Source organism: Streptomyces sp. NBC_00663, assembly GCF_036226885.1.
Taxonomy (GTDB): Bacteria; Actinomycetota; Actinomycetes; order Streptomycetales; family Streptomycetaceae; genus Streptomyces.
In genome coordinates, this window is the sequence record NZ_CP109027.1 from 3,595,215 (window position 1) to 4,050,606 (window position 455,392).

Below are 455,392 nucleotides of genomic sequence, written 5' to 3' on the forward strand. Positions count from 1 at the left end.
ACCGCGTGCATGGCGTACGGGCTTCAGCGGCACTCGGCGCGACCCTGCTGACCGCCGCCGCGGTGGCTGCCGCCGGGCCCATCGCGTTCGTGGGGCTCGCGGTGCCGCATCTCGCGCGGCGGCTGGTCCGTGGCGGGCATCGGGCCGTACTGCCGCTGTCGGCCCTGCTGGGGGCGGCCCTGCTGCTGTCCGCCGATGTGGCGGGCCGGGTGGTACGGGCTCCCGCGGAGGTGCCGGCCGGGGTGATGACGGCGCTGGTCGGGGTGCCCGTGCTGGTGATTCTCGTACGACGCAGAGGCACGGTGACGTGAAACTCCACGCCGGCCCCAGTACCGCGAACACCCGCCCAGACGCCGCGAACACCACCCCCGCCCAGATGCCATGAACACTCACACCGTCCTCCGCCCCACCCCCGCCACGTCCCTCCTCCTCCACCGCCGCTCCGCCGTCACCGCCCTCGCCCTGTTCGTTCTCCTGGCCGGGCTCATGCTCGCCTCCGCCTGCGTCGGGCAGACGTACGTCTCCCCGGTCGGGGTCTGGCACACCCTGGCCACGGGCGGCGGGCCGTACGAGCTGGTCGTAGGGGAGCTCCGCGTCCCCCGCGTCATCCTCGGCGCGCTCGTCGGGGCGGCGCTCGGGCTGTCCGGGGCGTTGGTGCAGACCGTCACCCGGAATCCGCTCGCCAGTCCCGACGTCATCGGCGTCGGACATGGCGCGGCCGCGGCGACCGTGCTCGCGCTGGCCGGCGGAACCGTCGCCACCCCCGGCTCGCTCCCCCTCGTCTCCGTCGCCGGCGGGGTCACGGCCGCCGCGCTCGTCTACGCCCTGGCCTGGCGGCACGGCATGCAACCGGGCCGGTTCGTGCTGACCGGGGTGGGGATCGGGGTCGCACTGTCGGCGGTCGTGCAGCTGTATCTCACGGACAGCGAGCTGGAGGCCGCCGAGCAGGTCAAGCTGTGGCTGACGGGGAGTCTGAACGGGCGCGGGTACGAGCAGGCGGGGCCGCTGGCCGTCGTACTCCTGCTCGCCCTGCCCGCACTGTTGTGGGCGGCCAGGGTGATGCGGCCGCTCGGGCTCGACCCCGACGCCGCCGCCGGGCTCGGGGTGCGGGTGGACCGGGTGCGGCTCGGGGTCACCCTGCTCGGGGTGGTGCTCGCGGCCACGGCGACGGGCGCCGCCGGGCCCATCGGGTTCGTCGCGCTGACGGCGCCCCAACTGGCCCGGCGGCTCACCCGGTCACCCCAACTGCCCCTGCTCAACAGCGCGTTGACCGGAGCCGTCGTCCTCGTCGCCGCCGACCTCACGGCCCGCACCCTCGTCCCCCCGCTGGAGATCCCGGTGGGCGCGCTCACCGCGCTGGTCGGGGGGCCGTATCTGCTGTGGCTGCTGGGGCGCCGGACGGACACCCCAGCTCGCCACACCCGCGGGTGACTCAGATGGTGGACGTGTCGATCACGAAGCGGTAGCGGACGTCGCTCGCCTGGACGCGCTCGTACGCGTCGTTGATCTCCGAGGCGCTGATCAGCTCGATCTCGGCGCCGAACCCGTGCCCCGCACAGAAGTCCAGCATCTCCTGGGTCTCCTGGATGCCGCCGATGCCGGAACCGGCGAGGGTCTTGCGGCCGCCGATGACCGAGAAGAGGTTGAGCTTGACCGGCTCCTCGGGGGCGCCGACGTTCACGAAGGCGCCGTCCGTCCGCAGCAGGGACAGGTAGGCGTCCAGGTTCAGCGGGGCCGAGACCGTCGACAGGATCAGGTCGAAGGTGCCCCTCAGCTCCTTGAAGGTGGTCTCGTCGCTGGTGGCGTAGTAGTGGTCGGCGCCCAGCTTCAGGCCGTCGTCCTTCTTGCGCAGGGACTGGGAGAGGACCGTGACCTCGGCGCCCAGCGCGTGCGCGATCTTGACGCCCATGTGGCCGAGGCCGCCCATGCCGAGGATCGCGACCTTCTTGCCGGGGCCGGCGTTCCAGTGCTTGAGCGGGGAGTACGTGGTGATGCCGGCGCACAGCAGGGGCGCGGCCTCGTCGAGGGAGAGGGCGTCGGGAATGCGGAGAACAAAGTTCTCGTCGACGACGACCTTCTCCGAGTAGCCGCCGTAGGTGGGCTCGCCGTCCTTGCCGATGGCGTTGTACGTGCCGACGCTGCCGCCGGTGCAGTACTGCTCCAGGCCGGCCTTGCAGTTGTCGCACTCCCGGCAGGAGTCGACGAGACAGCCGACGCCCACCCGGTCGCCGACGGTGTACTTGGTGACGCCGGGGCCGACCTCGGAGACGACGCCCGCGATCTCGTGGCCGGGGACCATCGGGAAGATCGCCTCGCCCCAGCCCTCGTGGACCTGGTGGATGTCCGAGTGGCAGATGCCGGCGAACTTGATGTCGATCAGGACGTCGAACTCGCCGACCGGGCGTCGCTCGATGGTGGTCCGCTCCAGCGGGGCCTTCGCGGCGGGGGCGGCGTACGCGGCAACGGTGGTCATGCCGGGGGTTCTCCTTGCAGAGGGGGTCGCGCCCGGCTGCCTTCCGGCCGGGCACGATGTCCAGCGTGCCCGAACCGACACTGTTCACCCAGGCCACAGCTTTGCGTACGTTCACTGGTCCTACTACTGGCGGGGACAGGATGGTGGACCTACGACCGTGAATACTTGACGTATGGACGACATGGCCGAGACGGCGGAGGAGCGGGGCGGAGCCGGTGGCGCGCTGGACCGGCGGGCCGAGCTCAGTGAGTTCCTGCGCACTCGGCGGGCCCGGCTGAAGCCGGAGGACGTGGGGCTGCCGGAGTTCGGGCGGCACCGGCGGGTGCCGGGGCTGCGGCGCGAGGAGCTGGCGCAGCTGGCGGGTGTCTCGGTGGCGTACTACACCCGCCTGGAACAGGGCAACGGGCGGAACGTGTCGGCGGAGGTCCTCGACGCCATCGCCCGCGCGCTGCGGCTGAGCGACGCCGAGCACGCGCACCTCTCCCATCTCGCGAAGCCGAAGCAGCACAAGAAGAAGCAGGCGGCGCGGACCGAGCAGGTGCGCGGGCCGCTGCGGCAGCTGCTGGACACGATGGACGGTGTCCCGGCGTACATCACGGGCGGGCGCTCCGACATCCTCGTCTGGAACCGGATGGCCGCGGCCGTCTTCGGCGACTGGGCGGAGCTGCCGCCGCAGGAGCGGAACTGGGCGCGGCTGGTGTTCCTGCGGCCCGAGTACCGCGACCTGTTCGTGGAGTGGGACCAGAAGGCGTACGACATGGTCAGCTTCCTGCGCATGGCCGCGGGCTGCCACCCCGACGACCCGCGCCTCGCCGCGCTCGTGGGGGAACTCTCCCTCAAGAGCGAGGAGTTCAGACGGCTGTGGGCCGCGCACGACGTCAAGGAGAAGAGCTACGGCGTCAAGCGTCTGATGCACCCGCTGGTCGGCGAACTCACCCTGAACTTCGAGTCGTTCCGCCTGACCGACGGCACCGAACAGAGCCTGACCACCTACTCCGCCGAACCCGGCTCCCCGTCCGCCGAGGCCCTGCGCCTGCTGGCCAGTTGGGGGACGGACGCGACCCGGGCGGGCAAGAACTCGACGGCGCCGAAGGGCTGAGGGCCGTACCCGTCACCCCCGGTACGGCGGCGCCACCCCCCATCCCCACCGCGGCACCGGCTGCTCGGCGGGCGGCTTGGCGTCCGGGCCGGAGAAGTACACGGCGAGCCGCGTGCCCCACTCCACGTAGGCCAGGAACGCCGAACGGAACTCGGCGTCCGTCGGCAGCCCCGCCTCGTCGGCGGCGTCCTGGATGAGGTTCACCCAGCGACGGCGCTGTGGCTCGGTGATGCCGCGGCCCATGTGCTTGGCGACCATGTGGCCGTGACCGCCCTGGGTCTCGGAGTAGGCCGCCGGGCCGCCGAAGACCTCGGCGAGCCACAGCGCCACATGGGAGGCGTGTTCGGGGGCCAGCCCCGCGAAGACCGGGGCGAGGAGGTCGTCCTTCAGCACCTTCTCGTAGAAGACCGCGGTCAGCCGGGCGAAGGCCTCCTCACCGCCCGCCCACGCGTACAGGGTGGGCAGCGCCGCGCCCCGCCCTCGCACCACCGTCGGCTTGTAGTGCCGCATCTCCTCGATGTCGCCGACGTAGGGCCGGATCTCGGCGAGGAAGTCGGCGAACAGCTCGGACTTGCGGAAGCCCTCGATGTGGTCCTCGGTCGAGGTCCAGGTGATGCGCAGGACGAAGTGCTCGAAGTCCTCCTCGCAGCGGGCGAGTTCGTAGTCGACGCAACTCGGGGCCGCCGCCAGCTGGGCCGCCGCGCGCGTGTAGGCGGACAGGAACTCGGCAGAACGGTCTTCCGGGATGCGGTAACGGATGTATTCGACGGTCTCTGCGGTCATGCCCCCACACTCACACGCCGGACGAGCTGGAAGCTGCTCCTCCGCCTGACAGGTCCGTGCGGGCTGTTTCCTGGGCCGGGGACAGCCTTCTCATCGTTCTCTTATTTCAGCCTTATCCAGCCATCACGCGCCGTACCTACGTTGCGGCCATGTTCTTCACCTACCTGAGGCGCGAACTGCGCCGCCGCAGAAAGGCGGCCCTCGTCGTCGCCTCCGGGCTCGCGCTCGGTATCGCGCTGGTCATCGTGGTCAGCTCCGTGTCCTCGGGCATGGGCAAGGCCCAGGACAAGGTCCTCCAGTCGCTGTACGGCCTCGGCACCGACATGACGGTCACCAAGGCCGCCGCCGCATCCTCCGCCAACAGCTCCGAGCGTCCGCGCTTCAACTTCGACGCGCAGGACGGCGACTCCGACGAGGAGCAGAGCAGCGACCGCGTCATGGTCCAGGGCTTCCAGACCCTGGCCACCTCGACCGTCACCAAGGTCGGCGACCAGAAGGGCGTCTCGGACGCCGTGGGCGGCCTCAGCCTCCAGGTCATCAAGGTCAGCGGCCAGTTCACCCGCGGCCAGTTCCAGCAGAACGGCGACGGCGGCGGCCAGCAGGGCGGCCCCGGCGGTGGCGGCACCGGCCAGCCGCAGGGTGAGGTCCAGGGCGGCGGCGCCGACTTCGACGTCAACAACTACTCCGTCTTCGGCACCGACGTCACCGAGCCGGCCCTCGGCCCGCTGACCTCCTCGGAGATCACCAGCGGCCGTACCTTCAAGACCTCCGAGACGAATGCCAAGGTCGTGGTCGTCGACTCGGCGTACGCCAAGGAGAAGAAGTACAAGGTCGGCTCGACGATCACCATCAAGGGCACCAAGTACAAGACGATCGGTATCGCCACCGCCAGCAGCGGTGACGCGGCGGCCAACCTCTACATCCCGCTGAAGCAGGCACAGACCCTCAGCGACTCCAAGAACAAGGTCACCACGATCTACGTCAAGGCGACCGACTCGCAGAAGATCGACTCGGTCAAGTCGACGATCCAGAAGAACATCTCGGGTACGACGGTGACGACCTCCGCCGACCTCGCCGACACCGTCTCCGGCTCCCTCTCCACGGCGTCCTCCCTCGCGACGAACGTCGGCAAGTGGCTGTCGATCGCGGTCCTGGTCGCCGCGTTCCTGGTCGCCGGTCTGCTCACCTCCTCGGCGGTCTCCCGCCGCGTCCGCGAGTTCGGCACGCTCAAGGCGCTGGGCTGGCGTTCGGGCCGGGTGACCCGGCAGGTCGTCGGCGAGGCGATGGTCAACGGCCTCCTCGGCGGCGCCCTCGGCATCGGCCTGGGCCTGGCGGGCGCGTACGTCGTCACGGCCATCAGCCCCACGCTGCAAGCCCAGTTGGGCGGGGGCGGCGGCCAGGGTGGCGGCCCCGGCGGAGGCGGCGGCTTCGGCGGCCCCGGACGCCAGGCGGCATCCAAGACCCTGGAGGTGGCCCTGACGGCCCCGGTGAGCGCGACGACGGTGGCCATAGCAGTTGGCCTCGCGGTGGCGGGCGGTTTGATCGCGGGCGCGTTCGGCGGCTGGCGAGCGTCAAGGCTGCGCCCGGCGGACGCCCTGCGCCGAGTCGAATAGCGACCACTTACAGGCGGACGGGAGCTTGAAGGCTTTTCAGGGGCGCGGGGAACTGCGCGACCAGCCCCCACGCACCCGCAGCCAAACAAACAATCAGGAGCCACCCCAAATGTACGAACTCAGAAGCGTCACCAAGCGCTACACCCGAGGCAAGGAAACCATCGACGCCCTCGCCGGCGTGGACCTCACCATCGCCGACGGGGACCGCCTGGTCATCCAGGGCCCCACCGGCGGCGGCAAGTCCACCCTGCTCCAGATGCTCGGCGCCCTGGACAAGCCCACGTCCGGCGAAGTCGTCCTGGACGGCACGGACTTGGCGAGGCTCTCCGAGGCCAAGCTCACCAAGGTCCGCAGCGAGAACATCGGCTTCGTCTTCCAGAGCTTCAACCTCATCCCCACCCTCACCGCCCAGGAGAACGTGGAGACGGCCCTCGTCCCCCTCGGCGTCAAGGTCAAGGACCGCAGGGAACGCGCGGCCGAAGCCCTCAAGTCCGTGGGCCTCGGCGAACGCCTGGGCCACCTCCCCTCCGAGATGTCCGGAGGGCAGCAGCAGCGTGTCGCCATCGCCCGCGCCCTGGTCAAGCAGCCGAAGGTGCTGCTCGCCGACGAGCCGACCGGCAACCTCGACGAGTCGATGCGCGACGAGATCATGGACGTACTCGAACGCATGTGGAAGGAGCTCGGGCTGACCTTCATCATGGTCACGCACGACTCCGCGATCGCGAAGAAGGCCCCGCGCCTGGCCACCATTCGCAAGGGCAAGATCACGGTGAAGGAGAACGCGAGTTCCTGAGTACGCGAACGCGTGGTCCTGAGTAGGAGCAACGTGCGCTCCCGAGTATGAGCAACGCGTAACAGTCCCATGCTGTGCGTCACCTGTCTCTTGAGGCGCCTGATCACCCCCCGGCATACTGCGTGTTCCGGGGGGTGCACGCTTGTGTGTGCGGGACCACCCCCGGCCGGGTGAACGGGGAATTCACCCGGACCTTCAGCAAGGGGGAGTCTTGCGCAGACAAGTGAAAAGAGTTTGTGCTGCCACCGTGGCCACGGGGGCGGCGGTCGCTCTCGCCGCGGGTATGACCAGCCCGGCAGCGGCGAAGCCCGAACAGAAGGCGGCGCAGTCCGCCGCGTCCCTCACCGCCCCTCACCGCATCACCCTGATCACGGGTGACCGGGTCGCCGTCGACGCCAAGGGGCGGGTCGTCAGCGTGGAGCGGGCGAAGGGACGGGAGCAGATACCCTTCCAGGTCCGCAAGGCCGACGGGCACACCCTGGTCATACCCGGTGACGCGGCCCGTCTGGTCGCCGCCGGCAAGCTGGACCAGCGCCTGTTCGACATCACCGAGCTCAACAAGTCGGCGACCCGCAAGTCCCAGGCCAAGGGCCTGAAGGTGATCGTCGGCTACAAGGGCGCCGCGACCGCGGCGAAGGACGACGTCCGGGACGCCGGCACCCTGCGGCAGTCCCTGAAGACGCTGAACGCCGACGCGGTGCAGACCCCGACCGCCGACGCGCCCGAGCTGTGGGACGCGGTCACCAACGGCGACAAGACGGCGTCCGGTATCGCGCATGTCTGGCTGGACGGCGTCCGCACCGCCAGCCTCGACAAGTCCGTCCCGCAGATCGGCGCCCCCAAGGCGTGGGCCGCGGGCTACGACGGCAAGGGCGTCAAGATCGCCGTCCTGGACACGGGTGTCGACGCGAGCCACCCGGACCTCAAGGACCAGGTGATCGAGGCCAAGAACTTCTCCACGGCCACCGACGCCACCGACCACTTCGGTCACGGCACGCACGTCGCGTCCATCGCGGCGGGCACCGGCGCCAAGTCGGGCGGCAAGTACAAGGGTGTCGCGCCGGGCGCCAAGATCCTCAACGGCAAGGTCCTCGACGACACCGGCTCCGGTGACGACTCCGGCATCCTCGCCGGCATGGAGTGGGCGGCCGCCGAGGGCGCCGACGTCGTCAACCTCAGCCTCGGCGGCCAGGACACCCCGGAGATCGACCCGCTGGAGGCGGCGGTCAACAAGCTGTCCGCCGAGAAGGGCATGCTCTTCGCGATCGCGGCGGGCAACTCCGGTCCTGAGTCGGTCGGTTCGCCGGGCAGCGCGGACGCCGCGCTCACCGTCGGCGCCGTCGACGACAAGGACGTCCTCGCCCCGTTCTCCTCGACCGGCCCGCGCGTCGGCGACGGCGCCATCAAGCCGGACGTGACCGCGCCGGGCGTGGACATCACGGCCGCCTCGGCCAAGGGCAGCGTCATCGAGCAGGAGGTCGGCGAGAAGCCGGCCGGCTATCTGACCATCTCGGGTACGTCGATGGCGACGCCGCACGTGGCGGGCGCGGCGGCGATCCTGAAGCAGGAGCACCCGGACTGGACGTACGCCGAGCTGAAGGGCGCCCTGACGGGCTCCGCGAAGGGCGGCAAGTACAACCCGTTCGAGCAAGGTTCGGGCCGGATCCAGGTCGACAAGGCCATCAAGCAGACCGTGATCGCCGACCCGGTGTCGGTGAGCTTCGGGACGCAGGCGTGGCCGCACACCGACGACAAGCCGGTCAACAAGGACCTGACCTACCGCAACCTCGGCACGAAGGACGTGACCCTCACCCTGTCGGTGAAGGCCACCAACCCCAAGGGCCAGGCCGCTCCTTCGGGCTTCTTCAAGCTCGGCGCGAGCAAGGTGACGGTCCCGGCGGGCGGCAAGGCCACCGTCAAGGCGACCGTCAACACCAAGCTGGGCGGCACGGTCGACGGCGCGTACTCCGCGTACGTGACGGCGACGGGCGGCGGCCAGACGGTCCGTACGGCGGCTGCCGTGCAGCGTGAGGTGGAGTCGTACGACCTCACGATCAAGCACATCGGCAAGGACGGCCAGCCCACCAAGGACTACAACACGATCCTGGTCGGCTACTCCGGCCTGGCCACCGACCGCGGCTACCAGGTGACCATCGACGAGTCCGGCACGACGAAGATGCGGCTGCCCAAGGGCACGTATCTGCTGGACGCCTGGATCGCCAAGGACTGGGTCACCCTGGAGGGCGGCCTCGACTGGGTGGTCCAGCCGAAGCTGAGCCTCACCAAGAACACCTCGGTGACGGTCGACGCCCGCACGACCAAGTCGCCCGACATCACGGTGCCGGACGCCGCCGCCAAGCAGCTGTCCGGCATGGCGAGTTATGTGTACGAGCCGGCCGGTGTCGGCATCGCGGTGGGTCTGCCGTCCTTCGCCGACGTGCGCATGGCGCACCAGGGTCCGGCGGTCTCGACCGGTCTGAGCCAGACCTGGAGCGGTCAGTGGACCAAGGGTGACGACAAGGAGTACGACGTCGCCACCACCGCCAAGGTGACGAAGATCCAGGGCGACAAGGTCCGCCACTTCAAGGCGTCCGAGCTGGCCACGGTGAAGAACAACCTCGGTGCGGCCGCGGCCGGCAAGACCGGCGGGCTGACCAGCTGGGGTGTCTTCCCCACGGACGTCGTGATCGGCGTTCCCGTGGAGCAGGCCCTGCCGGGCACCCGCACGCTGTACGTCTCGACGTCCGACAAGATCCAGTGGACGCTGGACTTCGAGCAGTACAACGGCAAGGACGCGGACGGCTTCCCGATCACGGAGGCCTACTACACGCTGGGCAACCCGCAGACCTTCAAGGCGGGCCAGAAGTACACGAAGACCTTCAACACCGCGGTCTTCGGTCCGCATCTCAGCGCGGACTACGGCGTCTTCCGCGAGGGCAACAACATCTACGGCTTCCTGCCGCTGTTCGCCGACGGCAGCAAGCACGCGGGCTCGTCCGACTTCACCTCGGTGAAGACGGAGCTGTACCGCAACGGCACGAAGATCGGCTCCAACACGGACCCGCTGTTCGGCGACGGCATGTTCAAGGTGCCCGCCGGTGACGCCGAGTACAAGCTGACGACGTCCGTGAAGCGGAGCGTCAAGGTGGCGGCGGCGTCCACGCGGATCGACGCGAGCTTCGTCTTCCGCTCCAAGAAGTCCTCCGCGGACTTCGTCACCCTCCCGGTCTCCACGGCCCGGTTCGGCGCCAAGACGGGCCTGGACAGCAGGGTCGAGGCCGGCAAGACGGCGACCTTCCCGGTCACCATCGAGGGCGCGGCCAAGGGCTCCAACCTCAAGTCCCTCACGGTGTACGTGTCCTACGACTACGGCCAGACCTGGAAGAAGGTCACGGTCAAGGACGGCAAGATCACCGTGAAGAACCCGGACAAGGGCAAGGGCATCTCGTTCCACGCCAAGATCACCGACAAGAAGAACAACAAGTCGACGGTCTCGATCTACAACGCGTACTACGGCAAGTAGTCCGCGGGGCACCGCATCGAACTGAACACCGACGGCGTCCTCCGGTTGCGGAGGGGGCCGTCGGTGTACTTTCCTGGTAGCAAGAAGCCCCCGCCACGGCCGGAATCCGTGACAGGGGCCTCAGCTCAGCCAGGAGCTGCTGGGAGGTCCCTACTGGTTATAGGGATCTCCCGCTACCTGCCGAGCCACCAGAGCCACCACCTCCTCACGTGCTTGGCCCACGCTTCCGGCAGACACCGGGTGAGCCGACACATGAGAGTCAACTCCCTTACCTGAAGCGAAAACTGAGGGCGGCCACCCCATCGGGTGACCGCCCTCAGCCAGTTGATGTCAAGCCCGGCGTCAGACCGCCGAACCCGCCTTCCAGTCCGCCCAGTTCAGGTTCCAGCCGTTGAGGCCGTTGTCCGGGGAGACCGTCTTGTCGCCGGTGTTCTGGACGATCACGACGTCGCCGATGATCGAGTTGTTGTAGAACCAGTAGCCGGCCGTGCCCTTGTCGTTGGCGCCCTTGGTGTCGGAGAGGCCGACGCAGCCGTGGCTGGTGTTGACGCTGCCGAAGATGGACTTCGCGCCCCAGTAGTTGCCGTGCACGAAGGTGCCGGAGTTGGTGAGGCGGATGGCGTGCGGCACGTCCTTGATGTCGTACTCGCCCTTGCCGTCGTCGTCGGTGAAGCCCACGGTCGCGCCGTTCATGCGCGTCTCCTTGAACTTCTCGGACATCACCATGATGCCCTCGTACGTCTTGTTCTCCGGGGAGCCCGCCGAGATCGGGATCGTCTTGATCGTCTTGCCGTCCTGCGTGACCTTCATCTGCTTGGTCTTCGCGTCGACGTACGTGATCTGGTTACGGCCGATCTTGAAGGTGACCGTCTTCTGCTGGACGCCGTAGACACCGTCCGCACCCTCGACACCGTCCAGCGCGAGCTTCAGCGTGACGGTGGAGTTCTCGGTCCAGTAGTCCTCGGGGCGGAAGTCGATGCGGTTGGCGTTGAACCAGTGCCCGACGACCTCCTGGCCGCTGGACGAGGAGACCGTGATCCCCTTCTGGACGGCCGCCTTGTTGGTGATCGCCTTGTCGAAGTTGATCGACACCGGCATACCGACGCCGACCGTGGAGCCGTCGTCCGGCGTGAAGTAGCCGAGGAAGCTGTTGGACGGGGAGACCGTGGTGAAGGACGCGTTCTCGTGGGCCACGCGGCCGTCGGAGTCCTTCGCCTCGGCGTTGACCTTGTAGGTCGTCGACCGCTCCAGCTGGGCGCTGGGCTTCCAGCTGGTCTTGTCCGCGGATATCGCACCGCTGACGGCGGCGCCGTCGGCGGTGGTCATCGTGACCTCGGTGAGCGTGCCCTTGCTCACGGTCACGGCCGCGGAGTTGTTGATGGAGGCGTTCTCGGAGCCGTCCTTGGGTGTGATCTTGATGTCGGCCTCGGACGTCTTCTTGGCCGCCGCCTCGTCGGCCTTGGCCTGCGAGGTGTCGCTGCTGCCGCTGCCGGAGGCGTCGTCGTCGCCACCGGAACACGCCGAGAGCACCAGCACACCGCCGAGCAGTGCGGACGCGACCGCCAGGCCCCTGCGCCGCTTACTGACCGTCATCACACGCTTCTCCATCGTTGCCGATTCCCCAAAGACCCAAGAGCCCCCCGTCAAACCCGAGAGTCCCGTCAATGAAACCTAAACGCTACGACCGGTTCGTCCCGTTCCACATTCTTCGAACGTGTGGGGCACACCACGTCCGCCGTGGCGGGTGGTGCGACTGTCGGTCCGTGCGCCCCCTGAGACGACGAAACCCCGGGCGGCGGTTGCCACCCGGGGTCACGATTTCCCCAAGGGCGCTCAGCCGGCCGCCTCTTCGTCGTCCGCGTCCTCATCATCCTCGTCGAGGTCCCACTCCGGCGAATCCGGGTCGTAGTCGATCCGCTCGCTGGACCAGGAGGCCTGCACCAGCTCCACCCCGGGCACCTCGCTGACCAGGTCGAACGGGTCGACGAGATAGGCGAGGGCCTCCGCGGTGTCTTCCGTCACAGCGCCCTCGGCATGCGCCTGTTCGTCGGCCGGCATCTCGTGATCGTCGGCGATACGCTCCAGCGCGGCCTTGGTGACGGCGTCCTCCTGCTCGATCTCCACCACCAATTCCACCCGAAGCCGCACAAACCGTGAAGTCTCTTCAGTGCTCATGTCCCGGAGAGTACGGCGCTTTCCTCCCGTGACTTTCCCGTGACCCGCGTCTTTCACTAACATCGGCCCACACGGCCAATTCGCCAGCGCCACAAGGGGATCGATATTCCGTGTCATCCGCTCGCCGTCCGTTGCTGACCGCCACCGCCGCAGGCACGCTGCTGTGCGCCATGTGGTTCGTCCCGTCCGCCAACGCGACCCAGGACGAACCGGCGAGAACGCAGGTCACGCAGCAGGCCAGGGTGTCCACCGTCGCCACCCAGGACACCGTCGAGGGCACGCGTCTCGCCGACACCGGAAGCTTCGACACCACCCCGTACGTCGTCGGCGGTACGGCGTTCCTCGCGCTCGGCGCCGGCTTCGTCACCTACTCCGTACGCCGGGAACGTCACGGTTTTTGAATCGACTTGACGGAGCTTTGACCAAAACCTCATAGTCCGCTCATGAAGAGATCATCGAGGGCGCGCATAAGCGCCACGCTCGCCGTGAGCGCGCTGTCGCTCGCCCTCATCACCGGTTGCTCCGACGAGGGTTCGGACGACACCAAGGGCACCGACGCCAAGGAGTCGGCCGCCGCCTCGTCGGCGCCGGCCGCGAAGGCACTGACCTCCGCCGAGCTGGAGAAGCTGCTGCTCGCCAAGGGCGACATCAAGGGCTTCGAGGCCGAGTCGGGCGACGACACCCTCCCCAAGTCCAAGAGCGACGTGAAGACCGACAAGGCGGAGTGCGACCCGCTGGCCTGGGCCACCGCCGCGCTCGCCCCGGGCGACACGGACGCGAACGCCAGCAACACCCTCACCGCGGAGACCTCGGCGGCCTCCAAGGACCCGTCGGACCTCAGCGAGGCCGACCTCGAGAGCGCCTTCGACGTGAGCATCACGTTCGTCGGTCTGTCCTCGTACGACGGCGACGGCGCCGAGAAGGCCGTGAAGGCCGTCTCCGACGGCGTGACGGCCTGCTCCGGCGGTTTCGGCATCAAGGCCGAGGGCGAGAACTCCAAGGTCACCAAGGTCGCCACGGCGAAGAGCTCCGGCGCCGGTGACGAGTCGGTGGCGTTCTCCGAGGACGTCGACATGGACGGCGAGGGCACGGCCACGTTCCTCACCGAGGTGGTCCGCAAGGGCAACACCGTCGCCACGTTCTACTCCGTCAACCTGGCCGCGCTGGGCAAGGGCGGCAAGACCGAGATCCCGGCCGAGGTCGTCACGGCCCAGGTCGCCAAGCTCAAGTAAGCACACGTAAGAAAAGGGGCCCGGTCACCCGACAGGGCCCCTTTCGGCTGCCCGCGGCCTACTGGAGCGGCCCCGTCACCGACTCCGCCGCCGCCACCAGCTGCCCGCTGCGCACGAACACGTCCGCCGCGGCCAGGTCCGGCGCCAGGAAGCGGTCGGGGCCCGGCCCCTGCACACCGGCCTTGCGTACGGCCTCGATGACCGCGCGCGAGGCGGGCGCCGGGGTGAGGCCCTCACGCAGTTCCACGGCGCGCGTGGCGGCGTACAGCTCGACGGCGACGACCCGGGTGAGGTTGTCGACGGCGGTACGCAGCTTGCGCGCGGCGGACCAGCCCATGGAGACGTGGTCCTCCTGCATGGCGGAGGACGGGATGGAGTCCGCCGACGCCGGTACGGCCAGCCGCTTCAGCTCGCTGACCAGCGCGGCCTGGGTGTACTGGGCGATCATCAGCCCGCTGTCCACGCCCGCGTCGTCGGCGAGGAACGGCGGCAGCCCGTGGCTGCGGTTCTTGTCGAGCAGCCGGTCGGTGCGCCGCTCCGCGATGGACGCGAGATCGGCGACGGCGATGGCGAGGAAGTCCAGGACATAGGCCACGGGCGCGCCATGGAAGTTGCCGTTGGACTCGACCCGCCCGTCGGGCAGGACGACGGGGTTGTCGACGGCGGAGGCCAGCTCCCGCTCGGCGACGAGCCGCGCGTGGGCCATGGTGTCGCGTCCGGCGCCCGCGACCTGCGGGGCGCAGCGCACCGAGTAGGCGTCCTGGACGCGCGGGGCGTCGTCCTGGTGGTGGCCGGTGAGCTGGGAGTCCTTCAGCACGGCGAGCATGTTGGCGGCGCTGGCGGCCTGCCCCGGGTGGGGGCGGATGGCGTGCAGTTCGGGCGCGAGGACCTTGTCCGTGCCGAGGAGGCCCTCCATCGACAGGGCGGCCGTGATGTCGGCCGACTTGTAGAGCATCTCCAGGTCGGCGAGGGCCATGACCAGCATGCCGAGCATGCCGTCGGTGCCGTTGAGGAGGGCCAGGCCCTCCTTCTCGCGCAGTTCGACGGGCGTGATGCCGTGCTCGGCGAGCAGTTCACCGGCCGGACGCACGACACCGTCCGGACCCTCCGCGTCCCCCTCGCCCATCAGCGTCAGCGCGCAGTGCGACAGCGGCGCGAGGTCGCCGGAGCAGCCGAGGGAGCCGTACTCGTGCACCACGGGGGTGATCCCGGCGTTCAGCACGTCGGCCATGGTCTGCGCGACCTCGGGCCGCACACCGGTGTGTCCCGAGCAGACGGTCTTCAGCCGCAGGAACATCAGCGCCCGGACGACCTCCCGCTCGACGCGCGGCCCCATGCCGGCGGCGTGCGAGCGGACAATGTTGCGCTGTAGCTGAGCACGGAGCTCGGTGCTGATGTGCCGGGTCGCGAGAGCGCCGAAGCCGGTACTGACGCCGTAGACCGGGTCGGGCTTGGCGGCCAGCGCGTCCACGATCTCGCGGGCGGCGGCGAGGGCCGCGACCGCCTCCCCGGAGAGCTCGATGCGGGCGCCGTCGCGCGCCACGGCGAGTACGTCGGACGCGGTCACCCCGGACGTCCCCACCACCACAGTGTGCATATCCATATTCAGGAGCGTACGCAGTGAAGACGAAGATGTCACGAGTGGGGGCGGGGTTCGCCCCTTACTCCTACGTACGTCACAGCCGGCGCCCGCGGAACCGGCGACGCTCCCCGTGCGCCTCACGCTCCCTGGCGGGCGCGTCCGCGAGCCGTACGACGGGATCGTCCGGCCCCTCCCGCCCCGCGACGACCGGCTTGGCGGCCCGCTCCGCCTTGGCCCGGTACTGGGCGGCGTCGGCCAGCCGGAACAGCCGACGGGCCGAGCGGACCGGCCCGATGGGATCCTCGGTGGAGGCGACCCCGCAGGCCACCCCCTCCCCCAGCTCCAACTCCGCGGCCCGGCGGCAGAGTTCGTCGGCCGCCTTGACGACCTCGTCGGCGGCGGGGCCGACCGCGAGCAGACAGAACTCGTCACCCCCGAGCCGCGCCGCCAGCGCCCCCGGCAGCATCGCGCCGCACAGCGACAGCACGGAACCGAACCGCTCCAGGAGCCGGTCGCCGACGGCGTGCCCGAGGGTGTCGTTGACCCGCTTGAGCCCGTTGAGATCGCAGACGACGAGGCTGACGACGACACCCTCCCGCTTGTGCCGCTCGACGGCCTCGTCGAGCCGTACGTCCACGGCACGCCGGTTGGCCAGCCCGGTGAGGGCGTCGGTGAACGCCAGCCGCCGGGCCTCCTCCAACCGCTCCGCCTGCGCGATCCCGGCGGCGACGACGGCGGCCAGGACGGTGGCGAAGTCGGCGTCGGCCCGGCCGAAGACGGGCTCACCGGCCGGGCGGGCGACATACAGCTCGCCCCAGGCCCGGCCGTTCAGGACGATCGGCGCGACGACACAGCAACCGCGGCCCCTCCTGCGGAGGGCGGCGACGCGCTGATGGACGTACCCCGGACGGCGGCCCGCGGCCGGTCCCTCGGCCGTCTCCACCCACGCGTTGGGCTCACCGCCGCCCGCCCAGCGCTCGTGCAGGAACTCGGTGATCTCCGGGAACTGGTGCACCGGGTAGGCCTCGGCGTCGGGGAACTCGTCCTCGTCGGGGGCGCGGTCCCCGACGTTGACGAGGACGCGGAGCCGTCCCAGCTCGCGTTCCCATACCGACAGGGCGGCGAAGCTGCCGCTCAGGGCACGGCAGGCACCGGTCGCCGCCGCGCGCCAGGCCTCGCGTGAGCCGTGAGCCGCGGCCATGCCCTGCGCCAGCGCGACGACTGCCGTGAGCCGCGTGTCCTCCGCCATTGCTCCAGGTTAGGGAGGTTTTGTCGGAAAGGGGCGTTGGATGGGCGCCTGGGGTGACAGGGGCAGCGGGTTGCGGGGCGGCTGACGGCTGGTGGGAGCTTGTCGCGCAGTTCCCCGCGCCCCTGAAAAGCCTTCTACTCGCCCGGCCATTCCGGGGGCCGCTTCTCATTGAAGGCGGCTACGCCCTCCGCCCGGTCCCCCGAGAAGGCAACTGAGCGCCAGGCCGCGTCCTCCACCTCCAGGCCCGCCCGCAGGTCCAGCCCATGTCCCAGGCGCAGGGCCTTCTTCGCCGCGCGCAGGCCCACCGGGGAGTTGGCCGCGATCCTGGCGCCCGTCGCGAGGGCCTCCTCCCGGTCCTGGCCCTCCTCCACCAGTACATCCACCAGCCCCAACTCCCTTGCCTCCGCGGCCTCCACTCGCCTCGCCGTGAAGATGAGTTCGGCGGCGCGCGCCGCGCCCACGCGTCGCGGCAGGAGCTGCGTTCCTCCGCCGCCCGGGATCACGCCGACCGACACCTCCGGCAGACCCACCACCGCCGTACTGTCCGCCACGATCAGGTCGCAGGACAGGGCCAGCTCGAAGCCGCCGCCGAGCGCGAAGCCGTGGACGGCGGCGATGGTCGGTACGGGCAGTTCCAGTACGCCGGTGTAGGCGCCGCGCGCGACGGGCCGCTGCCGGACCAGATCGGCGTCCGTGAAGGAGTTCCGCTCCTTCAGATCGGCGCCGACACAGAACGCCCGCTCATGGGTCGACGTCACCACCACCGCCCGTACGTCCCTGTCCTCGCCCAGCGCGGCGCAGGCGGTGGCGACCGAGCGGGCCATCGCCGTCGACACGGCGTTCATGGCCTTCGGCCGGTCCAGGGCGAGTTCCGCGACGTGCCCATGCCGTCGTACCAGCACGAACTCCCCGTACCGTTCCTCGCTCATGACACCCTCCAGTTAACGCGGGTTAACAGACTTCACCGGGCCCGATCATCGCAGCCCGGCCGGAGCGGCGGAAGGGCGGACGGTTCCTGTATCGCCGCCCGACACCCCGTTCGAGTGACATCCCGCCCAACTCGGTCCCCATCGCCCACGGGAGCGCATAGCGTGCGCTGCGCCACGGCGCACCGGGGGCGCGAGGGCATTGGGGAGGGGTCGCCATGACCACGATGACGGACACGCACACGGAGGGCACGGCTGCCGGGCTGTCGGTTCCCGACGCCGTACCGCAGCGCCTCTTCGGCTCACGCGGCCGGCACCGCCGTCCCCGGCCCCGCAAGGTGCTGCTCGCCGTCGGCGGGCTGGCCGTGGCAGCCGGCGCGCTGAGCCTCATCCGCATGGCTCCCGAGGGCGGTCTGGGCGGCGGTCTCGGCACCGCGGAGGCCGAACCCCGCCTCGACGACCCGCACGCCGGTTCCGGCACGGACCGGGCGACCAACGCCGCCGCCACGCTCCCGGCGGTCCCGAAGGTGAGCCCGTCGGCGACCTCGCCCATGGGTGGGGTGAGCCAAGTGCCGCTGCCGCCGTCGACACCGGCGAGGGTCGTGGCGTCGACCCCGGGTCCCACGACCATCCCGGACGCCCCGAACCCGACGACGGCGGCCCCACAGCCGACCCCGACGCCCACCCGGACGCCGTCCCCGGCACCGAGTCAGAGCACGAGCACACCGCCACCGGCCCCGGCGACACCGACGCCGAGCCAGCCCAGTGGCGGCGGTGGGGTCTGCGTGCCGGTGATCGGCCTGTGCGTAGGTCCGCTGGGCCGGTAAACGCCCTCAAGGGGCGCGGGGAACTGCGCGACCAGCCCCCACACACCCGCAGCCAACCGACGAACCCTACTCAGGCTCACTCCGCCGAGTAAGCAACCAAGGCTCGACAACCCCAAGCCCTCGCACCGGCCGCTGCCACATCGGCTGGAGCGCGAAGCGGTACGTCGGCGGCTCCTCGCCCTCCTTCTCGGCGGCGGCCGCGGCCTCGGCGGCCTCCGCCTCGGAGGCGGGCGCCTCGGCGGTGCGGATCAGTTCCTGGGCGAAGTCGGTGTCGACCAGGACGGCGTCGCGAGGGGCTATCGACGTGAGCCGGGACGCCAGATTGACGGTCGTGCCGAAGACATCGCCCATCCGGGTGGTGACCGTGCCGAAGGCGATGCCGACGCGCAGCTCGGGCATGGTCTCGTCGTTCGCCATGGTCTCGATGAGGCGCAGCGCGATCTCCGCGGCGACCCCCGCGTCGTCGGCGGCGTAGAGCACCTCGTCACCGAGGGTCTTGATGAGACGCCCGCCGTGCGCGGCGACCAGGTCGGCGGCGGTGGTCTCGAAGGCCTCGACGAGCTCGCCGAGCTCCTCCTCCTCCATCCGCCGGGTCAGGCGCGTGAACCCGACGAGGTCGGCGAAGCCGACGGCGAGGCGCCGGTCGACCATCTCCTCGTCGTCGGCCGCCTGCACCACCCGCCCCGCGGACGCGGCGAGCTGCCGGCGCCAGACGTAGACCAGGAACTCCTCCAGCTCGGGCAGGAGCAGCTCGATGATCGGGTACGTCACCTCGGTACGGGTCATTCCGGGCTCGGGCGGCTCGGTCAGCCCCTCCAGGAACGAGTCGATCTGCCACTCGGCCAGCCGGGCCGTGGTCTGCCCGGTGGACCGGGCCACCTGCACGGCCATCGCCTCGCTGAGCAGCCCGGCCTCGACGAGACCGGCGAGGCGCCGCAGGGCGAGGACATCGGCCTCCGTGAAGGCCTTGGCCTGTCCGACGTCGGCGAAGCCCATGGCCCGCCAGAAGCGGGTGGCCAGCTCCATGGAGACACCGGCGGTACGGGCCGCCTGAAAGGGCGTGTAGCGCCGCTCCGCACCGAGGATCAGCGCTTCGAGACGCACGGCGAGCGGGTGCGGATCCCCTCCGGGGTCGGCGCCGTTCGTGTCCGCGCCGGAACCCGTGTCGTCGACGGTCACGCCTGCTGCCCTTCCGATCTGTCACGGTCAGGTATCGACCGGCCTTCACTTTACGGCAGGTGTGCGGTAGCTCACGTGTCCGCTCCGCTGGGCGGGGCCGGGAGACCGTGGGTGGCTGAGGTGTGCTTACGGGCGCGAGTGCGTCGTGGCTTGTCGCGCAGTTCCCCGCGCCCCTTGGGCCGATCCACTCACGCCGGTCGCAGGTGGACGATGTCGCCCGCCCCCACCGGTTCCTGTACGCCGTCCTCCGTCGCGATCACCAGCCTGCCGTCCCCATCCACCGCCACCGCCTCTCCTGTGATCGAACGGTCCCCCGGCAATTCCGCCCGCACCACCCTCCCCAGCGTCGCGCACCCCGCCGCGTACGTCTCCTGGAGCCCACTGACCGCCGGGTCGCCCCCGGCCGCCCTCCATCGCCCGTACCACTCCTCCAGGGCCCGCAGCACGCCCCGCAGCAGGGGATCCCGGTCCGTGCTCACCGCGCCCGCAAGCGCCAGCGAACCGGCCGCAGGAACCGGCAGCTCGTCCTCGCGCAGGGTGACATTGATGCCGACCCCGACGACGACCCCGTCCTCTCCGGCCCGCTCGGCGAGAATCCCGCCGGCCTTGCGCTCCTCGCCCCCCACGGTCACCAGCAGGTCGTTGGGCCACTTGAGTGCCGTATCCACCCCGGCGGCCCGCGACAGCCCCGTGGCGACGGCCACGCCGGTCAGCAGCGGCAGCCACCCCCACCGCGCCACCGGCACCTCGGCCGGCTTCAGCAGGACGGAGAAGAACAGCCCGGAGCGGGCCGGCGCCGTCCACTGCCGGTCCAGCCGCCCCCGCCCGGCGGTCTGCTCCTCGGCGACGAGGACCGAGCCCTCCGCCGCCGCCCCCTTGGCCGCCAGGTTCACCAGGTCGTTGTTGGTGGACCCGGTGCTCCGCACCACGTCCACCTCGCGCCACAGCCCGCCCTCCCGCACCAGCCCACGCCGCAGTGCGGTGACATTGAGCGGCGGACGGTCGAGATCGGACCAGCGGTTGTCGTCTGAAGCATCGCGCGGCGTCATGCAAGCCACCCTAGGTGTGTCCTACGCCGCACTGCTGATCGGTAGGCCCCGCACTACTCTACGGATGAGTAACCGTCCCCCCTTTTGAGCAGGCAGGGAGCCGCGACCCGATGTCCGAGCCGGAAGAGATCGACATCCACACCACCGCGGGCAAGCTCGCGGACCTCCAGCGTCGTATCGACGAGGCGACGCACGCCGGCTCCGCACGCGCTGTGGAGAAGCAGCACGCCAAGGGCAAGTTGACGGCTCGTGAGCGGATCGAGCTGCTGCTCGACGAGGGCTCCTTCGTGGAGTTGGACGAGTTCGCGCGGCACCGCTCCACGAACTTCGGGCTGGAGAACAACCGTCCCTACGGGGACGGGGTCGTCACCGGGTACGGCACCGTCGACGGGCGGCCCGTCGCCGTGTTCTCGCAGGACTTCACCGTCTTCGGCGGCGCCCTCGGCGAGGTCTACGGCCAGAAGATCGTCAAGGTCATGGACTTCGCGCTGAAGACCGGCTGTCCGGTCATCGGCATCAACGACTCCGGCGGCGCCCGGATCCAGGAGGGCGTCGCCTCGCTCGGCGCCTACGGCGAGATCTTCCGCCGCAACACCCACGCGTCCGGCGTGATCCCGCAGATCAGCCTGGTCGTGGGCCCGTGTGCGGGCGGCGCGGTGTACTCCCCCGCGATCACCGACTTCACGGTCATGGTCGACCAGACCTCGCACATGTTCATCACCGGCCCCGACGTCATCAAGACGGTCACCGGCGAGGACGTCGGCTTCGAGGAGCTGGGCGGCGCCAGGACCCACAACTCCGTCTCCGGCGTGGCCCATCACATGGCGGGCGACGAGAAGGACGCGATCGAGTACGTCAAGCAGCTGCTGTCGTACCTGCCGTCCAACAACCTCTCCGAGGCGCCGGTCTACCCGGAGGAGGCGGACCTCGACCTCACGGACGAGGACCGCGAGCTGGACACGATCGTGCCGGACAGCGCGAACCAGCCGTACGACATGCACACGGTGATCGAACACATCCTGGACGACGCCGAGTTCTTCGAGACGCAGGCGCTGTTCGCCCCGAACATCCTCACCGGTTTCGGGCGGGTGGAGGGTCACCCGGTCGGCATCGTCGCCAACCAGCCGATGCAGTTCGCCGGCTGCCTCGACATCACGGCGAGCGAGAAGGCGGCGCGCTTCGTCCGCACCTGCGACGCCTTCAACGTCCCCGTCATCACCTTCGTCGACGTCCCCGGCTTCCTGCCCGGCGTCGACCAGGAGCACGACGGCATCATCCGCCGCGGCGCCAAACTGATCTACGCGTACGCGGAGGCGACGGTCCCGCTGATCACCGTCATCACCCGCAAGGCCTTCGGTGGCGCCTACGACGTCATGGGCTCCAAGCACCTCGGCGCGGACATCAACCTCGCCTGGCCGACCGCCCAGATCGCCGTCATGGGCGCCCAGGGCGCGGTCAACATCCTGCACCGCCGCACGATCGCCGAGGCGGAGGCCAACGGGGAGGACCTGGAGGCCGTCCGCGCCCACCTCATCCGCGAGTACGAGGACACCCTCCTCAACCCCTACGTCGCGGCCGAACGCGGCTACATCGACTCCGTGATCATGCCGTCCGACACCCGCCGCCATGTGGTCCGCGGCCTGCGCCAGCTGCGCACCAAGCGGGAGTCCCTGCCCCCGAAGAAGCACGGCAACATCCCCCTGTAAGGAGACGCTGTGAACATCAAGGTCGTACGGGGCAACCCCACACCAGAGGAGCTCGCCGCCGCCCTGGCAGTGGTCCGAGCCCGCGCCGCGGCGGCGGCAGCCACGCCGCCCGGCGCCCCCGAACAGCGGGACGGGTGGTCGGACCCGTCCCGCATCGCCACACACAGGCTGCCGCAGCCTGGGCCCAGTACATGGGCCCGCACTTACTGGCCAAGCTAGGGCAACCCACCTAGGGGCGCGGGGCTGTATCGATGTGCGGCTCCGCCGCGTGGGCGCGACCAGCCCCCACCGACCCGCAGCTACAAACAACGCGAGACGGCTTCGGCCATCACCTCGTACCCCTCGTCATCGGGGTGCAGATGGTCACCGAAGTCATACGCGGGGTGCAGCCGATCCGGATCCCCCGGATCGGCCATCACCCGTTGCAGATCCACCACCGCGTCGAACTCCCCCGCGCCCCTGATCCACTCGTTGACCTCATAACTCACCTTCGCCGCATGCTCCCCCCAGTGGTCCGAGCCCCCGAACGGCAGCAAGGTGCTCCCGACGACCCTCAGCCCCCGCGCCTGCCGTATCAACTCCCGATACCCGGCGATCAGTTCATCGGCCTCCACCACCGGCGAAGGCTTGTACGTAGGCTGCTCATCGGTCTCGCTGAACCCGATGTCGTTGAGCCCGAGCAGCACCACGACCGTGTCCACTCCGGCCAGACCGAGGGCGTCCCGCCCGAAGCGCCGAACGCCCCTCTCTCCGTACCACGCGGAGTCGTTGAGCAGCAGATTCCCGCCGATCCCGGCGTTGAGCACAGGCCTCCCGGTCAACCGGGCCAGCGCGTCCGACCACCTCCGGTCCGCCCCCACCGTCGACCCGAACCCGTCCGTGAGGGAGTCCCCGAACAGCACCACCCCATCACCCCGACCGCCGTCGGCCTCCACGGCGCTCAGGAAGTACCAGGACTCACTCACGGCATCAAAGCCCTCGGTGCTCTCCAGCAGATCCCCCTCGCCCCGCAGGCTCGTCGCGAACGCCTGCGCATGGAACGTCGCCGGCCCCGTCGCCGCGTCGAAGTACAGCGTGACCGCCACCGACTCACCGGCGCTGACGGCCAGTTGGACGGCATCACTGACCACCTCGCCCCGCGCGGGCATCTCGACGCCGCGGAGGCCCCCGAAGGTCACCCGCCGGCCTTCCACGCTCGCTCCCGCGACCCGCACCGGCGAGGTGCCGTACGCGTTCGACAGCCGTATCCGCACCCTCCCCCCGCCCCCGCTCAGCCGGACGACCTGGCGCAGGGACTGACGCCAGAAGCCCTCCCGGGACCAGTTGGGGGTGAAGCCTTCGCTCGGGAGCTGGGGCGAGGCGGCCCAGACGGTGGTGAACATGACGGCACGACCTTCCAAACGGGACCAGAGTTCCTTTAGCAAGAGACACATTAACGGAACCGCGGACCCTTTTGGTGAAGTTGAGTACGCGTACTCAGGCGCCGCCCCACCCCCGCGCCGCACGCTGGATCCATGCTCTGGTCCGACCCCGAGAACGAACCGCCCAAGGAACTGCGCGACATGCAGGAGATGTTGCGGAGACTGGGTCTGTTCCTGGCGTTGGCCATGGTGCTGGCGATGATCGTGCTCGGCACGAAGTGACGGGCGCCGATACCCTGACCGCATGACTGCTCAGCCACGCCGCCGACTCGTCCTCGCCTCCCAGTCCCCCGCCCGGCTGAATCTCCTGCGGCAGGCCGGACTGGCGCCCGAGGTGCTCGTGAGCGGCGTCAACGAGGACGCCGTCAGCGCCCCCACCCCGGCCGAGCTGGCGCTCGCGCTCGCCGAGGCGAAGGCCTCCGTCGTGTCGGCGAAGCCCGAGGTCAAGGGCGCGATCGTGATCGGCTGCGACTCGGTGCTCGACCTCGACGGCGAGGCGCTCGGCAAGCCCGCGGACGCCGAGGAGGCCACCGCCCGCTGGAAGGCCATGCGCGGGCGCGCGGGCACGCTCCAGACCGGCCACTGCATCTACGACACCGTCTCCGGCCGGTACGTCTCCGCCGTCGCCTCGACCGTCGTCCGCTTCGGCGAGCCCAGCGACGAGGAGATCGCCGCGTACGTCGCCTCCGGCGAACCCCTCTACGTCGCCGGGGCGTTCACCCTCGACGGCCGCAGCGCCCCGTTCATCGACGGCATCGACGGCGACCACGGCAACGTGATCGGCATCAGCCTGCCCCTCGTACGGAAGCTGCTGGCCGAACTGGGCATCGGGATCACGGAGTTGTGGGCGCCGGCGGAGAACTGACCGGAATGGCATCCTCCTTGGGCTCCTGAGGACGGTCGTACGTCATCAGGAGCAGCACGATCAGCGCCAGTACGACCACCATGAACGCGAACTCGGCCGGACCCAGCAGGCCCCACGCGAACGCGCCCAGCAGAGCGTGCACCACGGCCGCGCTGATCAGCAGGATGCGCCCGAAGCCGGCCGGGGCGCGGTCGCGCAGGGCGACCAGCAGCGCGACCAGGCCGCAGAAGGCGAAGTAGAGGCCGAAGACGACGCCGCCGATCTTCGAGGAGATCGACATCATGTCGGGGTCGAGGCCGGCCAGGGACATGTCCTGACGGTCGACGACCACCCCGAGGAACCAGTTGACCGCCGCGATCCCGAATGCCTCCGCGAAGAGGACTATCGCCACGATCCACGCCACCGGCCTGCGCACCACCGGCCCCCACCCACTCTCAAGCCGAGCCCTGGTTACTCCAAGTACGTTCGATACAGCCCGAACGCTACTAACGGGTAAACCGTGGGACAAGGGTTCTGCGAGCGGCAAAGAATCATTGGGCCATTCGTAGGGACTCCACAAAGAAACGGAGTGGCCCGCAGCACGTGGTGACAGAGACCTTGACCACAAGGGAGGGCTAGGGTTTCCCGGAGGAGTCCTGCGTACCGAAGCGCGACAAGGGATTTCGCGGGTCGAGCGAGCCTCGAATCACGCTCCGTGTGGGCAAGCTCACCATTGGGGACGGGTCGTAGTGCCGTGTCGGCAGTCCCTAAACTCGGCTTGTTTCAAGGAGGGAGCCTCAATCGTGCGCAAGGTGCTCATCGCCAACCGTGGCGAAATCGCTGTCCGCGTGGCCCGGGCCTGCCGGGATGCCGGTATCGCGAGCGTGGCCGTATACGCCGACCCGGACCGGGACGCTCTGCATGTCCGCGCCGCGGATGAGGCGTTCGCCCTGGGCGGTGACACCCCGGCGACCAGCTATCTGGTGATCGACAAGATCCTGAACGCGGCCCGGGAGTCCGGGGCCGACGCCATCCATCCCGGCTACGGCTTCCTGTCCGAGAACGCCGAGTTCGCGCAGGCGGTCCTGGACGCGGGCCTGATCTGGATCGGCCCGCCGCCGCAGGCCATCCGCGACCTCGGTGACAAGGTCGCCGCCCGGCACATCGCCCAGCGCGCCGGCGCGCCGCTGGTCGCCGGTACGCCGGACCCGGTCTCCGGGGCCGACGAGGTCGTGGCGTTCGCCGAGCAGCACGGCCTGCCGATCGCCATCAAGGCCGCCTTCGGTGGCGGTGGCCGTGGTCTGAAGGTCGCCCGGACGCTGGAAGAGGTCCCGGAGCTGTACGAGTCGGCGGTCCGTGAGGCCGTGGCCGCGTTCGGCCGGGGCGAGTGCTTCGTCGAGCGCTACCTCGACAAGCCGCGGCACGTGGAGACGCAGTGCCTGGCCGACACCCACGGCAACGTGGTCGTGGTGTCCACGCGTGACTGCTCGCTCCAGCGCCGCCACCAGAAGCTGGTCGAGGAGGCGCCCGCGCCGTTCCTCTCCGACGCCCAGGTCGCCGAGCTGTACGCGTCGTCGAAGGCCATCCTCAAGGAGGCCGGCTACGTCGGGGCGGGCACGGTCGAGTTCCTGGTCGGCATGGACGGCACGATCTCCTTCCTGGAGGTCAACACCCGTCTCCAGGTGGAGCACCCGGTCACCGAGGAGGTCGCCGGCATCGACCTGGTGCGCGAGATGTTCCGCATCGCCGACGGCGAGGAACTCGGCTACGGCGACCCGGAGCTGCGCGGCCATTCCTTCGAGTTCCGCATCAACGGCGAGGACCCGGGCCGCAACTTCCTTCCGGCCCCCGGTACGGTCACCACGTTCGCCCCGCCGTCCGGCCCGGGTGTCCGCCTGGACGCGGGCGTCGAGTCCGGCTCAGTCATCGGCCCGGCCTGGGACTCCCTGCTGGCCAAGCTGATCGTCACCGGCGCCACCCGTGCCCAGGCGCTCCAGCGGGCCGCCCGCGCCCTGGAGGAGTTCCAGGTCGAGGGCATGGCGACGGCGATCCCCTTCCACCGCGCGGTCGTCAAGGACCCGGCGTTCGCACCGGAGCTGACCGGCAGCGAGGACCCGTTCACGGTCCACACCCGCTGGATCGAGACCGAGTTCGTCAACGAGATCAAGCCCTTCGCCGCCCCCGCCGACGCGGAGTCGGACGAGGACGACAAGGACCGCGAGACGATCGTCGTCGAGGTCGGCGGCAAGCGCCTCGAGGTCTCCCTGCCGTCCTCGCTCGGTATGACGCTGGCCCGCACCGGCCTCGCGGCGGGCGCCAAGCCCAAGCGCCGCGCGGCCAAGAAGTCCGGCCCCGTCGCCTCCGGCGACACCCTCGCCTCCCCGATGCAGGGCACGATCGTCAAGATCGCCGTCGAGGAGGGCCAGGAGGTCAAGGAGGGCGACCTGGTCGTCGTCCTGGAGGCCATGAAGATGGAGCAGCCGCTCAACGCGCACCGCTCCGGCACCATCAAGGGGCTGTCCGCGGAGGTCGGCGCGTCGATCACGTCCGGCGCCGCGATCTGCGAGATCAAGGACTGACCTCGTAAGAAGGCCGTACGGCATACCGGGGCGCCCGGCGGACTGGAGCAGTCAGTCCGCCGGGCGCTCCGTGCTTCCCCTGAGGCGATGGTCTACGAGGTGCTGCGGACGCGTATTCGAAGGCCACGGCGAGCAGGACGGCGCCGACGAGGACCGAGCCCCACAGACCGAGCCTGGCGGAACGCGCGGTGGTGTCGTACGGGCTGGTCAGGATGACGTAGTGGCCATGGAATCCCCCTGAGGTCGCCTCTCTTCGGAGCGCCTCACGCCAGTGAACCGAGCCGACCTGGCCGGTGACCATCCGTCAGTTCTGGGGTCGCGGCGGCCGCCTCCAGCTTCCGGTGCAGGGAGGCGATGCAACCGCGCACGGTGGTCTCAGCGTGCCCCGGCAAGCCCGGGCGGCCGTCTCCGATGGCATCCTGGAGGCATATCGGGGGCGTGCGAGAGGGCAGGTGGGAGCCATGGTGAGCGCGATCTCAGGGGAGACCGCGGGGAACCGGGAGGCCTGGGCGGCCCCCGCACCGACCCGCGCCATGCGCGCCGACGCCCGCCGCAACTACGAGCGCCTCCTCACCGAGGCCCGCTCGGCGTTCGCCGCGCACGGCGCGGAGGCGTCCCTGGAGGACGTGGCAAGACGCGCGGGCGTCGGCATCGGCACCCTCTACCGCCACTTCCCCAACCGCAACGCCCTGCTGAGCGCGGTCTTCGAGGACGCGGTGGCGGACCTGCTGGCCCGCTCCCGCGAACTCCTGACCGACCCGAACCCCTGCGCGGCCCTGGTGACCTGGCTGCGCGAGATCGTCACGCACGCCGGCGAGTACCGGGGCCTGGCACGGCAGTTGATGTCGGTGACGTCCGACGACGGCTCGGCCCTGGCGAGATGCAGCGACCCGATCAGGGAGGCGGGCGCCGCGCTGCTGACCCGAGCACAGGAGGTGGGCGCGGTAAGGGAGGACGTGGCGATCGCCGACCTCCTCCAACTGACGCATGCGATCGCACTGGCAGCGGAGGAGACCCCGGGGGACGAGAACTTGGCGGACAGATTGTTGCAACTGACGCTGCGGGGGCTTACCTAGGGGCGCGGCGCTGTGTCGATTTGCGGCTCCGCCGCGTGGGCGCGACCAGCCACATACGACCTGCGCTCGCGCACTTACACGAACCCCTACGGCGACTGGGCGTCGGCGACCCTAACGTCGCCGCATATCAGCAACCCGCGCCCGCTGCTGCTCAGCCCCCGGCGCCTCGGACGTCAGCGTCCGCAACCCGGCCCCCGGAACCTGCCCCCGCCGAGGCCCCGGCAGGGCCACGTCACGGCGACCTTGGCGCGGGGGGACGGAATCACCCCCCGAGGCCCCTGAGACCCCCGAGGCCCCCGAGTTTCCCGACGCCCCCGCGACAGCGATCTGCACCCCCTGGTCGGCCAGCGCCTGCAACTCCGTACCGGCACGGTCGTCATGAGCCGGCGGCTCATCGGTCACCAACCGTGTGATCACATCCGTAGGCACGGTCTGGAACATGGTGTCCGTACCGAGCTTGGTGTGATCGGCGAGCACCACGACCTCCGCCGCGGCCTGCACCAGCGCCCGGTCGACGGACGCCGACAGCATGTTGGACGTGGACAGCCCGCGCTCCGCGGTGAGACCACTGCCGGACAGGAAGGCCCGCGACACCCGCAGCCCTTGCAGGGACTGCTCCGCACCGGAACCGACCAGCGCGTAGTTGGAGCCCCGCAGCGTGCCGCCGGTCATCACGACTTCCACCCGGTTGGCATGGGCCAACGCCTGAGCCACCAAAAGGGAGTTGGTGACGACGGTCAGCCCGGGTACGCGAGCGAGCCGGCGGGCCAGCTCCTGTGTCGTCGTACCCGCCCCGACCACGATGGCTTCGCCTTCTTCGACGAAGTTCGCGGCGAGGTCGGCGATGGCCGTCTTCTCGGCGGTCGCGAGATGTGACTTCTGCGGAAAGCCGGACTCCCGCGTGAACCCGCCCGGCAATACCGCACCGCCATGTCGGCGGTCGAGGAGTCCTTCTGCCTCCAGTGCGCGCACGTCCCGCCGTACGGTCACTTCGGAGGTCTGGACGACGCGGGCGAGCTCACGGAGCGACACGGCCCCGTTCGCTCGCACCATTTCGAGGATCAATTGGCGACGTTCTGCAGCGAACACGAAACTGACAGTAACGCGGACGACCGTCTGCTTTCAGCAGTATGCGCCGAATAAACGAAGTTGTTCGCACGGCAGAGTCGGAAGTGGTATAGGGCCTAATCGCCCCGACTATGCCGCACGAATGGTCGACAACTCCCTGTGACCAGCGGGGAGTCGGTTTCGGCCGTCAGGCCCCGCCGGTTTCCTTCCGGGTGTGGAGCTGACGCGCCACCTCGGCGATCGACCCCGAAAGGGAGGGGTACACGGTGAACGCGTTCGCGATCTGTTCGACGGTCAGGTTGTTGTCGACCGCGATCGAGATCGGATGGATCAGTTCCGAAGCGCGCGGCGCGACGACCACACCGCCGACCACGATGCCCGTGCCGGGGCGGCAGAAGATCTTGACGAAGCCGTCGCGGATGCCCTGCATCTTCGCGCGCGGGTTGCGCAGCAGGGGCAGCTTCACGACCCGCGCGTCGATCTTGCCCGCGTCGACGTCGGCCTGGGTGTAGCCGACGGTCGCGATCTCCGGGTCGGTGAAGACGTTGGAGGAGACGGTCTTGAGGTTCAGCGGGGCCACCGCGTCGCCCAGGAAGTGGTACATGGCGATACGGCCCTGCATGGCGGCGACGGACGCGAGGGCGAAGACGCCGGTCACGTCACCGGCGGCGTACACACCGGGAGCGGTCGTCCTGGAGACCTTGTCGGTCCAGATGTGCCCGGAGTCGCGCAGCTTGACGCCGGCCTCCTCCAGGCCGAGGCCCGCGCTGTTGGGGATGGCGCCGACGGCCATGAGGCAGTGGGAGCCGGTGATGACGCGGCCGTCGGAGAGGGTGACCTCGACCCGGTCGCCGACCCGCTTGGCGGCGGCGGCGCGGGAGCGGGCCATGACGTTCATGCCGCGGCGGCGGAAGACGTCTTCGAGGACGGCGGCGGCGTCCGGGTCCTCGCCGGGCAGCACGCGGTCGCGCGACGACACGAGCGTGACCTTGGACCCCAGCGCCTGATAGGCACCGGCGAACTCGGCACCCGTCACACCCGACCCGACCACGATGAGCTCTTCCGGCAGCTCGGTCAGGTCGTACACCTGCGTCCAGTTGAAGATGCGCTCGCCGTCGGGCAGCGCGTCGGGCACCTCGCGCGGGTGGCCGCCGGTCGCGATGAGGACGGCGTCGGCGACGAGGGTCTCCTCGGTGCCGTCGGCGGTGCTGACGATCACCTTGCGGGAGCCGTCCAGGGCCTGCATGCCCTCCAGGCGGCCCCGGCCGCGCATGACCCGGGCGCCGGCGCGGGTGACAGAGGCGGTGATGTCATGGGACTGAGCGAGGGCGAGCCGCTTGACTCGCCGGTTGACCTTCCCCAGATCGACCCCGACCACCCGGGCGGCCTGCTCCAGGGGCGGGGTGTCGTCGGCCACGATGATGCCGAGCTCTTCGTACGAAGAGTCGAAGGTGGTCATCACCTCGGCCGTAGCGATAAGGGTCTTCGACGGCACACAGTCGGTCAGCACCGACGCTCCGCCCAGACCGTCGCAGTCGACGACGGTCACCTCCGCGCCGAGCTGCGCTGCTACCAGCGCCGCTTCGTATCCGCCGGGTCCGCCACCGATGATCACGATCCGAGTCACGTACTCCATTGTCCCGCACGCTTCAAGGTGCTACTGCCCGGGGGCCCGGCCCGAGACGCCACTGTTACGGGAGTGACGCCGGATGCGGCTGCCGTACCCTCTCCTGCATGTCGCTCTACGCCGCCTACGCCGGCAATCTCGACGCCCGGCTGATGACGCGCCGCGCACCGCACTCGCCGCTGCGCGCGACGGGCTGGCTGAACGGCTGGCGGCTCACCTTCGGCGGCGAGCAGATGGGCTGGGAGGGCGCCCTCGCCACCCTCGTCGAGGACCCCCTCTCCCAGGTCTTCGTCGCGCTGTACGACATCGCCCCGCCGGACGAGGACTCCATGGACCGGTGGGAGGGCGTCGGTCTCGGCATCTACCGCCGGATGCGGGTACGGGTGCACACCCTCGACACCGAGGAGTCGGCGTGGGTCTACGTCCTCGACGCCTACGAGGGCGGTCTGCCCTCCGCCCGCTACCTCGGCGAGATCGCGGACGCGGCCGAATCCGCGGGCGCGCCGCACGACTATGTGATGGAACTGCGCAAGCGCCCCTGCTGACCCGCGCAGTAACCGGAGTCACGCCCTTCGTTGGAAACGACAAGACAACGATCGCCATCCCGTTCGCTCTGTCATCTACGCGCGTAGGCCCAGACCGGCTACGCTCATCCGCGTGAACGCATCTCTTCTTCCGGACGACATCCAGGGCGACCCGCACGCCGCCGCCGACGCCGCCGCCGCGCGCCTGCGCGAACTGACCGGCGCCGAGACCCACGACGTCGCCCTCGTGATGGGCTCCGGCTGGGCGCCGGCCGTGGACGCCCTCGGCGCTCCCGACGCCGAGTTCCAGGTCACCGAGCTGCCCGGGTTCCCGCCGCCGGCGGTCGAGGGACACGGCGGCAAGATCCGCTCGTACCAGATGGGCGAGAAGCGGGCGCTGGTCTTCCTGGGCCGCACGCACTACTACGAGGGCCGGGGTGTCGCCGCTGTGGCGCACGGCGTCCGTACGGCGGTGGCGGCGGGCTGCAAGACGATCGTCCTCACCAACGGCTGCGGTGGCCTCCGCGAGGGCATGCGCCCCGGCCAGCCGGTCCTGATCAGCGACCACATCAACCTCACGGCGACGTCCCCGATCGTCGGCGCGAACTTCGTCGACCTGACGGACCTGTACTCCCCTCGGCTGCGCGCCCTGTGCAAGGAGATCGACCCCACCCTCGAAGAGGGCGTGTACGCGCAGTTCCCCGGCCCGCACTACGAGACCCCGGCCGAGATCCGCATGGCCCGCGTCATCGGCGCGGACCTGGTCGGCATGTCGACGGTGCTGGAAGCGATCGCGGCGCGTGAGGCCGGCGCGGAGGTGCTCGGCATCTCCCTGGTGACGAACCTCGCGGCGGGCATGACCGGCGAGCCCCTCAACCACGAAGAGGTCCTCCAGGCGGGCCGCGACTCGGCAACCCAGATGGGCGCCCTCCTGGCCCAGGTACTCGGCCGCATCTGACCGCCCCAGGGGGCTCCGCCCCCTGGACCCCCGACCTTCGCCCACCACACCCACCCGTCTCGGTCGGCTGGAAGGCTGGACCATCCAGTTGGCCGAGACGGGTGGGCGGGCGGGAAACGGGGGCCTGGGGGCGCAGCCCCCAGCGGGGTCTGGGGCAGAGCCCCAGGGACAGCAACCCCCCACGCACCCGCACCGCACAAACGACGAGAGGCTCACCCCGGTGCACGACGACCTCATCACCAAGGCCAGGACATGGCTCGCCGAGGACCCCGACTCCGACACCCGTGACGAACTCGGCAAGCTCATCGAGGCCGGGGACGTCACCGAGCTCGCCGCCCGCTTCAGCGGCACCCTCCAGTTCGGCACCGCGGGCCTCAGAGGCGAACTCGGCGCCGGCCCCCAGCGCATGAACCGCGCCGTGGTCATCCGCGCCGCGGCCGGCCTCGCGGCGTACCTGAAGAAGCAGGGAAACACCGGCGGCCTCGTCGTCATCGGCTACGACGCCCGCCACAAGTCCGCGGACTTCGCCCGCGACACCGCCGCGGTGATGACGGGAGCCGGACTCCGCGCCGCCGTCCTTCCCCGCCCCCTCCCCACCCCCGTGCTCGCGTACGCCATAAGGCATCTCGGCGCGGTCGCCGGAGTGGAGGTCACCGCCAGCCACAACCCGCCTCGCGACAACGGCTACAAGGTCTATCTCGGCGACGGCTCCCAGATCGTCCCGCCCGCCGACGCGGAGATCGCGGCGGAGATCGACGCGATCGCGAGCCTGACCGACGTCCCGCGCCCCGAGACCGGCTGGGAGACCCTCGACGACGCCGTCCTCGACGCCTATCTGGCCCGTACGGACGCCGTACTCGCGCAGGACTCCCCCCGCACCGCCCGCACCGTCTACACGGCGATGCACGGCGTCGGCAAGGACGTCCTCCTCGCGGCGTTCGCGCGAGCCGGCTTCCCCGCCCCGGAGCTCGTCGCCGAACAGGCCGAACCCGACCCGGACTTCCCGACCGTCGCCTTCCCCAACCCGGAGGAGCCCGGCGCGATGGACCTCGCCTTCGCGAAGGCCCGCGCCACGGACCCGGACCTGGTCATCGCCAACGACCCGGACGCCGACCGCTGTGCCGTGGCCGTCAAGGCGGACGGCGACTGGCGGATGCTGCGCGGCGACGAGGTCGGCGCGCTGCTCGCCGCGCACCTGGTCAGCCGCGGGGCACGGGGGACGTTCGCCGAGTCGATCGTCTCCTCCTCGCTCCTGGGCCGGATCGCCGAGAAGGCGGGCCTCCCCTACGAGGAGACCCTCACCGGCTTCAAGTGGATCGCCCGCGTCGACGGTCTGCGGTACGGCTACGAGGAGGCCCTGGGCTACTGCGTGGACCCGGAGGGCGTCCGGGACAAGGACGGCATCACGGCCGCCCTGCTCATCACCGAACTGGCCTCCGAGCTCAAGGAGGAGGGGCGCACGCTCCTCGACCTCCTCGACGACCTCGCCGTACAGCACGGCCTGCACGCCACCGACCAGCTCTCGGTGCGCGTCGAGGACCTGTCCGTCATCGCCGACGCCATGCGCCGCCTGCGTGAGCAGCCGCCGACCGAGCTGGCGGGTCTCGCCATCACCAAGGCCGAGGACCTCACCCAGGGCACGGACAAGCTGCCGCCCACTGATGGTCTGCGGTACACCCTCGAGGGCGCCCGCGTCATCGTCCGCCCCAGCGGCACCGAGCCGAAGCTGAAGTGCTACCTGGAGGTCGTCGTCCCCGTCGCGACGCACGCCGACCTCCCGGCGGCCCACGCCAGGGCGACGGACGTACTGGAGACGATCAAGCGGGACCTGTCGGCGGCGGCCGGCATCTGAGCCGTACGCCCCGTACGACCCGTACGAACGGGGTGTCCCGCCCGCCGGGGCACCCCATCGGGTGATTTCCCGCGCCCGCCCCCGCACGCTCCCCTCCGCGGACCCCGGCCCGGGAAACGGTGGACGGAAATCCGTCCCCCGAGCCCCGGAGCCGCCCCGTGTCCTCGACCGCCCCCAGCATCCCGGGCAGCCGGCGACCCGGCACCGCGCCCACGGCCCGCCCCGCCGCGCCCGCCCTGCGCCGGGCCTGCCCCGCCCTCCTCGCCTACGTCGCCGTACGCCTCCTGGGTCTGCTGTTCCTCTCCCTCTGGGCGCACCACCAGGGCCACGGCGTCTGGCCGATCCTGGCGACGCAATGGGACGCGGACTGGTACCTGGGCATCGCCGACCACGGCTACGCGCACGAGCTGGGCACCGCGTACGACGCGAACAACCTGGCGTTCTTCCCGCTCTACCCGGTGCTGGTGAAGGCGGTCGCGGCCGTCACCCCCGGCACCCGTGCCACCACGGGTCTGCTGATCGCCGTCCTCGCCTCGCTCGGCGCGGCCTGGGGCGTGTTCGCGGTGGGCGACCGTCTGCACGGCCGCCGCGCCGGCGTCCTCCTGACCACCTTGTGGGCCGCGCTCCCGGTGGGCCTGGTGCAGTGGATGGGCTACACGGAGTCCCTGTTCACGGCGTTCGCCGCCTGGGCCCTGTACGCCCTGCTCGCCGGCCGTCCGCTCACCGCGGCCTGGCTCGCGGTCCTGGCCGGCCTGACCCGCCCGACGGGCGTCGCGGTCGCCGCCGCCGTCACGGTGACCTGCCTGCTCTCCCTGCGCGCCCGCTTCTCCTGGCCCGCCCTCACGGCCGCCCTCGTGGCCCCGCTCGGCTGGTGCGGGTACGTCGGCTGGGTGGGCCTGCGTCTGGGCCGCTGGGACGGCTACTTCGCCGTACAGGCGCTGTGGCACAACGAGGTGGACGGCGGCCGGGAGACCCTGCGGCGGTTCCGGGAGCTGCTGGTGCGTGACTCGACGCCGGAACTGTTTCTCGTCCTGGTGACGTGCACGCTGCTGGTGTCGGTGGCGCTGTTCGCGCTGAGCCTCCGGGACCGCCAGCCGCTTCCCCTGGTCCTGTTCACCGGCGTGTTGCTGGCGATCGTCCTGGCCAGCGGCGGTGTCTACTTCCCGCGCGCCCGCTTCCTCCTGCCGGCGTTCCCGCTCCTGCTCCCCCTCGCCGTCCGCCTGCTGCGTCTCCCCGCCCACTACCGCGCGACGGCACTGGCGGCGGCGGTGCTGGGGTCGGCGTACTGGGGGGCGTACATGGTGCTGGTGTGGCCGAGCGCGCCGTAGGGCACGGGCCTACGGCATGAAGTAGAGGGCCGCCGTCCAGGCGAGGAGCAGCATCAGCGTCACCGGCCACAGCCGCCGGTCCCGCTCCCGTACGTCGATCTCGGCCGTCGGCCGGGCCGCCGGGTCCTTCCACATCGCGGTGATCTCTGCGGCGGCCCGCTCGTAGGGGTGGACGAAGCCGAGTCTGCGTTCCAGCCACCGCCAGCGCAGCCCGAATGCCGTCCACTCCGCGAAGGAGGCCCGCCGGCTGTCGATCCTCAGCTCGTTGCCCTTGCAGCGGACGATCCGGATGTGGTCCCACGCGACGTGCCGGGTGCTCCGCAGCCCGTTGAACCACAGCCCGGCGCGGTCCGCGCTGATGCGCCAGCCGACCCAGTACGTCAGCAGCCAGGCCCCGCAGAGCGCGAGGGCGGCGCCCAGGATCCACCGCCACACACCGGTCTCGTCCCACACCCACTGACCGGCCCACAGCAGGGCGGCCGTGGCGCTGAGCCAGTCGGGCCATCCGGCCCGCCAGCGCCGTACGGCGACCGGCTTCAGCACGGCGACCTCGCTCCGCCCCGCCTCCGCCTCGGCCCGCTTCTCCTTGGCCAACGCGCGGTTCACGGCACGGTCGGAGAGCGGCCGTACGGGCCCCGTGGAGTACTCCGCGACGGGCGGCTCGTCCGGGTCCTCGTCGGCGGCGAGGAGCACGATCTCGGCGCCGTCGTAGGGAGCCCCGTAGAGGACGGCCTCGCGCAGCGGCCCGGGAGCGTCGTCGTCGAGCCGGTCGAGGAGGGCGTTCAGCTCTTCCTCGTCGAGCTCGTCGTCGTCCTCGTCATCGGTGTCCGAGCCGCTCTCGTCCTCGTCGTCCATCTCCAGCGTGGAGACCGTGAACAGCGGTCGCAGCGCGGCTGTGTCGTCGGCGGCGAAGACCTCCGTGTCCACGTCCGCGTTCTCCCGCACCAGCACCCGCAGGACCGGCACCGGCGCCCGGCGCAGCGCGGCGGCACGGCGGCGGCCCAGCGCGGCGGAGAGCAGGACGGTGAGCCCGAGACCGGCCACGTAGAGGCCCGAGGTCGCGGCCCCCTCGCGGTCGACGACGTCGTCCCAGACGCCGGAGGTGACGATCGCCGCGACACCGGCCACCAGCACGGCGGAGCCGAACCAGGCCAGCCCCCTCCCGCGCGTCACCGGCAGATCGGCGTACGGCACCGGCGCGGTGACGCCTCCGGCCGCCGCGAGAGCCGCCTCGCGCTGCTGCTTCCGGGCGACGAGCCGCACCTCGGCGGTCCGTGCGCAGAGCCCCGCGAGGACGGGGCAGGCCAGGAAGAGCAGCCAGGGCGGCTCCAGTGCCAGGACCATGAAGACCACCGCCGGCGCGGTGAACCGTACGACCTCGGGCCGGGCCACCAGCCAGACCGGCTGAAGCGCCGCGAAAGCCGCAAGCAGGGGAGGTACGTCCCCGTCCGTGACGGCGACCAGCGTCAGCGCGGCGCCGAAGCCCAGCAGCACCACCGCCATCACGGCCTCGGTCCGCGGCCGCAGGGGCACCCGGCGCGGCGGAAGCGCCCGCGTCCAGTGCCGCGCCTGTTCCCCGCTCCAGGGCGCACAGCCTTCGGGTATCGCGGACGCGGGCAGCGGCAGGGGCCGCCGGGGATTCGTACTCATCGTCTTCCAGACACTCGGACCACGCGGTTGGTTGCGGTCCTCGGGTCCGTCACTACCGAGGTGCGGGGCAGATCATCACCCCGGAAACGGTGAACCCCGTGGGTCAGCCCGTCGCGATCAGGATCGCCAGCAGCACCGCGCCGGCCGCCACCGGCGCCAGCACCTCGTACGCCCAGCGCACCGACACCTCGCCCTGCGCGCTCTCCGCCTTCTCCCGCGACTCCCACAGCTCGCGCAGCTCGTCCATGACCTTGTCGGTCTCGGCGCGCAGCGGACCGTCGGCGGCATCGGCGGCGGCAGCGGTGGAACCGGCGCCCGGGAATCCGAGGCCGCCCATCCCCCGGGAACGCCCGCCGCCACGCGGCCCGCCCGCCTCCGCCCTGGCCGTGCGCCGGGCCGCCTTCTTGCGGGCGCGCAGGGACACCGGGATGGACCAGAGCTGGTACTTGGTGCCGGAGGCGGTGACGACCTCGTTGGAGTAGCTGGAGCGGAAGGCGGCGACCTGGCCCCAGGGCAGCACGATCACGCGGAACGGGTTGCGGACGCGCATCCGGTCCTCACCGGCGAAGACGGCCGGGCGCAGGGTGAAGGCGACGACCAGCGGGATCACCAGGATCATCGCGGCGAGCGCCAGCCAGGGCGTCCGGCCCGTGCCCTGGACCAGGGCGTCGATGCCGAGCCACACGGCGATGGCGAGCAGCAGCAGGCCTCCGGCGATGGCCGCGGGTGAGCGGTAGATCCGGTCCTTGGTCGTCATGGGCCCGATTGTGCCCGACGGCTGCGGCGGCGCTCATAAGTGGTGGGGCCGGATGAGATGAGCAGCCGGGGCTGTACAGCCGCTACGCGCGTAGATATGCTCGTCTGGTGACCATGCCCACCACTGCATCTCCCGCACACGCTCTTACGGATGTGACCGCGTCCGACAGCACGCTGCGTCGCTTCCTCCACGGGCTGCCCGGCGTCGACGCGGTCGGCCTGGAGGCGCGCGCCGCGTCCCTCGGCACCCGTTCCATCAAGACCACCGCGAAGGCGTACGCCATCGACCTCGCCATCTCGATGGTCGACCTGACGACGCTGGAAGGCGCGGACACCCCGGGCAAGGTCCGGGCGCTCGGCGCCAAGGCGGTCCGCCCCGACCCGACCGACCGGACGACCCCCGCGACCGCGGCCGTCTGCGTCTATCCCGACATGGTGGCCGCCGCCAAGGAGGCCGTCGCCGGCTCGACCGTGAAGGTCGCCTCGGTCGCCACCGCCTTCCCGGCGGGCCGCGCGGCCCTGGAGGTGAAGCTCGCCGATGTGCGCGACGCGGTCGCCGCGGGCGCCGACGAGATCGACATGGTCATCGACCGCGGGGCGTTCCTCGCGGGCCACTACATGAAGGTGTACGACGAGATCGTCGCCGTGAAGGAGGCCTGCGGGACCAGCGCCCGTCTGAAGGTCATCTTCGAGACCGGGGAGCTGTCGACGTACGACAACATCCGGCGGGCGAGCTGGCTCGGCATGCTGGCCGGCGCCGACTTCATCAAGACGTCCACCGGCAAGGTCGCGGTGAACGCGACCCCCGCGAACACCCTGTTGATGCTGGAAGCCGTACGGGACTTCCGTGCGCAGACCGGCGTCCAGATCGGCGTGAAGCCGGCCGGCGGCATCAGGACGACCAAGGACGCCGTGAAGTTTCTCGTGCTGGTCAACGAGACCGTCGGCGAGGACTGGCTGGACAACCACTGGTTCCGCTTCGGCGCGTCCTCGCTCCTGAACGACCTGCTGATGCAGCGTCAGAAGCTGGCCACCGGCCGCTACTCCGGCCCCGACTACGTGACGGTGGACTGATCCACATGGCATCTGCATTCGAGTACGCACCGGCACCCGAGTCCCGCTCGGTCGTCGACATCGCGCCCTCCTACGGCCTGTTCATCGACGGCGAGTTCGTGGAGGCGGCCGACGGCAAGGTCTTCAAGACCGTCTCGCCGTCCACCGAGGAGGTCCTGTCGGAGATCGCCCAGGCGGGCGAGGCGGACGTGGACCGCGCGGTGAAGGCCGCCCGCAAGGCCTTCGAGAAGTGGTCGGCGCTGCCCGGCTCCGAGCGCGCCAAGTACCTGTTCCGCATCGCCCGGATCATCCAGGAGCGCAGCCGCGAGCTGGCCGTCCTGGAGACCCTGGACAACGGCAAACCCATCAAGGAGACGAGGGACGCCGACCTCCCCCTCGTGGCCGCGCACTTCTTCTACTACGCGGGCTGGGCGGACAAGCTCGACCACGCCGGTTTCGGCGCGAGTCCGCGTCCCCTCGGCGTCGCGGGCCAGGTCATCCCCTGGAACTTCCCGCTCCTGATGCTGGCGTGGAAGATCGCCCCGGCCCTCGCCACCGGCAACACGGTCGTCCTGAAGCCGGCGGAGACCACGCCCCTCTCGGCACTCTTCTTCGCGGACATCTGCCGCCAGGCGGGCCTGCCCAAGGGCGTCGTCAACATCCTTCCGGGATACGGCGACACGGGCGCCGCGCTGGTGGCGCACCCCGACGTCAACAAGGTCGCCTTCACCGGCTCCACGGCCGTCGGCAAGCAGATCGCCCGCACGGTCGCGGGTACGTCGAAGAAGCTGACCCTGGAACTGGGCGGCAAGGGCGCCAACATCGTCTTCGACGACGCCCCGATCGACCAGGCGGTGGAGGGGATCGTCAGCGGCATCTTCTTCAACCAGGGCCAGGTCTGCTGCGCGGGCAGCCGCCTCCTCGTCCAGGAGTCGATCCAGGACGAGCTGCTGGACTCCCTCAAGCGCCGTCTGTCCACGCTCCGTCTCGGCGACCCGCTGGACAAGAACACGGACATCGGCGCGATCAACTCCGAGGAGCAGCTGACCCGTATCACCTCGCTCGTCGAGCAGGGTGAGGCGGAGGGCGGCGAGCGCTGGTCGCCGGCCTGCGAACTGCCCACCTCCGGCTACTGGTTCGCCCCGACGCTGTTCACGAACGTCACCCAGGCGCACACCATCGCGCGGGACGAGATCTTCGGCCCGGTGCTGTCGGTGCTGACCTTCCGTACCCCCGACGAGGCGGTGGCGAAGGCCAACAACAGCCAGTACGGCCTCTCCGCCGGCATCTGGACGGAGAAGGGCTCGCGGATCCTCGCCGTGGCCAACAAGCTCCGCGCGGGCGTCATCTGGTCCAACACGTTCAACAAGTTCGATCCGACCTCGCCGTTCGGCGGTTACAAGGAGTCGGGCTTCGGCCGCGAGGGCGGCCGCCACGGCCTGGAGGCGTACCTCGATGTCTGACAAGTCCGAGCAGCAGCGTCTGAGCGTCTTCAAGACCTACAAGCTGTACGTCGGCGGGAAGTTCCCGCGTTCCGAGAGCGGCCGGGTGTACGAGGTGACCGACTCCAAGGGCAACTGGCTGGCCAACGCGCCGCTTTCGTCCCGCAAGGACGCCCGTGACGCGGTGGTCGCCGCCCGCAAGGCGTTCGGCGGCTGGGCGGGCGCGACCGCCTACAACCGCGGTCAGATCCTGTACCGCGTCGCGGAGATGCTGGAGGGCCGCAAGGCGCAGTTCGTGCGCGAAGTGGCCGACGCCGAGGGGCTGTCGAAGTCCAAGGCGGCCGACCAGGTCGACGCGGCGATCGACCGCTGGGTCTGGTACGCGGGCTGGACCGACAAGATCGCCCAGGTGATCGGCGGCGCCAACCCGGTGGCGGGCCCGTACTTCAACCTCTCCTCGCCCGAGCCGACGGGTGTCGTCACCGTGCTGGCCCCGCAGGAGTCGTCCTTCCTCGGCCTGGTCTCGGTCGTCGCCCCGGTCATCGCGACCGGCAACACGGCGATCGTCATCGCGTCCGAGAAGGCCCCGTTGCCCGCCCTGTCCCTGGGTGAGGTGCTGGCCACCTCCGACCTGCCGGGCGGCGTGGTCAACGTCCTGTCCGGCCGTACGGCGGAGATCGCGACGCCGCTCGCCGCGCACCAGGACGTCAACGCGATCGATCTCGCCGGCGCCGGCGAGATCGACGGCCTGGCGAAGGAGCTGGAGATCGCGGCGGCGGACAACCTGAAGCGGGTTCTCCGTCCACAGCCTGTGGACGACTGGGCCGCCGTACCCGGGATCGACCGCATGACGGCGTTCCTGGAGACGAAGACGGTCTGGCACCCCACGGGTTCGCTGGGCGCGTCGGGTTCGTCCTACTGACGACGGACCGCTGAGACCGGAGAGCCGCGCCTCCCCTCCGTCCAGGGGCGGCGCGGCTCTCTGCTGCCTCCTCAGCCGTTGCCGAGCAGGCCGGTGACCTGTCCGACCACCGGCATGCTGCCGATCGACTGGGCCTGCGCCACCGGCGCCGTGAGCATCTGCGAGGTCATGGGCTGGAAGTCGGCGATCTGCGTACCGAGACCGTTGTCGAGGGGGTCGACGCCGGTGCCGGCAAGGGGGTTGGGCTTGAGGCCCGCGACCGGACCGGTGACATAGCCGACCGTGTTCGTGAGGCTCTGGAGGCCGGCCTGCGGGTCGATCCGGCCCAGCGAGGTGGGGCGGGTGTGCACCAGTTCGTCGACCGGCTGGGTGTCCGCGGCGGCCGACGCGGCGCCTGCGCCCAGGGCCACGCCCGCGGTCGCGAGGGCGGCCAGCGCGCGCTGGGCGGTGGGGGTGGAGGAGGACGCGTGTCGGGCCATTGCTGCTGCCACCTTCGGCTTGCACAGGGTAATGAGGTCGACACGAAGGGTAGTTGACGTGTGACGCACGCTTCAAAGCCGACCCGCGGGGTCGTTGAACAGCAGGTGAATGCCGCACACTGGTGTCCCGTGAGTTCCCCTTCGTCCATACCGACGCGAGTCGTGCTGCTCTGCGGCCCCTCCGGCTCCGGCAAGTCCCTTCTCGCGGCCCGCTCCGGCCTTCCGGTGCTGCGCCTCGACGACTTCTACAAGGAGGGCGACGACCCGACGCTGCCGCTGGTGGCGGGGAGCTCCGACATCGACTGGGACCACCCGCAGTCCTGGGACGCGGAGGCGGCGGTCGCGGCCATCACCGAGCTGTGCCGCACGGGCCGTACGGACGTCCCGCAGTACGACATCTCGCTGAGCGCCATCACCGGCGCGGAGACCGTCGACATCGGCCGGACCCCGCTGTTCATCGCGGAGGGCATCTTCGCCGCCGAGATCGTCACCCGCTGCCGGGAGGTCGGTGTCCTCGCCGACGCGCTCTGCCTGAGCCGGGGTGCCGTGCAGACGTTCCGGCGCCGCTTCCTACGGGACCTCAAGGAGGGCCGCAAGTCGGTGCCGTTCCTGCTGCGCCGAGGCTGGCGGCTGATGCGCCTGGAGCGCACGATCGTCTCCCGTCAGACCGCCCTGGGCGCCCACGCCTGCGACAAGGACGAGGCGCTGGGCCGGCTGGCGGCAGCGGCGGCGGGACGCCGTCCGGCGGCTTCGACGCGGGCGAGCTGAACGTCTTCGGGGCCTCCGCCGTCGTAGGACCATGACGACGATCAGATGCGGAGCACTGCTGGTGACGGCCGCGATGCTGGCCCTGGCCGGATGCACGGAGTCGGGCGGCGGCTCGGCCTCCTGCTCGGGGCTGGTGACCTATGACGGGCGGGGCTATCTGCCCACCGAGAAGTCCGACTTCACCATCGGCGAGCGGCTGGGCACGGCCACGGTCGAGGCCTGCGACGACACCGGGGACGGCGTGGACAACGGCTCCGCCGAGCGCCGGACGGGCGTCTACGCCATCGAGGGCGTGGACCCCGCCGCGCGTGTCGCCGTGGGGGACACCCCCGCCGAGGCGGCTCCCATGGCGGCCCGCTGACCACACACCGAAGCGGGACTGGACGGACCCCCCGGCCCTCCAGCCCCGCTCCTTGGTGCTCCCCCGTGCAACCCCCCGGTTACCGCTCCCCCGTGTTACCGCGCCACCCCGCTACCGCTCCCCCGTGGTGGCGCTTCCCCCCCACCCTCAGGCGACAAGCTCCCCGAAGGCGTTCTCCTCGTCACGGTCGTGGCTGAGGACCTCGTCCTCGCGCAGCCGGCGGAGCGACCGCCAGATGCTGCTCTTGACCGTGCCGACACTGATGTCGAGGATCTCGGCGATCTCCGGGTCGGTGCGGCCCTCGTAGTAGCGGAGGACCAGCATCGTGCGCTGGAGTTCGGGCAGCCGGGCCAGCGCCTGCCACAGGACCGCGCGCAGTTCGGTGCCGCGCATCGCGTCCGTGTCGCCGGGCGTCTCCGGCAGTTCCTCGGTCGGGTACTCGTTCAGCTTGCGGCGGCGCCACGCGCTGATGTGCAGATTCGTCATGGTGCGGCGGAGGTAGCCCCCGACCGCGGCCTTGTCACTGATCCGGTCCCAGGCCTTGTACGTCGAGAACAGCGCGCTCTGGAGCAGGTCCTCGGCCTCGAAGCGGTCACCGGTGAGGTGGTAGGCGGTTGCGTACAGGGAGGCGCGGCGCTCCTGGACGTAGGCGGTGAACTCCGCCTCCGACAGTGAACAGCGCTCCCCCGAGCCTTCCCTGTACGCGGCTCCCCCGTGTGTTTCCCCCGTGAAACCGTCAACCACCGTCATGTACGCGGTGTGCTGACGCCCGGCGCCGCGAGCGCACCCCCGCCCGCTCACGGCACCGGACTTCTCGGAACCCCGGCCCCCGTTCACGTCGTGCAGACGCGTGATCACTGCGCTGGTGCTGTTGCTGTGCAGCGTGTTCATCTCGCGCCCCCCGTCGTGGACTTCCGGTGTTCGGCTTGTTGCGTGGTGCTTGGTGCGTCTTGCTTCCTTGCCTGTGCCGAGAAGCTTGCCCTCGCACCTTCATGGCCGTGTCCGCCGACTGTCACAGACCTGTCACAGGGGCTTGTCTCAGGAATCGCACAGGCCGATCACCGAGAGCAGCGGTATGTGCACGTACCCGTACAGGTGTCGAAACCCCACCCCACCATGGGCCAGAATGAGCCCCGTGCCTTCCCTGTTGCTGATCGAGGACGACGACGCCATCCGTACGGCCCTGGAGCTGTCTCTGACGCGCCAGGGTCACCGGGTTGCCACGGCTGCCACCGGTGAGGACGGTCTGAAGCTGCTGCGCGAGCAGCGGCCGGACCTGATCGTGCTGGATGTGATGCTGCCCGGCATCGACGGGTTCGAGGTGTGCCGGCGCATCCGGCGCACGGACCAGTTGCCGATCATTTTGCTGACCGCGCGCAGTGACGACATCGACGTCGTGGTCGGACTGGAGTCCGGCGCCGACGACTATGTCGTCAAACCCGTGCAGGGACGGGTGCTCGACGCCCGTATCCGTGCCGTGCTGCGGCGCGGTGAGCGCGAGGCCAACGACGCGGCGACCTTCGGCAGTCTGGTCATCGACCGTGCCGCCATGACCGTCACCAAGAACGGCGAGGACCTTCAGCTCACGCCGACCGAGCTGCGGCTGCTCCTGGAGCTCAGCCGGCGGCCCGGTCAGGCGCTCTCCCGGCAGCAACTCCTGCGCCTGGTCTGGGAACACGACTACCTCGGTGACTCGCGGCTCGTCGACGCGTGTGTGCAGCGACTGCGCGCCAAGGTCGAGGACGTGCCGTCCTCCCCGACCCTGATCCGTACGGTCCGTGGCGTCGGCTACCGGCTGGACTCGCCTCAGTGAGAGAACCGCAAGGGGGGGTCCGCGGCTGGGCCGCGGCTCGCAAGGGACATCTGTCGCGGCTGCGTTTCACCAGTCTGCGGCTCCGGCTCGTCGTCGTCTTCGGTCTCGTCGCGCTCACCGCCGCCGTGTCCGCGTCCGGCATCGCGTACTGGCTCAACCGCGAGGCCGTCCTCACCCGCACCCAGGACGCGGTGCTGCGGGACTTCCAGCAGGAGATGCAGAACCGCGCGGGCCTGCTGCGCGCCCGTCCGGAACAGTACGAACTCCAGCGCACCGCCCGGGAGATGGCGACCAGCAGCCAGCGCTTCAGCGTGCTGCTCGTCGCACAGAACGCGGCAGGCGAGGACGTCTCCGCCAACTCCGGTGCCCTGAACGGCTTCTCGCTCCAGGACGTGCCCAAGTCGCTGCGTACGGCGGTGGGCGAGGAGCAGAAGGTCGACTCCAACAACAAGTACGCGTACCACCTCTACTGGCAGCGGGTGGTGGAGGACGGCACCCCGTATCTCGTGGCCGGTACGAAGGTCATCAACGGCGGCACCACCGGGTACATGCTGAAGTCCCTGGAGCCGGAGGCGAAGGACCTCAACTCGCTGGCCTGGTCGCTCGGTATCGCCACCGGACTCGCGCTGATCGGCTCGGCGCTGCTCGCGCAGGCCGCCGCCACGACCGTACTGAAGCCGGTGCACCGTCTCGGTGTCGCCGCCCGGCGGCTCGGCGAGGGCAAGCTGGACACCCGGCTCAGGGTCTCCGGGACCGATGAACTCGCTGATCTGTCACGGACGTTCAACGACGCGGCCGAGGCGCTGGAGAAACGGGTCGACGACATGGCCGCGCGGGACGACGCGTCCCGGCGGTTCGTGGCGGACATGAGCCATGAGCTGCGGACGCCGCTCACCGCGATCACCGCCGTGACGGAGATCCTGGAGGAGGAGCTGGAGGCGGAGTCGGGGTCGATGGACCCGATGATCGAGCCCGCGGTGCGGCTGGTCGTCAGCGAGACGCGACGCCTCAACGACCTCGTCGAGAACCTCATGGAGGTCACCCGCTTCGACGCGGGCACCGCCCGTCTGGTCCTCGACGACGTCGACGTGGCCGACCAGATCACCGCCTGTATCGACGCCCGGGCCTGGCTGGACGCGGTCGACCTGGACGCCGAGCGCGGCATCCACGTCCGGCTCGACCCGCGCCGGCTCGACGTCATCCTCGCCAACCTCATCGGCAACGCCCTCAAGCACGGCGGCTCGCCGGTGAAGGTGTCGGTGCGGATGGCGGACCACGAGGTCGTCATCGAGGTGCGCGACCACGGGCCCGGCATTCCCGAGGACGTCCTGCCGCACGTCTTCGACCGCTTCTACAAGGCGAGCGCCTCCCGCCCCCGCTCCGAGGGCAGCGGACTCGGCCTCTCCATCGCCCTGGAGAACGCCCACATCCACGGCGGCGAGATCACCGCCGCCAACTCCCCCGAGGGCGGCGCGGTGTTCACCCTGCGCCTGCCCAGGGACGCGTCGGAACTGGCGCGGGAGGGCGAGGAGAAGAAGAACTCATGAGCGTACGACGACTCCTCGCGCTGCCGGTGCTGGCCGCGCTGCTCACCGGGTGCGGCATCCGGGCCACCGAGGTGCCGACGGACTTCGGCCCGGCCCCGTCCCGGGTGGCCTGTTCCGCCTCCTCGCCGGACATCTCGACACAGTCCTCGCGCGGGCTGCCCGTGCAGGTGTTCCTGCTGTGCGGTTCGTCGCTGGTGGCCGTCGACCGGACGGTGAGCGTCGAGGACGGTACGCCGGACTCGCGGCGCCGGGTCCAGGTCGCGCAGGAGCTGCTCAACCAGCTCGCGGCGGCGCCCTCGACCGCCGAGCGGGAGGCCGGGTACACCACCACGGTCCGCGACGGCATGACGGTGAGCGGGCCGCGCCCCGACGACCCCGAGGACACCCTGAGGCTCAGCTTCCCGCCGGACGCGCTCATGGATTCCGCCCTCGCCCAGATCGTCTGCACGTTCTCCGACTCGGCGGCGGCCGAGGGCGACGGCTCGGTCATCCTCGGCGGCCCGGACAAGGCCCCGCTGCGCGGCTACGAGTGCACGGACGACGTCCGTGCCGACCCCAACCACGAGAAGCCCCCGTCGTCGGAGGTCACGGGCGGCTGACGGCAGGGCGAGCGGCGGCCGGTGTACCCCTGTGGCGCACGCCTCACCCAGGCGCATCGGGGTGTTCCGGAACCGATCGCGCCGAGCCCGGCGTCTAGGGGGGCGTGCAGCGTCAAGGCTTCATCGGCGGCAACGCCGCGATCCGTGTCCGTGCGGCAGGAGGCGTCCTCCTCGCCGCACACCTCGCGTTCGTCGCCTGGTTCACGCTGCGTCCGCTGGACGTGCCCTGGGTGATGCCGCCCAATGTGACGCCGTTCGCGGGGATCCGGGCCGACCTGGCGCTGGGGTGGCCCGAGGCGGCCCGCCGGATCACCGAGGGGCTGGCACTGCTGGCCCCGCTCGGTGTCCTGCTCCCGACGGTCCACGGCAGGCTGTGGACCTCGACGCTGGGCTCCCTGATCCGTACTGCTCTCGCGGGCGCCCTGGTCTCCCTGGGCATCCTGCTGCTCCAGACCGGCGTGCCCGGCCGGGTCCCGGACGTGGACTCCCTGCTGCTGAACACGGCCGGCGTCGTCCTCGCCCACGTCGCCGTCGTGCCCGTGTCCCGCTCCTGGCTGCGCCGCGCTCGGGCCGCCGTCCCCCAGGAGGAAGCGGCTCAGGGTCGGACCCCGACGTTTCCCAGGGTCGGGATCGCACCGTAGAGCGACGCTTTGCCCCCTTCGTCTCCGTAGCGTTGATGGCAGATGAGGCGACCGGAGAGACCGGACGAGAAGCCTCGGACCCGACGCTCACGAAGGAGCAGCTGATGAACCGCCTCGCCCGCCCCACCCACGGCCGCATGATCGGCGGAGTGTGCGCCGCGCTGGCTCGGCGCTTCGGCACCTCGGCGACCACGATGCGGGTGATCTTCCTGCTCTCGTGCCTGCTGCCCGGCCCGCAGTTCCTGCTCTACATAGCCCTGTGGATCCTGTTCCCGTCCGAGGGCAAGGCCGACCGGACGCAGGCCGCCTGGTAACCACCCCCGCACACAGACGCCGGTGGGGCGCACCCCTGGAAGCAACGGGGTGCGCCCCACCGGCGCGTGCGAGGAGCAAGGGGGTTCAGCCGAGCGGCAGGCCGTTCAGGCCGGTGCCGCTGCCGCCGGGCAGAACCTTGCCGACCGGCAGACCGCCGAGCAGGCCCGCGACCGGCGCGGTCGGACCGTCGGCGAGCACCTTCTGGGCGGCCGGCTGCACGGCGGACAGACCCGCGGCAACGGCCGGCTGAGCCTGCGACAGGGCCTCACCGGCACCGGGCAGCGCCTGGGAGACGTTCTCCGCCGGGAGCGTCTTGGTGACGGTGTCCAGGGCCTGGGAGGCGTCCGGGACGGCCGGGGCGGCGCTGGCGGCACCCGCACCGGCGGCGGCGAAGGCGGCACCGAGGGCGGCGACACCGAGGGTCTTGGCAGCAGACTGCTTCATGAAATTGCGTCCTCGAAATGGGATGACGGGGGTGTGAGCGGTCCACGACCGTAAACATGCCGGGCCACCCGCCGCAAACATCGAAATGCGGACGGATTGTGAATACCCGTCCGCATTCTGATGCGCGCAATATCCCCCGATCAGCCCTCTTCCCCTACAGAACCGCTGGTGGAAGCGGTCTGCTGGAACAGCCATTCGGACTTCAGCTCGGCATATCCGGGCTTGATGACGTCATTGATCATCGCCAGTCGTTCATCGAAAGGAATGAACGCTGATTTCATCGCATTGACGGAGAACCACTGCATGTCGTCGAGCGTGTAGCCGAACGCCCCGACCAGGTGCTCGAATTCCCGGCTCATGCTGGTGCCGGACATCAGCCGGTTGTCGGTGTTCACAGTGGCCCGGAAGTGCAGCCGCCGCAGCAGCCCGATGGGATGCTCGGCATAGGAGGCGGCGGCCCCGGTCTGGAGGTTGGAGCTCGGGCACAGCTCCAGCGGGATCCGCTTGTCGCGGACGTACGAGGCGAGCCGGCCGAGCTTCACACTCCCGTCGTCCCGCACCTCGATGTCGTCGATGATCCGCACCCCGTGCCCGAGCCGGTCGGCGCCGCACCACTGGAGCGCCTGCCAGATCGACGGCAGCCCGAAAGCCTCGCCGGCGTGGATGGTGAAGTGGTTGTTCTCCCGCTTGAGGTACTCGAAGGCGTCGAGGTGCCGGGTGGGCGGGAACCCGGCCTCGGCGCCCGCGATGTCGAAGCCGACGACGCCCAAGTCGCGGTAGCGGTTGGCGAGTTCGGCGATCTCCAGAGCGCGGGCGGCGTGCCGCATGGCGGTCAGGAGGGCGCCGACGCGGATGCGGTACCCGTCCTCCCGGGCCCGCCGCTCGCCTTCCCGGAAGCCCTCGTTGACCGCCTCGACGACCTCTTCGAGGGTCAGCCCCTTCTCCAGGTGCTGCTCGGGCGCGTACCGCACCTCGGCGTAGACGACACCGTCCGCGGCGAGGTCCTCGGCGCACTCGGCGGCGACCCGCACCAGCGCGTCCCGGGTCTGCATCACACCGACGGTGTGCGAGAAGGTCTCCAAGTACCGTTCCAGTGAACCGGAGTCGGCGGCCTCACGGAACCAGATGCCGAGCTTGTCGGCGTCGTGCTCGGGGAGCCCGCCGTACCCGGTCTCCCGGGCGAGCTCGACGATCGTGCCGGGACGCAGCCCGCCGTCGAGGTGATCGTGCAGCAGAACCTTGGGTGCCCGGCGGATCTGGTCCGAGCTCGGGGTCTTCCCCATCCGGTCAGTCTGGCTCGTCATTTCCGCACTCTAACTCCTACGCGCGTAGATCGCGCGATGTACAACACCGCTGATATGTAACGGTGACCGCCCCGACAGGTGGCGTACACCCTTGCTTCTGACACTGTTCTGTCATGGCACAGCATTCGACGCCGGTTCGCGCGGCCCGGCTGGGGCGGGCACCGGGTCCGGAACCGACGGCGGTGAGCGGGGTGGTGCTGCTGCTCCCCGGCGGCGAGGAGACCTCCGAACGCAGACCCTCCCCCATGCTGGCGAACGCCTCCGTCCGCGCCCTCGGCCGCCGGCTGACCCGCGCGGGCCGCGAGGACGGTCTGGCCACGCATGTCGTCCACTACCGCTTCCGCGGCTGGAACGGCTCGGAGGCCCATCTGGCGCAGGACGCGGCCTGGGCCGCGGACGAGGTCGTACGACGCTACGGCGATGTCTCCGTGTGCCTCGCCGGGGTCGGCATGGGCGGGCGGGCGGCGATCCACGCGGGCGGCCATGAAGCCGTCAACTCAGTGGTGGCGCTGGCTCCTTGGCTGCCGGAGGAGGATGTGGCCGCGTCCCTTGAACCGGTGAAGCAGCTCGTGGGGCGGCGGGTGCTGGTCGTGCACGGCACGCATGACGAACGTACGGACCCGGAGTTGTCGTTCCGCCTCGCGGCGCGGGCGAAGAAGGCGAACCGGGATGTGTGCCGGTTCGAAGTGCACGCCGATGGGCACGGGTTGCGGCAGTACCGGGACGAAGTGCTGGCGCTGGCCGAGGATTTCGTGATGGGGGCGCTGTTCGGGAGGCCGTTGTCGCGTCCCGTTGAGGATGCGTTGGCCGCTCCGCCGCCGTTGGGGTTGCGGATGCCGTTGGCTTCTGGGTTCGGGCGGTCTTTGCGGCGGTAGGTGCGAGCCGGTTCAGGTTGTGTTCGGGGTGCGGGTACGTGGGGGCTGGTCGCGCAGTTCCCCGCGCCCCTAGGTGGGTAGCAGATTCCCCCTTCTTGAGAGCAGGAACTTCTTGAAGGCGGCTACTGGGGGCGTGTCCGGGTGGCCGTCCAGCCATGCCACGCCGATTTCCCGTGCCGCCCTCGGAGCCGTGACCGTCAGTTCCGCCACCCCCGGGCGGGCCACCGCCGGCGGCGGGAGTAGCGCCACTCCCAGGCCCGCCGCCACCAGGCCCCTCAGCGTTTCCGCTTCCTCCCCCTCGAAGGCGACCCTTGGGCGGAAGCCCGCCTCCTTGCAGAGGTCGTCGGTGATTCTGCGGAGGCCATAGCCCGGCTCCAGGGTGACGAAGGTTTCGTCGGCGGCCTCGGCCAGGCGGACCCGCTTGCGCGAGGCCAGGGGGTGGTCGGCGGGCACCACCAGGCGGAGTTTCTGCTCGTCGAGGCGGCGGGCGACGAGGTCCGGGGCGTCGGGGACCGGGGAGGTGAGGCAGAGGTCCAGCTCGCCGGCCCTGAGCCGTTCGATCATCGCCTCGCCGTAGTTCTGGACGAGGCTGAAGCGGACGCGGGGGTGGTCGGCGCGGAAGGCGCGGATCAGGCCGGGGACCGTCTCCGAACCCATGGTGTGCAGGAAGCCGAAGGCGACCTTGCCGGTGGCCGGGTCCGCGTCGGCGCGGACCTCCTCGGCGGCGCGGTCGATCTCGGCGAGGGCGCGTTCGACGTGCTGGAGGAAGGCGCGGCCGGACGGGGTGAGGGAGACCGTGCGGCCGATGCGGGCGAACAGGTCGACGCCCAGGTCCTGTTCGAGGCGGACCATCGCGCGCGAGAGCGTGGACTGGGGGACGTTCATCTCCTGGGCGGCCCGGGTGACGTGCTCGGTGCGGGCGACCCCGGCGAAGTAGGCGAGCCGCGGGGCCAGCAGCAGCGACATCTCGGTCATGTCTTCTGTGTCACCGGACGGTGACAGACGGGGCTGTGAGCTGGGTTGATGCACCATGGGAACGATTATGGCGAGTTCATGCATTGGACGCATCAACGCAGGTGGTCGTAGCTTCGAGTCATGCCTGCCAGTACCGAGGCGTCCACCACCCGCGTGGGCGCCGACCCCGTCGTTCCTGTCGTCGACTCCCGTATGTCCCCGGGCGGCCCCGGCTACCGCCGGATGAGCTTCGCCCTCTTCCTCGCCGGTGTCGCGACCTTCGCCCTCCTCTACTCCACGCAGGCCCTGCTGCCGCTGATCTCCGACGAGTTCGGGGTGGCGGCGAGCGACGCCAGCTGGACGGTGGCGGCGGCCACGGGCGGGCTCGCGCTCTTCGTCCTCCCGATGAGTGCCCTGTCCGAGCGGTTCGGACGGCGTACGGTCATGACGGCCTCGCTGGCGGTGGCGGTGACGGTCGGTCTGCTGGTCCCTCTCGCGCCCTCGCTGCCGGCGCTGGTCGTGCTGCGAGCCGTACAGGGCGCGGCGCTGGCCGGGCTGCCCGCCTCCGCGACCGCCTACCTGGCGGAGGAGGTCCGGCCCAAGGCGCTGATCACGGCCATCGGTCTGTTCGTCGCGGGCAACAGTGTCGGCGGGATGAGCGGCCGGGTCATCACCGGGTGGGTGGCCCAGGAGTGGGGCTGGCGGGTCGCGCTGGGCGTCATCGGGGTGATCGCCGTCGGGTGCGCGGTGGCGTTCCGGCTGCTGCTTCCGGCGCCGAAGCACTTCGTCGCCGGGTCGCTGCGGCCGGGGGTGCTGCTGGGCACGGTCCGCGGCCACCTCGCGAACCCGCTGCTGCGTCGGCTGTACGCGATCGGCGCGCTGTTCATGACCGTCTTCGGCGGCGTGTACACGGTGATCGGCTACCAGCTGACGGAGGCGCCGTTCGGGCTTCCGCAGGGTGTCATCGGCTCGATCTTCCTGATCTACCTGGTGGGCACGGTCTCGGCGTCGACGGCCGGCCGGCTGGTGGGGCGCCTCGGCCGCCGGGGCGCGCTGTACGCGGCGGGCGCGACGACGACGGCGGGCCTGGTCCTGTCGCTGGCCGACTCCCTCGTCCTGGTCCTGCTGGGCCTGGTCCTGATCACGGGCGGCTTCTTCGCGGGGCACGCGGTGGCGTCCTCGGCGGTGAGCAAGACGGCGACGGAGGGCCGCGCCCAGGCGTCGGCGCTCTACCAGTCCGCCTACTACATCGGCTCCAGCGCGGGCAGCACGGTGGGCGCGCTCGCCTTCCACGCGGGCGGCTGGGCCGGAACGGTGGGCGTCGGTCTGCTGGCGGTCTTCGGCGTGGTCGCGATCACGCTCCTCGGTACGCGTGCGGCTCGGGTGCAGCAGCGGCTCCTGACGGCCTGAGCCGCACGTCCCGCTCCCCCCTGTCTTCCCCCTGGTCGAGGTCGGTCGGCCAGGGGGATGGCTTTTTCTCGCCCCCGCCGCCCTTACCCGTTCCCATCCCCAGGGGGCGCCGCCCCCTGGACCCCCGCTCCTCAAACGCCGGAGGGGCTGAGAAACCCAGCCCGTCCGGCGTTTGAGGACGAGGCCCCTTCAGGGCCGAAGCGGGGGTCTGGGGGCGGCAGCCCCCAGGGATGGGAACGGGTAAGGGCGGCGGGGGCGAAAATGCTCTGAACTGCATGTTCGCCTACTTCGCGCGCCATTGTCAGTGCCCTGCGATAGCTTCCAAGTACTGGGCGCAAAGGCGCGACGCAGAACGGCCACAGGGGTGGGTGGACGATGACGGACACGACGACGGCGGACCTCGACGTCAGGCTGGAAAAACACCGGATCGAGCTGACCGGGTACTGCTATCGCATGCTCGGCTCCTCCTTCGAGGCCGAGGACGCGGTGCAGGACACGATGGTCCGGGCCTGGCGGAGCTACGAGAAGTTCGAGGGCCGGTCGAGTCTGCGCTCGTGGCTGTATCGAATCGCGACCAACGTCTGCCTGGACATGCTGTCCGCGGGCAACAAACGGGCCCGGCCCATGGACCTCAGCGAGCCGACCCCCCTCGCCCAGGCCGCCCTCTCCCCCCGCCCCGACCACACCTGGCTGGAGCCGATGCCGGACGCCCGCATCCTGCCCACCGTCGAGGACCCGGCGGAGGCGGCCGTCGCCAAGGAGTCCGTGCGCCTCGCCTTCATGGCCGCCCTACAGCAACTCCCGCCCAAGCAGCGCGCGGTGCTGATCCTGCGCGAGGTGCTGGCGTGGAAGGCCAGCGAGGTCGCCGAGCTGCTCGGCACCTCGGTCGCGTCGGTGAACAGCGCCCTCCAGCGGGCCCGAGCCACCCTCGCCGAGCGGGACGGTCAGCACGGCGCGGAGGCCACCGTCTCCGACCCGTTGGACGACGAGCAGCAGAAGCTCCTGGACCGCTATGTGGCGGCGTTCGAGGGGTACGACATGACGGCGCTGACGGCGTTGCTGCACGAGGACGCCATCATGACGATGCCGCCGTTCGACCTGTGGCTGACGGGCCACGACGACATCACGGGCTTCATGACCACACTGGGCTCGGCCTGCGAGGGCTCCCGGCTGATGCCGGTCCAGGTCAACGGTCTGCCGGGCTTCGCGCAGTACAAGCCGGACCCCGAGGAGGGCGGCTGGACCCCCTGGGCGGTGCAGGTGCTGGAGATCTCAGACGGCCGGCTCACCGGGTTCCACTTCTTCCTCGACACCCAGCGGTGGTTCCCGCTGTTCGGCCTCCCCCTCCATCTCGACGCTCTCGAAGCGGAGTCCGACCAGGTCGAGAAGGGCGTGTAGGGCCGGGTCGGGATCGCGGAGCCTGATCCGTCCCCCGGCCCGCCGGGCGGTGAGCTGTAGCCGGGCGAGGAGGTCGACGACGCCGAGCCCCGGCGGGCCCAGCCCACCGACGTCACAGACCACGACCCCGGCCCCGGTGGCCTCCAGCAGCCTTCGCACGTCGTCGCACAGCCCCGCCACCTCGTCCCGGGTGACGGGGCGGGCGAGCACGAGTACGGCGGGTGTCATGGCAGCGTCCACGAGCGGTAGACCGGAGGGCAGGGCGGAACTCATCGCGCGGGCCGAGCTCACCGGCCGGTCTCGCCGACCAGGATCACATTGACCTGCGGCCCTTCTGCCCCAGAGGGTTAGGTGCATGCCCCACATATCGGCACCGCCCTGGATCCCGCACGCCCTTCTCACCGGTGAGGAGGCTCCGTGCAGGGAGTGCTGACGGGCTTCGCCGTGATCGCGGTCGTGATCGGCGTCGGCTATGTCATCGGTCTGCGCGGCTACTTGGGCGACCAGGGCCGTGAGGTCCTGACCAAGCTCGCCTTCCATGTCGCGTCCCCCGCCCTGCTGTTCACCACGCTGGCCAAGGCCGACCTGTCGGTGGTCTTCTCCAGCCGCCTGCTGGTGACGGCGCTCAGCACGGCAGCGGCGGCGGGGGTGTTCCTCGCGGTGGGTGTGGCGCGAGGGTGGGGTGTGGGCCGTACGACCATCGGCGCCCTGTGCTCCAGTTACGTCAACTCCGGGAACCTGGGCATCCCGATCGCGGTGTATGTCCTCGGGGACGCCTCGCTGGTGGCGCCGGTGCTGCTGTTCCAGCTGGTACTCGTCTCGCCGATCGCGGTGACGGTCCTCGATCTGTCCGGAGACGGTGACAAGGGGCCGCTGTGGCGTCGTCTGCTGACGCCGCTGCGCAATCCGATCGCCGTGGGTTCCCTCGCGGGCGTGCTGGCGGCGGCGACCGGTGTGCACGTGCCGAGTCCGGTGATGGACCCGCTGACCCTGATCGGCGGCATGTCCGTCCCTGCGGTCCTGCTCGCCTTCGGCATCTCCCTGTGCGGCTCCACGATGCCGGGCAAGGGCCCCGACCGCGTCCCGGTCCTGCTGTCGGTCGCCCTGAAGTCGTTCGGCCAGCCCGCGCTCGCCTGGGCGCTCGCGGCCGGCGTCTTCGGCCTGCGCGGCCACCAACTCCTCGACGTCGTGGTCACGTCGGCGCTCCCGGCGGCCCAGAACCTCTACACGTACGCGTCCCAGTACGGGGTGGGAGAGCGGCTGGCCCGGGACTCGATCCTCGTGTCGACGGTGTTGTCGGTGCCGGTGCTGGTGGTGGTGGCGGCGTTGCTCGGCTGACCCATGTCTCCGGGACTTCACTGGTGCCGATGACCAGCTCGAAGGGCGCCGGAACGGTGATCCCAGCACGCCGAACGGGACCGGTGGTGGTCCACCGGTCCCGTTCGCCCGAATGAGGGCTGCGTCCTTCAGCGGCCTCCGGCCGCGGGACAGGTCAGGCGATGCGTTCCAGCACCACCGGCGACGCCGTGAAGTCCGTACCCGCGGCGGCGATGTCGTAGGAACCCTCGACCGCCTGGAGGGCGTACTCGAAGCGCTCCGGGGTGTCCGTGTGCAGGGTCAGCAGGGGCTGGCCCTCGGTGACCGTGTCGCCGGGCTTGGCGTGCATCTCGATGCCCGCGCCCGCCTGCACCGGGTCCTCCTTGCGGGCGCGGCCCGCGCCGAGGCGCCAGGCGGCGACGCCGATGTCGTACGCGTCGAGGCGGGTCAGGACGCCGGCGGCGCCCGCCTTGATGACGTGCTGCTCCTTGGCCACCGGCAGCTCGGCGTCCGGGTCGCCGCCCTGGGCCGCGATCATCCGGCGCCAGACGTCCATCGCGGAGCCGTCGGCCAGCGCCTTCGCCGGGTCGGCGTCGCGGACGCCCGCCGCGTCCAGCATCTCCTTCGCGAGGGCGATCGTCAGCTCGACCACGTCCGCCGGGCCGCCGCCCGCCAGGACCTCCACCGACTCGCGGACCTCCAGCGCGTTGCCCGCGGTGAGGCCGAGCGGCGTCGACATGTCCGTCAGGAGCGCCACCGTCTTCACGCCGTGGTCCGTGCCCAGGCCGACCATCGTCGAGGCCAGCTCGCGCGCGTCCTCGATGGTCTTCATGAAGGCGCCGGAGCCGACCTTCACGTCCAGGACGAGGGAGCCGGTGCCCTCGGCGATCTTCTTGGACATGATCGACGAGGCGATGAGGGGGATCGCCTCGACGGTGCCGGTGACGTCCCGCAGGGCGTACAGCTTCTTGTCGGCGGGGGCCAGTCCGTCGCCCGCCGCGCAGATGACCGCGCCGGTGGTGTCGAGGACGTGCAGCATCTCCTCGTTGGAGAGCAGCGCGCGCCAGCCGGGGATCGACTCCAGCTTGTCCAGGGTGCCGCCGGTGTGGCCGAGGCCGCGGCCGGAGAGCTGGGGCACGGCCGCGCCGCAGGCCGCCACCAGGGGCGCGAGCGGCAGCGTGATCTTGTCGCCGACGCCGCCCGTGGAGTGCTTGTCCGCGGTCGGCAGGGAGAGCGACGAGAAGTCCATGCGCTCGCCGGACGCGATCATCGCGGCGGTCCAGCGGGAGATCTCGCGGCGGTTCATGCCGTTGAGGAGGATGGCCATGTTCAGCGCGGCCATCTGGTAGTCGGCGACCTCGCCGCGGGTGTACGCGTCGATGACCCAGTCGATCTGCTCGTCGCTGAACTCACCGCGGTCCCGCTTGGTGCGGATGACGGAGATGGCGTCCATGGCCATGGCTTTCCTTCCGGACGTACAGAGAAATCGCGCGGCCCCTCCCGACCGAAGCAGAGGGGCCGCACAGGAGTTACTTGGAGGTGAGATGGTCCGGGCCGAAGGCCTGCGGCAGCATCTCCGAGAGGGGCAGGATCCCGGCCGGTGTCTCCATCACGAGATCGGGGCCGCCGAACTCGTACAGCAGCTGTCGGCAGCGACCGCACGGGACCAGCACCTCGCCCCGGCCGTCGACGCAGGTGAAGTGCGTCAGCCGGCCGCCTCCGGTGCGCTGGAGCTCCGAGACGAGCCCGCACTCGGCGCACAGGCCGACGCCGTACGAGGCGTTCTCGACGTTGCAGCCGGAGACCGTGCGGCCGTCGTCGACGAGGGCCGCGACGCCGACGGCGTAGCCCGAGTAGGGGGCGTACGCGTGGCTCATCGCCTCGCGCGCCACGGCTCTCAAGGAGTCCCAGTCGAAGGTCACTTGCCCTGTCCCTTCCGGTACGGCATTCCGTCGGCCTTCGGCATCCGCAGGCGCTGTGCGGAGAGCGCGAGGACGAGGAGGGTGATGACGTACGGGCTGGCCGACACGACCTGGTTGGGGACCTCGTCCGTGTTGAGGTACCAGATGAACATCAGGGCCGAGATCGCGGCGGTGATGACGGCGGGGACGTACTTCTTCTTCCAGACGAGGTACGCGACGCCGAACACCAGCAGGATCGCCAGCAGCAGGAGCAGCGCGTGGACGTTGGTGGTGCCGCCGCGCAGGTTGAGGCTGTCGGTGTAGCCGAACAGGCCGGCGCCGAGGGCGAGGCCGCCCGGCATCCAGTTGCCGAAGATCATCGCGGCGAGACCGATGTAGCCGCGGCCGGCCGTCTGGCCGTCGAGGTACACGTTGGACGCCACGATCGACAGGAAGGCACCGCCGAGGCCGGCGAAGCCACCGGAGATGATCACGGCGATGTACTTGTACTTGTAGACGTTGACGCCGAGGGACTCGGCGGCCACCGGGTTCTCGCCGCAGGAGCGCAGCCGCAGGCCGAACGAGGTGCGCCACAGGACGTACCAGGTGGTGGGGATCAGGGCGACGGCGACGACGGTGAGCGGGGAGAGGTCAGTGATCAGACCGCCGACCAGGCCCGCGATGTCGGAGACCAGGAACCAGTGCTTGCCGTTGAGGGTCTCCAGCCAGCTGGACAGGCCGGGGACGTCGAAGGTGCCGAGCGAATCGATCGGCGGAGACTGCTTGGAGGAGCCCTGCGGGGCGTCCTCGAAGGTGAACTTCGACAGATAGCGGGTGGTGCCGAGCGCCAGGATGTTCAGGGCCACACCGGAGACGATGTGGTTGACGTTGAAGGTGACCGTGGCGATCGCGTGCAGTACGGCGCCGAGCGCGCCGCCGAGGATGCCGACCAGGACACCGGTCCACGGGCCCCACTGGTAGCCGGCCCAGGCGCCGAACCAGGTGCCGAGGATCATCATGCCCTCGAGGCCGATGTTGACGACGCCCGCGCGCTCGGCCCACAGACCGCCGAGGCCGGCGAGGCCGATCGGCACGGCCGCGCGCAGGGCGGTGGACATCTGGCCGGTGGACGTGATGCCGTCGGCGCCGGTGATCAGCCGGACGGCCGAGACCAGGATCAGCACGCCCGAGATGACCAGGAGGAGGACGGGCAGCGACATGCGCCGGCCGCCCTTGCCGGGCTGCTTGGCCGCGGGCTTGGCGATGGTCGCGGTGCTCATCAGACCGCCACCTCCTTCTTGGTGTTGGCCGCGGCCGCGGCGAGTTCCTCACCGACGCGCTTCTGCTGCCGGCGCAGACCCCACGAGCGGACGACCTCGTAGGAGATGACGACCGCGAACACGATCAGGCCCTGCATGATCGTGGCGATCTCCTTCTCGTACGGCTCGGGAGTCGCGTAGTCGAGAGCGGGGGACGCCTTGTCGAGGAAGGCCCACAGCAGGGCGGCGAGCGCGATGCCGCCGGGGTTGTTGCGGCCGAGCAGGGCGATGCCGATGGCGGTGAAGCCGAGGCCGGCCGGGAAGCTGAGGCTGTACGTGTGGGCGTCGCCGAGCAGCAGCGGCAGGCCGGAGATGCCGGCGACGGCGCCGGAGATCAGCATCGCGGTGAGGACCATGCGCTTGGCGTTGACGCCGGAGGCCGCGGCGGCGGTCTCGGAGGCGCCGGTGGCGCGCAGGTCGAAGCCGAAGCGGGTGCGGTTGAGGACGAACCAGTAGCCGATGCCCATGGCGAGGGCGAGGAAGACCAGGCCGTAGATCTCGCCGACGTCGGCACCGAGGTTGATGCCGGGGACCCAGCCGGACTCCTTCATCACACCGGTGGTGGTGTTGTCGCCGAGGGCGACGCCGAAGTTGTCGCGGAGGGTGAGGTAGCTGATCACGGCGGTGGCGATCGAGTTCAGCATGATCGTCGCGACGACCTCGCTGACGCCGCGCGTCACCTTCAGGATGCCCGCGATACCGGCCCACATGGCGCCGGTGAGCGCGCCGACCAGCAGCAGCATCGGTACCTGGAGGGCGGCCGGCAGCGCCACGTGGGCGCCGACGATGGCGGCCATCAGGGCACCGAGGCGGTACTGGCCGTCGACGCCGATGTTGAACAGGTTCATCCGGAAGCCGAGGGCGACTCCGAGGGCGGCGATGTAGTACATCGACGCCTGGTTGATGATCAGGACCTGTACGTCGGAGTAGCCGGCCTGCTCGATCATCAGCCGGTAGGGCTCGATCGGGCTCTTGCCGGAGGCGATCAGCACGACCGAGGTCAGCAGGATCGCCGCGACGAGCGCCAGGGCCGGTCCGGCCACGGCGAGGAGCACGCGCTCCTTGTCGAACTTCTTCATCGGGCCTCGTCCTCCGGGGCGCTTTCTTCCTCGACGTGCTCCAGGTGACCGGTGGCGGCACCCGTCATGGCGGAGCCGAGCTCCTCCGGGGTGACCGTGGCGGGGTCGGCGTCGGCGACCAGCCTGCCGTCGTAGATCACCCGCAGTGTGTCCGACAGGCCGATCAGCTCGTCGAGGTCGGCGGAGATCAGCAGTACGGCCAGGCCGTCCCGGCGGGCCTCGCGGATGCGGTCCCAGATCTGGGCCTGCGCGCCGACGTCCACACCGCGGGTGGGGTGGGCGGCGATCAGGAACTTGGGGTTGTGGCTCATCTCCCGGCCGACGATCAGCTTCTGCTGGTTGCCGCCGGACAGGGAGGCGGCGGTGACGTCGATGCCGGGGGTGCGGACGTCGAACTCCTCGACGATCCGGCGGGTGTCGGCCTGGGCGGCCTTGGGAGTCAGCCGGAAGCCCTTGGCGTTGGGGGCCTCGGTGACATGGCCGAGGATGCGGTTCTCCCAGAGCGGGGCTTCCAGGAGCAGGCCCTGGCGGTGCCGGTCCTCGGGGATGTAGCCGACGCCGGCCTCGCGGCGCTTGCGGGTGACCCAGGGGGTGATGTCCTCGCCGAGGAAGGCGATCGTGCCGGAGTCGGCGTTCTTGGTGCCGATCAGCGCGTCGATGAGCTCGGTCTGGCCGTTGCCCTCGACGCCGGCGATGCCCATGACCTCACCGGCGTGGATGGTGAAGGTGACGTCGTCGAGGACCTTCTTGACCTCGCCGCTGTCCGCGGCCAGTCCGACGCCGCCGGACGGCTCGGCCTCGACGCCCAGGGAGGCGCCGCCGGACGCGTAGACGGTGAGGCCCTCGACCCGGATGACGGGCTTGTCGGTGACCGTGGACTCCGCGGTCTCCGGGGTGGGCAGTTCGCTGCCGACCATCATCTCGGCGAGCTGGCGCGGAGTGGTCTCGGAGGGGACGGCCGTCCCGACCGTCGTACCGCGCCGGATGACCGTGATGTCGTCGGCGACGGAGAGCACCTCGCCCAGCTTGTGCGAGATGAAGATGACGGAGAGGCCCTCGGACTTCAGCTCACGCAGGTTGTCGAAGAGCGCGTCGACCTCCTGGGGCACCAGGACCGCGGTCGGCTCGTCGAGGATGAGCGTCTTGGCGCCGCGGAAGAGGACCTTGAGGATCTCCACGCGCTGACGCTCGGCGACACCGAGGTCCTCGACCAGGGCGTCGGGGCGGACGCCGAGGCCGTAGCGGTCGGAGATCTCCTTGATCTTCTTACGGGCGGCGCCGCCGATGCCGTACAGCTTCTCGCTGCCGAGCACCACGTTCTCCAGCACCGTCAGGTTGTCGGCCAGCATGAAGTGCTGGTGGACCATGCCGATGCCGCGCACGATGGCGTCGGCGGGGCTGCTGAAGCTCACCTGTTCGCCGTCGACCGCGATGGTGCCCTCGTCCGGCTTCTGCATGCCGTAGAGGATCTTCATCAGGGTCGACTTGCCGGCACCGTTCTCACCGACGAGGGCGTGGACGGTGCCCTTGCGGACAGTCAGGTGGATGTCGTGGTTGGCGACGACACCCGGGAATCGTTTGGTGATCCCCGCCAGCTCGACCGCGATCGTCGACGGCGCGGTGAGCGGAGGGCTGCTGGTCGCGTCGATGGCGCACTCTCCTTGAGGAAGGGGCCACTCTACGCGCGTAGCGCCCCTGCTTTAAATAGTGCCCGGATATGACCGTCTTCGTTGAAAAGACGATCTGTTCCGAGCATTCTGCCGCGCGAACGGGGCACAGAGAGCCATGCTCCAGGTGCCCCGTTGCGCGGTCGTCACGCTGCCATTACAGCGGTTATATGGCCAAGGCCTGTGACCGGGTCGGGATCAGACGGTCAGGAGGTCTTCACCTTGATGGAGCCGTCCTTGATGGCCGCTTCGGCCTTCTTGATCGCGTCCTGGATCGCGGTGTTGTCCGCGAAGGTCGGGTTGGACTGCGACACGCTCACGCCGCCGTTGGACAGCGAGCCGCGGACCACGCCGGTCTCCGGCTTGCCGTCGTGGACGGACTTGGCCAGCTCGTAGACCGCGCCCTCGACGTTCTTCATGGCGGACGTCAGGATCGAGTCCTTGTACGCCTTCAGCGCGTCCTGCTTGTACTGGTCGGAGTCGACGCCGATCGCCCAGATCTTGTTGGCGCTGGCGGCCTTGATGACACCCTGGCCGGACAGACCCGCGGCGGCGTAGACGACGTCCGCGCCGTCGTCGATCTGGCCCTCGGCGGCGCTCTCACCCTTGTCGGGGCTGGAGAAGCCACCCTCGGCGGCGGTCTGGGTCAGGTACTGGACCTTGACCTGGACACCCTTCTTGGTGTCCTCGACGCCCTGCTTGTAGCCGGCCGCGAACTTGTGGATCAGCGGCACGTCCACACCACCGACGAAGCCGACCACGTTGGACTTGGTGGCCTTGGCGGCGGCGACGCCGGCCAGGTAGGAGGCCTGCTCCTCGGAGAAGACGAGGTCGGCGACGTTGTCGGCCTTGGTCTGCTCGTCGTCGACGATGCCGAAGGTGGTCTTCGGGTACTTCTGCGCGGCCTCCTTGACGGCGGGCGCGTAGGCGTAGCCGACCCCGATGACCGGGTTGTAGCCCTGCTTGGCCAGGGTCTCCAGGCGCTGCACCTTGTCCGCGTCCGACTCGCCGTCCTGCGGCTCGACGGCGGTGGACTTGTAACCGAACTCCTTGTCGGCCTTGTCCAGACCGGCGGTCGCGGCGTCGTTGAAGGACTGGTCGCCCTTGCCGCCGACGTCGTACGCCAGGGCCAGGCCCAGGTCCTTGCTGTCGTTGCTCGAAGAGCTGGACGAGCTGCCACAGGCAGACGCGGTCAGAGCGAGGGCTGCGGTAGCAACACCCGCAACGGTGATACGGGACACCCGGCGCATGGAACGTGACTCCTTTGTGCAAGCGCCCAAACCAGGCGCTGGTTCCGCCGCAGCGTAACGCGCGTAGACCAGACGGAAAACCCCTTCTGTCCGGTCCGTTACCGAGCTGTGGCCACAGTTGGTGGACAGACTACGGACAGCAGTACGCCCCTTGCGGGAGGCAAGGGGCGTACTGCCTGCAAAGGGGCCCGTAGGGCCTATCGGAGGACTCTGCCGGGGGGTCAGGAGGTCTTGACGGTGACCTTGCCCTCGATGATGTCCTTCTTGGCCGCCTCGACCGCCGCGACGACATCGGTCATGGCCTTGTACTTGGGGTTGGAGTCGGCGAAGCCGACGCCGCCGGACTTGAGGTCACCGCGGACGACACCGGTGAGCGGCTTGCCCTCGTAGACCGACTTGGCGAGGTCGTAGACCGCGCCGCCGACGTTCTTCAGTGCCGAGCCGAGGATGTAGTCCTTGTAGTTCTTCAGCGCGTCCTGGTTGTACTGGTCGGAGTCCACACCGATGGCCCACACCTTCTTGGCGGCGGCCTCGGAGATCACGCCCTGACCGGAGAGGCCGGCCGCGTGGTAGATGACGTCGGCGCCCTTCTCGATCTGGCCGCTGGCCGCCTCCTTGCCCTTGTCGGGGCTGGAGAAGCCGCCCTCCTGCGGGGTCTGGGTCAGATACTGCGACTCGATCTTGATCTTCGGGTCGACGGACTGGACGCCCTGCTTGAAGCCCGCGCCGAACTTGTGGATCAGCGGGATGTCCACACCGCCGATGAAGCCGACGTGCTTGGCCTTGGACGCCTTGGCGGCGGCGACGCCCGCGAGGTAGGAGGCCTGCTCCTCGGAGAAGACCATGTCGGCGACGTTGGCGGCCTTGACCTGCTCGTCGTCGATGACACCGAACGTGATGTCCGGGTGCTTCGCGGCGACCGTCTTCACGGCCGGCGCGTAGATGTAGCCGACGCCGATGATCGGGTTGTAGCCGGCCTTGGCGAGCTGCTCCAGGCGCTGGACCTTGTCCGCGTCGGACTCGCCGTCCTGCGGCTCGATGTCCGTGCCGCCCATGCCGAATTCCTTGTCGGCCTTCTCGAAGCCGGCGAAGGCCGCGTCGTTGAAGGACTGGTCGCCCTTGCCGCCGATGTCGTAGGCGAGCCCGATGCCCTTGCCCGAGTACTTGCCGTCCGCCGAGGTGGACGCCTTGTCGCTGTCGGCCTTGGTGCTGGACTCACCGCACCCGACGGCCGCGAGGGCGATGACCGAGACAGCCACCACCGCTTGGGAGAACCTGGTCCTCCGAGATATTCGACGCACAGCAAGCACCCCTTCATCCCCACGGCACCGCCGAACGGCCCCGCATCCCCAATGTGCCGCCAACGGTGGCGATTTCGGCGCACAGTAACGCGCGTAGAAGGGGAGGGGAACGGGGTTTCTCGTGGCCGTTATCGAACCGTGCCGCCATCGGGTTACGTTCGCGAGAACCCGGTTACGCGCGGGTGACACAAGAGGACGAAGGGGCACCAATGGTGGCACCCCTTCGCAGGATCTTTCCGGCCCTCAAGTCGCTCTCAGGAGGCCGCGTCGAGCAGCGCGGCAGCCGTGAAGAGTTCCACGCCCACGGTGATGGCGGCCTCGTCGGCGTCGAAGTCCCCCTGGTGGAGGTCGCGCACGGTCCGCTCACCCGGGGTGCGGACGCCGAGCCGCGCCATCGCGCCCGGGACCTGCTCCAGATACCAGGAGAAGTCCTCGCCCCCGAGGCTCTGCTCGGTGCTCTCGACGGACTCCGCGCCGCGCCGGGTGGTCATGGCGTCCCGCAGCAGCTCCGTCACGTCCGCGTCGTTGACGACGGGCGGGACGCCCCGGACGTAGTTGATCTCGGACTTGGCGCGGTGCAGGTTGGCGATCTCGTCGATGGCGGCGACGACGATGTCGGGCGCCTGCCGCCAGGTGTCGGGGTCCAGGCAGCGCACGGTTCCGGACAGTTCGGCGTGCTGCGGGATGACGTTCGGCGCGTGGCCGGATTCGATGCGTCCCCAGGTGACGGCGAGTCCGCTACGGCTGTCGACGCGCCGGGCGACCACGGCGGGCACGTCGGTGACGACGCGGGCGACGGCGGTGACGAGGTCGGTGGTCAGATGCGGCCGGGCGGTGTGCCCGCCGGGTCCGTCGAGGGAGACCTCCAGCCGGTCGCAGGCGGAGGTGATGGCGCCGGTGCGCAGTCCGATGCGGCCGGCGTCGACCCGCGGGTCGCAGTGCACGGCGATCATCTTCCCGACGCCCTCCAGCACCCCGCAGTCGATGGCGTCGGCGGCACCGCCGGGGAGGACTTCCTCGGCGGGCTGGAAGAGCAGCCGGACGGGCCGCGGCAGCCTGCCCTCCTGCTGCAACCGGGCCAGCACGAGCCCGGCCCCGAGCACGACGGCCGTATGCACGTCGTGTCCGCACGCATGGGCTCTGTCGGGCACGGTGGACCGGTACGAGCAGTCACTCTTCGTGTCCGGGATGGGCAGGGCGTCGATGTCGGCGCGCAGCGCGAGCATCGGCTTCTGTCCGTCCCACTCACCGATGTCACAGACGAGCCCGGTGCCTACGGGGAGGACGCGGGGTCGCAGCCCGGCCTTCTCGAGCCGCGCCTTGATGGCCGCGGTCGTGCGGAACTCCTGGTTGCCGAGCTCGGGGTGCATGTGCAAGTCGCGTCGGAACGCGACGAGTTCGGCATGCAGGCTCTCGGGCAGCGTGCCGGGAAGCACGGCTTCCCCGGCTGGTTCGGCCTCGGACTCTTGGGACATCAATTGCTTCACCCTCTGAAGGGTAGGACGCCCGGGTGGCCAACTGACCCTCGATCAACAAAAGTTCAACCCGTTAGGGGAAGAAAATCTGGCCGCTGGGCGCATACGTATGGTCTGGGATGGGTAAACTCGGCCGACCTCCTGGCCGGATGGATCATGCGATCCACGGAGAGTGACCGCCGGCTGACCTGCGACTGCCTCGGTCGAAGGCATCCGGCCACACCCGTCACTCATCCCCTCCTCCTGGGATACCACGCCGCGATGCCCCCGCGTCGCCCGTGTTCGCCTGTCGGGACCGACCTAAGCCAGGAATCCACCCTGCCTCCGCTGAGACGCTTGTTCCGGTCCCGGAATCATCACCGCCCCGCGACGTTTCCGCCACGCGGCGTGACGGGGCCCCCTGGCCGGGACACGCCTCCCAGCATGACGATCACGACTGGCCTCGCCGGCTTCGGTCACCCACGGTAGCCAGGCGTGCGGCTACGCGACGCCGTTCACAGCGCCGCCCACTCCCCGAGCTCCGCGAAGGACCTCGTCCGGACGAAGCCCCGCACGACGCTCCACGCCTTGTCGACGGTCATGACGAAAAGCCCGGCGAAGATCGCCGGTTCGTCCATGACCGGGACGTCGACCGCCACGTCCCGTGGGACGGTGCCGTCCCCGACGAGCAGGGACACGGTCTCCTCGTCGGTGAAGAGATGAACGACCGCGTGATCGGCCCGGAAGCTCAGGGTCACATAGGGGAACAAGCCGTCCGGCAAGTCGACTTCCAGGTGCCCCTGGCCTCGGGAGCGCAGTTTCCCGAAGGCGTCCGTCAGCTCATCGAGTGCCGAGTCGGCGCCCTTCTCGTAAAGGCCCGTCATCCTTCACCCCCGCTTCGAGCGGCCTCGCTAGGGTGCCCCGCATGAGTGCCGAGAACCCCGACTTCATACGGTCCACCAGTGCCGCGTACGACATCATCGCCGACGACTATGCCGAGCAGTGTGCGGACTGGGCCGGCATTCACACCTTCGACAGGGCGCTGATCAGCGGGTTCGCTGAGTTGGTGAAGGAGCGGGGGCGGGAGCCGGTCGCTGATGTGGGGAGTGGGCCGGGGGCCGTCACCGCGCGGCTGCACGCGCTCGGGGTGCCCGTGTTCGGGATCGACGTCTCGTCGCGCATGGTGGCCATGGCCCGGCGGAACCATCCCGAACTCCGCTTCCATGTCGGGTCCATGACGTCCCTCGACCTGCCGGACGGCACGCTCGGCGGGATCGCCGCGCTGTACTCGGTCATCCATGTGCCGGACGAGCAACTTCCCGGCGTGTTCGCGGAGTTCCGGCGGGTGCTCGCGCCCGGCGGGTATCTGCTGCTCGCCTTTCAGTACGACGAGGAGACGGATCACCTGCATCTCGACGAGCGGTTCGGGCACGCCATCTCGCTCGACTACTACTGGCGCCCGCCGGAGAAGGTCGTCGAGCTGCTCACCGGCGCCGGGCTTCAGCTCCACAGCCGCACCGTGCGCGAGCCCCAGGGGCAGGAGAGGTACCGGAAGGCTTACCTCCTCGCCCGTAAGGACGGGTGATCAGCGGCCTGCCGGCGTCACACCGCGGCCACCGCCGACAGCCGCGTGACGTCCCTCGCCGTGCCTGTCACCCCGGACAGGAAACCCTGCGCCCGCGGTGACGCGTTCTCCGCCAGCCAGGCCGGGTCGATGTCGCAGACCGCCACCTTGACGTCCGTGCCGGTCAGGGCCAGCGGGAGGGTGTGGACGACGGTCGAGGGGAAGCTGAGGATCGTACGGCCGATAGGGCCCCTGCGGGCGATCAGCTCCAGGGGGAGGTCCGGGCGGACCACCTCCAGGCCCGTCTCCACCGCCAGACGGTGCAGCTTCTCCGCGCTCTCGCGGCGGTGCGCGAAGTAGCGGGTCGTGCCGTGCGCCTTCGACAGGGTGCGTACCGCCTCCAGATAGGCGTCGCCGTCCACCACCCCCGTCTCCACCAGCGACGTACCCACCATGTCCGCGCCCTTGGTGATGCGCGGCGGGCCGAAGCGGGAGCGGGTCCAGGCGAAGGTGTTGGCGGTCGAGGTCACGCCCTGCGGCTTCTCCTCCATCGGCATCGAGGAGAAGATCTCGACCCTCCGGTCTCCCGACGGCGTCAGGCGTTTGCGGGCCGCCGAGGAGACCGGGGCGAAGACCAGGTCGCGGGGGCCCGGGCGGCCGCCCTTGCGGTGCCAGCGCACCAGGCGTTCGCCGCGGGCCAGTTGGGCCACGAACTCCATCGTGGCGGTGCCGTCGTCGACCACGACGAGGGCGGGCGCCTTCGTGATCGTCAGCAGCAGTTGTACGTAGCGCGAGAACGGGTCGCCCAGGACGACCCGGTCGGCCCTGCGGAGCATGCCCGCGAGGCCGCCGATCGTCTGGAAGGGCGCCGCCGGGCCGCCCCGCGCCTCCTCCCAGCGGACCTCGTGCCCCTCCTCACGGGCCAGTTCCGCCATCCGGCGCAGCTGGCCCCGGGTCATCGGGTCCGTCGGGGACAGGACGACGAGGGTGAGCCCCGCGCCGAGGGCGTCGCCCGAGGCATGCTCGTGCGCATGCGCCCACTCCAGCACGTTCAGCAGCTGTACCGGGCTCTCGACGAACGCGAGAGTGTGGGGGCCGGCTGACCCGGCGCGGCGGCTCATCTACGTACGACCGTCCCGTCGTAAGGGAATCAGAGGGATCAAGAAGTCAGGCGCTTCAGACCGCTACCGGCTCGCCCGCCGCCGCGGCGATCTCCGCCTCGGCCACGACACCGGTCACGCGGCGCAGCTTCTTCATCGGGCCGAGCTCGGAGTCGTAGACCTTCTTGACGCCGTCGCCGAGGGAGGCCTCGATGGTGCGGATGTCGCGGACGAGGCGCGTCAGGCCCTGCGGCTCGACGGAGGCGGCCTGGTCGGAGCCCCACATCGCGCGGTCGAGGGTGATGTGGCGCTCGACGAAGGTGGCGCCGAGGGCGACCGCGGCGAGGGTGGTCTGAAGGCCCGTCTCGTGGCCGGAGTAGCCGATCGGGACGTTCGGGTACTCCTGCTCCAGCGTGTTGATGACGCGGAGGTTCAGCTCCTCGGCCTTCGCGGGGTACGTCGAAGTGGCGTGGCAGAGAAGGATGTTCTCCGAGCCGAGGACCTCGACGGCGTGGCGGATCTGCTTCGGCGTCGACATGCCGGAGGAGAGGATGATCGTGCGGCCGGTGGCGCGCAGGGCGCGCAGCAGCTCGTCGTCGGTGAGGGACGCGGAGGCCACCTTGTGGGCCGGGACGTCGAACTTCTCCAGGAAGGCGACGGCCTCGGTGTCCCACGGGGAGGCGAACCAGGCGATCCCCTTCTCCTTGCAGTACGCGTCGATCTGGCGGTACTCGTCCTCGCCGAACTCCACGCGGTGGCGGTAGTCGATGTACGTCATCCGGCCCCAGGGGGTGTCGCGCTCGATGTCCCACTGGTCGCGCGGGGTGCAGATCTCCGGGGTGCGCTTCTGGAACTTCACGGCGTCACAGCCGGCCTCTGCGGCCACGTCGATGAGCTTGAAGGCGTTCTCCAGCTCACCGTTGTGGTTGATGCCGATCTCGCCGCAGATGTAGACGGGCTGGCCGGGACCGGCGATGCGCTCGGTGCCGAAGGTGCGCAGACGGGTGTTGGAAGACATGGCTCAGACGTTCCTTACTTGTCGAGGGAGTCGAGAGAGGGGCCGAGGATCCAGCTGGCGATCTCTCGGATCGCGCCGTCGCCACCGGGGAGGGTGGTGACCGCACGGGCGGCGCCGCGTACCACGTCGTGGGCGCTCGCGACCGCCACGGGCCAGCCCACGACGGCGAAGCACGGGAGGTCGTTGACGTCGTTGCCGACGTAGAGCACGCGCTCGGGCGCGATGCCCTGCTCCTCGCACCACTGCTTGAGGGCGAGGTCCTTCCGGTCGATGCCGTGCAGCACGGGGAGCTTCAGCTTCCGTGCGCGGGCGGCGACGACCGGGTTCTGCTCCGTGGAGAGGATCAGCATCTTCAGCCCGCTCCTGCGCAGGGCCGCGATGCCGAGTCCGTCCCCGCGGTGCACGGAGACGAACTCCTTTCCATCGGCGTCGATCAGCACCCGGTCATCGGTCTGGGTGCCGTCGAAGTCCAGTACGACCGCGTCGACGTCCTCGAAGGACGGCAGGGCGCCGGGGCGGTCCGCGTCGAACAGGGGCGCGAGCGCCCGTGCCCGCGCGAGGTCATGCGGGTCGTCGATCTCCAACACCCGGGCGGGGTCGGTGCGTACGAGCTCGGTGCGACCGAAGAAGCGGTGCTGGTGGGTGCGGAAGCCGGCCGCGTCCATCGCGTAGGCGGCGCCGGTCTCCAGCAGGTCCTGGGGGCGGTCCTGGCGGCGGGGGCGGTACGACTTGTCGTGGTTGACGCCGTAACCGCCGGGCTCCTGCGTGGAGTCGACCTCGTCGCGCCAGACGAAGCCATGGAAGGGCGCCACCGTCACGGCGGTGTCCGCACCCTTGTCCACGACCGCCGCGGCGACCGCCTCGACATCCTCACGGACGATGAAGGGGCTGGTGCACTGCACCAGCATCACCACGTCGACGGCCGCGCCGTGCAGCGCCTCGTGGGTGTCCATGGCGTGCAGCACGGCCGCCTCGGAGGTCGCCGTGTCCCCGGCGATGGCCGCGGGCCGCAGCACGACCTCGGCGCCGGCCTCACGGGCCGCGGCGGCGATGGCCTGGTCGTCGGTGGAGACGACGACGTCCGTCACGAGCCGGGTCGCCCGGCACTCCCGCACGGCCCGCACCACGAGGGGCACGCCACCGACGGGGGCGAGGTTCTTGGCGGGCACACCCTTGGAGCCGCCGCGCGCGGGGATCACCGCGAGAACACGGCGTACCGACGGGTTGGACATGGGTTGCACTCCTAGCGCAGGGTTCGCAGAGCTGTGGAAGGCGGCGGAGCCGCCTGACAGGGGCGCGGGGCTGTGTCGATATGCGGCTCCGCCGCGGGGCGCGACCGGCCCAGACGGCGCCGCAGCCGCAAAGCGACCCACCGCGGCACTCTCGAAGGCGCTCACAGCTCCCCCATCCGCCGGATGACGGGAGCCACCCGCTGCACCCCGTGCCGGTACGCCCCCCGAGCCGCCCGCCGCACGATCTGCCGAACCGGCCCCGGCTCCTTGTCCGCGGCGGGAGCCCCCGGCAGCGGACTGCCGTCCGGGCCCAGGTGGTGGCGCGCGAGGATGCCGGGCAGATAGCCGGGCGCGGTCGCGGGCGTGTAGTACGGGGTCAGCGGCGGCATGCCCGCCGGGCGGCCCAGGAGCTTGGTGATCCGCTCCCGCGCCGCGTCGAAGGCGGTCGCGTACGACCCGTCCGCCACGACCCCCTGCCGGGCCACCCACTCCGCGTCCGGCGACGGCCGGTGCCCGTCGTCCAGCTGGTCCCAGGAGGCGAGGCAGCCGGAGCCGACGAAGTGGTGGTTGCCGAGGACTTCGCGTACACCCAGGTCGGTCAGAATCACCGTCGGGATACGCCGGTGCAGGGACTCCAGGGCCGCCGTCGAGCTGATGGTGACCAGCAGATCCGTCCGGTCCAGAACCTCGCCCATGTTGCCGTACACCAGCCGGAAGTTGGCCGGCGGAGCGAGCCTTTGGACCAGCTTCTGGTAGGGCTGCTCCTCGATGTGCGTGGTGTGCTCCCCCGGCTTGGAGCGCAGCTTCAGCAGCACCTCGCGTTCCGGGTGCAACCGGGCGTGCTGGATCAGCCGGTTGAGCAGATACGTACGGTCCTTGCGGCTGTCCGGCACGGACGGCTGGACGGCGAAGACGACCGTGTACGGGTCGTGCTCACCCTCGTAGGCCGCACCGCCGAGGAACGGCAGCGCCACCTCCGTCACCGCCGAGGCGTCGGCGCCGACCCCCTCGTACACGGACCGGAAACGCTCCGCGTCCTGGCGGGAGTTGGCGAGGACCAGGTCGGCCCCGTGCCGCAGCAGCAGTCCGTCGGCGAGCTTCTCGTAGACGACGCCGACATAGCCGGTGACGACGACAGGACGCTCGGCGCGGCCCTCCCACACGCGCTTCAGGCCGTGCAGCATCGCCTGGACGCCACCGCCGACGAGGGCGAGCACGACGATGTCGTACGGCTCCTCGGCCATGGCCCGCAGGAACTCCACCGACGTCACCTCGCGCAGCGACTCGGCCTCGACCCCGACCTCCGCCAGCTGGCGGGGGGTGGGCGTGGCCCGGCCGCGCAGCAGGAAGCCGCTCAGGGAGAGGGCGTCTTGCGCGGAGTCGCGCGGTGCGATGCGATGAGCGGTGAGGGCACCCCATTTCCAGCGGGTGTCGGAGTCCGCGAGAACCGCGATTCGCAGCGGCGTCGTTGTAGTTGCTGGCGTACTTGCTGGCACGAAGAAGACGCTAGGAAGCAATTTCTAGGTGCGGCCCAACCGCGAATCAACGAAAAGTTAACAACAGCCCACCGAGAACCGAACTGGCCCGCCAAAGCCCGGGAAGTTCATGGGATGCACCATTCCGACACATCGAGTTCACCCCCCGTACCCTCGGCGTCAAGTTGCCCTGTCGGACGGCCTTCTAGCGTTTCGCAGGTGCCAAAGCTCTCCGTGATCGTGCCGTTCTACAACGTGCAGCAATACGCCCCGGACACCCTCAGAAGTCTGCGGCTCAACGCCCGGAGCGACTTCGAGTTCATCCTCGTCGACGACAAATCGAAGGATGAAACGCCCGCCATTCTCGAACGGGCAGCCGAGTCGCTTTCCGATGTCGCGCAGGTGAGATATATCCGCCATGAGACGAACGGAGGTCTCGCGACCGCCCGCAACACGGGACTGGACGCGGCGACCGGCGAGTACCTCACCTTCCTGGACGGCGACGACTGGCTCGCGCCGGGCTATTTCGCCGAGCTGGTGGCCGCCATCGAGGGGCTGGGCTGCGACTTCGTGCGCACCGACCATGTCCAGGCGACCGCCCGCGCCCGGTCCGTGCACCGGGCCCCCGTCGGACTGCGCGGGGAGGTGCTGAACCCGCGCGAGGCGATCCTGCCCGCCGACCGGACGACGTCCGTGGACTACGCGTACGCCTGGGCGGGGGCCTATCACCGCCGGCTGCTCGACAAGGGTCTGCTGCACTTCACGGACGGGCTGCGGACCGCCGAGGACCGGCCCTGGATCTGGAAGCTGCACCGCGAGGCCGAGTCGTTCGCCGTGGTGAGCCTGCTGGGCGTGTTCTACCGGCGTGGGGTGGCCTCCTCGCTCACGCAGATCGGTGACGCCCGTCAGCTGGACTTCATCCGCGCCTTCGACCAGGTCGTCGAGGAGACCGCGCAGGACCCGGACGCCGACCGGCTGCTGCCGAAGGCCGTGCGCACGTACTGCGCGATCATCGCCCACCACCTCTCCGACGAGTCCAAGTGGGAGCCGGCCGTCGCCAAGGAGCTGCGGACCCGCAGTGCGGCGGCGATAAGGCGGATGCCGCAGGACATGCTCGGCGACGTACTCGACACGATGGACCTGCGCCGCTCCTCCAAGCTGCGACGGCTGCGGCGCAAGGTCACCACAGCGAAGGCGGCCGCGTGATGGCAGGGATCGCAGGGAACAGCTCGCGTACGACCCAGATCTTCTGCGCGTCCACGCTGTACGGGGCGGCCACGCTCGCCGCCGCCGTCGACTCCGACCTCTTCGACGAGGCCGAACGCCGGGTGCTGCTGGTGTTCAACAACTCGGCGACCCCGGAGACCACGCTCCCGCTCGACCGGATGCCCGGCTTCGAGCCGCTGCGGGCCCACTTCGACGCGGTGCTGTCCTGGAACGAGGCCATCCACCCCTTCCACCCCGGCGCCTGGACCCCGCGCGCCGACGACATCCCGCTCTTCGAGCGCTATCTGCGGCTGCTGTGGGGTCTCGGGGACGACCGGGTGGAGCTGGTCCTGGAGTCCATCCAGGTCACCCCCGCGCTGACCGTGGCCCAGCTGTTCACCGGCGCCCCCGTGCATGTCTACGCGGACGGCCTGATGAGCTACGGCCCCACCCGCAACAAGCTCGACCCACTGGTCGGCACGCGCGTGCGCCGCCTGCTGCACCTGGACCTGGTGCCGGGCCTGACTCCCCTGCTGCTGACCGAGTTCGACGTGCCCGCGCAGGTCGTGCCGTCGGGCGCGTTCCTGAAGGTGCTCAGCGAACTCGCGGATCACGTCCCGGACTTGCCGGTGCTCCCCGCCGACTCGGCACTGCTCCTCGGCCAGTATCTGTCGGCGCTGACCATCCTCTCCGCGAAGGAGGAGGAGGATCTGCATGTGCGGATGCTGCGCGGCGCGGTCGAACGCGGGCACCGTTGCGTCGTGTTCAAGCCGCACCCCACCGCACCGGCCCGCTTCAGCCGCGCGCTGGAGACCGAGGCGGAGAGGCTGGGCGTCGACCTCACCGTCCTCGACACCCCCGTCCTCGCCGAGGTGCTGTTCGAGAAGGCCCGCCCCGGGCTGGTCGTCGGCTGCTTCTCCACGGCCCTGTTCACGGCCGCCGAGTTCTACGGCCTCCCGGTCGCCCGCGTCGGCACCGAACCCCTCCTGGACCGCCTCACGCCCTACCAGAACAGCAACCGCGTCCCGGTGGTGCTGGCCGACGCGGTCCTGCCGGACCTGGAGCAGCGCGAGAACGAAGCCCCGCTCCCCACGGACGAGCTGAACGACCTGATCACCGCGGTCGGTTTCACCCAGCAGGACCGCATCTACCCGGCCCGGCGCGCGACGGCGGAGAAATACCTCGCCCAGCATCTGCGCCCGCGCACCCAGCGCTACTTCAGGAAGAAGCGCCTCACCTCCCTGGGCCTGCCCGGCGGCATCCCGGAGCGCCTGGCGTTCCTGCCGCACAACTCCACGGCCCGCCGGGTCGTACGGCGGGCCAAGGCGCTGAAGAAGGCCGTGAAGCGCTGAGCGAACCAGGAATGAACTCCCCGCAAAGGGCATGGAAATGCGGCCCAATCATCGAGTTACTCCGTTGATTCAATGGTGATGCGGTGTCCGAGGTCCCTAGGATCACGGGCACCGCTCTCCGAATCCCGTGAGGCCCTCATGACGAAGCTCGGCCGGCTCTACTCCCTCTTCGACAGTGTCGAGCTGCCGGAGGACCTGCCCTACACCCAGTGCAGCAGCTGGGAGCTCCAGTTCCTGTACCTGGTCGGCCGGCACCACCTCACGGGGCAGGGCCGGATCGTCGAACTCGGCTCCGGGGGCGGCGGATCGACGTACGCCCTCGCGCTCGGGCTGAGTGAGAGCCCCGTGTTCGACACACGGAAGGGCCGGCTGCACGCGTACGACTTCTTCCGCGTCGGCAAGGGCACGTTCGCCTCGGAGAAGTTCTTCGACTCCGGTCACAAGCCGGCCGACGACAACTCCTTCCTGGACGACTTCAAGCGGCGCCTCGGCCCCTTCCTGCCCTTCCTGGAGATTCACGCCGGTGACCTGTGGCAGACCTCGGACCCCGAGGACACCACCCCGGTGGAGTTCCTGCACATCGACATCGCCAAGACGGCCCGGGTCTTCCGCTGCGTCTCGGAGCGGTTCCTGAGCCGGATGCGGCCCGGCACGGTCGTCCTGCACCAGGACTTCGCCGGGCCCCGGCTGCCGTGGCTGCACCACAGCACCGGCGCGTTGCTGCCGTACATCGAGATCGCCGGGCCGCCGATCCGCTCCACGCTCGCCTTCGAGGTGACGAAGCCGGTCCCGGCGGACGTCCTCAAGCGGATCACCGAGGACGACTACACGGTCGACGAGAAGCTCGCGCTCATCTCCGCCGTCCAGGAGAAGATCGACCGCGACCACACCGACGGCATCCCCTTCAAGTCCGTCCTGGAACTGTCCAAGGCGTACGTCGCCCATTACGACGGCCAGCACCGGCGCGCCTGGTCCCTGGCCAAGCCGCTGCGGTCGGACGCGTACTTGAGCCGCACCCGGGCCGATCACTTCGAGCAGCTGAAGAAGGCGTACGACAGCGAGCCGTCGTTCCTGGACAAGCTGGTGCGCAGGACCGTCGGCCGCTGATGATGGGCCGATGGACACGGATGCGGCGGTAGCGGCGGGCTGGCGGAAGGCGCGGGCCGACGGGCGCGTACGGGACGAGTTGCTGGACCTGGCCTACGCGGAACCGCGGCTGCGGCGCCGGTACCCGTGGATCGGGATGGGTGAGCTGCACTTCAGCCGCACCACCGAGTACCCGTGGACCTGGGACGCCCGCTTCGTCCTGTCCGAGTACGGGGGCACCTACTTCGTGCTGGGCCCGACCCGGCAGGACGTGGTGGGCCGGGTGGAGACGGCACGGGAGGCCATCGACCTGGTGCTGGCAAGCCTGCCCCAGGAGTGAGAAACGGGCCCCCTGTGCCATGGGGGCCCGCGGTCTCTCAGCTCGCCGGGGGCATCAGCCCAGGATCACCCGCAGGTCGGCCGCGTTCGCCTCGGTGACCTTCCACAGTTCCTGCTGGCGGCCGTGGACGTCGGCGACCGTCTTGGCGTGGTCGGCGAGGAGGTCCTTAGCGCGTTCGACCAGACGGGCGGCGAGATGGCGGTCGTGGACCGAGACACCCCACTCCGGGCGCTCGATGTCCCGCAGGAAGTACGCCATCTTCGGGTGCGAGATCAGGCTGATGATCGGCGTGCCGAGCCCGAACGGGATCATGCCGGCGTGGCCGCGCATGCCGATGACCAGCTTGGTGCGGGCGTACAGGTCGCGGATCTCGTCGTTCTCGAAGTCGTACATCGGGATGACGGGCATCGAGATGCCGTGCTCGCGGCGCAGGTCGAAGGCGATCTTCTCGTCGTCGAGCGAGTGCGCCACGCACTTCACCTCGCCGAGCGCCCCCAGGTCACGTACGGCCTGGGCCATCTGGGCCAGGAAGTAGCCGTAGTCGTGGCCGAAGCGCAGGCCCGCGCGGTCGTAGGCGGCGTTGATGAGGATGGTGTCGTCGCGGCGGGCCGGGTCCTGCCAGCCGGCGACCAGCTGGCGCATGACCGTGGTCGGGCAGGGCTGGAAGCGGACCTTGTCGTGCAGGTGCGACGGCAGCATCGCACGGACCTTGTCGATCGAGCCGTGGTTGCGCAGGCCGAAGAAGGCGGAACGCTCGACGAGTTGGAGCAGGGACTCGCGGAAGCGGTTGGCGCGGTAGGACTGGCCGTCGAAGGCGTTGAAGCCGACCGCGAAGACGGCGATGGGCACGTCGATGCGGTTCAGCAGGGCGTCCGGGACGTTCCACTGCCAGGCGCTGTTGCCGTTGGGCATGGTGTCCGGAATGAAGAGGCCGCCGCCACCGATCACCAGGCCTCGGCGGGCGTTCACGCGCTCCAGCGCCGCCTCGTCGAACAGCCGGTGGGCGTGGACGGAGTGCCAGCGGCGGGACGTGGTGTCCGGGCCGAAGGCGAGGCGGACGGTCTCCGGGAGGAGCTTGTCGCCCGCGTTGCCCTGCCGGTCCATGTAGAAGGCGACGTGCGCGAGTTGGTCCTCGGCGCTGCCCCGCTCCTGCGCGGGCACGGCGGCGGCCCGCTGGGCCCACAGCCGGCTCGACCGGTGCGTCGGGTCGACGGTGATGCCGGCGGTGGCGTACCGCAGCGCCTCGGTGTTGTCGCCGTGCACCCAGGCCATCTGGGCGAGCCGGGCGTAGGCGGTGGCGGCCCGGTTGGGGGCGGCGGTGGCCAGCAGCAGCTGGGCCTTGGCCTCCTCGTGGCGGGAGACGCTCATCAGGGCGTGGCCGAGGACCTCGTGCGGCCAGGCCTCGTCGAGGGGGATGCGGACACCGCTCAGGACGTCGACCGCGTCCTGGTAGTCGCCGTTCGCGATGTGCGCGGCGGCGACCTTGCGGGCCACCTCGACGTCGCCGGTGCGCTTGACGTGCGGGGTGCCGAAGTGGACGACGAGGTCGTGGTGGAGGCCGCCGCTGGACGCCAGATAGGCCGCCTGGAACTCGGCGTCGGACAGCTCGTACTCACGCCAGCGGTCCTCCGCCTGGCTGTACCCCGCCTCACCGCCCTGCCACGGCTTGTGGCGCCCGGTGAAGTGCAGGATCGCGGTGTCGTCCGGGACGGGCAGGTCGCCCGACAGCCGCCGCTTGACGAAGTTGTAGCGCGGGTCGACGCGCACGAAGTCGCCGTCGAGGACGGCGTTGAGGATGCCCTGGTCGTGCTTGTCCAGCTCGTAGTCGCCGTCGCGCCCGCACTTGTCGAGCCGCGCGCAGAACTCGTCGCTCAGGTACTCGCGCTGGATGACCAGGAGCCCCGAGTTGAGCTTGTGCTGCCCGTAGAAGAACTGCGGGACGGCCGCCAACCCCTCGCGCAGCTCCAGGAGTTCGCGCAGATCACCGAGGACGACCATGTCGGTGTCGAGGGTGATGACGGTGTCGTACTCCCGGATCCGGAAGACATCCAGGATGAAGTACGCCTTGCGGACCAGGTAGTTGTCCTGGTCGCCCTTCTTGTACGCGTCGTAGTGCGTGTCGTTGACGCGCTTGAGGACGATCCGCGGGTGCAGGGCACGGATCCTGGCTATCGAGCCGGGGCGCAGATCGTCGTAGAGGACGACGAAGTCCTCGCACACACTCGGGTTGGACAGCGCGAGGCTCCTGAGCAGGGTCAGGAAGCCGGGCAGGTAGTTCTCGTCGACGTAGGACGCGAAGGCGATACGGCGCTTGCCGGTGAGGGCCTGGGCGTCCGTGACGGGAGCGGCGGTCAGGGTGGTCGTGGTCATCGCAGGGAGATCCTCATGTCGGTCACGCTCTGGGCCCGCTGCATGACCCATGCCTTCTCACTGGTGTATTCGTGCACGGACGTGATCGCGAGCTTCATCGCCTCCTGGACGCGATAGGCGCCGCTCTCGTAGAAGTCGAAGCCGATCAGGTCGAGGGTCGGGCTGACGTCCAGGAAGTCCAGCAGGTACAGCATGTTGAAGCCGGTGGTCGGGATGCCGGACCAGACGTCGGCGGAGAGCCTGCCGATGTTGCGCACGGGCCAGCGCAGCGACTCGTCGCCGAGGAAGGTCTGGGCGCCGGGGACGAGCCGGTTGCGCAGGGAGTACTTCCAGTCGCCGGAGATCCCGCCGAACACCAGCCGGGTGTCCACCTGTTGGTCCCAGTTGAAGCCGTGCTTGTGGATGGTGGCGTGGATGTCGGTACGGCTGCCGGTGTGCCTCGGGTCGATCCGGTACGAGTTGAAGCGGACGACGAGGTCGTACGCGTCGATCTCCGCCCCCATCGAACTGGCGCCGACGCGACCGGAGTTGGCGATCAGGCAGATCGACTTGCCGGCGATGCGGTTGCGGAACTCGCCGAGGCTGATCCACTGCACGCCGCCGACGGTCGGGTCGGTGACGGGGCCGCGCATGCGGTTGCGGCGCTGCTCGGCGTAGAGGGCCAGGGCCTCGGTGAGCGCGGGGAGGTCCGTCTCCTGCGTCATGCGCAGGTCCAGGTACTGGCTCAGGAGTTCCTGCCGGTCGGCGACCGGGGCGTCCTCGGCGGCCAGGACGAGGAGCGCTCCCACGAGGCGCGGCTCGGCCTCGGTCCAGTCCCCCACGGCCTGCGCGGCGAGCCCCTCGGCCCAGACGTCGGTGGCGGCGCGCCGGGTGAACTCCTCGGCGCGCGGGTTCTGCCGCCGCAGCAGGGCGAGCAGCTCGCGCTCCTTGTCGGCGGCGGCGCGCAGTCCGGCGATCTTGGCGCGGACGCCGAAGCCGTCGTCGTCGGTGAGGGAGAGGTACTTGTCGTACGCCTCGACGGCCTCGGCCTCCTCGCCGAGCGTCTCCAGGAGCCGGGCGCGCAGTCGCCAGCCGGCGCGGGAGTTCTTGCGCTGGGCGAGGACGGTGTCGGAGATGACGAGGGCGAGGTTCAACTCGTCGTCGTAGCCGCACTCCAGGGCCTTGTTGGCGACGGCGAGCAGGGCGTCGAGCAGCTCGTTGCCGATGCCGTTCGCGGGGGCGGCGGCGCCCTTCACGGCCCGCTTGAGCAGGGCGGTGGCGCCACCGGCCGGGGCGGGCGGGGCGGCGACACTCGTCGTGCCCCACACGACGAGGAGCTTGCGCAACTGCTCGGCGAGTTCGACGCGACGGCGGTCGACGCTGCCGACGACCTTTCCGCTGTGCACCGCGCAGGCGCGCAGGCAGTCGTCCAGCTCCCCTCCACGCGCACGTGCACGTCTCTTCTGGACCGTCGTCATGGCACTCCTGTTTTGTCTTCTTACCAAAGCTCAGACGAGTTCTTGGGCTTTACCGCTTGTGTGCGGGGATTCTGAGGGAATTTAGGAAGCCAAAACGACATTCAGGTGAACTCACCGGGACCGGGCGGCTAATCGTTGGCTGGCCGGCCAAGACATGCCTGTGATTCGGACTAACGTCCCTGTGTACACCCGTAGGAACAGCTGTCGAGGGGATATCCGTGACCACGTTGACCGTCCGCGAGGTGGCCGCGACACCCCGGCGGCCGGAACCGGCGGCGCCCCGTGAGACCCGGCTGCGGGCCCTGGACGGGCTGCGGTTGGTGGCCGCGCTGATGGTGGCGGCGTACCACTACGGCGGCCGGGGTGGCGACGTCACGGCGGCCTGGGGAAGTTCCCCGAAAGACCAGTTCCCGACGCTGCACCAGTATTTCTCGTACGGCTGTCTCGGCGTCCAGGTCTTTTTCGTGATCAGCGGATTCGTGATCTGCATGAGCGGTTGGGGCAGGCCCCTGAAGTCGTTCTTCGCGTCCCGTGCGTCCCGGCTGCTGCCGGCGTACTGGGCGGCGGTCGTGCTCGTCACCGCCGTCTTCGCCCTCCCGATGGTGGCGTACAAGGCGGTGTCGCCGAGCGACGCGCTGGTGAACATGACGATGCTCCAGCAGCCGCTGGGCGTGGACCGGGTGCTCGGGGTCTGCTGGACGCTCTGGGCCGAGGTGCGCTTCTACGCCCTCTTCGCCCTGTGCGTGGTCCTGCCGGGTGCCTCGCGCCGCCGGGTGATCCTGTTCTGCGCGGGCTGGACGCTGGCGGCGGCGATCGCGCAGGCCGCGCACCAGCCGCTGCTCGATGTCGTGCTGATGCCCGAGTACGCGCCCTTCTTCATCGGCGGTGTCGGCCTCTACCTCGTCCACCGCGACCGGCGGGACGTGTACGCGTGGGGCATCGTCGGCGTCAGCTTCCTGATCGGCCAGCACTACGCGGTCCGCGGCCTGTGGAACGTCGGCGACCCCACCGCGTTCGCGCACCGCTCCTCCGCCGGGATCGTCCTCGTCGTCGCGCTCGGCTTCCTCGCGGTGGCGGCGATCGCGCTGGGCCTGCTCAACTGGGCGAACTGGCACTGGCTGACGGTCGCCGGGGCGCTGACGTACCCCTTCTACCTGGTCCACGAGCACCTCGGCTGGGTGGTGATCCACGCCCTGCACATCGGGCTCGGGCTGCCGTCGGCGGCGACCTTCGCCCTGACGGTCGCCGCGATGCTGCTGCTGGCGTGGCTGCTCAACCGGTACGTGGAGAAGCCGCTGACCCCACGACTGCGCTCGGCTCTGGCCAAGGCTCGGTGAGGTTGTTCATCTGACGTTCCGCCGCGGGTCAGTTCGGCCGGGCCGCAGCGAGCAGGAATGTCTCATGGGCAACGCACAGCAGACGTACACGTACCCCGGTGAACTCAGCGACGTACCCGGCTGGTTCCCGCCGCTCGACCAGATGCTGTTCACCTGGTTCCTCGACCGCCAGCGGATCCAGGGCCTCAAGGGCGACCTGCTGGAACTGGGCGCCTACATGGGCAGGAGCGCGATCCTGCTCGGCCGGCATCTGGGCGAGGGCGAGGAGTTCACCGTCTGCGACCTGTTCGGCGGGGAGGCGCCGGACGGGGCGAACCGGGCCGAGACGGCGAAGTCGTACGCCTCCCTCACCCGGCAGTCCTTCGAGCGCAACTACCTCTCCTTCCACGACGAGCTGCCCCGCGTGATCGAGGCGCCCAGCTTCGTCATCTCCTCCGAGGTGGCCCCGAAGACCTGCCGCTTCGTCCACATCGACGCCTCGCACCTGTACGAGCACGTCCGCGACGACATCGGCGCGGCGCGGGAGTTGCTGCTGCCCGAGGGGATCGTCGTCCTCGACGACTTCCGCTCCGAGCACACGCCGGGGGTGTCGGTGGCCGTGTGGGAGGCGGTGCTGAACCGGGGGCTGCGGGTGGTCTGCCTCAGTACGCAGAAGCTGTACGCGACGTGGGGTGACCCGGGGATGGTCCAGGAGGAGCTGCTGGAGATGCTCAGGGGACGGCCGGACTGCGGGCTGAGCGTGCAGGAGGCGGCGGGGCAGCGGCTGGTGAGGGCGCGGGCGAAGGGGATGCAGGCGGTGGAGTTTCCCAAGTCGCGGCACTATGTGGCGCCGACGCCGGTCGTGGTGGCTCCGAAGCGTCGCCCATCGCCGGTACGTCGGGTGGTGGTGGACCTGTTGCCGCCAGTCATCACTCGGGCCGCGCGGAAGGCTTTGACCGTTCGTGGTTAGCTGCGGGTGTGTGGGGGCTGGTCGCGCCCACGCGGCGGAGCCGCGTATGTCACAGCCCCGCGCCCCTTCAGGGCGTTTGCGATCCCGTCGATGATCAAGGACAGGCCCTCTTCGAAGTGCTTGTCGTAGTCCTCGAAGATCTCCCTCCCCGCCGCCGCCGACAATGGGAAGTCGGCCATCAGGCGCGCCCGTTCCTCGACGCCGAACCCCTCTCTCCGGTCGCCCGGCAGCGGCTCGACGCCCTGTTCCTCGGTGACGAAGCCGAGGGTGTAGAGGTAGGTCGTCTGGGCCGCGCGGACCGCCTGCGCGAGGGTGAAGCCGGCGGACGTGAACAGGCGCAGGTTGTCCTCCATCGCCTCGACGTGCACGAGGCTCGTGAAGCGTGAGCCGCTGAAGACCTTGGCGCCGTCGCGGTAGCCGAGCAGGGCGGCCCGCAGTCCGCGGTTGGTCTTCAGCAGCCGCTCCTGCCAGGTGTCGCCGGGATCCAGCGCGGTCCCGGCGACCATCCGGCGGTACATCTGCGTCGCCATCTCGTCGAGCAGCGCCTGCTTGTCCTTGAAGTGCCAGTACAGGGCGGGCGCCTTGACGTCGAGCTCCCTGGCGATGGCCCGCAGGCTCAGACCGTCCAGGCCCAGCTCGTTCAGGAGCGTCAGGGCGGTGTCCGCGACCCGGGCGCGGTCGAGGGGGGCGCGCTTCTCCGTACTCACGGTTGACAGCTTAACAGCGTTAAGGGCAGTCTTGTCATCGACGGAACTTAACAGCGTTAAGGAGATGGATCATGGATGTACCGATCGACGTACTGATCGTCGGAGCCGGCCCCACCGGCCTCGCCCTCGGGATCGACCTCGCCCGGCGCGGGGTGAACGCGCTGGTGGTGGAGAAGGCCGACGCCCTGTTCCCCGGCTCGCGCGGCAAGGGCATCCAGCCGCGCACCATGGAGGTCTTCGACGACCTCGGCGTTCTGGACGCGATCCGCGCGGCCGGCGGCACCTACCCGGTCGGGATGATCTGGCAGGACGGCAGGCAGGCCGGCGAGCACCAGATGTTCGACCCCGCCGAGGCGACCGAGGACTCCCCCTACAACGCGCCGTGGATGGTGCCGCAGTGGCGAACGCAGGAGATCCTCGCGGCGCGGCTCGCGGAACTGGGCGGCGAGGTCGCCTTCGGCCGCGAGGTCACGGGGCTCACTCAGGACGAGACCGGCGTGACCGCGAGGTTCGCCGACGGCCCCGACCTCCGCGCCCGGTACGTCGTCGCCGCCGACGGCGGTCGCTCGGCCGTCCGCCGCGCCCTCGGCATCGCCATGACCGGCGAGACCGTCGACCCGAACCCGGTGCTGGTGGCCGACGTCCGGCTGACCGGCCTCGACCGCGAGTACTGGCACGTCTTCCCGCCCCGCGGGGACGGCGACGGCTTCCTCGCGATCTGCCCGCTGGCCGGCACCGAGGACTTCCAGGTCGTGGCCCAGTTCCCGGAGGGCACCACGGTGGACGTCTCCCTCGACGGCGTCCGCAAGGTCGTCGCCGACCGCTCCCACCTCGCCCCCGACGCCATCACCGAACTCCGCTGGGCCTCCGACTTCCGGCCCCGCCAGGCCCTCGCCGACCGCTTCCGCGCCGGACGCGTCTTCCTCGCCGGGGACGCGGCCCACATCCACTCCCCGGCGGGCGGCCAGGGCCTGAACACCAGCGTCCAGGACGCCTACAACCTGGGCTGGAAACTGGGCGCGGTGCTGTCGGGGAGTACGGCCGAGTCCCTGCTCGACACCTACGAGGAGGAGCGCCGCCCCGTCGCCGCCCAGATGCTCGGCCTGACGACGAGCGTCCACCGGGGTGAGACCCGCCGTGGCGATGCCACGCGTCAGCTGGGCCTGGGCTACCGGGACTCGTCACTCACGGCGGAGGAGGCGGGCACGCGTCCACTGAGGGCAGGCGACCGCGCACCTGACGGCATGCTGGGTGGCGTACGACTGTTTGACGCGTTCCGGGGGCCGCACTGGACGCTGGTGGCGGTGGGGGCGGAGGCGCCGGAGGTACCAGAAGCGATCAAGGTCATACGGGGAGAGACACAGGCGTCGTACGGGACGGGCCTGTATTTGGTACGCCCGGACGGATACGCCGGCTGGGCGGGCGATACACCGAGCGGACTGATGAGCTACGTCAGGCGAGTCGGCCTTCTTTAGGGGCGCGGGGAACTGCGCGACCAGCCCCCGCACACCCGCACCCGCCATCAAGCACTGGCCAGCGACAACTTCACCGCGAACCCGAGAAACAACGCCCCCGCAGCCGAAGTCACCCCCGCCGACAACCGCTTCCGCCTCCGAAACGCATCCGCCAGCCGCGTCCCGCTGAAGATCAGCGCGGTGAGGTACAGGAAGCTCGCGAGCTGCGCGAACGCGCCCAGCACCACGAAGGACAGCGCCGGATACGCGTACCCGGGATCGACGAACTGCACGAAGAAGGCGACGAAGAACAGGATCGCCTTGGGATTGAAGAGGCTGATGACGAGCGCCCGGCGATACGGCCGCTCGTCGGCGACCACCTCACCGCCCTGCTCCCCGGCGGGAGCCGTCCGCGACCGCCACATCCCCCACGCGGCCCGCAGCATCCCGACCGCCAGCCACGTCAGATACCCGGCACCGGCGTACTTGACGATCCCGAACAGCACGGCGTTGGCCTGGAGCAGGGACGCCACCCCGGCCGCCGACAGCGTCATCAGCACGGCGTCCCCGCACCACACGCCCGCCGCGGCGGTGTACCCGGCCCGTACCCCGCGCCGGGCGGCGACGGACAGGACGTACAGCGAATTCGGACCGGGCAGCAGGACGATCAGTACGAGTCCTGCCAGATAGGTGGGGAGATCTATGACGCCGAGCATGCACAGGAGTCTCGCACGCTAGAACGAATGCGAGGGAACGAATGTGCCCCACACCTCCCGCAGGGCACCGCACACCTCACCGACCGTCGCCCGGGCCCGCAGCGCGTCCTTCATCGGGTACAGGACGTTGTCCTCTCCCTCGGCCGCCTTCTTCAGGGCGTCGAGGGCCGAGGTCACCGCCGCCGGGTCCCGTTCCGCCCGCAGCCGTGCCAGGCGCTCCGCCTGCTGGGCCTCGATGGCGGGGTCCACGCGCAGCGGCTCGTACGGTTCCTCCGCGTCGAGCTGGAACCGGTTGACGCCGACGACGACCCGCTCGCCCGCGTCCGTCTCCTGGGCGATCCGGTAGGCGTTGCGCTCGATCTCGTCCTTCTGGAAACCGTGCTCGATGGCCGCGACCGCGCCCCCGAGGTCCTCGACCCGGTGCATCAGGTCGAGGGCCGCCGCCTCCACGTCGTCGGTCATCCTCTCCACGACGTAGGAGCCGGCGAAGGGGTCCACGGTGGCGGTCACGTCCGTCTCGTGGGCGAGGACCTGCTGGGTGCGCAGCGCCAGCCGCGCGCTCCTGTCCGTGGGCAGGGCGATCGCCTCGTCGAAGGAGTTGGTGTGCAGCGACTGTGTGCCGCCCAACACCGCGGCCAGGGCCTGGACTCCGACCCGGACCAGGTTCACCTCGGGCTGCTGGGCGGTGAGTTGGACACCGGCCGTCTGGGTGTGGAAGCGCAGCATCTGCGACTTGGGGTTCCGGGCGCCGAACTCGTCGCGCATCACCCGGGCCCACATGCGCCGCGCCGCGCGGAACTTGGCGACCTCCTCCAGGAGCGTCGTCCGCGCCACGAAGAAGAAGGAGAGGCGGGGGGCGAAGTCGTCGACGTCCATGCCCGCCGCCACCGCCGTGCGCACGTACTCGATGCCGTCGGCGAGCGTGAACGCGATCTCCTGCGCGGGGGACGCGCCCGCCTCGGCCATGTGGTAGCCGGAGATCGAGATGCTGTTCCACCTGGGGATCTCGGCCCGGCAGTACTTGAAGATGTCGGCGGTCAGCCGGAGGGAGGGCTTCGGCGGGAAGATGTACGTTCCCCGCGCGATGTACTCCTTCAGGACGTCGTTCTGGATCGTGCCGGTCAGCTGCTCGGCCGCGACGCCCTGTTCCTCCGCCACCAGTTGGTACAGGAGCAGCAGCAGCGCCGCCGGGGCGTTGATCGTCATCGAGGTGGAGACCTGGTCCAGGGGGATCCCGCCGAACAGCACCCGCATGTCGTCGACCGAGTCGATGGCGACGCCCACCTTGCCGACCTCGCCGTGCGCGAGGGGGGCGTCGGAGTCGTGGCCCATCTGGGTGGGGAGGTCGAAGGCGACGGACAGGCCCGTGGTGCCGTGGGCGATGAGCTGCCGGTAGCGGGCGTTGGACTCGACGGCCGTGCCGAAGCCGGCGTACTGGCGCATGGTCCAGGGGCGGCCGGTGTACATCGACGGATAGACGCCCCTGGTGAAGGGGTAGGTTCCCGGTTCGCCCAGCTTGTCCGCGGGGTCCCAGCCCTCAAGTGCGTCCGGCCCGTACACCGGCTCGATGGGCAGTCCGGACTCAGACTCGCGCGTCATGGTGTGCCGCCTCCCGTCACTGGGGTACTGGTCCCCACAATGCCGCGCCGTTCGCGACGAGTCATCCGCGGGAAACATCTCCAGCGGCAGGGTGGTGAGACGACGGGGGGCGCGATGCGTATCGAGGGCATGGGGAGAGGGGTCGCCGCGCTGCTGGTCGTGGCCGCCGTGGGCGGCTGCACCGTGCAGCCGGGGCAGGACGACGGGAAGAGTCGGTCGCCGGTGCGCATCGAGCTGCCCGACAGCGCCTCACCGACGCCGCGCGCCACCACCCCCTCCGCCACGCCGTCCACGAGTGCACCGGCCAAGGTGCTCTGGTCCCGCGGCGACACCGGCCGGGACATCCGTGAACTCCAGGCGCGGCTGCGGCAGGTCGCCTGGATCTTCGAGGGCCCGACGGGGACGTACGACGACGCTACGGAGGAGGCCGTCAAGGGCTTCCAGGGCAAACGCGGGCTGCCGAGCACCGGCGAGACCGACTCCGTCACCTGGCAGCGGCTGCGGAGGATGACCCATGAGCCGGGCAAGTGGGAGCTGTATCTGATGGGCGGCCAGCCCGCCGACGCGCCGGACCCGCGCTGCATGACCGGGCGGGTGCTGTGCATCAGCAAGTCGAGCCGTACGTTGCGCTGGATGGTGGACGGCAGAACGCTGAAGACGCTGCCGGTGCGGTTCGGGTCCGATTACACCCCCACCCGCGAGGGCGTCTTCCACGTCTACTGGAAGTCCCGCGACCACTACTCGACGCTCTACGACTCACCGATGCCGTACGCGATGTTCTTCAGCGGGGGCCAGGCCGTGCACTACTCGACGGACTTCGCGGCCCGTGGCTACGCGGGCGCCTCGCACGGCTGTGTGAACGTACGGGACCAGGCGGCGATCACGGAGCTCTTCGACGAGGTGCGCGACGGCGACAAGGTCGTCGTGCACTGGTGAGGTGTGGGGCGCGGGCGGGACCGGGGGAACGTGTCCCGCCCGCGCCGAATGCACGAGCCGTGGGTACGGGGGGAACCCCGGCTCTGTGCGACGGCCGATGACCAGTCGGCTCACTCAGTACTGCGCCACCGACTCCGAAAACGTCACACCCCCCGGGAGAAAAGTTCGCGGGCCCCGGTTCAGCGGGGTTCGGAGGGTCGGGTACGAAGGGCTCAGAGCGTCGAGTACGAGGGGCTCGGCGCCGGTTCCGGTGAGGTCGCCGCCTGCTTCGGCAGGAGCGGGGCGGCGGTGTCCGGCTCCGCGGTGGAGCGGCCCCCGTCCTCGTCGTGCCGGTTGCCACCACCGTTGCCACGACCGTTGCCGCCGCCTCCGGAACGTGAGTCGTGGCCGTCGTCGTGGCCGTCGTCGTCGCCCTTGCCCCGGCCGCCGTTGCCGTCCTGGTCCTTGCCGGCGCCGTCCCGGTCCTCGCCGGTGCCGGGCTGGGTGTCGGAACGGGTGCCGGCGGAGGTGCCCAGGACGCCCTGGCAGAACTTCCACACCCGGGTCGAACCGCCCGCCAGGCCTTCCAGGGCGCGGCGCCGGTCGCCGGACAGCTGCTTGCCGTCGCGCAGGTCACGGCAGGCCGAGGGTGCCTTGCTCCACCAGGAGCCGAACTTTCCGTCCTTCTCGTCCGTGCCGGTGCCCGGGGAGCCGCTCGCGCCGTCGCGGGCCGTGTCGCGTCCGCCGCCGGGGTTCGCGGAGGCACCGCTGGAACCGTCCGGCGTCGCCTCGCCCTCACCGGTGCCCTCGGGCGGCGACGGCGAGACGAGCGGGCGGTCCGAGGGCACGGCGGCCGAGACGGAGGCGTTGGGGCCGGGCTCGGCGTCGCCGAACGGGGTCGGCAGCAACCCGGCGCCGGCCGCGGCGGCCACTCCGCCAGCCAGGCCGAAGGCCAGCGCGGCGGCGAGCGCGAGGCGGACGGGGCGGGAACGGCGGGGGCGGGCCACAGGGGCGGTACGGCCGTGCCGTCCGCTGATCCGGACGAGGCCCACGTCGGCATGGGCGGCGGCCCTGTCCCCGTGGTCCGCGCGTGCCGGGCCCGCGGGGAGCGTGCCCCGGTCGGCGTGCGCCTTGCGGAAGGCGGCCAGGGCGGCTTCCTCGCCGGGCAGTTCGAGGGTGTCCGGCGGCGGGTCCTGGGACAGCGCGCCCAGGGTCTTGGCGAGCCGCTCGGCCTTGTCGCGGGCGGCGGGGTCGACAGCGTTGTCCAGTGAGTCGCCGCGCAGCAATCGCTCCGCCAGTTCGCGGTCGAGCCACTCGTCCTGCTTGTCGGCCATCACATGTCCTTCTGCGTCCGCGCACGCGTATGCGTCACACTCGCGGACGTCACCGCGCGGTCGGGCGGTTCTCGCTGGGGCGGCAGGGCGTCGAGGGCCTCGGCCGATTCCGGATCGGCGGTGCCGGCGGCCTCCGCGGTCTCGGCGCCCAGGAGTTCGGCGAGCCTCTTCAGCCCGCGGTGCGCGGCGGTGCGCACGGCTCCGGGCCGCTTGCCCAGCGTCTCCGCCGCGGACTTGGCGTCGAGGCCCACCACCACGCGCAGGACGACGGCCTCGGCCTGGTCCTGCGGAAGCCGGGCGATGAGGGAGAGGGTGCTGTCGGTGGCCAGGGCCTCGATGGCCTCGCCCGCGGTGTCGGACTCGGCGGCCTTCCCGGTCAGTTCCGTTTCGTCGCCGCCGATCGCGGGGCGGCGGCCGCGCATGCGTATGTGGTCCAGGGCGCGGTTGCGGGCGATCCGGGCGGCCCAGCCGCGGAAGCGGTCGGCGTCCCCGCTGAAGCGGTCCAGGTCGCGGGCGATCTGGAGCCAGGCCTCGGAGGTGACGTCCTCGGCGTCCGGATCGCCGACCAGCGTGCGGACGTATCCGAGCAGCCGCGGGTGCACGGCGCGGTACACAGTCCGGAACGCGGTCTCGTCCCCGTCCTGTGCCGCAAGCACGGCGGCGGTCAGCTCCGCGTCATCCCCCAGCACGCATGGTTCCTCGGTCGATGGTCGCGACCCCCCGGGGCCGCCTGCGATTGCGGTGGTTCCTCGCCTCCCGCTCGGCGCGAAAGGCACGTTACGACCTGAAACCGCTGCTCGTCCATGTCCGTACAAGATGCAACCACCTCGTGACGGGGTGGGCGGGACCCCGATCCGAGCCGGGTGTGACAGAAAACGCACTCATGGCGCTGTAGGGAGTACGGGCCGCCGCGCGGCCCGTGCCGCGCGACGGCCGGGGCCTCTCCTGTGGGGGGTGGCGGCCCCGGCCGTCTCCGCGTGCCGCGGGCGCGAGGTGCGCAGGGCACAGCGAGGTCGCCGGGACCTGTTCCAGGATTCCCGTGGTTACTGCTTCTTCTTGCCCGTGGCCTTCTCGGGCTGCTTCCCGCTGTTGCCCGGCGCGTCCGTGGTCGGCGCCGCCGTGGCCGTGTCGCTCTTGCCGGAGCCGTTGCCCTTGCCCTTGCCCGGCGTGGTGTCCTGCTCGTCCTGCGCCAACTGCCGTGCGCAGTACGCCGCGACCTGGTCCTCGCCGCCGGCCGCCTCGATCAGCCGCTGCCAGGCCGCCGAGTCCAGGGCGTTGCCGCGGCCCTGAAGCTTCTCGTAGGAACGGCAGTGGGCCTCGGTGTCCTGGGCGGTGACCGGGCGGTCCGAGGGTGCGGAGGTACCGGTGTCCGGGGTGGCACCGGCCTGCTCGGAGGCGGTGCTGTGCGGCTGCCGGGCCGGGGTCGGGTCGGCGGAGTCGTGGGAGGCGGGGCCGGAGGTGCCGATCGCGGCGAACGCGACGCCGCCGATGGTCAGGCCGGCCACCAGCACGGACAGGGTGGTCTTCAGCGAGCGGCGCGCGCCCCGCCGCTCCCGGGGCCGCCAGTCGTCGCGGCGACGGGTGCGGGCGCGGTGGGCGCCGACATCCCGGGCGGCCCGGAACGCGGCGACGGCCCGCTGCTCGCCCTCGCCGGCGAAGGGGTGCGCCCGCATGGCGTCGGCCAGGAGCTTCTCCAGGCCGTCCGCGTCGCCCGGACCGGCCGCGCCGTTCGTGCCCTGCCGACCGGGGACGCCGGCACCTGGGTGCACACGTCGGCGGCCTGGGACCCCGCCGTTCTGCCTTTCACCCATGTCCGTTCCTGTCTCTGTCCGGCCCGTCGTCGTTCACTTCGACTCCCCCAGCGTGCGAGGGTCGTCATCCGTCACACTGTCGACGCCCAGCTGCTGGGCGAGGCGCTTGAGCCCCCGGTACGCGGCGGTGCGCACCGCGCCGGGGCGTTTGCCGAGGACGCGGGCGGCGGCGGGGCCGTCGAGGCCGACGACCACCCGCAGCAGCACGGCCTCGGCCTGGTCCCGCGGCAGCCCGCGGACCAGCTCCAGGGCGTACTCGGTGGAGAGCGACTCCAGCGCCTGGTCGTGGGTGCTGTGCGGGCCCGGCAGCTCCAGTACGTCCTGTTCGAGCGTCGCCGACCGGGGCCGTACCTTCTGCCGGCGCAGATGGTCCAGCGCCCGGTGCCGGGCGATCGTCGCCGACCAGCCGCGGAAGCCCGGCCCGTCGCCCTTGAACCGGCCGAGGTCGCGGGCGATCTCCAGCCAGGCGTCGGAGGCCACGTCCTCGGCGTCGTCGCCGACGATCCCGCGGAGGTAGCCGAGCAGCCCGGGCTGCACGATCCGGTACGCGACCGCGAAGGCGGCCTCGTCACCGTCCTGGGCCCGCGCGACAGCCGCGCCGAGCTCGACGTCGTACGCCTGCACGCGGCGGGGTTCGCCTCCTCGACCCAAGAACTGTCCTCGTTCATCACGTTTCGCGGCGATTTCGCACCGTCAGATGCGGTCGCCCTTGCGCAAGTCCTTCACGCTCAACAGCGCCGGGCCGCGCGGAAGTGTCACTGCGTACCCCGGGGCACGCCCTTCTCAGGCCGCGGTCCGCCGCGCCCGCCCGTGCAGGGTCAGATAGAAGGTCTGGAGGGAGTCCTCGGGGCCGCCGGACGCGAAGCGGTTGCGGACCTTGCCGAGCGGGTTCCAGACCCGGCCGTCGGGCATGCGGACCCCGACCTCCTGGCCGAAGTACGTGCGCTGCACCTCGTCGAGGTCGACCCACACCGCGCCCGCCCGGCGCACCAGCACCTCACCGACGTAGGCACCGAGGCCCGCCAGCGGCTCGCGCGCCCGGTCCTGGTCGGCGCCGCCCTTGCGCAGTCCGTCGATCAGGAAGTCGACGACCCGCAGGCTGGCCACCGAGTAGTCCAGCGGCAACCGGCCGCGCGCGGCGACCCGGGTCACGAACTCCGCGGCCTGTCCCCGCATCCCGCCCGCGCACGTGACGCGTTCGGCCTGCTTCCCCATGAGCCCCCACCCCATTCGCTCGGCTCTCCCGCTGTTCCAGCGGATGCCGTCCCACGAACATCACGGGGCACGGACGTGGCGCTTCCCACAGAGGGAAACCACGGCGGCCGTACAACCTTTTGAGCCAGTGATGTTTGGCCAGAGCCATGCGCTGTGTGTATGTGCTGCCCAAGTGGCAGGTGATGCGATCGAGTTCATTTCACAGGGGTGGGGTAGTTGAGTCCTCGCAGGAGCCGTGCGTACAGACCGCTCAGTCTCAAGAGACGGGCCTGGCTGACCGCCGGGGCCGTCGTGCTGAGCGGCGCGGGCATCGTGACGTACGCCATGGCGGACCAGGGTGCGCGGTCCGACGGCAAGGCGGGCGGCCGCGAGCCCGCCGTCCACACGCTGAAGCTCCAGAGCGAGGGCGCGGGCCGCAGGGGCCTCGCCAAGCGCGGCACGGAGCGGTTCAGCGCGGTCCTGCTGACCTGGGACGACGCCGACGCCAAGGCCAAGGGCCGGCCCGAGGTGCGCACCCGGGACATGGAGACCGGCAAGTGGTCCGGCTGGCAGAAGCTGACCGTCGACCCCAGCCAGGCCGACGGTGCCGAGGGCGAGCGGGCGGCGCTGCGCGGCGGCACGGAGTCGCTGTGGACCGGCGCCTCGGACGGCGTCGAGGTGCGGGTCGTGAACGCCGACGGCACGGAGGCGGGCGGCCAGCCGGCCGGGATGGACGTCAAGCTGCTGGACCCGGGGACGGATCCCCGGGGCAGTGGCGTACCGGCGACGGAACCGGCGGCGTTCGTGGCGGAGACGACGACGCCGGAGGCCTCGCCGAGCGAGTCGGTGTCGCCGTCGGTCTCCGAATCGGTTTCCGAGTCCGTTTCCGCGTCGGTTTCCGAGTCGGCGTCCGCCTCGGTTTCGCCGGCCGACTCGCCGTCGCCCACGGAGACCGCCACCACCTCCCCCTCCCCCACACCCACCCCGACCTCCACCGTCCCGGCCCCGCGCCCCTCCACGGTCGTGAAGCCGCCGGTCATCACACAGGCGGAGTGGGGCGCGTCGACGGACTACGACGGCACACCGGGCTACGGCACCGAGATCAAGGCCGCCGTCATCCACCACACCGGCATGGACAGCGACAACACGCTGTCCTGCGCCGACTCCCGGGCCCGGATGCGCTCCATCCAGCAGGAGCACTTCGCGCGCGGCTACTACGACATCGGCTACAACTTCGTCGTCGACAAGTGCGGCCAGATCTTCGAGGGCCGCAGCGGCGGCATGGACCTGCCGGTGATCGGCGCGCACGACATCGGGTTCAACACCAACACGGTCGGCATCTCGTACATCGGCAACTACGAGAGCGCCAAGCCCAGCAAGGCCGCGCTGGACGCCATCGCGCGGATCGTGGCGTGGAAGTTCGGCATGTACGGCATCGACCCCACCGGCAAGGTCACCCTGGTCTCCGGCAGTGACGCGGGCGTCGACGGCAACAAGGTCGCCAAGGGCAGCTCGATCACCCTGCCGCGCGTCTTCGGACACCGGGACACCAACGCCACCGCCTGCCCGGGCGCCAACCTCTACTCCAAGCTGTCGCGGATCGCGGCGCTCGCGAAGACACCGGGCATCTCGCACGCCCTCGCCACCAGCGACTACAACCGGGACGGGGTGACCGACCTGGTCGCCGGAGTGCCGAAGGCGAACGCGGTGCGGATCGTGCCGGGCAGCGTCGACGGACCGGTGCCGGCGGCGAAGGTCTCCCTCACCCAGAGCAGCCCCGGCGTGCCCGGTTCCTCCGAGTCCGGTGACGCCTTCGGTACGTCGAACGCGTGGGGCGACGTGAACGGCGACGGCTACGCCGACCTCGCGATCGGTGCCCCCGGCGAGGACGACACCAGCGGCAACGCCGACCGCGGCCAGGTCACGGTGATGTACGGCCCGGCCCTGAACACCGGCTTCTCGTACACCACTTCGGGCGTCACGGCGGCGGGCGCCAAGCTCGGCTCGACCGTCACCGTCGGCGACTTCGACGGCGACGGCAAGGCGGACGTGTTCGCGGCCGGCGCGGGCAAGGGCGGCAACTACAACGTCCGCCTCACCGGCGGCAAGACGACCTACGGCACCCTCACCACCGCCACCGGTTCCGTCGCCTACCTCGACGCCGCGACCGGCGACTTCAACCGGGACGGCTACGCGGACGTCGCCCTCAACTACCGCGACACCGGCGGCATCGGCCGCGTCGTCCGCTTCGCGGGCTCGGCGACGGGGCTGGCCAAGGCCGGCGTCATCTCGGTCAAGGGCGGCCGGTCCATCGCCGCCGGTGACGTCAACGGCAACGGCTACGACGACATCGTCATCGGCCAGCCGGTGGCGTCCGAGTCGGGCGGCAGGTCCGGCGGGCAGATCACGATGGTGCCGGGCACGTCGACGGGCTTCACGACGACCGGGATGACGACCATCCACCAGGACACCGCGTCCGTCCCCGGCGGCAACGAGTCCGGCGACGCCTTCGGCAGCTCCGTCTCGGTCGGCGACTACAACGCCGACGGCTACGCGGACGCGCTCGCGGGGGCGCCGGGCGAGGACCTGGTCCGCGACGGCGTGAACCGCACCAACGCGGGCAACGCGATCCTGGTGAAGGGCACGTCCGCCGGTCTCACCGGCACGGGCTCGATCGCCGTCTCGCAGGACACCTCGTCCGTGCCCGGCTCCACGGAGACCGACGACCGCTTCGGCTCCGCGGTCTCCCTGTCCGACCTCTCCGGCTACGGCCGCGCCGACCTCACCTTCGGCGCCGACAACGAGGACGGCGGCGACGGCGTCCTCCTCCACCTCCCGAGCAACAGCACGGGCCTCGGCTACACGGAGGCGGCGATCTACAGCAAGACGACGCTGGCGACGCCGACGGACGCCCGACTGGGCCAGACGCTGACGCCGTAAGCGCCCGAGGCGACGGCCGGGATCCCACCACCGCGTGGGATCCCGGCCGTTCCAAAGGTGTGGGGGGGACCCTTGCCGGTCCGCTTACGGCGTTCTACCGCCCTCGGTCCCCGCGGTGGCCCGACCCGGTCGCGTCCCGGCACAGCAGCCGCAGCGACCCGTTCCCCGCGAAACACCGCCGCGCCTCGTCGAGCGGGTCCCAAAGCCGCCCGTCGGGCGTGCGTATCCAGTGGTCGCCGCCGCTCGCCCACCACTCGGCGCCGGCCTGACGGACGATCACCTCACCGGCGTACGCCCCGAATCCGCGCAGCACCGTCTCGACGGCGGCGTACGGAGTCTCCTCGCGGCGCAGGTCGTCGATCATGCGGTCGACGCGCCACAGACTCTGTGCCGAGTAGTCGAGCCGCACGCGCGCGCCCTCGCGCATGGTCGCCACCGCGTCCGCCGCCCACCGCACCGGCTTCGTCGCCGCCCCGGGCCTGGTTTCGTACTGTGTCGTCACACCCTCAAGAGCGTTTCGGACGTGGCGTTCGTCACCCGGGTCCGGACACCTCTCACATGTGTGTTCCGCCCGTGAGTGACGCTTCACGGTTCCCGTGCGCTCCAGTCACTGATGAGCATGTACTTCCACTTCCGCGCCGTACCGCCCGCGGCCCTGCGCAACAGCCCGGCCTGGCTGGAGAAGCTCTTCGAGGACGACTGGAACGCCGTACGCGAGCGGATCGGCCGGCATCGCGAAGAGGTCCTGGACAAGGGCTACCTCGACAACGAACTCCTCTACGCCGGCACGCGCGGCGACGAGGGCCCGCACACCCATGTGGTGCTCGGTGGCCGCCCGATACCGCACCGCGACCCCGGCCTCCCTCCGTTCCTGCTGCTCACCGCCGCCCAGACGGGCCGGGTCGCCGCCTATCTCGCCGAGGCCGACTTCGAGGACCTGTGGCTGGACGCGCGCGACCTGCTGCTGCCGACGTACGGCGGCACGGACACCGAGCCGGAGGTGCACGGCGTCTTCGCGGCGGCCCACCGCGACCTCACCGCGTTCTACGGGCAGACGGCGCACTACGGCGACGCGGTGGTGAAGTGGCTCGTGCCGTAAGGGGCATGAGGGTCCTCGGAGCGGGGCGGGGGTCAGCGTGTGCCGCGTGCCCGCCGTGACACCACCGCCCGCAGCACGCGCCGCCCCTCGACGGAGACCTCCAGGGCCCGGCGCAGCCCGGCCGGGCCGTGCCCGGCGAGCACCTCCAGGACGGTGACCTGGCGCCGCAGTTCGGCGGCGACCAGCGGCGGCATGCCCTCGGTACGGCCCTCGCGGCGGGCGTCGAGCGGGACGTCGTCCGCGGCCGGATCGAGCAGCCGGTGGATCCGCAGCGAGGCGACGGAGCACACGTCGGCCCACACCCGCACCTCGGCGGCGTCCAGCGCGGCCGGGGCGGCGTCGAGCATCCGGCGGGCGTGGTCGACGGCCTCGTCCTCGGCGGCGTCGGCGGAACCGGCTCCCGCGAGCTTGTCGCGGGCGACCTTCAGCCCCGCCTCCCAGTCGCCGGTACCGCTGTCGGCGAGGCTCGCCCACAGTGGCCGCAGGATCTCGTCGTCGCCGCCCAGCAGCGGCACGCACCGATCCAAACAAGCCAACCCGCTGGCGGCCAGTCCGCGTTCGTCGGCCTGAGCGATCAGCTCCACCAGACTCATCCACGCCTCCCTGAGGGGTGCCGTCGAGCCGTCCGAAGCCCGGCAACACCTCTTCGCCTGCGAAACTCCCTAACGGAGCCCGCACTTCCCCTTACTGCGTGCAACGGCCCCGGAGTGTCACAGGGGCACCACGGCCAGCCGGTCGAGCAGCCGGAAGAACAGGTTTTCGGCCAACGGGTCGGGATCGGCGGTCAGCACCTCCAGCAGCCGCCCGGCATCCACCGCCCGCCCCGCCTCCTCGGCCCAGGCGGCGGCCCGTTCGGCGGCGTCGGGCGGTTCCAGGAAGTAGTCCTCCAGCGCGAGGCCCTCCTGACCGGCACCGATGTACCCGGCCATGGCCGCCCGGGCCAGACAGGTCGTCCAGGCCCCGCTCTCCGGCCCGGCCGCCTCGACGACCACACAGGCGCTGTCCATCACATAGCCGAAGAGCGCGGGCGCCCCGGTCTCCCGGGCCAGCGCGTTCATGCTGCCGAGGTCCCCGTCCCCGCTCGGGTACTCCCACACCTGCCACCCGCCGGCCGCCTCACTCCTGAGACTCAGCCCCTCGGCCGCCCCGGCCAGCGTCTCCAGCTCCTCGAGCGGCCGCGCGCTGCGGCCCACGACGAAATACCCCCAGTAGCCCATTCCGGCTCCCCCCCCCCGGCACACTCTCGGCTGCGGCTCGGGCCGAATACACCACAGTCGTACGACAGTTCGCAGCCGTATCGGACAATCCGCCGCGACTCAGGCGGGCAGGGGCGAAGGCGCCGGACCGCCGAGGGCCTTCTCGTACTGCATCCGGTTCAGCCGCAGCACGACGGCGATGGCGAGGGCGGCGGCCACGACGTCGACGGCGTCCGAGAACATCAGCTGGCCCACGGCGTCGCGGATCTCGTCGGCGCTCTCGGCCTTGCGGTACGCGGTGGACGCGGCCCGGCCGGTGAGCAGCGAGATGGTCCAGAACGTCCACCAGGTGTTGACCAGCCCGTGCGGCCGGGGCGCGCTCCAGGGGCTGCTGGCGTTCCAGATGTCCAGCGTGATCCTGCGCGGGTACCAGAGGTTGACGATCGGCACGAACCAGCCCCAGATCGCCCAGCCACGCTTCTTTTCGTGCCCGTAGGGGTCGAAGACCTCGGCGTTGACGCGTACCCGGTGGAACCAGCACAGGAAGAGGACGGCGGTCGTGAGCAGCGCGACGGTCTGGACGACGCCGGCCGCGGAGTAGAGCCGGTCCGCGAGCTCGGCCCGCCCGTCGAGGAGGGCGCCGCTGTCCAGGTCGCCGCTCATGTCGTACACGAAGACGCCCGACCCGATGGCGAACAGGTCGGTGGCGACGACCACGCCGAATCCGGTGACGGCGGCCCGGCCGAGCCCGATCGGCGACTGGAGCCAGGCGGCCGGCGCGATGAAGTGGTCGTGTCTGTTGTCGAGCATGGTGAGGCGGTCCCCCCGGGTCGTGACATGGCACGCCGCGCCGGGCTCTCCCCAGAACCTCGGACGCGGCATGCGGAACATACGGTTCACCAGCCCCGTACGTCCACACCCCGCCCTCAGCCCAGCCGGTCCGCCAGCGACTTGAACTCCGTCCAGGTCAGCGCGGGCTTGTCCGCGTCCCACAGCTTCTGGACGAGCGCCCGCAGCGGCAGTCGGATGCCGACCGCGATCTGCTCCTGGGTCTGGGCGTTGGGATAGTCGCCCCACACCGCGAAGGAGCCGCCGAGGATCTGGTCGTCGTACTTGGCGTCGACCGCCTGCGTGCCGCGCACCACGCGCGGGGTCCACTCCTCGTAGATCCGCTGCCCGGTCGGATAGTAGAACTGGTTGGGCTGCCCGAGGACGTAGTAGAGGAACAGGTCGTTGTAGTTGATGAGGTCACGTCCGGCGCTCAGATACTCGGTCGGCTGCCGTGCCCCGATCTCCTTGCCCGTCCAGTAGGCCACCTGGAGATCCTTGGCCGGCTGCACGGACGTACCGCGGAAGAACCCGTCGTTCCAGACGCGCATCGTCTTGCCGTGCTCCCGGACCGTGTCGGCGCGGTCGTTGAGCCAGCCCGTGGTGAGGTCGGCGACGGTTCCGCCGGTGCCGTAGGCCTCCCGCGCGGCGGTGGCGAGCTGTGGGTACGACGCCTCGGGGTCGGACACCGTCAGCGCCCGGTACTCGTCGCCGCCGAGGTTCCAGCGGTCCCCGGGGAACAGGTCGGCGTACTCGTCGAGCAGCTCGTCGACGATCGTCGCGGCCGCGTCCTGGGAGATGTCCACCGCTCCCCGCGCGGCGACTCCCGACGCGTTGACCAGCTGGAGACTGGGGTGCGCGGCGATGACGGCGCCGAGATGTCCGGGCGAGTCGATCTCGGGGACGATCGTGATGTGCCGTTCGGTGGCGAGGTCGATGATCCGCTCCACCTCGGCCCGGGTCAGATGCTGCGCGGACACGACCTCGGGATGCGACCGCGACTCGAGGCGGAACCCCTGGTCGTCGGAGAAGTGCAGCCCCAGCTCGTTGAACTTCAGATCCCCGAGCTCCCGCACCCGGTCCTCGATCCACCCCGCGGTGTAGTGCTTGCGCGCGATGTCCAGCATGAACCCGCGCACCGGCTTGGCCGGCGCGTCCTTGACGACCCCCTCGGGCGCCGTACCCCCGTCGTGCACCTCCTGCTTGAGCGTCCGCGTCCCGTAGAAGACCCCGGCGTCGGCGGCCCCGCTGATGGTGACCTGCCCGCCGCGCACGGTCATGGCGTACGACTCCGGGTCGCCCCCGGCGTCGTCGTTCAACACGAGCCGCAGGTCCCCGCTCCGCGTGTCGCCCTTCTCCCCCGCGTACGTCAGCCCCAGCTCACTCGCGACCAGCCGCCCCTCGTCGGCGAGTTCCGTGTCGTTCACCACAACCCGCTCCCCGCTCCGTGGCCGCCAGCCCGGCCCCCGTTCCGGAGTGTGCGCCGCCACCGCGGGAATCGTCCGCGGGGACTGCGAGAGGGGATAGCTACGGGTCGGACTGGGAGTGGGGGTCCTGGACGACGCGCCGGTGGACGCGGCCGACCGCCCCTCGGAGGGCGGCCGTGCCGCGGACCCCGCGGGACCGCTGTCGTCCCCGTCCCCCGAGGCCCACAGCCCGATCCCGACCCCGGTCGCGACCGTCACGGCCACCGCCGCCACGATCACCACCCGTGTCCTCACCTGCCGCGCCTTCTGCGCCGGCGGCCGGCGCCTGTGCTGGCTCACGAGCCCAACCTAGGGCGTAGGGGTGGCCGGAAGTGTCCACCACACGTTCCGAAACTCTCCCGTGCGAGTGAAATTCGGGCATCCGTCGGACACGTCATGTCCGTACTCGATAGCGTGACGTCACACCTCTCCCAGCATCCCCTGCCGAAACACACGTGACGCCCACACACCTTCCTGGCCGAGTCGCCATACCGGCGCTGCCCACAGTCCTGGACGCCTTCAACATCGCCCCGGCAGCCGAGGCCCGCAAGCTCCTCCTCACCTGCCTCCGCAGCCTCCGCTGGGCGGACCGCATCACCGCCCACCGCCCCTACCCGGACGCCCCGGCCCTACTCGCCGCATCCGACGAGGCGGCCTACGACCTGACCCCGGCGGACCTGTCGGAGGCACTGGCGGGCGAGACCCTGACGGCTCTGCCGGACGAGACGTACGACATCGCCCATATGGCACTCGACGCCGCACATGCCGCATACGAGGCGAAGTTCGGACATGCGTTCGTGATCTGCCTGGACGGCCTGAAACCGGACGAGGCCCTGGACCACGTACTGGCAGGAATCCGATCACGATTGACAAACGATCCGGAGGAGGAGCGGGTAGTGGCTTGGGAAGAACTCCGCCGCCTGGCAAAGGCGCGCTTGCTGGAGCGGCTCAGGGGCGCGGGGCTGTAATCGATGTGCGGCCACCGCCGCGCGGGCGCGACCAGCCACGACGTGGCGGCACCCGGCACACAACGGCACACTCCACCCCATTAGCCGCACCACTCACCCATACGCATGCCACTTTGATCACACCGGTAGGCCCGGCGTAAGCCCCGCAGGCAACCGTCGCTACGATGCTGGGGGCCGGTGGACCGTACCCGGCCGGGCCCGACCGACAGCACAAGCCGGCGCGGCCCCAATCCCCGCTCCCGGAGGGACTTCCGTGCCGGCTGGAACGCTGTACCGCGGCCGGGAAGGAATGTGGTCCTGGGTGGCTCACCGAGTCACCGGCGTCCTCATCTTCTTCTTCCTGTTCGTTCACGTGCTGGACACTGCTCTCGTCCGTGTCTCCCCTGAGGACTACGACAGGGTCGTAGCCACGTACAAGACACCCATCGTCGCGCTGCTGGAGTACGGCCTCGTGGCCGCCATCCTCTTCCACGCGCTCAACGGCCTGCGTGTCATCGCCGTCGACTTCTGGTCCAAGGGCCCCCGCTACCAGAAGCAGATGCTCTGGTCGGTCGTCGGCCTGTGGCTCGTGCTGATGATCGGGGCGGTCTACCCCGTCCTCGGCCACGCCGCTCGTGAACTGTTCGGGAGCTGACGCGCATGTCCACCACCGAGAAGACCGCTGACTCCGGGATCGGCCCCGTCGAGGGCGGCGAGCTCTACAACGTCGACAACCCGGCCCCGTTCATCGAGGCGCCGCGCAAGCGCACCAAGAAGACCCCGAAGTCCACTCGGGGCAACTTCGAGATGGCGGCCTGGCTGTTCATGCGCCTGTCCGGCGTCGTGCTGGTCGTCCTGGTCATCGGCCACCTGCTGATCCAGCTGGTGCTCGACGGCGGCGTCTCCAAGATCGGTTTCGCCTTCGTGGCGGGCCGCTGGGCGAGCCCCTTCTGGCAGGTCTGGGACCTGCTGATGCTCTGGCTCGCGATGCTGCACGGCGCCAACGGCCTGCGCACGGTCATCAACGACTACGCGGAGCGCGCGAACACCAGGCTGTGGCTGAAGGGCCTGCTCTACACCGCCACGGTGTTCACCATCCTGCTGGGCACGCTGGTGATCTTCACCTTCGACCCGAACATCCGCTAGGCACGGGGCTGAGGAATTCCTGATGAAGATCCACAAGTACGACACCGTCATCGTCGGCGCGGGCGGCGCCGGCATGCGCGCCGCGATCGAGTCGACGAAGCGCAGCCGTACCGCCGTGCTGACCAAGCTGTACCCCACCCGCTCCCACACGGGCGCCGCGCAGGGCGGCATGGCCGCCGCGCTGGCCAACGTGGAGGAGGACAACTGGGAGTGGCACACCTTCGACACGGTCAAGGGCGGTGACTACCTGGTCGACCAGGACGCCGCCGAGATCCTGGCGAAGGAGGCCATCGACGCCGTCCTCGACCTGGAGAAGATGGGCCTGCCGTTCAACCGGACGCCCGACGGGACGATCGACCAGCGCCGTTTCGGCGGTCACTCCCGCAACCACGGCGAGGCCCCGGTCCGCCGGTCCTGCTACGCCGCGGACCGCACCGGCCACATGATCCTCCAGACGCTGTACCAGAACTGCGTGAAGGAGGGCGTGGAGTTCTTCAACGAGTTCTACGTCCTCGACCAGCTCATCACCGAGGTCGACGGCGTCAAGAAGTCGGCCGGTGTGGTGGCGTACGAGCTCGCGACCGGCGAGATCCACGTCTTCCAGGCGAAGGCCGTGATCTACGCCTCCGGCGGCACCGGCAAGTTCTTCAAGGTGACGTCGAACGCCCACACGCTGACCGGTGACGGCCAGGCCGCGGTGTACCGCCGTGGGCTGCCGCTGGAGGACATGGAGTTCTTCCAGTTCCACCCGACCGGCATCTGGCGCATGGGCATCCTGCTGACGGAGGGCGCCCGCGGTGAGGGCGGCATCCTCCGCAACAAGGACGGCGAGCGCTTCATGGAGAAGTACGCGCCGGTCATGAAGGACCTCGCGTCCCGTGACGTCGTGTCCCGCTCCATCTACACGGAGATCCGTGAGGGCCGCGGCTGCGGTCCCGAGGGCGACCACGTCTACCTCGACCTCACCCACCTCCCGCCGGAGCAGCTGGACGCGAAGCTCCCGGACATCACCGAGTTCGCGCGCACCTACCTGGGCATCGAGCCGTACACGGACCCGATCCCGATCCAGCCCACCGCGCACTACGCCATGGGCGGCATCCCGACGAACGTCGAGGGTGAGGTCCTGAGCGACAACACGACGGTCGTCCCCGGTCTGTACGCGGCCGGCGAGGTGGCCTGCGTCTCGGTGCACGGCGCCAACCGTCTGGGCACGAACAGCCTCCTGGACATCAACGTGTTCGGCCGCCGTGCGGGCATCGCCGCCGCCGAGTACAGCAACACGGCCGACTACGTCGAACTGCCGGAGAACCCGGCCGAGTTCGTGGTCGAGCAGGTCGAGCGGCTGCGCAACTCGACGGGCACCGAGCGGGTGGCCGTGCTCCGCAAGGAGCTTCAGGAGACCATGGACGCCAACGTCATGGTGTTCCGGACCGAGCAGACGATCAAGACGGCGGTCGAGAAGATCGCGGAGCTGCGCGAGCGCTACAAGAACGTCGCGATCCAGGACAAGGGCCGTCGCTTCAACACGGACCTGCTGGAGGCGATCGAGCTGGGCAACCTGCTCGACCTCGCCGAGGTCATGGCGGTCTCCGCGCTCGCCCGCAAGGAGTCCCGCGGCGGTCACTACCGCGAGGACTACCCCAACCGCGACGACGTCAACTTCATGCGCCACACCATGGCGTACCGCGAGGTGGGCGACGACGGCGCCGAGTCGATCCGTCTCGACTACAAGCCGGTCGTCCAGACCCGCTACCAGCCGATGGAGCGTAAGTACTGATGGCTACCCCTGTTCTGGACAAGGTCGAGGCGGAGTCCGCGGCCTCTCCCTACATCACCGTCACCTTCCGGGTCCGCCGCTTCAACCCGGAGGTCTCGGCCGAGGCGACCTGGGAAGACTTCCAGCTGGAGATCGACCCCAAGGAGCGTGTCCTCGACGGCCTCCACAAGATCAAGTGGGACCTGGACGGCACGCTGACGTTCCGCCGCTCCTGCGCCCACGGCATCTGCGGCTCGGACGCGATGAGGATCAACGGCAAGAACCGTCTTGCCTGCAAGACCCTCATCAAGGACATCAACCCCGAGAAGCCGATCACGGTCGAGCCGATCAAGGGTCTGACGGTCCTGAAGGACCTGGTCGTCGACATGGAGCCGTTCTTCCAGGCGTACCGCGACGTGATGCCCTTCCTCATCACGAAGGACACCAACGAGCCCACGCGGGAGCGTCTCCAGACGGCCGAGGACCGCGAGCGCTTCGACGACACGACCAAGTGCATCCTGTGCGCTGCGTGCACGTCCTCGTGCCCGGTCTTCTGGAACGACGGCCAGTACTTCGGTCCCGCCGCCATCGTCAACGCCCACCGCTTCATCTTCGACTCGCGCGACGAGGCGGCGGAGCAGCGCCTGGAGATCCTCAACGACCGTGACGGTGTGTGGCGCTGCCGCACCACCTTCAACTGCACGGACGCCTGCCCCCGTGGCATCGAGGTCACGAAGGCGATCGCCGAGGTGAAGAAGGCGCTGATCACGCGCCGCTTCTGAGGTCGTTTTCGGTACGCCTGTGAGGGCCTCGCTTCCGTTGGAAGCGGGGCCCTCTGGCGTGCGGACACCCGTTTGGCCGAACGTGATCGTTAAGGACATACCGGTGGTGCCCGGCCTAGGATGATGCTCTCGACACCAGCCCACAGGAAGCACCTGATGTCCGCAGGAGCTGTCGAGCGGCGACGAGTTCGACGCGGCCGAAGAAGACCGTGACATCGACCCTGACGACACGCTGCGGTAGCGCAGCGCGATCACCACGGACGGCCAGATGCGGTCGGCCGTCCTCCCCTCGAAGGCGCCCGCGTTGTAAGCGGCCCACAGGCCGCCGCCCGCGACGAGCACCACCGGCCCGAGCAGCAACCCCTTGGGGACAGCCGCACGGAGAATGAGCAACAGACCGACCGCGGCGAGCACATATGGCAGTGCGGACAAGGTCCACCGTCCGCCGGAACGCAGGGCCGCCGTATCGCCGACCAACCAGACCATGCCGACAATCACCACCAGCAAGCTGAAGGGTACTGAAGCCCTTCGGCTACAGCTGGCTCAGGATCGTCGGATCGGTGATCTCGGTGTCGTTGGCCAGCATCATCGCCTTGCTGAGGATGACCGCGAGCATGCGGTCGCCCTCGTAGGGCAGGTAACCGGCCTGCGGTGCGGACGGGTTGGACTTCGGGACGATGCACAGGTACTGGTCGTTCGGGGTGCGCAGGATGTTGCCCGAGCCCAGGTGGACCTTGTACGTGTGGCGGTCGCCCTTGACCTGGAGGAAGCGTCCTTCCAGCGTGCAGCGGTCGGCTATCGCCAGCCTCGGGATCAGGCGTTCCAGCAGGGTGCGGCGGCTCTCGGCGCTCGCGCCCAGTTCACCGAAGCCGTACGACGTCCAGTACTCGCGGAAGCGGCCGCCGGGGCCGCCGTCCAGCCAGGTGGGGTCGTTGCCGACGCTCGCGACTCCGACGAACAGGTCGACGTCGCGCAGGACTTCGGAGAGGACCAGGGGCGGGATCTCCGTGAGGGGGACGGGGTCCACCGGGTCCGATCCGTCACGCAGCCACATGCTGTACTCGCCGCCGCAGCAGTGCGCGGAGTTCTCCGGCGCGTCGATCGGGTAGAAGCGGACCTGGTCGGTGCGCAGGCGCAGGTAGCTGCCCGAGTCGGTGAGGTCCTCGTGGTTCTCGCCGCCGTCGCCCTCGATCCAGTACTCGGCGCGCAGCCCCCACTCGGGCAGCTCGCGGGTGGCGGGCGGCGCTTCGTCGTCCACGCTCAGGCGCAGCTTGTTGCGCCAGCCGCGGACCGCCGCCAGGGCGTGGAACTGGTGCTGGCGGAGGTAGTGCGCGGCGAAGCGGTTGGAGTAGGTGCCGGTCGTGCGTTCCGCGTCCGTCAGCAGGTACACCTCGCGGTGGGCCTGCTTGAACGGCTGGGTGATGCCATGGCGTTCGAGCCAGTCGCGCCAGGCGACGATCTCGGCGGGTTCATGGTCGACGGGGTGCCAGAGCGCGACCTCGCTGCCGCCGTCCACCGGGGTGTCGGTGAGGGTGCGCAGGGCGCCGTCGGTGTAGCCGACCGTGGTGCCGTCGATCGTCCACAGGAGGCGGCGGGCGAAGGTGCCGACGAGGGGATGGTCCAGGTAGCGCTCGCGCCAGGCGGCGAAGGACCAGGTGCGGCGGGCCAGGAACTGGCGGTCCAGGCGCTCGCTCTGGGCCGAGAGCATCTTGTCGATGTCCTTGACAGCCGCCTTGAGCTCCTTGAGCTCGTCGGCGTGGTCGCGGCGGACGCCGGCCGGGACGCTCTTCACGGTCTTTCCGGTGGCGTTGCGCCAGCCCAGCGTCGCCTTGGTGCCGTGGACCTCGATCGTCGCCGTGGTCTCGCCGAGCTGGTGCTCGGCATGGCCCACCTCCGTCAGACCGTAGGCGGGGACGGCCAGTTCCTCGATCTCCCCACGGCTGAGCCCCATGGCCTCGGCGCGCGCGTCGAGTGACATGTCGAGCAGCTTGAGCGTGCCCTTGTAGGTGACCCGGGTGGCGAGGCGGGCCAGTTCGGCGAGGGCCGCCTCGCTGTCGACGCGGGCGAGGGCGGTGACACCGGCGTTGGCGACCTTGGGGTTGACCGGGCCCAGGCCGGAGACCTTCTTGAGCGAGGTCTCGACGACGGCGCCCAGGGTGCGGGCGGTCTCGGGGTGGGGCGGCAGGAAGGAGAGGAGCCAGGTCAGTCCGCGCAGGACGTCGGCGTTGTACGGGTCGAAGGTGACGTTGGGGTCCGTGCCGTACGGCGGGACGAGGAGGGGGCGGGTGCGGGGGCGCCCCACCAGGCGCAGCCAGTCCGTCAGGCGTTCCCGCACCGGCTCCGGGCCCACGGCCTCGATCAGGGTCCGTCCGGTCTCCTCCCACTTGGGGGAGGGGCGGGCGGCGGTGGCGGTGGCCGCGTGGGCGACGAGCCGCGACCAGTTGTCGCCGAGTCCGTCCAGGTCGGCCAGGGCGTGGTCGGACCAGGCCTCTCCCGGGTTCACCACGGGGTGGGTGAGCGTCGCGACCAAGGAACTCAGCCGCTCCTTTCCGTTCCACGACGTCAGCCGCGTGCGGCGGATCAGCGCGACGAAGTCGCCCGGGAGGTCGTTGCCGTCCGCGCGTTCCAGCTCGGTGAGCCGGAGGAGTTGGGTCACGTCATGGTGTGCCTCCTGCTCGGACAGCACGGCGATCAGGGCGCGCCGCAGGTCCCGCGGGTGGTCGTCGTCGACCGTCCGGTCCCGCAGGTTGGCCAGCATGTGCATGATGTGCCGACGGCCGTCCGCACCCTGGTCCAGCTCGACGTACCGCTGAGCCAAACGGTGCAGCAGCCTGGGCCGGAACGGGGGTTCGACGATCCGCAGCGCCCTGAGGACCTCCTGTTCAGGCCCGCCCCACGGGCCTCCGACCAGCTCGGCGAGCTCCAGCAGCCTCGGCACCAGCTTCTCGGCGTCCTCGGCCGCCATCAGCGCGAGGACCTCCCGGATCAGCTCGGCGCGTCCCTCGGTCGACTCGGTCATCAGCCACCCACCAGCGCCACGAGCTTGAGGAACGTGACCTCGGTCGACAGGCCCAGATCGATCTCCTCGTCGAGCTCGGTCATCTGGCGGTCGCCGACCAGCACCAGGAAGCCGTTCCCCGCGAACGCCTTCAGTGCCAGGGCCGTCTGCTTCTCGGGGTCTATGCGGCGGGGCGTCCGCAGCGCGTAGCCGTTGAGCACGCGTTCGGTGTTCTCGGGCTGCACCAGGCCCTGGAAGACCTCGGGGGTGCGCGCGTTGTACTCGGCGACCTCCTGGAAGACCCGACGGCGGATCAACTCCCGCACGCTGAGCCGCTCCTCGGCGATCTCCAGCCCCCAGCCGTCGCTGCGGCCCCCGCTTGTCGTCTCGTCGACGAACGTCACGAATCCCATGCCGCCGACAGTACGACCCACCACTGACAACGCCGCCGGCGCCGGTGGTTCACGGCATCGGCGGCCCGCTCCCCTCCCGCGGAACTCACCCCACCAGCGGCCCGTTCCCCTCCCGCGGAGTTCACCGCACCAGCGGCCTGCTCCACTCCCGCGCCCCGGCCGCCCGCATCAGCTCGACCGTGACCCGCGGGTGGACGAGTTCGACGTAACGGACCTGGCTGCTCAGGGACTTCCTCAGCTGCCGGAGGCTGCGGGCGCCGAAGGACGCCTCCCGCCGGCCCTCCACGAGCCCGGCCGCCCGCGCCAGTTTCTCGACGCCGACCTTGCACTCGGTGGCCGTCGTCCGCCGGCAGACATGGATCTCGACGTCCCCCGCCCACAGGCCGAGGACGACCTTGTACCGCACGTCGGCGCCGGCGTACGTCGCGACCGCGAGGTGCCGGTCCGCGGTCTCCTCCGGGCCGTCCAGCGCCAGTCTCCGCGCGGCCCCGGCGAAGGCCGCCCGCACCTCGTCGAAGAAGGCCTCTGCCTCCAGAACCATCCGCGCCCCCTCGGTCTACGGCACTGGCGAGCGCTCAGCGTACCGACGCGGCGGGCCTGTTCTCGGCCCAATGAGTGACCTCGCGGTCGGTCCGCCCGGCAACCGTCGTCCCCGCACCTAATCTGATCGCATGTCAGATGACGAGTCGTACGAACTGCTCGGTTTCGACAACGTGCTGCTGCCCGTCGGGGACCTCGGTGAGGCCGTCGGGTTCTATGAACGCGCCGGGTTCGCGGTGGGGTTCCGGCTCGACGAGGCGGGGATCGCGGGGCTGAAGGTCGGGGGTGAGATGCCCGGCGTGCTGCTCAGGCAGGAGGAGGGGCTCGGGCACCGTCCACCGCCGTGGCCGTCCCCGCGCCTGTGGCTGGAGGTGCCGGACGCGCGCGTGGCCGCGCGGAAGCTGCGCGCCGCCGGGATCGCCCTGCTGGACGAGCCGTCCTCGGTGGCCACCGGGTGGACCGTCGAGGTCGCCGACCCGTGGGGCAACGTCCTCGGGTTCACCGACTACACCAAGCGGCCGGAGCTCGGTCGCAGGCCGTGACCCGAGGGGCTCTAGGCTCCTTTCGTGCCCGCGAAGAACGAAGAGGGCGGCGTAGTGCCGTCCAGCAAGAACGAAGCGGACGGCTCCGCGCCGTCCAGCAAGTCCGAGCAGACCCGCGCCCTCATCCTGGAGACCGCCATGCGGCTCTTCCAGGAACGCGGCTACGACAAGACGACCATGCGGGCCATCGCCAAGGAGGCCGGCGTCTCCGTCGGCAACGCCTACTACTACTTCGAGGGCAAGGAGCACCTGATCCAGGGCTTCTACGACCGGATCGCCGCCGAGCACCAGGTGGCCGTCCGGGAGGTCCTAGCGCGGGAGACGGACCTGGAGGCGCGGCTCGCGGGCGTGCTGCGGGCGTGGCTGGACATCGCCACGCCGTACCACGAGTTCGCGGTGCAGTTCTTCAAGAACGCCGCCGACCCCGACAGCCCGCTCAGCCCCTTCTCCGAGGAGTCGGAGCACGCGCGCGTGGAGGCGATCTCCGTTCACCGCCAGGTGCTGGCCGGGACGAGGACCAAGGTGCCGGAGGAGCTGCGGGACGTGCTGCCCGAGCTGATGTGGCTCTCCCAGATGGGGCTCGTGCTGTATTGGATCTTCGACCGGACCGAGGGGCGGGAGCGGAGCTACCGGCTCGCCGAGCGCGGGGCGCGGCTCACCGCGCGCGGGGTGGCGCTGGCCCGGTTCCGGGTGCTGCGGCCACTCGTGCGGGAGGTGCACGAGCTGTTCACGGACTTCCTGCCGGGGATGACGAAGATGATGCCCGACCCCGGCAGGAAGCCCTCGTAGTCCGCGTCAGTTGACGGCGTCGACCTCGCCCTCGGCCAGCTCCACGTCGTACACCAGCGGCCCGTCCGCGACGACCACGTGCCCCGCGCGCGAGCCGTACGAGGCCGCCGACACCGCCAGGAGGTACGTGCCCGGCGCCGGGACCGACACGATGTACGAGCCGTCGGCCAGCGACACCACCCGGTCCAGCTGGCGCCCGCCGCGCGAGAGCAGGCTCACCGACGCGCCCTCCACGGGTTCCCCGTCGGCGTTCCGGACGAAGCCGTGGACGGCCGAGGCCGGGCCGTCCGGCTCCGACACCACCTGAGCGGGCTCGTCCTCCTTCGGCTCCACCGCCAGATGCGGCAACCGCTTCTCCAGCCCCTCCGGCAGCCACCAGTTGGAGTTGCCGAGCAGGTGCATCGCGGCCGGCACCAGCGCCGTACGCAGGATGAACGCGTCCAGGGCGACGGCGGCGGCGAGGCCGATGCCCGCCATGGCGCCCTCCATGTCGCCGCTGAGCACGAACGCGGAGAACACGCAGATCATGATCAGGGCCGCGCAGTTGATGACCCGGCTGGTCTCGGCCAGGCCGACGCGCACCGCGCGCGCGTTGTCGCGCGTGTGGACCCACTCCTCGTGCATCCGGCTCACCAGGAACACCTGGTAGTCCATCGAGAGGCCGAAGAGGAGGGACAGCATGATGACCGGCAGGAACGCCGTGATCGGGCCCTCCTTGCCGATGCCGATGAACTCCGTGCCCCAGCCCCACTGGAAGATCGCCACCAGGACGCCGAAGGACGCGGCCGCCGCGATGAGGTTCATCAGGGCCGCCGTCAGCGGCACCACCAGCGAGCGGAAGGCGACCAGCAGGAGCAGGAACCCGAGGCCGATGATGGTCGCGACGAAGTACGGCAGCCGGTCGCCGGTGACGGCCGCGAAGTCCTTGAAGACCGCCGTCACGCCGCCCACATGGGCCTCGGTGCCGGAGGCCGGGATCACGTCGTCGCGCAGCCGGTCGATCAGCTGGTCGGTCTTCTCCGACTGCGGGGAGGTCGTCGGGACGACCTGGATGACGGAGATGCCGTTGGCGGGCGGCGCGGCGGCGACCTGGGCGACGCCCTCCGTGGACTTGATGCTGGTCGCGAGCGCCTGGGCGTCGCCCTTCTCGACGACCACCTGGAGCGGCCCGTTGAAGCCGGGCCCGAAGCCCTCGGCGAGCAGGTCGTACGCCTGCCGGGTGGTCTGCGACTCCTGGTGGTTGCCCTGGTCGGTGGCGCCGAGCCGGATCGACAGCACGGGCAGCGCGAGGACCGCCATCACCACGAAGGCCGCCGCGGCGATGGAACGCGGGCGTTTCTGCACGAACGACGACCAGCGCGCCGCGAGTCCGCTCGCCTCCGCCGACTCGGGGCCGTTCGCGGCGAGCCGGCGCCGCTGCCGGCGGCTGAGGACCCGCATGCCGAGCATCCCGAGGAGAGCGGGCAGCAAGGTGGTCGCCGCCAGCACGCTCAGCACGACGGTCAGGGAGGTCGCGACGACCACGCCGTCCAGGAAGCGCATGTTCATCACCAGCATGCCGGCGAGCGCGATGCAGACGGTGCCGCCCGCGAACAGCACCGCGCGCCCCGAGGTGTTGAGGGCGGTGACAGCCGCGTCCTCCGGCTTCATGCCGCGCAGGATGCCGCGCCGGTGCCGGGTGACGATGAACAGGGCGTAGTCGATGCCGACGCCCAGGCCGATCAACGAGCCGAGCAGCGGGGCGACTTCGGGCACGTCCGTGACATGGCTGAGCAGCGAGGTCGCCATCAGGCCGGTGCCGAGGGCCGCGATGGCCACGACCAGCGGCAGCAGCATCGCGAAGAGCGAGCCGAAGGCCAGGAACAGCACGACGGCCGCGGCGACGATGCCGACCAGCTCGGCGGTGCCCTGCGGAGGCTCCTGGGTGCGGGCGATCGCCTGGCCGCCCAACTCGACCTGGAGACCGTCCTGTTCCGCGGCCCGCGCGGTGTCGACGACGTCCTCGATCAGCTCCTTGGGCACCGCGTTCGCCTGCTCGGCGAAGGTGACCTGGGCGTACGCGATCCGCCCGTCCTGGCTGATCTGCGCGGCGCCGCCGGCCGCGTAGGGGTCGGTGACCTCACCGACGCCCTTCATCGCCGCGATCTCCTTGAGCGCGGGTTCGAGCCGGGATCGTACGGACTCGTCCCGTACCGAGCCCTCGTCGACCTTCCACACCACCGTGTCGGTGTCGCCCGCGCTCTGCGGGAAGGCCTTCGTCATCAGGTCGTACGCCGTCTTCGAGTCCGTGTCCGGCAGGGAGAAGACGTTCGCGTAGTCGGTGCCCGCGGCCGAACCCGCCGCGCCCAGCCCGAACAACGCCCCCACCCACAAGAACAGGACCACCAGCCGGTGCCGATAGCACCACCGTGCCAATGCCGCCACGCGAAACACTCCCCAGTCGGTCGTCGGTCGGTCCCCCAGGTCCTGGGCAACAAGACTGGCGGCGCCGCGCGTGCGGGGACACCGAAGCCGACCGACTCTCAAGGAACTCCAAAGCACCGGACCCACCCGCTGTCAGTGGGGCCGCCGATACTGGGGGCATGACGACGGCTCCAGGCACCGTGCTGGTCGTGGAGGACGAGGAGAGCATCGCGGACGTCCTCGCGATCGCGCTGCGCTACCACCGGTTCGAGGTGATGGTCGCGGGCAGCGTCCGTGAGGCCCTGGCGCTCGCCGAGCGCACCCGGCCCGACGCGGCGCTGCTCGACGTGATGCTGCCCGACGGCGACGGACGCGCCCTCGGGCGGCAACTGCGCGCCGAGCGGCCGGAGCTGGCGCTGGTCTTCCTCACCGCGCGCGACGCGCCCTCCGAGGTCGTCGGCGCCCTCGGCTTCGGCGACGACTACATCACCAAGCCGTTCAACATCGACGAGGTCGTCGCCCGGATCACCGCCGTGCTGCGCCGCACACGCTCCGCCGACGTCCTGCCGCAGCGGCCGGTGCTGCGCTACGGCGACCTGGAGCTGGACGAGACGACGTACTCGGCGCACCGCGCGGGACGCACGGTCGAGCTGACCCCCACCGAGTACGCGCTGCTGCGGTTCCTCGTGCGCAACGGCGGCCGGATCGTGCCCAAGGAGCAACTCCTGCGCCATGTCTGGCAGTACGAGCACACACCGCCCGAGTCGACCGTCGTGGAGACCTACATCAGCTATCTGCGGCGCAAGCTGGACGCCCTCGGACCGCCGATGATCACCACGCGGCGCGGCGTCGGGTACGGGCTGGCATGAGGCTCCGCAAGCTGGGCTGCAAACGCGGCATCCACTCCCTGCGCGCCCAGCTCACGCTGGCGAACGTGGCGTTGCTCGCGCTCGGCATCGTCGCGGCGACCGCGGTCAGCGTGATGGGCATGCGGTACTACCTGCTGGACCAGATCGACTCCGAGCTCACCCAGACCCGTACGTCCCTCGGCAGTTCGCAGCTCACGATGGACACGATCAACGGCTTGGCGGACCTGGCGATCGTGCGCGACAAGTTCCTCCAGCAGGACGCCGGGCGGTCCCGTCCCGACCAGATCATCACCGTCGTCGACGAGCGGGGCGAACCCCTCTCGCTGGGCCATCTCGCCCCCAGCGACGCGCAGAGCGAGCTGGCGGACGTCGTGTCCGCCCCGCGCGCACTGGCCGCCGACACCGAGCCGCACGACATCCGGGTGCGCGGTGACGCCTACCGGGCCACCGCGACCCGGCTCAGCGACGGCTCGTACATCCTGCTCGCCACGTCCACCGAGGCCGTCCACAAGGGCGTCGGCAAGGCCGTGCGGCTCGACCTCGCCATCGGCAGCCTGCTGCTGGCGCTGCTGGCCTGTCTGACCATGTTCAGCGTGCGGCGCCGGATGCGGCCGCTGGAGGACATGGTGGAGACGTCGTCGGCGATCGCCGAGGGCGACCTCACCCGGCGCGTCCCGTCCAGCCGGGAGGCCACTCTCGAGGTCGAGCAGCTGCGCACCGCTCTCAACTCCATGCTCCACCAGGTCGAGTCGGCGTACCGCACGCGCGAGCGCAGCGCGACCCAGCTGCGCCGCTTCGTCGCCGACGCCTCGCACGAACTGCGCACCCCGCTGTCCGCGATACGCGGCTATCTCCAGCTGTACGACAGGGGGATGCTCCAGGACCCCGACGAGCGCAAGCGGGCCTGGGGGCGGGTGATGGCAGAGGCCGACCGGATGGGACACCTGGTGGACGAGCTGCTCACCCTCGCCCGCCTCGACCAGCAGCCCGAACTGCGGTTCCGCAACGTCGATCTGACCCGGCTGGTGCGGGACGCGGCCGAGGATCTGCGGGTGCAGCAGCCGGGGCGGCCGATCAGCGTCGACGCCGACGGGGCGCTGCTGGTGCACGCCGACGAGGCGGGGCTCAGACAGGTCCTGGGCAACCTGGTGGGCAACGTCCGCACCCACACGCCCGCCGATGTGCCGGTGCGGCTCGGGGTGGAGCGGTCCTTCGGGGCGGTACGGCTGTGCGTCGCGGACGAGGGCCCGGGCCTCGCCGAGGAGGACGCGGCCCGCGTCTTCGACCGCTTCTTCCGGGCCGGCGGGGGCGCGGGCAGCGGCCTCGGCCTGGCGATCGTGCAGGGCGTCGTCCAGGCCCACGGAGGCCGGGTGACGGTGCGGACGGCACCGGGCGAGGGGCTGGCGGTGACGGTCATGCTGCCGGCGCGGACATAGACGCGCGCGTGCGCCTCGGGCACGGGCGGCGCCGGACGGGGACGCGCGCGCTTCAGGTTCGGGCGGCGCTGGACGCGGACACGCGCGTGCGCCTCACGTTCTGGCGGCGCCGGACGCGACCGCGCGCGTGCGCCTCACGTGTTGGCCAGGACCAGGGCCCACACCGTCTTGCCATGGATGCCCCGGCTCCACACCCCCCACGCGGCGGCGATGTGCTCCACCAGGTGCAGTCCCCGCCCGGCCTCCTCCCCCTCCCCCACCAGCCTCAGCCGTGGCTCCAGTTGGCCCTCGTCGGAGACCTCTATGAGGCAGGAGCCGTCGGCGAGCGCCGTCACCGCGACCTCGAACTCGCGCTCCAGGAGCGGCCCGTGGCGTACGACGTTGGTGGCCAGCTCGGACACCAGCAGCACCGCGTCCGCCAGGGCCGGGTCGTCACTCCCGTGCCCCCAGTCGGCCAGATGGTCCCGGACCCGGCGCCGGACCAGACCGACGGAAGCCGGATGCCGGGGCAGCCGGAAGGAGTTGCGTCTCAGCACGTTTGCTCCTCACCCCGCACACACCTCCGTCACATGGTGCTGCGTTGGGCGGCTGCCCGGCGTCACTCGGGCGAATGTCGATGCCGCGAGTTCGGGTCAGATCCAGTTGAGGCGCCAGAGACGGAAGACACCGGTGCCGTCCGAAAGGTACTGGCCACCGCCGACGTCCTCGCTGCTCACTACGTACTCCTTGGCCTGCCAGAGCGGGATGACGGGAACATCGCGCGCGACGGCGTCCTGCATCGACCGGAAGTCGTCCGCGGCGTCCGCGCGGTCGGCGTACTGCTGACTGGCCTGAATCAGCTTGTCGACCTCGGCGCTGCTGTAGCCGGTGCTCATGGTGCCGTCGGTGCCGACGAGCGGGCCGCCGTAGGTGTCCGGGTCGGGGAAGTCGGCGACCCAGCCGACCGCGTACGCGTCGAGCTTGCCGGTGGCCCACGCCTTCTGGAAGGCGGTCCACTCGTACGGCTTGAGCGTCACCTTGAACAGGCCGCCCGCCTCCAACTGCTTCTTGAGCTCCGCGGCCTCCTTGTCGGCGGCGCCGCGGCCGGTGGCGTACCCGTAGGTGAACTTCACCGGCAGCGAGACCCCGGCCTCGGTGAGCAGTTCCTTGGCCTTCGCGGTGCTCTGCTTGGCGTAGGCGTCGAAGAACGCGGTGGTGTGGCCGGTGAGGCCGGCCGGGATCAGCGAGTAGAGGGGGTCGACGGTCCCCTCGTAGACCGTGGCGGCCAGCCGCTCGCGGTCGATCATCCAGGCCATCGCCTGCCGGACCTTGGTGTCGTGCAGCGGCGAGGAGGAACGGGTGTTGAGGTAGAGGTTGCGGACCTCGGAGCTGTCGGCCTCGGAGACCCGCATCGAGGGATCGCTCGGGTTCAGCGAGGCGAGCACCGCGGGCGGCAGCTGGCGGGTGGCGACATCGATCTGATGGGCCTTCCAGGCCGTGTTCAGCGCGTCGGCGTCCTTGTAGTAGAGCAGCTCGACGGGGCGGCCCGAGTCCTTGACGGCGCCCTTGTAGCGGTCGCTGGGCGCGAGGGCGACCTTCTTGTCCTTCGTGTACGACGTGAGCTCGTACGGGCCGGTGCCGTCCATGCCGTTGTCGGTGCGCAGGCCGTTGGCCGGGTACTTCTCACGGTCCACGATCGCGCCGGCCCCGGTGGCGACCTTGAACGGGAAGGTGGCGTCCGCTGAGGAGAGGTGGAAGGTGACCGTCAGGCCCTCGGCCGTCACCGACTCGAGGGTGTCGAGGAGGGAGACCGGGCCGACATCCGACCTGATCTTCTTGACGCGGTCGAACGAGTACTTCACGTCCTCGGCGGTCATCGCGCGCCCGCTCGGGAACTCCAGGCCAGACCGCAGCTCGCAGCGGTACGTCTTGAGCCCGCCGCCGACGAAGTCGCAGTTCTCCGCCGCGTCCGGCACCGGTTTGGTGCCGCCTGAGTCGAAGGTCAGCAGCGACTGGAAGACATTGCTGAACAGGGCCCAGGACCCGGCGTCATAGGCGCCGGCCGGGTCGAGGGACGTCACGACGTCCGTCGTACCGACCGTGATGGTCTTACCGGTGTCCTCCTGCGACGGCATCAGCTGCCAGCCGCCCACTCCCACGGCCGCCAGCACGAGCAGCGTCGCGAGAATCCGTATGCGAACCGATCGCATCGGTTTCCTTCCCCGGGCCCCTGACGGCCCCAAGCGCATATGCCACTCCCCTAGCGGCGCGGCTCACCTAATCACACCGGTTTCACCCTGGGGAAGAGGGATCTTGAGAGTTGAGAAAGTCATTGCCGCAAGGTGTTACGGAAGAGTTTCACAGGGCTCGCACAGAGTCCGCCGCGAACGGTTGCAGAGCGGCTCTCCGTGGCCTCACGCCTGCCGTGACGCCAGCTTGATGACCGTGATGTCCGAGGGCGCGCCCACGCGCGTGGGCGGTCCCCAGGCGCCCGCGCCGCGGCTGACGTAGAGCTGGGTGTCGCCGTAGCGGTCCAGGCCCGCGACGGTCGGGTTCGCGGCCTCGGCGAGGAAGTTGCCGGGCCAGAGCTGGCCGCCGTGGGTGTGGCCGGAGAGCTGGAGGTCGACGCCGTGGTCGACGGCGTCGTGGATCTGGACGGGCTGGTGGGCGAGGAGCACGCACGCGCGCGTGGTGTCGCGGTCGCCGAGCGCCTTGGCGAAGTCGGGGCCCTGCCCCTCGCTCTCCCCGGCGATGTCGTTCACACCCGCGAGGTCGAACCAGGGCAGTTCCGTACGGGTGTTCTCCAGGGGGAGCAGTCCGAGGCGGCGCACCTCCTCGACCCACTGCTCGGCGCCGGAGAAGTACTCGTGGTTGCCGGTGACGAAGTAGGCCGGCGCCTTCAGGTGCGCGAGCGGGGCCGCGGCCGGGCCGAGGTCCTTGACGCTGCCGTCCACCAGGTCGCCGACGACCGCGACCAGGTCGGGCTGCGTGGAGTTGATCGTGTCCACGACCGTCTGGGCGAAGCCTCGGCCGAGGACGGGGCCCAGGTGGATGTCGCTGACCACCGCGATCCTGAACCCGTGTGCCGCGCGCGGCAGTTTGGCCAGCGGCACGGTGACCCGCTTCACCCGCGGCCCGCGCAGCACGCCGTACGTCCCGTAGCCGACGGTCCCGACCGCGGCCGCGGCGGCGGCTCCGCCGACCACCCGGGAGACGAAGAGGCGACGCGAGGGGGCGGCGAGAAGACGGGGGGAGGCCGGTTCGGCGGGTTCTTCGGGCGCCGCGCCCGCCGGTACGGGTTCCGGACGGGGTACGGCGACCTCGACGGCGGCGACGGGCGCGTTGCGCCGGTCCCGTCGCTCCAGGAAGCGGCGCAGCAGCGGTCGTACGGCCTCTCCCGCCACCACTCCCACCAGCAGGTAGATCGACAGCGCGAGCCACAGGAAACCGGGCCACGCCAGCACCTGCTGGAGCCAGAAGGGCGCGCCGGTGCGCTCGCCCACGAGGGCGCCGATCGCCAGCAGCCAGCCGCCTGCCACGACCGCCGCGCCCGTCCGCCGGACCCAGCCCGGCCCGCTGGTCGTGTCACGGAACAGACGGCGCCACAGATACCAGTTGGCGGTCACCAGGACGACCAGGGCGAGCACGGCGAAGACGATGACCACGAAGTCGTATCCCTTTGTTGGCTTCCGCGGGGTTCTGGCCCGCTATGACGTCTGCCGCAATGCGCGCACCCCGCGCAACCCGATGCCGCCGACGACCGTCCCCAATACGAAGGAAACGACGGCGAGCGTCAGGTGCACCCAGAAGTACGCGGTCGGGTCGCCCGCGTCGTCGAACGCGAGTCCGCTGCCGTCCTTGACGAGATTCTTGACGAAAGTGATCCAGATGATCCAGCTCCACACCCCGAAGGCGAGCAGGAACCAGGAGACGGGGCGGCTGAGCTTCATACGTCCAGTATCTCCGCCGGGTGACCGGTTCCGCGGCCGGGGTGGGGAGGGCGCTGGGACTTCACGGGCGGTGGCATGTACGTTTCCGACCGTGTCCGCACCTAAGAAGACCGCAAGGCGCACCCTGCTGGTCGTTTCCGCCACCCTGACGTCCCTCGCGCTGACCGCCGCGCCCGTGTTCGCAGCGCCCAGTCCCTCGACGTCTCCCTCGGCCACCCCGCCCGCGAACATGTCGACCGTCGGCGGCGCCCGGCTCGGGCAGGCCGGGACCCAGGTCAACCTGGCGAGCGGGGTGCCGGTGCTGCCCAAGGACCTCACCTCACGGTCGTGGATCGTCTCCGACGCCGAGTCCGGCCAGGTGCTCGCCGCGCACAACGCGCACTGGCGGCTGGCCCCCGCGAGCACCCTGAAGATGCTGTTCGCCGACACCGTCCTGCCGAAGTTCCCCAGCACCACCGAGCACAAGGTCGTCCCCTCCGACCTGGCGGGCGTCGGCCCGGGATCCAGCACGGTCGGCATAAAGGAGGGCGAGACCTACACGGTCCACGACCTGTGGCTCGGCGTCTTCCTGCGCTCCGGCAACGACGCAGTGCACGTGCTGTCCGCGATGAACGACGGCGTCAAGAACACGGTCGCGGAGATGAACGAGCACGCCGAGGAGCTCCAGGCCCTCGACACCCACGTGGTCAGTCCTGACGGCTACGACGCCGAGGGCCAGGTGTCGAGCGCGTACGACCTGACGCTGTTCGCCCGCTCCGGGCTCCAGAAGAAGGACTTCCGCGAGTACTGCTCGACGGTCACCGCGAAGTTCCCGGGCAAGACGAAGAAGAACAAGAAGGGCAAGAAGGTCCGCGAGTCCTTCGAGATCCAGAACACCAACCGGCTGCTGGCCGGTACCGACTCCGACGTCGAGGTCTACCCGGGCATCGCGGGCGTGAAGAACGGCAACACCACCAACGCGGGCGCCACCTTCACGGGCGTCGCCGAACGCAACGGCAAGGTGCTGCTCGTCACCGTCATGAACCCCGCGAAGAACGAGCACAACGAGGTCTACAAGGAGACCGCGAAGCTCTTCGACTGGGGCTTCAAGGCCGCGGGCAAGGTCGAGCCGGTCGGCGAGCTGGTCCTGCCCAAGAGCGCGGCGCAGCCGAGCGCCCAGCCGGGTGCGACGGCCTCCGCCGAGGCGGGCGGCGCCGTCGGTGGCGGCGGCTCCTCCAGCAAGCCGATGGCGAGTGCCACGACGTCCTCCGGCACCGGCGGCATGGGCATCGCCCTCGCGATCACCGGCGGCGTGCTGGCGCTGCTGGCAGCCGGCGCGTACCTGGTCAACCGCCGGTGGCCGCTGCCGGATCTCGTACGGCGTCGTCGCTGACCTCGCCCGGCTCGTCCTCCTTGCTCTGCGTCGCCGTCCAGGAGGCGCAGAACAGGACAAGTTTCGACGTGAAGTTGATCCACAGCAGCAGGGCCACAGGCACGCCGAACGCGCCGTACATGCTCTTCGCGGCCACACCCTGCATATAGCCGCTCAGCAGCAGCTTCAGCAGCTCGAACCCGACCGCGCCGATCAGCGCCGCCACCAGCAGCCGCCGGCGGGTCGGTTCGACGCCGGGCAGCAGGGTGAGGACGTACAGCAGGAGCAGGAAGTCGGCGAGTACGGCGATCAGGAACGCCGCGCACCGCAGCAGGACCGCGCCCCAGCCCTCCCGGTCGATGCCGATCTGGTCGCTGATCCAGCCGACCATGGCGGAGCCGACGGCGGACGCGGCGATGGTCACGAGCAGGGCGCCGCCGAGGCCGAACAGGATGCCGGTGTCCTTGGCCTTGCTCAGGAGCGGGTTCACCTCCTCGTCGGGCAGCTCCCACACCGCGCGCAGACATTCGCGCATGGAGCCGACCCAGCCGATGCCGGTGAACAGCAGAACGGCGCCGGCGATGAGCCCGATCGTGCCGGCGTTGGCGACCAGGCCGTCGATGTCGAGCTGGTCGGAGATGCCGGGCACCTGGTCGGCGATCTTGTTCTGGAGGTCGTCCTGCTGCGACTCGCTGAGGGTCGCGGCGGCGATCGCGGCGGCCACGGTCAGCAGTGGGAACAGCGCGACAAAGCTGATGAACGTCATCGCGGCGGCGAGCCGCGTCCACTTCACCCGGTCCAGCCGCTCGTACGACCGCCACGCGTGCGTGGCCATCAGCCGGACGACCGCCGGCCCGACTACGGGGAGGTTCTTCAGCCAGTCCATGTCCGCCTCTGTGCTCGGTGACCCAGGTATGCCCCACGTTCCGAAGACCCATACGTCCTGAAGACCTCTGTACGAGTACCCGGAAAGCGCAGGACAGTGGCGAGCGACATGCCGGGGCCGTGGGGGGGTGTGGGGAAGTGGGCGAGGCCGGTGCGGGGGAATCCGCGGCGTCGCGTTCACGGGATTGCGGGGCGTCGCGATCGGGGGAATGCGGGGCGTCGTGTTCGGGGGATTGCGTGGCGTCGCGATCGGGGAGCCGCCAGGTGGTCTACCAATGCGCCACCGCCAGCCCGTACATCGCCAGCCACACCAGGCCGATGACGGCGAGTGCGCGATCGCCGAGGACAACCTCCTCGGGCTCGCCCGCGGTGCCGCGGTCGGCGAAGACGGCATACCGCAGGACCGCCAGGATGAACGCCACGACGGACAACTGACGCCACGGCAGCAGGCCGGTGGCCGCGGGGGCGGTGTGCGCCCCCAGGGTGTGCGTCACGCCGTCCTCCAGGGCCCACAGGCAGTACCCGAGGACGGCGACCCCGGCCGCGAGCTGCCACACGAAGCGCAGATAGCCGGTCGTGTACTCGCTGAGCAACGCGCGCGTGGCGCCCGCCGCGCCCGCCATCTGCACGGCTTCGGAGTAGCGCTTGGCCGCCACCATGAACAGCGCCCCGAAGCCGGTCGTGATCAGGAACCAGCGCGACAGCGGAATCCCGAGGGCGAGCCCGCCGGCCATCGCCCGCATCAGGAACCCGGTCGTGACGACGACGAGGTCGACGACGAGGACGTGCTTGAGGCTGACGCAGTAGGCCAGTTGCATGCCGAGGTAGGCGAGGAGCAGGGCCGGCACGAGGGGTGGGGTGAGCCAGCAGGCGACGGCGGGCGCGAGGACGGCGAGGACGCCTCCGACGCCGTACGCGACGGGTACGGGGACCTCTCCCGCGGCGACCGGGCGGTGGCGCTTGGTGGGGTGGGCGCGGTCGGCGTCGGCGTCGCGGGCGTCGTTGATCAGGTAGACGGCGGCTGCGCAGGCCGTGAACAGCGCGAACACCAGCGCGAGTTGGGTGAGCGCGTGCCGGGTGAAGAGCTGGCCGGCGGCTGCGGGGGCGGCGACGACGAGAACGTTCTTGACCCACTGCTTGGGGCGGGCGGTCCTGAGCAGGCCGAGGAGGAGGACGGAGCGTGGGTGGCGGGGTGGTGCGGGGGGTCGTGGGGGCGTGCGTTGGCCGAGGAGCGCGGGGGTGTTGGGGTGCGCGCCGGTGGGATGGGCGTCGCTGGGGTACGCCTTGCCTGGGTGTCCGCCGGTGGGGTGCGCGTCGCCAGGGTGTGCGCCGCTGGTGAGCGGCGCTGTTTCAGTCATGCGTGCCCCTCCTCATCCAGCGCGCTCCGAAGCGCGCCGTGAGCGCTCCCAGGGCCGCGCCCGCCACGACGTCGGACGGGTAGTGGACGCCGACGACGAGGCGCGAGAGGCACATGGCGGCGGCGAGAGAGGGGAGCAGCCGCACGCCGCGCCGGGGGCGCCCCCCACGCGTTCCGCACGCCCCCAGCGCGCCGAAGGTGACCGCGGCCGCCGCGGCGGAGGCCGCGTGCGCGCTCGGGAAGGAGTAGCGGCCGGCGGTGCGGACCAGGGGTTCGACGTGCGTGGGGCGTGGGCGGCGTACCACCCTTTTCACGCCCATGCCGACGGCGTGTGCGCCTGCGACGAGCGCGGTTCCGCGCAACCAGGCGCCGCGCCGCGCGCCGTCCACGGCGGCTCCCGCAAGACCCGCCGCAAGCCACAGTGCACCGTGCTCGCCGGCCCGGGACAACGCACGCGCGGCACCACCGACGCGCGGATCGGCACCGCACGCCCAGAGTGCCGAAAGGATTCGGTGGTCGATGCCGTCGTGCGCGACGCGGTGGTCGAAGGAGCCCATGAGGACTCACTGTTCACGTCGACGCCGCCTGGACTCCGACAATATTGAGCGACATCCCATTAATCACCCATTTCGGGGAGAGGATTGATGTTCTGTGATGTTCCGGATGTTCCAAAACCAATCCCCCACCTGAGGGCGATACGGTCACCGACATGTCTGCCGAGACCGTTTCCGTCACGGGATGGGGCCGTACGGCGCCCACCACGGCCCGTCTGGTCCGCCCGCGGACGTACGAGGAGGCCGTGGCCGCGGTCCGCGGCTGCGGGGCCCGCGGAAGCATCCCCAGGGGCCTGGGACGGGCGTACGGCGACGCGGCGCAGAACGCCGGCGGCGAGGTCCTCGACATGACGGGCCTGGACCGCGTCCACGCGATCGACGCCGACGGCGGCACCGTGCTGTGCGCCGCGGGCGTCTCCCTGCACCGACTGATGCGGGTCCTGCTGCCGCTCGGCTGGTTCGTCCCGGTCACGCCCGGCACCCGCTACGTCACGGTCGGCGGAGCCATCGGTGCCGACATCCACGGCAAGAACCACCATGTCTGCGGCGCCTTCTCCCGGCATGTGCTGTCGTTCGAACTCCTCACCGCCGACGGCGAGATCCGCACCGTGAGCCGCGGTACGCCCCTGTTCGACGCGACCACCGGCGGTATGGGCCTGACCGGCGTGATCCTGACCGCGACGGTGCAGCTCCAGCCGGTGCAGACCTCGCTGATGAGGGTCGACACCGAACGCGCGCGTGACCTCGACGACCTGATGGCCCGGCTGTCCGCCACCGACGACCACTACCGGTACTCGGTCGCCTGGATCGACCTGCTCGCGCGGGGCACGGCGACCGGCCGCGCGGTGCTCACCCGCGGCGAGCACGCGCCCCTCGACGCGCTGGGCACGCGTGCGCGTGCAGACGCGCTGGCGTTCCGGCCCTCTCGGCTCCCGGCCCCGCCCGCCCGTCTTCCGGAGGGGCTGCTGAGCCGCCGTGGCGTGGGCTGGTTCAACGAGCTCTGGTACCGCACCGCCCCACGCGCGCGTACCGGCCGACTCCAGAAGCTCTCGGCCTTCTTCCACCCCCTGGACGGGGTCCCGCACTGGAACCGGATCTACGGCCGCGGCGGCTTCGTGCAGTACCAGTTCGTCGTGCCGTACGGCCAGGAGGACACCCTGCGCCGGATCGTGCGCCGCCTCTCAGAGCGGCGCTGCCCCTCGTTCCTGGCCGTCCTCAAGCGCTTCGGGGACGCCGACCCCGGCTGGCTCTCCTTTCCGCTGCCCGGCTGGACCCTGGCCCTGGACATCCCGACGGGGCTGCCCGGCCTCGGTCCCCTCCTCGACGAACTGGACGAGGAGGTGGCCGCGGCCGGCGGGCGGGTCTACCTCGCCAAGGACTCCCGGCTGCGCCCCGAGCTGCTCGCCGCGATGTACCCACGCCTCGACGACTTCCGGGCGCTGCGCGCGGAGTTGGACCCGCGCGGGGTGTTCGTCTCGGACCTGTCCCGCCGCCTCGACCTGTAGAACCGCCTCACCTTCCAGAGCACCGGCTTCGCCCTCTGGAGCCCACGCTTCGACCTCTGGAGCCCCACGCTTCGCCCTGTAGACCCCACCTCGACCTCCGAAGCCCCGCGTTCGCCCTGTAGATCCCACCTCGACCTCCGGAGCCCCATGCTTCGCCCGGAGCCCCACGCTTCGCCCTTGTAGACCCCGCCTCGACCTCCGAAGCCCCGCGCTTCGCCGCCTCGACCTCCCGAGCCTCTGGCTCGACCCATAGGAGCTGCTTGCCGTGAAGGACGCCTTCGGCCTCCCCCAGTCCCTGCTCGTCCTCGGCGGTACGTCCGAGATCGCGCTGGCCACCGCCCGCCGTCTCGTCGCCCGCCGCACCCGCACCGTGTGGCTGGCGGGGCGCCCGTCGCCCGCGCTGGAGCAGTCCGCGGCCGACCTGCGCGCCCTGGGAGCCGACGTGCGCACCGTCGCCTTCGACGCGCTCGACCCCGGGTCCCACGACGCGGTTCTCGGCAAGGTCTTCGCCGAGGGCGACATCGACATGGTGCTGTTCGCCTTCGGTGTCCTCGGTGACCAGGCGCACGACGAGCGTGAACCGCTGGACGCGGTGCGGGTCGCGCAGACCAACTACACGGGCGCGGTGTCGGCGGGCCTGGTCTCCGCGAGCGCGTTGCAGGCGCAGGGACACGGCTCCCTGGTGGTCCTCTCCTCGGTCGCCGGCGAACGTGCCCGCCGCTCCAACTTCATCTACGGCTCCAGCAAGGCCGGCCTCGACACCTTCGCCCAGGGGCTGGGCGACGCCCTGCACGGCACCGGCGTGCACGTCATGGTCGTGCGCCCCGGGTTCGTCCGCACGAAGATGACCGCCGGCCTTCCCGAGGCGCCGCTCGCGACGACGCCCGAGGAGGTCGCGAAGGCCGTGGAGCTGGGTCTCAGGCGACGTTCGGAGACCGTGTGGGTGCCCGGGGCGCTCCGGTGGGTGATGTCGGCTCTGCGGCACGTACCCCGCGAGGCGTTCCGACGGCTGCCGATCTAGCGGCTGTCGGGGCGGCGGGCGCCGTGGAGGACGTCGTGCCCTGCCGTCCGAGGATCCTGAAGTCGCCTATGGAGACGGGATCTTCGGCGGAGCCGTCCCCTCGCTCGTCGTCCCGTGGTCCCGTCGTGGCCCGGTCAGTGGGCGGTCGTGCCCTGTTCCACGGAGGCGGAGGACGCCTGAGGAGGCACCACGGCGGTCCCGCCGAAGGCGTACTCGCGCAGCTTGCGCCACACGCCGTCCGGGCCCTGTTCGTAGAGGGCGAAGCCGGTGCACGGCCAGCGGGCCTCGTAGTCGGCGAGTTCCTCGTACGCGCGGTCCATGGCCGCTTCGTCGATGCCGTGGGCGACCGTGACGTGGGGGTGGTACGGGAACTGGAGTTCGCGGGCGACCGGCCCGGAGGCGTCACGGACCTGCTTCTGGAGCCAGGTGCAGGCCTCGGCTCCCTCGGCGACCTGGACGAACACGACCGGTGACAGTGGCCGGAAGGTGCCGGTGCCGGACAGCCGCATCGGAAACGCGCGGCCGGCCGCGGCGACCTCGGTGAGGTGCGCCTCGATGGCGGGCAGCGCGTCGTCGTCGACCTCTGTCGGGGGCAGCAGGGTGACATGCGTGGGGATGCCGTGAGCCGCGGCGTCGCCGAAGCCCGCGCGCAGCTGCTGGAGCTGGCTGCCGTGAGGCTCCGGGACCGCGATCGACACACCGATCGTTACGGTCCCCACGTCGTCTCCTGTCTTCCCTCTCGGGTGTCGGGGGTCTCCCCCGTGTCGGGTTCGTCCCGGCCGTCCGGCTATCGACTGTACGGCCACGGCTGTGATGTGGGCAGGCGCAACCGTAGTGATGTGCAGCGCTCTGCCCAGTGGTACGTCTGTACGGTTCTGTGCGGTGGTACGCGTGCGTGCTCGCCTCAGTGCTTGGCGGGCAGGAAGCCGACCTGGTCGTAGGCCTGCGCCAGCGTCTCGGCCGCGACGGCACGCGCCTTCTCCGCGCCCTTGGCCAGGATCGAGTCCAGCGTCTCCGGGTCGTCCAGGTACTGCTGGGTGCGCTCCCGGAACGGCGTCACGAACTCGACCATGACCTCGGCGAGGTCCGTCTTGAGCGCACCGTAGCCCTTGCCGTCGTACTTCTGCTCCAGTTCCGCGATTCCCGTGCCCGTGAGGGTCGAGTAGATGGTGAGCAGGTTGCTGACACCCGGCTTGTTCTCGGTGTCGAAGCGGATGACGGTGTCCGTGTCGGTGACCGCGCTCTTGACCTTCTTGGCGGTGGTCTTCGGGTCGTCGAGGAGGTTGATCAGGCCCTTCGGCGTCGACGCCGACTTGCTCATCTTGATCGACGGTTCCTGAAGGTCGTAGATCTTCGCCGTCTCCTTGAGGATGTACGGCTTCGGAAGCGTGAAGGTCTCGCCGAAGCGGCCGTTGAAGCGCGTGGCGAGGTCGCGGGTGAGCTCGATGTGCTGGCGCTGGTCCTCGCCGACGGGGACCTCGTTGGCCTGGTACAGCAGGATGTCCGCGACCTGGAGGATCGGGTAGGTGAAGAGGCCGACGCTCGCGCGGTCGGCGCCCTGCCTGGCGGACTTGTCCTTGAACTGGGTCATGCGGGAGGCCTCGCCGAAGCCGGTGAGGCAGTTGAAGACCCAGGCGAGCTGCGCGTGCTCGGGAACGTGGCTCTGCACGAAGAGCGTGCAGCGGTCCGGGTCGAGACCGGCCGCGAGGAGCTGAGCGGCGGCCAGGCGGGTGTTGGCCCGCAGGTCCGCCGGGTCCTGCGGGAGCGTGATCGCGTGCAGGTCGACGACCATGTAGAACGCGTCGTGGGACTCCTGAAGGGCCACCCACTGACGGACGGCGCCGAGGTAGTTGCCGAGGTGGAACGAGCCTGCGGTGGGCTGGATTCCGGAGAGCACGCGAGGACGATCAGAGGCCATGCTCACCATTCTCTCAGGTGTCGGGGTGCGATCCGGAACTGGTCGGAAACAGATGGGAACCGATCCGTCTCCTGCGGTGTAACAAGAATGTGAGAACGCGGGAGGGGGGCCGCATCGTCGATGAGGCCGCGGTGATCGCACGCGTACGCGCCGGGGACCCGGAGGCGTATGCGGAGCTGGTGCGCGCCCATACGGGCATCGCGCTCAGGGCGGCCGCGGCACTCGGGGCGGGTGCGGACGCGGAGGACGTGGTGCAGCAGGCCTTCGTCAAGGCGTACTGCGCGCTGGGCAGGTTCAAGGACGGCGCGTCGTTCCGGCCGTGGCTGCTGTCGATCGTCGCCAATGAGACGAGGAACACAGTGCGGACGGCGGCCCGGCAGCGCACGCTCGCCGGCCGGGAGGCGGCGTTGGTGGAGGCGGAGCCGCTGATACCGGAATCGGCGGACCCGGCGGTGGCGGCCCTGGAGATAGAGCGCCGTGCCGCACTCCGGTCCGCCCTGGCGAAGCTGAGCGAGGAGCACCGCCTGGTCGTCACCTACCGCTTTCTGCTGGAGATGGACGAGTCGGAGACGGCCCAGGCCCTGGACTGGCCGCGGGGGACGGTGAAATCCCGGCTCAACCGCGCACTGCGGAAACTGGGCCGACTGCTGCCGGACGCCGAGCCTCGGGAAGGGGGTGACGAGCGTGAGTGAGGGACACGAGGCCTACGGCGGTGAGGGCGGCCGTGGTCGCGGGGGCGCCGGTGGCCGGGGTCCGCGGGGCCGTGGCGGCGAGCGGGGTCCCGGATCGCGGCGGCGCGGGCGGGACGGCGGGCCCGCGGTCGATACGTCGCGGCTGCCGGAGGAGCTGCGGGCGCTGGGGCGGTCGCTGGACGCCGGCGAGGGCGCCGACGGTGCTCTCGGTTCCGAGACGATGGTCGAACGGGTGCTGGGACAGATACTGGCCGAGCGGGTGCCGGTGCCGGTGGCCGAGCCCCGGGGGGCCCGGGAGCGGCTGCGGGCGGTCCGGCGCTGGACGGGGATGCGGTGGCGGTCCCTGACCGCTGCGCTGTGCGGTCTGCTGACGGTGCTCGCGCTCACTCCGCCTGTGCGGGCCGCGGTCTTCGACTGGTTCGACTTCGGCGGGGTCGAGGTGCGGTACGACCCGTCGGCGACGCCTTCGCCGGGTGCCGAGGTGCCCGGCTGCGGCAGGCCGGTGTCGGCGGCGCAGGCCGAGCGGCGGGCCGGGTTCGAGCCGCTGGTGCCGGAAGCGCTCGGTGCGCCGGCGGCGATGTCGGTGGCCGGTGGGCCGGAGGGGCGGTTCGTCGTGACGCTGTGCTGGCGCGAGGACGGGGAGACGATCCGGCTGGACGAGTTCGCCGCGGGGCTGGACCTGGCGTTCACGAAGACCGTGCGCGAGCAGCCGGAGTGGATCTCGTTGGGCGGCTCCGACCTCGGCGGCGCGGGCGGCACGGCCCTGTGGTTTCCCCGTCCTCACCTGCTGAGTTTCTGGCTGGTGGACGCGGACGGGGAGCGCTTCAGCCGTGCGGAGCGGACCGCCGGACCGACCTTGCTGTGGGGCCGTGCGATCGGTCTCGCGGAGGTGACGCTGCGGCTGGAGGGAGTGGCGTCGAAGGGGCGGGCGGTGGAGATCGCGGAGTCGGTCGCGGAGCGTTCGGGGACTTCCTCGGAATAGTGCGGGCGGGGTGGGAACCCCGGCGGGCCGAGCGGTGTACCAGAAGTGACACACGGCTCGCGGGGACCGGGCGGGCCGTACGGCATCGGCAAGTTGGGGGCTCGTGATGCATACGCAGGCAAGCGGCTGGAGGGGCGGTTGTCGTCGGCTGACGGCGGTGGCAGGCGTGTCGGCGGCGGCGCTCGGACTCACGCTCGGGAGCGCGGGCTCCGCGGCGGCCGGCGGGCCGACCAGCGTGTTGATCGTCTCCCCGGAGAGCGCGGAGACGGCGTCGCTGTACTACTCCGACCGGGAGTACGGGGTGTTGGAGCGCCTGCTCGGCGCCCCGGGCTCGGGCACGGCGGACAAGCCGCCCGAGGCCGACCTGATCGTCGGCCCACAGCTCAACGTCACATGGATGGTGCACGACGTGTCGCCCTGGCGGGTCGACCGGGTCTACCCGGCGAAGGACTCCGAGGCGGTCTGGATCCACACGGCGGCGAACGTGGCCGCGTCGGCGAACGGCACCTGGCACCGCGCCCGGCAGCCCGCCGTGCTCCGCGACCTGCTCAAGGACCTGGGCGTGATGGGCAAGGCCGTCGACGGCAACTCCGCAGTGGACTATCCGCCGCCCTGGGACACGGCGGAGGGCATGGAGGACGCAGACGGCCCGGACGTGGGAGCGACCCGGAGCCCCGATCCGACGCTCGCCGCAGCCTCCGCCCGATCGTCCGGACCGGGTGACGGCACCACCGACTGGTGGTGGGCGCTACCGGGGATCGCGGCCGGGGTCGGCGGGACGCTGCTGATACGCCGCGCGGCGGCCCGGCAGAAGGCCGGACCGCCGCGGGAGGAACCACGCCAGGAGCTCATCGATCTGTGATCGGTGAGCGATGCCTGATCCCTCGACGATCTTCGTGAGTCGCCGTTCCTTGACAACTCAACAGGGCGTTTGTCAGCCCAGGTCGATCTCCGGGTACAGCGGGAAGCCCGCCACGAGGTCGGTCGCGCGGTGCGAGATCTCGTCGGCGACCTTGGCGTCCAGGACGTGCGCGGCCTTGGACGGCGCGCCCGACTTGGTGGTGCCCGGCTCGGTGGTGGTCAGGACGCGGTCGATGAGGCCGGCGACCTCGTCCATCTCGGCGGTGCCCAGGCCGCGGGTGGTCAGGGCGGGGGTGCCGATGCGGATGCCGGAGGTGTACCAGGCTCCGTTGGGGTCGGCGGGGATGGCGTTGCGGTTGGTGACGATGCCGGAGTCGAGGAGCGCGGCCTCGGCCTGACGGCCGGTGAGGCCGTAGGAGGTGGCGACGTCGATCAGGTTGAGGTGGTTGTCGGTGCCGCCGGTGACCAGGGTCGCGCCGCGGCGCATCAGGCCTTCCGCCAGGGCCCGGGAGTTGTCGACGATGCGCTGGGCGTAGTCCTGGAAGGCGGGCTGCCGTGCCTCCGCCAGGGCCACCGCCTTCGCCGCCATGACGTGCGGCAGCGGGCCGCCGAGGACCATCGGGCAGCCGCGGTCGACCTGGTCCTTGAGGGAGTCGTCGCACAGGACCATGCCGCCGCGCGGGCCGCGCAGCGACTTGTGGGTGGTGGTGGTGACGATCTGCGCGTGCGGGACCGGGTCGAAGTCGCCGGTCAGCACCTTGCCCGCGACGAGGCCGGCGAAGTGGGCCATGTCCACCATCAGGGTCGCCCCGACCTCGTCGGCGATCTCGCGCATGATGCGGAAGTTCACCAGGCGCGGGTAGGCGGAGTAACCGGCGACGATGATGAGCGGCTTGAACTCACGGGCGGAGACGCGCAGCGCCTCGTAGTCGATCAGGCCGGTCGCCGGGTCGGTGCCGTAGGAGCGCTGGTCGAACATCTTGCCGGAGATGTTGGGGCGGAAGCCGTGGGTGAGGTGGCCGCCGGCGTCCAGGGACATGCCGAGCATGCGCTGGTTGCCGAAGGCCTGGCGGAGCTCTGCCCAGTCGGCGTCGGTGAGGTCGTTGACCTGGCGGGCGCCGGTCTTCTCCAGGAAGGGGACCTCGACGCGGTCGGCGAGGACGGACCAGAAGGCGACGAGGTTGGCGTCGATGCCGGAGTGCGGCTGGACGTAGGCGTGGCGGGCGCCGAAGAGTTCCTTGGCGTGCTCGGCGGCCAGGGACTCGACGGTGTCCACGTTGCGACAGCCGGCGTAGAAGCGGCGGCCGATGGTGCCCTCGGCGTACTTGTCGCTGAACCAGTTGCCCATGGCGAGCAGGGTGGCCGGGGAGGCGTAGTTCTCGGAGGCGATCAGCTTGAGCATCTCGCGCTGGTCGTGGACCTCCTGGCCGATGGCGTCGGCGACGCGCGGCTCGACGGCGCGGATCACGTCGAGGGCGGCGCGAAAGGCGGTGGACTCGCTGGAGAGGGGCTGCTGCTCTGACATTCGTCGGCCTCCGGATGGCGTGGCGGGTTGCGGTCACGATTCACGGTTCGGCCCAGGCGCACGGCACTCGGTCATTCCCAGGCCGCTCCCCGATGGTCCGTCCCATCCCAGCGCGCCAGTCACGGCCTGCCGGTCAGCCTACCGGGCGCGCCGGACGACGGAGGTCCCGCGTCCACCATGCGAGCGACGATAGGAAGGGGGTCATCCTCACCCCTGGGAGTGCCCGTGAACGCGACGGAGAGGCTCATCGGCGTGGCCGAGGCCCACAGTGCGCACAACTACCGTCCGCTGCCCGTGGTGGTGGCCACGGCGGACGGGGCGTGGATGACGGATGTGGAGGGGCGGCGGCATCTGGATCTGCTGGCCGGCTATTCGGCGCTCAACTTCGGCCACCGCAACCGGCGTCTCGTCGAGGCGGCGAAGGCTCAGCTGGAGCGGGTGACGCTGACGAGCCGCGCCTTTCATCACGACCGGTTCGCCGCGTTCTGCGCGGAGCTCGCCGAGCTGTGCGGGATGGAGACGGTGCTGCCGATGAACACCGGCGCGGAGGCGGTGGAGACGGCGGTGAAGACCGCACGGAAGTGGGGGTACCGAGTCAAGGGCGTGCCCGCGGAGATGGCGAAGATCGTGGTGGCGGGCAACAACTTCCACGGCCGTACGACCACGCTGATCAGCTTCTCGACCGACCCGGAGGCGCGGGCGGACTTCGGCCCGTACACACCGGGGTTCGAGATCGTGCCGTACGGGGACGCGACGGCGATGCGTGCAGCGGTCACGGAGAACACGGTGGCCGTGCTGCTGGAGCCGATCCAGGGTGAGGCGGGCGTCCTGGTCCCACCGGCCGGCTATCTCCCCGCGGTCCGGGAGCTGACGCGCGAGAGGAACGTGCTGTTCATCGCGGACGAGATCCAGTCGGGGCTGGGCCGCACCGGCCGGACGTTCGCCTGTGAGCACGAGAACGTGGTGCCCGACATGTACGTCCTCGGCAAGGCGCTGGGCGGCGGGGTCGTACCGGTGTCGGCGGTCGTGTCGAGCGCGGAGGTCCTCGGCGTCTTCCGGCCCGGCGACCACGGCTCGACGTTCGGCGGAAACCCCTTGGCCTGCGCGGTCGCGCTGGAGGTGATCGCCATGCTGCGCACCGGCGAGTACCAGGCGCGGGCCGCGGAGCTCGGCGACCATCTGCACCGCGAGCTGAACACCCTGTGCGGCAGCGGCCATGTCACCGCGGTACGCGGCCGTGGTCTCTGGGCGGGCGTCGACATCGCCCCCGCCCACGGCACCGGCCGCGAGGTGTCCGAGAAGCTGATGGACCGAGGCGTGCTGGTGAAGGACACCCACGGCGCGACGATCCGCATCGCTCCACCCCTGGTGATCAGCAAGGAGGACCTGGACTGGGGGCTGGACCAGGTGCGGGCGGTGCTGGGCGCTCGCCCCGGCCCGTGAGGAGCGGGTGCGGGTGGTGGTGTCGGCCTCGGGTCAGAGAGGCTTGCGGCCCCAGGCGATGACCATGAAGTTGGGGATGTAGGTGGTGCCTTGGCTCTTCGTCAGGGTGATGACCTCCTCGATGTCCGCGTCGCTGACCTCGCCGGTGGCCAGCAGGCGGGGGCGCAGTGAGCGCAGGGTGAGGGGGAAGAAGGCGGCGGATCCGCCGGTGAGGACCGGGGCGTGGACCTGTGCGCCGATCTCGGTCAGTCCGGCGTCCGTCAGGGCCTGGGGCAGTCGGCGGCCCGTTCCGGGGTCGACCCCGGCGGCGCCGAAGGCGGCGCGGAGTGCGCGGCCGAGGCGTTCGGCCAACTCCAGGTGCTCGGGCGGGTAGTAGCGGGCAGCGGCCGGGTACATCGGGCCGTCGATGTCGAAGTCCTCGACGACCACCCAGCCGCCGGGGCGGGTCGCCGCGGCCAGGCGTCGCAGTGCCTCGTCGCGGTCGGGCAGGTGTTCCACCACGGCCCGTGCGTGGACGAGGTCGAAGGCGGCGTCGGGGAGGTCGTCCATGAGGAGGTCGTGGGTGCGGATCTCCAGGTTGGACAGACCGCGGTCGTGGGCGAAGCGGGTGTCCAGGTCGGTGGCGAGCACGCGCCCGGCGGCGCCGACCTGCTTGGCCAGCCAGCGCGCGATGCTGGCGGCGCCGCAGCCCGCCTCCAGGCAGTGCCAGCCCTCGGCGACTCCGAGCTCGGTCAGGCGGTGGCGGCTCTGGTCGTCGTAGATCTCCTCCAGCGCCAGTAACCGCCCGTGCTCCCGCTCCCAGGACGGGTCGAAGACGTATCCGCTCTCCATCGTCGCCGTGTCGCCCACCGATCGCCCCTCTTCGTTGGTCGTGGGCCGATCATTCTGTCGCGTCAGAGGATCACATGGGGCAGAAAGCGCGCGTATTCGTCGGTCACCAGTCCGGCCGACTCACGGATGCCGAGGCCCGCCGACTCGTCCTCGACGACCCAGGCGCCCAGGACGACACGATTGCCGTCGAAATCGGGCAGGGGCGCCAACTCCTGGTAGCAGCAGGGCTCTTCGCGCAGGACAGGGAGGGTACCGGTGGTGTCCGGTGCGTGGATGGTGACGCCGGCGCCCTCGCGGCCGAGCAGTGGTTTGGCGACGTAGCCCGCCGTCGTCGCCAGCTCCCTGGGTCCGTCGAGGTAGGCGGGGAGGAGGTTCGGGTGGCCGGGGTAGAGCTCCCAGAGAATGGCCAGAAGTGCCTTGTTGCTGAGGAGCATCTTCCAGGCGGGTTCGATCCACAGGGTGGTGCCGGTGCCGCCGCCGTTGTCGAGGGTGGCGAGGACGTGGTCGGCGAAGCGGTCGGTGGTCAGCCACTCCCACGGGTAGAGCTTGAAGCAGCTGCGGATGAAGCGGAGTCGCTGGTCGACGAAGCGGCCGGAGAGCCGGTCCCAGCCGATCTCCTCCACGGAGATCCAGGCCGTGTCGAGGCCGGCCTGGTCGGCGGTCTCCTGGAGGTAGGCGACCGTCATGAGGTCCTCGCCGAGTTCGTCGGCGGAGGAGTACGCGAAGTAGAGCGGGCTGCCCGGCGGGAGCAGCGCGGCCTGCTTCTTCCAGGCGGCGACGAGGCGTTCGTGGAGGGAGTTCCACTGGTCGGCGCCGGGGAAGCGCTCCTCCATCCAGAACCACTGCGGGGAGGCGGCCTCGACGAGGGAGGTGGGGGTGTCGGCGTTGTACTCCAGCAGCTTGGCCGGGCCGGTGCCGTCGTAGCGGAGGTCGAACCGGCCGTAGAGGGAGGGGAGTTCGGCGCGGCGGCGCCAGGCCTCGGCGACCGCGTCCGCGACGCGCGGGTCGGTGATGCCGAGGTCGGCGAAGCGGCCCGCGGTGACGATGTGGTCCGCCGCCGCCAGACACATGCGGTGGAGTTCCTCGACCACGTCCTCCAGGGCCTCGACCTCCTCGAGGGAGAAGGCGTAGTAGGCGCTCTCGTCCCAGTAGGGGCGCAGGGAGTCGTCGGGGTAGCGGGTGAGGGGGTAGATCAGGCCCTGTTCCTCGACGGTCTGCTGCCAGCCGGGGCGGGGTTCGATGGTGCGGCGTTCCATGGCGTCTCTCCGGGGCGGGTCCGTGCTCAGCCGCCGCCGCTGCCGCTGGAGCAGCCGAAGCCGCCGCGGTCCACGGCCTCGCTCTTGCTGAAGGTGCCGTAGTCGGCACGGCCGTTGCTGACGTCGGCGTCGTAGTACCAGGCGGCGTCGGAGCTCTTGCCGGTGCCGGTCTTCTTCTTGCCGCCCTTGCCGGAGGAGGACGAGGAGCCGGAGCTGCCGGAGTTGCAGTTCTTGTCGGCCACGACCTTGTAGCCCTCGTAGGTGTAGCTGTCGCGGTCGACGCAGCGGCGGTCGGGGTCGGAGCCGCAGGAGGTCAGTGCCGCCGCGACGACTCCCATGCCGCCGAGCACGACGGTGCTGGAGCGCAGCCGTCGCCGAGTTTCCGCCATGTTCCCCGTCTCCCCGTGGTGCGTAGAAGCTGTTGTCCGGCGGTCAGCCTAGAGATCGGTGAGAGTGCTCGCGCAGGCACCCGTCCGTCTTCACGCCTCCCCTACAGTCGCTTTGTGCTCTTTGGGATGGTGTGTGCGCTGGGTGCGGCGGTCTGTTTCGGTACGGCGACGGTGTTGCAGGCGGTCGCCGCGCGGTCGGCTGCGACGGCCGAGGGGGCCGGCGGGGAGGCGGCGCTGCTGCTGCGGGCGGTGCGGCAGTGGCGGTACATGGCGGGGCTGGGGCTGGACGGGCTGGGGTTTGTGCTCCAGATCGCGGCGTTGCGGTCGGTTCCGATCTACGCGGTCGGGGCGGCGTTGGCGTCGAGTCTCGCGGTGACGGCGGTGGTCGCGGCGCGGTTGCTGCGGGTGCGGTTGAGCGGGGCGGAGTGGGGGGCGGTGGGGGTGGTGTGTGCCGGGCTCGCGATGTTGGGGGTCGCGTCCGGGACGGAGGGGGATCTGAGCGGGCCGGCGGCGCTGAAGTGGGTGATGCTCGGGGTGGCCGTGGGGGTGCTGCTGCTCGGGCTCTCTGCGGGACGGTTGTCGGGGCGCTCGCGGGCGCTGGTGCTCGGGCTCGGGGCGGGGGTCGGGTTCGGGGTGGTCGAGGTGGCGGTGCGGTTGATCGACTCCCTCGCCCTGCCGTCGCTGCTCACGCATCCGGCGACGTATGCGCTGCTCCTCGGTGGAGGTGCCGCGTTCCTGTGTCTGACGTCGGCACTGCAACGGGGGTCGGTGACGACGGCGACCGCGGCGATGGTGATCGGCGAGACGGTGGGGCCGGCGCTGGTGGGGGTGGTGTGGCTCGGGGACCGTACGCGGGAGGGGTTGGGGTGGCTGGCGGTGCTGGGGTTTGCGGTGGCAGTGGCGGGGGCCCTGGGCCTGGCCCGCTTCGGTGAGGCACCTGTCTCCGGGGGTGGGACCGGGGAGGGTGCGGAGCCCGCGAGGAGTGCGGAGGCGTCCGGGTGACCACTCCGGGTACGGCTTCTCGGGCATGGCGTCCTCAACCCGCGAACACCCCCTATGGCATTGCCCTGCACAGTGCCTCCAGGGCCCCCGTCCATCCGCTGTCCGGTGGGGTGCCGTAGCCGACGACCAGGGCGTCCAGGCCGTCGGGGGCTGCTTCGGGGTGGCGGAAGTAGGAGAGGCCGTGGAGGGCGACGCCCTGCCAGGAGGCGGACTGGACGACGGAGTGTTCGGTGCCGGGCGGGAGGCGCAGGACGGCGTGGAGGCCGGCGGCGATGCCGGTGATGTGGACGTCGGGGGCCTGGGCGGCGAGGGCGGTGAGCAGGGCGTCCCGGCGGCGGCGGTAGCGCAGGCGGGCGGCGCGGACATGGCGGTCGTAGGCGCCGGAGGTGATGAATTCCGCCAGGGTCAGCTGGTCGAGGGCGCTGGAGGTGTCCACCTTGCCCTTGGCCGCCGCCGTCTCCGCCGCCAGGGACGGGGGCAGTGCCATCCAGGCGAGGCGGAGGCCGGGCGCCAGGGACTTGCTGGCCGTGCCGAGATAGACGACATGGTCGGGGTCCAGGCCCTGGAGGGCGCCGACGGGCTGGCGGTCGTAGCGGAACTCCCCGTCGTAGTCGTCCTCCAGGATCAGGCCGCCGGTGCGGCGGGCCCACTCGACCACCGCGGTGCGGCGGGCCCGGTGGAGGGGGACGCCCATCGGGAACTGGTGGGCGGGGGTGAGCAGGACCGCGCCCGCGTCGCCGAGGTCGGCCGGGTTCGTGCCGCGGTCGTCGAAGGGGGTCGGCGGGGTGCGCAGGCCGGCTCCGACCAGCTGGTTCCAGTGCGCGTCGAGGCCGTACGACTCGACCGCGGCCGTGCGGACGCCGCGGGCCCGCAGGACCGTGCCCAGCAGGCGCAGGCCGTGCGCGATGCCCGAGCACACCAGGACGCGGTCGGGGTCGGTGCGGACGCCGCGGGCGCGGGCGAGGTAGTCGGCGAGGGCGGTGCGCAGTTCGACGCGGCCGCGCGGGTCGCCGTAGCCGAAGGCGTGGTTAGGGGCCGCGAGGAGGGCGCGGCGGGCCGCCTTGAGCCACTCAGCGCGGGGGAAGGCGGCCAGATCGGGGGCGCCGGGGCGGAAGTCGTGGGCGGGGCGGTGGGGCGCCCGGGGGCCGGGGCCGCCCGCGGCGGAGGAGGGGGCCGTGACCGTGCGCTCCGCCACCCTCGTGCCCGAGCCCTGCCGGGCGGTGAGCCAGCCCTCGGCGACCAGGTCGGCGTAGGCGTCGGCGACCGTGTTGCGGGCGATGCCGAGGTCGGCGGCGAGGGTGCGGGACGAGGGCAGCCGGGTGCCCGGGGCCAGGCGGCCGGTACGGACCGCCTCGCGCAGGGCGTCGGTCAGGCCGCGGCGCAGGTGTGGACCGGCGGGTTCAAGGTGGAGGTCGACGCCCAAAGTGGCCCATGATTTCGCCATGGGAATGGACCATACCGGTGGGCTGCCTCGAATCTAGGGTCGAGGACATGACGACGCACACCGACGACAGGACCCACACCGATCACGGAACCGACATCGTGGGCTACGCCCCCGCGCACACCCCGCGGCTGGCCTGGGCCGAGCAGGCTCCCGAGGTCTTCAAGGCGATGGTCCGGCTCGACGCGGCCGCTCGGAAGGGCCTCGACCCGAAGCTGCTGGAGCTGGTGAAGGTCCGTGCCTCGCAGATCAACCGCTGCGCGCTCTGTGTCGACATGCACAGCAAGGACGCCCTCGCGGCGGGTGAGAGCGTCGAGCGGATCGTGCAGCTGAGCGCGTGGGAGGAGTCGGAGCACTTCTACACGGAGCGGGAGCTGGCGGCGCTGGCGCTGACGGAGGCGGTGACCGTGCTCACCGACGGGTTCGTGCCGGACGCGGTGTACGAGCGGGCGGCGGCGCACTTCGAGGAGGCCGAGCTGGCGCAGTTGATCGCCGCGATCACGGTGATCAACGCGTGGAACCGGTTCGGGGTGACCTGCCGGCTGGTTCCCGGGCACTACCAGCCGGGGCACAAGTGACGGCGCGTACGCGGCTGTTGGACAAGCCGGTCGCGCAGGCCATGTCCACGCTGAGCGCCGCGGCGAAGCGAGGGCTCGGGGATCCCGCGCTCGCGGAGCTCGTGGTGATCCGGGCCTCGCAGCTCAACCACTGCGCGTTCTGTCTCGACATGCATCTGTCGATCGCCCGTGAACACGGGGTGCCGGAGAAGCAGTTGGATCTGCTGGCCGCCTGGGAGGAGGCCGACGGCGTCTACGACGAGCGGGAGCGGGCCGCGCTCGCGCTGACGGAGGCGATGACCGTCCTGACGGACGGTTTCGTGCCGGACGAGGTGTACGCGACGGCGGCCAAGCACTTCGACGAGACACGGCTCGCCCATCTGGTCGGTCTGATCGTCGCCATCAACAACTGGAACCGGGTGATGGTGAGCCGCCGTATCCCGCCGGGGGGTTACACAGTATGAGCGTCGGAGGGTCACCCGCCATGAGCAAGGTCGAGATCTTCCAGCGGCTCCATCGGCGCCGGGCCGTGGACGACCCGCTCGTCCTGCCGGGGCCCTGGGACGCGGCCAGCGCCCGGGTGTTCGTCGAGGCCGGTTACCCGGCGCTCGCGACGCCCAGCGCGGGGGTCGCCGCCTCGTTGGGCTACGAGGACGGGGAGACGCCGGCCGACGAGATGTTCGCGGCGGTGGCGCGGATCACCCGGTCCGTGGACGTGCCCGTGTCCGCGGACGTCGAGGGCGGGTACGGGCTGGCTCCCAAGGAGCTGGTGGAGCGGCTGCTGGAGGCGGGTGCCGTGGGCTGCAACCTTGAGGACTCCAACGGGGGTGTCCTCAAGGACCCGCACCAGCACGCCGAATGGCTCGCCGAGGTGCGGTACGCGGCCGGGGACGAGCTCTTCGTCAACGCGCGCATCGACACCTTCCTGCGCGGGGTCGACGATCCCGAACAGGCCATCGAGCGGGCCGCGTTGTACACCGCCGCGGGCGCCGACTGCGTGTATCCGATCGGCGCCCCGGCGGACGTACTGCCCCTGCTGCGGTCCGGGATCCACGGGCCGGTGAACGTGTTCGCGAAGGTCGGCGCGGGCCCCTCGCCCGCCGAGCTGGGCGAACTCGGGGCCACCCGCATCACGTTCGGGCCGGGCCTTCAGCGACGGGTGGGCGCGATCCTCCACGACTTGATGGAGGAGATGCGCTGACGGCCCGCCGCCTCGTCACTGTCAGAAGCGGACCTCCGGCGTGCGGTAGACCTTGCCGTTGCTCATCTGCCAGCCGGAGGCTCCGGTGCGGGTGCCCTTGGGGCACTGGTACCACGCCGAGGTGTAGGTGTCGTAGCCGTCGATCCTGCCGTCCTTGAACACCTTCGGGCTCTGGCCGTCGGGGCCGAAGCACGTCACGCCGAACTTGCCGGTGGCGGACCTGGACGTGGTGTTGGAGAACTTGACCTTGACCTTGGTCCCCGACTGGGTAATGCACCGCTTGGTCAGCTTGCCGCTGCAATGCCACGTGGTGGCGGCGTCCGCGGACGGGGCGGCCAGCCCGAGGAGCGAGAAGGTGGTGAGGGCGGCCAGGGAGAGAGAGGCGATCTTCTTCATGCGCCTCAGCTCACCAGAGGATGCGGGGACCGACGAAATCGGTTTCGCCCGGATGGCGCCGATTCGCGACACCCTCTCGACGGATCTCCCCGAAGGGAACACACGGAGATAACCGTCGCTTGACCGACCTAACAGACCTCCAACAAGAAAACAGCTCCCCAACGGGGACGTTCAGGAGAGCCACGCCCGCCAGGTGGACTCATGCCCTTCCACCCACTTCTTCGCCGCCTCCTCCGGCGTCAGTTTCTGGTCGGCGATCATCAGGGAGACCTCGTTCTGGTCCTCGGTCGTCCACTTGAACTTCTTCAGGAAGGCCGCGGCCGAGCCGCCCGAGCGGGCGAAGTCGGAGTTGAGGTACTTCTCCAGCGGGGTGTGCGGATAGGCGCAGGCGACCTTCGCGGGGTCGGCGTCGCACCCCTCCTTGTAGGCGGGGAGCTTCACCTCGGTCATGGGCACCTTCTTGAAGAGCCACTGCGGTGCGTACCAGTAGGTGAGGAAGGGCTTCTTCTCCTTGGCGAACTGCTTGATCTGGGTGATCTGGGCGGCCTCGGAGCCGGCGAAGACGACCTGGTAGTCCAGGTCGAGGTTGTTCACCAGTGCCTTGTCGTTGGTGACGTACGAGGGTGAGCCGTCCATCAGCTGGCCCTTGCCCCCGCTCTCGGCGGTACGCATGCGATCGGCGTACTTGTTGAGGTTCTTCCAACTGGTGGCGTCCGGGTGCTGCTTGGCGAAGTACGTGGGGATGTACCAGCCGATGTGGCCGGTCACGCCGAGTTCGCCGCCGCGCGTGATGGTCTTCTTGTCGTCGACGTAGCGCTGTTCCTGCTCGGGGTGGCCCCAGTCCTCCAGGATCGCGTCGACCCGGCCCTGGCTGAGCGCGTCCCAGGCGGGGACCTCGTCGACCTGGACGGTGTCGACGCGGTAGCCGAGCTCGTGCTCCAGGAGGTACTGGGCGACGGCCACGTTGGCCTGGGCGCCGACCCAGGACTGGACGGAGAGGGTCACCGTCTTCGCGCCCTGGGCGTTCGCGAAGGGCGAGGACTGCTGGGTCATGTCGGCGGCGCCGCAGCCGGTGAGCGGCAGCAGCGAGGCGACCGCGGCGGTCGCACAAATACGCGCACGGATACGCATGTCACGCTCCCTTCTTCGGACGGCGTTCCGTCGGCTGGGTCACCCGGTCGAGCATCAGGCCGAGGCAGACGATCGCGGCGCCGGCCACCAGACCGGTCGCGAGGTCGCCCTGGGCGAGGCCGAAGACGACGTCGTAGCCGAGGGCGCCACCGCCGACCAGGCCGCCGATGATGACGACGGCGAGGACCAGGACCACGCCCTGGTTGACGGCGAGCAGCAGGGCCGGCCGGGCGAGCGGGAGCTGGACCTGGCGCAGCTGCTGCCAGCTCGTCGCGCCGAGAGAACCCGAGGCCTCCATCGCCGCCGGGTCGACCTGGCGCAGCCCCTGGGTGGTGATGCGGACGACGGCGGGCAGCGCGTAGACGACGGCCGCGGCGACGGCGGGGGCGCGGCCGACGCCGAACAGGGCGACGACCGGGATCAGATAGACGAACTGCGGCATGGTCTGGAAGACGTCCAGGACGGGGCGCAGGGCCCGTTCGAGGCGGTCGCTGCGGGCCGCCGCGATACCGGTCGCGAAGCCGATGACCAGGGTGACGGCGACGGCGGCGAGGACCTGGGAGAGGGTGTCGAGCGCCGGCGTCCAGACGCCGAGGACGCCGATCGCGGCCATGGCGAGGACCGCGGTGAGCGCGGTGCGCCAGGTGCCGATGAGCCAGGCGAGGGTCGCGACCAGGAGCAGCATCGACCACCAGGGGAGCCAGGTCAGGCCGTCCCGGAGCGGGTTGAGGACCCAGGTGGTGAAGTGGGCGGCCCAGTCGGCGGTGCCGCCGACGACGGGGACGCCGGAGTAGAGGTGGTCGGTCATCCAGTCGACGGTGCGGTTGACGGGCTCGGCGATCGGCACGGTCCAGGCGTCGGGCCAGTCGAGCCGGCCCATGAGACGTGCGGCCACGGCGATCGCGAGGGCGGCGACGAGGGCGTACGGCCCTCCCCTGCGGCGCGTTTTTGGGGAGGACGTCGAGCCGCTGCCCGCCGCTCCCGTCACCCGGTCCAGTACGACGGCCAGCAGCACGATCGGGATACCGGCGGCGAGGGCCGCGCCCACGTCGACGGAGGCGAGGGCCTGGTAGACGCGATCACCGAGGCCGCCCGCGCCGATGACCGACGCGATGACCGCCATCGACAGGGCCATCATGATCGTCTGGTTGAGGCCGAGGAGGAGCTCCTTGCGGGCCAGCGGGAGACGGGCGGTCAGCAGTCGCTGGCGGGCGGTCGCGCCGAGGGACCGCACCGCCTCCAGCACCTCCTTGTCGGCGCCGCGCAGGCCGAGGGCGGTGAGGCGGGCCATGGGCGGGGCGGCGTAGACGACGGTGGCGAGGACGGCGGCGGGGACGCCCATGCCGAAGATCAGGACGACGGGGAGGAGGTAGGCGTACGCCGGCAGGACCTGCATGGTGTCGAGGACCGGGCGCAGGGCGCGGTCGAGACGGTCGTTCAGGCCGGCGGCGAGGCCCAGGACGGCTCCTACCAGGACGGACGCGGCGACGGCCACGACCATCAGGGCGAAGGTCTGCATCGTAGGCACCCACATGCCGAGGAAGCCGCAGGTGAGGAACGCGGCCAGGGTGCCGAGGGCGAGGCGCAGACCCGCGACCCGCCAGGCCACGAGGGCGCTCAGGGCCGTCACTCCGGCCCAGCCGGCCGCCAGCAGCACGAGGTAGACGGCGCGTACGGAGAGGACGACCGCGTTGCTGATGTGGCCGAAGAAGTAGAGGAACAGCGGGTGGGTGTCTCGGTTGTCGACGATCCAGGTGCTGGCCCGGGTGAGCGGGTCGGTGAGGTCGACGGTGAGGGCGTCCGGCCACGCGCCGCCGGCCCACCGGGCGGTGGCCAGCGGGACGAGGACGGCGGCGGCCAGGGCGAGCAGCGCCAGCTTGTGGACGGCACGGTGCCTGAGGACAGCGGGCACGGTACGCGGGGAGAAGACGGTGATCGCAGCCATCAGACCGCCTCCTTGGCCGTACCGGCCACCACCCCGAGCAGCCCGTCCGCGTCCACCATCCCCACGCATCGCCCCTGGTCCATCACCCGGGCCGGCTGCCCCGCTCGGGCCACCGCCTCGATCGCCTCCGAGACCGTGGCGTTCGGCGGGACGGCGGGGCCCTGGCCCGCGTCGTCGTCCGACACGGCCCGCATCGCCGTGCGTACCGTGAGGACCTGCTCCCTCGGTACGTCGCGGACGAACTCGCGGACGTAGTCGTCGGCCGGGGAGCCCACGATCTCCTCCGGGGTGCCCAGTTGGACCACCTTGCCGTCGCGCATGAGGGCGATGCGGTCGCCGAGTTTGAGGGCCTCGCTCAGGTCGTGCGTGATGAAGACCATCGTGCGGCCCTCCTCGCGGTGCAGGCGGACGACCTCCTCCTGCATGTCCCGGCGGATCAGCGGGTCGAGCGCGCTGAACGGCTCGTCGAAGAGGAGGACCTCCGGGTCCACGGCCAACGCCCGGGCGAGACCGACGCGTTGGCGCTGGCCGCCGGACAGCTGGTGCGGCCTGCGCTGCTCCATGCCCTCCAGGCCGACCTTGGCCACGACCTCCGACGCGCGCGCCCTGCGTTCCGCCTTCCCCATGCCCTGGATCTCCAGGCCGTAGGCCACGTTGTCGAGGACCGTGCGGTGCGGGAGGAGGCCGAAGTGCTGGAAGACCATCGCGGCACGGTGGCGGCGCAGTTCGCGCAGCCGGGACCGGTCCATGGCGCGTACGTCCTCGCCGTCGATGGCGATGGTGCCCGCCGTCGGCTCGATGAGCCGGGTCAGACAGCGCACCAGCGTGGACTTGCCCGAGCCGGACAGGCCCATCACCACGAAGACCTCGCCCTTGCGTACGTCGAAGGAGACGTCCCGGACGGCGGCGGTGCAGCCGGTGCGGGCGCGGAGGCCGGCGGGGTCGAGGGTGGCGAGTTCGGGGTCGGCGGGGATCTTGTCGGCCTTGGGTCCGAAGACCTTCCAGAGCCCGTTCACGGAGAAGACAGGGGTTTCGCTCATCACGCACCGCCTCCGATCAGGTCCACGGCTTTCTCACCGACCATGAGCACCCCGATCATCGGGTTCACGGCCGTCATCGTCGGGAAGACCGACGCGTCGGCGATACGGATGCCCTCCAGGCCGCGGATGCGCAACTCCGGGTCCACCACGGCGAGTTCGTCGTCCAGCGCGCCCATGCGGCAGGTGCCCGCGGGGTGGTAGACGGTGTGGGCGACCTTGCGGGCGTACTCGCTCAGGTCGTCGTCGCTCGTGACGGCCGGGCCGGGGCACACCTCGCGCTTGAGCCAGCCCGCCAGCGGCTCGGTCCGCGCGATCTCACGGGCGATGCGGATGCCGTCGACCAGGGTGCGGCCGTCGTAGTCGTCCTCGTCCGTGAAGTAGCGGAAGTCCAGGGCCGGCTTGACCGACGGGTCCGCGCTGGTCAGGTACAGGCGGCCGCGGCTCCTCGGCTTGGGGATGTTGGGGGTCATCGAGACGCCGTACGAGGGGCGTTCGTAGCCCAGCCGTTCCGGGTTGTCGGTGAAGGGGACCTGGTAGAAGTGGAACATCAGGTCCGGGCCCGCGTGTTCGGGGTCGCGGCGGACGAACAGGCCCGCGTCGGAGTCCATCGCGGAGTTCTCCGGGATGGGGCCGTGCGTCTCCCAGACGATCACCGACTCGGGGTGGTCGAGCAGGTTCTCGCCGACGCCCGGCAGGTCGTGGACGACGGGTATGCCGAGGGCCTCCAGGTCGCGCGCGGGGCCGATGCCCGAGTGCAGGAGCAGCCGGGGCGAGTCGACGGCGCCCGCGCACAGCAGCACCTCGCTGCGGGCGCGTACGACGAACTCCTCGCCGTCCTTGGCGCGGACGTGGACGCCGCGTGCGCGCGTGCCGTCCAGGTCCAGGCGGTGGGCCCAGGTCTCCAGCAGGATCGTCAGGTTGGGGCGTTCGTCCATCACCGGGTGGAGATACGCCACGGACGCCGAGGACCGCTTGTTGTTCTCGGGGTGGTAGGCGAGGTCGAAGAAGCCGACGCCGTCGTTGAAGGGGCGCCGGTTGAAGCCCTCGACGCGCGGCACGCCGGTCGCCTTCTGTGCCGCGTCGACGAAGTCGCGGGCGATGGCGTTCCGGTCCTTCTCGTCGACGGGGACGATGTTGTTGAGGAGCCGCGCGTAGTACGCCTCCATCGGCACCGCGCCCCACCCCTTGGCGCCGTTCGCCTCCCACTCGTCCCAGTCGGACGGCAGCGGCTTGAAGGAGATGAGGGTGTTGTGGGAGGAACAGCCGCCGAGGACACGGGCGCGGCTGTGCCGGATGTGGGAGTTGCCGCGGGGCTGCTCGACGGTCGGGTAGTCGTAGTCGAGGTCGCCGCCGAGGAGGCCCATCCAGCGGCGCAGGGTGAGGACGTCCTCGCGGTCGACGTCGCTGGGGCCGCCTTCGATGACGGCGACGGTGACGTCCGGGTTCTCGGTGAGCCGGGAGGCGATGACGGAACCGGCGGTGCCGCCGCCTATGACGACATAGTCGTACTCGTGTTCATGGTGCATGGGGGGTTGCTCCTGGAAGGTGGGCGGGCGGGGTTCAGCCGGCGAACCAGCGGACGGGCTTCGGCGCGAGGTTCTGGTAGATGTGCTTGCTCTCGCGGTACTCGGCGAGCCCGGTCGGGCCCAGCTCGCGGCCGACGCCGCTCTTGCCGAAGCCGCCCCACTCCGCCTGCGGGAGGTAGGGGTGGAAGTCGTTGATCCACACGGTGCCGTGGCGCAGCCGGCCGGCGACCCGGCGGGCGCGTCCGGCGTCGGCGGTCCAGACACCGCCGGCGAGGCCGTACTCGGTGTCGTTGGCGAGGAAGACCGCCTCGTCCTCCGTACGGAAGGTCTCGACGGTGAGGACCGGGCCGAAGACCTCCTCGCGTACGACCTTCATCTCGCGGTGGCAGGCGTCGAGGACGGTCGGCGCGTAGAAATAGCCCGTCCCGAGCCCCTCCGGCCGCTTGCCGCCCGTGCGCAGCACCGCGCCCTCCGCCAGCGCCGAGGCGACGTACGCCTCGACCTTGGCCCGCTGCTGCTCGGAGACGAGCGGTCCGCACTCGACGCCGTCGTCGGTGCCGCGGCCCAGCCTGATCCGGCTTGCCCGGTCGGCGAGTTCGGCGACGAAGCGGTCGCGGACCGACTCCTCGACGATGAGGCGGGCGCCCGCCGAGCAGACCTGGCCGCTGTGGATGAAGGCCGCGTTGAGGGCCTGGTCGACGGCGGTGTCGAAGCCCTCCTCGGTGGCGCAGGCGTCGGCGAAGACGACGTTGGGGTTCTTGCCGCCGAGTTCCAGGGCGACCTTCTTGACCGAGGGGGCGGCGGCCTGGGCCACCTTGGTGCCGCTGACGAGGCCGCCGGTGAAGGAGACGAGGTCGACGTCGGGGTGCTCGGCGAGCCGGGCGCCGACGGAGGCGCCGGGCCCGGTGACGATGTTGGCGACCCCGGCCGGGAGACCGGCCTCCACCAGCAGCTCGATCAGCGCGATCGTCGTCAGCGGGGTGATCTCGCTCGGCTTGACGACGAAGGTGTTCCCCGCGGCGAGCGCCGGGGCGATCTTCCAACTGGCCTGGAGGAGCGGGTAGTTCCAGGGGGTGATGAGGGCGCAGACCCCCACCGGCTCGTGCACGACGACACTGTGGAGGTCGGGCGAGCCCGCGTCGACGACCCGGCCGGAGGCCTCGGCGGCGATGAGCCCGGCGAAGTAGCGGAAGGCGTCGGCGACACAGTCGATGTCGACGCGCCCCTCCTCCAGCGTCTTGCCCGCGTCGCGGCTCTCCAGCAGGCCGAGCCGTTCGCGGTCGCGCATGAGGAGGTCGGCGACGCGGTAGAGCAGGGCGGCCCGCTCGGCGACCGGGGTGCGCGGCCAGTCGCCGTGGTCGAAGGCCTGCCGGGCGGCGGCCACGGCGAGGTCGGTGTCCTTCTCGTCGCCCTCGGCGACGACGGCGAAGGGCTGCGCGTCCGCGGGGTCGATGATGTCGCGGGTCGCGCCGGAGAGGGCTGCGCGCCACTCGCCGCCCGCGTGGATCGTCTGCTGGGCCTGCTGTCCGGCCATGATCGGTGTTGCCTTCCGTTCCTGTTCGGATCCCCTGAGTCACACACGTGTCACCCAGCGGGACCGTCACCACCTGCCCTCGACCCCGAGTTGCATGCGCAATCGAGGCTGGAAAGTGCTCCGCATCACTGAACATGCGGGCAAATAGGGTGAATCGTACGCTGAGTAAGGGTCCGCGTGTGGCGGCCACCACATGCGCACCACGGAGGTGACGCATGGCAGGGAAGGCACTCATCTGCATGGCGGCGGCGCTGCTGCTCTCGCCGGTCCTCATGGCGGCGGACGACGGCGACGACCTGACCGCACGGCAACTCGCCGATCAGGCGAAGGACGAGTTCCTCGACGCCGACTCCGTCCATCTGAAGCTGACGGACCGCAGCACCGACACCCGGACGAGCACCACCCAGCCCACCTCGATGGACCTCACCCTCGACCGGGACGGCAACTGTGTGGGCTCCATGACGATGGGCTCGCACGGCGGCAGCGTGGAGATCATCAAGCAGGGCGCCGAGGTGTGGATGAAGCCGGACGCCGACTTCTGGAAGGCACAGGTGCCCGGCGGCGAGGGCGACGCGGTGGCCGAGCTGTTCAAGAACCGCTACATCCACGGCTCCACGCGCGACGCCATGCTCAAGGGCATGGCCGACACCTGCGATCTGACCTCCTTCCAGAAGGAGGTCGCGGGCGACGAGGACGAGGCGAAGACCCTGACGAAGGGCGCCGAGACGACCGTGGACGGGACGAAGGTGATCCCGCTCAAGGGCATGGAGGACGGCAAACAGGCGGTCCTGTACGTCACTTCGGACGCCCCGCACCGGCTGGTGAAGGCCACTCAACGCGGCGACGGCACCGACCTGACGCTGACCTTCACGGAGTACGACAAGCCGGTACCGACGGCGACGCCCTCCGCCGACAATTCGGTGGACGTGGACAAGCTTCAGCAGGAACTACAGAACGTGTGACGGACGCCAGGACCGCTCAGTACACGAACCCGGCAGGCGGATCCTCCCCCACCCGCCCGTCGATCGACTCCCGGATCAGATCGGCCTGCCCGACATGGCGGGCGTACTCCTCGATCAGGTCCGCGAGGATGCGCCGCAGGCTGGGCGAGTCCCCGTTCCGGCCCGTGTAGTGGGCGAGCCGGTCGAGGCCGCCCTCGGCGAGTGCCTGGCGGACATGGGCCCGGGAGCGGGCGACGGCCGCCCCCCACAGCGCGTACAGCTCCTCGGGGCTGTCGTCCGCGGCCGAACGCCACTCCCAGCCCGGCTCGGCCTCCCAGTCGACGGTGTTCCAGGGCGCGCCGGGGTCCTCCCCCAGCAGCCGCAGGGTGAAGTAGTCGGCCTCCACCAGCGCCAGATGCTTGAGCAGGCCACCCAGGGTGATCGTAGAAGGGGCGAGCCGGGTGTTCAGTCCGGCCGCGTCAAGATCCGCGCACTTCCAGGCGAACGTCCTGCGCTGCCGCTCCAGGGACCCGATCAGGGTGTCGGCCTCGCTGCCCGCGACGGGCGGTTCCAGAAGGATCTCCTCGCTCATACGGATCACGCTACGGTCCGTTCCGGACGATCCACGACCGGAACCCGCCCCGGAGTCCCCGACCCGACCGGAACCCGCCCCGGAATCCCCGACCCGACGGAACTCCCCCGGAGTCCGCGCCCCGACCGGAACGGCAAGCCCTTCCATGGCTCACGACGACAGCCCCACCGCGCGCGCCCTGCGCACCCTCGACCTCCTCCAGAGCAGCCCCGGCATCACCGCCACCCGCCTCGCCGCCCACCTCGGCGTCTCCGAACGGGCCGCCCGCCGCTACGTGGGCATCCTGCGCGAGGCCGGTATCCCGGTGGACTCCACGCGGGGCCCCTACGGCGGCTACCGCGTCGGCCGCGGCCTGCGCGTACCACCGCTGATGTTCACGTCCGAGGAGGCGCTGGCCCTGGTCATGGCGGTGCTGGAAGGCCATCACGACGCGGCCGACCCGGCCGGCCCGGTGGGCAGCGCGCTCGGCAAGATCGTGCGGGTGCTGCCGGGACCGGTGGCGCACCCGACGGAGGCGGTCCGCGGGGTGAACACCAAGGGCCCGCACACCACCGCCCGCACCCCCGACCCCGCCACCACGGCCGCCCTCGTCCAGGCCGCCGCCGACCGGCACCGGCTCCGCATCGCCTATGACCTGGGCGCGAAGGGCGTACGCCCCATGGACGTCGACCCCTGGGCCGTCGTCGTCCGCCACGGCCGCTGGTATCTGCTGTGCTGGTCGCGCACCGCCGACGCCCGCCGAGTGCTGCGCGTCGACCGGATCACCGAAGTGGCCGTCCTGGACGGGTCGTTCACCCCGCCCGAGGATCTCGACCCGCTCGACACCCTCGAAGCGCACCTCGCCGAGGGCTGGTCGTACGAGGTGGAGGTCGTCGTCGAGGCCCCCGCCGAGCTCGTCGCCCGGTGGCTGCCGCGCAGCCTCGGCCGCCCCGAGCCGCTCGACGCGCGCACCACCCGTCTGCTGGCCACGACGGACGAGCCGGAGTGGTACGCCGCCCAGCTCACCGCCCTCGGGGCGCCGTTCCGTGTCGTACGGCCGTCCGAACTGCGAGAGGCCGTGGAAACGCTGGGGCGCCGCTTCCTGACCGCCGCGGACCTGGACCCCAGCGAGTCCTTTGACTAAAGTCAAAGAATATGGACTCAGCGTCAATGAAACCGGCGTCGAGGGACCCAGCGTCAATGGGTCCGGCGTCGAGGGACCCGGTGTCGATGGACCCGGTGTCGACCGGCCACATCGCGACCCTCCGCCGGTTCAACCGCTACTTCACCCGTCGCATCGGCGCCCTCGACGACCACTACCTCGGCCAGGACCGCCCCCTCGGCGAGGCCCGGCTGCTGTTCGAGATCGGTGACGGGGCGTCCCTGCGCGAGCTGCGCGGCCGTCTCGGCCTGGACGCCGGGTATCTGAGCCGGATGGCGAAGGCCCTGGAGGCGCAGGGCCTGGTCCGGCTGAGCGCGCACCCCGGCGACAACCGGCTGCGCGTGGTCGAGCCGACCCCGGCCGGACAGGCCGAGCTGAGGGAACAGAACCGGCGGGCGAACGCCCTCGCCGCCGGCCTCCTCGAAGCCCTCACCCCGGACCAGCGCGCCGAGCTGACCGGCGCCATGGCCACCGCCCAGCGCCTGTTGCGGCTCGCGGCCATCACCGTCGTACCCGTGGACGGCCACAGCCCGGACGCCCGCGCCTGTCTGGACGCCTACGCCGCCGACATCGACGCCCGCTTCCCCGAGGGTTTCGACGCCTCCGACCTGGTCGGCCCCACGGAGGTGTCCGGCGCGGCGGGCGCGTTCTTCGTGGCGTACGAGGAGGGCCGTCCGGTGGGCTGCGGGGCGCTGCGCCGGCTGGAGCCCGGCGTGGGCGAGATCAAGCATGTGTGGGTGCACCCCGACGCCCGCCGCCTGGGCCTGGCCCGCCGTCTGCTCGCGGCGCTGGAACAGGCCGCCGCCGAACGGGAGTTGACCGTCGTACGACTCGACACGCACGCCACGCTCATCGAGGCGCAGGCGATGTACCGGGCGTGCGGGTACACGGAGATCCCGGCGTACGGGGATCATGTCTACGCGGCCCACTGGTTCGAGAAGCGGCTCTAGGCCCAGCCCGTACCCCTACGCACACCCCTGTTCCGTAGGGCAGAACGAGCCCAGCGCCATGGAGAGCGGTTCGCGGACCTGGGCGGGAGACAGGTCCTCGGGGCCGCTCGCACGGATCGCGTAGAGGGTGCCGTCGGCCGCCTCGAAACGGTGGTCGATCACCTGGCGGGCGCCCTTGTCCTCGTCGTCGTAGCGGTAGGTGAGCTCGGACCAGGTGGTGTCCTCGTCCCGTTCGAGGGCCTGGTAGCCGGGCTGGCGGGCGAACCCGAAGCCGGGGTCGTTCTCGGCCTGGCGCAGGGACTCGGCGGGGCTGTCCTCGACCAGCCGGAAGATCTGCAACTGACGGCCGTCGTCCGGGGCGTCGTAGAAGACCACCGCGGCCTTCTCGCCCTGCTTCTGTCTGCGGGTCCAGCCCTCGGGGACGACGATCGTGTAGCCGACGGGGTCCTGGGCGAGGCGGTAGCCGGGGGCGGGGGTGGGCGAGGCGAGCGGGGATTCCAGGGTCGTCACCGACGGCGTCGGCTCCGGCGCGGTCGGGGTCGGCGCAGTCGGGGTCGGCGTCGATGCGGACGTCGTGACGACCACGCTCGGTCCCGGGGTGGCACCGGCGCCCACCGAGCCGTCGCGGGTCAGGAACCAGACACCGGCACCGACTCCCGAGCCCAGCACGGCCATCACGGTGAGGACCACCAGCAGGCGGCGCGGGCCGGGAGGCGGTGACGGTGGTGGCGGTGCCGGAGGCGGAGGAGGCGGAAACTGTGGGGCATAGGGCTGCGGCGGGGGCGTGACCCACGGCGGGGTGTACGACGTCTGCGTCTCCGCCGACGCCCACGGCGGCAGCGCGGCGCCACCGTGCTGCCCCTGCGCTCCCCAGGCCGCCTGGCCTCGCTCCTCGCTGGGCCCGTGTTCGTCGGAACCCGAGCTGTAACCGTTCCCGTGCCATCCGCCGTTCATCGCGAACCCCCCGAATCACCTTGGCGGGTAACGTTCTTGACGGTAGCGGTGAAAACGGGCGCGGGCCCCGCCCCGGAAGAAACCGGAACAGGGCCCGTGCAGGCTCGTGACAGAAGCCGCCTCTACAGAGACCGGCTCAGATGAGGCCGAGCGCGCGAACCGCCTCGCGCTCCTCCGCCAGCTCGGCGACGGAGGCGTCGATGCGGGCGCGGGAGAACTCGTTGATGTCCAGGCCCTGGACGATCTCGTACTTGCCGTCCTTGGTGGTGACGGGGAACGAGGAGATCAGGCCCTCCGGGACGCCGTAGGAGCCGTCCGAGGGGATGCCCATGGAGGTCCAGTCGCCCTCGGCGGTGCCGTTGACCCACGTGTACACGTGGTCGATGGCGGCGTTGGCGGCGGAGGCGGCGGAGGACGCGCCACGGGCCTCGATGATCGCGGCGCCGCGCTTGGCGACGGTCGGGATGAAGGTGTCGGCCAGCCACTGCTCGTCGGCCACGACCTCGGCGGCGTTCTTGCCGGCGATCTCCGCGTGGAAGATGTCGGGGTACTGGGTGGCCGAGTGGTTGCCCCAGATGGTCAGGCGCTTGATGTCGGCGACCGTCGAGCCCGTCTTCTTCGCGAGCTGGGTCAGCGCGCGGTTGTGGTCGAGGCGGGTCATCGCGGTGAAGCGCTCGGCCGGTACGTCCGGGGCGGCGGCCTGGGCGATCAGGGCGTTGGTGTTGGCCGGGTTGCCGACGACGAGGACCTTGATGTCGTCCGCGGCGTTGTCGTTGATGGCCTTGCCCTGCGGCTTGAAGATGCCACCGTTGGCGGAGAGCAGGTCACCGCGCTCCATGCCCTTGGTGCGCGGGCGGGCGCCGACCAGGAGGGCGACGTTGGCGCCGTCGAAGGCGACGTTCGGGTCGTCCGTGATGTCGATGCCCTGAAGGAGCGGGAACGCGCAGTCGTCCAGCTCCATCGCGGTGCCCTCGGCGGCCTTCAGCGCCGGAGTGATCTCCAGCAGGCGCAGGCGGACCGGCACGTCGGCGCCGAGCAGCTGGCCGGAGGCGATGCGGAAGAGCAGGGCGTAACCGATCTGGCCGGCCGCGCCGGTGACGGTGACGTTCACGGGAGTGCGGGTCATGGCGTTCTCCGTATGACAGCTGTCGGTGGGGCGTCCCTGCCCCCGGGGTGCGGGACGTACAAATGATCGATCTCTTGGCATCAAGAGATCCACCGGTCAGGCTATCGCGCATCCGGGATCCCGGATGCGCGGGTCCCTGTGGCCCACCCCACAAACCCCACAACGCCGCGCAGCCACCCGGAGAACCGCCCCGAACAAAGGCGACGGCCGCCCGTCCGGGAGAGGTGGAACGAGGCGGCCGCCGTATGGGGGGTACCGACTTGGCCGGACTCCCGTGGGGGTACGGTTCGCGTGCCCACGATTCGTCCGGCCATGCCTGCGGCCCCGAAATTCTTTTCAACCCATGGCGCCTACGGGGTGCACCCCTTCGTCCCCGCCGCCAGTGTCACGCAGGCCTTCGCCTCGCCCGCGTCCTTCACCGCCACCATTGGCGTGTACGCGATCGTGTCCCCGGCCGTGGTGATCGAGCCGGTCTGCTTGCTCTTGCCGACGGTCACCGCGACCGCGTCGCCCTGCACGGCCTGGGTGATACGGCCCCAGGCGGCCCCGCACGTCTTGCTGTAACGGACCTCCACGACGGTGGTGCCGACGGTGGCGGTCTTGGCGGTGGTCACCAGGTCGCCGCTGCACCCCATGCTCTCCGCGTCCTTGCCCGTGCAGGAGTCACCGCTGCACTTGACCCCGGCCGGGAGGTTCGCGGGGGTGGAGGCGGTCGGGCTCGGCGAGGCCTTGCCGCCCTCGTTCTTCTTGTCACCGCCGCCGTCGGTGAGGAAGTAGGCCGCGGCTATGACGACGAGGACGCCGACGACGCCCGCGAGGAACATCGTCAGCCGCCGCTTGCCCCGCGGCGCGCCGGAACCGGGCCGGGCCGGGCCGGGTGCGCCGGTGCCGGACCCGCCGGCCGGGCGCGGGCTCTGGCTCTGGCTCTGCGCGGGATCGCCGAACGGCGTCTGCGCGGGTTCGCCGTACGGCGTCTGCGCGGCCGTCGGTGACCAGGCCGGTCCGTCGGGGGCGCGTCCGCCCGTCGGCGCGGGACCGGAGTATCCGGCGAGGCCCCAGGAGTTGACGCCGCTGTCCCGGCTCCCCTGCGCCGACTCGCCCCGCGAGCCCTGCGCGGCCTGCGACACCTGAGCGTCCCGCACATCCCGCACATCCCGCGTCTCCCGGGCGTCCCGCACATCCGGCGACGCCGGCTGCGGTGGCACCGTCGGTGCCACGCCCGCGGGTCCGGCCACGCCCGGCGTCGCCGTGGCGCTGCCGCTCTTGCGGGCGGTCTTGCCGCCCTTGGCATTGGCCGGCGGCGCTCCGAACTCCCCGAGCGCGGCGCGCGCCTGGGAGATGCGGATGGCCTCCATGGTCATGTCGTGGCGCATCTCCGAGCGGCTCCAGGCGCGCTCGGCGAGCTCCCACATCGTGGTCAGATGAATGGGATTGGTGCCGGTGACCTCGGCCAGTGCCACGATCGCGCCCTTGGGCGCGAGCAGTCTGCCGTTGAGATAACGCTCCCAGGACGTCTTGCTGTAGCCCGTGCGGTCGGCCACCGCCGCGATGCTCAGTCCACTGCGGTCCACGAGCCGCCGCAACTGGCTGGCGAACTCCCTGACCTGCGGATCCAGTTCATCCGGCAAGGCCCTCCAACGAGGCATTGCTTCCCCCCTCTTTCCCCCCGGTCGTGCTGGCTGTTGCTGCGTTTCCCCGTGCGTGGTGCCCTCTGCCGAGTCCCCGTCCGGCCTACCCACAGGGATGCGCCGGACAAGGATCTCAGTTCCCGGGGTGGGGGCGCACGGGTGCATCGGGGCCGAGGGCATGCACCGTCGCACGCCCACCCGGCCGCGGTCCAGTCCTTCAGCCACGGGACGTCCCGGACCGTCCCGATCGGTCACGCTAGCCCTCTTGTCGAACGGATTCGTTGCACATGCGCGAACTTGTCAATACATCGACACATGGGGTGCACATCGCCCGTAACGCGCGCCCCTCGGGTGTGAGACTCACCCAAGCACCACGGCGCCGGCGACCGTGACGAGGACCAGCAGAAGCAGCAGGAGCACGGCGGCCAGCAGCATCCGGTGCGGACCGTGCGGCGCGGGCGGCGGCTCCTCCCACCACGGCAGCGTGGGATCGTCCTCGTACTCCTCGGCCCCGGCGGGGCGTTCGGGCAGGTTGGCGGAGCGGGGCCATGCCTGGATGGCGAGTTCCCAGCGGACGCTGATCCGCGCGGGATCCTCACCGGCGATCCTGCTCAGCGCCACCACCGCCTGCCGGGGCGGCGGCTGGCCGGCGTTGAGATAGCGGTGCCAGGAGGACTTGCTGTACGCGGTGCGCGCGCCGAGCGCGGCCAGGCTGAGGCCCGTCGTGTCCTTCAGCCGCCGCAGCTGCTCCACGAAGTGCCGCACCTCCGGCGGCAGGTCCTCCGGCAGCGACTGCCAGGCGCCCATCACTCACCTCCACGGTGTCGGACGACACCCGGCCGGTGATCGGTTCCGCCTGCCCTCTCCGCTGTGACAGGGCCCGGACACCGTAGCGGAACGGTCACTTCCGCGGCACAGCGCACTGACAGCCGTTGAACACGGCCTTCGCCGTGCACCAGGCTTGACGCGGACGACGGCCCGTCCTTCCTCGGGGGAGAGGACGGGCCGCCGTCATGAGCGAGGCCCCGGATCCAGAAGGGAGTCAGCTGCTGACCGTGAAGTGCAGCGCGTCCTTCAGGAACGGGATGACCAGCCACGGGCTCGGCTGGGCCATCATCGCCAGCAGGGCGATCACGGCGCCCAGCACGCCGTACGTGACGATGTCGGTGAACCGGGAGCGGACCGCGAGCATGCCGACGTCCGGCAGCATCCAGCGCAGCACCCCGCCGGCCAGCAGACCGGCGCCGATGAGCAGCGAGCCGACGCGGAACTGGTCGGTCGCGATCACCAGCAGTCCGACCGCGACCGTGGCCAGCACGGCGAGGATCGGCCACTGCCGGGCGGGCGCCGGGGCGTCGCTCGGCGCGGCCCGGCCGCCGCCCTCGGGGCGCGCGGTGTCCCGGGTGAACAGCGGGAAGCGGCGGGTCGTGCGGCGCGGCTTCCCGTCGGCGTCGGGCGCGCTGATCGGGTCCCGGACCTCCATGTCGTCCTCCGCCGGATCAGTCGACACTGCGCTCCGCCGCCTCGACCACGTTGACCAGGAGCTGGGCCCGGGTCATCGGGCCGACACCGCCGGGGTTCGGGGAGATGAAGCCGGCCACCTCGGCGACACCGGGGTGGACGTCGCCCACGATCTTGCCCTCGGCGCTGCGCGAGACACCGACGTCGAGGACGGCGGCGCCCGGCTTCACGTCCTCGGGGCGGATCAGGTGGGCGGAGCCTGCGGCGGCGACGATGATGTCCGCGCGCTTGAGGTGGGACGACAGGTCACGGGTGCCGGTGTGGCACTGGGTCACGGTGGCGTTCTCGCTGCGCCGGGTGAGCAGGAGCGGCATCGGGCGGCCGATGGTGACACCGCGGCCGACGACCACGACCTCGGCGCCCTTGATCTCCACGCCGTACTGGCGCAGCAGGGTGAGGACGCCGTTGGGGGTGCAGGGCAGCGGGGCCGGCTCGTTGAGGACGAGGCGGCCGAGGTTCATCGGGTGCAGACCGTCGGCGTCCTTGTCCGGGTCCATCAGCTCCAGGATGCGGTTCTCGTCGATGCCCTTGGGCAGCGGCAGCTGGACGATGTAACCGGTGCAGGCCGGGTCCTCGTTGAGTTCCCGGACGACTGCCTCGATCTCCTCCTGCGTGGCCGTCTCCGGCAGTTCACGCTGGATGGAGGCGATGCCGACCTGGGCGCAGTCGCGGTGCTTGCCGGCTACGTACTTCTGGCTGCCGGGGTCGGTCCCGACGAGGATGGTGCCGAGGCCGGGCGTGACGCCCTTCTCCTTCAGCGCCGCCACGCGGGCGGTCAGATCGGACTTGATCGCGGCTGCGGTGGCCTTGCCATCGAGAATCTGGGCGGTCATGCCCCCATCCTCGCGGATGACCGGGCCCCGGTTCCAATCCGGGTCCCCGGGGGATGTCCGCCGTATCCGCCATGATCGCTTCTGTTGCACTTGCACAACACATAGGGAATGCGGCTGGACAACGAACCGGCCACTGAAGAACGATTGTCGGCACAGTGCCGCGGGCTGTACCGGGGGGACGAACCGCATCTGTTGAACCTTCCTCCGACCGTGCCGCTCGTCGTCCCCGCACATTCGGCAAACGGAGGAACACCGCCATGAGTTTCGGCGATCCGAACAACCCCTACGGGCCCCCGCCCCAGCAGCCGCCGGCCGCTCCCGGTTACGGCTACCCCCAGCAGCCCCCGCAGCAGCCCGGCATCCCGCCGCAGCAGGCCTACGCCGCTCCCCAACAGCCCTACGGCGCCTACCCGCAGGCGCCCGCGTACCCCGGCTACCCGGGCGCCAACATGGTCCCGCAGTCGATGCCGGGCCTGCTGGTGACGGCCCGTGTCTTCCTGTACATCATCTCGGCGGTGCAGATCATCGCGGGCCTGATCTATCTGTACGTCGCCGCGTTCGTGAACGACGTCTCGGACTCCGCGGACTCCCTGAGCTCGTCCTCCGACGACCCGTTCAGCGGGATCGGCGACATCGGTGACGCGGCGGCCGGGATCATCACGGGCATCGCGCTCTTCCTGCTCGCGCTGGCGGCGCTGTCCATCACGCTGGGCGTCAAGTTCGGCCGCGGCGGCCAGGGCGTCCGCATCACCACGGTCATCTATGGCGCGCTCGGCACGATCGTCGGTCTGATCGGCCTCTTCATCGGCCTCGACACGGGCATGGCCTCCGCGGTCATCCTGCCGCTGCTGTGGGTGGTGTTCGGCGCCATCATCACCGCCGCCCCGGTGGTGCCGAGCGGTACCGCCTGGTTCGCGCGTCCGCGGTACTGAACCGCCGACGCCCCTCCGCTCCAAGGGCCGTGTCCCTCTCGTACGAGGGGAACACGGCCCTGGTGCGTCCGCCCACGGCGTCGGCGGGCCCCGGTCCGGTGCCGGGGCTCTGCGGGGATGGAAGCGCACCTGCGCGTCATGGGCCGTCAGGCGATATGCGTACAACCCGGACGCGCCTTGGAACGTCCGCGAGCCGTCCCTTCAGGGAACCCCGGTCCCGGTCCGCCGGGCCGCCGCCCGCAGCATCGACGCCCCCACGGGCGTGAGGGTGTGCAGTACGGACCCGCCGTGCCGAGTGCTGGCGATCAGTCCCGCGTCTCGTAGGGCCGTCGCATGGCGGCTGGCCGAGGACGCGGAGACTCCCGCGGCGCGTGCGATCTCGCCGGTCGTGGCGCCGTGGGCGACGGCACACAGGGTGGCGGCACGGGCCCGGCCGAGGAGGGTGGTCAGCGGCGCGGCGGACGGGTCCGGCACGGCGGTCGCGGGCGGCTCGTGGACCAGCGGGCAGACCAGTACGGGAGGCAGGTCCGGGTCGGCGAAGGTGATCGGCCGCTGGAGGTTGAAGTACGAGGGGACGAGCAGCATCCCGCGTCCTTCCAGCCGCAGATCCCGGTCCACCGCGGGGTGGTAGTCGACGTACAGCACGGGCCGTTCCCAGCGCGCCCAGGGCCCGAGGCCGGCCAGCATGCCCTCCACGCCGCCGTCCATGAACGCCCGCGCCCGGGCCGCCCGCTCGGCTTCGACACGGGCCTGGACCTCGTCCTCGTAGGGCGCGACCGCGACGTCGTGGTAGGCGCGCAGCAGTCGTACGAACTCCTCCCGCGCCGTCCGCTCGGCCAGCCGCCCCGCCCACGCGGGCGCGCCCTGCACCCGGTCCAGCACGCCGATCTCCGCCCGCACCCGGCGTGGCGCCGTCGCGAGGACGGCTTCGAGCCCGGCGTCCAGCCCCTCGGAGGCCTGGAACGGCGTGAGGAAGTCGGGAAAGTAGCGGCCCCTCGGGTACAGCGGCATCAGCACGTTCCGTACGGCCCGTTCCAGCCCCTGCTCACGCAGCCGTCGGCGGGTGGTGCGGTGCCACTCCGCGTACGCCCAGCGGCCCTGCCGGGTCTGGAGCCGGTGCAGGCTGATGGCGATGTCCCACAGCGGGTCGGAGTCGGTGCACAACCGGGTCCTGGCCAGGTCGGCATCACTGAAGTGGACGCGCAGCATCTAGTTCCCCCCGTTGAACTCAGCTTTTGCGCTCAGCCACAACAGGATGGCGGCCCAAGGTGGGGTGAGGCGAGCCTTTCCTTAGCCAGGCGTGGCGCATACCGGCGCCCCGGACAGACGCCTGCGGACAAAGACAAAGGAGCCAGCCCCATGTCGTTACTGCGCAAGGCCGCCTTGATGGCTGCCGCACCGGCCCTGCTGCTCGCCGGATCCGTCACCCCCGCCGTCGCCGAACCGGCCTCGCCGCAGCCTCCCGCGGCGGGCGAGTGGGTCCTCGTGGCCGCGAGCGGCGACTTCACCGCACAGGCCAGTTGGTCCCAGTCGAAGACCTGGGGCTCGACGGCGGGCACGATCACGTTCACGTCCGCCTCGGGCTGGGTCAAGGACCTGGCCTCCGACGGCTACTGCGCCCAGGTCGTCATCGAGTGGTTCGGCTCCAACGGCAAGTACGACGACGACTACTCGGGGCAGGCCTGCCCCAAGGGTGACGTGGACAGCTTCTCCAAGGCGCCCGGGGACTCCAGCAGTTGGACCGCCACCAGCTACGTCGTGTGGATGCAGAAGGTCTAGGCACGGCACGCACTTCGCTCGAACCGCACCCCACCCGACCTACTCCACGGGGGAGATCAACCATGAACACCCGGACAACGCGCAACCGACTGCTCACCGGCCTGACCGCCGCCGTCGCCGCCGGCACCCTCGCCCTGGGCGCGAGCCCCGCCTCGGCCTCGGCCTCCAGCGGCTACATCAGCGGCGCCGGCTCCCTCTTCGACGACTTCGGCGACGAGGGGACGCTGTCGACGTCGTCCTACGCGAGCTCCAACACGACCTGCTTCTGGCAGCGGATCCTGTGGGCGATGGGCGCGAACGAGAGCGCGGGCAACGACTTCGACCTCTCCGACATCGACGGCCACTTCGGTGCGAAGACCAAGTACGCCACGAAGAACCTCCAGGGCGCGGTGGGCCTCACGGTCGACGGCAAGGTCGGCAACAAGACCTTCGGCAACTTCGACGCCCAACGGGTCTGGAACAGCGACCTCGGCGAGTACACCGGCCGCCTGACGAAGGTCAGCACGGCGAGCAACGGCACGGTGAAGGTGAAGTTCACCGGGTCGGCGCACAACTTCTTCATCTACCGCGGCCCCAGCGGCCGTTACACCTTCCCGGACGGGAGCGGCACCTACCGGGACTCGTCCTACTCGCACAACTACTGCGACTGACCGCCGGGTTACGGGAAAGGCCCGCCGGTTCACGACCGGCGGGCCCTCGTCATGCGCGTGCGGCTCAGTGGAAGAAGTGCCGCGTCCCGGTGAAGTACATCGTCACGCCGGCCTTCTTCGCGGCCTCGACGACAAGCTCGTCACGGACCGAACCACCCGGCTGGACGACCGCCTTGACGCCGGCCTCGACGAGGATCTCCAGGCCGTCCGGGAAGGGGAAGAACGCGTCGGAGGCCGCGTACGCCCCCTGCGCGCGCTCGGCGCCCGCCCGTTCGACGGCCAGCTTCGCGGAGTCGACACGGTTGACCTGGCCCATGCCGACGCCGACCGAGGCACCGTCCTTGGCGAGGAGGATCGCGTTGGACTTGACCGCGCGGCAGGCCTTCCAGGCGAAGGCCAGCTCGGCGAGATCCTCAGGACTCAGCGCCTCACCCGTCGCCAGCGTCCAGTTGGCCGGGTCGTCGCCGTCCGCCTGGAGGCGGTCGGTGACCTGGAGGAGGACACCGCCGTCGACCGGCTTGACCTCGACCGGGTTGGCGGGGGCGCCCGCGGCCTTCAGCACCCGGATGTTCTTCTTCTTGGCGAGGGCCTCCAGGGCCCCCTCCTCGTAGTCCGGCGCGACGATGACCTCGGTGAAGATCTCCGCGACCTGCTCGGCCATCTCCTTGGACACCGGACGGTTCACGGCGATCACACCGCCGAACGCCGACAGCGGGTCGCACGCGTGCGCCTTGCGGTGCGCCTCGGCGACATCCGCGCCGACCGCGATACCGCAGGGGTTGGCGTGCTTGATGATCGCGACGGCCGGCTCGTCGTGGTCGTACGCGGCACGGCGGGCGGCGTCCGTGTCCGTGTAGTTGTTGTACGACATCTCCTTGCCGTGCAGCTGCTCGGCCTTGGCCAGACCGGCACCGGAGGCGTCCACGTACAGGGCGGCCGGCTGGTGCGGGTTCTCGCCGTAGCGGAGGGTGTTCTCCCGCTCCCAGGTGGCGCCGAGGAAGTCGGGGAACCGCGACTCGTCCACGGGCGCGTAGGAGGACGCGAACCAGGAGGCGACGGCCACGTCGTACGACGCCGTGTGCTGGAAGGCCTCGGCGGCCAGCCGCTTGCGGGTGACGAGGTCGAACCCGCCGTTCTGGACGGCGCTCAGGACGTCGGCGTACCGCGCGGGGCTGGTGACGACGGCCACCGACGGGTGGTTCTTCGCCGCCGCGCGCACCATCGACGGGCCGCCGATGTCGATCTGCTCGACGCACTCGTCGGGCGAGGCGCCGGACGCGACGGTCTCACGGAACGGGTACAGGTTGACGACGACCAGGTCGAACGGCTCGACGCCCAGCTCGGCCAGCTGCCGCTGGTGGTCCTCCAGGCGCAGGTCGGCGAGGATGCCGGCGTGCACGCGCGGGTGCAGCGTCTTGACGCGGCCGTCCAGGCACTCGGGGAAGCCGGTCAGCTCCTCGACCTTGGTGACCGGGACCCCGGCGGCGGCGATACGGCCGGCGGTGGACCCGGTGGAGACGAGCTCCACGCCGGCCTCGTGCAGCCCACGGGCGAGCTCCTCGAGACCGGTCTTGTCGTAGACGCTGACAAGTGCACGGCGAATGACCCGCTTGGCGTTGCTCTCGGCGGTCACTGGATAACTACCTTTCGTCCCTCAATGCGATAGCCGTTGCGGGCGAGCCGCCCCACGACCTCGACGAGCAGCTTGCGCTCGACTTCCTTGATGCGCTCATGCAGAGCGACACCTTCGTCCTCGTAGTCCTCGTCCCGGACCTCGACCACGCCCTGGGCGATGATCGGCCCGGTGTCGACGCCGTCGTCGACGAAGTGGACGGTGCAGCCGGTGACCCGGGCGCCGTACGCGAGGGCGTCACGGACGCCGTGGGCGCCGGGAAAGCTGGGCAGCAGGGCCGGGTGCGTGTTCACGAACCGCCCGCCGAAGCGCGCGAGGAACTCCTTGCCCACGATCTTCATGAACCCCGCGGAGACGACCAGGTCGGGCTCGTACGCGGCGACGGCCTCGGCGAGCGCGGCGTCCCACTCCTCGCGGGTGCCGTGGTCCCTCACCTTGCACACGAAGGTGGGGACACCGGCCCGCTCGGCCCGGGCGAGCCCCTCGATGCCCTCGCGATCGGCTCCTACGGCCACGATCTCGGCGCCATATGCCTCGGTACCGCTCGTCGCGATGGCGTCGAGGAGCGCCTGGAGGTTGGTGCCGGAGCCGGAGACCAGCACGACGAGGCGCTTAGCCACGAGGGGCCCTTTCTCGGGGAACGTTCACTCTGTACGTTCGTACGAATGCTTCGCGCCCCGGGATACGGGGAAGTCTACGAAGCGGCCGAACGCCAGCAACGATACCGGCACTCCTGACGGCCCCCACGGGACGGGGGCGTGGCCGGAAGGTAGCGTCTGGGAGGGCCCGACTCGGGAACGTGGTCGACGTGCGGTGCGTTTCCGAAGCGAGAGCTCACATCAGACAGCCGTATCACCTAGGGGAAGACGCTCACTTGATGCCGGACCGCAGCCTGCGACTCCTCACGCTCCCCCCGCATCCGGTGCAGGGAGGGGAGCACCGCGGCGTGCTGCTGCGGGAGCGCCCCGCCTCGCCTCCCGACGCCCCGTCGGACCAGAAGCCGGCCGAGAAGCCGGCCGAGGACGACAACCCCTTCGCCCCGCCGCCCGAGGGCACCCCGGACCGCCCGTGGCGCCCGCGCCGCCCGGCGGGCGACGACTCCTCCGGTGGTGGCGACGGCTCCTCCGGCGGCGACGGCTCCGACTCGCCGTGGGGCAGTCAGTGGAGCGACCGCCAGCCCGGCCGCTCCTCCGGCGGCGGCTTCGGCGACCGCCCCGGCGGCTCCGGCCCGGAGGGCGGCCCCGGCGGCGGCCCCGGCACAGGCATGCGCTGGGACCCCACCGACCCCACCCAGCGCCGGGCGCGCTACTCGCTCCTCAGCGGCATGTGGGCGTTCTTCTTCGCCCTGTTCAGCTGGCCGTACGTGGCCCTGCTGCTCGGCGCGCTCGCCCTGTACTGGGGCGTCAGCGCCCTGCGCAACAAGCCCCGCGCCGCCGACCCCGACACCCCGGCGCCGGACACCTCGGGCTCCCGCCCCCAGACCACGGCGGCGATCAGCGGCCTGGTCACCGCGTCCCTGGCGATCGTGCTGGTCGGCGCCGGCTTCACGGCCCAGCTCGTCTACAGCGACTACTACACCTGCACCAACGACGCGCTCACCAACCAGGCCAAGCAGTCCTGCGACGACCTGCTGCCCAAGGAACTGCGCGGAATCCTGGGCACCGGCTGACCCTCACTCCGTGTCCGACGCCTCCCTGAGCGCCGCCCAGCGGGCTTCACGGGAGGCGTCGTCGTCGTGCCAGGGGGGCTGGGTCACCGGGGCGCCCGGAGGCGAGGCCTGGTGGGGGTCGACGGGCAGGAAGTCGTACGGCTCGAACGTCCCGTCGTCAGCGTCGACTTCGTAGGCCGAGGACCCCACCACGGCCGCCCGCCCCCCACGCGCCCTACGGGAGAACCAACGGTTCCGGGAGGCTTTGGGGGCGGGGGCGGGGGCCTGGGGGGTGGGGGCTTTGGGGGCGGGGGTCTCGGGGGTGTAGGCCTTGGGGGCGGGGGTCTCGGGGGTGTAGGCCTTGGGGGCGGGGGTCTCGGGGGTGTAGGCCTTGGGGGCGGGGGTCTCGGGGGTGGACGTCTGGGCGGCGGATGCCTGAGGGACGGACGCCTGAGGGGCTGACGCCCGGGCGGTGGACGCCTGAGGGGCTGACGCCCGGGCGGTGGACGCCTGAGGGGCTGACGCCCGGGCGGTGGACGCCTGAGGGGCTGACGCCCGGGCGGTGGACGCCTGAGGGGCGGACGCCTGAGGGGCGGACGCCTGGGAGACAGACACCTGGGGGACGGAGTTCCTGGGGGCCGCGGCCCCGCCGGCGTTCTTCCGGCGCCCGAACCAGCGCCTCGCCGTCCGTGCCGTCGCCTCCTGCCCCACCGCGGCCCCCACGGCCCAATCGGCCCCCGCGGAGCCCACAGAACCCGCGGAGCCCACAAAGCCCGCAGAACCCGCGGAGCCCGCAGAACCCACCGGCTCCCGCGCCCCGGCCTCCGGCCCCTCACCCCGAGACGCCAACGCCTCACCCCGAGACGCCGGCCCCTCACCCCGAGACGCCAACGCCTCACCCCGAGACGCCGGCCCCTCACCCCGAGACGCCAACGCCTCACCCCGAGACGCCAACGCATCTCCCCGAGACGCCAGCGTTTCTCCCCGCGACGCGGCTGCCTTGGGCGCCCGTGCCCGCCGTGCTCCGCGGTCCCGCCGCTCGCGCCGCTCTCGTCGCTGGCGGCAGCGCCAGGCCCGCAGGCCCAGTGCCGTGGGGATCGCCGTCGCCGCGGTCCACAGCAGTGTCGCCGCTCCGGTCAGCCACCACACCGGCCCGAACCAGGCCAGCGCGGCCACCCCGAGCGGTCCGCCCGCGAGCGCGGCGAGCACCGCGACCGCGACCGCGCAGAGGGCGGCGGCGAGCCCGGCGGTACCGGCCGTCCGCCCTCGCGACCAGGGCTCGGCGCCCTGGCCCGCCCGCACTCCACCGGGCACCGCACCGACCCTGCCGTGCACCCCGGCGGCCCTCCTCGTCCGAGGGTCGCCCAGCGCTCCGGCTCCCCCGCTCCGCCCCGCGCCCGACGTGTCGACACCGCCCGTACCCCCACCGCCCGAACGTCCGCCCCTGCGCCCCCGCCCCCCGCTCGCCGCCCCCGCCACGAACCACCCCACCGTCACCCCGGCCACCAACGGCACCGTTCCGGCGGTCCAGTTGAGCCATGTCCCCGGCCCCGTCTCGGGCACCGCCGCCAGCAGCGGGAACGGCGGCAGAAGCGGTGCCGGTGCGGAGGAGAGCGGGCCCACGACATGCCCCGCGCCCAGCGCGAACCCGGGCCCGACGGCGTACGACACCGCCCAGACGGCCGCGTTCGGCACCAGCGCGGCACACAGCAACAGCACGGCGAACCGGCCCGACCAGCCCTCCGTCAACTGGAGGAAGGAGGCCCGTGCCGCCCCGCCGTGCCACACCAGCGACGACGCCAGCAGCAGCGCACCGCCACCGATGAGCAGGGCGACCCCGGCACCCGCCGCCCGCGCCGCCGCCGCCAGTCGCTGACGGGCGTCCGGGCCCAGGACGAGCCGGCGGACCGACGCCGGCAGCAGGAGCAGCGCGCTGTCGACGGGGCCGCGCGGGCGGCCGTACGCCGTCCAGACGCCCGCGCCCGCCGCCGTCGCCACCACGAGCGGCACGCACACCCCGGTCCACACCCACGACGGCCGCAGTTCGCCGCCCGCCGCGTACAGCGCGGCCCCGGTGCCGACGGCCAGATAGCCGAGGACGACACCCGTGAACGCCGCCCGTCCCGAGACGCCGGCCAGGTCCTCGTCGTCGGCGACCGCGTCGCGCGCCGCCCGGTGCACCAGCCACACCGGCAGGATCAGCAGCAGCAACGGTGTGACGCCGACCGGTGCCGGGACCCCGGACAGCGTGTCCGTGCGGACCAGTTCCGCGCCGTGCGCGAGCAGCCACAGTCCCGCCGCGACATGCAGGGCGCCGCCCGGCCCGCTGTCCGGATACGGCGAGCTGATCCACAGCACCATCACCAGCACGGCGAGCGAGCCGAGTCCGAGTCCCGCCGCGAGCGCCCCGCCGAGCAGGCCCGCGGCCAGTCCCGGCGAACGGTCGCGCCACCGGGTGAGCAGGGACGACAGAGGCGTTCGGCGAAGGGTCATCTGGATCACGACCGCCATGGTCCCAACGACACGCGCTTTCCCGTCGTAACAGGCGAACCCTTGTCGTGTCGCTCAATATACGACTATGTACTTTTTCGTACGAAAGGGCGCCCCGTGAAGCAGAGCCCTGCAACCCCGCTCCCCTCGCCCAAGGAACGCCGACGCCTGCGCGAGGCCGGGTCCCTGACGCAGGCTCAGGTCGCCGAACGGGTGGGGGTCACCCGGGAGATGGTCCGTGCGTGGGAGTCCGGCCGTACGAATCCCCGCGGACGCAAGCGGGAGGTGTACGCGAAGCTGCTGGGCACCTTGGCGGAAGAAGAGGAGCCCCGGCGGCCCGAGGTGACGGAACCTCAGGAGACGCTCGTGGAACCGGCCCCGCCGGCCCCTCCCCTGACCCCCGCTCAGGCCTTCGACGCGCTCTACGCGTTCTGCGCTCCCGCCCTCGTCCGCCAGGCCTATCTGCTCACCGGGCGGCGCGAGCTGGCCCGCGAGTCAGTCGAGCGGGCGTTCCAGCTGGCCTGGCAGCGCTGGCCGGAGGTGGCGGTCGACCGTGACCCGGCGGGCTGGGTGCGGGCCACGGCGTACGAGTACGCCCTCTCCCCCTGGCACCGCTTCCGCCCCCGCTACCGCCACCCGGAGGCCCCGCCCGCCGACGCCTCCGACCGCGCCCTGATGGCCGTACTCCTACGTCTGCCGACGCCCCAGCGGCGCACGCTCGTGCTGTACGACGGTGTCGGCCTCGACCTGCCGGAGACGGCGGCGGAGACGGAGGCGAGCACGCCGGCGGCGGCCGGGCGGCTGATGAACGCGCGCGAGGCGATCGCCGCGCGGCTGCCGGAGCTCTCCGATCCCGCCGAGCTGCACCGCCGGCTGACCGAACTCGCCGCCACGGAGCGCTTGCGCGCGGCGAAGCCGCCGGTGGTGCGGACGGGGAGCGAACGCAGGGCCCGTTTCTGGACCCGGGCGGCGATCGCGTTCACGGTGGCGCTGATCGGCACGACGGCGTTGACGGTCCGGACGGCACCTACGCATTACGAGCCGCCGATCGCGCCGGGCGCGGAGATTCAGGGGGTGCCGGAGAGGGTGGCGCAGGGTCCGCTGTCGGAGGCGGAGGTGGATCTGCGGGAGAAGCTGCGAGGGGAGATGACGAGCGGTCCGGTGAGACTGACACCGCTGAGTCGTTGACCGCGGGCGCCCCAAAAAAAGGCCGGTCCAGTGGAGGTGCCTTCAGGGGCGCGGGGAACTACGCGACCAGCCACAACGCACCCGCACCCGACTCACAACGCGCAGTGGGCCCGCCCCCACCCCGGGGAACGGGCCCACTGACGGTCAGCTGTATACCTGCTCAGCCGGCCAGGATCTCGCGCGCCAGCTTCGCCGTCTCGGTCGGCGTCTTGCCGACCTTGACGCCGGCGGCCTCAAGGGCCTCCTTCTTCGCGGCGGCCGTACCGGAGGAGCCGGAGACGATGGCGCCGGCGTGGCCCATGGTCTTGCCCTCGGGCGCGGTGAAGCCCGCGACGTAGCCGACGACCGGCTTCTTCACGTTCTCCGCGATGAACGCGGCCGCGCGCTCCTCGGCGTCGCCACCGATCTCACCGATCATCACGATCAGGTCGGTGTCGGGGTCAGCCTCGAACGCGGCGAGCGCGTCGATGTGCGTCGTACCGATGACCGGGTCGCCACCGATGCCGACGGCCGACGAGAAGCCGATGTCACGGAGCTCGTACATCATCTGGTACGTCAGCGTGCCGGACTTCGAGACCAGACCGATGCGGCCCGGCTTCGTGATGTCGCCCGGGATGATGCCGGCGTTGGACTGGCCCGGGGTGATGAGACCGGGGCAGTTCGGGCCGATGATGCGGGTCTTGTTGCCCTTCGACACGGCGTAGGCGTAGAACGCCGCCGAGTCGTGGACCGCGATGCCCTCGGTGATGACGACCGCGAGCGGGATCTCGGCGTCGATCGCCTCGACCACGGCGGCCTTGGCGAAGGCCGGCGGCACGAAGAGGACGGACACGTTCGCGCCCGTCTTCTCGATCGCCTCGGCGACGGTGCCGAAGACCGGGATCTCGGTGCCGTCGACGTCCACAGTCGTGCCCGCCTTGCGCGGGTTCACGCCACCGACGATGTTCGTGCCGTCGGCGAGCATGAGCTTGGTGTGCTTCATGCCCGTGGAGCCGGTCATGCCCTGGACGATGACCTTGCTGTCCTTGTTCAGGAAGATAGCCATGGCTGTTCTGTCCCTCTTCCCTTACTTCGCAGCCGCGAGCTCGGCGGCCTTGTCGGCCGCGCCGTCCATGGTGTCCACGCGCTGGACCAGCGGGTGGTTGGCGTCGGAGAGGATCTTGCGACCCAGCTCGGCGTTGTTGCCGTCCAGCCGGACGACCAGCGGCTTGGTGACTTCCTCGCCCTTGTCGGCGAGCAGCTGAAGCGCCTGCACGATGCCGTTGGCGACCTCGTCACAGGCGGTGATGCCACCGAAGACGTTGACGAAGACCGACTTGACGTCGGGGTCGCCGAGGATGATCTCCAGGCCGTTCGCCATGACGGCGGCGGAGGCGCCACCACCGATGTCGAGGAAGTTGGCCGGCTTCACGCCACCGTGGTTCTCACCGGCGTACGCGACGACGTCCAGGGTGCTCATGACGAGACCCGCGCCGTTGCCGATGATGCCGACCTCGCCGTCGAGCTTGACGTAGTTGAGGTTCTTCTCCTTGGCGGCGGCCTCGAGCGGGTTGGCCGCGTCCTTGTCCTGGAGGGCCTCGTGCTCCGGCTGACGGAACTCGGCGTTCTCGTCGAGGGAGACCTTGCCGTCGAGGGCGATGACCTCGCCGGAGGCGACCTTGGCCAGCGGGTTGACCTCGACGAGGAGGGCGTCCTCCTCGATGAAGGTCTTCCAGAGGGTGACCAGGACGTTCTCGACCTTGTCGGCCACCTCGGCCGGGAAGTTCGCGGCCTCGACGATCTGGCGGGCGACCTCGGGGGTCACACCCACGTTGGCGTCGATCGGCGTCTTGGCGACGGCCTCGGGGCGGGTCTCCGCCACCTCCTCGATCTCCATGCCGCCCTCGACGGACGCGATGGAGAGGAAGGTGCGGTTGGCACGGTCCAGGAGGTAGGAGACGTAGTACTCCTCCACGATCTCCGGGGCCGTCTCGGCGATCATCACCTTGTGGACCGTGTGGCCCTTGATGTCCATGCCGAGGATGTTGGTGGCGTGCTCCACGGCCTCGTCGGCGGTGGCGGCGAGCTTCACGCCACCGGCCTTGCCACGGCCGCCGACCTTCACCTGGGCCTTGACTACGGACTTGCCACCGAGACGCTCAGTGGCTGCGCGGGCCGCCTCAGGCGTGTCGATGACTTCACCGGCCAGCACCGGTACATCGTGCTTGGCGAAGAGGTCCCTCGCCTGGTACTCGAACAGGTCCACGCGCTTCCGTCCCTATCAGTGATCTCGCGGTTCGTTGTCTGCGTGGGCGTGCCGCGAGGGCAACGTGACGTCCGACCACTGTCTGTGTCACAAGGGAGGCGCACACGGTGTCCGAGCGCGCGGCATGTCCGTCTCGCAGGTTATCGCTGGTTGCGGAGGGCCCCTAAATCGAGGGTCACACCTGAGCGGTGATACCTGTCACATGATGCCGCCCTCACTGGCACGGCGTGCCGTATGTGAGGCCTTCGGAACACAGGCGAAAGGGCCTCACCGGGCTGGGGTTGACCCGGTGAGGCCCCCTGAACAGCCCCTTAGGGGCGCGGAGCCGATGATCCCCACCCCAATGGGGACCGCCCGGCTCCGACCGCGAGGGGCCACGCCGGACGAGCCGTTGGCTTTCGGCCGTCCGGGGCGTGCGTCCTCGCGGAGTCGAGGGTCAGACGCCGTACTGCGTCCCGTACGGGTGCTGGGCGTATCCCGGGGTGATCGACTCGGCGACACCCTGGACACCGGTGACGGCGTTTCCGGCGACGGGAGTCACACCGTCGACCGTGTGCCCGACGACGGGCGCGACCGCGTCGACGGTCGGCGCCACGTCGCCCGTGACGCCGTGCGCGAAGGGAGCGACATCCCCGGTGACGCCGTACGCGAAGGCCTCGGCGCTGCCGCCGACGCCCTGGACGACCGGCTGCACCAACGCGACGACCGGCTCGACCGCGCCCGCGACGCCGTACGCGAACGGAGCCACGTCCTGGGTCACGCCGGACGCCAGACCGGTGGCGTGCCCGGCCACGCCGTACGCGAGCGGGGCCACCCCGCCGACGGTCTCCCGCACATCCCCCGTCACGCCGTACGCCAGCGCCCCCGCGTCGACCACGGCCTGCCCCGCGACGGGCACCACCCCGCGCACGGCGGTGTTCGCGACCGGCGGGAGCACGGCACCGGTGACATCCACGGCGACCTGCCCGACGAGACCGGTGGCATACGGGGGCACATCGCCGACGACACCGACCGCGCCTTGGCGGACACCGGTGACGGTGGCGGAGGCGACCTGGCTGACGCCGGCGACTGTGTTGGTGGCCACGGGGACGACGCCGGTGACTGTGGCGGCGGCGACCTGGCTGACGCCGGTGACGGCGTCAGTGGCGACCGGGACGACGCCGGTGACTGTGGCGGCGGCGAGCGGGGCGATGCCGTTCACCGCGGTGGTGGCCAGTGGCGGGACGGCTGTGGCTGTGGTCTCGGCGGCGATGGGGGCGAGGGCGGTGGGGAGGGCGGTGGCGGTGCCGAGGGCATGCTCGTGTGCGTCGGCCACCCGGCCCTCGGCGCCGGTGAGGGCCGAGTGCGCGGTGGCGGTCGTGGCCGACGTGGTGCGGCCCGCGCCCGCCACGACCTGCTGCGCCTTCGTCCGTACGACGCCGTCGACGCCCTGCGCCTGGGTGCGCGCCGCCGACCGGGCGCCCTGGAGCTTGGTCTGGGCGCCCGCGAGGGCCCGCTCCAGCTCCGGGGCGAACGCGACGAGGGGTCCGAAGAGGTAGTCGACCTCGTCCTGCGGGGTGCCCGCGTCGGAGAGGGTGGTTCGGGCGGCGGCCCGCGCGGTGGTCTGCGCGTGGCCGACCGTCTCGCTGGCCGGCGTCCTGGCCTGGGCCAACGCCCGGTTCTGCTGGGCCTGCGCGGCTCGGGCGGCCTTCGCTCCCTGGATCGCCGCGGCGCCCTTGATCTTCGACGCCTTGGAGGTCGGGGCGGTCGCGGCGGCGGGGACGGAGGTGACGGGCTTCGTCTGCTGGGCGGTGGCGGTGGCCTCGGCCGTCGCGTCCGCGGCCGTGTCCTCCACCGTGGAGGTCACGCCGGAGACGACGCCGTCGACCGTGTCGGTCACGCCGGTCAGGGTGTCCGAGACCGTGTCGGTGACGCCGTTCGTGAGGTCCGTCGTCGTGTCCGGGACGGAGAGGGAGGAGGCCGGCAGCTCGTCGGCGCTCGCGGCACTGGAGCCGAGCGCCCACGCGCCGGTGACGCCGGCGGCTATGACGATGGAGCGGCGGATGTTCTTGTTCATGAGTACGTCAGATCCTCGGGAACTGGAGGTCCGAAGGCCCTGGGGGTACGGGCCGGCTTCGGGTGGCTGGGGACATGTCCGGCGGCGCTTCGCAGAGAAGCGGCCCGGACCGGCAGGCAGACCTGGTCCGCCCCCGCGCGGCAGGTCGGCGGCGGGGGGAGCGCCTGCCTAGGCCGGGGAAACCGGAATGTCCCGGTGCCTGTCCCGCGTGCCGTCCGCGTCGGCCCGCACGATGCCGCCCGGCACGAGCCGCAGCGGTGCCCGGTCGTTCAGGGACACGGCCTGGGCGTCACCGTGCCGCGACGAGCCGTTGTCCACGCCGGGCCGATGGCCCAGAGCCCAGCCCTGGTCACCCACGGGCGCCGGCTGCACGGGGACGTACCCGGCCGACACGGCGGCACGATGTCCGTGCGCCCGGGCCGGCGTACCCGTCGCGAGGGAACCGGCGACGGACGGCGGGCCGTAGTCGCCGATGACCGTACGCGCGGCCTCGGCCGCCTTGCCGGAGTCGTGTCCACGGGTCGAACCGTGTCCGTCGATCGAGTCGTGTCCGTCGATCGAGTCGTGTCCGACGGTCGAGCCCTGCGCCGGGGCGTCCGGCCGGGGCGTCTCCACGACCGGCGCCGGCAGGGTCCGCACCGGCGGCACCGGTACGGCCGGCAGCTCAGGCGCGGACGGGAAGGACGGCAGGCTCGGCAACGACGACAGCGGCGGCACCTGCTCCGGCACCTCGGCCAGCTCATCGGTGACGGTCTCCACGAGGTCACCGACCGGCTGTACGACCTTGCCGTCCACGGCTCCGACGACCTGCTCGGTCACCGGGCGGAGCACCTTGTCCTCGGCCGTACCGCCCGTGGCGGTCGCCGAGGTCACGGACGTCACCACGGACGTCGCCGTGGGCAGACCCTCCGCCGCGCTCGCCCGCTCCCCGCAGAGGAAGCCGAGCGCGAACAACCCGCCCACCAGCACGACCACTTGCAGCGCACGCCGCCCCACCGCCGTGCGCAACACGCGCAGGGCGGCACCAGGCAGCGCGGCTGACCAGGTCAAGACGGGTGGGTCCTCCCGTACGGCGGAACACATCACGCGTGACGAGCTAGAAGAGGCGTCGATACTCGCACGGGAGTGCGGAGGTTGCGCAAGCCCCCTGTTACCGATGGGTACTCATGTCCGTTTTGCTGGCTCTATTCGATGGTCACCGGGTCGACAAATCACCCCTCCGGCACCGGAATCGGCCGTTTCTCGATCGCCGCCGCCATGACCTCAGGGAACAGGTCCGGCGTACAGGCGAAGGCGGGTGCGCCCAGCGCGGCGAGCGCCGCCGCGTGCTCCCTGTCGTAGGCCGGCGCCCCCTCGTCGGACAGCGCGAGCAGCGTCACGAACTGCACGCCCGAGGCCTTCATCGCCGCGACCCGCTTGAGCATCTCGTCGCGTATGCCGCCCTCGTACAGGTCGCTGATCAGCACGACGACCGTCTCCGCGGGCCGGGTGATCTGCGACTGGCAGTACGCGAGCGCCCGGTTGATGTCCGTGCCGCCGCCGAGCTGGGTGCCGAAGAGAACGTCGACGGGATCGTCCAGCAGGTCGGTGAGGTCGACGACCGCGGTGTCGAAGACGACGAGTCTCGTGTCGATGGACCGCATGGAGGCGAGCACCGCCCCGAACACGGACGCGTACACGACCGACGCCGCCATCGACCCCGACTGGTCGATGCAGAGGACGACCTCCTTCTTCACCGACCGCGAGGCCCGCCCGTAACCGATGAGCCGCTCGGGCACGATCGTCCGGTACTCCGGCAGGTAGTGCTTGAGGTTGGCCGCGATCGTGCGGTTCCAGTCGATGTCGTGGTGGCGGGGCCGGTTGACCCGGGCGCTGCGGTCGAGGGCGCCGGTGAGGGTGGCCCGGGTCCGGGTGGCGAGCCGCTGCTCGAGATCCTCGACAACCTTGCGCACGACCGCCCTTGCCGTCTCCTTCGTCGTCTCCGGCATCGCCTTGTTGAGCGAGAGCAGCGTGCCGACGAGATGCACGTCGGCCTCCACCGCCTCCAGCATCTCCGGCTCCAGCAACAGCGTGGCAAGGCCGAGCCGGTCGATGGCGTCGCGCTGCATCACCTGCACGACCGAGGACGGAAAGTACGTCCGGATGTCGCCGAGCCAGCGCGCCACGGCCGGCGCCGAGGCCCCCAGCCCCGCCGAACGGTCCCGCCCCGACTGCCCCTGCCGGTCCCCCTTCCCGTACAACGCGGCAAGCGCCCCGTCCATGGCGGCGTCCTGCCCGGAGAGCGTGCACCCGGTCCCGTCCGCCGCATCCCCACCGAGCACCAGCCGCCACCGCCGCAACCGCTCCTGCACCGGGTCCACCACCACGCCCGTCATACGCCGACCCCCTTGCGGGACCGACCCGTCAGAGCCTGCCGGGCAGCAGTCCCGCACCCCGACCGCCCTGATGCCGGATCACGCGGTGCGGCGTTCCACCCCGCCCCCGCCTGCCCTGCCATGGACCACCCCGGCTCCTCCGGTTCCGCCAGGGGGCGCGCCCAGAGTGGCATCACCCGCACGCTCGTCGTCGGCGGCTCCGCGCCCCGCCCGTCCGTGACCGTGTCCGCGCCCTCGGCGTTCGCTCCCGGTCCGCTCATCCGCTCGGTCGTCATCTCGCCACCCCCGCAAGCTCGTTGTCGTCGACGCCCCGATGAACGGGAACGCCGTCCAGCCCCAGCAACAGCCGCACCACCGGCAGCACCGCGTCCGCCCGCGCGGCATCGAGGTCCGCCGCGAAACCGGGGATGCCGGCACCGCCGCCCGCCCCGCCACGTCGCTCGCCCGGTGCCCGCCGGACCAGTTCGCCGAGTGTCCGCCGCACCCCCGTCTCGTAGGCAGAGAAGGTCCTGCGCAGCAGCGGCAGCACGTCCGTGAAGGCGTCCGCCGGCACCCCCGCCAGCCAGGCGTCGACCAGGCCGAGCAGGCGCTCGTCGTGCACGAGCAGCATCCCGCCCCCGGCGCCCCCTCCGACGAACCCCTCGATCCAGGCCGCCGCGGCCGCCGGTGGCGTCCCCGGCGACAGCACGAGCCCCATGAGCCGCGCCGCCTCGTCCTGCGCCAGCTCCCCGTCATCGAGCAACAACCGCACGGCCCGCCCCCGGACGACCCCGGGCACGCTGTCCCGCCCACTCAGCACCCGCAGCACGGAGTGCCAACGGGCACGGAGCCCCCCGGGCCCACGGCCCGGAGCCACTGCGCGCCCCGGGCCGGCCCCCGCTTCCCCCACGGCCACGTCTCCGTGATCGGCCGCGGTCTCCGCCGTACCCGTATCACCCAGCAGCCCCACCGCCCCATGCACCGCGTCCACATGGCGTCGCATCTGTTCGGCGGCGTCCGCGTCCAGGGCGGCGCAGGCCGGGGGGAGGCCGACGAATATCCGTTCGGCGAGGCCCTCGGCGACCTCCGTGAGGGCGTGGGTGTCGGTGCCTCTGACGTCGCCGTAGCGCAGGGAGCGGACCAGGGCGGGCAGGGCCTGGGCCAGATGACCGACGTCCGCGTCGAGCGCCGCGCGGTCGGCGAGGACCTGCATCACCACCGGGAGCGCGTCCGGGAGTTCGGCCAGCAGACAGCGCTCCGCGAGGGCGGTGACGTCGGCGAGGCTCGGCGCCCCGACGGCGTCCGCCTCCGCCTTGGCCGTCGCCGCGGCCGGCACGGTCGTGCCCCACACCCCGGCCTCCGCGACCCGCACCGACAGCTCCGGCTCCCAGCGCAGCCGCCACGTCTCCCGGAACGTGCCCGTGCTCCCCCGCGACGCCACCGGCTCACCCCACGCCACGCCCAGCAGCCGCAGCCGGTGCAGCAGTCTGCTGCGTCCGGCGTCGGTCTCCTTGCGTAGATCGAGCTCCAACTCCCGCTCCAGCGCCTCAGGTTTGAGCCGCAGCCGGCGCTGCGCCCGATCCAGGTCCCGCTGCAACGGCACCGCGGGCGCCCCCTGCGGGACCTCGCCGAGCACATCCCCGACCACCAGCCGGTCGTGAACCAGCGACAGCGGTACGTCCGAGCCCTCGCACATCACCGCCCGCACGGCGTCAGTGGTCTCGCTCAGCCCGGCCAACGGGCGCCCGCGCATCGCCGCGAGCGTCTCCGCCAGCCGTACCGCCTCGATGACATGCGCCGAGGAGACGAGCCTGTCCTCCGCCCGCAGCAGCCCCGCCACCTTGGTCATCCACCGCTCGATCGGCCGGTCCGGCGCGGTGAACAGATGCCCGTACCACCCCGGCGAGTCGATGCCCGCCCCGTAGCCGCTGACCCGGGAGAGCCTGCGATGCGTCCACGGCACCCACGTCATGTCCGCCTTGACCTTCGGCAGCCCCTTGAGCAGCGCCCGGTCAGCGGCGACGGACGCCTTCCGCCGTAGCGCGGGCACATGCCACGCCCCGCACACGACGGCCACACCGCCCTCGAACTCGCGTTGCGCCGCCCGCACTTGGAGCCGCATGTACGCCTCCCGCACGAGGTCCTTGTCATGGCCCCCGTGTCCGTACGTCTCGCGCAGCGCCCCCATGGCCTCCTCCAACGCGAGGAACGGGCCGAACACATCCCCCTGGCCGCCGCTGCGATGCTCGACGACGTCCTCCCACCAGCGCTCGGGGTCGTCGTAACCGGCCGTCTCGGCCAGCACGGCGAGGGGATCGACCCGGACGTCGACCGACTCGGCAGCTTCCGTCCCGCCCGACCCGTCCGTCCCGTGAGCCGCCTCGTCCCTTCCCCACGCCAGCGAGTACGTCGCCGGCAGGTCGATGAACCGGGCCGGGACCTCACGCTCCAACGCCCACCGCATCGCCACCCACTCCGGCGAGAACTCGGCCAGCGGCCAGAACGCCGACCGGCCGGGCTCATCCACGGCGTGCGCCAGGAGGGCGACCGGCGGCCGCATGTCCGCGTCGGCGGCCAGCGGGATCAGGGCGTCCGCCTCGGGCGGCCCCTCGATGAGCACGACCCGCGGCCGAGCCGCGTCCAGCGCCGCTCGCACCGCCCGCGCCGACCCGGGCCCGTGGTGCCGTACGCCGAGCAGCAACGGCGCCCCACCGACCGCCCGACCCTCGCCCGCACCCCCGTCAATGCCGACCGCCCGCCCCTCGCCCGCACCCCCGTCAATGCCGACCGCCCGGCCCTCGCCCTCGCCCCCGTCAATGCCGGTCACACCATCCCCTCCCCTCAGGAACCGCCGACCCCTGTCCTCCGCCCGTGCCGCCCGGGCCACCCGAACTGCCGGAGCCCGCCGAGCCGCCGCTTCCCTGGCCCCCGCCAAGCTTCCCCCATCCCAGGTCGTCGCCGCTCATCCGCTCACCTCGCGGCAGGCGCGGTAGAAGTCCGTCCAGCCGTCGCGCTCACGGACCACCGCTTCCAGGTACTCCTGCCAGACGACCCGGTCGGCCGCGGGGTCACGGACGACGGCGCCGAGGATGCCCGCGGCCACGTCCCCGGCGCGCAACACGCCGTCCCCGAAGTGGGCGGCCAGCGCGAGGCCGTTGGTGACGACGGAGATGGCCTCCGCCGTCGACAACGTGCCGCTGGGCGACTTGACCTTTGTCCGGCCGTCGGCCGTGACCCCGTCGCGCAGTTCACGGAAGACGGTCACCACACGGCGGATCTCGTCGATCCCCTCGGGCACGGCCGGCAGGTCGAGGGAGCGGCCCATCTGGTCGACGCGCCGCGAGACGATGTCGACCTCGGCCTCGACGCTCTCCGGCAGCGGCAGCACAACCGTGTTGAAGCGGCGGCGCAGGGCGCTGGACAGGTCGTTGACCCCGCGGTCGCGGTCGTTGGCCGTGGCGATGACGTTGAAGCCGCGGACGGCCTGCACCTCCTGCCCCAACTCCGGTATCGGCAGCGTCTTTTCGGACAGGATGGTGATGAGCGTGTCCTGGACGTCGGCGGGGATACGGGTCAGCTCCTCGACCCGCGCCGTCATCCCCTCGGCCATGGCCCGCATCACCGGGCTGGGCACCAGCGCGTCGCGGCTCGGGCCGTTCGCCAGCAGCTGCGCGTAGTTCCAGCCGTACCGGATCGCCTCCTCCGGTGTGCCTGCCGTCCCCTGCACCAGGAGGGTCGAGTCGCCGCTGACCGCCGCGGCCAGGTGCTCGGAGACCCAGGTCTTCGCCGTACCGGGCACGCCGAGCAGGAGCAGGGCGCGGTCGGTGGCGAGGGTGGTCACGGCGACCTCGACGATGCGGCGCGGGCCCACGTACTTCGGGGTGATCACGGCGCCGTCGGGCAGGGTGCCGCCGAGCAGGTACGTCGCCACCGCCCACGGCGACAGCTTCCAGCGGGCCGGGCGCGGGCGGTCGTCCTGCGCGGCCAGCGCGACGAGTTCTGTGGCGAAGGCGTCCTCGGCGTGCGGTCGCAACGCCTGGGCAGGCGTCGTCTCCCCTGTTTCCACGGGCATGGGCTCAACGGACACAGACATGGCGAAGTCCCCCTCCAGCTCGGCCGGTTCTGCCGTTCTCGGATCTGGCACCCACCTTGCACCACACCACTGACAATCGCTCTGACCTGCAAAAACGTGCTCGCCAACGCGTCGGCCGACCTGCTCTTCGGACCGATTGTCAGTGGTGGGATCTACCGTCGAAGACATGACTCAGCAGGGGGTGCGCTGGACCGCGGACCAGGTGCTGGCACTGGCGCCTGACGCAGCGTCACGCAAAGCGGGAAGCAAACTCGGGGCGGCGGGGCCGTGGTCCGAGGCGGGGAGTTCCGACGAGGGGACGGTGTGGGGGCTGTGCAAGGGCAGCGGAAGCAAGCCGTATCAGACGGTCGTGGACATCGCGGACGTGTCCGGGCCCGCGTACAAGTGCAGTTGTCCGAGCCGGAAGTTCCCGTGCAAGCACGCGCTCGGGCTGCTGCTGCTCTGGGCGGGCGAGGACGGTGCGGTGCCGCGGGGGTCGGCGCCGGACTGGGCGGAGCAGTGGATGGAGGGGAGAAGGAAGAGGGCGGAGGAGAAGAAGGACGCGGGGGCGGCGCCGTCCGGCTCAGCTGATCCGGAGGCGGCGCGGCGCCGGGCGGAGCGTCGGGCCGAGCGGATCACCGCGGGGGCGACGGAGCTGGAGCAGCGCCTCATGGATCTGCTGCGCGGCGGGCTGGCCGGCGCGGAGCAGACGGGGTACGGGCTGTGGGAGGAGACGGCGGCCCGCATGGTCGACGCCCAGGCCGCGGGACTGGCGGCACGGGTGCGGGAGTTGGGGGCGATCCCGTCCTCGGGACCCGGCTGGCCGGTGCGGTTGCTGGAGGAGTGCGCTCTCCTCCACCTCCTGGACCAGGGCTGGCTGCACCGCGAACGCCTGCCGGATGGCCTGGCGGCGACGGTCCGTTCCCGTATCGGCCTGCCCGCCTCCCCGGACGGCCCTGCGGTACGGGACCACTGGCTGGTGCTCGCCCAGTACGACACGGCGGACACCCGTCTGACGACCCGCCGCATCTGGTTGTACGGCGCCGACTCCGGCCGCAGCGCCCTGCTCCTCTCTTACGGCGCCGCGGGCCGCGCTCCCGAACTCGCTCTGCCGGTGGGCCTGGCGCTGGACGCGGAGCTCTCCGCCTACCCGGGCGCCGGGCAGCCGCGCGTGGCCCTGACCGAACAGTTCGCGCCACCGGCTCCGTCCTCCATACGACCGCTGGGGATGACGACGACCCGGGCCGCCGCCCGCTACGGCGAGGCGCTTCGCGACGACCCGTGGCTGGAGTCGGTCCCGGTGACCCTGGACCAGGTCGTCCCGACCCCGGACGGCGACAGTTGGCAGCTCGCGGACGCCGACGGCGAGGCCGCTCTGCCGCTCACCGCCGCCGCCCGCTCCCGCCCCGGCCTGTGGCGCCTGGTCGCCCTGTCCGGCGGCGCCCCGGTCAAGGTCTTCGGCGAGTGCGGCCACCGCGGCTTCACTCCGCTGACGGCCTGGCCGGAGGGACCGGGCGAACCGGTCCGGCTGTGCTGACGCGGCCGTATCCGACCGACGCGCCCATACCGGCGTATCCGACCGACGCGACCTCACCGACCTACCCGACGCACCCGACGTACCCGACCGACGTGATCTCACCGACGTACCCGACCGACCTGGGAGCGCACACGTACACCACCGGCAGCGCCACGTTCACCGTCCGCTCCACGCACGACGACGACAACGTCCACGCCACATACGCCGGCAGCCAGGCCCTCGAGAACGACGACAACGTCCACATCACGTACGCGGGCAGCAACGCCCACACCACCGCACGCGCCCGCCGACGGAAGGCACTCGTATGAACAGGACGCCCACGCCGGTGAATTCGTCCACCACCAGAGCCGCCCAAACACCCCCCACCGGCCCCACCCAACCGCCGGCCGCCGTTCCGGCCGCGCCCCCGGCCATCGGCGTCTGGGAGGAACTCGTCACCGTGGCGCTCCTGGGGACCGACCGGCGCCCGTCGGCGGTCTGGGCGCCGGGGCGGGAGGCTCCGGTCGCGCTGCTGGACGCGGCCGCGGCGGAGACCGTACGACGGCGCGCCGGGCTGCGGCCCGCGCGGGCGGCGGCGCGTCCCGAACCGGCGCCCGCGGACCCGCGCCCCGCGTTGCCCCCCGCCGCGGCCCGCAGGCTCGCGCTGCTCCTGGCCGACCGTCCCGGCACCGGTGGCGGTGGCCGCAGGGGCAGCGCGCCGGACCTCATGGAGCTGCTGCCGCAGTGGCTCGCGGCGGCCAACGCGCGGGGGTTCGCGGCGCCCCCCGAGGTATTGCCGGCGCTACTGGACGCCGCGCGGGGGCGTACGGACCTGCGGCCGTCGGCGCTGGCGCTCGCCGGGCCGCGCGCGGTGTGGCTGGCGCGGCTGAACCCGGACTGGCGGTTCGCCCTGCGCGCGGCACCGGGCGGCGACGCGGCGCTGCCGCAGCCGCGGGACGGGGAGCGGGTCCGGCAACTGTGGCAGGAGGGCCTGTTCGCCGAGCGGGTCGCCCTGCTCGCCTCGATACGGGCCCGCGAGCCCGCCGTCGCGCGCGAGCTGCTGTCGGCGACCTGGGCGACGGAGCGGGCCGAGGACCGGCTGATGTTCCTCGACTCGCTCCGGACGGGGCTGGGCGCGGACGACGAGCCGTTCCTGGAGCAGGCGCTGTCCGACCGCAGCCGCAATGTCCGGGCGACGGCCGCCGAGCTGCTCTCGGCGCTGCCGGGGTCGGCGCTCGCCGCGCGGATGGCGGTGCGGGCGGCGGCGTGCGTGGCGGTGGACCGTACGCGCGAGGTGCCGTGGATCGTCGTTGAGGCGCCCCACGAGTGCGATTCGAGCATGGAGCGGGACGGTGTCGTACTCAAGGCTCCGGCGGGACGGGGTGAACGGTCGTGGTGGTTGGGCCAGTTGGTGGAGGCGACCCCGTTGGGGACGTGGTCGGCGCGGCTCGGCGGGCGGACGCCCGCGGAGATCGTGGCGCTGCCGGTGACGGACGACTGGCAGTCCGAACTGCACGCGGCGTGGTGCCGGGCGGCGGTCCGGCAGCGGGACGCCGGCTGGGCGCGGGCCCTGCTCGGGGCTCCCGCGGCGCCCGAGGCCGGTGGTCCCGGGGCGGTGTCGCTGGCCGAGCGCGCCAAGCTGCTCGGGACGCTGGATCCGGGCGAACGGGCCGAGTGGGTGGCCGGTTTCATCGCGGCGCACGGACTGTCGGAGGCGTTTCAACTGCTCGGAGGGTGTGCCGTGCCGTGGGCCGGACCACTGGGGCGGGCCGTGGTGGACGCGCTCAACATCGCTCGGGACGCGGGGAGTTATCCATGGAGTTTCAGTGGGGTGATGGGGCTGGCCGAACGCTGCCTCGATCCGGCGGAGGCGAGCCGGCTGGACGGGCTGCTCGCGGTGCCCGACGAGACGGAGGACGCGTCGCCGGGGGCCGGGGGTTACTGGGCGGAGGCGTTCCAGCGGCTGGGCACGACGCTGCGGCTGCGGGCGGCGATGCTCCAGGAGCTGGGGCCGGCGTAGCCGTTCGCCCACGCCGGCACGCCTCAGCCGAAACGCCGAGCCCCCGCGACCCCGTGACGGTGCCACGCCCCCGCGGCCCCGTGCCGGTCGTCGACGTCCTATGCCCCCGCCGACTCCCGCACGTTCTCCCTGACCCACTCCACGATCGACTGGGTGGTCGCGCCGGGCGTGAAGATCTCCGCCACGCCCTTCTCCTTCAGCGGTGCGATGTCCGCCTCGGGGATGATGCCGCCGCCGAAGACGAGGATGTCCTGCGCCTCGCGCTCCTTGAGCAGCTCGATCACGGCCGCGAAGAGAGTGTTGTGGGCGCCCGAGAGAATGGACAGGCCGATCGCGTCGGCGTCCTCCTGGATCGCGGTGTCGACGATCTGCTCGGGAGTCTGGTGGAGGCCGGTGTAGATGACCTCCATACCGGCGTCGCGCAGCGCCCGCGCGATCACCTTCGCCCCGCGATCGTGGCCGTCGAGCCCCGGCTTCGCCACCACCACGCGGATCGGACCGGCTGCCACACCCATCACTGCCTCCATGAAGCGCCTTCGGCAACCTCACACCACAGTGTGCGAGGAAGTGAACGAACGTTATCTCCAGCATCCCGCAACCGGCAGTTTCGCGGTGCGGACCGAGGGGGAAATCACACGGTGGGACACGTCAGCCGCGCACCGTTCCAAGTCTTTGCGGCACCCGGGCCGCAGCACCCTGCGGCCCCCGTACCGCAGCGGGAGCAAGCGCAACGGGAGCCGCAACGAGGTCTCCGTACCACCGCGCCGCGGGCCGCGCGCCGTGGCGGTGCGGTGTGCCGACGGCGGGACGAAGGGCACGCAGGGCCGACCAGGCGTCCGCATGCCCCGCCGCCCGCCGCGAGCCCGGCTTCCCACGAGGGCACACGGGGGACAGAGGCGTCCTCCAGCGTGCCGACAGGAGGTCGGCCATGAAGGTCACCCGGGCAGTGCAGCCCCTTCTTCCGCTCTGTCAGCGCCTGCTCCCGGGCAGACTGGCGGGCCTGTCCGTGGCGCTGCTGAAGGCCACCGCCCTGGAGCTGGCGATCCTCGCGGGGCACCTCCTCCTCTACCCCTCCGGTGTCACCCAGGAGCGCCGGTCGCCGGCCGCGCCGCTCCCCGCGCCCCGTGACGGCACCGCACAGCTGCCGACCGAGACCAGGCCGCCGGTCGTCCTGCTGCACGGCTTCATCGACAACCGCTCGGTCTTCGTCCTGCTGCGCCGCAACCTCGCCCAGCACGGGCACCGGCCCATCGAGTCGCTCAACTACTCCCCGCTGACCTGCGACATCCGCGTCGCGGCCGAGCTGCTCGGCCGGCACATAGAGGAGATCTGCGAGCGCACCGGCAGCAGTCAGGTCGACGTCGTCGGACACAGCCTGGGCGGTCTGATCGCCCGCTACTACGTGCAGCGCCTCGGCGGTGACCTCCGGGTCCGCACCCTGGTCACCCTCGGCACCCCGCACTCGGGCACCCGGGTGGTCCCGCTGGCCGACGCCCATCCGATCGTGCGGCAGATGCGCCCCGGCTCCGCGGTGCTCGAGGAGCTGAGCCGGCCCGCGCCGGGCTGCCGTACGCACTTCGTGAGTTTCTGGAGCGACCTCGACCATCTGATGGACCCGTTGGAGACCGCCTGTATCGACCATCCCGATCTGCTGGCGCAGAACGTCCAGGTGAGCGGGATCGGGCATCTCGCTCTGCCCGTGCACCCGGCCGTCGCGACGGGGATACGACAGGCGCTCGACGCCACGCGGACGGGTGCCACGGCCGACGCCGACACCGGGGGCCTCACAGTGGCGTGACAGCCGCAGGACAGCCGTCCGACATCGAACAATCTTCGAACACAAAGCCAAAGTCGCGCCCACAGTCCCCCGAAACACGGCCGAATGCCCGTTTCCTTCGGGCGCGAAACCTGCCGAAGATTGTCGTGCCCGCATACCGCCGGGTACAGTCACCGCACTGCTCTGGCAGCCCCTGTTGTCGAGGCGAAAGAGAAGTTGGTGAACGACCCGTACACGTCGGGGACCATGACCACCCCGACTCCGGCTTCTGACGCTTCGTCGGCGCACTATGCGTCGTACGGCACGCAGGATGCCCAGTACGGCGACTTCGCGAGCTACACCTACGACACGGGCGCGCAGGCCACCGCCGCCCACTTCGACACCGACCCCCTGTTCGGCAGTCTCCCCGGTGACAACACCGGGTCGTACGACGCCAATCAGTGGGCCACGGGCAGTCAGCAGACCCTGAACTACGACCAGTACGCGGCCCAGCACCACGCCGCCTACGACACGGGCGCGTACGACACGACGGGCTGGACCGGCGAGCATCAGCAGCTCTCCGCGATCCCGCCGCAGGCCGGCGCGGTGGACGCGAGTGGTCAGTGGGACGCCAACGCCTGGCTCCAGCCCGACCGGTCGGCGGGCGGGGCCGACCAGACCCAGCACTGGGAATGGGGCACGCAGGCCTTCGACACCGGGGCGTACGACGCCACCCAGTGGAACTCCGACAGCGGGGACACCGCTCAGCCCCACGCGGAGCCGGTCGACCACGGATCGACGGCGATGTTCGAGCAGGTCTCCTACGAGGAACCGGCCGAGCACGACGCCGAGTTGAGCGCCACCGGCGAGCTGCCCGCCCTCTCCGAAGCCGACGGCCCCGAGGGCACAGCCGCCCCGCTCCTCGACGACCAGGAAGACCCCACCCCTGCCCCGGGCTCCCGCATGGCCGCCCGTAACGCGGGCCGCTCCCGCCGCCGTCCGCCCGCCAAGCGCTCCGCGCTGATGAAGATCGCCGTGCCGTCCGCGTGCGTCATGGGTGTCACCGGGATCGCCGCCGCCTCCGTGGGCGGCCTGAGCGACGACAAGAACACCTCGGCGAGCGCGTCCGACGCCACGGCCAAGTCCGTCAAGCCGTCCGCCGCGAACAACAAGCTCGACACCCAACTGGAGTCCCTCTCCGCGGGCGCCGACGACTTCGCCGACCGGGCCAGCCGTACGCAGGAGCGCATCGACCTCAAGGCCCAGCAGGTGGCCGAGAAGAAGAAGGCGGCGGAGGAGGCGGCCCGCAAGGAGCGGCTGCGCCCCAAGTTCGCCCTCCCGGTCGCCCAGCACGGCCTCAGCGCCTACTACGGTCAGGCCGGCGTCAACTGGATGTCCGTGCACACGGGCATCGACTTCCCGGTCTCGTACGGCACGACGGTGATGTCCGCGACCGACGGCACCGTGCGCACGCAGTGGAACAGCGCCTACGGCAACATGATGATCGTGACCGCGATGGACGGCACCGAGACGTGGTACTGCCACCTCTCCAGCTACCGCGTCGCCTCCGGTACGACGGTCAAGGCCGGCGACCCGATCGCGTACTCCGGCAACTCCGGCAACTCGACCGGCCCGCACCTGCACTTCGAGGTGCGCCCGGCGGGCGGCTCGGCGATCGACCCGCTGCCGTGGCTGAGAAGCCACGGCTTGGACCCGACGTAAGCATCGCGCCCCGTAAGGGGCGCGGGGAACCGCGCGACCAGCCCCCACCGGCCCGCAGCCGAACAACCGCCCCCCGACGGAGCGCTACAGCTTCTCCACCGGCGCATACCGCAGCAGCAACCGCTTCGGCTTGGCCTCGCCGAAGTCGATCGTCGCCTCCGTGTTCGCACCCGTGCCCTTCACCGCCATGACCGTGCCGAGCCCGAACTGGTCGTGGGTGACCCGGTCTCCGACGGCGAGCGAGACGACCGGCTTGTCCGAGGCGCGGCTCGTGGCGAAGCCGGACGCGCCCCGCGCAGAGGAGCGGGAGCGGGAGGACGACAGCGAGGACGCGACACCCGAGACCGGGCCCGCGGGAGCGGCGGTGGCGCCCGTGCGCTTCCACTCCACGTGCTGCTCCGGGATCTCCGACAGGAAGCGCGAGGGCGGGTTGTACGACGGCTGCCCCCACGCGCTGCGCAGTGAGGAGCGGGTCAGATAGAGCCGTTCCCGCGCGCGCGTGATGCCGACGTACGCCAGGCGCCGCTCCTCCTCCAGTTCCTTGGTCTGGCCGAGGGAGCGCATGTGCGGGAAGACGCCGTCCTCCATACCGGTGAGGAAGACGACCGGGAACTCAAGTCCCTTGGCGGTGTGGAGAGTCATCAGGGTGATGACGCCGGAGCCGTCCTCGTCCTCGTCGGGGATCTGGTCGGAGTCGGCGACGAGCGCGACGCGCTCCAGGAAGGCGGCGAGCCCGGGGGACTCCTCGCCCTCCGCCGTCTCCTGCTCGAACTCCAGGGCCACGGCGGCGAGTTCCTGGAGGTTCTCGATCCGGGTCTCGTCCTGCGGGTCGGTGGAGGCCTGCAACTCGGCGAGATAGCCGGTGCGTTCGAGCACCGCCTCCAGGACGGTCGCCGGTCCCGCGCCGGAGTCGACGATCGTACGGAGCTCCTCCATCAGCACGTTGAACCGCTTCACGGCGTTGGTCGACCGCGCGGCCATGCCGTACGCCTCGTCGACGCGCTTGAGCGCCTGCGGGAAGCTGATCTTCTCCCGCTGCGAGAGGGCGTCGATCATCGCCTCGGCGCGCTCGCCGATGCCGCGCTTGGGGACGTTGAGGATCCGGCGCAGCGGCACCGAGTCCTCGGGGTTGGCGAGGACACGGAGGTAGGCCAGGACGTCCCGGACCTCCTTGCGCTCGTAGAAGCGGACGCCGCCGACGACCTTGTAGGGCAGGCCGACGCGGATGAAGATCTCCTCGAAGACTCGGGACTGGGCGTTGGTGCGGTAGAAGACGGCGACATCGCCGGCCTTCGCATCGCCCGCGTCCGTCAGTCGGTCTATCTCCTCGGCGACGAACTGGGCCTCGTCGTGCTCGGTGTCCGCGACGTACCCGGTGATGCGCGCGCCGGCGCCCGCGTTGGTCCACAGGTTCTTGGGGCGACGGGACTCGTTGCGCTCGATGACCGCGTTGGCGGCGGAGAGGATCGTCTGGGTGGAGCGGTAGTTCTGCTCCAGCAGGATCGTCGTCGCGGTCGGGTAGTCCTCCTCGAACTGGAGGATGTTGCGGATCGTCGCACCCCGGAAGGCGTAGATCGACTGGTCGGCGTCACCGACGACGCAGAGCTCGGCGGGCGGGACGTCGAACTCGTTGGGGGGTACGTCGACCGGGTGCTCGCTCGTCCCGACCAGTTCACGCACCAGTGCGTACTGGGCGTGGTTGGTGTCCTGGTACTCGTCGACCAGGACGTGCCGGAAGCGGCGGCGGTAGTGCTCGGAGACGTCCGGGAAGGCGCGCAGCAGGTTGACCGTCGTCATGATCAGGTCGTCGAAGTCGAGGGCGTTGGCCTCGCGCAGCCGCGACTGGTACATGGCGTAGGCCTGGGCGAGGGTCTTCTCGAAGCCGTCGGTGGCCTGGGCGGCGAAGTCCTCCTCGTCGATCAGCTCGTTCTTGAGGTTGCTGATCTTGGCGCTGAAGGACTTGGGCGGGAAGCGCTTGGGGTCGAGGTCCAGGTCACGGCAGACGAGGGCCATGAGGCGCTTGGAGTCGGCGGCGTCGTAGATCGAGAACGACGAGGTGAAGCCGAGCTTCTTGGATTCCCTCCGCAGGATCCGCACGCACGCGCTGTGGAAGGTCATGACCCACATCGCGTTGGCGCGCGGGCCGACGAGCTGCTCGACACGCTCCTTCATCTCACCGGCGGCCTTGTTGGTGAAGGTGATCGCGAGGATCTGGCCCGGGTGCACGTTGCGCTCGGCCAGCAGGTAGGCGATGCGGTGGGTGAGCACACGCGTCTTGCCGGAGCCGGCGCCGGCCACGATGAGCAGCGGGGTGTCGGAGTGGACGACGGCCGCCCGCTGGTTCTCGTTGAGCCCCTCGATCAGCGCCGCCGCGTCCAGGGCGGGGCGCGGGGCGCCGTCGCGGTAGTACCCGTCCCGGTCCGGGGGCACGTCGAACTTCCCGCCGAACAGATCGTCCGGAACGTGGTCCGGTTCCGGTCCGTGCTCGTCCTCGGGCGGCGGCGGGGGTTCCTCCTCGTGCCCCTGGGGGGCCTGGAGGTTCGCCAGGAAGCTGTCGTCAAAGAGGCCTGTCATCGCTCTCCGAGTCTAGGGCTCCCCACTGACACCCCGCCGCCGCCCCGAGAAGTCGGGCCCTCTCACCCTCCAGGACTGCTCCGTCACGTTCCGTGAGAAACCGAATGATCAGCCCCCTTGCCCACCCAAGGTCACAAAAATGTATCGGGCCTATCGGACATCAACCTTCACAGGGGCCACACCAGTTGGCTACCGTGCCGGGCAGGCCGTACGACCCCCACCGGCGAACGTCGCCGGGCCGCGCGGCCTCCGCTGAGTCCGGTGCGCCGCCATGGCAGCCGGAGCCGGGGACCCACACCGACCTTGGGGTGAATCGGCCCGACTCCCTCCCGGGAGCGGCCGTAGGGCACACCTTCCGAACCACCCGCCCGAACCCGACAGCTAACTCGGTAGGCGGAACATGGAAGGAGTCGCCTCCCTTGGCGTCGCACGCAAAGCCGCGTCCTGCGGGAACGCGCGTAGCAGGCATACGCACCCCCGCGCTCGCAACGGCCGCCCTCACCTCCGTGGCCCTGCTCTCCCAGACGGCCACCGCCGCACCCTCGACCGACGACAAGCCGAGCCTGGAGGAAGTCGAGAAGAAGGTCGACGACCTCTACCGGCAGGCGGAGTCGGCGACCGAGAAGTACAACTCGGCGAAGGAGAAGACCGCCAAGCAGCGCGCGGACGTCGACACCCTCCTCGACGACGTCGCCAAGCGCACCGAGAAGCTCAACGAGGCCCGTGAGGAGCTCGGATCCTTCGCCGCGGCCCAGTACCGCACCGGCGCCTCCGCGCCCGACACCGCGACCTTCCTGCTCGCGGACACCCCGCAGGACTACTTCGACCAGACGCAGCTGATGGGCCGCATGACGGACCGTCAGAAGGGCGCGGTCGACGACTACATCAGCGCGCAGTCCGCGACGATGAAGAAGCGCCAGGAGGCCACCAAGAGCCTTGAGACGCTCACCGAGTCGCAGGGCGACCTGAAGACCGCCAAGGCGACCGTCCAGCGCAAGCTCTCCGCCGCGCGCGAGCTGCTGTCGCAGCTGACCGCCGAGGAGAAGGCGCGGCTCGCGGCGATCGAGAAGAAGAAGCAGGAGGAGGCCGCCCGCAAGGCCGCGGAGCTGGCCGAACAGCAGAAGGCCGCCGAGCAGAAGGCGGCGGAGGAAGCGGCGGCGGCCGAGAAGGCGGGGAGCAGCTCGTCCTCGGAGACCTCCACGGACTCCTCCTACGCCACGAAGGCCGACAAGACGCTCGCCTTCGCCCGCTCCCAGATCGGCAAGCCGTACGTCTGGGGCGCCACCGGCCCCGACTCCTACGACTGCTCCGGCCTCACCCAGGCCGCCTGGAACGCCGCCGGCATCTCCCTCCCCCGCACCACCTACGACCAGGTCAACTTCGGCACCACGGTCCCCCTCGCCAACGCCCAGCCCGGCGACCTCGTCTTCTTCTACGACGATGTCAGCCCCGTCGGCATCTACATCGGCAACGGCATGATGATCCACGCGCCGAAGCCGGGGGCGTACGTCCGCGAGGAGTCGATCTACTACGACGGCGAGTCGGCGATCCACAGTGTGGTCCGCCCGGCCTGACGCAGGTCAGTGACCTCCGCGGTTCTCTACGCAGGGCCCCGCCCCGGGCTGGGGCTCGGCGTAGACACCGTGCACCTCGGTGGTCAGCTCGTCCTTCGTCACCCGCCCCGACACGCACGCGAGGCCGGTGTAGACGGCGTAGAACCCGTTCCCGACGAAGACCCCGTGTTCCGGTCCGCAGCCGAGGCGCTGGAGCGCCGCCTCGACGCGCTCGTCCCCGTAGACCCCGTACGCCCCCGCCCCGCCTGCCGCCCGGACCTTCTCCAGCTCCTTGCGGATGAGCCCGGCCGAGGCCAGTCCACTGGCCTCGCGTTCGGCGCTGAGGGACGCCTGCATGCGGTACGCGTGGTTGTCGGCGTAGTTGGGGGGCTGGTCTCCGGCTCCCTCGCCCCGTGAGGCGGTCGCGCTCGGCACGGGTGAGGAGGACGCGGGCGGGGGCGTCTCGGCGGCCTGGGCGCACTTGGGCGGGGGCGGGTAGGAGGGCGTGGGCGTCGGTGCGCCCACGGACTGCTCCCCGGCTCGTTCGCTTCCACAGGCGGCCAGGGCGAGCACCGCGAGGGAGGCGAGGGCGGCCAGGACGACTGATCGTCGGTAGGACATGTGCCGCAGTCTCCCCACCCCCCTCCCCTCCTGTCATGAGCGCAACTACTCAGCTGCCCTCACCCCGCGCGTTTTTCTCCCCCACGCGCGCGTGCCCCGCTCTCAACCCCCACCCCGCTCCATAGCATCACCCCATGCCCGATACACCCCATACCTCCCCCCTCCGCACCTGGTGGGCGCAGCGGCCGCCCGCCGCGGGCTCCGCGGTGATGGCGACCGGCATCCTGTCGATCGGTCTCCATCTGACGGGGTACGAGGTGGTGTCCCGTATCGCGCTGGCGCTGGCGAGCGTGGCCTGGGTGGCGCTGGCCGCCGACTTCGTCGTACGACTGCTGTGGCAACGGTCGCGGTGGGTGACGGAGGCGGAGACGCCGGGTGCGCTCACGGCCGTCGCGGCGACCACGGTGCTCGGCACCCGCTTCTCCGCGCTCGGCTGGCAGACCCTCGCCGAGGCGCTGCTCGCGCTGTCGACGCTGCTGTGGCCGGTACTGATCGTGCTGGTGGTGGGGCACTGGAAGCGGAGGATGCCCGGGGCGGTGTTCCTGGCCTGTGTCGCCACGCAGGGACTGGCCGTGCTCGGCGCGACGCTGGCCGGGGCGCTGCCCACGGCGTGGCTCGCGCGGGCGGCGCTGGTGCTGTTCTGGCTGGGCCTGGTGGCCTACGGCCTGGCCCTGGCCCGCTTCGATCTGCGCCAGGTGACGCAGGGTGCCGGGGACCACTGGGTGGCCGGCGGGGCGATGGCCATCTCGGCGCTGGCGGGCTCGAAGCTGATCGCGGCCGACAGCGCGCGCCTGTATCTGTGGAACGACGACGACCGCGGCGTCCTGCGCGCCGTGACCCTCGCTCTGCTCGTCCTCGACCTGTCCTGGTACGTCGTTCTGCTGATCGCCGAGATCGGGTGGCGGCGCCCGCGCTACGACGTGCGCCGCTGGGCGACCGTGTTCCCGATGGGGATGACGGCGGTGGCGACGCTGTCCGTCGCCGCCGCCCTGGAGGTGTCCTGGCTGAAGACGCCCGGCGAGGTGCTGCTGTGGATCGCCGTGGCGGTGTGGCTGGCGGTCGCGGTGGGAGCCGTCGTGGCGGCCCGCGTCGGCGTCGGCGCCCTCAGCTCCACAGCGTGGCGATGAGGATGTTCACGACGACAAGTGCGGGAACCGCGCTGAACAGCGCCTTGTCCACCCGCTCCTCGTCCCGCTTCACATAGACGAGGCCGAGGATCACGACGAGCACGGCCAGCTTCACAGCGAGTTTGACGCTGTTGAGGGACTGGTCGTCCGCTTTGTTGAGGGCGACCAGGAGCACGCCGGTACCCAGCATGGCCAGCGCGCCACGCAGCATCAGCGGGCTGAAACGGGCGGTCCCCTGGTTCATCGCCTTCACCTGGGTGAGGTAGCCGCCGAGCAGCACGACTATGCCGACGAAGTGCAGTACGAGGAAGACAGAGATGAGTACGTCCATGGGCCCGGAGCCTATTTCAGGCCCCCTTGAGTAACCCTGGACCGCCCCGTCACTCACCCCTGACGGGCTTGCATATATGCGCCATAGCACTCGGCGACCCACCCATATCGGGAAATCCGCACTTCGGTCATCACCCCGCGCGAAGTCGGCGGCGAGGCAACGGGCTCGTGGTCGTATCCGGTCACCCGTCAGCCGCCTGGGAGCAGTTCCGCGCAACCCGTTACCCCCACGACACACACAGGTTTAGCGTCCTCCACCAGGTGACCGGCTCCCCACCGCCGCCCGGGCCAGGGGCGGCAGTCGATCACCACCGCCGAGAAGGTCCGGCGGCGGCCCGCTCCCCCTGTGCGGGCCGCCGCCGGACGCGTAAACCGCCCCGGGCGGTCGTACGACGCTCCCCCTGGCGTCGGCACGGCCGGTGACGGCCCGGGGCGGCCACCACCGGGCCTCTCCGGTCGAGGCGGTCGTACGAAAGGACGTGCAAGTCCACGTGGCAGCGCACCGCAAGCCCAGACAGCACTCGGTCGGCGGCAACACGGCCCGTACGGCGGCGACGATCGCCCTCGCGGGCGCGGCGACCGCAACGGGTTTCGACGGGATCGGGCACGCCGAGCCGAACCTGACACCGGCTCAGGTGAAGGCGAAGGTGGACCAGCTGTACCAGGAGGCGGAGGTCGCCACCGAGAAGTACAACGGCGCGAAGGAGAAGGCGGACGCGGCCGAGGAACGCCTGAAGACCCTGCGCGACGAGGCGGCCCGCAAGACGGACAAGCTCAACTCGGCGCGGGACGCGCTGGGTTCGATGGCGGCGGCACAGTACCGCGAGGGCGGGCTGGACCCGTCCCTCCAACTGGCTCTGTCCTCCGACCCCGACCACTACCTGGACAGCGCGGAGTTCGTGGACCGCGCCGGCACACGGCAGGCGGCGTCGGTGGCGAGCGTGCGCAAGCAACTGCGCGAGATCGAACAACTCCGAGGCGCCGCCCACATCGAACTGGCCTCCCTCAAGACCCGCCAGGCCGAGCTGAAGCGGCACAAGAAGACAATCACCGGGAAGCTGGACGCGGCACGCCGCCTACTGGCCCAACTCCCGTCGGAGGAACGCGCGACGGACACCCAGCACGCGTCGCGGGATTCGGGAACCGGCAGCGCCCGGGACACCCTGACCCCCACCACGGGTTCCACCGCCCAGGCCACCAACTCCCGCGCCGCGGCAGCCGTTTCCTACGCCTACACCAAGCTCGGCAGCCCCTACGTCTGGGGCGCCACCGGCCCCGACGCCTTCGACTGCTCCGGCCTCACCCAGGCCGCCTACCGCTCCGCGGGCATCTCCCTCCCGCGCACCACCTACGCCCAGATCGACGCGGGCCGCCGCGTCTCCCGCTCCGAACTCCAGCCGGGCGACCTCGTCTTCTTCTACTCCGCCATCTCCCACGTCGGCATCTACATCGGCAACGGCCAGATGATCCACGCACCGAATCCGACGGCGCCGGTACGGATCGCACCCATTGACGAGATGCCGTTCGCGGGGGCGACGCGGGTGGTGTGACCAAGGGGGTCTCCCTGGGGCTTTGCCGCCGGTACCTTGTTCCCACCGTGTAAGGAGCGAGGTACGCAGGGTGAAGGTCTATCTGTCCTCAACGGTGTCCGACCTGAAGAAGTACCGGGCGGCGGTACTGGACAAGCTGCGCAAGCTTCCGATGGGCGTGGTCGCCATGGAGGACTACACGGCCTTCGACGACCGCCCTCTGGAGAAATGCCTGGCGGATGTGGAGAGTTGCGATGTCTACATCGGACTCTTCGCCTTCCGCTATGGCTTCGTCCCCGAGGTCGGCCCGCAGAACCCGGACGGGCGGTCGATCACCGAGCTGGAGTACCGCAAGGCCGGTGAGGCGGGCCGCAAGCGGCTGATCTTCCTGGTCAAGGACGGCGCCGCGTGGCCGATGGACCACGTCGACGCCGTGACCGACCCCGGCGAGCACGGGGCCGTGGGCATCAGGCGCCTGCGCGACGAACTGAAGAAGGATCACGGTGTCGGCTGGTTCACCAACCCCGACGGGCTCGCCGCGGAGGTGGTCTCGGCGGTCGCGGCCGACCTGCAACTGCCGCCGGGCGCCGCAGCCCCGCCGAGGCCCGTCGCGGAGCCCCCGCACCCCCGGAAGCTGGTCAACGACCTCCATCTGCTGCACGCCCCCAAGGACCGCGAGACAGCGGCCCAGTTGGCTTCGGCGGTCGGGGCCATGTGGAACGTCACCACGTCCTCCACCGCCCTCCTCAGCTCCACACCCCAGGAGATGCTCGCCCTGGACCGTGCCGTGACCGCGTCCCGCACGGTCGGCCTCCTGTTGTCCCCGCCCCTGGCGACCATGCTCGGTGAGAACCCCGAGCGCACCCGCCGCATCCTGGGCCTGGCCCGGGCCCGCACCGCGCACCCCCTGCTCGGCATCGCCGCACCGGGCTCGAACACCGAGTCGGCCACAGCCGACGCCGGGCGCTGGGGCATCACCGAGATACTCGCCGAGTCCGCGACTCGCACGCTGCCGAACCGACTGCACGAAGCCCTCCTGCAAACCGTCGGACTCCAACGCCCCGACCACGAGATAGGCCTGCCGGTCGTGGTGGTGGCCATGACCGGTGCGGAGGCGGACGACCTGCTCGGTACGGCGTCCGGGCAGGTGAGGGACATCATCGAGGGGTTCGGCCTGCCTGAGGCGTCGATCCGCGCCCGGTACGGCACGACACGGGCGGACTGGAAGCCGTTCGGCGCCGAGAGCAGAACCATCACCCACGTCCTGGAGACCGCGGTGTCCGGAGTGAACGACCCCGATCTGCTCCTGCGCGGCAGAAAGATCAGACTCCAGCAGTACCTCTTCGACGACCTGCTCTCCTACGACCTCGCCCACTCACTCGTCTTCCAGGACATGTCCCGCAATGGCTGCCTGGTGGTCGCGGACGAACTCTCCCTGCTCCACCACCACTTGGAGGAGGCCTTCCGCGCTTCTCCGCTCTACGAAGGCCCCCAGGTCTCCTTCATCACCCTCTCGCCCGGCGACCCCGCCGCCGGCACCCCGCACGAGCTCATCCGCCGTGTCCTGGCCGAGCGCCTCCACCACACCCACCACCGCTTCGGCGACGCGCTCGACCCCCTCTGCGAGATGAACGTAGCCAGCAGGCGCCACCTCGACCGCTGGCTCCGCGCCAGCCTCCCCCAGACGCTGGATGCCTACCGCAACGCCCGGCCGAGCGCCGACAAGGCCCGGCGCCTGGAAGCGGAACTCGGCATCCGCCCCTCCGGCGCCATGGCCCAGCTCGTCACGGAAGGCGGAGCGCCGTGATCGTCACGTTCTACTCCTACAAAGGCGGCGTCGGCCGCTCCATGGCCCTCGCCAACATCGCGGACCAGCTGGCGAGAAGCGGCATGCGGGTGCTGATGGTCGACTTCGACCTGGAGGCACCGGGCCTGGAGCACTTCTTCCCGATCGAGCACGAACGGGTGCGGGGCCGGGAAGGCCTGCTGGACCTGCTCCTGGCCTTCAAGTACGCGATGTCCGTGGCCTCTTCGGGGACCGACGAGGGCGAGGAGGACGCCTACCGCGACCTCGACCGCTACATCTCCACGATCTACCCGCCCCGCTCGGACGGCGGCTGCCTGGACCTGATTCCGGCGGGCCTGCGCCTGTCGGACGACCAGATCGCGCGCTATGGCGCGGAGTTGCGGCGCTTCGACTGGCAGGACTTTTACTACGTCTGGTCGGGCGAGCTGTTCTTCGAGTGGTTCCGCAGGACGTGCGCGGACCGGTACGACATCGTCCTGGTGGACAGCCGCACGGGCGTGACGGAACTCGGCGGCGTCTGCGCGTACCAACTGGCGGACGTGATCGTGGCGTTGTGCGCGCCCAACCTCCAGAACCTGGAGGGCACGGCATGGATGGTCCGCCACTTCCTCTCCCCCCAGGTCAAGGCGGTACGCGACGATCGCCCCCTGGAGGTTCTGGTGGTCCCGGCGCGGGTGGACCAGCAGGACTCAGAGCTCCTGGAACTCTTCGCCGAACGCTTCGAGGACACCTTCGGCCGCTTCACGCCGGATGCGCTGGAACAGGCACACCTCAGCTTCTGGGACCTCCAAGTGCCCTACGTGCCCGCGTACGCCTTCGAGGAGCAGGTCATCACCGATCCGGGGCGGGCAGAGGAACGCCGGGCGCTGGTACGGGCGTACGACAGCCTGCGGAACGCGATCGCACTGCTGGCGCCGGAGCGGAACGCGGTTGCGGCGTTGCGTGCGGAGGCCGCCGGCGGAGGGCGGGGCGCGGGCGGAGTCGAGCCGGTCGAGACGCGGTACGACCCGACGACGCGGTTCTCTTCACCGGACGTCTTCGTCTCATACAGCGTCACCGACCAAGAAGCGGCCGATCAGATCCGCGAACTGCTGGGCGGCCGAGGGAGACTCCGGGTCGCCGAGACAGCGATGGGCGAGCGGTGGGACATCCCAGGAGCCAAGGTCAGCCTGTTCCTGGTCGGCTCAACGGGTCGGCTGAGCGATTGGCAGCAGACCCAGGTGGACGTACTGACCGCCACAAGTGAGACACGTCTGCTGCCGGTACTCCTGCCCGGCTCCGACATTCTCCCGGAGGTACTGCGTAGCTACACCTTTCTCGATCTCAGGGGAGGGCTGGACGAGGATCGACTGCTGGAGGCCGTCCGAGCAGGTCTGCAACAGTCGATTCGGAAGACCAAGCCGTCGCGCTACGACGATCCGATCCCGTATCCCGGGTTCTCGCCCTTCTCGGAAGCTGACGCGCCGCTGTTCTTCGGGCGGGACGTCCTGGTGCACAAAGTCTTGACGACCCTGGATCAGCGCGGCACTTGCGCGGTCATCGGCGATTCGGCGAGCGGCAAGACAAGTTTGGTGAACGCCGGCGTACTCCCGGCTCTCCGCGCAGGGGCGCTGTCGGGCAGCGAACTCTGGCCGATCGTCCACGTCGACGATGACGGCCGTGTCCCGGCGGTGGAGGAAGCGCTGCGCTCGCTGACGAGCCTTCCGCGACGCTCCCGCAAGGTGGTCGTCGTCTTCGACCCGCCCGAGTGGATGTCCGACAACGCTCGCGACGCCGCACTGCGAGAGCTCATCGACACGCCTGATCCGGTGGTTCTCCCCCTGGTCGTCCTACGTTCCGACCGCGCCGCGTCCCTTCCCTCACACCACTGCGTCGAACTCACCCCCATGTCCTCCGACGAACTGCGGCAGACGGTGGAATCGCCGGCGCGAGCCGTGGGCCTCCACCTGGAACCGGGCCTCGCCGACCGCCTGCTGAACGACGTGGGCGACGAGCCGGGAGCCCTGCCGTTCCTACAGTTCACTCTCCGTAACCTGTGGCTGCGCAGGAGGGACGGCTATCTCACCCATCAGGCGTACGTGGAGACCGGCGGCTTGAAGGAAAGCCTGGCAGTTACCGCTGAGGGATGGTTCGACTCGATCGACTCGTCTGGCAAGAGGCAGGCGCGCGAGCTCCTGTTGCGCCTCGTCACTGCCGGTTCCGATGGCATGCCGCAGAGGCGAGCAGTCCCCATGACAGCCATCGCAGCAATGGGAGCCGCCGACATCTGCGAACAACTGCTGGTGTACCGGCTGTTGGTCACCTCCTACGACACCCCGACCACCCGCGTACAGCTCGCCCACTCCGCTTTCGTGTTTGCGTGGCCGCGGTTCTTTGAGTGGTACGCGGAGGCTGGTTCAGTACTCGACCTACGCTGGAGGTTGTCTGAAGCCGCCGAGGACTGGAGGGACTCCGGACATGCTTCTAAAGAGCTGCTGGACGCATGGAGCCTGAATGCCGTTGAGGAAACCCCGATCAGAGAAAAGCTGACGCTCACGGACCTCGAACAGAGCTATCTGGCAGCGTCACAAACCGACATCAGGCGGAAACGCTGGATGCGAATGCTGAGCTACATCCTCGTGATCGCTGCCGCGTTCGGCTTCCCCCGCGTGATCGACGGAACGAGTATCGACGGAGCAATCTGGCCACCTGTTCTCGCGGGGTTTGTCGCAGCCGCTGTAGTCTCGCTGGTGAGATGGCTCTCGAACCGACGCGAACGCCGCTTCCTCACCCCCTGAGAGCAGCCCGCATCTCCTCCACCCGCGCCCGCACCTGATGGATCTGCGTCTGGGTCGGCATCGGCTCCGCCCCTCTGTCCCGGCCGCTGCATCCCCGGCACAGACCTCCGGGCAGCGCCTCGGGCCGTCCCGGCACACGGCAGTCGGTGCACTCCATCATGCTGCGGGGTCGCGGGCTCGGTGCGGCAACGGGGCGGTCGGGTGGCAGTTTGTCGGTGAGGCGGCGCCGTACGAAGGCGCGAGGTGAGTGCACCTGTTCCGGGAGCCCTGCGGTGAGCACCTGAGAAAGCTGGTCCGGCGACATGCCTCGGGCGAGCCATTCACCGGCCAGCTCTTCGAGCGCGGTGCAGTCGGCGGCGGACAGGGCGAGGCGCGGGTCGCGGAGCCCGAGGCGGGCGAGGACGTCGTACGCCTCGGACGGTCGTACGACGTCCTCGGAGACCTCCGGTGCCGCGGGCTCAGCGGCCTCGGGCGTCACGTCACCTTCGAGCGTCCCGGCCCACCATTCGTCGTCACGTGCGGTACGTGACCAGAACGTGTGGAACACCCACCGCGTGCCGGTCTCGCCCTCAGCGGGAGGGATACGACGCCGTACGCGCCGCAGATGCCCGGCGCGCCCGAGTTCGTTGAGCGCCGAGCGCACTGCCTGCTGCCCGTAAAGAGGCTGGGCCTTGGCGAGGGTCTTGGCGTCCATCGCCGCGTTCTCGGGGAGTTGGTCGATGAGGCTCGCGAGATAGGCCTCGCGGGGTGGGAGGTTCTGGAAGTCGTCGGGCTTCGGCCGCTGTTGGTCGGGGGCGGAGCGTTTGCCGTAGCCGGGCTTGGCCATGGGATGGGCTGCGGGCGCGGGCAGGGCAGCGTTAGAGTTTTCGTAAGCCACAGGATCGCCTCACGATCTTGAGGGTGAGACCCCGGCGGGTGTTGGTAGCACCCGACCGGGGTTGTTTGTTGTCGCGAACGCTAGAGGTTCGCGACTGCGCGTCGCAAGCCGATCACGAAAAGTCATCTCGGCTGGTGCGCGGGCGAGTTGGACGCGGGGAGGGCGGGAGGGTGGGTGGATTCTTTCCGCCCATTCCTTGAAAGAGGGGCTCGGATCTCGACGCCCGAAGCCCGGAGCTCAGGCCTCGCGGGAGGCGTACGCGATGAAGGCGGCCCAGGCGTCTGCGGGAACGTCGAAGCAAGGGGCTTGGGGGCCGAGCTTCGAGTCCCGGACGTGGGTGGTGTGGGGGTGGAGGGCGACTTCGAGGCACTCACCGCCCTGGGAGTCGCTGTAGCTGGACTTGAACCACTCGAGATCGCTACTCATAGCTCCTCCTCCACCTTCCTGATGAACGCCGCAGACTCCTCAACTCCGTATGCCTGCATGCGGATCATGCCATGCGCCTGCGCCAGGTTGCTGACCTTGTGGACATCAGCATGGAGCGCACTCGTCTCCGGGCTCTCAACGTATGCGAAGTGCTCGCGATCGGCTGTCTCCAGCAGCACGAACGAGCCGTTGAGAGCGAGGCCCCCACATGTTCCGAAGGGCAGTACCTGGATGGACACGTTACGCAGGGCGCCAACCTCCACCAGATGAAGCAGTTGCTCTCGCATGACCTCCGGCCCACCAACTCCCGTACGCAGCGCGGCTTCATGAATCACGAACCCGTACACGGTCCCGGTCCGGCGCGTCAGCGCCTCCTGCCTCTTCAGCCGCCCTCGAACCCGCTCCTCGACGGTCTCGTCATCCAGCGGTGGACAACTGTCGCCGATCAACGCCCGCGCATAACCCTCCGTCTGTAGCAGGCCGGAAATCAGACCCAGCGCATAGTGATGGACGGCGATCGCCTCGGCCTCCAACTCCATGTACTCCTGCGACCGCGCAGGAAACGGCTCCGGCTTCAGGAACTCATGGCCCGCCAGCAACTTCCCCCGCGCCCCGCACATCTGGTCCGCGACCTGCAACAACCGCAGCGTCGGCCGTCGGCGCCCGCACTCCATCGACTTGACGTACTCGTAGTCGTACCCGGCCTCTTCGGCGAGGGCCTGCCGACCTACCCCCGCCTCCTCGCGCCACAGCTTGACCTGCCCGCCACAGTACCGCCAGTTCGGCTGAGTCATCGTTCGCGCCCACCCGTCTCCCGCCGACACCCCGTGTACACGCACCCTCTGTACACACTCCGCCACTCCCCGAGGTTACGCGTCAACCACCAGCCTGATCACGGCAAATGACGGAGAAGCACCCGCACGGAAGAGACGCGCGCATGTCCGAGGAAGCAGTCGAGTGGCAACTGCCCCGCCACCCCCGCAGCGTGGGCCGGTCCCGCGCCCGGCTCCGTGAGCAGGCCGCCGACTGGAAACTCCCGGAGGACGTCACAGACACAGCTGTGCTGCTGCTCAGCGAGCTGATGACCAACGCCTACCGGCACGCCCACGTCTCCCCCGGCCGCGAGATCCGGACGCGTTACGCGCTGGAGGACGACGGTCGCCGGCTTCGCGTCTCGGTGACGGACGCGAGTGACACGATGCCGACCTTCCGGAACCCGTCTCCGGAGGACGAGTCGGGGCGCGGCCTGATTCTGCTCACCCTGCTCGCCGACACATGGGGGACGGCACCCCGACGGGATGGAGTCGGCAAGACCGTCTGGTTCTCGCTGGACCTCGACGGGATTACACCAGCCGTCGCGCCGTCGCCCACCGCGTCAGCTCATGGCGGTTCGACAGCTGCAACTTCCGTAGTACCGCCGACACATGGGACTCCACCGTCTTCACGGAGATGAAGAGCTGCTTGGCGATCTCCTTGTAGGCGTAGCCGCGGGCGATCAGTCGCAGTACCTCGCGCTCGCGCTGGGTGAGGCGGTCGAGGTCCTCGTCCACCGGGGGCGCGTCCGTCGAGGCGAAGGCGTCCAGGACGAAGCCCGCCAGCCTCGGGGAGAACACCGCGTCGCCGTCCTGGACACGGAAGATGGAGTCGACCAGGTCCGTGCCGGTGATGGTCTTCGTGACGTAGCCCCGCGCGCCGCCTCGGATCACGCCGATGACGTCCTCCGCCGCGTCCGAGACCGACAGGGCCAGGAAGCGAACCGGCTGCTCCGCGGCCGCCATCAACGGGGCGCAGCGGCGCAGGACTTCGACTCCGCCGCCGCCCGGGAGGTGGACATCGAGGAGGACCACCTCGGGTCGGGTCGCGGTGATGACCGTGACCGCCTGGTCGACGTCGGCGGCCTCGCCCACGACCTCCACGCCGGTCTGCTCGGTCTGGCCGATCTCGGCCTGAACTCCCGTACGGAACATACGGTGGTCGTCGACGAGGACCACTCGCACCCGGCGCTCGCCCGTCACAGTGTCGTTCGCCTCGGTCGGGTCGCTCATCACGTGTTCTCCGCCCTCTCCATCTCCAGTTCGACCTCCGTGCCGCCGTCCGGCACCGCGCGCAGGCGGGCCGTGCCGCCGTGGCGTTCCATACGGCCGATGATCGATTCTCTGACACCCATGCGGTCGGCGGGTATGGAATCCGGGTCGAAGCCGGGACCACGGTCCCGGACCGACACGAAGACCGTCTTTCCCTCGACCTCGGCGTAGACCTGCACCGCGCCGCCCTCGCCACCGTACTTGGCGGCGTTCACCATCGCCTCGCGCGCGGCCTGCATCTGTGCCCCGATCCGCTCGTCGAGCGGGCAGTCGCCGACGATGACGACCTCCAGGGGGACGCCGTGCTTGTCCTCGACCTCTGCCGCGTTGCGCCGCACCGCCTCGGCGAGGGTGTCGGGTTCGTCGGCCTCGTCCTTGCCGGTGCCCTCGGGTTTGTACAGCCAGGTGCGCAGGTCGCGCTCCTGTGCCCGGGCGAGGCGGCGCACCTCGTTCGCGTTCTCCGCGTTGCGCTGGATCAGGGTCAGGGTGTGCAGCACGGAGTCGTGGACGTGGGCGGCGACCTCGGCGCGCTCCTGGGCGCGGATGCGCATCAGGCGCTCCTCGGAGAGGTCCTGGGTCATGCGCACGAGATAGGGGCCGGCGAGCAGCGTGATGCCGACCAGGACCGCGAGGGCGGCCTGGAGGACCGAGCCGAGGTGGGCGGCCGAGCCCTGCATGACGAAGATGCCGGACGCGCCTGCCGTGACGAGCAGGACACCGCCCGCGGCGCGCAGCAGGCTGAGGGTCCGCCTGCGGCGGCCCACCTCGGCCCAGCGAGCCCTGCGGGCGTTGTCCGCCTGCCGCCAGACCAGGGCCACGCCGGCGCCGACGAGGACGGCGGGCCAGAGATAGGCCTTGGCGCCGGTGCCCACGTTGACATTGCCCACGAAGACCATGGCCACCACGACCATGAGGAGCAGGGCGACGATCTGGCCCTTGTCCGGTCTGCGGGCGACGAGGCGGCGGCGGCCGTCGGGCGAGGTCTCGGTGGTGACGAAGGACGGGGGTTTCTGCCCGCTCACGCCACCGACGCCGAGCGGCACGAAGAACCAGAACGCGGCGTACAACAGGGCGCCCAGGCCGTCCGCCATGAACAGACCGGCGAAGACGAGCCGCACCCAGATCACGGGCAGCCCGAGATGCCCGGCGAGCCCCCGCGCCACCCCCCCGAGCCAGCGTCCGTCACTGCTGCGGTAGAGCTTGCGCGGCGGCCGCGGTTCTACGAGTGGCGCTGCTGCGGCTGCATCCGGCATGCCATCGATGTTCACACGACGCGACGGCCGGAGCATCAGGGTCGGCCCCCTAGACTCCCCTGATCTTCGAAGCCCGCGGAAACGATCTTCGTAACCGCGGGGACGCGGCGCCCTCGAACGTCTCCCCGGCGCCGGGTCAGGGGCGATATCAGGGTCCGGCCAGGGTCGTTCCGACTCCCGTCGCGGCAGCTCGCCCGTCACCATGGACACATGACAGATCACCAGCACGCCGCGGACCGGGTGCCCGACGAGGGCCCCTCGTCCGCCGCGCCCTCCGCGACCGCCGCCGGTGAGGAACCGCGCGCACACGAGCGGGCGGGCGCGCACGAGCAGGCGGGCGCGCGGAAAGAACAGCGGGATCCGGGCGCGGCCGGACCTCCGGGCAACGCCCGCGAGGATGCCCAGGTTCCCCGCGGGACAAAGACCGAGGCCCAGGCCGAAGCCACCGTGCCACCCGCCCGGTTCCGCCGCGACCGGCGGCACAAGGTGCTCGCCGGGGTGTGCGCCGGACTCGGGCGACAGTGCGACCTGGACCCGGTGATCTTCCGGATCACGCTCGCCGTGCTCTCCGCGACGGGCGGCATCGGCCTCATCTTCTACGGCTTCGCCTGGCTCTTCGTACCGTACGAGGACGACGAGGAGAACGAGGTCCGCAAGCTGCTGACCGGCCGTGTCGACGGCCAGGCCCTGACGGCCGTGCTGTTCGCGCTGGTCGGCTGCGGCGTGTTCCTGACGATGTTGAACAACGGCACGGTGCTGACCTTCGCCGTCGTCGTCTCCCTGCTCCTCGCGGGCGCCGGGTACTGGGCGCGGCAGCGCGGCACCCCCGACACCGACCCGCTGGCCGCCCAGGCCACCGCCGATGCCCCGCCGGAGGCCCAGGCCCCGCCGGTCAGCGCCACATATCCCTCCTGGTGGCGCGACCCCATCGTCAAGGACGGCACCCACGAGGGCGGCACCGGCTATCTCTGGGGTCCGGGCGACGCCCGCGCCCGGGACATCGTGGACGCCATCGACTTCAGCCTGGCCCGTGGTTACGGCCACGTCGGCGCGGACATACGCGCCGCGCGCCCGCAGCCGCCCCGGCAGCGGGGTCCGCGCTGGATCGGCGGCTGGCTCTTCCTGTTCGCCCTCCTCGCGGGCGGTCTCGGTACGGGTCTGACGTGGGAGGAGCACCCGCTCGGCACCAGCCTCCAGACGGGTCTGGCCTGCGCGCTCATCGTTCTCGGCCTCGGCATCATGATCAGTTCGTTCCTCGGGCGCACGGGGGCGGGCTCGATCTTCCTGGCGGTACTCACGGCGGGACTGCTCGCCGGGGCGGCCGCTGTGCCGAAGAACATCGGCACGGACTGGGTGCGCGAGAACTGGCGGCCGGCCGCGGTGGCGGACGTCGAGCCGAAGTACAACCTGGGCACCGGCGTCGGCACGCTCGATCTGAGCGGGCTGGACCTCTCCAAGGGGCAGACCCTGACGACCGAGGTCGAGGTGGGCGTGGGCAAGGTGAAGGTGATCGTGCCGAAGAACGCGACGGTGAAGGTCCACATCGACGTGGGCGTGGGCGACATCCAGCTGCCCGGTGAGGACAAGGAGGACGTGGACGTGGAGCCGGGCAAGTACAAGGAGGCGACCCTGACGCCGGCCAAGGGCGTCAAGGCCTCCGGCACCCTCGACATCGATCTCCAGGTCGGTGTCGGACAAGCGGAGGTGAGCCGTGCTGCGTCATGAGTTCCGTCCCGGAAAGCTGATCGCCGGGTTCTTCCTGACCCTGGCGGGCATCATCTACGCCGGTGACGCGGGCGGCGCCTGGGAGACACCGTGGTTCGCGATCATCCCCGTGGTCACGGCCGGCCTGTGCCTGGCGGGCGCGGTGGGGTTCCTGACCCGTTCGATCCGACGCCGCCGCGGAACGGCGGGCAGCACCCCGGGAACATCGGATGCCCCTCCCACGGAGATACCTGGATAACCACCGCCGACTCCCGCCGGCCCGCGCAGCGGGTCCCGCCGGCGCCGTCGGTCAGTACGCTCCCGCGGGTTGTCGTCGTCGGCCCCTGATCACCGCGTCCAGTGACAGATACGGCGCCCCGGCCAGGACCAGCGGCAGCCAGGCCATGAGGTAGGCGAGGTCGTTGCCGTAGTAGTACGGCTCGGCGGCCCAGCTCATCGTCAGCCACAGGCTGAGGGAGATCAGGGCGCCGCCGAGGGCGGCGAGGCGGGCCAGGAGGCCGAGGAGGGTGCCGAGGCCTACGGCCAGTTCGCCGAAGGCGATGGCGTAGCCGAAGCCGACGGGGTTGTTCAGGGCCATGTCGACCATGGCGGGGATCGCCGAGGACTGCTTGACGTTGCGCATCTGGTCGCCGATCGAGCCGGCGCCCGAGTCCTTCATGAAGGCGCTGTCGGTGATCTTGTCCAGGCCGGCGTAGATGAACGTGACGCCCAGGAAGACGCGGAGCGGCAGCAGGGCGTAATGGGTGGCGCTGTCGCGCCAGCTCCGGCCGCCGCCGTCGAAGTAGGGGGTGTGCGTGTCCGTACGAAAACCGTGAGTCATCGCTCCTAGCCGCCTCTCACCCAGCGTGCCGTGACCCCTCAAAAGACGATACGCACGAAAGGGAGAAGCCGCTCAATGCCGGAGCGACAAGTTTCAACAACTCAGATGTGCGCCCGGATCTGGCGCACGGGGTGGCCCAGAGCCTCGGCGACGGCGGCCAGTTCCTCGTCGCCGAGCCCGTCCGTCTCCGGGTTCCAGACGGCGATCTCGAAGCGGGCGAACCCGCAGGGCCGGTCGTAGTCGAGCCGGTCCAGCGTGGTGGCGGCGCCGCAGCAGGGGACGGACACATCGAGGGTCGGGAAGCCGTCCTCGTGGGCCTCCACCAGGTCCTCCCACCACTCCCGGTCGATCGACGCCCGGCAGACAGGGCACCCGATCCGCTCCAGGTTCTGCGCGCTGTCGACCACGGTGGGGGCGTCGTACCAGTCGACCTCGATCTCGGCGTCCGTGTCGGCGGCCAGTCCTCCGGTCATGGCAGTCACCAGGGCACCGGCCCGGTCGGCGGCCGAAGGCTCGGGCTGCCAGTACGGGTCGGTCGGGATGACGGAGAGGACGTCGTCGCTCATGGTTCAGACCTAGTCGGTGTCGGTGAAGGGAAAGGTGCCGTCGTCAATGAAGGGAAAGGTGTCGCCAGTGATCGTCAACCGCTCAGTCCGTCACGTCGATCGCGTAGCGGTTGGTCTCCACGCCCGCCGCCGTGATGACCTGGACCTCCACCCGGCCCGGTTCCACGTCGGCCGGGACGGGGACGGTCAGGACGGCGTCCGTGGGGTTGCTGAAGCCGCCGGTGACCGGGACGAGGGGGACGTGGACATGGACCGTGCCGACCCGGACCGTCATACGGGACAGCCGCTCCGCGCCCTGGGCGCCCGGCGGGACGAAGCCGGCGCCGCGGATCTCGATGTCGTCGCCGGTGCGAATCGGGGCGTCGAGGTCACCGGCCTCGCGGGCGCGTACGACGGAGAGGATGACGGGGCGGCCGCCCTCGGCGTACTTGCCGGCCACGTAGGTCGCCGCCGAGATCAGGACCACGACCGCCAGCCCCCAGGGCAGGTCGGGCAGCTGGTCGGGGCGGCGGGCCAGCCGTACCGCGGCGAACAGCAGCGCCACCGCGCCGATCACGACGTACTGGATGTCGGCGAAGGTGCCCCGCCCGGCGTCGTCGGTGAGCAGGTCGGCGGCCCTGGGGCGGTCGGCGCGCACCTTCTGCAACCGCTGCCCCAGCACCCGCAGCCCGACCACGCGCCGCACCAGCACCGCGATCCCGCAGACCACGGCGAGGACGGTCACCACACCGGCGCCACGGGCGAGTTCGAGGCCGGAGATGAGCGCGTCGCGCTCGGCCGGGTCGGACGCGGCGGCGAGCCGGCCGACGAGGACCAGCACCGCGTACACGACGAACAGGACCCAGGCCACGGCGACCGCGCGGGAGGTGGAGAGTCGGTTGTCCTCGCCGATGACAGGGGCCAGCGCGCCGCCCCGGGTGCGATGGAACCAGGAGGCCGCGGTCAGGGCACCCGCCGTCAGCAGGGCGGCCAGCAGCCCGGCGGTGCGGGCGGAGGTCCAGCCCGCACCGATCGCGGTCAGTGCCTGGACGAGCAGGAGGACGACCACGCCGGCCCACACCGTGCAGGCGGTCCGGCTCCACAGGCGGGCCAGCCAGGCCTCGCCCTCGGCGCGCCCTCGTTCGGCGACCAGTTCCGCGGACTGGGTCAGCTCCTCCGACACCCACTGGCGGGAGGCCGAGGCCGAGTGGGCCACGGCGGCCGGCAGGCCCTGACCGGCGGCGAACTCGTCCCGTCGCAGGAGGAATTCGGCGACCGCCCGCCGATGGCCCTCCCGCGCTCCGTGGGGACAGTCGCCGCACGTGCAGCCGCCTGCGTGCACGCCCGCTTCCCCGCTCTGTCTCGCCTCCTGCACCGCCACGCCCGACGCCCGCCTTCCCCGCGATCTCCACGATGCGCGGCCCCTGCCGAGGTCTCGGCCGCCGCCCTGCAACTCCCGTGCGATGACAGCGAATTGTGCCCTACGCCACGGTGGGCTCGTCCGGCAGGTCTGGTCAGGGCGGGTGAAGCCGGGACCGCCGTGTTGACCCGGCTGCGAGAATTTCTCTATGGCCGAGATCATCCAGCGCGACGGGACCTGGGCCTTCGACGGCACGACGGTCAGGATCACGCCGGGACTTCATCGCTCGGTGCCGCTGTTCCGGCAGACGTACGGGGAGATCGCCGTGCCCCTGGAGGCCGTCTCCGGCATCGTCTTCGAGCCCGAACGCAAGCGGGGGCGGCTGCGGATGCGGCTGCGGGAGGGGGCGGATCCGCTGTTGCAGGCGACCGGGGGACGGCTGCCGGACGCGGCGGACCCGTACCGGCTGGCGGTGGACGTCGACCGGGCCGGGGTCGCCGAGTACGTGGCGGAGGAGATCCGCCGGGCGCTGCTGCTGGACCAGATCCCGAAGGACCCGACGAAGACGTATCTGCTGTCCGGCCCGCCGGTCCCGGTCTCCGTCCGCTCCTCCGACGGCACGGTCTCCTTCGACGGCCTCCAGGTCCGTATCGACTGGACCGACACCTCGGACCGGGTGAAACGGGCGACCGGCCCGCGGATCATCGCGATCACCGACCTGGTGGGCGTGGAATGGCTGCCCAACTCCGGTTACGAGGACGGCTTCCTGCGTTTCGTGACCCGCGAGACGGCGTTCTCCAAACTCCCTCCGGAGAAGGACCCGTACGCCCTCGACCTGTGGGGCAGCGCCCGCCGCGACCTCCTCACGGCCCTGGTCGCCACCGCGGTCACCGCCCGTCTCCCGCACCCCTCCACCCGCTCGGCCGCCGACGACCCGGACCGACCACGCCGGCTCCCGTCCGCGATCCCGCCCCAGGCCGACCATCACGACGTACTCCTGCGCAGGTTGCGGGAGCTGGGCGAGCTGCATCGCGAAGGGGTGCTGACGGACGAGGAGTTCGCGATGACGAAGGCCGTGGTGCTGAGGGGCTTCTAGCTCAGCAGATCCGGCTCGCTGCGGCTGATGTCCTGCCACAGTGGCTGGTAGTTGATCCAGGCCACCAGGTCGCCGCCCAGTTGTTCGCGGGTCGCGACCGCCGCCTTGTGGTCGATCAGGATCGGGCGGCCGGCCGCCTTGGCCATGAGCTGGACCTGGCTGGAGCGTTCCATGGACAGGAACCACCAGGCCGCCGCGTCCACCGAGTCGCCGACGGTCAGCAGGCCGTGGTTGCGCAGCACCAGGCCCTTCCCGGAGCCCAGCGCGGCGGCGATCCTGCGGCCCTCGGCGGTGTCCACGGCGACGCCCGAATAGGCGTCGTACACCGCGTGATCCTCGTAGAAGGCACAGCTCTCCTGGGTGATCGGGTCCAGGAGGTCGCCGAGGGCGGAGAGGGCGCGGCCGTGCACGGAGTGACAGTGGGCGACCGCGACGACGTCGGGGCGGGCGGCGTGGACCTGGGCGTGCACGGTGAAGGCGGCCTGGTTGACGTGGTAGCGACCCTCGATGACCTGCCCGTCGGTGTTGGCGAGGACCAGGTCGCTGACGGTGACGTGCCGGAAGGGCATGCCGAACGGGTTGACCCAGAAGCAGTCCGTGAACTCCGGGTCGCGTGCGGTGATGTGGCCGGAGACCCCGTCCTCGAAGCCCTGCCGTCCGAAGATCCGCAGCGCGCCCGCCAGCCGCTCCTTGCGGTGCCGGCGCTCGTCCTCGACCGAGTCGTGCATCGGCGGCATCGCGAACCGGAGGCTGTCGGTGGGCAGAGGGGCAGGCGGGGTCGGTCCCGGTTCGTACGTCCCGTGCATCGGTCCTCCAGCACTGGGGTGGCTTTACGGGGCGGAAGTTACCGTCGGTCAGCGCAGGAGAACAGGCGTAAGAGGTAACGATGCCGTGCGCAACCCTTCCGGCGGCTCGGCTGTCTGGTGTGCGGAACGACAAGTTCCCGACACACCCGCACCTGTTTTCAGTCATCCCCGGAGCCCTCCTTGAGCCTCGTCGAACGTCACCTCAGCTCCCTCATGCGGCAGCTCGCCACCCAGGACCACGTCGAGCTGGTCCACCCCTTCGCCGAGCACAAGCTGTTCGGGGCGCTGGTCTACGTCGCCGAGTGCTTCGGCTTCCGTTACGCCGGTGTCCGCCTCGTCGGGCGCCACAAGATCCTCCATGTCCACCTGGTCCGCGACACCCACCCCGCGGCCCAGCAGCGCGCCGCCGCGAACCTCGCCGCGTTCCCCCAGGTGGGCGCGGGCGGCACGGTCCCCGGCATGTACCTGAACTCGCTCACGCCGGTCCCCGAGGCCCAGGCCGACATCGACCTGATCATCGCGCTCATCAAGTACGACGCCCTGGTCGAGGCGGGCAACCCCCGCCAGCTCAAGACGATCGGCTGGGGCGCCGCCGTACTGTTCCTGCTGATGGCCCCGCTGACCGGCAAGTACGCCGTCCTCCTGCCGCTCGCCGTGCTGACGCCGGCGTTCATGTACGGCGCCCTGCGCATCAACACGGTCCGCCGCGCGAAGCTGGCCGCGCAGCTGACGGCGGGCGGCTGCGCGCAGGTACGGGACGACGCGGGACGGGAGCGGTATGTGCGCCCGCTGCCGTACGCCGCGCAGGGCACGCAGGCCGTGTAATACCGGACAGCACGTGTCGGGTATCGGCGCCAGACTCGTCGTATGACTGCGAACTGGTCCACCTTCGCCGGCGCCGAACCCGACCTGGCCAAGGTCGTCGAAGAACGCTTCGGGTCCTTCACCCACCACACCCTCGCGACCCTCCGCAAGGACGGCTCGCCCCGCACCAGCGGCCTGGAGGTGCGGTTCCTCAACGGCGAGCTGTGGCTCGGCATGATGCCGGACTCGCTCAAGGCGCGCGATCTGCTCCGCGACCCGCGTTTCGCGCTCCAGGCGAACCCCGGGGAGGGGCAGAGCATGGGCGGCGGCGATGTGCGCGTCAGCGGGCGGGCGATCGAGGTCGAGGACGCCGCGACCAAGGCCGCCTACGGCGAAGAGGTGGAACCGCCGGAGCCGTTCCACCTCTTCCGCACCGAGCTGACGGAGGTCGTCAGGACCTACGTCGAGGACGACAAATACCTCGTCGTCCAGGTCTGGAAGCCCGGAGAGCCGGTGCGGACTCTCAAACGGACCTAGGAAGACCTACTCCCACTCGATCGTGCCCGGCGGCTTCGAGGTCACATCGAGCACGACTCGGTTGACGTCCGCGACCTCGTTGGTGATCCGCGTCGAGATCTTCGCCAGCACCTCGTACGGCAGGCGCGACCAGTCGGCCGTCATCGCGTCCTCGGACGAGACCGGGCGCAGGACGATCGGGTGGCCGTAGGTACGGCCGTCGCCCTGGACGCCGACCGAGCGGACGTCCGCGAGCAGGACCACGGGGCACTGCCAGATGTCCCGGTCGAGGCCGGCCAGCGTCAGCTCCTCGCGGGCGATGGCGTCGGCGTCACGGAGCAGGTCGAGCCGCTCCTTCGTCACCTCGCCGACGATGCGGATGCCGAGACCCGGGCCCGGGAACGGCTGGCGCTGGACGATCTCGTCCGGCAGGCCCAGCTCCTGGCCGACCATCCGGACCTCGTCCTTGAACAGCTTGCGCAGCGGCTCGATGAGCTGGAACTCAAGGTCCTCGGGGAGGCCGCCGACGTTGTGGTGGGACTTGATGTTGGCCGTGCCGGTACCGCCACCGGACTCGACCACGTCCGGGTAGAGCGTGCCCTGGACGAGGAACTCCACCGCCGGACCCTCGTCCGCGATGATCTCCGCCTGGGCCTGCTCGAAGACCCGGATGAACTCGCGGCCGATGATCTTCCGCTTTTCCTCGGGGTCCGAGACCCCCTTGAGCGCGGTGAGGAAGCGCTCCTCCGCGTCGACGACGACCAGCTTCACGCCGGTCGCGGCCACGAAGTCCTTCTCGACCTGCTCGGTCTCGCCCTTGCGCATCAGACCGTGGTCGACATACACGCAGGTCAGCTGGTCGCCGATGGCACGGGCGACGAGGGCCGCGGCCACCGCGGAGTCGACGCCGCCGGACAGGCCGCAGATGGCGCGCTTGTCGCCGACCTGCTCGCGGATGAGGGCGACCTGCTCCTCGATCACGTTGCCGGTGGTCCAGTCGGGCTTGAGGCCCGCGCCCCGGTAGAGGAAGTGCTCCAGGACCTGCTGGCCGTGCGTGGAGTGCATGACCTCGGGGTGGTACTGGACGCCGTAGAGCTTCTTCTCGTCGTTCTCGAAGGCGGCGACCGGAACGACGTCCGTGGAGGCCGTGACGGAGAAGCCCTCGGGGGCGGCGGAGCAGGCGTCGCCGTGCGACATCCACACGTGCTGCTCGTCCGGGGTGCCCTCGAAGAGGGTGGAGGACGACTTCGAGACATGCAGGTCGGTGCGGCCGTACTCACGGGCGCCGGTGTTGTCGACGGTGCCGCCGAGGGAGCGCGCCATCAGCTGGAAGCCGTAGCACATGCCGAAGACGGGGACGCCGGCCTCGAAGATCGCGCGGTCGAGGCTCGGGGCGCCCTCCTCGTACACGGACGAGGGGCCGCCGGAGAGGATGATCGCCGCCGGGTTCTTGGCGAGCATCTCCTCGACCGGCATGGTGCTCGGCACGATCTCGCTGTAGACCCGCGCCTCGCGGACGCGACGGGCGATGAGCTGGGCGTACTGCGCGCCGAAGTCGACGACCAGGACGGTGTCGGGGGCGGCGGCGGGGGTCGCTGATGACACGGGGTGCCTTCCGGCGGTTTGGGCGAGGGCTGTGGTTACCGATTCTAACGGGGCTCCACCCCGCCCCCTCCCGTCCGGTGGATGGACCCCGGTTGGACAGGGTCCGACGCACGTGCATACTGCTGCCATGCTCACGCACCCGACCTTCCTCTTTACCTATGGCAACCGGCCCGCCGGCTGCCATGGTCGTGCTGCTTGAGCTACTGACAAGCGACTTCCCAGGCGCCCCGGGCCGACAAGGTCCGGGGCGCCTGTCGTTTCCTCCCGGATCGTGCCGCTCCGGGGCAGCCCTCACCCCAGACACGAGGAGCCCCCGTGACCACCACCACTCCCGAAGCGGTCATCGCCGACGCCCGCGAGCGCATCGACGCCATCGACGACCGGATCATCGGCCTCATCCAGGAACGGGCGGCCGTCTCCGCCGTCGTGCAGCAGACCCGTATCGCCTCCGGCGGGCGGCGCGTGCATCTCGCGCGCGAGATGGAGGTCCTCAACCACTTCAGCGAGGCGCTCGGCAAGCCGGGCACATCCCTCGCTATGACGCTGCTCGAACTGTGCAGGGGTCGCATCTGAGTTCGGACCCCGTCTCACCCGTACGGCGCGTGACCGCATCGCGAACCGCTTCGTTGGTGGTGGTGTCCGTGCCAGCCAGGGGCGGGCCCGAAAGAACCACGCGTGGCTCGCTGGGGCGATGAGACGTTCGGATCTTGCCGTACGTCGTGGGACCTCGCTCCAGGTAAGTGACCGGACGGCAGGGGACAGCAGCCCGGTCACCCAAGAGAACGGTCGGCTCCGGGGACGCCCGGGGCCGACCGGACGGAACACAAGGCTGGGTCAAACGGTTGCGGAGGCCGGGCCCATCCAGCACGATGCCTACAAAGCCCAAGTCCCCTTTTACACACCCACATTGTCTGTGCGTTTCGGCACTGCCAGAGGTCCAGACCATCCGCGCGCCCCAGCTACGCCGGGGCGCCGACCCCGGGCATACGCCAGGCGCGCAGGGCATCAGGACCAGCGGCGCAACCCCCCGGCGCCGCTCCCCAGGCACCGGCGCTGCCCTGACGCCGGTGCTGACGAAAGAAGGGCCCCGCGGTTCCGTCCCGCGGGGCCCTTCGCATTGCCGGTCAGGGACCGACCAGGTGCCGATCAGGTGCGGGACACCGTGCCGCAGTCCTTGTCGTCCCTGATGTCCTCGCTGCGGTCGTACGGATCCCTCGTCGGCCCCGACGGCGAGGCGCCGGTGGGCTGCGACGAGGGGAACTCCGGGTGCAGGTAGCCGTCGTCCACGTCGCAGGACGAGTTGCCGGCGCTCTCGTCGCGGCGCAGGACGGTGAGCTTGCCGGCGGTGGCCCGGTACTTCGCCGGGTCGGGTATCTCGACGTCGAGGACCCGGCGGACGATGGTGCGGGTCACCTCGGTGGTGCCGTCGGTGCGAACCACCGGGTAGACGAAGGTGTAGTCGGCGTGCACGGCGACGGAGGCGTGCTTGCCCTCCTTGAACGTCATCCGGCCCCGGACCTTGACCACGTCGCCGACCAGCCGGACCTCGTCGGGGTCGAAGCGGCTGAACATCGTCAGCGGGTCGTTGTCCTTGCTCGGCCGGCTCAGGGCCTCCTTCAGCTCGCTCCTGACGTCCTGCTCGGGGTCGAGGAGGTTCAGGGCCGCCGTGGGGGTCTCGCCCCGGAGGGTGGCCTTGTCCAGGTTGGACTCGACCAGGAGCTTCCGGGTCAGCTCCAGCGTCTGCTCGACCTTCGCCGCGGACTGCGCGCCGACCGCCTTCGCCTTCGGTACGACGATGCCGGCCTCGCCGTCGGCCCAGCGCTTGGCGGGCGAACCGGCGAAGGGATCGTCGAGGGTCGGGGTGCCGGGAGCCGCGGCATCCGGCGGGCCGGTCGGCGCCGCCGTCTCCGCGGGCAGGGTCTCGGTGGCCTCGTCCGCGGTGCCGGAGCCGGAACCGAAGGGGTCGCCGGGCAGCAGCGACGGCTTGATCGCCACGACGGCCACGGCCACGGCGAGCAGCACACCGAGGGCCTTCCACACCGCGCGACCGCGCTTCTTCTCCTGCCGCGCGGGACCGGTACGCCACCCCTCGGGCAGCTCACCCCGCGCCTCCTGCTGCCGCAGCCGGTCCGTCACCATACGGGCGCGGGCGGAGGGCTCCTTCGGGGCGGCCTGTTCGTTGGCGCGTACGAACTGTTCCCAGAGCTCGTCGGGGACTTCGGGGGTCGAGGAGGGGTCCTCGGCAGGCTTGTCAGACACGAGCCACAGTTCTAGGGCTTTGGAAAGCGCCTTCACAAGCAAAAACCGGCCGGATCCGGCTGTGACTCAGACCACAAGAGGACGATGTGACGCAGGCCACATAAGAATTCTGTGAATGCGAGTGCAACCGTTCACACCCCTCGTGGATCAAACCATGCGTACCAAGGGCCACAGCCGCGCCCCACACGCGGGGTCCCACCGCCCCACTCGCGTGCTGCGACGCGCAGCACACCGGACTTCTTGAGGTCATTCATGAAGCTTCGCCGTGCCATGGCCGCAGCGGCTGCGACGGCTGTCATAGGCCCGCTCGCGCTGCTGTCCGCGCCTGCCGCGTTCGCGGACGAGACGTCGACACCCACGCCCACGGAGACGGTGACGGAGACGCCGACCGAGCTCCCCAGCGACACCGTTTCCCCGACGGCGACCGAGGAGCCCAGCGACACCGCCTCGCCGACGGACACCGCCTCGCCCACCGCGACGGCCACGGACACCACCTCGCCCACCGCCACGGCGACCGACACGGGCGAGCCCGAGCCCACCGACTCGGCCGAGCCGAGCGAGGAGCCGACCGACCCGGACGTCCCGTACTGCGACGAGCTCGACGAGGACTTCACGGACGCCAAGGTGTCCGCGGACATCAAGGGCCTGCCCGGCAAGATCGTCGCCGGTGACGGCTTCCACAGCTTCAAGCTGGTCGTCACCAACGAGTCCGGCACCACGGTCGACGGCGTGGCCTTCTACGCCGAGATCGAGAACTACGAGATGGACGAGGCCAAGTGGCTGAGCCCGTACGTCGACCTGGAGTTCAAGAACCCCGACACGGGTTCCTGGGACCGCATCGGCGACGACGACTACGCCGGTGACTACTTCTTCTACGTCGACGAGCTGAAGGCGGGCAAGAGCCAGTCGGTCAACCTGCGCGTCAGCATCGACGCCAAGGCCCCGGCCGGTGACGCCTACTCCTTCGGTTCCGGCGCCTACCTCGACAACGTCGACGGTCAGGACTGCATCGCCGAGGGCTGGGCCCAGTACGACTTCTCGGTCCTCAAGGCCGGCTCCGAGAACCCGAACCCGGGCGACGCCACGCCGAGCGACAACGGCTCCAAGGACTCGGTGAAGAAGCCGCAGGGCGACGTCTCCGAGCTGCCGACCGGCAACCTCGCCGAGACCGGCTCCAGCTCCGCGCTGCCGACCATCGGTCTCGTGGGCGGTGTCGCGATCGTCGCCGGTGCGGGTGCCGTCTTCGCGGTGCGTCGTCGTAAGGCCGGCGCGCAGGCGTAACACAAGCCAGTTGCAAGAAAAAGAGAAGGACCTGCGTTCGGAGGGGGATGCAGGTCCTTCTCTTTTGTCTGTGTCAGGCCTTGGGCGGCACCGTGGGCATTCCCAGGAACGGCAGTCGTAGCGCGCCGAAGGCGTCTGCCGGGACCGCTGGGGTCTGGGGCTCGACGGGCTTGAGGCGCTCGTAGGCCTGGCCTTGGGCCGGACGCGGGTCGGCCTCGCCGTTGTTGGGCCAGTACGACATGGCCCGCTCGGCCTGGGCGGTGATCGTCAGTGAGGGGTTGACGCCGAGGTTGGCGGAGACCGCGGCGCCGTCGACGACCGAGATGCCGGGGTGGCCGTAGAGCCGGTGGTACGGGTCGATGACTCCTTCCTCCGGGCTCGCGCCGATCGGGCAGCCGCCCAGGAAGTGGGCGGTGAGCGGGGTGCCCATCAGTTCGCCGACGTTCGAGCCGGCGAAGCCGTTGATCTCCGCCGCGATCGCGGACGCGGCCTCCGAAGCGGCCCTGATCTGCTTGGGGTTGGGGGCGCCATGGCCCTGCCGGGCGGTCAGCAGGCCCTTGCCGACGCCGTCCGGTTTCAGGTACGTCGTCAGGGAGTTGTCCAGCGACTGCATCACCAGCCCGATGATGGTCTTCTCCGACCACCGCCGGTTGGACAGGGACCGCAGCACGAGGACGGGATGCCGGGCGGCGTTCGCCAGCCAGCCCAGGACCCTCGACGAGTTCTCGGCGTAGGGGACCTGGAGGATGGACAGGCCGCCCATCGAGTTGGAGCCCCGGCCGTAGCGGACGGGCTCGATGTGGGTGTTCTCGTCAGGGTGGATGGACGAGGTGATGGCGACCCCCCGCGTGAAGTCGACCCGCTTCTCGCCCGTGACCTTGCGATAGCGCCGGTTGTCGGTCTGCGCGCCGACCAGCGCCTCGGAGTTGGTGCGGGTCAGCTCGCCCAGCTTGGCCGAGAGGTAGGGCAGTTGACCGCTCGCCTTCATCCGGTGCAGCAGCGTCTGGGTGCCGTAGGTGCCGGCGGCGATGACGACCCGGCGGGCCTTGAAGGTGCGGCCCTGGTCCTTCTTCCTCCGGTCGGTCGGGAGGGTGGCGATCGCGTAGCCGCCCTGCGAGTCGTCCGTGACCGACACGACCGTCGTCATGGGATGCACGACCGCGCCCGCCTTCTCGGCGAGGTGGAGATAGTTCTCGTTGAGGGTGTTCTTCGCGCCGTGACGGCAGCCGGTCATGCACTCGCCGCACTCGGTACAGGCCCTGCGGGCCGGTCCCGCACCGCCGAAGTAGGGGTCGGCGACCTGCTCACCCGCCTTCGCCTTCACCGACCCGTCGGCGTCCCGGCCGTCACCGAAGAACACCCCGACGGGCGCCATGTGGAAGGTGTCGCCGACGCCCATCCGCTGGGCCGCTGCCTTCAGATGGACGTCGGAGGGGGTCGTCGTCGGATTGAGGCGTACGCCGAGCATGCGCCGCGCCTGGTCGTAGTACGGCGCCAGCTCCTCCTCCCAGTCCGTGATGTCACGCCACTGCGGGTCCTCGAAGAACGGCTTCGGGGGGACGTAGAGGGTGTTGGCGTAGTTGAGGGAGCCGCCGCCCACGCCCGCCCCGGCCAGCACCATCACGTTGCCCAGCAGGTGGATGCGCTGGAGGCCGTACATGCCGAGCTTGGGGGCCCAGAGGTAGTTCTTCAGGTCCCAGGAGTTCCTGGGGAGGGTGCCGGGGGTGAACCGGCGGCCCGCCTCCAGGACGCCCACGCGGTAGCCCTTCTCGGTGAGGCGGAGAGCGGTGACCGAACCGCCGAATCCGGAACCCACGACGATGACGTCGTAGTCGTAGTCGTCCTGCGTCACGTGCGCTCTCCCTACCGGAACCGGAACGCCTTCATGAGCCTCAGGCTGCGGCTCATGAACTGGGCGTACTTCTCGTCGTCCATCCCCAGGGACGGCGCCATCGGCAGCAGCCGCTGCTGGGCGACCGTCTGGGCCTCGGTGTACTTGAGGATGCCCTCGGAGCCATGGCGGCGGCCGAGGCCGGAGTCCTTCATGCCGCCCATCGGGGACTGGACGCTGCCGTAGGCGGGCGCGTAGCCCTCGTTGACGTTGACGGTGCCGGTGCGCAGCCGGGCGGCGACCTCTCGGCCGCGCTTGCCGTCCTTCGTCCAGACCGAGGAATTGAGGCCGTACGCCGTGGAGTTGGCCTCCCTCACCGCCTCGTCCTCGTCCTTGAAGCGGTAGATCGACACCACCGGGCCGAAGGTCTCCTCGGTGCAGATCGCCATCGGCCCGGTCACGCCGTCGAGGATGGTCGGCTCGAAGAAGTAGGGGCCGATGTCCGGGCGGGCGACGCCGCCGGCGACCACCTTGGCACCCTGGGCGACGGCCTCCTCCACATGCCGGGTGACCGTCTCCAGCTGGCGCTCGCCGACCAGGGAGCCCATGTCGGCGCCGTAGGCGAGGGACGTGCCGAGCCGCATGGCCTTCGTACGGGTGGCGAAGCGCTCCAGGAAGGCGTCGGCGACCGACTCGTGGACGTACAACCGCTCGATGGAGATGCACAGTTGGCCGGCGGAGGAGAAGCAGGCGCGGACGGCGCCGGCCGCGGCCTTCTCGATGTCCGCGTCCTCCAGGACCAACATGGCGTTCTTGCCGCCGAGTTCGAGGGAGACACCGACCAGACGGGCGGCGGCGCCCTGGGCGACCTCGCGGCCGGTGCGGGTGGAGCCGGTGAAGGAGACGTAGTCGGCGTGCCGGACGACCTCGGGGCCGATGACGGGGCCCTCGCCGAGGACGACCTGGAAGACGTCGGCGGGCAGGCCCGCCTCGATGAGCAGGTCGCGCGCCCACAGGGCGGTCAGGCAGGTCTCGGTGTCGGGCTTCATGACGACCGCGTTGCCCGCGACGAACGCGGGGAGCGCGTCGCCGACCGACAGCTCCAGCGGGTAGTTCCAGGGGGCGATCTGGCCGACCACGCCGCGCGGGTGACGGAGCTCGGTGACGCGCGTGAGCGTGGGCATGGCGCCCGCGTGCCGCTTCGGCCGCAGATAGGAGGGTGCCTTACGGCCGTAGTGCCGGGCCGCGACGGCGACGGCCTGCACCTCCTCATGGGCGTGCAGTCGGGCCTTGCCGGTCTCCAGCTGGATGAGGTCGAGGACCTCGGCCTGGCGTTCCAGGACCAGGTCGTGGAAGCGGAGCAGCACGGCCGCGCGCTGCCGTACGGGCGTCTGCGCCCACACCGCCTGCGCCGCGCGGGCCGCCTCGAATGCCTTCGCCACGTCCTCGGGCGTCGACTCGGGCAGGTCGGCCAGCTTCTCGCCGGTGAAGGGCGTGTGGTTGGCGGTGCGACCGGAGCCGGCCACGCCCTTGGTGAGCTGCGCGACCAGCTCCGGGGTGACCACGTCGGCGGCGGTGCGGGCGCCCTCCGGGGCGGGGGCGAGGGGGTTGGTGCCGGTCAGTTCCGGGGCCTGCGAGTCCGTCATGACGCGCAGGGTATGCCGGGTCGGGGACTTTGGGTACCCGGCGGTAACAGGGATTCACCGACCGCACACACGGCGCCAGCGATCACTGGCTGCAAATGCACTGATCAGGGCGTTGTGCGGGGACGATCACGGAGGCGACGACCTCAGGAGCCGGATTTCTCGATTTCGAGCCGGGCACGCGCCGCCTTGAAGACCGAGGTCCCCTCCTTCTCGTCCGGGGTGCCCTTGGGCATGTCGACGCGGAGCTCGTACATCCGGCCGTCGTCGGTGGCGACGACGAGCTGCATGACCCGGGTGGGACGGCCCTCCTCGGCGTCGTAGGTGGTGTCGGCGACCACGGCGGGCCGGCCCTGAAGGCTGGTCCGGGTGAACTGGGTGGCCGCCTCTCCGAGCCTCGCCCACTCGTCCGCCTGCTGCTTCGCCCGGACGGTGGGCGTGGCGGGCGCCCGGTCCCACTCGGTGAGCCGGAGCTGGACGGCGTCGCCCTGATAGATCACCATGCGCGGCTGGTCGGTGGCGTCGCCCTGCCGGTGGTACTCGGCGTAGCGGCTAGGGACGTAGAGGACGGCCCGCATGTCCTTCTCCCGGGTCCTGCCCCAGGGCTCGTCGGCGATGTCCGTGGCGGTGGCGGCCGGGGCGGAGCTGTACTCGGGATCGGCGACGCTGATGGGCGCGGGTTCGGGTTCGGCGAGGACATAGGCCGCGCCGAGCCCCACCCCGGCGGCGAGGGCGGCGCCGAGCAGGGCGGCGGGGAGGGGGCGGCGCAGAAGACGCGCCTTCGGCTTCGGGACCGGTACGACGGTGGTGTCCGGCTGCGCGGCCGGCTCGGGCTTCGTCAGCTGTACGGTGCCCGAGTCCTCCCCCAACTCGGCCATCTCGTCGGGCTTCTGGACGGCCGGTGTCTCCGCGAGCGACGGCACCGGCCATCCCTCGGCCACCGCGTCCAGCACCTTGGCGGCCTCCTCCGCGTCCGGCCGCCGGTCGGGGTCCTTCGCCAACAGCCTGGTGATCAGCGGCCCGAGGGACCCGGCCCGTTCCGGCTCGGGCGGCTCGTGGGAGAGGACCGCGGCGAGGGTGGACTCCACCGTCGTACGCCGGAAGGGCGGCTCCCCTTCGACGGCGGCGTACAACAGCACGCCCAGCGACCACAGATCGGAGGACGGCCCCGCGCCTTTGCCGGACATCCGCTCGGGCGCGACGAAGTCGAGCGAGCCGACGAACTCCCCGCTGACGGTGAGGGATTCCTCGCCCTGGACGTGGGCGATGCCGAAGTCGGTGAGGACGACCCGGCCGTGCGTGCCGAGCAGGACGTTGGCGGGCTTCACGTCACGGTGGACGATGCCGACGGAGTGCGCGGCGCGCAGGGCGCCGAGGACGGCGCGGCCGATACGGGCGGACTCGGCCGGGGTCACGGGCCCGCGCTGGAGGACCTCGTGCAGGGACTCGCCCCGGATCAACTCCATGACGATCCAGGGCAGTCCGTCCTCCACCACGACGTCATGGATGGAGACGGCGGCGGGGTGGTCGACCCGGGCGGCGGCACGCGCCTCGCGGTACAGCCGGTGCGAGGCCCGCTGATGGGCCTCGTCCTCCGGGTCGCCGGGCAACCTCGGCTGCTTCACGGCGACTTCACGGTCCACGAGCTCGTCGAGCGCCCGCCAGACGGTACCCATCCCGCCCGACCCGATGCGCTCGACGAGCCGGTAACGCCCGCCTATGAGTCGTCCCTTGGGGCTCGCGCCGCCCCCGTCGTTGCTCATGCCCCCATCAGTACCGTGTGGCGTGGTGGGTTGTCGACGCGGGGTGGCCGCTACCCGTCGGGCTGACAACGCGACTCAGAGCACGTCGACGTCCAGGTTGGCGATGGCGGTCTTCGCCACCTCCCGGCCGCGGGCGGCGAAGTCGCCCTTCCGCGGGTAACTGACGGTGAGCTTGTACATGTCGCCCTTGGAGGTCTTGTAGTAGAAGATCTGCATCTCGCGGGGGCGCGGGTTCTGCGTGTCGTCGGTCGTGTACTTGATCGTGTTCTTGGCGGCCTGCTTGCCCTGGTAGGTGACCCCGCCGTCGGTCTTCGTCGTCGGGTTCTCCGGCATCTGGAGTTCGTACTCGCCGTTGTCCTTGAACTGCTTGTTGTCCTCGTACATTTCGGCGGCGGCGGAGTCCGCGATGCTGTCGCTCGTGTCCTCGGCCTTCTTGTCCAGTCGCAGGCCGATCCAGATGCTGCCGCTCCAGTCGGTGTACGTGACCCAGTGCGCCTCGTCGGTCTTCCGGTCGGGGTACCCCGACTGGTACTCCGTGGGCACCGCCAGCGACGCGGCCACGTCCTTCTCGTGCACCGTCTTCCACCCGTCCGGCAACGGCCCCGCGAACGGGTCGGCGATCACCAGATACGCCGCCACCGCCGCCGCGACGATCGCCGCGCCGAGCCCGATCAGCGTCTTGCGGCCCAGCCGGACGCCACCGCTCGGAGCGGACCCCTCGGCGAGCCGCCCGACCTGCGTCGGCGCCGGGGCCGACGGCCGGGCGGCCGTCTCCAGCAGCGCCCTCACCTGCGCGGCGTTGGGGCGACGGGCCGGCTCCTTCTGGAGGAGCCCGGTGATGACCTCGGCGAGCGGTCCGGACGCGGCGGCCGGTGCGGCGGGCGTGGCGTTGAGGACGGACTGGAGGGTGGCCGGCGTGTTGCTGCGACGGAACGGCGACACGCCCTCCGTGGCCGCGTACAGCACGACGCCCAGGGACCACAGGTCGGACGCGGGGCCCGGCCGCTGCCCCAGCACCCGCTCCGGAGCGATGTACTCCGGCGAGCCGACGAAGCCGCCGGTGTCGGTCAGACTGGTCTCGCCCTCGATCTGGGCGATGCCGAAGTCGGTGAGGACGACACGGTCGTGCCGGCCGAGCAGGACGTTGTCCGGCTTGACGTCCCGGTGCAGGATGCCCGCCGCGTGCGCGGCCTCCAGCGCCGCCAGCACCTCCAGGCCGATTCTCGCCGCCTCGCGCGCCCCGAGGGTGCCCTCCTGCAACGCGTCGCCCAGGGAACGGCCCTGGACCAGCTCCATGACGATCCACGGCTGGTCGTCGACGACCGCGACATCGTGGACGTTCACGACCGCCGGGTGATCGAGGCGGGCCGCCGCCCGCGCCTCGCGCCGCATCCGCTCGAAGGCGTTGGCGCGTTCACGCTCGGGAAGATGGTCCGGTACGCGGGGCTCCTTGACGGCGACCTCACGGTCCACCGTCTCGTCCTTGGCCCGCCACACCGTCCCCATGCCGCCGTCGCCGAGCCTGGCCAGCAGGCGGTACCGGCCCGCGATCAACCGCCCGGTGCCGGACTCCTGTGGGGGCGCCGTCTGCTGCGGCACGACCTGGGTGGGGGTCGCGTACGGGTTGTCGGGGTGCGGCACCGCCGCGGGCGGGTTCGGCGGTCGCAGACCGAAACTCGTTGGCTCGTCGGACCCGTAAGGGGCTCCCCCGTTGCTGCTCATGGTTCCGTTCATATCGCGCCAGGCACCCGGGTATCCAGCCAGAACGCTGTCCGGTCACAGACCCGTGACCAATCCCTGTCATGGACGTCGACGCGCTCGCAGCACCGCCGTCAGCGCGCCCCGCAGCGAACGCCGCTCGCCGCCCGGCATCTGGCCCGTCTCCAGAAAGGTCCGCAGCATCCGCTCCGCCGACTCCGCGTCCAGCCGCCGCTCCGGATTGCGCTCCAGCAGCCCCCGTACGACCGGCAGGATCGGCTCGGCCTGCGCGGGTGGCCGTAGCTCGGCGGTGAGGACGGCGTGCAGCACGCCGCTCAAGGAGTCGCGGCGGAACGGCGATTCACCGCTGACGGCCGTGCACAGCAGCGCGCCCACCGACCACAGGTCGGACGCGGGGCCGGTGCTGAGCCCGGACATCCGCTCCGGCGCGGTGTACTCGGGCGAGCCGACGAAGGAACCGGCCTCCGTGAGCGTCGTGGCGCCCGAGACCTGCGCGACACCGAAGTCGGTGAGCACGACCCGCCCCGTACCGTCCTCCAGCAGGACGTTCGCGGGCTTGATGTCCCGGTGCAGGACCCCGGCCGCGTGCGCCGCGCGCAACGCGCCCAGCAGATCGGCGCCGATCCGCGCGGCCTCGACGGCACCGACCGGACCGTGCCCGGCGATCCGGTCGGCGAGGGAGCTTCCGTCGATCAACTCCATGACCAGGTAGGGCCGTTCATCGTGCTCGACGACATCGAGCAGGCCGATGATGTGCGGATGCCTCAGCTGCGCGACGGCACCCGCCTCCCGCAGCGTCCGGTCCCGCTGCCAACGCGCCTCGTCCTCCGTCAACGTCTCGTCCCGGGACAGTTCCTTGACCGCCACCCGCCGCCCGAGCAACAGATCGGTGGCCCGCCACACCACGCCCATCCCGCCGCGCCCGAGCCGCGCCTCCAGGCGGTAACGCCCCGCTACGACACGGAAGTTGTCCCCCTGGGTCCCCATGAGCCCCATGATGCCCCGCCGGACGGTCGGCTTCCGGGGCGGTGACCGGCCAAGTTGGGGCGGGTCAGGACGGGTTCGGCTGCCAGCTGCGCAGGATGAAGTCGAACTGCTTGCTCGTGGCGGCCCAGTCGACCGAGGGGGAGGACGCGTAGATGGCGTACTCGATGCCGTCGCGGTCCATGAAGCCCACGTCGATCGCGCGGTACGGCGCCGCGTAGTAGTGCGGCGGGTCCTTCGCGAGCGCGTCCCAGGTGTACTCCCAGCGGGAACCCGGCCGGTCGCGGAAGAGCTGCTCCGTGAGGCTCAGCCGCTGGTAGTGCAGCAGCCCCGAGACCTGCGTCTCCAGGTCACTCATGTGTTTGTAGGTGGTGTCATAGTCCGGCGCGGTGTCGACGGCGACCCGCACGAGGTGCTTGCCGTTGTCGGGCGAGTAGTCGACCTGCTGGATGCCGTCCTTGTTGATGGAGACGGTCCGTGACCAGCCCTTCGGCAGGTAGATGATGAAGCCCGCGGGATCCTCGCGCTTCTCCCAACCGGCGGGAACCGTCCCCTGGTCACCTCCCCCGCTCGGCGAGGCACTGGCGCTCGGACTGGGCGCGGTGGCGGCGGAGTCGCTGGGCCGGTCCGTGCCGAACTGCTGCAACGCGACCGCACCCCCCGCCCCCACGATCGCCGCGACGGCGACCACCAGGGCGAACGTGCGCAGCCCCCGGCGGCGCTTCGGCTCCGGAGCGGTCGCGGCCTGGCCCACGGTGACCGGCGGGTACGGCGTGGCCGTGGCCGACGGATACGGCGTGTCGGCCGCCGCCCGCGATCCCGTACCGAAGCCGGGCGCCTGCGCCCCCGTACCGAAGGCGGGCGCCGCGCCGAACGTCTGCGGTGCGGTCCCGGTCTCGTATCGCCCGTGCCCGTGCCGCGTAGGCGCAAACGCCTGCCCCGCACTCGACCGTCGCCCCTCCGCCGCCTCGGCCAGCATCTGCTCGGCCTGTGCCGCGGTCGGGCGCTCGGCCGGATCCTTGCGGAGCAGTGCGGCGAGGACAGGGCCCAGCACACCGGCGTGGGCCGGTGCGGCGGGCTCCTCCTCGACGACGGCCTGCATCGTGCCGATCGGTGAGGTGCGACGGAACGGCGACCGGCCCTCCACCGCCGTGTACAGCGTCGCGCCCAGCGCCCACAGGTCGGAGGCCGGGCCCGGGTCGTGGCCGCGGACCCGCTCGGGGGCCAGGTAGTCGACGGAACCGACGACCTCGCCGGTGCGGGTGATCGTCGTATCGCCCTCGATCTGGGCGATACCGAAGTCGGTCAGCAGGACGCGGCGGTCCTGGGAGAGGAGCACGTTGCCGGGCTTGACGTCGCGGTGCAGGACGCCGGCGTCGTGCGCGGCGCGCAGCGCGCGCAGCACCCACAGGCCGATGCGGGCGGCCTCGGCGGGCTCGATGCGCCCGTCCGCCTTCACCGCGTCCGCCAGCGAGCGGCCCTCGACCAGCTCCATCACGATCCACGGACGGGCGTCATGATCGAGAACGTCGTGCACGGTGACAACGGCGGAGTGGTTGATCCGGGCCGCCGCACGGGCCTCGGCGCGGGTGCGGTGGAGCAGCCGCTCCTGGTCGCTCTCGGAGACGTACAGGGCGGCGGTCAGCTCTTTGATGGCGACAGCCCGGTGCAGCACTTCGTCGTGGGCCCGCCACACGCGGCCCATGCCGCCGCTGCCGATGGTGTCGGCAAGCCGGTAGCGGCCCGCGATGAGCAGGCCCTGCATCTGATTCACGTTGCCCCGCAATGGTCTTGACAAGGTCAGCGTAAGGACCGGTCCGTACGCAGGGAACCACGGGGGCGCCAAGGAGACAGCACTGTGACAGTTGTCGCTTTCACCAGTGGGAAGCAACCCTCACCGAGCGCGCTCAGCCGGTCACTTCGTACGTCGCCGACGCCTGCTCGTACAGCCGCGTCACCTCGTCCCGCTCGGCTTCGGGACCGCGTACCTGCACCACGTGGTACTTCCCGCCGACGAGGATCGCCAGATTCCGCACGAACAGCTCGCGCCCCGCGTCGTCGGTCCAGGTGAACTGCCCCTCGGCCATGGTCCGCCCGCCCACCGAGATCGTCTTCAGCCCGGAGGCGCTGGCCCAGCTGGAGTCGCGGTACGGCTGGAGCTCGCGCTCGTCCTCCCGCTGGTAGGCCATGGGGTCCTCGCCGTACTCGTCCGCGCTGTCCCGTCCGGGTACGAGGATCAGGTCGAAGTCGCCGTGCGAGTACACCACCTGACCGCGGCCGTTCTTCGGCGTGCGGTCCCAGCCGTCGGCCACGGCGACGCGGAAGCCTGCGGTGTCCGAGCGCAGGGTGAAGCCGTCGGCGACGTCGGGACCGCCGCCGGCCTGCGGCTCGGTGGCAGCGGAACCGGAGGGGCGGTCGTCCGACTTGGGCGTGGTCTGCTCGGGTCGGGGCTCGCTGCTGGCGTCCTGCTGCGGCGCCTCGCTGACCTCACCGGCGGCACCGGTCCGGTCGCCGGCACCGCTCCCACCGGCGCCGTCCGCCGAGTCCGACTTCGGCATGAACAACATCGCGTACGCGATCGCCCCGGCCATCAGCAGCAGTACCAGCAGAAGCAGCGTGCGGCCGAGCCTGCGCGGGGACGCCTCCTCCTGCGGGGCGGCCTTGGCCCGCTTGTGCCGCCCGTGCGCACTGGTCGCGGGCAGCCCGGCGCGCCGCCTGCGCACCAGCTCGCCCCGGCGCCGTACGACGGGCAGCCGACTGCCCTCCACGGGCGGCGTGGCGACGACATACGCACCGGCCTCCGGCTCCGGCGCGGACCGCACGAGCGAGCGCAGCCAGCCCCGCAGCTCCTCGAAGTCCAGCCGCTCGGTGGGGTCCTGGCGCAGCAGCGACTCCACGACCGGCCGGAGCGGCCCGCACTCCTCGGCGAAGGCCGGCGGCTCGGCGCACACCATCTGCACCAGCTCGGCGGTCGACTCCTCCGGGTACGGCGCATGACCCTGCACGGCCCGGAACAGCAGCGCCCCCAGCGCCCACAGGTCGGTCGCGGGCCCGATCGGCGCGGCCAGCTGCCAGTTCTCGTGCACGGGTCCGGCCTGCTCCGGCGCCCACCGCTCGGTCACCGGCCCGACGACGGCCATCCTGGCCTGCCGCGCCCGCTCGGCGGCGAGCGCGGTGGCGGGACCACGGGACGCGGGTACGGCGGCGAGCTCATCCCAACGGCTGGGTGCGGGCGCGGAGTCGGGCCCGGGGGGCAGCGCGGCGGTACGTCCCTGCCCTCCACCGGGCAACGCGGCACCGCCGGTTCGGGGGCCTCCACCGGGCAGCCCGGCACCGCCCGCGTGGGGGCCTCCACCCGACAGCGCGGCACCGCCGGCTCCGGGGCCTCCGCCGGGCAACGCGGCACCGCCCGCGTGGGGGCCTCCACCGGACAGCGCGGCACCGCCGGCTCCGGGGCCTCCGCCGGGCAACGCGCCACCGCCGACGCCGGGAACGCCCGCACCACCGGCACGGGGGCCCGCCCCCGGCCAGGAGTCGGCCCGCGCCCCGTAGGAGTCGGCTCGTACCCCGTAGGGGTCGGCTATCTGCCCGGGAGGCGTGGCCCCGGGCCGCCGGTGCTCCTCCCGGCCGGGCGTGACGGCACCGCCCAGGGGCCCGGAGCCGGGCATCGTCCACTCCGTCTCACCGGGGTGCGGGGAGCCGGGCGCGATCCGGGCGCCGCCGTTCGGGCCGTACGGCGGTGTCGGCCCACCGTCGGCACCGGCAGAGGCACCGGCACCTGCGCCGGTCGTGGGTTCGCCTTCGGGCGCCGGGCGGCCTCCGGGCAGGGCCGCGTGGCCGTTCTGCTGGGCGTCCTGGACGCGGGCGGCGGCCCGGGCGCCCGCGCGATACGCGGCGATCGCCCCTGCCCGCGCCGCCCGGACATCCCCGCCGGTCGTCTCCACGGCCCGGCGCGCCACCGCGCCCGACCCACCCGCACCGTTGGTCGTGTCGCCGCCGAGCCCCGGCAGCCCACCGGCCTCCCGAGCCTCGATCGCGGCCCGCCGCGCGGCCTCGGGGTCCATGGCACTCACGGAGCCACTCACCGCTGCCGCACCCCGGAAGGTCCCCGGCACCTCGGGTGCGCCTGAGCCCCCCGGCACCCCCGGCGCACCGATCCCCCGTCCGGCGCCCCCGCCCCCGCCCCCGTCACTCTCCGGAGCCGGCACCGGGTCGTACCCGCACAGCGCCTCCTCCGCCGCGCCGACCGCGAGGCCGGTCAGCATCACACGGCCGTCGTCGCAGACGAGCACCGTGCGGGCGGTGATGTTGCGGTGCACCCAGCCGTGGGCGTGCAGCACCCGCAGGGCCATCAGCACATCGGAGGCGACCTCCGCCGCCCGGTACGGCGTCAGCGGCTTCTCCGCGAGCAGCGCCGCCAGTGACCGCGCGGCCACCAGCTCGCTCACTATCCACAGCGACCCGCCCTCGGCGAACACGTCGAAGACCTGGTCGAGCCGCGGATGGTCGGGAATCGAGGCGGCGGCCTGCGCGGCCTCGACAGCGCGCCGCACGGCAGGATCCGTCGGCCGGCGCGTACTGGCCCGCGCCGCGGAGCCGGGGCGCCGAACTCCCCTGTCCCGCGGATCCCTTGCCGTGAAACCGTCGGGCAGGCCCTCCGCGTCGAGCACCTCCGCCTCGACGACCTCGGGCAACGGCACCTGCCTGACCAGGACTTCCTGCCCGCTGTAGGTGTCGAAGGCCCGGGTCTCGGTGAGTTCGTACTCATCGGAGGGCGGCAGCGGCAGGCGGTAGCGGTCGGCGAGTACCCGACCCGCATAGTCGTCCACGTTGCCTCCCCCGGCAGCCCGGTCGGTCAATTCCGTTCGCCTCGCGTCCCGTTCCGCACCCCTACCTGGATGCGTACGGTCCACAAGCACTCACGATACGTGCCGGAGGCAACCCGCAAAGAGGGGATGCCAGATCTCATGTCCGAAACGCGGGACCGGTCACCGCACGGTCACTTCACGATTTCGGTTCGAACGTCTTCGCGAGCGTCCGCCAGGTGTCCTTGCGCAGCTCGGTGCCCCAATTGGCGGCTTTCGCCGTGTACATCAGCGCATATCCGAGATGGTCGTTCACCACGAACCCCCGGTCGATCGTCCGGTACTTCGTCCCGCCCTCGGTGTAGGTGAACTCCCAGTCGGCCGCGAGCCAGCCCCGGTAATCCACCTTGGCTATGCGGACGCGGTGGTACGCCGAGCGCGCCATGTACTGCTCCTGGTTCTTCCAGTCCGCCACCGGGTCGCCCTTCGGCGTGGACGTCCAGGCGACCAGCAGCTTCTGCCCGTCGGGGCCGGTGAAACGATCCCCCGCCGACCCCGAGGACTGGAACTTCCATCCCTTGGGCAGCCCGATCGAGTACCCCTGACTGCCCTTGTGCGTCTTCACCGCGGTGCTGCCCTCGTCGGCCGAACCGCCCGCGTCGCTGCCGCCGGTCGCGGTGGGACTGTTGCTCGGCGTGCTCCCGGACGTGGCCCCGGTCTCCGCCGAGGCGCTGGCCTGACCGTCCGTCTGGGCACCGCCGGCGCCCTTGTCCTCCTTGGTGGAGGAACTCGCGCTCGCACTGGCCGAGGCCTTGGCGCCGCCGCCTCCCGCGGAGTTGTCGGACGAGTCGTCGTCCCCGCCGAGCGTGAGGGCCAGCACGGCCGCGACCACGGCGAGCACCACGACCACCGCGATGATCACCAGCGTCCGCCGCGGCACCACATCGGTGAGCGGCGCCCTCGGCACGGGCCGCGGAGGCAGATCCGGAGGCGTCATCACGGGCCACCCCGAACTCGGCCCGCCCTGACCCGCGTTGCTCCCCGCCCCAGCCGTCCCGGCCCCGCCGGTCCTGGAACCACTCACCCCGACCGAACGCGACCCGGAAGCGACCCCACCACCGACGCCGGAGGCCGAGCCACCGCCAACAGCGGCACCTGACCCCGCACCGGAAGCAGCACCAGCAGCGTCGGAGGCCGCTTCGCTCCCCGAACCACTCCTCCCCGTCCCGGACTTGGCTCGCGAGGCAGCCGCGGTCCCGGCCGCGCCCGCCGCCACCGCGGCCTTGCGCACGGAACGCAGCGCCCCCCGCAGCCGCTCCCCGCTCTCACCCCGGTCGGGCTGCGGAGGCAGCGGTACGACCTTCGTCGCGTCCGGCGCCGACGCCGGCTCGTCCGGCTTCGGCTCGGGTGCGTGGATCACCGCGTTGAGCATCACCCGGGCACCCGCGTCGTCGAGCCGCTTGTCGGGGTCCTTGGTGAGCAGCCCGTAGATGACGTCCTTCAGCGGTCCCGCGTTCTTCGGCTCCTCCAGCGACTCGGTCATCACCGCGGTGAGCGTCGCGATCGCGGACCCCTTGTCGTACGGCGGCACACCCTCCACCGACGCGTACAGCAGCCCGCCCAGCGACCAGAGGTCGGCCGCGGGCCCCGGCTTGTGCCCTCGGGCACGCTCCGGGGAGATGTAGGAGGGCGCGCCGACCAGCATGCCGGTCGAGGTGATGGACGGGTCGCCCTCGACCTGGGCGATGCCGAAGTCGGTGAGCACGACCCGGCCGTCCTCGGAGATCAGCACGTTGGACGGCTTCACGTCCCGGTGCAGGATGCCCTCGCGGTGCGCCGAGCGCAGCACGTCAAGCACCGCGAGCCCGACCTCCGCCGCCCGCTTCGGCTCCAGCAGCCCGTCCTCACGGATGACCTCGGCGAGCGACTTGCCCTCGACGAGCTCCATCACGATCCACGGCCGGTCGTCCTCGTCGACCACGTCGAAGACCGTCACCGCGCTGTTGTTGCGGATCCGCGCGATCGCCTTGGCCTCCCGCAGCGTGCGCGTGATCAGCCGGCGCTTCTCCTCCTCGTCGATGTTGGAGGGGAACCGCAGCTCCTTCACGGCGACGATCCGGCCCAGGGTCTCGTCCTCGGCACGCCACACCGTGCCCATGCCGCCGCGGCCGAGCACTGCTCCCAACCGGTACCGCCCGGCGAGGAGACGTTCGCTCTTGTCCTGACGGGATGCTCCCGCCCGCTCCGCCTCCGACATGCGTCCCCTCATACAACCCGCCCTGACAGAGCCTCCATTGTCCCTCACCCGACAAGTGCCCGACGCCCAGGGTGCCCCTGACGACAAGCCGACCATCAGGGCGACCGAGTCCTCACAGCGCGTGGCGGCCACGCGCCGCAAAGGCACCCCAAAGCCACCTCAAAGGCACGCCGAACCCGCCCCGCACCCGCACTTCGGCGACCACCCGACGCCGAGTTCCGGCCACCATGGATGACGCCGAGTTCTGGCCACCATGGATGATGGGCGCGCCACCGGAGGAAACGCCGTGCCGAACAGGAGGACCCGCCGTGCCACCGTTTCGGACCCTTCTGGCCGTACCCGTGTCCCTGGCGCTGCTCGCCCTGGCCCCGGCCGCCTCCTCCGCCCCCGCCACAGCACCGACGGACGCGGTCCTCCCCCTGCTGCTCACCACGGGCAGGGCACCGGCCGCCGCCCTGCTGGCCCGCGAGGAGGAGGGGATCCGCTACGCCGAGGCCGGACCCGGTATCGCCCGCGCCGACCACTTCCGCGCCGGCAGCATCACGAAGTCCTTCATCGCGACGGTGATCCTCCAACTGGCCGCGGAACACCGACTGGCGCTGTCCGACACCGTCGACCGGCACCTGCCCGGCGTGGTGCGCGGCGCGGGCAACGACGGCCGCACCCTGACGCTGCGCGCGCTGCTCACCCACACCAGCGGTCTGAGCGACTTCACCACGGACACCCGGGGCCTGGTCCCGCTCACCCCTCTTCAGGCCGTACGCATCGCCCTCACCCACCCCCCGTCCGGCCGCGGCCGTTACGTCTACTCCAACACCAACTACGTGCTGCTCGGCATGGTGATCAGGCAGGTCACCGGCCACTCCTACGCCGTCGAGGCCGAGCGTCGCATCATCGCTCCCCTGCGCCTGACCGGCACCTCCTTCCCTGGTTCGCGCGCTTCTCTCCCCTCCCCGCACGGCCGCGCCCACGCGACCGACGGCACCGATGTCACCGAGCTCGACCCGCGGGTGGCCGGGGCCGCGGGCGAGCTGGTGACCACGCTGGCCGACCTGGACCGCTTCTACGCGGCGCTCCTCGGCGGCCGACTGCTGCCCCCGCGCTGGCTGCGCGAGATGCTCGACACCCGTGCCGCACACGGCCTGTACGGCATGGGGCTGTATCCGGTGAAGCTGCCGTGCGGGACGACGGTGTGGGGGCACAACGGCCGTATCACCGGCAGCTACGTGCGCACCGCGGCCACGGTTGACGGACGTCGCGTCCTCACCTTCCGCGTGAACACGACCGCGATCGCGGACCCCGACCTCGAACCGGCCCTGCTCGCCGCCGAGTTCTGCCCCCGCACCTCGTAGAACGCCCGGGTTCCGAACGAAGATCCCGCCTCGCGACACCCGTTCGAGTGACTTCACCGGAGCAGCCCGGCGCCACCGGCATACGGATCAGCCGCCTACCCACCCGCAGACCCCGGCCAAGACAACCCGCCGCCGCACCCGGCCGCCACTTACAACGACACCTCGGCCGAACCCCGCCGCCACTCACAACGCCACCCCGGCCGAACCCCGCCGCCGCTTGCAACTGCACGCTGTCCGGCGCCGCCGCTCCCTACAACGGCACGATGTCCGGCGCCCCCAACCGCGCCGCGTCCGCCGTCAGATCGTCCGGCTGGCGCTGCGACTCCCGCTCGGCCTCGACCCGCTTCTCGTAGTGCTCGATCTCCCGCTCGATGTGGTCCTTGTCCCAGCCCAGCACCGGCGCCATCAGCTCCGCGGCCTCGCGCGCGCTGCGTGTGCCCCGGTCGAACGTCTCGATCGAGATACGGGTCCGCCGGGTGAGCACGTCGTCCAGATGCCGCGCCCCCTCGTGCGAGGCGGCGTAGACGACCTCGGCGCGCAGATAGTCTTCGGCCGCGTGCAGGGGCTCGCCCAGCGTGGGGTCCGCCGCGATGAGCTCCAGGACCTCCTCGGCCAGTGAGCCGAATCGGTTCAGCAGATGCTCCACCCGCACCACGTGCAGCCCCGTCCGGGCGGCGATCCGCGCTCGCGCGTTCCACAGTGCCCGGTATCCCTCGGCACCCAGCAGTGGCACGTCCTCCGTGACGCACTCGGCGACCCGCAGGTCCAGCCCGTGCACCGCCTCGTCCACCGCGTCCTTGGCCATGACCCGGTACGTCGTGTACTTGCCGCCCGCCACCACCACGAGCCCCGGCACGGGATGCGCCACGGTGTGCTCGCGGGACAGCTTGCTCGTGGCGTCCGACTCGCCGGCCAGCAACGGCCGCAGGCCCGCGTAGACACCCTGGACGTCGTCGCGCGTCAGCGGCACCGCGAGCACCGAGTTCACGTGCTCCAGCAGATAGTCGATGTCCGCGCTGGACGCGGCCGGATGCGCCTTGTCGAGGTCCCAGTCGGTGTCCGTGGTGCCGATGATCCAGTGCCGGCCCCAGGGGATGACGAACAGCACGGACTTCTCGGTCCGCAGGATCAGCCCGGTCGTCGAGTGGATCCGGTCCTTGGGCACGACGAGGTGGATGCCTTTGGATGCGCGTACGTGGAACTGGCCGCGCTCGCCCACCATGGCCTGGGTGTCGTCGGTCCACACACCCGTCGCGTTGACGATCTGCTTGGCGCGGATCTCGTACTCCCCGCCCGCCTCGACGTCCTGGACGCGTGCGCCGACGACCCGTTCGCCCTCGCGCAGGAAGCCCGTCACACGCGCGCGGTTGGCGACCGTCGCGCCGTACGCCGCCGCGGTGCGCACGAGGGTGGCGACGAAGCGGGCGTCGTCCATCTGGGCGTCGTAGTACTGCAACGCGCCGACCAGGGCGTCCCGCTTCAAGGCGGGGGCGACGCGCAGGGCGTGACGGCGGCTCAGGTGACGGTGCATCGGAAGCCCGCGGCCGTGCCCGCGTGCCATCGACATCGTGTCGTAGAGCGCGACGCCCGAACCGGCGTACAGCCGCTCCCAGCCCTTGTGCTGGAGCGGGTAGAGGAAGGGCACCGGCTTCACGAGATGCGGAGCGAGCCTCTCCAGCAACAACCCCCGCTCCTTGAGCGCCTCCCGGACGAGCGCGAAGTCGAGCATCTCCAGATAGCGCAGGCCGCCGTGGATGAGCTTGCTGGACCTGCTCGACGTGCCCGACGCCCAGTCACGCGCCTCGACGAGGCCCACGGACAGGCCCCGCGTCACCGCGTCCAGGGCGGTGCCCGCGCCGACCACGCCGGCGCCCACCACCAGTAGGTCCAGCTCGCGCTCGGCCATTGATGCGAGTGCCTCGGCGCGCTGCGCCGGCCCCAGTGTCGCTGTCCTCACCGCTGCCTCCCGCTGTCGGTCACGCCGGTCACTCTTGAGGAGTGGCCCGGTCCGTATCCCTCATGCCCAAATTCTGACCGGCTTGCCCGACTTCAGCCACCAGTCGCCCCCAGCCTGTGGACAACTTCCAGGACACGTGGACCGAACCCCAGGCCTCACGGGAAGACACACGGAATCAATCCCGCATATCAGTCATATTTCCTCCTAGTCTGACATTGCGCTCGCCCATCCTGTCCACCGGGCTTGCGCACCTGTCCCGCTTCGGTTATTGGGAAGGACGGTCCACGCCATGCCCGCGGATCTCGCCGTCATCGGACTCGGCCCATACGGACTGCCCCTGGCCCAGGCGGCCGTCGCCGCCGGCATCTCCACGCTCGGCTACCGCACCGGCCCCGAGGCCGGCTCGCTCAGCCCCGCCGAACTGCGCCGGATGCTCTCGGGGGGCTTCCGGCCGGCCACCTCTCCGGCCGAGCTCGGCCGGGTGCGTACGGCGGTCATCTGCGCGCCCACCCCGCGCGGCGCGGACGGCGGCCTCGACCTCAGCCAGGTGGAGTCCGCGGCCCGCACCCTCGCGGCGCAGCTGCGCCCGCACACCACCGTCATCCTGGAGTCGCCCGTCCCCCCGGGCACCACCGAGGACCTTCTCCGCCCCCTCCTCGAAGAGGGCTCCGGGCTCCGCGCGGGCCGCGACTTCCATCTCGCCTACTCGCCCAGCCGGGTCGACCCGGGCAACCGCGACTTCACCCCCGCCAACACCCCGAAGGTGATCGGCGGCCTGACCCCGGCCTGCACCGAGTCCGCGGCCGCGTTCTACTCGCGCCTCACCGACAAGGTGGTACGCGCGCGTGGACTGCGCGAGGCGGAGACGGTCCAGCTCCTGGAGACGAACTTCCGGCATGTCAACATCGCCCTCGTCAACGAGATGGCCGTCGTCTGCCACGACCTCGGCGTCGACCTGTGGGACGTGGTCCGTTGCGCGGAGACCAAGCCCTTCGGCTTCCACGCCTTCCGTCCCGGCCCCGGCGTCGGCGGCCACGCGGTCCCGCAGGACCTGACCGGCGCGCCCGCCGGCCGCGGCCTGCGCATGGTGGAACTCGCCCAGCAGGTCAACAACCAGATGCCCCGTTACGTCGTCCAGCGCGCCGCCACTCTCCTCAACGAGCACGGCAAGTCGGCGCGGGGCGCGCGCGTGCTCCTGCTCGGCGTGACGTACAAGCCCGACCTCGCCGACCAACAGGCCACCCCCGCCCGCGAGATCGCGGTCCGACTGATGGAACTGGGCGCCTCGGTCAGCTACCACGACCCGCACGTCCCCTCCTGGAACGTCCTGGACCGCCCGGTCCCCCGCGCGGACTCGCTCTACGAGGCCGCCGCGGACGCGGACCTGACGATCCTGCTCCAGCAGCACCGCACGTACGACCTCCAGGGCCTGTCGGTGAAGGCACAGCTGCTGCTGGACACGCGCGGCGCCACCCCGACCGGAGCGGCGCACCGCCTCTGAGTCCCCCTGGGGCGAAAACGGCTGGCAAAAACGGCTGGTGGAAGCGGTCGGTGTGCCTGCTACTCTTCGGCGACTCGCCTCCCGGCGAGCCCCGTCGCACAGTCGTGCGCACACCCCACACCGCTCGCTCAGCCCGTCCCATGGGGGGATCTCTGTCATGACCCAGCCAACCCCGCCGCCGCAGCCCGCCGACGGCAACCCGTTCGCCCAGGCGCCCGCCCCGGTACCGCCCGCCGCCCCGGCCCAGGGCAACGTCGCTCTCGGCGTCCTCGCCGGTGTGGTCGTGGCCCTGGTCACCGCGCTCGTCTACGGCGCCATCCTCAAGTCGACCGAACACGAGATCGGCTACGTCGCGGTCGGCGTCGGCTTCGCGGTCGGCTACGTCGCCGGCAAGGTCGGCGGCCCGAACCCCGTCCTGCCGATCGTGAGCGCCGTCCTGTCCCTGGGCGCGGTCTACGCCGGCCAGATCCTCGGCATCGCGATGATCGGCGCCGACGAGTCCGGCATGAACATCGGCACCATCCTCACCGACCACTTCGGCCTGGTGACGGACGTCTGGAGCGAGGACGCCGACATCCTGACCTTCGCCTTCCTGGCCATCGGCGCAGCGGCGGCATTCTCCGGCGCGAAGAAGGCCGTGGCCTGAGCGTGGTCCCCGTATCAGCGGTCCTTCTCCTGCTCGGTCTCGCGGGTGTCGTATGGGGCGGCTGCCTGGCGCTCAATGTGCGCGGGGCAGCCGATGCCTGGGCGGAGCGCGCCAGGATCAACACCGAGCTGACCGCCGCCACCACCGGCGACTTCGGCCCGCTCGACACCGTGTGGACGGCCCGCGACTACCGCACACGGGGCGCCCGCATCCTCGCCCTCAGCCTCGTCATCGTGCTCATCGCCTTGCTGAAAACCTGGCTCTGAGCCGCCACGACACGCGGAAGGGCCCGCCCACCTCCCCGGTGGACGGGCCCTTCCTGTCGTACGAAACCGCCCTACGAAGCCGCCGTACGAAACCGTCGTACGACCTACCGCTTGTGCTGTGAGTCCGCGACCGTCACCTCGACGCGCTGGAACTCCTTGAGCTCGCTGTAACCGGTCGTGGCCATCGCCCGCTTCAGCGCGCCGAAGAAGTTCATCGAGCCGTCCGGGATGTGCGACGGGCCCGTCAGGATCTCCTCGATGGTGCCGACGGTGCCGAGGTCGACCTTCTTGCCGCGCGGCAGCTCCTCGTTGACCGCCTCCATGCCCCAGTGGTGGCCGCGGCCCGGCGCGTCCGTGGCGCGGGCGAGCGGGGAGCCCATCATCACGGCGTCCGCGCCGCAGGCGATCGCCTTGGGGAGGTCGCCGGACCAACCGACACCGCCGTCGGCGATCACGTGCACGTACCGGCCGCCGGACTCGTCCATGTAGTCACGGCGGGCCGCGGCGACGTCGGCGACCGCGGTCGCCATCGGCACCTGGATGCCCAGCACGTTGCGCGTGGTGTGCGCAGCGCCGCCGCCGAAGCCGACCAGGACGCCCGCGGCACCGGTGCGCATGAGGTGCAGGGCCGCGGTGTACGTGGCGCAGCCGCCGACGATCACCGGGACGTCCAGCTCGTAGATGAACTGCTTCAGGTTCAGCGGCTCGTGGGAGCCGGAGACGTGCTCCGCGGAGACCGTCGTACCGCGGATGACGAAGATGTCCACGCCCGCGTCGACCACGGCCTTGGAGAACTGCGCCGTGCGCTGCGGGGAGAGCGCTGCCGCCGTGACCACGCCGGAGTCGCGCACCTCCTTGATGCGCGCGCCGATCAGCTCCTCCTTGATGGGGGCGGAGTAGATCTCCTGGAGGCGGCGGGTGGCCGTCTCCGCGTCCAGCTCGGCGATCTCGTCAAGGAGCGGCTGCGGGTTCTCGTACCGCGTCCACAGGCCTTCGAGGTTGAGCACACCGAGGCCGCCCAGCTCGCCGATGCGGATCGCGGTGTCCGGGGAGACGACCGAGTCCATGGGGGCGGCCAGGAACGGCAGGTCGAAGCGGTAGGCGTCGATCTGCCAGGCGATCGAGACCTCCTTCGGGTCGCGCGTACGACGGCTCGGGACGACGGCGATGTCGTCGAAGGCGTACGCCCGGCGGCCGCGCTTGCCGCGCCCGATCTCGATCTCAGTCACGTGTGTGGCCTTTCCCTGATGCGTTGCAGCGCCTCCCAGTATCCCCGACGGGTACGACAAGGGCGGCCCCGGATGCTCCGGGGCCGCCCTCGGGAAGCCGGGTGACTACTTGTTGCGGCTGTAGTTCGGCGCCTCGACCGTCATCTGAATGTCGTGCGGGTGCGATTCCTTGAGGCCCGCCGAGGTGATCCGGACGAACCGGCCGTTGTCCTGGAGCTCCGGCACGGTGCGGCCGCCGACGTAGAACATCGACTGGCGCAGACCGCCGACCAGCTGGTGGACGACCGAGGAGAGCGGGCCGCGGTAGGGCACCTGGCCCTCGATGCCCTCGGGGACCAGCTGCTCGTCGGAGGCGACGCCCTCCTGGAAGTAGCGGTCCTTGGAGAAGGACTTGCGGTCGCCGCGGGACTGCATCGCGCCGAGGGAGCCCATGCCGCGGTACGACTTGAACTGCTTGCCGTTGATGAACAGCAGCTCGCCGGGGGACTCCTCGCAGCCCGCGAGCAGCGAGCCCAGCATCACGGTGTCGGCGCCCGCCACGAGCGCCTTGGCGATGTCGCCGGAGTACTGGAGGCCACCGTCGCCGATGACCGGGACCCCGGCCTCCTTGGCGGCCAGCGCGGCTTCGTAGATGGCGGTGACCTGCGGGACGCCGATGCCGGCGACGACCCGGGTCGTACAGATGGAGCCGGGGCCGACGCCGACCTTGATGCCGTCCACGCCGGAGTCGATGAGCGCCTGGGCGCCGTCACGGGTGGCGATGTTGCCGCCGATGACGTCCACGCGCGTGTGGTTGGACTTGATCTTGGCGACCATGTCGCCGACGAGGCGGGAGTGGCCGTGCGCGGTGTCGACGACGATGAAGTCGACGCCCGCCTCGATCAGGGCCTGGGCGCGCTCGAAGGCGTCACCGGCGACACCGACCGCGGCACCGACGAGGAGGCGGCCCTCGGCGTCCTTCGCGGCGCTCGGGTACTTCTCGGCCTTGACGAAGTCCTTGACGGTGATGAGGCCCTTGAGGACACCGTCGTCGTCGACCAGCGGAAGCTTCTCGATCTTGTGCTTGCGCAGCAGCTCCATGGCCTCGACACCGGAGATGCCGACCTTGCCGGTGACCAGCGGCATCGGCGTCATGACCTCGCGGACCCGGCGGGTGCGGTCGCTCTCGAAGGCCATGTCGCGGTTGGTGACGATGCCGAGCAGCTTCTTGCCCGGGTCGGTGACCGGGACGCCGCTGATGCGGAACTTGGCGCACAGCGCGTCGGCCTCGGCGAGCGTGGCGTCCGGGTGGACCGTGATCGGGTCGGCCACCATGCCGGACTCGGACCGCTTGACGAGGTCGACCTGGTTGGCCTGGTCCTCGATGGAGAGGTTGCGGTGCAGCACGCCGACGCCGCCCTGGCGGGCCATCGCGATCGCCATGCGCGACTCGGTGACCTTGTCCATGGCGGCGGACAGCAGCGGGATGTTCACCCGCACGTTCTTGGAGACGTACGAGGCGGTGTCGATCTCGTCGGGAGCCATGTCCGACGCGCCCGGCAACAGCAGCACGTCGTCGTAGGTCAGCCCGAGCGTCGCGAATTTGGCGGGCACTCCGTCGACGTTTGCAGTCATGACACCTTCCCCAATGGCCTTGATCGGTGCGGATGTCCATGCTAACGGGAAGGAAGGGCCCCGAATTCCACGGTTCGTCCTGCTACCGGCTTCGTAGCTTCGTACGGAACCGAGGTGGGGCCTGTTCACCGAAGCCACGAACAGCGGGCGCTACTGCTCGGCCAGGGCCCGCAGCCTGCTCAGCGCGCGGTGCTGCGCCACCCGCACCGCGCCGGGTGACATTCCCAACATCTGGCCCGTCTCCTCGGCCGTCAGCCCCACCGCGATCCGCAGCAGCAGCAGCTCCCGCTGGTTCTCGGGCAGGTTGGCCAGCAGTTTCTTGGCCCATTCGGCGTCGCTGCTGAGCAGCGCCCGCTCCTCGGGGCCGAGCGAGTCGTCGGGCCGCTCCGGCATCTCGTCCGACGGCACCGCCGTGGAGCCGGGGCCCCGCATCGCGGCCCGCTGGAGGTCGGCGACCTTGTGGGCGGCGATGGCGAAGACGAAGGCCTCGAAGGGCCGGCCGGTGTCCCGGTAGCGAGGCAGCGCCAGCAGCACCGCGACGCAGACCTCCTGGGCCAGGTCCTCCACGAAGTGGCGCGCGTCGCCGGGCAGCCGCGACAGCCGCGTACGGCAGTAGCGCAGCGCCAGCGGGTGGACGTGGGCGAGCAGGTCGTGTGTCGCCTGCTCATCCCCGTCGACGGCGCGGTGGACAAGCCCACCGATCACCGTCGTCTCGTCCTCGCGCATCGGTCCATGGTGCCTTGTGGCCGATTCATCCGCGGCACCGCGCCCGATGTTGTGCACCGAAGCGTTATGAGCAGGTGCGCCGGAACTCATCTCCTGCGCCCTCCCCTTCCGCTCGACCGACTCGTCCCCGAGAGACTCCACACCTCAAGGATGCGGCATCGGCGGAGAAACAAGCAGCGGGCAACGACACCCGCGCCCCGAAAGGGGCGCGGGGAACTGCGCGACCAGCCACGAACGACCTGCACACGGCGACAAACCTGCGCGACCGAGCTCTTAGCGAACCAGGCCCCAACGGAACCCGAGCGCCACGGCATGCGCCCGGTCGGACGCACCCAGCTTCTTGAACAACCGCCGAGCGTGCGTCTTCACGGTGTCCTCGGACAGGAACAGCTCCCGCCCGATCTCCGCGTTGGACCGCCCGTGGCTCATCCCTTCGAGCACCTGGATCTCACGCGCGGTGAGCGTCGGCGCGGCACCCATCTCGGCGGACCGCAGTCGCCGCGGGGCCAGCCGCCACGTGGGGTCGGCCAGCGCCTGCGTCACGGTGGCCCGCAACTCGGCCCGCGAGGCGTCCTTGTGGAGGTAGCCCCGTGCCCCGGCGGCGACGGCCAGCGCCACGCCGTCCAGGTCCTCCGCGACGGTGAGCATGATGATCCGCGCACCGGGGTCCGCGGACAGCAGCCGCCGTACGGTCTCGACGCCGCCCAGTCCGGGCATGCGTACGTCCATCAGAATCAGGTCCGAGCGGTCCGCACCCCAGCGGCGGAGGACTTCCTCGCCGTTGGCCGCGGTCGTCACGCGCTCGACGCCGGGCACGGTCGCGACCGCGCGGCGGAGCGCCTCTCGGGCAAGCGGGGAGTCGTCGCAGACGAGGACGGATGTCATGGCCGCCCTCCGCAGCTGATGCACGTCACCTTGAGCCTCCAGGCTGGTACGAAATGTCACCTGTGCGGTCGACCGTCCCGGACGCCTGCCCGAGCACTTGTTGCTTCAACCGCCTCCGCACTCTCAACGACGGTCACTCGAAAGAGTTACGGGGCCGCGCGCCGTCTTCGGCACTCTACGTGAGGGCGCGGACACGGTGCAGACATGCGCGACGGACCCACAACGTTTCATCACAACCGGTGCCCCATTTAGCCCTATTTCTTCCCTTTTGCTGGTGTCTGAGGCTAGATTCGCAATGAGTCATATTTTCATCTCCTTAGATCGTAGATGTACGGTCGTGGACACCGTATCCGCCGCAGAACGGCTACAAGGGGTCACGCAATGGCAGATTTCTCCCGCCTTCCCGGACCGAACGCGGACCTGTGGGACTGGCAGCTCCTGGCTGCCTGCCGCGGGGTCGACAGTTCGCTCTTCTTCCATCCGGAGGGTGAGCGCGGTGCGGCGCGGAGTGCTCGTGAGAACTCGGCCAAGGAGGTCTGCATGAGGTGCCCGGTGCGCGCGCAGTGCGCGGCGCACGCGCTGGCGGTGAGAGAGCCGTACGGCGTGTGGGGCGGGCTGACCGAGGACGAGCGCGAAGAGCTCATGGGCCGGGCGCGCAACCGCCTGGTGACGGCATCGTCGTCGAGTGGCGGGCATGCCGCTTCGAACAACTGAAGGAACGTTTCTCCACGTTTCTCCTGAACGGGCACGCGGACGCGTGCCCGTGATTTTTTCTACGGCTGCCGCCCCGCCGCGATCGCGAGCCGGTCCAAGGTCGCCGCCACGGCGGGCACTTGGGCCAGGTCGGGCAGGGTCAGCGCGACGATCTCCCGCCGCACCGCCGGTTCCAGGGTGACCGTGCGCGCACCCCGGGGCCGTACGGACTCGATGGCGAGCTGCGGGAGCACGGCGACGCCCAGGCCCGCGCCCACCAGCCCGACCACCGCCGGATAGTCGTCGGTGGCGAAGTCGATGCGAGGGGTGAACCCGGCGCCCTCGCACACCTCCACCAACTGGCCGCGACAGCGCGGGCATCCGGCGATCCAGGGCTCGCGCGCGAGGTCCCCGATGGCGACGGACCCGGCCCGCGCGAGCCGGTGCCGTTCGGGTACCAGGGCGACGAGCCGGTCCCGCAGCAGGGGCCGTACGACGAGGTCCTCCCATTCGTCGCCGCCGCGCGTGGCGCCTTCGTACCGGAAGGCGAGCGCGACGTCGCAGTCGCCCTCCCGCAACATCTCGACGGACTGCGGCGGTTCGGCCTCCTCCAGGGAGACGCGGGTGCCGGGGTGCGCGGCGCGCAGGGCGGCGAGGGCGGTGGGGACGAGGGTGGAACTGCCGCTGGGGAAGGAGACCAGACGTACGCGGCCGGCGCGCAGGCCGGCGATGGCGGCGACCTCCTCCTCGGCGGCGGTGAGTCCGGAGAGGATCCCGGCGGCGTGCCGGACGAGCGCCTCGCCCGCCTGGGTCAGGCGCATCTCGCGCCCGCTGCGGATGAGCAGCGGGGTACCCACCGACGACTCCAGGGCCTTCATCTGCTGGCTGACGGCGGGCTGGGTGCAGCCCAGTTCCCGGCCGGCGGCCGAGAAGGAGCCGGTGGCGGCGACGGCACGCAGGACGCGCAGATGGCGGGCTTCGATCACCCTTCGAGGATAAGCCAGCCTTTGATACGGCGCCGAATAATGCGTGGCGGCTTTGACGGCCGACGCCTACCGTGCCGTCCATGAAGCTTCTGTCAGTGAACCTGGGCCGGGCGAAGGCCGTGGCGTACACCGACAACCCCGAGGGGCTGACCGGTATCGACAAGCAACCGGTGACCGGAGCGGTGCGGGTGGCGGCGCCCGGGCCGAAGGGCATCGGCGGGAGCGGGCTCGCCGGGGACGACGTGTGCAAGCGGCAGCATCACGGCGGGGACGACCAGGCGGTCTACGCCGTCGCGCGCGAGGACCTGGACGACTGGGAGCGCGAACTGGGGCGGACGCTGGCCGACGGCGCGTTCGGGGAGAACCTCACCACGCTCGGTCTGGACGTGTCCGGGGCGCTGATCGGCGAGCGCTGGCGGATCGGGCCCGAGGTGGTCCTGGAGATCACCAGTGCGCGGATTCCGTGCGGCACCTTCCAGGGCCACATGGACGAGCAGCGGTGGGTGAAGCGGTTCACCCGGAAGGCGGCGCCGGGCGCGTATCTGCGGGTGATCGAGCCGGGCGAGGTGCGGGCCGGCGACCCGGTCGAGATCGTGCACCGGCCCGACCACGACGTGACGGTCGCCATGGCGTTCCGGGCGACGACGACCGAGCGGGCGCTGCTGCCCCGGATGCTCGCCGCGGGTGACGCGCTGCATCCGGAGGTGCTCCGGTCGGCGCGCGAGTACGTGGAGAAGTACGGGGAGAAGGTGGAGAAGTACGGGGAGCGCGCGGACTGACGGCAATCGGACGCTGTCGGTCCGGGTCACTAACCTTGCGCCATGACAACGGCATTGATTACGGGATCGACCGCGGGCATCGGTGCCGCGTTCGCACGACGGCTGGCGGCTGACGGGCACAACCTCGTGCTGGTGGCCCGCGACACCAAGCGGATGCGCGAGCAGGCCACCGAGCTGCACGACCGGCACGGCGTCGAGGTGGAGGTCCTGACCGCGGACCTGGCCACGGACGAGGGCATCGAGTCGGTGGCGGCCCGGCTCTCCGACCGCCGCAGCCCCGTCGACCTGCTGGTCAACAACGCCGGCTTCGGCAACAAGGGCCGCTATCTCGACGTCTCCATGGCCGACGAGCTGAGGATGCTCAAGGTGCACTGCGAGGCGGTGCTCCGGCTGACGTCGGCCGCGACGGAGGCGATGCGGGAGCGCGGGCGGGGCGGTGTCGTCAATGTCGCGTCCGTGGCCGCCTTCGTGCCGCGCGGGACGTACGGCGCCTCCAAGGCGTGGGTCGTGCAGTTCACGCAGGGGGCGGCCAAGGATCTGGCGGGCAGCGGGGTGCGGTTGATGGCCCTGGCGCCCGGGTTCGTGCGCACCGAGTTCCATGAGCGGGCCGGGATGGGGACGGACAACATCCCGGGGTGGATGTGGCTGGACGCGGACAAGCTGGTGGCGTCCGCGCTCAGCGACCTTGCCCGGGGGAAGACGCTGTCGATTCCCGACCCCCGGTACAAGGCGCTGATGGGCGTGGTGAAGGTGGTGCCGCGCGGGCTGCTCGGCGGGATCACGTCCAAGACGGGACGGAAGTACGGCCCTCAGTAGGGGCCGCCGGGCCGCTCACGCCACCGGTGTCAGGGTGACGTCCGGGCGGAGTTCCGTGAGGAGGGTCGCGACCGTGGTGCCGATGGTCTCGCTGTGGGCCGCGTCCTCGCCGGGGCAGCCGAGCACGACGAGGATCGCCTCCCTGCTGTCGGGGGCGAGTTGGCGGGCGGCGGCGTCGCAGTCGCGGCGGCCCAGCCAGGCGAAGGGCTCCTCGACGGCACCGTCCGGGTCCGCCAGACCGTAGAGCAGGTCGCCGGCCGGGACGGGCCTGGACTTGGTGGAGAAGGCGGGGACGATCCGCTCGGTGCCGGCCGCCCGGGTGACGACGAGGTCGCTGCCCTCGTCCTCCTTGAAGAGGCTGTGCAGCCCGATGCCGGCGCCGTGCCGCAGGGTCGCCACGCTCACCGCGTCGACCACCGCGCCGTGCGAGCGCCAGCCGCGGGTGCGGACGCCCTCGCGCAGCCGCTCACCGGCGGGGGTGGTGCCCTCGTAGCCGAGGTCGGCCAGCAGCTTTCGGTAGCCGCCGGGCAGTTCCGGGGCGTCCTGCTCCCACGCCCCGGCGGCGGCCTCGGCGCTCAGACCGTCGTCCGCGCGCAGCAGGGGCTGGTCGGAGGTCAGCTTCCAGACCCGGACGTGGTGCAGACCGAGGAGGAGGGCGGACGCGGAGGTGATGAGGCGCATGTGTCGTCTTCCAGGTTGTTCAGCGGGGTGTGGGGAGGGTCGGGCACGACGGAGGTCCCGGTGTGCCCGGTGCCGAAGGAGCCGTGCAGCAGGGCATGCGGCACCCGGCCGTCGAGGAGTTGGGCGCGGCCGACCCCGGACCGGACGGCCCGCAGACAGCTCTCGAGTTTGGGGGCCATGCCGCCGGACAGGGCGGGCAGCAGTTCCGCCGCCCGGGTGACGGTCAGGCGTTCGACGATCCGGTCCCGGCGCGGCCAGTCGGCGTACAGGCCCGGTACGTCGGTGAGGATCACCAGGTGGTCCGCGCGCAGGCCGGCCGCGAGGGCGGCGGCGGCGCTGTCGGCGTTGATGTTGTAGACCTGTCCGTCCGCACCGCGGCCGATGCCGGTGACGAGCGGGACCAGGCCGCTGTCGGTGAGGGCGCGCAGGACGTGGGTGTCGACGCGGGTGACGTCGCCGACGAGGCCGATGTCCACCTCGTCGCCGTCCAGGACGGCGAGGCGTTTGGCGGCGGTGAGCAGGCGGGCGTCCTCGCCGGTGATGCCGACGGCGAGCGGGCCGTCCTCGTTGAGGAGACCCACGAGATCGCGCTGCACCTGGCCGGCGAGGACCATGCGGACCACGTTCATGGTCTCGGGGGTGGTGACCCGCAGGCCGGCCCTGAAGGTGACGGGCAGGCCGAGCTTCTCCAGGTGCGCGTTGATCTGCGGGCCGCCGCCGTGCGTCACGACCAGCCGGACCCCGGCCCGGTGCAGCCGGGCCACGTCCCGGGCGAAGGTGCGCAGCAGTTCCCGGTCCGCCATGGCGCTGCCGCCGAGCTTGACGACGACGGTACGGCCGCGGAAGGAGGCCAGGTCGGGGACGCCGTCCATGTCATCCATGTCGTCCATGTCAGAACGCCGCGATGCCGGACGGGGCGCGTTCCGCGCGGCTGAACGCGCGCAGTACCGCGGACTGGCCATGGCGGCGCAGGGCCAGCCGGGTCAGCAGGCCGACGCTCGCCTCCACGGCGGGCGCGGGCAGCTCGGGGGTCGGGATGCCGACACTGAACGCCAAGTCATCGGTATGGACGACCAGTTCCATCAGACGGGTCGTCAGGAAGTCGTCGAGGCTCAGCGCGTAGTCGCCCCACACCGGCAGCCGTACGGCCCGGTCGGGTTCGGCGGGCAGCCGCGTGCGCAGGACCCGTACGGTGTCGGCGGCCCGGTCCGCCAGCGGCCGTACGCCCTCCGCGCCCGCGTCCTCCCCGCCGCGCCGGATCCGGGCGTTGGCCTCGTCGTGGAGACCGGCGTCGATCCAGCGGACGCGGGAGTAGTAATCGTCGAGGCCGATGACCTGCTGGGTGGGGGCGGGTTCGTCGAGGACGGCCGGGATGAAGAAGACCTGCCAGGCGAGATGGCCGGCGAGCCCGCCGACGCTCCATTCGGCCAGCGCACTCGGCTCCTTCCAGCGCTCGGCGACGGCGGGGTGGCCGAGCAGATCCACCGCGACGGCAGCCGCGTCGAGGTAGGCGCCGGTGATGCGGGTCATCGGGGGAGCCTTTCGGTGTAGGCGCCGGTGACACAGGTCATCGCGGCTTTTTCGGTGAACACCCCAGTGACACAGGCCGCCGCGGCCCTTCCGGTGTACGCGCCGGCCATCCGGGGCGACGTCTCCCCTTCGATGCGCGCGCCCGTGACACAGGTCATCGCGGGAGCCTTTCCGTGGGGTTGACGCGCGTAGCGGGGAGGTGTGGTGCGGGGATGCGGGTGCGGTTCCAGGTGCGGGGTGGGGTGGTCTGCTCGGCCGTGACCTCGTCGAAGGCCTCGCGGAGCCGGGCGACTCCGGTGGCCAGGGTGGTCGCGTCGAGGGCGAAGGGCAGACGGAGCCGGTTCTCCAGGGTGCCGTCGGCGCCGAAGCGCGGTCCGGGGAGCACCTGGACGCCGTGCCGTCCGGCGGCCAGCGACAGCTTGGTGCTGAGCTGCGCGCCGAGGTCCACCCACAGGCACAGTCCGCCGCGCGGCACGGTGAACCGCCACTGCGGCAGCTGAGCGCGGAGCACCTCGGTCAGGGCGGCGCGCTGGGCGATCAGTTCCGCGCTGCGTCCGCGCAGGAGGTCGTCGTACGTCTCGAAGAGCCGGCAGGCGATGAGCTGCTGCACCAGCGGGTTGCCGGGGTCGCTGGGGCCGCGTACGGCGACCAGGCGGGAGATGACCGACTTGGAGGCCCGGACCCAGCCCACCCGCAGCCCGGCCCAGACGGTCTTGCTGAGCGAGCCGATGCTGATGACGGCGCCGGACCTGCCGTACGCGGCCATCGGGGGCGGCAGCGGGCCCGCGTCGAGGTTGACCTCGGAGAGCGTCTCGTCCACCACCACATAGGTGCCGCTGCGCAGCGCCGCGTCGACGACGGCGCGCCGGGCCGCGTCGGGCATGACGAGGCCGGTGGGGTTGTGGAAGTCGGGCATGAGGTAGGCGACGGCGGGCCGGGGGCCGCGCAGGGCGCTCTCGATGAGGTCGACGTCCCAGCCGGCCTCGTCCAGGCCGACCGACATCGGGCGGGCGCCGTGGCTGCGGATCGCCTCCAGGGCGTTGGGGTAGGTCGGGCTGTCGATCAGGACCGGTTCCCGAGGCCGGACGAGGAGCCGGAGGAGCAGCCCCCAGGCGTGGTGGGCGCCGACGGTGACCATGATCTGGTCGGCGCTGGTGCGCACGCCGCGGGCCGTGTAGTGGTCGGCGATGGCCTGTCGCAGGGCGGGCAGCCCGACGAGGTCGTAGCCGTGGCCGTCGGAGTGCCGGGCCATCCGGGTCGCGGTCTCGGCGACGGCGAGGCTGAAGGCCGGTTCCGGTGCCGGCAGTGACGCGCAGGTCAGGTCGATGTGGGTGTCGACGGCCTGCCCCGGCACCCAGGACAGGGCGCGCGGCGCCCGTTCGGCGCCGTCGGGCAGGGCGGCGTAGCTTCCCGCGCCCTGCCGGCTGCGGAGGTAGCCCTCCTCGCGCAGCCGCTGGTAGGCCGAGGCCACGGTGTTTCTGCTGATGCCCCAGGACGCGGCCAGGGTGCGTTCGGCCGGGATCCTGGCCGCCACCGAGAGGCGTCCGTCCAGGATCAGTGCTTTGAGCGCCTGCGCCAGGTCCATGTAGGCGGTGCCCTGTCGCCAGTCGCCGAGCAGTCTTGCCAATTGGTCCGCGTTCACCTTTTGGGCGACGTCGTCCCTCATTGCGGTCCCCCCGCTAGTCAGGTTCGTTTTCCTGCCAGCGGGAGTCTTGGCCGAGAAGAGCGCTACTACAAGATCTTTTGGAAAGTTTTCACGATCGGGAAATACTTCGGCCAACGTTGTCACTCGCCGTCCCATTTGCGGAGAGCGGGCAGTGCAAACACCGCGACCAGCAGGGAGAGGGCGCCGCCGATGATCCACGGAGCGACGAGTCCCAGCCAGTCGGCGACGAATCCGCCGACCAGCGCGCCCAGCGGCATCGCACCGAAGGCGAACATCCGCCCGGCGCCGCTCACCCGGCCCATGAGCTCGTTGGGGATGAGCCGCTGACGTACCGACCAGGACACGACGTTCCACATGGACAGCGCGATCGAGAAGAGGGTGAACAGGGCCACCACGGTGACCGGGTCGCGTCCCACCAGGCCGATCGCCAGCCAGGCCAGTGGGCACACGATCTGCACGCCGATGGCGACCTGCCGGGCGCCGAAGCGGTCCACGACCCGGTTGCTGACCAGTCCGCCGATCACCCCGCCGATGGCCATCGCGGCCAGCAGCAGCCCGTATCCCCGGTCGCCGATGCCCAGCACGTCGTGCGAGAAGAGCACCAGCGTGGCCAGGGCCATCGACTCGCAGAAGTTGCCGGAGCCGGCGATGAGGGTGAGGGTGCGCGGCAGCCGGTTCTTGCCCAGCCAGCGCAGCCCTTCGGCGATCTCGGTGCGCATCGCGGTCGGCTTCTCGGGGCGGGGCGGTCGGCCGGTGGCGCGAATTCGAGACAACAGCAGCAACGACACGAAGAAAGCGATCGCATTCAGCCAGAACGGCAGCGGAATAGCGAACGCGAACAGTGCCGCGCCCAAAGGCGGGCCGGCAAATTCTCGGGAAACCGAGGCGGTCGCGACGAGTCGTCCGTTGGCTGCTTCCAGATGGTCGGACTTCACCAGGGTGGGCACCAGGGCCTGGCTGGCGCCGGTGAAAAGGATCTCCGCGCAGCCCACTCCGAAGGCCAGGACGTAGAGCATCCAGATCTGCGCCAGGTCGAAGGTGGCGATGACGGCGACCACCACGACCAGGACCACCTGGGCGGCCTGGGCGCCGACCATCAGCCGGCGCCGGTCGAAGCGGTCCACGAGCGCGCCGCCGATCAGGGCCAGCAGCAGCCAGGGCAGGGTGCGGGCGGTGGCCACGCCGGCCACCAGGCTCGGGTCGCTGGTGAGCGACTTGGCGAGCAGCGGGATCGCCGCCACGAGCGCGCCGTCGCCGAGGGTGGCGATCAGGTCGGCCGACCAGAGGAGCCTGAACTCCCGGCCCATCCCCTTGCCTTGGGCGCCGCTCCTGCCCTCCGCCTCGGCCTCCGTCGCGTCCGGCGCGTCCGGCACGGACAACTCGCTCATGACAGGCTGATCCTCACGTCGAGTGGTGGAAGACGCCGGCCGTCCGGGTCTTGTCGTTGGCGCTGATGCCGATGACGGCGCTGTCCCCGGCCGGCAGCACCCTGGCGTAGGCGCCGGCGTGGCCCTGCGGCAGATAGAAGAAGCCCCAGGCCGCCTGCCAGTCCGCCTCGACGCCGGTCAGCGGGTCGACGACCGGTTCCGGCCGGGGGGTGACGCGTTCCTGGAGCACACAGCCGCCCTCGGCGGCCTCGCGGACCGCCCGCCACCACTCCCCCGCGCCCGTCTCCCAGCCGGCCACGACACCCTTGCCGCCGTAGAGCCCGTTGGGCTTGAGGATCAGTTCGGTACGGCGGTCATGGCACCGCGCGACCAGTTCCTCGTCGGCGAGGAAGGCGTCGCCGTGCAGCACCCGGGTCCAGGGCAGCACCCGGTCGATCAGGGCCTGTTCGTCGGCGCTGAACCGGTCCCGGTGCCGGGCGTCGGAGAGCAGGGCCAGACAGCCCTTCTCGCAGTAGAGGTTGCTCTCCAGCGGGGTCCACAGGACGACGGTGCCCTCCTCGTGGGCCCGGCACAGCGGTTCCACCAGGGCCATCGCCTCGGGGTCGAGATAGACCTGGTCCGCCTCGAAGCAGCGGTAGACCACGTCGACGGGGGTGCCGTCCAGGTACGGCTTGCCGTGGCGGAAGGCGAGCCGGCCGATCTCCCCGATCCGGAAGTCCAGGCCGAAGCCCCGCATCAGCTCCCGCAGCGGCTGCCAGGTCGCGCCCCATCGGTCGAGCCCGCCGGGGCCTTCGAGCAGCGCCACCACAGGATCGCCCCCGCCCGCCGTCACGGCCGCCCCCGCCTTGCGCAGCGCGTCGGCGAGAGCGCGGCCGGTGTGGGTGTAGCCGAGGCCGTGTGCGGCGGCGAAGGACGCGAAGGCGTCGTCCTGTTCCAGCAGGACCCGGGGGATCTCCCCGGCCCGGTCCCAGCCGCCGACCTCGCTGCCGATGCCGAACTCCAGCAGCTTGAACGCCGTGCCGTCGTGATAGACGTCCGCCCGGCCCGCGTGCGGCGGGGCGCCGCCGCCGAGCCTGCGCATCACCGCGCCGCGCCGCTCGTCGAGGCCCAGGGCGGTGCAGAAGGCGTCGAGATCACCGTCGTAGAGCCGCTCGGGCAGGGAGGTGAGCAGGGCCAGCATGCGGTCGAGGTCGGCCGCGAAGCCGTGCAGTTGGTCCTTGGCCACGAACAGGGGGCGGGAGAGGTACTCGCCGGGCCAGTCGGCGAGCGAGGGCGCCTTGCGCAGGGTGGGGGCGGAGTCGGGGCGTACGGCCGACTCGTTGAAGGCCCGGGTGACCGCGTCCGTCATCGCACGAGCTCCCTCGCCATGACGTCCTGCACGGCGAGGGTGTCGCCGAGCAGGACGGTGCCGGGGCGGGCGACCGTGGCGTAGACACCGAAGGTGCCGGCCGAGGCCTGCACGAGGCTGCGCAGGATCTCGCGGTCCTTGGGCAGGTTCCGCTGCGGCTGCGTCACCATCACACAGCGCTGGGTGGCCTGGGTGACGTCCAGGACGACGTTGCCGATCGCGGCGCGGGTGCCGAGGAAGGCGTCCTCGGCCGGTCCGTGGCCGGGTGTGCCCAGCAGGACGTTGGGGCGGAAGCGGCGCACGTCCCAGGTGCCGTCGGGGTGGCGGGCGCCGGCCGCGCGCAGGGCGCCCTCGCTCAGCAGGTGCACCGGGGCCTCGTCGACGAACTTGCCGGCGGGCAGGTCGAAGGTGGACAGGGACGAGGGCTCGGCCGGGTCCGAGCGGTACTCCTCGACCGTGTGCACCCGGCCGGTCTGGCGGCGCAGCTGTACGGCCTGGCCGAGCCAGTCGCCGAGGATCGCGTCGGCGTCCGGGTCGGCGGTGGTGAACCGCCGCCCGTCCGGCAGGGTCAGCTCGGCCCCGGCCTCGTGACGGCGCGCCGTGGCGTCAAGGAGCCGCGGCTCCCGCTTGGCGGTGAGCACCCGGCCGGTGGCCGCGACGACGACCGCGAACTCACGGTCGCCGACCACTCCGCTCGGCCCGAGGAACAGCCGGTCCGCGCGCTCGCCGCCCATGGACTTCACGGGGTAGCGCCACAGCTGTACGACGGGCAGTGCCGCGCTCACAGGTCCAGCACCAGGTCGGTCACCGGCTGCGAGATGCACAGCAGCACCTCCCCCTCGTCGGGGTCGCCCTGGGGCGGCACGTGGTAGCGGACGGTGCCGCGCTTGAGCCGTACGGCACAGGTGCCGCAGACGCCCGCCCAGCACAGCGACTTGGTCTCCACGCCGTTGTCGTCGGCGAAGGGCAGCAGGGAGTCGTAGGAGCCGTCCCAGCCGAACTCGGCGGAGCTGCGGTCGAAGGTGATCCGCAGCTCGGTCAGTCCCGCGAGGACCTCCACGCCGTCGTAGCCGCCGACGGTGGCGCGGCCCAGGGCGACGGACTCGCGGGCCGGGTCGACCAGGGCGAGGCGGGCCGCGGGCAGCCCGGCGGAGTCGACGGGCTGGAAGCCGTAGCGGGCGAACCAGGCGGAGGTGGTCTTGGAGAAGACGAGCACCTGCGCGTAGCCCTCGGCGTGGGCCGCGCCGACCATGCTGGCCAGCAGCAGCCGGCCGAGGCCGAGGCCGTGCCGTTTCTCGTCGACGGCGACGTTGTAGATCTCGGCGAGGGCGTCGAAGCCGCGCAGTCCCGCGCAGCCGACGACCTCGCCGTCGGCCTCCAGGACCCGGAAGTCCTCGGAGAGGGTCTCGAACAGCGCGCGTTCACGGACGAGGAGCTGCCCGGCGTCCATGAAGGGCAGCGACAGCCGGTACATCGCCTCGGCGTCGTCGGCGCGGGCCCGGCGGAACCGGACGTCGACGAACTCGTCACCGCCCCGGCTCAGGGCGACGTCGATCACCTTGCTGGTGTTCAGGTTGATGGGCATGGCCGCTACACGTACGACTCGAGGGAACCCTGGCGACGTACGTCCAGGGAGCAGCAGTGGAAGCCGCCGCCGAAGGTGCGCCCGTGTCGGTAGGGCACGGGTACGGCGGTGAAGCCCTCCTTCTCCAACTGGCGGGCCAGTTCGGTCTGCTTGGCCGGGACGATGACCGTCTCCTCGTTGACGGAGAGGATGTTCATGCCGATCCAGGTGGAGGCGCGCGGCCAGGTGAGGCCGTAGCCGTCGTCCTCGGGCTCGTCGAACCAGATGATCTTCCAGTTCCGCAGCGGCGCCGGGACGGTCTCCGGGGTGAGCCGGCCGGCGTTGGCGAGGAGCACGCCGGGGCGCAGGATGTGCAGGGTGGTGCCGACGTGGTCGTCGCAGATCGAGATCTCGTGGACGGTGAACTCGGCGCCGAGCGCCCGCCGGAGCCAGGCGGCGCCGGTGCGGTTGCCGGTGTTGCTGACGTTGAAGAACAGGTCGCGGCCGGCCCGCAGCAGGTTCGCGGCGTCGAACAGCGGCTCGATCTCGGCGAGTACGGGGGTGTCGCCGTCGTAGGCGTAGGTCGCGTCGGCGAGACGGGGGCGCGGGGCGGCGAGCCAGTTGGCGCCGGACGCGAAGTACTCGGAGAGCAGACCGCGGAAGGGGAAGGTCTCCGTGTAGCGGGCGCGGACCGGCATCGGCGCCTCGATGATGTTCTCGCCGACCACCAGGAGGCAGTCGCGGGGCATCAGCGAGTGGTTGGCGGTCGTGGTCCAGTCGGCGACGGTGAGCGTCGAGCCGTGCACGGCCGGGGCCGGGCGGCGGACGGTGACACCGAAGGAGGTGAGGGTGTCGGCGAGCGCCTGGAGGTCCTCCTGCGTCTCGTCGATGATCCGGGCCAGGTCGGCCTCGGTGACCTGGTCGCCGGTGTGGTCCTCGGGCAGACCGAAGAAGTGGCGCAGCGAGGTGTCCGCGTCCGGGATGTGGAAGTGCTCGGCACTTCCGATCACGATCTCCTCAAGCTGTCCGAAGTCGTTGAACGACCTGACGGAGCTCACGGCGTTTCCTTTCGCTGTGCCGGTGCCGGACGGGTCAGCGAGAGACCGAACGGCTGGTCAATGGACATGAGTTCGACGTAGTTGACGTTGACGTGCGCGGGCGTCCGATGGGCCCACAGCACGGTGTCGGCGACGTCCTCGGGCGCGAGCGGGCGGATGCCGTCGTAGAGCGCGTCGGCGCGGTCCTGGTCGCCCTTGAAGCGGACCAGCGCGAACTCGCTGCGCACCATGCCGGGCGCGATACAGGTGACCCGGATGCCGGTGCCCTGCACGTCGACGCGGAGGTTGGCCGACAGATGGTGGACGAACGCCTTCGTGGCCGCGTACACGTTGCCGCCGAAGAAGGGGTACTCCGCGGCCAGCGAGCCGAGGTTGATGATGTGCCCGGCACCGGTGCGGCGCATCGCCGGCAGCACGGCGCGGATGCCGTGGAGGACACCCGAGACATTGGTGTCGATCATCGTGCCCCAGTCCTCGACGGCCCCGTCGTGCAGGGCGCCGAGGCCGAGCGACAGCCCGGCGTTGTTGACGAGCGCGGCGATCTCACCGCCGTCCTGGAGGAGCGCCTCGACCGCGGTGGCGACGGATTCGCCGTCCCGTACGTCGGCCCGCTCGACCCGGATCAGCCCGGGCCCGAAGGCGTCCACCAGATCGTCGAGGCGCTCCACGCGCCGGGCGAGCACCGCGACCGGCAGTCCCTCCTTGAGGAACCGCTCCGCCACCGCCCGCCCGATCCCGGCCGTACCGCCGGTGATCACGGTCCACTTGGTCATGGGGTCCTGCTCTCCTCGGGGTCGGCCTGGTGGGCCGCTGAGGCGGGGTGGGCCGGGTAGGCCCCCGCCGCCGGTCGGAACGGGCACGTCCAGTCCTCCGGGACGGCCCGGCCCGAGTACTGGACGGCCTCGGAGGCGGCCCCGAACTCGGACAGGTTGGGGTTGAGCGAGCCCTGGAGCTCCAGCTCCCGCTCCCTGACCTGGCCCTGGATGCGCTGGTAGATGCCCTTCTCCTTCAACCGCCCGAACTGGAGGTGGGAGTTGAAGACGAGCGTGGGCAGCGGGAACCGGCGGGTGATCCGGGAGGCGCCCGGATGCAGGCCCACCACGAAGAAGGCGTGGCCGCCGACGCTGAAGCCGAACCGCTCCGACGCCGGGTCCGGGTCCACCTGCGGGTCCCAGGGGTACTGGCCGGTGTCCAGGTCGTGCAGGGCCTGGAGCTGCCTCCACAGCAGCTCCTCGAACTCCGTCTCGTCGGTGTCCGCCGGTCCCGAGAAGGTGGCCGCGAACGTCGCCATCAGCGGGTCGATGTCCTCGCGCCGCGCGGCGAAGTCGGCGAGCGCCGCGTGCAGTTCCCGGGTCGTGGCGGGCTCGGCGAGCCGGCCGAAGTGACGGTGCACGAGCGTGCCACGCAGCTGCGCGCTCTTGCCGGCCACACAGGAGAACTCCGGCCCCAGCAATTTCTCCGTCAGCTGCGCCGCGGGCCGCTCGGACGGGTTCTCCGTCCGCTCCTCCGCAGCATCGGCCGGCGGGTTCTCCGCCGACCCCTCCCCGACTTCCCCCGTCGGACGACGGCTGGTGCCAAGCACTGGTATCCCCCTCAGTTCCCCTGCTTCTGCGGTACCGGTTCGGCGACGACCCGGTAGGTCCGCATGACCGTCAGCGCCGCCGCGCGCACGCTCGCGTGACCGTCGCCGCGCAGCCGGAACCGGCCGCCGATGTGGTCGTAGCCGCCGGTGCCGTCGAAGACCGTGCCGATGTCCGGCAGGACCTCCGCGTAGACCTCCGGGACCTCGCCGAGCAGCGGTGTCCTGGACACCACCCGGCAGGGCAGCGGGCGTGGTTCGGGCACGCTGACCCAGCCGCCGCCCGGCGTGTTGTCGTACTCCTCGGCGGCCTTCAGCGGCGGCAGGCCGAGCGTGGCGCGGAACGCCTCGCCGAACAGGTCGATGCCGAACAGGTCCCGGTGCACGAACCCCACCTCGGCGCCGCCCGGCCGCAGCCCCACCTCCAGGAAGACCAACTCCCCCTGGCCGGTGGCGAACAGCTCCAGATGGAAGGGCCCGTCGTCCAGGCCCAGCGCCTCAAGACAGGCGTCGGCGAAGTCGGTCACCCGGTCCCGCTCGGGGCCCGGGTCGAGCAGCACCGAGCCGAGCGGCAGGCCGTCGAGGAAGTCCAGGCAGGTGTTGAGATAGCCGGAGGCGCTGACGAAGTGCGGTTTCCCGCCGCGCCGGATGCCGTCGACATGGAGGACCTGGCCCTCGATGTACTCCTCGCACTCGTACGCCGCCGGATCGACCTCGGCCAGCGCACGCGCCAGGGCCGGCACGTCGTCCGCCCGCACCACCCCGCGCGAGGACCAGCCGTCCCGCGGCTTGAGGATCACCGGCAGCCCGAGCTCACCGACGATCTCCTCGGCCGTCGTGGCGGCGTCCAGATCACGGAACCCCGGCACCCGCAGCCCTGCGGCGCCGACCAGCTCCTTCATCCGCGGCTTGTCACGGAATGCCATGACGAAGTCGGGCCGCCAGCCGGGCACGCCGAGGGCGACGCGCAGCCGCGCCGCGGTGAGCACGTCGTACTCCGACAGGCCCACCACGCCGTCGAAGGCGCCGTACCGCTCTTCCAGGCGCCGGGCGATCGGCAGGACGGTGTCGAACTCCAGGTCGTCGGCGACGACCAGATCCAGGGCGCCGTCGCGGTCGAGGATCGGCAGGCCGTACGGCAGGGTCACATACGCCAGCCGGCAGCTGCCGGGCTCGACGAAGCGGTGGTACTCGCCGAACTCGTCGTCGTACCGGTTGAGGACCAGGTACGTGGGGAGCGCCCCGGCGGTGCTACTCAACGCGCACCTCCCGGCCGAGCGCCTCGATGCGCTCCAGGGCCGCCGTGTGCGACTCGGCCGCGAAGACCACATGGCCGAGCAGCGCCCGGAAGTCCTCGGCGGGCGGGATCTCCTCGCCCTCCCGGTAGTAGACGGAGACCTCCAGGACGTCGTCGGCGGCCCGCAACTCCTCGGCGCCGGCGACCCGGTGGAAGACCTCCAGCCCCTCCGCGGTGAAGCAGTGGATGGCGGCGGTCTTGGCGCGCGGGGCCGTGAAGGCGCCCAGCTCGGCGGGGTCCTGGCCGGTGTAGTGGGCCAGCATGATCCGGGTCAGCGAGGTGCCGGTGGCCAGCTCCACCAGGTGCGGGATGCGGTGTCCGGCGAGCCGGGCGCCGATCTCGATCAGCACCGGGTCGCCCTCGGGCAGCCGCAGTTCGCAGTGGAAGATGCCCAGCGGGAGGTTGAGCGCCCGGCACAGGTCGACGACGTACGACTCGATCCTGGCCCTGGTCTCCGGGTCGGTCTCGTGCTGGACGACCATGCCGATCTCGACGAAGTGCGGCTCGGGGCCGAGCAGTTTCGTGGTGAGGGCGGAGATGACCACCTCGCCGTCGGCGACATAGCCCTCGACGCTGATCTCGGGACCGGCGACGTACTCCTCAAGGAGCACCCGTCCGTCCAGGCCGCGGCCCGCGTCGGTACGGGTGTCGGAGACCAGCCAGTCGTAGGCGCGGCGCAGGCCGTCCTCGTCGTCGACCCGGCTGACGTGCACGCTGCCGGCCGAGGCCGCGGGCTTGAGGACGGCGGGGTAGCCCACGTGCGCCGCGGCGGCGAGCAGTTCGTCGGGGCCGGACGCCTGCGCGTAGCGCGGCACGCGCAGACCGGCGGCCTCGGCACGGGCGCGCATGACGGACTTGTCGCGCAGCGCCGCCACCGTCTCCACCGGCAGACCGGGCAGACCGAGCCGGTGCGCGAGGCGGGCGACACTGTCCACGTAGAACTCGAAGCCGGGCAGGATGCCGGTCAGCGGACGCCGCCCGTGGGCCTCGGTCACCGCCTCGGTGAGCGCCGCCTCGTCGTTGGTGTCGACGACGAGCAGCTCGTCGACGTACTGGAGCAGGGTCTCCGGGATCGTGCGGTCACCGCTGTGGTGGGAGGCCACCACGACCTCGAAACCCTGTTCGTGGGCGGCGAGGATCAGACCGTTCGCCGAGGACATCGGCTCGACGACCAGAATTCTTGTTGCAGACATGGGAATTCGTTTTCTCCGCTCTGGCCGACGGACGGCCCGGTCATGATTCCGGAATTACGGATCAGGGTTTTCCGGACCGTCCGCCAACTGTTCTTTCGAATCAGGCGGAGGCCAGTTCCCGGGCGCCGACGGTGGAGTCGTAGAGCTCCTGGAAGTAGTCACCGATCAGCTCGATGTACGTGGCGAGATCGGCGTACGCCTGCTCCGCGGAGCCGAATCCCTCGACCGCCTGGGAAACGGTGCGGAACATCAGCTCGTCATGGTCGTGCGACTCGTCGAAGTCCAGGTGCGTCTGGGTGCCCTGGGTGAATTCGGTGCCGAACTCCTCGGCCGCCTTGCTGGTGATGATCTGGTTGTAGCGGTCCGAGTACCACTCGACGAACCAGTCCCAGACCGTCGTCGGCGCCGGACCGCGCTTGTCGGCCTCCAGGCGCAGATAGCCCATGAGCTGCTTGGTCGACGGGAAGACGTCGGTGGCCTCCAGCTGCTCGCTGGTGAAGCCGAACTTGTTGAGGTCACGGGTGAACATGCCCTCGTGCCCGAACTCCTCGGCCAGGTACTGGGCGAGCTTGGCGGCGAGGCTGTCGTCCTTCGAGCCGACCTTGAAGAGGGCGTAGGTGTCGACCTCGTTGTTCAGCCGAATACGCAGAACCGTCTCGGTGATGTGACGAATGTAGTAGTCCCGGTCGGTCCATTCGCCCGCGTGCAGTTCGCGCAACTTGGTGACGCGCTGGAACTGCTTCTCCATCAATTCCTCGGCCAGGCTCTCGAGTCGGGACCGATCAAGCTTCGTCATTACGGATTCCTCCTCCTTGGATCAGTCATGAGTCTGGCTTGAGCACGAGTGGAGCCACAGGGCCAATATGCAGATCGTGGCCCCATGGGAGGAGAATGGTCCTGTACTACCGGACCCAGGGGGCCGGAGGCGTGCCATGACCTTCGTACAGCTCATCGACTGCAAGACCAGCCGGTTCGACGAGATGAACCGGCTGATGGACCGGTGGGTCGAACAGACCAACGGGAGACGGACCGCGACGCACGACCTCGTCGGCAAGGACCGCTCCGACGCGTCGCACTTCCTTCAGATCGTGGAGTTCCCGTCGTACGAGGAGGCGATGCGGAACTCGAACCTGCCCGAGACGGACAGGATCTTCCAGGAGATGGTGGCTCTCTGCGACGAGATGCCGACGTTCACGGACCTCGAGGTCGTACGGGACGAGCAGCTGTACGCCGCCACGTCCCGCCGCTTCTTCGAGGCGCTGGCCGGGAAGGAGGCGCCGTCGTTCGAGGGGCTGCTGGCCGAGGAGTACCACGATCATGATCCGGCCAATGCGCAGGACACGGTCGGGCTGGAGGCCATGCGGGACGAGGTCGAGATGTGGAAGACCGGCTTCGACTTCGACTTCACCATCGACGATCAGCTGGCCCAGGGTGACCGGGTGTGCACGCGCTGGACCTGGCACGGCACGCACACCGGTGACTTCATGGGGGTCCCGGCGACGGGGAAGCGGGTGTCCATGACCGGCACCACCATCCACCGGTGCACCGCGGACGGCATGATCGCCGAGGCCTGGTGGCAGTACGACCGGCTGGGCCTGATGGGGCAGCTGGGCGCGCTGGACGACCTGGAGCAGTGAGTCCGGACACGGGGAAGCCGGGCACGGGGAAGCCGGGCACGGGGAAGCCGGGCACGGGGAAGCCGGGCACGGGGAAGCCCCCGGTCCGCTGCGGCGGGCCGGGGGCTTCCTTCAGGCTCGTGGAGCCTCAGTGCTCGTGGAGCCTTAGTGGGAGTGGCCGTGGCTGTGACCACCGGCGGCCGGCTCCTCCTCTTCCTTCTTCTCGACGACCAGGGTCTCGGTCGTCAGGAGGAGGGAGGCGATGGAGGCGGCGTTCTCCAGGGCGGAGCGGGTGACCTTGACCGGGTCGATGACGCCGGCCTTGACCAGGTCGCCGTACTCACCGGTGGCGGCGTTGAAGCCCTGGCCCTTGTCGAGCTCGGCGACCTTGGAGGTGATGACGTAGCCCTCCAGGCCGGCGTTCTCGGCGATCCAGCGCAGCGGCTCGACGACGGCCTTGCGGACGACGGCGACACCGGTGGCCTCGTCGCCGGTCTTGCCCAGGCCGCCCTCCAGCACCTTCGCGGCGTGGACGAGCGCGGAGCCACCACCGGAGACGATGCCCTCCTCGACCGCGGCGCGGGTCGCGGAGATGGCGTCCTCCAGACGGTGCTTCTTCTCCTTCAGCTCCACCTCGGTGGCGGCGCCGACCTTGATCACGCACACGCCGCCGGCCAGCTTCGCGAGGCGCTCCTGGAGCTTCTCGCGGTCCCAGTCGGAGTCCGTGTTCTCGATCTCGGCCTTGATCTGGGCGACGCGGCCCGTGACGTCGGCGGAGTCGCCGGCGCCGTCGACGACCGTGGTGTCGTCCTTGGTGATCGTGACGCGGCGGGCGGAGCCCAGCACGTCCAGACCGGCCTGGTCGAGCTTGAGGCCGACCTCCTCGGAGATGACCGTGGCGCCGGTGAGGACCGCGAGGTCCTGAAGCATCGCCTTGCGGCGGTCACCGAAGCCGGGGGCCTTCACGGCGACGGCGTTGAACGTGCCGCGGATCTTGTTGACGACCAGGGTCGACAGGGCCTCGCCCTCGACGTCCTCGGCGATGATCAGCAGCGGCTTGGAGGCGCCGGCCTGGATGACCTTCTCCAGGAGCGGCAGCAGGTCCTGGATGGAGGAGATCTTGCCCTGGTTGATCAGGATGTACGGGTCGTCGAGGACGGCCTCCATACGCTCCTGGTCGGACACCATGTACGGGGACAGGTAGCCCTTGTCGAAGGCCATGCCCTCGGTGAAGTCCAGCTCGAGACCGAAGGTGTTGGACTCCTCGACGGTGATGACACCGTCCTTGCCGACCTTGTCCATCGCCTCGGCGATGAGCTCGCCGACCTGCGAGTCCTGGGCGGACAGCGCGGCGACGGCGGCGATGTCGGCCTTGTCCTCGATCGGACGGGCAGTGGCGAGGAGGTCCTCGGAGACGGCGGCGACGGCCGCGTCGATGCCCTTCTTCAGGGCGGCCGGGGAGGCACCCGCGGCGACGTTCTTCAGGCCCTCGCGGACCAGCGCCTGGGCGAGCACGGTGGCGGTGGTCGTACCGTCACCCGCGATGTCGTTGGTCTTGGTCGCCACCTCCTTCACCAGCTGCGCGCCGAGGTTCTCGTACGGGTCCTCGATCTCTACCTCACGGGCGATCGTGACACCGTCGTTGGTGATGGTGGGGGCGCCGAACTTCTTGTCGATGACGACGTTGCGGCCCTTGGGGCCGATCGTCACCTTGACCGTGTCGGCAAGCTTGTTGACGCCGCGCTCGAGGGCGCGACGGGCGTCCTCGTCGAACTTCAGGATCTTCGCCATGGGAGCGGTTCAGCCCTCTCGAAAAACGTGGGTGAAAAAGCGAACTGCGCCCCTGACGCCCGGCTTCATAAGGTCGCGGGGGCCCGGGGCGCAGCTCAAAAAGCGGAAATGCTGGAGATGACTTACTTCTCGATGACCGCGAGCACGTCGCGGGACGAGAGGACGAGGTACTCCTCGCCGTTGTACTTCACCTCGGTGCCGCCGTACTTGCTGTACAGCACGATGTCGCCGACCTTCACGTCGAGCGGCAGGCGCTCGCCGTTCTCGAAGCGACCCGGACCGACGGCGAGGATGACGCCCTCCTGGGGCTTCTCCTTCGCGGTGTCCGGAATGACCAGGCCAGAGGCCGTGGTCTGCTCGGCGTCGAGCGGCTGGACCACAATGCGGTCCTCGAGCGGCTTGATGGCAACCTTGGAGCTGGCGGTCGTCACGATCCGACCTCCCCCTTCGGAGATCTCACGGGGTTAACTGTCTGAGGTGGCGACCAGGTCGATCCGTCGTCGCGGGTGCCGGACCTGCCCGTCGCTATTGGCACTCTCCAGGGGGGAGTGCCAGACCCGAGACTATGACCGCGATTAGCACTCGGTCAAGCGGACTGCTAATCGCGTCCCCACATCGGACCGCTCACAGCCCCTCACAGCCGCCCCCACCGCACCCACCGCACACACCGCACACACCGCTCAGAGGTAGTCCTCCAGCCGCCCCACCCTCAGCCCCGCCCCCTGGATCTCCCGCAGCAGCCGTGTCGTCCGTTCCGCGAGGGTCAGGCCGGTGGTCTCCGTCGACGGGAGGGAGACGATGTCGCCGGGGAGCAGCCGGTGCCCGCCGGTCGCGTACGTGAGGTGCTCGCCGTCCATCGACGCCCGCCACAGCACGACCGCCCCGACGCCGCAGTCCGTGGCCGCGCGCAGGGTCGTGGAGTCGTACGTCCCGTAGGGCGGGCGGAAGAGGCGGGGGCGGATGCCGAAGCGGGCGCCGAGTTTGTCCTGCTGGCCGCAGATCTCGGCGCGCTGCCCGGCGTACGGCAGGCCGCGCAGGGCGGTGTGGTCGAGGGTGTGGTTCTGGATCGACGCGCCGACCGACTGGAGGCGCGCGAAGTGTCCGTAGCCCGGGCCGACCACGCTGTCCGTGAGGAACATGCTGACGGGCAGCCGCCGTTGACGGACCAGCTCGACGAAGCGCGGGTCTTGCTCGACACCGTCGTCGTACGTCAGGAAGACGACCTTGTCGGAGGTGGCGACCCGGCTGACGACAGGGACGGCCGCGGGCCCGGACCGCACCCCCTTCGCCCCGTATGTCACCGCTTTCTTGCCCAGCCGTTCGATGGGGTCGACGGACTGGGCGCAGCCGGTCAGGAGCAGCGCCAGCGCCACAGCGGCCGTCAAGGCCCTCACAGGTAGTCCTCCAGCCGCGCCACCGCGTACCCCTCGGCCGTGATCTTGTCGAGGAAGCGTCGGATCATGTCCGGCATCGTGCCCTTCCACTCCTGTCGGCCGCGGAAGTGACTCAGCACGATGTCGCCCGGGTGGATCTTCCGGTCCCACTCGCGGTACTCCCAGTGGTCGACGAAGACCTCCTCGTTCCAGATCGGCGCGTACTTCACCCCGCACGCCTTCGCGGCGACCAGGGTGTCCTGGTTGTAGTTGCCGAAGGGCGGCCGGAAGAGCAGGGGCCGTCTGCCGTAGTGCTTCTCGATGACGTCCTGCATGCCGCAGATCTCGCGCTTCTGGCGGCCGTAGGACAGCCCCGGCAGATAGGGGTGGTGGAGGGTGTGGTTGTTGAGCACGACCCCCCGGTCCTGCATGCGCTTGAAGTACCCGTAGTCCTCCTTGATCAGGAAGTTGCTGAGGAAGGCGGTGTACGGGATCTTCAGCTCGCTCATCATCCGCAGGAACGCCGGGTCCTTGTCGGCACCGTCGTCGATGGTGAGGAAGACGATCTTCTCTTCGGTGGGGATCGTGGTGAAGACGGGCGGCAGGCCCCGCTCCTCGTGGCCGTCGACCTCGAAGCCCTTGCGGGTGGTGATCCGCGGCTTCTCGGCGGGCGGGGCGGGCGGCTTCAGCGGAGCCCGGGCCAGCCCCCAGCGCTTCGCGATCCTCGCCTGCGCGCGGAGCCTGGTGGCGTACGTGTCGAGGGCGCGGGCCTGGGGTGCCTTCAGGGGCTGCTGGCCGGGGGCCGGGCGGACCTTGGCGCTCTCGCCCTGCGCACAGCCGGAGGCGACGGCGGCGAGGGCCAGGACGGCGAGTGTGCCCCGCAGATTCCATCTGGCCCGACTTTTGTCATTTTGTACTACAGATCCCATGGCGCCGGATCTTCGCAGGCCAGGGCCCCACCCCCGCCCCGACACCACTACCTGCGGCAGACCATCCACCGACTGGCTCACAATGAGGCGGTGAACGACCTCGCCCCCCTCCTCACCCCCGCCGGCCGCGCCCTCCTCGACGAGGTGCGCGGCACCGCCCCCGCCGACGAACTCGCCGTCGCCACCCGGCTGCGCCGCGAACACCCCGCGGACCTGGTCTCGGCGGCGCTCGGCCAGGCGCGGCTGCGGCAGCGGGCGGTGGCGAAGTTCGGGGACGAGGACGCGGCGCGGATGTTCTTCACCCCGAACGGCGTGGAGCAGTCGACGCGGGCGAGCGTGGCGACGTACCGCGCGCGGCGGCTCAAGGAGTTGGGGGTCACCTCCGTCGCCGACCTGTGCTCAGGCATCGGCGGCGACGCGATCGCCCTGGCGCGGGCCGGGATCAGGGTGCTCGCCGTGGACCGGGATCCACTGACGGCGGCGGCAGCGCGGGCGAACGCGGAGGCGCTGGGCCTGTCCGGCCTCATCGAGGTCAGAGAGGCTGATGTCACGGAGGTCGACACCGCCGGTTACGACGCCGTGTTCGTGGACCCCGCCCGGCGCTCCGCCAAGCGCGGCCGGATCTTCGACCCGGAGGCCTACTCCCCGCCCCTGTCCTGGGCGATCGAAACGGCCCTCAAGGCCCCGCACGCCGCCCTGAAGATCGCCCCCGGTATCCCGCACGAGGCGATCCCCGCCGAGGCCGAGGCCGAGTGGATCTCGGACGGCGGGGACGTGAAGGAGGCGGTGCTGTGGTTCGGGACGGCGCCGGGGGCCGTCCGGGCAACCTTGCTGCCGGGTCCGCGCACCCTCCTCGGGCGCGGTCTGCCCGATCCCGAAGTCCGGCCCGTGGGGCGGTACTTGTACGAGCCCGACGGCGCCGTCATCCGCGCCCACCTGGTCGCCGAGGTCGCCGAGGACCTGGAGGGCGGGCTGATCGACGAGACGATCGCGTACATCACCGCCGACGAACTGCACGCGACCCCGTACGCCACCGCGTACGAGATCACCGACCGACTCCCCTTCAACGTGAAGAAGCTGAAGGCGCTGCTGCGGGAGCGGGGGGTCGGGATCCTGACCGTGAAGAAGCGGGGTTCGGCCGTCGAACCGGAGGAACTGCGTCGCAAGGTCCTGCCGAAACCGCACGGGAAGGCCGAGGCGACCGTGTTCCTGACCCGGGTCGCGGGGGCACCGACGATGCTGGTCGGAGCCCCCGCCTGAGCGCCGCTACCGGGTGGCTGTCGTCCGCAGCGCGCCGATGCCCGGGCTCGCCTTGGGCGCGGCCAGGGCGCCGGAGTTCGCCGCCGGGGGCTCCAGGCCGTTGTAGAACGGCGTGTAACCCCACTGGCTGCTGTCGGCGCTGATCGCGCCGCCCGCGGAGTTCAGCGCGGGCGTCGACACCGACCCGGTGCCGCCGAAGACGGCCAGGTAGCTGAGGCTGGCGGCACCCTTGACCAGGTACGACTTCGTGTCGGCGGAGAGCGCGTCGGTCTTCGTCCACAGCAGGGGGCCGTAGACGTTCATCGCCGCCGCGGCGGAGGCGCCGCCACGCCAGCTGTCGACCGAGGCCAGCGCGGCGTTGCGCGGGCCGCCCCACCAGAAGCGGGCGAGCGCGGCGGCCGTGGCCTCGTGGGTGCTCCCCGTGACCGGGTAGTAGGTGTACCTCGAGGGCCAGTTGGAGAACGTCGTGTGCGTCAGCGCGTACTTCGCGGAGCCGCCGACCGGGATGACGAGCGTCTCGCGCGGGTCGATACCGTTGAGGTACGACTTCACGGACGAGGTCAGCTTGTTGCCCTCGTTGAGGACGACGACCGCCTTGCCGCTCTTGCCCAGCCCACCGGCCGCGGAAGCCGCCGCCAGCGCCGAGTGGTAGTCGGTGCCGGTGGCGAGGAAGACATGGGTCGGGGCACCGGTGATCGCCTTGGCGACCGCCACCGAGGTCGAGTAACGGGACGTACCCGCAAGGCGCTTGGGGGTGAAGCCGAGCGAGGTGACCTTCGAGGCGACGGCGCTGCTCAGGATCGACGTGCCGCCGACGAGATAGACCGGCGCGCCGGGCTTGAGGACCCGCTTCAGCTCCGTCTGCACCGCCGAGGACAGCGAGGTGGCCGAGGTCAGCAGGACCGGGCCGCCCTTCTTGCCGGCGAGCGCGGGGGAGGTCAGCGCGTAGGCCTGGCTGTCCTTGGAGACCAGCACGGCGGACGAGGCGTTCTTGAGGCCTGCCTCGCTCTGTCCGACGGTGTTCCAGGTCCAGCGGGACGCGGCGATGTTGCTGCCGTAGACGTCGGCGCCCCACACCCGGCCCACGCCGTTCTTGCGCAGCGGCTGCCAGGCGGGCGAGCGGCCGCCGTACGGGAAGAGGGTGCCCTCGCTCACCCCGTCCGCGGTGAGGGTCAGGACGACGTTGCCCGTCATGCAGCAGCCGCCGGTCGCGGTCTCCTTGCGGTCGAAGTGGACCACCAGGCGGTCGCTCGCGGGCGCCCAGGACGCGGAGTCGTAGTCCGCGGTGTCCTGGGTGAGCCGGCGCTCGCCCGTGCCGTCGGTGTTGACGGAGAACAGCTGGGCGTGGCCGTCGACGCCGCGGACGAAGGCGACTCTGGTGCCGTCGGGCGACAGGGCGGGCGCGGCGGCGTTGGTGACCAGGGTGGTCTGCTTGCCGGTGGCGGCGTCGTAGAGCACGACCGACGGGGTCGTGCCGGAGCACGACGCGCCGCCCCGCTGGAAGGCCACGACCCCACTGACCGCGGCGGCGCTCGGGCGGGTGTCACAGCCGGCGCCGCTGGACAGCAGGGCGGTCGCGGTCCCGCCGCCGGACGGGACGTGGTACAGCTTCTTGGCGGCGGAGAAGACGATCCGGCTGCCGGAGCCCCAGTACGTCGGGTGGGACGCCGAACGGCCGTCGTACACACCGTCGTAGACCAGGGTCGAGGCACCTCCCGCGACACTCGCCGTACGCAGGGTTCCGGCGTCCTCGAAGACCACCCGGCTGCCGTCGGGCGCCCAGGCGGGCGCCTCGTCGTCGGAGCCCCGGGTGACGTACGCGGAGCCCGCGCCCTCGGTGTCGACCAAGGTGATGCCGTCGTTGACCACGGCGATGGCGCCGTCGGTGGCCGACCATCCGGCCACGTCGGCCGAGGCGCCCGGGGCGAGCGCGGTGGCGGTGCCGGCGGCCAGGGCCGTCACGGCGGTGAGCGCGACGAGTCTGCGGCGCGCGGCAGGTCTGACCAGCCTGGTGGATCCGGAAGATCGCACGTGTATGTACCCCCCACGGGTGTCGGAGCGCTGCCGCACCGCGGAAGGCGTCACGCCGGCTGCGGCAGCCGCGCCACTGTAAACCGTCCCTGACCAGGAAGGGAATGGGTTTCTGTGGGTGATCCCGACGCTCACCGCGCGGGCAGCGACCGCAGCTTCTCGCGCAGCAGCTCCCGCTCCCGTCCGTTCCCCGCCAGCCCCGCCGCCCGCTCGAACTCCGCCCGCGCCTCCGCCGTACGGCCGAGGCGGGCCAGCAGGTCACCGCGGACGCTGGGCAGCAAGTGGTAGTCACGCAGGGCGGGTTCGGCGGCGAGCCGGTCGACCAGGGCGAGTCCTTCCCCGGGCCCCTCCGCCATCGACACCGCGACCGCGCGGTTGAGCTCGACGACGGGGGACGGGACGCGGGCGGCAAGCAGGCCGTACAGGGTCGCGATGGTGGCCCAGTCGGTCTCCTCGTAGGTGTACGCGTGCGCGTGGCAGGCGGCGATGGTGGCCTGGAGGGCGTACGGGCCGGGCGCGCCGCTCGCGGTGGCTTCGGCGCGCGCGAGGGCCGTGATCCCGCGGGCGATGAGCATGCGGTTCCAGCGGCGGCGGTTCTGGTCCTTGAGCAGCACAGGCTCGCCGTCCGGCCCGGTACGGGCGGCGGTACGGGACGACTGGAACTCCAACAGCGCCACGAGACCGTGCACTTCGGGCTCCTTGGGCATCAGCCCGGCCAGCACCCTGGCCAGCCGCAGCGCGTCCTCGCACAGCCCCGGCCGCAGCCAGTCGTCACCGGCGGTGGCGGCGTACCCCTCGTTGAAGACGAGGTAGATGACGTCGAGGACGTCGGCGAGGCGGGCCTCGCGTTCGGGGCCGTACGGCACCTCGAAGGCGACGTTCTTGGTGGCCAGGGTGCGCTTGGCGCGGACGATGCGCTGGGCGACGGTCGCCTCGGGGGTCAGGAAGGCACGGGCGATCTCGACCGTCGTCAGCCCGCCGAGGAGACGGAGGGTGAGGGCGATACGGGCCTCGGCGGAGAGGGCCGGATGGCAGGTGGTGAAGACGAGCCGGAGCAGGTCGTCATCGATGTCGTCGGGGTCGGCGGGCTCGTCGAACGGGACCGTCTCCGGCACCTCCCGGCCGATCTCCTGGAGCTTGCGGGCGTAGTTCTCCCGACGCCGGACCAGGTCCACGGCGCGACGCCGGGCGGCGGTCATGAGCCAGGCGCCCGGGTTGTCGGGGACACCGTCCCGCGGCCACTGCTCCAGGGCGGCGACGAGGGCGTCCTGGGCGAGCTCCTCGGCGATGCCGATGTCACGGACGACGCGGGTGACAGCGGCGACGATGCGGGGGGACTCGATACGGAAGACGGTCTCGATGGCGTGACGTACGTCGGTGCCGGTGCCGGTGCCGGTGTCGCCGGGGGACTGTGACTGTGGGCTCACAGCCCCCATGCAACACCCGCGAGCGCCGCCCGCCAAGGAGGACCAGGGGCGGACTCAGCCCTCCGCGATCTCCCGCACCTCGCAGGTGACCGTCCAGTACTCCTCGTGGACCTGGAGGAACCGCTTGGTCCACTCCAGGGCCTCGGCCTTGTCCTTGCACTGCATGAGCGCGTACCCGCCGACGACCTCCTTGGCCTCGGTGAAGGGCCCGTCGGTGACGGAGATCTTCCCGCCCTCCCAGTGCACGCGGGTGCCCTGCGAGGACGGCGTCAGACCGGCGGTGTCGAGCATGACGCCGGCCTTGGTGATCTCCTCGATCAGCGCGCCCATGCGTTCCATCAGCTCGGAGCTGGGGCCTTCGGCGGGGGCGTTGGACTCGTCGATCTGCACGAGGGAGAGGAAGCGGGGCATCGGTGGCTCCTTGGGTCGGGGGCCGGGTCTTTTCCGGCCTCTCAACCATGCGTCGATCGGGAGACACGGGGATCGACACACGCGCCGAATTTTCTCGAAGATCTTTTACGAGCCCGTCCGTCAGCCGGCGCAGAAGCTCGAATCCCGTCCCCCGAAGCTCAAGTCTCCGGGGCTAGTTCACCTCGGATCCGAACGCCGCCTTCGCATCCGGCGCCCCCACCGTGCGCGCCCCGAACACGAACGCCGCGTCCGTCACGACCCCCGTGGACCGTCCGCGCAGCGACCACACCGCCCCCGCCCGGGAGTTCTCCCCCACGGCCGACGCCGCCAGGTCCGCGTGCCCGTTCCGGTTGATGTCCAGGAGCCGTACCGCGCCGCCGAACCCGTCCCCCGGTTCCGCCGCCCCCGGCACCCCGGCCGTGTTCTGCGTGAACGCCTGAGCCCCGGTCCCACTCAAACCCGTACCCGTGCCGTACAGGACGTCGACCATGCCCGCCCCGTCGTCGTAGCCGAGCTCCTCGCCCGGCGCGCCCACCGCCAGGTCGGCGCGGCCGTCGCCGTTGATGTCCCCGGCCGCGACCGAGGCGCCGAAGAAGTCGACGTCCTCGTACGCGCCCGGCACTCCCGGGGTGTCCTGGGTGTAGCGGGTCCAAGTACCGTTCGGCGCAAGCCCCGACGCCGATCCCGCCGCCACCGTCACCGACGAGTCCGGCGCGTTGCCGACCGCCAGGTCGTCGTACCCGTCGCCGTCGAAGTCGCCGAAGGCCAGGCCGCCGCCCCCGCCCGGGAAGGCACCGCCGGGCGCGGGAGCGAGGCCCGTGGGCGAGCCGACGTAGAAGCGGGTGCAGTAACTGCCGTCTCCGCAGTACACCTTCAGCGCCAGCTCGTCGCGGCCGTCGGCGTTGACGTCGCCCGTCGTGCCGTCCCACACGTCGACGTACTGGAGGCTCTCCGGGTCCAGCCCGCGCGCACCGGACGGCTTCCCGGCGCGGGTCAACGGTCCCGTCCACACCGTGGCCGTCGTGCCGAGCGGGTCGTCGCCCTGGGCCCGGCCGCCCTTGAAGAGGGCCAGGTCGAGCGTGCCGTCGCCGTCGAAGTCGCCCGTCTGGGTGGTCGACGCGGGGATCGCCGTACCGCCGGAGAGGCCGCCCTTCGCGCCCCACACCACCACGGCCGAGCGGGTCGCGGAGACGTGGCCGACGACCAGGTCGGCCCGGCCGTCGCCGTCCAGGTCGCCCTTGGTCAGCTGGATGCCGAACTTCTCGTTCTTGGCCGGGCTGCCGGGGATGCCGGTGGTGGCGCGGCTGATGACGGTCCGTCGGTCCTTGGTCAGGCCGTGCGGGCCGCCGTACATGACGACGACGTAGCCCGCGCCGGTCTGTCCGCCGACCGTGGCGCCGGGGGCGCCGACCGCGAGGTCCTGGTAGCCGTCGCCGTCGAAGTCGTCGCGGACCGGGGCGGACGGGGCGGCGGTGGCGGACGGGGCGCCCAACGGGAGAAGGGCAGCTGTCAGCAGGAGCGCCCAACGGCCGTATGCACGAAGGGAGAACATGGGCGACCCTCTCACTCACGGCGACACAGTCACCGCACATGACTCGCCGCCGGGCCAAGTGGTTGTAGTCACCTCAGCGACTTCCACAGCTCGCTCGCCTCGGGCTCGTCCGCCACCACCCGGTTGTGGTCCGAGGGTGCCTGGACGACCGGCATGGTCACCGTCTTCACCTGGTCCGCCGACAGGCTCTTCAGGCTCTGGCCGAGGCTCATCAGCTCGCTCAGCGAGTCGAGGCCGGTGTCGGTGGTGAGACTGCCGGTGATCGCGTCGGCGACGGAGTAGAGCTTGGTGGGCGAGGTGAGCAGGTTCGTCGAGGAGATCTGCTCCAGCAGGGCCTTCACCAGCTTCTGCTGGAGGCCGATCCGGCCGAGGTCGCTGCCGTCGCCTATGCCGTGCCGGGTGCGGGCGAGCGCGAGGGCCTGCTTGCCGTCGAGGTGGTGGGTGCCGGCCTTCAGGGTCAGATGGCTGCTGGAGTCGTCGATGTCCTCGTCCGTCGTCACCGTGACACCGCCGAGGGCGTTCACCAGCTTCGCGAAGCCCGAGAAGTCGATCTCGATGTAGTGGTCCATGCGGACGTCCGTGATCGACTCGACGGTCTTCACGGCACACACCGGTCCGCCCACCGAATAGGCGCTGTTGAACATCGCGTTGTACGCCACCGCCGTCGAACCGCCGTCCTCCAGGGGGCAGGACGGGCGGGTGACGAGGGTGTCGCGCGGGATGCTGACGACCGTCGCCTCGGTGCGGCCCGCGTCGATGTGCACGACCATCGCCGTGTCGGAGCGGGCACCGGAGCTGTCGCCGCCGCCGAGGGCCTGGTTCTCCTTGCCGCTGCGCGAGTCGGAGCCGAGGACCAGGATGTTGACGGCCTCGGTCGGCAGCGGGCTCGCGGACGAGGAGGCGGACGGGGCGGGCGTCACGGTGGCCTTCGCCGGGCGGTCGTCGCCGAGCGCCTGGTCGATGTCGACGCTCTTGATGTTGCTGTTCAGATGCCAGTACACCCAGCCGCCGACCGCGGCGCCCGCCACCAGCACGCCCGCGAGAGTGAGGCCGGCGGCTTTCAGTACGCGTGACCGCCGCCGGCCCACTGGTCTGCCTTCGTCGTCTCCATTCACGGAGAGGAACGTAAGTCCGAATTATTACGAGGGCACTGCCCCGGTCGCCTTTCTTCGGAAAATCTAACTTTTCTCAGCCCAATGTCACCGTCGGTACCGGGTTGCTCCCGCTCCAGTTGGCGTTGAACCCGAAGGTCACCGAACCGCCGTCCGGGACCGTCCCGTTGTAGGAGGCGTTGGTGCAGCTGACGGCCGCGCCGGACTGGGCGCAGGTCGCGTTCCAGGCCTGCGTGATCTGCTGCCCGGCGCCGTACGTCCAGGTCACCTTCCAGGACGACAGCGAGGCACCCGAGCAGGAGATCGTCACGTTCCCGGTGAACCCGGTGTTCCACTGACTCGGCACGCTGTACGCCGCCGAGCACGCCCCCGTCGGAGGCGGTGTCGTCGTCCCGCCCAGCGCCTCCGCGATGCCGTAGTAGGCCGGTTTCGGCGCGTAGTTCGCGTCGTACGGGGTCGCCGCCCCGTAGCCGGGGAAGGTGCTGTCGACCCAGGAGTCGGAGTCGGCGAAGCCCCAGACGGTGAGGTTCACACAGCGGGTCACGGCCACGCAGGCCGCCGTCACCGCCTTGTAGTCGGCCTTCTGCTGGGCGAGCTTCGTACTGTCCGCCGGCAGCGCCATCCGGATGTCCAGCTCGGTGATCGCCACGTCCACGCCGAGGTCGGCGAAGCGCTGGATGTTCTGCTGGAGCGTGGCGGGCACCTGGCCGAGGACGAGGTGGGCCTGGAGACCGACGCCGTCGATCGGGACGCCCTGCGCCTTCAGGGACTTGACCAGGTTGTAGAGGGCCGTGGACTTCGCGTTGACGCCCTCGACGTTGTAGTCGTTGATGTAGAGCTTGGCGGCCGGGTCGGCGGCGCGGGCGGCGGTCAGGGCCTGGGCGATGTAGCCGGAGCCGAGGCCGTTGTACCAGAGGGTCGAGCGGTAGGTCCCGTCCTCGTTGAAGGGCTCGTTGACCACGTCCCAGGCGGCCAGCCGCCCCTTGTAGCGGCCGACCTCGGTCGCGATGTGGTCGTTGAGCAGGGTGCTGAGCTGGGCCGGGGTCCAGCTGCCGTTGGTCAGCCAGCTCGGGTTCTGGCTGTGCCAGACCAGGGTGTGGCCGCGCACCTGCTGGCCGTGGGCCTCGGCGAAGTTGACGATCTGGTCGGCCTCGGCCCAGTTGAAACTGCCCTGAGTCGGCTCGACCGAGCCCCACTTCATGGCGTTGCCGGGGGTCAGCGAGCTGAACTGCGCGCCGGCGATGTCGCCGTAGGTGCCGGTGAGCTTGGACCCGGTGACCGCGGTGCCGATGACCTTGCCCTTGGCGGTGCCGAGATCGCGCAGGGGCGTGTCGGCGGCGTGCGCCGCGGGCGCCGTCAGCAGGAGGGTGCCCAGCGTCGCCAGAAGGGACGCCAGGGATAAGCCGGTTCTCAGAGATCTCATTGCGGGTGCCTCCGAAAGTTTCGGTCGAACAACCGATTGGCTTCGGGGCAGTGTGGGGTGCCGCGGCACACCCGTCAATACAGCAACACCTCTTCCTTGCTAAACCGCCGGGGGCGCTCCCGTGCTGCTGCGCACCACCAGACTCGTCGCCAGCTCCACCCGCGTCGCCGCCGGCGTCCCCTCCTCGCGCGCGAGGTCGAGCACCAGCTTCGCCGCCGCCTCGGCCATCTCGGTCAGCGGCTGCCGTACGGTCGTCAGCGGCGGCCCCACCCAGGGCGCGACCGGCAGATCGTCGAAGCCGACGACGCTCAGGTCCTCCGGGATGCGCAGCCCCAGCTCACGCGCGGCCTCGTAGAGCCCGAGCGCCTGGAGGTCGTTGCCGGCGAAGACCGCGGTCGGCCGGTCCGCGCGGCGCAGCAGGTCCAGGCCCAGCCGGTAGCCGGCCTCGTGATGGAAGTCGCCGTTCTTGATCAGCGCCGGGTCCACGGGCAGCCCGGCGGTCTCCAGCGCGGCCCGATAGCCGTCGACACGGGCGCGGCTGCACATCATCCGGGACGGGCCGCTGATGGCGCCGATCCGGGTGTGGCCGAGTTCGACCAGGTGCCGGGTGGCGGCGAGGCCGCCCTGCCAGTTGGTGGCGCCGATGGACGGCACGTCGGCACCGGGGTCGCCGGCCGGGTCCATGACGACGAACGGGATCGACCGGCTGGTCAGCAGGGCACGCTGGGACTCGTCGAGTCCGGACAGCACGAGGATCACGCCGTGCGGGCGGCGGGCGGCGACCTGGTCGGCCCAGGTGCGCCCCGGGGTGAGCCGGCCGGCGCTCTCGCTGAGCACCACGCTCAGCCCGGCGTCCCGTGCCACGTTCTCCACGCCCCGGATGACCTCCATCGCCCAGGCGCTCTCCAGTTCGTGGAAGACCAGGTCGATGAGGGGGGACCGGCTGGCCTCGGCCCGTCGTCGGCGATAGCCGTGGGCGCGCAGCAGTTCTTCCACTCGGGTACGGGTCGCCGGGGCGACGTCGGCCCGTCCGTTGAGGACCTTCGAAACAGTCGGCGCGGAGACGCCGGCCTCACGGGCGATCTCGGCGAGCGTCGCGGTCTGCGTCGAGCGTCCTGCTGTCCGGGTTTCACCGGGCTCCGGGGGTGTCATGGCGGCGATCGTATCCCTGCACGACCTCTTGACGAACCCTTCTCACCGGCCTAGGTTCCCAAAACATTCGGATTACACATCGAAACATTCGCGAGAGACGTTCGTGAGAGCCCTTCGTGAGAGGTCGTTCGACCCGACAGGAGTTTCATGACCACCGCGCCTTGGCGTGACCCCGCCCTGCCCGCCGCCGCCCGCGTCGACGACCTCCTCTCCCGGATGACCCTGGAGGAGAAGACGGCCCAGCTGTACGGCGTGTGGGTGGGGGCCAGCACCGACGGGGACGGCGTCGCCCCGCTGCAACGCGAGATGACCGCCGAGTACGACTGGGACGAGCTCATCACCCATGGGCTCGGCCAGCTCACCCGCCCCTTCGGCACCGCCCCCGTGGACCCGGCGCTGGGCGCGCAGGCACTGGCCCGCGCCCAGCGCCGTATCGCCGCGGCCGGCCGCTTCGGCATTCCCGCGCTCGCGCACGAGGAGTGCCTGGCCGGCTTCACCGCCTGGCAGGCGACCGCGTATCCGGTCCCGCTCGCCTGGGGCGCGGCCTTCGACCCGCCGCTCGTCGAGGAGATGGGCCGGCACATCGGCCGCGACCTGCGCGCGGTCGGCGTCCACCAGGGCCTCGCCCCCGTCCTGGACGTCGTCCGCGACCCGCGCTGGGGACGGGTCGAGGAGACCATCGGCGAGGACCCTTACCTGGTCGGCACGGTCGGCGCCGCCTATGTCCGCGGCCTGGAGTCGGCCGGCGTGGTCGCCACGCTCAAGCACTTCGCCGGGTACGCCTCCTCCGCGGGCGCCCGCAACCTGGCACCGGTCCGGGCGGGCGTGCGCGAGTTCGCCGATGTGACGCTGCCGCCGTTCGAACTGGCACTGCGCGAGGGCGGGGCGCGCTCGGTGATGGCCGCGTACACCGACACGGACGGCATCCCGGCCTCCGCCGACCCGGGCCTGCTCACCGAACTCCTGCGGGAGCGGTGGGGGTTCACCGGCACGGTCGTCGCCGACTACTTCGGCGTCGGATTCCTCCAGACCCAGCACCGGGTGGCCGGCACCGAGGCGGAGGCCGCCCACGCGGCGCTCGCGGCGGGCCTCGACGTCGAACTGCCCACCCTGAAGTGCTACGGCAAGCCCCTCCTGGAGGCCGTACGGGCGGGCGAGATCGCCGAGGAACTGATCGACCGGGCGGCCCGGCGCGTCCTGCTCCAGAAGTGCGAACTGGGCCTGCTGGACGAGGACTGGACCCCGGAACCCACCGCCCCGATCGACCTCGACTCGACGGCGAACCGGGCGCTGGCCCGCCGCCTCGCCGAGCGGTCGGTGGTCCTGCTGGACAACCCGGACGGTGTCCTGCCCCTCTCCCCCGACACCCGGATCGCGGTCGTGGGCCCGAGGGCGGCCGACGCGCTCGCGATGCTCGGCTGCTACTCCTTCCCGTCCCACGTCCTCACCCACCACCCCGACATCCCGATGGGCATCGAGATCCCGACCGTCCTGGAGGCCCTGCGCGGCGAACTCCCCGACGCCAAGGTGACGTTCGCGGAGGGCTGCGGGGTCGACACCCCGGACACCGGCGGCTTCGAGGAGGCGGTGGCCCGGACCGCCGAGGCGGACGTCTGTGTGGCCGTCCTCGGCGACCGGGCGGGCCTGTTCGGCCGGGGCACCTCGGGCGAGGGCTGCGACGCGACGGACCTGCGACTGCCGGGCGTGCAGGGCGAGTTGCTGGACGCCCTGGTCGCCACCGGCGTACCCGTCGTCCTCGTTCTCCTGACCGGAAGGCCGTACGCGCTGGGCCGCTGGCACGGCCGGCTGGCCGCCTCCGTGCAGGCCTTCTTCCCCGGGGAGGAGGGCGGCCCGGCGGTCGCGGGAGTGCTGTCGGGCCGCGTCAACCCGTCCGGGCGGCTGCCGGTGAGCGTCCCGCGGGAGCCGGGCGGCCAGCCCTGGACCTACCTCCAGCCCCCGCTGGGCCTCGCGGGCGAGGTCAGCAACCTGGACCCGACCCCGCTGTACCCCTTCGGACACGGCCGCGCGTACACCACGTTCGCCTGGGAGCCGAACGAGTCCGACACGGCCGGGGCGGAGATCACGACCGACGGCGCGTACGACGTGAGCGTCGCCGTCCGCAACACCGGTGACCGCGAGGGCGCCGAGGTCGTCCAGCTGTACCTGCACGACCCGGTGGCCACGGTGACCCGCCCGGACGTCCGGCTGATCGGCTACCAGCGCCTGGAACTCGCCCCGGGCGAGACCCGGCGGGTGACGTTCCGCTTCCACGCCGACCACTCGGCGTTCACCGACCGCACCGGCCGCCGGGTGGTGGAACCCGGCGCCCTGGAACTGCGGTTGGCGGCCTCCAGCACCGACGTACGCCACACGGCCCGGCTGACGCTCACCGGTCCGGTCCGCGAGGTGGGCACCGACCGCAGGCTGCGCTGCGAGACGGAGGTGCAGGAGGTGCAGGAAACGGCCTGATCACGAAGGGACCCGAACACCGGTTCCCTGTGCCAGAATCCGCCGACGCCTATGAGGGTGGGCCACGGGGGATGCCATGAACGCACAGGGGACCGGGCCCGCCCGGGAATGGTCGCTGATCACTGCCATGCTGGCGCTGGCCGTACTGCCGCCGGCGGCGGTGCTGGTGGCGCTGTTCGTCGCGGTCTCGGCCTGGGGCGAGCAGTCGGACGCGATGATGCCGGTGGTGTTCCTCCTGATCGCCGTCTTCGGGGCGGCGGCCGCCTCGCGTCGCCTCCCCGGCCGGGCGGTACGGCCCCCCGACGAGCCGCAACTGGCCGCGCTGGTGCAGGACGTCGCCGAACGGCTCGGCTTCCGCGAGCCCCTGCTGGTCCGGGTCGTCCCCGACGTGCACGCGGCCCTGCACCGGGCGAAGGTCTCCGGCATCCGCGCCTACGTCCTGGTGCTCGGCCTCCCCCTGCTCCGGGCGCTGACCGCCGACCAGTTGGCGGCCGTGGTCGCGCACGAGCTGGCCCACGAACAGCATGTGAGCCACCGCCGTACCGCTTGGCTCCTACGCTCCCGCCGCCTCCTCGAAGTCTGCCTCGCGCCCCGCCTCCGCCCACTGGCCCCGCTGTCCGCCCCGCTCCTGCGAGCCACCCAGCCGCGGGCCTGGCGGACAGAGACGGACGCGGACGCCGACGCCGCCCGCATCGCCGGCACCCGCGCGACCACGACGGCCCTCGAACGGACGGTCCTGCTCGACGCGGTGTACCGCAGCCTCGGCCGCCGCTGGTGGTCCGCCCTCGCCCAGGACGGCAGCTACCCACAGGACTTCTACGACGCCCTCGACACCGCCGCCACCGACCCACACGTGGCCCACCGCGCCGCCCGTGTCGCCGCCGAACGGGAATCCGTCGACCCCTACGCCACGGCCGACCACCCACCCACCGCCGCCCGGCTGACAGCACTGCGGGACACGGCCCCGCCCGCCGTCACGTCGTACGGCGAGGAGCCGATACCCCTGCGGACCGCGGAGGCGCTGGAGCGCTGGTGTGTGGAACAGCTCCTCGCACAACACACGGCACGGGGCCGCAACCGCCGCCCGAAACGCGCAACGGCCGGGGCCTCCTCGTCCCGCAGCCCGAAACCCGGAAAGACCGAGCCCTCGTCCCGCCACCCGAAGCTCGGAGAGACCGACCAGCCGCGTCCGTTGAGCGTCCTCGCCCTCTCCCCCGACCGCCTCCAGGAACTCCTCGATGCCAAGGGCCCGTCGCCCCTCCGGACGGCGACCCGCCGGGCCACCCCGCCCGACGCCCTGGAGGCCGCCCTGAACGCCGTCGCCGACGGCACCTGGCCCCGCCTCGCCCGCCGCGTCGAGCCCCGGATACGCCAGGTCCCCGCCTCCGTACGGCGCGCCTTCGCCCGGGACGTACTGGCCGACGCCATGCTCCCGCCCGTCACCGAGGCCCTGCGCGCGGCGGGCTGGACCCGCGCGAGCCGCTGGCGCACCAGCGTGCTCACCGCCCCCGACGGCACGACCCTCGACGTCGGCGACACCCTGACCGCCGCGCTGGACAGCGACGACCCCGCCCCCGTACGCGCCCTCCTGGCCCACCAGGAGGCCGCCGTATGACCACCCCGAGACGCCCCGCCCTCCGCGTCGCCCTGTTCGGCCTGACCGTCACGCTCGTGGGGTACGTCCTGCTCGGCGCATGGCTGGCCGGGAACGCGTACGTCCGCCAACGGGCCCTCGACCACGACCGCGCGCACTCCGAACTCGCCGTCGGCGTAGTCCTGGAGGACGCCGACGGCGTGGGGGCCGAGGTCCGCGTCCGCTGGAGCGACGAGGCGGGCCACACCCGGGTCCAGCGCTTCGCCCCGATCGACAGGACCTGGGCCTACCCCAAGGACGCCCGCTTCCTCGTGGAGTTCGACCCGACCGAGCAGAACCCCACCGGCCACCCCTACGACTGGCACGAGCACCGGGACGGCACTCCGGACACGGACGGCCTCGTCGCCTCCGCCGTCGTCGCCGGGCTCGTCGCCGTCGCCCTCTGCGCCGCCTGGGCCCGCCGAGGCCTGGCCTTCCGGCGCGCGGCCCGCCGCCCGGGCCACCCCATGACTGCCGAGGTGCGGCTCGGCGAACGCGCCCAGACCCTCCCCTGGCGCAGCGCGAACACGCTCTGGCTCGTCCTGGACGACCGCCACTGGCAGCGCGTGATGTGGCACCCGGCGCTGGAGGACCGTCCCGGCCGGTTCCCGGTGACGGTCCACGGCACCCGCACCGCCGCGGTGGTCCTGCCGGACGGCACCCGCCTGGTCCCGATCCGCCGCCTACGCCACCGCGAACCGGCCCGCACGACCTTCGCCGACCTCCGGACCGTCCGCGGCGACCTGCGGGATTCGTTCATCGTCCCCGCCGGAACCCTCGTACGGCCCGCCCACGTCTGGTGGCGGCAGGCCTGGCCCGCCACGGCGTTCGGCGCCGTCCTGGGCGTCGCCGCGGGCTTCCTGACGGCCGACGGCACCCTGCTCGCCGTAGGCGGTCACACCCTCGCGTTCGCGACCCTGTCGACCTCGGCCTGGGCCCTGTCGGCCCCGCAGCCCTAACCCTCCGACACCGGCTCGAAGCGCCAGCGATGCACGGCCCGGGTCACCAACTCCCCGTCCGGCTCGGGCAGTTCGGGCAGTACGGCGTCGTACTCAGCGTCCCACCACGTGATGACGAGCACCCGGTCCTGCGGCGCCCGGAAGGTCTCCCGGCGCAAGGGCGTGACCGCCAGCTCCTGTGCCCGTGCCCAGGTCAGCAGCTCCTCGCCCCGGCCGTCGACGGCCCGCGCCTCCCACATCAACGCGACCGTCACGAGTACAGGTTCTCCTTGCTGACCTCGTGGACGTGGTCGTGCCCGGGGACATGCGGGTCGGTCACCGGCAGCGAGGAGTCGGCCGACAGGTCCCAGCTGGAGGCGGGCCGGTCGCGGGCCACCATCTCGGCGCCCAGCGCGGCCACCATCGCCCCGTTGTCCGTGCACAGCTTGGGCCGCGGCACCCGCAGCCGGATGCCGGCCGCCTCGCAGCGCTCCTGGGCCAGCGCCCGCAGCCGCGAGTTGGCCGCCACACCGCCGCCGATCATGAGGTGGTCGACGCCCTCGTCCTTGCAGGCCCGTACGGCCTTGCGGGTCAGCACGTCCACCACGGCCTCCTGGAAGGAAGCCGACACGTCCCGCACCGGCACCTCCTCACCGGCCGCCCGCTTCGCCTCGATCCAGCGGGCCACGGCCGTCTTCAGCCCGGAGAAGGAGAAGTCGTACGCCGGGTCGCGCGGACCGGTCAGACCGCGCGGGAACGCGATCGCGCTCGGGTCGCCCTCCTTGGCGTACCGGTCGATGACCGGACCGCCCGGGAAGCCGAGGTTCAGCACGCGGGCGATCTTGTCGAAGGCCTCGCCGGCCGCGTCGTCGATGGTCGCGCCGAGCGGCCGGACGTCGGAGGTGATGTCGGTCGACAGCAGCAGCGAGGAGTGCCCGCCGGAGACGAGCAGCGCCATCGTCGGCTCGGGCAGCGCCCCGTGCTCCAGCTGGTCCACGCAAATGTGGGAGGCGAGGTGGTTGACGCCGTAGAGGGGCTTGCCGAGGGCGTAGGCGTACGCCTTGGCCGCCGAGACGCCGACCAGGAGGGCGCCCGCGAGGCCGGGCCCGGCGGTGACCGCGATGCCGTCGAGGTCACGGGCGCTGACGCCCGCGTCCTTCAGGGCGCGCTGGATCGTCGGCACCATCGCCTCCAGGTGCGCGCGGGAGGCGACCTCCGGCACGACACCGCCGAAGCGGGCGTGCTCGTCGACGCTGGAGGCGATGGCGTCGGCGAGCAGGGTGGTGCCGCGGACGATGCCGACGCCGGTCTCGTCGCAGGAGGTCTCGATGCCGAGGACGAGTGGTTCGTCAGCCATGGTTCTTCTCTTCACTCGCAGGGTCGATGGTCAGGCGCATCACAAGGGCGTCGACGTTGCCCGGCTGGTAGTAGCCGCGGCGGAAGCCGATGGGTTCGAAGCCATAGCGCTCGTACAGCTTCTGCGCGCGGTCGTTGTCGACCCGGCACTCCAGCATCACCTCGGCGCACTCGAACGCGGTGGCCGCGTGCAGCAGTTCGGTCAGCAGCCGGCCGCCGAGACCGGTGCCCCAGTGGTCGCGGGCGACGGCGATGGTCTGCACGTCGGCCAGGTCCCCGGAGGAGGCGAGCCCGGCGTACCCGACGAGCCGCCCGTCCTCCTCGGCGACCAGGTACCGCTTGGTCGCCGTGGCACCCCGCGCATGGGCCAGCTCGGACCAGAACATGCCTCGCGACCAGGCGTCCTCGGGGAAGAGGTCCTTCTCGAGATCCAGCACGGGATCGATGTCCCACCAGCGCATCTCACGCAGTGCCGCGGTCACTTGGGGGTGACCACCTTGTAGTTCTTGGGGACCTGGGCGTCGGGCCGGCGCAGATACAGCGGCCGGGGCGCCGGCAGCTCCTCGCCCGCGGCGAGCCGCTCGGCGGCCAGCGCGGCCAGGGCGGCGGCCGACACATGCTCGGGCGCCCGCGCGTCCGGGAAGGTGTCGGGGTAGAGCAACGCGCCGGCGCCCACGGCGGGCACTCCGGCGACCTGCTCGGCGAGGTCGGCGGGCCGGTCGACGGCGGGGTCGGTGACCCGGGTGCGGCGGTCGTCGTATCGCGCCCAGTAGACCTCCTTGCGCCGGGCGTCGGTCGCCACGACGAAGGGGCCCTCGACGTCGGTGGCGTACGCGAGCCCGTCCAGCGTGCACACGCCGTGCACGGGGACGCCGAGCGCGAGGCCGAAGGTGTCGGCGGTCATCAGCCCGACCCGCAGTCCGGTGTAGGGGCCGGGTCCGATGCCTACGACGATGCCGGTGACGGCGTCGAGCCTGAGCCCGGCCTCGGCGAGAACGCGGTCGACGGCCGGCAGCAGCAGCTCGCCGTGCCGGCGGGCGTCCACCTGGCTCGACGAGGCGACGACATCCGTTCCGTCGTGCAGGGCGACGGTGACGGCGGGGGTGGCGGTATCCAGAGCGAGCAAGAGCACGCAAACAGCCTACGGCTCCCGCGCCGCGCACATCGCCGCCCCGGTGAGCCGCCCCCCGACTGCTAACGTCGCGAAGGATCACTGCGTACGACAAAGAGGTGGACGACCGTGCCAAGCAACTCCGCCGCGATCGTCACCGGACTCACCACGGCGGCCCTCGCCACCGTCGGTTTCCTCGCCTACCAGGCCTCGGCGACCGTGCCCGCGACGCTCGGGCAGCCGCGGACGAGCAGCTCGCCCGGGATCGCCGCCGCCAAGGCGCCCCGCGACACCCGTCACCCCGCCGCCCTGCCGGCCGGTTCCGGAACGGGTGAACGGGTCGTGTACTCGGTGGACGACGACCGGGTCTGGCTCGTCGGCGCGGGCGACAAGGTGAAACGCACGTTCGAGGTCGTCCCCGGCACGGTCGACCCGGCGCCGGGTTCCTACTGGGTCACGTCCCGCTCGAACTCGGTCACCGGTACGGACGGCACCCCCATCGAGCACGTCGTCCGCTTCGCCACCGCCGGCAACGTGACGATCGGCTTCAGCGCGGCCGTCGCGGCGGCCACCGCACCGGCCGACCCCGCGGTGAAGACGGGCGGCATCCGGGAGTCCCGCGAGGACGGCGCCGCGATGTGGACCTTCGCGACGATCGGCCAGAAGGTGATCGTGATCCGCTAGGCCGCTTCGCGGTGCTGGGCCGCCGGCCTGACCGTCTCGGGATCGGGCACGCGCGGTGGGGTCGAGATCGTGTGCGCCGCGGCGCAGGCCGCCAGCAGGTCACGCATGGGCACCGCGGACACCGCGCGCGGCGTCGACTCGTCTCGCTCCGTGGCCGACATGGTCGCCTCCTGAGCACCGGGGGCGGACGCGGTTAGGTAGACCTAACTACGAACTGGATACCATGTGACCACGCACAAGACGCCGAAAGCAATATCTTGCCGACGTCTTGTCGGAACGTTCACCGAAATCGGGGCCTGTCCGCGGCGCCACTCGGCGCGGGACGGCTCGCTCAGGCGGTGAGCACGCTCAGGTCGGCCGTCGCCCAGCGCTCGCCCAGACCGGTCAGCGTCACGTGCCGCACCTCGTCCGTGGTGTCCCCGACCGCCCGGTGGATCTGCACCTGGAGCCGGTCCTCGGTCAGCTCCTCGACCTTGCCCTCGCCCCACTCCACCACGATCACCGAGTCGGACAGCGAGACGTCGAGGTCGAGGTCCTCCATCTCGTCGAGCCCGCCGCCCAGCCGGTAGGCGTCGACATGGACGAGCGGCGGACCGTCACCGAGGGACGGGTGGACGCGGGCGATCACGAAGGTCGGGGACGTGACGGCACCCCGCACGCCCAGCCCCTCTCCCAGCCCCCGGGTCAGCGTCGTCTTGCCCGCGCCGAGCTCCCCGCTGAGCATCACGAGGTCACCGGCCCGCAGCAGCTTGGCCAGCTTCAGGCCCAGCTCGCGCATCTGCTCGGGGGAGGTCACGGTCAGCCCGGTCTCAGCCGGGCTGTGCGGTACTGCTTCCATAACCGCCCACCGTAGCCCCTGCCGGCACCGCCCCCGCCCGGGTGAGGAGGTCGGCGAGGCGGTCGGTGACCACTTCCGGGTGCTCCAGCATCACCAGATGCCCCGCGTCCGGCACCAGCACCAGCTCGGCGTCCGGCAGCAGCCCGGCGATGGCCTCACTGTGCTCGCTGGGCGTGACGAGGTCCCCGATCCCGGCCAGCACGAGCACCGGGAGGTCGCTGAAGTGGGCGAGCGCCTCGGTCTTGTCGTGGTCGGTGAACGCCGGGTAGAACTCCGCGACCACGTCGATCGGTGTCCCCTCGATCATCCGCTCGGCGAACCGGGCGACCGCCGGATCGACGTCCCGCGACGCGAACGAGTATCGCTTGATGATCCCGGCGAACAGGTCGGCGGTGGCCTGCCGGCCCTTCTCCACCAGCTCGGCCCGCTGCCCCAGCGCCTTCAGCAGCCCCGGCAGCACTCGTCGCACCGCATTCACACCCGCGACGGGCAACCCGAAGTTGACCTCGCCGAGCCGACCGGAGGACGTCCCGACCAGAGCCACGGCGACGACCCGCTCCGCCACCAGCTCCGGATACTGGTCGGCGAGCGCCATGACGGTCATGCCGCCCATCGAGTGCCCGACGAGCACCAGCGGCCCTTCGGGCGCGGCGGCGTCGATGACGGCCTTCAGATCACGCCCGAGCTGGTCGATGTCGACCGGCACGCCGTCCTGCACCTGCCGGACCCCGCGCCCGGACCGCCCGTGGCTGCGCTGGTCCCAGTGCACAGTCCGGACGACACCGCGCAGCGCGGCCCGCTGGAAGTGCCAGGAGTCCTGGCTCAGGCAGTACCCGTGGCTGAAGACGACGGTGACGGGCAGCGGCGCCTTGCGCCCGAAGAGCCGCCGCCGACGAGGCGCGGACCCGCCCTCCGGCTCCACCTCGTCGACCTCGTAGTACAGCTCCGTGCCGTCGTCGGCGTACGCCTTCCCGGGCATGCCGCGCAGCGAGCCGTACGGCCCGGCCGAGTCCAGTGCGAGCCGCGCCTTCTTCCGCATGCCGCGTCCGACGGTCATCCGCTCCAGGGCGACACCGGCCGCGGCGCCCGCGGCGACGACCCCTATCGCGGCACCGGCGATCCCGGTCGCCCGGCGCCAGTTCCCGGCGGCCGCCCCCGTGGCGGCGGCGACGGCCAGGGCGGCCTCCGCACTGCTCTCGCTCACGTACCGCTCCTCTTCGCCTGGGCACTGGACTGCTGGTCACTGCTGGGCCGGTTACCCAGCTTGTCCCTCGTTCACATAGACGCGGGGAACACGAGTTCCGATCCGGGTGACGATCTCGTACGCGATGGTCCCCGCCGCCTGCGCCCAGTCCTCGGCGGTGGGTTCGCCGCGGTCGCCGGGCCCGAAGAGTACGGCCTCGCTTCCGACGGCGGGCTCGTCGCCCCCCAGATCGACGACGAACTGGTCCATGGCCACCCGACCGGCCACGGTCCGCCACTTCCCGCCGACCAGCACGGGCCCGGTGCCGGAGGCGTGCCGCGGGACGCCGTCCGCGTACCCGACCGGGATGAGTCCGAGGGTGGTGTCGCCCGGGGTGACGTAGTGATGCCCGTAGCTGACCCCGTGTCCGCCCGGCACCCGCTTCACCAGGGCGACGGACGCGCTGAGCGTCATCACCGGCCGCAGTCCCAGGTCGGCCGAGCTGCCGAGCTCCGGGCTGGGCGAGATGCCGTAGACGGCGACGCCGGTGCGCACCAGGTCGAAGTGGGCCTCGGGAAGGGTCAGGGTCGCGGGCGAGTTGGCGATGTGCCGCACCTCGGGGCGCACGCCTGCCTGTTCGGCGTACGCGAGCATCTCGCGGAACGTGGTGAGCTGGGCGGCGATGGAGGGATGCCCGGGTTCGTCGGCGCAGGCGAAGTGCGACCAGAGCCCGGTGATCCGGATGATCCCCTCGGCCTCTGCCCGCAGCGCATGGCCCACCAGCTCGGCCCAGTCGTCCCCGGGCTGGCACCCGTTCCGCCCGAGCCCGGTGTCGCCCTTGAGCTGCACCCGCGCGGTCTTCCCGACAGCACGAGCGGCGTCGACAACCTCCAGCAGCGCCCACATCCCGCTCACGGACACATCGAGATCGGCCTCGACGGCTTCCCGCCAGGGCCCGCCCGGGGTCCACAGCCAGCACATGATCCGCACACCGTCGATCCCGGCGGCCCGCAGCGCGAGGGCCTCTTCAGGCGTGGCGGTGCCCAGCCACTCCGCCCCGGCCTCCACGGCCGCACGAGCACAAGGCACCGCCCCGTGCCCGTACGCGTCGGACTTGACCACGGCCATCAGAGCCGCCCCCGGCGCGAGGGCGCGCAGGGTCCGCACGTTGGCCCGCAGGGCGGCCAGATCAATCTCGGCCCGAGCACGCAGGGCCACGCCCGACCGGGCAACAGTCTCACTCATGACGCCCCCAGTCTCTCAGAGGCCCGCACGCCCCCGCCGTACGCCCACACTCCGGGTCGCCGCCCCCGCTGCGACCCGTCAACACGACGATCACCCACCCCGCACATCCCGCCACGCCCCCAAAACCGCCTCCGCCACATCACACGCCCCCACCGGAACCCCGCCCGCCACAAACCGCCCAGCCAGCCCATGTCGACACGCCGCCACACCCCCGCCGCACCCCCGCACTCCGGATCGCCACCCCACCCCCCGCCGCAGCCCGTCAACGCGACCATCACCCACCCCGCACATCCCGCCACGCCCCCGGAACCGCCTCCGCCACATCACACGCCCCCACCGGAACCCCGTCCGCCACAAACCGCCCGGCCAGCCCATGTCGACACGCCGCCACACCCCCGCACTCCGGGTCGCCGCCCCTCCCCCCCCCCCCCCCGGCCGCAGCCCGTCAACGCGACCGTCACCCGCCCCGCACATCCCGCCACGCCCCCGGAATCGCCTCCGCCACATCACGCGCCCCCACCGGAGCCCCGTCCGCCGCGTACCGTCCGGCCAGTCCGTGCAGATACGCCGCCGCGCTCCCGGCGTCCAGTGCCCCGAGGCCGGCCGCCAGCAGTGACCCCGCGAGGCCTGACAGCACGTCCCCGCTGCCCGCGGTGGCCAGCCAGGCCGTCCCGGTCGGATTCACGCGCACGGCACCGCCGGCGGCATCGGCGACGAGCGTGGTCGACCCCTTGAGCAGCACGGTCGCGGAGTACCGCGCGGCAAGCTCCCGCGCCGAGGCCAGCCGGGCCCCCTCGACCTGCCCGCGCTCCACCCCGAGCAGCGCGGCGGCCTCCCCGGCGTGCGGCGTCATGAGGGTGGGCGCGCTCCGTCGGCGTACGGCGTCCCGCCCGGCCAGCCGCAGGCCGTCCGCGTCGATCAGTACCGGCACATCGGCCGACAGCACCTCCTCCACGGCGGAGGCGTCGTCCCCGGCGCCGGGTCCCACGACCCAGGCCTGCACCCGCCCGGCCTGCTTCGGTCCCCCCGCGGAGACGAGCGTCTCGGGGAAACGGGCGATCACCGCGTCCCCGGCGGGCCCCACGTACCGCACCGCTCCGGCCCCGCCGCGCAGCGCCCCGGCGACGGCCAGCACCGCCGCCCCGGGGTAACGGGCCGACCCGGCGGCGATCCCGACGACACCCCGCCGGTACTTGTCGCTCTCGCCGGTGGGCGCGGGCAGCAGCGCCGCGACGTCGGCATGGTGCAGGGCCTCCAGCTCGGCGCCGGCCGGCAGCTCAAGGCCGATGTCGACCAGCCGCACCGACCCGGCGTACTCCCGCGCGGGATCGATCAGCAGCCCCGGCTTGTGCGTCCCGAAGGTGACGGTGAGGTCGGCGCGTACGGCGCTGCCGTGCACCTCGCCGGTGTCGGCGTCGACCCCGCTCGGCAGATCGACGGCGACGACGGCGGCACGGGACCGCTCGGTGACGGCGGCCAGCCGGGCCGCGTCCGGCCGGAGCCCGCCCTTGCCCCCGATCCCGACGATGCCGTCGAGAACCAGGTCGGCCCGCGAGATCACGCCCTCCGCGGCGTCGGCTTCGACGACGCCACCCCCGGCCCGCCGCAGCGCGGCCAGCCCGCCGGCATGGGCCCGCTCCGGCGCGAGCAGCACGGCGGCGACCCCGGCCCCCCGCCGGGCGAGCCGGGCCCCGGCGTACAGCGCGTCGCCCCCGTTGTCCCCGCTGCCGACGAGCAGCACGACCCGCCGCCCGTACACCCGGCCCAGCAGATCGGCGCAGGCGGCGGCCAGCCCGGCGGCGGCCCGCTGCATGAGCGTGCCCTCCGGCAACCGTGCCATGAGCTCCCGCTCGGCGGCCCTGACCGTCTCCACGCTGTAAGCAGTACGCATGGAGAGGAGTCTCCCCGCTGCTACCCCTCCGCCACCACAACCGCCGAGGCGACACCGGCATCGTGACTGAGCGACACATGCCAGGACCGCACACCGAGTTCGGCCGCCCGGGCGGCGACACTCCCCGAGACCCGCAGCCGGGGCTGCCCACTGTCCTCGACGTACACCTCGGCATCGGTCCACAGCAGCCCGGCGGGCGCCCCCAGCGCCTTGGCCAGGGCCTCCTTCGCGGCGAAGCGGGCGGCGAGGGAGGCCACACCCCGCCGTTCCCCGCTCGGCAGGAACAACTCGCTCTCCACGAACAGCCGCTGCGCCATCCCGGGCGTGCGCTCCAGCGACACCGCGAACCGCTCGATCTCCGCCACGTCGATACCGACCCCGATGATGCTCATGCCGAGCACCCTACGGAAGACCCCACCCGCGCAACGCCCACCGCCCCGGCCCCGCTCCACACGAAGTGATGCACCAGGCCCGATTCCCGTGTGTCCACGCGGAGTTGGAACCACGATCACCACAGACTGCGACGGTCTCCCCCTCTCGAGAAAAGATCGGCACCTGTGGAAGTCCGGCTGCTCAACAACTTCACCACCACCGCCCTGGCCACCCTGCTCGTGGGCAGCGCCCTGCTCATCGGAGTGGCCGGTGTCGCGCTGATGCGCTGGCGGTTCCGGCACCTGGTGGACACCGGCGAGCACAACGACATGATCGGCGTCGTGCTCGGGATGTACGCCGCGATCTACGGCATCATCCTCGCCTTCGTCGTCGTCGCCGAGTGGGAGAGCCTCAACGCCGCGACCACCAACGTCGCCGCCGAGGCCTCCCAGACCGCAGAGGTGCTGCGCACCGCCGACGCCTTCCCCGCCGGCGAGCGGGAGCGGATCACCGCGGCGATGCACGACTACGTCCACTCCGTCGTCGATGACCAGTGGCCCCTGATGCGCGAGGGCAGGCCCGACCCCTATCTGACCGAGCCCCAGATCAAGGGCCTGTACAAGGCGTTCCAGGACTACGAGCCCCGCACCGAGACCCAGAAGGCGTACTACTCCGAGGCCGTCTCCACGCTCGGCTCACTCGCCTCGGCCCGCCGCACCCGTCTCTCGGACTCCCAGCAGCAGCTCCCGGTCCTGCTCAGCGTCCTCGTCTACGGCGGCGCGCTCATCATGCTGCCCCTGACCTTCCTCTACGGCATCCGGGACGTACGCGCCCAGCTGATGTTCGTGACGTCGGTCGCGGTGCTGATCGGGGTGAGCGTGCTGCTGTGTCTGACCCTCGACCGGCCGTTCTCGGGGGACCTGGCGGTGAGCCCGGAACCGTTCAGACAAGGCGTACTGGCCCAGTTCTGGCGGTGACGGGCTCGCCGCGGGTCACTCACTCCACCGTCACCGACTTCGCCAGGTTCCGCGGCTGGTCCACCTCGTTGCCCCGGGCCGTCGCCAGCTCACACGCGAAGACCTGCAACGGGACGGTGGCGACCAGCGGCTGGAGCAGCGTCGGGGTGGCCGGGATCCGGATCAGATGGTCGGCGTACGGCACCACCGCCTCGTCCCCCTCCTCCGCGATGACGATGGTCCGGGCCCCGCGCGCCCGGATTTCCTGGATGTTGGACACGATCTTGTCGTGCAGCACCGACCGCCCGCGCGGCGACGGCACGACCACCACCACCGGCAGATCGTCCTCGATCAGCGCGATCGGCCCGTGCTTGAGCTCGCCCGCCGCGAACCCCTCGGCGTGCATGTAGGCGAGCTCCTTGAGCTTGAGGGCGCCTTCCAGCGCCACGGGGTAGCCGACGTGCCGCCCGAGGAACAGCACGGTGTCCTTGTCGGCGAGGGATCGCGCGAGCGCGCGTACCGGCTCCATCGTCTCCAGGACCCGGTCGACCTCGCCGGAGATCTTCGACAGGTCCCGGATGACGGCGACGATCTCGTCGCCCCACTTGGTGCCCCGCACCTGGCCCAGATACAGGGCGACCAGGTAGCACGCCACCAGCTGCGTCAGGAACGCCTTGGTCGAGGCGACCGCGACCTCCGGGCCGGCGTGCGTGTACAGCACGGCGTCGGACTCGCGCGGGATCGTCGAGCCGTTGGTGTTGCAGATGGCCAGCACCTTGGAGCCCTGCTCGCGCGCGTGCCGCAGCGCCATGAGCGTGTCCATGGTCTCGCCGGACTGGGAGATGGCGATCACCAGGGTCCGCGGGTCCAGGATCGGATCGCGGTAGCGGAACTCGCTGGCCAGCTCCACCTCGCAGGGGACCCGCGTCCAGTGCTCGATGGCGTACTTGGCGATCAGCCCCGCGTGGAAGGCCGTACCGCACGCGACCACGACGACCTTGTCGATCTCCCGCAGCACCCCCGGCGAAATCCGCACCTCGTCCAGGGTCAGCGACCCGGCCGCGTCGATGCGCCCGAGGAGCGTGTCGGCGACCGCCTTCGGCTGCTCGGCGATCTCCTTGAGCATGAAGTAGTCGTAGCCGCCCTTCTCGGCGGCCGAGGCGTCCCAGTCCACGTGGTAGGACCTGACCTCCGCCGGACGGCCGTCGAAGCCGGTCACCGTCACCCCGTCGCGCCGCAGCTCGACGACCTGGTCCTGCCCGAGTTCGATCGCGGAGCGCGTATGGGCGATGAACGCGGCCACGTCCGAGGCGAGAAACGCCTCGGCCTCCCCGACGCCCACCACGAGCGGCGAGTTCCGGCGCGCCCCCACGACCACGTCCGGCTCGTCCGCGTGCACGGCGACCAGCGTGAACGCCCCGTCCAGGCGCCGGCACACCAGCCGCATCGCCTCGGCGAGGTCCCCGCAGGAGGAGAACTCCTCGGCGAGCAGATGGGCGACGACCTCGGTGTCGGTCTCGGACGCCAGATCGTGGCCGCGCTCCTCCAGTTCGGCCCGGAGCGCGGCGAAGTTCTCGATGATCCCGTTGTGGACGACGGCGACCCGACCGGCGTTGTCGAGGTGCGGATGCGCGTTGGCGTCCGTGGGCCCGCCGTGCGTGGCCCACCGGGTGTGTCCGATCCCGGTCCCGCCGGTCGGCAGCGGCCGGTCGACCAGCTCCTTCTCCAGATTGACCAGCTTCCCGGCCTTCTTCGCGGCGGCGAGCCCGCCGTCGGCGAGGACGGCGACACCCGCCGAGTCGTACCCCCGGTACTCCAGCCGCTTCAGTCCGGCCATCACGACCTCGAGCGCAGACTGCGACCCCACGTATCCCACGATTCCGCACATGCGCGGCAGCCTACGCACGATCGGCCGGCCAAAAGGCCTTCCGTGTGCCCGATATCGGAAATTCCCACGGCCATACGAACGCGGTGGTAAGGGCCGGGGCGTACGAGCCTCGGTCGAGGCGTGACGGACCCCACCCGCCAACTCGTTCAAACTCCGTTAACAATGGACTGTGATCTCTCCGGTCTCCTCGACCTCCCGGAGCGCCCACCGGAACAGGCCGGAGGCGACTCCCTACGTCGACCTCACCCGTGCCGAGTGGAGCGCGCTGCGCCACAAGACGCCCCTGCCCCTGACGGCGGAGGAGGTCGAGCGACTGCGCGGCCTCGGCGACGTCATCGACCTCGACGAGGTGCGGGACATCTACCTCCCGCTCTCCCGCCTCCTCAACCTCTACATCGGTGCCACGGACGGCCTCAGAGGCGCCCTGAACACCTTCCTCGGCGAGACGGGCACCCAGACCGGCACCCCGTTCGTCATAGGGGTCGCGGGCTCGGTCGCCGGCGGCAAGTCCACCGTCGCCCGTCTCCTCCAGGCCCTGCTCTCCCGCTGGCCCGAGCACCCGCGCGTCGAGCGCGTGACGACCGACGGCTTCCTGCTGCCCACCAAGGAGCTCCAGGCACGCGGTCTGATGTCCAGGAAGGGCTTCCCCGAGTCGTACGACCGCCGGGCCCTGACCAAGTTCGTCGCCGACATCAAGGCGGGCAAGGGCGAGGTCACGGCACCCGTCTACTCCCACCTCATCTACGACATCGTCCCCGACGAGAAGCTCGTGGTGCGCCGCCCGGACATCCTGATCGTCGAGGGCCTCAACGTCCTCCAGCCGGCGCTCCCCGGCAAGGACGGCCGCACCCGCGTCGGACTCGCCGACTACTTCGACTTCAGCGTGTACATCGACGCCAACCCCGACGACGTCGAGCGCTGGTACCTCAACCGCTTCAAGAAGCTGCGCCAGACGGCCTTCCAGGACCCCAACTCGTACTTCCGCAAGTACACCCAGGTCTCCGAGGAGGAGGCCCTGGACTACGCCCGCACGCAGTGGCGCACCATCAACAAGCCGAACCTGGTGGAGAACATCGCCCCCACCCGGGGCCGGGCCACCCTCGTCATCCGCAAGGGACCGGACCACAAAGTCCGCCGCCTGAGCCTGCGCAAGCTGTAGCCCGGCCTGTTGGAAAAAGGCGTCTGTTAGAAAGGCGTCATGCTGCATCTGCGCCTGATCACCCCGGCCGAGAAGACCGACGACGTGGTCCGACTGATCGAGAAGACGGTCGGCACCACGCACCTGGTCGTGGTCCCGGGCGCCGCCCGCAACCCGGCCGGCGACGTGGTGATGTGCGACGTGGCCCGCGAGGCGGGCGACGAACTCATTGGCGCGCTGAGGGAGTTGGACCTCGACAAGTCGGGTTCCATCGCCGTCGAGAACATTGACCTGTCCTTGTCCAAGCGGGCGGACAAGGCTGAGGAGGAGGCCCCCGGCGAAGGCGCGGACGCGGTCCTGTGGGAGCACCTCACCGACGCCACCCACGAGGAGTCGACGCTCTCCATCACCTACGTCGCCTTCATCACCCTGGCCACCATGATCGCGGCCTGCGGTGTGGTCCTCGACAACGCGATCCTGATCGTCGGCGCGATGGCCGTCGGACCGGAGTTCGGCCCCCTGGCCGCCTTCAGCACGGCGATCGTCCAGCGCCACCCCCGACTGGCGCTGCGCTCCCTGATCGCCCTGCTGGTGGGCTTCGCGGTGGCCATGCTGGTGACGGTCGGTTTCAGCTACTTCATGGACGGCGTGCACCTGTTCAGCGCCGAGCAGCTGGACGGGCCACGCCCCAACACCAACTTCATCTACCGGCCGGACTGGTTCTCGTTCGTGGTGGCGGTCCTCGCCGGCTGCGCGGGCACGCTGTCCCTCACCTCGGCCAAGTCGGGCGCCCTGGTGGGCGTCGCCATCTCGGTGACCACGGTCCCGGCAGCCGCCAACGCGGCGGTCGCCTTCAGCTACAGCGAGTACAAGCAGGCGTGGGGCTCCACGGAACAACTCCTCCTGAACCTACTGGGAATCGTCCTGGCAGGAACACTTACCCTGCTCTTCCAGAAATGGCTCTGGAGACGCCCCTGAGGGGCGCGGGGAACTGCGCGACCAGCCACGAACAACCCGCAGCCCGCAACACACAGAACCCCCCACCCCCAACCCGGGACAGCCCTAGCCCAGCGCCGACTTCACCGCATCGGCCAACCGCCCAGCCACAGACCGCGCCTGATCGATATCCGCCGCCTCAACCATCACCCGAACCAACGGCTCGGTCCCGGAAGGCCGCAACAACACCCGCCCCGTCTCCCCGAGTTCCCGCTCAGCCTCAGAAACGGCAGCAGCAAGCTCCGCCGAACTCCCGACCCGTGACCGGTCCACATCAGGCACATTGATCAGCACCTGCGGCAACCGCTCCATCACACCGGCGAGTTCCCGCAGCGACCGCCCGGTCTCCGCGACCCGCGCCGCGAGCAGCAGCCCGGTGAGCGTCCCGTCCCCGGTGGTGGCGTGATCCAGAATGATCACGTGCCCGGACTGCTCACCCCCGAGCGCGTACCCGTGCTCCTTCATCGACTCCAGCACATACCGGTCCCCCACAGCCGTCTGCACCAGCGTCAGTCCCTCCCGCTCAAGCGCCAGCTTGAACCCGAGATTGGACATCACGGTCGCGACAACGGTGTCGGCCCGCAGCGCGGACCGCTCCCGCATGGCCAGCGCCAGCACGGCCATGATCTGATCGCCATCGACCTCCTCACCGGTGTGGTCGACGGCGAGGCACCGGTCCGCGTCTCCGTCGTGCGCGATGCCGAAGGCGGCCCCGTGCTCGATGACGGCGGCCTTCAGCAGCCCCAGGTGCGTGGACCCGCACCCGTCGTTGATGTTGAGCCCGTTCGGGTCGGCCCCGATCGTGATGATCTCGGCACCGGCCCGGGAGAACGCCTCCGGCGACACCCTCGCGGCGGCGCCGTGCGCCTCGTCGAGGACGATCTTCAGCCCGTCGAGCCGGTTCGGGAGGACGGCGATGAGATGGGCGACGTACTGGTCGAAGCCCTCCTTGTACTCACGCACCCGCCCGACGCCGGCGCCGGTGGGCCGCTCCCAGGGCTCGCCGTGCCGGTGGGACTCGTAGATCGACTCGATCCGGTCCTCCAGCTCGTCGTCGAGCTTGTGCCCGCCGCGGGCGAGGAACTTGACGCCGTTGTCGGGCATCGCGTTGTGGCTGGCGGAGAGCATGACGCCGAGGTCGGCGCCGAGGACGCCCGTGAGGTACGCCACGGCCGGGGTCGGCAGCACACCGACCTTGAGGACGTCGACGCCGGCGCTCGCCAGGCCCGCCACCACGGCGGCCTCCAGGAACTCCCCGGACGCGCGCGGGTCCCGCCCGACCACCGCCGTCGGCCGGTGGCCCTCGAAAGTACCCGCCTCGGCCAGCACGTGGGCCGCCGCGACGGACAGACCGAGCGCCATCTCGGCGGTCAGGTCCGCGTTGGCGATGCCGCGCACGCCGTCCGTGCCGAAGAGTCGTCCCACTTGTCCTCCTGATGAAGCGTCACTTTCGAGGTCACCTTCGGAGATCACCCAGGATCACCCGATCACACAAGCCTTTGAGCGTCTTGTGCCGTTATACGCCCAAGGCTGTGATAAACGAACGCCCCGGCGGCACTGTGGCGTGCCGCCGGGGCGTTCGGACGTACTGCTGAAGTGCGAGTACGGGCTGCGGGCAGCGAAGCTTAACGCTTGCTGTACTGCGGAGCCTTACGGGCCTTCTTCAGACCGGCCTTCTTGCGCTCGACCGCACGGTCGTCGCGGCGGAGGAAGCCGGCCTTCTTGAGGGCGCCACGGTTGTTGTCGACGTCGGCCTCGTTCAGCGCACGGGCGACACCGAGACGGAGCGCACCGGCCTGACCGGAGACACCGCCACCCGCGATGCGGGCGATGACGTCGTAGCGGCCCTCGAGCTCGAGCACCTTGAAGGGCTCGTTGACTTCCTGCTGGTGCACCTTGTTCGGGAAGTAGTCCTCGAGGGTGCGACCGTTGATCTTCCACTTGCCGGTGCCCGGGACGATCCGGACGCGGGCGATGGCGTTCTTGCGACGGCCCAGGCCGGCGGCCGGCTGGGGGTCGCCGAAGCGGGACGCCATGGACTCGGACGTGTACTCGCCCTCGACGGGAACGTCCGACTCGGTGGTGTAGCTGTCGATGTCGACGAGCTCGGTCTCGGTCTCTTCGACCGGCTGCTCAGCGGTGGTCTCGGCCACGATGCTCCTCAGATTCTTTTCTGTTTAGGGGGTGGCCGGAACTACTGCGCGACCTGGGTGATCTCGAACGGCACCGGCTGCTGGGCAGCGTGCGGGTGCTGGTCGCCCGAGTAGACCTTCAGCTTCGAAAGCATCTGACGGCCCAGGGAGTTCTTGGGCACCATGCCCTTGATGGCCTTCTCGACGGCCTTCTCCGGGTTGTCACGGAGCAGGTCGTCGTAGCGGACGGAACGCAGACCACCCGGGTAGCCGGAGTGGCGGTACGCCATCTTCTGGGTCCGCTTGTTGCCGGACAGGTGCACCTTGTCGGCGTTGATGATGATGACGAAGTCGCCCATGTCCATGTGCGGGGCATAGGTCGGCTTGTGCTTGCCACGGAGGAGGTTCGCGGCGGTGGTGGCCAGACGGCCCAGGACGACGTCCTGAGCGTCAATGACGTGCCACTGGCGAGTCACATCGCCGGGCTTAGGGCTGTACGTACGCACTTCTCAGCCTTCTTCTTCAGGGATGGGTGATGACACAGGCATCCTTGAAGCGATCGTGCAGCTGGGGACGACAATGCCGGGAACCATGCCCGTATGCCGCCCACTGGTAACTGCTCCAGGGAACCTACGTACGGGCTTCTGGCGTCAGAACGTCCAAGCCAATACGCATAACAAATTGGAAGGGTACTCGGGCTACCCCGGACGGGTCAAAACGAGCGGGCCCGGCAGGCCCGCGCGTCCCCCCTCTATGATGCGCCCCATGAGCTTTGGGCAGCAGGGGGGACCCCAGTCCCAGTGGGATCCCTGGAAACCGAATTCCCAGCAGCCGTGGAACGGCGACGACGACGGTCGGACCCCGGACTGGGCGGCGCTCGCGGAGGCGTCGGAGACCCGTAACAAGCGGCGCAAGCTGCTGTTCATCGTCGGCGGCGCCCTTGCCACCGCGGCGATAGGCACCGCCGTCGCCATGGCCGTGGTCTCGGCCAACGGTGGCGACGAGGCGTCCACCACGTCCTCGCTGCCCGCGACGGCCGACATACCGAGCCAGTCCGCGACCGACCCGTCCTTCGCGCCGACCAGCGCCCCGCCGCCGCTGGACCCGAAGGACTTCGTCTCCAGCAAGAACAAGGACACGGCGCCGCTGAGCGCGGAGATCCTCTTCCCGGGCACCCAGCTGACCATGGGCGAGACGGTCTACAAGAAGGGCGCCACGGCCGACACCAAGAAGTGCGCCTCGGCCGCCAACGCCAACGGCACCCTCGGCAAGATCCTCACCGCCAACGGCTGCACCAGCGTGATGCGGGTCTCGTACATGAAGGACGGCGTCGCGGTGACGGTCGGCGTGGCCGTCTTCGACACCGAGGCCCAGGCGAAGAAGGCCAAGGGCCAGGCCGACAACAAGAGCGTCATCGCCTCGCTCGCCGGCGACGGCGTGAAGGCCTTCTGCAACTCCGCGGTGTGCCGTACGACGACCAATTCCTACGGCCGCTACGCCTACTTCACCACCGCCGGTTTCCTCAACGGCAAGGACGTCACGGAGAAGAGCACCAAGGTCGAGTCGATCGGCAACGACCTGGCCGAGTTCGCCTTCCGCCAGATCCGCCGCCGCGGCCAGGCCCAGGCGTCGGCAGCGGCGGCCGGGTGACGCCTGCCGAAACCGTGTGAGACCCTCCACAGTCATTGATCATCAGACGTTGATCAGCACGACCGTGGGGGGTCTTCTGGCAGGAGGGGGCCACGGCATGCGTATGCGAGGCCGGATACGACTGATAGGGGCCGGCGCGACGGCCGCGGTACTGGGGCCGCTGGCCCTGTGGGCGGCCTGGGACGCGGACGAGACACAGGCCCCCCGCCTCGCCCCCACCGACCTGCGCGAACGCGACCCGCAAGCCACCCCGGCCGCCCGCCGGGTCTACGCGTTCCTGGCCGGCCTGGAGAACGACGCCCGCCTCGGCCGCCCCTCCCGCACGCTCATCGGCCAGCACGTGGAGCTGCACAACGAGCGGTACAACCCGAAGTACGGCGATTACCGGGGGACCAAGCAGCCGGGCTACTACTACAAGAAGGCCCGGGACATCACGGGGCGACTGCCAGGCTTCGTGGAGCTGGACCTGGGCCCGGGCTATGGCCGGCCCGGCTGGGCCGTGGGCCAGGCCCGCTCCTACAACGGCTCCTGGCCGAGCTGCCGCCGCGACTGGGGATATGTCGAGGACGCCGTGGATCTGGCCGTCGGCGTGTGGGCGGGCCTGCCGCGGGCGGCCGACGGCTCCTACCGGCCCTCCGGCACCCACACCGAGTGCTTCTCGGGCGCCCCTGTCTCGCTCCCCCACAACGGGGGCGACCCGGCGGGGCTGGTCGGATTCTCCTTCCACCAGCCCTACCCCGGCAGCCCCGTCAAGAGCCTCGAACAGACCAAGCTCCGCAACTCCCCCGGCGCCGACGACCCCGGCTGGTTCCGCCGGGTGATCACCGCGGACAGTCCGGAACACCGGGCCCTGCTGCACGACCTCGACTTCCTGGCGGACCACCTCGGCTACCTCGCGGACCAGGGAGTGCCGGTACTGCTGCGGCCGTACCACGAGATGAACACGGCCCCGGGCGACGGCTTCTGGTGGGCGGGCCAGGACCCGGCCGCCTTCCACGAGCTGTGGCGGCTGACGTACGACCACCTCGTGCACCGGCGCGGCCTGCACAACCTGCTCTTCGTCTGGGCGCCGAACTCCTGGGACGGCGGCTACGGGCGCGACCCGCACGCGTACTATCCGGGCGGTCGCTACGTCGACGTGGTGGGCGTCGACGACTACAGCGACACCCCGGCCAAGCCCTTCGGCGGGGGCGCCTGGACCGAGGTCTGGTATCGCGGCCTGGAGCGGTACCGCAGGCCGCGGATCATGGCCGAGTCCTTCCATGTGCCGCTCAACGCGGCCCAGCCGGAGACCCTCAGCCGGACCCCGTGGGTGCTGTGGACGGTGTGGGGCCAGGCGCTGTCCTACGAGAACCTCTCCGCTCCCCGGCACAAGAACACCGCGGCCGATGTGCGACGCACCTACGGATCACCGAAGACGATCACCAGCGGTGACCGCCTTCGGGCCGGTCACGCCCCGTAGAGGTCACCACACAAGACGTAACTTGATTAACTTTCGAACACATCCTCCTCACAGGAGTTCCCTGTATCGGACACATATGCGAGGATCGGTGGCCTATTCGGTCAGTGGTCCGGGCGCCTGGGGGGGCATCTGAGCGGCAGCTGACCGAGGCGCCAGAGAAGGCGTTGAGGGGGATGGGCCCGGAACAACAATGACGTCGTGGTGCGCTCACGCGCGCCGTGGCCGAGATCCGTCGTTGCCTCAACGCACCACCGATCTCACAGGAGTTCCGCAGCCGTCATGACATCGACACTGGTCGACGGGGGGGTGCCGCAGTATTCGCGGCACAGTCAGAAACTTGCCAAGCGCACTGCGTCCTGGAAGCCGGGCATCCTCCCGTTCCTGTTGCCCTTCGTGCTTCTGACCGCCTTCGGACTGTGGAGCTACAGACCCAGTTCGTCCCTGATGAGCTGGATCCTGACCGTCGTCTGGTCACTGCCGGTGGCCGGTGTGATGGTCGGCATCCAAGGTGCTCTGCTGATCCGCCGACGGGTCCGCAAGAGCGATCAGATGACTCCGCCGGCACCCGCCGACCAGGACTTCCTGATCGCACTCTGCCCGACCATCGGGCGGCATGACACCTACCCGGCGCTGGAGCGCTCGATCCTCTCGTACGTCGAGCATCTGCCGGAGTACTTCCCGTACATGCGGGTCGACATCCTCACCGAGGAGGGCTGCGAGGCCACCGAGGCCATCGACCGGCTCGCCGCGTCCCACCCGCTGATCCGGGTGATCACCGTGCCCAAGGACTACGTCCCGGCCAACGGCACCCGCTTCAAGGCCCGCGCCAACCACTACGCCCACGAGCTGCGCATCGCCGAGGGTGAGGCCCTGGAGTACGTCTGGGTGCTGCACATGGACGACGACACCGGTGTCGGCCCCGACACCGCTTCGTCGCTCGCCCAGTTCATCAACCGGCAGCGGCGTGCCCACCCCGACGAGGCCAAGCACATGGCCCAGGGCATCCTCACGTACCCCCGCGAGAACGCGGTCAACATGTTCACCTGGCTCGCCGACGCGGTGCGCCCCGCCGACGACATCGCCCGCTTCCGGGCGCTGACCGGCATGGGCACGCCGGCCGCCGGGGTGCACGGCGAGCTGCTGGTGCTACGCGCGTCCATCGAGGCCGAGATCGGCTGGGACTTCGGCCCCAAGGAGATCGTGGAGGACGCCCGGCTCGCGCTGACCTTCTGCCGCAAGTACCCCGGTCGGAGCGACTGGTTCAACGGCCGCTGCTACGGCGCCTCGCCTGCCACCGCGTCGGACTTCGTCAAGCAGCGCGACCGCTGGGCCTGGGGCCTGGTCGCCCTCTGCTTCAACCGGGCGGTGCCCCTGCGCTACCGCTGGTTCCTCTCGATCTGCGTGGCCACCTGGATCCTCGGCCCGCTCCAGCACATCGGTGCCGTGCTCCTCATCGGCTGGCTCTTCAACGACATGAACACCTCGCCGGTGACCCAGTCCATCACGATCCTCTGGGCCCTCAATTTCGCCTACGTGATCTGGACCTACTGGGAGGGGCTGCGGCTCAACGCCCTCGCCTCGGTCAGCGGTCGACGCAAGTGGTGGGAGCCGATCGTCGTGGTCGCTCTCATCCCGGTCTTCTCGATCATGGAGGGACTCGGTGGCTTCAAGGGCTTCCTGAAGTTCGTCCGGCGCGAGGAGAACAAGTTCGTCGTGATCGCCAAGCCCGCCTGACCCCCAGGAAGACCACTGACATGCGTTCACGACTGCCTTTGCTTGCCATTTTTCCGGTGACCGTCCTCACCGTCGTGCTGGGCACCCCCTTCCTCTTCGGCGACCACCCGGTGCGCTGGGAGGCGGGCTCGAAGCTGCCCACCCTCGTGCTGGACAACGCCCCGGAATCCAGTACCCCGGCCGACACCACCACCGACCCGAAGGCCTCTCCCTCTCCCACCGCCGACCCGCTCAAGGTCGCCGAGCCCTGGAAGAAGGGCATGCCCCAGTGGGGCGTACAGCTCTACTGGGAAGAGGAGAAGACCAAGCGCTCCGACGCGTTCATCGAGAAGCAGGCCGAGAAGCACGCCAAGTACCTCATCGGCCTGGGCGCCAACTCGGTGTCCATCTCCTTCCCCTTCTCCATCGAGGGCCGCACGTCCAACGTGCTCTCGAAGGGCGCCAAGACACCGTCCCCGGAGCGCGTCGAGCGCGTGCTGAAGGTGTTCAAGGACGCCGGTTTCCGCACCACCCTCCGCCCGATCATGGACGAGGGGAATCTGAAGCAGGCGAACGGCTGGCGCGGCAACATCGAGCCCGACTCCCGCTCCGCCTGGTTCGCCTCGTACAAGAAGCTCGTCACTCCGTACCTCAAGGCCGCCGACGAGGCGAAGACGAACACCTTCGTGATCGGTACCGAGCTCAACTCCCTGGAGGGCGACGTCGGCTGGGAGCCCCTGGTGTCCTCCGCCGAGAAGAGCTTCACCGGCGAGGTCTCGTACGACGCCAACTGGGACAACTACGTCCGCGGCCGCATCAACATGCCGGTCAGCCACCTCGGTGTCGACGCCTACTTCCCGGTCAAGGTCGCGGACACCGCGTCCGTCGGGACGCTCGTCAAGGGCTGGAACGACTGGCTGGACCGAAAGGCCACCGGCGCGCTGCCCAACATCCTCATCGCCGAATCCGGCATCGGTGCCATGAAGGGCGCCTACCACGCCCCCGGCGACTTCTACGCCAGGCGCACGGTCAACGAGAAGGTGCAGGCCAACTGGTACACGGCGGTCTGTCAGGTGGTCCAGGAGCGGCAGATGCAGGGCGTCTACTGGTGGTCGATCCACTTCGACGACGACCCCAACACCGCCCCCGACGACAAGACCGCCTCCCGACTCGACTTCGCCGGACGCCCCTTGACCGAGAAGGCCATCAAGACCTGCTTCAGCTCTGACTACGCAGGCCCCGGGACCGACGACTCCACCAGCTGACCGAGCGAGGCAATCATGCAGGAAGCCATCATCCTCGTGGGCGGCAAGGGAACGCGCTTGCGCCCGCTCACCAACCACACCCCCAAGCCGCTGCTCAGCGTCGCGGGTTCCTCCTTCATCCGGCACCAGATAGCCAAGCTGATGGACGCCGGCGTCGAGCACGTCGTGTTCGCCACCTCCTACCTCGCCAGCCTCTTCGAGGAGGAGTTCAAGGACTTCTCCCAGGACCTGGCGATCTCCTACGCCGTCGAGGAGGTGCCCCTCGGCACCGGCGGCGCGATCCGCAACGCCGGCCGCCTGCTGCGCGGCCACGACCCGGACGCCCCGGTCCTCATCCTCAACGGCGACATCCTGTCCGGCGTCGACCTGCGCGCCCTCCTGGAGCGGCACGAGACGCAGGACGCGGACGTGACCCTGCACCTCACCCGGGTCCTCGACCCGCGCGCCTTCGGCCTGGTCCCCACCGACGAGGACGGGAGGGTGCTCTCCTTCCTGGAGAAGCCCAAGACGGCCGCGGAGATCATCACCGACCAGATCAACGCCGGCTGCTACGTCTTCCGCCGCTCCGTCCTGGACGCCGTCCCCGCCGACCGCGAGGTCTCGGTCGAGCAGGAGACCTTCCCGCAGCTGGTCGCCGGCGGCGGCCGGGTCTTCGGCCACACCACCCAGGAGTACTGGCGCGACCTCGGCACCCCGCTGGCCTTCGTGCACGGCTCCGCCGACCTGGTCAGCGGCAGGGCGACCTCGCCCCTGGTGGCCGGCCCGTCCGAGGCGCTGATCCACCCCACGGCCGTCATCGACCCGACCGCCCGCGTCACCGGCGGCTCGACGATCGGCCCGAACGCCGTCATCGGCGCGCACGTGGTCGTCGACCGCTCGATCATCGGCGCGAACGTCACGGTCTCCGAGGGCGCCCAGGTCCACGAGTCCGTGGTGGACCACGACTCCACGATCGGCGAGGAGTCACTCCTGCGCGAGGTCGTCGTGGGCTGCCACTCGCACGTCGGCGCCCAGAACGAGCTGCCCGCCCAGTTGCGGCTGTCGTGCGGCATCCGCATCCCCGCGCAGGGTGTGCGGGTCAGCGGTACGGCCGTCGCCTGCCCGACAGTCCACTGAAGTCGCCGGCCTGACCGGACAGTTACTGGAGAACCGTGACCAGCCATCGTTCCAAGGCCACGAACGCGGAGCGCCTCCGCAAGTACCGGCCTGACATTCAGGGCCTGCGTGCCGTCGCCATCATGATGGTCGTCGCCATGCACTGCGGCATCCTCGACATCCACGGCGGCGTGGACGTCAGCTTCGTGCTCAGCGGCTTCCTCATCGGCAGCCAGCTCCTCGCCGAGATCGACAAGACCGGCAAGATCTCCCTGAGCAAGTTCTGGGCCCGCCGCTTCCGGCGTCTGGCGCCGGGCGCCGCCGTCACCATCGTCGCCGTGGGCGTTCTGTCCTGGATCTACGCGAGCCCCTTCAGGTTCCGCGAGTACATGGACGACGGACTCGCCGCCTCGGTGAGCCTCATCAACTGGCGGCTGGCCGAGAACGGCACCGACTACTTCGCCAACGACGGCAGCCAGTCGCCGTACCAGCACTTCTGGTCACTGGGTATCGAGGAGCAGTTCTATCTCGCCGCCCCGATCGTCCTCCTCGTCGTGGCCTGGATCAGCCGGCTCATCTTCCGCAACCGTCTCCTGGTGGGGCTGGTCCTCATGGGCGCGGTGGGCGGTTCGTTCTACCTGGGCTACAGCCTGACCACGCCGAACCAGCCGCTGGCCTACTTCGGCACCCACACCCGCATCTGGGAACTCACCTTCGGCGTCCTGCTCGCACTCTGGGCACCGTTCCTGTCCCGTATGCCGCGGGGTCTCGCCGCGGTCGTCTCCTGGCTGGGCCTGGGCACCCTCCTGGTCACCGGGATGCTCATCACCGAGAACACCCCGCTGCCGGGATACGCCGTCGCCGGTCCCGTGCTCGGCGCGTGGCTGATCATCGCCGGCGGCTGCGCCAACCCCGGTTTCGGCGCGGAGAAGCTCCTCGACAACCCCGTCTTCGACTTCATCGGCAAGGTCAGCTACGGGTGGTACCTGTGGCACTGGCCGCTGCTGATCCTCTGGCCGCACATCATCGACTGGGAGTTCGGCTACTCGGACCGCTTCCGGGTGGCGGTCCTCTCCTTCCTGCTCGCCATCGTCATGCACTTCATCGTCGAGAAGCGGTTCAGGGAGAACGTGAAGCTGGTCGTGCGTCCCTGGCTGGGCATACTCACCGGCGGCGCCCTGACAGGTACCGCGGCCGTCGCCATGGTGGTCGCCCTTCAGGTGCCGCTCAACCTCTCCATCGGTACCGCCGGAACCGCCGCCGCCCTGACCGGGTTCGACGGCACCGAGTCCGTGGAGAAGGCGGTGAGCGAGCGGTCCGACCCCAAGGTCAGCCAGAGCACGCTGCTGAAGTCCCCCAAGGACCGGGGTGACCACGGCTGCATCGACCAGCTGCTGGTCAGCAGCTGGACCCTGCACGACGACTGCGTCATCGGCGACAAGGAGTCCGACAGGACGCTGGTGCTGCTCGGCGACTCGCACGCCTACCAGTGGGGCAACGCCTTCGACGCGCTCGGCCGCAAGCTGCACGTCAAGGTCATCACGGTCATCAAGAGCGGCTGCTCGCCCGAGGTTTACCAGATCACGCGCGAGGATCTGGGGCGCGAGTACACCGAGTGCACGAGCTGGCGGAAGTCTGCTCTCGCGTACATCAAGAAGCTCAAGCCGGACGTCATCGCGGTGGCCAACCGGGTCCAGTTCAACACCGTGCGCGAAGGCGCCGAGGACACGTTCAAGAAGCTTGAGGCCACTGGGTCGGACCTGATCTATCTGACCGACACGCCGAAGCCGACCTTCAGCGTCCCGGACTGCCTGGCCGAGGAGTCCGACACCCCCTCCTCGTGCACCCTGAAGGCGGAGACCGCCGTCGACCTGCCCGAGTTCCGGAAACTGGAGCGCGAGGTGGCCAAGGAGCACGGAGCCACGGTCATCAACACGCTCCCCGCGTTCTGCGCGGACGGCTACTGCCCGGCGGTCATCGGCGGACACGTGGTCTATTGGGACAACAGCCATATGACCGGCGGCTACGCCAAGTCCCTGGAGTCGTTCCTGGAGCCGACCTTCAAGAAGATCCTGGCCGGCTGACCTACCACACCAAGCCGACCCAGAACCCAGAACACAAGAAAGAGGGGCCCCGAGACCGGGGCCCCTCTTCAGTGCACCTGCCCCCGTACCCGCCGAGCCTGCCGCTGCCGCTCCGCAAGCAGTTCGTCCGCCGGATAAGCGACCTCCTCCAGCGTCAGCCCGTGCGGCCGCACCACATGCACGGCACTGTCCCGCACCCCCGCGTCCAGCACCTTCCGCGGCCACTCCACGCCCCGGTGCCCGTCCCCCACGAACAACAGCGCCCCCACCATGGACCGCACCTGGTTGTGGCAGAACGCGTCGGCGCGGACCTCGATCTCGACGACCCCGTCCGCGCTCCTGCGCACCCCGAAGTCGAAGATCTCCCGAACCGTCGACGCCCCCTCACGCTTCTTCGCGTAGGCGGCGAAGTCATGCTCCCCGACCAGCGACTTGGCGGCGGCGTCCATCACCTCGACGTCCAACTCCCAGTCGTGCCACAGCACATGATTGCGGAGCAGCGGATCCACACCCCCGGGCCGGTCCCCGACCCGGTACACATACCGCCGCCACAACGCGGCGAACCGAGCGTTGAACCCCTCGGCGGCCTCCCCGGCCGCCCACACCCGCACATCCTTGGGAAGCCGCCCGGCCAGCCGCTTGAGCAGCTTCTCCCGATGCTCCGCCCACACGTCCTCGGGCAGATCGACATGAGCCACCTGCCCCCGGGCGTGCACCCCCGCATCCGTCCGCCCGGCCACGGTCAGCTCGTACGTCGTCTCCCCCGACCGCGTCACGGTCCGCAGAGCATCCTCGATCTCCCCCTGCACGGTCCGCTGCCCACCGGCCTGCTTGGCCCAGCCGCGGAACTCGCTCCCGTCGTAGGACAGATCAAGGCGCACACGCACGAACCCGGGCTCAACTTCGTCACTCACACACAGATCCTCTCAGGAACAGAAAAGCGGGCCCGCTCCCGAAAAGGAACGGACCCGCCAACGCCCTAAAGGGGCGCGGGGAACTGCGCGAGCAACCACGACACAGCCGCAGCCGCCGTCCAACAGAACCCGGCAGAACGCTTACGCGTCCTTCGACTCCTCAGCCGCGGCGTCCTCGACGACCTCGTCAGCCTTGGTCTCCTCGACCTTGGCCTCCTCGGACTCCTTGACCGCACGCTTCGTCGCAGCCTCGGCCTCACCCGTAGCCTGCTGCGCGACCGTCAGCGCCTCGACCAGCTCGATGACAGCCATGGGCGCGTTGTCGCCACGGCGGTTACCGATCTTGGTGATACGGGTGTAGCCACCCGGACGGTTCTCGTACCGCGGGCCGATCTCGGTGAAGAGCGTGTGCACGATGCCCTTGTCCGTGATGACCTGGAGCACCTGGCGGCGGTTGTGAAGGTCGCCCTTCTTCGCCTTGGTGACCAGACGCTCGGCGTACGGCCGCAGACGACGGGCCTTCGCCTCGGTGGTGGTGATACGGCCGTGCTCGAAGAGCTGCTTCGCGAGGTTCGCGAGGAGGAGCTTCTCGTGCGCGGCGCTGCCGCCCAGACGGGCACCCTTGGTGGGCTTCGGCATTTCTTTCTCCTGTGTGTCTGCCCCGGCCGTATCAGGTACCGGGGTCAGGAACCCGATGAGCGGATGCTCACCGGCAACGACCGGTCAGTACTGCGCTGTAGCGCTCAGTACTGCTCGGTCTCCACGAAACCCGCGTCCGCGTCGTCGTCGGCGCCGAAGGCGTCGGCAGCGGCCGTGGGGTCGAATCCGGGCGGGCTGTCCTTGAGGGCCAGGCCCATGCCGGCCAGCTTCGCCTTGACCTCGTCGATCGACTTCGCACCGAAGTTGCGAATGTCGAGGAGGTCCGCCTCGGAGCGGGCGACGAGCTCACCCACGGAGTGGATGCCCTCACGCTTGAGGCAGTTGTACGACCGAACGGTGAGCTCCAGCTCCTCGATCGGCAGCGCCAGATCAGCGGCGAGGGCGGCGTCCGTGGGGGACGGGCCCATGTCGATGCCCTCGGCGTCGATGTTCAGCTCGCGGGCGAGACCGAACAGCTCCACCAGGGTCTTACCGGCCGACGCCATGGCGTCACGGGGACGCATGGCCTGCTTCGTCTCGACGTCGACGATCAGCTTGTCGAAGTCGGTGCGCTGCTCGACACGGGTCGCCTCGACCTTGTACGTGACCTTCAGCACCGGCGAGTAGATGGAGTCGACCGGGATACGGCCGATCTCCTGGCCCACCTGCTTGTTCTGCACGGCGGAGACGTAACCACGGCCACGCTCGACCGTGAGCTCCATCTCCAGCTTGCCCTTGCCGTTGAGCGTGGCGAGGACCAGGTCGGGGTTGTGCACCTCGACGCCGGCCGGGGGCGCGATGTCGGCGGCGGTGACCAGACCCGGGCCCTGCTTGCGCAGGTACATCACGACCGGCTCGTCGTGCTCCGAGGAGACGACCAGCTGCTTGATGTTCAGGATGAGGTCGGTCACGTCCTCCTTGACGCCCGGCACGGTGGTGAACTCGTGCAGGACACCGTCGATACGGATGCTGGTGACAGCAGCGCCGGGGATCGACGACAGGAGGGTACGGCGGAGGGAGTTGCCGAGGGTGTAGCCGAAGCCCGGCTCCAGCGGCTCGATCACGAACCGGGAGCGGAACTCGTCAACGACCTCTTCGGTCAACGAGGGACGCTGAGCGATCAGCATGTTGCGTTCCTTCTGTCAGGGGCGCCCGCTATTTGACGCCCTGATATGTAACAAGGGTACGGGCGATACGACTCATAAGAGCCGTACCGCCCGAGAAGCCCAGAGAAGCGAGGTCAGACGCGACGACGCTTCGGCGGACGGCAGCCGTTGTGCGGGGTCGGGGTGACGTCCTGGATGGAGCCGACCTCGAGGCCCGTCGCCTGGAGCGAACGGATGGCGGTCTCACGACCGGAACCCGGGCCCTTGACGAAGACGTCAACCTTGCGCATGCCGTGCTCCTGCGCGCGACGGGCGGCCGACTCGGCGGCCATCTGCGCGGCGAAGGGGGTGGACTTGCGCGAGCCCTTGAAGCCGACGTGGCCGGCGGAGGCCCAGGAGATCACGTTGCCCGAGGGGTCCGTGATCGAGACGATGGTGTTGTTGAACGTGCTCTTGATGTGGGCGTGCCCATGAGCGACGTTCTTCTTTTCCTTGCGGCGCACCTTCTTGGCAGCGCCCTGACGACCCTTGGGGGGCATCTAGTTACTCCTACGGGGAGGTGGTCGGTCCTACAGCGAAGACCGCTGGTGAAGCGTTGTCCGCTGAGGACTACTTCTTGCCGGGCTTCTTCTTGCCGGCGATGGCGCGACGCGGGCCCTTGCGGGTGCGGGCGTTCGTGCTCGTACGCTGACCGCGGACGGGCAGACCACGACGGTGACGGAGACCCTGGTAGCAGCCGATCTCGACCTTGCGGCGGATGTCGGCCTGGACCTCGCGACGGAGGTCACCCTCGGTCTTGATGTTGCTGTCGACGTACTCACGAATCGCGACGAGCTGCTCCTCGGAGAGGTCGCGAACGCGGGTGTTCGGGTCGATGCCGGTCTCCGCCAGCGTCTGCTGGGAGAGGGTCCGACCGATGCCGAACACGTAGGTCAGGGCGACCTCCACGCGCTTTTCGCGCGGGATGTCAACACCGGAAACGCGTGCCATTCAATGGCTCCTGGTGATCTTCGGAGGTCTTCCGCAGTACCGGCTCCCAGCCGCCGTACCAGGTACGAACTGGGTCCTCGGCCTCCGAACCGAGGGTGTCAGGCACCAGGTGCCTGGGTACTGCGTATGAACAAATTCAGCTCGCGTCGCGCGAATCTCTGCGATGTCGATGCAGAGGGTTAGGTCGTGCGTCAGCCCTGGCGCTGCTTGTGGCGCGGGTTCTCGCAAATGACCATGACCCGACCGTGACGGCGGATCACCCTGCACTTGTCGCAGATCTTCTTGACGCTCGGCTTGACCTTCATGGGATTGAGGTTCTCCGAGTCAGAGGGATCTACTTGTAGCGGTAGACGATCCGGCCACGCGTCAGGTCGTACGGAGACAGCTCCACCACGACCCGGTCGTCAGGGAGGATGCGGATGTAGTGCATACGCATCTTGCCGCTGATGTGTGCCAGGACCTGGTGGCCGTTCTGGAGCTCGACCTTGAACATGGCGTTCGGAAGAGACTCGACGACAGTGCCCTCGATCTCGATGGCACCTTGCTTCTTGGCCACGCTTCGCCCTTCGAATCGACTACCTTGATCGACTCCCGCACCTGTCTCTTACGAGTGCATGCGGACATGCGGGTGCACGAGAGCCGACGAGTCAGTCTACGTCAGCACACCCGGAAAGACGAATCGAGGAAGGATGCCCGGGTGGGGAGATCTTTAAGCACGCGTCTATGCCACGGGATCCGGCGCGGCGACAACGCCGTACTCCGCGAGCTTCGCCTTGCCCCCGTCGGGAGCCGTCAGGACCAGCGGGCCGTCGGCCGTCAGCGCCACCGAGTGCTCCCAGTGCGAGGACCACGTGCCGTCCGTCGTGATGACCGTCCAGTCGTCCGACAACACCTCGGTCCGGGGGGTGCCCAGCGACACCATCGGCTCGATCGCCAGGCAGAAGCCCGGCACCAGCTTCGGGCCCTTGCCCCGGCGCCGGTCGACGTAGTTCAGCAGATGCGGGTCCATGTGCATCTCGGTGCCGATGCCATGGCCGCCGTAGTCCTCGATGATCCCGTACTTGCCGCCGCCCGGCTTCGGCTGGCGGCGGATGTACGTCTCGATGGCCTTGGAGACGTCCAGCAGCCGGTTGCCCTGCTTCATCGCGGCGATACCGGCCCACATGGACTCCTCGGTCACCCGAGACAGCTCGATCAGCTCCGGAGCGTGACCCGAGCCCACGAACGCGGTGAACGCCGCGTCGCCGTGCCAGCCGTCGACGATCGCGCCGGCGTCGATGGAGATGATGTCGCCGTCCTTCAGCACGACCTCGTCGGAGGGGATGCCGTGGACGACGACCTCGTTGACGGAGGTGCAGATCGTCGCGGGGAAACCGCCGTACCCGAGGAAGTTGGACTTCGCGCCGTGCTCGGCGATCACCTTGCGCGCGACCTCGTCGAGGTCCTTGGTGCTGGCGCCGGGGACCGCGGCCTCACGCGTGGCCGCATGGATCGCGGCGACGACCAGCCCCGCCTCTCGCATCTTGGCGATCTGCTCGGGGCTCTTGATCTGCACCATGGGGGTCCTGCGCTCTCCGTCACTCGACCGGTTCGGGTTACCTGCACAACAACAGTACGGCCGTGGAGTCCCTCAGGACTTCACGGCCGTACCAGGACGACGACTACTGGTCGTCGCCCTCACGCTTCAGCGCGGCCAGCGCGCGGGTGGTGACCTCGTCCACCGGACCCATGGCCTCGATCGTCACCACCAGGCCCTGGGCCTTGTAGTAGTCGATGATCGGCTCGGTCTGCGTGTGGTAGACCTCCAGCCGCGTCCGGACGGTGGCCTCGGAGTCGTCGTCACGCTGGTACAGCTCGCCGCCGCAGACGTCGCAGACGCCTTCCTTGGCGGGCTTCTTGTACGTCACGTGGAAGACGTGGGCGGAGTCGTTGCGACAGATGCGCCGGCCGGCGATCCGCTTGACGACCTCCTCCTCCGGGGCCTCCAGGTCGAGCACGGCGTCCAGCTTGATGCCCTCGGTGTTCAGCAGCTCGTCCAGCGCCTCGGCCTGCGAGACGTTCCGCGGGAAGCCGTCCAGGAGGAAGCCGTTCACGGCGTCCGCCTGTTCCATACGGTCCTTGGCCATCGCAATGGTGACCTCGTCGGGGACGAGGTTGCCGGCGTCCATGTAGGACTTCGCGAGTTTGCCGAGCTCCGTCTGCTGGCTGATGTTGGCGCGGAACAGGTCGCCCGTGGAGATGTGCGGGACACGCAGCTTCTCGGCGAGGCGCGTGGCCTGCGTTCCCTTTCCGGCGCCAGGCGGCCCGACGAGGACGATTCGCATCAGCGGAGGAACCCTTCGTAATTGCGCTGCTGGAGCTGGCTCTCGATCTGCTTCACCGTCTCGAGACCGACACCCACGATGATCAGGATGCTGGTACCGCCGAAGGGGAAGTTCTGGTTTGCCCCGAAACCAACCAACGCCATCGTCGGGACGAGAGCAATCAGGCCCAAGTACAGCGAACCCGGCCAGGTGATCCGGTTGAGCACGTACGACAGGTACTCAGCGGTCGGTCGGCCAGCCCGGATGCCCGGGATGAAGCCACCATACTTCTTCATGTTGTCGGCGACTTCCTCGGGGTTGAACGAGATAGCCACGTAGAAGAAGGCGAAGAAAACGATGAGCAAGAAGTACATCGTGATGTAAATCGGGTGGTCCCCCTTGGTGAGGTTCCGCTCGATCCACGTCTTCCAGCCCGACTGGTCGTTCGAGAACTGCGCGATGAGGGCCGGGATGTAGAGCAGCGACGACGCGAAGATGACGGGAATCACACCCGCCTGGTTCACCTTCAGCGGGATGTACGTCGACGTACCGCCGTAGGCGCGGCGGCCGATCATCCGCTTCGCGTACTGCACCGGGATACGGCGCTGGGCCTGCTCGACGAAGACCACCAGGCCGACCATGACCAGGCCGACGAGGATGACGGTGCCGAACTCGATCCAGCCGTCGGCCAGGGTGCCGGACTTCTTGATGGCCCACAGCGCGGACGGGAAGGTCGCGGCGATCGAGATGAACATCAGGATCGACATGCCGTTGCCGATGCCGCGGTCGGTGATCAGCTCACCGAGCCACATGACGACGGCCGTACCGGCGGTCATCGTGATGACCATGACGATCGTGCTGAAGATCGAGCGGTCCGGGACGATGGTCGACGCGGCCGAGCAGCCCGAGAAGAGGGCGCCGCTGCGGGCGGTGGCGACGAGGCCGGTGCCCTGAAGGATGGCGAGCGCCACGGTCAGGTAACGGGTGTACTGCGTGATCTTCGCCGTACCGGCCTGGCCCTCCTTCTTGAGGGCTTCCAGACGCGGGATCACGACGGTCAGCAGCTGAAGGATGATGCTCGCCGTGATGTACGGCATGATCCCCAGCGCGAAGATCGTGATCTGGAGCAGCGCGCCGCCGCTGAACATGTTGACCAGACCGAAGAGGCCCTGGTTCGCGGACGCCTCGTCGACGCACTGCTGGACGGACTTGTAGTCGACGCCCGGGATCGGGATATGCGTACCGACCCGGTACACCACGATGATGGCGAGCGTGAAGAGCAGCTTCTTGCGCAGGTCGGGCGTCCTGAACGCCCGGGCGAACGCGGTGAGCACGGTGCCTCCTGCGACCCCCGCGCTACTGCGTCAAGGGTGACGGTCTTGAGGTTCGACGGATACAGACGAATACGTAACGGTCAACTGCCGCTCAGGGTGCCCCATGTGAAGCACCCTGTGGAAGTAGGCAGTGCAGGCCACCTTACCGGCGAGACTGCCACCCTAGGAACGACCAACCGGGGATACCCCTTTTGTGGGGTATCCCCGGTCGGGATCGCTCAAGTCATCGAGACGCCTGAGATGTTCAGACGAGCTCGGTGACGGTGCCGCCGGCGGCGGTGATCTTCTCCTTGGCGGAACCGGAGACGGCGTCAACCGTCACCTGGAGCGCCACCGAGATCTCACCCTGACCGAGGACCTTGACGAGGCTGTTCTTGCGAACGGCACCCTTGGCCACCAGACCCTCGACGGTGACCTCGCCACCCTCGGGGTAGAGCGCGGCCAGCTTGTCCAGGTTCACGACCTGGAACTCGACCTTGAAGGGGTTCTTGAAGCCCTTGAGCTTCGGAAGACGCATGTGGAGGGGCATCTGGCCACCCTCGAAGCGCTCCGGAACCTGGTAACGGGCCTTCGTACCCTTGGTACCACGACCAGCCGTCTTACCCTTCGACGCCTCACCACGACCCACACGGGTCTTGGCGGTCTTGGCGCCCGGGGCGGGACGGAGGTTGTGGATCTTGAGCGGGTTGTTCTCCGCCATGATCAGTCGACCTCCTCGACCGTCACGAGGTGGCGGACGGTGTGCACCATGCCGCGGAACTCGGGACGATCCTCCTTGACGACCTGCGTGTTGATGCCCTTGAGACCAAGGGAGCGCAGGGTGTCACGGTGGTTCTGCTTGCTGCCGATGTACGACTTCGTCTGCGTGATCTTGAGCTGAGCCATTACGCAGCACCAGCCCCGGCACGCGCACGCAGCAGAGCCGCGGGAGCGACGTCCTCGAGGGGCAGACCACGGCGAGCCGCGATCTCCTCGGGACGCTGCAAGCCCTTCAGGGCCTCCACGGTCGCGTGCACGATGTTGATCGCGTTCGACGAGCCGAGCGACTTCGACAGGATGTCGTGAACGCCGGCGCACTCGAGCACGGCACGCACCGGGCCACCGGCGATAACGCCGGTACCGGGGGACGCCGGCTTGAGCAGGACGACGCCCGCCGCCTTCTCACCCGTGATCGGGTGCGGGATGGTGCCCTGGATACGGGGGACCTTGAAGAAGTGCTTCTTGGCCTCCTCAACACCCTTGGCGATGGCGGCCGGCACCTCCTTGGCCTTGCCGTAGCCGACACCGACGGTGCCATCGCCATCGCCCACTACGACGAGCGCAGTGAAGCTGAAGCGACGACCACCCTTCACAACCTTGGCGACACGGTTGATCGCGACGACACGCTCAACGTAAGCAGTCTTCTCGGCGGCAGCAGCGCCACCGTCACGACCCTTACGGTCCCGCCGCTCGCCGCCACCGGCACCGCTTCCGCGGCGCTGGGGTCCAGCCATTGGATTACCTCTCTCTTTCCGCTAGCTACGAGCGGCTCAGAACTTGAGCCCGGCTTCGCGGGCGGCGTCCGCCAGGGCGGCGATGCGCCCGGCGTACTGGTTGCCACCACGGTCGAATACGACAGCCTCGACGCCCGCGGCCTTGGCGCGCTCGGCGACCAGGGCGCCGACCGACTTTGCCTGCGCGGACTTGTCGCCCTCGTTGCCGCGGATCGTGGTGTCCAGGGTCGACGCCGACGCCAGGGTGTGACCCTTGATGTCGTCGATGACCTGGGCCACGATGTGGCGGTTCGAGCGCGTGACTACGAGACGCGGACGCTCAGCCGTACCCGAGATGTGCTTACGGATACGAATGTGACGGCGCTTGATCGCGGCGCGCTTGTAGGCGTCGCCCTTGAGGATCTTCTGTCCGTATGCCATGGCTTACTTACCCGCCTTTCCGACCTTGCGGCGGATGACTTCGCCCTCGTACTTGACACCCTTGGCCTTGTACGGGTCGGGCTTGCGCAGCTTGCGGATGTTGGCCGCAACCTCGCCAACCTTCTGCTTGTCGATGCCCTCGACCGAGAAACGGGTCGGGTTCTCCACCTTGAAGGTGATGCCCTCGGGGGCCTCGACGGTGATCGAGTGGCTGTAGCCGAGCGCGAACTCGAGGCTCGATCCCTTGGCCGCAACGCGGTAACCGACACCGCTGATCTCGAGCTTCTTCACGTAACCCTCGGTCACGCCGGTGATCATGTTCGCCACCAGCGTGCGGGACAGGCCGTGCAGGGCCTTGTTCTGACGCTCGTCGTTCGGGCGGGTGACGTTCAGAACGCCGTCCTCACCCTTAGCGATCTCGATCGGCGCAGCGACGGTGTGGGTCAGCGAGCCCTTGGGGCCCTTGACCGCGACCGTACGGCCGTCGATGGTGACGTCCACGCCGGCGGGAACCGTGATGGGGAGCTTGCCAATACGCGACATAGCTTTTTCCTCCGATTCCTTTCCGCTACCAGACGTAGGCGAGGACTTCTCCGCCTACGCCCTTCTTGCCGGCCTGCTTGTCGGTCAGAAGACCGTGCGACGTGGAGATGATCGCCACGCCGAGGCCACCGAGGACCTTGGGCAGGGAGGTGGACTTCGCGTAAACCCGGAGACCGGGCTTGGAGATCCGCTTGATGCCCGCGATGGAGCGCTCACGGTTCGGGCCGAACTTCAGCTCGAGGACGAGGTTCTTGCCGACCTCGGCGTCCTCGACCTTCCAGCCCGTGATGAAGCCCTCCTGCTGGAGGATCTCCGCGATGTGAGACTTGATCTTGGACGCCGGCATCGTCACGGAGTCGTGGTATGCCGAGTTCGCGTTCCGCAGACGCGTAAGCATGTCTGCGATCGGATCAGTCATGGTCATGAATTGGCCTTCGGCCTCTCTCGCCGGGGTTTCCAGGTGCCCATCCCTCTCCTCGATCCGAGACGAGGCGGGTGCGGTGCGGTGGACCTACGGCGTAGTAAGTCGTACGGGCGACCGTCAGGCGCCCAACCCTCCAAGCCTAAGCCATGGAGAGGAGGGCGCCTGACACGCCCATTGCTTACCGAGAGCCCTTGGAGTCCCTAAAAGCAGGGACTACCAGGAGCTCTTGGTCACGCCCGGCAGCTCGCCACGGTGAGCCATCTCACGAAGGCACACGCGGCACAGGCCGAACTTGCGGTACACGGAGTGCGGACGGCCGCAGCGCTGGCAGCGGGTGTACGCACGCACACCGAACTTGGGCTTACGAGCAGCCTTGGCAATCAGAGCCTTCTTCGCCATCTCGCTCACGCCTCCTTGAAGGGGAAGCCGAGGTGACGAAGGAGCGCGCGGCCCTCAGCGTCGTTGGTCGCCGTGGTCACCACGGTGATGTCCATGCCCCGGGTACGGTCGATCTTGTCCTGGTCGATCTCGTGGAACATGACCTGCTCGGTGAGACCGAAGGTGTAGTTGCCACGGCCGTCGAACTGCTTGGGGGACAGACCACGGAAGTCGCGGATGCGCGGGAGCGCGAGCGACAGGGTGCGGTCCAGGAACTCCCACATGCGGTCGCCACGGAGCGTGACGTGGGCACCGATCGGCTGGCCCTCACGCAGCTTGAACTGCGCGATGGACTTGCGGGCCTTGGTGACGGCCGGCTTCTGACCGGTGATCGTGGTGAGGTCGCGAATCGCGCCGTCGATCAGCTTGGAGTCGCGGGCGGCGTCGCCCACACCCATGTTGACCACGATCTTGACGAGGCCGGGGATCTGCATGACGTTCTCGTAGGAGAACTCCTCACGCAGCTTGCCCGCGATCTCCTCGCGGTACTTCGTCTTGAGACGCGGAGTGGTGGTGGTAGCCATCAGATGTCCTCACCCGTCCGCTTGGCAACGCGGATCTTGTTGCCCTCGTCGTCGAAGCGGTAACCGACACGCGTGACGACCTTGTTGCCGTCCTTCTCAACGACCAGCTGGACGTTGGAGACGTGGACAGGCGCCTCGGTCGTGACGATGCCACCGGCCTGCGAACCCTTGGCGGTGGGGCCGGCCTTGGTGTGCTTCTTGACCCGGTTGACACCCTCGACCAGGACGCGGTCCTCGCGGGGGAAGGCCGCGATGACCTTGCCCTGCTTGCCCTTGTCCTTACCGGTGATGACCTGGACCAGGTCGCCCTTCTTGATCTTCATGCTTACAGCACCTCCGGAGCCAGCGAGATGATCTTCATGAACTTCTTCTCGCGCAGCTCCCGGCCCACCGGGCCGAAGATGCGGGTGCCACGAGGGTCGCCGTCGTTCTTCAGAATGACAGCGGCGTTCTCGTCGAAGCGGATGTACGAGCCGTCCGGACGGCGGCGCTCCTTGACGGTGCGAACGATGACCGCCTTGATGACGTCACCCTTCTTCACGTTGCCGCCGGGGATCGCGTCCTTGACGGTGGCGACGATGACGTCACCGATGCCCGCGTAGCGGCGACCGGAGCCACCGAGCACACGGATGCAAAGGATCTCCTTCGCACCAGTGTTGTCGGCGACACGCAGTCGCGACTCCTGCTGGATCACGTCTATCTCCTGTTTGTCTGCCGGTTCCCGGCAGGGGCCTCAGTACGAGCGCCCCTGCCGAGCCTGGCGGAACTGACCTGCGGGGTTGGCCGCAGGAATTACTTGGCCTTCTCGAGGATCTCGACGATGCGCCAGCGCTTCGTGGCGGACAGCGGGCGGGTCTCCGCGAGGAGGACCCGGTCGCCGACGCCGGCAGCGTTCTGCTCGTCGTGCGCCTTGAGCTTGTTCGTACGGCGGATGACCTTGCCGTACAGCGCGTGCTTGACGCGGTCCTCGACGGCGACGACGACGGTCTTGTCCATCTTGTCGCTGACGACGAGACCCTCACGGGTCTTGCGGAAGCCGCGGGCCTCTGCAGTCTGCTCAGTCACGTTGCTCTCACTCATCAGGCGCTCTCCACCGTCTCGATGCCCAGCTCGCGCTCACGCATCAGGGTGTAGATCCGCGCGATGTCCTTACGGACGGCCTTGAGCCGACCGTGGTTCTCGAGCTGACCCGTCGCCGCCTGGAAGCGGAGGTTGAACAGCTCTTCCTTGGCTTCGCGGAGCTTGTTCAGCAGCTCCTCGTCACCCAGTTCGCGCAGCTCGGACGCCTTGGTACCGGCCGACATCACGCTTCACCTGCCTCGCGCTTGACGATCCGGCACTTCATCGGCAGCTTGTGGGCTGCGCGAGTCAGGGCCTCACGGGCGATCTTCTCGTTGGGGTAGGACAGCTCGAACATGACCCGGCCCGGGTGCACGTTCGCGATCCACCACTCCGGCGAACCCTTACCGGAACCCATGCGGGTCTCGGCAGGCTTCTTCGTGAGCGGGCGGTCCGGGTAGATGTTGATCCAGACCTTGCCGCCACGCTTGATGTGGCGGGTCATCGCGATACGGGCCGCCTCGATCTGGCGGTTGGTCACGTACGCCGGCGTGAGGGCCTGAATGCCGTACTCGCCGAACGCGACCGTCGTACCGCCCTTGGCCTGACCACGGCGCTTCGGGTGGTGCTGCTTGCGGTGCTTGACCCTACGGGGGATCAGCATGTCGGTCAGGCCTCCGTTCCGGTGCTCTCAGCCGGAGCGGCGGCGGCGGGAGCCTCGGCCTTGGGGGCCTCGGCGCCGGCAGCCTGCTGCGGCTTACGACCGCGCCCGCCGCGCTCGCCACCACGGCCACCGCGGGCCGGGCGGTCGGCGCCACCACGGGCCGGGCGGTTACCCGCACGGGCCGCAGCGTTCTCGGCGCGGACCTCGGCGATGTTCTTGACGTCGCCCTTGTAGATCCAGACCTTCACACCGATGCGGCCGAAGGTCGTCTTGGCCTCGAAGAAGCCGTAGTCCACGTTCGCGCGGAGCGTGTGCAGGGGCACGCGGCCCTCGCGGTAGAACTCCGAGCGGGACATCTCGGCGCCGCCGAGGCGGCCACCGCACTGGATCTTGATGCCCTTGGCGCCGGCCTTCATCGCCGACTGCATGCTCTTACGCATGGCGCGACGGAAGGAGACGCGGGAGGAGAGCTGCTCGGCAACGGCCTGAGCAACCAGCTGAGCGTCCGTCTCGGGGTTCTTGACCTCGAGGATGTTCAGCTGGACCTGCTTGCCCGTGAGCTTCTCGAGGTCACCGCGGATGCGGTCGGCCTCGGCGCCACGGCGGCCGATGACGATGCCCGGACGCGCGGTGTGGATGTCCACACGCACACGGTCACGGGTGCGCTCGATCTCCACCTTCGAGATACCGGCGCGCTCCATGCCGGACGTCATCATCCGACGGATGGCGACGTCTTCCTTGACGTAGTCCTTGTACAGCTTGTCGGCGTACCAACGGGACTTGAAGTCCGTGGTGATGCCGAGCCGGAACCCATGCGGGTTAACCTTCTGGCCCATTACCGGGTTCCTTCCTTGCTGCTGACGACCACGGTGATGTGGCTGGTCCGCTTGCGGATCCGGTAGGCACGGCCCTGGGCGCGCGGCCGGAACCGCTTCAGGGTCGGACCCTCGTCGACGTACGCCTCGGAGATGAAGAGGCTGTCGGCGTCGGTGTGGTCGTAGTTGTGCGCGGCGTTGGCAATGGCGCTGTCGAGCACCTTGCCGACCGGCACGGAGGCTGCCTGCGGAGCGAATCGCAGAACAGCCTGAGCCTCCGTGGCATCCATGCCACGGATAAGGTCCACCACGCGGCGGGCCTTCATGGGCGTAACGCGGATGTACCGCGCCTGGGCCCTGGCTTCCATGGTTGTCCCTCTCAGTTACTTACGTGTCTGAATGCGATCCGCTACTAGCGGCGCTTCGACTTCCGGTCGTCCTTGACGTGACCCCGGAAGGTACGAGTCGGCGAGAACTCGCCGAGCTTGTGACCGACCATCGACTCGGTGACGAACACCGGGATGTGGGTCTTGCCGTTGTGCACCGCGAGCGTGTGGCCGAGCATGGCCGGCACGATCATGGAGCGACGGGACCAGGTCTTGATGACGTTCTTGGTGCCTGCTTCGTTCTGGGCGTCCACCTTCTTGATCAGGTGGTCGTCGACGAAGGGCCCCTTCTTGAGACTGCGCGGCATCTAAACCCGCTCCTAGCGCTTCTTGTTCGTCTTGCGGCGGCGGACGATGTACTTGTTCGAAGCCTTCTTCGGCGAACGAGTACGACCCTCCTTCTGACCCCACGGCGAGACCGGGTGGCGACCACCGGAGGTCTTGCCCTCACCACCACCGTGCGGGTGGTCGACCGGGTTCATCGCGACACCACGGACGGTCGGGCGAACGCCCAGCCAGCGCTTACGGCCGGCCTTACCCCAGTTGATGTTGCTCTGCTCGGCGTTGCCGACCTCGCCGACCGTGGCGCGGCAGCGCTGGTCGACCAGGCGGATCTCACCGGAAGGCATGCGGAGGTGGGCCATCGAGCCCTCCTTCGCGAGCAGCTGCACGGAGGCACCGGCGGAGCGGGCGAACTTGGCACCGCCACCGGGACGGAGCTCGATCGCGTGGATCGTGGTACCGACCGGGATGTTGCGGAGCGCCAGGTTGTTGCCCGGCTTGATGTCGGCCCCGGGACCGTTCTCGACGCGGTCACCCTGCTGAAGGTTGCGCGGGGCGAGGATGTAGCGCTTCTCGCCGTCCGCGTAGTGCAGCAGCGCGATGCGCGCGGTGCGGTTGGGGTCGTACTCGATGTGCGCGACCTTCGCCGGCACGCCGTCCTTGTCGTGACGACGGAAGTCGATCACGCGGTAGGCGCGCTTGTGTCCGCCACCCTGGTGGCGAACGGTGACACGACCGGAATTGTTACGGCCGCCCTTGCTGTGCAGGGGGCGAACCAGCGACTTCTCCGGCGTGGACCGCGTGACCTCGACGAAGTCGGCGACGCTGGAGCCACGACGGCCCGGCGTAGTCGGCTTGTACTTGCGGATTCCCATTTCTCAGTCCTCGTCCGATATCGGACGATCCGACCCGCTTACGCGGTCGGACCGCCGAAGATGTCGATACGGTCGCCCTCAGCAAGGGTCACGATCGCGCGCTTGGAGCCGGCACGCTGGCCGAAACCGGTGCGGGTCCGCTTGCGCTTGCCCTGGCGGTTGAGCGTGTTCACGCCCGTGACCTTGACCGAGAAGACCGCCTGGACGGCCTGCTTGATCTGGGTCTTGTTGGCGTCGGGGGCGACGATGAACGTGTACTTGCCCTCGTCGAGGAGCGCGTAGCTCTTCTCCGACACGACCGGCTTCAGCAGCACGTCACGGTGGTCCGTGAACGACTTGCTGAGCGGCGTCTCGACCGTGTTCTTGCCCTCGGCGGCGTGACGACGCGCCTTGGCGACGCGCGCGGCCTTGGCGGCCTTGGCCGCCTTGGAGGCGATAGAGGGGTGACGGATAGCCATCAGACCTCAGTCCCTTCGGTGTCGTTGGCCTTCGGGCCGGCGACGAAGGACTCGAGAGCGGCCTGGGTGAAGACCACGTCGTCCGAGACGATCACGTCGTACGTGTTCAGCTGGCCCGGCTCCAGGATGTGCACCTGGGGCAGGTTGCGGGCGGACAGCCACGCGGCCTCGTCGGCGCGGTCGACGACCAGGAGCAGGTTCTTGCGCTCCGAGATCTTGCCGAACAGCGTGCGAGCGGCCTTCGTGGACGGGGAGTCGCCCTCGATCACGCCGGTGACGACGTGGATGCGGTTGTTGCGGGCCCGGTCGGTGAGGGCGTGACGCAGCGCGGCAGCCTTCATCTTCTTCGGGGTCCGCTGCGAGTAGTCACGCGGCACGGGACCGTGCACGACGCCACCACCGGCGAACTGCGGCGCGCGGGTAGAGCCCTGGCGCGCACGGCCGGTGCCCTTCTGACGGTAAGGCTTCTTACCGCCACCACGAACCTCGCCGCGGGTCTTGGTCTTGTGGGTGCCCTGACGGGCAGCCGCGTTCTGCGCGACGACGACCTGGTGGATCAGCGGGATGCTGACCTTCTCCACGCCGAAGATCTCCGCGGGGAGTTCGACGCTTCCGGTCTTCTCGCCGGCAGGCGAAAGGATGTCAACAGTGCTCATCGGTACCTCAGGCCCCCTTGGCCGCGGTGCGGACCAGGACGAGGCCGCCGTTCGGACCGGGGACAGCGCCCTTGATGAGCAGCAGACCCTTCTCCGCGTCAACGGCGTGGACGGTCAGGTTCTGGGTGGTGACCCGCTCGTTGCCCATGCGACCCGCCATGCGGAGGCCCTTGAACACGCGGCCCGGGGTGGCGCAGCCACCGATGGAACCGGGGGAGCGGTGCTTGCGCTGGGTGCCGTGACCGGCGCCGAGGCCCTTGAAGTTGTGACGCTTCATGACACCGGCGAAGCCCTTGCCCTTGCTCTTGCCGGTCACGTCGACCTTGATCCCGGCCTCGAACACCTCAGCGGTGATCTCCTGGCCGAGGGTGTACTCGGAGGCGTCCGCGGTGCGGATCTCGACGAGGTGGCGACGCGGCGTGACATCGGCCTTGGCGAAGTGGCCCTTGAGGGGCTTGTTCACCTTGCGCGGGTCGATCTCGCCGAACGCGATCTGGACGGACTCGTAGCCGTCGACGTCGTTCGTGCGGACCTGGGTGACGACATTGGGGCCGGCCTTGACGACGGTGACCGGAACAACGCGGTTGTTCTCGTCCCACACCTGCGTCATGCCGAGCTTCTCGCCCAGGATGCCCTTGATCTGCTTAGCCATTCTCAGATCACCGATCCCTAGAGCTTGATCTCGATGTCGACACCGGCCGGGAGGTCGAGTCGCATCAGAGAGTCAACGGTCTTGGGCGTCGGGTCGAGAATGTCGATCAGGCGCTTGTGCGTGCGCATCTCGAAGTGCTCGCGCGAGTCCTTGTACTTGTGCGGCGACTTGATGACGCAGTACACGTTCTTCTCAGTGGGCAGCGGCACCGGGCCCGCGACCGACGCACCAGTGCGAGTCACCGTCTCGACGATCTTCTTCGCCGAGGAGTCGATGACCTCGTGGTCGTAGGCCTTGAGCCGGATGCGGATCTTCTGTCCCGCCATGGCTACTCAGTAGTCCTTTGTCTCGTTTAACGCTCTGGAACCCGGTGTTCCTGACCCTCGCTCCGACCCACGCGGTCGGGCGTGTCGCGCTTTCGCTGACACAGATGTCCCTTGTCCGAACATCCCTTGCCTGAGAAAGAGAATCACCAGGTGCCTGGCCTGTGCCGTACCTTGCTTCCCGAAAGATTCCCGTACGTCCGCCCCAGCGCTGCCGTGTGGCAGTTAGGGCGACGAGTACTGTGGGACTCGCTTCCGGTCCTCCCGGCGGGAGGCGCGCAGCATCAACACTCGACCGAGCAACTCCGACAGTCTGCCATATGGGGCGGGGGGCTGGCCAATCGAGCCGGAGACAATACCCCGGGAGTGACGTAGGTCAAACACCAGTGGCGTCCCGGCCGAGCGGTTCCGTCGTGAGCACGTCACCGAGCCGGCCCGGCTTCGGGACCCGTCGGCGCGGTCGAAGAGCTGATCTGGAACGCCGTCGACGCCGATGCCGAACCCTGGAGCGCAACGACTTGGGCCGCGTGGACAGGGTTCGGGCCGTCTCGGCCCGGCTCGAACGCGGCGCGCGCCCCAGCGCCGTACGCCACTCGCTGACCTCGAACCTCCCGGAACCCCTGCGCCACCCCGCGGCCTTGCACGCCCACCGGCTCACCGCGTTCCTCGCGGCCCCCACACCGTCCCTCCCGCCGTCGCCCAGCACCGCTCCCACCGTCATTCACCCGATGATCGACTGCGCAGCCGGCTGCAATCGGGGCTTCCGGTCACCGGTGCCGAGGGCCTCCCGCCGGCCCTGTCGGGAGGCAGGCGAGTTCGCCCCCACCGGGCCCCATCCTTCGGCCGTCAGCGACACGGCGCCCTCGTAGCAGCACCGCCGGAAGCTCGTCGGCGGTCCTACTGCAATACGGTGCGATGCGGGTGCGACCAGTCCTCCGGACAGACGAAGATCATGAGGCGGCCGTTGCGGCCCACGACGACCCCCGTCGGGGTGTTCGCCGCCGTGTCCGCCGCGTCGCGGTCCTCGACCGGGACCCAGCTGCGCGTTCCGCGGTCCCACTCCCTGCTGTCGATCGTCAGCAGCAGCTCCATCCGCTGCCCACAGCCGCACACCACGTCCTGCGGCCCGGTGACCGGCCACGCGGCGAATCCACCGACCTTCCAGCCCGGCGGAATGGACAGATCGAACTGATAGCTGACGGCATCCTCGTCCTCCCAGTCCTCCCACTCGTCGAGGCGCTCACGGATCGCGTAGGACAGCAGGTCTCCCCACTGGTGCTCCGTGATCCGTTCCGGGTGCAGCACACAGGGATTCGGTACGTACTCGGCGCGGCCCACAACCACCGGCTCGGGCTGCTCGGCCAGCACCTCGGTGACATCGGAGCTCCGGCGTCGGAACAGGTGCACGCCGACGTTCCGTTCCTCGCCGTGCGCGTTGAACGGGCACCAGAGGACCTGCAACAGATCCGCGTCACCCGGCAGATTCAGTCCCGGCACGTCCCGCGTGTACAGCTGGGCGACCGGCAGCAGCGGAATCGGGTCCGTGTCGGTGAGCCAGGGCGCGTGGCGGCCGCGTTTGAAGGAACGGAGCAGCTCGTACTCCTCCTCGGTCGGTTCGCCGGCAAGCACTCTCCTGGCTGTCCGGACCTCGCTGAGCCGCTCACCGAACCGGCGTTTGTGCGGCACCGTGCACTGCGGCCACGGTTCGCCCGCGGGCCAGAGCAGAGGCCCGCCGACGGAACTGTGCTCGGGGCCTGGCGCGCCCGGCCGTGGGTGCAGCCGGGTACCGGCACCGCGGTATGCGGACAGCTCGGGAATCGCCGCCTCGATGTCCACGGGGCGCTCAGAGGTCGTGCGCGTCATGGTGCTCCTGTTCGTCGGCAGTGGGCAGCGTAGTCAACGGCTTCGTCAAGCCGTCCTGACACCGGACGCCGGGTTGTCCAGGAAGCCGCTGAGCGAGAAGCCCTTGTTGCCGAACGCCTCGAACTCCAGGCGGATGGGAATCGGGTTCGTGCCTTCGTAGACCGGCTTCACGCTGTACTGGACGATCTCGTCCTTCATGGCCGCGTCCGCGATGGGCTTCTCGAACATCTCGTACATATGGGGGTGGTTGGTCGGGTTCTGGGTCAGGGTCACCAGGTTGTGAGGCGCGTTGGGACCCTTGCCCGCCCCACCGAGCGCGTTCCCGAGCAGGTGACCTCGCGCCTCGTTGAAGAGGGTTCCATGGCCGCGCCAGCCCTTGGTCCACATCTTTCCGGCCTCCGTGCCCTGTGTGATCACCATTTCCTTGCGGATAGCGGCGGATATGCCGGTGGGGCGGCCGAGATGATCGGTCGGCCCGTAGCGGACGCTGCCGCCCCAGGCGTACCGCTCCGGCCGGTTGGCGTAACGGGGCGCGAGGCCGAGGGGGTCGCAGCCCTGCAGCGGATTGGCGACGTAGAGGAGCGGATGGGGAGCCGGTTCGAGACCCAGCGGGTCAGGGCTGAAATAGCGGGCGGTCTCGGGGTCGTAGTAGCGCTGGAAGTTGTAGTGCAGTCCCGTCTCGGGGTCGAAGTACTGGCCTGGGAACCGCAGGGGCGTATAGGCGGAGGCGTCCCGGTTCCAGCTGGTGGTTCCCCAGAGGGTCGCGCGGGCGCGCCAGGCTATGTCGCCTTCCTCGTCAACGAGTTCGGTCGGGGTTCCCACGAGGTCCGTGACGATGGCGAAGAAGCGGGAGTCCATCTCCTGGCTCGTGAGGGAGTCCACGCGCCGTTCGGTCTGCGCGACCGGGTGCAGGTCGTCGTACTCCCAGCTCGTCACCACGGGGTGGGGAAGATCGGGGCCGGTGGCCTCCTGCTCCGCCAGGTACGCCCCGTCCCAGGTGAACCGCACCTGCTCGACCACGGTGCTGCCATCGGCACCGAGGCGTTGTTTGGCCGTCCTTCTGCCGAGCGGGTCGTACAGGTAGCGCCACACCGTGCCGTCGGGTGTCGTCACCGCTGTCAGCCGGTCCTCGGCGTCCCAGGTGTAGTGCCAGACGTCGGCCTTGCGGGAGAGCCTGATCCTGCGGCGTACGACGATGCGGCCCGCGGCGTCGTGGACGTAGTGAACTGAACCGGCCCGTACGAGCCGGTTGCCGCGGTAGTCGCGGTCGCCCCGGGCTTCCGGGCCCGGATGCCGGTCGGGCCACTCCGCGTGGGTCTGGTTGCCGTTCGCGTCGTAGGCGTACGACTCGCGCCAGCCGCGCGCCTCGACGCCGGTCACGCGGCCGGCGTGGTCGAGCGCGAAACGGCGCGGACCGGCCGTCCCTTCGTCGATCTCGACCAGGTGGCCGTCGGCGCGGTAGCCGTATCCACGCCGCAGCAGTGTGCCCGCGGCGCCCGTCACCGTCTGTTCGGCGAGACGGCCGGCACGGTCCCAGGTACGGGACAGCGTGAGCCCCGTGCGAGCGAGCGATCGGGCGAGCTCACGCCCCGCCACGTCGTAGGAGAAGCGCAGCGGCCGGCCGGAACAGTCCATCGAGGAGACCCGGCCGGCCTTGTCGTACGTGTATGCCGTCGCCGCACCGGCAGGCGTGACCCGGCGCACCGGGCGGCCCAGCCGGTCGTACTCCCGCAGCAGCACCCGGCCGTCGACCGACTCCGAGATGGCACGACCGATCGTGTCCCGCTCGTAGGACACCTCGCTGAACGGATTCACGAGCCGCAGGACATGGCCCATGACATCGCGCTCATAGCGGGTGGTGGAGCCGTCGACCGTCTTGGCCGTCGTCCGGTCGAACTCGTCGTACTCGTACTCAACCCGTTGCCCCACCGCGTTCACCCGGGCAGTGAGCCGACCCGCCACATCGTGCTCGTAACCCACCCGTCGGCCGTCGAAGTCGATCTCGGCGGTCAGCCGGCCCGCGGGATCGTACTCGTAGTGCCAGGCCAGACCTCGCGGGTCGACGACCTTCGTCAGCTGGAGGGTCGTGTTGTGCTCGAACTCGTACCGGCTGCCGTCGGGCCGGATCTCCGCCGCGACCGCGTCGAAGTGCGTGTACTCGTAGCGAGTCGTCCGGCCTTCGCTGTCGGTGTGGCTCAGGCAGTTGCCCTCACCGTCGTACGTCCACGACTCCTCACCGCCCAACGGACCCACCCGGCGCAGCAGTTGCCCCTCCACCGACCACCACAGCCGGACCCCGGCACCCATGGGATCCAGCGCGGCGCACAGCCGGCCGAACGCGTCGTACTCGTGCAGCGTGGTGGCTCCCGCCGGGTCGGTCACCGCCACCGGAAGGCCCGCCGGGTTGTTCCGAACGGAGAGGGTGTTGCCCAAGGCGTCCGTCGCCGAGACGAGGTGACCCGCGTCGTCGTAGGCGAAGGTCGTCGTGGCGCCCGACTCATCGGTCACCGACGTGTGGTTGCCGCGCTCGTCGTAGGTGTGGTGGATCGTCGTCCCGTCCTCCTGGCGGATGAGGACGGGAAGTCGCAGGGCGTTGTACTCGACCGAGGTTTCGAGGCCGTCGGGGCGGATGACACGCGTGGGCATTCCGTGCTCGTCGTTGACGATCCGGGTGTGATGGCCCAGGGGATCGGTGCGCCCCGTGACGTTGTGGAGGTGGTCGTAGTCGGTACGGCTGATCGCACCGATGGGATCGATCTCCGCCACCACCAGGAAGGCGTCGTCGATGACGTACCGGGACACGCTCCCCTCCCCCGTGGTGGCGGTGGTGACGCGCATCCCCGGAAAATCCGGGTGTGTGCCCTCGTAGTCGAGGGACAGTGTGTAATGGCCGGCTTCACCGCCCTCGGCTGTGCAGCGGTCCTCGTCGTCGTACGTGTAGTGGTACTGGCTGCCGTTGGAGTCGGTCCAGGCGACGACCCGCAGCCTGTCGTCGTACTCGAAGCGCAGTTGGAGCCCGACAGGGCCGTGGACCTCCGTGAGGTTCCCGTCGGTGTACACGTAACGCCTGATCAGAGCGTCCTCACCGGTCTCGGCCCCACCGACGAGGTGCAGGGCGGTGATGAGCCCGTCGTCCGCGGTGAGCCGGAGGTGGTAGCCGCCGGAGGAACGGATGCCGGTCGGCACGCCTTCTTCGTCGTGGTCGAACCGGAGCCGGTGTCCGTTGCGGTCGGTCAGCGTGCGCAGCAGGGCACAGCCGTCGGCCCCCGGCTGCCCGAAGCGGAGGACCAGGCCGCCGAAGGGATCCTCCACCTGGTATCCGCCGTCATCGAGACGCATGAGCGGCAGGCGCGGTCCTACGTCCGGGAACACCGGTTCGCCCGAATCCGTGGAGTGTGGGTAGGACAGAAGCTGTCCGTCATCGGTGACGAGCACGACACCCGCCGAGTCGACCTCGAGACGCTGGTCGATGGTGGATGTCCACGAGGGGCCGAACCACCAGCCGGCCCGGTAGTCGGACTGGACGCGCCGCTGGAAGACAAGGGGCAGGGCGCCGGGCAGTTCCACGTCCGTCTGCGGGAGGAACATCATGCCGGTGGCCATGTCGATCGGGTCGCTCAGGCCCTGCCGGATCTTCGACTTCATACGGGCGAAAGCGTCCTGCGACTTGCCGAGCATGCTCCGCGCGCTCTTGCCGAGGCCCTTGACGCCCTGGGCCATACCTTTGAGCCCCAGCTTGCTCAGGCCCTTGAGCCCCTTGGCGAGGCCACCGAGGGTGGTCAGGCCCTTCATGCCGGGTATGCAGTCGAGCGCGGCCAGACCTACGTCCCATAGGGAGGCCTGGCCCTTGGAATATTTGTAAAGCGTGTCCGCGAGTACGACGAGGGCCGCGATCAGGACGATCGCGCCGAGGATCGGCCCGCCGATGATCATCGCGATGACACCGACGACCGCTACGACGATCTTGCAGACCGCGACGATGTTGTCCCAGTTGTCCGTGAACCAGTCCCCGACCTCCTCCCACCACGACCGGTTCTGGATGCCGGCGTCGGACGCCTCGTCGATCTTCGTCTTCGCGGTGTGGGCGGCCTCCTCACGCATCTTCCGCGCGTCGGCGGCCATCTTCTTCGCGGCGGCGAGGGCGTCCTGCGCGTTGTCTACGTCCGACTGGGCGCTGGTCTGGGCGGTCTTGGCGTGCTGGGCATCGCGGGTGGCGGCACGGACTTTCGACTCGTCCGGCTTGTCACCGCCGGACTTGCTGCCGGTGGGGTCGTCCTTGTACTTGTCGGCTTCCTTGTTCGCCCGCGTCACCCACGAATCGGCCGACGTGAGACGGGAGCTGGCGGAGGAGAGGTCGCTCTGTGCTTCACGCCCCTTGGCCAACGCCCGGTCGGCCAACGCCTGCGCCCGCTCCAGCTTCGGCCAGAAGTCGGTCAGCGCGTCCCCGCACAACTCGTACGACTTCTTCAGCTTCTTCAGGTTCTTCGGAACATCGCCGAACTCGTCCTTGAAGACCTCAGCCGACTTGCCCGCCCACTCCAGCAAGGTGTCCTCACCCGCCATGCCGTTCACCAGGCGGAGGGCGTCCGAGACATCGTCGGCGAAATCGTGAAGTGTCTTCGCCAGCCGCTTGATCCGGTCCGGATCACCCGGCGTCGGATCCTTGTCCAGATCCAGGACATGCCAGTCCGTGGGCCGATGCCCCGCCATACCGCAACCCCCGTCACGCGTGCATCGTCAACAACCGTATGCACACGCGAACTTACCTGGAACAGCCGTTCGGCGAAAAGGTCAGCCTGTCGCCGGGGTATCGGTTCGGCAGGTTCAGGTGGACGTCAGTCGCCGACGAGCAGCGCTTCCAACTCCTCGTCATACGCCCGGAACCCCGCCTTGCCGTACCCCGGAGCGTCCGATCGCGGCAGCAGGATGCCCGGCAGATGGGCGACCCGCCATGTCCTGAACACCTGCACCGGCGCGACGCCACCCGTCGCGTCCGCGAGGTCGGAGGCGATCGTGAGTACGTCGACGATCGCCGCCGCGCCTCGCCGGGGCTCCGTCCTCGCCGCGACGGCGGCCGTGATCACGGCGTGCAGGAACTCCGTGAGTTGCAGGTCCGCTGCCATGCGGCACATGCGCCGGATCACGGACGGTTCGTCGAGTCCTTCGAGCTGGTCCGGGACTCCCGTGATGCCCGCGGACCACAGCAGCAGATGCGCCGCGTCCACCTTGTAGTCACGGAACCAGCCGACCTCGTCCGCCATCCGCATGGCCACGTCGTCGAACCCGCACGCCTTCCGGACCCCGTCCATCACCCGCTCGACGTCAGCGTGCCGTCGCGCCAGGAACTCCCCCACCGAGGCATCGGCGAGCACCCACGTGCCGGTGGCGTTCACCGCCCCGACCTCCACCACTCCGCCGAGGGGCGCGAAAACTTCCCGCGCGAGCCTCGTGCTTGTCAGCGGTTGCAGGGGGCGTCCTCGCTCGCGTAGCGGATGTAGCCGCTCATAGCGCTCTCCAGGCTGGTTCAGAACCCCCAAGGGGCCGGATGCGGGGCCAGGTTCCGGTCCTCGGACCAGATCAGGCGGGCCTCCAGGTCGTCGCCGAGGAGATCGGTCAGGCAGCGTACCGCCCAGCCGTTCCAGTGGACGCCGCCCGGGAACTCGGGCACGCGGAAGGCGGGGATGTGGGAGGGGAGGGCGTCAGGGTGGAAGACCGTGGTCTTCATCTGGCCTGTGACCTTCTTGGGCTTGGCGGACCTGCGGGTGTCGACACAGTCGACGACCTGCTCGACGAGCTGGAGGACGTAGGGCGGCTCGACGGACGGGTCGGCGTCCTCCGGGACGACCGGGAGCTGCCGGCCCGCCGCCTTGAGGTCGTGTGCCAGCAGATCGGCGACCCGGCGGCTGAACACCGGCGCCCCCGGATATCCGCAGGGGAACTCGGCCCGGCGCAGCCGCGGATCACCGACCCACTCGGCGCGCAGCGACTCCGGTAGCTCCTCGGCGGCACCGGTGCGCAGCCAGCGGATCAGCCTGCGGTGGCCGTGTCCCTCCAGGGAGAGGGTCCGGAATCGCTTCATGCTCGGCATCAGCCGGTACACCGCCAAGGGCTCGCCCGCCGGACCTGCTCCCGTCCCCGTCAGAGCCACTCCCCCTCCTCGTCGTCCTCCGCGCCCACGCCGTACTCCCGCACCACCACGACCAGTTGCACCGGCACCTCGGTGTCGTCGTGCTTGACGCCGGCGAGGAGGGCTTTGCCCGCCACGCGCCAGGCGGTGTGCTCGACGTAGTCCGCGCCGCCGGTCAGGTCCTCGTCGGACGGCTTCAGCCGGGCGCCGAGCGCGCCCACCCTCAACTCGGCCACAGCCGACCGGTGTTCGGCGGACGCGGCGTCGTACAGGTCGTCGATGTACGTGTCCGGGTCCGGCCACTCGTCCTCGACCTCGCGATACCAGAGCGTGAACTCCACCTGCACGGACGGCCCGTCCTCCTGGATCCAGGCGTGCACATCGTCACGGCGCCACGTCGTCGCCCATTCCTTCCCCGGATCCCGACGCTCACCCGCCCAGCCGGAGTCTTCGAGGACCGCTGCCGCCGCGGGGCCGGTGAGCCTGTCAAGCTCAACCAGCCGTTCCAGTACGAGGAACCGGCTGTCCAGACGGGTGCGAGGCTCAGGCATGCAGTGACTCCTCCGCGAAAGAGAGCAGCTCGGCGAGTCCAAGGCACCGCGACGGGACAGGGACCGCCCCCGACCCCAGGGTCCAGGCGTGCTGTTCGTCCCACGCGACCTGCCAGACCTGGCCCCGGAAGTTCTCGAAGCGCACGAAGCTTCCCGGCGCTCCCTCCAGCAGCCTGATCTCGCGGTAGAGCGTCGTCCGCGCCACGAGGATTCCCTCCGGAGCGTCCGTCCCTCCTTTGGTGACCGTGTTGTCGTACCACACCCGGAGGAAGGGCGCGGGCTGCTGTCTGCTGAGGTCGGCCGGGGACAGGAACCGGCGGAAGCTCTCCCGGGCGTCCCCGAGGGAGTGGTACCGGTCCGGGGCGGCGAACTCGCACGCGTAGCCCGGAAACACGGCCCAGGTGACCCGCTGCAACTCAGGCTGCCGCACCTCGTGGTACCTGTGGACCCCGGGACGTGCGGCCGCGATCACCTCGAAGCCCCGGCCGGGGTACCGGAAGCCAGGAACCGTGCCGAGCAATACCCCGTCGGCCAGCAGCCGTGCACTGTTCTCGCGCGCGGCCCTCAGCAGCGCGACCACGAGCCTCTCGTCGTACGTGTCACGGGCGTTCACCTGGAACAGACGCCGCCCGTCCTCGCTCAGCGCCGCCGCGAAGTCCAGCCCCGGCACCGGCGACCAGGACCACGCGTCGGACAGACCGGCAAGCGGTCGCACCCCGTGAAATCCCTCGACCACAGCTCGTACGTCGAACAAGACCCTCACACTTTCGGATACGGCACGAGCGGCGGCCGGCCGGCCAGCGTCTCGTCCAGCTCGTACTGGAAGTGCTCGAAGTTGGTCAGCGCGAACCAACCGCACGGTTCCACTCGTTCAGGGATCACCAGGTCGTTCTCATCCGCGTAGCCACCGCGCCCGGCGTCGAAGAAACACATCGCCGACCGCATGCTCACGGCGCTGCCCCTTCATGCGCGTCAGCGGCATACCGCACCGTCCGGGTCGTACAGCCGAGCCGTCGCGAACTGAACAACCTCCTCGGCCCCGACCTCACGAGGAGCCCCCCAGCTTTCCTCCCCGTGCTCGGCGAGGAACCACCCTCCGTGCCACTCCACCCGCCACACCCGCCCATGCCGGTTCTCGAACTCGACGAAGCTCCCCTCCGCGCCCTCCATCCACCGCAGCTCCTCGACGAGCAGCCGCGGCTCGGTGAAGCCCCGCCCACGGTTCGTACTCCGGCTCTGCGTACGGGTGTTGGCGTACCGCATCCTCAGATACGGCAACGGATCCCGGCCCAGCTCGTTCGGCCGCAGCATCCGATAGCGGGTGACGGCCTCGTCGAGGGTCTCGTCGGCCGCGGCGGAGAACTCGCAGGCGTACGCCGGGAAGACCAGCCGTACGTGCGGGGTCAGCTCCGGACGCTCCACGGAGTAGAAGCGGTGGACGTCGGGTGAGACACCGACCACGACGTCGAAGTCCCGTCGCCCTGGCGGCGGTTGGAACCCTCCGAGCGCACCCCAGTGAGCATTGCGGGCGAAGAGCTCACCTTCCCGCTCCCGCGCGAACCCAAGTACCGCAACCGCGAGCTCCTCGTCGTACGAGTCCCGCCCGCTCACCTGAAGCAGCCGCTCACCGTCGGCGCTCAGCGCCCCCGCGAAGCCGAAGCGGGAGAAGGACGACCAGTACCAGGCGTCCGACAGCCCGGCCAAGGGCGTCACACCAGGGAAGTCCGCCAGTACCGCACGTAGATCCACCATCGGCACATCGTAGATCCCGCACAACTACCCCAGCCCGACGCCCCGTTCCCCGCATACCCTCCCCCCATGCCGCCCCTCACCACTCCGCCCCGGCCCCTCGACGTGCCCGCCCACTTCCCCGAGCTCGCCCCGCTGGCCCGCACCACCATCCGCCTCCACCCCCGCCCGGGCTCCCCCACCGCGGCGGACAGTTCTCTCGGCGGCCCTCTCCGCTGGCCGGCCCACGAACCTTGGCCCACCTGCCCGGAGCACGACGCCCCCACCCATCTCGGCCACGCCCCGGACGAGGTCCGCCACCGCCGCCGTATCCTCGCCGCGGCCCACAGCCGCCCCCGCACGGAGGGCACCGACTTCCTCACGCCCGAGGAGCGGGTCGTCGTCAACCGTGCCTCGGAACCCAGGATCATCCCCCAGCCGGGCCCGATCCCTCTGCTCCCCATCACGCAGCTCTACGCCCGCGACATCCCCGAGGCCGTCGCCTTCCCCGCCCCACCCGGCACCGACCTCCTCCAACTCCTCTGGTGCCCCTTCGACCACGAAGGCCCCATGGGCACCACACCCCGCACCGAACTCCGCTGGCGCACGGCGGCCGACATCCGCACGCCTCTCGGCACCCCGCCCCAGCCGTCCGTCATCGGCAAGGACCGCTACCTCCCCGAACCCTGCGTCCTCCACCCGGAACCCGTCACCGAATACCCCGCCCCGCACGAACTCCCCGAGCCCCTCGCCGACCGCGTCGAGGACTGGGCCGAGGCCCACGGCGTGGTCTACCAGTACGACCTCGCCGTCGCCCCGGGCTGCAAGGTCGGCGGCCACGCTCCCTGGAGCTACATCGACCCGTTCCCCATGGCCTGCCCCGAGTGCGGCGCGCCCATGCAGCCCCTGCTGACCATCGACGGCTACGAGTGCGACGGCGGCACCAGAAGCTGGTGGCCGGGCGAGGGCACCGAATCGGCCCGCCCCACCCATCTCAACATCGGCCGCGACCACGCTCTCCAGCTCTACGTCTGTACGACGTCGTACGACCACCCGCATCAGCAGTACATCCAGTGACCCGAGCCGACTGGCACCCTCGCCGCCTCAAGGGCCCCCGACCCCCGAGACCCCCTCCACCACCTGCCCCACCGCGTCCAGCACCCCGTGCCCGAACGCCGTCGGCGCCACCAACACCCCGAACACCAGCGCGAGCCCCACCGTCACGCTCTGGTCGGACCGACTCCGCGCATGCACCGTCCGCCGCAACCGCAGGACGAGGATGACGGCCAACAACACCGCCACATCGACCGTCAGCATCATCGGGCACGTCCCTCCGTCGACGAAGACCACCGAGCCATGGGCGACAAGTACGCTACGCACCCCCACTAGGGCTCGACTCGACCGGCGAGACTCCCAACTCCCCTGCTCACCCCCACCGTTCACCAGCGTCCGTCACCGTTCGCCACCGTTCACCGCATAACCTCCCCCCATGACCCGCACCACCCCACCCCGCCCGACGGACATCACCGCCCACTTCCCCGAGCTCGCCGCCCTCGCCCGCGACACCATCCGCCTCCACCCCCGCGCAGGCGCCCCCACCCCCACTGACAGCTCCCTCGGCGGCCCCCTCCTCTGGCCCGCCGACGAACCCTGGCCCACCTGCCCGGACCACACCGGCCCCTGGCACCACGGCCAGGCACCCGAGGACATCCACCTCCGCCGACGCATCCTCCGCGAGGCCTGGAGCCGCCCGCACACCCCGGACGCCGACCAACTCACCCCCGCCGAACGCGCCACCCTCGACCGCATCGGCGAAGCCACCCGCATCCCCCAGGACGGCCCCCTCCCTCTGATCCCGGTCCTCCAGCTGTACGCCACCGACGCCCCGGACCTCCCCCGCCCGCCGGGCACCGACCTGCTCCAACTGCTCTGGTGCCCGTTCGACCACGACGAGGACTATCTGCCGGCCACCGAACTCCGCTGGCGGTCCGCCGCCGACATCACCGACCCCCTCACCACCACCCCGCGCCCCTCGGTGATCGGCAACGACGACTACCTCCCCGAGCCCTGCCTCCTGCACCCGGAGACGGTCACGGAATACCCCGCCCCGCACGAACTCCCCGCCGACCTCGCCGACCGGATCCACGCCTGGGAGGACCAGTCCGGCTTCCACTACCAGTACGACCTCTCCGTCGCCCCGGGCAGCAAAGTCGCCGGCCACGCCCCCTGGAGCTTCAGCGACCCGTTCCCCATGGCCTGCCCCGAGTGCGGCGCGGCCGTGCAGCCGCTGCTCACCATCGACGGCAACGAATGGGACGGCGGCAGCGGCAGCTGGCGCCCGGTCGAGGACGCCGGTTACACCGGGCACCACGTCGACGGACCCGCCCGCGAGACCCAGCTCACCATCGGCCGCGGCTACTGCCTTCAGATCTACGTCTGTACGGCCTCGTACCGCCACCCGCATGTACAGAACATGCAGTAACGCGCATCTTGCCCGGGCCGCCGAACCGGCCGCATGATCACGCCCATGTACAAGCGAAGACGCGCCCTCGGCGCCTACCTCGGCGTGGTTCTCGCCGCCGTCCTGCTGCCCGGCATACGGCCGATCGACGACAACGTGGCCTGGGCGGCGCTGCTGCCCGGCATCGTGTTCCTCGTCGTGAACCAGCTGATCTCCAGCTATCCCAGCAGCATCCGCACCGCTCCCCCGATCGCCCTGCTGATCCTCGCCGCGGTCGGCATCGTCCAGGACACCCTCATCTGGCTGCTCGTCTCCTGGATCGGCTCGCAGACGGGAAGCCTCCATGTCGACGGCTTCCTCGCCGCGCTGCTCGGCGGAGTCGTCGTACGGCTCACCGTCCTCGCGCTCATGGCCATCGGCCCGCAGCCGACACCCGAAGCCGCCGCATAAGCCGACACCCGACGCGACCGCACAACGCGAAAGGGCCCGCACGACCGAAGTCGTACGGGCCCCTTCAGGAGCTCAATGAGCGAGCTACCAGGCGTTCAAGCCAACAAGACTTACTTGTTGATCTTGGTGACCTGGCCGGCGCCCACGGTCCGGCCACCCTCACGGATGGCGAACTTCAGGCCCTCTTCCATGGCGACGGGCTGGATGAGCTCCACCTTCATCTCGGTGTTGTCACCCGGCATGACCATCTCGGTGCCCTCGGGGAGGGTCACCACGCCGGTCACGTCCGTCGTACGGAAGTAGAACTGCGGACGGTAGTTGTTGAAGAACGGCGTGTGGCGGCCACCCTCGTCCTTGGACAGGATGTAGGCCTGGGCCTCGAACTCGGTGTGCGGCGTGACCGACCCGGGCTTGATGATGACCTGGCCGCGCTCGACATCCTCGCGCTTGATGCCACGGAGGAGCAGACCGACGTTCTCACCGGCCTGGCCCTCGTCGAGCAGCTTGCGGAACATCTCGATGCCGGTGACCGTGGTGGTGGTCTTCTCCTGCTTGATGCCGATGATGTCAACGGTCTCGTTGACCTTCAGGACACCACGCTCGATACGGCCGGTGACGACCGTACCGCGACCGGTGATCGTGAAGACGTCCTCGACGGGCATGAGGAACGGCTTGTCGACGTCACGCTCGGGGGTCGGGATCGACTCGTCGACGGCGGCCATCAGGTTGAGGACGGACTCGCCCCACTCCTTGTCGCCCTCGAGCGCCTTGAGCGCCGAGACCTTGACGACCGGCAGGTCGTCGCCCGGGAACTCGTACTCGGAGAGGAGCTCACGGACCTCGAGCTCGACGAGCTCCAGGATCTCCTCGTCGTCCACCATGTCGGCCTTGTTCAGGGCGACGACGATGTACGGAACGCCGACCTGGCGGGCCAGGAGCACGTGCTCCTTGGTCTGCGGCATCGGGCCGTCCGTCGCGGCGACAACGAGGATGGCGCCGTCCATCTGCGCCGCACCCGTGATCATGTTCTTGATGTAGTCCGCGTGACCGGGGCAGTCGACGTGGGCGTAGTGACGCGTCTCCGTCTGGTACTCGACGTGCGCGATGGAGATCGTGATACCGCGCTGGCGCTCCTCAGGAGCCTTGTCGATCTGGTCGAAGGCCGAGGCCTCGTTCAGGTCGGGGTACGCGTCGTGCAGCACCTTGGTAATGGCGGCCGTGAGGGTCGTCTTACCGTGGTCGATGTGACCGATGGTGCCGATGTTGACGTGGGGCTTAGTCCGCTCGAACTTCGCCTTCGCCACTGGGTCCTCCTGTGGAGTGGTTCTGGTACGCCTTACTCATCGGCGCCAGGTGATCTTTGCTGGGATGCCGCCCGCCGGGGTTCTCCCGTGCCGGGCGATCCCCGGCGGTCGGTGTCAAGCCTAAAGCGTGTGAACGGTGTGCGTTACTCGCCCTTGGCCTTCGCGATGATCTCCTCGGCGACGTTCCGCGGAACCTCGGCGTAGGAGTCGAACTGCATGGAGTAGCTCGCACGGCCGGACGTCTTGCTGCGCAGGTCGCCGACGTAGCCGAACATCTCCGAAAGGGGCACGAGGCCCTTCACGACGCGGGCACCCGCCCGCTCCTCCATGGCCTGGATCTGACCACGGCGGGAGTTGATGTCGCCGATGACCTCACCCATGTAGTCCTCGGGCGTGGTGACCTCGACGGCCATCATCGGCTCGAGAAGCACGGGGGACGCCTTGCGCGCGGCCTCCTTGAAGGCCTGCGAACCGGCGATCTTGAACGCGAGCTCGGACGAGTCGACCTCGTGGTAGGCACCGTCGAGAAGCGTGACGCGGACGCCCGTCATCTCGTACCCGGCGAGGATGCCGAACTGCATGGCCTCCTGCGCACCGGCGTCGACCGAAGGGATGTACTCCTTCGGGATACGACCACCGGTCACCTTGTTCACGAACTCGTACGAGGCGTCGCCGCCCTCGATCGGCTCGATCGCGATCTGCACCTTGGCGAACTGGCCGGTACCACCAGTCTGCTTCTTGTGCGTGTAGTCGACGCGCTCGACGGCCTTGCGGATCGTCTCGCGGTAGGCCACCTGCGGCTTGCCGACGTTGGCCTCGACCTTGAACTCACGGCGCATACGGTCGACCAGCACCTCAAGGTGCAGCTCGCCCATACCACCGATGATGGTCTGGCCCGTCTCCTCGTCCGAGTGGACCTGGAACGACGGGTCCTCCTCGGCGAGGCGCTGGATCGCGACGCCCAGCTTCTCCTGGTCGCCCTTCGACTTGGGCTCGATGGCGACCTGGATGACCGGCGCCGGGAAGTCCATGGACTCCAGGATCACCGGCTGCTTGTCGTCGGACAGCGTCTCACCGGTGGTGGTCTGCTTCAGGCCCATGACGGCGACGATGTCGCCGGCGCCCACCGACTCGATCTCCTCACGCTTGTTCGCGTGCATACGGTAGATCTTGCCGATGCGCTCCTTCTTGCCCTTGACGGAGTTCAGCACGGCGGTGCCGGACTCCAGGCGACCGGAGTAGATCCGGACGAAGGTGAGCTTGCCGAGGTGCGGGTCGCTCATGATCTTGAACGCCAGCGCCGAGAGGGGCTCCTCGTCGGACGGCTTGCGCTTGATGACGACCTCGGGGTCCTTGACGTCGTGGCCCTCGATGGCCTCGACGTCGAGCGGGGTCGGCAGGTAGCGCACGACCGCGTCGAGCAGGGGCTGGACGCCCTTGTTCTTGAACGCGGTGCCACAGAACACGGGGGTGACCGTGACGTCCTTGGACTTGCCGGACGCGATGGTGATACGACGGATCGCGGCGTACAGCTGCTCCTCGGTGGGCTCGACGCCCTCCAGGTACAGCTCCATGATCTCTTCGTCGTTCTCGGCGACGCCCTCGATGAGCTTGCCGCGGTACTCCTCGGCAGCCTCGGTGTGCGTGGCCGGGATGTCGACGACGTCGTACATCTCGCCCTTGGCGGCCTCGGCGGACCACACGAGCGCCTTCATGCGGACCAGGTCCACAACGCCCTTGAAGTCCATCTCGGCACCGATGGGCAGCTGCATGACGAGCGGCTGCGCACCGAGACGGTCCTTGATCATGTCGACGCAGCGGTGGAACTCCGCGCCGGTACGGTCAAGCTTGTTCACGAAGCAGATACGCGGCACGCCGTAACGGTCGGCCTGACGCCACACCGTCTCGGACTGCGGCTCCACACCCGCGACACCGTCGAACACGGTGACGGCACCGTCGAGGACGCGGAGCGAACGCTCCACCTCGACCGTGAAGTCCACGTGACCCGGGGTGTCGATGATGTTGATCGTGTAGTCGTTGTCCTCGAGCGGCCAGTGACAGGTGGTGGCAGCAGAGGTGATCGTGATGCCACGCTCCTGCTCCTGCTCCATCCAGTCCATGGTGGCGGCGCCGTCGTGGACCTCACCGATCTTGTAGCTGACGCCGGTGTAGAAGAGGATCCGCTCGGTGGTGGTCGTCTTGCCCGCGTCGATGTGGGCCATGATCCCGATGTTGCGGACCTTGGCCAGGTCAAGTGAAGTGGTAGCCATAAGGCTTCAGTCTTCTCTCGGTCTCGATGGGGGTAGCGACTACCAGCGGTAGTGCGCGAAGGCCTTGTTGGACTCGGCCATCTTGTGGGTGTCCTCGCGCTTCTTCACAGCGGCACCGAGGCCGTTGGAGGCGTCGAGAAGCTCGTTGAGCAGACGCTCGGTCATGGTCTTCTCGCGACGGGCGCGGGAGTAACCGACCAGCCAGCGCAGCGCGAGCGTGTTGGCGCGACCGGGCTTGACCTCGATCGGGACCTGGTACGTCGCACCACCGACACGGCGGGACTTGACCTCGAGGGTCGGCTTGATGTTCTCCAGAGCGCGCTTCAGCGTGATGATCGGGTCGTTGCCCGTCTTCTCGCGGAGGCCCTCCATGGCGCCGTAGACGATGCGCTCGGCGGTGGAGCGCTTGCCGTTCAGCAGCACCTTGTTGATGAGCGACGTGACAAGAGGAGAACCGTAGACCGGGTCGATGATGACCGGGCGCTTCGGGGCGGGGCCCTTACGAGGCATTCTTACTTCTCCTTCTTGGCGCCGTAGCGGCTGCGGGCCTGCTTGCGGTTCTTGACACCCTGGGTGTCAAGCGAACCACGGATGATCTTGTAGCGAACACCAGGCAGGTCCTTCACACGGCCACCACGCACGAGCACGATGGAGTGCTCCTGCAAGTTGTGTCCCTCACCCGGAATGTAAGCAGTGACCTCGATCCCGCTGGTCAGACGCACACGCGCGACCTTACGCAGGGCCGAGTTCGGCTTCTTCGGGGTGGTCGTGAACACACGCGTGCAGACGCCACGGCGCTGAGGGGAACCCTCGAGTGCGGGCGTCTTGTTCTTCTCGACCTTGTCCTGCCGGCCCTTCCGGACCAGCTGCTGGATCGTAGGCACTACTTCTCCGGTTTCTGTGTGCCGAATGGTGAAGCTAACCTGGAACGTCGCCGACCCACGCGGTCGGGTGTGTCGAATCCGGTAGACCCTCGCCGCAAGACGAGAAGAGCGCAGATTACGGTGGCCGTGTCACGGCTCCCGATGCGGCTGAAGACACGCACAAGAGCCAGGGCACACCCCAGGCACAAGGTCTGAGCGTACCTACCTCATTCGCTGCGGTCAAAACAAATGGACCTCACCCCCAGGGCGGGGCGGAACATGTCAAGGCCCTACGCCCCGGATGATCTTCAATTTCACGCTCCTGCCACGTCGGCGCAACCCCGACAGCCACCGCTCACCCGGCCGCGAGGCCCACGATCAGCAACAGCGTCAGAACGAGCGCCCAGCCGCCCACGGACAGCCAGCCGAGGACAAGCCCGGTCAGCGCCAGCCCGTCCCCCGCCTCCCCGGAGCGCCGCATCTCCGACCGCGCCGCATGCCCGAGCACCACGGCAGGAAGGCCCATCAGCCCGAAGGTCGGCAGACAGAGCAGTCCGCACACCGCCGCCCCGACCGCCTTGCCGTTCGTCCGCGGCCGGGGCGCCGCCTGGAACGTCCGCGGCACCGGAGTGACCGGCGCCGGGTGCGGCAGCGGCCCGAGCGGCAGATCGGCCACCAGCAGGGCCAGCTCCCCCACCGTGCGCGCGGCGTAGGCCTGCCCGATCCGCTGGTCGAACTCCACCTGCTCCAGCCGCCCCTCTCCGAACCCCGCCCGGAGCACGTCGACGGCCCGCTCACGGTCCGCGTGCGACGCGAGCATGGAAGACCCGCCCTGCCACTGCTGCGGGGCCTGACCACCCTGCCACGGCTGCGGGACCCCGCTCCCCTGCCACGGCTGCCACGACGGCTGAGTCATGGGGTACCTCCCCGCACGGATCGGAGTCCCTCCATCCTGCGCCGAACCGGCTTTCCCGGCATCAGGTATCCCCCCGGAGAGAACCCGGAGCCATCCCTGAGACCCGCGAGCCTCATCCCCAGATCAACTCGACGTCCTCTTGGTCCTTTCGCCTGCCGAGCCACTCCTTCCAGCCCAGCACTTCACTCAGCGGGCAGAAGGGAAAGCCTTGCACCCAGTCGGCGCCTTCGATCAGCTCGTCGGGTCCACGCGAGCCCGGCACCCAGCGGTCGAAGACCTCGATGCCGCCTTCGAAGAGCGGAATCATACGGCCATGCCCCGACGGCGCCGGCGAGGGATCGGCTGCCCTCAGAGCGCCCCTCCAGGCCTCGCCCCTGGCAACAAGATCGAGGTCGCGGATCTCCCTCCGCAGACCGTGCGCGAGCAGCGGGCCGCTTCCCGCAACCACGTAGTCAACGGGTGGCAGTCGGAGCGAGGCCAAAGTACTCGCACGCGTGCTTGCCATGGTCCGCCGCCGGCACACGGGCAAGCGACCAAGAGGCCGATGGCCGGACCACCGCTCATGAACTCCATGGCGGCTTCGCAACCACCGCCCCAGGGCAACCGTCGGTGCGCGACTCCCCAAGTCCTTTGCTTTGCTTGCCAGTTCACCCCGGTACTGGACGTGAGCACAGTCTCCGGGCAAGCCGAAGGGCGGCCACCCCGTACGAAACGAGGTGACCGCCCTTCAGAGCCAACTACTACTGGTTGTACGGACCGTAGTCGTAGTCCTCCAGCGGAACGGCCTGGCCGGAGCCCGTGCCGAACGGCGAGTAGTCGATGTCGTCGTAGCCGACGGCCGAGTACATCGCGGCCTTGGCCTCCTCGGTCGGCTCCACCCGGATGTTGCGGTAGCGGGACAGACCCGTACCGGCCGGGATGAGCTTACCGATGATGACGTTCTCCTTGAGGCCGATGAGGCTGTCGGACTTGGCGTTGATCGCCGCGTCCGTCAGGACTCGGGTCGTCTCCTGGAAGGAGGCGGCCGACAGCCAGGATTCCGTCGCCAGCGAGGCCTTGGTGATACCCATCAGCTGCGGACGACCGGAGGCCGGGTGACCGCCCTCCTGGACCACACGACGGTTCTCGGTCTCGAACTTCGAGCGCTCGACCAGCTCACCGGGCAGCAGCTCGGCGTCGCCGGACTCGATGATCGTCACACGGCGCAGCATCTGCCGGATGATGATCTCGATGTGCTTGTCGTGGATCGACACACCCTGCGAGTTGTAGACCTTCTGGACCTCGCCGACCAGGTGGACCTGGACGGCACGCTGACCCAGGATGCGCAGCACGTCGTGCGGGTTGGTGGCACCCACGGTGAGCTTCTGGCCCACCTCGACGTGCTCGCCCTCGCTGACCAGAAGACGGGCGCGCTTCGAGATCGGGAACGCCGTCTCGTCGCTGCCGTCGTCCGGCGTGATGACGATCTTCTTGGTCTTCTCGGTCTCCTCGATCCGCACGCGGCCGGAGGCCTCGGAGATCGGGGCGACACCCTTCGGGGTACGGGCCTCGAAGAGCTCGACGACACGCGGCAGACCCTGGGTGATGTCGTCACCGGCCACACCACCGGTGTGGAAGGTACGCATCGTCAGCTGGGTACCGGGCTCACCGATGGACTGGGCGGCGATGATGCCGACCGCCTCACCGATGTCGACCAGCTTGCCGGTGGCCAGGGAGCGGCCGTAGCACATCGCGCAGGTGCCGACGGCGGACTCACAGGTCAGGACCGAGCGGGTCTTGACCTCGGAGACACCGTGCTTGACCAGCTCGTCGATGAGGACGTCGCCGAGGTCGGTGTTGGCCGGGGCCAGCACCTTGCCGTCGACCGTGATGTCCTCGGCCAGCGCACGGGCGTACACGCTGGTCTCGACGTTGTCGGCCTTGCGCAGCACGCCGTCGGCGCCGACCTCGGCGATCGCGAGCTTGAGACCGCGCTCGGTGCCGCAGTCCTCCTCGCGGATGATGACGTCCTGCGAGACGTCCACCAGACGACGGGTCAGGTAACCCGAGTCGGCGGTACGCAGGGCGGTGTCGGCCAGACCCTTACGGGCACCGTGGGTGGAGATGAAGTACTCCAGCACGGACAGGCCCTCACGGAAGGACGCCTTGATGGGACGCGGAATCGTCTCGTTCTTGGCGTTCGACACCAGACCACGCATACCGGCGATCTGCCGCATCTGCATCATGTTTCCTCGGGCACCCGAGTCAACCATCATGAAGATGGGGTTCGTCTTGGGGAAGTTCGCGTTCATCGCCTCGGCGACCTCGTTGGTCGCCTTGGTCCAGATCGCGATGAGCTCCTGCGTGCGCTCTTCCTTGGTGATCAGACCGCGCTCGTACTGCTTCTGGACCTTCTCGTCCTGCGCCTCGTAGCCCTTGACGATCTCCTTCTTCGCCTCGGGAACGACGACGTCGGAGATGGCCACGGTGACACCGGAACGGGTCGCCCAGAAGAAGCCGGCCGCCTTCAGGTTGTCGAGCGTCGCCGCCACGATGACCTTGGGGTAGCGCTCGGCCAGGTCGTTGACGATCTCGGAGAGCTGCTTCTTGCCCACCGAGTAGTCGACGAACGGGTAGTCCTCGGGCAGCAGCTCGTTGAAGAGCGCGCGGCCCAGGGTCGTACGCAGCCGGAAGGTGTCACCGGCCTGGTACTCCGGGTCGCCCTCCTCGACGACCGGCGGCGTCCAGCCACGCGGCGGGATGGTGCCCACCGGGAAGCGGATGTCGACCGGCGACTGGAGCGCCAGCTCACCGGCGTCGAACGCCATGATCGCCTCGGCCGTGGAACCGAACGAACGGCCCTCGCCCTTGGTGTCACGGAGCTCACCGTCGGTGGTGAGGAAGAACAGACCGAGAACCATGTCCTGGGTCGGCATGGTGACGGGACGACCGTCGGCCGGCTTCAGGATGTTGTTCGAGGACAGCATCAGGATGCGGGCCTCGGCCTGCGCCTCCGCGGAGAGCGGCAGGTGCACGGCCATCTGGTCACCGTCGAAGTCCGCGTTGAACGCGGTGCAGACGAGCGGGTGGATCTGGATGGCCTTGCCCTCGACCAGCTGCGGCTCGAAGGCCTGGATGCCGAGGCGGTGCAGGGTGGGAGCACGGTTCAGGAGAACCGGGTGCTCGGCGATGACCTCTTCGAGGACGTCGTACACGACCGTGCGGCCGCGCTCCACCATGCGCTTGGCGCTCTTGATGTTCTGCGCGTGGTTCAGGTCGACCAGGCGCTTCATCACGAACGGCTTGAAGAGCTCCAGCGCCATCGCCTTCGGCAGACCGCACTGGTGCAGCTTCAGCTGCGGACCGACGACGATCACGGAACGCGCGGAGTAGTCCACACGCTTGCCGAGCAGGTTCTGACGGAATCGACCCTGCTTGCCCTTCAGCATGTCGCTGAGGGACTTCAGCGGGCGGTTACCGGGACCGGTGACCGGGCGACCACGACGACCGTTGTCGAAGAGGGCGTCAACAGCCTCCTGAAGCATGCGCTTCTCGTTGTTGACGATGATCTCCGGAGCACCCAGGTCGAGCAGGCGCTTCAGACGGTTGTTGCGGTTGATCACACGGCGGTACAGGTCGTTCAGGTCGGAGGTCGCGAAGCGGCCACCGTCCAGCTGCACCATCGGGCGAAGGTCCGGCGGGATGACCGGGACGCAGTCGAGGACCATGCCCTTGGGGCTGTTGGAGGTCTGCAGGAACGCAGACACGACCTTCAGCCGCTTCAGCGCACGGGTCTTCTTCTGGCCCTTGCCGGTACGGATGATCTCGCGGAGCTTCTCGGCCTCCTCGTCGAGGTCGAAGGACTCCAGGCGCTTCTGCAGCGCCGCGGCACCCATCGAACCGTCGAAGTACGTGCCGAAGCGGTCGCGCAGTTCGCGGTAGAGCAGCTCGTCGCCCTCAAGGTCCTGGACCTTGAGGTTCTTGAACCGGGTCCACACCTCGTCGAGACGGTCGATCTCGCGCTGCGCACGGTCGCGCAGCTGCTTCATCTCACGCTCCGCACCCTCGCGCACCTTGCGGCGCACGTCGGCCTTGGCACCCTCGGCCTCCAGCTCGGCCAGGTCGCTTTCCAGCTTCTTGGCGCGGGCCTCCAGGTCGGCGTCGCGACGGTTCTCGACCTGCTGACGCTCCACGGAGACGTGCGCCTCCAGGGAGGGCAGGTCGCGGGTGCGGCGCTCCTCGTCGACGTACGTGATCATGTACGCCGCGAAGTAGATGACCTTCTCCAGGTCCTTCGGGGCGAGGTCGAGCAGGTAGCCAAGGCGCGACGGAACACCCTTGAAGTACCAGATGTGCGTGACGGGAGCGGCCAGCTCGATGTGGCCCATCCGCTCACGGCGCACCTTGGCGCGAGTGACCTCGACGCCACAGCGCTCACAGATGATGCCCTTGAAGCGGACACGCTTGTACTTGCCGCAGTAGCACTCCCAGTCCCGGGTCGGACCGAAGATCTTCTCGCAGAAGAGTCCGTCCTTTTCGGGCTTGAGCGTGCGGTAGTTGATCGTCTCGGGCTTCTTGACCTCGCCGTGGCTCCACTGACGGATGTCGTCAGCGGTGGCCAGACCGATCCGGAGCTCGTCGAAGAAGTTGACGTCGAGCACTATGCGTCAATCCCTCTCAGGGTTGTAAGTCATGGGGTCTGATACGGGGGTCCTGGGGCCGGCGGGCCTTCTTCGCCTTTCCAAAGGCTTTCGAAGGCCCGCCGAACTCCCGTCAGACCTCTTCGACGCTGCTCGGCTCGCGCCGCGACAGGTCGATGCCAAGCTCCTCCGCAGCGCGGAAGACGTCCTCGTCGGTGTCGCGCATCTCGATGGACATGCCGTCCGAGGACAGCACCTCCACGTTGAGGCACAGGGACTGCATCTCCTTGATGAGCACCTTGAAGGACTCGGGGATGCCGGGCTCGGGGATGTTCTCGCCCTTGACGATGGCCTCGTAGACCTTCACGCGGCCGGTGACGTCGTCGGACTTGATGGTCAGCAGCTCCTGGAGGGCGTACGCGGCGCCATAAGCCTCCAGCGCCCACACCTCCATCTCACCGAAGCGCTGGCCACCGAACTGGGCCTTACCACCCAGCGGCTGCTGGGTGATCATCGAGTACGGACCGGTCGACCGGGCGTGCAGCTTGTCGTCGACCAGGTGGTGGAGCTTGAGGATGTACATGTACCCGATCGAGATCGGGTCCGGGAACGGCTCACCGGAGCGGCCGTCGAACAGCCTCGCCTTACCGGTCGGCTGCACCATGCGCTCGCCGTCGCGGTTCGGGATGGTGTGGTTCAGCAGACCCGCGAGCTCGTCCTCACGCGCACCGTCGAACACCGGGGTGGCGACGTTGGTGCCGGGGGCGACCTGGTCGGCGCCGATGTTCTGAAGGCGCTGCGCCCAGTCGTCGGCGAGACCGGAGACGTCCCAGCCGCGGCTGGCGAGCCAGCCGAGGTGGATCTCCAGGACCTGTCCCGGGTTCATTCGGGACGGGACACCCAGCGGGTTGAGGATGATGTCGACCGGAGTTCCGTCCTCGAGGAACGGCATGTCCTCGATCGGAAGGATCTTCGAGATAACACCCTTGTTGCCGTGGCGGCCGGCGAGCTTGTCACCGTCCGTGATCTTGCGCTTCTGCGCCACGTAGACACGAACCAGCTGGTTCACGCCCGGCGGCAGCTCGTCGCCCTCCTCACGGTCGAAGACGCGGACGCCGATGACCTTGCCGATCTCGCCGTGCGGCACCTTCAGAGAGGTGTCACGGACCTCGCGCGCCTTCTCACCGAAGATCGCGCGGAGCAGGCGCTCCTCGGGGGTCAGCTCGGTCTCACCCTTGGGCGTGACCTTGCCGACGAGGATGTCACCGGCGACGACCTCGGCACCGATCCGGATGATGCCGCGCTCGTCGAGGTCGGCGAGGACCTCCTCGGAGACGTTCGGGATGTCCCGGGTGATCTCCTCGGGGCCGAGCTTGGTGTCACGGGCGTCGACCTCGTGCTCCTCGATGTGGATCGAGGAGAGGACGTCGTCCTGCACGAGGCGCTGCGACAGGATGATCGCGTCCTCGTAGTTGTGACCCTCCCACGGCATGAACGCCACGAGCAGGTTCTTGCCCAGGGCCATCTCGCCGTTCTCGGTGGCCGGACCGTCGGCCAGGACCTGGCCCTCGATGATCCGGTCGCCCTCGTTGACGATGACCTTCTGGTTGACCGAGGTGCCCTGGTTGGAGCGGGCGAACTTGGCCAGGCGGTACGTGATGTACGTGCCGTCGTCGTTGGCCGTGGTGATGTAGTCCGCGGAGACCTCCTGGACCACACCCGCCTTCTCGGCCTTGACCACGTCGCCGGCGTCGACGGCGGAGCGGTACTCCATGCCGGTGCCGACGAGCGGGGACTCGGACTTAATCAGGGGCACGGCCTGACGCATCATGTTCGCGCCCATGAGGGCACGGTTGGCGTCGTCGTGCTCGAGGAACGGGATCATGGCGGTCGCGACCGACACCATCTGGCGCGGCGAGACGTCCATGTAGTCCACGTCGTCACCGGGGACGTAGTCGACCTCGCCGCCACGACGGCGGACCAGGACGCGGTTCTCGGTGAAACGCATGTTGTCGTCGAGCGTGGCGTTGGCCTGCGCGATGACGAATCGGTCCTCTTCGTCGGCCGTGAGGTAGTCGACCTCGTCGGTGACGACGTCGCCGTCGACCCTGCGGTAGGGCGTCTCCACGAAACCGAACGCGTTGACGCGGCCGTAGGAGGCGAGCGAACCGATCAGACCGATGTTCGGGCCTTCGGGCGTCTCGATCGGGCACATACGGCCGTAGTGAGACGGGTGCACGTCACGGACCTCGAAGCCGGCCCGCTCACGGGAGAGACCACCCGGGCCGAGCGCCGACAGACGACGCTTGTGGGTGAGACCCGACAGCGGGTTGTTCTGGTCCATGAACTGCGACAGCTGGCTGGTGCCGAAGAACTCCTTGATGGAGGCGACGACCGGCCGGATGTTGATCAGGGTCTGCGGCGTGATCGCCTCGACGTCCTGGGTCGTCATGCGCTCACGCACGACGCGCTCCATACGAGCCAGACCCGTACGGACCTGGTTCTGGATGAGCTCGCCGACGCTGCGCAGACGACGGTTGCCGAAGTGGTCGATGTCGTCGGTCTCGACGACGATGTTCACACCGCTGTCGCCGACCGTCTCGGTCTCGCCCGCGTGCAGCTTCACCAGGTACTTGATCGTCGAGATGATGTCCTCGACGGTCAGGACCCCGGCGTTCAGCGGGGCCTCGCCGCCCAGCTTCTTGTTCACCTTGTAGCGGCCGACCTTGGCGAGGTCGTAGCGCTTGGAGTTGAAGTAAAGGTTCTCAAGAAGCGTCTGCGCGGCCTCGCGCGTGGGCGGCTCGCCCGGACGCAGCTTGCGGTAGATGTCGAGCAGCGCGTCGTCCTGGCCCTGGGTGTGGTCCTTCTCCAGGGTGGCGCGCATCGACTCGTACTCGCCGAACTCCTCCAGGATCTGCTCGGTCGTCCAACCGAGAGCCTTGAGCAGAACGGTCACGGACTGCTTGCGCTTGCGGTCGATGCGGACACCGACCATGTCGCGCTTGTCGATCTCCATCTCCAGCCAGGCACCCCGGGAGGGGATGATCTTGGCGGAGAAGATGTCCTTGTCGGACGTCTTGTCGATGGAGGAGTCGAAGTAGACACCCGGCGAACGGACCAGCTGCGACACCACGACACGCTCGGTGCCGTTGATGACGAAGGTGCCCTTGTGGGTCATGAGCGGGAAGTCGCCCATGAAGACCGTCTGGGACTTGATCTCGCCGGTCTCGTTGTTGGTGAACTCAGCCGTCACGAAGAGCGGGGCCGCGTACGTGAAGTCGCGGTCCTTGCACTCGTCGATGCTGTTCTTCGGCGGCTCGAAACGGTGGTCGCGGAACGTCAGCGACATCGACCCGGAGAAGTCCTCGATCGGAGAGATCTCCTCGAAGATCTCCTCCAGACCGGACTTGGTGGGGACGTCCTGACCGGACTCCAGGGCCTCCTCGACCCGACTCTGCCAGGCGGTGTTCCCGAGCAGCCAGTCAAAGCTCTCGGTCTGGAGCGCAAGCAGGTTCGGAACCTCGAGAGGCTCCTTGATCTTTGCAAAAGAGATGCGCAGCGGGGCAGTGCTGGCGGCGTTGTTCGTATTCGCGGTCGAGGCGTTGCGCGAGGCGGCCAAGAGGGGGTCCTTCCGAGGGCTCGGACTCACTACGCGCGTACCGGTCCCTCTCCAGCGCACAAACACAGAGATCCCAGGTCGGGGATGCTCTAGTCGTCGATGCTGAGGCGAGGGCAGACCCCTGGTGACGGGCAGGGGACAGCTAACAGGCAGCGCAAAGGGTCAGTGTAGCCACTTGGCGCACTGATGTCCAGCCCCGCTTTTCTTTGGTCCTCGTCACCCTCAACGCCTTCGGCATGCCTGCCCTCAACGCACGTTGATACTGCCCTCTTCGTCGCCGATCCATGCCTCGGATTCGGACCGTTCTGGCGACGCGTCCTGAGAATTGCGCGCGGCGTGCGGTTCGTCAAGGCCTGTCTCGCCCAAACCGGGTGCTGCGCTCGTCACTTGCGGCCTGCCCACCAGGCGTGCTCCAGACGTGCACCAGGCGGACTCCAGGCACGACGAAGATCACCATACTCCCCGCCGTCCCGGGTGCAAGGCAGCCGCCGCCGGGCCCTCGGAAACGCCGAAGAGCGACCACCCGGATGGATGATCGCTCTTCGCTGCGTCAGCGTTACAGCCCTCTTACGAGGCCTGCGGCATGCGCGAGTCCGTGCGGACCCGTGAGGTGTTACTTGACCTCGACGGAGGCGCCGGCGCCCTTGAGGGCCTCGGCGGCCTTCTCCGCGGCGTCCTTGGCGACCTTCTCGAGAACGGGCTTCGGGGCGCCGTCCACGAGGTCCTTGGCCTCCTTCAGACCCAGGGAGGTCAGCTCACGCACGACCTTGATGACCTGGATCTTCTTCTCGCCAGCGCCGGTGAGGACGACGTCGAACTCGTCCTTCTCCTCGACGGCCTCGGCGGCGCCACCGGCACCACCGGCGGGGGCGGCAACGGCGACGGCCGCGGCGGCGGTGACGTCGAACTTCTCCTCGAACGCCTTCACGAACTCGGAGAGCTGGATGAGGGTCATGCCCTCGAACTCGGCGAGCAGTTCGTCCTGGGTGAGAGCCATGATGGCTTCCTTCCAATTCAATTCGGCAGGTGCCGGATGTACATGTCTGGCGGGCGTACGTTCGGCCCGCTACGACCGCTCCCTGGGGCGCGAAGCCTCAGGCGGCAGTCATGATGCGAGCCGAATTACTCGGCACCGCCCTGCTCGTCCTGCTTGGCACGAAGCGCGTCCACGGTGCGAACGAGCTTCGAGGGAAGCGCCTGGAAGAGCTGCGCAGTCTGCGTCTGCTTGCCCTTCATGGCGCCCGCCAGCTTGGCGAGCAGAACCTCGCGGGACTCAAGGTCCGCAAGCTTCTTGATCTCGTCGGCGGACAGCGCCTTGCCGTCAAGGACACCGCCCTTGATGACGAGGTTCGGGTTGTCCTTGGCGAAGTCACGAAGACCCTTCGCCGACGTCACCGGGTCACCGGAGATGAAGGCGACCGCCGTCGGACCGTTGAACAGGTCGTCAAGCGTGTCGATCCCGGCCTCGTTGGCCGCGATCTTGGTCAGCGTGTTCTTCACCACGGCGTACTGGGCGTCTTCACCGAGCGAACGACGCAGCGTCTTGAGCTGCGCCACGGTGAGACCCCGGTACTCGGTCAGCACAGCGGCGTTCGAGCTACGGAACTGGTCCGCGAGCTCGGCTACCGCGGCAGCCTTGTCGGGCCTTGCCATAAGCGTGGCCTCCTTCCGGGTGATGAGGACCGCTCAGAAGGAGCTGTGAAAAACGAAACGCCCCGGCGCAAGCGCCCGGGGCGTAGCTCAACCTTCATGGACGAATCCAGAACGGGAGCAACTTCCACAGTCACCTGCGCGGGTCGTCCGCGGTAATCAGCGGATCCTTCGGTCACCGCGCCCTCTCACGAGCACACGGCAACGACCAGCGGTCTTTGGCTTCTGTAGGAGAGTACGTGACCGGATCGCCGTCAGGCAAATCCGGTCGTACGGTGCTCAGCCGCTCTGGGCTTCCTTCATCATCTCGGCGAGGTCGACGGTGTCCTTGGCGGGCGGCGCCGAGACCGTCACCGGCTTGTTGATGTCGAGGAAGGTGATGGTCAGGTCGAGCGGGCCCTTGTCGGCGTCGCCCTTCATGCGGAACTGCTTGGTGTGGTCCTCACCGTCGATCCACATGTCCATCGTGAGCTTGTCGACGCCCATCTTCTCGTACTGCTCGACGCTCTTCTCCCGCTTCTCGCGGGTCGCCTTGTCCTCGCCCTTGAAGGAGTCCCGGAGCGCGTCGAGGGTCAGGGTGCCCGAGTAGTGGGTCGTCTCGACCCCGTCGACCTTCTCCTCGCCGACCTTCTTCACGTCCTTGGCGCCGGTCATGAAGGTGGACTCGGCCGCCGGGTTCTGCTCGGCCTGTCCGGCGCCCGCGGCGCCCCCGCCGAGCTGCTCGTCGCTCAGCGCGGACATGTCGAACTTCATCCAGGTCTTGCCGTCCATCTCCTTGGCCAACTCGGGGTTGCCCCCGATGTACATGACCTTGTCGACGAGCCGGATCTCCGCGGAGCCGTCCTTGCCCTGGTCCAGCGCCGTCATCTTCATGCTCATGGCGATGCTGGGCTTGATCCGCATCGAGGCCTCGGCCTTGATGCGCCCCTGCTCCGGATACTCACCCGTCATCCGGTACCGCAGGGACGAGATGTCGTCCGAGTTCTTCGCCGCCTTGGCCACCGCGGCGGCCGGCGTCATCTTCGGCGACTCCTCGGACTCCCCCTTGGAACAGCTCACCGCACCGGCGGCCAGGGCCACGGCGGCCAGCCCCACGCCGACCGTCCTACAGCGCGCGGAACGTCGAACAGAAAACCCCATCGATTCCCCCCAAGGAACACCAGGACCGCGACCACACGGAACACATGGTCGATTCACAGCAGGATCGCGAGCCTAACCGACGGGGCGGAAGCGATCCCGTGAATTCCGTGTGGCTCAGGAGGTGGTGCCCGCCACGGTGCCGCCCTGCTTCTCCAGCAGCACCTTGAAGTCCTCGGTGTCGCTCGCCGGGGGCTCCTCGGCGGAGACTTTCACGCCGTAGTCGCTGTAGTAGGCGGTCTGGGTCAGGTCTCCTGTGGCCATACGGCCCTTCTCGACCTTCTTGACCAGGAGGTCCTGGTCGTTGACCCAGATGTCGACGGTCTCCGTGGTGACCCCGGCCTGGTCGAGCTGCTTCTTGAGGTCGGCGAGCTGGCTCGCGGTGAGGCTGGAGTTCTTGCCGGCGAGGTCGGCGACGTCGACGGTGCCGGAGTAGTGCGTGGCGTTCTCGCCGCGGACCTTCTCCTCGCCGACCTTCTTCACGTCCCCGGAGGCCAGCAGGAGCTTCACCGACTGGTTGGGCGTGGTGTTCTGCATCTGGTCCTTGAGGTACGCGCCGGAGCCGCCCGCGAGATCCGCGAGGTCGTCGTAGTCGTACTTGATCCAGTGCTTGCCGTCGGCCTGCTCGGCGAACTTCTCGCCCATCTTCGCGTAGTAGGCGTCGGGGAGGTACCGGGCCTCCATCGAGGTGGTGCCCAGCTGGCGCATGGTGTCGGCGAGGGTGCCGCCGGTGTACTCGATGGTGACGGTGCCGGTGATGCCGTCCGCCCAGCCGAGGGCGCCGTCGGCGGTCATGGACATCATCGAGCCCATGGCGGTCGTGGACTCGACCCGGGCGGAGTCGGCGGCGTCGGTGGACTTCTCGGCGGAACGCAGCGCGGCTATCGGGCTGACCTTGGTCGTGCCCTGGCCGCTCCCCGAGGTCCGGTCGTCCTTGTCGGAGCCCCCCGAGTCCCCCGCCGACGAACAGGCCGCCAGGCCTGTCAGTGCGGTCGTCGTGGCGATCGCGAGAGCCATCCGGCGTACGGTCGTGCTCTTCATTCGTCCCACCCCTATGTGATTCCTGTCCCGCACGTTAGCGCGAGCCTCTGACACACGTACCCGGAAATGGGACGGGCCCCGCACCTCGAAAGGTTGCGGGGCCCGTGACCTGACTTCGGTGAGCTCAAGCTCAGACCGCGGCCGGGTCCTCCTCGACGAGGAGGTTGCGGGTGCGGTTCGGGTCGAGCGGAATGCCGGGGCCGATCGTGGTGCTGATCGCGGCCTTCTTGATGTAGCGACCCTTGGCGGCGGACGGCTTCAGACGGAGGATCTCCTCCAGCGCGGCGCCGTAGTTCTCCACCAGCTTGGTCTCGTCGAACGACGTCTTGCCGATGATGAAGTGCAGGTTCGAGTGCTTGTCGACGCGGAACTCGATCTTGCCGCCCTTGATGTCGTTGACAGCCTTGGCGACGTCCGGGGTCACGGTGCCGGTCTTGGGGTTCGGCATGAGACCACGGGGGCCGAGGACACGGCCGAGACGGCCGACCTTGCCCATGAGGTCCGGGGTGGCGACGACGGCGTCGAAGTCCAGACGGCCCTTCGACACCTCGTCGATGAGCTCGTCGGAGCCGACGATGTCGGCGCCCGCGGCGACTGCGGCCTCGGCACGGTCACCGGTCGCGAAGACCAGGACCCGGGCGGTCTTACCGGTGCCGTGCGGAAGGTTCACGGTGCCACGGACCATCTGGTCGGCCTTGCGCGGGTCGACACCCAGACGGAAGGCGACCTCGACGGTGCCGTCGAACTTGGAGGTGGAGGTCTCCTTGGCGAGACGGACGGCCTCGAGCGGGGCGTAGAGCTTTTCCCGGTCGACCTTGGCGTCCGCAGCGCGGAGAGACTTGCTGCGCTTGCTCACTACTTCTCCTGGAGATTCTTAGGAGTCGTGGTTAGGGCCGAGCAGGCCCCGCCACTTCTGCTGATTACGGGTTGGGGCTCAGCCCTCGACGACGACGCCCATGGAACGCGCGGTACCGGCGATGATCTTCGCGGCGGCGTCCAGGTCGTTGGCGTTGAGGTCGGGGAGCTTGGTCGTGGCGATCTCGCGGACCTGCGCCTCGGTGATCTTGGCGACCTTGGTCTTGTGCGGCTCGCCAGAGCCCTTCTCGATGCCCGCGGCCTTCAGGATCATCTTCGCGGCCGGCGGCGTCTTGGTGATGAAGGTGAAGGAGCGGTCCTCGTAGACCGTGATCTCCACCGGGATCACCCAGCCACGCTGCGACTCGGTCGCGGCGTTGTAGGCCTTGCAGAACTCCATGATGTTGACGCCGTGCTGGCCCAGCGCGGGGCCGACCGGCGGAGCCGGGTTGGCTGCACCGGCCTGGATCTGGAGCTTGATAAGCCCCGTGACCTTCTTCTTCTTGGGAGGCATGCTCTCTCCGGGTCCTTACTGAGAGTTGGTTACCACCTGCGTCATTCGGATGAATCATCAGGCAGATGGCATACCGCACCACGATAGCCGCTCTTCCCTCAGGACATGAAATCGGCAGCTCAGGACTGTGGTGAGGACCACGGGGCGAACGGCGGCCGCCCCCGCCGGACGGACACCCCACTGCCCACCGAGAGGATCAGCAGGATGCCGGTCGGCAGGCCGAGCCCGACGGTCATGGCACCGACGTAGCCGAGACCGCCCTCCTCCGCCGCCACGGTCGGGTCGGAGGCCAGATACCGGACGACGATCGGCTTGCCGTCCCGCGAGACCCTGTTCTCCCGGGTCCCGGTGAGGGCCGGCAGATCCGCCTCCACCCGCTTGCCGTCGACCTCGAACTCGACCCAGCAGCGGTGGGCCCAGCAGTTGCTCTGCCCGTTCGAGTGGAAGGTGCCGACCGCGCGCGCACCGTCCTGCACCTCTGCGACCCGGTGCCACTGCGTGATGCCCACATAGAGCGGCGGAACCGCGAAGAGCGCCGCGCACAGCAGAAGCAGCAGGGGCGCCCGGAAACGGCGAAGGCGCCCCGGCCCGGTGTTCACCGGGGAGGCGCCCTCACTGTTGGCTGTGTCGGCCAAGAACGTCAGCCCTTCCGGCGTCAGTTCTTCTGGATCTGGTCGAAGGACAGCTCGACCGGGGTCTCGCGGCCGAAGATCTCGACGAGGCCCTTGACCTTCTTCGAGTCGGCGTTGATCTCGTTGATCGTGGCCTGCAACGTGGCGAAGGGGCCGTCGGTGACGGTGACCGAGTCGCCGACCTCGAAGTCCAGGACCTGGACCTCGACCTTGCGCTGCGGAGCGGGCTTGCCCTCGGCCTCGGCGGCCTCACGGGCGGCCTTCTCCTCGGCCTCCGGGGCGAGCATCTTGACGATCTCGTCCAGGGTCAGCGGGTACGGGTCGTAGGCGTTGCCCACGAAGCCTGTGACGCCGGGCGTGTTGCGGACGACACCCCAGGACTCGTTCGTCAGGTCCATGCGCACCAGCACATAGCCGGGGAGCTTGTTCTGACGGATCGTCTTGCGCTCGCCGTTCTTGATCTGCGCGACCTCTTCCTGCGGCACCTCGGCCTGGAAGATGAAGTCCTCGACGTTCAGCGAGACGGCGCGCTGTTCGAGGTTGGTCTTCACGCGGTTCTCGTAACCGGCGTAGGTGTGGATGACGTACCACTCGCCGGGGAGGGTGCGCAGTTCCTCGCGCAGGGCGACGACGGGGTCGACCGGCTCGGCCGGCTCTTCCTCGACGGCCTCTTCCTCGTCCTCGACGTCCTCGACATCGCCGCCGGACTCGTCCTCGGCGTCCTCGTCGGATTCGTCCTCGACATGGAGGGCGGCTTCCTCGGCGGGGTCGCCCGCCTCTTCATCGGCAGCCTCGACCTCGTCCAGGTCCTCGTCCGCGCCCTCGACGATGTCGAGCTCGTCTTCCACGGACTCGTCCGGCTCGATGGCGTCGTTCAGGTTCTGGTCAGACACGGTGGCTGCTTCTTCCTGGATACATAGGGGTGGAACATGCGAAAGGGGCGCCGGTAACCACGGCGCCCTATCGCTCTTTGATCAGCCGAAGACGTACTCGGCGGCGTGGTTGAGTCCATAGTCAATCACGGTGACCAGGCCGATCATGACGATCACGAAGACGATCACCACGGTCGTGTACGTCGTCAGCTGGCCGCGCGTAGGCCAGACGACCTTGCGAAGCTCTGCGACGATCTGTCGGTAGAAGATACCGAGGCGCTTCAGCGGGCCCTTCTTGGCACGCTTGCCACCCTTGCGGGCCTTCTTATTCGACTCTGGCGCCTCGTCCTGGGCATCAGGCGTATCGATGGAGCCCACGGCGTCCGCCATTCGTCCTCACCTGTTCCCGGGTCGTGGCCGTGCCGCGCCCGGTCTGAGCCGCACGGCGGTGCATTGCTGTACGTACATGCGCACACATCCTGGCGAAGGTGTGTGTAGCAGGGCCGGAGGGACTTGAACCCCCAACCGCCGGTTTTGGAGACCGGTGCTCTACCAATTGAGCTACGACCCTTTGTGGTTCCCCCCAAACGTACCGCATCCGTCCGAGTGCTCGGTGTGCACCGGATGAGTGCGACCGTTGTGAGGCCAACGAGGTGAGAGTGTACGTGTTCCTGAGCCCTCCGTCGAACAGAAAGGGCCTGCCGGGGCCGCACTGGCCGAAGATCGTCCCGGCGACGAACGCACGGCGGCCGAAGATCACCCAGGCCACCGCGCCAATACCCCTGTGAAACCGGACGGTTGTTCTGTAGCTGTTCAGTCTGTGAAACCCGCGTGCCGGGGGCGTTTCCGGTCTGAAACGATGGGCCCCATGAGCGCTGCAACCCCTCCCACCGAGCGCCGGGTCTCCGCCCGAGTCGGCGCGATCTCCGAGTCCGCCACCCTCGCCGTGGATGCCAAGGCCAAGGCCCTGAAGGCCGCCGGGCGCCCGGTGATCGGCTTCGGCGCCGGTGAGCCCGACTTCCCGACCCCGGACTACATCGTCGAAGCCGCCATCGAGGCGTGCAAGAACCCGAAGTACCACCGCTACACGCCGGCCGGCGGGCTGCCCGAGCTGAAGGCCGCGATCGCCGCGAAGACGCTGCGCGACTCCGGCTACGAGGTCGACGCGAGCCAGGTCCTCGTCACCAACGGCGGCAAGCAGGCCATCTACGAGGCCTTCGCCGCGATCCTCGACCCGGGCGACGAGGTCATCGTCCCGGCTCCGTACTGGACGACGTACCCGGAGTCGATCCGCCTCGCCGGCGGTGTCCCGGTCGAGGTCGCCGCAGACGAGACGACGGGCTACCGGGTCTCGGTCGAGCAGCTGGAGGCGGCGCGCACGGAGAACACGAAGGTCCTCCTCTTCGTCTCCCCGTCCAACCCGACCGGCGCCGTCTACACCCGCGCGCAGATCGAGGAGATCGGCCGCTGGGCCGCCGAGAAGGGCCTGTGGGTCCTGACCGACGAGATCTACGAGCACCTGGTCTACGGCGACGCCGAGTTCCACTCCCTCCCGGTCGTCGTGCCTGAGCTCGCCGACAAGACCATCGTGGTCAACGGTGTGGCCAAGACGTACGCCATGACGGGCTGGCGCGTGGGCTGGGTCATCGGCCCGAAGGACGTGGTCAAGGCCGCGACGAACCTCCAGTCGCACGCCACGTCCAACGTCTCCAACGTGGCCCAGGTGGCCGCCCTCGCCGCCGTCTCCGGCGACCTGTCGGCCGTCGAGGAGATGAAGGAGGCGTTCGACCGCCGCCGCAAGACCATCGTGCGCATGCTCAACGAGATCGACGGCGTGCTCTGCCCCGAGCCCGAGGGCGCCTTCTACGCCTACCCGTCGGTGAAGGCCCTGATCGGCAAGGAGATCCGCGGCAAGCGCCCGCAGAACTCGGTCGAGCTGGCCGCGCTGATCCTGGAGGAGGCCGAGGTCGCGGTCGTCCCGGGTGAGGCCTTCGGTACGCCGGGCTATCTGCGCCTGTCGTACGCGCTGGGCGACGAGGACCTCGTCGAGGGTGTCTCGCGGATCCAGAAGTTGCTGTCCGAGGCCAGGGACTGACCTGGGGTGCCGAGCGGGCCGTCTCCTTCGGGAGGCGGCCCGCTTCGTGTTTGCGTGCGAGCAAGACCACGTTCGGGGAAAGCGCTACCGGGACGGCGGTGGCGTACGGCAGGATCAGCGAATGGAGCGTGTACGTGATGTCTCTGAGCTGCCGAAAGCCCATCTGCACCTGCACTTCACCGGGTCCATGCGGCCCGGGACGGTTCTGGAACTGGCCGACAAGTACGGCGTACGGCTGCCCGACGCGCTGACGGAGGCGCTGACCAGCGGGGAGCCGCCACGGCTGCGGGCCACGGACGAGCGGGGCTGGTTCCGGTTCCAGCGGCTCTACGACGCGGCCCGTTCGTGCCTCAGGCGGCCCGAGGACATCCAGCGGCTGGTGCGGGAGGCGGCGGAGGAGGACGTCCGGGACGGCTCGGGATGGCTGGAGATCCAGGTCGACCCGACGTCGTACGCCCCGCGCCTGGGCGGGCTGATCCCGGCGCTGGAGGTCATCCTCGACGCGGTGGAGACGACCTCGCGGGAGACCGGGCTCGGGATGCGGGTGCTGGTGGCCGCGAACCGGATGAAGCACCCGCTGGACGCGCGGACGCTGGCCCGCCTCGCGGTGCGGTACGCGGACCGGGGTGTCGTCGGCTTCGGGCTCTCCAACGACGAACGGCGGGGCATGGCGCGGGACTTCGACCGGGCCTTCGCCATCGCCCGCGACGGCGGGCTGCTGTCGACGCCGCACGGCGGGGAGCTGAGCGGGCCGTCGTCGGTGCGGGACTGTCTGGACGACCTGGACGCGCACCGGATCGGGCACGGGGTACGGGCCGCGGAGGATCCCCGGCTGCTGAAGCGGCTGGCCGACCGGGGCGTGACCTGCGAGGTCTGTCCGGCCTCGAACGTGGCGCTCGGGGTGTACGAGAAGCCGGAGGACGTGCCGCTGCGGACGTTGTTCGAGGCGGGCGTACCCATGGCGCTCGGCGCCGACGACCCGCTGCTGTTCGGCTCACGGCTGGCGGCGCAGTACGAGATCGCGCGGCGGCATCACGGGTTCACCGACCGGGAACTGGCGGAGCTGGCCCGGCAGTCGGTGCGGGGTTCGGCGGCGCCGGAGGACGTCAAGACGCGGCTGCTGGCCGGCGTGGACGAGTGGCTCGCTCGCCCGGTCTCCTGAAGTGGGCGTAGGGCGGATACGCCTTGTAGCAGATGTCCAGCTCCAAGGGGTGGCCGCCGGTCCCGGGCGGCTCGGCGAGTGTGAAGGCCGTCATGAACGCCATGTGCCCCTCGGCGACGCGCTTGTGACGCGGGCCCCAGCCGGCCGCGTAGGCGAATTCGGTGGCCGTCTGGGCGAAGACGTCCCTGGTGCCGAACAGGAAGAAGGTCCGGGCGTGGGTGGCGTGCCGCAGCTCGTCCCGGACGTCCGCGTGTGACTGGCGGGCACGCCAGGACTCCGCGTCCCGCGCGGTGCGGGCCTCGTCGGTGCCCACGGTCAGCGGGGTGCCGTGGGTGAGGCGGCGGCGCAGCTCGGGCCACTGGCTGGCGCGCAGGCCGACGCTGTGGTGGGCCAGGACGAGGTCGACCCGCTCTCCCCACCCCTCGTCGGGCGGGACCCCGTCGCGGAGCGGGACGTGGACGATCGTGTGGCGCGAGTAGGCGGCGAAGGAGAACAGGCCGGCGAGCCGGTTCAGCCCGTCGTGATCACCGAGGAGCAGGCCGATCGGCTCCGGGGCGCTCAGTGAGGTGTGGCGGAGAGGCGTGCGGGGGCGGACGACGCGGCGCTGGTGCGGGCCGATGCGGGGGGTGTACTCGGTGAGTCTCAGGCGCATCGCTCAAGCGTTCCGGGCGTGTCCTGGGCCCGGCAACTGAGATTCCGCGCGCCTACAGGGTCACGCCGACGGTCACCGGTTCGTTGACGAGGGTGACACCGAAGGTGCGGTGGACGCCTGCGACGACCTCTCGGGCGAGGGCGAGGAGGTCCTCCGTGGTCGCCTCGCCGCGGTTGGTGAGGGCGAGGGTGTGCTTGGTGGAGATGCGGGCGGGGCCGGTGCCGTAGCCCTTGGTGAAGCCGGCCTTGTCGATGAGCCACGCGGCGGAGGTCTTGGTGTGGCCCGCGCCGGCCGGGTAGGCGGGGGGTTCGGCGTCGGGGCCGAGGTGCTGCTTCACGCGCGCGTGGAAGGCGCTGAAGTCGGCGTCCGTGAGGATCGGGTTGGTGAAGAAGGAGCCGGCCGACCAGGTGTCGTGGTCGTCGGGGTCGAGGACCATGCCCTTGCCGGAGCGCAGCTTCAGTACGGTCTCGCGGGCGGCGGCGAGGGGGACGCGGTCGCCGGGTTCGACGCCGAGGGCGCGGGCGGTCTCGGCGTACTTGAGGGGCGCGGAGAGGCCGCCGGCGTCCTCGAGCGCGAAGCGGACGCGGAGGACGACGTACCGGTCGGGGTCGGCCTTGAAGCGGCTGTGGCGGTACGAGAAGGCGCAGTCGGCGTTGGTGAGGGTGACGGTGTCGCGGGCGACGCGGTCGTAGGCGATCACGTGGGTGATCGTGGCGGAGACTTCCTGGCCGTAGGCGCCGACGTTCTGGATGGGGGTGGCGCCGGCGGAGCCGGGGATGCCGGCGAGGCACTCGACGCCGGCGAGCCCGGCCTCCACGGTGCGGGCGACGGCGTCGGTCCACACTTCGCCGGCGGCGAGCTCCAGGTGGGGGCCGTTGAGTTCGATGCCCTTGGTCGCGATGAGCAGAGCGGTCCCGTCGAAGCCCTTGTCGCCGATGACGAGGTTCGATCCGCCGCCGATGAGCAGGAGGGGCGTGCCCGCGTCGTCGGCCTCGCGAACGGCTTCGATCACCTCGGCGTCGGTGGTCGCGATGACCAGCCGGGTGGCCGGACCGCCGAGACGGAAGGTGGTGAGCGGGGCGAGGGGGGCGTCGTGTCGTTCCTGCACGGGTCAAGGGTACGTGGCGGTCCGGGGCGGACGGTTGGTGGTGGGTCACGTTCAAACGCGGGTGCGGGTCATGCCGCCCAGGGGCGCGGGGAACTGCGCGACCAGCCACGACGCACCCGCACCCGCACCCGCCGCACCATCCTGCCCGTCCGACGGGGGTCCAGGGGGCGGAGCCCTCTGGGAGCGGGGTCGAAGGGGCGGCAGCCCCTGGGGATGGGACGGGTAGGGGCGGCGGGGGCGAGAAACCCGACCCAGCGGAAACGGCCCCACCCCCAGGGGGCAGGGCCGTTCACCACCGTTCAGGCCGCGATCGTCTCCCGAACCGGCGCCGCCTCCTCCTCCACCACCGAAGCCTCCGCACCCCGCCCCCGCGGAATCACCAGCGCCGCCACCCCGGCGAGAGCGACGACCGCGGACCCGGTGACCAGAGCCGGCCGCAGCCCGTCGACGAACGTCTGTCCGGTCTCGTATCCCCCCTGCGCCGAGAAGATCGACCCCATGATCGCGATGCCGAGCGCACCCCCCACCTCACGCAGCGCGTTGTTCGCCCCGGAAGCGATCCCCTGCTCCGAACGCCGCACACTGGACATGACCAGGTTGGAGGCGGGAGCGAAGAACAGTGCCATGCCGATACCGCTCATGATCAGACCGGGCAGCTGGACGGCGTAGGACGCGTCGACGGTGATGACCGAGGCCAGATATCCGAGCCCGGCCGCCTGGAAGAAGAGGCCGGTGGCGACCACCGGACGCCCGCCGATCCGGTCGGAGAGGATGCCCGCGATCGGCGCGACCAGCATCGGCATACCCGTCCACGGCAGCATCCGCAGCCCCGCCTCGGTCGGCGAGTACCCGAGCACCCCCTGCATGTACTGGCTGAGCAGGAAGATCGAACCGAACATGCCGAGGAACATCAGCAGGCTGGCCGCGTTGATCCCGGAGAAGGCCCGGGAGCGGAACAGCCGCATCGGAAGCATGGGGTTCTTGGCCCGTGTGCCGTAGATCACGAATCCGACGAGGAGCGCGGCACCGGCGAAGAGGGCGATGAGGACCACGGCGTCCGTCCAGCCGTCCGCGGGGCCGCGGACCAGGCCGTAGACGATCCCGAAGAGCCCGCCGCTGGCAAGGAGCGTGCCGGGGATGTCGAGCGGGGCGCCGGTGCCGTGGGACTCGGCGAGGCGGAGGCGGGCGAGCGGCAGCAGCGCGACGCCGAGCGGGACGTTCAGCCAGAAGATCCACTGCCAGGAGATGTGCTCGGTCAGGCTGCCGCCGATCAGCGGTCCGGAGGCCACCGCCAGCCCGTTGACGGCACCCCAGATGCCGTACGCCATCCCGCGCTTGGCCGCGGGAACGGCCGCCGTGAGGAGGGTGAGCGTCAGCGGCATCATGATCGCCGCTCCGACGCCCTGGACCGCGCGGGCCGCGATCAGGCTGTCGATGCCGGGGGCCATGGCCGCCGCGGCGGACGCCCCGGTGAAGATCGTCAGGCCCACGAGGAAGAGCCGGCGGCGGCCGAAGCGGTCGCCGAGGGCCGCGCCGAACATGAGGAGGACGGCGAAGGTGAGGGTGTAGGCGCTCACCGTCCATTCCAGGTCGTGCAGCCCGCCCCCGAGATCCGCGCGGATCGATGGCAGGGCGGTGGTGACGACGAGGTTGTCGAGGGCCGCCATGAATCCGGCGACGCTGGTGATGACGAGAGCCCAGACGGCTCCCCCGCGTGGTGCCTTCGGTATGGCTTGCTGTGACATCGCTCCCCCAGAGCTTGATAGATAGTTATTGATCACTAACTTTTGCGCTCACAAAAAGACGCCGAAGACGCCCGTCTCCACCCGCTTCACTTCTCCAGCCGGCCCTTCAGCCGCGCCGACGGGTACATGCCCTCCCACACCCGGTGCTCGGGCGGAAACCCCATCGCGACCAGGCAGTTGATGAGCATCCCGTACGCCAGGAAGACCGTCGTCTCGCCGACGTCGGCACCCAGGGGCAGATGGACCGTGTCCCACAGCCGCATCCAGCCCTCACGCACCGCCGCCCCGAACTCGAGGTCGCCCTCCTCCTCGGCCGCACCCACGGCGACGTACATCTGCATCTGCATCCGCAGCCGCTCCGGATGCTCCGCGATGACCTTGGTGTACGCGTTCGCCATGGCATGCAGGGCCTCTTCTCCGCGCAGGCCCTCGGAGGCCTCCTCGAAGGTGCGGATGGTGTCCTCCACACACCGCTCCGAGACCGCCAGGAAGATCGCCTTCTTACCCGGGAAGAGCCGGAAGAGATACGGCTGCGAGACCCCGACCCGCTTGGCGATCGCCTCGGTCGACGTGCCGTGGTAGCCGCCGCGGGCGAACTCGATCGTCGCCGCGCGGATCACGCTCTCGCGCCTCTCCTCTGCACTCATCCTGGCCATGTCCAGTAAGTTAGTACTCAATCACTAACTACGTCAAGGGGGGCTTGCGACAGCCGATGAGCGCCCATGAGTAAGGGGCGCCCCACCATGGAGAGCGCCCCTTACCGCATGCCTTGATGTGCCGGTCAGGCCAGCCGTACGACCGCTCGCGACATCCCCAGCACCTTCTGCCCGGCGCTGGTCGCGGTCAGGTCCACGCGGACCGTGTTGTCGTCGAGCTTGGCCGCGACCTTGCCGCTGACCTCGATGACAGCGCCCTGATCGTCGTTGGGGACGACGACGGGCTTGGTGAAGCGGACGCCGTACTCGGCGACGGCACCCGGGTCGCCGACCCAGTCCGTCACCACGCGGATCGCCTCGGCCATGGTGAACATGCCGTGCGCGATGACGTCCGGCAGCCCGACCTCCTTGGCGAACTTCTCGTTCCAGTGGATCGGGTTGAAGTCCCCCGACGCACCCGCGTACTGGACGAGCGTGGCCCGGGTCACGGGGAAGGTCCGGGCCGGCAGTTCGGTGCCGACCTCGACGTCGTCGTATGCGATCTTCGCCGTCATGTTCTTCCTCACGCCTCCTCTGCCGCGCGCGCGACCAGCTTGGTCAGGGCGGTCACGACGTGCTCGCCGGCCTCGTCGTGGACCTCGCCGCGGATGTCCACGATGTCGTTGCCCGCGAGGGACTTGATCGCCTCGATGGTCGAGGTGACCGTGAGGCGGTCACCGGCGCGGACCGGGCGGCTGTAGGCGAACTTCTGGTCGCCGTGCACGACGCGGCTGTAGTCCAGGCCCAGTTGCGGGTCGGCGACGACCTGGCCCGCAGCCTTGAAGGTGATCGCGAAGACGAAGGTCGGCGGCGCGATCACATCGGGGTGCCCGAGCGCCTTGGCCGCGTCCGGATCGGTGTACGCCGGGTTGCTGTCCCCCACGGCCTCCGCGAACTCACGGATCTTCTCCCGGCCCACCTCATAGGGCTCGGTGGGCGGGTAGGTCCGCCCCACGAAGGACTGGTCGAGCGCCATGGGCTCGGCACCTCCTGCTGATCGCCGGTACTGGCCGGTAGTGGCCTACGAACGACGCGAGGCCGCCCCCCTGACTACTGGGGACGGCCTCGCGTACGAGCCTGATTTATCGCGTCTCGCGGTGCGCGGTGTGCGCATTGCAACGCGGGCAGTGCTTCTTCATCTCCATACGATCCGGGTTGTTACGCCGGTTCTTCTTGGTGATGTAGTTCCGCTCCTTGCACTCCACGCAGGCCAGCGTGATCTTCGGGCGGACGTCGGTGGCAGCCACAGGAGTGCTCCTTGACGAACGGATAGGACTGATTTAACGCAAAGAAGAGTAGCCGATCGAAGGACCGACCCCACAATCGGCTACTGTCAGTAGCGGTGACCGGACTTGAACCGGTGACACAGCGATTATGAGCCGCTTGCTCTACCGACTGAGCTACACCGCTTTGATGGGATCGGGTCCCGTCTCGCGACGGGAACCTCACCCACCAGAGCCCCAATACGGAATCGAACCGTAGACCTTCTCCTTACCATGGAGACGCTCTACCGACTGAGCTATTGGGGCGAGCGATGAAGACATTACACGGTCCGCAGCCGTTCACCCAAATCCGTTTCGAGGCCCCGCCCGAGACCGCTCCGACACCATTCCCACCAGCCTCCGAGGCCCCTCCCGTACGGCGGACCACACCGGTACGACTATTGCGCTCCTCCGCGCTGTGAGCGGATCACCGCCCTAGGCTCGACTCACTCTGCGTGATCTTGCGTCCCCGCTGCGCGCAGCCCGCGCCCGGAGCGGAGTCCGAGCCACGTGCGTTGAACCCTGAGCCCTGAGCCTTGAGCCCGGAGCCTTGAGCCCCTGGAGCGCGATGCCCGACAGCCAGCCGCAGCCGCCCCCCTCGTCGTCCTCGTCCGGCGCCTCCGACACGACCTCACTGCTGTTGTGCGGGGCCCGGCTGACCGATGGCCGGACCGTGGACGTACGGCTCGGCGGCGGGCGCATCGAGGCGGTCGGAACAGCGGGCAGCCTGGCGGCGGGCGGCACGCGCGCGTGCGGGGCGCGCGTGGACCTGAACGGCTATCTGCTCCTCCCGGCCCCGGTCGAGCCGCACGCCCACGGCGACACCGCGCTCTCCGACGACGCCGACGGACCGGTCTCGTACGACCCCCAGGACGTCCAGCGCCGGGCGACCGAGGCCGCGCTGCTGCAACTCGGGCACGGGGCGACCGCGTTGCGCGCTCACGTGCGCGTGGGCGACGTACAGGGGCTGGGCGCCCTGGCCGCCGTACTCCAGGCCCGGCGCTCGCTGCGCGGGCTCACGGAGCTGACCACGGTGGCGACGCCGCGGCTGCTGACCGGTGCGGCCGGGGCCGAGGGGCTCGCCATGCTGCGGGACGCGGTGAAGATGGGCGCCTCGGTGGTCGGCGGCTGCCCCGACCTCGACCCGGATCCGACCGGCTATGTCCAGGCGGTCCTGGACGTGGCCTCCGAACACGGCTGCCCGGTCGACCTCCACACGGACGCCTCCGACCCCGCCCGCCTGTCCCGCCTCGCCGCCATGGCCGGCGGACTGCGCCCCGGCGTCACCCTCAGCCCCTGCGGCAGCCTCGGCCGTCTGCCCTCCGAGGTCGCCTCCCGCACCGCCGACCAACTCGCCGCGGCGGGCCTGACGGTCGTATGCCTGCCACAGGGCGGCTGCGGGGGCGTGGAACGGCGCGGTACGGCTCCCGTACGACTGCTGCGCGCGGCCGGCGTGCGGGTGGCCGCCGGCAGCGGCGCGCTGCGGGACGTGTCGAACCCGGCGGGACGGGGTGACCCGCTGGAAGCCGCGTACCTCCTGGCCTCCCGCTACGGCCTGCGAGCGGAGGACGCGTACGAAGCCGTCAGCACGTCCGCGCGAGCCGTGCTGGGGCTGCCCGAGGTGCGCGTGGAGGCCGGTTTCCCGGCCGAACTGCTCGCGGTGCGCGGGGAACGCCTGGCAGGGGCCCTCTCGCTCGCCTACAGCCGCATCGTGGTGCACCGGGGGCGTGTGGTGGCGCGGACCAGCGCGGTACGGGAGTTCTGCGACTCGGCGGCGGCTGTGGAGCTGGGGTTGCCTCGGCAGGGGCGGGGGGACGTGTCGTAGACGGGCCCAACTCGCCGGGGCGGGGCTCTAGTCGTACGGGGGCTCTAGTCGTAGAGGGGGAGGGCGGGAAGGGGCTCTGCTCGGCGCGCTCTGCGTGGCGCGCTTGAGGACCGTCTCTCAGGGCGTTTGAGGGCGTTCGAGGGTGTTTGAGGACCGCCCCTCGGGACCGCTCTCCGTGCCGTTCCGTGAGGTCCGCGCGCCCGGTGCGACGGGTGTGGTCTGTACGGCGGATGCCGCCGTACGGGCGTACGGTCGAAGACATGCGCATTGTCATCGCTGGTGGTCATGGTCAGATCGCGTTGCGGCTGGAGCGGCTGCTCACCGCGCGTGGGAACGAGGTCGCGGGCATCATCCGCAAGGCGGAACAGGGCGACGCCCTGCGGGAGGCGGGTGCCGAACCGGTGCTGCTCGACCTGGAGTCGGCGTCCGTCGAGGAGGTCGCGGCCCATCTGCAGGGCGCGGACGCGGCGGTCTTCGCGGCGGGTGCGGGGCCGGGCAGCGGGGCGGCCCGCAAGGACACGGTGGACAAGGGCGCCGCGGTGCTGTTCGCGGACGCGGCGGTCCGGGCACGGGTACGACGCCACGTGGTCGTGTCGTCGATGGGCGCCGACCCCGCGCATCAGGGCGACGACATCTTCGACGTCTACCTGCGCGCCAAGGGGGAGGCCGACGCGTACGTCCGCGGCCTCGACGCCCTGGACTCGACGATCCTGCGCCCGGGCCAGCTGACGAACGACGCCGGTACCGGACTCGTCCGCCTGGAGGCCCACACGGGCCGCGGCCCGATCCCGCGGGACGACGTGGCCGCCGTGCTCGCGGAGTTGCTGGAGACACCGGCGACGGCCGGCCTGACCCTGGAACTGGTCGGCGGATCGACACCGGTGTCGGTGGCGGTGAAGTCGGTGGCCGGGAACTGAGAGCGCGCCTACGGGCGGCTCACCGCACGCGGGGCGGGCTCAGAACAGCGGCATCTGACCGGGGAACTCCGGAACGGCGTAGCCGTCCAACGCGGGCTGCGCGGCCCCCAGTTGAGCCTGCCGGCGCGAGCCGACGCAGGAGGTGAGCTCGCCGTTCTCCCGGGCTCCGGGCGGATCGTGCCGCGCGAAGCGTCCGGCGACCACGGCGATCTCACGCTGACATTCGGGGCAGCTTCTGCGACGGCTGGACATGGGGTCAGTGTGCCCCGGACGCGCTGTCGCCCCACATCGTGAGGCACATCACCACTCGTCTTCGATACAGCGCCTGGCCATACGAAGAGACCCCCTCTTCGCTGCGTTTCCGCAATGGAGAGGGGGTCTACCTTCATGTGGCGGCGCCAGGATTCGAACCTGGGAAGGCGAAGCCGGCAGATTTACAGTCTGCTCCCTTTGGCCGCTCGGGCACACCGCCAGGGGTTCGCTGCCCTTCGAACCGCTTTTCGGCGGTGCTCCGTGGCAACGACGTAAACAATACCCGATGGAGAGGGGTGCTTCGCCACCCGATTGATCAGCGCTCGGGGGACGCGGGGTGGCTAGGCTTGTCCGGATGCGGCCCGGGAACTGTGCCCGGCTCGGCGGCGGCCCCACGCCCGCCGACCGCACCCGGAACGCACCCCGATACGCACCCCGATACAAGGAGCCACAGGACATGGCCGACTCCAGTTTCGACATCGTCTCGAAGGTCGAGCGGCAGGAGGTCGACAACGCCCTCAACCAGACCGCCAAGGAGATCTCCCAGCGCTACGACTTCAAGGGCGTCGGCGCCTCCATCTCGTGGTCCGGCGAGAAGATCCTGATGGAGGCGAACTCCGAGGACCGGGTGAACGCCGTCCTCGACGTCTTCCAGTCCAAGCTGATCAAGCGCGGTATCTCGCTGAAGGCCCTGGACGCCGGCGAGCCTCAGCTGTCCGGCAAGGAGTACAAGATCTTCGCGTCGATCGAGGAGGGAATCTCCCAGGAGAACGCGAAGAAGGTGGCGAAGATCATCCGCGACGAGGGCCCGAAGGGCGTGAAGGCCCAGGTCCAGGGGGAGGAGCTGCGCGTCAGCTCGAAGAGCCGCGACGACCTTCAGGCCATCATCGCCCTGCTCAAGGGCAAGGACTTCGACTTCGCCCTGCAATTCGTGAACTACCGGTAGTCCACGGCTGGTTCACGGCCTGTGCCATGACTGGTTCGCGGCCTGTGGCGTGTCGTACGAGGAAGGGTGGGCACCTGGCCGGTGCCCACCCTTCTCGCCTGCTGGCTGCGGTTCGGGGGCGGATCAGTCGCGCGAGTTGCCGAACAGGATGCGGTAACCGATCAGGAGGACCAGTGAGCCTCCGATCGCCGCGGCCCACGTGGTGCCGTCGTAGAAGTCCTTGGTGACCGGGTGGTCCAGCCAGCGCGCCGAGATCCAGCCGCCGATGAACGCGCCCGCGATGCCGATGAGGGTCGTACCGACGAAGCCGCCCGGGTCGCGGCCCGGCAGCAGGAACTTGGCGATGGCTCCGGCCAGAAGCCCCAGGATGATCCAACCGATGATGCTCATGCCCTGAACCTGCCCTTCCGCTCTGTGCCCGCACTGTTTCGGCCCTGTGATTTCCGTCCCGGCCGACTGTGCGCCAGGGCAGGTGCGCGTGTGCGTTCCGCGTTCCCGCTGTGGCGGCAGCGCGAGTTCGTGCCGTGTTGATGAGGAGGACGTCACGCGTCCACCGATCGGTTGCACTGGTCAGTAGGGTGCGGCGCATGTCTCCTTCCGGCGCAGGTCCTGGTTCCGGCTCCGAGCTGCGACGCACCCTTGGCGTGGGCGACGCCGTGGTCATCGGGCTGGGTTCGATGGTCGGGGCCGGCATCTTCGCCGCCCTCGGGCCCGCGGCGCGTGCGGCGGGTTCCGGGGTGCTGGTCGGGCTGGCGGTCGCCGCGGTGGTCGCCTACTGCAACGCCACCTCTTCGGCGCGGCTGGCCGCGCTGTACCCGGCCTCCGGAGGCACCTATGTGTACGGGCGGGAGCGGCTCGGTCCGTTCTGGGGTTACCTCGCGGGCTGGTCGTTCGTGGTCGGGAAGACGGCCTCCTGTGCGGCGATGGCGCTCACCGTGGGCACATACGTCTGGCCGGGGCAGGCGCATGCCGTGGCGGTCGCGGCGGTCGTGGCGCTGACCGCGGTGAACTATGGCGGTGTTCAGAAGTCCGCGCTGCTCACGCGCGTGATCGTGGCGGTCGTGCTCGCTGTCCTCGCTTCCGTCGTGGTGGTGTGTCTGGGGTCGGCGGCCGCCGATGCGGGGCGGCTGAGCGGTGGGGCCTCGGGCGGTGTGGGCGGCGTGCTGGAGGCCGCCGGTCTCCTGTTCTTCGCGTTCGCGGGATACGCGCGGATCGCGACCCTCGGCGAGGAGGTGCGGGATCCCACGCGCACCATCCCCCGCGCGATCCCGTTGGCCCTGGGCATCGCGCTGGCCGTCTACGCGTGCGTGGCGGTGGCTGTCCTCTCCGTACTGGGGGCTGAGGGGCTCGGGCAGGCGACCGCACCGCTGACCGACGCCGTGCGGGCGGCGGGGGCGTCCGGGCTGGTGCCGGTGGTGCGGGTCGGCGCCGCCGTGGCCGCGCTGGGCTCGCTGCTCGCCCTGATCCTGGGCGTCTCGCGGACGACGCTGGCCATGGCTCGTGACCGGAATCTGCCCGGCTGGCTGGCGGCCGTGCATCCGCGTTTCCAGGTGCCGCACCGAGCGGAGCTGGCCGTGGGCGCGGTGGTCGCGGTCCTGGCCGCCACGGTGGACGTGCGGGGCGCGATCGGATTCTCCTCCTTCGGTGTGCTGGCGTACTACGCGGTGGCCAACGCCTCCGCGTGGACGCTCGGTTCGGCGCCGGCGGCGCGGGTGGTGCCGGCGGTGGGGCTGTTCGGGTGCGTGGTGTTGGCGTTCGCGCTGCCGGTGGCCTCGGTGGTCGTGGGCGCGGGGGTGCTGGTCGTGGGGGTGGTCGCGTACGGCGTACGGCGGCGGGTGGGGGGTGCCGCTCAGTAGGCGGCGGTGCGGTATCCGGCCGGGGGCGCGTCGCGCTGGGCGGCGGCGCGTAGGCACGGGTGGGGGCGCGTCGCGCTGGGCGGCGAGAGGGGGCGCGTCGCAATGGGCTGCGGCGCGGCAGGCGACGGGTGGGGGTGGCGCCGGGGTGGGCGGCGGCCGGGGGCGGCGAGAGGGGGGCACATCGCGGTAGGCGGCGGTGCGGCATGCGGCGGGCGGGGGCGTGTCGCGGCGGGGTGCGCCTCAGGCCGGAGTAGTGCGCGGGGCGGTGGCTATGTTCGCCGGGCGGGGTCGTGCCGGGCCGGTGCGGGCCTGGGCGTGGTCCTGGGGCTCTGGGAAAGTGCGGGCGGGGGCGTGGCCTTGGGGCTCTGGTGAAGTGCGGGCCCATGGGCAGGCGTTGCTCGTCCCGGCTGTCCCCTGTGCCCGCAACTGCTCATGTGCGGTCATGCGTTCATGATGCGGGCCGGCGCTGACAAGCGGGGCAGCCTGTGGACAACCGCCGGGCTGTGGAAAACCGCGGCTCTACCAGCCCGAGGACGCGAACGGCTTGTCGGTGGACACGATTTCGCGGCCCAGCGGGAGCAGCGACACCGGGATCAGCTTGAAGTTGGCGATGCCGAACGGGATGCCGATGATCGTGACGCAGAGGGCGATGCCGGTGACGATGTGGGCGAGGGCCAGCCACCAGCCCGCGAGGATCAGCCACAGGACGTTGCCCACGCAGGACGGGGCACCGGCGTCGCGGCGTTCGACCGTCGTGTACCCGAAGGGCCACAGGGCGTACACACCGATACGGAACGCCGCGATGCCAAAGGGGATGCCGATAACCGTGATGCACAGCAGCACGCCGGCGGCCAAGTAGCCGAGGAACAGCCAGAAGCCGCTCAGGACGAGCCATATGACGTTCAGGATTGTCTTCACTGGTGGCGTCCTGCCATCTTCTCGAGGCGGGCAATGCGTTCCGCCATCGGCGGGTGCGTGGTGAACATCTTCGACAGTCCCTGGCCCGGGCGAAAGGGGTTGGCGATCATCATGTGGCTCGCGGTCTCGATGCGGGGCTCCGGGGGCAGCGGGAGCTGCTTGGTGCCGGTCTCGAGCTTGCGCAGGGCGCTGGCCAGGGCCAGCGGGTCGCCGGTGAGCTGGGCGCCGGAGGCGTCTGCCTCGTACTCGCGCGAGCGGCTGATGGCCAACTGGATGAGGGAAGCAGCGAGCGGGCCGAGAATCATGATGAGCAGCATGCCCAGGATGCCGGGGCCGTCGTCGTCGTTGGAGCGGCCGACCGGGATCAGCCAGGCGAAGTTGACGAGGAACATGATCACGGAGGCGAGGGCTCCGGCGACCGACGAGATCAGGATGTCGCGGTTGTAGACGTGACTGAGCTCGTGGCCGATGACGCCGCGCAGTTCACGCTCGTCGAGGAGGCGCAGGATGCCTTCGGTGCAGCACACCGCGGCGTTGCGCGGGTTGCGGCCCGTCGCGAACGCGTTCGGTGCCTCCGTCGGGGAGATGTACAGGCGCGGCATGGGCTGGCGGGCCTGGGTGGAGAGCTCTCGGACCATGCGGTACAGCGCGGGGGCCTCGAACTCGCTGACCGGGCGGGCGCGCATCGCGCGTAGCGCGAGTTTGTCGCTGTTCCAGTACGCGTACGCGTTCGTCCCCAGAGCGACCAGGACCGCTACGACGAGCCCCATGCGGCCGAAGAAACTGCCGATGACGATGATGAGTGCGGACAGTCCCCCGAGGAGTACTGCGGTCCTGAGCCCGTTGTGCCGGCGGTGCACGGTACGCCCTCCAAGTCGTGCAGCAGGGGAACCCTTTGCTTGCTGATCTGCGGTCCTTCTGGTGTATGTCCAGTGGACCCTCCCGTTCTGGTCAACGCCAGGCGAGAGCCGCTAGTTCCCTTGTGCGTGCGGGGCGGGGCGTGAGCCGTCCGGGTGAGGACCCGGAAGCGGCCTGGTCATGCGGTGGTGTGGGCCCTCAGAAGAGTCCGGTGTCGGCGAAGCGCAGGACCAGTTGGGGCGCACCGGAGAGGGCGATGCCGAGGACGCCGGTGAGGGCGAGTGCGGCGGTGAGGGGCGCGGGGACCCCGTGGCGTACGGCGTCGCCCTCGGGTGCGCGGAACAGCAGGGCCGTCCACTGGAGGTAGTAGAACAGCGCGATCACGACGTTGACGGCCATGACCACCGCGAGCCAGCCCAGTCCGGCGTCGACGGCGGCGGAGAAGACGGTGACCTTGGCGAAGAGACCGATGATGCCCGGCGGGAGTCCGGCAAGGCACAGCAGGAAGAACGCCAGGAGGAGCGCGGCGAGGGGGTTGGAGGCGTACAGGCCCCGGTAGTCGCTGATGCGGTTGCGGGACTTCGTACGGCCCACCACTGCGGCCACGGCGAAGGCGCCGAGGTTCACGGCGCCGTACATGAGGGCGTAGGCGACGGTGGAGCCGATGGAGTGCTCGGCGTCGTCGGAGTAGGCAGCGGCGGCGATCGGCACCAGGAGGTAGCCGGCCTGGCCGACGGAGGACCAGGCGAGGAGGCGTACGGCGCTGTACGCGCGCGTGGCCTGCTGTCGGAGGGCGCCGACGTTGCCGACGGTCATCGTGAGGGCGGCCAGTGCGGCCAGTGCCGGGCCCCAGACGTCGGCGTACGACGGGAGGGCCACGACGGTGAGGAGGATCAGGCCGGAGAAGCCGACCGCCTTGCCGACGACCGACAAGTAGGCGGCGATCGGAAGCGGGGCTCCTACGTAGGTGTCCGGGACCCAGAAGTGGAAGGGCACGGCGGCCGTCTTGAAGGCGAAGCCGATGAGGGTGAGGACCACGCCGGTCTGGGTGAGGGTGTGGAGCTGGCCGTCGACGTGCTGGATGCGGTCGGCGATCTGGGTGAGGTAGAGGGTGCCTGTGGAGGCGTACACGAAGCTGATGCCCATGAGGCTGACCGCGGTCGCGGTGACCGAGGAGAGGAAGAACTTCAGGGCCGCTTCGGAGGACTTGCGGTCGCCTTGGCGCAGGCCCACGAGGGCGAAGGCCGGCAGGGAGGCGACTTCCAGGGCGACGATCAGGGTGGCGAGGTCGCGGGAGGCGGGCAGCAGGGCGGCACCGGCGGCGGAGGAGAGCAGCAGGAACCAGTACTCCCCTTCGGGGAGTCCCTTGTCGGCGTCCTTGAGGGTGGTGACGGACAGGAGGGCGGCCAGCAGGGCGCCGCCGAGCACCAGGAGTTGGAGGACGAGGGTGAAGCGGTCCGCCGTGTAGCTGCAAACGTCGGTGTCGCCGGACAGGCAGAAGGTCGCGCGGTCGCCGTCCAGGAGGGGCAGGAGCATCGCCGTGGCGGCGGCCAGGCCCGCGATGGACAGCCAGCCGAGCAGCGCCTTCTTCGCGTCGCCGACGAACAGGTCCGCGACGAGGACCACGAGGCCGACGATCGCCGCGATGGTGGGCGGCGCGATGGCGAGCCAGTCGACGGACTGGACGAGGTTCGCGGCCAACGGCTGGGCCGCGGAGGCCAGGGAGCTCATCGGGTGCCTCCTGCGAGGAGCTGCTGCACGGCCGGGTCGGTCAGGCCGAGGAGGGCCTTGGGCCACAGGCCGGCTACGACGGTGAGGGCGACGAGCGGTGTCCAGGCCGCGAACTCGTACGTGTGGACGTCGGCGAGTTCCGGCGCGTCCTGGGGTACGGGGCCCATGCAGACGCGGCGGACCACGGCGAGGAGGTACGCGGCGGTGAGGAGGGTGCCGAAGGCCGCGATCGCCATGAAGGTGAGGAAGGCGGGGCGGCTGAGGTCGTCGGCGGGGTCGAACGCGCCGAACAGGGCCAGCATCTCGCCCCAGAACCCGGCGAGGCCGGGCAGGCCGAGGGAGGCGACCGCGGCGAACGCGAGCAGGCCGCCGAGGCGCGGTGCCTTGCCGTAGAGCGCGGCGCCGGTCTGTTCGGCGAGGGCGTCGAGGTCGGTGGTGCCCGTGCGGTCCTTGAGCGCGCCGACCAGGAAGAAGAGCAGGCCGGTGATGAGGCCGTGGGCGATGTTGGCGAACAGGGCGCCGTTCACGCCGGTCGGGGTCATCGTGGCGATGCCGAGGAGGACGAAGCCCATGTGGCCTACGGAGGAGTAGGCGATGAGGCGCTTGAGGTCGCCCTTCGCGCCCTGCTTGGCGAGGGCCAGGCAGGCGAGGGATCCGTAGATGATGCCGACGACGGCGAAGGCGGCGAGGTAGGGCGCGAAGTCGGCGAAGCCGTCGGGGGCGATCGGCAGCAGGATCCGGACGAACCCGTACGTACCCATCTTCAGCAGCACACCGGCCAGCAGGACCGAGCCGACGGTCGGCGCGGCGGTGTGGGCGTCGGGCAGCCAGCTGTGCAGCGGCCACATCGGGGTCTTGACGGCGAGCCCGATCCCAATCGCCAGTACGGCGATGACCTGCACGGATGTGGTCAGCGACCGGCCGTTGTCAGTGGCGAGTGCCACCATGTCGAACGTGCCCGCCTTGATTCCGATCAGGAGCAGGCCCAGCAGCATGACGACCGAGCCGAGCAGCGTGTACAGGATGAATCGCCAGGCGGCCCGGGTGCGGTCCTCGCCGCCCCAGCGGGCGATGAGGAAGTACATCGGGATGAGCACCGTCTCGAACGCCAGGAAGAACAGCAGCAGATCGAGGACAGCGAAGGTCGCGAGGGTGCCGGACTCGAGGACGAGCAGCAGGGCGACGAAGGCCTTCGGGGTGGGGCCCGCGGGCAGCTTGAAGTAGGAGTAGAGCGCGCAGAGGAAGGTCAGCAGCGCGGTCAGGACCAGAAGGGGGAGGGAGATGCCGTCGATGCCGAGGTGGATGCGCACGTCGAGTGCGGGGATCCAGCTGATGTCGGTCGTGGCCTGCATCTTCGACGGATGGTCGTGGTCGAAGCCGACCGCGAGGACGATCGCGGCGACGAGGATCACGCCGGTCACGGTCACGCCGTGCCGCAGCACGGCCTGCTCGGGCGACTTCCCCTTCAGCCCGGGCGGGGCCGGCAGGAGGGCGGCGACGGCACCGAGGAGCGGGCCGACGACGACGAACGCCAGAAGGAACTGCATCACGGACTCGTTGATATCGATCACGCCTGCTCACGCTCCCGTGGCGACGAGGACGGCGGCGACCACCAGGACGACGGTGCCGGCGAGCAGCGCGCTCACATAGGTCTGCACATTGCCGGTCTGGGCCCGCCTCACGGCCGCGCCGAGGAGTCGGGGCAGGGCGCCCGCGCCGCGCACGTAGGTCTCGACGACCTCACGGTCGAGGAACCGGACGAGGGTGGCGCCGGCCTGGACCGGGCGGACGAAGAGGGCCGAGTAGAGGGCGTCGAGGTGGAAGCCGACGGCCGCGTGCCGGTGGAGCGGGCCGAGCAGGAGTCGGCCGGGATCCGCGGGGTCGGGGGCGTAGGCGATGTCTCCGTACGCCGGTTCGTGGGTGGCGATGGCCTCTGCCTCGACGCGGGCCGCGTCGCCCTCCGGGTGGGCGGCGACCGCGCCCAGCGGTACGTGGGCCGCGAGTGTGGTGGTGTGCCGCCAGGCCGCGTACGTGACGATGCCGCCGACCAGGGCCACGCCGGTGCCGAGGACGGACGTGGTGAGGGTCGGGGTGAGGTCACGGCCGTCGAACCAGTCGGGGAGCACTCGGTAGGCGAGTCCGCCGACGGCGAGGGAGGGGACCGCGAGGACCCACAGGACGACGGTCATGGTGAGGGGCTGGCGACCGTGGTCGGGGGCCTCGGCGCCCTGACCGCGGAAGGCCAGCAGCCACAGGCGCGTCGCGTACGCCGCGGTGAGCAGGGCGGTGAGCAGGCCGGCGACGAGGACGACCCAGCCCGCCACGCCGGGCGCGTGCTCGGTGTGGCCGGTGGCGACGTGCTCGGCGGCGCCGAGGACGGACTCCTTGGAGAAGAAGCCGCTGAACGGCGGGATCGCGGCGAGTGCGAGGAGCGCCACGGTCATCGTCCAGTAGGCGTCGGGCACGCGGTCGCGCAGGTGGCCCATGCGGGACATGGCGGCCAGCGAGTTGGTGCCGGCGGCGTGGATGATCACGCCTGCCGCGAGGAACAGCAGCGCCTTGAAGGCGCCGTGCGACAGGAGGTGGAAGACGGCGGCACCGCGGTCGCCGACGGCGAGGGCGCCGGTCATGTAGCCGAGCTGACCGATCGTCGAGTAGGCGAGGACGCGCTTGATGTCGTCCTGGGCGAGGGCGGCCAGTGCCGAGCCGGTCATGGTGACGGCGGCCATCACGGCCAGGACGACCATCGCGGCCTGCGAGGCCTCGAAGACGGGGAGGAGTCGCGCGACGAAATAGACACCGGCGGCGACCATCGTCGCCGCGTGGATGAGCGCGGAGACGGGCGTGGGGCCCGCCATCGCGTCCGGGAGCCAGGTGTGCAGCGGGAACTGCGCCGACTTGCCGGCCACGCCCGCCAGGAGCAGCAGGGCGATCAGGGTCGGGTGGTCCAGTCCCCCGCTCGCGACGGCGCCGAGGACCTTCGTGATGCGGAAGGACCCGGCGTCGTTGGCGAGCGCGAACAGGCCGATGAGGAAGGGGACGTCGCCGAGCTTGGTGACGAGGAATGCCTTGATGGAGGCGGCGCGGGCCTCCGGGGTCTCCCAGTAGTGGCCGACCAGGAAGTACGAGCAGATGCCCATGACTTCCCAGCCGACCAGGAGCACCATCAGGTCGCCCGAGTAGACGACGAGGAGCATGGCGGAGGTGAAGAGGGAGACGAGAGCCGCGTAGGACGGGTAGCGCGGGTCGTCGCGCAGATAGCCGGTCGAGTAGATCTGCACGCAGCTCGCGACGAGGCCGACCAGGACGGCGACGAGGGCGGCGAAGCCGTCGATGTGCAGGGCGAGTTCGATCGGGATCGAGCCGGTGGGCGTGAGCTCGGTGGCGGCGTTCACCGCCTCGTGTCCGCCCTGGCGTACGGCGACCACGGCGGCCAGCACGAGGGAGGCCAGCGTCGGCAGCACGGCGAGCGGGCGGACGAAGCCGGGGGCCGTGCGGCCCAGGAGCAGGCCGACGGCCGCGCCCAGGAAGGGAAGGAGGGGGACGAGGGCGGCGAGGGTGGTGGTGGTCACGCGGTGGCCTCTGCCTTCTCGGCCGCCGGAGCGTCGCCTTCAGAGCCGTCGGAGTTGTCGGAGTCGGGACCGTCCGGTCCGTCGGGGCCGTGTCCCTCGGCGGTGTCGCGGAGCTTGTCGATGTCCGAGGTGCCGCGGTTGCGGTAGACGGCGAGGACGATGGCCAGGCCGATGCCGATCTCCGCGGCGGCGATGGCGATGGTGAACAGGGTCAGGGCCTGGCCGGAGTGCAGCGTCTCCGCCGCGGTCCTGCTGAGCCACACGTCGAAGGCGACCAGGTTGAGGTTGACGGCGTTCAGCATCAGCTCGACCGACATCAGGACCAGGATCGCGTTGCGGCGGGCCAGGACGCCGTAGAGGCCGGTGCAGAAGAGCAGGGCGGAGAGTACGGCGGGATAGGCGAGGTGCATCAGCGGGCGCCTTCCTGCTCGGCCGACCCGGTTCCCGAAGTCGGGATCTTTCGCCCGATCGGGTGATTACGGGAATCCGGGACGGAGGGGGAACCACCGGACACCGCCCGGGAGTTCACAGGGGGCGGGCTCGACTCCGCCTTCGCCTTGCGGGACAAGACGATCGCACCGACCAGGGCCGCGAGGAGCAGGACGGAGAGGGCCTCGAAGGGCAGGACCCAGTTCTGGAAGAGGCTCGCTCCGGTGGCCTCGGTCGAGCCGGCGGCGGGGCCGTCCAGGTTGATCCAGGTCGTACGGAAGGCGTCGACGACGACCCAGATCAACGCACCGGCCGAGGCGACGGCGACCGTGAGGGCGGCCCAGCGGTTGCCGGAGTCCGCGTCCGGGGAGCGGCCGATGGGGGCCTTGGTGAGCATCAGACCGAAGAGGAGGAGAACGACGACGGAGCCGACGTAGATGAGGACCTGCACCCAGGCGATGAACTCGGCGGTGAGGAGGAGGTATTCGACGGCGAGGCCACCGAGGGTCACCACCAGCCACAGGGCGGCGTGCACCAGCTGCCGGGTGGTCACGGTGACGAGGGCGGCGCCGAAGGTGACCAGGCCGACGAGCAGGAAGGCGATCTCGACACCGGTCGGGGAGAGAAAGCCGTGGGTTTCGGCGGCAAGGCTCATGACTCCCCCTCCTGCGGTGCCGCCTGGGCAGCCAGCTTCTCGGCGGTCTTACGGGCGGCGGCGACCTCCTTCGGCTCCTCGGCGGCGGGGTCGAGGGCGGGCGGGGCCGGGACGGTCCACATCCACTCGCGGAGCTTGTCGCGTTCGTGGGTGAGCTCGCGGATGTCGGTCTCGGCGTACTCGAACTCCGGGGACCAGAACAGCGCGTCGAAAGGACAGACCTCGATGCAGATACCGCAGTACATGCACAGGGAGAAGTCGATGGCGAAGCGGTCGAGGACGTTGCGGCTGCGCTCGCGGCCGCCGGGGGCGGCGGGCGGCACCGTCTCCTTGTGGGAGTCGATGTAGATGCACCAGTCCGGGCACTCCCGCGCACACAGCATGCAGACCGTGCAGTTCTCCTCGAACAGGCCGATGACCCCGCGGGTGCGGGGCGGGAGGTCGGGCTGGACGTCGGGGTACTGCTCGGTGACGGTCTTCTTCGTCATCGTGCGCAGGGTGACGGCCAGGCCCTTGGCGAGGCCGGAGCCGGGAAAGCGGGGCCGGGCGGGCGGAAGGGGCTCAGCCACTAGGAGATCACCACCTTGACGATGCCGGTGAGGGCGATCTGGGCGAGAGAGAGGGGGACGAGAAGGGTCCAGGACAGCTTCTGCAACTGGTCCTCGCGGAGCCGGGGGTAGGTCACGCGGAGCCAGATCACGAGGAAGGCGAGGACGGCCGCCTTCAGGAGGGTCCACACCCAGCCGAGGCCCTCGGCGCCCCAGGGGCCGTGCCAACCCCCCAGGAAGAGGACGGTGGTCAGGCCGCACAGAACGATGATCCCGGCGTACTCGGCGAGCAGGAACAGGGCGAAGCGGAGGCCGGTGTACTCCGTGTACGCGCCGAAGATGATCTCCGAGTCGGCGACGGGCATGTCGAAGGGCGGGCGCTGGAGTTCGGCGAGGCCGGCGACGAAGAAGACGATCGCGCCGACGATCTGCCAGGGCAGCCACCACCACTCGAAGGCGTCCACGATGCCGGGGAGGGAGACCGTACCGGCCGCCATCGCGACGGAGGCGGCGGTCAGCAGCATAGGGAGTTCGTAGGCGAGGAGCTGAGCGGCGGTGCGGAGGCCGCCGAGGAGGGAGAACTTATTGGCGGAGGCCCAGCCGGCCATGAGGGAGCCGAGGACGCCTACGCCCATGACGGCCAGGACGAAGAAGATGCCGGCGTCGACGACCTCGCCGACGGCGCCCTCGCCGGGGCCGATGGGGATGGCGAGGAGGACCAGGAGGTAGGGCAGGAGGGCCACGGCGGGGGCGAGTTGGAAGATGCGGCGGTCGGCGCCCGCCGGTACGACGTCTTCCTTCTGCGCGAACTTCACGCCGTCCGCGACGAGTTGGGCCCAGCCGTGGAAGCCGCCGGCGTACATGGGGCCGAGGCGGCCCTGCATATGGGCCATCACCTTGTGCTCGGTCTGGCCGACGATCAGGGGGAAGGTGAGGAAGACGACGAAGACGATCAGGAGTCGCAGGGCGACGTCGAGAGCGTCGTTCACTGCGGGCCTCCTGCGGGGTCTTCGGGGGTGCGGGGAGTGTGGGGGCTGCTCGGTTTGTTCGGGGTGTTCGGGGCCTCGGAGGCTTCGGGGGCTTCCGGCGTGCCGGGGGCGTCCCGCGTCTCGGAGGCTTCCGGTGCCTCGTCTTGGGCGGGGGCCTGATCCTCCTGGACACGTGCAGGTGCGTCACCCTGGGCCTGAACCTGGGCCTGAGGGTCCTGCTCGGCCTTCGGGTGCGGCTCGGCGCCGGGTGGCGGTTCGGCCGTGGAGCTGGGGGATCGCTCCGCATCGGGTTCGGGTTCGGGCTCGTCGAAAGCTGGGCGGGCGTGGTGCCACGGGGCGTCGGCGCTGCGGGGAGCCGTTGAGTCGGGTCGCGTGGGCGCGGGGGGCGCGGGGGGCGCGGGGGGCGCGGGTGCATCGTCGGCCGACGTAGTGCCGGAGTCGGTGGTGTCAGGTGCGGGGCGCTGGCTGGCGGAGCCCTCCGAGACGCTGCGGGAGCGGCGCGGCCCTGCGGGGGCTGTGCTGGTTCCCGGGCGATCGGAGGCCGAGCCCTCGCTCTGGGCGTCGGCGTCGGCGTCGGCGTCCGCGACGGCATCGCCGTCGGCTGCCGTCTGGCTCACCGAGCCCTGAGCCGCGGTGCGAGAGCGTCGGGGGCCGGTTGCCGGGGGCGCGGGTGTCGCCGGTGCTTCTGCCTGGCTGGCGGAACCCTCCGCCGCCGAACGCGAACGACGCTGACCCGCGGCCGGTGCCGCCGGTGCCTCCGCAGCCGGCGCAACCCCCGGCGCCCGCTCAGTCCCCGACGCCCCCGGCGTCTGCTCAGCCGGCGCAGTCTCCGTTCCCCCCGGAGCCTCCGAAGCCCCCGGAGCCCCCACCTGGCTCGCCGAGCCCTCCGACGCCGAACGCGAACGGCGAGGGGGCGTGGTCGGGGTTGCCGTGGGTGTCGGGGGCTGCGGTTGGGTGGCGGTGGCTTCTGGGGTGGTGCGGGTGCGGCGGGCGGGGCGGTCGCCGGGGGCGGCGCCCGTGGCGCGGGGGCCCGTTGTGCGGGCGGGGCGGGCCGGAGGTGGGGGGAGCTGGCCCTTGAGGGGGCCCCACTCGTTCGGGTCGGGGACGCCTGGGGGGAGCATCTGGCGGCGCTTGGGGCCGCCGTGTTCGGACTCGCCCGGTTCCTTCGCGCCGGGCCAGGCCTTGGCGACGCGGGCGGCCAGGACGAAGTCCTTGCGGAGGGGGTGGCCTTCGAAGGTTTCCGGAAGGAGGAGGTGGTCCAGGGCAGGGTGGCCCTCGAAGACGACGCCGAACATTTCGTGCGTCTCGCGTTCGTGCCAGGCCGCGCCGGCGAAGACGTCGACGGCGGTGGGCAGGGTCGGGGACTCGTGCGGGACCGTCGTACGGAGAAGGAGGCGGCGTACCGGGGAGAGGGCCGCGAGGTGGGTGGCGACGCGGAAACCCGTGCCCGGTTCGTCGACCGCGCTGAGCCAGTCGAAGTAAGTGCAGCCCAGTTCGTCGCGGGCCGTCCGCAGGGAGGTGATCCAGGAGGCCGGGGGGACGTCGACCGTGAGGACGTCGTAGGACTCCTCGGCCGTGGCGTCGGGGCCGAAGAGTTCCTCGGTGGGGGCGGGCAGCCAGCCGGTCGTGGTCATCGTTCCTCCCCCGGGGTGGGAGAGGTGGGAGAGGGGGCCTTCAGCAGGTCGCTCTGGAGGGCGGCCGGGGAGGGGCGGGCGGCGGGTCCGTCGGTGCCGTACCGCTCGCCCAGCGACTCCCGGGCGATCTTCTCCTGGAGTTTGAGGATGCCCTGGAGCAGGGCCTCGGGGCGGGGCGGGCAGCCGGGGACGTAGACGTCGACGGGGATGATCTGGTCGACGCCCTTGGTGACGGAGTAGGAGTCCCAGTACGGGCCGCCGCAGTTGGAGCAGGCGCCGAAGGAGATGACGTACTTCGGTTCCGGCATCTGTTCGTACAGGCGCTTCACCGCGGGGGCCATCTTGTCCGTGACCGTGCCCGACACCACCATCAGGTCGGCCTGCCTCGGACCCGGCGCGAAGGGGATCACGCCGAGGCGGATGAAGTCGTGGCGGGCCATCGACGCGGCGATGAACTCGATCGCGCAGCAGGCGAGGCCGAAGTTGAAGACCCAGAGTGAGTAGCGGCGGCCCCAGTTGAGGACCACCTTCATCGGCTCGGGGGCCAGGCGGGCGAGGGCGCCCAGGCGCTTCGGCTCCGGCAGCGGCACGGGCTGCGGCGAGGTCGGGTCGGGTGTCACGTCCGGCGTCACGCCCATGTCAGGACGCCCTTCTTGTATGCGTACAGCAGACCCACGGCCAGGAAGCCGAGGAAGATGAACATCTCGACGAGGGTGGTGGCGCCGTAGCCGGGGGCGGCGAAGATCGTGGCCCAGGGGAACAGGAAGATCGAGTCGACGGCGAAGATGACGTAGAGGAAGGCGTAGACGTAGTAGCGGACCTGGGTGTGGGCCCAGCCCTCGCCGACGGGGTCGACGCCGCACTCGTACGTCAGGAGCTTCTCGGGGGTGGGCACCACGGGGCGCAGCAGTCGTCCGGCGCCGAAGGCGACCGCGACGAACAGCACGCCGACGATGGCGAGCAGTCCGACGACCGAGTACGACTGGAAGTAGTCCGAGTAGTCCGACGCGGCGACAGTGGTCGGTTCTCGCACGTCCGCCCCTCGCTCCCTGTGGACAACGTCGTTCGACGATCTGTACGCACGGGAGTCTAGGGCCTGCTAAAGAGAGCGTAAGCAGCCCGTCACGGCTTGAGGTGCCCGAATGCGAGACGAAGAGGGAGACCAAGAGGAGACGAACGGGGGCAGGGTGGGGTTTTCCCCCGGATGGCGCGGCGGTCCGCCTCATGGCGTCGCGGCGCGCGTCGCGGCACGCTGGCCCATATGACCGAACGCCCCAGAGATTCCCGACAGGCCGAGCATGCGCGGGCCGAGAACGTGTCGCCGCTTCCGCCCGTCCGCTTCGCCTACGACGCGCACACCTGGAAGGAGATCGCGCATCTGCTGCTGAATCTCCCGGTGGCGTTGCTCGGGTTCGTGTATGTCACGACGGTGCTGTTCACCGGCTTCTGGCTGACGGTGACGGTGATCGGGTTCCCGTTGCTGGCGGCCGGGCTGATGGGGGCGCGGAAGCTGGGCGCGCTGGAGCGGCGGCGGGCCCGCAAGCTGCTCGGGGTGCGGATCGACGAGCCGAGTCCGCTGCCGCTGAAGACCGCCAACTCGGGTTTCTTCCAGCAGCTGTGGATGATGCTGAAGGACCCGGTGGGCTGGCGGACGGTCCTGTACGACTTCATCCGGCTGCCCTGGGGCATTCTCACCTTCACCCTCACGCTGACCTCGCTGTTCGTGCTGTGGCCGGTGCTGCCGTACATCGCGCGGGGTCTGTCCAACGCGGACCGGGCGATGGTGCGGGGGCTGCTGTCGCCGTCGGACGAGCTGGAACGTCGTATCGCGGAACTCGAGTCGGACCGGGGGGTCGTGGTCGACACGGCCGCGGCCGATCTGCGGCGGATCGAGCGGGATCTGCACGACGGGGCGCAGGCCCGGCTGGTCAACCTCGCCATGGGGCTCGGGCTGGCGAAGGAGAAGCTGCTGGAGGACCCGGAGTACGCGCAGGCGATGGTCGAGGAGGCGCACGGCGAGGTGAAGCTGGCGCTTCAGGAGCTGCGGGATCTGGCGCGCGGGATCCATCCGGCGGTGCTGACGGACCGGGGGCTGGACGCGGCGCTGTCGTCGGTGGCCTCGCGGTGCACGGTGCCGGTGAAGGTGACCGCCGACCTGGACGCCCGGCCGGCCGCGGCGATCGAGGGCATCGCCTACTTCACCGTCTCCGAGCTGCTCCAGAACATCAGCAAGCACAGTGGGGCGAGGTCGGCGTCGGTGGATGTGTGGCGGTCGGACGACCGGCTGCTCATCCAGGTGTGGGACGACGGCCGGGGCGGCGCCAGCCTGGACGCGGGCAGTGGGATGCAGGGGCTCGCGGAGCGGCTCGGCGCGGTCGACGGGTTGTTCGTCATCGACTCGCCGGTGGGCGGGCCCACGACGGTCACGGCGGAGCTGCCGTGGCGGGACCGGGCGCACGACGCGCGTCGGGGGTAGGGCGCTCGGCGGGGCAGGGCACTCAGCGGGGGATCGGCGATCGGCGGGGGTAGGGAAAACCCCCCTGCCAAGAGGCCGACGGACTCCATGGTCCGCTGACCTGCGGTCGAGCAGGGTGGAGATACGACAGACACCGGTACGACACCCAGGCGCGGGACGAGAGAAGGACGACGCCGATGGCCACGGACTACGGACAGAGCTACGGGTTCCTCGACGAGCCGCGGCGGCATCGGCTGCCCACCGGGCTGCGGGCACCGTTCGAGGGACGCACCTGGCGTGAGTTCGGATATGTGCTGCTCAGCCTGCCGATCAGCATCGTGCTGTTCACGTACGGCGTCACGATGGTCGCGATCGGTGCCGGGCTGTTGGTGACGTTCCTCGGGGTGCCGGTGCTGGCGGCGGGGCTGGCCGGGTGCCGGGGCTTCGGGGCGATGGAGCGGGCGCGGGCGCGCGGGCTGCTGGACCTGGAGGTCGCCGATCCGGAGCCGCTCAGGATGCGGGGGCACGGGTTCCTGGCCTGGATGGGGGCGGTGCTGAAGAGCGGGGCCTCGTGGCGGGCGCTGCTGTACTCGGTGATCCAGTTGCCGTGGTCGGTGTTCTCCTTCGTGGTCGCCGTGAACTTCTGGGCGTACGGGTGGGCGCTGCTCACGTATCCGCTGTGGTTCTGGCTGTTCCCGGCGTACGGCGGGCAGGACGGGCTTCAGCTGTACGGCGACGAGACGCATCACATCTATCTCGACAACCCCTTCGAGATCGGCGTGACGGCGTTGGTGGGGCTGTTGTTCACGCTGGCCACGCCGTGGATCGTGCGGGCGCTGACGCAGGTCGACCGGGTGCTGGTGCACGGGCTGCTCGGGCCGTCGCGGCTGGCGACGCGGGTGGTGGAGCTGGAGTCGGACCGGGGGGTCGTAGTGGACACGGCGGCGGCGGATCTGCGGCGGATCGAGCGGGATCTGCATGACGGGGCGCAGGCGCGGCTGGTGGCGTTGGCGATGGATCTGGGGCTGGCGAAGGAGAAGCTGGCGGAGGATCCGGAGGCGGCGGCGCGGATGGTGGACGAGGCGCACGGTGAGGTGAAGACGGCGCTTCAGGAACTGCGGGATCTGGCGCGCGGGATCCATCCGGCGGTGCTGACGGACCGGGGGCTGGACGCTGCGCTGTCGGCGGTCTCCTCGCGGTGCACGGTGCCGGTGCAGGTCGAGGTGGACCTGGTGGAGCGGCCGGCGCCGGCGATCGAGGGGATCGCGTACTTCACGGTGTCGGAGCTGTTGCAGAACATCAGCAAGCACTCGCGGGCCACGTGGGCGGGGGTGGACGTGTGGCGGGTGGAGAACCGGCTGATGTTGCAGGTGGTGGACAACGGGGTGGGCGGCGCGAGTGCCTCCGGCGGGTCGGGGCTGGCCGGGCTGGCCGAGCGGCTCGACGCGGTGGACGGGATTCTGGTGGTGGACTCGCCGGTGGGGGGTCCTACCCGGGTCACCGCGGAGTTGCCCTGGCGGGGGGAGCGGGTTTGAGGGGCGGGCGTCGTAGGCGTCGTACGGGCTGAACGACGGGCGGCGGGGGTGTGCGCGGGTGTTCTCCGCCCCCCCGCCGCCCTTACCTTTTTCCGCCCCCGCCGCCCTTACCCGTTCCCATCCCCAGGGGCTGCCGCCCCTTCGACCCCGCCTCCCTGGGGGCTCCCGCCCCCAGACCCCCACTCCCCAGACCCCCACTCCCCAGACCCCGCTCCCCAGACCCCGCTCCCCAGACCCCCGCCTCGGCCCCGAAAGGGCCTCGTCCTCGAACGCCGGACGGGCTGAAAGACGCCTGTCGCGTGCCTCTTCCTCCCGTTGATTCCCGCTGAATCCCGTTGCTCCGGCGCGAGCCGGTGTGAATGCTGGAATGCTGGACTTTGCTCGTCGGGAAGACGGGCGCGGAGTCGGGGTGTGGGGGGCCGAAGATCGTGGAGGACAGGGTGCGGGTGGTCATCGCCGAGGATTCAGTGCTGCTCAGGGAGGGGCTGACCCGGCTGCTGACCGATCGTGGACATGACGTCGTCGCGGGGGTGGGCGACGGGGAGGCGCTGGTCAAGACCATCACCGAGCTCGACGGGCAGGGAGAGCTGCCGGACGTGGTGGTGGCCGATGTGCGGATGCCGCCCACGCACACCGACGAAGGGGTGCGAGCCGCCGTACAGCTGCGCAAGGCCCACCCGGGGCTCGGGGTGCTCGTACTGTCGCAGTACGTGGAGGAGCGGTACGCGACCGAACTTCTCGCCGGGTCCAGTCGCGGCGTCGGCTATCTGCTCAAGGACCGGGTAGCCGAGGTGCGTGAGTTCGTGGACGCGGTGGTGCGGGTCGCCCAGGGGGGTACGGCCCTGGACCCGGAGGTCGTGGCGCAGCTGCTGGGGCGCAGCCGCAAGCAGGACGTGCTCGCGGGCCTCACCCCGCGGGAGCGTGAGGTGCTGGGGCTGATGGCCGAGGGACGGACGAACTCGGCGGTCGCCCGGCAGTTGGTGGTGAGCGACGGGGCGGTGGAGAAGCACGTCAGCAATATCTTCCTGAAGCTGGGGCTGTCCCCCAGTGACGGGGATCACCGTCGGGTTCTCGCGGTCCTCACCTATCTGAACTCCTGATGACCTGACACCGTGTCAGCCGTATGGGTGCAACGGTCACCGAGCCGGAGAACCGAACGGGAGTACTGGGCGTCTTGTAGGGAAGCGCCGGGGGGCGAGAAATCATGACAAGTCAGGGCGGCGGGGCGTCTCAAAATCGTGTCCATCATGCGATTGGCCACAGGAAGGCGACCCTTACGGACGTAGGGTTGATCCAGGGAAGGCCCGCGGGAAGGCCTGTCCCGGACAGCCGCCTCGAAGGAGGTCCAGTTCAGTGACCAGCCAGGTCAGTAGCCCAGCGGAGCAGGCCGACGAAGCCGTCGTGGGAGAGCAGCGCAAAGCGGCAGGGACCAAGGACGTCCGCCGCCTCGACCGGGTGATCATCCGCTTCGCGGGGGACTCGGGTGACGGTATGCAGCTCACCGGCGACCGCTTCACCTCCGAGACGGCCACCTTCGGCAATGATCTGTCCACTCTTCCCAACTTCCCCGCCGAGATCCGGGCCCCTGCCGGAACCCTGCCGGGTGTCTCGTCCTTCCAGCTGCACTTCGCCGACCACGACATCCTCACGCCGGGCGACGCGCCGAACGTGCTGGTCGCGATGAATCCGGCGGCCCTGCGGGCCAATATCGCCGATCTGCCACGCGGCGCGGAGATCATCGTCAACACGGACGAGTTCACCAAACGGGCGATGCAGAAGGTCGGGTACCAGACCTCACCACTGGAGGACGGGTCGCTCGACGGGTACAGCCTCCACCCTGTGCCCCTGACGACACTCACGGTGGAGGCACTGAAGGACTTCGACCTGTCCCGCAAAGAGGCCGAGCGCAGCAAGAACATGTTCGCGCTCGGCCTCTTGTCGTGGATGTACCACCGGCCGACGGAAGGCACGGAGAAGTTCCTGAAGGCGAAGTTCGCCAAGAAGCCGGACATCGCGGCGGCCAATATCGCGGCCTTCCGCGCCGGCTGGAACTTCGGCGAGACGACCGAGGACTTCGCGGTCTCCTACGAGGTCGCCCCGGCCGCGACCGCCTTCCCGACCGGTACCTACCGCAACATCTCCGGGAACCTGGCCCTGTCCTACGGGCTGGTCACCGCGTCTCGGCAGGCGGACCTGCCGTTGTATCTGGGCTCGTACCCGATCACCCCGGCCTCCGACATCCTGCACGAGCTGAGCAAGCACAAGAACTTCGGTGTCCGCACCTTCCAGGCGGAGGACGAGATCGCCGGCATCGGCGCGGCGCTGGGCGCGGCCTTCGGCGGCTCGCTGGCGGTGACGACGACGTCCGGTCCTGGTGTGGCGCTCAAGAGCGAGACGATCGGCCTCGCGGTCTCCCTGGAGCTGCCCCTGCTGGTCATCGACATCCAGCGCGGCGGGCCGTCGACCGGGCTGCCGACCAAGACCGAGCAGGCGGACCTGCTCCAGGCGATGTTCGGCCGCAACGGCGAGGCGCCGGTCCCGATCGTCGCCCCGCGCACCCCGGCCGACTGCTTCGACGCGGCACTGGAGGCGGCGCGTATCGCGCTGACGTACCGCACCCCGGTGATGCTGCTCTCCGACGGCTACCTCGCCAACGGCAGCGAGCCGTGGCGCATCCCGGAGCAGGACGAACTGCCGGACCTGACCGTGCAGTTCGCGCAGGGCCCGAACCACACCCTGGACGACGGCACCGAGGTCTTCTGGCCGTACAAGCGCGACCCGCAGACCCTGGCCCGCCCCTGGGCCGTCCCCGGCACGCCCGGTCTCGAACACCGCATCGGCGGCATCGAGAAGCAGGACGGCTCGGGCAACATCTCCTACGACCCCGCCAACCACGACTTCATGGTCCGCACCCGGCAGGCCAAGATCGACGGTATCGACGTACCCGATGTCGAGGTCGACGATCCGCACGAGGCCAGCACCCTGGTGCTGGGCTGGGGTTCGACGTACGGCCCGATCACCGCCGCCGTGCGCCGGCTGCGGGCGGCCGGCGAGTCCATCGCGCAGGCCCATCTGCGCCACCTCAACCCGTTCCCCCGGAACCTCGGCACCGTGCTGCGGCGGTACGACAAGGTGGTGATCCCCGAGATGAACCTCGGGCAGCTCGCCACGCTGATCCGGGCGAAGTACCTGGTCGACGCCCACTCGTACAACCAGGTCAACGGCATGCCGTTCAAGGCCGAACAACTCGCCACGGCTCTCAAGGAGGCCATCGATGGCTGAGACGTCCACGGAAGGCACGGGCACGATCGAGGCGCTTTCGCTCGTCCCGAAGGCCGAGGGACGCCAGGCGATGAAGGACTTCAAGTCCGACCAGGAAGTGCGCTGGTGCCCCGGCTGCGGTGACTACGCGATCCTCGCCGCCGTGCAGGGCTTCATGCCCGAACTCGGCCTGGCCAAGGAGAACATCGTCTTCGTCTCGGGCATCGGCTGCTCCTCCCGTTTCCCGTACTACATGAACACGTACGGCATGCACTCCATCCACGGCCGCGCCCCCGCCATCGCGACCGGACTGGCCACCTCCCGGCGGGACTTGAGCGTCTGGGTGGTCACCGGTGACGGTGACGCGCTGTCGATCGGCGGCAACCACCTGATCCACGCGCTGCGCAGAAACGTCAACCTCAAGATCCTGCTGTTCAACAACCGGATCTACGGACTGACCAAGGGCCAGTACTCCCCCACCTCCGAGGTCGGGAAGATCACCAAGTCGACGCCGATGGGCTCGCTGGACGCGCCCTTCAACCCGGTGTCGCTGGCGATCGGCGCGGAGGCGTCGTTCGTGGCGCGGACGGTGGACTCCGACCGCAAGCACCTCACGGAGGTCCTGCGCCAGGCCGCGGCCCATCCGGGTACGGCGCTGATCGAGATCTACCAGAACTGCAACATCTTCAACGACGGCGCCTTCGAGGTCCTGAAGGACCGGCAGCAGGCTGAGGAGGCGGTGATCCGCCTCGAACACGGGCAGCCGATCCGCTTCGGCACGGACGGTTCCAAGGGGGTCGTACGGGACCGGCTGACCGGTGATCTGAAGGTGGTGACGGTGACCGCGGACAACGAGGCCGAGATCCTGGTCCACGACGCCCACGCGGCGTCCCCGACCACCGCCTTCGCCCTCTCCCGCCTCGCCGACCCGGACACCCTGCACCACACGCCCATCGGCGTCCTGCGGTCCGTGGACCGGCCGGTGTACGACACCCAGATGGCCGACCAGCTCGACACGGCGATCGAGCAGAACGGCAAGGGTGATCTGGCGGCGCTGCTGGCGGGCGGGGACACCTGGACGGTCGTGGGCTGACGAGTCCCGGAGGCCTTAGGACCTGAAGGCCTGAAGACCTGGAGGCGTGAGGCCTGGATGTCGTACGGCATCCAGGCCTCACGGCTGTCAGGCGTCGGGGATGTCCCGCTTGGCCCTGATCAGGGTCTCGCGGGTGATGACGACGATGCGTTCGTAGTCGGCGCGGGCTGCGTCGGAGGGGAGAAGGGGGTCGAGTTCGGCGGTGGCCTCGGTGCCGATGACGGCGAAGTTGCCGTCGGTGAGTTCGAAGAGGTCGGGGCAGGTCTCGCCGGACAAGCTGCCTCGTTGGCGTGGGGTCCAGCCCAATCTTCGGGAGATGAGGCGGACTTGGGGGTCGTCGAACACCACGGTGGGCTCCTCTGCGGGGGTGTAATGCACGACTCGCCTGCGACAGGATCGTCACATAGGCGGACTTGGCGCAGGCTATTCATAGATGACCCGCCAAACCTCGCTTTAGACCCACTCGTTAGCGTGATCACATCAGCGGTGACCCCACCACCCACCACTCGTCCGGGTCGTCCGCCCGCTCCTCCAGGATGGCGTCGACGGCCCGCCCGACCCTGGCCTCCAGTGAGTCCTCGGGGAGTTCACGACGGTGTTCGGCCGTGCGTTCCCAGTACTCGGCGAAGACGCCACCGCGGCACAACACACGCAGATGTCCCCGGAGTTCGTCCCAGTCGACCGAGCCGACCCGGTACGAGAGCAGCATGGCCGCGTACCAGCGGTTCACGAACAGGATCTGGCGGCGCTTCTCCTCGGACACGCCGGTCAGCGAGCTGGCGGCGTCGGCGAGCGACGGGTCGTCCAGGGCGCGGCCCTGGTGTTCGGCGATCAGGCGGTGGTGCTGGATGAGGTTGGCGCGGCGGATCTCCTCGGTCATGAGCGTCAGCTGCCCCACGAGCGCGGACAGCAGTTCCTCCTGGCGCCGACGGCGGGCACCCCGGCCGAAGAGCGCGCGCAACGGTGTGGTCATGGCAACGAGTCCCCCCTGGTCGCGGACCCTCATGGTGCCCGGCGGTCCGGGTCCGCGCTCGGGGCGGAAAGGGGGCGCACGGAAGGACGCCCGCTCAGGGCTCAGGCGCGGTTCTTCGCCTCGTCGTACGCCTGCCGTGCCTTCTCCACCTCGCCCATCCGCCGTTCCGTCCACAGCGCCAGACCCCGCACCTGTTCCGCCGCCTCCCGGCCCAGGTCGGTGACGGAGTAGTCCACTCTCGGGGGGATCACGGGCTGGGCGTCGCGGTGGATCAGGCCGTCGCGTTCGAGGGTCTGGAGGGTCTGGGTGAGCATCTTCTCGCTGACACCCCGGCCGCCGAGGACGTTGATCGCCCGGCGGAGTTCGCTGAAGCGGTAGGGACGGTTCAGGAGCTCGATCAGGACCAGGACACCCCAGCGGCTGGTGACGTGCTCAAGGACGAGGCGGTGGGGGCACATCGCCTCCGCGTCCTGCCCGGATGCCATCGACGGGCGAGCATTACTTACTGCCATGCCAGTACCTTACTTCAAAGTGGGTACTTTCCATCAGTTAGCGCAGCCCCTATGGTTAGTGCATCCGCACCCCACAAGGAGATCGCACATCATGAGCATCGTCGTCACCGGAGCCAACGGTCACCTGGGCCGCCACGTCATCGAGCAGCTGCTGGAGAAGGTCCCGGCCGACCAGGTCACCGCCGTCGTGCGCAGCGCGGACAAGGGCGCCGAGTTCGCGGCGAAGGGCGTGCAGATCGCCGTGGCCGACTACAACACCCCCGAGACCTTCGACAGCGTCTTCGCCGAGGGCGACAAGGTGCTCCTCATCTCCGGCAGCGAGGTCGGCAACGACCGCCCGGGCCAGCACACGGTCGTCATCAACGCGGCCAAGGCCGCCGGCGTGGCCCTGCTCGCCTACACCAGCGCCCCCGGCACCCTCAGCGCCGCGCTCGCCGACGACCACCGCGCCACCGAGAAGGTGCTCCTCGCCTCCGGCCTGCCCTACGCCCTGCTGCGCAACGGCTGGTACCACGAGAACTACACCGAGAACCTCGGCCCCACCCTGGAGCACAACGCCGTCGTCGCCGCCGCGGGCGAGGGCCGGGTCTCCTCCGCCTCGCGCGCCGACTACGCCGCCGCCGCGGCGGCCGTCCTCACCGGCGAGGGCCACGAGAACCAGACGTACGAGCTCGGCGGCGACACCGCGTGGAGCTTCGCCGAGTACGCGGCCGAGCTCAGCCGGCAGACCGGCAAGGAGATCGCCTACAACAACGTGCCCGGCGAGGCCCTGGTCGGCATCCTGACCGGCGCCGGACTGCCCGAGCAGTTCGCCCAGGTCCTCGCGGGCGTGGACGCCTCCATAGCCAAGGGTGAGCTGGTCGTCGACTCCGGTGACCTGTCGCGCCTCGCCGGCCGGCCGACCACCCCGCTGGCCGACGCGATCGCCGCCGCCCTCAAGGGCTGACGCCACCCGCAGCACCTCCCACCCCCGCCTGTCATGACCGTATAGCGATACGGGCATGACAGGCGGGGGCGCCCGGCGTTACCTTCATCCGGGCGACGCATACGAGAGGGAGGCCCCGTGACCGGGAAGCCGAGCGGTGAGCAACGCATAGGACTGCTGAACGGCTTCGCCGCATACGGGATGTGGGGACTGTTCCCCCTGTACTTCCCGCTGCTGAAGCCGGCCGGAGCGTCCGAGGTGCTGGCCCACCGGATGGTGTGGTCCCTCCTCGTCGTCGCCCTGGCCCTGATCGTCCTGCGCCGCTGGAAGTGGGCCGGGGAGCTGCTGCGCCAGCCCCACCGCCTCGCCCTGGTCGCGGTCGCGGCGGCCGTCATCGCCGTGAACTGGGGCGTCTACATCTGGGCCGTGAACAACGACCGGGTCGTCGAGGCCTCGCTCGGCTACTTCATCAACCCGCTGGTCACCATCGCGATGGGCGTGCTGCTGCTCAAGGAGCGGCTGCGGCCCGTGCAGTGGACGGCGGTCGGGGTCGGTGCCGGTGCCGTGGTCGTACTGACCATCGGATACGGGCGTCCGCCGTGGATCTCGCTGATCCTCGCCTTCTCCTTCGCCACCTACGGTCTGGTGAAGAAGAAGGTCAACCTGGGCGGCCTGGAGTCGCTGGCCGCCGAGACCGCGCTGCAATTCCTGCCCGCGGCCGGATATCTGCTCTGGCTGGCCTCGCACGGCAACGCGACCATCCTCACCGAGGGTCCCGGGCACGCCGCGATGCTCGCCGGGACCGGTCTGGTCACCGCGCTCCCCCTCATCTGCTTCGGAGCCGCCGCGATCCGCGTGCCGCTGTCCACCCTGGGCCTGCTCCAGTACCTGGCGCCGGTCTTCCAGTTCCTCCTCGGCGTCCTCTACTTCGGCGAGGCCATGCCGCCCGAGCGCTGGGCGGGCTTCGCCCTGGTCTGGCTGGCCCTGTCGCTGCTGACCTGGGACGCGCTGCGGTCGGCCCGCAGGGCGCGGGCGCAGCTGGCCAGGTCCGCCGCCGCGGTGGCGACCGGCGCCCTCGTCCCCGTACCGGACAGGGACACCGTCGCCGCCGGACCCGACCCGGTGGACGCGCGGCCGTAGCCCGCCACCACGGCATGCCACGTACGGCACGGCACGCCAGGTCACGGCACGCCACGGCTTCGATTAGGACAGCCCCCGACCCAGTGCGCCGCTATAAGTGACCGCATGACGCAGACAACACCCGCACCGACGCCCGGCCCCGCCCCCGTGCACTGGAAGCTCGTGATCGACTGCGCGAACCCGCAGTCCCAGGCCGACTTCTGGGCCGCCGCGCTGCACTACGAGGTCGAGGACAACGACGCCCTCATCCAGCGGCTCCTGGAGCTCGGCGCGCTGCCGCGCGAGGCCACCGTCGAGTTCCACGCCCGGCTCGCCTTCCGCGACCTGGTCGCCGTACGGCATCCCGAGGACCCCTACGACAAGGACAGCGGCACCGGGCTCGGGCGGCGGCTGCTGTTCCAGCGGGTGCCGGAGGAGAAGACCGGGAAGAACCGGCTCCATCTCGACCTGCATCCCGGGGACGGGCTGCGGGCGGCCGAGGTCGAGCGGCTGACCGGGCTCGGCGCGAGCGTGCTGCGGGAGGTGAAGGAGCCCTCGGGCGCGTGGGTGGTGATGGCGGACCCGGAGGGGAACGAGTTCTGCGTGCAGTGATCGGCCACAGAGGGATGACCGGCTATAGAGGGATGACCGGTATACGAACACCGCTGTCCTGATACCGCTCTTGACGGAGAGTTAGTCACAGCTTCACCATCCAGGCACCCCATTCGCTGTGGAATCCCTGTGATTCCCGAGGAATTCGGAGCCCCCCACATGAAGCTCTCGGTTCCCGGACGCGCGACGGCCACCGCCGTCACCGCGGCCGCGACGCTCCTGATCGGCGGATCCATAGCCGGGGCGGCCCCCGCCCCGCACCCCGCGGTGGCCGCCGCCCCGGACATCCCCCTCGCCAACGTCAAGGCTCATCTGACCCAGCTCCAGTCCATCGCCACCGCCAACGGCGGCAACCGCGCGCACGGCCGCGCCGGCTACAAGGCATCCCTCGACTATGTGAAGGCGAAGCTCGACGCGGCCGGATTCACCACCACGATCCAGCAGTTCACGTCCTCGGGCCGCACCGGCTACAACCTGATCGCGGACTGGCCGGGCGGCGACACCAACCAGGTCGTCATGTCCGGCTCGCACCTCGACAGCGTCACCGCAGGACCCGGCATCAACGACAACGGCTCCGGCTCGGCGGCCGTCCTGGAGACCGCGCTGGCCGTCTCACGGGCCGGCTACCAGCCCACCAAGCATCTGAGATTCGCCTGGTGGGGCGCCGAGGAACTGGGCCTGGTCGGCTCCCGCTACTACGTCAACAACCTGTCCTCGACGAACAGAGCGAAGATCAGCGGCTATCTGAACTTCGACATGATCGGCTCCCCCAACCCCGGCTACTTCGTCTACGACGACGACCCCGCGATCGAGAAGACCTTCAAGGACTACTACGCCGGCCTCGGCGTCGCCACGGAGATCGAGACCGAGGGCGACGGACGTTCGGACCACGCGCCGTTCAAGAACGTCGGCGTCCCGGTCGGCGGGCTGTTCAGCGGCGCCGACTACGTCAAGACGGCGGCACAGGCGGCCAAGTGGGGCGGTACGTCGGGACAGGCCTTCGACCGCTGCTACCACTCGTCCTGCGACACCTCGTCCAACATCAACGACACCGCGCTGAACCGGAACAGCGACGCGATCGCGTACGCCGTCTGGGCGCTGTCGTCGTAGCCGCCTGGCCTACTGGCTGAGCTTGCGGGCGCGTTCGGCGAGCCGGTTCATCCGGGCGTGGGCGGACTCCAGCTGCTCGATGTCCTCGGCCGCCGGACCGTCCTCGTGCGTCAGTTCGGTCCACAGCCCGATCAGGTCCACGCCCATGCGCAGGCCCAGCTCCGGGTCGCGTACGGCACGCCAGGCGGTCGCCGCGCTCTGGACGTTGCCGTACGCGGCCTCCGCGTCCCGGGCGCGGCTGCGGGTCCTCGCCAGGTCCAGGGAGATCCCGAAGGCGCGCGCCGGGTCACCGGCCAAGTAGGCGATGTACGCGGTGAGTTCGAGCAGCCGCAGCACCTCCGGGTGCTCCGCGCCGAGCGCCGCCGAGGCCTGCGTCACGGTCTGCTCGGACAGCCGCGCCGCCTCCTCCACCCGCCCTTCCTTGACCGCGTCGTTGATCCGGGCCATCGGCTCGGCGAGCATCGCGGTGCCGCCCCCGTCGTACGCGGTCGCCGGATCGTCCCCGAGCACCGCCTCGGCCACGGCGTCGAAGCCGCGCGGCGGGGTGGGCTTGGGGTCGGGGTCGTCAAGGGCGGCGACGGCCAGGTCGAGGACAGGCGGCTTGGGCGGCGACTTGGGTGCGGGGGTTGCCCGGGCGGGCTGGGCCTGTGCCGTGGGTGCGTCCATCACCGGCGGGGGGCCGAACTGGCCCGTCGGCGGCGCGACCGTGCCGGGCGCCGCTTTCTCCACCCACTCCGGTACGGCCCGCAACCGGAACGTCGGCACGGCGTCCCGCGGCTCCTGCGCCGCGGACTCGGGCACCGACCGCAGCGGGAAGGTCGCGGGCTCGGACGGGGCACGGAGGAGATGGGTGGGCTTGTCACGCGGGGGGTGATCGCCGGCGGCGTCCGCGGGAGCGGGTGCGGTGAGCGGTGCGTCGGCTGTAGGGGCAGGCGCGGGACCGGGTGCGGTGGGCGGCGTGTCAGCCACGTGGGCCGGTGCCGCGGGTGCTGCCGGTGGCGTGGGCGGCGTGGCCGACGTCATCGGTGGCGGGGGCAGCTCCTCCTGGCCCGCCGCGGTCGGCCATGCCGTCTCCCCCACGCCGGCCGGCGGAGCCGTGCGGCGCGGCTCCGCCGTGAACTGGCTGGAACCGTCCCTCTCGATCAGCAGGGCAACGACATAGCCGATGCGCTCGTCGCGGACCGTGGCGTGGACGGGGTGTCCGGTGGCGAGGGCGATGCGGTGGAGGTGGTTCAGGACCGTCTGCTGGATCTCCTCGCCGGGGACGGCACCGACCGGAACGCCACCGACGGTGGCACCGCCCGGTCCGACCAGCACATCGAGCGGCGCCGCCGCGAGCACGGCACCCTGCTGTTCCCGCTTCTCACGGCCAAGTCGCGACATCGTTCCCTCACTCGGTGCGTCGGGGAGTGGGCGGACGGCGTGTTCGGGTCCCATGGTGCTCCCTCCGGCCCTCGGCCTGCCGCTCCCCCGGCGTCAAGAGCCGGTCGTACCCGTACTGTTGAGTAGTCTCTCCGCTCGCTCCCGGTACTCACGTCACCGTGGCGTCACAGACTCGTCCCAGGCGAGACGGGAGACGTCTCGGGAAGGAGAGCGCAGGTGCAGCAGGGGCCGGAGATCTGGATCCGCGGGCCGGTGGCCGTACCGCAGGGCCCGCCCCCGGAGCCCGCCCACGCCACCGCCACGGCACGGCGCTTCTCCTGGGTCGGCACCCACGGCGGCGCCGGCACCTCCACTCTCTCATCCGTCTACGGCGGCCATGACTGCGGCCGTGACTGGCCCGGCCCCGCCGATCCCCCGTCGGTGCTGCTAGTGGCCCGTACCCATGCGGCCGGGCTGGCCGCGGTACTGCGCGCGCTGGAGCTCTTCCGGCGCGGCGCGGCTCCGCCGGGGCTCGACCTCGACGCGGTGGTCCTGGTCGCGGACGCGCCGGGGCGGCTGCCGAAACCGCTCGCGCAGCACGTCAAGGTCATCGAGTCGGTGATCGACGTGTACCGGGTCCCATGGGTGCCGGACTGGCGGCTCGGCGATCTGTCGGGGCACCCGCCGCGCGAGACGGCGTCCCTGGCCCGGCTGACCGGCCCGGCGGGAAGGCCTCACTGAGGGGCCTCCCTGGCATCACCGGGGGCCTTTCCCTCTTCACCGGGGCCCCTTTCCCTCTTCACCGGGGCCCTTCCCCCTTCACCGGGGCCCCTTTCCCTCTTCACCGGGGCCCCTTTCCCTCTTCACTGGGGACCCTTCCCCTCTTCACCGGGGACCCTTTCCCTGATTGCTTGCGCGCGCATATAATGCAGATGCGTGTAATCGCCGTACGTCATCGATGCCTGGAGTCCCCATGACCCGCCGCTTCCTGTTCCTCCTGGCCAGCAGCCGCAGCGACGGCAACACCGAACTGCTGGCCCGCCGGGCCGCCGAGCAGCTGCCCGCGGACGTCGAGCAGCGGTGGATCGACCTCGCGGCGCATCCGCTGCCCGACTTCCAGGACCTGCGGCACGACAGCGACCATGTGCGCCCCACGGACGGGACCACGGGGCTGCTCTTCGACGCCACGATCGCCGCGACGGACATCGTGATCGCGTCGCCGCTCTACTGGTACTCGGTCTCCGGCCACGCCAAGCGCTACCTCGACTACTGGTCGGGCTGGCTGCGCACCCCCGGCATCGACTTCAAGGCCACGATGGCGGGCCGCACTCTGTGGGGCGTCACTGCGCTGGCCCACGAGGAGTTCGAGGTCGCCGACCCGCTGATCGGCACGCTCCACCACTCGGCGGCGTACATGCGGATGCGGTTCGGCGGGGTGCTGCTCGGCAACGGCAGCAAGCCGGGTGACGTCCTGGGCGACACGGAGGCGCTGGCGCGCGCGAAGACGTTCTTCGCCCAGGAGGCGCCGCTCGCGCGCTTCCCGTACGAAGAGGTCTGAGCTACGCCGTGATGTCCTTCGCCGTGAATCTCGCCCACGCCGCCGAGCCGAACACCGCCGCGTACAGGGCCTGGAGGCCCAGGTTCTTCTGGAGGTCGTCCCAGTAGACGGGCTCGCGCATGAGGTCGGCGAAGGACAGCCAGTAGTGCGAGAAGAAGTACGGCTGGAGCGCGTGCAGTTGGGGGATCTGGTCGAGGATCTGGACCGTGATGAGCAGGCCGACGGTCGTCGCCATCGCCGCGATACCGCTGCCGGTGAGGGTGGAGACGAAGAGACCCAGGGCGGCCACGCCGGTCAGTGACGCGGCGACGACCAGGGCGATGAGGAACGCCCGGCCCAGTCCCTCCGTGAAGGTGATCCGCGTACCGGAGATGGTCGTCAGATCGCCGAGTGGGAAGAGGAGAGCACCCACGGCCAGCGCCGAGATCGCCACGACCAGCGTTGCCACCACGCAGAACGTCATCACCGTCGCGTACTTGGTGAGCAGCAGGCGGGTGCGGCCGGCCGGGGCGACGAGGAGGTAGCGCAGGGTGCCGGCGTTGGACTCGCCGGCGATCGCGTCGCCCGCGATCACGCCGATGGCCATGGGGAGGAAGAAGGGGAGGGTGGCCGCCAACGCCGTGAACACCAGGAAGAGGCCGTTGTTGGTGACCTGGGAGATGAAGGCGGGGCCGTCTCCTCCGCCGCCGCGGCCCTGGCCCACGCCGCCGCCATCGCTGGTCTCGATCTTGATGGCGATGCCTACGAGGATGGGGACAGCGGCGAGGACGGTGAGCAGGGCGAGGGTGCGCCAGCGGCGGAAGGTGGTGAGCAGTTCATTGCCGAAGAAGGTGCCTCGGAGGGTTGTTCGGCGGCTGACGGTCAGTGGGGGCTGGTCGCGCGGTTCCCCGCGCCCCTTAAAGGCCTTCAGCTCAGCCTGCGACATCGAAGCCCTCCCCCGTCAGGGCCACGAAGGCGTCCTCCAGGGAGGCCCGTTCCACGCCGAAGCCTCGCACTCTTACCCCCGCCGTCACCAACGCCGCGTTCAGCTCCGCCAGTTCGCTCTCCGGGGGCTCTGCCGTCACCCGGTCCTCCGTGATGACCACGTCCGCCGCTCCCTGTTCCTTCAGCACCCTCGCCGCCTCCCCCGGGTCCGGCGTCGTCACGACCAGGCGGCCCCGCGTGCCCGCCGCCAGCTCGGCCACCGGGCCCTGGGTGATCAATCTGCCCTGCGCCATGACCGCCGCATGCGTGCACACCTGCTCGATCTCGTCCAGGAGGTGCGAGGAGAGGAAGACCGTGGTGCCGTCGGAGGCCAACTCGCGGACCAGGGAGCGGATTTCACGCATGCCCTGGGGGTCGAGGCCGTTGGTGGGCTCGTCGAGGACAAGTAGCTTGCGGGGCTGGAGGAGGGCCGCCGCGAGGCCCAGTCGCTGCTTCATGCCCAGCGAATACGCTTTCGCCTTCTTGCCGGCCGCCGCCGACAGGCCGACCCGGTCCAGGGCCGTCGCGACGCGGGTGCGCCGGGTGCGGGGGTCGGCGGTCGGGTCCGCGGCGTCGTAGCGGACGAGGTTGTCGCGGCCGGAGAGGAAGCCGTAGAGGGCCGGTCCCTCGATGAGGGCGCCCACCTGCGGGAGTACGGCGCGGGTGGCGCGCGGCATGGGGTGGCCCAGGACCCGGGCCGTGCCCGATGTGGGCTCGATCAGGCCCATCAGCATCCGGATGGTGGTGGTCTTGCCGGAGCCGTTGGGGCCGAGGAAGCCGAAGACACTGCCCGCCGGGACGGCCAGGTCGAGACCGTCGACGGCGAGCTGCCCGCCGCGGTAGCGCTTGGTGAGTGCGCGGGTGTGGATGACGCTGTCACCCGCGCCCCCGGAATGCGACTCCGTGGCGGGCGGCTGGTCCATCGGCTACCTCGTTCCCCTCATTCCTTCGTTCCCCCGGTCCCCCGGGTCCCCGGTCCCCCGGTCCCTCGACAAGTGGGTCCGTACGGTGGCTACTTCGCCGCGTCCGCCGCCTTCACCAGCGCGTCCTTGGTCACGGCGCCGACGTAGACCTTGCCGTCCTCCGTGATCAGGGCGTTGATCAGCCGCGTCTTGAAGACCGTGCCCTCGCCGAACTTGCCGCTCACCTTGTCGCCGAGCGAGTCGAGGAAGCCGCCGAAGGCGCCGCCGGCCTCGGAGCCGGACGGGATGCCCTGGCCGCCGGTGTCGAAGGCGGCGATGGAGTCCCAGCCGTCCCCGATCACGTTCAGCCCGTCGAGGCCGGCGCCGAAGCCCTCGGCACCGGAGGGCTTGGAGTGCTCCCGCGGGGCGGCCGTGCTGTTGCTGTCCTCCTCCGTGACCTTCGCGCCCTTGGGCGGGGTGAAGTCGAAGGTGGACGCGGCCGGCGCGGCGAAGCTGACCTGGGTGAAGCCGGCGTCGACGACGGCCGCGCCGCCGCTCGACGGGGTCAGCGTGAACTTCAGCGGCATTCCGGTCTTCGCGTCCACGGCGACGGTGATCTGGCCGATCGTGGACCCGTCGTCCTTGGGCTTGATGACGAGCCGGTACGCGTCCCGGCCGGCCACCTGCGCGGTGCCGTCGACCGTCACGGAGGTGGTGTCGTCGACCGCCTTGAGGGCCTCGTCGGCGAAGTCCTTGGGCGTGGCCGGGGCTTCCTCGTCGCGCTGGGCGCTCTCGTCGGCGGTGGCGTGGAAGACCTCGTTGGACTTGCTGTCGTAGCCCCACACGTCCTTGCCGTTGTGGATGAGGCTGTACTCGGCGGCGTCCTCCAGCACCGAGACCTTCTGCTTGTCCGGGCCGTCGGAGGCGACGCGCAGGGTGTGCGTGCCGGTGGCGAGTTCGGTCAGCTTGGTGGAGGGGTCGGCGGACGACCCGTCTCCGCCGGACCGCGAGCCGCCGCCCGTGAAGGCGTCCCCGAGCCCGCCGAAGTCGGGCAGCCCCAGATCCGTGCTGATCTTCACGGTGCCGGACAGCTGCTGTACGTCCGACGCGGCGATCTTCTCGATGAGTTGCTGTGCGCTGATCTTCGGCAGGTCCGGGTCGCCGGAGTCGGCGAGCGCGGGGACGAGCCCGATGGTCGCCGCGGCCACCCCCACGACCGCGACCGGGACGACGTACCGCGCGGCCTTGCGACGCCCTGCGCGCAGGTCCTCGGCCTCGTCCGCGAGCGTGGTGTCGTCGGATTCGTACGGTGCCATGTGTGCCCTACCTCCGTCGTCGGCGGCGGCGTCCTCTGAAGCGCTCCCCCTGCCTAGGGAGGTGCCCCCCACGTCCAACCCGTAGCCGCCATTCTCACCCGAATCGGTGAGGATTGGTGTTTTCCCGTGGTTCCCATCTGACCAAATCGGCGGCGGCGGGGCGTCAGCCCGCGGGCTCAACTCCACGTACACCTGGGGTATGACACACGGAGGCGGCGCCTCCCCCGACCCGTAGGGGTCGCACGGAGGACGCCGCTCCGGACACGCTGGTCAGCCGCGCAGGAACACGTAGTCCGCGCGGTACGGCACTCCGACGATCTCCCCCGGTGTGCAGGCACCGGCCGGAGCGACTCCGCCGACGGTGTTGAGCCGCAGGATCTCGGTCGTACGGGCCAGCAGACCGCGCTGCTTGCCGGACTGAGTGGCCTTCAGGTCCAGCTCCGGGATGTTGCCGTCGCCGTTCGGGGTCCGGGACAGGACGGCGCCGGTGACCGCGCTGCCGTCGGGCGCGACCCACTGCGGGGTACCGGAGTTGGGGGCCACGAACGAGTGTGCGATACGGCCGCCGAGCACGGCGCTGACGTCCCGCTGGGCGAAGGCGTACCCGCCGCCCGTGGCCGCCTTGCACTCGTAGATCTGCTCGCCCTTCACCACGGACGCCTGGACGTTCTTCAGCGCGTCACGGAAGTCGAAGCCGGCGACGGTGACCTGGTGCAGCTGCCCCCGCACGGCTCCACCGGGGAACTGCTTGGTGTGCAGATTGGCGTAGAACGAACCCGGGTCGGACTTCAGCGCGTCGAGCAGCGCCGCGTCCTTCACCGTCACCGTGCCGGTGACGCTGTGCCCCCTGGCCTTCCCGAGCACCTTGCCGAAGTCGACCTTGACGTCACCGTTGGCCCCCTTGGCGCCCTGGTGGATGTGCAGGGCGGTCGGCCGGTCGAGCCCGCGCCACTTCACGGCGACGGAGACCTGGTCGCCCTGCACCTCGACGAACTCCAGCGCGGCCCCGTCCGCGTCCCCGGCGGGCACCTCGTTGGCCCCGCGCAGACTCGTGGCGAGGACGGTCGCGGTCTCGGTGGTGTTCCCGACGGCCGAGGCCGAAGTGGGCACAGCCACGGCAGCCACGGCAGCCACGGCGACAGCGCTGACGATCAGCCTCTTACGCATGAACGTGTCTCCCCGTTTCCCGGAGCCGGCACCCCCTGCGCCGACTTCCGTGGAGACATACGGGACAGATCCCAGCCTGGACTCAGCCCAAATATGTGAGCGGCATCACATTGATGCCGCCCGGGGGTGCGGGAAACTGCGCGACCAGCCACAACGGACCCGCACCCGGCACCAAAACAGCAAGCCCCGAGACTTACCCCGCCCGATGCACCACGGCGTCACAGAGCTCGGTCAGCGCAGCCTTCGCATCGCACTCCGGCAACGGAGCCAGCGCGGCCCGCGCATCCTCCGCGTAGCGAACCGTGTCCCGCCGAGCCTGCTCCAGCGCGGGATGCGTCCGCAGCGCCCCCAACGCCTCCGCAAGCCGCGCGTCATCGGTCAGATCGGAGTCCAGCAGCTCGCACAGCGCCGCGTCCTCCGCCAGCCCCAGCCGCGCCGCCCGCTCGCGCAACCGCAGCACCGGCAGCGTCGGAATGCCCTCGCGGAGATCCGTCCCGGGCGTCTTCCCCGACTCGTGGGAGTCGGACGCGATGTCGAGCACGTCGTCCGCGAGCTGGAAGGCGACGCCGAGCCGCTCCCCGTACTGCGTCAGCACATCGACCACCGACTCGTCGGCGCCCGACATCATCGAACCGAACCGGCACGCCACCGCGATCAGCGAACCGGTCTTGCCGCCCAGCACATCCAGGTAGTGCTCGACCGGGTCCCGGCCGTCGACCGGTCCGGCGGTCTCCAGGATCTGTCCGGTCACCAGGCGTTCGAACGCCTCGGCCTGGATCCGGACCGCCTCGGGGCCGAGGTCGGCGAGGATCTGTGAGGCGCGGGCGAACAGGAAGTCACCCGTGAGGACGGCGACGGAGTTGCCCCAGCGGGTGTTCGCGGCGTCGACACCGCGCCGCACCGTCGCCTCGTCCATCACGTCGTCGTGGTACAGCGTCGCCAGATGGGTCAGCTCGACGACCACCGCCGACGGCACCACGCCGGGGGCGTACGGGTCGCCGAACCGAGCAGTGAGCATCACAAGAAGCGGCCGGAAGCGCTTGCCGCCCGCGCGGACGAGATGCTGTGCGGCCTCCGTGATGAAGGGGACCTCGCTCTTGGTGGCTTCGAGCAAACCCTCCTCGACAGCAGCCAATCCGGCCTGGACATCGGCTTCGAGAGCCTGGTCCCGCACGCTCAGCCCGAACGGCCCGACGACGGTCACGAGGGGTCTCCTGTCTGCTGGTGTCTACTGGCGCTTACGCGGTTTGTCGATAGGTCGCTGCCTTCACTCAAGTCAGCGTATCCGGTCACCTTTCGATCACCGTCGCCCCCCACCCGTGCAGCGCGGGCGGTATCGGATCACGGCCGGTATGTTTCTGATCACCTGAAAAGAACGGATATCTATCGAGTTAAACGGAAGTAGTGGAGTGTGTCTCGAACCAGTGTCGATGTAGAGCCCGGAAGTCAGCCACCCCCCGAGGACGACACCGCCTTCTTCGGCCAGCCGAAAGGCCTGCTCACCCTCTCCGGTCTGGAGGTCTGGGAGCGCTTCTCGTTCCTGGGCATGCAGGCCATCCTCGTCCTGTACTTCGCCGACTCGGTGGCGAACGAGGGCATGGGCATGTCGGCCGGAACCGCCGCCTCCGTCTCCGCGGCCTACGGCACCCTCGTCTACCTCGTCTCCGTCGCCGGCGGCTGGCTCGCCGACCGCATGCTCGGCTCGTACCGCGCGGTGCTGTGGGGCGGCATCCTGATCGCCTGCGGGCACTACTCCATGGCCGTGCCGACCTCGGCCATGACCTGGGTGGGCCTCGGGCTGATCAGCGCCGGCACCGGGCTGCTCAAGCCCAACGTGGCCACCATGGTCGGCAAGCTCTACCGGACCGACGACGAGCGGCGTGACGCCGGTTTCGCCCTCTACTACATGGCGATCAACATCGGCGCCTTCGCGGGCCCCCTGATCACCGGCTGGCTGGGCGACCACAAGGGCTGGCACTGGGGTTTCTCGGCCGCCGCGATCGGCATGACCTTCGGGCTCGTTCAGTACGTCGCCGGGCGCCGTCACCTGGCCGGGCGCAAGCACGCCGCCGAGTTCGCGCTCGCTCGGGACGCGATGCGGCGGGCGGTGCGGCTGATCGTCGTCGGCGTCGTGGCCGTGGGCCTGGTCGCCACCGCGCTCGCCCTGGCCGGCTGGCTGACCATGGACCGGTTCGTCGACCTGCTCACGCTGATCTCGGTGATCGCGCCGGTCGTCTACTTCACGGTGATGTTCACCAGCCCCCGGGTCACTCCGGAGGAACGCGGCCGGCTCAGGCCCTACATCGTGCTCTTCCTCGCCTCGACGGTCTTCAACTTCATCCTCTTCCAGGCCTACTCCACGATGATGCTGCTGGCCTCGACGAACGCCGAGACGACGATCCTCGGCTTCGACTTCCCGGCCAGCTGGTACGCCTCCGCGCTGGGCGCCTTCGAGGTCGGGCTCGCGCCCTTCGTGGCCGCGCTGTGGGTACGGATGGGCCGCAGCCAGCCGCACGCCTCCAACAAGATCGCCATCGGCGTCGTACTCGGCGGTCTCTCGTTCCTGCTCATGGTCGTGCCGACGAGCGGGCACGGCAGCGACGACTACCTGATGTCCGTCTGGTGGATCGTCGGCTCCTACCTGCTCCTGGGCCTCGGCGACATCCTCCTGGAGACCTCCGGCATGTCCGCCACCACCAAGCTGGCCCCGGCCGCCTTCTCCAGCCAGACCATGTCCCTCTGGTTCCTCTCCCTCGCCCTCGCCAACGGCATCCAGGCCCAGACGGTGAAGCTCTACGACGATGTCTCCCACCCGGCCTACTTCGGCGTCAACGGCGCGATCGCGGTGGTCGCGGGTCTCGCGGTGATGGCCGCCGCGCCGTGGCTGCGCCGCACCATGCACCCCGTCCACTGAGGTCACAGCGATGAGCCTGCACATCCGTACGTCCTTCCCCTACGAGACGGCCCACGAGGATCTCCGCATCCCGCTCCCGGACGGGACGCTGTTGTACGCGCGCGTGTGGCGGCCGCTCACCGAAGAACCGGTACCCGCTCTGCTCGAATACCTGCCGTACCGGCTGACCGACTGGACCGCGCCCCGCGACTTCCAGCGCCACCCCTGGTACGCGGGCCACGGCTACGCCTCCGTGCGCGTCGACGTCCGTGGGCACGGCAACAGCGAGGGGCTGCCGACGGACGAGTACTCGGCGACCGAGCTGGCCGACGGGGTCGAGGTGGTCAACTGGCTGGCGGCGCAGCCCTGGTGCGACGGCCGGGTGGGCATGTTCGGCATCTCCTGGGGCGGTTTCAACTCCCTCCAGATCGCGGCCCTCGCGCCCGAGCCGCTCAAGGCGGTCGTCACGGTCTGCTCCACGGACGACCGCTATGACAACGACGTGCACTACATGGGAGGTTCCGTCCTCGCCGTCGACATGCACGCCTGGGCCGCCACCATGCTGGCCTTCGTCTCCCGGCCGCCCGACCCGCAGTACGCGGGCCCGGCCTGGCGGGACCTGTGGCTCGAACGCCTGGAGCATGTCGACCCGTTCATCCACACCTGGCTGAACCACCAGACCCGCGACGCCTACTGGCGGCACGGCAGCGTCTGCGAGGACTACGGCGCGATCGACGCGGCGGTCCTGGCGGTGGGCGGCTGGCACGACCCGTACCGCGACACGGTGCTGAGGCTCGTCGAGCAGCTGCCGCCGGACCGGGTACGCGGGCTCATCGGCCCCTGGTCCCACCAGTACCCGGACCGCGGGCTGCCGCCGGGCCCGGCGATCGGCTTTCTCCAGGAGACCCTGCGCTGGTGGGACCAGCACCTGAAGGGCGTCGACACCGGCGTCATGCGCGAACCCCTCCTGCGGGCCTACGTCAGCGACTCCCACCGCCCCGCCACGGTGTACGACACCCTCCCCGGCCGCTGGGTCGGCGAGCCGGCCTGGCCCTCCCCGCACGTCACGACCATCTCGTACGGCCTCCAGGGCGCCCCCGTCCTCGTCCGCTCCCCGCAGCACACGGGGGTGGACGCCGGGCGCTTCTTCCCGTTCGGGAACGACGCCGACCTGCCGCCCGACCAGCGGGAGGAGGACGCCCGCTCGGCCTGTTTCGAGTTCGCGGTGGGCGAGGAGACCTGGGTGCTGGGGCGGCCCCGGGTGCGGTTGCGGGTGACGTGCGAGGTGCCGCGCGGGCAGGTGATCGCACGGTTGTGCGATGTGGCGCCGGACGGTGCGTCGACGCTGGTCACCCGGGGCGTGCTGAACCTGTCGGCACGGCACGGGCGGGACCGGGCGGTGCCGTGGGAGCCGGGGGCGACCGGGGAGGTCGTCTTCGACCTGAACGGCATCGGGCATGTCTTCCCGCCGGGCCATCGCATCCGGCTCGCGGTCTCCTCCGCGTACTGGCCCTGGATCTGGCCGCAGCCCGAGTCGGAGGCCGGGTTCACGCTGGACCCGGCGGGCAGCTTCCTGGAACTGCCGGTGCGTTCGCGGGAGTTGGACGGCGACATCGCATTCGGGGAGCCCGAGCAGTCGGAACCACTGGGCGTGAACCACCCGGCCACTCTCGACGAACCCCGCCCCGAGCGGCTCGTCGTCCGGGACGTCGCCACGGGCGAGTGGCGACTCGAGGTCGACCCCCGCTACGGCGGCACCCGCGTCTACCCCGACGGGCTGGAGTTCACCGAGGACGCGTTGGAGACGTACTCGGTCAACGAGACCGACCCCCTGTCGGCCCGCGCCCGCTCGGACTGGTCGATCCGGCTGCACCGGCCGGAGCTGGGCTGGGACACGACCGTCCGGACCCGCTCGGAGATCACCTGTGAGTCGGCTGTGTTCCTGACCTCCAACGAGGTGATCTGCACGGAGGGTGGCGAGGTGGTCTTCCACCGGACCTGGGAGAAGCGGATTCCACGAACGGCCGGTTAACTGCGAGTTGGGCCGCATTGCCCGATTTGCCACTCTTGCGCTTGACGGTGAGTTGGCTCACTTCACCCTGTCCGAAAACCCCGGAATTCCGGGCCTCACAATCCACGCACCAAGGTCAACAGGTGCCATCTGTGAATCCGGTACTTGTTTCGGACATGTGCAGTCGCATACGTTCCCGGCCCGGGTGGACGCCGAATCCTGCCGCCACCCGTAGATCGCTCACACAGAGAACTTCACGGCAGGAGCGGGGGACCCAGGTAAGTCGCCGGACCGGGCGTCTTCGGACATACCGGTACGGCTTGGGGTGAAGTCATGCCTTCTTCGGCATGGCCGGGCAGCTCCCGCCCGAACCCGACAGCTCACCTCGCAGGCGACGGAGAGGAACTTCGTCATGCGTCTGTCCCGCAAGCTCGCCGTCACCGGTGCCGCCATCGCCGCGCTCGCCTTCCCCGTCGTCGGCGCGACCACCGCGTCCGCGGCCACCACGACCACGGTCACCGCCACCTCGCTCGGCTACTCCGACAGCCTCGACGGCTGGATCCGCGCCTCGCTCCAGGTCATGGCCCAGAACGGGATCCCCGGCTCCTACGACGGCATCTACCGCAACGTCATCCGTGAGTCCTCGGGCAACCCGTACGCCATCAACAACTGGGACTCCAACGCGATCGCGGGCACGCCCTCCAAGGGCCTGCTCCAGGTGATCGACCCGACCTTCAACGCGTACCACGTGGCCGGCACCTCGTGGAACTCCTACGACCCGGTCGCGAACATCACCGCGGCCTGCAACTACGCGGCCGCGGTGTACGGCTCGATCGACAACGTGTACGGCGCGTACTAAGAGCCGCTGAAGAGTCTTTCGAGGACGACGGCGACGCCGTCGTCCTCGTTCGACAGGGTCACCTCGTCTGCCACGGCCTTGAGTTCGGGGTGGGCGTTGGCCATCGCGACGCCGTGGGCCGCCCAGTCGAACATGGGGATGTCGTTGGGCATGTCGCCGAAGGCGAGGGTGTCCCGCGGGCCGAGGCCGAGGTACTCGGCGGCCAGTGCGAGGCCCGTCGCCTTGGTGATGCCGCATGGCTGGAGTTCGACGGTGCCGGGGCCGGACATCGTCACCGTCGCGAGGGAACCGACGACTCCGCGCGCGGTCGCCGCCAACTCGTCGTCGGACAGGGCGGGGTGGCGCAGCAGCACCTTGCTGATCGGCTCGCACCACAGGTCGTCGCGGCGGCCCACCCGCACGGCGGGCAGGGTCGGGTGCGGCATCAGATACCCGGGCTCGATGAGCGTGAGGCCGTCCACACCGTCCTGGTCGACGGCCGCGTAGACCTGGCCGACCTCTGCTTCGATCTTGCCGAGCGCGGTCTCGGCCAACTCCCGGTCCAGGGTGACCGACCACAGCAGACGGTCCGCGCCCGCGTCGTAGACCTGCGCACCCTGCCCGCACACCGCGAGCCCGGTGCTGCCGAGGTCGTCGAGGAGCGGCCGCACTCTCGGGGCCGGCCGGCCGGTCACCACCAGATGCCGGGCCCCGGCCGCCGCCACGCGCGCGAGAGCGGCGAGCGAGCGGTCGGAGAGCGTGTCGTCGCCCCGGAGCAGGGTTCCGTCCAGGTCAGTGGCGACGAGTGAATATGCGGTGGGTGCGGCCATGATCAGAGAATACGGATGGAATCCCCCGCCGACTCGACGCGAACCGGACGGCCGCACCTTTCACATCCGTTGACGTCCGCTCCGGTTGGCGCTCACGTCGAATCCCGCAGCACGACATGGGAGTTGGGTCCTCGAAGGGCCGGCCGCGGTTCCGGCGAGTCCGGGGCGCGGTCGGCATGACTCTGTGAGCGTGCACAGAACAGAAGCGTTTCACCCCTTGTCAATGGAGAGTGTGTCGGGTTACCTACTTGTTGCTCGCGGGTGTCGCCCCACTCCGAAATATGTGCACGCTCACAGACACCGGGGCATTCTCTTGCCGATCCCCGGGGGCCCACCCATGCCGCACGACGCTCGGGGTGGTGGCGACCCGCCGGACCCGACGGCGGCCGGGCCGCCGTACCGGCAGGTGCGGTCGAGGTGTTCCGCGAGCCGCGCTGACACCTCTGTTCTTGTGCTGTGAAAGGACTCTGACATGCGTAGACGCAGTGTGCTCACCGCTGCGGGAGCCGCCGCGCTGGCCGTCCCCGTGCTGGGCGCGGTGCCGGCTGCGGCATCAACAGGCGGGCGCCGCCTGGAGATCCGGGCCATGGACATCTCCTCGCTGCCCAAGAACGAGGACCACGGCGCCGTGTACCGCACCGCCGACGGCCACCGCGAGGACCCGGTCCGGCTGCTCGCCCGCTCGGGGATCAGCCACGCCCGGCTGAAGGTGTGGGTCGACCCGGTCGACGGCTACAACACCAAGGCGCACATCCTCCCCCTCGCCCGCCGGCTGAGGCGGGCCGGCATCGGCATCTGGGTCGACTTCCACTACTCGGACACCTGGGCCGACCCGGCGCACCAGACCAAGCCGGCGGCGTGGGCGGGCCTGGACGTGACGGGCCTGTCCCGTGCGGTGTACGACCACACGGCCGATGTACTGGGCGCGCTGCGGCGCCAGGGCACCCCGGCCGCGTTCGTCCAGGTCGGCAATGAGATCAACGGCGGCATGCTGTGGCCCGAGGGCAAGAACTGGGGCAGTGACGGCGGGGGTTGGGGCAATCTCCTCCTGCTGCTGAAGGCCGGGCTGAGCGCCGCCCGGGACACCCAGCCCCGGGTGCGCACGATGCTGCACATCGCCGCGGGCGGTGACAACGGCACGTCTCGCTGGTGGTTCGACAACGCGGTCGCCGACGGGCTCGACTTCGACATCATCGCCCAGTCGTATTACCCCTTCTGGCACGGCGGGCTGGACGCGGCCGCCGCCAACTTCGCGGACATCACCGCCCGTTACGGCAAGCCGGTGGTCATCGCCGAGACCGCGTACCCGTTCACGCTGAGCAGCGAGGACGACGTCAACGACATCCTCAACAGCCCCGCGCAGCTCACCCCGGGCTTCCCCGCCACCCCCGAGGGCCAGGCCGCGTGGCTGCGCGCGGTGGCCGACCTCATGGCCGCCGTCCCGGGCGGTCAGGGCCTCGGCCACTGCTACTGGGAAGGCGCCTGGACCTACCGCTCCGGCAGCGGCTGGAATCCGGAGGACCCGGCGTCCGGCAACGCGTGGGAGAACCTCGCCCTGTTCGACTTCGAGGACCGGGCACTGCCGGGGCTGAGGACACTCGGCCGATACCGGGGCTGAGGACGCTGGGCCGGTACCGGTCGTAGTCGTCGTCAGGGGTCTTCGACGTGGGTGAGATCCTCGCGGGGTGACGGATCCAACGGATCGACCGGAGACCTTTCTGGACCATCTGCGGGCGGCAGCCGCCGGCGTCCTCGAACGCTTCCCCGAGCGGCTCAAGCCCGAGATGTACGCCCTCTCCTTCCGCATCTGGCGCGTCGACGCCGACGACCGCCACCCGTACGTGGCCATCGGCTACAACACCGAGAGCCAGTACGAGCGGGAGAAGTACCCGGGTGGCGAGGGCGAGGTCCGCTGGAATTACGCCTACTGGCTCCTCGACGGCTTCGAGATGCTCGGCAACATCCCCGAGGACCCGGTGGGCAGCCGGGTGTATGTGGAGGAGGTCAAGCAGCTCGGTGTCTGGTACGACGGTGAGTTCGACCTCGACCGGGTGCTGGACGACGACGACCTCAGCGCCAGGACCGACCTCCTCCGTCTGCACTTTCTACGACGCCGTCATCGACCTCGCCCGCCACCTCCACGCCGACGGCGTGATCGAGAAGATCTTCGGCCGCCCGCTGCCCGTCGTGGTCTTCGACATGGAGTGCCCCGGCTGGGAGGCGCACGCGACGGAGTACGCCAATCCGCCGGAGCTGGTCGAGGAGTTCATGGCGTGGCAGCGGGCGGCCGGGGAGATCTGATCGCCGGACCGGTGCTACCCGTGGGCCGCCGCCAGATGCCTCGCCAGCCTCGGTGAGGCGAACTCCGTGCCGCACACGAACCGCATCACCGGCCCGTACGACGACGCCGAAGGGAGCCCCGTGAAGTACAGGCCGGGCACCGAGGAGACATAGCCGGCGCCGAGCCTGGGCGCACCCCGGCTGACCGCCAGCCGGGTGCGGAGTTCATGGCCGAGGAAGTCCATCGCGGCGAGGTCGACGCGATAGCCGGTCGCGGCTATGACGTGGTCGGCGGCAAGGCGCTCGGTGTGGCCGGTGAGGGTGAGGACGGACAGGGACGGGTGGCCGTCGGCGATGTCGGCCTTGAGGACACGGCGGACCTCGCTGACCCGCACCTTGCCCTCGAAGCGGTCACGCAGCCACCAGGCGCCGAGCGGGCCGAGGACCCGGCGGACCAGGTAGTGGCGGGCCTGGGCCGGGAGGTGGCGGTAGGGGTGGGGGTAGTAGCTGAGCGCCCACAGGGACCAGGCGCGGCCGAACGGCGACTCCGGGCGCAGCCGGGGCTGCTGCCAGGGAGGTGCGCCGAAGGCGACGCTGCCCCGCCCGCGCGCCACGACCCTGACCCGGGCGCCGGCCTCCGCCGCAAGGGCGGCCGTCTCCAACGCGGACTGACCTGCCCCGACGACGATCAGGTCGCGGCCGGAGAAGCGGCTGAGGTCATGGTGCTGGGAGCTGTGGGAGACGGGGGCCGTCGGGGCGGGGCCGTCGGCGAGCGTGAGCTCGGGGGGCAGGTGCGCGAGGCCCGAGAGTCCCGTGGCCACGACGACCGCGCGGGCGCTGAACAATTCGCCGGAGTCCAGCTTCAGTTCGAAGCCGTGGTTCTTGTCCCGGTCGACGGAGACGACCCGCACCCGCTCCAGCTCGGGCACCAGCTTCTGCTGGAACCAGTCGCCGTATGCGATGAAGGTCTCGACGGGGATGATGTCCTCGTCGGTCACCAGCCGCGGTATGCCCGCCGCGTCGCAGTAGTCGGCCAGGGTGTGGCCCGGCTGCGGTGCGTCCAGGTTGGAGGCCACCGGGGTGGACTTGAGGAGCATGCCCGCGGGCATGTGGTCGCGCCAGCTCACCATGGGTTCGCCGAAGACGCGGACGGGGATGCCGCGGGCCCTGAGATGTGCGGCGGTCGACAGCCCGAAGGGCCCGGCGCCGATGACTGCGACTGGTCGGATCACGAAGTCCCTCCCCAGGACATCACTTCGTCACTTCGCGGTGGTGCGTGTGCTGTTGTCGCGCGTTTCCTCGACGCGTCAATGGGTGGCGGCGCCACGGTGGTTGGTCCGCCACAGCTGATACAGGTGTTTCGCGCCCGGTCGTACGAAGCGCGCGAGCATCGTGAGGAACGGCAGCGGGTCGTCACCCGCGAGCCAGGCCAGCTCGGTCCCGCTCGCCCGGGCCGGCGCGTGCGGTGTCGTATAGCCGCTGCGGCGGTAGGCGAGGAGGGCGGGCAGATCGATGTTCTCCACGATGTACCGGTGCCCGGCCCGCTGTTCCCCCTCCGGAACGGAGCGGCCGGTCAGATCCAGATGCATGGCGCGGACGACGTCCACCCCCGACTCGTTCTCGAAGAGCCGGAACTGGGCTCCCACACGGGGGTTGAAGTCGAGGAGCTTGTACAGCCCGTCGCGCCGGTCGAAGCGCAGGTCGAGGTCGATGATTCCGGTGAAGCCGATCTGTTTGATGAAACGCGCGGCCAGGTCCGCGAGTTCCGGATTGTCGACGACATACGCGTTCGCCGTCATTCCGGCGTGCGGCGGCCAGGAGCGGACCTTCACGCCGGTGAACATCGCGAGCGGGGTGGAGTCCGCGTCGAAGTAGGCGTGCACGATCCAGTCCTCGGCCTCCTCCCGGGGCAGGTACTCCTGGAGGATCACCGCGGGCTGCTCGCCCCAGTCACGGGCGAGGGCGAGCAGCCCCTCCCGGGTGGCGATCCGGGTCGTGCCGTTCACGGCCGGGCGGGTGCGGCGCACGAACGCCTCGCGGTTCTTCGCCACCACCGGGAAGCGGGCTTTGTCGGCGAAGGCGACGATGTCGTCGTACGACTGCGGGAAGGCGGCCGTCGGGCTGGGTATGCCGTGTTCCACGCAGAGTTCGTGCAGCCCCTGCTTGCTGGCGAGGTGGCGGGGCAGGCCGCGCTCGACGGGCGGGACGAGGAAACGGGCGCCGAGTTCGATCCGGTGCTCGGCGATCAGCACCGCGGCCTCCTCGTCGGTCGGCACCAGGACGGTGGGGCGGCCGATCCTGCGGCCGATCCTGAGCAGTCCCTCGACGAGCCGGCCCGGCTCCTCCGTCCCGGTCGTCGGCCAGACGAACGCCTTCCGGAGATAGCGGGAAGCCGCGGCGGGCGTGTAACGGTCCTCCGTGATCGCATACATCGGGACGCCGAGACGGCCCAGACTGCGGATCGCGCCGACCCCGCCGTGATGCAGCGGATAGTCGCCGAACTTCACGATCAAACCCGGTACTTCTCGGTCGGGCTCGAACGGCACACGAACGTCAGCACTCCTGGCCACGGGTCCCCCCACGTGTCCCGTCCACGGAACGGCCCCACCCCGCCCGTTGTCCCCAAAGGAAGCTAAGCCGGAATTGCCGCCTCCGACCGATGCTTATCAGGACATTGCTAACTCTTTAGGCACTGCCGGGACAGGCAACTCGGCCGTAACGTGTGGCGCGACCACATGCGTACGCGGTGACATCACCTACCAAGCGTTGGAGAGTGAGGCAGCACCCCATGCCCCCCTTCGATCTCCCCGAGGGCGACCCCTTCGGCCCGCACAACCTCCCCTACGGCGTCTTCTCCCGGCCCGGCGCCACCGACCGCACCGTCGGCGTCCGCCTCGGCGACCACGTCCTCGACGCCGGCGCGGCGGCCCTGGCCCTCGGCTCCCCCTACGCCCCCCTCCTCGCCCGGCCCTCGCTGAACGCGTTGCTCGCCGCGGGCCGCACCACCTGGTCGGACGTCCGGCGCGCGCTGACGGCCTGGGTGACGGTCCCGGCCCACCAGGCCACCGTCGCGGAGTTCCTCCACCCCCTGTCGTCCGTGACTCTGCACCTCCCCTTCGAGGTCGCCGACTACGTCGACTTCTACGCCTCCGAGAACCACGCCCGGAACGTCGGCCAGATCTTCCGTCCCGACGCCGCGGACTCCCTCACCCCCAACTGGAAGCACCTCCCCATCGGTTACCACGGCCGCTCGGGCACGGTCGTCGTCTCGGGCACCGAGGTCGTACGCCCCTCCGGCCAGCGCAAGGCCCCCACCGACCCGGCCCCGGTCTTCGGCCCCTCCGTCCGCCTGGACATCGAGGCGGAGGTCGGCTTCGTGGTCGGGGCACCGTCGCCCATGGGCTCCCCCGTGGCCCTGGCCGACTTCCGGGACCACGTCTTCGGCCTCTGTCTGCTCAACGACTGGTCGGCCCGCGACATCCAGGCCTGGGAGTACGTCCCCCTCGGCCCGTTCCTCGGCAAGTCCTTCGCCACGTCCGTGTCGGCGTGGATCACCCCGCTCGACGCGCTGGAGGAGGCCCGGGTGGCCCCACCGCAGAGGACGCACGAACTGCTGCCGTACCTCGACGACACCGTCCCCGACGCGGAGCCCGCCGGCTACGACCTCCGTATCTCCGTCGCCGTCAACGGCCATGTCGTCTCCGAGCCTCCCTTCTCCTCCATGTACTGGACGGCCGCCCAGCAACTGGCCCATATGACGGTCAACGGTGCCTCGCTGCGAACCGGTGACCTGTACGGCTCCGGGACGGTGAGCGGCCCCACCGAACAGGAACGCGGCTCCCTGCTGGAGCTGACCTGGAACGGCCGCGACACCCTCGAACTCCCCGACGGCAAGCGGACGTTCCTGGAGGACGGCGACGTGGTGACCCTGTCGGCATGGGCCCCTGGACCGGACGGGGTACCGGTCGGCCTCGGCGAGGTCGTGGGACGGGTCGTGGGGTCGGGCGCGAGCCCGGGTGGGCTGTCCGCGGGTCTCTGACGTGCCGCTCGGGAACCGGCGGAGTCGAGGATGAGTTGAGGTGGCGGGCGGCGCTGCCGTCGAGGTCTGCCATGTGCCGCCCGGCGCCGTCATACTGACGGCGGCGGACGGTGTGCGCGGGACCCCGCACGACCCGCACCCCCGCCGCGCACCCCCTCGCCGCCCCTTCCGTCGACCAGGATCCGGAGCCCGTGGCATGACTGTCTGCCTGCTCCTGCTGAGCGCCGTCGCCCTGACGGCCGCCGTGCCGGCGCCGCGTGCGCTGACCCGGGCCGACTGGCCCGAGCGGGAACCCGTGGTCGCGCTGTGGGTGTGGCAGTGCCTGGTCGCCACCGTGCTGATGTGCAATCTCACCGCCCTGGTCCTGGGCGCCGCCGCCGTCTTCCACACGGTCCGCGACCATGTCTTCGCCCCCGCGCCCCCGGCCGTGACCGCGGCGTACGACCTCTCCGCCGCTCCGGCCTGGGCCACCGTCCTCACCCTGCTGCTGGCCTGCGGCGCCGCCTGGACGACGGCGATGCTGGCCCGCGAACTGGTCGAGGCCCGCCGGCGGCGGGGCCGGACGAGGGCGCACCTGCGCGAGCGCGCCCCCGAACTGCCCGGCGGGCTGGAGAAGGCCGCGCGCGGCCCGCTCCTGGTGCTGGAGGACGAGTACCCCGACGCCTGGTGGATGCCGGGCAACCCGCCGCAACTGGTGGTGACGACCGGAGCGCTGCACCGCCTCACCGACGTACAGCTGGACGCCGTCCTCACCCATGAGCGCGACCACGCCCGCGCCCACCACGACTGGCTGCTGCACCTGTCGACGGCCCTGGCGACCGGCTTCTCCCGGGTCCCGCTGTTCGCCCACTTCTGCGAGCAGACCCACCGCCTGGTGGAGCTCGCCGCCGACGACACCGCGTCCCGGCGCTGCGGCCATCTGACCACCGCGCTGGCCCTGATCGAGCTGAACCAGCACCGGGGCGTGCTGTCCTGCGCGTCCAGCCACCGGCTGCTGGGCGAGCGAGTGGACCGGCTGCTGGAGCCGCGGCCCCGGCTGGGACGCAGGCACCGCGCGGTGACCGCCACGGTGGCGGGTCTGGTGCCGCTGCTGCCGCTGCTGATCGTTTTTGGACCGGGGTTGAGCGCGTTGGCGTAGGCGGGGTGGCAGATCTCCCCCGCGCACCCCTGAAACCGCAGGTCAACGGCTGTCCCAGCAACGCCCGTAGTGGCGCAACACTCCTGCAACACCTCATTCCCTACCCCCTCGGTATGGTTCCCGCCATGCCCCCTTCCGACCGCGTCCGCGACCACGCCGGCCAGGGCGCGACCACCGTCGCCGCCCACCGCGCGCGGCGTCGGCTGCGCGCGGACCAGGCACGCCAGCTCGCCGATCTCCTGCGTCACCAGCTCCTCTCCGGCGGCTTCGAGGACGGCACCCTCCCCCACGAGACGACCCTCGCCACCGACTACGGCGCCTCCCGCAACACGGTCCGCCAAGCCCTGGACCTGCTCCGCGCCGAAGGTCTCGTCGACCGCCTCCCCGGCGTCGGCACCGTGGTCGTCGCCCGGAAGTACCCGCACGGCCTCGACCGTCTGATGGGCCTCGCGGAAACCCTGCGCGAACACGGCACCGTCACCAACGAGGTCCGCACGATGGGCCCCGCCCCGGCACCGCACCCGGTCGCCGAGCGCCTCCATGTCCCGCCCGGCACCGATGTCCTCTACATCGAACGCCTCCGCCGGCTCAACGGCCTCCCCCTCTCCCTCGACCTCACCTACATCCCGCTCGACATCGGCACCGCCCTGCTCGGCGCCGACCTGGAGAACACCGACGTCTTCCGGCTCCTGGAGTCGATCACCGGCCAGGGCCTCGGCCACGCCGAGATCACCCTGGAGGCGGTCAACGCGGACGCCCACTCCGCCGCCGTACTCGAAGCCCCGCGCGGAGCCGCCGTCCTGATGCTGGAACGCCTCACCCACCTCGCCGACGGCCGCCCCGTCGACCTGGAGTTCATCCGCTTCCGCGGCGACCGCATCACGATGAGCGGCCTGCTGCACCGGTCCCTGTGACCCACCCCCTCCCTTCCGAGCTGGACCTTCCTGGAGACAGCCATGCCCTTGGCGCCCCAGCGGGCCGACGTGCCCGTGACCATCGACGAGTCGAAGTGCATCGACGGCTGCACGCTCTGCGTCGACATGTGCCCGCTGGACTCCCTCGCCATCGACGAGAGCAGCGGCAAGGCCTACATGCACGTCGACGAGTGCTGGTACTGCGGCCCGTGCGCGGCCCGCTGTCCCACCGGAGCCGTCACGGTCAACATGCCCTATCTGCTCCGCTGAGAGGTCCCGACCCCCATGAAGAACCACGCAGTCGCGGCAGCCGCCCTCCTGCTGCTGGCGCCCCTGACGGCCTGCGGCGGCAGCGCCGAGGCGGGCGACGGATCCACGGTCACCGTGACCGTCGGCTACCAGTCCAGGACCATCAACACCGTCACCGCCGGCACCCTGCTCCGCTCGCTCGGCTACTTCGAGAAGGAGCTCAACGCACTCGGCGACGGCACCACCTACAAGGTCGACTGGCAGGACTACGCGACCGGCGCCCCGATCACCGCCCAGATGACCGCAGGGAAGATCGACATCGGCTCGATGGGCGACTTCCCGCTCCTCATCAACGCGGCCCGCGGCAAGCAGCTCGGCAAGCCGACCCACCTGGTCTCCGTCACCGGCTACAACCTCCGCGGCGGCCTCAACACGATCGTCACCCCGCCCGACTCGAAGCTGTCCACGCTGACGGACCTGCGCGGCAAGAAGGTCTCCACCAGCGTCGGCTCCGCCGCCGACGGCACCCTCGTACGGGCCCTCCAGCGGGCCGGCCTCGACCCGGACAAGGACGTCGAGAAGCTCAACCAGCAGCCCGCGGTGGGCGCTTCGGCCCTGTCGGCGGGCAGCGCGGACGCGCTCTCCCAGTTCGTCGCCTGGCCCGGCCTGCTCACCTTCCAGGGCAAGGCCAAGGCCCTCTACGACGGCGCCGAGCTGAACCTCCCCACCTTCCACGGCGTCACCGCCCGCGAGGAGTTCGCACAGCACCGCCCGACCGTCCTGGAGGCCTTCCTCAAGGCCCAGGCCGAGGCCACGGACTATCTGAACGACCACCCCGTCGACGCCGCCGAAAAGGTCGCGAAGGCCACCGGCCTGCCCGCCGAGGTCGTCTACCTCTACAACGGCGCCCACGGCATCTCCACCTTCGACCCCGCGATCAAGCCCCAACTGGTCTCCGCGCTCAAGGACGACGTCTCGATCCTGAAGTCGGCCAAACTGACCGGCGACATCGACGTGGACGCCTTCGTCGACGACCAGTACGCCAAGAAGGCCCTCGGCACGTCGTACGCCAAGCAGCTCACCGCCTCCCCGCCGGCCGCCGCGAGCGAGGTCTGGCCGAAGGGCGTCTCCGCGACCCGCACCTTCAAGACGCCGGCCGAACTCCTGGCGTACGTCTCGGCCCACCAGGACGGCATCCGCGCGGCCTACGTCCCCGACGCCACCACCGGCACCCTCTGGTTCGCCGACAAGGCGGTCTGGGTGGCCGACGGCGACGAGCTGCTGCCCTTCGTCGCACCGGCGACCGCGAAGGCGTACGTCGCCGAGCACGGCGGCGCCCGCGTGGTGACGTACGCCGACGCACTGGAGCGGGCGTCGTGAGCCGGCCCCTGCCCATCGCCGGCCGGTACGCCCTGCGGGTGGCCGCGCTGGTGGTCGCCCTCGGCGTGTGGCAGGCGCTGACCAGCCTCGACATCGATCTGTGGCTGCGCTTCTCGCAGTTCCCCACGGTCACCGACGTGGCCCACGCCTTCGCCGACCGGCTGTCCGGGCCCGACTACTGGACCGACCTCACCGACAGCCTCACCCGTATCCTCAGCGGCTTCCTCCTCGCGGCGGTGCTCGGTGTGGCGACGGGCGTGCTCGTGGCGCGCTCCCGCCTCGCCGAGGACCTGCTCGGGCCGGTACTGGAGGTCGTCCGCCCGATCCCGGCCATCGCCCTCGTCCCCGTCGCGATCCTCCTGTTCCCCTCCAACGAACAGGGCATCGTCTTCATCACCTTCACCGCCGCCTACTTCCCCGTCCTGGTCTCCACCCGGCACGCGGTCCGTGCGCTGACGCCCGTGTGGGAGGAAGCGGTGCTGACGATGGGCGGCGGCCGGTGGCGGATCCTCGGCTCGGTCGTCCTGCCGGGTGCGCTGCCCGGCATCTTCGGCGGTCTGTCGGTCGGCATCGGCGTCTCGTGGATCTGTGTGATCTCCGCCGAGATGATCTCCGGCCAGTACGGCGTCGGGTACCGCACCTGGCAGGACTACACCGTCGTCGACTACCCGGGCGTCTTCGTCGGCATGGTCACCATCGGCGTCCTCGGCTGGCTCACCTCCACGGCCGTGGAACTGCTGGGCCGCCGTCTGACCCGCTGGCTGCCACGGACGTCGTACGAGGCCGGAGACCGGCCGAGGAACGTCCGCGCCGTGCCCTCCGCGCGGGATCCCAAGTCCGCCGCGCCCGCTCCGAAGACCGAGGAGGCACGCGATGAGCACCTCGTCTGACACCACCGAAGCCGCTGCCAGGGCGCCCCGGGCCACCGATGCCGCACCCGCCCGCGGCACCCGGCTCACTCTCCGCGCCGCCACCCTCGGCCGGCCCGGCGCTCCCGCCGTCACGGGCGTCGATCTCGACGTCGCCCCCGGTGAGATCCTCACCGTCGTCGGCCCGTCCGGCTGCGGAAAGTCGACGCTGCTGCGCACGCTGGCCGGCCTGCTGGCACCCCTCGACGGCGAGGCCGACCAGGACGGCAGGCCGCTGACGGGCCCCTCCGCGGACCGCGCCCTGGTCTTCCAGGAGGACGCCCTGCTGCCTTGGCGCACCCTGCGCGCGAACGTCGAACTCCCCCTCGCCGTCAAAGGGGTGGCCCGCGCCGAGCGCAGACGCCAGGCCGAGGACTGGCTCGCCCGCGTCGGTATCGGCGACCGGTCCCGGCAGCTGCCGCACCGCGTCTCCGGAGGCCAGCGCCAACGCGCCCAGCTGGCCCGGGCCCTGGCCGGCCGCCCACGCGCGGTGCTGATGGACGAACCGTTCGGCGCCCTCGACGCCCAGACCCGCGCCGGCATGCAGGACCTGCTCGTGGAAGTACTGCACGGCACGGGCGCGACCGTCGTCTTCGTCACCCACGACGTCGACGAGGCCCTCTTCCTCGGCGACCGCGTCGCCCTCCTCGGCAACGGCCGCCTCACCGCCGTACGCGAGGTGCCGCGTCCCCGCGACCGCACCGCGCGCGACGACCCGGCGCGGCTCGCGCTGCGGCGCGACGTCCTGTCCTCCCTCGGTTCCTGAAAGGCCCCTCGGTGACCAGCCCCGCGAACACCCCCCTGGCGATCCCCGCCCTCACCGACGCCGAAGAGCTCTCCTGCGACGTCCTCGTCATCGGCGGCGGCACCGCCGGCACCATGGCCGCGCTCACCGCCGCCGAGCACGGCGCCGACGTGATCCTGCTGGAGAAGGCCCACGTCCGGCACTCCGGCGCCCTCGCCATGGGCATGGACGGCGTCAACAACGCGGTCATCCCGGGCCGTGCCGAACCCGACGACTACGTCGCCGAGATCACCCGCGCCAACGACGGCATCGTCGACCAGTCCACCGTCCGCCAGACCGCCACCCGCGGCTTCGGCATGGTGCAGCGCCTGGAGTCGTACGGCGTGAAGTTCGAGAAGGACGAGCACGGCGACTACGCGGTCCGCCAGGTCCATCGCTCCGGCTCCTATGTGCTGCCGATGCCGGAGGGCAAGGACGTCAAGAAGGTGCTGTACCGGCAGTTGCGGCGGCGCGAGATGCGGGAGCGGATCCGCATCGAGAACCGGGTGATGCCGGTGCGGGTGCTGACGGCTCTCGACGACGGGCGGGCCGTGGGGGCGGTCGGTTTCAACACCCGTACGGGCGCCTTCGTGACGGTCCGCGCGGGCGCGGTCATCCTCGCCACCGGCGCCTGCGGCCGCCTCGGCCTGCCCGCCTCCGGCTACCTCTACGGCACCTACGAGAACCCCACCAACGCGGGCGACGGCTACGCCATGGCCTACCACGCGGGCGCCGAGCTCACCGGCATCGAGTGCTTCCAGATCAACCCGCTGATCAAGGACTACAACGGCCCCGCCTGCGCCTACGTCGCCAACCCCTTCGGCGGCTACCAGGTCAACCGGCACGGCGAACGCTTCGTCGACTCCGACTACTGGTCCGGCCAGATGATGGCGGAGTTCGCGGCGGAGGTCGCCTCCGACCGGGGCCCGGTCTACCTGAAGCTCAGCCATCTCCCCGAGGAGTCGGTCTCGGCCCTGGAGTCGATCCTGCACTCCACGGAGCGGCCCACCCGGGGGACCTTCCACGCGGGCCGGGGCCATGACTACCGCACCCACGACATCGAGATGCACATCTCCGAGATCGGCCTGTGCGGCGGCCACTCCGCCTCCGGTGTACGGGTCGACGACCACGCCCGGACCACCGTCCCCCGCCTCTACGCCGCCGGCGACCTGGCCTGCGTCCCGCACAACTACATGATCGGCGCCTTCGTCTTCGGCGACCTCGCGGGCGCGGACGCGGCCCAGTACGCGGCGTACGAAGGGGAGTTGCCCGCCGACCAGCTCCGCGAGGCGCACGAACTCATCTACCGCCCGCTGGGCAACCCGGACGGCCCGCCGCAGCCCCAGGTCGAGTACAAGCTGCGCCGCTTCGTGAACGACTACGTGGCCCCGCCGAAGTCGGGGGCGCGCTTGTCGCTCGCCCTGGAGTCCTTCGAGCGGATGCGGGACGACATCGCCGCGATGGGTGCCCGCACCCCGCACGAGCTGATGCGCTGCGCCGAGGTCTCCTTCATCCGCGACTGCGCGGAGATGGCCGCGCGCGCCTCGCTGGCCCGCACGGAGTCCCGCTGGGGCCTCTACCACGACCGCCTCGACCACCCCCAGCGTGACGACGCCTCCTGGTTCCACCACCTCGATCTGCACAAGTCCCCCTCTGGTGCGATGGAGTTCACGGCCCGTCCCGTGGCTCCCTATCTGGTCCCGATCGAGGAGTTCACCCCGACCGGCGGCCCCTCCCGACACCTCGGCGAGGTGCACCCGGAGGAGGTGGCGACAGCCGGCTCCCGCGACCGGGCGCCGGCGGTGGCGGGGGCCGAGGACGGCACCCCGGTGGCGGTGGGAGCCGAGGCCAGCGGCCCGGAGGGTTCCGATGGTTCCGGCAGTTCCGACAGTCCCGACAGCCGGCCCGGAATCGTGCCCCGTCCTACCGCCGAGCAGTCGGCCGCCCGGCTCCTGGAACTGGTGGCCCTCGCCGAGGAGGAGCCGGAACTCGACGCCCTGCGGCCCTATTTGGCCGATCCGGCGGCCACGGTCCGGCGCGAGGCCGTCGCCGTGCTCACCGAGACCCTGCCCCCGGGCACCGGCCCCGCCCTGGCCGACGCGCTCCGCGACACCGCCGCCGAGGTCCGTGCCGCCGCCGCGGCCTCGCTGCGCGAGCTGGTCGAGACGCTCCCGCCCGAACCCGCCCTGCGCGAGGGCCTCGCCGCCGCGCTCCGGGAACGCGACCCGGTCGTGCGGGCCGCCGCCCTCGACGTGCTGCGGGCCCTGCGGCTGGGCGACACCGCGTTGTTCACGGGCGCCCTGACGGACGACGACATCGCCGTCCGCATCGAGGCAGTGCGCGCCCTCGTCTCGGTCGACGCCGCCGAGGAGCTGGTCCACGCGGCGACGTCCGACCCGTCCCGCGAGGTCCGCGTCACCTTCGCCAAGGCCCTGGCCACGGTGTCCGCGGGGCGCCCCGATGCCGTCCTGCCCGCCCTGTCCGCACTCACGACGGACGCCGACGCCCTGGTGCGCGGCGCCGCCTACGCCGCCCTGGGCACCACCGGATGCCCGGGGCCACTGGCCGAGCGCGCGGTGGCCGCCTTGGCCGACGCCACCTGGCAGGTGCGGTCCGGGGCGGCGACCGCCCTCTCCGGAGCGGAGGCCGACACCGCCGTCCCCGCCCTGGCCAAGGCGCTCGCCGACCCGAACGCCGACGTACGCAAGTCGGCGGTCCTGGCCCTGACCCGGCACGCCCCCACCGAGGCCGCCCACGCCGCCCTGGCCACGGCGACGACCGACCCGGACGCCGACGTCAGGGCGTACGCGGCACGAGCGCTGTGACGGGTGCCGGGGATGCGGGATCCGGGAACGCTGGTTCCGAGGACGCTGGTTCCGAGGACGCGGGTTCCGAGGACATGGGATCCGAGGACATGGGCTGCGAGGCCGCGGCTACGTCCAGTCGGGCTCCTCCTCCGTCTCGGGCCAGTCGTCCGCTTCCGGCGCCGCCCGGTCGTCGGTGTTCGCGGCCCCCGTCGACGGCTCCCCCAGTGCCGTCAGCACAGCCAGCACGCCCTCCCCGTACGTCGCCAGCTTCTTCTCGCCGACGCCGCCGATCTCACCGAGCTGTGCCACCGACGTCGGCCACGCCGTCACGATCTCCCGGAGCGTGGCGTCATGGAAGATCACGTACGCCGGAACACCCTGCTCCTTGGCCTGTTCCGCGCGCCAGGCACGCAGCGCCTCGAAGGCCGGGAGCAACGCCTCGGGCAGCTCGACCGCGGCGGCCTTGGACTTGCCCCTGCCGGAGGACGAGGAGCCCGACGCCTTCGCGACCGTAGGCTTCTTCGGCTCCTTGCGCAGCGGCACCTCCCGCTCCCGTCTGAGCACCGCCCCGCTGGCCTCGGTCAGCACCAGCGTGCCGTACTCCCCCTCGACCGCGAGCAGCCCCTGTGCCAGCAACTGCCGTACGACACCGCGCCATTCGCCCTCGGTCAGATCCTCGCCGATACCGAAGACGGACAGCTGGTCGTGGTCGAACTGGATGACCTTGCCGGTGCGTCGGCCCAGCAGGATGTCGACGATCTGCACCGCGCCGAACTTCTGCCCCCGCTCGCGCTGGAGCCGCACGATGGTCGACAGCACCTTCTGGGCCGCGACGGTGCCGTCCCAGGTCTCGGGCGGGGTGAGGCAGGTGTCGCAGTTGCCGCAGCCCGCCGGGTCCGGGTCCTGGCCGAAGTAGTTCAGCAGCTGCCCGCGCCGGCACTGGGCGGTCTCGCACAGCGCCAGCATCGAGTCCAGGTGGGCGGCGGCCCGGCGGCGGAACGCCTCGTCGCCCTCGCTCGACTGGATCATCTTGCGCTGCTGTATGACGTCGTTGAGGCCGTAGGCCATCCAGGCCGTCGACGGCAGGCCGTCGCGTCCCGCCCGGCCGGTCTCCTGGTAGTAGCCCTCGACCGACTTCGGCAGGTCGAGGTGGGCGACGAAGCGGACGTCCGGCTTGTCGATGCCCATGCCGAAGGCGATGGTCGCGACGACGACCAGGCCCTCCTCCCGCAGGAACCGGGACTGGTGCGCCGCGCGCGTGCCCGCGTCCAGACCCGCGTGGTACGGGACCGCCTCGATGCCGTTCTTGGAGAGGAACTCGGCCGTGGACTCGACCGACTTGCGCGACAGGCAGTAGACGATGCCCGCGTCGCCCTCGTGCTCCTGGCGCAGGAAGCTCAGCAGCTGCTTCTTGGGGTCGGCCTTGGGCACGATCCGGTACTGGATGTTGGGCCGGTCGAAGCTCGCCACGAAGTGCCGGGCCGTCGGCATGTGCAGCCGCTGGGTGATCTCCTGGTGCGTCGCGTGCGTGGCCGTGGCCGTCAGCGCGATGCGCGGGACGTCGGGCCAGCGCTCGCCGAGCAGGGAGAGGGCGAGGTAGTCGGGGCGGAAGTCGTGACCCCATTGGGACACACAGTGCGCCTCGTCGATCGCGAAGACGGCGATCTTGCCGCGGGAGAGGAGGTCGAGGGTGGAGTCGAGGCGCAGCCGCTCGGGCGCCAGATAGAGCAGGTCCAACTCGCCCGCGAGGAACTCGGCCTCCACCGTCCGCCGCTGGTCGAAGTCCTGCGTGGAGTTCATGAACCCGGCGCGCACGCCGAGCGCCCGCAGCGCGTCCACCTGGTCCTGCATCAGCGCGATGAGCGGGGAGACGACGATGCCCGTACCGGGTCTGACCAGGGACGGGATCTGGTAGCACAGCGACTTGCCGCCGCCGGTCGGCATGAGCACGACGGCGTCGCCGCCCGCGACCACATGATCGATGACGGCTTCCTGCTCGCCACGGAAGGCGTCGTACCCGAAGACCCGGTGCAGCGCGGCCAGCGCCTCGCTCCCGGCCGGTCCGGCTGGCCCTGCCACCTCGGTCACCGCTGGCATCTCGCTGATCCCACCCATCCCACCCATAGCCCTGTCCCCCGTACGTCGTCCCTCGACGACTGCCTCCACGATAGGGGTCCGCACCGACAGCGCCGGAGTTATCCACAGGCCGAGGGCGTCACGCTCCGCGTTCACTCCAATGGTGTGCGTCACCTGGAGGCCGTCCTGCCCCCGGGACATGCTGCTCAGGCGGGACAGGGGAGGCCCGCCTCTCGGACCGCGTGCCTCGACGGGTGCGCGCCTCTTCCGCTGCAAGGAGCCTCAGCATGTCCTCTCGGCCCCTCAAGGCCGCCGTCGCCGTGGCGATAGCCGGAGCCTTCTCCCTGACCGCCGCACCCGCGCAGGCAGCACCCCAAGACGCCGACGACGTCTGGAGCGCCCTGGTCCCCACGTACGCGTCGACCGGCTCGTACGCGTACGAGCCGTTCGCCGCCCAGGGTGGCTACGCGCGCACCAACATGTGCGTGCCCAACATGGGCTACCACTACGTCAACGGGGAGCTTCTGGCCGACCCCGAAGTCGACCCCGCCCACCCCGAGGCCCTGCTGTACGAGGGCGGGGCCGGCACCAGCACCCGCAAGCTGGTCGGGGTGGAGTGGGTCGTCCCGGACACGGCCGTGACCGCCGCGCCGGAGCTGTTCGGCGAGACCTTCTTCCACGACCCGGTTCTGAAGGTCTACTCGCTCCACGCGTGGATCTACAAGGCCAACCCCGACGGACTCTTCACCGCCTTCAACCCGAGGGTGAAGTGCCCGGCCTGAGCGCACGCGAAAGGGCCCCGGTGCCCCGAGGGGGAACCGGGGCCCGCCGCATGAACACGGCCCGGGCACGGCGGGTCAGCGCACGAACACTCCCGCCTGGTTGGCCAGGTCCAGGAAGTACTGCGGCGCCACACCCAGCACCAGCGTGACCGCCACGCCGACCCCGATCGCCGTCATCGTCAGCGGCGACGGCACGGCGACCGTGGGCCCCTCGGGCCGCGGCTCGCTGAAGAACATCAGCACGATGACGCGGATGTAGAAGAACGCCGCGATCGCCGACGAGATCACACCGACCACGACCAGCGGTGCCGCGCCGCCCTCCGCCGCCGCCTTGAACACGGCGAACTTCCCGGCGAACCCGGAGGTCAGCGGGATGCCCGCGAAGGCCAGCAGGAACACCGCGAACACGGCCGCGACCAGCGGTGAACGGCGGCCGAGCCCGGCCCACTTGGACAGGTGCGTGGCCTCGCCGCCGGCGTCGCGGACCAGGGTCACCACCGCGAACGCGCCGATCGTCACGAACGAGTAGGCGGCCAGGTAGAAGAGGACGGACGACACCCCGTCCGGCGTGGTCGCGATGACGCCCGCGAGGATGAAGCCCGCGTGCGCGATCGACGAGTACGCCAGCAGCCGCTTGATGTCGGTCTGCGTGATCGCGACGATCGCGCCGCCCAGCATGGTGATGATGGCGACGCCCCACATGACCGGCCGCCAGTCCCAGCGCAGGCCGGGAAGGACGACGTACAGGATCCTCAGCAGGGCGCCGAACGCGGCCACCTTGGTCGCCGCCGCCATGAAGCCGGTCACCGGGGTCGGCGCGCCCTGGTAGACGTCCGGCGTCCACATGTGGAACGGCACCGCGCCGACCTTGAACAGCAGGCCCATCACGATCATCGCGGCGCCGACCAGCAGCAGCGCGTCGTTGCCCATGGTGTCCGCGAGCGCCGGGTCGACGTTCGTCACCGTGCCGTCGACGACCTGCGCGATCGCGGCGTACGACACCGAGCCCGCGTACCCGTAGAGCAGCGCGATGCCGAACAGGGTGAACGCCGAGGCGAACGCGCCGAGCAGGAAGTACTTGACCGCGGCCTCCTGCGACATGAGCCGCTTGCGGCGGGCCAGGGCGCACATCAGGTACAGCGGCAGGGAGAAGACCTCCAGGGCCACGAACAGCGTCAGCAGGTCGTTGGCCGCGGGGAAGATCAGCATGCCGGCGACGGCGAAGAGCAGCAGCGGGAACACCTCGGTGGTGGTGAACCCGGCCTTGACGGCCGCCTTCTCGCTGTCGCTGCCCGGCACGGAGGCGGCCTGCGCGGCGAACGAGTCGACCCGGTTGCCGTGCGCCTCGGGGTCGAGCCGCCGTTCGGCGAAGGTGAACAGGCCCACCAGGCCCGCCAGCAGGATCGTGCCCTGGAGGAAGAGTGCGGGCCCGTCGACGGCGATGGCACCCATCGCCACGATGCCGGCCTTGGTGGTGGCGTATCCGTCGGCCGAGAGGGCGACGACCGCGGCGAAGGCGGCGGTCAGCGCTACGGCGGACAGGAACACCTGGGCGTAGTACCGCTGCTTGCGCGGGACGAACGCCTCGACGAGCACCCCGATGATCGCCGCACCGACGACGATCAGCGTGGGCGACAATTGTCCGTATTCGATCTTCGGCGTTTCGATCTTCGAGATCGGATCGGCCGCGGTTGTCCACAGGCTGTGGACGGCTGTTGCGCTCACTTGGCCGCCTCCACCTCGGGCTGGGGGTCCTTCTTCTGTACGTCGGACAAGGTCGACTTGACCGCCGGGTTGACGATGTCCGTGACCGGCTTCGGATAGACACCGAGGAAGATCAGCAGAACGATCAGCGGCGCGACCACCACGAGTTCCCGGACCCTGAGGTCCGGCATCGTGGACACCTCCGCCTTCACCGGGCCCGTCATCGTCCGCTGGTAGAGGACGAGGGTGTAGAGCGCGGCGAGCACGATGCCGAAGGTGGCGATGATGCCGATCGCCGGATAGCGCGAGAACGTGCCGACCAGCACCAGGAACTCACTGACGAACGGGGCGAGTCCGGGCAGCGACAGCGTCGCGAGGCCACCGATCAGGAACGTGCCGGCGAGCACCGGGGCGACCTTCTGCACACCGCCGTAGTCGGCGATGAGCCGCGAGCCGCGCCGCGAGATCAGGAAGCCCGCGACCAGCATCAACGCGGCCGTGGAAATACCGTGGTTGACCATGTAGAGCGTCGCGCCGGACTGGCCCTGGCTGGTCATCGCGAAGATGCCCATGATGATGAAGCCGAAGTGCGAGATCGACGCGTACGCCACCAGCCGCTTGATGTCCCGCTGGCCGACCGCGAGCAGCGCCCCGTAGACGATGCTGATGACGGCGAGGACGAGGATCGCGGGCGTCGCCCACTTCGACGCCTCCGGGAAGAGCTGGAGGCAGAAGCGGAGCATCGCGAAGGTGCCGACCTTGTCGACGACCGCCGTGATCAGTACGGCGACCGGGGCCGTGGCCTCGCCCATCGCGTTCGGCAGCCAGGTGTGCAGCGGCCACAGCGGGGCCTTCACCGCGAAGGCGAAGAAGAAACCGAGGAACAGCCAGCGCTCGGTGTTGGTCGCCATGTCGAGCGAACCGTTGGCCCGCGCCTCGGCGATCTCCTGGAGGCTGAAGTTCCCGGCGACCACGTAGAGGCCGATCACCGCGGCCAGCATGATGAGGCCGCCGACCAGGTTGTAGAGCAGGAACTTCACCGCGGCGTACGACCGTTGCGTCGACGCCGCCTCTTCTCCGTGCTCGTGGGCCCGGTCCCCGAAGCCGCCGATGAGGAAGTACATCGGGATGAGCATGGCTTCGAAGAAGATGTAGAAGAGGAAGACGTCGGTGGCCTCGAAGGAGATGATCACCATCGCCTCGACGGCCAGGATCAGGGCGAAGAAGCCCTGCGTCGGCCGCCACCGCTTGCTGCCGGTCTCCAGCGGGTCGGCGTCGTGCCAGCCCGCGAGGATGATGAACGGGATCAGCAGGGCGGTGAGCGCGAGGAGCGCCACCCCGATGCCGTCCACACCCAGTTCGTAGCGGACCCCGAAGTCCGCGATCCAGGAATGGGATTCGGTGAGCTGGTAACGGTCGCCGTCCGGGTCGAAACGGACCAGGACGATGATCGCGAGGGCGAGAGTGGCGAGCGAGACAAGCAGCGCCAGCCACTTGGCGGCGGTGCGCCGCGCGGCCGGTACGGCGGCCGTGACGACCGCTCCGATCGCGGGGAGCGCCGCCGTCGCTGTCAGCAGAGGAAAGGACATCGGTATCAGACCGCCCTCATCAGCAGGGTCGCGGCGATCAGCACTGCCGCACCGCCGAACATCGAGACCGCGTACGACCGCGCGAAGCCGTTCTGGAGTCGGCGCAGCCGTCCGGAGAGGCCGCCGACCGAGGCCGCCGTGCCGTTGACGACTCCGTCGACCAGGGTGTGGTCGACGTAGACCAGGGACCGCGTGAGGTGCTCGCCGCCGCGGACCAGGACCACGTGGTTGAAGTCGTCCTGGAGCAGGTCGCGCCGGGCCGCGCGGGTGAGCAACGACCCGCGCGGGGCGACGACCGGGACCGGACGGCGGCCGTACTGCATGTACGCGAGCGCCACGCCGACGACCATGACGGCCACCGTGGCCGCCGTGACCGTGCCCGCGCTGATCGGCGCGTCTCCGTGGTCGTGCCCGGTGATGGGCTCCAGCCAGTGCAGGAAGCGGTCGCCGATACCGAAGATGCCGCCCGCGAAGACCGAGCCGAAGGCCAGCACGATCATGGGGATCGTCATGGACCTGGGCGACTCGTGGGGGTGCGGCTCGGCGTGCTCACCGTGGTGCTCGGCGGCGGGCTCCGCGCTGGGCGCCTCCGGGGAGCGGGTCGGCTGGTTCTTCCACCGTTCTTCTCCGAAGAACGTCATCAGCATCACGCGCGTCATGTAGTACGCCGTGATGGCCGCGCCCAGCAGGGCGCAGGCGCCGAGGATCCAGCCCTCGGTGCCGCCCTTGGCGAACGCCGCCTCGATGATCTTGTCCTTGGAGAAGAAGCCGGACAGCCCCGGGAAGCCGATGATGGCGAGGTAGCCGAGGCCGAACGTCACGAAGGTGACCGGCATGTACTTCCTGAGGCCGCCGTACTTGCGCATGTCGACCTCGTCGTTCATGCCATGCATGACCGAGCCGGCGCCGAGGAACAGCCCGGCCTTGAAGAAGCCGTGCGTCACCAGGTGCATGATCGCGAAGACGTAGCCGATGGGGCCGAGGCCCGCGGCGAGGACCATGTAGCCGATCTGCGACATGGTCGAGCCGGCCAGCGCCTTCTTGATGTCGTCCTTCGCGCAACCGACGATCGCACCGAACAGGAGCGTGACGGCACCGACGACGGTGACGACGAGCTGGGCGTCCGGGGCGAGGTTGAAGATGTTGGCGGAGCGGACGATCAGGTAGACGCCCGCGGTCACCATCGTCGCGGCGTGGATGAGGGCCGAGACCGGGGTCGGGCCCTCCATCGCGTCCCCGAGCCAGGACTGCAACGGCACCTGGGCGGACTTGCCGCAGGCGGCGAGGAGCAGCATCAGCGCGATGCCGGTGAGCGTGGCCTCGGAGGCGCCGGTGACGAGGCCGGGGTCCTCGTGGCTGCCGAGGACCGGGCCGAAGGCGAACGTCCCGAACGTCGTGAACATCAGCATGATGGCGATGGACAGGCCCATGTCGCCGACGCGGTTGACCAGGAAGGCCTTCTTCGCGGCGGTGGCGGCGCTGGGCTTGTGCTGCCAGAAGCCGATGAGCAGGTAGGACGCGAGACCCACGCCCTCCCAGCCGACGTACAGCAGAAGGTAGTTGTCGGCGAGGACGAGGATCAGCATCGCCGCGAGGAACAGGTTCAGATAGCCGAAGAAGCGGCGGCGCCGCTCGTCGTGCTCCATGTACCCGACGGAGTACAGGTGGATCAGCGAGCCGACGCCGGTGATCAGCAGCACGAACGTCATCGACAGCTGGTCGAGGCGGAAGGCGACGTCCGCCTGGAAGCCCTCGACCGGGACCCAGCTGAACAGGTGGCTCGTCAGGGTCCGGTGTTCGGCGTTCTTGCCGAGCAGGTCGGCGAAGAGGACGACGCCGAGGGCGAAGGAGACGGCCGCCAGGGCCGTGCCGATCCAGTGGCCGACGGCGTCGAGGCGCCGGCCACCGCACAGCAGTACGGCCGCTCCGAGCAATGGCGCCGCCACCAGCAGCGCAATCAGGTTCTCCACGATTCAGCGACCCCTCAGAGCTTCATCAGGCTGGCGTCGTCGACCGAGGCCGAGTGGCGGGAACGGAACAGGGACACGATGATCGCGAGCCCGACCACGACCTCCGCGGCGGCGACGACCATCGTGAAGAACGCGATGATCTGGCCGTCGAGGTTGCCGTGCATCCGGGAGAAGGCGACGAACGCGAGGTTGCAGGCGTTGAGCATGAGCTCGATGCACATGAAGACGACGATCGCGTTGCGCCTGATCAGTACGCCGGTGGCGCCGATCGTGAACAACAGGGCCGCGAGGTAGAGGTAGTTGACGGGGTTCACTTCGACGCCTCCTCGGCCCGCTTGAGGTTGGCCGGCTCGACCGCGGTGCGCTCCAGGCGCTCCTCGGCTCGCTGCTCCAGCGCCTTGAGGTCGTTGAGGGCCTCGGCCGACACGTCCCGGATCTGGCCGCGCTCGCGCAGCGTCTTGCTCACCGTGAGCTCGGACGGGGTGCCGTCGGGCAGCAGGCCCGCGATGTCCACGGCGTTGTGCCGGGCGTACACGCCGGGGGCCGGCAGCGGCGGTACGTGCTTGCCCTCGCGGACACGCTGTTCGGCCATCTCGCGCTGGGTCAGGGCGCGTTCGGTGCGCTCGCGGTGGGTGAGCACCATGGCGCCGACGGCGGCCGTGATCAGCAGGGCGCCGGTGATCTCGAAGGCGAAGACGTACTTGGTGAAGATGAGGGTCGCGAGGCCCTCCACGTTGCCGTTGGCGTTCGCCTGCGCGAGGCCGTTGAACTGCTTCAGGGAGGCGTTCCCGATCCCCGCGAACAGCAGGATGCCGAAGCCGAGGCCACTGAGAAGGGCCAGCCAGCGCTGGCCCTTGATGGTCTCCTTCAGGGAGTCCGCGGCCGTGACGCCGACGAGCATGACCACGAACAGGAACAGCATCATGATCGCGCCGGTGTAGACGACGATCTGCACGATGCCCAGGAAGTAGGCGCCGTTGGCGAGGTAGAAGACCGCCAGGATGATCATGGTGCCGGCGAGACAGAGCGCGCTGTGCACGGCCTTCTTCATGAAGACGGTGCACAGGGCGCCGATCACGGCGACGGTGCCGAGCACCCAGAACTGGAAGGCCTCGCCGGTGGAGGTGGAGTAGGCGGCGAGATCGCTCATGCCGTCGCCTCCTCTTCATCGGGCTTCTCACCCTTGGAGACGGCGACTTGCTGGACCGTGCCCGGGGCGGCCTCGGTCACCAGGCCCCGGTAGTAGTCCTGCTCGTCCGTCCCCGGGTAGATCGCGTGGGGCGAGTCGACCATGCCGTCTTCGAGACCGGCGAGCAGCTGCTCCTTGGTGTAGATCAGGTTCGCGCGGCTGGAGTCGGCGAGCTCGAACTCGTTCGTCATCGTCAACGCGCGCGTGGGGCACGCCTCGATGCACAGGCCGCACAGGATGCAGCGGGCGTAGTTGATCTGGTAGACGCGGCCGTACCGCTCGCCCGGCGAGTAGCGCTCCTCGTCGGTGTTGTCGGCGCCCTCCACATAGATGGCGTCGGCGGGGCAGGCCCAGGCGCACAGCTCGCAGCCGACGCACTTCTCCAGGCCGTCCGGATGGCGGTTGAGCTGGTGCCGTCCGTGGAAACGGGGAGCGGTGGTCTTCTCCTGCTCCGGGTACTGCTCGGTCAGCCGCTTCTTGAACATGGCCTTGAAGGTCACGCCGAAGCCGGCGACGGGGTTCATGAAACCGGGCTTGGTCTCCTTGGGCTCCTCAGCCATCGGACGCCTCCTTTCCATCCCGAGATCCGTCGTCACTCTGAGTATTCACTCCACCACTGACAATCAGCTCCCGCTCCTGCCGCGAACGACGCCTCGGCACGGCCGGCGACTCTTGTCCGGGCAGCGGCGGTACGGGGAATCCGCCGGCCATCGGGTCGAAACCGACGGCCGCAGCGGGCTCCTCCGCGTCCTGGGGCTTGCCACGGAACATGTCCGCGACGAAGGAGAGCAGCAGCAGGACCAGGACGCCGCCGCCGATGTAGAGGGCGATGTCGGCGAAGTCGTAGTTCTCGTTGCGCAGGGTCCGTACGGTCGCGACGAGCATCAGCCAGACGACGGAGACCGGGATGAGGACCTTCCAGCCGAGCTTCATCAGCTGGTCGTAGCGGACGCGAGGGAGCGTGCCGCGCAGCCAGATGAAGAAGAACAGCAGCAGCTGGACCTTGATGACGAACCAGAGCAGCGGCCACCAGCCGTGGTTGGCGCCCTCCCAGAAGGTGCTGACCGGCCAGGGGGCCCGCCAGCCGCCGAGGAAGAGGGTCACGGACACCGCCGAGACCGTCACCATGTTCACGTACTCGGCGAGCATGAACAGCGCGAACTTGATCGACGAGTACTCGGTGTTGAAGCCACCGACGAGGTCGCCCTCGGACTCCGGCATGTCGAAGGGGGCGCGGTTGGTCTCGCCGACCATCGTGATGATGTAGATGATGAAGGAGACCGGCAGCAGGATGACGTACCAGCGGTCCTGCTGGGCCTCGACGATCGCCGAGGTCGACATCGACCCCGAGTAGAGGAACACGGAGGCGAACGCGGCGCCCATGGCGATCTCGTACGAGATCATCTGCGCGCAGGAGCGCAGGCCGCCGAGGAGCGGGTAGGTCGATCCGGAGCTCCAGCCGGCGAGCACGATGCCGTAGATGCCGACCGAGGCGACCGCGAGGATGTAGAGCATCGCGATCGGCAGGTCGGTGAGCTGCATCGTGGTGCGCTGGCCGAAGATCGAGATCTCGTTGCCGGCCGGGCCGAAGGGGATCACCGCGATCGCCATGAAGGCCGGGATGGCCGCGACGATCGGTGCGAGGACGTAGACGACCTTGTCCGCGCGTTTGACGATGACGTCTTCCTTCAGCATCAGCTTCACGCCGTCGGCGAGCGACTGGAGCATGCCCCAGGGGCCGTGCCGGTTGGGGCCGATGCGCAGCTGCATCCAGGCGACGACCTTGCGCTCCCAGACGATGGAGAACAGCACGGTCACCATCAGGAACGCGAAGCAGAAGACGGCCTTGACGACGACCAGCCACCAGGGGTCGGTGCCGAACATCGAGAGGTCTTCCGCCGCGAGGTACGGGCTCATGCCTCCACCTCCTTGGGGGCTTCGGCGTCGAGCGTCGCCGGGCCGATGCGGACGAGAGATCCGGGCAGCACACCGGCGTCGGAGGCGACGCCCCCGCCCACGGAGTTCAGCGGCAGCCAGACCACACGGTCGGGCATCTCGGTGACCTGGAGCGGGAGTTCGACGACTCCGGAGGAACCGGTCACGGCCAGGACGTCACCGTCCTTGACACCGGCCTCGGCCGCGGTCGCGGCCGACACGCGCGCGTGGGCGGCGTGCCGGGTGCCCGCGAGCGCCTCGTCGCCCTCCTGGAGCCGGCCCTGGTCGAGCAGCAGCCGGTGTCCGGCCAGGACGGCCTCTCCGGCGGCGGGCCTCGGCAACTGGGCGCCGGTCTCCAGCGGTTCGGTGGCCCGGGGTCCGTCCCAGGCGCCGAGCCGGTCGATCTCGCCGCGCACGGTGCGCAGATCCGGCAGACCCAGGTGTACGTCCATGGCGTCGGCCAGCATCTGGAGCACGCGCGCGTCGGCGGGGGCGAGACGGCGGGTCATCTGGTCGGGCTTGAGCGCGGCCTCGAAGAAGCGCACCCGGCCTTCCCAGTTGAGGAAGGTGCCGGCCTTCTCGGCGACCGCGGCGACCGGCAGGACGACGTCCGCGAGCTCGGTGACCTCGCTGGGCCGCAGCTCCAGCGAGACCAGGAAGCCGACCTCGCCGAGCGCCTCACGCGCGCGTGCCGGGTCGGGCAGGTCGGCGACCTCCACTCCCGCGACGAGCAGCGCCTGGAGCTCCCCGGTGGCGGCGGCCTCGACGATCTGCGTGGTGTCACGGCCGTAGCGGTGCGGCAGATCCGCGACACCCCAGACGGCGGCGACCTCCTCACGCGCGCGCGGGTCGGTGGCCGGACGGCCGCCCGGCAGCAGCGAAGGCAGGGCGCCCGCCTCGACGGCACCGCGCTCCCCCGCCCTGCGCGGGATCCACACCAGCTGCGCGCCGGTCGCGGACGCGGCCCGTACAGCGGCCGTCAGGCCGCCCTCGACGGCGGCCAGCCGCTCGCCGACGACGAGCACCGCGCCCTCGGTGCGCAGCGCCTCGGCGGCCTGCGCACCACCGTCCTCCAGGCCGACGCCGCTCGCGAGCGCGTCCAGCCACTCGGTCTCGGTGCCGGGAGCCGCCGGCAGCAGCGTGCCGCCGGCCTTCGTCAGGCCGCGCGTGGCGTACGTGGCGAGCGAGAAGACCTTCTGTCCGTGCTTGCGCCAGGCCTTGCGCAGCCGCAGGAAAACGCCGGGCGCCTCCTCCTCGGCCTCGAACCCGACCAGCAGGACGGCGGGTGCCTTCTCCAGCGCGGTGTACGTGACGCCCGTACCGTCGAGGTCTCGGCCGTGTCCGGCGATCCGCGCGGCGAGGAAGTCGGCCTCCTCGCCGCTGTGCACGCGCGCGCGGAAGTCGATGTCGTTGGTGTCGAGCGCCACGCGCGCGAACTTGCTGTACGCGTAGGCGTCCTCGATCGTGAGCCGGCCGCCGGTCAGCACGCCGGTCCGGCCGCGCGAGGCGAGCAGCCCCTGCGCGGCGATCTCCAGCGCCTCGGGCCAGGAGGCCGGGACGAGATCACCCTCGGGATTGCGCACCAGGGGCGTCTCCAGCCGGTCGCGCTGCTGCGCGTACCGGAAGGCGAACCGCCCCTTGTCGCAGATCCACTCCTCGTTGACCTCGGGGTCGTTGGCCGCGAGCTTGCGCATGACCTTGCCGCGCCGGTGGTCGGTGCGGGTGGCGCAGCCGCCGGAGCAGTGCTCGCACACGCTCGGGGAGGAGACCAGGTCGAAGGGGCGGGAGCGGAAGCGGTACGCCGCCGAGGTGAGCGCGCCGACCGGGCAGATCTGGATGGTGTTGCCCGAGAAGTACGACTCGAAGGGGTCGCCCTCGCCGGTACCGACCTGCTGGAGCGCGCCCCGCTCGACCAGTTCGATCATCGGGTCGCCCGCGACCTGGTTGGAGAAGCGGGTGCAGCGGGCGCACAGCACGCACCGCTCACGGTCGAGCAGCACCTGCGTGGAGATCGGGACGGGCTTCTCGTACGTCCGCTTCTTGCCCTCGAAGCGTGACTCGGACTGGCCGTGGGACATGGCCTGGTTCTGGAGCGGGCACTCGCCGCCCTTGTCGCAGACCGGGCAGTCCAGCGGGTGGTTGATGAGGAGCAGCTCCATCACACCGTGCTGGGCCTTCTCGGCGGCCGGCGAGGTGAGGTGGGTCTTCACCACCATGCCGTCGGTGCAGGTGATGGTGCAGGAGGCCATCGGCTTGCGCTGGCCCTCGACCTCGACGATGCACTGGCGGCAGGCGCCGGCCGGGTCGAGCAGGGGGTGGTCGCAGAAGCGCGGGATCTCGATGCCGAGCTGTTCGGCGGCCCGGATGACCAGGGTGCCCTTGGGCACGCTGATCTCGGCGCCGTCGATGGTCAGCGAGACGAGATCCTCCGGCGGGACCGCCGCCTCTCCCCCTCCCGAGGGAGCGTTGGTGGTCACGGTCATGCGTTCACCTCCGTGCGGGAGTCGGCCCAGACCGTCGACTTGGCCGGGTCGAAGGGGCAGCCACGGCCCGTGATGTGCTGCTCGTACTCCTCGCGGAAGTACTTCAGCGAGGAGAAGATCGGCGAGGCGGCGCCGTCGCCGAGGGCGCAGAACGACTTGCCGTTGATGTTGTCGGCGATGTCGTTCAGCTTGTCGAGGTCGGACATGACGCCCTTGCCGGCCTCGATGTCGCGCAGCAACTGCACGAGCCAGTACGTGCCTTCACGGCAGGGCGTGCACTTGCCGCAGGACTCGTGGGCGTAGAACTCGGTCCAGCGGGTGACGGCGCGGACGACGCAGGTCGTCTCGTCGAAGCACTGGAGAGCTTTGGTGCCGAGCATGGAACCCGCGGCACCCACTCCTTCGTAATCAAGAGGGACGTCGAGGTGCTCTTCGGTGAACATCGGCGTCGAGGAACCGCCGGGCGTCCAGAACTTGAGCCGGTGTCCGGGTCGCATGCCGCCGCTCATCTCCAGGAGCTGGCGGAGGGTGATCCCGAGCGGGGCCTCGTACTGGCCGGGGCTCGCGACATGGCCGCTGAGCGAATAGAGCGTGAAGCCGGGTGACTTCTCGCTTCCCATCGACCGGAACCAGTCTTTGCCCCGATTCAGAATCGCGGGAACCGACGCGATCGATTCGACGTTATTCACCACAGTCGGGCAGGCATAGAGCCCTGCGACCGCAGGAAAGGGGGGACGGAGCCGCGGTTGACCGCGGCGGCCTTCGAGCGAGTCGAGGAGTGCGGTCTCCTCACCGCAGATGTACGCGCCGGCGCCCGCGTGCACGGTGATGTCGAGATCGAGCCCGCTGCCCAGGATGTCCTTCCCGAGGTAGCCGGCCGCATAGGCCTCGCTCACGGCCGCGTGCAACCGCCGCAGTACTGGGACCACTTCACCGCGCAGATAGATGAAGGCATGCGACGACCTGATGGCATAACACGCGATGATCATGCCCTCGACGAGGCTATGCGGGTTCGCGAAGAGGAGCGGAATGTCCTTGCAGGTTCCGGGTTCCGATTCGTCGGCGTTGACAACTAGATAGTGCGGCTTTCCATCCCCCTGTGGAATGAACTGCCATTTCATTCCCGTGGGGAATCCCGCGCCGCCGCGGCCGCGCAGACCGGAGTCCTTGACGTACGCGATCAGGTCGTCCGGTGACATCGCGAGCGCCTTGCGCAGGCCCTCGTATCCTTCGTGCCTCTTGTAGACGTCCAGCGTCCAGGACCTGTCCTCGTCCCAGAAGGCCGACAGCACGGGTGCGAGCAGCTTCTCGGGGCTGGTGTCTTTCAGCTCGGGTGCCAAGGTCATCACTCCCCCTCCTCGGCGGCGGGCCCTGCCGGGTGGGCCGGGTCGGAGGCCGATGTGTCCTGCGGCGCGTCGTGCGAGCTGAGGTGCTCGGTGGGCGACGGTTCGTGGACGGCCCTGTCCTGTGGTTCGTCGTGCGGACCGGCGTCCTGCGCTCCGGTGTCGTGCGCGCCGGTGTCGTGCGGACCGCCGTCTCGCGGATGGACCACGCGCGCGGGTGCGGCCTCTCCCCTAGCCAGGCGGAGGCCCACCAGCGAGGCGGGTCCCGCTCCGCCGGTCGCCTCGACGGCCCCTGGCCGCTCGTCGGGGAAGCCGGCGAGGATCCGCGCGGTCTCCTTGAAGGTGCACAGCGGCGCCCCGCGCGTGGGCTGCACCGGGCGGCCCGCGACCAGGTCGTCGACGAGGCGCTTGGCGCTGGCCGGGGTCTGGTTGTCGAAGAACTCCCAGTTGACCATCACGACCGGCGCGAAGTCGCAGGCCGCGTTGCACTCGATGTGCTCCAGCGTGACCTTGCCGTCGTCGGTGGTCCCGCCGTTGCCGACGCCCAGGTGCTCCTGGAGGGACTCGAAGATCGCGTCGCCGCCCATCACCGCGCACAGCGTGTTCGTGCAGACGCCGACCTGGTAGTCACCGCTCGGCCGGCGCCGGTACATGGTGTAGAAGGTGGCGACCGCGGTGACCTCGGCCGTGGTCAGGCCGAGGACGTCCGCGCAGAACTGCATCCCGGTGCGCGTGACATGGCCCTCCTCCGCCTGCACGAGGTGCAGCAGCGGAAGGAGCGCGGACCGGGAGTCGGGGTAGCGGGCGATGACCTCGCGCGCGTCCGTCTCAAGCCGGGCTCGGACATCGTCCGGGTAGGCGGGCGCGGGCAGTTCGGGCATGCCCAGGCTGACGCCCCGCTCCGAAGAAGAGGTGGTCACCGGTCGACGCCTCCCATCACGGGGTCGATGGACGCGACGGCGACGATGACGTCGGCGACCTGGCCGCCCTCGCACATCGCCGCCATGGCCTGAAGGTTGGTGAAGGAGGGGTCGCGGAAGTGGACCCGGAAGGGGCGGGTGCCGCCGTCGGACACCGCGTGCACCCCGAGTTCGCCCTTGGGTGACTCGACGGCCGCGTACGCCTGTCCCGGCGGTACGCGGAAGCCCTCGGTGACCAGCTTGAAGTGGTGGATCAGGGCCTCCATGGAGGTGCCCATGATCTTCTTGATGTGGTCGAGCGAGTTGCCGAGACCGTCGGGGCCGAGCGCGAGCTGGGCGGGCCAGGCGATCTTCTTGTCGGCGACCATGACCGGGCCGGGCTGGAGCCGGTCCAGGCACTGCTCGACGATGTGCAGCGACTGGCGCATCTCCTCCAGGCGGATCAGGAACCGCCCGTAGGAGTCGCAGGTGTCGGCGGTCGGGACCTCGAAGTCGTAGGTCTCGTAGTCGCAGTAGGGCTGCGACTTGCGCAGGTCGTGCGGCAGGCCGGTGGAGCGCAGGATCGGGCCGGTGGCGCCGAGGGCCATGCAGCCGGCCAGGTCGAGGTACCCGACGTCCTGCATACGGGCCTTGAAGATGGGGTTCCCGGTGGCGAGCTTGTCGTACTCCGGGAGGTTCTTCTTCATCTTCTTCACGAACTCGCGGATGTGGTCCACCGCGCCGGGCGGCAGGTCCTGCGCGAGTCCGCCGGGGCGGATGTACGCGTGGTTCATCCTGAGGCCCGTGATGAGCTCGTAGATGTCGAGAATCATTTCACGATCACGGAATCCGTAGATCATGATCGTGGTGGCGCCGAGCTCCATGCCGCCGGTGGCGATGCACACCAGGTGCGAGGACAACCGGTTCAGCTCCATCAGGAGCACCCGGATGATCTTGGCGCGCTCGGTGATCTCGTCCTCGATGCCGAGGAGCTTCTCGACGGCGAGACAGTAGGCCGTCTCGTTGAAGAAGGACGTCAGATAGTCCATGCGCGTCACGAACGTGGTGCCCTGCGTCCACGTGCGGTACTCGAGGTTCTTCTCGATGCCGGTGTGGAGGTAGCCGATGCCGCAGCGGGCCTCGGTGACCGTCTCGCCGTCGATCTCCAGGATCAGGCGGAGCACTCCGTGGGTGGAGGGGTGCTGGGGGCCCATGTTGAGGACGATGCGCTCGTCGTCGGCGCGGGCCGCGGCCTGGACGACCTCGTCCCAGTCGCCACCGGTGACCGTGTAGACGGTGCCTTCCGTGGTCTCCCTCGCCGAAGCGGCGGCGGATGCGTGCGATGTGCTCACGAGTACGACCTCCGCTGGTCCGGAGCCGGGATCTGGGCGCCCTTGTACTCGACGGGGATGCCGCCGAGGGGATAGTCCTTGCGCTGCGGATGGCCCTGCCAGTCGTCCGGCATCATGATCCGCGTCAGGGCCGGGTGACCGTCGAAGACGATCCCGAAGAAGTCGTAGGTCTCGCGCTCGTGCCAGTCGTTGGTCGGGTACACCGGGACCAGGGACGGGATCTTCGGGTCGGCGTCCGGGGCGCTGACCTCCAGGCGGATCAGCCGGTTGTGGGTGATCGAGCGCAGGTGGTAGACGGCGTGCAGCTCGCGGCCCTTGTCGTGCGGGTAGTGGACCCCGCTCACCCCGGTGCAGAGCTCGAAGCGCAGCGCGGGGTCGTCGCGCAGGGTGCGGGCGACGCGCAGCAGGTGCTCGCGCTCGATGTGGAAGGTGAGTTCGCCGCGGTCGACGACCGTCTTCTCGATGGCGTTGTCGGGCAGCAGACCCTGCTCCTCCAGCGCGCCCTCCAGCTCGTCGGCGACCTCGTCGAACCAGCCGCCGTACGGGCGGCTCGCCGCCCCCGGGAGCCGGATGGAGCGGACCAGTCCGCCGTAACCGGAGGTGTCGCCGCCGTTGTCGGCGCCGAACATGCCGCGCTGGACGCGGATCTCCTCGCCGCCGTCGCCCCGCTGTCCGGGGAGGTTGGAGGCGCCGAGGTCCTTCTCGGGGTTCACCCCGTTCGACCCGGCACCCGTGGTGCCGTTGGCGTCGCTCACCGCAGCAGCCCCTTCATCTCGATCGTCGGCAGGGCCTTGAGCGCCGCTTCCTCCGCCTCCCGGGCCGCTTCCTCGGCGTTCACGCCGAGCTTGGAGCCCTGGATCTTCTGGTGGAGCTTGAGGATGGCGTCCATGAGCATCTCCGGCCGCGGCGGGCAGCCGGGGAGATAGATGTCGACCGGCACGATGTGGTCGACGCCCTGCACGATCGCGTAGTTGTTGAACATGCCGCCCGAGGAGGCGCAGACCCCCATGGAGATGACCCACTTGGGGTTCGGCATCTGGTCGTAGACCTGTCGCAGCACCGGCGCCATCTTCTGGCTGACCCGGCCGGCGACGATCATGAGGTCGGCCTGGCGGGGTGAGCCGCGGAAGACCTCCATGCCGAAGCGGGCCAGGTCGTAGCGTCCGGCGCCGGTCGTCATCATCTCGATGGCGCAGCAGGCCAGGCCGAAGGTGGCCGGGAAGACGGACGCCTTGCGCACCCAGCCCGCGGCCTGCTCGACGGTGGTCAGCAGGAAACCGCTCGGCAGCTTTTCTTCGAGTCCCATGAGTTAAAGGCCCCTCAGTCCCATTCCAGGCCGCCGCGCCGCCATACGTACGCGTACGCGACGAAGACGGTGAGCACGAAGAGCAGCATCTCCACGAGCCCGAAAACACCCAGGGCGTCGAAGGTGACGGCCCAGGGGTAGAGGAAGACGATCTCGATGTCGAAGACGATGAAGAGCATCGCCGTCAGGTAGTACTTGATGGGGAAGCGCCCGCCGCCGGCCGGCGTGGGGGTCGGCTCGATCCCGCACTCGTAGGCCTCGAGCTTGGCCCGGTTGTACCGCTTCGGACCGATCAGCGTGGCCATGACCACGGAGAAGATCGCAAAGCCTGCCCCGAGGGCTCCCAGTACGAGGATGGGCGCATACGCGTTCACCGCTCCTCGCTCCTCTCAGTCGGCACTGACTGCTGGCGATGGCGTTGGGTTCACTTCCGTCTCACGTGCCTCACGAACCCCGTTCGTCCCCGACGAAGATCGCGAACATGTGAAGCAGGTCACAAGCCCAACTGACCCGCATCTTATGCCCGCCGGTCTGTGATCTGCGACACGGGGTATTGCACAAGCTTTGTGATCTCCACCACCTGACGAAGGATCATGAAGTCGGATGAGCGGTGATCTTCGTACGTGAAGCGTCCGAGCGATCACCAGAGGTGACATTTTGGCTCGTCGGCGCAGTTGGGGAGGGGTGCGGGAAGGGCGTCTCAATATCAAGAGTCTTCCCGTGCATGCAAATTGGTGCTGGACGCGACCGCTTGATAGTGCGCGGCGTTCACACCCGAGGGGGAGGTGCGGGGTGCGATGTGGACGCGTGCACACATTCACGAGCGGATGACGGCGAGGGGCACGCGCGTGACGCGGGCGCCGCTGTAACCGTTGCGTGACCTCCGCCACATCGATGAGAGACCTCTGAGAAGCGGGCTTGGCCACCGGTCCCAACCGATGGTAGGCGCGGGGCAATTCGGGCGTAACGATGAAAGACCGTGATCAAGGCCATGATGGGCCGCGCCCGCAATGTCCGTTACGGCGTCAATAAAGGGTGTCACGCCCGGGATTCGAGGGGCTGATTGAACAACTGTGGCGCAGGACACGTTTCTTGAAGGTATGGAGGAGCCCCTGATACCGGTTGTTCTCATGTCCCACACCGCTCACATACGCAGCCACCGGAAACCCCGCCGCAGCGCGACGACATCGATCGCCGTCCGCGCCGGAGTTGCCGGTGGCGTCCTCAGCATGGCAGCGGCGGGCGCGTCGGCCTCGGCGAGCGCCGCCGAGACGACGCAGACGCTCGAACTGCCTACGCTCACGGCCGACCTGGCCGCCCAGGTCGCCCAGTCCGCGGACGCCACGCAGCAGGCCGCCGCGAACTACGAGCTGGAGGCCGAGCGTGACGCGGCCGCCGCCGCGGCCGCGAAGGAGGCCAAGAAGGACCTCGCTGACGCGAAGAAGAAGGCGGAGGCCAAGAAGAAGGCTGAGGAGGCCCGCAAGGCCGCCGCGGAGGCCGCCGTCTCGCGTTCCTCGGCCCGGACCACCCTCTCCGCGTCCACGACCGTCTCGGCGCCCGCCAGCGGCTCCGTCGCGACCGTCATCTCCTTCCTCAAGGCCCAGGTGGGCGACGCCTACGTCATGGGCGGCACCGGCCCCAACGCGTGGGACTGCTCGGGTCTGGTCCAGGCCGCGTTCAAGCAGGTCGGCGTCGACCTGCCGCGCGTCTCCCAGGACCAGTCCACGGCCGGTACGCCGGTCTCGCTCTCCAACCTGCAGGTCGGTGACATCCTGTACTGGGGCTCCGCCGGCTCCGCGTACCACGTGGGCGTCTACATCGGTGACGGCCAGTACCTGGACGCGGCCAACCCGTCCAAGGGCGTTGTCATCCAGGACCTGTCCGGCTACCCGGCGACGGGCGCCGTACGCGTACTCTGACAAAACACGCACAGGCGTACAGAACGCCGGAAGGGCCGCAGCCGCTCGGGGGCAGCGGCCCTTCCGCCCGTGCCGTCGGTTATCCGAGATCGAAGGTGTTCGGCAGGCCCAGCCGGTAGCGCACCTCGTCGATCCGTTTCAACGGCTCCATCTCCGGGGGCCGGAAGAGCTCCAGGACCTCACACCGCTCGGCGTCCGAATTGTCCGCGTCCAGCAGCGCGTTGACCGCCAGCCGGGCCGACTCGTTGGCGCCCTCCATCGTCGCCAGGTCCACATCCGTGCGGACGTAGTCGCCCGCGAGGAAGAAGTTGGGCACCTCGGTGCGGGCCGAGGGGCGGTTGTAGAGCGTGCCCGTGGGGTGAATGAGGAGCTGTTCGCGGTTCTGCGGGTCGGGGCCGCCCACGCCCGTCACCGCCGGGTCCATGAACCAGCCGAGCCGGTCGTCGTCCACCAGGGTCGTCTCGGCGGAGTCGTTGAGCCCGTCCTTCAACTGCGCCCAGAGTTCGGCGACGATCTCGTCCTTGGTGCATTCCTTGGCCGTCTTGCCGTACAGGATGCCCGGCTTGTCCCACTCCGAGATGATGGCCGAGAGACAGTCGTGGGCCCGGCCGTCGCCGTAGTCGCGCGCGAAGTCCCGTCCGGCCCAGAACTGTGCCTGGCCCACCGCCGTCACCGACCAGGGTGAGTCGAGGCAGTTGATGTGCCCGTGGACGACGGGAGTGGGCGTGCGCAGGTAGAACATCACGCCGGTCATCCAGTCCGTCCTCAGCGCGTCGCAGCGCGCGAGCTGCGGGTCCGCCGCGCGCAGGGCGGAGCCCCACGTCACGCGCGCGTGCTCGACGGGGAGCGCGGAGACATAGTGGTCGGCGGTGACGGTACGTTCGTCGCCGCCGTCGCGGGCCGAGACGCGGACGCCGGTGACGCGGACACCGTCGTACAGGACCTCGCGGACCTGTGTGCCGAGCATGAACTCGACGCCGAGGGAGCGCAGATGCCGTTCCCAGGGGTCGATCCAGGCCTCGCTGGTGGGGGCGTTGAGCACGCGGTCGACGTCAGAGTCGGCGCCGTCCATGCCACGGCCGAGGAGGCCCCACAGGATCAGGGCTTCGATGATCACCCGTCCCACGGTCCTGGTGGACGCGACCTCGGCGCGGGTGGCGACGAGGTTGCGGGTCTGGCCGATGCCCAGCACCGTCTGGTACTCCGCGCTCATCTCCTCTGCGCGGATGAAGTTCCACCAGGAGGTCTTCTCCCACTGGTCCTCCCGGCGGGCGTCGCAACTGGTCAGGTGGACCAGGACCCGGTCGGCGAAGTAGGCGGCCTCATGGGCGGGAAGGCGGGTGGCGAGGTCCAGGACCGAGAGGATCTGGTCGCGGATCCAGGACGGGGTGAGGTCACCGGGAGCCGGCGGGGTGGTGGCGCGCCGCAGCGGGAAATGCAGGTCGGAGCGTCCGTCCGCGCGGGCGAACAACTCCTCGGTCGCGTTGCGGAGGTTGTCGCGGACACCACCGGCGTTCCCGGCGAAGGGGATGCGGCGCATCGTGTCCGGCAGGTTCCGGTAGAAGCCGGGGAAGAAGCGGAAGCCGTGTTCGGCGGGGAGGTCCGCGCGGCCGCCGGTCGCCGTGCCGGGGACGGGCATCGAGCGGGCCTTGCCGCCGAGGACGTCGTAGTACTCGTGGACGGTCACGGCGTAGCCGCGTTCGGCGAGTTCATGGGCGGCGCTCAGGCCGGAGACGCCGCCGCCGAGGACGGCGACGCGCTTGCCGGAAGCGGCGCTCGCGCTCCCGGCGGGCCATAACGCGAGCGCCCCCGCCGCTCCCCCGGTACCGGCCAGGAACCGTCTACGGGTGTGGCCCTGAGGGCGCTGTACGTGTTCTGTTGTCATGGGCAACGGAGAGTAGGGAGAGGTTCCGGAGGCCGGAACCCCGATGTCCCACCGCCCACAGCATCCACACAACAGGGAGAAACATGCCCAGCGTGTTCGTACAAGGCAGGCCCGTCGACTCGTATCCGCCCCTCGCGCCCGAGGCCCGGCGCGGAAAGGTGCGGCGTATCACGGAGGTCGGCGAAGAGGTGCTGCACAAGCCGTGCCGTGACGTGACCGAGTTCGGGCCCGATCTCGCCGCGCTCATCGACGACATGTTCCTGACGATGTACATCGCGGACGGGGCCGGGCTCGCGGCGAACCAGGTCGGTGTCGATCTGCGGCTGTTTGTGTATGACTGCCCGGACGACGACGGGGTCCGGCACGTCGGGCACATCCTCAATCCGGTCCTCGACGCACTCGACCCCGCTGATCGGAAGCTGCTCGACGACAGCGAAGGGTGCCTGTCAGTGCCCGGTGCCACCATGGACGTACCGCGCCCGGACCGGGCCGTCGTGCGTGGGTACGACAAGGACGGGGCCCCGCTCGTCGTCGAGGGGACGGGGTACTTCGCCCGCTGCCTCGCCCATGAGACCGACCACACCGACGGTCACGTCTACCTGGACCGCCTCTCGAAGCGCGAGCGCAAGGACGCGCTGAGGCAGGTGGCGGACCGGCGGGAAGAGGTCTTCGCACGCCGGGCCGCCAACATCGCAGCCCTGAGCGGCTAGTTACGCCTTCGGTGCCACCTTGCTCAGCCCGTTGATGATCCGGTCCATCGCGTCGCCGCCCGTCGGGTCGGTGAGGTTGGCGAGCATCTTCAGGGTGAACTTCATGAGCACGGGGTGGGTGAGGCCGCGCTGGGTCGCGATCTTCATGACCTTCGGGTTGCCGATGAGCTTCACGAAGGCGCGGCCCAGGTTGTAGTAGCCGCCGTAGGTGTCCTTGAGGACCTGCGGGTAGCGGTGCAGCGCCAGTTCACGGCTCGCGGGCGTCGGGCGGGCGTGGGCCTGGACGATGACGTCGGCGGCGATCTGGCCGGACTCCATGGCGTAGGCGATGCCCTCGCCGTTGAAGGGGTTCACCAGGCCGCCGGCGTCGCCGACCAGCAACAGGCCCTTGGTGTAGTGGGGTTTGCGGTTGAAGGCCATCGGCAGGGCGGCGCCGCGGATCGGGCCGGTCATGTTCTCCGGCGTGTAGCCCCACTCCTCCGGCATCGAGGCGCACCAGGCCTTCAGCACCTCGCGCCAGTCGAGCTCCTTGAAGGAGTCGGAGGTGTTGAGCACACCGAGGCCCACGTTGGACGTGCCGTCACCCATGCCGAAGATCCAGCCGTAGCCGGGCAGGAGACGGTCCGGGCCCGGCCCGCGGCGGTCCCACAGCTCCAGCCAGGACTCCAGGTAGTCGTCCTCGTGGCGGGGCGACTCGAAGTACGTCCGTACGGCGACACCCATAGGGCGGTCCTCACGGCGGTGCAGGCCCATCGCCAGGGACAGCCGGGTGGAGTTGCCGTCCGCGGCGACCACGATCGGCGCGTGGAAGGTGACCTCCCGCTTGTCCTCGCCGAGCTTGGCGTTCACGCCGGTGATGTGGCCGGTGCGGTCGTCGACGATCGGGGCGCCGACGTTGCAGCGCTCGTACAGCCGCGCGCCCGCCTTCTGGGCCTGCCGGGCGAGCTGCTCGTCGAAGTCGTCGCGCTTGCGGACGAGTCCGTAGTCCGGGAAGGAGGCGAGATCCGGCCAGTCCAGCTGGAGCCGGACGCCGCCGCCGATGATGCGCAGGCCCTTGTTGCGCAGCCAGCCGGCCTCCTCGGAGATGTCGATGCCCATGGCGACGAGCTGCTTGGTGGCGCGCGGGGTGAGTCCGTCGCCGCAGACCTTCTCGCGCGGGAACGCGGTCTTCTCCAGCAGCAGGACGTCGAGACCGGCCTTGGCGAGGTAGTACGCGGTCGTGGAGCCGGCCGGCCCCGCGCCGACGACGATGACGTCAGCGGTGTTTTCAGACAAGGGCTCGGAGTGGGGCTCGGTCACGGCGGTCACGGCGGGATCTCCCCAAGTTCGAAATCTGCGTGCCGACTAGCACTGGACATGGGCAGTCTATTCAGCACGATTGATCACCCGGCTGAAGGGCTGCCCCGTGAACCGAGCTCTCCCCGTAGTAAGGCTGCGTGTCCCCACCGACGAGGACGCCGTCGCCTGGCACCGGCTCTTCGACGACCCGGACGTCATGGAGTTCCACGGCGGCCGGTCCGCGGAGCTGTACGTCTACGAGGAACTCACGGCACGCCAGCGCCGGCACGACGCCGAGCTGGGCTTCTGTCTGTGGACCATGCTCGACGAGGAGGGGCGGGCCATCGGTTTCACGGGTGGCCAGCCGTGGCCGCACGAGTGGGGGCCCAAGGGCGAGATCGAGATCGGCTGGCGGCTCGGCCGCGCGTACTGGGGCAAGGGGTACGCCTCGGCCGCCGCGCAGGAGACGCTGGCGCGGCTGCGGGCGGCGGGCGTGGCGGACGTGGTGGCGATGGTCAGACCCGGCAACGAGCGGTCCGTCGCGGTCGCGCGCGGCCTCGGCATGGAGCTCGCGGAGACCTTCCCGCACCCGCGGTTCTCGGAGGACGCGCTCTGCTTCCGGCTCGACCTGCAAGCCGGTCACACAGAGTAATCGACTGTCACAGATAGCCACTTGGCGCTTCCGGACGGCACCCCCGGGCGGTTACCCTTCAGGTACCGCTGGGGGTGACATCTGTGCGTATAACACCGCAAAAAACACCCGAAGTGCGCGTGCCGCGGCTGGTCGGCCTGATGGCCATGGACGCGCGCAGGACGGCAGAGGCCACCGGCCTCTTCGTCAACGCTCCGGACCGGCCCGACTTCCACCAGACGGTGGTCGAGTACGTCGTACGCCAGTACCCACAGCCCAACGCCGAGGTGCCCCGGGACTCGGTGATCTACGTGTGGTTCGACTTCGGTGAGGGGGAAGGCGGCGGCGGAGTGCGCGAGCCGCGCCTCCCGCGGCCCCCCACGGGCGGCCTCCAGCGCGAGCTGGACGAGCCGGGCGACCCCTATGTGGCCGTCAGCTCTGCTTGAACCCCCGGTGCAGGGCCACGACCCCGCCCGTCAGGTTCCGCCACGCCACCTTCGACCAGCCGGCCTTCTGCAGATGCTCGGCCAGTGCGGGCTGATCCGGCCAGGCGCGGATCGACTCGGCGAGATAGACGTACGCCTCGGGGTTGGAGGAGACCGCGCGGGCGACCGGGGGCAGGGCGCGCATCAGGTACTCGGTGTAGACCGTGCGGAAGGGCGCCCAGGTCGGGTGGGAGAACTCGCAGATCACGACCCGGCCGCCGGGCTTGGTCACCCGGTACATCTCGCGCAGTCCGGCGTCGAAGTCCTGCACGTTGCGCAGCCCGAAGGAGATGGTGACGGCGTCGAAGGTGTCGTCCTTGAAGGGCAGCTTCGTCGCGTCGCCCGCCGTCAGCGGCAGCCACGGGTGGTTCCGCTTGCCGACCTTGAGCATGCCCAGCGAGAAGTCGCACGGGACGACGTACGCACCGGTCCGCGCGAACGGGAGCGAGGAGGTGGCCGTACCGGCCGCCAGGTCCAGGATCTTCTGCGCGGGCCGGGCGTCGACCGCCTTCGCGACCTCCCTGCGCCACACCCGGTCCTGGCCGAGCGACAGCACGTCGTTCGTCAGGTCGTACCGTTCCGCCACGTCGTCGAACATCGAGGCGACTTCGTGCGGCTGCTTGTTCAGGGAAGCGCGGGTCACGGGCCCATTGTTGCAGCCGGCCTCGGAGAAGAAGCCGAGGCCCCACTGGAACCGAGGCCGCTCACGGCAGAAGCTTCGGCTTCTTCTTCGCCGCCACGTCCTCCACCCATCCGCACGCCAGCACGAACACCGCGATCAGCACCCACCCGATCCCGAACATGAACCACTGGCTCTCCAGCGGCAGGTACTTCTCGAACGCGGGCACGTTCCAGAACTGGTCGATCAGCGGTACGGCGAGGATCAGCGCGATCTCGTGCCAGAGGTAGATCGTCACGGCCCGCGCGTTGAAGACGGTGACGACCCGGTCCAGGCGCCTGAAGCGGGTCAGCCATGCGAAGTCGATCCCGAAGTGCGCCTTGGCCCAGAACAGCAGCATCACGAACCCCGCCGACCAGAAGGCCTGCGCCAGCGGGATCTCGTCGAGGTCGTACGTCCCGACCTCGCCCTGGTGGGTGAAGGCGTACCAGCCGCCGTACCCGATCGCGGCCAGCGACAGGACCACGACCACCGCGGGCTTCATCCGCTCCAGCACCCCGTCGCGGTGGGCGAAGCCGAGGATCCAGCAGAAGAGGTACGTCGAGAAGTCCCAGAGCTCGTTGCCGAGCCGTCCCTCGGGACCGGACCACACGAAGGTGAGGACCAGGATCGGGGCGAGGGACAGCAGCAGCACCGGTACGCGCGCCGGCCGGAACACCTTCAGCAGCAGCGGGGACAGCAGCACGAACCACAGATACGTCCGCAGGTACCAGAGGATCTCCCAGGCCTGGACGCCCCACTTGTTGCCCGGTGGGTCACCGAACGGCACGATCCAGAAGACGATGTTGTAGTGGCGCGGCATCCAGCCGTGGACGAGCATCGCCAGCACCACGAAGACGCCCCAGAACCAGAACGGGGGCAGCAGCCGCCGCAGCCGACTCCTCACCACCTTGAGCGCGGGCCGCTCCAGGGACTTCGCCATCAGCGTGCCGGCGAGCCCGAACATGATCCCCATAGAGGGGAAGACCATGCCGCACCAGGCCCACCCGAAGGTGTGATAGGTGACGACACGGATCAGGGCGACGGCCCGCAGGGTGTCGAAGTAGCGGTCGCGTACGGGGCGTTGGGGCAGGGTGTCGGTGACCGTGGATCGCTCGGTGGCCAGAACGGCCGTAGGCCCACCTCTGCGGTGCGAACCCATCTCAGCTCACCCCCGCCGGGGTCCCGACCTCGCCGGTCCGCTTGAGCTTCTGCCACCTGAGCCGGCCACCGGTCAGCGCCGTGATGCAGGAGTGGATGAGGACGAGGTACATCATCTGCCGGTAGGCCAGCTGCTGGAGCGGCATCATCAGCAGGTACCGGTACTTCTCGCGGTCCAGGCGGAACGCGTAGGCCGCGCAGACCAGTTGGATGCCCAGCACCGCGAGCCAGGCCAGCAGGGCCGCCCGGAAGTCGATGAAGATCATCGAGTACGCGGTGAAGACGTCGATGAGCGGGGCGAAGACGGGCGTGACGATCTGGAAGATCACCACCAGCGGCATGCCGACCCGGCCGAAACGGCCCGAAGGGCCCTTGTCCGTCAGGGACTTGCGATGCTTCCACAGCGCCTGCATGGTGCCGTACGACCACCGGTAGCGCTGCGACCACAGCTGCTTGAGCGAACCGGGCGCCTCCGTCCACGCCTTGGCGTGCTCCTGGTAGACGACCCGCCAGCCCGCGCGGTGCATGGCGATGGTGATGTCCGTGTCCTCGGCGAGGGTGTCCTCGCTCATGCCGCCGACCTGGAGTACCGCGTCGCGGCGGAACGCGCCGATCGCGCCCGGGATGGTGGGCATGCAGCGCAGCAGGTCGTACATGCGGCGGTCGAGGTTGAAGCCCATCACGTACTCGATGTGCTGCCAGGCGCCGATGACCGTGTCCCGGTTGCCGACCTTGGCGTTGCCCGCGACCGCGCCCACGTCGGGGTCGGCGAAGGGCTGCACCAGCTGGTGCACGGCGTCCGGTTCAAAGACGGTGTCGCCGTCCATCATGATGACGATGTCGTAACTGGCGTTGCGGACACCGTTGTTGAGGGCGGCGGGCTTGCCCGCGTTCTCCTGGCGGATGACCCGGACGTTGTACATGCCGAGCCGGTCGGCCGCGGCGCGGGCGATCTCGGAGGTGCCGTCCGTGGAGCCGTCGTCGACGACGATGATCTCGATGGGGTGGGTGCTCCGCGCCAGCGACTCCAAGGTGTTGGCGATGCACTCCTTCTCGTTGTACGCCGGGACGATCACGCTCACCGGACCGGTGACGGTCGGACCCCAGCTGAAGCGGCGTTTGTTGCGCAGTCTGTAGTGGCGGCGGGCGAGGATCAGCATCATCCCGAACCGGCCCATGACGGCGACGCCGACGACCATGAGGCCGACCGACAGCGCGGGTACGGCCCACTCCGCGACGGCAACGGCGCCGATGAGGGCCTTGCCCTCGTAGAGGGTGGTGCCGGTCGCCTCACGGTGAGCGGCCTGGAGGTTGCCCACGCCGGTGCCGTTGGCAGTGCCGTTGCCGTTGGCAGTGCCGTTGGCGTTCGCGTTGGCGTTGCCGACGCCCATGGCACCTTGCCCAGAAGGCTGCTGCTCCTTCTCCAGCACCCCGCTGATGGTGGTGAAGGTGTACCCCTTCGCCTTCATCTTCTCGATGTACTTCGGCAGCGCCTTGATGGTCTGCGAGCGCTCGCCGCCCGCGTCGTGGAACAGCACGGACGCCCCGTCGCTCTTGGACGGCGTGGCCCACTTCACGATCTTCGAGACGCCGGGCTTCTTCCAGTCGTCGCTGTCGGTGTCGACGAAGACGCTGGTGTAGCCGTCCTCGCCGAGCTTCTGGTAGACGGGCCAGCTGTAGTTGTCGATGGCGTCCGTCTCCGAGGAGTACGGCGCCCGGAACAGCGTGGTGGTGATACCGGCCGCGCCCGCCAGCGCCAACTGGGTCTGCTGCATCTCGCGGTTGACGCGGGCGTCGCTCTGGTAGGAGAGGTCGACGTGGGTGAAGGTGTGGATGCCCACCTCGTTGCCCTGTTCGACCATGTCCTTCACGATGCCGGGGTAGCGCGACACCATCGAGCCGACCACGAAGAACGTGGCGGGTACGTCGTACTTCTCCAGGATCTCCAGCACCTGCGGGGTGTAGGTGGGGTTGGGACCGTCGTCGAAGGTCAGGGCGATGGTCTTGTCCGGCACGGAGACGGTCGTGGCCTGTCCGCCGCGGAAGCTGAGGATCGGCCCGCCGTTCAGGATCTTGTCGGGGACCTTGCTGGAGCTGGCCCCGTCACGGACGCGCTGGTCGCCGCCGACCTCGGCGCGCAGATAGCCGTCGAGCAGCATCACGCTGGTGAGCGCGAGCAGAAGCAGCAGGGCGAGCAGGACGCGCGGCTTCTGGAGCGCCGCGGCCTTGCCCGCCGCGCGCCCGATACGGGAGGGGGCGCGGCGCCGGCCTCGGTGGGATGTCGTGGTCGTGGTCATAACGGTCCCTGCGCTCCGGTCAGTTGGCGTTCGCGGACGCGTTCGCAGACGCGTTCACGGACGCGGACGGCGTGGGGACGCCCGAGGGCAGCGCGCGGGGACTGCCGCTGGGCTGTACGACGTTGCCGAAGCCGCCCTGCTCGCGGACACCGGGGCCGGTGCCGCTCTGGCCGGCCGGTCCCGCCTGGCCGCTGCCGAAGGGCAGCAGCGAGGACGGGCTCGACGTGCCGATTCCCATGAAGGCCAGGCCCAGGACGACGGCGTACCCGAGACACAGGACGCCGACCAGGAGGCCGATCCGGCGCAGCAGCTTCGAGCGGCGTCCGGAGTTGTCAACGAACACGGGTCCCTCGTCGTCGGACCCGTTGCCGCGTTTGCGGCGGCGACCACGCGGGGCGCGGTTTTCGATGGCAGGCTCGGAATGCATTCCCCGGATATTAGGGAGGCTTTATGTGTCGGAAACTCGGGTTCCCATGTGAGACACGTATGAGAAAGGCCTTAGCCTGTCCCTTCTCTGAGAGTTCGCTGGAACGCCTGCGCAACCCCGGGCAGGACGAATAGAGTTGAATGTGCCGTTTCGTTGCCCGGTTGGCCCGTTTTGCTCGACCCAGTCCATGGACCCGCTATGCGAATGCTGTCCTCATGAAGCCCAGTTACGTGTGAGACATTTCCACTTCAGAAACACAGTTTGTTTCCGTCCTGAGACAGAAATCACGAGAGCGGGTGCATGCGCGATGCGGCGTTTCCTGAGGCCGGCGGCGGGGCTCGGTTGCCTGTTTGCCCTGGCCACGACCGGGTGCTCGGCCGACACCGACGCGACGTCCGACGCGGCGCCGGGCAAGACGTCCGCGGCTCCGTCGGCCACCTCTTCGGAGGCGTCGTCCAGCACCTCGTACGCCCCCTATGTCAGCGCCACGGAGGCCTCCGACCTCGACTCCGCCGGGTCGCCGACGACGTACAACCTGGCGTTCGTGATCTCGGACGGAAGCAGCTGCACCCCGAAGTGGAACGGCACGACGGCGATCGACAACTCGGCCGTGGCCTCCCGGATCTCGGCGCTCAAGGAGGACGGGGCGAGCGTGCGGGTCTCCTTCGGCGGGGCGTCCGGGGAGGAGCTGGCGGAGACGTGCGACAGCGCGGAGGAGCTGGCCGGGGCGTACGGCGAGGCGCTCGACGCGGCCGGCTCCACCCAGGCCGACTTCGACATCGAGGGCGACGCGCTGACCGACTCCGACTCGGTGGAGCTGCGCTCGGAGGCGATAGCGCTGCTCCAGGAGGAGCGGAGCGACGTGAGCGTCGTCTTCACGCTTCCCGTGATGCCGTCGGGGCTGGACGCCGACAGCCTCGCGCTGCTGGAGTCGGCCAACAACAGTGCGGTGCAGGTCGCTTCGGTCAATCTCATGACCATGAACTACGCGGAGTCCTACGACGGGGACATGGGCGACTACGCGATCACCGCGGCGAAGGCGGCGCACACGCAGTTGCGGGACGTCTTCGGTACGTCGGCCGCGACCGCGTGGGGTGGGATGGCGCTCACGTCGATGCTCGGCACGAACGACGTGGACGGGGAGACGTTCACGCTCTCCGATGCCGCTCAGGTACGGGAGTTCGCGGAGGAGAAGGGGGTGGGGTGGGTGTCGATGTGGTCAACGTTCCGGGATCAGGAATGTACGGGGGACGAGGATGCCCTGACGAATTGCAGTGGGGTGGAGCAGAGTTCGGGGGCGTTTGGGGAGGCGTTTTCGTAGTTTTTTGGGTGCGGGCTCAGTGGGGGCTGGTCGCGCAGTTCCCCGCGCCCCTTTCGCGGCGTCGTCAGCGTCGTCTGTGAACCAGGCGCCCGGCGCAGACCGTTGCGATGCACTCGCCGTTCTCGGCAAAGACCGCCAAGTCCGCGCGGCCGGCCTCCCTGAGCGGTGTCGCCTGGGCGCGCGGGACCATCAGTACGTCGTTCCGCTCGGCCGCCGCGCGGAGTTCGGGCGTATCGGCGTACTCCGTCAGGATCGTCGTCGCGCCCGACTTCAGTACGGCGTGGATGACCTCGCGCGGGCTCGGGGCCTCCGGAAGCGGGCTCACGAAATTGCGGGCGGGGCCGAGGACGCCCGGCCAGACCCGGACGCGGGCATCCGGAAACCGCTCGCGCAGCTCGTCCAGCGCGCCCAGGGCGGCGATACGGTCCCGGTCCACCAGGACGGCGCCGCCCTTGATCGGCTCAGAGGTCCACGTGTACCGCACCTCGCCGGCCGCATGCAGCGTGCGCACTAGTTGGAGGTGAGGATCTTCAGCTCAGGGTGAGCCGTGCCGCCCTCGATCGCCGTGGACGAGATGTGGGACTGGACGCGCACGTCGACCGGGTCGTTCGCCGGGTCGTCGTGGACGACGAGGTGCTCGTACGTCGTGGCGCGCTGGGCCGGGGTGCGGCCCGCCGTGCGGATCATGTCGATCATTTCCTGGAGGTTGGAGCGGTGCTTGGCACCGGCCGCCGAGACGACGTTCTCCTCCAGCATCACCGAGCCGAGGTCGTCCGCGCCGTAGTGCAGCGTCAGCTGGCCCGCGTCCTGACCGGTGGTCAGCCAGGAGCCCTGGATGTGGGCGATGTTGTCCATGAAGAGCCGGGAGATCGCGATCATCCGCAGGTACTCGAAGATCGTGGCCTGCGTGCGGCCCTTCAGATGGTTGTTCATCGGCTGGTAGAGGTACGGGATGAAGGCCCGGAAGCCCCCGGTCCGGTCCTGTACGTCACGGATCATCCGCAGGTGCTCGATGCGCTCGGCGTTGGTCTCGCCCGTGCCCATGAGCATGGTGGAGGTGGATTCGACGCCCAACCGGTGCGCCGTCTCCATGATCTCCAGCCAGCGCTCACCGCTCTCCTTCAGCGGCGCGATGGCCTTGCGCGGACGCTCGGGGAGCAGCTCCGCACCGGCGCCCGCGAAGGAGTCGAGGCCGGCGGCGTGGATCCGCTGGATGGCCTCCTCCACACTGACCTTGGAGATGCGGGCCATGTGCTCGACCTCGCTCGCCCCCAGGCTGTGGATGACGAGCTGCGGGTACGCCTGCTTGATGGCGGCGAAGTGCTTCTCGTAGTACTCCACGCCGTAGTCCGGGTGGTGCCCGCCCTGGAACATGATCTGCGTGCCACCGAGTTCGACGGTCTCGGCACAGCGCCGCAGGATGTCGTCCAGGTCGCGCGTCCAGCCGTTCTTCGTGTCCTTCGGCGGCGCGTAGAAGGCGCAGAACTTGCACGCCGTGACGCACACGTTCGTGTAGTTGATGTTCCGCTCGATGATGTACGTCGCGATGTGCTCCGTGCCCGCGTACCGACGGCGTCGTACCGCGTCGGCGGCGGAGCCCAGCACGTGCAGCGGGGCGTCACGGTAGAGGTCGAGCGCCTCTTCAGGGGTGATCCGCCCACCGGCGGCGGCGCGGTCGAGGACGGACTGAAGGTCGGCCTTCTCGGTCACCGGAGCGTCCCTTTCGTCAAGGGTTGTGGACGGAAGCATCCATGTGCACGGACTCGGCCAGCCTACGCCAGGCACTCTTCCGGACCGACGTCAGGCCGCGTACGCCCCGATCAGTACGCCCAGGAAGGCTCCCATGATCAGGAACGGGCCGAACGCGATCGCCGTCTTCCGGCCCGCCTTGCGTACGACGATCAGCGCACCGCCGTACAGCGCCCCCAGCAGGAACCCGGCGAAGGTGCCGAGCATGACCGTCGGCCAGCCGTACCAGCCCAGCACCGCGCCCACCCCGAGCGCCAGCTTCACATCGCCGAAGCCCATGCCGGCCGGGTTGATGAGGAAGAGGACGAAGTAGCCGCCGCCGAGGGCGAGGGCGCCGAGGGCGGCGTGCGGCCAGTCGCCGGTGTGCTCGGGGACGAGGGACAGCGCGCCGAGCAGCACGAGCGCGGCGGCCGCGAAGGGGAGGGTGAGCGGGTCGGGGAGGCGCTGCACCTTCAGGTCCACGACCGCCAGCAGTACGCCGACCGGTGCGAGCAGCAGCCAGACGCCGATCTCGGGCCGGGTGCCGGTGGCGGCGGCGAGGGCGGCGCAGACGAGGGCGGTGACGAGGGAGAGAAGGGTGGCGGGGGGACCGTAGGACTGGGGACAGAGGCCGCACCGGCCGCGGCCGAGCCACCCCCGTACCGGATGACCATCGGGGCACGCTTCCCGCCACGGCTCCCCCGCGGGGGCCGAGAACCGGTAGGCGGCTCTCGGCAGCAGCGCGCCCGCCGCCGCGCCCCACAGCGCGGCGGCCGCCACGAGGAGCCAGCTGCTCATCCCACGGCCGCGACGCCGTCGCGCCACGTCGGCAGGAGCTCGTCGAGCAGCGCCTCCGTGCGCGGCGGCAGGCCGCGGGCGCCGCTGCGGGAGATGAGGTCGGCGGCGAGGGCCTGGAGGCGGGCGGTGTCGCCGGTGGCGTGGGTGGCGCGGAGCAGTTCGTGCCAGAGGCGCTCGTCGCCGGGGGCGGAGTTGAGGGCCGCGTTCAGGGCCTCGATGGCCTTCTCCGCGCGGTCCTTGACCAGGTGGAACTCGGAGAGCGCGAGGCCGATGTCGGCGACGAGCAGCGGGAGTTGGGCGTCGATGATCTCGTGGGTGAGCCAGCGGTAGCGGCCCTCGGGCCGGTCGGCGAGGAGCGGCCCGCGGACCAGCACCAGCGCGTCGGTGAGCAGCCGGCCGCGCACGGCACGGCTGTCGACGCCGCGGCCCTGCGTGGCCTCGTGGTAGAGCGAGCGCAGCACATCGAGGTCGGAGACGACGGACTTGGCGAGCGTGAGCCGCCCGGTGGAGTCGGTCTTGAGGCGCGGAGTGCCGTCGGGGTCGGTGCCGAGCCAGGCGCGCAGCCGGTCGAGCAGGGCCTCGCGGACGTCGTCCGTGACCCCGCGCGGCCACAGCGCCGAGGACAGCACGCGCGGGTGGACGCCCTCGCGGTGCAGGAGCAGCAGGGCGAGCGCCTCATGGAGGAGGGCGCTCCGCTCGCCGTCGGGGGTGTCGAGGCCGATGATCTCGTACGGCCCGACGAGCCGCGCGTAGACGGCAGGACGGCCCTGCTCGCTGATGTCGACGAGGAACGGCGGCGCGGTGGCCGGTCCCTGCGGTTCGCGCTCCGGGTCGGACTCGACGAACAGCTCGACGACCGCGCGCTGCAACGGCACGGGCAGCAGCTGGGCGTCGAGTTCGAGGCCGAGCAGCGGGGCGAGCAGCTTGCCCTCGCCGGTGATCTCCATCTCCCAGGCGGCGCCGGGCAGATCGCCGCTGTCGGTGCCGACGAGGTAGCCGATGCCGAGACGGCTGGCGTCGGCGGCGAGTTCGGCGAGCTTCATCGCGTCGTCGGCGGAGGGCTCGGCGGCGAGGAGGACGAGGTGCGGGGCCCAACGGGTGTGCTGGGCGGGCCCGGTGCGCCCGGTCAGGACCGAGTCATGACCCGCGGCGCCGAGGGCCCCGCGCCGCTGCCGCGTCTCGGCCTCCATGGTCTCGACGAGGTCGTCGATGCCGTCGATGTGCCGCAGCCGGTTGGGGGCGAGCGGTGTGAGGTCCTCGCCGAAGCCGACGAGGGTGATGGTCATGCGGTCCGACCAGCCGTTGGTGGCGAGTTC

General features: G+C 70.3%; 425 protein-coding genes, 4 tRNA genes, 1 pseudogene and 3 riboswitches (2 of these 433 only partly in view). Of the genes and pseudogenes, 152 read left to right on the top strand and 278 right to left on the bottom strand.

Translation table 11 applies throughout. From position 1 onward, the window contains the following. Positions 1-311 carry the 3' end of a FecCD family ABC transporter permease gene (locus OG866_RS16200; protein WP_329335371.1) on the top strand. It extends 676 nt beyond the left edge of the window, so the window shows 311 of its 987 coding nt (coding positions 677-987); the start codon falls outside the window, past its left edge; it ends in the stop codon at positions 309-311. 70 nt (positions 312-381) lie between these two features. Continuing rightward, entirely contained in the window at positions 382-1,431 is a 1,050-nt protein-coding gene (locus tag OG866_RS16205) for a FecCD family ABC transporter permease (RefSeq protein ID WP_329335372.1), read from the top strand. A 1-nt stretch (position 1,432) separates the two neighbouring features. Here the strand turns inward: OG866_RS16205 and OG866_RS16210 are convergent, their stop codons facing one another. Further along, a complete protein-coding gene (locus OG866_RS16210; RefSeq protein WP_329335373.1) occupies positions 1,433-2,473 on the bottom strand; it encodes an NAD(P)-dependent alcohol dehydrogenase in 1,041 nt (346 codons plus the stop codon). A gap of 172 nt (positions 2,474-2,645) precedes the next feature. On the opposite strand from OG866_RS16210, the gene OG866_RS16215 reads away from it, so the two are divergent. After that, entirely contained in the window at positions 2,646-3,572 is a 927-nt protein-coding gene (locus OG866_RS16215; protein ID WP_329335376.1) for a helix-turn-helix domain-containing protein, read from the top strand. Between the two features lie 12 nt (positions 3,573-3,584). Here OG866_RS16215 and OG866_RS16220 read toward each other — a convergent pair whose 3' ends face one another. Further along, on the bottom strand, positions 3,585-4,355 hold the full coding sequence (locus tag OG866_RS16220) for a group II truncated hemoglobin (RefSeq protein WP_329335378.1): 771 nt from the start codon (positions 4,353-4,355) through the stop codon (positions 3,585-3,587). 149 nt (positions 4,356-4,504) lie between these two features. On the opposite strand from OG866_RS16220, the gene OG866_RS16225 reads away from it, so the two are divergent. From OG866_RS16225 to OG866_RS16235, 3 genes are all read left to right on the top strand, one after another. Continuing rightward, positions 4,505-5,968: an ABC transporter permease gene (locus tag OG866_RS16225; protein ID WP_329335379.1), complete on the top strand. Its 1,464-nt coding sequence runs from the start codon at positions 4,505-4,507 to the stop codon at positions 5,966-5,968. Positions 5,969-6,077: 109 nt separating this feature from the next. Further along, positions 6,078-6,761 carry an ABC transporter ATP-binding protein gene (locus OG866_RS16230; RefSeq protein WP_329335381.1) on the top strand — a complete coding sequence of 228 codons (684 nt, stop codon included), beginning with the start codon at positions 6,078-6,080 and terminating at the stop codon, positions 6,759-6,761. A gap of 283 nt (positions 6,762-7,044) precedes the next feature. Then, positions 7,045-10,284, top strand: a complete 3,240-nt coding sequence (locus OG866_RS16235; protein ID WP_329344130.1) for a S8 family peptidase — start codon at positions 7,045-7,047, stop codon at positions 10,282-10,284. 342 nt (positions 10,285-10,626) lie between these two features. Here OG866_RS16235 and OG866_RS16240 read toward each other — a convergent pair whose 3' ends face one another. Beyond that, positions 10,627-11,892, bottom strand: coding sequence for a L,D-transpeptidase (locus OG866_RS16240; protein WP_329335383.1), 1,266 nt, complete (start codon positions 11,890-11,892; stop codon positions 10,627-10,629). A gap of 225 nt (positions 11,893-12,117) precedes the next feature. Then, complete coding sequence (locus tag OG866_RS16245) at positions 12,118-12,459, bottom strand: hypothetical protein (protein WP_329335385.1); 342 nt, start codon at positions 12,457-12,459, stop codon at positions 12,118-12,120. Positions 12,460-12,569: 110 nt separating this feature from the next. Between OG866_RS16245 and OG866_RS16250 the strand changes: the two genes are divergently transcribed. Both OG866_RS16250 and OG866_RS16255 read left to right on the top strand, forming a co-directional pair. Beyond that, complete coding sequence (locus OG866_RS16250) at positions 12,570-12,860, top strand: hypothetical protein (RefSeq protein ID WP_329335387.1); 291 nt, start codon at positions 12,570-12,572, stop codon at positions 12,858-12,860. Between the two features lie 42 nt (positions 12,861-12,902). Next, the gene (locus tag OG866_RS16255) at positions 12,903-13,691 is read left to right on the top strand and encodes a hypothetical protein (protein ID WP_329335388.1); all 789 of its coding nucleotides are present in this window, start codon (positions 12,903-12,905) and stop codon (positions 13,689-13,691) included. A gap of 58 nt (positions 13,692-13,749) precedes the next feature. Here OG866_RS16255 and hutH read toward each other — a convergent pair whose 3' ends face one another. The 3 genes from hutH to OG866_RS16270 all read right to left on the bottom strand — a co-directional run bounded on the left by hutH (position 13,750) and on the right by OG866_RS16270 (position 17,451). Continuing rightward, positions 13,750-15,288, bottom strand: a complete 1,539-nt coding sequence (gene hutH / locus OG866_RS16260) for a histidine ammonia-lyase (protein ID WP_329344131.1) — start codon at positions 15,286-15,288, stop codon at positions 13,750-13,752. Between the two features lie 79 nt (positions 15,289-15,367). Continuing rightward, positions 15,368-16,522 (bottom strand): GGDEF domain-containing protein, encoded by a 1,155-nt coding sequence (locus tag OG866_RS16265; protein ID WP_329335390.1) that lies wholly within the window; start codon positions 16,520-16,522, stop codon positions 15,368-15,370. 134 nt (positions 16,523-16,656) lie between these two features. Then, on the bottom strand, positions 16,657-17,451 hold the full coding sequence (locus OG866_RS16270; RefSeq protein ID WP_329335392.1) for an enoyl-CoA hydratase/isomerase family protein: 795 nt from the start codon (positions 17,449-17,451) through the stop codon (positions 16,657-16,659). 215 nt (positions 17,452-17,666) lie between these two features. Between OG866_RS16270 and OG866_RS16275 the strand changes: the two genes are divergently transcribed. Beyond that, entirely contained in the window at positions 17,667-18,275 is a 609-nt protein-coding gene (locus OG866_RS16275; RefSeq protein WP_329335394.1) for a hypothetical protein, read from the top strand. A 66-nt stretch (positions 18,276-18,341) separates the two neighbouring features. Here the strand turns inward: OG866_RS16275 and OG866_RS16280 are convergent, their stop codons facing one another. Both OG866_RS16280 and OG866_RS16285 read right to left on the bottom strand, forming a co-directional pair. Beyond that, entirely contained in the window at positions 18,342-19,454 is a 1,113-nt protein-coding gene (locus OG866_RS16280) for an adenylate/guanylate cyclase domain-containing protein (protein ID WP_329335396.1), read from the bottom strand. 188 nt (positions 19,455-19,642) lie between these two features. Further along, positions 19,643-20,503, bottom strand: coding sequence for a biotin--[acetyl-CoA-carboxylase] ligase (locus tag OG866_RS16285; protein WP_329335397.1), 861 nt, complete (start codon positions 20,501-20,503; stop codon positions 19,643-19,645). Positions 20,504-20,613: 110 nt separating this feature from the next. Here OG866_RS16285 and OG866_RS16290 point away from each other — a divergent pair, with 110 nt between their 5' ends. Further along, positions 20,614-22,209, top strand: a complete 1,596-nt coding sequence (locus OG866_RS16290; RefSeq protein WP_329335399.1) for an acyl-CoA carboxylase subunit beta — start codon at positions 20,614-20,616, stop codon at positions 22,207-22,209. Between the two features lie 9 nt (positions 22,210-22,218). After that, positions 22,219-22,428, top strand: coding sequence for an acyl-CoA carboxylase epsilon subunit (locus tag OG866_RS16295; RefSeq protein WP_329335401.1), 210 nt, complete (start codon positions 22,219-22,221; stop codon positions 22,426-22,428). An 80-nt stretch (positions 22,429-22,508) separates the two neighbouring features. On the opposite strand, the gene OG866_RS16300 is transcribed toward OG866_RS16295, so the two are convergent. Beyond that, entirely contained in the window at positions 22,509-23,591 is a 1,083-nt protein-coding gene (locus OG866_RS16300) for an SGNH/GDSL hydrolase family protein (protein ID WP_329335403.1), read from the bottom strand. A 132-nt stretch (positions 23,592-23,723) separates the two neighbouring features. Here OG866_RS16300 and mmpB point away from each other — a divergent pair, with 132 nt between their 5' ends. Then, a complete protein-coding gene (mmpB, locus tag OG866_RS16305; protein WP_256784129.1) occupies positions 23,724-23,852 on the top strand; it encodes a morphogenic membrane protein MmpB in 129 nt (42 codons plus the stop codon). Positions 23,853-23,874: 22 nt separating this feature from the next. Then, the gene (locus OG866_RS16310; RefSeq protein WP_329335407.1) at positions 23,875-24,495 is read left to right on the top strand and encodes a Maf family protein; all 621 of its coding nucleotides are present in this window, start codon (positions 23,875-23,877) and stop codon (positions 24,493-24,495) included. Here OG866_RS16310 and OG866_RS16315 read toward each other — a convergent pair. Then, positions 24,464-24,913, bottom strand: coding sequence for a hypothetical protein (locus tag OG866_RS16315; RefSeq protein WP_329335409.1), 450 nt, complete (start codon positions 24,911-24,913; stop codon positions 24,464-24,466). The genes OG866_RS16310 and OG866_RS16315 overlap by 32 nt on opposite strands. Positions 24,914-25,277: 364 nt before the next feature. Between OG866_RS16315 and OG866_RS16320 the strand changes: the two genes are divergently transcribed. Beyond that, a complete protein-coding gene (locus tag OG866_RS16320; protein WP_329335410.1) occupies positions 25,278-27,053 on the top strand; it encodes an acetyl/propionyl/methylcrotonyl-CoA carboxylase subunit alpha in 1,776 nt (591 codons plus the stop codon). 533 nt (positions 27,054-27,586) lie between these two features. Further along, positions 27,587-28,129 carry a TetR/AcrR family transcriptional regulator gene (locus tag OG866_RS16325; RefSeq protein WP_329344133.1) on the top strand — a complete coding sequence of 181 codons (543 nt, stop codon included), beginning with the start codon at positions 27,587-27,589 and terminating at the stop codon, positions 28,127-28,129. Between the two features lie 111 nt (positions 28,130-28,240). On the opposite strand, the gene OG866_RS16330 is transcribed toward OG866_RS16325, so the two are convergent. Beyond that, complete coding sequence (locus OG866_RS16330; RefSeq protein WP_329335412.1) at positions 28,241-29,218, bottom strand: DeoR/GlpR family DNA-binding transcription regulator; 978 nt, start codon at positions 29,216-29,218, stop codon at positions 28,241-28,243. Positions 29,219-29,384: 166 nt separating this feature from the next. After that, complete coding sequence (locus tag OG866_RS16335) at positions 29,385-30,833, bottom strand: NAD(P)H-quinone dehydrogenase (protein WP_329335413.1); 1,449 nt, start codon at positions 30,831-30,833, stop codon at positions 29,385-29,387. 98 nt (positions 30,834-30,931) lie between these two features. On the opposite strand from OG866_RS16335, the gene OG866_RS16340 reads away from it, so the two are divergent. From OG866_RS16340 to OG866_RS16355, 4 genes are all read left to right on the top strand, one after another. Beyond that, complete coding sequence (locus OG866_RS16340) at positions 30,932-31,369, top strand: gamma-glutamylcyclotransferase (protein WP_329335415.1); 438 nt, start codon at positions 30,932-30,934, stop codon at positions 31,367-31,369. Positions 31,370-31,481: 112 nt separating this feature from the next. Continuing rightward, positions 31,482-32,306, top strand: a complete 825-nt coding sequence (locus OG866_RS16345) for a purine-nucleoside phosphorylase (RefSeq protein ID WP_329335416.1) — start codon at positions 31,482-31,484, stop codon at positions 32,304-32,306. Between the two features lie 220 nt (positions 32,307-32,526). Continuing rightward, the gene (locus OG866_RS16350) at positions 32,527-34,158 is read left to right on the top strand and encodes a phospho-sugar mutase (protein ID WP_329335417.1); all 1,632 of its coding nucleotides are present in this window, start codon (positions 32,527-32,529) and stop codon (positions 34,156-34,158) included. A gap of 158 nt (positions 34,159-34,316) precedes the next feature. Continuing rightward, entirely contained in the window at positions 34,317-35,486 is a 1,170-nt protein-coding gene (locus OG866_RS16355) for a hypothetical protein (protein WP_443063530.1), read from the top strand. A gap of 9 nt (positions 35,487-35,495) precedes the next feature. Here the strand turns inward: OG866_RS16355 and OG866_RS16360 are convergent, their stop codons facing one another. Together OG866_RS16360 and OG866_RS16365 are read right to left on the bottom strand one after the other, a co-directional pair. After that, the gene (locus tag OG866_RS16360; RefSeq protein WP_329335419.1) at positions 35,496-37,136 is read right to left on the bottom strand and encodes a hypothetical protein; all 1,641 of its coding nucleotides are present in this window, start codon (positions 37,134-37,136) and stop codon (positions 35,496-35,498) included. 103 nt (positions 37,137-37,239) lie between these two features. Continuing rightward, positions 37,240-37,893 (bottom strand): PH domain-containing protein, encoded by a 654-nt coding sequence (locus OG866_RS16365; protein ID WP_329335421.1) that lies wholly within the window; start codon positions 37,891-37,893, stop codon positions 37,240-37,242. A gap of 107 nt (positions 37,894-38,000) precedes the next feature. Between OG866_RS16365 and deoC the strand changes: the two genes are divergently transcribed. Genes deoC through OG866_RS16380 form a run of 3 tightly spaced genes read left to right on the top strand, consistent with a single transcriptional unit; the run spans position 38,001 to position 41,309 of the window. Next, entirely contained in the window at positions 38,001-38,966 is a 966-nt protein-coding gene (gene deoC / locus OG866_RS16370) for a deoxyribose-phosphate aldolase (protein WP_329335422.1), read from the top strand. A gap of 5 nt (positions 38,967-38,971) precedes the next feature. Further along, positions 38,972-40,408 carry an aldehyde dehydrogenase family protein gene (locus OG866_RS16375; RefSeq protein ID WP_329335425.1) on the top strand — a complete coding sequence of 479 codons (1,437 nt, stop codon included), beginning with the start codon at positions 38,972-38,974 and terminating at the stop codon, positions 40,406-40,408. Continuing rightward, positions 40,401-41,309, top strand: a complete 909-nt coding sequence (locus OG866_RS16380) for an aldehyde dehydrogenase family protein (protein WP_329335427.1) — start codon at positions 40,401-40,403, stop codon at positions 41,307-41,309. Before OG866_RS16375 ends, OG866_RS16380 begins: the two co-directional genes overlap by 8 nt. A 71-nt stretch (positions 41,310-41,380) precedes the next feature. Here the strand turns inward: OG866_RS16380 and OG866_RS16385 are convergent, their stop codons facing one another. Beyond that, positions 41,381-41,788 carry a hypothetical protein gene (locus OG866_RS16385; RefSeq protein WP_329335428.1) on the bottom strand — a complete coding sequence of 136 codons (408 nt, stop codon included), beginning with the start codon at positions 41,786-41,788 and terminating at the stop codon, positions 41,381-41,383. 60 nt (positions 41,789-41,848) lie between these two features. Between OG866_RS16385 and OG866_RS16390 the strand changes: the two genes are divergently transcribed. Together OG866_RS16390 and OG866_RS16395 are read left to right on the top strand one after the other, a co-directional pair. Further along, a complete protein-coding gene (locus tag OG866_RS16390; protein WP_329335430.1) occupies positions 41,849-42,556 on the top strand; it encodes a uridine kinase family protein in 708 nt (235 codons plus the stop codon). Between the two features lie 31 nt (positions 42,557-42,587). Beyond that, positions 42,588-42,917 carry a DUF6281 family protein gene (locus tag OG866_RS16395; protein WP_329335432.1) on the top strand — a complete coding sequence of 110 codons (330 nt, stop codon included), beginning with the start codon at positions 42,588-42,590 and terminating at the stop codon, positions 42,915-42,917. A 147-nt stretch (positions 42,918-43,064) separates the two neighbouring features. Here OG866_RS16395 and OG866_RS16400 read toward each other — a convergent pair whose 3' ends face one another. Further along, positions 43,065-43,808: a SigE family RNA polymerase sigma factor gene (locus OG866_RS16400; RefSeq protein ID WP_329335433.1), complete on the bottom strand. Its 744-nt coding sequence runs from the start codon at positions 43,806-43,808 to the stop codon at positions 43,065-43,067. A 244-nt stretch (positions 43,809-44,052) separates the two neighbouring features. On the opposite strand from OG866_RS16400, the gene afsQ1 reads away from it, so the two are divergent. From afsQ1 to OG866_RS16425, 5 genes are all read left to right on the top strand, one after another. Continuing rightward, on the top strand, positions 44,053-44,730 hold the full coding sequence (afsQ1, locus tag OG866_RS16405) for a two-component system response regulator AfsQ1 (protein ID WP_055611283.1): 678 nt from the start codon (positions 44,053-44,055) through the stop codon (positions 44,728-44,730). Next, positions 44,727-46,277 carry a HAMP domain-containing sensor histidine kinase gene (locus tag OG866_RS16410; protein WP_329335435.1) on the top strand — a complete coding sequence of 517 codons (1,551 nt, stop codon included), beginning with the start codon at positions 44,727-44,729 and terminating at the stop codon, positions 46,275-46,277. The genes afsQ1 and OG866_RS16410 overlap by 4 nt, the downstream gene beginning before the upstream one ends. After that, the gene (locus tag OG866_RS16415) at positions 46,274-46,876 is read left to right on the top strand and encodes a hypothetical protein (RefSeq protein ID WP_329335437.1); all 603 of its coding nucleotides are present in this window, start codon (positions 46,274-46,276) and stop codon (positions 46,874-46,876) included. Before OG866_RS16410 ends, OG866_RS16415 begins: the two co-directional genes overlap by 4 nt. 104 nt (positions 46,877-46,980) lie before the next feature. Then, entirely contained in the window at positions 46,981-47,517 is a 537-nt protein-coding gene (locus OG866_RS16420) for a VanZ family protein (protein WP_329335439.1), read from the top strand. Between the two features lie 104 nt (positions 47,518-47,621). Next, entirely contained in the window at positions 47,622-47,831 is a 210-nt protein-coding gene (locus tag OG866_RS16425; protein ID WP_059193179.1) for a PspC domain-containing protein, read from the top strand. Positions 47,832-47,916: 85 nt separating this feature from the next. Here OG866_RS16425 and OG866_RS16430 read toward each other — a convergent pair whose 3' ends face one another. Together OG866_RS16430 and OG866_RS16435 are read right to left on the bottom strand one after the other, a co-directional pair. Beyond that, the gene (locus tag OG866_RS16430) at positions 47,917-48,276 is read right to left on the bottom strand and encodes an ATP-binding protein (protein WP_329335443.1); all 360 of its coding nucleotides are present in this window, start codon (positions 48,274-48,276) and stop codon (positions 47,917-47,919) included. A 140-nt stretch (positions 48,277-48,416) separates the two neighbouring features. Next, positions 48,417-49,580 (bottom strand): adenosine deaminase, encoded by a 1,164-nt coding sequence (locus tag OG866_RS16435; RefSeq protein WP_329335445.1) that lies wholly within the window; start codon positions 49,578-49,580, stop codon positions 48,417-48,419. Positions 49,581-49,693: 113 nt separating this feature from the next. On the opposite strand from OG866_RS16435, the gene OG866_RS16440 reads away from it, so the two are divergent. Next, positions 49,694-50,455, top strand: coding sequence for a prolyl oligopeptidase family serine peptidase (locus tag OG866_RS16440; RefSeq protein WP_329335447.1), 762 nt, complete (start codon positions 49,694-49,696; stop codon positions 50,453-50,455). Positions 50,456-50,524: 69 nt separating this feature from the next. On the opposite strand, the gene OG866_RS16445 is transcribed toward OG866_RS16440, so the two are convergent. Then, positions 50,525-51,487: a LysR family transcriptional regulator gene (locus OG866_RS16445; RefSeq protein ID WP_329335448.1), complete on the bottom strand. Its 963-nt coding sequence runs from the start codon at positions 51,485-51,487 to the stop codon at positions 50,525-50,527. A gap of 63 nt (positions 51,488-51,550) precedes the next feature. On the opposite strand from OG866_RS16445, the gene OG866_RS16450 reads away from it, so the two are divergent. After that, positions 51,551-52,819 carry an MFS transporter gene (locus tag OG866_RS16450; RefSeq protein ID WP_329335449.1) on the top strand — a complete coding sequence of 423 codons (1,269 nt, stop codon included), beginning with the start codon at positions 51,551-51,553 and terminating at the stop codon, positions 52,817-52,819. 375 nt (positions 52,820-53,194) lie between these two features. Then, on the top strand, positions 53,195-54,217 hold the full coding sequence (locus OG866_RS16455) for a sigma-70 family RNA polymerase sigma factor (RefSeq protein ID WP_329335451.1): 1,023 nt from the start codon (positions 53,195-53,197) through the stop codon (positions 54,215-54,217). Between the two features lie 30 nt (positions 54,218-54,247). Here OG866_RS16455 and OG866_RS16460 read toward each other — a convergent pair. Further along, positions 54,248-54,583: pseudogene (locus OG866_RS16460) on the bottom strand (hypothetical protein); the annotation flags it as partial. 51 nt (positions 54,584-54,634) lie between these two features. On the opposite strand from OG866_RS16460, the gene OG866_RS16465 reads away from it, so the two are divergent. Next, positions 54,635-55,555, top strand: a complete 921-nt coding sequence (locus OG866_RS16465) for an AEC family transporter (RefSeq protein WP_329335452.1) — start codon at positions 54,635-54,637, stop codon at positions 55,553-55,555. Between the two features lie 154 nt (positions 55,556-55,709). On the opposite strand, the gene OG866_RS16470 is transcribed toward OG866_RS16465, so the two are convergent. The 9 genes from OG866_RS16470 to OG866_RS16510 form a co-directional block, all read right to left on the bottom strand. Continuing rightward, entirely contained in the window at positions 55,710-56,987 is a 1,278-nt protein-coding gene (locus OG866_RS16470; protein ID WP_329335454.1) for a thymidine phosphorylase, read from the bottom strand. Positions 56,988-57,063: 76 nt separating this feature from the next. After that, complete coding sequence (locus tag OG866_RS16475) at positions 57,064-57,456, bottom strand: cytidine deaminase (protein WP_329335456.1); 393 nt, start codon at positions 57,454-57,456, stop codon at positions 57,064-57,066. Further along, complete coding sequence (locus tag OG866_RS16480; protein WP_329335458.1) at positions 57,453-58,715, bottom strand: ABC transporter permease; 1,263 nt, start codon at positions 58,713-58,715, stop codon at positions 57,453-57,455. The genes OG866_RS16475 and OG866_RS16480 overlap by 4 nt, the downstream gene beginning before the upstream one ends. Then, the gene (locus OG866_RS16485; protein WP_329335460.1) at positions 58,715-59,833 is read right to left on the bottom strand and encodes an ABC transporter permease; all 1,119 of its coding nucleotides are present in this window, start codon (positions 59,831-59,833) and stop codon (positions 58,715-58,717) included. Before OG866_RS16485 ends, OG866_RS16480 begins: the two co-directional genes overlap by 1 nt. Continuing rightward, complete coding sequence (locus tag OG866_RS16490; RefSeq protein WP_443063643.1) at positions 59,830-61,482, bottom strand: ABC transporter ATP-binding protein; 1,653 nt, start codon at positions 61,480-61,482, stop codon at positions 59,830-59,832. Before OG866_RS16490 ends, OG866_RS16485 begins: the two co-directional genes overlap by 4 nt. 224 nt (positions 61,483-61,706) lie before the next feature. Next, positions 61,707-62,750, bottom strand: coding sequence for a BMP family lipoprotein (locus tag OG866_RS16495; RefSeq protein ID WP_329335462.1), 1,044 nt, complete (start codon positions 62,748-62,750; stop codon positions 61,707-61,709). Between the two features lie 221 nt (positions 62,751-62,971). Then, positions 62,972-64,009: a BMP family lipoprotein gene (locus OG866_RS16500; protein WP_329344139.1), complete on the bottom strand. Its 1,038-nt coding sequence runs from the start codon at positions 64,007-64,009 to the stop codon at positions 62,972-62,974. Positions 64,010-64,305: 296 nt separating this feature from the next. Further along, entirely contained in the window at positions 64,306-65,526 is a 1,221-nt protein-coding gene (locus OG866_RS16505; RefSeq protein ID WP_329335464.1) for a M20 family metallopeptidase, read from the bottom strand. 494 nt (positions 65,527-66,020) lie between these two features. Beyond that, positions 66,021-66,389, bottom strand: a complete 369-nt coding sequence (locus OG866_RS16510; RefSeq protein WP_329335465.1) for a hypothetical protein — start codon at positions 66,387-66,389, stop codon at positions 66,021-66,023. Between the two features lie 41 nt (positions 66,390-66,430). On the opposite strand from OG866_RS16510, the gene OG866_RS16515 reads away from it, so the two are divergent. Continuing rightward, a complete protein-coding gene (locus OG866_RS16515; protein WP_329335466.1) occupies positions 66,431-67,090 on the top strand; it encodes a class I SAM-dependent methyltransferase in 660 nt (219 codons plus the stop codon). 17 nt (positions 67,091-67,107) lie between these two features. Here OG866_RS16515 and OG866_RS16520 read toward each other — a convergent pair whose 3' ends face one another. From OG866_RS16520 to OG866_RS16535, 4 genes are all read right to left on the bottom strand, one after another. Then, positions 67,108-68,190, bottom strand: a complete 1,083-nt coding sequence (locus tag OG866_RS16520) for a hypothetical protein (protein ID WP_329335468.1) — start codon at positions 68,188-68,190, stop codon at positions 67,108-67,110. Between the two features lie 55 nt (positions 68,191-68,245). Beyond that, positions 68,246-69,187, bottom strand: coding sequence for an N-acetylneuraminate synthase family protein (locus tag OG866_RS16525; RefSeq protein WP_329335469.1), 942 nt, complete (start codon positions 69,185-69,187; stop codon positions 68,246-68,248). 14 nt (positions 69,188-69,201) lie between these two features. Beyond that, complete coding sequence (locus OG866_RS16530) at positions 69,202-70,419, bottom strand: N-acylneuraminate cytidylyltransferase (RefSeq protein WP_329335471.1); 1,218 nt, start codon at positions 70,417-70,419, stop codon at positions 69,202-69,204. A gap of 161 nt (positions 70,420-70,580) precedes the next feature. Beyond that, complete coding sequence (locus OG866_RS16535; RefSeq protein ID WP_329335472.1) at positions 70,581-71,915, bottom strand: DUF6716 putative glycosyltransferase; 1,335 nt, start codon at positions 71,913-71,915, stop codon at positions 70,581-70,583. A gap of 198 nt (positions 71,916-72,113) precedes the next feature. Here OG866_RS16535 and OG866_RS16540 point away from each other — a divergent pair, with 198 nt between their 5' ends. The 4 genes from OG866_RS16540 (at position 72,114) to OG866_RS16555 (ending at position 75,878) form a co-directional block, all read left to right on the top strand. After that, entirely contained in the window at positions 72,114-73,100 is a 987-nt protein-coding gene (locus OG866_RS16540; protein WP_329335474.1) for a glycosyltransferase family 2 protein, read from the top strand. Then, positions 73,100-74,452 (top strand): polysialyltransferase family glycosyltransferase, encoded by a 1,353-nt coding sequence (locus tag OG866_RS16545; RefSeq protein WP_329335476.1) that lies wholly within the window; start codon positions 73,100-73,102, stop codon positions 74,450-74,452. The genes OG866_RS16540 and OG866_RS16545 overlap by 1 nt, the downstream gene beginning before the upstream one ends. Positions 74,453-74,590: 138 nt before the next feature. Continuing rightward, a complete protein-coding gene (locus OG866_RS16550) occupies positions 74,591-75,559 on the top strand; it encodes a hypothetical protein (RefSeq protein ID WP_329335478.1) in 969 nt (322 codons plus the stop codon). Between the two features lie 10 nt (positions 75,560-75,569). Next, positions 75,570-75,878: a DUF6193 family natural product biosynthesis protein gene (locus OG866_RS16555; protein WP_329335479.1), complete on the top strand. Its 309-nt coding sequence runs from the start codon at positions 75,570-75,572 to the stop codon at positions 75,876-75,878. 54 nt (positions 75,879-75,932) lie between these two features. Here OG866_RS16555 and OG866_RS16560 read toward each other — a convergent pair whose 3' ends face one another. Both OG866_RS16560 and OG866_RS16565 read right to left on the bottom strand, forming a co-directional pair. Further along, the gene (locus OG866_RS16560; protein WP_329335481.1) at positions 75,933-78,248 is read right to left on the bottom strand and encodes a glycosyltransferase; all 2,316 of its coding nucleotides are present in this window, start codon (positions 78,246-78,248) and stop codon (positions 75,933-75,935) included. After that, positions 78,245-79,705 (bottom strand): glycosyltransferase family 29 protein, encoded by a 1,461-nt coding sequence (locus OG866_RS16565; RefSeq protein WP_329335483.1) that lies wholly within the window; start codon positions 79,703-79,705, stop codon positions 78,245-78,247. Before OG866_RS16565 ends, OG866_RS16560 begins: the two co-directional genes overlap by 4 nt. Positions 79,706-79,932: 227 nt before the next feature. On the opposite strand from OG866_RS16565, the gene OG866_RS16570 reads away from it, so the two are divergent. Next, positions 79,933-81,042, top strand: a complete 1,110-nt coding sequence (locus OG866_RS16570; protein ID WP_443063644.1) for an acyltransferase family protein — start codon at positions 79,933-79,935, stop codon at positions 81,040-81,042. A gap of 64 nt (positions 81,043-81,106) precedes the next feature. Beyond that, the gene (locus OG866_RS16575) at positions 81,107-81,991 is read left to right on the top strand and encodes a class I SAM-dependent methyltransferase (protein WP_329335484.1); all 885 of its coding nucleotides are present in this window, start codon (positions 81,107-81,109) and stop codon (positions 81,989-81,991) included. Here the strand turns inward: OG866_RS16575 and OG866_RS16580 are convergent. Continuing rightward, positions 81,988-82,698, bottom strand: coding sequence for a TetR/AcrR family transcriptional regulator (locus OG866_RS16580; protein WP_329335486.1), 711 nt, complete (start codon positions 82,696-82,698; stop codon positions 81,988-81,990). The genes OG866_RS16575 and OG866_RS16580 overlap by 4 nt on opposite strands. Before the next feature lie 71 nt (positions 82,699-82,769). Here OG866_RS16580 and OG866_RS16585 point away from each other — a divergent pair, with 71 nt between their 5' ends. Next, positions 82,770-84,173 (top strand): FAD-dependent oxidoreductase, encoded by a 1,404-nt coding sequence (locus OG866_RS16585; RefSeq protein ID WP_329335488.1) that lies wholly within the window; start codon positions 82,770-82,772, stop codon positions 84,171-84,173. Between the two features lie 47 nt (positions 84,174-84,220). Here the strand turns inward: OG866_RS16585 and leuE are convergent, their stop codons facing one another. Both leuE and OG866_RS16595 read right to left on the bottom strand, forming a co-directional pair. Further along, on the bottom strand, positions 84,221-84,868 hold the full coding sequence (gene leuE, locus OG866_RS16590; RefSeq protein ID WP_329335489.1) for a leucine efflux protein LeuE: 648 nt from the start codon (positions 84,866-84,868) through the stop codon (positions 84,221-84,223). Positions 84,869-84,886: 18 nt separating this feature from the next. Further along, positions 84,887-86,467 carry an acyl-CoA mutase large subunit family protein gene (locus OG866_RS16595; protein ID WP_329335490.1) on the bottom strand — a complete coding sequence of 527 codons (1,581 nt, stop codon included), beginning with the start codon at positions 86,465-86,467 and terminating at the stop codon, positions 84,887-84,889. Positions 86,468-86,596: 129 nt separating this feature from the next. On the opposite strand from OG866_RS16595, the gene OG866_RS16600 reads away from it, so the two are divergent. Then, entirely contained in the window at positions 86,597-87,403 is an 807-nt protein-coding gene (locus OG866_RS16600; RefSeq protein ID WP_329344143.1) for a L,D-transpeptidase family protein, read from the top strand. Between the two features lie 212 nt (positions 87,404-87,615). Here the strand turns inward: OG866_RS16600 and OG866_RS16605 are convergent, their stop codons facing one another. The 5 genes from OG866_RS16605 to OG866_RS16625 form a co-directional block, all read right to left on the bottom strand. After that, entirely contained in the window at positions 87,616-88,716 is a 1,101-nt protein-coding gene (locus tag OG866_RS16605) for a hypothetical protein (RefSeq protein ID WP_329335491.1), read from the bottom strand. Further along, entirely contained in the window at positions 88,716-89,405 is a 690-nt protein-coding gene (locus OG866_RS16610; RefSeq protein WP_329335492.1) for an RNA polymerase sigma factor, read from the bottom strand. The genes OG866_RS16605 and OG866_RS16610 overlap by 1 nt, the downstream gene beginning before the upstream one ends. A 354-nt stretch (positions 89,406-89,759) precedes the next feature. After that, the gene (locus OG866_RS16615; RefSeq protein WP_329335493.1) at positions 89,760-90,527 is read right to left on the bottom strand and encodes a hypothetical protein; all 768 of its coding nucleotides are present in this window, start codon (positions 90,525-90,527) and stop codon (positions 89,760-89,762) included. A 33-nt stretch (positions 90,528-90,560) separates the two neighbouring features. Beyond that, positions 90,561-91,178, bottom strand: a complete 618-nt coding sequence (locus tag OG866_RS16620) for an RNA polymerase sigma factor (protein WP_329335494.1) — start codon at positions 91,176-91,178, stop codon at positions 90,561-90,563. 132 nt (positions 91,179-91,310) lie between these two features. Continuing rightward, a complete protein-coding gene (locus OG866_RS16625; protein ID WP_329335496.1) occupies positions 91,311-91,742 on the bottom strand; it encodes a hypothetical protein in 432 nt (143 codons plus the stop codon). 216 nt (positions 91,743-91,958) lie between these two features. Between OG866_RS16625 and OG866_RS16630 the strand changes: the two genes are divergently transcribed. Then, entirely contained in the window at positions 91,959-94,661 is a 2,703-nt protein-coding gene (locus tag OG866_RS16630) for an N-acetylmuramoyl-L-alanine amidase (RefSeq protein WP_329335498.1), read from the top strand. Between the two features lie 94 nt (positions 94,662-94,755). Here OG866_RS16630 and OG866_RS16635 read toward each other — a convergent pair whose 3' ends face one another. Next, complete coding sequence (locus OG866_RS16635; RefSeq protein WP_329335499.1) at positions 94,756-95,163, bottom strand: hypothetical protein; 408 nt, start codon at positions 95,161-95,163, stop codon at positions 94,756-94,758. 111 nt (positions 95,164-95,274) lie between these two features. Here OG866_RS16635 and OG866_RS16640 point away from each other — a divergent pair, with 111 nt between their 5' ends. Then, complete coding sequence (locus OG866_RS16640) at positions 95,275-95,760, top strand: DUF1877 family protein (protein ID WP_329335501.1); 486 nt, start codon at positions 95,275-95,277, stop codon at positions 95,758-95,760. A gap of 32 nt (positions 95,761-95,792) precedes the next feature. Here the strand turns inward: OG866_RS16640 and OG866_RS16645 are convergent, their stop codons facing one another. From OG866_RS16645 to OG866_RS16660, 4 genes are all read right to left on the bottom strand, one after another. Beyond that, the gene (locus OG866_RS16645) at positions 95,793-96,353 is read right to left on the bottom strand and encodes a hypothetical protein (RefSeq protein WP_329335503.1); all 561 of its coding nucleotides are present in this window, start codon (positions 96,351-96,353) and stop codon (positions 95,793-95,795) included. Between the two features lie 117 nt (positions 96,354-96,470). After that, the gene (locus tag OG866_RS16650) at positions 96,471-96,977 is read right to left on the bottom strand and encodes a hypothetical protein (RefSeq protein WP_329335505.1); all 507 of its coding nucleotides are present in this window, start codon (positions 96,975-96,977) and stop codon (positions 96,471-96,473) included. A 99-nt stretch (positions 96,978-97,076) separates the two neighbouring features. After that, positions 97,077-97,766, bottom strand: a complete 690-nt coding sequence (locus tag OG866_RS16655; RefSeq protein WP_329335506.1) for a DUF4328 domain-containing protein — start codon at positions 97,764-97,766, stop codon at positions 97,077-97,079. A gap of 116 nt (positions 97,767-97,882) precedes the next feature. Then, positions 97,883-99,439, bottom strand: coding sequence for a beta-N-acetylhexosaminidase (locus OG866_RS16660; RefSeq protein ID WP_329344145.1), 1,557 nt, complete (start codon positions 99,437-99,439; stop codon positions 97,883-97,885). Here OG866_RS16660 and OG866_RS16665 point away from each other — a divergent pair. The 6 genes from OG866_RS16665 to OG866_RS16690 all read left to right on the top strand — a co-directional run bounded on the left by OG866_RS16665 (position 99,330) and on the right by OG866_RS16690 (position 103,881). Next, positions 99,330-99,563 (top strand): hypothetical protein, encoded by a 234-nt coding sequence (locus tag OG866_RS16665; protein ID WP_329344601.1) that lies wholly within the window; start codon positions 99,330-99,332, stop codon positions 99,561-99,563. The two genes, OG866_RS16660 and OG866_RS16665, sit on opposite strands and share 110 nt — an antisense overlap. Before the next feature lie 142 nt (positions 99,564-99,705). Continuing rightward, entirely contained in the window at positions 99,706-100,218 is a 513-nt protein-coding gene (locus OG866_RS16670; protein WP_329335508.1) for a 2-oxo-4-hydroxy-4-carboxy-5-ureidoimidazoline decarboxylase, read from the top strand. A 253-nt stretch (positions 100,219-100,471) separates the two neighbouring features. Further along, on the top strand, positions 100,472-100,852 hold the full coding sequence (gene sdhC, locus OG866_RS16675; protein WP_329335511.1) for a succinate dehydrogenase, cytochrome b556 subunit: 381 nt from the start codon (positions 100,472-100,474) through the stop codon (positions 100,850-100,852). Positions 100,853-100,857: 5 nt separating this feature from the next. Next, complete coding sequence (locus tag OG866_RS16680) at positions 100,858-101,343, top strand: succinate dehydrogenase hydrophobic membrane anchor subunit (protein WP_329335513.1); 486 nt, start codon at positions 100,858-100,860, stop codon at positions 101,341-101,343. Positions 101,344-101,365: 22 nt separating this feature from the next. Beyond that, the gene (gene sdhA, locus OG866_RS16685; protein ID WP_329335515.1) at positions 101,366-103,120 is read left to right on the top strand and encodes a succinate dehydrogenase flavoprotein subunit; all 1,755 of its coding nucleotides are present in this window, start codon (positions 101,366-101,368) and stop codon (positions 103,118-103,120) included. Beyond that, positions 103,120-103,881, top strand: a complete 762-nt coding sequence (locus tag OG866_RS16690; RefSeq protein ID WP_329335516.1) for a succinate dehydrogenase iron-sulfur subunit — start codon at positions 103,120-103,122, stop codon at positions 103,879-103,881. The genes sdhA and OG866_RS16690 overlap by 1 nt, the downstream gene beginning before the upstream one ends. Before the next feature lie 532 nt (positions 103,882-104,413). On the opposite strand, the gene OG866_RS16695 is transcribed toward OG866_RS16690, so the two are convergent. The 3 genes from OG866_RS16695 to OG866_RS16705 form a co-directional block, all read right to left on the bottom strand. Next, positions 104,414-106,900: a DUF4132 domain-containing protein gene (locus OG866_RS16695; protein ID WP_329335517.1), complete on the bottom strand. Its 2,487-nt coding sequence runs from the start codon at positions 106,898-106,900 to the stop codon at positions 104,414-104,416. Then, a complete protein-coding gene (locus OG866_RS16700; protein WP_329335518.1) occupies positions 106,900-107,292 on the bottom strand; it encodes a hypothetical protein in 393 nt (130 codons plus the stop codon). The genes OG866_RS16695 and OG866_RS16700 overlap by 1 nt, the downstream gene beginning before the upstream one ends. Before the next feature lie 121 nt (positions 107,293-107,413). Further along, complete coding sequence (locus OG866_RS16705) at positions 107,414-107,833, bottom strand: hypothetical protein (protein ID WP_329335520.1); 420 nt, start codon at positions 107,831-107,833, stop codon at positions 107,414-107,416. Positions 107,834-107,963: 130 nt separating this feature from the next. On the opposite strand from OG866_RS16705, the gene OG866_RS16710 reads away from it, so the two are divergent. After that, entirely contained in the window at positions 107,964-108,374 is a 411-nt protein-coding gene (locus OG866_RS16710) for a VOC family protein (protein ID WP_329335522.1), read from the top strand. Positions 108,375-108,428: 54 nt separating this feature from the next. Further along, positions 108,429-109,163 (top strand): TetR/AcrR family transcriptional regulator, encoded by a 735-nt coding sequence (locus tag OG866_RS16715; protein WP_329344147.1) that lies wholly within the window; start codon positions 108,429-108,431, stop codon positions 109,161-109,163. A 6-nt stretch (positions 109,164-109,169) separates the two neighbouring features. On the opposite strand, the gene OG866_RS16720 is transcribed toward OG866_RS16715, so the two are convergent. After that, complete coding sequence (locus OG866_RS16720; protein WP_329344149.1) at positions 109,170-111,578, bottom strand: MMPL family transporter; 2,409 nt, start codon at positions 111,576-111,578, stop codon at positions 109,170-109,172. Between the two features lie 167 nt (positions 111,579-111,745). Between OG866_RS16720 and OG866_RS16725 the strand changes: the two genes are divergently transcribed. Both OG866_RS16725 and OG866_RS16730 read left to right on the top strand, forming a co-directional pair. After that, a complete protein-coding gene (locus tag OG866_RS16725) occupies positions 111,746-112,435 on the top strand; it encodes a response regulator transcription factor (RefSeq protein ID WP_329335523.1) in 690 nt (229 codons plus the stop codon). After that, positions 112,432-113,871, top strand: a complete 1,440-nt coding sequence (locus OG866_RS16730) for a sensor histidine kinase (RefSeq protein ID WP_329335524.1) — start codon at positions 112,432-112,434, stop codon at positions 113,869-113,871. The genes OG866_RS16725 and OG866_RS16730 overlap by 4 nt, the downstream gene beginning before the upstream one ends. A gap of 134 nt (positions 113,872-114,005) precedes the next feature. On the opposite strand, the gene OG866_RS16735 is transcribed toward OG866_RS16730, so the two are convergent. The 4 genes from OG866_RS16735 to OG866_RS16750 all read right to left on the bottom strand — a co-directional run bounded on the left by OG866_RS16735 (position 114,006) and on the right by OG866_RS16750 (position 117,800). Further along, positions 114,006-114,407 (bottom strand): ATP-binding protein, encoded by a 402-nt coding sequence (locus OG866_RS16735; RefSeq protein WP_329335526.1) that lies wholly within the window; start codon positions 114,405-114,407, stop codon positions 114,006-114,008. Between the two features lie 96 nt (positions 114,408-114,503). Further along, positions 114,504-116,060, bottom strand: a complete 1,557-nt coding sequence (locus OG866_RS16740) for an ABC transporter substrate-binding protein (RefSeq protein WP_329335528.1) — start codon at positions 116,058-116,060, stop codon at positions 114,504-114,506. Positions 116,061-116,264: 204 nt separating this feature from the next. Then, positions 116,265-117,515, bottom strand: a complete 1,251-nt coding sequence (locus OG866_RS16745) for a metallophosphoesterase (protein ID WP_329335530.1) — start codon at positions 117,513-117,515, stop codon at positions 116,265-116,267. A gap of 42 nt (positions 117,516-117,557) precedes the next feature. Then, a complete protein-coding gene (locus OG866_RS16750; protein WP_329335531.1) occupies positions 117,558-117,800 on the bottom strand; it encodes an SCO4848 family membrane protein in 243 nt (80 codons plus the stop codon). 91 nt (positions 117,801-117,891) lie between these two features. On the opposite strand from OG866_RS16750, the gene OG866_RS16755 reads away from it, so the two are divergent. Beyond that, positions 117,892-119,172, top strand: a complete 1,281-nt coding sequence (locus tag OG866_RS16755; RefSeq protein WP_329335533.1) for a D-alanyl-D-alanine carboxypeptidase family protein — start codon at positions 117,892-117,894, stop codon at positions 119,170-119,172. On the opposite strand, the gene OG866_RS16760 is transcribed toward OG866_RS16755, so the two are convergent. From OG866_RS16760 to OG866_RS16770, 3 genes are all read right to left on the bottom strand, one after another. Continuing rightward, positions 119,126-120,037 (bottom strand): YihY/virulence factor BrkB family protein, encoded by a 912-nt coding sequence (locus OG866_RS16760; protein ID WP_329335535.1) that lies wholly within the window; start codon positions 120,035-120,037, stop codon positions 119,126-119,128. The two genes, OG866_RS16755 and OG866_RS16760, sit on opposite strands and share 47 nt — an antisense overlap. 268 nt (positions 120,038-120,305) lie before the next feature. Next, on the bottom strand, positions 120,306-121,394 hold the full coding sequence (locus OG866_RS16765) for a decaprenyl-phosphate phosphoribosyltransferase (protein WP_329335537.1): 1,089 nt from the start codon (positions 121,392-121,394) through the stop codon (positions 120,306-120,308). Next, positions 121,387-121,950, bottom strand: a complete 564-nt coding sequence (locus tag OG866_RS16770) for a phosphatase PAP2 family protein (RefSeq protein ID WP_329335539.1) — start codon at positions 121,948-121,950, stop codon at positions 121,387-121,389. Before OG866_RS16770 ends, OG866_RS16765 begins: the two co-directional genes overlap by 8 nt. A gap of 152 nt (positions 121,951-122,102) precedes the next feature. On the opposite strand from OG866_RS16770, the gene OG866_RS16775 reads away from it, so the two are divergent. Together OG866_RS16775 and OG866_RS16780 are read left to right on the top strand one after the other, a co-directional pair. Beyond that, entirely contained in the window at positions 122,103-123,452 is a 1,350-nt protein-coding gene (locus OG866_RS16775) for an FAD-binding oxidoreductase (RefSeq protein ID WP_329335541.1), read from the top strand. Positions 123,453-123,717: 265 nt separating this feature from the next. After that, a complete protein-coding gene (locus OG866_RS16780) occupies positions 123,718-124,473 on the top strand; it encodes a decaprenylphospho-beta-D-erythro-pentofuranosid-2-ulose 2-reductase (RefSeq protein ID WP_329335543.1) in 756 nt (251 codons plus the stop codon). A 134-nt stretch (positions 124,474-124,607) separates the two neighbouring features. Here the strand turns inward: OG866_RS16780 and OG866_RS16785 are convergent, their stop codons facing one another. Further along, positions 124,608-125,192 (bottom strand): 2'-5' RNA ligase family protein, encoded by a 585-nt coding sequence (locus OG866_RS16785; protein ID WP_329335545.1) that lies wholly within the window; start codon positions 125,190-125,192, stop codon positions 124,608-124,610. Positions 125,193-125,377: 185 nt separating this feature from the next. Continuing rightward, positions 125,378-126,391, bottom strand: coding sequence for a tryptophan--tRNA ligase (trpS, locus tag OG866_RS16790; RefSeq protein ID WP_329335547.1), 1,014 nt, complete (start codon positions 126,389-126,391; stop codon positions 125,378-125,380). A 131-nt stretch (positions 126,392-126,522) separates the two neighbouring features. On the opposite strand from trpS, the gene OG866_RS16795 reads away from it, so the two are divergent. The 3 genes from OG866_RS16795 (at position 126,523) to OG866_RS16805 (ending at position 128,927) form a co-directional block, all read left to right on the top strand. Further along, a complete protein-coding gene (locus OG866_RS16795; protein ID WP_329335549.1) occupies positions 126,523-127,083 on the top strand; it encodes an RNA polymerase sigma factor in 561 nt (186 codons plus the stop codon). After that, positions 127,067-128,065: a hypothetical protein gene (locus OG866_RS16800; protein ID WP_443063531.1), complete on the top strand. Its 999-nt coding sequence runs from the start codon at positions 127,067-127,069 to the stop codon at positions 128,063-128,065. Before OG866_RS16795 ends, OG866_RS16800 begins: the two co-directional genes overlap by 17 nt. Positions 128,066-128,222: 157 nt before the next feature. Beyond that, entirely contained in the window at positions 128,223-128,927 is a 705-nt protein-coding gene (locus OG866_RS16805; protein WP_329335551.1) for a hypothetical protein, read from the top strand. Positions 128,928-128,999: 72 nt separating this feature from the next. On the opposite strand, the gene OG866_RS16810 is transcribed toward OG866_RS16805, so the two are convergent. Further along, positions 129,000-130,451, bottom strand: a complete 1,452-nt coding sequence (locus OG866_RS16810; protein ID WP_329335553.1) for a glycine hydroxymethyltransferase — start codon at positions 130,449-130,451, stop codon at positions 129,000-129,002. Between the two features lie 43 nt (positions 130,452-130,494). Then, positions 130,495-130,584, bottom strand: a riboswitch (ZMP/ZTP riboswitch). A 44-nt stretch (positions 130,585-130,628) separates the two neighbouring features. Between OG866_RS16810 and rocD the strand changes: the two genes are divergently transcribed. Beyond that, positions 130,629-131,894, top strand: coding sequence for an ornithine--oxo-acid transaminase (gene rocD / locus OG866_RS16815; protein ID WP_443063532.1), 1,266 nt, complete (start codon positions 130,629-130,631; stop codon positions 131,892-131,894). Between the two features lie 33 nt (positions 131,895-131,927). On the opposite strand, the gene OG866_RS16820 is transcribed toward rocD, so the two are convergent. From OG866_RS16820 to OG866_RS16830, 3 genes are read right to left on the bottom strand one after another with little or no spacing between them, the layout of a single operon-like run. Continuing rightward, positions 131,928-132,743, bottom strand: coding sequence for a methyltransferase domain-containing protein (locus OG866_RS16820; RefSeq protein ID WP_329335555.1), 816 nt, complete (start codon positions 132,741-132,743; stop codon positions 131,928-131,930). 44 nt (positions 132,744-132,787) lie between these two features. Beyond that, the gene (locus tag OG866_RS16825) at positions 132,788-133,981 is read right to left on the bottom strand and encodes a glutathionylspermidine synthase family protein (protein WP_329335556.1); all 1,194 of its coding nucleotides are present in this window, start codon (positions 133,979-133,981) and stop codon (positions 132,788-132,790) included. A 26-nt stretch (positions 133,982-134,007) separates the two neighbouring features. After that, on the bottom strand, positions 134,008-134,370 hold the full coding sequence (locus OG866_RS16830; RefSeq protein WP_329335559.1) for a hypothetical protein: 363 nt from the start codon (positions 134,368-134,370) through the stop codon (positions 134,008-134,010). A 126-nt stretch (positions 134,371-134,496) separates the two neighbouring features. On the opposite strand from OG866_RS16830, the gene OG866_RS16835 reads away from it, so the two are divergent. Further along, positions 134,497-135,372 carry a hypothetical protein gene (locus tag OG866_RS16835; RefSeq protein ID WP_329344152.1) on the top strand — a complete coding sequence of 292 codons (876 nt, stop codon included), beginning with the start codon at positions 134,497-134,499 and terminating at the stop codon, positions 135,370-135,372. A 52-nt stretch (positions 135,373-135,424) separates the two neighbouring features. Here the strand turns inward: OG866_RS16835 and pdxR are convergent, their stop codons facing one another. Beyond that, positions 135,425-136,816 carry a MocR-like pyridoxine biosynthesis transcription factor PdxR gene (pdxR, locus tag OG866_RS16840; RefSeq protein ID WP_329335560.1) on the bottom strand — a complete coding sequence of 464 codons (1,392 nt, stop codon included), beginning with the start codon at positions 136,814-136,816 and terminating at the stop codon, positions 135,425-135,427. A 47-nt stretch (positions 136,817-136,863) separates the two neighbouring features. Here pdxR and OG866_RS16845 point away from each other — a divergent pair, with 47 nt between their 5' ends. The 3 genes from OG866_RS16845 to OG866_RS16855 are packed head-to-tail and all read left to right on the top strand — an operon-like array spanning position 136,864 to position 138,571. Next, positions 136,864-137,391, top strand: a complete 528-nt coding sequence (locus OG866_RS16845; protein WP_329335562.1) for a carboxymuconolactone decarboxylase family protein — start codon at positions 136,864-136,866, stop codon at positions 137,389-137,391. Further along, on the top strand, positions 137,388-137,834 hold the full coding sequence (locus tag OG866_RS16850) for a carboxymuconolactone decarboxylase family protein (RefSeq protein WP_329335564.1): 447 nt from the start codon (positions 137,388-137,390) through the stop codon (positions 137,832-137,834). The genes OG866_RS16845 and OG866_RS16850 overlap by 4 nt, the downstream gene beginning before the upstream one ends. A gap of 20 nt (positions 137,835-137,854) precedes the next feature. Further along, entirely contained in the window at positions 137,855-138,571 is a 717-nt protein-coding gene (locus OG866_RS16855; RefSeq protein ID WP_329335566.1) for an isocitrate lyase/PEP mutase family protein, read from the top strand. Positions 138,572-138,592: 21 nt separating this feature from the next. Here the strand turns inward: OG866_RS16855 and OG866_RS16860 are convergent, their stop codons facing one another. From OG866_RS16860 to OG866_RS16885, 6 genes are all read right to left on the bottom strand, one after another. After that, on the bottom strand, positions 138,593-138,967 hold the full coding sequence (locus tag OG866_RS16860) for a hypothetical protein (RefSeq protein ID WP_329335568.1): 375 nt from the start codon (positions 138,965-138,967) through the stop codon (positions 138,593-138,595). A 171-nt stretch (positions 138,968-139,138) separates the two neighbouring features. Further along, positions 139,139-140,098: an ABC transporter substrate-binding protein gene (locus OG866_RS16865; protein ID WP_329335570.1), complete on the bottom strand. Its 960-nt coding sequence runs from the start codon at positions 140,096-140,098 to the stop codon at positions 139,139-139,141. A gap of 1 nt (position 140,099) precedes the next feature. After that, positions 140,100-142,043 (bottom strand): ABC transporter permease, encoded by a 1,944-nt coding sequence (locus OG866_RS16870; RefSeq protein WP_329335571.1) that lies wholly within the window; start codon positions 142,041-142,043, stop codon positions 140,100-140,102. Continuing rightward, the gene (locus tag OG866_RS16875; RefSeq protein WP_329335573.1) at positions 142,043-143,083 is read right to left on the bottom strand and encodes a quaternary amine ABC transporter ATP-binding protein; all 1,041 of its coding nucleotides are present in this window, start codon (positions 143,081-143,083) and stop codon (positions 142,043-142,045) included. The genes OG866_RS16870 and OG866_RS16875 overlap by 1 nt, the downstream gene beginning before the upstream one ends. Beyond that, entirely contained in the window at positions 143,083-144,609 is a 1,527-nt protein-coding gene (locus OG866_RS16880) for a GMC family oxidoreductase (protein ID WP_329335574.1), read from the bottom strand. Before OG866_RS16880 ends, OG866_RS16875 begins: the two co-directional genes overlap by 1 nt. 34 nt (positions 144,610-144,643) lie before the next feature. Then, positions 144,644-146,143: an aldehyde dehydrogenase family protein gene (locus OG866_RS16885; protein ID WP_329335576.1), complete on the bottom strand. Its 1,500-nt coding sequence runs from the start codon at positions 146,141-146,143 to the stop codon at positions 144,644-144,646. A gap of 215 nt (positions 146,144-146,358) precedes the next feature. Here OG866_RS16885 and OG866_RS16890 point away from each other — a divergent pair, with 215 nt between their 5' ends. Then, positions 146,359-147,105, top strand: coding sequence for a hypothetical protein (locus OG866_RS16890; protein ID WP_329335577.1), 747 nt, complete (start codon positions 146,359-146,361; stop codon positions 147,103-147,105). Between the two features lie 16 nt (positions 147,106-147,121). On the opposite strand, the gene OG866_RS16895 is transcribed toward OG866_RS16890, so the two are convergent. Then, a complete protein-coding gene (locus OG866_RS16895; protein ID WP_329335578.1) occupies positions 147,122-147,676 on the bottom strand; it encodes a DinB family protein in 555 nt (184 codons plus the stop codon). A gap of 145 nt (positions 147,677-147,821) precedes the next feature. On the opposite strand from OG866_RS16895, the gene OG866_RS16900 reads away from it, so the two are divergent. Next, positions 147,822-148,799, top strand: coding sequence for a helix-turn-helix transcriptional regulator (locus OG866_RS16900; protein ID WP_329335580.1), 978 nt, complete (start codon positions 147,822-147,824; stop codon positions 148,797-148,799). 86 nt (positions 148,800-148,885) lie between these two features. Then, complete coding sequence (locus OG866_RS16905) at positions 148,886-149,767, top strand: bifunctional helix-turn-helix transcriptional regulator/GNAT family N-acetyltransferase (RefSeq protein ID WP_329335581.1); 882 nt, start codon at positions 148,886-148,888, stop codon at positions 149,765-149,767. Positions 149,768-149,782: 15 nt separating this feature from the next. Here the strand turns inward: OG866_RS16905 and OG866_RS16910 are convergent, their stop codons facing one another. The 6 genes from OG866_RS16910 to OG866_RS16935 form a co-directional block, all read right to left on the bottom strand. Further along, positions 149,783-150,721 (bottom strand): hypothetical protein, encoded by a 939-nt coding sequence (locus tag OG866_RS16910; protein WP_329335582.1) that lies wholly within the window; start codon positions 150,719-150,721, stop codon positions 149,783-149,785. 136 nt (positions 150,722-150,857) lie between these two features. Next, on the bottom strand, positions 150,858-151,847 hold the full coding sequence (locus tag OG866_RS16915; RefSeq protein ID WP_329335583.1) for a malate dehydrogenase: 990 nt from the start codon (positions 151,845-151,847) through the stop codon (positions 150,858-150,860). Positions 151,848-152,197: 350 nt separating this feature from the next. Beyond that, positions 152,198-153,493 carry a helix-turn-helix domain-containing protein gene (locus OG866_RS16920; RefSeq protein WP_329335585.1) on the bottom strand — a complete coding sequence of 432 codons (1,296 nt, stop codon included), beginning with the start codon at positions 153,491-153,493 and terminating at the stop codon, positions 152,198-152,200. Between the two features lie 342 nt (positions 153,494-153,835). Beyond that, positions 153,836-154,282 (bottom strand): helix-turn-helix domain-containing protein, encoded by a 447-nt coding sequence (locus OG866_RS16925; protein ID WP_329335587.1) that lies wholly within the window; start codon positions 154,280-154,282, stop codon positions 153,836-153,838. Between the two features lie 235 nt (positions 154,283-154,517). Beyond that, entirely contained in the window at positions 154,518-154,958 is a 441-nt protein-coding gene (locus tag OG866_RS16930; RefSeq protein WP_329344154.1) for a DUF3017 domain-containing protein, read from the bottom strand. 16 nt (positions 154,959-154,974) lie between these two features. Beyond that, entirely contained in the window at positions 154,975-155,829 is an 855-nt protein-coding gene (locus OG866_RS16935) for a bifunctional methylenetetrahydrofolate dehydrogenase/methenyltetrahydrofolate cyclohydrolase (RefSeq protein ID WP_329335588.1), read from the bottom strand. A gap of 257 nt (positions 155,830-156,086) precedes the next feature. Here OG866_RS16935 and OG866_RS16940 point away from each other — a divergent pair, with 257 nt between their 5' ends. Beyond that, positions 156,087-156,761, top strand: coding sequence for a hypothetical protein (locus OG866_RS16940; protein WP_329335590.1), 675 nt, complete (start codon positions 156,087-156,089; stop codon positions 156,759-156,761). A gap of 201 nt (positions 156,762-156,962) precedes the next feature. Here OG866_RS16940 and OG866_RS16945 read toward each other — a convergent pair whose 3' ends face one another. Further along, positions 156,963-157,970: an ArsR family transcriptional regulator gene (locus OG866_RS16945; RefSeq protein ID WP_329335592.1), complete on the bottom strand. Its 1,008-nt coding sequence runs from the start codon at positions 157,968-157,970 to the stop codon at positions 156,963-156,965. A 150-nt stretch (positions 157,971-158,120) separates the two neighbouring features. Here OG866_RS16945 and OG866_RS16950 point away from each other — a divergent pair, with 150 nt between their 5' ends. Together OG866_RS16950 and OG866_RS16955 are read left to right on the top strand one after the other, a co-directional pair. Further along, positions 158,121-158,540: a hypothetical protein gene (locus OG866_RS16950; RefSeq protein ID WP_329335594.1), complete on the top strand. Its 420-nt coding sequence runs from the start codon at positions 158,121-158,123 to the stop codon at positions 158,538-158,540. Positions 158,541-158,602: 62 nt separating this feature from the next. Continuing rightward, positions 158,603-159,190, top strand: coding sequence for a peptidoglycan-binding domain-containing protein (locus OG866_RS16955; RefSeq protein ID WP_329335596.1), 588 nt, complete (start codon positions 158,603-158,605; stop codon positions 159,188-159,190). 64 nt (positions 159,191-159,254) lie between these two features. On the opposite strand, the gene purH is transcribed toward OG866_RS16955, so the two are convergent. Then, positions 159,255-160,823: a bifunctional phosphoribosylaminoimidazolecarboxamide formyltransferase/IMP cyclohydrolase gene (purH, locus tag OG866_RS16960; protein WP_329335598.1), complete on the bottom strand. Its 1,569-nt coding sequence runs from the start codon at positions 160,821-160,823 to the stop codon at positions 159,255-159,257. Next, complete coding sequence (purN, locus tag OG866_RS16965) at positions 160,820-161,443, bottom strand: phosphoribosylglycinamide formyltransferase (RefSeq protein ID WP_329335600.1); 624 nt, start codon at positions 161,441-161,443, stop codon at positions 160,820-160,822. The genes purH and purN overlap by 4 nt, the downstream gene beginning before the upstream one ends. Positions 161,444-161,700: 257 nt before the next feature. Between purN and OG866_RS16970 the strand changes: the two genes are divergently transcribed. Then, complete coding sequence (locus OG866_RS16970) at positions 161,701-162,492, top strand: hypothetical protein (protein WP_329335601.1); 792 nt, start codon at positions 161,701-161,703, stop codon at positions 162,490-162,492. 3 nt (positions 162,493-162,495) lie between these two features. On the opposite strand, the gene OG866_RS45240 is transcribed toward OG866_RS16970, so the two are convergent. Further along, positions 162,496-164,982 (bottom strand): cell division protein PerM, encoded by a 2,487-nt coding sequence (locus OG866_RS45240; RefSeq protein ID WP_443063533.1) that lies wholly within the window; start codon positions 164,980-164,982, stop codon positions 162,496-162,498. A gap of 96 nt (positions 164,983-165,078) precedes the next feature. On the opposite strand from OG866_RS45240, the gene OG866_RS16980 reads away from it, so the two are divergent. Beyond that, positions 165,079-166,149 (top strand): helix-turn-helix domain-containing protein, encoded by a 1,071-nt coding sequence (locus OG866_RS16980; RefSeq protein WP_329335603.1) that lies wholly within the window; start codon positions 165,079-165,081, stop codon positions 166,147-166,149. Positions 166,150-166,309: 160 nt separating this feature from the next. On the opposite strand, the gene sucD is transcribed toward OG866_RS16980, so the two are convergent. The 7 genes from sucD to OG866_RS17015 form a co-directional block, all read right to left on the bottom strand. Then, the gene (gene sucD / locus OG866_RS16985) at positions 166,310-167,194 is read right to left on the bottom strand and encodes a succinate--CoA ligase subunit alpha (protein ID WP_329335605.1); all 885 of its coding nucleotides are present in this window, start codon (positions 167,192-167,194) and stop codon (positions 166,310-166,312) included. Between the two features lie 21 nt (positions 167,195-167,215). Then, the gene (gene sucC / locus OG866_RS16990; protein ID WP_329335608.1) at positions 167,216-168,394 is read right to left on the bottom strand and encodes an ADP-forming succinate--CoA ligase subunit beta; all 1,179 of its coding nucleotides are present in this window, start codon (positions 168,392-168,394) and stop codon (positions 167,216-167,218) included. A gap of 436 nt (positions 168,395-168,830) precedes the next feature. Then, a complete protein-coding gene (locus OG866_RS16995; RefSeq protein ID WP_329335609.1) occupies positions 168,831-170,450 on the bottom strand; it encodes a hypothetical protein in 1,620 nt (539 codons plus the stop codon). Positions 170,451-170,618: 168 nt separating this feature from the next. After that, entirely contained in the window at positions 170,619-171,500 is an 882-nt protein-coding gene (locus OG866_RS17000) for a hypothetical protein (RefSeq protein ID WP_329335611.1), read from the bottom strand. 161 nt (positions 171,501-171,661) lie between these two features. Continuing rightward, complete coding sequence (locus OG866_RS17005) at positions 171,662-172,825, bottom strand: VWA domain-containing protein (protein WP_329335613.1); 1,164 nt, start codon at positions 172,823-172,825, stop codon at positions 171,662-171,664. 271 nt (positions 172,826-173,096) lie between these two features. After that, positions 173,097-175,631 carry a DUF5682 family protein gene (locus OG866_RS17010; protein ID WP_443063534.1) on the bottom strand — a complete coding sequence of 845 codons (2,535 nt, stop codon included), beginning with the start codon at positions 175,629-175,631 and terminating at the stop codon, positions 173,097-173,099. Between the two features lie 135 nt (positions 175,632-175,766). Continuing rightward, the gene (locus OG866_RS17015; protein WP_329335614.1) at positions 175,767-176,897 is read right to left on the bottom strand and encodes an ATP-binding protein; all 1,131 of its coding nucleotides are present in this window, start codon (positions 176,895-176,897) and stop codon (positions 175,767-175,769) included. A gap of 166 nt (positions 176,898-177,063) precedes the next feature. Between OG866_RS17015 and OG866_RS17020 the strand changes: the two genes are divergently transcribed. Genes OG866_RS17020 through OG866_RS17030 form a run of 3 tightly spaced genes read left to right on the top strand, consistent with a single transcriptional unit; the run spans position 177,064 to position 180,412 of the window. Further along, positions 177,064-178,413 (top strand): SWIM zinc finger family protein, encoded by a 1,350-nt coding sequence (locus OG866_RS17020; protein WP_329335616.1) that lies wholly within the window; start codon positions 177,064-177,066, stop codon positions 178,411-178,413. Next, on the top strand, positions 178,407-178,721 hold the full coding sequence (locus OG866_RS17025; RefSeq protein ID WP_329335618.1) for a hypothetical protein: 315 nt from the start codon (positions 178,407-178,409) through the stop codon (positions 178,719-178,721). The genes OG866_RS17020 and OG866_RS17025 overlap by 7 nt, the downstream gene beginning before the upstream one ends. After that, positions 178,718-180,412 (top strand): DUF5691 domain-containing protein, encoded by a 1,695-nt coding sequence (locus OG866_RS17030; RefSeq protein ID WP_329335619.1) that lies wholly within the window; start codon positions 178,718-178,720, stop codon positions 180,410-180,412. The genes OG866_RS17025 and OG866_RS17030 overlap by 4 nt, the downstream gene beginning before the upstream one ends. Positions 180,413-180,510: 98 nt before the next feature. Here OG866_RS17030 and OG866_RS17035 read toward each other — a convergent pair whose 3' ends face one another. Further along, positions 180,511-180,927 carry a cobalamin B12-binding domain-containing protein gene (locus OG866_RS17035; RefSeq protein WP_329335620.1) on the bottom strand — a complete coding sequence of 139 codons (417 nt, stop codon included), beginning with the start codon at positions 180,925-180,927 and terminating at the stop codon, positions 180,511-180,513. Between the two features lie 413 nt (positions 180,928-181,340). Between OG866_RS17035 and OG866_RS17040 the strand changes: the two genes are divergently transcribed. Further along, entirely contained in the window at positions 181,341-182,210 is an 870-nt protein-coding gene (locus tag OG866_RS17040) for a lipase family alpha/beta hydrolase (protein ID WP_329335621.1), read from the top strand. Between the two features lie 225 nt (positions 182,211-182,435). Next, entirely contained in the window at positions 182,436-183,890 is a 1,455-nt protein-coding gene (locus tag OG866_RS17045) for a M23 family metallopeptidase (RefSeq protein WP_329335623.1), read from the top strand. An 84-nt stretch (positions 183,891-183,974) separates the two neighbouring features. On the opposite strand, the gene pcrA is transcribed toward OG866_RS17045, so the two are convergent. Then, positions 183,975-186,464: a DNA helicase PcrA gene (gene pcrA, locus OG866_RS17050; RefSeq protein ID WP_329335625.1), complete on the bottom strand. Its 2,490-nt coding sequence runs from the start codon at positions 186,462-186,464 to the stop codon at positions 183,975-183,977. 240 nt (positions 186,465-186,704) lie between these two features. After that, positions 186,705-186,875, top strand: a riboswitch (cyclic di-AMP (ydaO/yuaA leader). 8 nt (positions 186,876-186,883) lie between these two features. Between pcrA and OG866_RS17055 the strand changes: the two genes are divergently transcribed. After that, positions 186,884-188,038, top strand: coding sequence for a C40 family peptidase (locus tag OG866_RS17055; protein ID WP_329335627.1), 1,155 nt, complete (start codon positions 186,884-186,886; stop codon positions 188,036-188,038). A gap of 6 nt (positions 188,039-188,044) precedes the next feature. On the opposite strand, the gene OG866_RS17060 is transcribed toward OG866_RS17055, so the two are convergent. Next, entirely contained in the window at positions 188,045-188,638 is a 594-nt protein-coding gene (locus OG866_RS17060; RefSeq protein ID WP_329335628.1) for a hypothetical protein, read from the bottom strand. Between the two features lie 134 nt (positions 188,639-188,772). On the opposite strand from OG866_RS17060, the gene OG866_RS17065 reads away from it, so the two are divergent. Beyond that, positions 188,773-189,765: a tellurite resistance/C4-dicarboxylate transporter family protein gene (locus tag OG866_RS17065; RefSeq protein ID WP_329335630.1), complete on the top strand. Its 993-nt coding sequence runs from the start codon at positions 188,773-188,775 to the stop codon at positions 189,763-189,765. Here the strand turns inward: OG866_RS17065 and OG866_RS17070 are convergent. Next, positions 189,743-190,096, bottom strand: coding sequence for a hypothetical protein (locus OG866_RS17070; RefSeq protein ID WP_329335631.1), 354 nt, complete (start codon positions 190,094-190,096; stop codon positions 189,743-189,745). The two genes, OG866_RS17065 and OG866_RS17070, sit on opposite strands and share 23 nt — an antisense overlap. Before the next feature lie 490 nt (positions 190,097-190,586). Between OG866_RS17070 and OG866_RS17075 the strand changes: the two genes are divergently transcribed. The 3 genes from OG866_RS17075 (at position 190,587) to OG866_RS17085 (ending at position 196,208) form a co-directional block, all read left to right on the top strand. Then, on the top strand, positions 190,587-191,645 hold the full coding sequence (locus OG866_RS17075) for a C40 family peptidase (protein ID WP_329335633.1): 1,059 nt from the start codon (positions 190,587-190,589) through the stop codon (positions 191,643-191,645). Between the two features lie 70 nt (positions 191,646-191,715). Beyond that, positions 191,716-193,431, top strand: coding sequence for a DUF4062 domain-containing protein (locus OG866_RS17080; RefSeq protein ID WP_329335635.1), 1,716 nt, complete (start codon positions 191,716-191,718; stop codon positions 193,429-193,431). Further along, positions 193,428-196,208 carry an nSTAND1 domain-containing NTPase gene (locus OG866_RS17085; protein ID WP_329335637.1) on the top strand — a complete coding sequence of 927 codons (2,781 nt, stop codon included), beginning with the start codon at positions 193,428-193,430 and terminating at the stop codon, positions 196,206-196,208. The genes OG866_RS17080 and OG866_RS17085 overlap by 4 nt, the downstream gene beginning before the upstream one ends. Here the strand turns inward: OG866_RS17085 and OG866_RS17090 are convergent. The 3 genes from OG866_RS17090 to OG866_RS17100 all read right to left on the bottom strand — a co-directional run bounded on the left by OG866_RS17090 (position 196,198) and on the right by OG866_RS17100 (position 198,305). Next, positions 196,198-197,034, bottom strand: coding sequence for a hypothetical protein (locus OG866_RS17090; protein ID WP_329335639.1), 837 nt, complete (start codon positions 197,032-197,034; stop codon positions 196,198-196,200). The genes OG866_RS17085 and OG866_RS17090 overlap by 11 nt on opposite strands. Positions 197,035-197,322: 288 nt before the next feature. Continuing rightward, positions 197,323-197,511 carry a DUF397 domain-containing protein gene (locus OG866_RS17095; RefSeq protein WP_329335641.1) on the bottom strand — a complete coding sequence of 63 codons (189 nt, stop codon included), beginning with the start codon at positions 197,509-197,511 and terminating at the stop codon, positions 197,323-197,325. Then, complete coding sequence (locus OG866_RS17100) at positions 197,508-198,305, bottom strand: helix-turn-helix domain-containing protein (RefSeq protein ID WP_329335644.1); 798 nt, start codon at positions 198,303-198,305, stop codon at positions 197,508-197,510. Before OG866_RS17100 ends, OG866_RS17095 begins: the two co-directional genes overlap by 4 nt. A 143-nt stretch (positions 198,306-198,448) precedes the next feature. On the opposite strand from OG866_RS17100, the gene OG866_RS17105 reads away from it, so the two are divergent. Then, on the top strand, positions 198,449-198,964 hold the full coding sequence (locus tag OG866_RS17105; RefSeq protein WP_329335645.1) for an ATP-binding protein: 516 nt from the start codon (positions 198,449-198,451) through the stop codon (positions 198,962-198,964). On the opposite strand, the gene OG866_RS17110 is transcribed toward OG866_RS17105, so the two are convergent. Continuing rightward, on the bottom strand, positions 198,855-199,556 hold the full coding sequence (locus OG866_RS17110; protein ID WP_329335647.1) for a response regulator transcription factor: 702 nt from the start codon (positions 199,554-199,556) through the stop codon (positions 198,855-198,857). The two genes, OG866_RS17105 and OG866_RS17110, sit on opposite strands and share 110 nt — an antisense overlap. Further along, a complete protein-coding gene (locus OG866_RS17115; RefSeq protein ID WP_329335649.1) occupies positions 199,556-200,884 on the bottom strand; it encodes an ATP-binding protein in 1,329 nt (442 codons plus the stop codon). The genes OG866_RS17110 and OG866_RS17115 overlap by 1 nt, the downstream gene beginning before the upstream one ends. Before the next feature lie 174 nt (positions 200,885-201,058). Here OG866_RS17115 and OG866_RS17120 point away from each other — a divergent pair, with 174 nt between their 5' ends. Both OG866_RS17120 and OG866_RS17125 read left to right on the top strand, forming a co-directional pair. Further along, complete coding sequence (locus OG866_RS17120; RefSeq protein ID WP_329335650.1) at positions 201,059-202,573, top strand: PspC domain-containing protein; 1,515 nt, start codon at positions 201,059-201,061, stop codon at positions 202,571-202,573. Then, positions 202,560-202,811: a hypothetical protein gene (locus OG866_RS17125; protein ID WP_329335652.1), complete on the top strand. Its 252-nt coding sequence runs from the start codon at positions 202,560-202,562 to the stop codon at positions 202,809-202,811. Before OG866_RS17120 ends, OG866_RS17125 begins: the two co-directional genes overlap by 14 nt. A gap of 51 nt (positions 202,812-202,862) precedes the next feature. Here OG866_RS17125 and OG866_RS17130 read toward each other — a convergent pair whose 3' ends face one another. From OG866_RS17130 to OG866_RS17140, 3 genes are all read right to left on the bottom strand, one after another. Beyond that, on the bottom strand, positions 202,863-203,393 hold the full coding sequence (locus OG866_RS17130) for a TQO small subunit DoxD (RefSeq protein WP_329335654.1): 531 nt from the start codon (positions 203,391-203,393) through the stop codon (positions 202,863-202,865). A gap of 101 nt (positions 203,394-203,494) precedes the next feature. Beyond that, the gene (locus OG866_RS17135) at positions 203,495-203,959 is read right to left on the bottom strand and encodes a hypothetical protein (protein WP_329335656.1); all 465 of its coding nucleotides are present in this window, start codon (positions 203,957-203,959) and stop codon (positions 203,495-203,497) included. Positions 203,960-204,041: 82 nt separating this feature from the next. Next, positions 204,042-205,319 carry a hypothetical protein gene (locus tag OG866_RS17140; protein ID WP_329335658.1) on the bottom strand — a complete coding sequence of 426 codons (1,278 nt, stop codon included), beginning with the start codon at positions 205,317-205,319 and terminating at the stop codon, positions 204,042-204,044. Positions 205,320-205,506: 187 nt separating this feature from the next. Between OG866_RS17140 and OG866_RS17145 the strand changes: the two genes are divergently transcribed. Next, positions 205,507-206,394, top strand: a complete 888-nt coding sequence (locus OG866_RS17145; protein WP_329335659.1) for a DUF4429 domain-containing protein — start codon at positions 205,507-205,509, stop codon at positions 206,392-206,394. Here OG866_RS17145 and OG866_RS17150 read toward each other — a convergent pair. Then, a complete protein-coding gene (locus tag OG866_RS17150; protein WP_329335661.1) occupies positions 206,391-207,200 on the bottom strand; it encodes a class II aldolase/adducin family protein in 810 nt (269 codons plus the stop codon). The genes OG866_RS17145 and OG866_RS17150 overlap by 4 nt on opposite strands. Positions 207,201-207,380: 180 nt before the next feature. On the opposite strand from OG866_RS17150, the gene OG866_RS17155 reads away from it, so the two are divergent. Both OG866_RS17155 and OG866_RS17160 read left to right on the top strand, forming a co-directional pair. Continuing rightward, positions 207,381-208,025, top strand: a complete 645-nt coding sequence (locus tag OG866_RS17155) for a hypothetical protein (protein ID WP_329335663.1) — start codon at positions 207,381-207,383, stop codon at positions 208,023-208,025. 42 nt (positions 208,026-208,067) lie between these two features. Next, positions 208,068-208,541, top strand: coding sequence for a pyridoxamine 5'-phosphate oxidase family protein (locus OG866_RS17160; protein ID WP_329335664.1), 474 nt, complete (start codon positions 208,068-208,070; stop codon positions 208,539-208,541). A 6-nt stretch (positions 208,542-208,547) separates the two neighbouring features. Here OG866_RS17160 and guaA read toward each other — a convergent pair whose 3' ends face one another. Beyond that, entirely contained in the window at positions 208,548-210,125 is a 1,578-nt protein-coding gene (guaA, locus tag OG866_RS17165; RefSeq protein WP_329335665.1) for a glutamine-hydrolyzing GMP synthase, read from the bottom strand. A 315-nt stretch (positions 210,126-210,440) separates the two neighbouring features. Here guaA and OG866_RS17170 point away from each other — a divergent pair, with 315 nt between their 5' ends. Beyond that, positions 210,441-210,698 carry a chorismate mutase gene (locus OG866_RS17170; protein ID WP_179851118.1) on the top strand — a complete coding sequence of 86 codons (258 nt, stop codon included), beginning with the start codon at positions 210,441-210,443 and terminating at the stop codon, positions 210,696-210,698. A 573-nt stretch (positions 210,699-211,271) separates the two neighbouring features. Here OG866_RS17170 and OG866_RS17175 read toward each other — a convergent pair. Beyond that, positions 211,272-212,384 carry a hypothetical protein gene (locus tag OG866_RS17175; RefSeq protein ID WP_329335667.1) on the bottom strand — a complete coding sequence of 371 codons (1,113 nt, stop codon included), beginning with the start codon at positions 212,382-212,384 and terminating at the stop codon, positions 211,272-211,274. A 252-nt stretch (positions 212,385-212,636) separates the two neighbouring features. Here OG866_RS17175 and OG866_RS17180 point away from each other — a divergent pair, with 252 nt between their 5' ends. Continuing rightward, positions 212,637-213,665: an LAETG motif-containing sortase-dependent surface protein gene (locus tag OG866_RS17180; protein WP_329335669.1), complete on the top strand. Its 1,029-nt coding sequence runs from the start codon at positions 212,637-212,639 to the stop codon at positions 213,663-213,665. A 73-nt stretch (positions 213,666-213,738) separates the two neighbouring features. Here the strand turns inward: OG866_RS17180 and OG866_RS17185 are convergent, their stop codons facing one another. The 8 genes from OG866_RS17185 to OG866_RS17220 form a co-directional block, all read right to left on the bottom strand. Then, positions 213,739-215,517 (bottom strand): GMC family oxidoreductase, encoded by a 1,779-nt coding sequence (locus OG866_RS17185; protein WP_329335671.1) that lies wholly within the window; start codon positions 215,515-215,517, stop codon positions 213,739-213,741. An 11-nt stretch (positions 215,518-215,528) separates the two neighbouring features. Then, positions 215,529-217,142, bottom strand: a complete 1,614-nt coding sequence (locus tag OG866_RS17190; protein ID WP_329335673.1) for a succinic semialdehyde dehydrogenase — start codon at positions 217,140-217,142, stop codon at positions 215,529-215,531. A gap of 143 nt (positions 217,143-217,285) precedes the next feature. Continuing rightward, positions 217,286-218,902, bottom strand: coding sequence for a serine/threonine-protein kinase (locus tag OG866_RS17195; protein WP_329335675.1), 1,617 nt, complete (start codon positions 218,900-218,902; stop codon positions 217,286-217,288). 75 nt (positions 218,903-218,977) lie between these two features. Continuing rightward, a complete protein-coding gene (locus OG866_RS17200) occupies positions 218,978-220,624 on the bottom strand; it encodes a serine/threonine-protein kinase (RefSeq protein ID WP_329335676.1) in 1,647 nt (548 codons plus the stop codon). Between the two features lie 78 nt (positions 220,625-220,702). Continuing rightward, positions 220,703-221,608 carry a serine/threonine-protein kinase gene (locus tag OG866_RS17205; protein ID WP_443063535.1) on the bottom strand — a complete coding sequence of 302 codons (906 nt, stop codon included), beginning with the start codon at positions 221,606-221,608 and terminating at the stop codon, positions 220,703-220,705. Positions 221,609-221,672: 64 nt separating this feature from the next. Next, complete coding sequence (locus tag OG866_RS17210; protein WP_329335677.1) at positions 221,673-223,370, bottom strand: serine/threonine-protein kinase; 1,698 nt, start codon at positions 223,368-223,370, stop codon at positions 221,673-221,675. Between the two features lie 142 nt (positions 223,371-223,512). Continuing rightward, positions 223,513-226,434 (bottom strand): protein kinase, encoded by a 2,922-nt coding sequence (locus tag OG866_RS17215; RefSeq protein ID WP_329335679.1) that lies wholly within the window; start codon positions 226,432-226,434, stop codon positions 223,513-223,515. Positions 226,435-226,609: 175 nt separating this feature from the next. Continuing rightward, positions 226,610-228,667: a serine/threonine-protein kinase gene (locus OG866_RS17220; RefSeq protein WP_329335680.1), complete on the bottom strand. Its 2,058-nt coding sequence runs from the start codon at positions 228,665-228,667 to the stop codon at positions 226,610-226,612. Positions 228,668-228,975: 308 nt separating this feature from the next. Here OG866_RS17220 and OG866_RS17225 point away from each other — a divergent pair, with 308 nt between their 5' ends. Beyond that, the gene (locus tag OG866_RS17225; RefSeq protein WP_329335681.1) at positions 228,976-230,019 is read left to right on the top strand and encodes a serine hydrolase domain-containing protein; all 1,044 of its coding nucleotides are present in this window, start codon (positions 228,976-228,978) and stop codon (positions 230,017-230,019) included. A 250-nt stretch (positions 230,020-230,269) separates the two neighbouring features. Here the strand turns inward: OG866_RS17225 and OG866_RS17230 are convergent, their stop codons facing one another. Beyond that, positions 230,270-231,976, bottom strand: a complete 1,707-nt coding sequence (locus OG866_RS17230; RefSeq protein ID WP_329335683.1) for a glycerol-3-phosphate dehydrogenase/oxidase — start codon at positions 231,974-231,976, stop codon at positions 230,270-230,272. 289 nt (positions 231,977-232,265) lie between these two features. On the opposite strand from OG866_RS17230, the gene OG866_RS17235 reads away from it, so the two are divergent. From OG866_RS17235 to OG866_RS17245, 3 genes are all read left to right on the top strand, one after another. Further along, complete coding sequence (locus OG866_RS17235; protein WP_329335685.1) at positions 232,266-233,477, top strand: nucleotide sugar dehydrogenase; 1,212 nt, start codon at positions 232,266-232,268, stop codon at positions 233,475-233,477. A 157-nt stretch (positions 233,478-233,634) separates the two neighbouring features. Beyond that, complete coding sequence (locus OG866_RS17240; protein ID WP_329335687.1) at positions 233,635-234,123, top strand: hypothetical protein; 489 nt, start codon at positions 233,635-233,637, stop codon at positions 234,121-234,123. 2 nt (positions 234,124-234,125) lie between these two features. Further along, positions 234,126-234,389, top strand: coding sequence for a hypothetical protein (locus OG866_RS17245; RefSeq protein WP_329335688.1), 264 nt, complete (start codon positions 234,126-234,128; stop codon positions 234,387-234,389). Positions 234,390-234,493: 104 nt separating this feature from the next. Here the strand turns inward: OG866_RS17245 and OG866_RS17250 are convergent, their stop codons facing one another. The 4 genes from OG866_RS17250 to OG866_RS17265 form a co-directional block, all read right to left on the bottom strand. Continuing rightward, entirely contained in the window at positions 234,494-235,618 is a 1,125-nt protein-coding gene (locus tag OG866_RS17250) for a GuaB3 family IMP dehydrogenase-related protein (protein ID WP_329335690.1), read from the bottom strand. 105 nt (positions 235,619-235,723) lie between these two features. Next, positions 235,724-237,232 (bottom strand): IMP dehydrogenase, encoded by a 1,509-nt coding sequence (guaB, locus tag OG866_RS17255; RefSeq protein ID WP_329335692.1) that lies wholly within the window; start codon positions 237,230-237,232, stop codon positions 235,724-235,726. A 150-nt stretch (positions 237,233-237,382) separates the two neighbouring features. Next, positions 237,383-237,958, bottom strand: a complete 576-nt coding sequence (locus OG866_RS17260) for a sigma-70 family RNA polymerase sigma factor (RefSeq protein WP_059192858.1) — start codon at positions 237,956-237,958, stop codon at positions 237,383-237,385. Between the two features lie 273 nt (positions 237,959-238,231). Continuing rightward, positions 238,232-238,843, bottom strand: a complete 612-nt coding sequence (locus OG866_RS17265) for a response regulator transcription factor (protein ID WP_003948568.1) — start codon at positions 238,841-238,843, stop codon at positions 238,232-238,234. A 381-nt stretch (positions 238,844-239,224) separates the two neighbouring features. On the opposite strand from OG866_RS17265, the gene OG866_RS17270 reads away from it, so the two are divergent. Further along, positions 239,225-239,557, top strand: a complete 333-nt coding sequence (locus OG866_RS17270; protein ID WP_059192859.1) for a WhiB family transcriptional regulator — start codon at positions 239,225-239,227, stop codon at positions 239,555-239,557. Between the two features lie 59 nt (positions 239,558-239,616). Here OG866_RS17270 and OG866_RS17275 read toward each other — a convergent pair whose 3' ends face one another. Further along, positions 239,617-240,522, bottom strand: a complete 906-nt coding sequence (locus OG866_RS17275) for a LysR family transcriptional regulator (RefSeq protein WP_329335697.1) — start codon at positions 240,520-240,522, stop codon at positions 239,617-239,619. Positions 240,523-240,602: 80 nt separating this feature from the next. Here OG866_RS17275 and OG866_RS17280 point away from each other — a divergent pair, with 80 nt between their 5' ends. Further along, positions 240,603-241,301, top strand: a complete 699-nt coding sequence (locus tag OG866_RS17280; RefSeq protein ID WP_329335699.1) for an MOSC domain-containing protein — start codon at positions 240,603-240,605, stop codon at positions 241,299-241,301. Between the two features lie 42 nt (positions 241,302-241,343). After that, positions 241,344-242,117: an SDR family NAD(P)-dependent oxidoreductase gene (locus OG866_RS17285; RefSeq protein WP_329335700.1), complete on the top strand. Its 774-nt coding sequence runs from the start codon at positions 241,344-241,346 to the stop codon at positions 242,115-242,117. A 15-nt stretch (positions 242,118-242,132) separates the two neighbouring features. On the opposite strand, the gene OG866_RS17290 is transcribed toward OG866_RS17285, so the two are convergent. The 14 genes from OG866_RS17290 to OG866_RS17355 all read right to left on the bottom strand — a co-directional run bounded on the left by OG866_RS17290 (position 242,133) and on the right by OG866_RS17355 (position 256,217). Next, the gene (locus OG866_RS17290; RefSeq protein WP_329335701.1) at positions 242,133-242,798 is read right to left on the bottom strand and encodes a hypothetical protein; all 666 of its coding nucleotides are present in this window, start codon (positions 242,796-242,798) and stop codon (positions 242,133-242,135) included. After that, positions 242,732-243,688 (bottom strand): acetylglutamate kinase, encoded by a 957-nt coding sequence (argB, locus tag OG866_RS17295; protein ID WP_329335703.1) that lies wholly within the window; start codon positions 243,686-243,688, stop codon positions 242,732-242,734. Before argB ends, OG866_RS17290 begins: the two co-directional genes overlap by 67 nt. 1 nt (position 243,689) lies before the next feature. Next, complete coding sequence (locus OG866_RS17300; RefSeq protein ID WP_329335706.1) at positions 243,690-244,328, bottom strand: maleylpyruvate isomerase N-terminal domain-containing protein; 639 nt, start codon at positions 244,326-244,328, stop codon at positions 243,690-243,692. Between the two features lie 154 nt (positions 244,329-244,482). Continuing rightward, positions 244,483-245,955, bottom strand: coding sequence for a MocR-like transcription factor YczR (gene yczR / locus OG866_RS17305; protein WP_329335708.1), 1,473 nt, complete (start codon positions 245,953-245,955; stop codon positions 244,483-244,485). A 158-nt stretch (positions 245,956-246,113) separates the two neighbouring features. Continuing rightward, positions 246,114-247,382, bottom strand: a complete 1,269-nt coding sequence (locus OG866_RS17310; RefSeq protein ID WP_329335710.1) for an MFS transporter — start codon at positions 247,380-247,382, stop codon at positions 246,114-246,116. Between the two features lie 13 nt (positions 247,383-247,395). Then, the gene (locus tag OG866_RS17315; protein WP_329335712.1) at positions 247,396-248,730 is read right to left on the bottom strand and encodes a hypothetical protein; all 1,335 of its coding nucleotides are present in this window, start codon (positions 248,728-248,730) and stop codon (positions 247,396-247,398) included. After that, on the bottom strand, positions 248,727-249,515 hold the full coding sequence (locus tag OG866_RS17320) for an MOSC domain-containing protein (RefSeq protein WP_329335715.1): 789 nt from the start codon (positions 249,513-249,515) through the stop codon (positions 248,727-248,729). The genes OG866_RS17315 and OG866_RS17320 overlap by 4 nt, the downstream gene beginning before the upstream one ends. Further along, the gene (locus OG866_RS17325) at positions 249,512-250,315 is read right to left on the bottom strand and encodes a GNAT family N-acetyltransferase (RefSeq protein ID WP_329335716.1); all 804 of its coding nucleotides are present in this window, start codon (positions 250,313-250,315) and stop codon (positions 249,512-249,514) included. The genes OG866_RS17320 and OG866_RS17325 overlap by 4 nt, the downstream gene beginning before the upstream one ends. Positions 250,316-250,320: 5 nt before the next feature. Beyond that, on the bottom strand, positions 250,321-251,352 hold the full coding sequence (locus tag OG866_RS17330; RefSeq protein ID WP_329335718.1) for an inosamine-phosphate amidinotransferase 1: 1,032 nt from the start codon (positions 251,350-251,352) through the stop codon (positions 250,321-250,323). After that, the gene (locus OG866_RS17335) at positions 251,349-252,125 is read right to left on the bottom strand and encodes an SDR family NAD(P)-dependent oxidoreductase (RefSeq protein WP_329335719.1); all 777 of its coding nucleotides are present in this window, start codon (positions 252,123-252,125) and stop codon (positions 251,349-251,351) included. Before OG866_RS17335 ends, OG866_RS17330 begins: the two co-directional genes overlap by 4 nt. Continuing rightward, entirely contained in the window at positions 252,122-252,934 is an 813-nt protein-coding gene (gene gntA / locus OG866_RS17340; protein WP_329335720.1) for a guanitoxin biosynthesis heme-dependent pre-guanitoxin N-hydroxylase GntA, read from the bottom strand. Before gntA ends, OG866_RS17335 begins: the two co-directional genes overlap by 4 nt. An 11-nt stretch (positions 252,935-252,945) precedes the next feature. Beyond that, positions 252,946-254,190 (bottom strand): ATP-grasp domain-containing protein, encoded by a 1,245-nt coding sequence (locus tag OG866_RS17345; RefSeq protein WP_329335721.1) that lies wholly within the window; start codon positions 254,188-254,190, stop codon positions 252,946-252,948. Then, positions 254,183-255,421 carry an ATP-grasp domain-containing protein gene (locus OG866_RS17350; RefSeq protein WP_329335722.1) on the bottom strand — a complete coding sequence of 413 codons (1,239 nt, stop codon included), beginning with the start codon at positions 255,419-255,421 and terminating at the stop codon, positions 254,183-254,185. Before OG866_RS17350 ends, OG866_RS17345 begins: the two co-directional genes overlap by 8 nt. Positions 255,422-255,521: 100 nt before the next feature. Then, complete coding sequence (locus tag OG866_RS17355) at positions 255,522-256,217, bottom strand: hypothetical protein (RefSeq protein WP_329335723.1); 696 nt, start codon at positions 256,215-256,217, stop codon at positions 255,522-255,524. A gap of 136 nt (positions 256,218-256,353) precedes the next feature. On the opposite strand from OG866_RS17355, the gene OG866_RS17360 reads away from it, so the two are divergent. Continuing rightward, entirely contained in the window at positions 256,354-257,058 is a 705-nt protein-coding gene (locus tag OG866_RS17360; RefSeq protein ID WP_329335724.1) for an ester cyclase, read from the top strand. 144 nt (positions 257,059-257,202) lie between these two features. On the opposite strand, the gene groL is transcribed toward OG866_RS17360, so the two are convergent. The 4 genes from groL to OG866_RS17380 all read right to left on the bottom strand — a co-directional run bounded on the left by groL (position 257,203) and on the right by OG866_RS17380 (position 261,130). Then, on the bottom strand, positions 257,203-258,828 hold the full coding sequence (gene groL, locus OG866_RS17365) for a chaperonin GroEL (RefSeq protein WP_329335725.1): 1,626 nt from the start codon (positions 258,826-258,828) through the stop codon (positions 257,203-257,205). Positions 258,829-258,950: 122 nt separating this feature from the next. After that, positions 258,951-259,259, bottom strand: coding sequence for a co-chaperone GroES (gene groES, locus OG866_RS17370; RefSeq protein ID WP_031477499.1), 309 nt, complete (start codon positions 259,257-259,259; stop codon positions 258,951-258,953). 249 nt (positions 259,260-259,508) lie between these two features. Beyond that, a complete protein-coding gene (locus OG866_RS17375) occupies positions 259,509-260,222 on the bottom strand; it encodes a polysaccharide deacetylase family protein (protein WP_329335730.1) in 714 nt (237 codons plus the stop codon). Then, positions 260,219-261,130, bottom strand: coding sequence for a polysaccharide deacetylase family protein (locus OG866_RS17380; RefSeq protein ID WP_329335732.1), 912 nt, complete (start codon positions 261,128-261,130; stop codon positions 260,219-260,221). Before OG866_RS17380 ends, OG866_RS17375 begins: the two co-directional genes overlap by 4 nt. A gap of 90 nt (positions 261,131-261,220) precedes the next feature. Here OG866_RS17380 and OG866_RS17385 point away from each other — a divergent pair, with 90 nt between their 5' ends. Then, on the top strand, positions 261,221-262,390 hold the full coding sequence (locus OG866_RS17385) for a THUMP-like domain-containing protein (protein WP_329335734.1): 1,170 nt from the start codon (positions 261,221-261,223) through the stop codon (positions 262,388-262,390). Between the two features lie 6 nt (positions 262,391-262,396). Here OG866_RS17385 and OG866_RS17390 read toward each other — a convergent pair whose 3' ends face one another. The 7 genes from OG866_RS17390 to OG866_RS17420 form a co-directional block, all read right to left on the bottom strand. Further along, positions 262,397-264,421, bottom strand: coding sequence for a cell wall-binding repeat-containing protein (locus tag OG866_RS17390; RefSeq protein WP_329335736.1), 2,025 nt, complete (start codon positions 264,419-264,421; stop codon positions 262,397-262,399). Between the two features lie 131 nt (positions 264,422-264,552). Beyond that, the gene (locus OG866_RS17395) at positions 264,553-265,857 is read right to left on the bottom strand and encodes an RNA polymerase sigma factor (RefSeq protein WP_443063536.1); all 1,305 of its coding nucleotides are present in this window, start codon (positions 265,855-265,857) and stop codon (positions 264,553-264,555) included. 45 nt (positions 265,858-265,902) lie between these two features. Further along, positions 265,903-266,259: a YciI family protein gene (locus OG866_RS17400; protein ID WP_329335737.1), complete on the bottom strand. Its 357-nt coding sequence runs from the start codon at positions 266,257-266,259 to the stop codon at positions 265,903-265,905. 172 nt (positions 266,260-266,431) lie between these two features. Beyond that, positions 266,432-267,811 (bottom strand): FG-GAP-like repeat-containing protein, encoded by a 1,380-nt coding sequence (locus OG866_RS17405; protein WP_329335739.1) that lies wholly within the window; start codon positions 267,809-267,811, stop codon positions 266,432-266,434. 68 nt (positions 267,812-267,879) lie between these two features. Further along, on the bottom strand, positions 267,880-268,926 hold the full coding sequence (locus tag OG866_RS17410; RefSeq protein ID WP_329335741.1) for an LCP family protein: 1,047 nt from the start codon (positions 268,924-268,926) through the stop codon (positions 267,880-267,882). A 73-nt stretch (positions 268,927-268,999) separates the two neighbouring features. Next, a complete protein-coding gene (locus OG866_RS17415; RefSeq protein ID WP_329335743.1) occupies positions 269,000-270,346 on the bottom strand; it encodes an endo-1,4-beta-xylanase in 1,347 nt (448 codons plus the stop codon). A gap of 99 nt (positions 270,347-270,445) precedes the next feature. Next, a complete protein-coding gene (locus tag OG866_RS17420) occupies positions 270,446-271,498 on the bottom strand; it encodes a LacI family DNA-binding transcriptional regulator (protein ID WP_329335744.1) in 1,053 nt (350 codons plus the stop codon). 147 nt (positions 271,499-271,645) lie between these two features. Between OG866_RS17420 and OG866_RS17425 the strand changes: the two genes are divergently transcribed. From OG866_RS17425 to OG866_RS17435, 3 genes are all read left to right on the top strand, one after another. Further along, complete coding sequence (locus OG866_RS17425; RefSeq protein WP_329335746.1) at positions 271,646-273,967, top strand: glycoside hydrolase family 3 N-terminal domain-containing protein; 2,322 nt, start codon at positions 271,646-271,648, stop codon at positions 273,965-273,967. Positions 273,968-274,043: 76 nt separating this feature from the next. After that, entirely contained in the window at positions 274,044-275,582 is a 1,539-nt protein-coding gene (locus OG866_RS17430) for a M48 family metallopeptidase (RefSeq protein ID WP_329335748.1), read from the top strand. Next, the gene (locus OG866_RS17435; protein ID WP_329335750.1) at positions 275,579-276,559 is read left to right on the top strand and encodes a hypothetical protein; all 981 of its coding nucleotides are present in this window, start codon (positions 275,579-275,581) and stop codon (positions 276,557-276,559) included. Before OG866_RS17430 ends, OG866_RS17435 begins: the two co-directional genes overlap by 4 nt. Here OG866_RS17435 and OG866_RS17440 read toward each other — a convergent pair. Genes OG866_RS17440 through tsaB form a run of 4 tightly spaced genes read right to left on the bottom strand, consistent with a single transcriptional unit; the run spans position 276,556 to position 279,026 of the window. Continuing rightward, positions 276,556-276,813, bottom strand: coding sequence for a hypothetical protein (locus tag OG866_RS17440; RefSeq protein WP_329335751.1), 258 nt, complete (start codon positions 276,811-276,813; stop codon positions 276,556-276,558). The genes OG866_RS17435 and OG866_RS17440 overlap by 4 nt on opposite strands. Next, complete coding sequence (gene tsaD / locus OG866_RS17445) at positions 276,810-277,895, bottom strand: tRNA (adenosine(37)-N6)-threonylcarbamoyltransferase complex transferase subunit TsaD (RefSeq protein ID WP_329335752.1); 1,086 nt, start codon at positions 277,893-277,895, stop codon at positions 276,810-276,812. Before tsaD ends, OG866_RS17440 begins: the two co-directional genes overlap by 4 nt. Further along, positions 277,888-278,355: a ribosomal protein S18-alanine N-acetyltransferase gene (gene rimI / locus OG866_RS17450; RefSeq protein ID WP_329344159.1), complete on the bottom strand. Its 468-nt coding sequence runs from the start codon at positions 278,353-278,355 to the stop codon at positions 277,888-277,890. Before rimI ends, tsaD begins: the two co-directional genes overlap by 8 nt. A gap of 17 nt (positions 278,356-278,372) precedes the next feature. Next, entirely contained in the window at positions 278,373-279,026 is a 654-nt protein-coding gene (tsaB, locus tag OG866_RS17455; protein ID WP_329335754.1) for a tRNA (adenosine(37)-N6)-threonylcarbamoyltransferase complex dimerization subunit type 1 TsaB, read from the bottom strand. A gap of 108 nt (positions 279,027-279,134) precedes the next feature. Here tsaB and OG866_RS17460 point away from each other — a divergent pair, with 108 nt between their 5' ends. Continuing rightward, a complete protein-coding gene (locus OG866_RS17460; protein WP_329335755.1) occupies positions 279,135-279,689 on the top strand; it encodes a hypothetical protein in 555 nt (184 codons plus the stop codon). Here the strand turns inward: OG866_RS17460 and OG866_RS17465 are convergent. From OG866_RS17465 to OG866_RS17490, 6 genes are all read right to left on the bottom strand, one after another. Continuing rightward, positions 279,686-279,850 (bottom strand): hypothetical protein, encoded by a 165-nt coding sequence (locus tag OG866_RS17465; RefSeq protein ID WP_329335757.1) that lies wholly within the window; start codon positions 279,848-279,850, stop codon positions 279,686-279,688. The two genes, OG866_RS17460 and OG866_RS17465, sit on opposite strands and share 4 nt — an antisense overlap. 170 nt (positions 279,851-280,020) lie before the next feature. Next, positions 280,021-280,527, bottom strand: coding sequence for a tRNA (adenosine(37)-N6)-threonylcarbamoyltransferase complex ATPase subunit type 1 TsaE (gene tsaE, locus OG866_RS17470; protein WP_329335759.1), 507 nt, complete (start codon positions 280,525-280,527; stop codon positions 280,021-280,023). Continuing rightward, positions 280,499-281,731, bottom strand: coding sequence for an alpha/beta fold hydrolase (locus tag OG866_RS17475; RefSeq protein WP_329335761.1), 1,233 nt, complete (start codon positions 281,729-281,731; stop codon positions 280,499-280,501). The genes tsaE and OG866_RS17475 overlap by 29 nt, the downstream gene beginning before the upstream one ends. A 51-nt stretch (positions 281,732-281,782) precedes the next feature. Continuing rightward, positions 281,783-282,955, bottom strand: coding sequence for an alanine racemase (gene alr / locus OG866_RS17480; protein ID WP_329335762.1), 1,173 nt, complete (start codon positions 282,953-282,955; stop codon positions 281,783-281,785). 457 nt (positions 282,956-283,412) lie between these two features. Beyond that, positions 283,413-284,846: an NAD(P)H-hydrate dehydratase gene (locus OG866_RS17485; protein WP_329335763.1), complete on the bottom strand. Its 1,434-nt coding sequence runs from the start codon at positions 284,844-284,846 to the stop codon at positions 283,413-283,415. Positions 284,847-284,866: 20 nt separating this feature from the next. Continuing rightward, positions 284,867-285,238: a holo-ACP synthase gene (locus tag OG866_RS17490; RefSeq protein WP_329335764.1), complete on the bottom strand. Its 372-nt coding sequence runs from the start codon at positions 285,236-285,238 to the stop codon at positions 284,867-284,869. 165 nt (positions 285,239-285,403) lie between these two features. On the opposite strand from OG866_RS17490, the gene OG866_RS17495 reads away from it, so the two are divergent. After that, positions 285,404-286,195 (top strand): bestrophin-like domain, encoded by a 792-nt coding sequence (locus OG866_RS17495; protein ID WP_329335766.1) that lies wholly within the window; start codon positions 285,404-285,406, stop codon positions 286,193-286,195. A gap of 19 nt (positions 286,196-286,214) precedes the next feature. Here OG866_RS17495 and glmS read toward each other — a convergent pair whose 3' ends face one another. Then, on the bottom strand, positions 286,215-288,062 hold the full coding sequence (gene glmS / locus OG866_RS17500; RefSeq protein ID WP_329335767.1) for a glutamine--fructose-6-phosphate transaminase (isomerizing): 1,848 nt from the start codon (positions 288,060-288,062) through the stop codon (positions 286,215-286,217). A 169-nt stretch (positions 288,063-288,231) separates the two neighbouring features. On the opposite strand from glmS, the gene coaA reads away from it, so the two are divergent. Continuing rightward, positions 288,232-289,221 (top strand): type I pantothenate kinase, encoded by a 990-nt coding sequence (gene coaA, locus OG866_RS17505; protein WP_329335769.1) that lies wholly within the window; start codon positions 288,232-288,234, stop codon positions 289,219-289,221. A 39-nt stretch (positions 289,222-289,260) separates the two neighbouring features. Then, a complete protein-coding gene (locus tag OG866_RS17510; protein WP_329335771.1) occupies positions 289,261-290,178 on the top strand; it encodes a DUF389 domain-containing protein in 918 nt (305 codons plus the stop codon). A gap of 84 nt (positions 290,179-290,262) precedes the next feature. On the opposite strand, the gene glmM is transcribed toward OG866_RS17510, so the two are convergent. The 3 genes from glmM to rplM all read right to left on the bottom strand — a co-directional run bounded on the left by glmM (position 290,263) and on the right by rplM (position 292,834). Further along, entirely contained in the window at positions 290,263-291,621 is a 1,359-nt protein-coding gene (gene glmM, locus OG866_RS17515) for a phosphoglucosamine mutase (RefSeq protein ID WP_329335772.1), read from the bottom strand. A gap of 200 nt (positions 291,622-291,821) precedes the next feature. Further along, positions 291,822-292,349, bottom strand: a complete 528-nt coding sequence (gene rpsI / locus OG866_RS17520; RefSeq protein ID WP_319235717.1) for a 30S ribosomal protein S9 — start codon at positions 292,347-292,349, stop codon at positions 291,822-291,824. 41 nt (positions 292,350-292,390) lie between these two features. Beyond that, positions 292,391-292,834 carry a 50S ribosomal protein L13 gene (gene rplM / locus OG866_RS17525; protein ID WP_329335774.1) on the bottom strand — a complete coding sequence of 148 codons (444 nt, stop codon included), beginning with the start codon at positions 292,832-292,834 and terminating at the stop codon, positions 292,391-292,393. A gap of 259 nt (positions 292,835-293,093) precedes the next feature. Between rplM and OG866_RS17530 the strand changes: the two genes are divergently transcribed. The 6 genes from OG866_RS17530 (at position 293,094) to OG866_RS17555 (ending at position 301,597) form a co-directional block, all read left to right on the top strand. Next, positions 293,094-293,978 carry a hypothetical protein gene (locus tag OG866_RS17530; protein WP_329335775.1) on the top strand — a complete coding sequence of 295 codons (885 nt, stop codon included), beginning with the start codon at positions 293,094-293,096 and terminating at the stop codon, positions 293,976-293,978. 97 nt (positions 293,979-294,075) lie between these two features. Next, complete coding sequence (locus OG866_RS17535; RefSeq protein WP_329335777.1) at positions 294,076-295,440, top strand: glycoside hydrolase family 26 protein; 1,365 nt, start codon at positions 294,076-294,078, stop codon at positions 295,438-295,440. A 279-nt stretch (positions 295,441-295,719) separates the two neighbouring features. Next, complete coding sequence (locus tag OG866_RS17540; RefSeq protein ID WP_329335779.1) at positions 295,720-297,174, top strand: glycosyltransferase family 2 protein; 1,455 nt, start codon at positions 295,720-295,722, stop codon at positions 297,172-297,174. Between the two features lie 56 nt (positions 297,175-297,230). Beyond that, positions 297,231-298,418, top strand: a complete 1,188-nt coding sequence (locus OG866_RS17545) for a glycoside hydrolase family 113 (protein WP_329335780.1) — start codon at positions 297,231-297,233, stop codon at positions 298,416-298,418. A gap of 15 nt (positions 298,419-298,433) precedes the next feature. Further along, positions 298,434-299,534, top strand: coding sequence for a nucleotidyltransferase family protein (locus OG866_RS17550; protein ID WP_329335781.1), 1,101 nt, complete (start codon positions 298,434-298,436; stop codon positions 299,532-299,534). Between the two features lie 35 nt (positions 299,535-299,569). Continuing rightward, the gene (locus OG866_RS17555) at positions 299,570-301,597 is read left to right on the top strand and encodes an acyltransferase family protein (RefSeq protein WP_329335782.1); all 2,028 of its coding nucleotides are present in this window, start codon (positions 299,570-299,572) and stop codon (positions 301,595-301,597) included. 68 nt (positions 301,598-301,665) lie between these two features. Here OG866_RS17555 and truA read toward each other — a convergent pair whose 3' ends face one another. From truA to OG866_RS17750, 39 genes are all read right to left on the bottom strand, one after another. Then, on the bottom strand, positions 301,666-302,511 hold the full coding sequence (gene truA, locus OG866_RS17560) for a tRNA pseudouridine(38-40) synthase TruA (RefSeq protein WP_329335784.1): 846 nt from the start codon (positions 302,509-302,511) through the stop codon (positions 301,666-301,668). 141 nt (positions 302,512-302,652) lie between these two features. Next, complete coding sequence (rplQ, locus tag OG866_RS17565; protein WP_329335785.1) at positions 302,653-303,150, bottom strand: 50S ribosomal protein L17; 498 nt, start codon at positions 303,148-303,150, stop codon at positions 302,653-302,655. A 104-nt stretch (positions 303,151-303,254) separates the two neighbouring features. Further along, the gene (locus tag OG866_RS17570; RefSeq protein ID WP_003966937.1) at positions 303,255-304,277 is read right to left on the bottom strand and encodes a DNA-directed RNA polymerase subunit alpha; all 1,023 of its coding nucleotides are present in this window, start codon (positions 304,275-304,277) and stop codon (positions 303,255-303,257) included. A 113-nt stretch (positions 304,278-304,390) separates the two neighbouring features. Further along, positions 304,391-304,795 (bottom strand): 30S ribosomal protein S11, encoded by a 405-nt coding sequence (rpsK, locus tag OG866_RS17575; RefSeq protein ID WP_003956432.1) that lies wholly within the window; start codon positions 304,793-304,795, stop codon positions 304,391-304,393. Between the two features lie 70 nt (positions 304,796-304,865). Continuing rightward, positions 304,866-305,246 carry a 30S ribosomal protein S13 gene (gene rpsM, locus OG866_RS17580; protein WP_329335787.1) on the bottom strand — a complete coding sequence of 127 codons (381 nt, stop codon included), beginning with the start codon at positions 305,244-305,246 and terminating at the stop codon, positions 304,866-304,868. A gap of 191 nt (positions 305,247-305,437) precedes the next feature. Then, positions 305,438-305,551 (bottom strand): 50S ribosomal protein L36, encoded by a 114-nt coding sequence (gene rpmJ / locus OG866_RS17585; RefSeq protein WP_003998809.1) that lies wholly within the window; start codon positions 305,549-305,551, stop codon positions 305,438-305,440. A gap of 29 nt (positions 305,552-305,580) precedes the next feature. Then, a complete protein-coding gene (infA, locus tag OG866_RS17590) occupies positions 305,581-305,802 on the bottom strand; it encodes a translation initiation factor IF-1 (protein ID WP_003948620.1) in 222 nt (73 codons plus the stop codon). Between the two features lie 165 nt (positions 305,803-305,967). Next, positions 305,968-306,804 carry a type I methionyl aminopeptidase gene (map, locus tag OG866_RS17595; RefSeq protein WP_329335789.1) on the bottom strand — a complete coding sequence of 279 codons (837 nt, stop codon included), beginning with the start codon at positions 306,802-306,804 and terminating at the stop codon, positions 305,968-305,970. 103 nt (positions 306,805-306,907) lie between these two features. Next, positions 306,908-307,570, bottom strand: coding sequence for an adenylate kinase (locus OG866_RS17600; protein WP_329335791.1), 663 nt, complete (start codon positions 307,568-307,570; stop codon positions 306,908-306,910). Next, positions 307,570-308,883 carry a preprotein translocase subunit SecY gene (gene secY / locus OG866_RS17605; protein WP_329335793.1) on the bottom strand — a complete coding sequence of 438 codons (1,314 nt, stop codon included), beginning with the start codon at positions 308,881-308,883 and terminating at the stop codon, positions 307,570-307,572. Before secY ends, OG866_RS17600 begins: the two co-directional genes overlap by 1 nt. 244 nt (positions 308,884-309,127) lie before the next feature. Then, positions 309,128-309,583, bottom strand: a complete 456-nt coding sequence (gene rplO, locus OG866_RS17610; protein WP_329335794.1) for a 50S ribosomal protein L15 — start codon at positions 309,581-309,583, stop codon at positions 309,128-309,130. A 2-nt stretch (positions 309,584-309,585) separates the two neighbouring features. After that, the gene (rpmD, locus tag OG866_RS17615; RefSeq protein ID WP_005481207.1) at positions 309,586-309,768 is read right to left on the bottom strand and encodes a 50S ribosomal protein L30; all 183 of its coding nucleotides are present in this window, start codon (positions 309,766-309,768) and stop codon (positions 309,586-309,588) included. Then, positions 309,768-310,376, bottom strand: a complete 609-nt coding sequence (gene rpsE, locus OG866_RS17620) for a 30S ribosomal protein S5 (protein WP_010354225.1) — start codon at positions 310,374-310,376, stop codon at positions 309,768-309,770. The genes rpmD and rpsE overlap by 1 nt, the downstream gene beginning before the upstream one ends. Before the next feature lie 36 nt (positions 310,377-310,412). Continuing rightward, on the bottom strand, positions 310,413-310,796 hold the full coding sequence (gene rplR / locus OG866_RS17625; RefSeq protein ID WP_057607911.1) for a 50S ribosomal protein L18: 384 nt from the start codon (positions 310,794-310,796) through the stop codon (positions 310,413-310,415). A 3-nt stretch (positions 310,797-310,799) separates the two neighbouring features. Then, positions 310,800-311,339 (bottom strand): 50S ribosomal protein L6, encoded by a 540-nt coding sequence (gene rplF / locus OG866_RS17630; RefSeq protein ID WP_329335796.1) that lies wholly within the window; start codon positions 311,337-311,339, stop codon positions 310,800-310,802. Positions 311,340-311,364: 25 nt separating this feature from the next. Continuing rightward, positions 311,365-311,763 carry a 30S ribosomal protein S8 gene (rpsH, locus tag OG866_RS17635; RefSeq protein ID WP_013001411.1) on the bottom strand — a complete coding sequence of 133 codons (399 nt, stop codon included), beginning with the start codon at positions 311,761-311,763 and terminating at the stop codon, positions 311,365-311,367. 213 nt (positions 311,764-311,976) lie between these two features. After that, positions 311,977-312,162, bottom strand: a complete 186-nt coding sequence (locus tag OG866_RS17640; protein ID WP_003956452.1) for a type Z 30S ribosomal protein S14 — start codon at positions 312,160-312,162, stop codon at positions 311,977-311,979. A 5-nt stretch (positions 312,163-312,167) separates the two neighbouring features. After that, positions 312,168-312,725, bottom strand: a complete 558-nt coding sequence (gene rplE / locus OG866_RS17645) for a 50S ribosomal protein L5 (protein ID WP_030619154.1) — start codon at positions 312,723-312,725, stop codon at positions 312,168-312,170. After that, positions 312,725-313,048 carry a 50S ribosomal protein L24 gene (gene rplX, locus OG866_RS17650; protein ID WP_006376030.1) on the bottom strand — a complete coding sequence of 108 codons (324 nt, stop codon included), beginning with the start codon at positions 313,046-313,048 and terminating at the stop codon, positions 312,725-312,727. Before rplX ends, rplE begins: the two co-directional genes overlap by 1 nt. A 2-nt stretch (positions 313,049-313,050) precedes the next feature. Further along, positions 313,051-313,419, bottom strand: a complete 369-nt coding sequence (gene rplN, locus OG866_RS17655) for a 50S ribosomal protein L14 (protein ID WP_003992364.1) — start codon at positions 313,417-313,419, stop codon at positions 313,051-313,053. Positions 313,420-313,517: 98 nt separating this feature from the next. Beyond that, complete coding sequence (rpsQ, locus tag OG866_RS17660; protein WP_046263523.1) at positions 313,518-313,805, bottom strand: 30S ribosomal protein S17; 288 nt, start codon at positions 313,803-313,805, stop codon at positions 313,518-313,520. After that, a complete protein-coding gene (rpmC, locus tag OG866_RS17665) occupies positions 313,805-314,029 on the bottom strand; it encodes a 50S ribosomal protein L29 (protein ID WP_005481220.1) in 225 nt (74 codons plus the stop codon). The genes rpsQ and rpmC overlap by 1 nt, the downstream gene beginning before the upstream one ends. After that, positions 314,029-314,448, bottom strand: a complete 420-nt coding sequence (rplP, locus tag OG866_RS17670; protein ID WP_004927269.1) for a 50S ribosomal protein L16 — start codon at positions 314,446-314,448, stop codon at positions 314,029-314,031. The genes rpmC and rplP overlap by 1 nt, the downstream gene beginning before the upstream one ends. Before the next feature lie 5 nt (positions 314,449-314,453). Next, complete coding sequence (gene rpsC / locus OG866_RS17675) at positions 314,454-315,284, bottom strand: 30S ribosomal protein S3 (protein WP_329335800.1); 831 nt, start codon at positions 315,282-315,284, stop codon at positions 314,454-314,456. Then, a complete protein-coding gene (gene rplV / locus OG866_RS17680) occupies positions 315,284-315,631 on the bottom strand; it encodes a 50S ribosomal protein L22 (RefSeq protein ID WP_003974262.1) in 348 nt (115 codons plus the stop codon). The genes rpsC and rplV overlap by 1 nt, the downstream gene beginning before the upstream one ends. A gap of 44 nt (positions 315,632-315,675) precedes the next feature. After that, positions 315,676-315,957: a 30S ribosomal protein S19 gene (gene rpsS, locus OG866_RS17685; RefSeq protein ID WP_003992359.1), complete on the bottom strand. Its 282-nt coding sequence runs from the start codon at positions 315,955-315,957 to the stop codon at positions 315,676-315,678. A 12-nt stretch (positions 315,958-315,969) separates the two neighbouring features. Next, entirely contained in the window at positions 315,970-316,806 is an 837-nt protein-coding gene (rplB, locus tag OG866_RS17690; RefSeq protein WP_030788280.1) for a 50S ribosomal protein L2, read from the bottom strand. Between the two features lie 38 nt (positions 316,807-316,844). Beyond that, positions 316,845-317,264: a 50S ribosomal protein L23 gene (rplW, locus tag OG866_RS17695; protein ID WP_329335803.1), complete on the bottom strand. Its 420-nt coding sequence runs from the start codon at positions 317,262-317,264 to the stop codon at positions 316,845-316,847. Continuing rightward, positions 317,264-317,920 carry a 50S ribosomal protein L4 gene (rplD, locus tag OG866_RS17700; protein ID WP_329335805.1) on the bottom strand — a complete coding sequence of 219 codons (657 nt, stop codon included), beginning with the start codon at positions 317,918-317,920 and terminating at the stop codon, positions 317,264-317,266. Before rplD ends, rplW begins: the two co-directional genes overlap by 1 nt. Before the next feature lie 7 nt (positions 317,921-317,927). Beyond that, positions 317,928-318,572 (bottom strand): 50S ribosomal protein L3, encoded by a 645-nt coding sequence (gene rplC, locus OG866_RS17705; protein ID WP_020135811.1) that lies wholly within the window; start codon positions 318,570-318,572, stop codon positions 317,928-317,930. Between the two features lie 17 nt (positions 318,573-318,589). After that, a complete protein-coding gene (gene rpsJ / locus OG866_RS17710; RefSeq protein ID WP_003948644.1) occupies positions 318,590-318,898 on the bottom strand; it encodes a 30S ribosomal protein S10 in 309 nt (102 codons plus the stop codon). A gap of 894 nt (positions 318,899-319,792) precedes the next feature. Then, complete coding sequence (locus OG866_RS17715; RefSeq protein WP_329335807.1) at positions 319,793-320,758, bottom strand: hypothetical protein; 966 nt, start codon at positions 320,756-320,758, stop codon at positions 319,793-319,795. Between the two features lie 45 nt (positions 320,759-320,803). Beyond that, the gene (locus OG866_RS17720; protein WP_329335809.1) at positions 320,804-325,468 is read right to left on the bottom strand and encodes a DUF6531 domain-containing protein; all 4,665 of its coding nucleotides are present in this window, start codon (positions 325,466-325,468) and stop codon (positions 320,804-320,806) included. A gap of 125 nt (positions 325,469-325,593) precedes the next feature. Further along, on the bottom strand, positions 325,594-326,151 hold the full coding sequence (locus OG866_RS17725) for a hypothetical protein (RefSeq protein WP_329335811.1): 558 nt from the start codon (positions 326,149-326,151) through the stop codon (positions 325,594-325,596). A gap of 131 nt (positions 326,152-326,282) precedes the next feature. Then, positions 326,283-326,906: a hypothetical protein gene (locus OG866_RS17730; RefSeq protein ID WP_329335812.1), complete on the bottom strand. Its 624-nt coding sequence runs from the start codon at positions 326,904-326,906 to the stop codon at positions 326,283-326,285. Then, positions 326,897-327,436: a hypothetical protein gene (locus tag OG866_RS17735; protein WP_329335814.1), complete on the bottom strand. Its 540-nt coding sequence runs from the start codon at positions 327,434-327,436 to the stop codon at positions 326,897-326,899. The genes OG866_RS17730 and OG866_RS17735 overlap by 10 nt, the downstream gene beginning before the upstream one ends. Continuing rightward, the gene (locus OG866_RS17740) at positions 327,429-328,151 is read right to left on the bottom strand and encodes a hypothetical protein (protein WP_329335816.1); all 723 of its coding nucleotides are present in this window, start codon (positions 328,149-328,151) and stop codon (positions 327,429-327,431) included. The genes OG866_RS17735 and OG866_RS17740 overlap by 8 nt, the downstream gene beginning before the upstream one ends. Positions 328,152-328,195: 44 nt before the next feature. Continuing rightward, positions 328,196-328,387, bottom strand: coding sequence for a hypothetical protein (locus OG866_RS17745; RefSeq protein WP_329335818.1), 192 nt, complete (start codon positions 328,385-328,387; stop codon positions 328,196-328,198). Between the two features lie 21 nt (positions 328,388-328,408). After that, a complete protein-coding gene (locus OG866_RS17750) occupies positions 328,409-329,188 on the bottom strand; it encodes a hypothetical protein (protein WP_329335820.1) in 780 nt (259 codons plus the stop codon). A 66-nt stretch (positions 329,189-329,254) separates the two neighbouring features. Here OG866_RS17750 and OG866_RS17755 point away from each other — a divergent pair, with 66 nt between their 5' ends. Continuing rightward, positions 329,255-330,241 carry a hypothetical protein gene (locus OG866_RS17755; protein WP_329335822.1) on the top strand — a complete coding sequence of 329 codons (987 nt, stop codon included), beginning with the start codon at positions 329,255-329,257 and terminating at the stop codon, positions 330,239-330,241. A 27-nt stretch (positions 330,242-330,268) separates the two neighbouring features. Here OG866_RS17755 and OG866_RS17760 read toward each other — a convergent pair whose 3' ends face one another. Then, complete coding sequence (locus tag OG866_RS17760) at positions 330,269-330,544, bottom strand: hypothetical protein (protein ID WP_329335824.1); 276 nt, start codon at positions 330,542-330,544, stop codon at positions 330,269-330,271. Between the two features lie 109 nt (positions 330,545-330,653). Between OG866_RS17760 and OG866_RS17765 the strand changes: the two genes are divergently transcribed. Beyond that, positions 330,654-331,646, top strand: a complete 993-nt coding sequence (locus OG866_RS17765; protein ID WP_329335827.1) for a hypothetical protein — start codon at positions 330,654-330,656, stop codon at positions 331,644-331,646. A gap of 45 nt (positions 331,647-331,691) precedes the next feature. After that, positions 331,692-332,075, top strand: coding sequence for a phage holin family protein (locus OG866_RS17770; RefSeq protein WP_329335828.1), 384 nt, complete (start codon positions 331,692-331,694; stop codon positions 332,073-332,075). A 110-nt stretch (positions 332,076-332,185) separates the two neighbouring features. On the opposite strand, the gene tuf is transcribed toward OG866_RS17770, so the two are convergent. The 18 genes from tuf to OG866_RS17860 form a co-directional block, all read right to left on the bottom strand. Next, the gene (gene tuf, locus OG866_RS17775) at positions 332,186-333,379 is read right to left on the bottom strand and encodes an elongation factor Tu (RefSeq protein WP_329335830.1); all 1,194 of its coding nucleotides are present in this window, start codon (positions 333,377-333,379) and stop codon (positions 332,186-332,188) included. Positions 333,380-333,522: 143 nt separating this feature from the next. Continuing rightward, positions 333,523-335,649 (bottom strand): elongation factor G, encoded by a 2,127-nt coding sequence (gene fusA, locus OG866_RS17780; protein ID WP_329335832.1) that lies wholly within the window; start codon positions 335,647-335,649, stop codon positions 333,523-333,525. A gap of 39 nt (positions 335,650-335,688) precedes the next feature. Next, positions 335,689-336,159: a 30S ribosomal protein S7 gene (gene rpsG, locus OG866_RS17785; protein WP_003992340.1), complete on the bottom strand. Its 471-nt coding sequence runs from the start codon at positions 336,157-336,159 to the stop codon at positions 335,689-335,691. A gap of 2 nt (positions 336,160-336,161) precedes the next feature. Continuing rightward, positions 336,162-336,533: a 30S ribosomal protein S12 gene (gene rpsL / locus OG866_RS17790; protein ID WP_003948652.1), complete on the bottom strand. Its 372-nt coding sequence runs from the start codon at positions 336,531-336,533 to the stop codon at positions 336,162-336,164. A gap of 334 nt (positions 336,534-336,867) precedes the next feature. After that, positions 336,868-337,428, bottom strand: coding sequence for a DUF1707 and DUF4190 domain-containing protein (locus tag OG866_RS17795; RefSeq protein WP_329335834.1), 561 nt, complete (start codon positions 337,426-337,428; stop codon positions 336,868-336,870). A 112-nt stretch (positions 337,429-337,540) separates the two neighbouring features. Beyond that, the gene (locus tag OG866_RS17800) at positions 337,541-337,735 is read right to left on the bottom strand and encodes a hypothetical protein (RefSeq protein ID WP_329335837.1); all 195 of its coding nucleotides are present in this window, start codon (positions 337,733-337,735) and stop codon (positions 337,541-337,543) included. 433 nt (positions 337,736-338,168) lie between these two features. Further along, positions 338,169-342,068 carry a DNA-directed RNA polymerase subunit beta' gene (locus OG866_RS17805; protein ID WP_329335839.1) on the bottom strand — a complete coding sequence of 1,300 codons (3,900 nt, stop codon included), beginning with the start codon at positions 342,066-342,068 and terminating at the stop codon, positions 338,169-338,171. Positions 342,069-342,180: 112 nt separating this feature from the next. After that, the gene (gene rpoB, locus OG866_RS17810; protein ID WP_329335841.1) at positions 342,181-345,666 is read right to left on the bottom strand and encodes a DNA-directed RNA polymerase subunit beta; all 3,486 of its coding nucleotides are present in this window, start codon (positions 345,664-345,666) and stop codon (positions 342,181-342,183) included. Positions 345,667-346,279: 613 nt separating this feature from the next. Then, entirely contained in the window at positions 346,280-346,666 is a 387-nt protein-coding gene (rplL, locus tag OG866_RS17815) for a 50S ribosomal protein L7/L12 (protein ID WP_329344162.1), read from the bottom strand. Between the two features lie 122 nt (positions 346,667-346,788). Further along, positions 346,789-347,319 carry a 50S ribosomal protein L10 gene (gene rplJ / locus OG866_RS17820; RefSeq protein ID WP_329335843.1) on the bottom strand — a complete coding sequence of 177 codons (531 nt, stop codon included), beginning with the start codon at positions 347,317-347,319 and terminating at the stop codon, positions 346,789-346,791. 276 nt (positions 347,320-347,595) lie between these two features. Further along, positions 347,596-348,456, bottom strand: coding sequence for a DUF1396 domain-containing protein (locus tag OG866_RS17825; RefSeq protein WP_329335845.1), 861 nt, complete (start codon positions 348,454-348,456; stop codon positions 347,596-347,598). A 114-nt stretch (positions 348,457-348,570) separates the two neighbouring features. After that, a complete protein-coding gene (locus OG866_RS17830) occupies positions 348,571-349,494 on the bottom strand; it encodes a hypothetical protein (protein WP_329335847.1) in 924 nt (307 codons plus the stop codon). 130 nt (positions 349,495-349,624) lie between these two features. Further along, complete coding sequence (gene rplA / locus OG866_RS17835; RefSeq protein ID WP_329335849.1) at positions 349,625-350,350, bottom strand: 50S ribosomal protein L1; 726 nt, start codon at positions 350,348-350,350, stop codon at positions 349,625-349,627. A 78-nt stretch (positions 350,351-350,428) separates the two neighbouring features. Continuing rightward, on the bottom strand, positions 350,429-350,863 hold the full coding sequence (gene rplK, locus OG866_RS17840) for a 50S ribosomal protein L11 (protein ID WP_079312374.1): 435 nt from the start codon (positions 350,861-350,863) through the stop codon (positions 350,429-350,431). Between the two features lie 119 nt (positions 350,864-350,982). Next, on the bottom strand, positions 350,983-351,498 hold the full coding sequence (locus OG866_RS17845) for a hypothetical protein (protein WP_329335851.1): 516 nt from the start codon (positions 351,496-351,498) through the stop codon (positions 350,983-350,985). Positions 351,499-351,518: 20 nt separating this feature from the next. Then, positions 351,519-352,388: a transcription termination/antitermination protein NusG gene (gene nusG / locus OG866_RS17850; RefSeq protein ID WP_329335853.1), complete on the bottom strand. Its 870-nt coding sequence runs from the start codon at positions 352,386-352,388 to the stop codon at positions 351,519-351,521. Positions 352,389-352,469: 81 nt separating this feature from the next. Beyond that, positions 352,470-352,757: a preprotein translocase subunit SecE gene (secE, locus tag OG866_RS17855; RefSeq protein WP_329335855.1), complete on the bottom strand. Its 288-nt coding sequence runs from the start codon at positions 352,755-352,757 to the stop codon at positions 352,470-352,472. Positions 352,758-352,865: 108 nt separating this feature from the next. Continuing rightward, positions 352,866-352,938 (bottom strand) — tRNA-Trp (locus tag OG866_RS17860). 297 nt (positions 352,939-353,235) lie between these two features. Here OG866_RS17860 and OG866_RS17865 point away from each other — a divergent pair. Continuing rightward, positions 353,236-354,462, top strand: coding sequence for a pyridoxal phosphate-dependent aminotransferase (locus OG866_RS17865; RefSeq protein ID WP_329335857.1), 1,227 nt, complete (start codon positions 353,236-353,238; stop codon positions 354,460-354,462). Between the two features lie 121 nt (positions 354,463-354,583). Then, the gene (locus OG866_RS17870) at positions 354,584-355,624 is read left to right on the top strand and encodes an adenosine deaminase (RefSeq protein WP_329335858.1); all 1,041 of its coding nucleotides are present in this window, start codon (positions 354,584-354,586) and stop codon (positions 355,622-355,624) included. On the opposite strand, the gene OG866_RS17875 is transcribed toward OG866_RS17870, so the two are convergent. The 9 genes from OG866_RS17875 to OG866_RS17915 all read right to left on the bottom strand — a co-directional run bounded on the left by OG866_RS17875 (position 355,569) and on the right by OG866_RS17915 (position 361,353). Continuing rightward, a complete protein-coding gene (locus OG866_RS17875; RefSeq protein ID WP_329335859.1) occupies positions 355,569-356,276 on the bottom strand; it encodes a hypothetical protein in 708 nt (235 codons plus the stop codon). The two genes, OG866_RS17870 and OG866_RS17875, sit on opposite strands and share 56 nt — an antisense overlap. Positions 356,277-356,328: 52 nt before the next feature. Beyond that, positions 356,329-357,384, bottom strand: coding sequence for a UDP-N-acetylmuramate dehydrogenase (locus tag OG866_RS17880; RefSeq protein ID WP_329335861.1), 1,056 nt, complete (start codon positions 357,382-357,384; stop codon positions 356,329-356,331). Between the two features lie 299 nt (positions 357,385-357,683). Continuing rightward, entirely contained in the window at positions 357,684-359,129 is a 1,446-nt protein-coding gene (locus OG866_RS17885; RefSeq protein WP_329335863.1) for a DHA2 family efflux MFS transporter permease subunit, read from the bottom strand. Between the two features lie 86 nt (positions 359,130-359,215). Then, entirely contained in the window at positions 359,216-359,785 is a 570-nt protein-coding gene (locus tag OG866_RS17890) for a TetR/AcrR family transcriptional regulator (RefSeq protein ID WP_329335865.1), read from the bottom strand. A 125-nt stretch (positions 359,786-359,910) separates the two neighbouring features. Then, positions 359,911-360,339 carry a MaoC family dehydratase gene (locus OG866_RS17895; protein WP_329344164.1) on the bottom strand — a complete coding sequence of 143 codons (429 nt, stop codon included), beginning with the start codon at positions 360,337-360,339 and terminating at the stop codon, positions 359,911-359,913. An 8-nt stretch (positions 360,340-360,347) separates the two neighbouring features. Beyond that, the gene (locus OG866_RS17900; RefSeq protein WP_329335866.1) at positions 360,348-360,800 is read right to left on the bottom strand and encodes a MaoC family dehydratase N-terminal domain-containing protein; all 453 of its coding nucleotides are present in this window, start codon (positions 360,798-360,800) and stop codon (positions 360,348-360,350) included. Between the two features lie 106 nt (positions 360,801-360,906). Continuing rightward, entirely contained in the window at positions 360,907-361,071 is a 165-nt protein-coding gene (gene rpmG / locus OG866_RS17905; protein WP_018834916.1) for a 50S ribosomal protein L33, read from the bottom strand. 90 nt (positions 361,072-361,161) lie between these two features. After that, positions 361,162-361,234: transfer RNA gene (locus OG866_RS17910), tRNA-Met, on the bottom strand. A 46-nt stretch (positions 361,235-361,280) separates the two neighbouring features. Next, a tRNA-Thr gene (locus OG866_RS17915) sits at positions 361,281-361,353 on the bottom strand. 301 nt (positions 361,354-361,654) lie between these two features. Here OG866_RS17915 and OG866_RS17920 point away from each other — a divergent pair. Both OG866_RS17920 and OG866_RS17925 read left to right on the top strand, forming a co-directional pair. Beyond that, on the top strand, positions 361,655-362,911 hold the full coding sequence (locus OG866_RS17920) for an amidohydrolase family protein (RefSeq protein ID WP_329335868.1): 1,257 nt from the start codon (positions 361,655-361,657) through the stop codon (positions 362,909-362,911). A 260-nt stretch (positions 362,912-363,171) separates the two neighbouring features. After that, on the top strand, positions 363,172-363,828 hold the full coding sequence (locus OG866_RS17925) for an NAD(P)H-binding protein (protein ID WP_329335870.1): 657 nt from the start codon (positions 363,172-363,174) through the stop codon (positions 363,826-363,828). A gap of 39 nt (positions 363,829-363,867) precedes the next feature. On the opposite strand, the gene OG866_RS17930 is transcribed toward OG866_RS17925, so the two are convergent. Then, positions 363,868-364,080: a hypothetical protein gene (locus OG866_RS17930; RefSeq protein ID WP_329335872.1), complete on the bottom strand. Its 213-nt coding sequence runs from the start codon at positions 364,078-364,080 to the stop codon at positions 363,868-363,870. Between the two features lie 138 nt (positions 364,081-364,218). Beyond that, positions 364,219-364,300: transfer RNA gene (locus tag OG866_RS17935), tRNA-Tyr, on the bottom strand. Positions 364,301-364,537: 237 nt separating this feature from the next. On the opposite strand from OG866_RS17935, the gene OG866_RS17940 reads away from it, so the two are divergent. Continuing rightward, positions 364,538-365,026, top strand: coding sequence for a YajQ family cyclic di-GMP-binding protein (locus OG866_RS17940; protein ID WP_329335874.1), 489 nt, complete (start codon positions 364,538-364,540; stop codon positions 365,024-365,026). A 123-nt stretch (positions 365,027-365,149) separates the two neighbouring features. On the opposite strand, the gene OG866_RS17945 is transcribed toward OG866_RS17940, so the two are convergent. After that, a complete protein-coding gene (locus OG866_RS17945; RefSeq protein WP_329335875.1) occupies positions 365,150-365,416 on the bottom strand; it encodes a GlsB/YeaQ/YmgE family stress response membrane protein in 267 nt (88 codons plus the stop codon). A 197-nt stretch (positions 365,417-365,613) separates the two neighbouring features. Between OG866_RS17945 and OG866_RS17950 the strand changes: the two genes are divergently transcribed. Continuing rightward, positions 365,614-366,882, top strand: coding sequence for an APC family permease (locus OG866_RS17950; RefSeq protein WP_329335877.1), 1,269 nt, complete (start codon positions 365,614-365,616; stop codon positions 366,880-366,882). A gap of 519 nt (positions 366,883-367,401) precedes the next feature. Here the strand turns inward: OG866_RS17950 and OG866_RS17955 are convergent. The 12 genes from OG866_RS17955 to OG866_RS18010 form a co-directional block, all read right to left on the bottom strand. Next, the gene (locus tag OG866_RS17955) at positions 367,402-367,800 is read right to left on the bottom strand and encodes a YccF domain-containing protein (protein ID WP_329335879.1); all 399 of its coding nucleotides are present in this window, start codon (positions 367,798-367,800) and stop codon (positions 367,402-367,404) included. Continuing rightward, the gene (gene htpX, locus OG866_RS17960) at positions 367,797-368,660 is read right to left on the bottom strand and encodes a zinc metalloprotease HtpX (RefSeq protein WP_329335880.1); all 864 of its coding nucleotides are present in this window, start codon (positions 368,658-368,660) and stop codon (positions 367,797-367,799) included. The genes OG866_RS17955 and htpX overlap by 4 nt, the downstream gene beginning before the upstream one ends. A gap of 196 nt (positions 368,661-368,856) precedes the next feature. Beyond that, a complete protein-coding gene (locus OG866_RS17965; protein WP_329335882.1) occupies positions 368,857-370,389 on the bottom strand; it encodes an NADH-quinone oxidoreductase subunit N in 1,533 nt (510 codons plus the stop codon). Next, complete coding sequence (locus OG866_RS17970) at positions 370,386-371,960, bottom strand: NADH-quinone oxidoreductase subunit M (protein WP_329335884.1); 1,575 nt, start codon at positions 371,958-371,960, stop codon at positions 370,386-370,388. Before OG866_RS17970 ends, OG866_RS17965 begins: the two co-directional genes overlap by 4 nt. A gap of 6 nt (positions 371,961-371,966) precedes the next feature. After that, complete coding sequence (locus OG866_RS17975; protein ID WP_329335886.1) at positions 371,967-373,961, bottom strand: NADH-quinone oxidoreductase subunit 5 family protein; 1,995 nt, start codon at positions 373,959-373,961, stop codon at positions 371,967-371,969. Next, entirely contained in the window at positions 373,958-374,371 is a 414-nt protein-coding gene (gene nuoK / locus OG866_RS17980; protein WP_329335887.1) for an NADH-quinone oxidoreductase subunit NuoK, read from the bottom strand. Before nuoK (OG866_RS17980) ends, OG866_RS17975 begins: the two co-directional genes overlap by 4 nt. Continuing rightward, on the bottom strand, positions 374,371-375,045 hold the full coding sequence (locus tag OG866_RS17985) for an NADH-quinone oxidoreductase subunit J family protein (protein ID WP_329335889.1): 675 nt from the start codon (positions 375,043-375,045) through the stop codon (positions 374,371-374,373). Before OG866_RS17985 ends, nuoK (OG866_RS17980) begins: the two co-directional genes overlap by 1 nt. Then, entirely contained in the window at positions 375,042-375,533 is a 492-nt protein-coding gene (locus OG866_RS17990; protein WP_329344166.1) for a 4Fe-4S binding protein, read from the bottom strand. The genes OG866_RS17985 and OG866_RS17990 overlap by 4 nt, the downstream gene beginning before the upstream one ends. 80 nt (positions 375,534-375,613) lie before the next feature. After that, on the bottom strand, positions 375,614-376,582 hold the full coding sequence (locus OG866_RS17995; RefSeq protein ID WP_329335893.1) for a complex I subunit 1/NuoH family protein: 969 nt from the start codon (positions 376,580-376,582) through the stop codon (positions 375,614-375,616). Beyond that, positions 376,579-378,216: an NADH-quinone oxidoreductase subunit C gene (locus OG866_RS18000; RefSeq protein ID WP_329335894.1), complete on the bottom strand. Its 1,638-nt coding sequence runs from the start codon at positions 378,214-378,216 to the stop codon at positions 376,579-376,581. The genes OG866_RS17995 and OG866_RS18000 overlap by 4 nt, the downstream gene beginning before the upstream one ends. Then, the gene (locus OG866_RS18005; RefSeq protein WP_329335896.1) at positions 378,213-378,854 is read right to left on the bottom strand and encodes an NADH-quinone oxidoreductase subunit B; all 642 of its coding nucleotides are present in this window, start codon (positions 378,852-378,854) and stop codon (positions 378,213-378,215) included. The genes OG866_RS18000 and OG866_RS18005 overlap by 4 nt, the downstream gene beginning before the upstream one ends. Continuing rightward, complete coding sequence (locus OG866_RS18010; RefSeq protein WP_329335897.1) at positions 378,845-379,249, bottom strand: NADH-quinone oxidoreductase subunit A; 405 nt, start codon at positions 379,247-379,249, stop codon at positions 378,845-378,847. The genes OG866_RS18005 and OG866_RS18010 overlap by 10 nt, the downstream gene beginning before the upstream one ends. 228 nt (positions 379,250-379,477) lie before the next feature. On the opposite strand from OG866_RS18010, the gene OG866_RS18015 reads away from it, so the two are divergent. From OG866_RS18015 to OG866_RS18035, 5 genes are all read left to right on the top strand, one after another. Then, entirely contained in the window at positions 379,478-380,692 is a 1,215-nt protein-coding gene (locus OG866_RS18015) for a sensor histidine kinase (protein ID WP_329335898.1), read from the top strand. A 176-nt stretch (positions 380,693-380,868) separates the two neighbouring features. After that, positions 380,869-382,206, top strand: coding sequence for a sensor histidine kinase (locus OG866_RS18020; RefSeq protein ID WP_329335900.1), 1,338 nt, complete (start codon positions 380,869-380,871; stop codon positions 382,204-382,206). 440 nt (positions 382,207-382,646) lie between these two features. After that, positions 382,647-383,306, top strand: coding sequence for a response regulator transcription factor (locus OG866_RS18025; RefSeq protein ID WP_329344168.1), 660 nt, complete (start codon positions 382,647-382,649; stop codon positions 383,304-383,306). Between the two features lie 253 nt (positions 383,307-383,559). Then, positions 383,560-385,488, top strand: coding sequence for a 2-oxoacid:acceptor oxidoreductase subunit alpha (locus OG866_RS18030; protein ID WP_329335902.1), 1,929 nt, complete (start codon positions 383,560-383,562; stop codon positions 385,486-385,488). Beyond that, on the top strand, positions 385,481-386,560 hold the full coding sequence (locus OG866_RS18035) for a 2-oxoacid:ferredoxin oxidoreductase subunit beta (protein ID WP_329335904.1): 1,080 nt from the start codon (positions 385,481-385,483) through the stop codon (positions 386,558-386,560). The genes OG866_RS18030 and OG866_RS18035 overlap by 8 nt, the downstream gene beginning before the upstream one ends. A gap of 87 nt (positions 386,561-386,647) precedes the next feature. On the opposite strand, the gene OG866_RS18040 is transcribed toward OG866_RS18035, so the two are convergent. The 3 genes from OG866_RS18040 to OG866_RS18050 all read right to left on the bottom strand — a co-directional run bounded on the left by OG866_RS18040 (position 386,648) and on the right by OG866_RS18050 (position 388,045). Continuing rightward, complete coding sequence (locus OG866_RS18040) at positions 386,648-386,905, bottom strand: hypothetical protein (RefSeq protein WP_329344170.1); 258 nt, start codon at positions 386,903-386,905, stop codon at positions 386,648-386,650. A 130-nt stretch (positions 386,906-387,035) separates the two neighbouring features. Beyond that, positions 387,036-387,533, bottom strand: a complete 498-nt coding sequence (locus tag OG866_RS18045; RefSeq protein WP_329335906.1) for a DUF6082 family protein — start codon at positions 387,531-387,533, stop codon at positions 387,036-387,038. A gap of 101 nt (positions 387,534-387,634) precedes the next feature. Beyond that, positions 387,635-388,045 (bottom strand): winged helix-turn-helix transcriptional regulator, encoded by a 411-nt coding sequence (locus OG866_RS18050; protein ID WP_329335908.1) that lies wholly within the window; start codon positions 388,043-388,045, stop codon positions 387,635-387,637. 91 nt (positions 388,046-388,136) lie between these two features. Between OG866_RS18050 and OG866_RS18055 the strand changes: the two genes are divergently transcribed. From OG866_RS18055 to OG866_RS18070, 4 genes are all read left to right on the top strand, one after another. Next, positions 388,137-388,991, top strand: a complete 855-nt coding sequence (locus tag OG866_RS18055) for an SDR family oxidoreductase (protein WP_329335909.1) — start codon at positions 388,137-388,139, stop codon at positions 388,989-388,991. 180 nt (positions 388,992-389,171) lie between these two features. Beyond that, complete coding sequence (gene rarD / locus OG866_RS18060) at positions 389,172-390,110, top strand: EamA family transporter RarD (RefSeq protein WP_329344172.1); 939 nt, start codon at positions 389,172-389,174, stop codon at positions 390,108-390,110. A 105-nt stretch (positions 390,111-390,215) separates the two neighbouring features. Next, positions 390,216-390,701 (top strand): VOC family protein, encoded by a 486-nt coding sequence (locus OG866_RS18065; RefSeq protein WP_329335911.1) that lies wholly within the window; start codon positions 390,216-390,218, stop codon positions 390,699-390,701. A gap of 159 nt (positions 390,702-390,860) precedes the next feature. Then, complete coding sequence (locus OG866_RS18070) at positions 390,861-391,811, top strand: M28 family metallopeptidase (RefSeq protein ID WP_329335912.1); 951 nt, start codon at positions 390,861-390,863, stop codon at positions 391,809-391,811. 9 nt (positions 391,812-391,820) lie between these two features. Here OG866_RS18070 and OG866_RS18075 read toward each other — a convergent pair whose 3' ends face one another. After that, positions 391,821-393,194: a tetratricopeptide repeat protein gene (locus OG866_RS18075; protein ID WP_329335914.1), complete on the bottom strand. Its 1,374-nt coding sequence runs from the start codon at positions 393,192-393,194 to the stop codon at positions 391,821-391,823. 216 nt (positions 393,195-393,410) lie between these two features. On the opposite strand from OG866_RS18075, the gene OG866_RS18080 reads away from it, so the two are divergent. Beyond that, positions 393,411-393,914, top strand: a complete 504-nt coding sequence (locus tag OG866_RS18080) for a DUF6668 family protein (RefSeq protein WP_329335916.1) — start codon at positions 393,411-393,413, stop codon at positions 393,912-393,914. Positions 393,915-394,146: 232 nt separating this feature from the next. Beyond that, entirely contained in the window at positions 394,147-394,731 is a 585-nt protein-coding gene (locus OG866_RS18085; protein ID WP_329335917.1) for a flavodoxin family protein, read from the top strand. 1 nt (position 394,732) lies between these two features. Here OG866_RS18085 and OG866_RS18090 read toward each other — a convergent pair whose 3' ends face one another. The 5 genes from OG866_RS18090 to OG866_RS18110 all read right to left on the bottom strand — a co-directional run bounded on the left by OG866_RS18090 (position 394,733) and on the right by OG866_RS18110 (position 400,283). Continuing rightward, entirely contained in the window at positions 394,733-395,656 is a 924-nt protein-coding gene (locus OG866_RS18090; RefSeq protein ID WP_329335919.1) for an ABC transporter permease, read from the bottom strand. Next, positions 395,643-396,617 (bottom strand): ABC transporter ATP-binding protein, encoded by a 975-nt coding sequence (locus OG866_RS18095; protein ID WP_329335920.1) that lies wholly within the window; start codon positions 396,615-396,617, stop codon positions 395,643-395,645. Before OG866_RS18095 ends, OG866_RS18090 begins: the two co-directional genes overlap by 14 nt. Before the next feature lie 89 nt (positions 396,618-396,706). Continuing rightward, positions 396,707-397,912, bottom strand: coding sequence for a LolA family protein (locus OG866_RS18100; protein ID WP_329335921.1), 1,206 nt, complete (start codon positions 397,910-397,912; stop codon positions 396,707-396,709). A 270-nt stretch (positions 397,913-398,182) separates the two neighbouring features. Further along, positions 398,183-399,079: a CHRD domain-containing protein gene (locus tag OG866_RS18105; protein WP_329335922.1), complete on the bottom strand. Its 897-nt coding sequence runs from the start codon at positions 399,077-399,079 to the stop codon at positions 398,183-398,185. Positions 399,080-399,272: 193 nt separating this feature from the next. After that, positions 399,273-400,283 carry a polyprenyl synthetase family protein gene (locus OG866_RS18110; RefSeq protein WP_329335924.1) on the bottom strand — a complete coding sequence of 337 codons (1,011 nt, stop codon included), beginning with the start codon at positions 400,281-400,283 and terminating at the stop codon, positions 399,273-399,275. A 207-nt stretch (positions 400,284-400,490) separates the two neighbouring features. On the opposite strand from OG866_RS18110, the gene OG866_RS18115 reads away from it, so the two are divergent. The 3 genes from OG866_RS18115 to OG866_RS18125 all read left to right on the top strand — a co-directional run bounded on the left by OG866_RS18115 (position 400,491) and on the right by OG866_RS18125 (position 404,842). Next, positions 400,491-401,993, top strand: a complete 1,503-nt coding sequence (locus tag OG866_RS18115; protein ID WP_329335926.1) for a peptide MFS transporter — start codon at positions 400,491-400,493, stop codon at positions 401,991-401,993. Positions 401,994-402,009: 16 nt separating this feature from the next. Then, a complete protein-coding gene (locus tag OG866_RS18120) occupies positions 402,010-404,004 on the top strand; it encodes a CocE/NonD family hydrolase (RefSeq protein ID WP_329344173.1) in 1,995 nt (664 codons plus the stop codon). Between the two features lie 206 nt (positions 404,005-404,210). After that, positions 404,211-404,392: riboswitch (cyclic di-AMP (ydaO/yuaA leader) on the top strand. Positions 404,393-404,395: 3 nt separating this feature from the next. Continuing rightward, positions 404,396-404,842 (top strand): transglycosylase SLT domain-containing protein, encoded by a 447-nt coding sequence (locus tag OG866_RS18125; protein ID WP_329335928.1) that lies wholly within the window; start codon positions 404,396-404,398, stop codon positions 404,840-404,842. Here the strand turns inward: OG866_RS18125 and OG866_RS18130 are convergent. After that, entirely contained in the window at positions 404,839-405,651 is an 813-nt protein-coding gene (locus OG866_RS18130; RefSeq protein WP_329335930.1) for an HAD family hydrolase, read from the bottom strand. The two genes, OG866_RS18125 and OG866_RS18130, sit on opposite strands and share 4 nt — an antisense overlap. Positions 405,652-406,123: 472 nt before the next feature. On the opposite strand from OG866_RS18130, the gene OG866_RS18135 reads away from it, so the two are divergent. Continuing rightward, positions 406,124-407,269 (top strand): glycoside hydrolase family 53 protein, encoded by a 1,146-nt coding sequence (locus OG866_RS18135; RefSeq protein WP_329335932.1) that lies wholly within the window; start codon positions 406,124-406,126, stop codon positions 407,267-407,269. A 67-nt stretch (positions 407,270-407,336) separates the two neighbouring features. Then, positions 407,337-408,008: a hypothetical protein gene (locus tag OG866_RS18140; protein WP_329335935.1), complete on the top strand. Its 672-nt coding sequence runs from the start codon at positions 407,337-407,339 to the stop codon at positions 408,006-408,008. Here OG866_RS18140 and OG866_RS18145 read toward each other — a convergent pair. Together OG866_RS18145 and OG866_RS18150 are read right to left on the bottom strand one after the other, a co-directional pair. Beyond that, complete coding sequence (locus OG866_RS18145) at positions 407,967-409,163, bottom strand: FAD-dependent oxidoreductase (protein WP_329335937.1); 1,197 nt, start codon at positions 409,161-409,163, stop codon at positions 407,967-407,969. The genes OG866_RS18140 and OG866_RS18145 overlap by 42 nt on opposite strands. A 75-nt stretch (positions 409,164-409,238) precedes the next feature. Next, complete coding sequence (locus OG866_RS18150) at positions 409,239-410,477, bottom strand: carboxylate--amine ligase (protein WP_329335939.1); 1,239 nt, start codon at positions 410,475-410,477, stop codon at positions 409,239-409,241. A gap of 242 nt (positions 410,478-410,719) precedes the next feature. Here OG866_RS18150 and fahA point away from each other — a divergent pair, with 242 nt between their 5' ends. From fahA to OG866_RS18190, 8 genes are all read left to right on the top strand, one after another. After that, positions 410,720-411,970, top strand: coding sequence for a fumarylacetoacetase (fahA, locus tag OG866_RS18155; protein WP_329335940.1), 1,251 nt, complete (start codon positions 410,720-410,722; stop codon positions 411,968-411,970). Positions 411,971-412,166: 196 nt separating this feature from the next. Beyond that, on the top strand, positions 412,167-413,108 hold the full coding sequence (locus OG866_RS18160) for a M56 family metallopeptidase (protein WP_329335942.1): 942 nt from the start codon (positions 412,167-412,169) through the stop codon (positions 413,106-413,108). A 125-nt stretch (positions 413,109-413,233) separates the two neighbouring features. After that, on the top strand, positions 413,234-414,022 hold the full coding sequence (locus OG866_RS18165) for a GntR family transcriptional regulator (protein ID WP_329335944.1): 789 nt from the start codon (positions 413,234-413,236) through the stop codon (positions 414,020-414,022). A 42-nt stretch (positions 414,023-414,064) separates the two neighbouring features. After that, positions 414,065-414,292, top strand: a complete 228-nt coding sequence (locus tag OG866_RS18170; protein WP_030347217.1) for a 4Fe-4S dicluster domain-containing protein — start codon at positions 414,065-414,067, stop codon at positions 414,290-414,292. A 15-nt stretch (positions 414,293-414,307) separates the two neighbouring features. Beyond that, a complete protein-coding gene (locus OG866_RS18175) occupies positions 414,308-415,651 on the top strand; it encodes an ABC transporter substrate-binding protein (RefSeq protein WP_329335949.1) in 1,344 nt (447 codons plus the stop codon). Next, the gene (locus OG866_RS18180; RefSeq protein ID WP_329335951.1) at positions 415,648-416,541 is read left to right on the top strand and encodes an ABC transporter permease; all 894 of its coding nucleotides are present in this window, start codon (positions 415,648-415,650) and stop codon (positions 416,539-416,541) included. The genes OG866_RS18175 and OG866_RS18180 overlap by 4 nt, the downstream gene beginning before the upstream one ends. Further along, entirely contained in the window at positions 416,525-417,325 is an 801-nt protein-coding gene (locus tag OG866_RS18185) for an ABC transporter ATP-binding protein (protein ID WP_329335953.1), read from the top strand. The genes OG866_RS18180 and OG866_RS18185 overlap by 17 nt, the downstream gene beginning before the upstream one ends. An 11-nt stretch (positions 417,326-417,336) precedes the next feature. Further along, a complete protein-coding gene (locus OG866_RS18190) occupies positions 417,337-420,168 on the top strand; it encodes a fumarate reductase/succinate dehydrogenase flavoprotein subunit (RefSeq protein WP_329335955.1) in 2,832 nt (943 codons plus the stop codon). Positions 420,169-420,276: 108 nt separating this feature from the next. Here the strand turns inward: OG866_RS18190 and recQ are convergent, their stop codons facing one another. Continuing rightward, positions 420,277-422,274 carry a DNA helicase RecQ gene (gene recQ / locus OG866_RS18195; protein ID WP_329335957.1) on the bottom strand — a complete coding sequence of 666 codons (1,998 nt, stop codon included), beginning with the start codon at positions 422,272-422,274 and terminating at the stop codon, positions 420,277-420,279. Positions 422,275-422,513: 239 nt separating this feature from the next. On the opposite strand from recQ, the gene OG866_RS18200 reads away from it, so the two are divergent. After that, on the top strand, positions 422,514-423,008 hold the full coding sequence (locus OG866_RS18200; protein ID WP_329335958.1) for a hypothetical protein: 495 nt from the start codon (positions 422,514-422,516) through the stop codon (positions 423,006-423,008). Between the two features lie 75 nt (positions 423,009-423,083). Here the strand turns inward: OG866_RS18200 and nuoN are convergent, their stop codons facing one another. From nuoN to OG866_RS18270, 14 genes are read right to left on the bottom strand one after another with little or no spacing between them, the layout of a single operon-like run. Next, complete coding sequence (gene nuoN / locus OG866_RS18205; RefSeq protein WP_329335960.1) at positions 423,084-424,733, bottom strand: NADH-quinone oxidoreductase subunit NuoN; 1,650 nt, start codon at positions 424,731-424,733, stop codon at positions 423,084-423,086. Beyond that, the gene (locus OG866_RS18210; protein WP_329335962.1) at positions 424,730-426,301 is read right to left on the bottom strand and encodes an NADH-quinone oxidoreductase subunit M; all 1,572 of its coding nucleotides are present in this window, start codon (positions 426,299-426,301) and stop codon (positions 424,730-424,732) included. The genes nuoN and OG866_RS18210 overlap by 4 nt, the downstream gene beginning before the upstream one ends. 5 nt (positions 426,302-426,306) lie before the next feature. Further along, complete coding sequence (gene nuoL / locus OG866_RS18215; protein ID WP_329335964.1) at positions 426,307-428,271, bottom strand: NADH-quinone oxidoreductase subunit L; 1,965 nt, start codon at positions 428,269-428,271, stop codon at positions 426,307-426,309. Positions 428,272-428,285: 14 nt separating this feature from the next. Continuing rightward, entirely contained in the window at positions 428,286-428,585 is a 300-nt protein-coding gene (gene nuoK, locus OG866_RS18220) for an NADH-quinone oxidoreductase subunit NuoK (protein ID WP_003974374.1), read from the bottom strand. Continuing rightward, positions 428,582-429,421, bottom strand: a complete 840-nt coding sequence (locus tag OG866_RS18225; RefSeq protein ID WP_329335966.1) for an NADH-quinone oxidoreductase subunit J — start codon at positions 429,419-429,421, stop codon at positions 428,582-428,584. Before OG866_RS18225 ends, nuoK (OG866_RS18220) begins: the two co-directional genes overlap by 4 nt. Beyond that, the gene (gene nuoI, locus OG866_RS18230; RefSeq protein WP_329335968.1) at positions 429,418-430,020 is read right to left on the bottom strand and encodes an NADH-quinone oxidoreductase subunit NuoI; all 603 of its coding nucleotides are present in this window, start codon (positions 430,018-430,020) and stop codon (positions 429,418-429,420) included. Before nuoI ends, OG866_RS18225 begins: the two co-directional genes overlap by 4 nt. Beyond that, positions 430,013-431,377 carry an NADH-quinone oxidoreductase subunit NuoH gene (nuoH, locus tag OG866_RS18235; RefSeq protein WP_329335970.1) on the bottom strand — a complete coding sequence of 455 codons (1,365 nt, stop codon included), beginning with the start codon at positions 431,375-431,377 and terminating at the stop codon, positions 430,013-430,015. The genes nuoI and nuoH overlap by 8 nt, the downstream gene beginning before the upstream one ends. After that, entirely contained in the window at positions 431,374-433,878 is a 2,505-nt protein-coding gene (locus tag OG866_RS18240) for an NADH-quinone oxidoreductase subunit G (protein ID WP_329335973.1), read from the bottom strand. The genes nuoH and OG866_RS18240 overlap by 4 nt, the downstream gene beginning before the upstream one ends. Further along, positions 433,875-435,224, bottom strand: a complete 1,350-nt coding sequence (nuoF, locus tag OG866_RS18245; RefSeq protein WP_329335975.1) for an NADH-quinone oxidoreductase subunit NuoF — start codon at positions 435,222-435,224, stop codon at positions 433,875-433,877. The genes OG866_RS18240 and nuoF overlap by 4 nt, the downstream gene beginning before the upstream one ends. Beyond that, positions 435,224-436,141, bottom strand: coding sequence for an NADH-quinone oxidoreductase subunit NuoE (gene nuoE / locus OG866_RS18250; RefSeq protein ID WP_329335976.1), 918 nt, complete (start codon positions 436,139-436,141; stop codon positions 435,224-435,226). Before nuoE ends, nuoF begins: the two co-directional genes overlap by 1 nt. Further along, a complete protein-coding gene (locus OG866_RS18255) occupies positions 436,138-437,472 on the bottom strand; it encodes an NADH-quinone oxidoreductase subunit D (RefSeq protein WP_329335977.1) in 1,335 nt (444 codons plus the stop codon). The genes nuoE and OG866_RS18255 overlap by 4 nt, the downstream gene beginning before the upstream one ends. After that, positions 437,469-438,227 carry an NADH-quinone oxidoreductase subunit C gene (locus OG866_RS18260; RefSeq protein WP_329335978.1) on the bottom strand — a complete coding sequence of 253 codons (759 nt, stop codon included), beginning with the start codon at positions 438,225-438,227 and terminating at the stop codon, positions 437,469-437,471. Before OG866_RS18260 ends, OG866_RS18255 begins: the two co-directional genes overlap by 4 nt. Next, on the bottom strand, positions 438,224-438,778 hold the full coding sequence (locus OG866_RS18265; RefSeq protein WP_030494814.1) for a NuoB/complex I 20 kDa subunit family protein: 555 nt from the start codon (positions 438,776-438,778) through the stop codon (positions 438,224-438,226). The genes OG866_RS18260 and OG866_RS18265 overlap by 4 nt, the downstream gene beginning before the upstream one ends. Positions 438,779-438,792: 14 nt before the next feature. Beyond that, positions 438,793-439,152, bottom strand: coding sequence for an NADH-quinone oxidoreductase subunit A (locus OG866_RS18270; protein WP_007383963.1), 360 nt, complete (start codon positions 439,150-439,152; stop codon positions 438,793-438,795). A gap of 756 nt (positions 439,153-439,908) precedes the next feature. Here OG866_RS18270 and OG866_RS18275 point away from each other — a divergent pair. Beyond that, the gene (locus OG866_RS18275; RefSeq protein WP_329335979.1) at positions 439,909-440,697 is read left to right on the top strand and encodes a C40 family peptidase; all 789 of its coding nucleotides are present in this window, start codon (positions 439,909-439,911) and stop codon (positions 440,695-440,697) included. A 79-nt stretch (positions 440,698-440,776) separates the two neighbouring features. Here OG866_RS18275 and OG866_RS18280 read toward each other — a convergent pair whose 3' ends face one another. After that, on the bottom strand, positions 440,777-442,582 hold the full coding sequence (locus OG866_RS18280) for a hydroxysqualene dehydroxylase (protein WP_329335980.1): 1,806 nt from the start codon (positions 442,580-442,582) through the stop codon (positions 440,777-440,779). A gap of 83 nt (positions 442,583-442,665) precedes the next feature. On the opposite strand from OG866_RS18280, the gene def reads away from it, so the two are divergent. Next, on the top strand, positions 442,666-443,292 hold the full coding sequence (def, locus tag OG866_RS18285; RefSeq protein WP_329335982.1) for a peptide deformylase: 627 nt from the start codon (positions 442,666-442,668) through the stop codon (positions 443,290-443,292). Here the strand turns inward: def and OG866_RS18290 are convergent, their stop codons facing one another. Beyond that, positions 443,293-444,591 carry a geranylgeranyl reductase family protein gene (locus OG866_RS18290; RefSeq protein WP_329344175.1) on the bottom strand — a complete coding sequence of 433 codons (1,299 nt, stop codon included), beginning with the start codon at positions 444,589-444,591 and terminating at the stop codon, positions 443,293-443,295. Positions 444,592-444,697: 106 nt separating this feature from the next. Here OG866_RS18290 and OG866_RS18295 point away from each other — a divergent pair, with 106 nt between their 5' ends. Both OG866_RS18295 and OG866_RS18300 read left to right on the top strand, forming a co-directional pair. After that, positions 444,698-445,222 carry a GNAT family N-acetyltransferase gene (locus OG866_RS18295; RefSeq protein WP_329335983.1) on the top strand — a complete coding sequence of 175 codons (525 nt, stop codon included), beginning with the start codon at positions 444,698-444,700 and terminating at the stop codon, positions 445,220-445,222. 113 nt (positions 445,223-445,335) lie between these two features. Continuing rightward, positions 445,336-445,647 carry a PASTA domain-containing protein gene (locus OG866_RS18300; protein ID WP_329335984.1) on the top strand — a complete coding sequence of 104 codons (312 nt, stop codon included), beginning with the start codon at positions 445,336-445,338 and terminating at the stop codon, positions 445,645-445,647. Here the strand turns inward: OG866_RS18300 and OG866_RS18305 are convergent. The 4 genes from OG866_RS18305 to OG866_RS18320 form a co-directional block, all read right to left on the bottom strand. Then, positions 445,634-446,329 (bottom strand): demethylmenaquinone methyltransferase, encoded by a 696-nt coding sequence (locus OG866_RS18305; protein WP_329335986.1) that lies wholly within the window; start codon positions 446,327-446,329, stop codon positions 445,634-445,636. The genes OG866_RS18300 and OG866_RS18305 overlap by 14 nt on opposite strands. A gap of 61 nt (positions 446,330-446,390) precedes the next feature. Further along, positions 446,391-447,506, bottom strand: a complete 1,116-nt coding sequence (locus tag OG866_RS18310; RefSeq protein ID WP_329335988.1) for an acyltransferase family protein — start codon at positions 447,504-447,506, stop codon at positions 446,391-446,393. 1 nt (position 447,507) lies between these two features. Then, a complete protein-coding gene (locus OG866_RS18315; RefSeq protein WP_329335990.1) occupies positions 447,508-449,802 on the bottom strand; it encodes a bifunctional polysaccharide deacetylase/glycosyltransferase family 2 protein in 2,295 nt (764 codons plus the stop codon). A gap of 19 nt (positions 449,803-449,821) precedes the next feature. Beyond that, positions 449,822-450,229: a hypothetical protein gene (locus tag OG866_RS18320; RefSeq protein ID WP_329335991.1), complete on the bottom strand. Its 408-nt coding sequence runs from the start codon at positions 450,227-450,229 to the stop codon at positions 449,822-449,824. 307 nt (positions 450,230-450,536) lie between these two features. On the opposite strand from OG866_RS18320, the gene OG866_RS18325 reads away from it, so the two are divergent. Further along, positions 450,537-451,550, top strand: a complete 1,014-nt coding sequence (locus tag OG866_RS18325) for a chitinase (protein ID WP_329335993.1) — start codon at positions 450,537-450,539, stop codon at positions 451,548-451,550. 64 nt (positions 451,551-451,614) lie between these two features. Here the strand turns inward: OG866_RS18325 and OG866_RS18330 are convergent, their stop codons facing one another. The 4 genes from OG866_RS18330 to OG866_RS18345 form a co-directional block, all read right to left on the bottom strand. Beyond that, positions 451,615-452,061 carry an imidazolonepropionase-like domain-containing protein gene (locus tag OG866_RS18330; RefSeq protein ID WP_329335995.1) on the bottom strand — a complete coding sequence of 149 codons (447 nt, stop codon included), beginning with the start codon at positions 452,059-452,061 and terminating at the stop codon, positions 451,615-451,617. Continuing rightward, positions 452,061-453,260 carry a cyclic dehypoxanthinyl futalosine synthase gene (gene mqnC, locus OG866_RS18335; protein WP_329335996.1) on the bottom strand — a complete coding sequence of 400 codons (1,200 nt, stop codon included), beginning with the start codon at positions 453,258-453,260 and terminating at the stop codon, positions 452,061-452,063. The genes OG866_RS18330 and mqnC overlap by 1 nt, the downstream gene beginning before the upstream one ends. 90 nt (positions 453,261-453,350) lie before the next feature. Beyond that, entirely contained in the window at positions 453,351-454,076 is a 726-nt protein-coding gene (locus OG866_RS18340) for a prepilin peptidase (protein WP_329335997.1), read from the bottom strand. Beyond that, positions 454,073-455,392, bottom strand: the end of a protein-coding gene (locus OG866_RS18345; RefSeq protein WP_329335998.1) for a BTAD domain-containing putative transcriptional regulator. The gene runs 1,644 nt beyond the window's last position; 1,320 of the gene's 2,964 nt are visible here — the last part of the coding sequence; the start codon falls outside the window, past its right edge — the gene reads right to left on this strand; it ends in the stop codon at positions 454,073-454,075. The genes OG866_RS18340 and OG866_RS18345 overlap by 4 nt, the downstream gene beginning before the upstream one ends.

What these genes read in the sequence shown, in the direction of transcription:
- OG866_RS16895 (WP_329335578.1), bottom strand. Translation starts at nt 147,676, where the DNA reads ATGAGCGAGGAGATCCTTCTGGAACCGCCCGTCGCGGGCAGCGAGGCC.
- OG866_RS16835 (WP_329344152.1), top strand. Translation starts at nt 134,497, where the DNA reads ATGGTGTGTGCGCTGGGTGCGGCGGTCTGTTTCGGTACGGCGACGGTG.
- OG866_RS17885 (WP_329335863.1), bottom strand. Translation starts at nt 359,129, where the DNA reads ATGTCACAGCAAGCCATACCGAAGGCACCACGCGGGGGAGCCGTCTGG.
- OG866_RS16325 (WP_329344133.1), top strand. Translation starts at nt 27,587, where the DNA reads ATGCGCGCCGACGCCCGCCGCAACTACGAGCGCCTCCTCACCGAGGCC.
- OG866_RS18035 (WP_329335904.1), top strand. Translation starts at nt 385,481, where the DNA reads ATGGCTGAGACGTCCACGGAAGGCACGGGCACGATCGAGGCGCTTTCG.
- OG866_RS17395 (WP_443063536.1), bottom strand. Translation starts at nt 265,857, where the DNA reads ATGGGGGCTGTGAGCCCACAGTCACAGTCCCCCGGCGACACCGGCACC.
- OG866_RS18320 (WP_329335991.1), bottom strand. Translation starts at nt 450,229, where the DNA reads ATGCATTCCGAGCCTGCCATCGAAAACCGCGCCCCGCGTGGTCGCCGC.
- OG866_RS18310 (WP_329335988.1), bottom strand. Translation starts at nt 447,506, where the DNA reads ATGGGTTCGCACCGCAGAGGTGGGCCTACGGCCGTTCTGGCCACCGAG.
- OG866_RS17195 (WP_329335675.1), bottom strand. Translation starts at nt 218,902, where the DNA reads ATGAGCAACGACGGGGGCGGCGCGAGCCCCAAGGGACGACTCATAGGC.
- OG866_RS16875 (WP_329335573.1), bottom strand. Translation starts at nt 143,083, where the DNA reads ATGAGCGAAACCCCTGTCTTCTCCGTGAACGGGCTCTGGAAGGTCTTC.
- OG866_RS18095 (WP_329335920.1), bottom strand. Translation starts at nt 396,617, where the DNA reads ATGGACCAGCCGCCCGCCACGGAGTCGCATTCCGGGGGCGCGGGTGAC.
- OG866_RS16585 (WP_329335488.1), top strand. Translation starts at nt 82,770, where the DNA reads ATGGATGTACCGATCGACGTACTGATCGTCGGAGCCGGCCCCACCGGC.
- OG866_RS16470 (WP_329335454.1), bottom strand. Translation starts at nt 56,987, where the DNA reads ATGGACGCCATCTCCGTCATCCGCACCAAGCGGGACCGCGGTGAGTTC.
- rplO (WP_329335794.1), bottom strand. Translation starts at nt 309,583, where the DNA reads ATGGCGGAGAACAACCCGCTCAAGATCCACAACCTCCGTCCCGCCCCG.
- OG866_RS17065 (WP_329335630.1), top strand. Translation starts at nt 188,773, where the DNA reads ATGCCCGATACACCCCATACCTCCCCCCTCCGCACCTGGTGGGCGCAG.
- rimI (WP_329344159.1), bottom strand. Translation starts at nt 278,355, where the DNA reads ATGCGCTGGTGGGACATCGATCCCGTGCTGGATCTCGAGAAGGACCTC.
- OG866_RS18070 (WP_329335912.1), top strand. Translation starts at nt 390,861, where the DNA reads ATGAAGCTCTCGGTTCCCGGACGCGCGACGGCCACCGCCGTCACCGCG.
- OG866_RS16270 (WP_329335392.1), bottom strand. Translation starts at nt 17,451, where the DNA reads ATGAGCGAGGAACGGTACGGGGAGTTCGTGCTGGTACGACGGCATGGG.
- OG866_RS16550 (WP_329335478.1), top strand. Translation starts at nt 74,591, where the DNA reads ATGACGAAGCTCGGCCGGCTCTACTCCCTCTTCGACAGTGTCGAGCTG.
- OG866_RS17600 (WP_329335791.1), bottom strand. Translation starts at nt 307,570, where the DNA reads ATGCGAATCGTCCTCGTCGGGCCGCCTGGCGCCGGAAAGGGAACGCAG.
- OG866_RS17800 (WP_329335837.1), bottom strand. Translation starts at nt 337,735, where the DNA reads ATGATTCCGCTCTTCGAAGGCGGCATCGAGGTCTTCGACCGCTGGGTG.
- OG866_RS17015 (WP_329335614.1), bottom strand. Translation starts at nt 176,897, where the DNA reads ATGTCTGTGTCCGTTGAGCCCATGCCCGTGGAAACAGGGGAGACGACG.
- OG866_RS16695 (WP_329335517.1), bottom strand. Translation starts at nt 106,900, where the DNA reads ATGACCGAGTCGACCGAGGGACGCGCCGAGCTGATCCGGGAGGTCCTC.
- rplX (WP_006376030.1), bottom strand. Translation starts at nt 313,048, where the DNA reads ATGAAGATCAAGAAGGGCGACCTGGTCCAGGTCATCACCGGTAAGGAC.
- OG866_RS17035 (WP_329335620.1), bottom strand. Translation starts at nt 180,927, where the DNA reads ATGGGTGTGGCAGCCGGTCCGATCCGCGTGGTGGTGGCGAAGCCGGGG.
- OG866_RS18275 (WP_329335979.1), top strand. Translation starts at nt 439,909, where the DNA reads ATGTCCCACACCGCTCACATACGCAGCCACCGGAAACCCCGCCGCAGC.
- rpsM (WP_329335787.1), bottom strand. Translation starts at nt 305,246, where the DNA reads ATGGCACGCGTTTCCGGTGTTGACATCCCGCGCGAAAAGCGCGTGGAG.
- OG866_RS16900 (WP_329335580.1), top strand. Translation starts at nt 147,822, where the DNA reads ATGGCTCACGACGACAGCCCCACCGCGCGCGCCCTGCGCACCCTCGAC.
- rpmJ (WP_003998809.1), bottom strand. Translation starts at nt 305,551, where the DNA reads ATGAAGGTCAAGCCGAGCGTCAAGAAGATCTGCGACAAGTGCAGGGTG.
- rplB (WP_030788280.1), bottom strand. Translation starts at nt 316,806, where the DNA reads ATGGGAATCCGCAAGTACAAGCCGACTACGCCGGGCCGTCGTGGCTCC.
- OG866_RS16825 (WP_329335556.1), bottom strand. Translation starts at nt 133,981, where the DNA reads ATGGAACGCCGCACCATCGAACCCCGCCCCGGCTGGCAGCAGACCGTC.
- nuoI (WP_329335968.1), bottom strand. Translation starts at nt 430,020, where the DNA reads ATGGCTGAGGAGCCCAAGGAGACCAAGCCCGGTTTCATGAACCCCGTC.
- OG866_RS18130 (WP_329335930.1), bottom strand. Translation starts at nt 405,651, where the DNA reads ATGGCCGCACCCACCGCATATTCACTCGTCGCCACTGACCTGGACGGA.
- OG866_RS16595 (WP_329335490.1), bottom strand. Translation starts at nt 86,467, where the DNA reads ATGACGCGCGAGTCTGAGTCCGGACTGCCCATCGAGCCGGTGTACGGG.
- OG866_RS17060 (WP_329335628.1), bottom strand. Translation starts at nt 188,638, where the DNA reads ATGTCCTACCGACGATCAGTCGTCCTGGCCGCCCTCGCCTCCCTCGCG.
- OG866_RS17220 (WP_329335680.1), bottom strand. Translation starts at nt 228,667, where the DNA reads ATGTCGGAGGCGGAGCGGGCGGGAGCATCCCGTCAGGACAAGAGCGAA.
- OG866_RS16650 (WP_329335505.1), bottom strand. Translation starts at nt 96,977, where the DNA reads ATGGGCTACTGGGGGTATTTCGTCGTGGGCCGCAGCGCGCGGCCGCTC.
- OG866_RS16225 (WP_329335379.1), top strand. Translation starts at nt 4,505, where the DNA reads ATGTTCTTCACCTACCTGAGGCGCGAACTGCGCCGCCGCAGAAAGGCG.
- OG866_RS16555 (WP_329335479.1), top strand. Translation starts at nt 75,570, where the DNA reads ATGGACACGGATGCGGCGGTAGCGGCGGGCTGGCGGAAGGCGCGGGCC.
- rplE (WP_030619154.1), bottom strand. Translation starts at nt 312,725, where the DNA reads ATGGCTACCACCACCACTCCGCGTCTCAAGACGAAGTACCGCGAGGAG.
- OG866_RS18020 (WP_329335900.1), top strand. Translation starts at nt 380,869, where the DNA reads ATGGCCACGGACTACGGACAGAGCTACGGGTTCCTCGACGAGCCGCGG.
- OG866_RS17425 (WP_329335746.1), top strand. Translation starts at nt 271,646, where the DNA reads ATGACCACCGCGCCTTGGCGTGACCCCGCCCTGCCCGCCGCCGCCCGC.
- OG866_RS16640 (WP_329335501.1), top strand. Translation starts at nt 95,275, where the DNA reads ATGAGCATGTACTTCCACTTCCGCGCCGTACCGCCCGCGGCCCTGCGC.
- OG866_RS17240 (WP_329335687.1), top strand. Translation starts at nt 233,635, where the DNA reads ATGACCCAGCCAACCCCGCCGCCGCAGCCCGCCGACGGCAACCCGTTC.
- OG866_RS16210 (WP_329335373.1), bottom strand. Translation starts at nt 2,473, where the DNA reads ATGACCACCGTTGCCGCGTACGCCGCCCCCGCCGCGAAGGCCCCGCTG.
- OG866_RS16655 (WP_329335506.1), bottom strand. Translation starts at nt 97,766, where the DNA reads ATGCTCGACAACAGACACGACCACTTCATCGCGCCGGCCGCCTGGCTC.
- OG866_RS16255 (WP_329335388.1), top strand. Translation starts at nt 12,903, where the DNA reads ATGAAGAGATCATCGAGGGCGCGCATAAGCGCCACGCTCGCCGTGAGC.
- OG866_RS18315 (WP_329335990.1), bottom strand. Translation starts at nt 449,802, where the DNA reads ATGACCACGACCACGACATCCCACCGAGGCCGGCGCCGCGCCCCCTCC.
- OG866_RS16680 (WP_329335513.1), top strand. Translation starts at nt 100,858, where the DNA reads ATGTCCACCACCGAGAAGACCGCTGACTCCGGGATCGGCCCCGTCGAG.
- fahA (WP_329335940.1), top strand. Translation starts at nt 410,720, where the DNA reads ATGCCCCCCTTCGATCTCCCCGAGGGCGACCCCTTCGGCCCGCACAAC.
- OG866_RS16365 (WP_329335421.1), bottom strand. Translation starts at nt 37,893, where the DNA reads ATGACGACCAAGGACCGGATCTACCGCTCACCCGCGGCCATCGCCGGA.
- tsaD (WP_329335752.1), bottom strand. Translation starts at nt 277,895, where the DNA reads ATGGCTGACGAACCACTCGTCCTCGGCATCGAGACCTCCTGCGACGAG.
- OG866_RS17030 (WP_329335619.1), top strand. Translation starts at nt 178,718, where the DNA reads ATGAACAGGACGCCCACGCCGGTGAATTCGTCCACCACCAGAGCCGCC.
- OG866_RS17550 (WP_329335781.1), top strand. Translation starts at nt 298,434, where the DNA reads ATGCAGGAAGCCATCATCCTCGTGGGCGGCAAGGGAACGCGCTTGCGC.
- tsaE (WP_329335759.1), bottom strand. Translation starts at nt 280,527, where the DNA reads ATGGAAGCAGTACCGCACAGCCCGGCTGAGACCGGGCTGACCGTGACC.
- OG866_RS18170 (WP_030347217.1), top strand. Translation starts at nt 414,065, where the DNA reads ATGCCCTTGGCGCCCCAGCGGGCCGACGTGCCCGTGACCATCGACGAG.
- pdxR (WP_329335560.1), bottom strand. Translation starts at nt 136,816, where the DNA reads ATGGCGAAATCATGGGCCACTTTGGGCGTCGACCTCCACCTTGAACCC.
- OG866_RS17870 (WP_329335858.1), top strand. Translation starts at nt 354,584, where the DNA reads ATGGAGCGTGTACGTGATGTCTCTGAGCTGCCGAAAGCCCATCTGCAC.
- OG866_RS18065 (WP_329335911.1), top strand. Translation starts at nt 390,216, where the DNA reads ATGACGCAGACAACACCCGCACCGACGCCCGGCCCCGCCCCCGTGCAC.
- rpsQ (WP_046263523.1), bottom strand. Translation starts at nt 313,805, where the DNA reads ATGAGTGAGAGCAACGTGACTGAGCAGACTGCAGAGGCCCGCGGCTTC.
- OG866_RS16750 (WP_329335531.1), bottom strand. Translation starts at nt 117,800, where the DNA reads ATGAAGCTCAGCCGCCCCGTCTCCTGGTTCCTGCTCGCCTTCGGGGTG.
- argB (WP_329335703.1), bottom strand. Translation starts at nt 243,688, where the DNA reads ATGGACGACATGGATGACATGGACGGCGTCCCCGACCTGGCCTCCTTC.
- OG866_RS18055 (WP_329335909.1), top strand. Translation starts at nt 388,137, where the DNA reads ATGAGCATCGTCGTCACCGGAGCCAACGGTCACCTGGGCCGCCACGTC.
- OG866_RS17420 (WP_329335744.1), bottom strand. Translation starts at nt 271,498, where the DNA reads ATGACACCCCCGGAGCCCGGTGAAACCCGGACAGCAGGACGCTCGACG.
- OG866_RS16605 (WP_329335491.1), bottom strand. Translation starts at nt 88,716, where the DNA reads ATGGCCGACAAGCAGGACGAGTGGCTCGACCGCGAACTGGCGGAGCGA.
- OG866_RS17750 (WP_329335820.1), bottom strand. Translation starts at nt 329,188, where the DNA reads ATGGTGGATCTACGTGCGGTACTGGCGGACTTCCCTGGTGTGACGCCC.
- OG866_RS17205 (WP_443063535.1), bottom strand. Translation starts at nt 221,608, where the DNA reads ATGGGGACCCAGGGGGACAACTTCCGTGTCGTAGCGGGGCGTTACCGC.
- OG866_RS17640 (WP_003956452.1), bottom strand. Translation starts at nt 312,162, where the DNA reads ATGGCGAAGAAGGCTCTGATTGCCAAGGCTGCTCGTAAGCCCAAGTTC.
- OG866_RS17130 (WP_329335654.1), bottom strand. Translation starts at nt 203,393, where the DNA reads ATGACTCACGGTTTTCGTACGGACACGCACACCCCCTACTTCGACGGC.
- OG866_RS16400 (WP_329335433.1), bottom strand. Translation starts at nt 43,808, where the DNA reads ATGAACACGCTGCACAGCAACAGCACCAGCGCAGTGATCACGCGTCTG.
- OG866_RS16360 (WP_329335419.1), bottom strand. Translation starts at nt 37,136, where the DNA reads ATGAGTACGAATCCCCGGCGGCCCCTGCCGCTGCCCGCGTCCGCGATA.
- OG866_RS18050 (WP_329335908.1), bottom strand. Translation starts at nt 388,045, where the DNA reads ATGGCAGTAAGTAATGCTCGCCCGTCGATGGCATCCGGGCAGGACGCG.
- OG866_RS17020 (WP_329335616.1), top strand. Translation starts at nt 177,064, where the DNA reads ATGACTCAGCAGGGGGTGCGCTGGACCGCGGACCAGGTGCTGGCACTG.
- rpmD (WP_005481207.1), bottom strand. Translation starts at nt 309,768, where the DNA reads ATGGCTCAGCTCAAGATCACGCAGACGAAGTCGTACATCGGCAGCAAG.
- rplF (WP_329335796.1), bottom strand. Translation starts at nt 311,339, where the DNA reads ATGTCGCGTATTGGCAAGCTCCCCATCACGGTTCCCGCCGGCGTGGAC.
- OG866_RS16335 (WP_329335413.1), bottom strand. Translation starts at nt 30,833, where the DNA reads ATGGAGTACGTGACTCGGATCGTGATCATCGGTGGCGGACCCGGCGGA.
- OG866_RS17925 (WP_329335870.1), top strand. Translation starts at nt 363,172, where the DNA reads ATGCGCATTGTCATCGCTGGTGGTCATGGTCAGATCGCGTTGCGGCTG.
- OG866_RS17005 (WP_329335613.1), bottom strand. Translation starts at nt 172,825, where the DNA reads ATGACGGGCGTGGTGGTGGACCCGGTGCAGGAGCGGTTGCGGCGGTGG.
- rplV (WP_003974262.1), bottom strand. Translation starts at nt 315,631, where the DNA reads ATGGAAGCCAGGGCCCAGGCGCGGTACATCCGCGTTACGCCCATGAAG.
- OG866_RS16930 (WP_329344154.1), bottom strand. Translation starts at nt 154,958, where the DNA reads ATGGAGGTCCGGGACCCGATCAGCGCGCCCGACGCCGACGGGAAGCCG.
- OG866_RS18165 (WP_329335944.1), top strand. Translation starts at nt 413,234, where the DNA reads ATGCCCCCTTCCGACCGCGTCCGCGACCACGCCGGCCAGGGCGCGACC.
- OG866_RS16770 (WP_329335539.1), bottom strand. Translation starts at nt 121,950, where the DNA reads ATGGGCTCCTTCGACCACCGCGTCGCGCACGACGGCATCGACCACCGA.
- rpsE (WP_010354225.1), bottom strand. Translation starts at nt 310,376, where the DNA reads ATGGCTGGACCCCAGCGCCGCGGAAGCGGTGCCGGTGGCGGCGAGCGG.
- OG866_RS16220 (WP_329335378.1), bottom strand. Translation starts at nt 4,355, where the DNA reads ATGACCGCAGAGACCGTCGAATACATCCGTTACCGCATCCCGGAAGAC.
- rpsC (WP_329335800.1), bottom strand. Translation starts at nt 315,284, where the DNA reads ATGGGCCAGAAGGTTAACCCGCATGGGTTCCGGCTCGGCATCACCACG.
- OG866_RS17210 (WP_329335677.1), bottom strand. Translation starts at nt 223,370, where the DNA reads ATGCAGGGCCTGCTCATCGCGGGCCGCTACCGGCTTGCCGACACCATC.
- OG866_RS16905 (WP_329335581.1), top strand. Translation starts at nt 148,886, where the DNA reads ATGGACCCGGTGTCGACCGGCCACATCGCGACCCTCCGCCGGTTCAAC.
- OG866_RS16705 (WP_329335520.1), bottom strand. Translation starts at nt 107,833, where the DNA reads ATGGTTCTGGAGGCAGAGGCCTTCTTCGACGAGGTGCGGGCGGCCTTC.
- OG866_RS16690 (WP_329335516.1), top strand. Translation starts at nt 103,120, where the DNA reads ATGGCTACCCCTGTTCTGGACAAGGTCGAGGCGGAGTCCGCGGCCTCT.
- OG866_RS16425 (WP_059193179.1), top strand. Translation starts at nt 47,622, where the DNA reads ATGAACCGCCTCGCCCGCCCCACCCACGGCCGCATGATCGGCGGAGTG.
- OG866_RS16455 (WP_329335451.1), top strand. Translation starts at nt 53,195, where the DNA reads ATGACGGACACGACGACGGCGGACCTCGACGTCAGGCTGGAAAAACAC.
- OG866_RS18085 (WP_329335917.1), top strand. Translation starts at nt 394,147, where the DNA reads ATGACCCGCCGCTTCCTGTTCCTCCTGGCCAGCAGCCGCAGCGACGGC.
- OG866_RS16495 (WP_329335462.1), bottom strand. Translation starts at nt 62,750, where the DNA reads ATGCGCCGGGTGTCCCGTATCACCGTTGCGGGTGTTGCTACCGCAGCC.
- OG866_RS16450 (WP_329335449.1), top strand. Translation starts at nt 51,551, where the DNA reads ATGCCTGCCAGTACCGAGGCGTCCACCACCCGCGTGGGCGCCGACCCC.
- OG866_RS16505 (WP_329335464.1), bottom strand. Translation starts at nt 65,526, where the DNA reads ATGTCCCAAGAGTCCGAGGCCGAACCAGCCGGGGAAGCCGTGCTTCCC.
- OG866_RS16440 (WP_329335447.1), top strand. Translation starts at nt 49,694, where the DNA reads ATGGCACAGCATTCGACGCCGGTTCGCGCGGCCCGGCTGGGGCGGGCA.
- OG866_RS17310 (WP_329335710.1), bottom strand. Translation starts at nt 247,382, where the DNA reads ATGAGCGAGTTGTCCGTGCCGGACGCGCCGGACGCGACGGAGGCCGAG.
- OG866_RS16890 (WP_329335577.1), top strand. Translation starts at nt 146,359, where the DNA reads ATGGCAGGGAAGGCACTCATCTGCATGGCGGCGGCGCTGCTGCTCTCG.
- OG866_RS18240 (WP_329335973.1), bottom strand. Translation starts at nt 433,878, where the DNA reads ATGACCGTGACCACCAACGCTCCCTCGGGAGGGGGAGAGGCGGCGGTC.
- OG866_RS17510 (WP_329335771.1), top strand. Translation starts at nt 289,261, where the DNA reads ATGCTGCATCTGCGCCTGATCACCCCGGCCGAGAAGACCGACGACGTG.
- rarD (WP_329344172.1), top strand. Translation starts at nt 389,172, where the DNA reads ATGTGGGGACTGTTCCCCCTGTACTTCCCGCTGCTGAAGCCGGCCGGA.
- OG866_RS17300 (WP_329335706.1), bottom strand. Translation starts at nt 244,328, where the DNA reads ATGACCCGCATCACCGGCGCCTACCTCGACGCGGCTGCCGTCGCGGTG.
- OG866_RS17090 (WP_329335639.1), bottom strand. Translation starts at nt 197,034, where the DNA reads ATGGCCAAGCCCGGCTACGGCAAACGCTCCGCCCCCGACCAACAGCGG.
- OG866_RS16600 (WP_329344143.1), top strand. Translation starts at nt 86,597, where the DNA reads ATGGGGAGAGGGGTCGCCGCGCTGCTGGTCGTGGCCGCCGTGGGCGGC.
- OG866_RS18000 (WP_329335894.1), bottom strand. Translation starts at nt 378,216, where the DNA reads ATGACCACGACCGGCTGGCTGCCCGCCCCCACCGAGGAACTCTTCGGC.
- rplC (WP_020135811.1), bottom strand. Translation starts at nt 318,572, where the DNA reads ATGGCTAAGCAGATCAAGGGCATCCTGGGCGAGAAGCTCGGCATGACG.
- OG866_RS16870 (WP_329335571.1), bottom strand. Translation starts at nt 142,043, where the DNA reads ATGGCTGCGATCACCGTCTTCTCCCCGCGTACCGTGCCCGCTGTCCTC.
- OG866_RS16775 (WP_329335541.1), top strand. Translation starts at nt 122,103, where the DNA reads ATGTCTGCCGAGACCGTTTCCGTCACGGGATGGGGCCGTACGGCGCCC.
- OG866_RS18225 (WP_329335966.1), bottom strand. Translation starts at nt 429,421, where the DNA reads ATGAGCGATCTCGCCGCCTACTCCACCTCCACCGGCGAGGCCTTCCAG.
- OG866_RS17380 (WP_329335732.1), bottom strand. Translation starts at nt 261,130, where the DNA reads ATGGGATCTGTAGTACAAAATGACAAAAGTCGGGCCAGATGGAATCTG.
- OG866_RS17920 (WP_329335868.1), top strand. Translation starts at nt 361,655, where the DNA reads ATGCCCGACAGCCAGCCGCAGCCGCCCCCCTCGTCGTCCTCGTCCGGC.
- OG866_RS16300 (WP_329335403.1), bottom strand. Translation starts at nt 23,591, where the DNA reads ATGTTCACCACCGTCTGGGCCGCCTCGCCCCAGCTCCCGAGCGAAGGC.
- OG866_RS16615 (WP_329335493.1), bottom strand. Translation starts at nt 90,527, where the DNA reads ATGGGTGAAAGGCAGAACGGCGGGGTCCCAGGCCGCCGACGTGTGCAC.
- OG866_RS17400 (WP_329335737.1), bottom strand. Translation starts at nt 266,259, where the DNA reads ATGCCCCGCTTCCTCTCCCTCGTGCAGATCGACGAGTCCAACGCCCCC.
- OG866_RS17040 (WP_329335621.1), top strand. Translation starts at nt 181,341, where the DNA reads ATGAAGGTCACCCGGGCAGTGCAGCCCCTTCTTCCGCTCTGTCAGCGC.
- OG866_RS17265 (WP_003948568.1), bottom strand. Translation starts at nt 238,843, where the DNA reads ATGACATCCGTCCTCGTCTGCGACGACTCCCCGCTTGCCCGAGAGGCG.
- OG866_RS16240 (WP_329335383.1), bottom strand. Translation starts at nt 11,892, where the DNA reads ATGGAGAAGCGTGTGATGACGGTCAGTAAGCGGCGCAGGGGCCTGGCG.
- rplP (WP_004927269.1), bottom strand. Translation starts at nt 314,448, where the DNA reads ATGCTGATCCCCCGTAGGGTCAAGCACCGCAAGCAGCACCACCCGAAG.
- rpsJ (WP_003948644.1), bottom strand. Translation starts at nt 318,898, where the DNA reads ATGGCGGGACAGAAGATCCGCATCCGGCTCAAGGCCTACGACCACGAG.
- OG866_RS17355 (WP_329335723.1), bottom strand. Translation starts at nt 256,217, where the DNA reads ATGACGAAGCTTGATCGGTCCCGACTCGAGAGCCTGGCCGAGGAATTG.
- OG866_RS16955 (WP_329335596.1), top strand. Translation starts at nt 158,603, where the DNA reads ATGAACACCCGGACAACGCGCAACCGACTGCTCACCGGCCTGACCGCC.
- OG866_RS16435 (WP_329335445.1), bottom strand. Translation starts at nt 49,580, where the DNA reads ATGACGAGCCAGACTGACCGGATGGGGAAGACCCCGAGCTCGGACCAG.
- OG866_RS16625 (WP_329335496.1), bottom strand. Translation starts at nt 91,742, where the DNA reads ATGGGGAAGCAGGCCGAACGCGTCACGTGCGCGGGCGGGATGCGGGGA.
- leuE (WP_329335489.1), bottom strand. Translation starts at nt 84,868, where the DNA reads ATGCTCGGCGTCATAGATCTCCCCACCTATCTGGCAGGACTCGTACTG.
- OG866_RS17200 (WP_329335676.1), bottom strand. Translation starts at nt 220,624, where the DNA reads ATGAGCAGCAACGGGGGAGCCCCTTACGGGTCCGACGAGCCAACGAGT.
- OG866_RS18185 (WP_329335953.1), top strand. Translation starts at nt 416,525, where the DNA reads ATGAGCACCTCGTCTGACACCACCGAAGCCGCTGCCAGGGCGCCCCGG.
- OG866_RS16485 (WP_329335460.1), bottom strand. Translation starts at nt 59,833, where the DNA reads ATGAAGAAGTTCGACAAGGAGCGCGTGCTCCTCGCCGTGGCCGGACCG.
- OG866_RS17045 (WP_329335623.1), top strand. Translation starts at nt 182,436, where the DNA reads ATGACCACCCCGACTCCGGCTTCTGACGCTTCGTCGGCGCACTATGCG.
- OG866_RS17290 (WP_329335701.1), bottom strand. Translation starts at nt 242,798, where the DNA reads ATGCGCCTCATCACCTCCGCGTCCGCCCTCCTCCTCGGTCTGCACCAC.
- OG866_RS17105 (WP_329335645.1), top strand. Translation starts at nt 198,449, where the DNA reads ATGTCCGAGGAAGCAGTCGAGTGGCAACTGCCCCGCCACCCCCGCAGC.
- OG866_RS17940 (WP_329335874.1), top strand. Translation starts at nt 364,538, where the DNA reads ATGGCCGACTCCAGTTTCGACATCGTCTCGAAGGTCGAGCGGCAGGAG.
- OG866_RS16940 (WP_329335590.1), top strand. Translation starts at nt 156,087, where the DNA reads ATGAGTTTCGGCGATCCGAACAACCCCTACGGGCCCCCGCCCCAGCAG.
- OG866_RS17945 (WP_329335875.1), bottom strand. Translation starts at nt 365,416, where the DNA reads ATGAGCATCATCGGTTGGATCATCCTGGGGCTTCTGGCCGGAGCCATC.
- OG866_RS16575 (WP_329335484.1), top strand. Translation starts at nt 81,107, where the DNA reads ATGGGCAACGCACAGCAGACGTACACGTACCCCGGTGAACTCAGCGAC.
- OG866_RS16445 (WP_329335448.1), bottom strand. Translation starts at nt 51,487, where the DNA reads ATGGTGCATCAACCCAGCTCACAGCCCCGTCTGTCACCGTCCGGTGAC.
- OG866_RS18200 (WP_329335958.1), top strand. Translation starts at nt 422,514, where the DNA reads ATGTCCTCTCGGCCCCTCAAGGCCGCCGTCGCCGTGGCGATAGCCGGA.
- OG866_RS17095 (WP_329335641.1), bottom strand. Translation starts at nt 197,511, where the DNA reads ATGAGTAGCGATCTCGAGTGGTTCAAGTCCAGCTACAGCGACTCCCAG.
- OG866_RS17490 (WP_329335764.1), bottom strand. Translation starts at nt 285,238, where the DNA reads ATGAGCATCATCGGGGTCGGTATCGACGTGGCGGAGATCGAGCGGTTC.
- OG866_RS16265 (WP_329335390.1), bottom strand. Translation starts at nt 16,522, where the DNA reads ATGGCGGAGGACACGCGGCTCACGGCAGTCGTCGCGCTGGCGCAGGGC.
- map (WP_329335789.1), bottom strand. Translation starts at nt 306,804, where the DNA reads ATGGTGCAGATCAAGAGCCCCGAGCAGATCGCCAAGATGCGAGAGGCG.
- OG866_RS17900 (WP_329335866.1), bottom strand. Translation starts at nt 360,800, where the DNA reads ATGGCGCTCGACCAGTCCTTCGTGGGGCGGACCTACCCGCCCACCGAG.
- OG866_RS16215 (WP_329335376.1), top strand. Translation starts at nt 2,646, where the DNA reads ATGGACGACATGGCCGAGACGGCGGAGGAGCGGGGCGGAGCCGGTGGC.
- OG866_RS17990 (WP_329344166.1), bottom strand. Translation starts at nt 375,533, where the DNA reads ATGACGAAGAAGACCGTCACCGAGCAGTACCCCGACGTCCAGCCCGAC.
- OG866_RS17485 (WP_329335763.1), bottom strand. Translation starts at nt 284,846, where the DNA reads ATGCGTACTGCTTACAGCGTGGAGACGGTCAGGGCCGCCGAGCGGGAG.
- OG866_RS16830 (WP_329335559.1), bottom strand. Translation starts at nt 134,370, where the DNA reads ATGGCGGAAACTCGGCGACGGCTGCGCTCCAGCACCGTCGTGCTCGGC.
- rplJ (WP_329335843.1), bottom strand. Translation starts at nt 347,319, where the DNA reads ATGGCAAGGCCCGACAAGGCTGCCGCGGTAGCCGAGCTCGCGGACCAG.
- OG866_RS16880 (WP_329335574.1), bottom strand. Translation starts at nt 144,609, where the DNA reads ATGCACCATGAACACGAGTACGACTATGTCGTCATAGGCGGCGGCACC.
- OG866_RS16530 (WP_329335471.1), bottom strand. Translation starts at nt 70,419, where the DNA reads ATGTCCAACCCGTCGGTACGCCGTGTTCTCGCGGTGATCCCCGCGCGC.
- OG866_RS16525 (WP_329335469.1), bottom strand. Translation starts at nt 69,187, where the DNA reads ATGTCTTCCAACACCCGTCTGCGCACCTTCGGCACCGAGCGCATCGCC.
- OG866_RS16545 (WP_329335476.1), top strand. Translation starts at nt 73,100, where the DNA reads ATGGCAGGGATCGCAGGGAACAGCTCGCGTACGACCCAGATCTTCTGC.
- nuoF (WP_329335975.1), bottom strand. Translation starts at nt 435,224, where the DNA reads ATGACCTTGGCACCCGAGCTGAAAGACACCAGCCCCGAGAAGCTGCTC.
- OG866_RS17735 (WP_329335814.1), bottom strand. Translation starts at nt 327,436, where the DNA reads ATGCCTGAGCCTCGCACCCGTCTGGACAGCCGGTTCCTCGTACTGGAA.
- OG866_RS18075 (WP_329335914.1), bottom strand. Translation starts at nt 393,194, where the DNA reads ATGTCGCGACTTGGCCGTGAGAAGCGGGAACAGCAGGGTGCCGTGCTC.
- OG866_RS17825 (WP_329335845.1), bottom strand. Translation starts at nt 348,456, where the DNA reads ATGGGGTTTTCTGTTCGACGTTCCGCGCGCTGTAGGACGGTCGGCGTG.
- OG866_RS16515 (WP_329335466.1), top strand. Translation starts at nt 66,431, where the DNA reads ATGAGTGCCGAGAACCCCGACTTCATACGGTCCACCAGTGCCGCGTAC.
- OG866_RS17350 (WP_329335722.1), bottom strand. Translation starts at nt 255,421, where the DNA reads ATGTCTGCAACAAGAATTCTGGTCGTCGAGCCGATGTCCTCGGCGAAC.
- OG866_RS17150 (WP_329335661.1), bottom strand. Translation starts at nt 207,200, where the DNA reads ATGCACGGGACGTACGAACCGGGACCGACCCCGCCTGCCCCTCTGCCC.
- rpsH (WP_013001411.1), bottom strand. Translation starts at nt 311,763, where the DNA reads ATGACCATGACTGATCCGATCGCAGACATGCTTACGCGTCTGCGGAAC.
- rplK (WP_079312374.1), bottom strand. Translation starts at nt 350,863, where the DNA reads ATGCCTCCCAAGAAGAAGAAGGTCACGGGGCTTATCAAGCTCCAGATC.
- OG866_RS17890 (WP_329335865.1), bottom strand. Translation starts at nt 359,785, where the DNA reads ATGGCCAGGATGAGTGCAGAGGAGAGGCGCGAGAGCGTGATCCGCGCG.
- rplW (WP_329335803.1), bottom strand. Translation starts at nt 317,264, where the DNA reads ATGGCTATCCGTCACCCCTCTATCGCCTCCAAGGCGGCCAAGGCCGCC.
- OG866_RS17115 (WP_329335649.1), bottom strand. Translation starts at nt 200,884, where the DNA reads ATGCTCCGGCCGTCGCGTCGTGTGAACATCGATGGCATGCCGGATGCA.
- OG866_RS17285 (WP_329335700.1), top strand. Translation starts at nt 241,344, where the DNA reads ATGACAACGGCATTGATTACGGGATCGACCGCGGGCATCGGTGCCGCG.
- OG866_RS16740 (WP_329335528.1), bottom strand. Translation starts at nt 116,060, where the DNA reads ATGCGATCGGTTCGCATACGGATTCTCGCGACGCTGCTCGTGCTGGCG.
- OG866_RS16340 (WP_329335415.1), top strand. Translation starts at nt 30,932, where the DNA reads ATGTCGCTCTACGCCGCCTACGCCGGCAATCTCGACGCCCGGCTGATG.
- OG866_RS18265 (WP_030494814.1), bottom strand. Translation starts at nt 438,778, where the DNA reads ATGGGACTCGAAGAAAAGCTGCCGAGCGGTTTCCTGCTGACCACCGTC.
- OG866_RS17985 (WP_329335889.1), bottom strand. Translation starts at nt 375,045, where the DNA reads ATGAGCCTTGCCGCCGAAACCCACGGCTTTCTCTCCCCGACCGGTGTC.
- OG866_RS16520 (WP_329335468.1), bottom strand. Translation starts at nt 68,190, where the DNA reads ATGAGCCGCCGCGCCGGGTCAGCCGGCCCCCACACTCTCGCGTTCGTC.
- OG866_RS17770 (WP_329335828.1), top strand. Translation starts at nt 331,692, where the DNA reads ATGTACAAGCGAAGACGCGCCCTCGGCGCCTACCTCGGCGTGGTTCTC.
- OG866_RS16275 (WP_329335394.1), top strand. Translation starts at nt 17,667, where the DNA reads ATGACCACGATGACGGACACGCACACGGAGGGCACGGCTGCCGGGCTG.
- OG866_RS16725 (WP_329335523.1), top strand. Translation starts at nt 111,746, where the DNA reads ATGACGACGGCTCCAGGCACCGTGCTGGTCGTGGAGGACGAGGAGAGC.
- OG866_RS16810 (WP_329335553.1), bottom strand. Translation starts at nt 130,451, where the DNA reads ATGTCAGAGCAGCAGCCCCTCTCCAGCGAGTCCACCGCCTTTCGCGCC.
- OG866_RS18210 (WP_329335962.1), bottom strand. Translation starts at nt 426,301, where the DNA reads ATGTCCTTTCCTCTGCTGACAGCGACGGCGGCGCTCCCCGCGATCGGA.
- OG866_RS18280 (WP_329335980.1), bottom strand. Translation starts at nt 442,582, where the DNA reads ATGACAACAGAACACGTACAGCGCCCTCAGGGCCACACCCGTAGACGG.
- OG866_RS16950 (WP_329335594.1), top strand. Translation starts at nt 158,121, where the DNA reads ATGTCGTTACTGCGCAAGGCCGCCTTGATGGCTGCCGCACCGGCCCTG.
- OG866_RS17180 (WP_329335669.1), top strand. Translation starts at nt 212,637, where the DNA reads ATGAAGCTTCGCCGTGCCATGGCCGCAGCGGCTGCGACGGCTGTCATA.
- OG866_RS16205 (WP_329335372.1), top strand. Translation starts at nt 382, where the DNA reads ATGAACACTCACACCGTCCTCCGCCCCACCCCCGCCACGTCCCTCCTC.
- OG866_RS16385 (WP_329335428.1), bottom strand. Translation starts at nt 41,788, where the DNA reads ATGGCCCGACACGCGTCCTCCTCCACCCCCACCGCCCAGCGCGCGCTG.
- OG866_RS17720 (WP_329335809.1), bottom strand. Translation starts at nt 325,468, where the DNA reads ATGGCGGGGCATCGGCCCACGGACTGGCATGTCCTGGATCTGGACAAG.
- OG866_RS16310 (WP_329335407.1), top strand. Translation starts at nt 23,875, where the DNA reads ATGACTGCTCAGCCACGCCGCCGACTCGTCCTCGCCTCCCAGTCCCCC.
- OG866_RS18325 (WP_329335993.1), top strand. Translation starts at nt 450,537, where the DNA reads ATGCGGCGTTTCCTGAGGCCGGCGGCGGGGCTCGGTTGCCTGTTTGCC.
- OG866_RS16935 (WP_329335588.1), bottom strand. Translation starts at nt 155,829, where the DNA reads ATGACCGCCCAGATTCTCGATGGCAAGGCCACCGCAGCCGCGATCAAG.
- OG866_RS18125 (WP_329335928.1), top strand. Translation starts at nt 404,396, where the DNA reads ATGCGTCTGTCCCGCAAGCTCGCCGTCACCGGTGCCGCCATCGCCGCG.
- OG866_RS17875 (WP_329335859.1), bottom strand. Translation starts at nt 356,276, where the DNA reads ATGCGCCTGAGACTCACCGAGTACACCCCCCGCATCGGCCCGCACCAG.
- OG866_RS16700 (WP_329335518.1), bottom strand. Translation starts at nt 107,292, where the DNA reads ATGGGATTCGTGACGTTCGTCGACGAGACGACAAGCGGGGGCCGCAGC.
- OG866_RS17535 (WP_329335777.1), top strand. Translation starts at nt 294,076, where the DNA reads ATGCGTATGCGAGGCCGGATACGACTGATAGGGGCCGGCGCGACGGCC.
- OG866_RS17325 (WP_329335716.1), bottom strand. Translation starts at nt 250,315, where the DNA reads ATGCCCATCAACCTGAACACCAGCAAGGTGATCGACGTCGCCCTGAGC.
- rocD (WP_443063532.1), top strand. Translation starts at nt 130,629, where the DNA reads ATGCGAGCGACGATAGGAAGGGGGTCATCCTCACCCCTGGGAGTGCCC.
- OG866_RS16710 (WP_329335522.1), top strand. Translation starts at nt 107,964, where the DNA reads ATGTCAGATGACGAGTCGTACGAACTGCTCGGTTTCGACAACGTGCTG.
- OG866_RS16765 (WP_329335537.1), bottom strand. Translation starts at nt 121,394, where the DNA reads ATGACTGAAACAGCGCCGCTCACCAGCGGCGCACACCCTGGCGACGCG.
- OG866_RS17965 (WP_329335882.1), bottom strand. Translation starts at nt 370,389, where the DNA reads ATGAGCTCCCTGGCCTCCGCGGCCCAGCCGTTGGCCGCGAACCTCGTC.
- OG866_RS16855 (WP_329335566.1), top strand. Translation starts at nt 137,855, where the DNA reads ATGAGCAAGGTCGAGATCTTCCAGCGGCTCCATCGGCGCCGGGCCGTG.
- secE (WP_329335855.1), bottom strand. Translation starts at nt 352,757, where the DNA reads ATGGCGGACGCCGTGGGCTCCATCGATACGCCTGATGCCCAGGACGAG.
- guaB (WP_329335692.1), bottom strand. Translation starts at nt 237,232, where the DNA reads ATGACTGCAAACGTCGACGGAGTGCCCGCCAAATTCGCGACGCTCGGG.
- rplQ (WP_329335785.1), bottom strand. Translation starts at nt 303,150, where the DNA reads ATGCCGAAGCCCACCAAGGGTGCCCGTCTGGGCGGCAGCGCCGCGCAC.
- OG866_RS16395 (WP_329335432.1), top strand. Translation starts at nt 42,588, where the DNA reads ATGACGACGATCAGATGCGGAGCACTGCTGGTGACGGCCGCGATGCTG.
- OG866_RS17335 (WP_329335719.1), bottom strand. Translation starts at nt 252,125, where the DNA reads ATGACCAAGTGGACCGTGATCACCGGCGGTACGGCCGGGATCGGGCGG.
- OG866_RS16380 (WP_329335427.1), top strand. Translation starts at nt 40,401, where the DNA reads ATGTCTGACAAGTCCGAGCAGCAGCGTCTGAGCGTCTTCAAGACCTAC.
- fusA (WP_329335832.1), bottom strand. Translation starts at nt 335,649, where the DNA reads ATGGCTACCACTTCACTTGACCTGGCCAAGGTCCGCAACATCGGGATC.
- OG866_RS16910 (WP_329335582.1), bottom strand. Translation starts at nt 150,721, where the DNA reads ATGAACGGCGGATGGCACGGGAACGGTTACAGCTCGGGTTCCGACGAA.
- OG866_RS16430 (WP_329335443.1), bottom strand. Translation starts at nt 48,276, where the DNA reads ATGAAGCAGTCTGCTGCCAAGACCCTCGGTGTCGCCGCCCTCGGTGCC.
- hutH (WP_329344131.1), bottom strand. Translation starts at nt 15,288, where the DNA reads ATGCACACTGTGGTGGTGGGGACGTCCGGGGTGACCGCGTCCGACGTA.
- OG866_RS18340 (WP_329335997.1), bottom strand. Translation starts at nt 454,076, where the DNA reads ATGAGCAGCTGGCTCCTCGTGGCGGCCGCCGCGCTGTGGGGCGCGGCG.
- OG866_RS17530 (WP_329335775.1), top strand. Translation starts at nt 293,094, where the DNA reads ATGAGCTTTGGGCAGCAGGGGGGACCCCAGTCCCAGTGGGATCCCTGG.
- OG866_RS16415 (WP_329335437.1), top strand. Translation starts at nt 46,274, where the DNA reads ATGAGCGTACGACGACTCCTCGCGCTGCCGGTGCTGGCCGCGCTGCTC.
- OG866_RS17950 (WP_329335877.1), top strand. Translation starts at nt 365,614, where the DNA reads ATGTCTCCTTCCGGCGCAGGTCCTGGTTCCGGCTCCGAGCTGCGACGC.
- OG866_RS17755 (WP_329335822.1), top strand. Translation starts at nt 329,255, where the DNA reads ATGCCGCCCCTCACCACTCCGCCCCGGCCCCTCGACGTGCCCGCCCAC.
- OG866_RS17160 (WP_329335664.1), top strand. Translation starts at nt 208,068, where the DNA reads ATGACTGCGAACTGGTCCACCTTCGCCGGCGCCGAACCCGACCTGGCC.
- rpmC (WP_005481220.1), bottom strand. Translation starts at nt 314,029, where the DNA reads ATGTCGGCCGGTACCAAGGCGTCCGAGCTGCGCGAACTGGGTGACGAG.
- OG866_RS17405 (WP_329335739.1), bottom strand. Translation starts at nt 267,811, where the DNA reads ATGTTCTCCCTTCGTGCATACGGCCGTTGGGCGCTCCTGCTGACAGCT.
- OG866_RS17795 (WP_329335834.1), bottom strand. Translation starts at nt 337,428, where the DNA reads ATGACTCAGCCGTCGTGGCAGCCGTGGCAGGGGAGCGGGGTCCCGCAG.
- OG866_RS17465 (WP_329335757.1), bottom strand. Translation starts at nt 279,850, where the DNA reads ATGTCGGCCACGGAGCGAGACGAGTCGACGCCGCGCGCGGTGTCCGCG.
- OG866_RS16945 (WP_329335592.1), bottom strand. Translation starts at nt 157,970, where the DNA reads ATGCTGCGCGTCCACTTCAGTGATGCCGACCTGGCCAGGACCCGGTTG.
- OG866_RS17540 (WP_329335779.1), top strand. Translation starts at nt 295,720, where the DNA reads ATGACATCGACACTGGTCGACGGGGGGGTGCCGCAGTATTCGCGGCAC.
- OG866_RS18160 (WP_329335942.1), top strand. Translation starts at nt 412,167, where the DNA reads ATGACTGTCTGCCTGCTCCTGCTGAGCGCCGTCGCCCTGACGGCCGCC.
- OG866_RS17570 (WP_003966937.1), bottom strand. Translation starts at nt 304,277, where the DNA reads ATGCTGATCGCTCAGCGTCCCTCGTTGACCGAAGAGGTCGTTGACGAG.
- OG866_RS16230 (WP_329335381.1), top strand. Translation starts at nt 6,078, where the DNA reads ATGTACGAACTCAGAAGCGTCACCAAGCGCTACACCCGAGGCAAGGAA.
- pcrA (WP_329335625.1), bottom strand. Translation starts at nt 186,464, where the DNA reads ATGACAGGCCTCTTTGACGACAGCTTCCTGGCGAACCTCCAGGCCCCC.
- OG866_RS18015 (WP_329335898.1), top strand. Translation starts at nt 379,478, where the DNA reads ATGACCGAACGCCCCAGAGATTCCCGACAGGCCGAGCATGCGCGGGCC.
- OG866_RS18100 (WP_329335921.1), bottom strand. Translation starts at nt 397,912, where the DNA reads ATGGCACCGTACGAATCCGACGACACCACGCTCGCGGACGAGGCCGAG.
- OG866_RS16845 (WP_329335562.1), top strand. Translation starts at nt 136,864, where the DNA reads ATGACGACGCACACCGACGACAGGACCCACACCGATCACGGAACCGAC.
- OG866_RS16920 (WP_329335585.1), bottom strand. Translation starts at nt 153,493, where the DNA reads ATGCCTCGTTGGAGGGCCTTGCCGGATGAACTGGATCCGCAGGTCAGG.
- OG866_RS17765 (WP_329335827.1), top strand. Translation starts at nt 330,654, where the DNA reads ATGACCCGCACCACCCCACCCCGCCCGACGGACATCACCGCCCACTTC.
- OG866_RS45240 (WP_443063533.1), bottom strand. Translation starts at nt 164,982, where the DNA reads ATGGCGGTCGTGATCCAGATGACCCTTCGCCGAACGCCTCTGTCGTCC.
- OG866_RS17235 (WP_329335685.1), top strand. Translation starts at nt 232,266, where the DNA reads ATGCCCGCGGATCTCGCCGTCATCGGACTCGGCCCATACGGACTGCCC.
- OG866_RS16860 (WP_329335568.1), bottom strand. Translation starts at nt 138,967, where the DNA reads ATGAAGAAGATCGCCTCTCTCTCCCTGGCCGCCCTCACCACCTTCTCG.
- rpsK (WP_003956432.1), bottom strand. Translation starts at nt 304,795, where the DNA reads ATGCCCCCCAAGGGTCGTCAGGGCGCTGCCAAGAAGGTGCGCCGCAAG.
- OG866_RS16285 (WP_329335397.1), bottom strand. Translation starts at nt 20,503, where the DNA reads ATGACGCCGCGCGATGCTTCAGACGACAACCGCTGGTCCGATCTCGAC.
- rplR (WP_057607911.1), bottom strand. Translation starts at nt 310,796, where the DNA reads ATGGCATACGGACAGAAGATCCTCAAGGGCGACGCCTACAAGCGCGCC.
- OG866_RS17435 (WP_329335750.1), top strand. Translation starts at nt 275,579, where the DNA reads ATGACCACCCCGAGACGCCCCGCCCTCCGCGTCGCCCTGTTCGGCCTG.
- OG866_RS18135 (WP_329335932.1), top strand. Translation starts at nt 406,124, where the DNA reads ATGCGTAGACGCAGTGTGCTCACCGCTGCGGGAGCCGCCGCGCTGGCC.
- OG866_RS16760 (WP_329335535.1), bottom strand. Translation starts at nt 120,037, where the DNA reads ATGGACTGGCTGAAGAACCTCCCCGTAGTCGGGCCGGCGGTCGTCCGG.
- rpsS (WP_003992359.1), bottom strand. Translation starts at nt 315,957, where the DNA reads ATGCCGCGCAGTCTCAAGAAGGGGCCCTTCGTCGACGACCACCTGATC.
- OG866_RS17715 (WP_329335807.1), bottom strand. Translation starts at nt 320,758, where the DNA reads ATGACGCGCACGACCTCTGAGCGCCCCGTGGACATCGAGGCGGCGATT.
- OG866_RS16510 (WP_329335465.1), bottom strand. Translation starts at nt 66,389, where the DNA reads ATGACGGGCCTTTACGAGAAGGGCGCCGACTCGGCACTCGATGAGCTG.
- sucD (WP_329335605.1), bottom strand. Translation starts at nt 167,194, where the DNA reads ATGGCTATCTTCCTGAACAAGGACAGCAAGGTCATCGTCCAGGGCATG.
- OG866_RS17110 (WP_329335647.1), bottom strand. Translation starts at nt 199,556, where the DNA reads ATGAGCGACCCGACCGAGGCGAACGACACTGTGACGGGCGAGCGCCGG.
- OG866_RS16375 (WP_329335425.1), top strand. Translation starts at nt 38,972, where the DNA reads ATGGCATCTGCATTCGAGTACGCACCGGCACCCGAGTCCCGCTCGGTC.
- OG866_RS17895 (WP_329344164.1), bottom strand. Translation starts at nt 360,339, where the DNA reads ATGACGGCGAAGATCGCATACGACGACGTCGAGGTCGGCACCGAACTG.
- alr (WP_329335762.1), bottom strand. Translation starts at nt 282,955, where the DNA reads ATGAGTGAGACTGTTGCCCGGTCGGGCGTGGCCCTGCGTGCTCGGGCC.
- OG866_RS16970 (WP_329335601.1), top strand. Translation starts at nt 161,701, where the DNA reads ATGCCGGACCGCAGCCTGCGACTCCTCACGCTCCCCCCGCATCCGGTG.
- sdhA (WP_329335515.1), top strand. Translation starts at nt 101,366, where the DNA reads ATGAAGATCCACAAGTACGACACCGTCATCGTCGGCGCGGGCGGCGCC.
- OG866_RS16245 (WP_329335385.1), bottom strand. Translation starts at nt 12,459, where the DNA reads ATGAGCACTGAAGAGACTTCACGGTTTGTGCGGCTTCGGGTGGAATTG.
- OG866_RS17415 (WP_329335743.1), bottom strand. Translation starts at nt 270,346, where the DNA reads ATGAGATCTCTGAGAACCGGCTTATCCCTGGCGTCCCTTCTGGCGACG.
- groL (WP_329335725.1), bottom strand. Translation starts at nt 258,828, where the DNA reads ATGGCGAAGATCCTGAAGTTCGACGAGGACGCCCGTCGCGCCCTCGAG.
- OG866_RS16730 (WP_329335524.1), top strand. Translation starts at nt 112,432, where the DNA reads ATGAGGCTCCGCAAGCTGGGCTGCAAACGCGGCATCCACTCCCTGCGC.
- OG866_RS18105 (WP_329335922.1), bottom strand. Translation starts at nt 399,079, where the DNA reads ATGCGTAAGAGGCTGATCGTCAGCGCTGTCGCCGTGGCTGCCGTGGCT.
- OG866_RS16915 (WP_329335583.1), bottom strand. Translation starts at nt 151,847, where the DNA reads ATGACCCGCACTCCCGTGAACGTCACCGTCACCGGCGCGGCCGGCCAG.
- OG866_RS16235 (WP_329344130.1), top strand. Translation starts at nt 7,045, where the DNA reads ATGACCAGCCCGGCAGCGGCGAAGCCCGAACAGAAGGCGGCGCAGTCC.
- OG866_RS17830 (WP_329335847.1), bottom strand. Translation starts at nt 349,494, where the DNA reads ATGAAGAGCACGACCGTACGCCGGATGGCTCTCGCGATCGCCACGACG.
- OG866_RS17260 (WP_059192858.1), bottom strand. Translation starts at nt 237,958, where the DNA reads ATGCGCGAGGACGAGACGACGGTGATCGGTGGGCTTGTCCACCGCGCC.
- rplD (WP_329335805.1), bottom strand. Translation starts at nt 317,920, where the DNA reads ATGAGCACTGTTGACATCCTTTCGCCTGCCGGCGAGAAGACCGGAAGC.
- OG866_RS17145 (WP_329335659.1), top strand. Translation starts at nt 205,507, where the DNA reads ATGGCCGAGATCATCCAGCGCGACGGGACCTGGGCCTTCGACGGCACG.
- mmpB (WP_256784129.1), top strand. Translation starts at nt 23,724, where the DNA reads ATGCTCTGGTCCGACCCCGAGAACGAACCGCCCAAGGAACTGCGCGAC.
- OG866_RS17315 (WP_329335712.1), bottom strand. Translation starts at nt 248,730, where the DNA reads ATGACGGACGCGGTCACCCGGGCCTTCAACGAGTCGGCCGTACGCCCC.
- OG866_RS17280 (WP_329335699.1), top strand. Translation starts at nt 240,603, where the DNA reads ATGAAGCTTCTGTCAGTGAACCTGGGCCGGGCGAAGGCCGTGGCGTAC.
- rpsG (WP_003992340.1), bottom strand. Translation starts at nt 336,159, where the DNA reads ATGCCTCGTAAGGGCCCCGCCCCGAAGCGCCCGGTCATCATCGACCCG.
- OG866_RS18090 (WP_329335919.1), bottom strand. Translation starts at nt 395,656, where the DNA reads ATGTCGCAGGCTGAGCTGAAGGCCTTTAAGGGGCGCGGGGAACCGCGC.
- OG866_RS17100 (WP_329335644.1), bottom strand. Translation starts at nt 198,305, where the DNA reads ATGACTCAGCCGAACTGGCGGTACTGTGGCGGGCAGGTCAAGCTGTGG.
- recQ (WP_329335957.1), bottom strand. Translation starts at nt 422,274, where the DNA reads ATGGGTGGGATGGGTGGGATCAGCGAGATGCCAGCGGTGACCGAGGTG.
- OG866_RS17070 (WP_329335631.1), bottom strand. Translation starts at nt 190,096, where the DNA reads ATGGACGTACTCATCTCTGTCTTCCTCGTACTGCACTTCGTCGGCATA.
- OG866_RS16885 (WP_329335576.1), bottom strand. Translation starts at nt 146,143, where the DNA reads ATGGCCGGACAGCAGGCCCAGCAGACGATCCACGCGGGCGGCGAGTGG.
- OG866_RS17270 (WP_059192859.1), top strand. Translation starts at nt 239,225, where the DNA reads ATGGCAGATTTCTCCCGCCTTCCCGGACCGAACGCGGACCTGTGGGAC.
- OG866_RS16565 (WP_329335483.1), bottom strand. Translation starts at nt 79,705, where the DNA reads ATGACGACGGTCCAGAAGAGACGTGCACGTGCGCGTGGAGGGGAGCTG.
- OG866_RS17430 (WP_329335748.1), top strand. Translation starts at nt 274,044, where the DNA reads ATGAACGCACAGGGGACCGGGCCCGCCCGGGAATGGTCGCTGATCACT.
- trpS (WP_329335547.1), bottom strand. Translation starts at nt 126,391, where the DNA reads ATGGCCTCTGATCGTCCTCGCGTGCTCTCCGGAATCCAGCCCACCGCA.
- OG866_RS16290 (WP_329335399.1), top strand. Translation starts at nt 20,614, where the DNA reads ATGTCCGAGCCGGAAGAGATCGACATCCACACCACCGCGGGCAAGCTC.
- OG866_RS18045 (WP_329335906.1), bottom strand. Translation starts at nt 387,533, where the DNA reads ATGACCACACCGTTGCGCGCGCTCTTCGGCCGGGGTGCCCGCCGTCGG.
- OG866_RS16480 (WP_329335458.1), bottom strand. Translation starts at nt 58,715, where the DNA reads ATGAGCACCGCGACCATCGCCAAGCCCGCGGCCAAGCAGCCCGGCAAG.
- glmS (WP_329335767.1), bottom strand. Translation starts at nt 288,062, where the DNA reads ATGTGCGGAATCGTGGGATACGTGGGGTCGCAGTCTGCGCTCGAGGTC.
- OG866_RS17360 (WP_329335724.1), top strand. Translation starts at nt 256,354, where the DNA reads ATGACCTTCGTACAGCTCATCGACTGCAAGACCAGCCGGTTCGACGAG.
- OG866_RS16560 (WP_329335481.1), bottom strand. Translation starts at nt 78,248, where the DNA reads ATGACCACGACCACCCTGACCGCCGCTCCCGTCACGGACGCCCAGGCC.
- OG866_RS16645 (WP_329335503.1), bottom strand. Translation starts at nt 96,353, where the DNA reads ATGAGTCTGGTGGAGCTGATCGCTCAGGCCGACGAACGCGGACTGGCC.
- OG866_RS16865 (WP_329335570.1), bottom strand. Translation starts at nt 140,098, where the DNA reads ATGCGTATCCGTGCGCGTATTTGTGCGACCGCCGCGGTCGCCTCGCTG.
- def (WP_329335982.1), top strand. Translation starts at nt 442,666, where the DNA reads ATGCCCAGCGTGTTCGTACAAGGCAGGCCCGTCGACTCGTATCCGCCC.
- OG866_RS17190 (WP_329335673.1), bottom strand. Translation starts at nt 217,142, where the DNA reads ATGACGGACTCGCAGGCCCCGGAACTGACCGGCACCAACCCCCTCGCC.
- OG866_RS16995 (WP_329335609.1), bottom strand. Translation starts at nt 170,450, where the DNA reads ATGAACAAGAACATCCGCCGCTCCATCGTCATAGCCGCCGGCGTCACC.
- OG866_RS17865 (WP_329335857.1), top strand. Translation starts at nt 353,236, where the DNA reads ATGAGCGCTGCAACCCCTCCCACCGAGCGCCGGGTCTCCGCCCGAGTC.
- OG866_RS18175 (WP_329335949.1), top strand. Translation starts at nt 414,308, where the DNA reads ATGAAGAACCACGCAGTCGCGGCAGCCGCCCTCCTGCTGCTGGCGCCC.
- OG866_RS16925 (WP_329335587.1), bottom strand. Translation starts at nt 154,282, where the DNA reads ATGGGCGCCTGGCAGTCGCTGCCGGAGGACCTGCCGCCGGAGGTGCGG.
- OG866_RS18005 (WP_329335896.1), bottom strand. Translation starts at nt 378,854, where the DNA reads ATGGGCGTGACGCCGGACGTGACACCCGACCCGACCTCGCCGCAGCCC.
- OG866_RS17930 (WP_329335872.1), bottom strand. Translation starts at nt 364,080, where the DNA reads ATGTCCAGCCGTCGCAGAAGCTGCCCCGAATGTCAGCGTGAGATCGCC.
- nuoK (WP_329335887.1), bottom strand. Translation starts at nt 374,371, where the DNA reads ATGCACCTCGCCTATCCCGCCGTACTCTCCGCCCTGCTCTTCTGCACC.
- OG866_RS17135 (WP_329335656.1), bottom strand. Translation starts at nt 203,959, where the DNA reads ATGAGCGACGACGTCCTCTCCGTCATCCCGACCGACCCGTACTGGCAG.
- OG866_RS17120 (WP_329335650.1), top strand. Translation starts at nt 201,059, where the DNA reads ATGACAGATCACCAGCACGCCGCGGACCGGGTGCCCGACGAGGGCCCC.
- nuoH (WP_329335970.1), bottom strand. Translation starts at nt 431,377, where the DNA reads ATGAGCCCGTACCTCGCGGCGGAAGACCTCTCGATGTTCGGCACCGAC.